The 461,373-nt window shown below is 37.6% G+C and carries 424 protein-coding genes, 7 tRNA genes, 2 pseudogenes and 1 riboswitch (2 of these 434 only partly in view); of the genes and pseudogenes, 221 read left to right on the forward strand and 212 right to left on the reverse strand.

Annotated elements, in window-relative coordinates; all coding sequences use genetic code 11:
* Both JM84_RS00760 and JM84_RS00765 read right to left on the reverse strand, forming a co-directional pair.
* On the reverse strand, positions 1–274 hold the beginning of the coding sequence (locus JM84_RS00760) for a sulfite exporter TauE/SafE family protein (RefSeq protein ID WP_144782300.1). The gene continues 485 nt to the left of window position 1, outside the view; only the first 274 of its 759 coding nucleotides appear in the window; it begins with the start codon at positions 272–274; the stop codon falls past the left edge of the window.
* A 4-nt stretch (positions 275–278) separates the two neighbouring features.
* A complete protein-coding gene (locus JM84_RS00765; protein WP_144782302.1) occupies positions 279–2,330 on the reverse strand; it encodes a TonB-dependent receptor family protein in 2,052 nt (683 codons plus the stop codon).
* Between the two features lie 85 nt (positions 2,331–2,415).
* Here JM84_RS00765 and JM84_RS00770 point away from each other — a divergent pair, with 85 nt between their 5' ends.
* On the forward strand, positions 2,416–4,797 hold the full coding sequence (locus tag JM84_RS00770) for an alpha/beta hydrolase family protein (protein WP_144782304.1): 2,382 nt from the start codon (positions 2,416–2,418) through the stop codon (positions 4,795–4,797).
* Positions 4,798–4,931: 134 nt separating this feature from the next.
* On the opposite strand, the gene JM84_RS00775 is transcribed toward JM84_RS00770, so the two are convergent.
* Both JM84_RS00775 and JM84_RS00780 read right to left on the reverse strand, forming a co-directional pair.
* The gene (locus tag JM84_RS00775; RefSeq protein WP_144782306.1) at positions 4,932–6,722 is read right to left on the reverse strand and encodes a ribonucleoside-diphosphate reductase subunit alpha; all 1,791 of its coding nucleotides are present in this window, start codon (positions 6,720–6,722) and stop codon (positions 4,932–4,934) included.
* On the reverse strand, positions 6,723–8,000 hold the full coding sequence (locus JM84_RS00780) for a ribonucleotide-diphosphate reductase subunit beta (RefSeq protein ID WP_013750988.1): 1,278 nt from the start codon (positions 7,998–8,000) through the stop codon (positions 6,723–6,725).
* Between the two features lie 492 nt (positions 8,001–8,492).
* On the opposite strand from JM84_RS00780, the gene JM84_RS00785 reads away from it, so the two are divergent.
* From JM84_RS00785 to JM84_RS00850, 14 genes are all read left to right on the forward strand, one after another.
* Entirely contained in the window at positions 8,493–8,822 is a 330-nt protein-coding gene (locus JM84_RS00785) for a HesB/IscA family protein (RefSeq protein ID WP_013750987.1), read from the forward strand.
* 153 nt (positions 8,823–8,975) lie between these two features.
* Entirely contained in the window at positions 8,976–10,421 is a 1,446-nt protein-coding gene (gene sufB / locus JM84_RS00790) for a Fe-S cluster assembly protein SufB (RefSeq protein WP_013750986.1), read from the forward strand.
* A 44-nt stretch (positions 10,422–10,465) separates the two neighbouring features.
* Positions 10,466–11,353, forward strand: coding sequence for an N-acyl homoserine lactonase family protein (locus JM84_RS00795; RefSeq protein ID WP_013750985.1), 888 nt, complete (start codon positions 10,466–10,468; stop codon positions 11,351–11,353).
* A gap of 3 nt (positions 11,354–11,356) precedes the next feature.
* On the forward strand, positions 11,357–11,776 hold the full coding sequence (locus tag JM84_RS00800) for a hypothetical protein (RefSeq protein WP_013750984.1): 420 nt from the start codon (positions 11,357–11,359) through the stop codon (positions 11,774–11,776).
* A 23-nt stretch (positions 11,777–11,799) separates the two neighbouring features.
* Entirely contained in the window at positions 11,800–12,552 is a 753-nt protein-coding gene (gene sufC, locus JM84_RS00805) for a Fe-S cluster assembly ATPase SufC (protein ID WP_108877179.1), read from the forward strand.
* A gap of 81 nt (positions 12,553–12,633) precedes the next feature.
* Positions 12,634–13,947: a Fe-S cluster assembly protein SufD gene (gene sufD, locus JM84_RS00810; RefSeq protein WP_144782308.1), complete on the forward strand. Its 1,314-nt coding sequence runs from the start codon at positions 12,634–12,636 to the stop codon at positions 13,945–13,947.
* A gap of 124 nt (positions 13,948–14,071) precedes the next feature.
* Complete coding sequence (locus JM84_RS00815; protein ID WP_144782310.1) at positions 14,072–15,286, forward strand: aminotransferase class V-fold PLP-dependent enzyme; 1,215 nt, start codon at positions 14,072–14,074, stop codon at positions 15,284–15,286.
* 35 nt (positions 15,287–15,321) lie between these two features.
* Positions 15,322–15,870, forward strand: a complete 549-nt coding sequence (locus JM84_RS00820) for a GNAT family N-acetyltransferase (protein ID WP_144782312.1) — start codon at positions 15,322–15,324, stop codon at positions 15,868–15,870.
* Positions 15,871–15,913: 43 nt separating this feature from the next.
* Complete coding sequence (locus JM84_RS00825; RefSeq protein ID WP_144782314.1) at positions 15,914–16,336, forward strand: META domain-containing protein; 423 nt, start codon at positions 15,914–15,916, stop codon at positions 16,334–16,336.
* A 2-nt stretch (positions 16,337–16,338) separates the two neighbouring features.
* Entirely contained in the window at positions 16,339–16,764 is a 426-nt protein-coding gene (locus JM84_RS00830; protein WP_013750978.1) for a SufE family protein, read from the forward strand.
* Between the two features lie 87 nt (positions 16,765–16,851).
* On the forward strand, positions 16,852–17,169 hold the full coding sequence (locus tag JM84_RS00835; protein WP_013750977.1) for a DUF59 domain-containing protein: 318 nt from the start codon (positions 16,852–16,854) through the stop codon (positions 17,167–17,169).
* 64 nt (positions 17,170–17,233) lie between these two features.
* The gene (locus JM84_RS00840) at positions 17,234–17,743 is read left to right on the forward strand and encodes a DUF2480 family protein (RefSeq protein WP_144782316.1); all 510 of its coding nucleotides are present in this window, start codon (positions 17,234–17,236) and stop codon (positions 17,741–17,743) included.
* Positions 17,744–17,808: 65 nt separating this feature from the next.
* Positions 17,809–18,765 carry a DUF3078 domain-containing protein gene (locus JM84_RS00845; protein ID WP_013750975.1) on the forward strand — a complete coding sequence of 319 codons (957 nt, stop codon included), beginning with the start codon at positions 17,809–17,811 and terminating at the stop codon, positions 18,763–18,765.
* Between the two features lie 153 nt (positions 18,766–18,918).
* The gene (locus JM84_RS00850; RefSeq protein WP_144782318.1) at positions 18,919–19,860 is read left to right on the forward strand and encodes a DUF3078 domain-containing protein; all 942 of its coding nucleotides are present in this window, start codon (positions 18,919–18,921) and stop codon (positions 19,858–19,860) included.
* Between the two features lie 161 nt (positions 19,861–20,021).
* On the opposite strand, the gene JM84_RS00855 is transcribed toward JM84_RS00850, so the two are convergent.
* Both JM84_RS00855 and JM84_RS00860 read right to left on the reverse strand, forming a co-directional pair.
* Positions 20,022–20,096, reverse strand: a tRNA-Pro gene (locus JM84_RS00855).
* Between the two features lie 74 nt (positions 20,097–20,170).
* Complete coding sequence (locus JM84_RS00860) at positions 20,171–20,617, reverse strand: hypothetical protein (protein WP_261375679.1); 447 nt, start codon at positions 20,615–20,617, stop codon at positions 20,171–20,173.
* Positions 20,618–20,754: 137 nt separating this feature from the next.
* Between JM84_RS00860 and JM84_RS00865 the strand changes: the two genes are divergently transcribed.
* Both JM84_RS00865 and JM84_RS00870 read left to right on the forward strand, forming a co-directional pair.
* A tRNA-Pro gene (locus tag JM84_RS00865) sits at positions 20,755–20,829 on the forward strand.
* 94 nt (positions 20,830–20,923) lie between these two features.
* Positions 20,924–21,820, forward strand: coding sequence for a metallophosphoesterase family protein (locus JM84_RS00870; RefSeq protein ID WP_144782320.1), 897 nt, complete (start codon positions 20,924–20,926; stop codon positions 21,818–21,820).
* 43 nt (positions 21,821–21,863) lie between these two features.
* Here JM84_RS00870 and JM84_RS00875 read toward each other — a convergent pair whose 3' ends face one another.
* The 7 genes from JM84_RS00875 to trmB all read right to left on the reverse strand — a co-directional run bounded on the left by JM84_RS00875 (position 21,864) and on the right by trmB (position 26,583).
* Positions 21,864–22,193: a 2Fe-2S iron-sulfur cluster-binding protein gene (locus JM84_RS00875; RefSeq protein ID WP_013750966.1), complete on the reverse strand. Its 330-nt coding sequence runs from the start codon at positions 22,191–22,193 to the stop codon at positions 21,864–21,866.
* A 51-nt stretch (positions 22,194–22,244) separates the two neighbouring features.
* Positions 22,245–23,297 (reverse strand): NAD(P)/FAD-dependent oxidoreductase, encoded by a 1,053-nt coding sequence (locus tag JM84_RS00880; RefSeq protein WP_144782321.1) that lies wholly within the window; start codon positions 23,295–23,297, stop codon positions 22,245–22,247.
* Between the two features lie 75 nt (positions 23,298–23,372).
* Positions 23,373–23,615 carry a NifU family protein gene (locus JM84_RS00885; RefSeq protein WP_013750964.1) on the reverse strand — a complete coding sequence of 81 codons (243 nt, stop codon included), beginning with the start codon at positions 23,613–23,615 and terminating at the stop codon, positions 23,373–23,375.
* Positions 23,616–23,617: 2 nt separating this feature from the next.
* Positions 23,618–24,754, reverse strand: coding sequence for an Mrp/NBP35 family ATP-binding protein (locus JM84_RS00890; RefSeq protein WP_013750963.1), 1,137 nt, complete (start codon positions 24,752–24,754; stop codon positions 23,618–23,620).
* A gap of 168 nt (positions 24,755–24,922) precedes the next feature.
* Complete coding sequence (locus JM84_RS00895) at positions 24,923–25,273, reverse strand: MGMT family protein (protein ID WP_013750962.1); 351 nt, start codon at positions 25,271–25,273, stop codon at positions 24,923–24,925.
* Complete coding sequence (locus JM84_RS00900) at positions 25,270–25,899, reverse strand: LysE family translocator (RefSeq protein ID WP_013750961.1); 630 nt, start codon at positions 25,897–25,899, stop codon at positions 25,270–25,272. Before JM84_RS00900 ends, JM84_RS00895 begins: the two co-directional genes overlap by 4 nt.
* A gap of 9 nt (positions 25,900–25,908) precedes the next feature.
* Positions 25,909–26,583: a tRNA (guanosine(46)-N7)-methyltransferase TrmB gene (gene trmB, locus JM84_RS00905; RefSeq protein WP_013750960.1), complete on the reverse strand. Its 675-nt coding sequence runs from the start codon at positions 26,581–26,583 to the stop codon at positions 25,909–25,911.
* A gap of 707 nt (positions 26,584–27,290) precedes the next feature.
* Here trmB and JM84_RS15505 point away from each other — a divergent pair.
* A pseudogene (locus JM84_RS15505) lies at positions 27,291–27,620 on the forward strand (glycosyltransferase); the annotation flags it as partial.
* Between the two features lie 63 nt (positions 27,621–27,683).
* Here JM84_RS15505 and JM84_RS00915 read toward each other — a convergent pair.
* Together JM84_RS00915 and JM84_RS00920 are read right to left on the reverse strand one after the other, a co-directional pair.
* Positions 27,684–28,739 carry a sensor histidine kinase gene (locus tag JM84_RS00915; protein ID WP_013750958.1) on the reverse strand — a complete coding sequence of 352 codons (1,056 nt, stop codon included), beginning with the start codon at positions 28,737–28,739 and terminating at the stop codon, positions 27,684–27,686.
* Positions 28,739–29,422, reverse strand: coding sequence for a response regulator transcription factor (locus JM84_RS00920; protein WP_013750957.1), 684 nt, complete (start codon positions 29,420–29,422; stop codon positions 28,739–28,741). Before JM84_RS00920 ends, JM84_RS00915 begins: the two co-directional genes overlap by 1 nt.
* Positions 29,423–29,735: 313 nt before the next feature.
* On the opposite strand from JM84_RS00920, the gene JM84_RS00925 reads away from it, so the two are divergent.
* Complete coding sequence (locus JM84_RS00925) at positions 29,736–30,713, forward strand: acyltransferase (protein ID WP_013750956.1); 978 nt, start codon at positions 29,736–29,738, stop codon at positions 30,711–30,713.
* A 63-nt stretch (positions 30,714–30,776) separates the two neighbouring features.
* The gene (locus JM84_RS00930) at positions 30,777–31,226 is read left to right on the forward strand and encodes a YHS domain-containing (seleno)protein (RefSeq protein ID WP_013750955.1); all 450 of its coding nucleotides are present in this window, start codon (positions 30,777–30,779) and stop codon (positions 31,224–31,226) included.
* Positions 31,227–31,326: 100 nt separating this feature from the next.
* Here JM84_RS00930 and tyrS read toward each other — a convergent pair whose 3' ends face one another.
* Positions 31,327–32,622 carry a tyrosine--tRNA ligase gene (gene tyrS, locus JM84_RS00935; protein WP_013750954.1) on the reverse strand — a complete coding sequence of 432 codons (1,296 nt, stop codon included), beginning with the start codon at positions 32,620–32,622 and terminating at the stop codon, positions 31,327–31,329.
* A gap of 131 nt (positions 32,623–32,753) precedes the next feature.
* Between tyrS and JM84_RS00940 the strand changes: the two genes are divergently transcribed.
* The gene (locus JM84_RS00940; RefSeq protein WP_013750953.1) at positions 32,754–33,749 is read left to right on the forward strand and encodes an NAD-dependent epimerase/dehydratase family protein; all 996 of its coding nucleotides are present in this window, start codon (positions 32,754–32,756) and stop codon (positions 33,747–33,749) included.
* Here JM84_RS00940 and JM84_RS00945 read toward each other — a convergent pair.
* Genes JM84_RS00945 through JM84_RS00955 form a run of 3 tightly spaced genes read right to left on the reverse strand, consistent with a single transcriptional unit; the run spans position 33,733 to position 36,313 of the window.
* Positions 33,733–34,248 carry a DUF4296 domain-containing protein gene (locus JM84_RS00945; RefSeq protein WP_013750952.1) on the reverse strand — a complete coding sequence of 172 codons (516 nt, stop codon included), beginning with the start codon at positions 34,246–34,248 and terminating at the stop codon, positions 33,733–33,735. The two genes, JM84_RS00940 and JM84_RS00945, sit on opposite strands and share 17 nt — an antisense overlap.
* Positions 34,248–35,588: a dihydroorotase gene (locus JM84_RS00950; RefSeq protein ID WP_013750951.1), complete on the reverse strand. Its 1,341-nt coding sequence runs from the start codon at positions 35,586–35,588 to the stop codon at positions 34,248–34,250. The genes JM84_RS00945 and JM84_RS00950 overlap by 1 nt, the downstream gene beginning before the upstream one ends.
* A 2-nt stretch (positions 35,589–35,590) precedes the next feature.
* Complete coding sequence (locus JM84_RS00955; protein WP_013750950.1) at positions 35,591–36,313, reverse strand: polyprenol monophosphomannose synthase; 723 nt, start codon at positions 36,311–36,313, stop codon at positions 35,591–35,593.
* Positions 36,314–36,423: 110 nt separating this feature from the next.
* Between JM84_RS00955 and JM84_RS15515 the strand changes: the two genes are divergently transcribed.
* On the forward strand, positions 36,424–37,083 hold the full coding sequence (locus JM84_RS15515) for a DUF4271 domain-containing protein (protein WP_013750949.1): 660 nt from the start codon (positions 36,424–36,426) through the stop codon (positions 37,081–37,083).
* A gap of 22 nt (positions 37,084–37,105) precedes the next feature.
* A complete protein-coding gene (locus JM84_RS00965) occupies positions 37,106–37,852 on the forward strand; it encodes a uroporphyrinogen-III synthase (protein ID WP_013750948.1) in 747 nt (248 codons plus the stop codon).
* 77 nt (positions 37,853–37,929) lie between these two features.
* Here JM84_RS00965 and JM84_RS00970 read toward each other — a convergent pair whose 3' ends face one another.
* Positions 37,930–38,703 carry a DUF3050 domain-containing protein gene (locus tag JM84_RS00970; RefSeq protein ID WP_144782323.1) on the reverse strand — a complete coding sequence of 258 codons (774 nt, stop codon included), beginning with the start codon at positions 38,701–38,703 and terminating at the stop codon, positions 37,930–37,932.
* A gap of 217 nt (positions 38,704–38,920) precedes the next feature.
* Here JM84_RS00970 and aspS point away from each other — a divergent pair, with 217 nt between their 5' ends.
* From aspS to JM84_RS00985, 4 genes are all read left to right on the forward strand, one after another.
* Positions 38,921–40,678 carry an aspartate--tRNA ligase gene (aspS, locus tag JM84_RS00975; RefSeq protein WP_144782325.1) on the forward strand — a complete coding sequence of 586 codons (1,758 nt, stop codon included), beginning with the start codon at positions 38,921–38,923 and terminating at the stop codon, positions 40,676–40,678.
* 33 nt (positions 40,679–40,711) lie between these two features.
* Entirely contained in the window at positions 40,712–40,843 is a 132-nt protein-coding gene (locus JM84_RS15430; RefSeq protein WP_261375680.1) for a hypothetical protein, read from the forward strand.
* Positions 40,844–41,110, forward strand: a complete 267-nt coding sequence (locus JM84_RS00980) for a hypothetical protein (protein ID WP_013750945.1) — start codon at positions 40,844–40,846, stop codon at positions 41,108–41,110.
* A 91-nt stretch (positions 41,111–41,201) separates the two neighbouring features.
* Positions 41,202–41,393: a cold-shock protein gene (locus tag JM84_RS00985; RefSeq protein WP_013750944.1), complete on the forward strand. Its 192-nt coding sequence runs from the start codon at positions 41,202–41,204 to the stop codon at positions 41,391–41,393.
* Positions 41,394–41,486: 93 nt separating this feature from the next.
* On the opposite strand, the gene JM84_RS00990 is transcribed toward JM84_RS00985, so the two are convergent.
* The 3 genes from JM84_RS00990 to JM84_RS01000 are packed head-to-tail and all read right to left on the reverse strand — an operon-like array spanning position 41,487 to position 44,475.
* Positions 41,487–42,392: a geranylgeranylglycerol-phosphate geranylgeranyltransferase gene (locus JM84_RS00990; RefSeq protein WP_013750943.1), complete on the reverse strand. Its 906-nt coding sequence runs from the start codon at positions 42,390–42,392 to the stop codon at positions 41,487–41,489.
* A 31-nt stretch (positions 42,393–42,423) separates the two neighbouring features.
* Positions 42,424–43,362, reverse strand: coding sequence for a mevalonate kinase (locus JM84_RS00995; protein ID WP_013750942.1), 939 nt, complete (start codon positions 43,360–43,362; stop codon positions 42,424–42,426).
* Between the two features lie 30 nt (positions 43,363–43,392).
* Positions 43,393–44,475 carry a diphosphomevalonate/mevalonate 3,5-bisphosphate decarboxylase family protein gene (locus JM84_RS01000; RefSeq protein WP_013750941.1) on the reverse strand — a complete coding sequence of 361 codons (1,083 nt, stop codon included), beginning with the start codon at positions 44,473–44,475 and terminating at the stop codon, positions 43,393–43,395.
* Between the two features lie 95 nt (positions 44,476–44,570).
* Between JM84_RS01000 and JM84_RS01005 the strand changes: the two genes are divergently transcribed.
* Positions 44,571–45,047 (forward strand): TspO/MBR family protein, encoded by a 477-nt coding sequence (locus tag JM84_RS01005; RefSeq protein WP_013750940.1) that lies wholly within the window; start codon positions 44,571–44,573, stop codon positions 45,045–45,047.
* Positions 45,048–45,049: 2 nt separating this feature from the next.
* Here the strand turns inward: JM84_RS01005 and JM84_RS01010 are convergent, their stop codons facing one another.
* Positions 45,050–46,291, reverse strand: a complete 1,242-nt coding sequence (locus JM84_RS01010; RefSeq protein WP_013750939.1) for an NAD(P)/FAD-dependent oxidoreductase — start codon at positions 46,289–46,291, stop codon at positions 45,050–45,052.
* Positions 46,284–47,726, reverse strand: a complete 1,443-nt coding sequence (locus tag JM84_RS01015) for an alpha-amylase family glycosyl hydrolase (RefSeq protein ID WP_013750938.1) — start codon at positions 47,724–47,726, stop codon at positions 46,284–46,286. Before JM84_RS01015 ends, JM84_RS01010 begins: the two co-directional genes overlap by 8 nt.
* 324 nt (positions 47,727–48,050) lie before the next feature.
* Here JM84_RS01015 and JM84_RS01020 point away from each other — a divergent pair, with 324 nt between their 5' ends.
* The 9 genes from JM84_RS01020 (at position 48,051) to JM84_RS01060 (ending at position 66,426) form a co-directional block, all read left to right on the forward strand.
* Positions 48,051–51,176 carry a SusC/RagA family TonB-linked outer membrane protein gene (locus tag JM84_RS01020; protein WP_013750937.1) on the forward strand — a complete coding sequence of 1,042 codons (3,126 nt, stop codon included), beginning with the start codon at positions 48,051–48,053 and terminating at the stop codon, positions 51,174–51,176.
* Positions 51,177–51,192: 16 nt separating this feature from the next.
* On the forward strand, positions 51,193–52,863 hold the full coding sequence (locus tag JM84_RS01025) for a RagB/SusD family nutrient uptake outer membrane protein (protein WP_013750936.1): 1,671 nt from the start codon (positions 51,193–51,195) through the stop codon (positions 52,861–52,863).
* A gap of 114 nt (positions 52,864–52,977) precedes the next feature.
* Positions 52,978–56,232, forward strand: coding sequence for a VCBS repeat-containing protein (locus tag JM84_RS01030; protein WP_144782327.1), 3,255 nt, complete (start codon positions 52,978–52,980; stop codon positions 56,230–56,232).
* Between the two features lie 5 nt (positions 56,233–56,237).
* Positions 56,238–59,576, forward strand: a complete 3,339-nt coding sequence (locus tag JM84_RS01035) for a VCBS repeat-containing protein (RefSeq protein WP_013750934.1) — start codon at positions 56,238–56,240, stop codon at positions 59,574–59,576.
* A 3-nt stretch (positions 59,577–59,579) separates the two neighbouring features.
* Positions 59,580–62,819, forward strand: coding sequence for a VCBS repeat-containing protein (locus JM84_RS01040; RefSeq protein WP_013750933.1), 3,240 nt, complete (start codon positions 59,580–59,582; stop codon positions 62,817–62,819).
* The gene (locus tag JM84_RS01045) at positions 62,819–64,174 is read left to right on the forward strand and encodes a vanadium-dependent haloperoxidase (protein WP_013750932.1); all 1,356 of its coding nucleotides are present in this window, start codon (positions 62,819–62,821) and stop codon (positions 64,172–64,174) included. The genes JM84_RS01040 and JM84_RS01045 overlap by 1 nt, the downstream gene beginning before the upstream one ends.
* Before the next feature lie 11 nt (positions 64,175–64,185).
* Positions 64,186–65,079 carry a GyrI-like domain-containing protein gene (locus JM84_RS01050; RefSeq protein ID WP_013750931.1) on the forward strand — a complete coding sequence of 298 codons (894 nt, stop codon included), beginning with the start codon at positions 64,186–64,188 and terminating at the stop codon, positions 65,077–65,079.
* Position 65,080: 1 nt separating this feature from the next.
* A complete protein-coding gene (locus JM84_RS01055; protein WP_013750930.1) occupies positions 65,081–65,650 on the forward strand; it encodes a pentapeptide repeat-containing protein in 570 nt (189 codons plus the stop codon).
* Between the two features lie 170 nt (positions 65,651–65,820).
* On the forward strand, positions 65,821–66,426 hold the full coding sequence (locus JM84_RS01060; protein WP_013750929.1) for a DUF4230 domain-containing protein: 606 nt from the start codon (positions 65,821–65,823) through the stop codon (positions 66,424–66,426).
* Positions 66,427–66,503: 77 nt separating this feature from the next.
* On the opposite strand, the gene JM84_RS01065 is transcribed toward JM84_RS01060, so the two are convergent.
* The 3 genes from JM84_RS01065 to JM84_RS01075 all read right to left on the reverse strand — a co-directional run bounded on the left by JM84_RS01065 (position 66,504) and on the right by JM84_RS01075 (position 70,662).
* Positions 66,504–68,795 carry a glycoside hydrolase family 65 protein gene (locus JM84_RS01065; RefSeq protein WP_144782329.1) on the reverse strand — a complete coding sequence of 764 codons (2,292 nt, stop codon included), beginning with the start codon at positions 68,793–68,795 and terminating at the stop codon, positions 66,504–66,506.
* A gap of 90 nt (positions 68,796–68,885) precedes the next feature.
* Entirely contained in the window at positions 68,886–69,542 is a 657-nt protein-coding gene (gene pgmB, locus JM84_RS01070) for a beta-phosphoglucomutase (protein WP_144782331.1), read from the reverse strand.
* 79 nt (positions 69,543–69,621) lie between these two features.
* A complete protein-coding gene (locus tag JM84_RS01075) occupies positions 69,622–70,662 on the reverse strand; it encodes a LacI family DNA-binding transcriptional regulator (protein ID WP_144782333.1) in 1,041 nt (346 codons plus the stop codon).
* A gap of 206 nt (positions 70,663–70,868) precedes the next feature.
* On the opposite strand from JM84_RS01075, the gene JM84_RS01080 reads away from it, so the two are divergent.
* From JM84_RS01080 to JM84_RS01090, 3 genes are read left to right on the forward strand one after another with little or no spacing between them, the layout of a single operon-like run.
* Positions 70,869–72,413, forward strand: a complete 1,545-nt coding sequence (locus tag JM84_RS01080; RefSeq protein WP_013750925.1) for a glycoside hydrolase family 32 protein — start codon at positions 70,869–70,871, stop codon at positions 72,411–72,413.
* A 41-nt stretch (positions 72,414–72,454) separates the two neighbouring features.
* Entirely contained in the window at positions 72,455–73,804 is a 1,350-nt protein-coding gene (locus JM84_RS01085) for a sugar porter family MFS transporter (protein ID WP_013750924.1), read from the forward strand.
* Complete coding sequence (locus JM84_RS01090; protein ID WP_013750923.1) at positions 73,794–74,738, forward strand: carbohydrate kinase family protein; 945 nt, start codon at positions 73,794–73,796, stop codon at positions 74,736–74,738. Before JM84_RS01085 ends, JM84_RS01090 begins: the two co-directional genes overlap by 11 nt.
* A gap of 146 nt (positions 74,739–74,884) precedes the next feature.
* Here the strand turns inward: JM84_RS01090 and JM84_RS01095 are convergent.
* Together JM84_RS01095 and JM84_RS01100 are read right to left on the reverse strand one after the other, a co-directional pair.
* Positions 74,885–74,966, reverse strand: a tRNA-Leu gene (locus JM84_RS01095).
* 178 nt (positions 74,967–75,144) lie between these two features.
* Positions 75,145–76,530, reverse strand: coding sequence for a cell wall anchor protein (locus JM84_RS01100; RefSeq protein WP_237699390.1), 1,386 nt, complete (start codon positions 76,528–76,530; stop codon positions 75,145–75,147).
* Between the two features lie 290 nt (positions 76,531–76,820).
* Between JM84_RS01100 and JM84_RS01105 the strand changes: the two genes are divergently transcribed.
* The 6 genes from JM84_RS01105 to JM84_RS01130 all read left to right on the forward strand — a co-directional run bounded on the left by JM84_RS01105 (position 76,821) and on the right by JM84_RS01130 (position 84,391).
* On the forward strand, positions 76,821–78,209 hold the full coding sequence (locus JM84_RS01105; protein ID WP_013750921.1) for a dipeptidase: 1,389 nt from the start codon (positions 76,821–76,823) through the stop codon (positions 78,207–78,209).
* 103 nt (positions 78,210–78,312) lie between these two features.
* Complete coding sequence (locus tag JM84_RS01110; RefSeq protein ID WP_013750920.1) at positions 78,313–78,993, forward strand: hypothetical protein; 681 nt, start codon at positions 78,313–78,315, stop codon at positions 78,991–78,993.
* Between the two features lie 264 nt (positions 78,994–79,257).
* Entirely contained in the window at positions 79,258–79,629 is a 372-nt protein-coding gene (locus JM84_RS01115) for a BlaI/MecI/CopY family transcriptional regulator (RefSeq protein ID WP_013750919.1), read from the forward strand.
* The gene (locus tag JM84_RS01120) at positions 79,626–81,713 is read left to right on the forward strand and encodes a M56 family metallopeptidase (RefSeq protein ID WP_013750918.1); all 2,088 of its coding nucleotides are present in this window, start codon (positions 79,626–79,628) and stop codon (positions 81,711–81,713) included. The genes JM84_RS01115 and JM84_RS01120 overlap by 4 nt, the downstream gene beginning before the upstream one ends.
* Positions 81,714–81,798: 85 nt before the next feature.
* Positions 81,799–83,076 carry a mechanosensitive ion channel family protein gene (locus tag JM84_RS01125; protein ID WP_013750917.1) on the forward strand — a complete coding sequence of 426 codons (1,278 nt, stop codon included), beginning with the start codon at positions 81,799–81,801 and terminating at the stop codon, positions 83,074–83,076.
* Positions 83,077–83,287: 211 nt separating this feature from the next.
* Complete coding sequence (locus JM84_RS01130) at positions 83,288–84,391, forward strand: DUF4407 domain-containing protein (protein WP_144782335.1); 1,104 nt, start codon at positions 83,288–83,290, stop codon at positions 84,389–84,391.
* Positions 84,392–84,450: 59 nt separating this feature from the next.
* Here the strand turns inward: JM84_RS01130 and dinB are convergent, their stop codons facing one another.
* On the reverse strand, positions 84,451–85,563 hold the full coding sequence (gene dinB / locus JM84_RS01135) for a DNA polymerase IV (protein WP_144782337.1): 1,113 nt from the start codon (positions 85,561–85,563) through the stop codon (positions 84,451–84,453).
* Between the two features lie 57 nt (positions 85,564–85,620).
* On the opposite strand from dinB, the gene JM84_RS01140 reads away from it, so the two are divergent.
* The 5 genes from JM84_RS01140 to JM84_RS01160 are packed head-to-tail and all read left to right on the forward strand — an operon-like array spanning position 85,621 to position 87,999.
* Positions 85,621–86,289, forward strand: coding sequence for an NAD(P)H-binding protein (locus JM84_RS01140; RefSeq protein WP_144782339.1), 669 nt, complete (start codon positions 85,621–85,623; stop codon positions 86,287–86,289).
* Entirely contained in the window at positions 86,273–86,641 is a 369-nt protein-coding gene (locus tag JM84_RS01145; RefSeq protein WP_144782341.1) for a VOC family protein, read from the forward strand. Before JM84_RS01140 ends, JM84_RS01145 begins: the two co-directional genes overlap by 17 nt.
* A 5-nt stretch (positions 86,642–86,646) precedes the next feature.
* The gene (locus JM84_RS01150) at positions 86,647–87,024 is read left to right on the forward strand and encodes a VOC family protein (RefSeq protein ID WP_144782342.1); all 378 of its coding nucleotides are present in this window, start codon (positions 86,647–86,649) and stop codon (positions 87,022–87,024) included.
* A 23-nt stretch (positions 87,025–87,047) separates the two neighbouring features.
* Complete coding sequence (locus JM84_RS01155; protein ID WP_186439088.1) at positions 87,048–87,515, forward strand: CYTH domain-containing protein; 468 nt, start codon at positions 87,048–87,050, stop codon at positions 87,513–87,515.
* A 1-nt stretch (position 87,516) separates the two neighbouring features.
* A complete protein-coding gene (locus JM84_RS01160; RefSeq protein WP_144782346.1) occupies positions 87,517–87,999 on the forward strand; it encodes a YciI family protein in 483 nt (160 codons plus the stop codon).
* Positions 88,000–88,002: 3 nt separating this feature from the next.
* On the opposite strand, the gene pbpC is transcribed toward JM84_RS01160, so the two are convergent.
* From pbpC to ruvC, 6 genes are all read right to left on the reverse strand, one after another.
* Positions 88,003–90,372, reverse strand: a complete 2,370-nt coding sequence (gene pbpC / locus JM84_RS01165; protein ID WP_144782348.1) for a penicillin-binding protein 1C — start codon at positions 90,370–90,372, stop codon at positions 88,003–88,005.
* A 2-nt stretch (positions 90,373–90,374) separates the two neighbouring features.
* A complete protein-coding gene (locus tag JM84_RS01170; protein ID WP_144782351.1) occupies positions 90,375–95,966 on the reverse strand; it encodes an alpha-2-macroglobulin family protein in 5,592 nt (1,863 codons plus the stop codon).
* Between the two features lie 214 nt (positions 95,967–96,180).
* Entirely contained in the window at positions 96,181–96,495 is a 315-nt protein-coding gene (locus JM84_RS01175; RefSeq protein WP_013750906.1) for an antibiotic biosynthesis monooxygenase family protein, read from the reverse strand.
* Entirely contained in the window at positions 96,495–97,253 is a 759-nt protein-coding gene (locus JM84_RS01180; RefSeq protein ID WP_144782353.1) for a cyclase family protein, read from the reverse strand. The genes JM84_RS01175 and JM84_RS01180 overlap by 1 nt, the downstream gene beginning before the upstream one ends.
* 112 nt (positions 97,254–97,365) lie before the next feature.
* Complete coding sequence (gene hemW / locus JM84_RS01185; protein WP_144782355.1) at positions 97,366–98,499, reverse strand: radical SAM family heme chaperone HemW; 1,134 nt, start codon at positions 98,497–98,499, stop codon at positions 97,366–97,368.
* Between the two features lie 16 nt (positions 98,500–98,515).
* On the reverse strand, positions 98,516–99,070 hold the full coding sequence (gene ruvC, locus JM84_RS01190; RefSeq protein ID WP_144782357.1) for a crossover junction endodeoxyribonuclease RuvC: 555 nt from the start codon (positions 99,068–99,070) through the stop codon (positions 98,516–98,518).
* A gap of 43 nt (positions 99,071–99,113) precedes the next feature.
* Here ruvC and JM84_RS01195 point away from each other — a divergent pair, with 43 nt between their 5' ends.
* Both JM84_RS01195 and JM84_RS01200 read left to right on the forward strand, forming a co-directional pair.
* Positions 99,114–100,073, forward strand: a complete 960-nt coding sequence (locus tag JM84_RS01195; protein ID WP_144782359.1) for a lysylphosphatidylglycerol synthase domain-containing protein — start codon at positions 99,114–99,116, stop codon at positions 100,071–100,073.
* A 3-nt stretch (positions 100,074–100,076) separates the two neighbouring features.
* On the forward strand, positions 100,077–101,213 hold the full coding sequence (locus tag JM84_RS01200) for a glycosyltransferase (protein ID WP_144782361.1): 1,137 nt from the start codon (positions 100,077–100,079) through the stop codon (positions 101,211–101,213).
* 26 nt (positions 101,214–101,239) lie between these two features.
* On the opposite strand, the gene JM84_RS01205 is transcribed toward JM84_RS01200, so the two are convergent.
* The 8 genes from JM84_RS01205 to rseP form a co-directional block, all read right to left on the reverse strand.
* Positions 101,240–101,701, reverse strand: a complete 462-nt coding sequence (locus JM84_RS01205; protein ID WP_186439089.1) for a hypothetical protein — start codon at positions 101,699–101,701, stop codon at positions 101,240–101,242.
* Positions 101,702–101,785: 84 nt separating this feature from the next.
* Complete coding sequence (locus tag JM84_RS01210) at positions 101,786–102,988, reverse strand: tetratricopeptide repeat protein (protein ID WP_144782365.1); 1,203 nt, start codon at positions 102,986–102,988, stop codon at positions 101,786–101,788.
* A gap of 3 nt (positions 102,989–102,991) precedes the next feature.
* Positions 102,992–104,587, reverse strand: coding sequence for a M56 family metallopeptidase (locus JM84_RS01215; RefSeq protein WP_013750898.1), 1,596 nt, complete (start codon positions 104,585–104,587; stop codon positions 102,992–102,994).
* Positions 104,588–104,589: 2 nt separating this feature from the next.
* A complete protein-coding gene (locus JM84_RS01220) occupies positions 104,590–104,949 on the reverse strand; it encodes a BlaI/MecI/CopY family transcriptional regulator (RefSeq protein WP_013750897.1) in 360 nt (119 codons plus the stop codon).
* A 443-nt stretch (positions 104,950–105,392) separates the two neighbouring features.
* Positions 105,393–107,345, reverse strand: a complete 1,953-nt coding sequence (locus tag JM84_RS01225; protein WP_013750896.1) for an OmpA family protein — start codon at positions 107,343–107,345, stop codon at positions 105,393–105,395.
* Positions 107,346–107,380: 35 nt separating this feature from the next.
* On the reverse strand, positions 107,381–108,328 hold the full coding sequence (locus tag JM84_RS01230; RefSeq protein ID WP_013750895.1) for a type IX secretion system membrane protein PorP/SprF: 948 nt from the start codon (positions 108,326–108,328) through the stop codon (positions 107,381–107,383).
* Between the two features lie 54 nt (positions 108,329–108,382).
* On the reverse strand, positions 108,383–124,459 hold the full coding sequence (locus JM84_RS01235; protein ID WP_186439090.1) for a Calx-beta domain-containing protein: 16,077 nt from the start codon (positions 124,457–124,459) through the stop codon (positions 108,383–108,385).
* A gap of 730 nt (positions 124,460–125,189) precedes the next feature.
* Complete coding sequence (gene rseP, locus JM84_RS01240; protein WP_144785115.1) at positions 125,190–126,497, reverse strand: RIP metalloprotease RseP; 1,308 nt, start codon at positions 126,495–126,497, stop codon at positions 125,190–125,192.
* A 143-nt stretch (positions 126,498–126,640) separates the two neighbouring features.
* Between rseP and JM84_RS01245 the strand changes: the two genes are divergently transcribed.
* The 4 genes from JM84_RS01245 (at position 126,641) to JM84_RS15325 (ending at position 129,958) form a co-directional block, all read left to right on the forward strand.
* Positions 126,641–127,345, forward strand: a complete 705-nt coding sequence (locus JM84_RS01245; RefSeq protein WP_013750892.1) for an SCO family protein — start codon at positions 126,641–126,643, stop codon at positions 127,343–127,345.
* Between the two features lie 74 nt (positions 127,346–127,419).
* Complete coding sequence (locus JM84_RS01250) at positions 127,420–127,650, forward strand: ferrous iron transport protein A (RefSeq protein WP_013750891.1); 231 nt, start codon at positions 127,420–127,422, stop codon at positions 127,648–127,650.
* Between the two features lie 3 nt (positions 127,651–127,653).
* A complete protein-coding gene (gene feoB, locus JM84_RS01255) occupies positions 127,654–129,780 on the forward strand; it encodes a ferrous iron transport protein B (RefSeq protein WP_013750890.1) in 2,127 nt (708 codons plus the stop codon).
* A gap of 37 nt (positions 129,781–129,817) precedes the next feature.
* The gene (locus JM84_RS15325) at positions 129,818–129,958 is read left to right on the forward strand and encodes a FeoB-associated Cys-rich membrane protein (RefSeq protein WP_186439091.1); all 141 of its coding nucleotides are present in this window, start codon (positions 129,818–129,820) and stop codon (positions 129,956–129,958) included.
* Here JM84_RS15325 and JM84_RS01260 read toward each other — a convergent pair.
* From JM84_RS01260 to JM84_RS01295, 8 genes are all read right to left on the reverse strand, one after another.
* Complete coding sequence (locus JM84_RS01260) at positions 129,955–130,359, reverse strand: hypothetical protein (protein WP_013750889.1); 405 nt, start codon at positions 130,357–130,359, stop codon at positions 129,955–129,957. The genes JM84_RS15325 and JM84_RS01260 overlap by 4 nt on opposite strands.
* A gap of 84 nt (positions 130,360–130,443) precedes the next feature.
* Positions 130,444–131,601, reverse strand: a complete 1,158-nt coding sequence (locus tag JM84_RS01265; protein WP_013750888.1) for a metal ABC transporter permease — start codon at positions 131,599–131,601, stop codon at positions 130,444–130,446.
* Positions 131,601–132,713 carry a metal ABC transporter permease gene (locus JM84_RS01270; RefSeq protein ID WP_013750887.1) on the reverse strand — a complete coding sequence of 371 codons (1,113 nt, stop codon included), beginning with the start codon at positions 132,711–132,713 and terminating at the stop codon, positions 131,601–131,603. Before JM84_RS01270 ends, JM84_RS01265 begins: the two co-directional genes overlap by 1 nt.
* 6 nt (positions 132,714–132,719) lie before the next feature.
* Positions 132,720–133,151, reverse strand: coding sequence for a four helix bundle protein (locus tag JM84_RS01275; RefSeq protein ID WP_013750886.1), 432 nt, complete (start codon positions 133,149–133,151; stop codon positions 132,720–132,722).
* Positions 133,152–133,284: 133 nt separating this feature from the next.
* Positions 133,285–134,073: a metal ABC transporter ATP-binding protein gene (locus JM84_RS01280; protein WP_261375682.1), complete on the reverse strand. Its 789-nt coding sequence runs from the start codon at positions 134,071–134,073 to the stop codon at positions 133,285–133,287.
* 119 nt (positions 134,074–134,192) lie between these two features.
* Positions 134,193–135,110, reverse strand: coding sequence for a metal ABC transporter solute-binding protein, Zn/Mn family (locus JM84_RS01285; protein ID WP_144782369.1), 918 nt, complete (start codon positions 135,108–135,110; stop codon positions 134,193–134,195).
* Between the two features lie 72 nt (positions 135,111–135,182).
* Positions 135,183–135,908 (reverse strand): transporter, encoded by a 726-nt coding sequence (locus tag JM84_RS01290; protein WP_261375683.1) that lies wholly within the window; start codon positions 135,906–135,908, stop codon positions 135,183–135,185.
* A gap of 21 nt (positions 135,909–135,929) precedes the next feature.
* Entirely contained in the window at positions 135,930–136,583 is a 654-nt protein-coding gene (locus JM84_RS01295; protein WP_144782371.1) for a metal-dependent transcriptional regulator, read from the reverse strand.
* A gap of 165 nt (positions 136,584–136,748) precedes the next feature.
* Here JM84_RS01295 and JM84_RS01300 point away from each other — a divergent pair, with 165 nt between their 5' ends.
* The gene (locus tag JM84_RS01300) at positions 136,749–137,234 is read left to right on the forward strand and encodes a PAS domain-containing protein (RefSeq protein WP_144782373.1); all 486 of its coding nucleotides are present in this window, start codon (positions 136,749–136,751) and stop codon (positions 137,232–137,234) included.
* Between the two features lie 130 nt (positions 137,235–137,364).
* Here the strand turns inward: JM84_RS01300 and JM84_RS01305 are convergent, their stop codons facing one another.
* The 3 genes from JM84_RS01305 to JM84_RS01315 form a co-directional block, all read right to left on the reverse strand.
* A complete protein-coding gene (locus JM84_RS01305) occupies positions 137,365–137,892 on the reverse strand; it encodes a regulatory protein RecX (RefSeq protein WP_186439092.1) in 528 nt (175 codons plus the stop codon).
* 37 nt (positions 137,893–137,929) lie between these two features.
* A complete protein-coding gene (locus tag JM84_RS01310) occupies positions 137,930–139,480 on the reverse strand; it encodes a ribonuclease E/G (RefSeq protein ID WP_013750877.1) in 1,551 nt (516 codons plus the stop codon).
* 325 nt (positions 139,481–139,805) lie between these two features.
* Complete coding sequence (locus JM84_RS01315; RefSeq protein WP_013750876.1) at positions 139,806–140,096, reverse strand: HU family DNA-binding protein; 291 nt, start codon at positions 140,094–140,096, stop codon at positions 139,806–139,808.
* Between the two features lie 128 nt (positions 140,097–140,224).
* Here JM84_RS01315 and mutY point away from each other — a divergent pair, with 128 nt between their 5' ends.
* Positions 140,225–141,280, forward strand: a complete 1,056-nt coding sequence (gene mutY / locus JM84_RS01320) for an A/G-specific adenine glycosylase (RefSeq protein WP_144782377.1) — start codon at positions 140,225–140,227, stop codon at positions 141,278–141,280.
* A 4-nt stretch (positions 141,281–141,284) separates the two neighbouring features.
* Here the strand turns inward: mutY and JM84_RS01325 are convergent, their stop codons facing one another.
* Positions 141,285–142,157, reverse strand: coding sequence for an AraC family transcriptional regulator (locus tag JM84_RS01325; protein WP_144782379.1), 873 nt, complete (start codon positions 142,155–142,157; stop codon positions 141,285–141,287).
* 211 nt (positions 142,158–142,368) lie between these two features.
* On the opposite strand from JM84_RS01325, the gene JM84_RS15330 reads away from it, so the two are divergent.
* The 6 genes from JM84_RS15330 (at position 142,369) to JM84_RS01350 (ending at position 146,344) form a co-directional block, all read left to right on the forward strand.
* Positions 142,369–142,530: a hypothetical protein gene (locus JM84_RS15330; RefSeq protein ID WP_186439093.1), complete on the forward strand. Its 162-nt coding sequence runs from the start codon at positions 142,369–142,371 to the stop codon at positions 142,528–142,530.
* Positions 142,531–142,568: 38 nt separating this feature from the next.
* Entirely contained in the window at positions 142,569–142,769 is a 201-nt protein-coding gene (locus tag JM84_RS01330; RefSeq protein WP_144782381.1) for a hypothetical protein, read from the forward strand.
* A 209-nt stretch (positions 142,770–142,978) separates the two neighbouring features.
* Positions 142,979–143,470, forward strand: coding sequence for a single-stranded DNA-binding protein (locus tag JM84_RS01335; protein WP_144782383.1), 492 nt, complete (start codon positions 142,979–142,981; stop codon positions 143,468–143,470).
* 21 nt (positions 143,471–143,491) lie between these two features.
* A complete protein-coding gene (locus JM84_RS01340; protein WP_144782385.1) occupies positions 143,492–144,814 on the forward strand; it encodes a gliding motility-associated protein GldE in 1,323 nt (440 codons plus the stop codon).
* Entirely contained in the window at positions 144,811–145,371 is a 561-nt protein-coding gene (gldD, locus tag JM84_RS01345) for a gliding motility lipoprotein GldD (RefSeq protein ID WP_144782387.1), read from the forward strand. Before JM84_RS01340 ends, gldD begins: the two co-directional genes overlap by 4 nt.
* A gap of 88 nt (positions 145,372–145,459) precedes the next feature.
* Complete coding sequence (locus JM84_RS01350; protein ID WP_144782389.1) at positions 145,460–146,344, forward strand: DMT family transporter; 885 nt, start codon at positions 145,460–145,462, stop codon at positions 146,342–146,344.
* A 141-nt stretch (positions 146,345–146,485) separates the two neighbouring features.
* Here JM84_RS01350 and pckA read toward each other — a convergent pair whose 3' ends face one another.
* Together pckA and JM84_RS01360 are read right to left on the reverse strand one after the other, a co-directional pair.
* Entirely contained in the window at positions 146,486–148,099 is a 1,614-nt protein-coding gene (pckA, locus tag JM84_RS01355; RefSeq protein WP_013750867.1) for a phosphoenolpyruvate carboxykinase (ATP), read from the reverse strand.
* Positions 148,100–148,173: 74 nt separating this feature from the next.
* A complete protein-coding gene (locus tag JM84_RS01360) occupies positions 148,174–148,554 on the reverse strand; it encodes a DUF423 domain-containing protein (RefSeq protein ID WP_144782391.1) in 381 nt (126 codons plus the stop codon).
* A 90-nt stretch (positions 148,555–148,644) separates the two neighbouring features.
* Here JM84_RS01360 and JM84_RS01365 point away from each other — a divergent pair, with 90 nt between their 5' ends.
* Both JM84_RS01365 and JM84_RS01370 read left to right on the forward strand, forming a co-directional pair.
* The gene (locus tag JM84_RS01365; RefSeq protein ID WP_144782393.1) at positions 148,645–150,015 is read left to right on the forward strand and encodes a saccharopine dehydrogenase family protein; all 1,371 of its coding nucleotides are present in this window, start codon (positions 148,645–148,647) and stop codon (positions 150,013–150,015) included.
* Between the two features lie 72 nt (positions 150,016–150,087).
* Positions 150,088–150,558 (forward strand): Lrp/AsnC ligand binding domain-containing protein, encoded by a 471-nt coding sequence (locus JM84_RS01370; protein WP_013750864.1) that lies wholly within the window; start codon positions 150,088–150,090, stop codon positions 150,556–150,558.
* Positions 150,559–150,661: 103 nt separating this feature from the next.
* Here JM84_RS01370 and JM84_RS01375 read toward each other — a convergent pair whose 3' ends face one another.
* A complete protein-coding gene (locus JM84_RS01375) occupies positions 150,662–151,006 on the reverse strand; it encodes a TM2 domain-containing protein (RefSeq protein ID WP_144782396.1) in 345 nt (114 codons plus the stop codon).
* Between the two features lie 49 nt (positions 151,007–151,055).
* Here JM84_RS01375 and JM84_RS01380 point away from each other — a divergent pair, with 49 nt between their 5' ends.
* On the forward strand, positions 151,056–151,934 hold the full coding sequence (locus JM84_RS01380) for a hypothetical protein (protein WP_144782398.1): 879 nt from the start codon (positions 151,056–151,058) through the stop codon (positions 151,932–151,934).
* Between the two features lie 115 nt (positions 151,935–152,049).
* On the opposite strand, the gene ahcY is transcribed toward JM84_RS01380, so the two are convergent.
* A complete protein-coding gene (ahcY, locus tag JM84_RS01385) occupies positions 152,050–153,366 on the reverse strand; it encodes an adenosylhomocysteinase (protein ID WP_013750861.1) in 1,317 nt (438 codons plus the stop codon).
* Between the two features lie 71 nt (positions 153,367–153,437).
* On the opposite strand from ahcY, the gene JM84_RS01390 reads away from it, so the two are divergent.
* From JM84_RS01390 to msrA, 13 genes are all read left to right on the forward strand, one after another.
* The gene (locus JM84_RS01390) at positions 153,438–154,061 is read left to right on the forward strand and encodes a 4'-phosphopantetheinyl transferase family protein (RefSeq protein WP_144782400.1); all 624 of its coding nucleotides are present in this window, start codon (positions 153,438–153,440) and stop codon (positions 154,059–154,061) included.
* A gap of 99 nt (positions 154,062–154,160) precedes the next feature.
* Complete coding sequence (locus JM84_RS01395) at positions 154,161–154,874, forward strand: geranylgeranylglyceryl/heptaprenylglyceryl phosphate synthase (RefSeq protein WP_144782402.1); 714 nt, start codon at positions 154,161–154,163, stop codon at positions 154,872–154,874.
* A 20-nt stretch (positions 154,875–154,894) separates the two neighbouring features.
* Complete coding sequence (locus tag JM84_RS01400; RefSeq protein ID WP_144782404.1) at positions 154,895–155,854, forward strand: carboxypeptidase-like regulatory domain-containing protein; 960 nt, start codon at positions 154,895–154,897, stop codon at positions 155,852–155,854.
* A 5-nt stretch (positions 155,855–155,859) separates the two neighbouring features.
* On the forward strand, positions 155,860–156,120 hold the full coding sequence (locus tag JM84_RS01405) for a hypothetical protein (protein WP_013750857.1): 261 nt from the start codon (positions 155,860–155,862) through the stop codon (positions 156,118–156,120).
* Positions 156,104–156,736 carry a nicotinamide riboside transporter PnuC gene (gene pnuC, locus JM84_RS01410; RefSeq protein WP_144782406.1) on the forward strand — a complete coding sequence of 211 codons (633 nt, stop codon included), beginning with the start codon at positions 156,104–156,106 and terminating at the stop codon, positions 156,734–156,736. Before JM84_RS01405 ends, pnuC begins: the two co-directional genes overlap by 17 nt.
* The gene (locus tag JM84_RS01415; protein WP_144782408.1) at positions 156,697–157,257 is read left to right on the forward strand and encodes an AAA family ATPase; all 561 of its coding nucleotides are present in this window, start codon (positions 156,697–156,699) and stop codon (positions 157,255–157,257) included. The genes pnuC and JM84_RS01415 overlap by 40 nt, the downstream gene beginning before the upstream one ends.
* Positions 157,254–158,807, forward strand: a complete 1,554-nt coding sequence (locus tag JM84_RS01420; protein ID WP_144782410.1) for a DUF4301 family protein — start codon at positions 157,254–157,256, stop codon at positions 158,805–158,807. The genes JM84_RS01415 and JM84_RS01420 overlap by 4 nt, the downstream gene beginning before the upstream one ends.
* A gap of 78 nt (positions 158,808–158,885) precedes the next feature.
* On the forward strand, positions 158,886–160,184 hold the full coding sequence (locus JM84_RS01425; RefSeq protein WP_013750853.1) for a DASH family cryptochrome: 1,299 nt from the start codon (positions 158,886–158,888) through the stop codon (positions 160,182–160,184).
* The gene (locus tag JM84_RS01430) at positions 160,185–161,720 is read left to right on the forward strand and encodes a cryptochrome/photolyase family protein (protein ID WP_013750852.1); all 1,536 of its coding nucleotides are present in this window, start codon (positions 160,185–160,187) and stop codon (positions 161,718–161,720) included.
* Positions 161,683–163,215, forward strand: coding sequence for a cryptochrome/deoxyribodipyrimidine photo-lyase family protein (locus tag JM84_RS01435; protein WP_013750851.1), 1,533 nt, complete (start codon positions 161,683–161,685; stop codon positions 163,213–163,215). The genes JM84_RS01430 and JM84_RS01435 overlap by 38 nt, the downstream gene beginning before the upstream one ends.
* A gap of 6 nt (positions 163,216–163,221) precedes the next feature.
* A complete protein-coding gene (locus tag JM84_RS01440) occupies positions 163,222–163,521 on the forward strand; it encodes a TIGR03643 family protein (protein ID WP_013750850.1) in 300 nt (99 codons plus the stop codon).
* Between the two features lie 36 nt (positions 163,522–163,557).
* Complete coding sequence (locus JM84_RS01445) at positions 163,558–163,992, forward strand: DUF2452 domain-containing protein (RefSeq protein WP_013750849.1); 435 nt, start codon at positions 163,558–163,560, stop codon at positions 163,990–163,992.
* The gene (msrA, locus tag JM84_RS01450) at positions 163,982–164,521 is read left to right on the forward strand and encodes a peptide-methionine (S)-S-oxide reductase MsrA (RefSeq protein ID WP_013750848.1); all 540 of its coding nucleotides are present in this window, start codon (positions 163,982–163,984) and stop codon (positions 164,519–164,521) included. Before JM84_RS01445 ends, msrA begins: the two co-directional genes overlap by 11 nt.
* Positions 164,522–164,626: 105 nt before the next feature.
* Here the strand turns inward: msrA and JM84_RS01455 are convergent, their stop codons facing one another.
* Complete coding sequence (locus tag JM84_RS01455; RefSeq protein ID WP_013750847.1) at positions 164,627–165,958, reverse strand: M20/M25/M40 family metallo-hydrolase; 1,332 nt, start codon at positions 165,956–165,958, stop codon at positions 164,627–164,629.
* 444 nt (positions 165,959–166,402) lie between these two features.
* Here JM84_RS01455 and JM84_RS01460 point away from each other — a divergent pair.
* Positions 166,403–166,476: transfer RNA gene (locus JM84_RS01460), tRNA-Asn, on the forward strand.
* 493 nt (positions 166,477–166,969) lie between these two features.
* Here JM84_RS01460 and JM84_RS01465 read toward each other — a convergent pair.
* From JM84_RS01465 to JM84_RS01505, 9 genes are all read right to left on the reverse strand, one after another.
* Positions 166,970–167,043 (reverse strand) — tRNA-Asp (locus JM84_RS01465).
* Positions 167,044–167,195: 152 nt separating this feature from the next.
* Positions 167,196–168,131, reverse strand: coding sequence for a DUF58 domain-containing protein (locus JM84_RS01470; protein ID WP_013750846.1), 936 nt, complete (start codon positions 168,129–168,131; stop codon positions 167,196–167,198).
* Between the two features lie 103 nt (positions 168,132–168,234).
* A complete protein-coding gene (locus JM84_RS01475; RefSeq protein ID WP_035338043.1) occupies positions 168,235–168,783 on the reverse strand; it encodes a ClpP family protease in 549 nt (182 codons plus the stop codon).
* Positions 168,784–168,983: 200 nt separating this feature from the next.
* The gene (gene trxA / locus JM84_RS01480; RefSeq protein ID WP_013750844.1) at positions 168,984–169,301 is read right to left on the reverse strand and encodes a thioredoxin; all 318 of its coding nucleotides are present in this window, start codon (positions 169,299–169,301) and stop codon (positions 168,984–168,986) included.
* 146 nt (positions 169,302–169,447) lie between these two features.
* A complete protein-coding gene (locus JM84_RS01485; RefSeq protein WP_013750843.1) occupies positions 169,448–170,149 on the reverse strand; it encodes a zinc metallopeptidase in 702 nt (233 codons plus the stop codon).
* 190 nt (positions 170,150–170,339) lie between these two features.
* The gene (ald, locus tag JM84_RS01490; protein WP_013750842.1) at positions 170,340–171,446 is read right to left on the reverse strand and encodes an alanine dehydrogenase; all 1,107 of its coding nucleotides are present in this window, start codon (positions 171,444–171,446) and stop codon (positions 170,340–170,342) included.
* 125 nt (positions 171,447–171,571) lie between these two features.
* The gene (locus JM84_RS01495; RefSeq protein ID WP_013750841.1) at positions 171,572–171,841 is read right to left on the reverse strand and encodes a SemiSWEET family sugar transporter; all 270 of its coding nucleotides are present in this window, start codon (positions 171,839–171,841) and stop codon (positions 171,572–171,574) included.
* Between the two features lie 92 nt (positions 171,842–171,933).
* Positions 171,934–174,924, reverse strand: coding sequence for a leucine--tRNA ligase (locus tag JM84_RS01500; RefSeq protein WP_013750840.1), 2,991 nt, complete (start codon positions 174,922–174,924; stop codon positions 171,934–171,936).
* 182 nt (positions 174,925–175,106) lie between these two features.
* Positions 175,107–176,030 carry a ketopantoate reductase family protein gene (locus JM84_RS01505; protein WP_144782412.1) on the reverse strand — a complete coding sequence of 308 codons (924 nt, stop codon included), beginning with the start codon at positions 176,028–176,030 and terminating at the stop codon, positions 175,107–175,109.
* Positions 176,031–176,140: 110 nt separating this feature from the next.
* Positions 176,141–176,233: riboswitch (TPP riboswitch) on the forward strand.
* A 159-nt stretch (positions 176,234–176,392) separates the two neighbouring features.
* Here JM84_RS01505 and JM84_RS01510 point away from each other — a divergent pair.
* Positions 176,393–178,570, forward strand: a complete 2,178-nt coding sequence (locus JM84_RS01510; protein WP_261375685.1) for a TonB-dependent receptor — start codon at positions 176,393–176,395, stop codon at positions 178,568–178,570.
* A 136-nt stretch (positions 178,571–178,706) separates the two neighbouring features.
* Here JM84_RS01510 and JM84_RS01515 read toward each other — a convergent pair whose 3' ends face one another.
* Entirely contained in the window at positions 178,707–179,129 is a 423-nt protein-coding gene (locus tag JM84_RS01515) for a hypothetical protein (RefSeq protein ID WP_013750837.1), read from the reverse strand.
* A 189-nt stretch (positions 179,130–179,318) separates the two neighbouring features.
* Between JM84_RS01515 and greA the strand changes: the two genes are divergently transcribed.
* The 3 genes from greA to JM84_RS01530 all read left to right on the forward strand — a co-directional run bounded on the left by greA (position 179,319) and on the right by JM84_RS01530 (position 180,650).
* Positions 179,319–179,795 carry a transcription elongation factor GreA gene (gene greA / locus JM84_RS01520; RefSeq protein WP_144782414.1) on the forward strand — a complete coding sequence of 159 codons (477 nt, stop codon included), beginning with the start codon at positions 179,319–179,321 and terminating at the stop codon, positions 179,793–179,795.
* A 188-nt stretch (positions 179,796–179,983) separates the two neighbouring features.
* Positions 179,984–180,178, forward strand: a complete 195-nt coding sequence (locus JM84_RS15435) for a four helix bundle protein (protein WP_261375686.1) — start codon at positions 179,984–179,986, stop codon at positions 180,176–180,178.
* Positions 180,179–180,260: 82 nt separating this feature from the next.
* Positions 180,261–180,650 (forward strand): HIT family protein, encoded by a 390-nt coding sequence (locus JM84_RS01530; protein ID WP_144782416.1) that lies wholly within the window; start codon positions 180,261–180,263, stop codon positions 180,648–180,650.
* A gap of 6 nt (positions 180,651–180,656) precedes the next feature.
* Here the strand turns inward: JM84_RS01530 and JM84_RS01535 are convergent, their stop codons facing one another.
* From JM84_RS01535 to JM84_RS01565, 7 genes are all read right to left on the reverse strand, one after another.
* Positions 180,657–181,001: a hypothetical protein gene (locus JM84_RS01535; RefSeq protein WP_144782418.1), complete on the reverse strand. Its 345-nt coding sequence runs from the start codon at positions 180,999–181,001 to the stop codon at positions 180,657–180,659.
* Positions 181,002–181,023: 22 nt separating this feature from the next.
* Positions 181,024–181,611, reverse strand: coding sequence for an NUDIX domain-containing protein (locus tag JM84_RS01540; protein WP_013750832.1), 588 nt, complete (start codon positions 181,609–181,611; stop codon positions 181,024–181,026).
* A complete protein-coding gene (locus JM84_RS01545; protein WP_144782420.1) occupies positions 181,608–182,801 on the reverse strand; it encodes a sensor histidine kinase in 1,194 nt (397 codons plus the stop codon). Before JM84_RS01545 ends, JM84_RS01540 begins: the two co-directional genes overlap by 4 nt.
* A gap of 81 nt (positions 182,802–182,882) precedes the next feature.
* Positions 182,883–183,611: a metallophosphoesterase family protein gene (locus JM84_RS01550; protein WP_013750830.1), complete on the reverse strand. Its 729-nt coding sequence runs from the start codon at positions 183,609–183,611 to the stop codon at positions 182,883–182,885.
* 26 nt (positions 183,612–183,637) lie between these two features.
* Positions 183,638–184,774: an ATP-binding protein gene (locus JM84_RS01555; RefSeq protein ID WP_144782422.1), complete on the reverse strand. Its 1,137-nt coding sequence runs from the start codon at positions 184,772–184,774 to the stop codon at positions 183,638–183,640.
* A gap of 27 nt (positions 184,775–184,801) precedes the next feature.
* Positions 184,802–185,551, reverse strand: coding sequence for an SDR family NAD(P)-dependent oxidoreductase (locus JM84_RS01560; protein ID WP_013750828.1), 750 nt, complete (start codon positions 185,549–185,551; stop codon positions 184,802–184,804).
* A 29-nt stretch (positions 185,552–185,580) separates the two neighbouring features.
* Positions 185,581–186,447, reverse strand: a complete 867-nt coding sequence (locus JM84_RS01565) for an aldo/keto reductase family oxidoreductase (RefSeq protein ID WP_013750827.1) — start codon at positions 186,445–186,447, stop codon at positions 185,581–185,583.
* Between the two features lie 168 nt (positions 186,448–186,615).
* Here JM84_RS01565 and JM84_RS01570 point away from each other — a divergent pair, with 168 nt between their 5' ends.
* From JM84_RS01570 to JM84_RS01625, 12 genes are all read left to right on the forward strand, one after another.
* The gene (locus JM84_RS01570; RefSeq protein ID WP_013750826.1) at positions 186,616–187,620 is read left to right on the forward strand and encodes an AAA family ATPase; all 1,005 of its coding nucleotides are present in this window, start codon (positions 186,616–186,618) and stop codon (positions 187,618–187,620) included.
* A gap of 61 nt (positions 187,621–187,681) precedes the next feature.
* Positions 187,682–188,548: a DUF58 domain-containing protein gene (locus JM84_RS01575; RefSeq protein WP_013750825.1), complete on the forward strand. Its 867-nt coding sequence runs from the start codon at positions 187,682–187,684 to the stop codon at positions 188,546–188,548.
* A 33-nt stretch (positions 188,549–188,581) separates the two neighbouring features.
* Positions 188,582–190,246, forward strand: a complete 1,665-nt coding sequence (locus JM84_RS01580; protein ID WP_013750824.1) for a hypothetical protein — start codon at positions 188,582–188,584, stop codon at positions 190,244–190,246.
* Complete coding sequence (locus JM84_RS01585) at positions 190,246–191,250, forward strand: vWA domain-containing protein (protein WP_013750823.1); 1,005 nt, start codon at positions 190,246–190,248, stop codon at positions 191,248–191,250. The genes JM84_RS01580 and JM84_RS01585 overlap by 1 nt, the downstream gene beginning before the upstream one ends.
* A 28-nt stretch (positions 191,251–191,278) precedes the next feature.
* Positions 191,279–192,313 (forward strand): vWA domain-containing protein, encoded by a 1,035-nt coding sequence (locus JM84_RS01590; protein WP_013750822.1) that lies wholly within the window; start codon positions 191,279–191,281, stop codon positions 192,311–192,313.
* A gap of 53 nt (positions 192,314–192,366) precedes the next feature.
* The gene (locus JM84_RS01595) at positions 192,367–193,305 is read left to right on the forward strand and encodes a tetratricopeptide repeat protein (RefSeq protein ID WP_013750821.1); all 939 of its coding nucleotides are present in this window, start codon (positions 192,367–192,369) and stop codon (positions 193,303–193,305) included.
* On the forward strand, positions 193,305–195,068 hold the full coding sequence (locus JM84_RS01600; protein ID WP_013750820.1) for a BatD family protein: 1,764 nt from the start codon (positions 193,305–193,307) through the stop codon (positions 195,066–195,068). The genes JM84_RS01595 and JM84_RS01600 overlap by 1 nt, the downstream gene beginning before the upstream one ends.
* A 1-nt stretch (position 195,069) precedes the next feature.
* Positions 195,070–195,834, forward strand: a complete 765-nt coding sequence (locus JM84_RS01605; protein ID WP_013750819.1) for a tetratricopeptide repeat protein — start codon at positions 195,070–195,072, stop codon at positions 195,832–195,834.
* A 257-nt stretch (positions 195,835–196,091) separates the two neighbouring features.
* The gene (locus tag JM84_RS01610; protein ID WP_144782424.1) at positions 196,092–196,391 is read left to right on the forward strand and encodes a hypothetical protein; all 300 of its coding nucleotides are present in this window, start codon (positions 196,092–196,094) and stop codon (positions 196,389–196,391) included.
* 124 nt (positions 196,392–196,515) lie between these two features.
* Entirely contained in the window at positions 196,516–198,093 is a 1,578-nt protein-coding gene (locus tag JM84_RS01615) for a SulP family inorganic anion transporter (RefSeq protein WP_144782426.1), read from the forward strand.
* A 42-nt stretch (positions 198,094–198,135) separates the two neighbouring features.
* Positions 198,136–198,762, forward strand: coding sequence for a carbonic anhydrase family protein (locus JM84_RS01620; RefSeq protein WP_144782428.1), 627 nt, complete (start codon positions 198,136–198,138; stop codon positions 198,760–198,762).
* A 146-nt stretch (positions 198,763–198,908) separates the two neighbouring features.
* Positions 198,909–200,786: a SulP family inorganic anion transporter gene (locus JM84_RS01625; protein ID WP_144782430.1), complete on the forward strand. Its 1,878-nt coding sequence runs from the start codon at positions 198,909–198,911 to the stop codon at positions 200,784–200,786.
* A 54-nt stretch (positions 200,787–200,840) separates the two neighbouring features.
* Here the strand turns inward: JM84_RS01625 and JM84_RS01630 are convergent, their stop codons facing one another.
* Positions 200,841–201,395 carry a CvpA family protein gene (locus JM84_RS01630; RefSeq protein WP_144782432.1) on the reverse strand — a complete coding sequence of 185 codons (555 nt, stop codon included), beginning with the start codon at positions 201,393–201,395 and terminating at the stop codon, positions 200,841–200,843.
* Positions 201,396–201,537: 142 nt separating this feature from the next.
* On the opposite strand from JM84_RS01630, the gene JM84_RS01635 reads away from it, so the two are divergent.
* The 3 genes from JM84_RS01635 (at position 201,538) to JM84_RS01645 (ending at position 203,516) form a co-directional block, all read left to right on the forward strand.
* Positions 201,538–201,900 carry a hypothetical protein gene (locus JM84_RS01635; RefSeq protein WP_013750813.1) on the forward strand — a complete coding sequence of 121 codons (363 nt, stop codon included), beginning with the start codon at positions 201,538–201,540 and terminating at the stop codon, positions 201,898–201,900.
* 117 nt (positions 201,901–202,017) lie between these two features.
* Positions 202,018–203,034, forward strand: coding sequence for a phenylalanine--tRNA ligase subunit alpha (gene pheS, locus JM84_RS01640; RefSeq protein ID WP_144782434.1), 1,017 nt, complete (start codon positions 202,018–202,020; stop codon positions 203,032–203,034).
* 86 nt (positions 203,035–203,120) lie between these two features.
* Positions 203,121–203,516: a hypothetical protein gene (locus JM84_RS01645; RefSeq protein WP_013750811.1), complete on the forward strand. Its 396-nt coding sequence runs from the start codon at positions 203,121–203,123 to the stop codon at positions 203,514–203,516.
* Positions 203,517–203,589: 73 nt separating this feature from the next.
* Here the strand turns inward: JM84_RS01645 and JM84_RS01650 are convergent, their stop codons facing one another.
* The 8 genes from JM84_RS01650 to JM84_RS01685 form a co-directional block, all read right to left on the reverse strand.
* A complete protein-coding gene (locus JM84_RS01650) occupies positions 203,590–204,591 on the reverse strand; it encodes an NAD(P)H-dependent glycerol-3-phosphate dehydrogenase (protein WP_041295648.1) in 1,002 nt (333 codons plus the stop codon).
* A 27-nt stretch (positions 204,592–204,618) separates the two neighbouring features.
* Positions 204,619–206,787, reverse strand: a complete 2,169-nt coding sequence (locus JM84_RS01655; protein ID WP_144782435.1) for a prolyl oligopeptidase family serine peptidase — start codon at positions 206,785–206,787, stop codon at positions 204,619–204,621.
* 109 nt (positions 206,788–206,896) lie between these two features.
* Entirely contained in the window at positions 206,897–207,274 is a 378-nt protein-coding gene (locus JM84_RS01660) for a DoxX family membrane protein (RefSeq protein ID WP_013750808.1), read from the reverse strand.
* A 58-nt stretch (positions 207,275–207,332) separates the two neighbouring features.
* Positions 207,333–207,965, reverse strand: a complete 633-nt coding sequence (locus JM84_RS01665; protein ID WP_186439094.1) for a CatA-like O-acetyltransferase — start codon at positions 207,963–207,965, stop codon at positions 207,333–207,335.
* Positions 207,966–208,055: 90 nt separating this feature from the next.
* Positions 208,056–209,045, reverse strand: coding sequence for an aspartate-semialdehyde dehydrogenase (locus JM84_RS01670; protein WP_144782439.1), 990 nt, complete (start codon positions 209,043–209,045; stop codon positions 208,056–208,058).
* Positions 209,046–209,275: 230 nt separating this feature from the next.
* The gene (gene mscL, locus JM84_RS01675; protein WP_013750805.1) at positions 209,276–209,680 is read right to left on the reverse strand and encodes a large conductance mechanosensitive channel protein MscL; all 405 of its coding nucleotides are present in this window, start codon (positions 209,678–209,680) and stop codon (positions 209,276–209,278) included.
* 83 nt (positions 209,681–209,763) lie between these two features.
* Positions 209,764–210,861 carry an alanine racemase gene (gene alr / locus JM84_RS01680; protein ID WP_144782441.1) on the reverse strand — a complete coding sequence of 366 codons (1,098 nt, stop codon included), beginning with the start codon at positions 210,859–210,861 and terminating at the stop codon, positions 209,764–209,766.
* The gene (locus JM84_RS01685; protein ID WP_144782443.1) at positions 210,861–211,520 is read right to left on the reverse strand and encodes a thymidine kinase; all 660 of its coding nucleotides are present in this window, start codon (positions 211,518–211,520) and stop codon (positions 210,861–210,863) included. The genes alr and JM84_RS01685 overlap by 1 nt, the downstream gene beginning before the upstream one ends.
* A gap of 113 nt (positions 211,521–211,633) precedes the next feature.
* Between JM84_RS01685 and JM84_RS01690 the strand changes: the two genes are divergently transcribed.
* The 3 genes from JM84_RS01690 (at position 211,634) to rsmI (ending at position 213,691) form a co-directional block, all read left to right on the forward strand.
* Entirely contained in the window at positions 211,634–212,482 is an 849-nt protein-coding gene (locus tag JM84_RS01690; RefSeq protein WP_144782445.1) for a hypothetical protein, read from the forward strand.
* 130 nt (positions 212,483–212,612) lie between these two features.
* Positions 212,613–212,975 carry a DoxX family protein gene (locus JM84_RS01695; protein WP_144782447.1) on the forward strand — a complete coding sequence of 121 codons (363 nt, stop codon included), beginning with the start codon at positions 212,613–212,615 and terminating at the stop codon, positions 212,973–212,975.
* Between the two features lie 41 nt (positions 212,976–213,016).
* Positions 213,017–213,691, forward strand: a complete 675-nt coding sequence (gene rsmI, locus JM84_RS01700) for a 16S rRNA (cytidine(1402)-2'-O)-methyltransferase (RefSeq protein WP_013750800.1) — start codon at positions 213,017–213,019, stop codon at positions 213,689–213,691.
* Between the two features lie 37 nt (positions 213,692–213,728).
* Here the strand turns inward: rsmI and JM84_RS01705 are convergent, their stop codons facing one another.
* From JM84_RS01705 to gdhA, 4 genes are all read right to left on the reverse strand, one after another.
* Positions 213,729–216,140: a TonB-dependent receptor plug domain-containing protein gene (locus JM84_RS01705; protein ID WP_144782449.1), complete on the reverse strand. Its 2,412-nt coding sequence runs from the start codon at positions 216,138–216,140 to the stop codon at positions 213,729–213,731.
* A 1-nt stretch (position 216,141) separates the two neighbouring features.
* Positions 216,142–216,861 carry a DNA repair protein RecO gene (recO, locus tag JM84_RS01710; RefSeq protein WP_108877348.1) on the reverse strand — a complete coding sequence of 240 codons (720 nt, stop codon included), beginning with the start codon at positions 216,859–216,861 and terminating at the stop codon, positions 216,142–216,144.
* Positions 216,861–219,140, reverse strand: a complete 2,280-nt coding sequence (locus tag JM84_RS01715; protein WP_144782451.1) for a two-component regulator propeller domain-containing protein — start codon at positions 219,138–219,140, stop codon at positions 216,861–216,863. Before JM84_RS01715 ends, recO begins: the two co-directional genes overlap by 1 nt.
* 170 nt (positions 219,141–219,310) lie before the next feature.
* A complete protein-coding gene (gene gdhA / locus JM84_RS01720) occupies positions 219,311–220,654 on the reverse strand; it encodes an NADP-specific glutamate dehydrogenase (RefSeq protein ID WP_144782453.1) in 1,344 nt (447 codons plus the stop codon).
* A 211-nt stretch (positions 220,655–220,865) separates the two neighbouring features.
* Between gdhA and JM84_RS01725 the strand changes: the two genes are divergently transcribed.
* On the forward strand, positions 220,866–221,708 hold the full coding sequence (locus JM84_RS01725; RefSeq protein WP_013750795.1) for a THC0290_0291 family protein: 843 nt from the start codon (positions 220,866–220,868) through the stop codon (positions 221,706–221,708).
* Between the two features lie 67 nt (positions 221,709–221,775).
* Here the strand turns inward: JM84_RS01725 and JM84_RS01730 are convergent, their stop codons facing one another.
* Positions 221,776–222,918: a cystathionine gamma-synthase gene (locus JM84_RS01730; RefSeq protein ID WP_144782455.1), complete on the reverse strand. Its 1,143-nt coding sequence runs from the start codon at positions 222,916–222,918 to the stop codon at positions 221,776–221,778.
* Positions 222,919–223,072: 154 nt separating this feature from the next.
* Here JM84_RS01730 and JM84_RS01735 point away from each other — a divergent pair, with 154 nt between their 5' ends.
* Positions 223,073–223,795: a DUF4163 domain-containing protein gene (locus JM84_RS01735; RefSeq protein ID WP_144782457.1), complete on the forward strand. Its 723-nt coding sequence runs from the start codon at positions 223,073–223,075 to the stop codon at positions 223,793–223,795.
* On the opposite strand, the gene JM84_RS01740 is transcribed toward JM84_RS01735, so the two are convergent.
* A complete protein-coding gene (locus JM84_RS01740; RefSeq protein ID WP_144782460.1) occupies positions 223,785–224,249 on the reverse strand; it encodes a DinB family protein in 465 nt (154 codons plus the stop codon). The two genes, JM84_RS01735 and JM84_RS01740, sit on opposite strands and share 11 nt — an antisense overlap.
* 84 nt (positions 224,250–224,333) lie before the next feature.
* Here JM84_RS01740 and JM84_RS01745 point away from each other — a divergent pair, with 84 nt between their 5' ends.
* The 4 genes from JM84_RS01745 to JM84_RS01760 all read left to right on the forward strand — a co-directional run bounded on the left by JM84_RS01745 (position 224,334) and on the right by JM84_RS01760 (position 227,364).
* On the forward strand, positions 224,334–224,687 hold the full coding sequence (locus JM84_RS01745; protein WP_013750791.1) for an arsenate reductase family protein: 354 nt from the start codon (positions 224,334–224,336) through the stop codon (positions 224,685–224,687).
* 6 nt (positions 224,688–224,693) lie between these two features.
* Positions 224,694–225,587: a DMT family transporter gene (locus tag JM84_RS01750; protein ID WP_144782462.1), complete on the forward strand. Its 894-nt coding sequence runs from the start codon at positions 224,694–224,696 to the stop codon at positions 225,585–225,587.
* Entirely contained in the window at positions 225,580–226,710 is a 1,131-nt protein-coding gene (locus tag JM84_RS01755) for a peptidogalycan biosysnthesis protein (protein WP_013750789.1), read from the forward strand. The genes JM84_RS01750 and JM84_RS01755 overlap by 8 nt, the downstream gene beginning before the upstream one ends.
* A gap of 285 nt (positions 226,711–226,995) precedes the next feature.
* Positions 226,996–227,364 (forward strand): nuclear transport factor 2 family protein, encoded by a 369-nt coding sequence (locus tag JM84_RS01760; RefSeq protein WP_013750788.1) that lies wholly within the window; start codon positions 226,996–226,998, stop codon positions 227,362–227,364.
* Positions 227,365–227,432: 68 nt separating this feature from the next.
* On the opposite strand, the gene JM84_RS01765 is transcribed toward JM84_RS01760, so the two are convergent.
* Both JM84_RS01765 and JM84_RS01770 read right to left on the reverse strand, forming a co-directional pair.
* Entirely contained in the window at positions 227,433–227,906 is a 474-nt protein-coding gene (locus JM84_RS01765; RefSeq protein ID WP_013750787.1) for an acyl-CoA thioesterase, read from the reverse strand.
* A gap of 93 nt (positions 227,907–227,999) precedes the next feature.
* On the reverse strand, positions 228,000–228,590 hold the full coding sequence (locus tag JM84_RS01770) for a TetR/AcrR family transcriptional regulator (protein WP_013750786.1): 591 nt from the start codon (positions 228,588–228,590) through the stop codon (positions 228,000–228,002).
* A 173-nt stretch (positions 228,591–228,763) separates the two neighbouring features.
* Here JM84_RS01770 and JM84_RS01775 point away from each other — a divergent pair, with 173 nt between their 5' ends.
* Both JM84_RS01775 and azu read left to right on the forward strand, forming a co-directional pair.
* Positions 228,764–229,738: a YheT family hydrolase gene (locus tag JM84_RS01775; protein WP_013750785.1), complete on the forward strand. Its 975-nt coding sequence runs from the start codon at positions 228,764–228,766 to the stop codon at positions 229,736–229,738.
* Between the two features lie 47 nt (positions 229,739–229,785).
* Positions 229,786–230,292, forward strand: coding sequence for an azurin (azu, locus tag JM84_RS01780; protein ID WP_013750784.1), 507 nt, complete (start codon positions 229,786–229,788; stop codon positions 230,290–230,292).
* A 98-nt stretch (positions 230,293–230,390) separates the two neighbouring features.
* Here azu and arfB read toward each other — a convergent pair whose 3' ends face one another.
* From arfB to JM84_RS01795, 3 genes are read right to left on the reverse strand one after another with little or no spacing between them, the layout of a single operon-like run.
* A complete protein-coding gene (gene arfB / locus JM84_RS01785; protein ID WP_013750783.1) occupies positions 230,391–230,792 on the reverse strand; it encodes an alternative ribosome rescue aminoacyl-tRNA hydrolase ArfB in 402 nt (133 codons plus the stop codon).
* Complete coding sequence (locus JM84_RS01790) at positions 230,792–230,923, reverse strand: DUF2256 domain-containing protein (protein ID WP_013750782.1); 132 nt, start codon at positions 230,921–230,923, stop codon at positions 230,792–230,794. Before JM84_RS01790 ends, arfB begins: the two co-directional genes overlap by 1 nt.
* Positions 230,924–230,931: 8 nt before the next feature.
* The gene (locus JM84_RS01795; protein ID WP_013750781.1) at positions 230,932–231,882 is read right to left on the reverse strand and encodes an NAD-dependent epimerase/dehydratase family protein; all 951 of its coding nucleotides are present in this window, start codon (positions 231,880–231,882) and stop codon (positions 230,932–230,934) included.
* A 112-nt stretch (positions 231,883–231,994) separates the two neighbouring features.
* Here JM84_RS01795 and JM84_RS01800 point away from each other — a divergent pair, with 112 nt between their 5' ends.
* From JM84_RS01800 to JM84_RS01815, 4 genes are all read left to right on the forward strand, one after another.
* Positions 231,995–232,594 (forward strand): hypothetical protein, encoded by a 600-nt coding sequence (locus JM84_RS01800; RefSeq protein ID WP_013750780.1) that lies wholly within the window; start codon positions 231,995–231,997, stop codon positions 232,592–232,594.
* 1 nt (position 232,595) lies between these two features.
* The gene (locus JM84_RS01805) at positions 232,596–233,099 is read left to right on the forward strand and encodes a nuclear transport factor 2 family protein (RefSeq protein WP_013750779.1); all 504 of its coding nucleotides are present in this window, start codon (positions 232,596–232,598) and stop codon (positions 233,097–233,099) included.
* Between the two features lie 116 nt (positions 233,100–233,215).
* Positions 233,216–236,611 (forward strand): VPS10 domain-containing protein, encoded by a 3,396-nt coding sequence (locus JM84_RS01810; protein ID WP_013750778.1) that lies wholly within the window; start codon positions 233,216–233,218, stop codon positions 236,609–236,611.
* A 97-nt stretch (positions 236,612–236,708) separates the two neighbouring features.
* Positions 236,709–238,769 (forward strand): M13 family metallopeptidase, encoded by a 2,061-nt coding sequence (locus JM84_RS01815; RefSeq protein WP_013750777.1) that lies wholly within the window; start codon positions 236,709–236,711, stop codon positions 238,767–238,769.
* Positions 238,770–238,844: 75 nt separating this feature from the next.
* Here the strand turns inward: JM84_RS01815 and JM84_RS01820 are convergent, their stop codons facing one another.
* Positions 238,845–239,648 (reverse strand): NAD(P)H-binding protein, encoded by an 804-nt coding sequence (locus JM84_RS01820; protein WP_013750776.1) that lies wholly within the window; start codon positions 239,646–239,648, stop codon positions 238,845–238,847.
* Positions 239,649–239,738: 90 nt separating this feature from the next.
* Positions 239,739–242,108 carry a M28 family peptidase gene (locus tag JM84_RS01825; RefSeq protein WP_013750775.1) on the reverse strand — a complete coding sequence of 790 codons (2,370 nt, stop codon included), beginning with the start codon at positions 242,106–242,108 and terminating at the stop codon, positions 239,739–239,741.
* A gap of 129 nt (positions 242,109–242,237) precedes the next feature.
* Between JM84_RS01825 and JM84_RS01830 the strand changes: the two genes are divergently transcribed.
* Complete coding sequence (locus tag JM84_RS01830) at positions 242,238–242,702, forward strand: CBS domain-containing protein (protein ID WP_013750774.1); 465 nt, start codon at positions 242,238–242,240, stop codon at positions 242,700–242,702.
* 4 nt (positions 242,703–242,706) lie between these two features.
* On the opposite strand, the gene JM84_RS01835 is transcribed toward JM84_RS01830, so the two are convergent.
* From JM84_RS01835 to JM84_RS01845, 3 genes are read right to left on the reverse strand one after another with little or no spacing between them, the layout of a single operon-like run.
* Complete coding sequence (locus JM84_RS01835) at positions 242,707–243,234, reverse strand: GNAT family N-acetyltransferase (protein WP_013750773.1); 528 nt, start codon at positions 243,232–243,234, stop codon at positions 242,707–242,709.
* Positions 243,235–243,264: 30 nt separating this feature from the next.
* Positions 243,265–243,612, reverse strand: a complete 348-nt coding sequence (locus JM84_RS01840; RefSeq protein ID WP_013750772.1) for a hypothetical protein — start codon at positions 243,610–243,612, stop codon at positions 243,265–243,267.
* Positions 243,613–243,671: 59 nt separating this feature from the next.
* Entirely contained in the window at positions 243,672–244,742 is a 1,071-nt protein-coding gene (locus JM84_RS01845; RefSeq protein ID WP_013750771.1) for an isoaspartyl peptidase/L-asparaginase family protein, read from the reverse strand.
* Positions 244,743–244,958: 216 nt separating this feature from the next.
* Here JM84_RS01845 and JM84_RS01850 point away from each other — a divergent pair, with 216 nt between their 5' ends.
* From JM84_RS01850 to JM84_RS01875, 6 genes are all read left to right on the forward strand, one after another.
* Positions 244,959–245,453: a CAP domain-containing protein gene (locus JM84_RS01850; RefSeq protein WP_013750770.1), complete on the forward strand. Its 495-nt coding sequence runs from the start codon at positions 244,959–244,961 to the stop codon at positions 245,451–245,453.
* A gap of 122 nt (positions 245,454–245,575) precedes the next feature.
* Positions 245,576–246,112 carry a 3-hydroxyanthranilate 3,4-dioxygenase gene (locus JM84_RS01855; protein WP_013750769.1) on the forward strand — a complete coding sequence of 179 codons (537 nt, stop codon included), beginning with the start codon at positions 245,576–245,578 and terminating at the stop codon, positions 246,110–246,112.
* Between the two features lie 184 nt (positions 246,113–246,296).
* Positions 246,297–247,850 (forward strand): aldehyde dehydrogenase family protein, encoded by a 1,554-nt coding sequence (locus JM84_RS01860; protein WP_013750768.1) that lies wholly within the window; start codon positions 246,297–246,299, stop codon positions 247,848–247,850.
* Between the two features lie 294 nt (positions 247,851–248,144).
* Entirely contained in the window at positions 248,145–248,591 is a 447-nt protein-coding gene (locus tag JM84_RS01865) for a hypothetical protein (RefSeq protein WP_144782464.1), read from the forward strand.
* 184 nt (positions 248,592–248,775) lie between these two features.
* On the forward strand, positions 248,776–249,096 hold the full coding sequence (locus JM84_RS15335) for an OmpA family protein (protein WP_186439095.1): 321 nt from the start codon (positions 248,776–248,778) through the stop codon (positions 249,094–249,096).
* Between the two features lie 21 nt (positions 249,097–249,117).
* The gene (locus JM84_RS01875) at positions 249,118–249,801 is read left to right on the forward strand and encodes a hypothetical protein (RefSeq protein WP_013750766.1); all 684 of its coding nucleotides are present in this window, start codon (positions 249,118–249,120) and stop codon (positions 249,799–249,801) included.
* 77 nt (positions 249,802–249,878) lie between these two features.
* Here JM84_RS01875 and JM84_RS01880 read toward each other — a convergent pair whose 3' ends face one another.
* The 4 genes from JM84_RS01880 to JM84_RS01895 form a co-directional block, all read right to left on the reverse strand.
* On the reverse strand, positions 249,879–250,295 hold the full coding sequence (locus tag JM84_RS01880; RefSeq protein WP_041295646.1) for an OsmC family protein: 417 nt from the start codon (positions 250,293–250,295) through the stop codon (positions 249,879–249,881).
* A 177-nt stretch (positions 250,296–250,472) separates the two neighbouring features.
* On the reverse strand, positions 250,473–250,823 hold the full coding sequence (locus JM84_RS01885) for a tRNA-binding protein (protein ID WP_013750764.1): 351 nt from the start codon (positions 250,821–250,823) through the stop codon (positions 250,473–250,475).
* A 54-nt stretch (positions 250,824–250,877) separates the two neighbouring features.
* Positions 250,878–251,981, reverse strand: coding sequence for a hypothetical protein (locus JM84_RS01890; RefSeq protein ID WP_013750763.1), 1,104 nt, complete (start codon positions 251,979–251,981; stop codon positions 250,878–250,880).
* A 63-nt stretch (positions 251,982–252,044) separates the two neighbouring features.
* Positions 252,045–253,184: an SPFH domain-containing protein gene (locus JM84_RS01895; protein WP_013750762.1), complete on the reverse strand. Its 1,140-nt coding sequence runs from the start codon at positions 253,182–253,184 to the stop codon at positions 252,045–252,047.
* Between the two features lie 522 nt (positions 253,185–253,706).
* Here JM84_RS01895 and JM84_RS01900 point away from each other — a divergent pair.
* From JM84_RS01900 to aat, 4 genes are all read left to right on the forward strand, one after another.
* Positions 253,707–254,582: a flavin reductase family protein gene (locus JM84_RS01900; protein ID WP_013750760.1), complete on the forward strand. Its 876-nt coding sequence runs from the start codon at positions 253,707–253,709 to the stop codon at positions 254,580–254,582.
* A gap of 36 nt (positions 254,583–254,618) precedes the next feature.
* Positions 254,619–255,002 (forward strand): DUF3127 domain-containing protein, encoded by a 384-nt coding sequence (locus JM84_RS01905; protein WP_013750759.1) that lies wholly within the window; start codon positions 254,619–254,621, stop codon positions 255,000–255,002.
* A gap of 84 nt (positions 255,003–255,086) precedes the next feature.
* On the forward strand, positions 255,087–255,452 hold the full coding sequence (locus JM84_RS01910) for a hypothetical protein (protein WP_144782468.1): 366 nt from the start codon (positions 255,087–255,089) through the stop codon (positions 255,450–255,452).
* Positions 255,453–255,483: 31 nt separating this feature from the next.
* Positions 255,484–256,140: a leucyl/phenylalanyl-tRNA--protein transferase gene (gene aat, locus JM84_RS01915; protein WP_013750757.1), complete on the forward strand. Its 657-nt coding sequence runs from the start codon at positions 255,484–255,486 to the stop codon at positions 256,138–256,140.
* A gap of 20 nt (positions 256,141–256,160) precedes the next feature.
* Here the strand turns inward: aat and JM84_RS01920 are convergent, their stop codons facing one another.
* Positions 256,161–256,727, reverse strand: a complete 567-nt coding sequence (locus tag JM84_RS01920; RefSeq protein ID WP_041295644.1) for a DNA-3-methyladenine glycosylase I — start codon at positions 256,725–256,727, stop codon at positions 256,161–256,163.
* Positions 256,728–256,795: 68 nt separating this feature from the next.
* On the opposite strand from JM84_RS01920, the gene JM84_RS01925 reads away from it, so the two are divergent.
* A complete protein-coding gene (locus tag JM84_RS01925; protein WP_013750755.1) occupies positions 256,796–257,410 on the forward strand; it encodes a thioredoxin family protein in 615 nt (204 codons plus the stop codon).
* Positions 257,411–257,414: 4 nt separating this feature from the next.
* Here JM84_RS01925 and JM84_RS01930 read toward each other — a convergent pair whose 3' ends face one another.
* On the reverse strand, positions 257,415–258,140 hold the full coding sequence (locus JM84_RS01930; protein WP_013750754.1) for a hypothetical protein: 726 nt from the start codon (positions 258,138–258,140) through the stop codon (positions 257,415–257,417).
* Positions 258,141–258,199: 59 nt separating this feature from the next.
* Positions 258,200–258,907 (reverse strand): tRNA pseudouridine(55) synthase TruB, encoded by a 708-nt coding sequence (gene truB / locus JM84_RS01935; RefSeq protein WP_013750753.1) that lies wholly within the window; start codon positions 258,905–258,907, stop codon positions 258,200–258,202.
* 210 nt (positions 258,908–259,117) lie between these two features.
* Between truB and JM84_RS01940 the strand changes: the two genes are divergently transcribed.
* Entirely contained in the window at positions 259,118–259,990 is an 873-nt protein-coding gene (locus tag JM84_RS01940) for a polysaccharide lyase family 7 protein (protein ID WP_144782470.1), read from the forward strand.
* A gap of 12 nt (positions 259,991–260,002) precedes the next feature.
* Here JM84_RS01940 and JM84_RS01945 read toward each other — a convergent pair whose 3' ends face one another.
* From JM84_RS01945 to JM84_RS01970, 6 genes are all read right to left on the reverse strand, one after another.
* The gene (locus JM84_RS01945) at positions 260,003–260,803 is read right to left on the reverse strand and encodes an undecaprenyl-diphosphate phosphatase (RefSeq protein ID WP_144782472.1); all 801 of its coding nucleotides are present in this window, start codon (positions 260,801–260,803) and stop codon (positions 260,003–260,005) included.
* A 38-nt stretch (positions 260,804–260,841) separates the two neighbouring features.
* On the reverse strand, positions 260,842–261,105 hold the full coding sequence (locus tag JM84_RS01950) for a DUF3098 domain-containing protein (RefSeq protein WP_013750750.1): 264 nt from the start codon (positions 261,103–261,105) through the stop codon (positions 260,842–260,844).
* Between the two features lie 18 nt (positions 261,106–261,123).
* Positions 261,124–262,002: a cell division protein FtsX gene (locus tag JM84_RS01955; RefSeq protein ID WP_013750749.1), complete on the reverse strand. Its 879-nt coding sequence runs from the start codon at positions 262,000–262,002 to the stop codon at positions 261,124–261,126.
* Between the two features lie 87 nt (positions 262,003–262,089).
* Complete coding sequence (locus JM84_RS01960) at positions 262,090–263,040, reverse strand: hydroxypyruvate isomerase family protein (RefSeq protein WP_013750748.1); 951 nt, start codon at positions 263,038–263,040, stop codon at positions 262,090–262,092.
* 62 nt (positions 263,041–263,102) lie between these two features.
* Positions 263,103–263,747 carry a gluconate 2-dehydrogenase subunit 3 family protein gene (locus JM84_RS01965; RefSeq protein ID WP_013750747.1) on the reverse strand — a complete coding sequence of 215 codons (645 nt, stop codon included), beginning with the start codon at positions 263,745–263,747 and terminating at the stop codon, positions 263,103–263,105.
* A gap of 1 nt (position 263,748) precedes the next feature.
* Positions 263,749–265,428 (reverse strand): GMC oxidoreductase, encoded by a 1,680-nt coding sequence (locus JM84_RS01970; RefSeq protein ID WP_041295826.1) that lies wholly within the window; start codon positions 265,426–265,428, stop codon positions 263,749–263,751.
* Between the two features lie 190 nt (positions 265,429–265,618).
* Between JM84_RS01970 and JM84_RS01975 the strand changes: the two genes are divergently transcribed.
* From JM84_RS01975 to JM84_RS02030, 12 genes are all read left to right on the forward strand, one after another.
* The gene (locus JM84_RS01975) at positions 265,619–266,605 is read left to right on the forward strand and encodes a sugar phosphate isomerase/epimerase family protein (RefSeq protein WP_144782474.1); all 987 of its coding nucleotides are present in this window, start codon (positions 265,619–265,621) and stop codon (positions 266,603–266,605) included.
* A gap of 5 nt (positions 266,606–266,610) precedes the next feature.
* Positions 266,611–267,834 (forward strand): nucleoside permease, encoded by a 1,224-nt coding sequence (locus tag JM84_RS01980; protein WP_144782476.1) that lies wholly within the window; start codon positions 266,611–266,613, stop codon positions 267,832–267,834.
* Positions 267,835–267,937: 103 nt separating this feature from the next.
* On the forward strand, positions 267,938–269,074 hold the full coding sequence (locus JM84_RS01985) for a Gfo/Idh/MocA family protein (RefSeq protein WP_144782478.1): 1,137 nt from the start codon (positions 267,938–267,940) through the stop codon (positions 269,072–269,074).
* Positions 269,075–269,156: 82 nt separating this feature from the next.
* On the forward strand, positions 269,157–270,209 hold the full coding sequence (locus JM84_RS01990) for a sugar phosphate isomerase/epimerase family protein (RefSeq protein WP_144782480.1): 1,053 nt from the start codon (positions 269,157–269,159) through the stop codon (positions 270,207–270,209).
* A 9-nt stretch (positions 270,210–270,218) separates the two neighbouring features.
* Positions 270,219–270,947: a DUF1080 domain-containing protein gene (locus JM84_RS01995; RefSeq protein WP_144782482.1), complete on the forward strand. Its 729-nt coding sequence runs from the start codon at positions 270,219–270,221 to the stop codon at positions 270,945–270,947.
* Between the two features lie 3 nt (positions 270,948–270,950).
* Positions 270,951–271,712, forward strand: coding sequence for a DUF1080 domain-containing protein (locus tag JM84_RS02000; RefSeq protein WP_013750740.1), 762 nt, complete (start codon positions 270,951–270,953; stop codon positions 271,710–271,712).
* Positions 271,712–272,044: a hypothetical protein gene (locus JM84_RS02005; protein ID WP_013750739.1), complete on the forward strand. Its 333-nt coding sequence runs from the start codon at positions 271,712–271,714 to the stop codon at positions 272,042–272,044. Before JM84_RS02000 ends, JM84_RS02005 begins: the two co-directional genes overlap by 1 nt.
* Positions 272,045–272,215: 171 nt before the next feature.
* Positions 272,216–273,079, forward strand: coding sequence for a YicC/YloC family endoribonuclease (locus JM84_RS02010; protein WP_041295642.1), 864 nt, complete (start codon positions 272,216–272,218; stop codon positions 273,077–273,079).
* On the forward strand, positions 273,079–273,678 hold the full coding sequence (gene gmk / locus JM84_RS02015) for a guanylate kinase (protein ID WP_013750737.1): 600 nt from the start codon (positions 273,079–273,081) through the stop codon (positions 273,676–273,678). The genes JM84_RS02010 and gmk overlap by 1 nt, the downstream gene beginning before the upstream one ends.
* Positions 273,679–273,685: 7 nt before the next feature.
* Positions 273,686–274,030: a HopJ type III effector protein gene (locus tag JM84_RS02020; RefSeq protein ID WP_144782484.1), complete on the forward strand. Its 345-nt coding sequence runs from the start codon at positions 273,686–273,688 to the stop codon at positions 274,028–274,030.
* 18 nt (positions 274,031–274,048) lie between these two features.
* Entirely contained in the window at positions 274,049–274,627 is a 579-nt protein-coding gene (gene nadD, locus JM84_RS02025; RefSeq protein ID WP_144782486.1) for a nicotinate (nicotinamide) nucleotide adenylyltransferase, read from the forward strand.
* An 11-nt stretch (positions 274,628–274,638) separates the two neighbouring features.
* Positions 274,639–274,968, forward strand: a complete 330-nt coding sequence (locus JM84_RS02030; protein WP_144782488.1) for a hypothetical protein — start codon at positions 274,639–274,641, stop codon at positions 274,966–274,968.
* Between the two features lie 93 nt (positions 274,969–275,061).
* On the opposite strand, the gene lysM is transcribed toward JM84_RS02030, so the two are convergent.
* The 3 genes from lysM to dprA form a co-directional block, all read right to left on the reverse strand.
* The gene (lysM, locus tag JM84_RS02035; RefSeq protein ID WP_013750733.1) at positions 275,062–275,562 is read right to left on the reverse strand and encodes a peptidoglycan-binding protein LysM; all 501 of its coding nucleotides are present in this window, start codon (positions 275,560–275,562) and stop codon (positions 275,062–275,064) included.
* A 279-nt stretch (positions 275,563–275,841) separates the two neighbouring features.
* Positions 275,842–276,804, reverse strand: coding sequence for a nicotinic acid mononucleotide adenyltransferase (locus JM84_RS02040; protein WP_144782490.1), 963 nt, complete (start codon positions 276,802–276,804; stop codon positions 275,842–275,844).
* Between the two features lie 197 nt (positions 276,805–277,001).
* Positions 277,002–278,105 (reverse strand): DNA-processing protein DprA, encoded by a 1,104-nt coding sequence (gene dprA / locus JM84_RS02045; protein WP_144782492.1) that lies wholly within the window; start codon positions 278,103–278,105, stop codon positions 277,002–277,004.
* 101 nt (positions 278,106–278,206) lie between these two features.
* On the opposite strand from dprA, the gene JM84_RS02050 reads away from it, so the two are divergent.
* Both JM84_RS02050 and JM84_RS02055 read left to right on the forward strand, forming a co-directional pair.
* Positions 278,207–279,142, forward strand: a complete 936-nt coding sequence (locus JM84_RS02050; protein ID WP_144782494.1) for an SPOR domain-containing protein — start codon at positions 278,207–278,209, stop codon at positions 279,140–279,142.
* 67 nt (positions 279,143–279,209) lie between these two features.
* On the forward strand, positions 279,210–279,719 hold the full coding sequence (locus JM84_RS02055) for an acyl-CoA thioesterase (RefSeq protein WP_013750729.1): 510 nt from the start codon (positions 279,210–279,212) through the stop codon (positions 279,717–279,719).
* A 50-nt stretch (positions 279,720–279,769) separates the two neighbouring features.
* On the opposite strand, the gene JM84_RS02060 is transcribed toward JM84_RS02055, so the two are convergent.
* The 20 genes from JM84_RS02060 to JM84_RS02155 form a co-directional block, all read right to left on the reverse strand.
* Entirely contained in the window at positions 279,770–279,955 is a 186-nt protein-coding gene (locus tag JM84_RS02060) for a CsbD family protein (RefSeq protein WP_013750728.1), read from the reverse strand.
* 145 nt (positions 279,956–280,100) lie between these two features.
* On the reverse strand, positions 280,101–281,333 hold the full coding sequence (locus tag JM84_RS02065; RefSeq protein WP_144782496.1) for a murein hydrolase activator EnvC family protein: 1,233 nt from the start codon (positions 281,331–281,333) through the stop codon (positions 280,101–280,103).
* On the reverse strand, positions 281,320–282,102 hold the full coding sequence (locus JM84_RS02070; protein ID WP_144782498.1) for a DUF4292 domain-containing protein: 783 nt from the start codon (positions 282,100–282,102) through the stop codon (positions 281,320–281,322). Before JM84_RS02070 ends, JM84_RS02065 begins: the two co-directional genes overlap by 14 nt.
* Entirely contained in the window at positions 282,102–283,484 is a 1,383-nt protein-coding gene (locus JM84_RS02075; protein ID WP_144782500.1) for a tetratricopeptide repeat protein, read from the reverse strand. Before JM84_RS02075 ends, JM84_RS02070 begins: the two co-directional genes overlap by 1 nt.
* A gap of 9 nt (positions 283,485–283,493) precedes the next feature.
* The gene (locus JM84_RS02080; protein ID WP_144782502.1) at positions 283,494–284,513 is read right to left on the reverse strand and encodes a sugar phosphate nucleotidyltransferase; all 1,020 of its coding nucleotides are present in this window, start codon (positions 284,511–284,513) and stop codon (positions 283,494–283,496) included.
* Between the two features lie 85 nt (positions 284,514–284,598).
* Positions 284,599–285,033 (reverse strand): dUTP diphosphatase, encoded by a 435-nt coding sequence (gene dut / locus JM84_RS02085; protein ID WP_144782504.1) that lies wholly within the window; start codon positions 285,031–285,033, stop codon positions 284,599–284,601.
* Positions 285,034–285,088: 55 nt separating this feature from the next.
* A complete protein-coding gene (locus tag JM84_RS02090; RefSeq protein WP_041295640.1) occupies positions 285,089–286,552 on the reverse strand; it encodes a lipopolysaccharide biosynthesis protein in 1,464 nt (487 codons plus the stop codon).
* Between the two features lie 47 nt (positions 286,553–286,599).
* Positions 286,600–287,130 carry a hypothetical protein gene (locus tag JM84_RS02095; protein WP_013750721.1) on the reverse strand — a complete coding sequence of 177 codons (531 nt, stop codon included), beginning with the start codon at positions 287,128–287,130 and terminating at the stop codon, positions 286,600–286,602.
* A 189-nt stretch (positions 287,131–287,319) separates the two neighbouring features.
* Positions 287,320–288,183 (reverse strand): ATP synthase F1 subunit gamma, encoded by an 864-nt coding sequence (gene atpG / locus JM84_RS02100; protein WP_013750720.1) that lies wholly within the window; start codon positions 288,181–288,183, stop codon positions 287,320–287,322.
* Between the two features lie 124 nt (positions 288,184–288,307).
* Complete coding sequence (gene atpA, locus JM84_RS02105; RefSeq protein WP_013750719.1) at positions 288,308–289,885, reverse strand: F0F1 ATP synthase subunit alpha; 1,578 nt, start codon at positions 289,883–289,885, stop codon at positions 288,308–288,310.
* Positions 289,886–289,947: 62 nt separating this feature from the next.
* On the reverse strand, positions 289,948–290,484 hold the full coding sequence (gene atpH / locus JM84_RS02110) for an ATP synthase F1 subunit delta (protein ID WP_013750718.1): 537 nt from the start codon (positions 290,482–290,484) through the stop codon (positions 289,948–289,950).
* A gap of 22 nt (positions 290,485–290,506) precedes the next feature.
* The gene (locus JM84_RS02115) at positions 290,507–291,007 is read right to left on the reverse strand and encodes a F0F1 ATP synthase subunit B (protein WP_013750717.1); all 501 of its coding nucleotides are present in this window, start codon (positions 291,005–291,007) and stop codon (positions 290,507–290,509) included.
* 97 nt (positions 291,008–291,104) lie between these two features.
* Complete coding sequence (gene atpE, locus JM84_RS02120; protein WP_013750716.1) at positions 291,105–291,329, reverse strand: ATP synthase F0 subunit C; 225 nt, start codon at positions 291,327–291,329, stop codon at positions 291,105–291,107.
* 40 nt (positions 291,330–291,369) lie between these two features.
* Positions 291,370–292,560, reverse strand: a complete 1,191-nt coding sequence (gene atpB / locus JM84_RS02125; protein ID WP_144782506.1) for a F0F1 ATP synthase subunit A — start codon at positions 292,558–292,560, stop codon at positions 291,370–291,372.
* Positions 292,561–292,652: 92 nt separating this feature from the next.
* Positions 292,653–293,045 (reverse strand): DUF6168 family protein, encoded by a 393-nt coding sequence (locus JM84_RS02130; RefSeq protein ID WP_144782508.1) that lies wholly within the window; start codon positions 293,043–293,045, stop codon positions 292,653–292,655.
* 2 nt (positions 293,046–293,047) lie between these two features.
* Positions 293,048–293,263, reverse strand: a complete 216-nt coding sequence (locus JM84_RS02135) for an AtpZ/AtpI family protein (protein WP_144782510.1) — start codon at positions 293,261–293,263, stop codon at positions 293,048–293,050.
* A complete protein-coding gene (locus JM84_RS02140; protein WP_013750712.1) occupies positions 293,232–293,636 on the reverse strand; it encodes a polymer-forming cytoskeletal protein in 405 nt (134 codons plus the stop codon). The genes JM84_RS02135 and JM84_RS02140 overlap by 32 nt, the downstream gene beginning before the upstream one ends.
* Positions 293,637–293,654: 18 nt before the next feature.
* Complete coding sequence (locus JM84_RS02145) at positions 293,655–296,198, reverse strand: tetratricopeptide repeat protein (RefSeq protein WP_144782512.1); 2,544 nt, start codon at positions 296,196–296,198, stop codon at positions 293,655–293,657.
* Between the two features lie 331 nt (positions 296,199–296,529).
* On the reverse strand, positions 296,530–297,246 hold the full coding sequence (locus tag JM84_RS02150) for an ABC transporter ATP-binding protein (RefSeq protein ID WP_013750710.1): 717 nt from the start codon (positions 297,244–297,246) through the stop codon (positions 296,530–296,532).
* Positions 297,247–297,254: 8 nt separating this feature from the next.
* Positions 297,255–298,724, reverse strand: a complete 1,470-nt coding sequence (locus JM84_RS02155; RefSeq protein WP_144782514.1) for a DUF5687 family protein — start codon at positions 298,722–298,724, stop codon at positions 297,255–297,257.
* A gap of 93 nt (positions 298,725–298,817) precedes the next feature.
* Here JM84_RS02155 and JM84_RS02160 point away from each other — a divergent pair, with 93 nt between their 5' ends.
* From JM84_RS02160 to JM84_RS02210, 11 genes and pseudogenes are all read left to right on the forward strand, one after another.
* A complete protein-coding gene (locus JM84_RS02160; protein ID WP_144782516.1) occupies positions 298,818–299,870 on the forward strand; it encodes a ferredoxin--NADP reductase in 1,053 nt (350 codons plus the stop codon).
* Positions 299,871–300,086: 216 nt separating this feature from the next.
* Complete coding sequence (locus JM84_RS02165; protein WP_013750707.1) at positions 300,087–301,802, forward strand: hypothetical protein; 1,716 nt, start codon at positions 300,087–300,089, stop codon at positions 301,800–301,802.
* Complete coding sequence (locus tag JM84_RS02170) at positions 301,793–302,320, forward strand: hypothetical protein (RefSeq protein ID WP_013750706.1); 528 nt, start codon at positions 301,793–301,795, stop codon at positions 302,318–302,320. Before JM84_RS02165 ends, JM84_RS02170 begins: the two co-directional genes overlap by 10 nt.
* A gap of 185 nt (positions 302,321–302,505) precedes the next feature.
* Positions 302,506–302,700 (forward strand): annotated as a pseudogene (locus JM84_RS02175) (2Fe-2S iron-sulfur cluster-binding protein); the annotation flags it as partial.
* Positions 302,697–303,131, forward strand: a complete 435-nt coding sequence (locus tag JM84_RS02180; protein ID WP_013750705.1) for a hypothetical protein — start codon at positions 302,697–302,699, stop codon at positions 303,129–303,131. The pseudogene JM84_RS02175 and the gene JM84_RS02180, both read left to right, overlap by 4 nt.
* Before the next feature lie 51 nt (positions 303,132–303,182).
* Entirely contained in the window at positions 303,183–304,046 is an 864-nt protein-coding gene (locus JM84_RS02185; RefSeq protein WP_013750704.1) for a hypothetical protein, read from the forward strand.
* A 1-nt stretch (position 304,047) separates the two neighbouring features.
* Positions 304,048–304,425 (forward strand): hypothetical protein, encoded by a 378-nt coding sequence (locus tag JM84_RS02190; RefSeq protein WP_013750703.1) that lies wholly within the window; start codon positions 304,048–304,050, stop codon positions 304,423–304,425.
* 159 nt (positions 304,426–304,584) lie between these two features.
* A complete protein-coding gene (locus JM84_RS02195) occupies positions 304,585–304,890 on the forward strand; it encodes a hypothetical protein (RefSeq protein ID WP_013750702.1) in 306 nt (101 codons plus the stop codon).
* A gap of 430 nt (positions 304,891–305,320) precedes the next feature.
* On the forward strand, positions 305,321–305,725 hold the full coding sequence (locus JM84_RS02200; protein ID WP_013750701.1) for a hypothetical protein: 405 nt from the start codon (positions 305,321–305,323) through the stop codon (positions 305,723–305,725).
* Positions 305,726–305,860: 135 nt separating this feature from the next.
* Complete coding sequence (locus tag JM84_RS02205; RefSeq protein WP_013750700.1) at positions 305,861–306,154, forward strand: hypothetical protein; 294 nt, start codon at positions 305,861–305,863, stop codon at positions 306,152–306,154.
* Positions 306,151–306,813, forward strand: coding sequence for an ATP-binding cassette domain-containing protein (locus tag JM84_RS02210; RefSeq protein ID WP_144782518.1), 663 nt, complete (start codon positions 306,151–306,153; stop codon positions 306,811–306,813). The genes JM84_RS02205 and JM84_RS02210 overlap by 4 nt, the downstream gene beginning before the upstream one ends.
* 203 nt (positions 306,814–307,016) lie before the next feature.
* Here the strand turns inward: JM84_RS02210 and JM84_RS02215 are convergent, their stop codons facing one another.
* From JM84_RS02215 to JM84_RS02230, 4 genes are all read right to left on the reverse strand, one after another.
* Complete coding sequence (locus tag JM84_RS02215; RefSeq protein WP_144782520.1) at positions 307,017–307,970, reverse strand: NAD(P)H-dependent flavin oxidoreductase; 954 nt, start codon at positions 307,968–307,970, stop codon at positions 307,017–307,019.
* A 57-nt stretch (positions 307,971–308,027) separates the two neighbouring features.
* Positions 308,028–309,041: a glycosyltransferase family 9 protein gene (locus JM84_RS02220; protein WP_144782522.1), complete on the reverse strand. Its 1,014-nt coding sequence runs from the start codon at positions 309,039–309,041 to the stop codon at positions 308,028–308,030.
* A 58-nt stretch (positions 309,042–309,099) separates the two neighbouring features.
* Positions 309,100–309,711: a DUF4254 domain-containing protein gene (locus JM84_RS02225; protein ID WP_013750696.1), complete on the reverse strand. Its 612-nt coding sequence runs from the start codon at positions 309,709–309,711 to the stop codon at positions 309,100–309,102.
* Positions 309,712–309,890: 179 nt separating this feature from the next.
* Positions 309,891–310,817, reverse strand: a complete 927-nt coding sequence (locus JM84_RS02230; protein ID WP_144782524.1) for a DUF6427 family protein — start codon at positions 310,815–310,817, stop codon at positions 309,891–309,893.
* An 81-nt stretch (positions 310,818–310,898) separates the two neighbouring features.
* On the opposite strand from JM84_RS02230, the gene JM84_RS02235 reads away from it, so the two are divergent.
* Positions 310,899–311,162, forward strand: a complete 264-nt coding sequence (locus JM84_RS02235) for a DUF6341 family protein (RefSeq protein WP_013750694.1) — start codon at positions 310,899–310,901, stop codon at positions 311,160–311,162.
* 4 nt (positions 311,163–311,166) lie between these two features.
* Here JM84_RS02235 and purD read toward each other — a convergent pair whose 3' ends face one another.
* Positions 311,167–312,435, reverse strand: a complete 1,269-nt coding sequence (gene purD, locus JM84_RS02240; protein WP_144782526.1) for a phosphoribosylamine--glycine ligase — start codon at positions 312,433–312,435, stop codon at positions 311,167–311,169.
* 91 nt (positions 312,436–312,526) lie between these two features.
* On the opposite strand from purD, the gene JM84_RS02245 reads away from it, so the two are divergent.
* The gene (locus tag JM84_RS02245; protein ID WP_144785123.1) at positions 312,527–313,810 is read left to right on the forward strand and encodes a phenylacetate--CoA ligase family protein; all 1,284 of its coding nucleotides are present in this window, start codon (positions 312,527–312,529) and stop codon (positions 313,808–313,810) included.
* Here JM84_RS02245 and JM84_RS02250 read toward each other — a convergent pair.
* The 16 genes from JM84_RS02250 to JM84_RS02325 form a co-directional block, all read right to left on the reverse strand.
* A complete protein-coding gene (locus JM84_RS02250) occupies positions 313,807–314,607 on the reverse strand; it encodes a glycosyltransferase family 2 protein (protein WP_144782528.1) in 801 nt (266 codons plus the stop codon). The two genes, JM84_RS02245 and JM84_RS02250, sit on opposite strands and share 4 nt — an antisense overlap.
* Positions 314,591–315,943 (reverse strand): undecaprenyl-phosphate glucose phosphotransferase, encoded by a 1,353-nt coding sequence (locus JM84_RS02255; RefSeq protein ID WP_144782530.1) that lies wholly within the window; start codon positions 315,941–315,943, stop codon positions 314,591–314,593. The genes JM84_RS02250 and JM84_RS02255 overlap by 17 nt, the downstream gene beginning before the upstream one ends.
* Positions 315,944–315,945: 2 nt before the next feature.
* Positions 315,946–316,932, reverse strand: coding sequence for a UDP-glucuronic acid decarboxylase family protein (locus tag JM84_RS02260; protein ID WP_144782532.1), 987 nt, complete (start codon positions 316,930–316,932; stop codon positions 315,946–315,948).
* An 82-nt stretch (positions 316,933–317,014) separates the two neighbouring features.
* On the reverse strand, positions 317,015–318,238 hold the full coding sequence (locus JM84_RS02265) for a glycosyltransferase (protein ID WP_144782534.1): 1,224 nt from the start codon (positions 318,236–318,238) through the stop codon (positions 317,015–317,017).
* Between the two features lie 35 nt (positions 318,239–318,273).
* On the reverse strand, positions 318,274–319,425 hold the full coding sequence (locus tag JM84_RS02270) for a glycosyltransferase family 4 protein (RefSeq protein WP_144782536.1): 1,152 nt from the start codon (positions 319,423–319,425) through the stop codon (positions 318,274–318,276).
* A gap of 116 nt (positions 319,426–319,541) precedes the next feature.
* A complete protein-coding gene (locus JM84_RS02275; RefSeq protein ID WP_186439096.1) occupies positions 319,542–320,966 on the reverse strand; it encodes an O-antigen polysaccharide polymerase Wzy in 1,425 nt (474 codons plus the stop codon).
* Between the two features lie 62 nt (positions 320,967–321,028).
* Positions 321,029–322,267 (reverse strand): O-antigen ligase family protein, encoded by a 1,239-nt coding sequence (locus tag JM84_RS02280; protein WP_144782540.1) that lies wholly within the window; start codon positions 322,265–322,267, stop codon positions 321,029–321,031.
* Between the two features lie 89 nt (positions 322,268–322,356).
* The gene (locus JM84_RS02285) at positions 322,357–323,439 is read right to left on the reverse strand and encodes a glycosyltransferase (protein ID WP_144782542.1); all 1,083 of its coding nucleotides are present in this window, start codon (positions 323,437–323,439) and stop codon (positions 322,357–322,359) included.
* The gene (locus tag JM84_RS02290; RefSeq protein WP_144782544.1) at positions 323,426–324,697 is read right to left on the reverse strand and encodes an oligosaccharide flippase family protein; all 1,272 of its coding nucleotides are present in this window, start codon (positions 324,695–324,697) and stop codon (positions 323,426–323,428) included. Before JM84_RS02290 ends, JM84_RS02285 begins: the two co-directional genes overlap by 14 nt.
* Positions 324,698–324,718: 21 nt before the next feature.
* The gene (locus JM84_RS02295) at positions 324,719–325,597 is read right to left on the reverse strand and encodes an FkbM family methyltransferase (RefSeq protein ID WP_144782546.1); all 879 of its coding nucleotides are present in this window, start codon (positions 325,595–325,597) and stop codon (positions 324,719–324,721) included.
* Positions 325,598–325,599: 2 nt separating this feature from the next.
* A complete protein-coding gene (locus tag JM84_RS02300) occupies positions 325,600–326,652 on the reverse strand; it encodes a GDP-L-fucose synthase family protein (RefSeq protein WP_186439140.1) in 1,053 nt (350 codons plus the stop codon).
* A gap of 7 nt (positions 326,653–326,659) precedes the next feature.
* Positions 326,660–327,778 carry a GDP-mannose 4,6-dehydratase gene (gene gmd / locus JM84_RS02305; protein WP_144782549.1) on the reverse strand — a complete coding sequence of 373 codons (1,119 nt, stop codon included), beginning with the start codon at positions 327,776–327,778 and terminating at the stop codon, positions 326,660–326,662.
* Positions 327,779–327,804: 26 nt separating this feature from the next.
* Complete coding sequence (locus JM84_RS02310) at positions 327,805–328,803, reverse strand: hypothetical protein (RefSeq protein ID WP_144782551.1); 999 nt, start codon at positions 328,801–328,803, stop codon at positions 327,805–327,807.
* Positions 328,804–328,838: 35 nt separating this feature from the next.
* On the reverse strand, positions 328,839–330,533 hold the full coding sequence (locus JM84_RS02315) for a DUF6909 family protein (protein ID WP_013750678.1): 1,695 nt from the start codon (positions 330,531–330,533) through the stop codon (positions 328,839–328,841).
* Positions 330,534–330,601: 68 nt separating this feature from the next.
* Positions 330,602–332,092 (reverse strand): GH3 auxin-responsive promoter family protein, encoded by a 1,491-nt coding sequence (locus tag JM84_RS02320; protein ID WP_144782553.1) that lies wholly within the window; start codon positions 332,090–332,092, stop codon positions 330,602–330,604.
* Complete coding sequence (locus tag JM84_RS02325; RefSeq protein ID WP_144782555.1) at positions 332,092–332,958, reverse strand: M23 family metallopeptidase; 867 nt, start codon at positions 332,956–332,958, stop codon at positions 332,092–332,094. The genes JM84_RS02320 and JM84_RS02325 overlap by 1 nt, the downstream gene beginning before the upstream one ends.
* Positions 332,959–333,121: 163 nt before the next feature.
* Here JM84_RS02325 and tatA point away from each other — a divergent pair, with 163 nt between their 5' ends.
* Positions 333,122–333,310, forward strand: a complete 189-nt coding sequence (gene tatA / locus JM84_RS02330) for a twin-arginine translocase TatA/TatE family subunit (RefSeq protein WP_013750675.1) — start codon at positions 333,122–333,124, stop codon at positions 333,308–333,310.
* A gap of 170 nt (positions 333,311–333,480) precedes the next feature.
* On the opposite strand, the gene JM84_RS02335 is transcribed toward tatA, so the two are convergent.
* The 4 genes from JM84_RS02335 to JM84_RS02350 all read right to left on the reverse strand — a co-directional run bounded on the left by JM84_RS02335 (position 333,481) and on the right by JM84_RS02350 (position 337,924).
* A complete protein-coding gene (locus JM84_RS02335) occupies positions 333,481–334,452 on the reverse strand; it encodes a DUF4837 family protein (protein WP_013750674.1) in 972 nt (323 codons plus the stop codon).
* A gap of 17 nt (positions 334,453–334,469) precedes the next feature.
* Positions 334,470–334,967, reverse strand: coding sequence for a hypothetical protein (locus tag JM84_RS02340; RefSeq protein WP_144782557.1), 498 nt, complete (start codon positions 334,965–334,967; stop codon positions 334,470–334,472).
* A gap of 7 nt (positions 334,968–334,974) precedes the next feature.
* The gene (locus JM84_RS02345; RefSeq protein ID WP_144782559.1) at positions 334,975–336,597 is read right to left on the reverse strand and encodes a lytic transglycosylase domain-containing protein; all 1,623 of its coding nucleotides are present in this window, start codon (positions 336,595–336,597) and stop codon (positions 334,975–334,977) included.
* Between the two features lie 139 nt (positions 336,598–336,736).
* A complete protein-coding gene (locus JM84_RS02350) occupies positions 336,737–337,924 on the reverse strand; it encodes a phosphoglycerate kinase (RefSeq protein WP_144782561.1) in 1,188 nt (395 codons plus the stop codon).
* 74 nt (positions 337,925–337,998) lie between these two features.
* Here JM84_RS02350 and JM84_RS02355 point away from each other — a divergent pair, with 74 nt between their 5' ends.
* Complete coding sequence (locus tag JM84_RS02355) at positions 337,999–339,147, forward strand: ATP-binding protein (RefSeq protein WP_186439097.1); 1,149 nt, start codon at positions 337,999–338,001, stop codon at positions 339,145–339,147.
* A gap of 337 nt (positions 339,148–339,484) precedes the next feature.
* Here the strand turns inward: JM84_RS02355 and JM84_RS02360 are convergent, their stop codons facing one another.
* From JM84_RS02360 to JM84_RS02380, 5 genes are all read right to left on the reverse strand, one after another.
* Entirely contained in the window at positions 339,485–340,003 is a 519-nt protein-coding gene (locus JM84_RS02360; RefSeq protein WP_144782565.1) for an OmpH family outer membrane protein, read from the reverse strand.
* 595 nt (positions 340,004–340,598) lie between these two features.
* Positions 340,599–341,432, reverse strand: a complete 834-nt coding sequence (locus JM84_RS02365) for a class I SAM-dependent methyltransferase (protein ID WP_013750667.1) — start codon at positions 341,430–341,432, stop codon at positions 340,599–340,601.
* A gap of 37 nt (positions 341,433–341,469) precedes the next feature.
* A complete protein-coding gene (gene mnmG / locus JM84_RS02370; RefSeq protein ID WP_013750666.1) occupies positions 341,470–343,347 on the reverse strand; it encodes a tRNA uridine-5-carboxymethylaminomethyl(34) synthesis enzyme MnmG in 1,878 nt (625 codons plus the stop codon).
* Positions 343,348–343,524: 177 nt separating this feature from the next.
* Positions 343,525–343,932, reverse strand: coding sequence for an rRNA maturation RNase YbeY (gene ybeY, locus JM84_RS02375; RefSeq protein WP_013750665.1), 408 nt, complete (start codon positions 343,930–343,932; stop codon positions 343,525–343,527).
* On the reverse strand, positions 343,925–347,446 hold the full coding sequence (locus JM84_RS02380) for a DUF4175 family protein (protein WP_144782567.1): 3,522 nt from the start codon (positions 347,444–347,446) through the stop codon (positions 343,925–343,927). The genes ybeY and JM84_RS02380 overlap by 8 nt, the downstream gene beginning before the upstream one ends.
* Before the next feature lie 166 nt (positions 347,447–347,612).
* Here JM84_RS02380 and gltX point away from each other — a divergent pair, with 166 nt between their 5' ends.
* Positions 347,613–349,130: a glutamate--tRNA ligase gene (gene gltX / locus JM84_RS02385; RefSeq protein ID WP_013750663.1), complete on the forward strand. Its 1,518-nt coding sequence runs from the start codon at positions 347,613–347,615 to the stop codon at positions 349,128–349,130.
* 70 nt (positions 349,131–349,200) lie between these two features.
* On the opposite strand, the gene JM84_RS02390 is transcribed toward gltX, so the two are convergent.
* Positions 349,201–349,872, reverse strand: a complete 672-nt coding sequence (locus JM84_RS02390) for a hypothetical protein (protein WP_013750662.1) — start codon at positions 349,870–349,872, stop codon at positions 349,201–349,203.
* 164 nt (positions 349,873–350,036) lie between these two features.
* On the opposite strand from JM84_RS02390, the gene JM84_RS02395 reads away from it, so the two are divergent.
* The gene (locus JM84_RS02395; protein ID WP_013750661.1) at positions 350,037–350,996 is read left to right on the forward strand and encodes an SPFH domain-containing protein; all 960 of its coding nucleotides are present in this window, start codon (positions 350,037–350,039) and stop codon (positions 350,994–350,996) included.
* Positions 350,997–351,071: 75 nt separating this feature from the next.
* Here JM84_RS02395 and JM84_RS02400 read toward each other — a convergent pair whose 3' ends face one another.
* From JM84_RS02400 to JM84_RS02415, 4 genes are all read right to left on the reverse strand, one after another.
* Positions 351,072–351,332 carry a DUF6327 family protein gene (locus tag JM84_RS02400; protein ID WP_013750660.1) on the reverse strand — a complete coding sequence of 87 codons (261 nt, stop codon included), beginning with the start codon at positions 351,330–351,332 and terminating at the stop codon, positions 351,072–351,074.
* Positions 351,319–351,738 (reverse strand): hypothetical protein, encoded by a 420-nt coding sequence (locus JM84_RS02405; protein ID WP_013750659.1) that lies wholly within the window; start codon positions 351,736–351,738, stop codon positions 351,319–351,321. The genes JM84_RS02400 and JM84_RS02405 overlap by 14 nt, the downstream gene beginning before the upstream one ends.
* 21 nt (positions 351,739–351,759) lie before the next feature.
* Positions 351,760–352,134, reverse strand: coding sequence for a YtxH domain-containing protein (locus JM84_RS02410; protein ID WP_013750658.1), 375 nt, complete (start codon positions 352,132–352,134; stop codon positions 351,760–351,762).
* A gap of 180 nt (positions 352,135–352,314) precedes the next feature.
* A complete protein-coding gene (locus JM84_RS02415) occupies positions 352,315–354,351 on the reverse strand; it encodes a glutamine--tRNA ligase/YqeY domain fusion protein (protein ID WP_013750657.1) in 2,037 nt (678 codons plus the stop codon).
* Positions 354,352–354,605: 254 nt separating this feature from the next.
* Between JM84_RS02415 and JM84_RS02420 the strand changes: the two genes are divergently transcribed.
* The 3 genes from JM84_RS02420 (at position 354,606) to JM84_RS02430 (ending at position 355,452) form a co-directional block, all read left to right on the forward strand.
* Positions 354,606–354,815, forward strand: coding sequence for a zinc ribbon domain-containing protein (locus JM84_RS02420; protein ID WP_013750656.1), 210 nt, complete (start codon positions 354,606–354,608; stop codon positions 354,813–354,815).
* Positions 354,816–354,897: 82 nt separating this feature from the next.
* Complete coding sequence (folB, locus tag JM84_RS02425) at positions 354,898–355,254, forward strand: dihydroneopterin aldolase (protein WP_013750655.1); 357 nt, start codon at positions 354,898–354,900, stop codon at positions 355,252–355,254.
* Positions 355,255–355,381: 127 nt separating this feature from the next.
* Positions 355,382–355,452: transfer RNA gene (locus tag JM84_RS02430), tRNA-Cys, on the forward strand.
* A 57-nt stretch (positions 355,453–355,509) separates the two neighbouring features.
* On the opposite strand, the gene JM84_RS02435 is transcribed toward JM84_RS02430, so the two are convergent.
* From JM84_RS02435 to rnr, 4 genes are all read right to left on the reverse strand, one after another.
* Positions 355,510–356,211 carry a LysE family translocator gene (locus JM84_RS02435; protein ID WP_013750654.1) on the reverse strand — a complete coding sequence of 234 codons (702 nt, stop codon included), beginning with the start codon at positions 356,209–356,211 and terminating at the stop codon, positions 355,510–355,512.
* A gap of 152 nt (positions 356,212–356,363) precedes the next feature.
* Positions 356,364–357,035, reverse strand: a complete 672-nt coding sequence (locus tag JM84_RS02440) for a head GIN domain-containing protein (RefSeq protein WP_041295636.1) — start codon at positions 357,033–357,035, stop codon at positions 356,364–356,366.
* 294 nt (positions 357,036–357,329) lie between these two features.
* Positions 357,330–358,853 carry a carbon-nitrogen hydrolase family protein gene (locus JM84_RS02445; protein ID WP_013750652.1) on the reverse strand — a complete coding sequence of 508 codons (1,524 nt, stop codon included), beginning with the start codon at positions 358,851–358,853 and terminating at the stop codon, positions 357,330–357,332.
* Between the two features lie 167 nt (positions 358,854–359,020).
* Positions 359,021–361,225, reverse strand: a complete 2,205-nt coding sequence (gene rnr / locus JM84_RS02450) for a ribonuclease R (RefSeq protein WP_013750651.1) — start codon at positions 361,223–361,225, stop codon at positions 359,021–359,023.
* A 305-nt stretch (positions 361,226–361,530) separates the two neighbouring features.
* On the opposite strand from rnr, the gene JM84_RS15340 reads away from it, so the two are divergent.
* The 4 genes from JM84_RS15340 (at position 361,531) to JM84_RS02465 (ending at position 364,124) form a co-directional block, all read left to right on the forward strand.
* A complete protein-coding gene (locus JM84_RS15340) occupies positions 361,531–361,698 on the forward strand; it encodes a hypothetical protein (protein ID WP_158307000.1) in 168 nt (55 codons plus the stop codon).
* Between the two features lie 906 nt (positions 361,699–362,604).
* Complete coding sequence (rpiB, locus tag JM84_RS02455; protein ID WP_144782569.1) at positions 362,605–363,036, forward strand: ribose 5-phosphate isomerase B; 432 nt, start codon at positions 362,605–362,607, stop codon at positions 363,034–363,036.
* Positions 363,037–363,065: 29 nt separating this feature from the next.
* Positions 363,066–363,521: a GNAT family N-acetyltransferase gene (locus JM84_RS02460; RefSeq protein WP_144782571.1), complete on the forward strand. Its 456-nt coding sequence runs from the start codon at positions 363,066–363,068 to the stop codon at positions 363,519–363,521.
* An 81-nt stretch (positions 363,522–363,602) separates the two neighbouring features.
* On the forward strand, positions 363,603–364,124 hold the full coding sequence (locus JM84_RS02465; RefSeq protein WP_144782573.1) for a GNAT family N-acetyltransferase: 522 nt from the start codon (positions 363,603–363,605) through the stop codon (positions 364,122–364,124).
* A gap of 3 nt (positions 364,125–364,127) precedes the next feature.
* On the opposite strand, the gene JM84_RS02470 is transcribed toward JM84_RS02465, so the two are convergent.
* The 4 genes from JM84_RS02470 to rnpA form a co-directional block, all read right to left on the reverse strand.
* Positions 364,128–365,006 carry an OmpA family protein gene (locus JM84_RS02470; protein WP_315897945.1) on the reverse strand — a complete coding sequence of 293 codons (879 nt, stop codon included), beginning with the start codon at positions 365,004–365,006 and terminating at the stop codon, positions 364,128–364,130.
* Entirely contained in the window at positions 364,999–366,624 is a 1,626-nt protein-coding gene (locus JM84_RS02475) for a S41 family peptidase (protein ID WP_013750645.1), read from the reverse strand. Before JM84_RS02475 ends, JM84_RS02470 begins: the two co-directional genes overlap by 8 nt.
* Positions 366,625–366,688: 64 nt before the next feature.
* A complete protein-coding gene (locus tag JM84_RS02480) occupies positions 366,689–367,510 on the reverse strand; it encodes a DUF4349 domain-containing protein (protein ID WP_013750644.1) in 822 nt (273 codons plus the stop codon).
* The gene (rnpA, locus tag JM84_RS02485) at positions 367,485–367,868 is read right to left on the reverse strand and encodes a ribonuclease P protein component (RefSeq protein ID WP_013750643.1); all 384 of its coding nucleotides are present in this window, start codon (positions 367,866–367,868) and stop codon (positions 367,485–367,487) included. Before rnpA ends, JM84_RS02480 begins: the two co-directional genes overlap by 26 nt.
* 124 nt (positions 367,869–367,992) lie before the next feature.
* Here rnpA and JM84_RS02490 point away from each other — a divergent pair, with 124 nt between their 5' ends.
* Both JM84_RS02490 and JM84_RS02495 read left to right on the forward strand, forming a co-directional pair.
* On the forward strand, positions 367,993–368,352 hold the full coding sequence (locus JM84_RS02490; protein ID WP_013750642.1) for a S24 family peptidase: 360 nt from the start codon (positions 367,993–367,995) through the stop codon (positions 368,350–368,352).
* Entirely contained in the window at positions 368,349–369,620 is a 1,272-nt protein-coding gene (locus tag JM84_RS02495) for a Y-family DNA polymerase (protein ID WP_013750641.1), read from the forward strand. The genes JM84_RS02490 and JM84_RS02495 overlap by 4 nt, the downstream gene beginning before the upstream one ends.
* A gap of 54 nt (positions 369,621–369,674) precedes the next feature.
* Here the strand turns inward: JM84_RS02495 and JM84_RS02500 are convergent, their stop codons facing one another.
* The 3 genes from JM84_RS02500 to JM84_RS02510 all read right to left on the reverse strand — a co-directional run bounded on the left by JM84_RS02500 (position 369,675) and on the right by JM84_RS02510 (position 374,133).
* Positions 369,675–371,522 (reverse strand): M1 family metallopeptidase, encoded by a 1,848-nt coding sequence (locus tag JM84_RS02500; RefSeq protein ID WP_013750640.1) that lies wholly within the window; start codon positions 371,520–371,522, stop codon positions 369,675–369,677.
* 72 nt (positions 371,523–371,594) lie between these two features.
* Positions 371,595–373,268, reverse strand: coding sequence for a S8 family peptidase (locus JM84_RS02505; RefSeq protein WP_041295820.1), 1,674 nt, complete (start codon positions 373,266–373,268; stop codon positions 371,595–371,597).
* A gap of 4 nt (positions 373,269–373,272) precedes the next feature.
* Positions 373,273–374,133, reverse strand: coding sequence for an MBL fold metallo-hydrolase (locus tag JM84_RS02510; RefSeq protein WP_013750638.1), 861 nt, complete (start codon positions 374,131–374,133; stop codon positions 373,273–373,275).
* Positions 374,134–374,352: 219 nt separating this feature from the next.
* Between JM84_RS02510 and JM84_RS02515 the strand changes: the two genes are divergently transcribed.
* On the forward strand, positions 374,353–376,257 hold the full coding sequence (locus JM84_RS02515; RefSeq protein ID WP_013750637.1) for a cation:proton antiporter: 1,905 nt from the start codon (positions 374,353–374,355) through the stop codon (positions 376,255–376,257).
* A gap of 6 nt (positions 376,258–376,263) precedes the next feature.
* On the opposite strand, the gene JM84_RS02520 is transcribed toward JM84_RS02515, so the two are convergent.
* Complete coding sequence (locus tag JM84_RS02520; RefSeq protein ID WP_013750636.1) at positions 376,264–377,610, reverse strand: MATE family efflux transporter; 1,347 nt, start codon at positions 377,608–377,610, stop codon at positions 376,264–376,266.
* A gap of 69 nt (positions 377,611–377,679) precedes the next feature.
* A complete protein-coding gene (locus JM84_RS02525; RefSeq protein ID WP_013750635.1) occupies positions 377,680–378,180 on the reverse strand; it encodes a GNAT family N-acetyltransferase in 501 nt (166 codons plus the stop codon).
* Positions 378,181–378,228: 48 nt separating this feature from the next.
* Between JM84_RS02525 and JM84_RS02530 the strand changes: the two genes are divergently transcribed.
* The 28 genes from JM84_RS02530 to JM84_RS02665 all read left to right on the forward strand — a co-directional run bounded on the left by JM84_RS02530 (position 378,229) and on the right by JM84_RS02665 (position 409,970).
* Complete coding sequence (locus JM84_RS02530) at positions 378,229–379,020, forward strand: universal stress protein (RefSeq protein WP_041295633.1); 792 nt, start codon at positions 378,229–378,231, stop codon at positions 379,018–379,020.
* Between the two features lie 13 nt (positions 379,021–379,033).
* A tRNA-Ala gene (locus JM84_RS02535) sits at positions 379,034–379,110 on the forward strand.
* Between the two features lie 262 nt (positions 379,111–379,372).
* The gene (locus JM84_RS02540; RefSeq protein WP_144782579.1) at positions 379,373–379,792 is read left to right on the forward strand and encodes an HYC_CC_PP family protein; all 420 of its coding nucleotides are present in this window, start codon (positions 379,373–379,375) and stop codon (positions 379,790–379,792) included.
* Between the two features lie 108 nt (positions 379,793–379,900).
* Positions 379,901–383,653, forward strand: a complete 3,753-nt coding sequence (locus JM84_RS02545; protein WP_144782581.1) for an efflux RND transporter permease subunit — start codon at positions 379,901–379,903, stop codon at positions 383,651–383,653.
* The gene (locus tag JM84_RS02550; RefSeq protein ID WP_144782583.1) at positions 383,650–384,867 is read left to right on the forward strand and encodes a TolC family protein; all 1,218 of its coding nucleotides are present in this window, start codon (positions 383,650–383,652) and stop codon (positions 384,865–384,867) included. Before JM84_RS02545 ends, JM84_RS02550 begins: the two co-directional genes overlap by 4 nt.
* Before the next feature lie 3 nt (positions 384,868–384,870).
* Positions 384,871–385,437, forward strand: coding sequence for a helix-turn-helix domain-containing protein (locus JM84_RS02555; RefSeq protein WP_144782585.1), 567 nt, complete (start codon positions 384,871–384,873; stop codon positions 385,435–385,437).
* Between the two features lie 65 nt (positions 385,438–385,502).
* A complete protein-coding gene (locus JM84_RS02560) occupies positions 385,503–387,953 on the forward strand; it encodes a multicopper oxidase domain-containing protein (protein WP_144782587.1) in 2,451 nt (816 codons plus the stop codon).
* Between the two features lie 31 nt (positions 387,954–387,984).
* Positions 387,985–388,587, forward strand: a complete 603-nt coding sequence (locus JM84_RS02565; protein WP_144782589.1) for a DUF3347 domain-containing protein — start codon at positions 387,985–387,987, stop codon at positions 388,585–388,587.
* A complete protein-coding gene (locus JM84_RS02570; RefSeq protein ID WP_144782591.1) occupies positions 388,588–389,043 on the forward strand; it encodes a heme-binding domain-containing protein in 456 nt (151 codons plus the stop codon).
* A 23-nt stretch (positions 389,044–389,066) separates the two neighbouring features.
* A complete protein-coding gene (locus JM84_RS02575) occupies positions 389,067–389,615 on the forward strand; it encodes a DUF3347 domain-containing protein (protein ID WP_144782593.1) in 549 nt (182 codons plus the stop codon).
* Positions 389,616–390,189: 574 nt separating this feature from the next.
* Positions 390,190–390,738, forward strand: coding sequence for an ion channel (locus JM84_RS02580; protein WP_144782595.1), 549 nt, complete (start codon positions 390,190–390,192; stop codon positions 390,736–390,738).
* A gap of 20 nt (positions 390,739–390,758) precedes the next feature.
* Positions 390,759–391,244: a YybH family protein gene (locus tag JM84_RS02585; protein WP_144782597.1), complete on the forward strand. Its 486-nt coding sequence runs from the start codon at positions 390,759–390,761 to the stop codon at positions 391,242–391,244.
* A 25-nt stretch (positions 391,245–391,269) separates the two neighbouring features.
* Complete coding sequence (locus JM84_RS02590; RefSeq protein WP_144782599.1) at positions 391,270–392,103, forward strand: universal stress protein; 834 nt, start codon at positions 391,270–391,272, stop codon at positions 392,101–392,103.
* A gap of 1 nt (position 392,104) precedes the next feature.
* Positions 392,105–392,398: a phosphoribosylpyrophosphate synthetase gene (locus tag JM84_RS02595; RefSeq protein ID WP_144782601.1), complete on the forward strand. Its 294-nt coding sequence runs from the start codon at positions 392,105–392,107 to the stop codon at positions 392,396–392,398.
* A gap of 1 nt (position 392,399) precedes the next feature.
* A complete protein-coding gene (locus JM84_RS02600) occupies positions 392,400–393,755 on the forward strand; it encodes an APC family permease (RefSeq protein WP_144782603.1) in 1,356 nt (451 codons plus the stop codon).
* Between the two features lie 13 nt (positions 393,756–393,768).
* A complete protein-coding gene (locus JM84_RS02605; protein ID WP_144782605.1) occupies positions 393,769–396,273 on the forward strand; it encodes a heavy metal translocating P-type ATPase in 2,505 nt (834 codons plus the stop codon).
* An 11-nt stretch (positions 396,274–396,284) separates the two neighbouring features.
* Complete coding sequence (locus JM84_RS02610; protein WP_144782607.1) at positions 396,285–396,872, forward strand: DUF2911 domain-containing protein; 588 nt, start codon at positions 396,285–396,287, stop codon at positions 396,870–396,872.
* Between the two features lies 1 nt (position 396,873).
* Positions 396,874–397,581 (forward strand): PepSY domain-containing protein, encoded by a 708-nt coding sequence (locus tag JM84_RS02615; RefSeq protein WP_144782609.1) that lies wholly within the window; start codon positions 396,874–396,876, stop codon positions 397,579–397,581.
* A gap of 24 nt (positions 397,582–397,605) precedes the next feature.
* Positions 397,606–398,097 carry a DUF305 domain-containing protein gene (locus tag JM84_RS02620; RefSeq protein ID WP_174270037.1) on the forward strand — a complete coding sequence of 164 codons (492 nt, stop codon included), beginning with the start codon at positions 397,606–397,608 and terminating at the stop codon, positions 398,095–398,097.
* A gap of 4 nt (positions 398,098–398,101) precedes the next feature.
* A complete protein-coding gene (locus tag JM84_RS02625; protein WP_144782611.1) occupies positions 398,102–399,838 on the forward strand; it encodes an efflux RND transporter periplasmic adaptor subunit in 1,737 nt (578 codons plus the stop codon).
* A 114-nt stretch (positions 399,839–399,952) separates the two neighbouring features.
* Positions 399,953–400,285: a hypothetical protein gene (locus JM84_RS02630; RefSeq protein WP_261375690.1), complete on the forward strand. Its 333-nt coding sequence runs from the start codon at positions 399,953–399,955 to the stop codon at positions 400,283–400,285.
* 119 nt (positions 400,286–400,404) lie between these two features.
* Positions 400,405–404,850 (forward strand): CusA/CzcA family heavy metal efflux RND transporter, encoded by a 4,446-nt coding sequence (locus JM84_RS02635; RefSeq protein WP_144782615.1) that lies wholly within the window; start codon positions 400,405–400,407, stop codon positions 404,848–404,850.
* A 5-nt stretch (positions 404,851–404,855) separates the two neighbouring features.
* A complete protein-coding gene (locus tag JM84_RS02640; protein ID WP_144782617.1) occupies positions 404,856–406,082 on the forward strand; it encodes an efflux RND transporter periplasmic adaptor subunit in 1,227 nt (408 codons plus the stop codon).
* Positions 406,083–406,087: 5 nt separating this feature from the next.
* The gene (locus JM84_RS02645) at positions 406,088–406,729 is read left to right on the forward strand and encodes a cation diffusion facilitator family transporter (RefSeq protein WP_144782619.1); all 642 of its coding nucleotides are present in this window, start codon (positions 406,088–406,090) and stop codon (positions 406,727–406,729) included.
* Positions 406,722–407,135: a Fur family transcriptional regulator gene (locus JM84_RS02650; RefSeq protein WP_013188075.1), complete on the forward strand. Its 414-nt coding sequence runs from the start codon at positions 406,722–406,724 to the stop codon at positions 407,133–407,135. Before JM84_RS02645 ends, JM84_RS02650 begins: the two co-directional genes overlap by 8 nt.
* A gap of 59 nt (positions 407,136–407,194) precedes the next feature.
* Positions 407,195–407,782, forward strand: a complete 588-nt coding sequence (gene merTP, locus JM84_RS02655; protein ID WP_121917036.1) for a mercuric transport protein MerTP — start codon at positions 407,195–407,197, stop codon at positions 407,780–407,782.
* 5 nt (positions 407,783–407,787) lie between these two features.
* Positions 407,788–407,994: a GDCCVxC domain-containing (seleno)protein gene (locus tag JM84_RS15440; protein WP_083798876.1), complete on the forward strand. Its 207-nt coding sequence runs from the start codon at positions 407,788–407,790 to the stop codon at positions 407,992–407,994.
* Between the two features lie 11 nt (positions 407,995–408,005).
* On the forward strand, positions 408,006–409,970 hold the full coding sequence (locus JM84_RS02665; protein ID WP_144782621.1) for a heavy metal translocating P-type ATPase: 1,965 nt from the start codon (positions 408,006–408,008) through the stop codon (positions 409,968–409,970).
* Positions 409,971–410,165: 195 nt separating this feature from the next.
* Here JM84_RS02665 and JM84_RS02670 read toward each other — a convergent pair whose 3' ends face one another.
* Entirely contained in the window at positions 410,166–410,369 is a 204-nt protein-coding gene (locus tag JM84_RS02670; RefSeq protein ID WP_013750612.1) for a hypothetical protein, read from the reverse strand.
* A gap of 182 nt (positions 410,370–410,551) precedes the next feature.
* Between JM84_RS02670 and JM84_RS02675 the strand changes: the two genes are divergently transcribed.
* The 6 genes from JM84_RS02675 to JM84_RS02700 all read left to right on the forward strand — a co-directional run bounded on the left by JM84_RS02675 (position 410,552) and on the right by JM84_RS02700 (position 414,651).
* On the forward strand, positions 410,552–410,800 hold the full coding sequence (locus tag JM84_RS02675; protein WP_013750611.1) for a helix-turn-helix domain-containing protein: 249 nt from the start codon (positions 410,552–410,554) through the stop codon (positions 410,798–410,800).
* Positions 410,801–410,811: 11 nt separating this feature from the next.
* Positions 410,812–411,996 (forward strand): VapE domain-containing protein, encoded by a 1,185-nt coding sequence (locus JM84_RS02680; RefSeq protein ID WP_013750610.1) that lies wholly within the window; start codon positions 410,812–410,814, stop codon positions 411,994–411,996.
* Positions 411,997–412,236: 240 nt separating this feature from the next.
* A complete protein-coding gene (locus JM84_RS02685; RefSeq protein WP_013750609.1) occupies positions 412,237–413,094 on the forward strand; it encodes a toprim domain-containing protein in 858 nt (285 codons plus the stop codon).
* An 80-nt stretch (positions 413,095–413,174) separates the two neighbouring features.
* A complete protein-coding gene (mbpA, locus tag JM84_RS02690) occupies positions 413,175–413,471 on the forward strand; it encodes a mobilization protein MbpA (RefSeq protein ID WP_013750608.1) in 297 nt (98 codons plus the stop codon).
* Positions 413,468–414,337, forward strand: a complete 870-nt coding sequence (locus tag JM84_RS02695) for a relaxase/mobilization nuclease domain-containing protein (RefSeq protein WP_013750607.1) — start codon at positions 413,468–413,470, stop codon at positions 414,335–414,337. Before mbpA ends, JM84_RS02695 begins: the two co-directional genes overlap by 4 nt.
* On the forward strand, positions 414,334–414,651 hold the full coding sequence (locus JM84_RS02700) for a DUF6730 family protein (RefSeq protein WP_013750606.1): 318 nt from the start codon (positions 414,334–414,336) through the stop codon (positions 414,649–414,651). The genes JM84_RS02695 and JM84_RS02700 overlap by 4 nt, the downstream gene beginning before the upstream one ends.
* 169 nt (positions 414,652–414,820) lie before the next feature.
* Here the strand turns inward: JM84_RS02700 and JM84_RS02705 are convergent, their stop codons facing one another.
* The 5 genes from JM84_RS02705 to JM84_RS02725 form a co-directional block, all read right to left on the reverse strand.
* Complete coding sequence (locus JM84_RS02705; protein WP_144782623.1) at positions 414,821–416,038, reverse strand: site-specific integrase; 1,218 nt, start codon at positions 416,036–416,038, stop codon at positions 414,821–414,823.
* A gap of 283 nt (positions 416,039–416,321) precedes the next feature.
* Positions 416,322–419,018, reverse strand: coding sequence for a PD-(D/E)XK nuclease family protein (locus JM84_RS02710; RefSeq protein WP_013750604.1), 2,697 nt, complete (start codon positions 419,016–419,018; stop codon positions 416,322–416,324).
* Between the two features lie 63 nt (positions 419,019–419,081).
* Complete coding sequence (locus tag JM84_RS02715) at positions 419,082–420,497, reverse strand: OmpA family protein (RefSeq protein ID WP_013750603.1); 1,416 nt, start codon at positions 420,495–420,497, stop codon at positions 419,082–419,084.
* 118 nt (positions 420,498–420,615) lie between these two features.
* Entirely contained in the window at positions 420,616–421,809 is a 1,194-nt protein-coding gene (gene kbl, locus JM84_RS02720; RefSeq protein ID WP_013750602.1) for a glycine C-acetyltransferase, read from the reverse strand.
* A gap of 23 nt (positions 421,810–421,832) precedes the next feature.
* Positions 421,833–424,973: a UvrD-helicase domain-containing protein gene (locus JM84_RS02725; protein WP_013750601.1), complete on the reverse strand. Its 3,141-nt coding sequence runs from the start codon at positions 424,971–424,973 to the stop codon at positions 421,833–421,835.
* Between the two features lie 265 nt (positions 424,974–425,238).
* Between JM84_RS02725 and JM84_RS02730 the strand changes: the two genes are divergently transcribed.
* Positions 425,239–425,847 (forward strand): superoxide dismutase, encoded by a 609-nt coding sequence (locus JM84_RS02730; protein WP_013750600.1) that lies wholly within the window; start codon positions 425,239–425,241, stop codon positions 425,845–425,847.
* A 517-nt stretch (positions 425,848–426,364) separates the two neighbouring features.
* Here JM84_RS02730 and JM84_RS02735 read toward each other — a convergent pair.
* The 4 genes from JM84_RS02735 to JM84_RS02750 form a co-directional block, all read right to left on the reverse strand.
* Positions 426,365–428,263: an amidophosphoribosyltransferase gene (locus JM84_RS02735; RefSeq protein WP_144782625.1), complete on the reverse strand. Its 1,899-nt coding sequence runs from the start codon at positions 428,261–428,263 to the stop codon at positions 426,365–426,367.
* Between the two features lie 42 nt (positions 428,264–428,305).
* Positions 428,306–429,238, reverse strand: coding sequence for a PfkB family carbohydrate kinase (locus JM84_RS02740; RefSeq protein WP_013750598.1), 933 nt, complete (start codon positions 429,236–429,238; stop codon positions 428,306–428,308).
* Between the two features lie 208 nt (positions 429,239–429,446).
* Positions 429,447–430,082 (reverse strand): viroplasmin family protein, encoded by a 636-nt coding sequence (locus tag JM84_RS02745; protein WP_013750597.1) that lies wholly within the window; start codon positions 430,080–430,082, stop codon positions 429,447–429,449.
* A 228-nt stretch (positions 430,083–430,310) separates the two neighbouring features.
* Entirely contained in the window at positions 430,311–430,904 is a 594-nt protein-coding gene (locus JM84_RS02750) for a phosphoribosylglycinamide formyltransferase (protein ID WP_013750596.1), read from the reverse strand.
* A 177-nt stretch (positions 430,905–431,081) separates the two neighbouring features.
* Here JM84_RS02750 and JM84_RS02755 point away from each other — a divergent pair, with 177 nt between their 5' ends.
* The 6 genes from JM84_RS02755 to pyk all read left to right on the forward strand — a co-directional run bounded on the left by JM84_RS02755 (position 431,082) and on the right by pyk (position 437,062).
* On the forward strand, positions 431,082–431,315 hold the full coding sequence (locus JM84_RS02755) for an acyl carrier protein (protein ID WP_013750595.1): 234 nt from the start codon (positions 431,082–431,084) through the stop codon (positions 431,313–431,315).
* Positions 431,316–431,325: 10 nt separating this feature from the next.
* Positions 431,326–432,579 carry a beta-ketoacyl-ACP synthase II gene (gene fabF, locus JM84_RS02760; RefSeq protein ID WP_013750594.1) on the forward strand — a complete coding sequence of 418 codons (1,254 nt, stop codon included), beginning with the start codon at positions 431,326–431,328 and terminating at the stop codon, positions 432,577–432,579.
* A gap of 8 nt (positions 432,580–432,587) precedes the next feature.
* Positions 432,588–433,325, forward strand: coding sequence for a ribonuclease III (gene rnc / locus JM84_RS02765; protein WP_013750593.1), 738 nt, complete (start codon positions 432,588–432,590; stop codon positions 433,323–433,325).
* Between the two features lie 93 nt (positions 433,326–433,418).
* Positions 433,419–435,053 (forward strand): sensor histidine kinase, encoded by a 1,635-nt coding sequence (locus JM84_RS02770; protein ID WP_144782627.1) that lies wholly within the window; start codon positions 433,419–433,421, stop codon positions 435,051–435,053.
* 105 nt (positions 435,054–435,158) lie between these two features.
* Positions 435,159–435,635, forward strand: a complete 477-nt coding sequence (locus tag JM84_RS02775; protein ID WP_013750591.1) for an IPExxxVDY family protein — start codon at positions 435,159–435,161, stop codon at positions 435,633–435,635.
* On the forward strand, positions 435,635–437,062 hold the full coding sequence (pyk, locus tag JM84_RS02780) for a pyruvate kinase (RefSeq protein WP_144782629.1): 1,428 nt from the start codon (positions 435,635–435,637) through the stop codon (positions 437,060–437,062). Before JM84_RS02775 ends, pyk begins: the two co-directional genes overlap by 1 nt.
* A gap of 62 nt (positions 437,063–437,124) precedes the next feature.
* On the opposite strand, the gene JM84_RS02785 is transcribed toward pyk, so the two are convergent.
* The 3 genes from JM84_RS02785 to uvrC form a co-directional block, all read right to left on the reverse strand.
* Complete coding sequence (locus tag JM84_RS02785) at positions 437,125–437,895, reverse strand: hypothetical protein (RefSeq protein WP_144782630.1); 771 nt, start codon at positions 437,893–437,895, stop codon at positions 437,125–437,127.
* 131 nt (positions 437,896–438,026) lie between these two features.
* Complete coding sequence (locus JM84_RS02790; RefSeq protein WP_144782632.1) at positions 438,027–440,258, reverse strand: patatin-like phospholipase family protein; 2,232 nt, start codon at positions 440,256–440,258, stop codon at positions 438,027–438,029.
* Entirely contained in the window at positions 440,255–442,051 is a 1,797-nt protein-coding gene (gene uvrC, locus JM84_RS02795) for an excinuclease ABC subunit UvrC (protein ID WP_041295628.1), read from the reverse strand. The genes JM84_RS02790 and uvrC overlap by 4 nt, the downstream gene beginning before the upstream one ends.
* Positions 442,052–442,153: 102 nt before the next feature.
* On the opposite strand from uvrC, the gene JM84_RS02800 reads away from it, so the two are divergent.
* Genes JM84_RS02800 through JM84_RS02825 form a run of 6 tightly spaced genes read left to right on the forward strand, consistent with a single transcriptional unit; the run spans position 442,154 to position 446,632 of the window.
* Positions 442,154–442,600: an ATP-dependent zinc protease gene (locus JM84_RS02800; protein ID WP_013750586.1), complete on the forward strand. Its 447-nt coding sequence runs from the start codon at positions 442,154–442,156 to the stop codon at positions 442,598–442,600.
* The gene (rimK, locus tag JM84_RS02805; protein WP_013750585.1) at positions 442,575–443,447 is read left to right on the forward strand and encodes a 30S ribosomal protein S6--L-glutamate ligase; all 873 of its coding nucleotides are present in this window, start codon (positions 442,575–442,577) and stop codon (positions 443,445–443,447) included. Before JM84_RS02800 ends, rimK begins: the two co-directional genes overlap by 26 nt.
* 6 nt (positions 443,448–443,453) lie before the next feature.
* Positions 443,454–444,452, forward strand: a complete 999-nt coding sequence (locus JM84_RS02810; protein WP_144782634.1) for a succinylglutamate desuccinylase/aspartoacylase family protein — start codon at positions 443,454–443,456, stop codon at positions 444,450–444,452.
* Positions 444,433–444,996, forward strand: coding sequence for a 5-formyltetrahydrofolate cyclo-ligase (locus tag JM84_RS02815; protein ID WP_013750583.1), 564 nt, complete (start codon positions 444,433–444,435; stop codon positions 444,994–444,996). The genes JM84_RS02810 and JM84_RS02815 overlap by 20 nt, the downstream gene beginning before the upstream one ends.
* A 47-nt stretch (positions 444,997–445,043) precedes the next feature.
* Positions 445,044–446,195 (forward strand): PAS domain-containing sensor histidine kinase, encoded by a 1,152-nt coding sequence (locus tag JM84_RS02820; RefSeq protein ID WP_144782636.1) that lies wholly within the window; start codon positions 445,044–445,046, stop codon positions 446,193–446,195.
* A gap of 20 nt (positions 446,196–446,215) precedes the next feature.
* Positions 446,216–446,632, forward strand: coding sequence for a response regulator (locus tag JM84_RS02825; protein ID WP_144782638.1), 417 nt, complete (start codon positions 446,216–446,218; stop codon positions 446,630–446,632).
* On the opposite strand, the gene JM84_RS02830 is transcribed toward JM84_RS02825, so the two are convergent.
* From JM84_RS02830 to JM84_RS02855, 6 genes are all read right to left on the reverse strand, one after another.
* Complete coding sequence (locus JM84_RS02830; RefSeq protein WP_013750580.1) at positions 446,629–447,264, reverse strand: lipoprotein signal peptidase; 636 nt, start codon at positions 447,262–447,264, stop codon at positions 446,629–446,631. The two genes, JM84_RS02825 and JM84_RS02830, sit on opposite strands and share 4 nt — an antisense overlap.
* 34 nt (positions 447,265–447,298) lie before the next feature.
* Positions 447,299–447,928 (reverse strand): DUF4097 domain-containing protein, encoded by a 630-nt coding sequence (locus JM84_RS02835; protein WP_144782640.1) that lies wholly within the window; start codon positions 447,926–447,928, stop codon positions 447,299–447,301.
* Between the two features lie 378 nt (positions 447,929–448,306).
* Entirely contained in the window at positions 448,307–448,690 is a 384-nt protein-coding gene (locus JM84_RS02840) for a TraR/DksA family transcriptional regulator (protein WP_013750577.1), read from the reverse strand.
* A 2-nt stretch (positions 448,691–448,692) separates the two neighbouring features.
* Entirely contained in the window at positions 448,693–452,100 is a 3,408-nt protein-coding gene (gene ileS, locus JM84_RS02845) for an isoleucine--tRNA ligase (protein WP_144782642.1), read from the reverse strand.
* Positions 452,101–452,206: 106 nt separating this feature from the next.
* Positions 452,207–452,842 carry a porin family protein gene (locus JM84_RS02850; protein WP_144782644.1) on the reverse strand — a complete coding sequence of 212 codons (636 nt, stop codon included), beginning with the start codon at positions 452,840–452,842 and terminating at the stop codon, positions 452,207–452,209.
* 28 nt (positions 452,843–452,870) lie between these two features.
* Entirely contained in the window at positions 452,871–453,461 is a 591-nt protein-coding gene (locus tag JM84_RS02855) for a carboxymuconolactone decarboxylase family protein (protein WP_144782646.1), read from the reverse strand.
* 107 nt (positions 453,462–453,568) lie between these two features.
* On the opposite strand from JM84_RS02855, the gene JM84_RS02860 reads away from it, so the two are divergent.
* The 3 genes from JM84_RS02860 to recJ are packed head-to-tail and all read left to right on the forward strand — an operon-like array spanning position 453,569 to position 457,252.
* Positions 453,569–454,021 carry an OsmC family protein gene (locus tag JM84_RS02860; protein WP_013750573.1) on the forward strand — a complete coding sequence of 151 codons (453 nt, stop codon included), beginning with the start codon at positions 453,569–453,571 and terminating at the stop codon, positions 454,019–454,021.
* A 4-nt stretch (positions 454,022–454,025) separates the two neighbouring features.
* Entirely contained in the window at positions 454,026–455,561 is a 1,536-nt protein-coding gene (locus JM84_RS02865) for an SPOR domain-containing protein (protein WP_144782648.1), read from the forward strand.
* The gene (gene recJ, locus JM84_RS02870; protein ID WP_013750571.1) at positions 455,561–457,252 is read left to right on the forward strand and encodes a single-stranded-DNA-specific exonuclease RecJ; all 1,692 of its coding nucleotides are present in this window, start codon (positions 455,561–455,563) and stop codon (positions 457,250–457,252) included. The genes JM84_RS02865 and recJ overlap by 1 nt, the downstream gene beginning before the upstream one ends.
* A gap of 69 nt (positions 457,253–457,321) precedes the next feature.
* Here recJ and JM84_RS02875 read toward each other — a convergent pair whose 3' ends face one another.
* From JM84_RS02875 to trpS, 4 genes are all read right to left on the reverse strand, one after another.
* Complete coding sequence (locus tag JM84_RS02875) at positions 457,322–458,083, reverse strand: UDP-2,3-diacylglucosamine diphosphatase (RefSeq protein ID WP_144785125.1); 762 nt, start codon at positions 458,081–458,083, stop codon at positions 457,322–457,324.
* 6 nt (positions 458,084–458,089) lie between these two features.
* Positions 458,090–458,542 carry a 6-pyruvoyl trahydropterin synthase family protein gene (locus JM84_RS02880; RefSeq protein WP_013750569.1) on the reverse strand — a complete coding sequence of 151 codons (453 nt, stop codon included), beginning with the start codon at positions 458,540–458,542 and terminating at the stop codon, positions 458,090–458,092.
* Positions 458,543–458,691: 149 nt separating this feature from the next.
* Complete coding sequence (locus JM84_RS02885; RefSeq protein WP_144782650.1) at positions 458,692–459,162, reverse strand: hypothetical protein; 471 nt, start codon at positions 459,160–459,162, stop codon at positions 458,692–458,694.
* The gene (gene trpS / locus JM84_RS02890; protein WP_144782652.1) at positions 459,162–460,133 is read right to left on the reverse strand and encodes a tryptophan--tRNA ligase; all 972 of its coding nucleotides are present in this window, start codon (positions 460,131–460,133) and stop codon (positions 459,162–459,164) included. Before trpS ends, JM84_RS02885 begins: the two co-directional genes overlap by 1 nt.
* A gap of 70 nt (positions 460,134–460,203) precedes the next feature.
* Between trpS and JM84_RS02895 the strand changes: the two genes are divergently transcribed.
* A complete protein-coding gene (locus JM84_RS02895; protein WP_144782654.1) occupies positions 460,204–460,935 on the forward strand; it encodes a lysophospholipid acyltransferase family protein in 732 nt (243 codons plus the stop codon).
* A gap of 160 nt (positions 460,936–461,095) precedes the next feature.
* Here JM84_RS02895 and JM84_RS02900 read toward each other — a convergent pair whose 3' ends face one another.
* Positions 461,096–461,373, reverse strand: partial view of an outer membrane beta-barrel protein gene (locus JM84_RS02900; RefSeq protein WP_144782656.1) — the 3' portion only. 1,180 nt of this gene lie beyond the right edge of the window; 278 of the gene's 1,458 nt are visible here — the last part of the coding sequence; its start codon lies beyond the right edge, outside the window — the gene reads right to left on this strand; it ends in the stop codon at positions 461,096–461,098.

Below are 461,373 nucleotides of genomic sequence, written 5' to 3' on the forward strand. Positions count from 1 at the left end.
TAGCTCCCGCAATAGCACCTATGAAAATAGGAATGATATATTTTTTATTCTTTGCGATATCAAGCCTTCCATTCTTGTAAAAAACCCACGAGGTTGCCGAACATTGTGTAAAAATCCCAATACGGTTAGTTCCATTGGCAATGTTGCCTGGCAGCCCAAGCACCTCCGTAAGAATCGTTAAGGTAATGGCGCTTCCGTTTCCCGCAAGAGTATTGATCCCACCAGCGATAAGGCCTCCAATAATTGCAATGATATATGTTTGTAATTCTGTCACAATATTAAAATTCGAGTGTGATTCCTCCAAAAACAGTGAGTCCTGGCGCAGGTTCATAAAACCTTCCTCCAAAGGCATTAATACGCACGTTATCCGTGTATTTCTGATCTAACACATTATTTACCCCAATGTAGGGCTTTAACGTGACCTCTCTAAATAATGTCTCATAGCTTGCTCTCACATTAACGAGTTCATATCCATCTATGGTAGTCTCATTGCTATCTTGAGCATATTGCTCTCCTATAAAGTTTGTGCTCACGCTCACGTTAAAACCATTGCTCCCTGCATATTGCAACCCCATACTAGACATGTGCCTTGCAATTCCTGGTAAGAAGTTACCGTCAAAATTCCCATTTGGCGTTTCAAATTCATCATAGGTAAAGTTTGAGTACGTATAGGAACCCGTAGCGTTTAACCAACCGTTTCCTAAGGGTAATGCTCTGTATGAAGCTTCAACCTCAACACCATGACGCTTAGTTTTTCCTGCATTTCTAAAAAACTCACGATCTGGAAATTGCGCCAACTCAAACGGCACTAAATCATCTTTTGTGTTTATCAAAAACGCAGCGAGTTGATATTGCAACTTGCTTGCAATAGTCCCTTTTAAACCCACCTCAAAGCTAGTTGCCTTTTGCGCTTTTAGATTTTCATTAAATCCTATAGAACCATCAGGATTTGATGATAATTCTGATAATGACGGTGTCTCAAAACTTGTTGCGACATTCATGTATGGAGATAACGCTTTCGCGAAAGCGTAACTAACACCAACACTAGGATTAAAAGAATTTAATGTAAGACTTCCAGAATCATCACCGTTATCCAGTAAATCATCATCTGCCGAAAGTTTGTTGTAATCAAACCTAGCGCCGGCTGTCAAAAAGAACTTACCTAGAGAAAGATGGTCTGTAATATATACACCTAGGTTAGTGAATTTCTCGCGCTGTCCTAGCGTTTGACCTCCCACTTCTCCATCACGGTTTCTAAATCTGTTTCTGCGATCATTTTGATAAGCAAAGTCGTATCCTGCGCGTATGGTATTCTTATTTTTCTTGTAAGTTATGCTCGTTCCTTGCCCTAAGTAATTGCGTGATAGATCAACAATACCACCAAACTCAAATGGCAACAACCCATTAAACTGTCGGTTGCTATAAAAAGCATAGGCATTTACAGTAGTATGCTCACTCTTATTCCACGCTAGGCTAGTTCCTACTTTAAACTGCTCTATGGCCTCACCTGTTTTAAACTGCACATTTCTATCTCTTGCCTGTCGTCTATTAGCGTTAACTTCCTCTAGCGTCAATCCGCCAGGGTCATCTGCCTGTGGCGAGTCTGCATAATTAAGAATAGCCGTGAGAAAAGTATTCTCACCTATTTTAAATTGCCCTTTAAAGTTGGTGTTTATTTGCTCAAAACCGCTTTGATCTCTGTAACCATCGCTAGTCGCATAATTACCATGAAACGTATAGTTTGCATTTGCATCTCCTATGGTCGCAGTGGCTTGATAATTTTGAAATCCAAAAGCACCTATTCCAGCTTTTACTGAGGTGATATTTCCCACCAGTATGTCAAAAGATTTTGTGGTTATATCAATCACACCACCAGAGGCATTACCGTAAAGGCTAGCACTCGCTCCTTTTGTAATCTCAATACGGTCTATAATGCCTAGATTAAGATTATCAAGTTGCCCTTGTCCATCTGGAGTAGTCTCAGGAATCCCATCTACAATAAGTTTTATACCACGTATCCCAAAGCTAGATCTTGCTCCAAAACCACGAATGGATATTCGTAAATCCTGAGCAAAGTTGTTTGCATTTTGAGTAAACACACCTGGCACTTGCTGTACATACTCTTGTAAGGACAATTGCTGTCTAGTGGCATCTTCCTTGCTCGTGGTAATGACGGAAACGGCTGCAGGTATTTGCTGTACGGTACTCTTAATTCTCGATGAGGAAATTACAACAGTATCAATAATCTGATTAGGTATAGATCCCGTCTGACTATAGGCACCATAAAAGAATGCCATCGAACAGATAAAAGAGGTGATAATATTTTTCAAGGGTAGCAATTTTTGGCGAAAAGTACTGCCTATAACAAGAAACTCAAAATAAAGCTACATTTACTTGTGTAAACATGTTCATGATATGAAACGATTATTACAACTTAAAAAGTGGATTTATAAGCAATTAAATGCGATAACTCCTGGTGCAATCGCCATTAAAGGTGCCGCAAGAGGACTTTTCATAGGGACCTCCATTATCTTTTTGATTTTTGCGATACACGCTATACAAACAATGGGTGACAGTACACTCATACTATTACAGCTCGCTATTCTCATAGGGACTGTACTATCTGTATACTTAGGATTATGGGTACTCAAAAAGCTTGCTCGCATTCCCAAAATTCTTCAGCTAGCACTACTAATCACTACACCACTCCTTCTGCTATCATTATCAGAAGAACTCGTTTACTGGTTATTGGCTTTGATTACACTTGCAACCGCAGGAGCTGCTATTGCTGTACTTACTAGCAAAGGATTTAGACAGAAGACTATTATAAAAAAAATAATAACACTTCTGGGAGGAGTACTCGCAATTACTGGATGTACACTTGCAATTTTAGGGTTTTCACCTAAAGGGTTTGACATGAAACCGATAGCAAATGCGGCTGCTCTAAGCTCAGATAATATTGCACCTATTAACGCTCCTTCTCCATCCCTAAATGGTAATTACAAAGTACAGACATTAACGTATGGAAGCGGTACTGACAAACACAGACCTGAATATGGAGAAGAAGCCACTATTATCACAAATACTATTGATGGAATACCGTTTTTAGATAATTGGGAAGGAATGAGTGGATGGTATAGAGAACGTTTTTGGGGATTTGACGCTAGAGAACTTCCTGTAAATGGTCGGGTCTGGTATCCAGAGGGAGAAGGCCCGTTCCCACTTGCGTTAATTGTACACGGTAATCACTCCATGCACGACTTCTCAGACGAAGGGTATGCCTATCTAGGAGAATTAATGGCTTCAAGAGGATTCATTTTTGCATCTGTAGATCAAAATTTCATCAATAGCAGTTGGTCAGATATTCCTGAAGGTCTTGATGAAGAAAATGATGCCCGTGCCTGGATACTTCTAGAACATTTAAAAGCATGGCATGAGTGGAATGAAGATTCAGAAAGTAAATTTTATAAAAAAGTTGACACCATGCAGATAGCATTACTAGGTCACTCTCGAGGCGGTGAAGCTGTGGCACATGCCGCCCTACTAAACAAGCTTTCACATTATCCTGATGATGCAACCATCGCTATGGATTACAACTACAATATCAATACAATCATTGCGATTGCTCCTGTAGACGGACAGTACGAACCTGGGAATACCCGCACATCACTCAAGGACATCAACTATTTTGTAATGCATGGCGCTCAAGATGGGGATGTGAGTTCTTATGCAGGATCCAAGCAATATGAACGCATCACATTTTCTGACGGTACAGATTACATAAAAAGCGGACTATATATACAAGGTGCAAATCATGGACAGTTTAATACTGGCTGGGGAGCTAATGATACTGGACTTTCAGTCACGCAGTTTTTAAATAATAAACAATTACTCCTCAAAGAGGATCAAGAAGAAATCGCCAAGGTTTATATAAGTGCCTTTCTAGAGACGACACTCAAAAATCGTAAGGAATACCTACCACTATTTATAGATGCTCGCAAAGGGAGAGAATGGCTTCCAGAAACCATCTACCTTAACCAATATGAAGATAGTTCCTTTGATGCCATTGCTACTTTTGATGAAGATTTTGATGTTGTGACTACTGTAGACACTACCACAACAATATTAACGGAAAACCTAAGCGTGTGGAGAGAACAAGAAATAGCACTAAAATGGGGAGAGAAAGGTAGTCGTGCGGCATATATAGGCTGGAGCTATGACAATATTGATGAAGAAACAACTCTTCCCGATAGCATTGTTGCTAATTATTCATTTGTATTTAAAAAACCGCTCAGCACCATAGACAGTAGCAAGGTGTTTACATTTTCACTAGCAGAATCCACCGAAAGTACAAATCCAAAATCTGGTGGAAAGTGGATAAACGATGAAGACAACAATATAGATAATGAGTCATTACTGACTAATAACACCTCTAATAACAGTGAGGAATCTACTGAAGAAGGTACAGATGAAAGTGAAGATATAAAGCTACCAAAAGAACCTATTGACTTTACAATTACTATAAAGGACACCGCTGGAAATACCGCTTCCCTATGTTTAAGTGACTTCTCTGGATTGCAAACTGAAATAGGTGTGCGTGTATGGAAGTCTCAATTTATAGAAGAGGAAACACTATCAGAAAATGTATTTCAAACGTATTATTTTCCACTAGAGGACTTTCAAGGTCGCAACAAGACTCTTGATTTGAAGGAAATTGTGAGTGTCACATTCGTTTTTGACAACACTTCAGAAGGTGTGATCATCTTGGACAATGTAGGTTTTATGAAACGATTGTGATGTAGGTACGCTTTCGCGAAAGCGTATTAAAAACAGTATAACTACAAAAAGGAAAGACCCGCTATCACAGCAGGTCTTTCTTATTATATGGTTTGCTCAACTCACATTGAGCAATACTCTTAATCTTTTACAGATTACGCTTCACAACTCGCGCAGTCTTTCTTCTGCTTGAATTTTTGTGCTGCGTTCATACTGTGCTGATAGTATAGAGATTTTAATCCTAGCTTCCATGCCGTCACGTGGATCTTGTTAATCTCTTTTACCGGCATCTCTGGGTGCACTATAATGTTTACAGATTGTCCTTGATCAATATGATTTTGACGGTTTGCTGCTTGATAGATAATATCCATCTGGTCAATTTCTGAATACGTTTTAAAAGTATCCTTCTCATTCTCACTCAAGAATTCTAAGTGCTGCACAGACCCATCCATATCACGGATGCTTCTCCACACGTCTGTAGTATTCATTCCCTTTTCTTCAAGAAGTTCTACTAAGAATGGGTTCTTGATAGTAGTCTTAATTTTTGCAATATCCTTTACATAAATATTAGACCAGATTGGCTCAATACCTTGAGACACTTGACCTAGTATAAAAGCAGATGATGTTGTAGGTGCAACCGCATTAAGTGTCGCATTACGTCTACCATATCCTTTAAGAACTTCTGGCTCTCCAAATGTCTTTGCAAGCTCTTCTGATGCTTCATAAGACTTATCTTTAATTGCCTTGAAGATTTCGCTGTTTAAGTTGTATGCTTCTTGACTATTAAAAGGTAGCATTCTAGACTGTAATAATGAGTGCCATCCTAATACTCCTAAACCTAATGAACGGTTAGCCTTTGCAAAATTATAAGCACGCTCCATAAATAAGAACGTCTGGCGATCTTCTCTAGAATCTGAATCTCTATATCTTTCTAATTTTTCTAAGAACTCAGTAATAACTGCATCTAAGAAATACACCATAGTTTCTACAGCATCTGTATCCTTCCACTTATCGTAGTGTAATACATTTACCGAAGAAAGTACACATACAAATGACCAATCATCATTAGAAGGTAACATAATCTCAGTACAAAGGTTACTTGCGTAGATTTTGTGATCGTTATCCTTATATACATCGGCAGCACCATTATTTGCATTGTCTGTAAAGAAAATGTATGGATATCCCATCTCTCCTCTAGACTGCAATACTTTTGCCCATAATGAACGCTTAGCACTATCGCCCGCAATCATTTCTTCCATCCACTCGTTTGTCACAGTTACACCGTGTGTAAGCTCTTGGATGCTATTTCCTTCTGTTCCTATTTTTAAGAATTCTTCGATATCTGCATGCTCGATAGGTAGGTAAGGAGAAAAACGACCACGTCTCACAGATCCTTGACTTACTACATCTACCATAGATTCAAAAAGCTGCATGATGTGCACAGAACCAGACGCTTGCCCGTTGTTCTTTACATCTGCTCCTCTCGGTCTTATTTTACCGAAATAACCAGAAGTACCACCTCCTAGTTTTGACATCATTCCTACCTCAGATTGAGTATACAAGATGTTACCCATATCATCAGAGATATGTGACCCGAAACAGCTTATAGGAAGCCCTCTTTCTTTTCCAAAGTTTGACCATACTGGAGAAGCTAGTGAGTAAAAACCTTCAGACATATACCCATAGAATTTATCACTAAATCCTGGTATCCCTAAAATTTGCTCTGCTCTATCTGCTACTTCACGTATACGTTGCTCTGGAGATACTCCAGGGCTTAAATATCCTGCACCTAAAAACTTACGACTATTTTCTGTAAGCCACTTAAATCCGGCTCCTTCACTCTCTGTTTTATTAGACAACGCTTCTTTACGAGCAGTTAGCAATTCATTTTCTTTTCCTGCTGTCGTTGCAGAAACTTGTCCTTTAATTAGTTCTTGATCGTTCATTTAAAATAGGTCGTCTTCGGTTATACTTTGTGCTCTTTTTGTGTAGTTGACAGATCTCTTAACAAAGAAATCGCCATGTTTGGTCCCTATGATTTCATCATCAAACCACTCTGCATCTTTTAATAAAGTTTCATCAACTTCAAAAACAGGTTCAATACCAATACTCGTAAGAGATTTATTGAATCTGTCTTTTATAAATTCGTTTACAAGCGCTTTAGGTAAGAAGTCTAATTCTCCAGCTTCAAAAATCCAGTCTACAATATTGCTTTCTGCTTTGAATGCTTCCTTACACATTTCTTGTACGGTTGCGCTATGCTCTGCATCAAACCACTCTGGATTTTCTGCTTTGATAATTTTTATAATGTCAATACCAAAATCTCCGTGTATTTGCTCCTCCTTAGAAGTTGCTTCTACTACGTTTGATATTCCTTTAAGCATATTTTTATGCTTATTAAATGCCATAATAATTAAGAACTGAGAAAACAATGACACGTGCTCAATAAAGAGAGAGAATAATAAAATAGACTCCGAGTATTCTTTATTGTCTTCACTTTTAGCATTCTTAAGTGCAGTCTCGAGGTATTGCACACGCTTCATCATTACAGGCTTTTTCTTGAGTAACTTAAACTCTTTATTAAGACCTAGTATTTCAAGAAGGTGTGAGTATGCATCTGCATGACGCACTTCACTCTCTGCAAACGTTGCTCCTACCGCTCCTACTTCTGGCTTAGGCATTTTGTGATAGATATCTCCCCAAAATCCTTTTACCGCAACTTCTATTTGAGAGATTGCTAGCATCGTATTTTTGATAGCACTACGTTCTACATCTGTAATACGTGTTTTAAAATCTTGTATATCACTCGTAAAATTATACTCCGTATGTATCCAGTAAGAATGTCTTATTGCTGGAACGTAATCGTACAATTGTGGGTACTCGTAAGGCTTAAGATTGATACGCTTTTCAAAGATGTTTGTTTTACGCTTTTGCGCCTGTTCATCACGGTACAAAATGTATGTTTTTGCAACATCTACAAACTCCTCACTTAACATTAACTTGCGCTCTACAAGATCTTGTATTTGCTCAATAGTTGGAATGTAACTTGCATCAAGTTCCTTTCTCTTCTTAAGGTCACTATATACCATATCAGAAATACGCTGTGCATCCTCTGGACCTCCATGTTCAATAGCTGTCATGGCCTTAAGAATGGCACTTGTAATCTTCTCTTGGTGAAACGGTTTCGTTTGAAAGTCGCGCTTGACGATGTGGGTAATTTCCATAGCTATATTGAGTATAATAATTAGAATTATGCGGATAATAAAGATCTACTTTTTATGGGCTCAAACAACCGTTTATCTTTCAACGTTTTCAACAGGATATTCACAATTGCCATTTTACTAGCCTTCGCAAAGGTTTCATTTTCACGCATATCTCTGTCATCAAGTCTATTTGCATATGGTAACACGATTTACACAAATCTATCAACATTGCGGTGTGGAAAACTTACTCAAAAAACTTCGGGATTAAATTAGGTTTCAAGAGTCATTTCAAGTAAAAATGACTTCTCATTTTAGAGAAGACCGCACACACAAAGCTTTAGCAAAAGGACCATAGAATTTCTAGTTATTTTACATCTCATATCCTTAAAAACAACTTTAAAACACTTTTAAATAACCTATAAGAAATCCCTATCGCACTATGCATTAGTTATATGTAAGGATTCGTGTAAAAACGAGACCTAAACCTTATATTTGCAAACTATTTATAACGATATGATTAAAGTAGATTCACAAGCAAAAACTAAAATCGCAAGCCTCATGCAGGAAGACGGTTTTGATGTAACTACGGACTATGTGCGCGTAGGCGTAAAAAGTGGTGGTTGCAGTGGTTTATCATACGATCTTCATTTTGACAAAACGCATCAAGAAGATGATAAAGTTTTTGAAGATAATGATGTAAAGCTAATAGTAGACAAGAAGAGTTTCCTTTATTTAATAGGTACTACACTAGAATATAGTGGCGGACTTAATGGAAAAGGATTTGTTTTTAACAATCCAAATGCACAGCGTACCTGTGGATGCGGAGAAAGCTTTTCTCTATAATAACTTAGTTGGTTACGCTTTCGCGAAAGCGTAACCAATTTAAAATATATTACAGTTTTCATGATAACACCCTTAATACAAGAAAACTAGCACACCATGAAAAGTTACCCTTAGGGCAGGAATACTTTTCTATCACACATTGAAAAAAGAAACATGGCATATACTGAAGATGATTTAAGGGAAGAACTAAAAACCAAAGAATACGAATATGGTTTTTTTACAGACATTGAGTCTGAGACATTTCCTGTAGGATTAAACGAAGACATTATACGAGCTATTTCTAAGAAAAAGGATGAGCCGCAATGGATGACTGAGTGGAGACTTGAGGCATACAAGGTTTGGCTATCTATGGAAGAGCCAGACTGGGCAAACGTAAATTACGAGAAGCCAGATTTTCAAGCAATCGCTTATTACTCTGCTCCCGTAGCTGTAGACCCTAATAAAACACTAGATGATGTAGATCCAGATCTACTCGCTATGTATAAGAAATTAGGAATCTCTGTAGATGAGCAAAAGAAAATGAACAACATCGCGATGGATATCGTGGTAGATTCTGTTTCTGTAGCAACTACTTTTAAAAAGACGCTTGCAGAGAAGGGAATTATTTTCATGAGTATCTCTGAGGCTATAAAAGAGCACCCAGAACTAGTACGTAAGCACTTAGGAACCATCGTTCCTGTAAAAGATAATTACTACGCAGCCTTAAATAGCGCAGTATTTTCTGATGGCTCTTTCTGTTACATCCCTAAAGGTGTAAAATGCCCAATGGAACTTTCTACTTACTTCCGTATTAATCAAGGAGGAACTGGACAGTTTGAAAGAACATTATTGGTAGCAGACGAAGGCAGCTATGTAAGTTACCTTGAAGGCTGCACCGCTCCTAGTCGTGATGAGAATCAATTGCATGCTGCCGTTGTAGAACTTATCGCAATGGACGATGCAGAGATTAAATATAGTACCGTACAAAACTGGTATCCCGGTAATGCAGAAGGAAAAGGTGGGGTTTACAACTTTGTAACAAAGCGTGGTCTCTGTGAGAAGAATGCAAAAATCTCATGGACACAAGTCGAAACAGGATCTGCAGTTACATGGAAATACCCTTCTTGTATTCTCAAAGGAGATAACTCTATAGGTGAGTTTTACTCTATCGCAGTGACAAACAATCACCAGCAGGCAGACACAGGCACTAAGATGATCCACCTTGGAAAAAACACCAAGAGTACGATTATATCAAAAGGTATCTCTGCAGGAAAATCTCAGAACTCATATAGAGGTCTTGTAAAGATTAATGCAGGAGCTACAAACGCTCGTAACTTCTCGCAGTGTGATTCTCTATTAATGGGTAACGAGTGTGGAGCACACACTTTCCCATACATTGAGACTAAAAATAAAACTGCTCAAGTAGAACACGAAGCTACTACTAGTAAGATAGGTGAAGACCAAATCTTCTACTGTAACCAGCGTGGTATTGATACAGAAAAGGCAATTGCTTTAATTGTAAACGGATTCTCAAAAGAGGTACTTAATAAACTCCCTATGGAGTTTGCTGTAGAAGCTCAGAAATTACTTGAGATTAGCCTAGAAGGATCTGTAGGGTAGTATTTATCAATACAATCAAACTATAAACCAAGATTATCACAACAATGAAAAATATATTATTAATTGCCGCTCTTGCCATCACTACAATTTCTTGTGAAGAATTCAAGAAAGGATATGAAGATGGAAAGCAAAAAGCAGAAGATCAAAAAGAGTCAGCCGCTACACAAGAACTTCCTGAGGTAACTTTATATAAACTAGACGGTGGTACTGTAATGGCAAATAACTTAAACTTATTTGCACAAGGCGACACTTACAAAGGAGAATCAAAAGAGCTTGCAGATGCATTTTTTGTCATCAAGCACCCTAAAGGAACTCTTTTATGGGATACCGGTTTACCTGAAATGCTAGTAGGTCAAGAACCATATACTCCAGAAGGAGGGGCTTTTACCATTACTCGCAAAGACTCTATAACAACACAACTTAAAGGTATCGGGATGACTCCTGATGATATCGATATGATTGCGTTTTCTCACATTCATTTTGATCACACAGGTGCTGCAAATCATTTTGCAAAAGCTACATGGTTGGTTCAAGAATCAGAATATGATTTTGCAAATGGAGAAGACATCAAAGGAAATTCGTTTTATGCGCCAGATAGCTTTAACAAGCTTACAAACGTAGAAAAACTGAATGGAGAGAAGGATGTTTTTGGAGATGGCACGGTGGTAATAAAATCTATGCCAGGACACACAGCAGGACACCAAATATTGTTCTTACGCTTAAAGGATAATGGACCAACGCTATTATCTGGAGATATCTATCATTTTGAGCAAAACCGCAAGGATGCGATTGTACCACAGTTCAACTACGATATCCCAGCAACGGAGCAAAGTATAAAGGATTTTGAAGCTTTCGCGAAAGCGGAAAATGCAAAAGTGATTATCCAGCATGATGCAGGAAACTTTGCACAAACACCAGCGATACTTAATTAAGATATGAAGAAGATTCTCTTTTTATTAATAGCAGGTCTCGCACTTGTATCATGTAATCAGAAATCTACCGAAGACTCGTCTTCTAACTCATATGAAGTTATTGAAGGTGAATTTATATATCTAGTAGATGCTGCTATCATTAAAGGAGATTCCTTTATTTATGGTGTAGCTCTAGATGACAAAATGCGCGAACTAGCAACCATAGTCAAACCACTACAACGTGATGAATATGATATGGTGCCAGTTGTTATAAAGGGTATTATTAATCCTAAGCCTACTAATGAAGAAGGCTGGGATTTTATAGTAACCATTAAAGAAATAGTAGAAGTAAAAGCACCAACGGCTGACACTTCAATTAAATTAGAAGCAGGAGACAAACTCAAGACAGAGGGTGGTTCCATTAAAGTAGAAAGCGGTAAATAATCGCACAATAAGAACGTAGAATTATGTTATCAGTTAAAGATTTACACGCACGAATTGAAGAGAAAGATATCCTTAAAGGTATTAATCTTGAGATAAAAGCTGGCGAAGTGCACGCTATCATGGGACCAAACGGTTCTGGAAAAAGTACACTCGCTTCTGTTATTGCAGGAAAAGAAGAGTATGAAGTAAGTGGTGGAGACATCGAACTTGAAGGAGCATCTATACTAGAAATGGATCCAGAAGAAAGAGCACACGAAGGTGTTTTCTTATCTTTTCAATATCCGGTAGAGATTCCTGGGGTTTCTGTAACTAACTTTATCAAGACTGCCATAAATGAAACTCGCAAAGCAAAGGGCCTGGAAAATATGCCTGCTAGCGATATGCTTAAAAAGATTAAAGAGAAGGCAGAACTTCTTGAGATGGATCGTAAGTTTCTTTCTAGATCTTTGAATGTAGGATTCTCTGGAGGTGAGAAGAAGCGTAACGAGATTTTCCAAATGGCGATGCTAGAGCCTAAACTCGCTATTCTAGACGAGACAGATTCTGGTCTTGACATTGACGCACTACGCATTGTTGCAAATGGTGTAAATAAACTAAAGAGTAAAGATAACGCAGTACTAGTGATCACTCACTACCAGCGTCTTCTAGAATACATAGTTCCTGATTTTGTACACGTTCTTATGAATGGAAAAATTGTACGTTCTGGAGGAAAAGAGCTTGCTCTTGAACTTGAAGAAAAAGGATACGACTGGTTAAAAGAAGAAGTGGGAGCGTAATACGTTTAGACAACTCATAAGAGATATTCCCAATAAAAATATCCCTTATACTTAACTGTCTAGATTCATAACTTAGAAAAGATGAGTTTAAAAGATAAATTAGTAAGTAACCATATCGTACTTCAAGAAAGTATTGATGCAGATTCTCCTATATACGACATTCGTAACGAGGCCATCAAGACTTTTGAAGCAGAAGGGTTTCCTACAAAGAGATTAGAAAACTGGAAATACACATCTCTTAACAGCATTCTTAAGGAGGATTATAATATCTTCCCTAGTAAAGAAGCTGCACTAGACTTTAAAGATGTAAAGCAGTATTTTCTTAATGATGTAGATACTTATAAAATCGTTTTTGTAGATGGGGTGTATAGCTCATTTCTTTCAGAAACTACGCATGATGGTATTGATGTATGCACGATGGGTGCAGCATTATCAAAGCCAAAGTACAAACAAGTTATAGACGTTTACTTTAATAAGATTGCAAAAGGAGAATCTATGGATTCTCTCAACACTGCATTTGCAAAAGATGGTGCTTACATCTACATCCCAAAAGGAAAAGTAGCACAAAAGCCTATCCAGATTGTACACTTTGCTACAGGAGCAAATGATGCAATGATGCTACAACCCCGTAACCTTATTGTTGCCGAAGAAAATTCTGAAGTACAAATTATAGAGCGCCACCAGAGTCTTACAGACAAGAAAGTGCTTACTAATGTTGTTACGGAAATCTTTGCAGACAAAAGAGCGCTTGTAGATTACTATAAAATTCAGAACGACAACTTAAGCGCTTCCCTTGTAGATACTACAGAGATAGAGCAGCATAAAGAAAGTATTGTTTCTGTGCATACTTTTTCTCTAGGTGGAAACATCACACGTAACAACCTTAATTTTTATCAAAAAGGAGAGTACATGGACTCTATCCTTAAAGGTATTACGATTATAGAAGGAAAGCAACACGTAGATCACAACACACTAGTACACCATATTACTCCTAACTGCGAGAGCCACCAGGATTACAAAGGTATTTTTGCAGACAAATCTGTAGGAGTATTTAATGGGAAAGTAGTTGTTGAGAAAGAAGCTCAAAAAACAAACGCTTATCAATCTAATAACAACATTTTATTAGATGATACAGCGACTATCAATTCAAAACCTCAATTAGAGATTTTTGCAGATGATGTACGTTGTTCTCACGGTTGTACTATAGGACAGTTAGATGAAAGTGCTCTTTTCTATTTACAATCTCGTGGGATTGGAGAAAAAGAAGGACGCGCATTATTGATGTATGCCTTTGCAAACACAGTATTATCAAGTGTAAAAATTCCTCAGTTAAAGGAAAGAATAACAAAACTTATTGCTAAGAAAATCGGTGTAAACATCGGCTTCGAGCAGTAGGAAATTAGTACCACATATTAAAAGCCGTTACTCTTTAGTAACGGCTTTTTCATTTTAAACACAATACGTACTGGAGTAGTCTAAAAGTAGTCCAGTTTGTATCTTTGTAACAAAGAAAAATGCTATGCTTGACGTTAAGAAAATACGCAAAGATTTCCCTATTCTCAAAAGAGAAGTAAATGGAAATCCGCTTATTTATTTTGATAATGCCGCCACTTCACAAACACCACAAGTGGTGATAGATGCTATTGTAGATTACTACTCAAACTATAATGCAAACATCCATCGCGGCGTACACTCACTTTCTCAGGAAGCAACAGACGCTTATGAGGAGGCGCGTATTAAAATTCAAAAGCATTTTAACGCAGCAAAGCCTTACGAGATCATTCTCACTGCAGGAACCACACATGCTATTAATCTTGTGGCACATGGTTTTGCTTCCATACTTAAAGAAGGTGAAGAGATTTTAGTTTCGGCTCTAGAGCATCACAGTAATATTGTACCGTGGCAAATGCTTTGTGAGAAAACTGGAGCCATCCTTAAAGTGATACCTCAGACAGAAAGTGGTGAACTGGATATGGACGCTTTCGCGAAAGCGTTATCTCCTAACTTAAAGCTAGTCTTTGTAAATCACGTCTCCAATGCCTTAGGAACTATAAATCCAATAGAGCACATCATTAAAGAAGCTCATAAAGTAGGTGCGGCGGTTCTTATAGATGGTGCACAAGCTACACCACATATCAAACCGGATGTACAAGCACTAGACGCCGACTTCTATGTATGTTCTGCACATAAAATTTGCGGTCCTACTGGAGTGGGAATTCTCTACGGAAAAGAAGAATGGCTCACTAAATTACCTCCTTATCAGGGTGGTGGCGAGATGATAGATCAAGTAAGTTTTGAAAAGACCACTTACGCCGGTTTACCTCACAAATTTGAAGCAGGAACACCTAACATTTGTGGAGGAATTGCAACGGCTGCAGGTCTTGATTATATGAATGCCATAGGTTTTGATAATATCGCTAGCTATGAAGATGAGCTATTACAATACGGAACAGAGAAATTACTTGAAATAGAAGGTCTCAAAATTTATGGTACTTCTGCACACAAAACCGCCGTTATTTCATTTAATGTGGGCAATATTCATCCTTATGACATAGGGACTATACTTGATAAACTAGGTATTGCAGTACGCACAGGTCATCACTGTGCACAACCTATTATGGAGTATTATAAAATACCAGGAACAGTACGCGCTTCTTTTTCATTTTATAATACCAAGGAAGAAATAGACACCTTTGTAACTGGATTAAAACGAGCGGTCACCATGCTCTCGTAATATCTAGCAGAACATCGTTTTCAGACATTGTTATATTGATACAGGTAAATTCACATATCACATTATCGCCCGTCACCCTAGTTGATCAAGAGCGATTATATAATTTGATGAAAAGGGTGTATCCATCTGCATATGCGCATTTTTGGAAAGATGAAGGCTCATGGTATCTCAATCAGATTTATAGTAAGGAAAACTTAGAACAAGAGCTTAGTGATGCAAATAGTATGTATTACTTTGTGTATTATAACGATGAGACAGTAGGGATTTTAAAGCTTATTAAAAATTGTGAGTATCCTCCACTAGCTTCTGAGAAAGGTTTTAAGATACATCGTATTTACCTAGACCCTTCTGTTCAAGGTAAAGGCGTAGGTAATGCCCTGATGGATTATGCACAAGAAGTCGCAATAGCGCAAAAACACAGCCTCATCTGGCTTGATGCGATGGATAAACACGCACAAGCACAACAATTTTACAAGAAACTAGGATATCAAAAGACAGAAAAACAAAGACTAGATTTCCCATTATTACATGACGAGCATCGTCCTATGTGGTTTATGCATAAAATGCTAGACTCGACAGAATGACAGTTAATCTTCTGGGCACTATCTTTGCAAAAACTCTTTTACTATGAAACACACATATTACATAATCGCTTTAGCAATAGGCCTCTTTTTAAGTAGCTGTGCTACCGAAAAAAAGGAAAGTGAACCTGATGTAAAAGCGCCAAGATTTTCTGGATACTACACACTTACGAGTATAGAAGAGACATCTATTACAAAACAAGGAATCACCTTTAATATAGAAAGTCAAAAAAGAAGAATAACTGGTTTTTCTGGATGCAACTCCTATAATGCAGCGTTTACGCTTACTAAGGATAAATTAGATATTACAGATCCGTTATCTACTAAGAAAGCATGTCCTGCAGAGGCTATGGACTTAGAGAAAAAAGTATTTAAAAATCTCATCAAGGTAAATAGGTACACTCTTAAAAACGGAACACTTACTTTATACAATAAAGATCAAGTACTTTTTAAAGCAACAGCAATATAATTATGGCAAGTATAAAAGAAATACAAGATGAAATCGTTGATGAGTTCAGCATGTTTGAAGACTGGATGCAACGTTATGAGTATATGATAGACTTAGGAAAATCACTTCCTATGATTGATAATCAGTTCAAAACTGATGACTATATTATAAAAGGTTGCCAGAGCAAGGTTTGGGTACACGCAGATATGACAGACGGCGAGATTGCCTTTACTGCAGATAGTGATGCGATTATTACAAAAGGAATCATAGCAATACTTATACGTGCTTTTTCTGGACAACCGCCACAAGCAATTATAGATGCAGACACTTCGTTTATAGACGAGATAGGACTTAAAGATCACCTCTCTCCTACCCGTGCAAATGGACTTGTGAGCATGATCAAGCAGATAAAGCTATATGCTGTAGCTTATCAAACACAACTGAATTAGATTACAAATTACGCTTGCGCGAAAATGTGATGTGATTCACCATTATTAACTAAATAAAAGAGACTGCATTGCAGTACAACAATACATATGGAAGTAAACACAGAAGAGCTAGGAGATAAGATTGTACGAGTACTAAAAACCATTTACGATCCAGAAATCCCTGTAGATATTTATGAGTTAGGATTGATATATGATGTTTTTGTAAACGAAGACATGGATACCAAAATCCTTATGACACTTACTACACCTAATTGCCCAGTAGCCGAAACATTACCACTTGAGGTGGAAGAGAAAGTAAAATCTCTCAAAGAAGTAAAAGATTGTGAAGTGGAAATCACATTTGACCCACCATGGACACAAGACCTTATGAGTGAAGAAGCAAAACTAGAATTAGGAATGTTGTAAAAGTATTGTGATGCGTTTTAAACTTATAGATTAAAACGCATCATCACTTTTTAATTACATTATTATGGCAGAAGAAATCATAAATAGAGTCGCCGGGAGTAAACTCATCACTTTTGATTTGGAAGATTTATATCCCAAAGGAAAGAGAGAAACACTAGACATTTCTGAATGGTTAGACCAAGGTTTTATTTTACGTGAAACTCAGTTTCGCGAAAGCATAAAAAATCACGATTGGCAGCAATATTCAGGCTCATTTGTAGCGCTACATTGCAGCACAGATGCTATTGTTCCAGCGTGGGCATATATGCTTGTTTCTACCCATTTACAAGATATTGCACAAAAGACCATCGTAGGATCTCTAGAACTTCTAGAAACTATTCTTTACACCACAGCTATTGCAAATCTTGATACGACACCTTATCAAGGTGTTCCATTGATTATAAAGGGGTGCTCTAATAAACCAGTACCTCCTAACGCATATTTACTGCTTATAGAAAAACTTCAGCCTGTGGCACGCAGTATTATGTTTGGAGAAGCTTGCTCTACCGTTCCTCTCTTTAAGAAGCGCGCTTAAAAATTGCCTTGACATTCATACACTCCCTGTGTATATTTACTTTCTTAATTTTTAAGTAAGTCCCTATGAGAACATATCTTTTTTTACTGCTACTAGCCACAAGTAGCATTCTAGTCGCCCAGACGAAGACCAAGAAAAAAGATTCTCTTCCTGATGGATGGAAAAGCAAAGGACTTGCAGAATTACTTTTTAGCCAAAGTGCCTTTAATAAGGAATGGCAAGGTGGAGGTACTTCTAACATCGCTGGTAACTTTAATATAAGCTGGGATCTCAATTATAAACGCAATAAACTTACGTGGGATACTAGACTCACGTCTATACTTGGTCTTGCTGCCACAAAAGATCAAAAATTTGTACGTAAAACTACAGACAGACTCGAGTTAAACAGCCTCGTAGGTAGTAGAATCAATAAATCTAACTGGTACTACTCCGGAGTTTTTAACTTTAGAACGCAAATGGCGCCTGGTTATGAATTTTTTGACCGCAATATTCTTGATGATGATGGAGAGATTATCACCACTGTACAAGACAGAAGAGAAATTACAGACACTTTCTCTCCTGCATATATTCAGGCCGGACCAGGTATTCTTTGGAAAAAAAGTAATGACTTTACAGTAAACTTAGCACCAGCTACTTCAAGACTTATTTTTGTCCAATCTAGATTTACCAGAGTAGATGAAAGCGACCCAATGGCTGTAGCAGCATATGAACCATTCTTTGGTGTAGCTGCAAATGAAAATACTCGTTTTGAACTAGGTTCATCATTAAGCGTTTATTATAAAGAAGAACTTTTTGAAAATGTAGTTTTTGAAAACACCTTAAATCTGTATGCAGATTATCTAGAGAAAGTAAAAAATGTCGATTTAGATTATACGCTAAATGTTGCCATGCAAGTAAACAAGTATGTCACAACTAATCTTGCACTACAACTCATTTATGATGAAAATGCCGTAAGCGGCTTACAAGTGCGAGAAGTACTTGGAGTAGGACTTAAGTACGCTTTTCTTGAGTGGAAATCTTAGACAGCACACCACTTTACAAAACTATAATTATAAGCCCACGATTAATGTCATATTTAATCGATAAAGAGAGCATAATATTAATTTATTGAGATTAAAGGCAGCAATTTTTATTTAATTATATCTTTGTTCTACAAATCTTAACGAATTATTATTATGAAAAGACTTATTGTTTTAGGAGCATCTATCCTCCTCACAATCAGCGTGCAAGCACAAACAGAAGAAGAATTAAAAGAGCAACAAGCTCCTAAGAAAGCAGAAATTGCAAAGCTTCAAGGAGAAGTAAATAGTTTACAAGCACAAATCGATGCCCTTCCAGGATGGAAATATGGAGCATTTGGAACTATAGGAGGAAATTTCTCGAAGTTTAATGATTGGTATTCTCAACGTGCACCTAACGTATCTTCAGGTAACATAGGTATTACTGGTAATGCTTTTGCAAACAAACTAGAAGAAAAATACTTCTGGAGAAACAGCCTTAGCGTAAACTTAGGATGGGTAAAATTTGATGAAGAAGGTGAGGAAGAAGAAGGCTTTCAAGAAGCTACAGATGTTTTTAATGTTTCTTCTTTATATGGTTACAAACTAACTGACAAGATCGCTGTATCTGCATTAGGTGAGTACAGAACTACGATATTAAATAACTTTAACGATCCAGGTTACTTAGATCTAGGTGTTGGTGCTACATGGACTCCTATTCCTAATCTTATTGTTGTGGTACACCCACTTAACTATAATTTTGTATTTAGTAGTGGTGATTCTGTTTTTGAATCTTCTTTAGGAGCAAAAATTGTTGCAGATTATACTCGTCAGATTGGTAAAATTGCATTCAAGTCTAACTTATCTGCTTTCCAAAGCTATGAGTCTAGCGACTTATCAAACTTTACATGGATTAACTCTTTCGGCTACAAACTATGGAACCAAATTGGTGTTGGTTTTGAATTTGGTTTAAGAGGAAACAGACAAGAGGCAGTAAACTTTGCTAATAACAATTTACTTGCTGTAGATCCAGCGGCTACTACTTTTGAAGTAGGTGATAGCGCTGTGGATAACAAGATACAGTCTTACTACCTTTTAGGACTTACGTATGCATTCTAAGTAATTGCAATACTACTAGCTTAAAGGCTAGTGATACATAATAAAAATGCGAGCCCTTACAGGCTCGCATTTTTGCTTTGTAGCAACTTCATAATATAAAAGATTATAAATACCCACAACCTTTTAAAATGAAAAAACCAGCCTAAAAAGGCTGGTTTTTGTCGGGGTAGCAAGATTCGAACTTGCGACCTCCTCGTCCCAAACGAGGCGCGATAACCGGGCTACGCTATACCCCGAGTATTTAACGGGGTGCAAATATAATAAAATCTAATATATAATCACAAACTTTATTAATCAATAATTTTAAATTTTACTCTATTCTTATATAACTCTCGCCTTCTGTTCTATTTCCATCTTCGTCTAGCTGTATTTGCTGGTAACTATTTGCCCCCATCACTAGCTCAAATCTAAAAATTTGAGTCGTATCTACTATATTCATCATAGGCCCAGAAGCATACTCTAGTCGCTCCTCGAGAAAACCGTCTGACACACTATATGTACCATAGCCAAACCACTCATTACTATCTGAAGGATCGTTGCGAGTCCACATTACTTTTCCTTTACTATACATCTTCACCTGCCTATAGCCATTCTCATTGGGCAACATTTCCGATAGCATCCCGTTTTCATACATCTGCTGGTTTTCTAATTCCCACACGCCTTCTAAGATCATCGCAGGTTCATTCTTATTCAATCCATCACTTGTTAAAAGTGTAGCACCCATCACATAAAAGCAAAGCATCATTAGTGTTTTCATAATATTTGGGTTTAGTTAATAATTTATTTTTCAACACTTTAAGGTACAAAAAAATTAATAAGATATGCGTTGAGATCTTTTTTGAACCTAGCTATTTCTCTAATGATTACGCTTTATTATATTTACGCGCATACAAACGGGTAGTAGCTTAGTCCGGTTAAAGTGCTGGTCTGGGGGACCAGAGATCGGAGGTTCGAATCCTCTCTACCCGACTTAAAGTAGATACGTGGTGTTTATTTTACGCTTTCGCGAAAGCGTACTCCTCTCAACCCTATTAATCTCAGTCTTTTTTAAGATATTTAACCTGTGAATACAAGACAGCGTTTAGACAGAGCTTACAAAGCAGCAAAGGAAATACCATTTTCTGATGCCGACAAACTAGTTTTTTTTTCCGACTGTCACCGCGGAGACAAAAGCTTTGCCGATGATTTTGCGAGAAATGAGAATATCTATTACCACGCGTTAAAACATTATTATAAAGAAGGTTTTACTTATTACGAGCTAGGGGATGGTGATGAGCTATGGGAAAACAGCTCCTTTGAAAGCATCTTGCGTGCACATAAAAATGTCTATACATTACTGCAGAATTTTCACTTTGAAAAACGACTTCACCTCATCTGGGGAAATCACGATATGGTATATCGCGATAAAAACTATGTTCAAAAACATTTAAGCACCTATTTTGACCCAAAAGACGGCAGAGAAGAGGTTTTATTCAAAAATCTAGAGTATCATGAGGCCTTGATATTAAAACATCGGGAAAGCGCTCAAGAACTCTTTTTATGCCATGGTCATCAAGCCGACTGGCTCAATTATCATGGATGGCGCTTTAATAGATTTCTCGTGAGAATCTTATGGAAACCACTTCAAATATTTGGCATCTCTGACCCTACGAGTCCTGCAAAAAATTACAAAGAGCTCATAAAAGTAGAGCGACGTATTAAGAAGTGGATTACAGAAAACAATAATCTACTCACCATAGTAGGGCATACACATAGACCTCGATTTCCAGAACCGGGAGATATTGCTTTTTTTAATGATGGTAGTTGTGTTCATCCGCGTAGTATCACAGGCTTAGAAATAGAAAATGGCGCTATCTCTCTTATAAAATGGCATATTACTACCACAGAAGAAGGCCACCTGCATGTAAATCGCGTGCTACTGGAAGGACCTCAAAAAATAAGGGATTATAAAACTAGCTAGTTTTATAATCCCTCAATATAGTTTTTAATAAAATAATTTAGTTCTACTCCTCTGGCGCAAGTGTTACTCGTAATCCATCCATATCTCGATGTATATGAAGCTGGCAACCTAAACGGCTATTATCCTCTACATGAAAGGCTTCTGCAAGCATTGCTTCCTCATCATCACTCATCTCTGGCAACACGTGATCACTCTCAACATAACACTGGCAAGAAGCACACATCGCCATACCTCCACAAATACCTATGGTACCTTCTGGAGCGAGCTCATAAGAGCGCACAACCTCCATTAAGTTCATATTCATATCTGTAGGGGCATCAATCTCGTGAGCAACGCCATCGCGATCTGTGATTGTAATTTTAATATCTGTCATGGATAGCGATTTATGCGTTAATATCCTTGTAATAAATGAATGGTTGTATGGTTAGTCTATAGCTTTAACCACAGCTTTAGGAGCTTGTTTCTTTGTTCCGTCAAACCCTGTTACTCCACCTACGGTCGTATACTTCATTACATAACGTTTATCTGGAAAAATACGCTGGTAAGCACTCTGACACATTAACGTTGCTTCGTGAAAACCACAAAGGATTAACTTCAATTTACCCGGATATGTATTTACATCTCCTATTGCATAAATACCTGGAATGTTCGTTTGGTAGTCCAAACTGTTATCCACTTTAATAGCATTCTTTTCAATCTCTAGTCCCCAGTCTCCTATAGGACCTAGTTTTGGTGCAAGTCCAAAAAGTGGTATAAAGTGGTCACAAGCCTGATTAAAGGTTTCTTCGCCTTGTTTGATAGTCACTCCGTTTACATGCGCATCTCCAAGTACATCAACTACCTCTGCTGGGGTGATTAATTTAATGCGTCCTTGATTTTTGAGTTCCTGAACTTTCTCTACACTATCAAGAGCACCACGGAATTCATTACGACGGTGCACTAGCGTCACTTCACTAGCAACATCTGCTAGAAAAATACTCCAGTCTAAAGCACTATCTCCACCACCAGCGATAATCACTTTCTTATCACGGTATAACTCAGGATCTCGTATAATATACTCTACCCCGATATCTTCATAACTCGCAATATTAGGAATAGGTGGTTTACGAGGCTCAAAACTCCCTAGACCTCCTGCAATTGCAACTACAGGCGCGTGGTGTTTTGTTCCTTTATTTGTGGTTACTATAAACGTGCCGTCTTCTTGTTTATCTATAGTTTGAGCACGCTCACCTAGTGTAAATCCAGGCTGGAAAGGCTCTATTTGTTTCATTAAGTTATCTACAAGATCACCTGCAAGCACTTCTGGAAATGCAGGAATATCATAAATAGGCTTCTTAGGATAAATCTCAGAACACTGCCCTCCTGGTTGAGGAAGTGCGTCAATAAGATGACATTTTAACTTTAATAATCCTGCTTCAAAAACGGTAAAAAGCCCTGTAGGACCAGCACCTATAATGAGTATATCTGTTTTAATCATTGATTCTTATTAATACGCTTTCGCGAAAGCAAAAATATATACATCCTCCATCTAAGAAGATGACCTTTATCTGTCTTACGCCTTAACATTAATAACTTCTTCTATCTGCGGAGCATGCTTTTTTATAGTCATCTCCACGCCACTTTTAAGTGTCATTTGATTTACAGAGCATCCTACGCAAGCTCCTTGTAATTGAACACGTACAATAGTATCGTTTTCTATACCTAAAAGGGTAATATCTCCTCCATCACTTTGTAAAAAAGGGCGAATTTCTTCTAGTGCATCTTCTACTTTCTGGGTTAACTCTGCTCCGGTCATAATTAATTCTTTACAGCAGAACAACCTGCCATGGTAGTAATCTTTATAGCCTCTGTTGCAGGTAAGTTCTTATTACGTCTTACTGTTTCTTCGACTACATTTTTAGTAAGCTCATCAAAAGCTAGCATTGTAGGCGTATTCGCTTGTAATGCTGCTGGACGCCCTACATCTCCAGCTTCTCGTATGCTTTGTACCAGTGGTATCTCCCCTAGCAAGCGCACTCCTAAATCCTCGGCAAGGTGTTTTGCTCCTTCTTTTCCAAAGATGTAGTATTTATTGTCTGGTAACTCATCTGGTGTGAAATAAGCCATGTTCTCTACGATACCAAGGACTGGTACATTGATACTCTCTTGTTGAAACATTGCTACACCTTTCTTTGCATCTGCAAGTGCCACATTTTGTGGTGTACTTACAACTACAGCACCTGTGATAGGTAGTGATTGCATAATACTCAAGTGTATATCTCCAGTTCCTGGAGGAAGGTCTAGCAGTAAGAAATCTAGTTCTCCCCAAGCAGCATCAAAAATCATTTGATTTAAAGCTTTTGCCGCCATAGGTCCTCTCCAGATTACTGCTTGATCTGGCTTAGTAAAAAATCCGATTGAAAGTACTTTTACTCCGTAGCTCTCTACAGGCTTCATTTTTGACTTCCCATCTACAGTAACAGAAAGTGGTCTCTCGTTTGCTACGTCAAACATAATAGGGACAGAAGGACCGTAAATATCTGCATCTAGAATTCCTACTTTGAATCCCATCTTTGCAAGTGTTACTGCGATATTTGATGTTACTGTAGATTTACCTACACCTCCTTTTCCAGAAGCAATAGCTACAATATTTTTAATACCAGGAATATCCTTTCCTTTTATCTCGTTACTTTCATCTTTGGCTGGTGCATTGACTTTTACATTAACCTTCACTTGTGCTTTTGCAAACACTTTATCCTGTATGGTTTTCATAATATCAACCTCTGCTTTTTTACGTGCTTGTAGTGTTGGGTTATTGATAGTAATATCTACTATCACCTCATCACCAAATGTAAGTACATTTGTAACAGCACCACTATCTACCATATTTTCTCCAGCACCTGGAGCTGTTATGGTTTTTAAAGCCTCAAGAATATCGTTTTTTTGTAGTTTCATTGTCGTGTTTAAGCAATTCTGAATAATCTCTAATTAGATTGATTCTAAATGCAAAGATACAACCGCAAGGAGGTATATTCCAACCTTTGAAATTTCAAATAATTTGACATTTCAAGTTTAATTAATCCTTAAATAATACATTGAATTTTAAAGGTTCTCTCTCAAGTTTCATAAGTCTTGAGACAACTCCGTACTAGGATCCCAAAAGTGTTTTTTAAAAGCCACAATTTTATCATCTACCACTTCTACTCCTTCATTTTCCAGCAGCTGCTGCATGAGGTTAGTTTGCGGAAAATGATGCTTACCGGTAAGTAGTCCCACACGATTTACAACTCTATGAGCAGGTACTTCACTATGTATATGTGAACCATTCATTGCCCAACCTACCATACGGCTGCTTCTAGCAGCTCCTAGGTACTTTGCAATAGCCCCATAACTGGTTACACGACCATAAGGTATTTGGGCTGCGACAGCATAGACTTTTGTAAAAAAGTTTTCGGTTTTTGGAGCGTAATTCATTCGAAGTAAATGGTTCTTATCAGTGTGATGATCATGAGTATCACCATGAGACACGCCATAAAGTAATTAGAATACTTTGTAAACGTGGTTGCCCTATTTTGAATTCTCGCAAAAAATATCACATAAAAATATAATGCTGTAAAAGTACCAAGTGCCGCTGCTAGCACAAAAAAGGCAATAGCAACAATATCATATTCTACCTTACCACTCACATTTAATGCAGCTCCTAATGCACAGAAATAAGGTATAGGTAAAATATTAAGCGCCGAAATCATCATCCCTTTACCAAGACTCTTGATTCCTCTATTTTTAGAAAGCTTGACTTTAGGAACCTTACCACGCTTTGCCTTCATAAAGAAGAACACTGCCATAATCAAGAAGATTACAAGTCCTGTTCTTAATAACATATTCTGTACAAATGGATTGCCAAAAATATATTTAGCTAGTAATACCGCAATAAGTGCTTGTATAATAACAATAAACGAAGCACCTATAGCGACTAGCAATCCATTATTACGACCACGCTCTACGCAAGTTTTTGCAACCGACATATTGATTAGACCAGGAGGTATAACTCCTGCTAAAGCAGCAAAGAATGTGATTAAGAAGAGTTTTGTTATCTCCAAGGCTAGCGTTTACTTAACTCTAAATTTAATATAAGTAATTGGTTTTCCTTGTTCTAGATATTGTTTTTCGTAAAAAGTTTGAATACCTACCACTTCCTTTGGAGAATATTCATTCTTGTATACATTATGATTTGCCTCTAAAATCTCGTGACCTTCACCGTGAAGTAGTCCTAAGGTATAACCATGCATAAACTCAGAGTCGGTTTTTAAGTTTACACACCCATCTGGTTTAAGCACACGCTTATACTTTTGGAGAAACTCCGTATTAGTCATTCTGTGTTTTGTACGCTTGTACTTAATTTGAGGATCTGGAAAAGTAATCCATATTTCATCTATTTCCGCTTTCGCGAAAGCGTGCTCTATCAACTCAATTTGCGTACGCATAAAACCTACGTTAGTCAAGTTATCTTCGATAGCGGTTTTTGCTCCTCTCCAAAAACGGGCACCTTTGATGTCAATACCTACAAAGTTTTTATCTGGATATGATTGTGCAAGACCCACAGAATATTCCCCCTTACCACAGCCTAGCTCGACCACAATAGGGTTGTCATTCTTAAAAAAATCTTTATTCCATTTACCCTTTAATGGGAATGTACCATCTACGAGTTCTTCTCTTGTAGGTTGTACTACATTTGAAAATGTCTCATTTTCTCTAAAACGCTTAAGCTTATTTTTACTTCCCACAGGTATATTTAATGTTTTGGTAAAATTAAGGAAACTTTTAGTAGTTAGAAGAGTTAGATATTTGCATTGTGAATTATAAAAAACACATATTAGTTGCACCCCTCAACTGGGGACTGGGTCACGCTACGCGATGCATCCCTATAATTCGCACCTTAACTTTTCATAATTATAAAGTAACGATCGCTAGTGATGGCCAAGCGTTGAAACTGCTTACAAAGGAATTTCCAGAGCTTGCTACCGTCACTTTACCTTCATATAACATTGCGTATTCTGAGAAAGGATCGCATTTTAAAAGAAAACTAATTGCAGATCTGCCTTCCATAAGAAGAACCATAAAAGAGGAGCATAGAGACCTTGAGGAACTTATCTATAAGTTAGGCATAGATGGGGTGATTTCTGACAATAGACTTGGGTTATATACTAAGAAGGTGCCCTGTGTGATTATAAGCCACCAGCTGCAGGTCTTGAGTGGTAAAACCACTTGGTTATCATCTGCTGCACATAGAATGTATCTCCAAAGATTTAATGAATGCTGGGTTCCTGATGTAGCTGGTGATATAAATTTAAGTGGCGTCTTAGGGCATCCACAAAAAAAACTATCTATCCCCACTAAATATATAGGCCCTTTGAGCAGAATGAAATCTTCTGAAGAAGAAATTATATATGACTATATCGCTGTACTGTCTGGACCAGAACCACAGCGCACTATGCTAGAGGATATTATTATCGCGCTTTTTAAGAAAGCCAGTGTAAAGCTACTTATTGTGCAAGGAAAGGTCTCCACCGAAGAGGAGGCTGATAAAATAGGCGCTAATATTAAGGTCGTAAACTTTCTAACAACCGCTGCATTAGAAAAGGCGATTAATCAAAGTAAGTACGTGATTGCTCGATCTGGATATACCACAATCATGGACCTTGCTATAATGAGAAAAAAGGTGTTTTTTATACCTACGCCTGGTCAAACTGAACAAGAATATCTCGCCGAATTATTAAAATCAAAAAAGATTGCTCCCTACTGTACGCAAGACAGCTTTAAGAGTAAAGAGTTACCGAGATTAAAAGTGTATCCTGGCTTTGAGCAAGGAATACCTGCTTATGATTTAACTCAATTCTTCGGCCTTTTCAATGGTGAAGGAGAACTCAGAACCCACTCCAAATTCGCTTTCAACATACACTCTTTCTTCATGCGCTTCAATGATGTGCTTGACAATAGAGAGGCCTAGTCCTGATCCACCCACCTTACGGTTACCTGATTTATCTACACGATAAAAACGCTCAAAAAGCCTAGGTATATGTACACTTTCTACTCCTTCTCCATTATCGGTAATACGCACAAGCACTTTATTTTGGATTAAGTCTTGTACACTTACTTCTGTCGTTCCGTTTTCTTTACCGTACTTAATGGAGTTCTCTATAAGATTAGTAAGTAACTGCTGTATGCGCTCCTTATCTGCATTGACCATCACACCTTCATCATAAGGCGCGTCAAAAGCAAGTGTGATATTTCTCTTTGCAGCCTTCATTTCTAGCATTTCAAAAGTGCTATCTACTAGCTCAATAATATCAAAATACTCGTAGTTAATATTAAGATCGCCTACTTCAAGCTTTGTAATCATATCTAGATCATTAACTAGATATATGAGACGCTCCACACCTTTTTCGGCGCGTTGTAGGTATTTTTTACGTACGGCTTTATCATTAATAGCCCCATCTAATAATGTAAGAATATAACCCTGTACCGTAAACAGCGGGGTTTTTAATTCATGAGCTACATTACCAAGAAAATCACGTCTATATTCATCTTGAATACGTAAAGAGGATATTTCGATTTTTTTACGTTTTGCATAACGCTCTACTTCTTCAGATAAAGAAGCCATATCCGTTGTGATGTTATCTGGAACGAAGCTTACATCCTCAAGAAGTTTTATATTATCATAAATCTCCTTTACACCTCTGATTATAAAAAACTGCGTTCTGTAATGTATAATCAAGAAAGAAATCACGTAACACAGGCCAATCCCGATAATGGAAGTAGTCCAAGATGGATTACCATCACGCAGGAGCTCAAGCGTTATAATTAGTGCCGCAAATACGATAGATATATAACTCGCTGTAATGAGAGAAAATGAGTAAGACTGCTTAACTCCTGCGGCCATTACATAACAAATTTATAGCCTACACCTTTTACGGTCTTAAATGACTCGTCACCTATTTTTTCTCTAAGCTTACGTATGTGAACATCTATGGTTCGACCACCTACTACAACTTCCAGACCCCAGACTTTATCTAGGATATCTTCACGAGTAAAGACTTTACCTGGTTTTGAAGTTAATAGTGATAACAATTCAAACTCTTTACGTGGCAAGGATAGTTCTTCTTTACCCTTGTAAACTTTATATTCCTCTCTATTGATTACTAGCTTACCTACTTTTGTAATTTGAGAAGACACTCCCTCTTCCTTAAATCTTCGCAACAATGCTTTTACTTTGCTTACTAACACCTTAGGTTTGATAGGCTTTGTGATATAATCATCTGCTCCAGCATCAAAACCTGCTACTTGAGAATAATCCTCTCCCCTAGCGGTAAAGAATGTGATGATAGTTTGGTCCAGATCGCTATTTGCCCGTATTACTTCACAAGCTTCTATACCATCCATCTCTGGCATCATCACATCAAGAATAATTAAATGAGGTGAGTGTTTTTTTGCAAGCTTTACAGCCTCTACTCCGTTTGACCCAGTTATCACTTGGTAACCTTCATTAGATAGATTATAACCTACTATTTCAAGAATATCTGGTTCATCATCTACAAGAAGTATTTTTAGGTCTTTTTTTTTCATGCTCTAAATATTATACGCCTAGTGTAAAGATACGTTGTTTTAGTCTTTTGATATATCCTGCAATGTATTAGCAAAATTGCCCTTTCTCATGTTAAGAGCATTAAGATTTCGTTAAGCTTTCCTACAACTATAATTATTGGCAAGGTAAAATTAAATCGTTTAACTACATGATTAACAACGCCTCACTTGTAAAAAGATCTTTTCCAAAAGCAGAAAATCATCTTAAAAATATTCACTTGTCATTATACTTCTTAAAAAACTAGCGTGAGTACGGGTAGATATGTTTTATATCTTTGCACAAACATTATTCCCAATGCCCCAACAGTCTATTTTTGATATCACTACAGATGCACAATTTGAAGAAGCTGCTCTGGAGGCATTTCGTTTTCAATTTGAGAATAATCCCACCTACAGATCTTTTTGTGACTTACTATACAAACACCCTAGTGAGATAAAAAGAAGTAGAGATATTCCTTTTTTACCTATTCAATTTTTTAAGTCGCATACTATTCTTACTTCTGGTTCAGAGGCTTCGGTTATCTTTAGTAGTAGTGGGACTACAGGTAGTAGCACTAGCAAGCACCATGTTGCGGACTTGAGCTTGTATGAAGATAGTTTTAAGCACGCTTTCGCGAAAGCGTACGGAAACCCAAAAGATTATGTAATACTAGCACTACTACCCTCCTATCTAGAAAGATCTGGATCTTCCCTCATATATATGGTAGATGACCTAATAAAAATGAGTGATCACCCTGACAGTGGATTTTATTTAAACAACCTCAACGAACTTGCAAATAAATTAGAATCACTAGACAAGGCAGGGCAAAAAGTATTACTTATAGGTGTATCATTTGCACTTTTAGACTTAGTAGAATCCCATCGCTTTAATCTTAAGAACACCATTATAATGGAAACTGGCGGAATGAAAGGACGTCGCAAAGAACTGGTCCGTGATGAGCTGCATGAAATACTTTGCAACGGTTTTGGCGTGTCTTCAATACATAGTGAATATGGGATGACTGAGTTATTGAGTCAAGGCTATTCTCATGGAAAAGGGATATTTACCACACCTCCATGGATGAAAGTATACACTCGAGATACAGAAGATGCCCTAAGCTTACTAGAAAGCACAAAAACCGGCGGTCTCAATGTAATTGACCTAGCAAATAGATTTTCCTGCCCATTTATAGCCACTCAAGATCTTGGACGAGTATCCAAGGATGGGAGCTTTACCGTAATAGGCCGTTTTGACAACTCAGATATACGCGGCTGTAACCTGATGTCTCTATAAAATGTAATCTTGCTAAAACTAATACGACTTACTTTACGTATGTATTACTAAAATAGCAAGTTTATGAGATTACTATCATTCATTCTTCTGGCATTATTTACAATTTCCATTACCGCTCAAAAAACAGATTACAACCTCAAAAAAGGATATGTAGCCGAAGGATTTGACGTGACAGAATATTTTAACAATAAAGCTATAGAAGGAAATAAAGAATTCACCACAACATATGATGGGGCGAAATTTAAATTTGCGAGCGAGACAAACCTACAAGCTTTTATTAAGACTCCAGAAAAGTTTGTTCCTCAATACGGAGGGTATTGCGCATATGCTATTGCGGATAAAGGGAAAAAAGTATCGATAGATCCAGAAACTTTTGAAATAAGAGATGGTAAATTATATCTCTTTTACAACTCTTGGGGAGTAAATACCTTAGAAAAGTGGAATGAAGAAGGAGCAGCCACTTTAAAGAAAAAAGCAGATATTGAATGGAAAACTGTAAGGAATAAACATTAAGAACGACTTTATAATAGATTGGTTAGTTAGTTAGAAAGCCCCAGATGTTCACTTGAACACTGGGGCTTTCATATTTCTATTAGTATAGTTTGTATCTCAACTAGGATGCTCTAATAACAAAGTAATTCTTCTTACCTCTTTGAAGCAGTACAAAGGTTCCATTTATCAAATCTGTAGTCTGGATGGTATAATCCTCTCCTACTTTTTCTTTATTTATCGAGATTGAGTTTTCTTTAAGTGCACGTCTCGCTTCTCCATTAGATTTTAAAAATCCTGTCTTTTCTGCAAGTGCTGCGATAATATCTAATCCAGCTTCTATTTCAGATTTTTCTATCTCTGCTTGTGGTACACCTTCAAAGACATCTAAAAATGTTGCCTCATCAAGAGACTTTAGATCATCACTTGTACTTTTACCAAATAAAATATTTGAAGCTGCGATTGCTTTTTCTAGCGCCTCTGCATCATGAACCGTAGTGGTTACCTCCTCTGCTAGTCTCTTTTGTAAAGCTCTCTGATGTGGTGCCTCTTTATGAGCTGCAACAAGTGCTTCAATCTCTTCTCTATCTAAAAAAGTAAAGATCTTAATATACTTCTCTGCATCCTCATCTGTTGTATTTAACCAGTACTGGTAAAATTTATACGGAGATGTTCTTTTTGCATTTAGCCATACGTTTCCACCTTCACTTTTTCCAAATTTACTTCCATCAGACTTAGTGATAAGCGGGCACGTAAGTGCATATCCTTTTCCGCCTCCTATACGACGAACTAATTCTGTACCCGTAGTAATATTACCCCACTGGTCACTTCCCCCCATTTGGAGCGTGATTCCTTCGTTTTTATATAAATGTAAAAAGTCATATCCTTGTACCATCTGGTATGTAAACTCTGTAAATGACATACCATCTGCATCTTCACCAGTAAGTCTATTTTTTACAGAATCTTTTGCCATCATATAATTAACCGTAATATGCTTACCTACATCACGAATAAAGTCAAGAAAAGAAAACTCCTTCATCCAGTCATAGTTATTCACTAAAAGTGCCTGATTTTCTGCACCCGAAGTAAAATCGAGAAACTGTGATAGTTGTGATTTTACACATTCTTGGTTATGACGTAATGTCTTCTCATCAAGAAGATTACGCTCTGATGATTTTCCTGATGGATCTCCTATCATACCTGTAGCTCCACCTACTAACGCAACAGGCCTATGACCAGATCTTTGATAATGTGCCAATAACATAATAGGAACTAAATTTCCAATGTGTAATGAGTCTGCCGTTGGGTCAAAACCTACATATGCAGAGCGCATCGCTTCCATTAAATGTTCCTCGGTTTGTGGCATCACATCGTGTATCATTCCACGCCACTGTAATTCTTCTACAAAATTCTTAATCATTGCTATTGTATTTAGGCAATGGCAAATATAAAAAGAAGCGTGTGACCGCGGCTATTGTTTCTATTAAAAAGATAAAACACGTATACACTTCATATAATTAAGAATTAATTCATGAGGCGTATCTTTACCATATGATTTTAGTTACTGGGAGTACTGGACTTGTAGGTAAACATTTACTGTTGAGCCTCACACAAAAAGATCAAAGCGTTAGAGCTTTGTACCGAAGCGAATCTAAGAAGGCGGAGGTTGTTTCTTTTTTTGCTTTCGCGAAAGCGGAATCTCAATTACACCGTATAGATTGGGTTAGAGGCGATATTACAGAAGTACCCAGCCTCACTGCCGTCTTTAAAGATGTAACTTATGTATACCATTGCGCGGCTCTTATTTCATTTGACCCATACCAATTTAAGGAGCTTACTAAAATAAATATTGAAGGCACTGCAAATGTTGTCAATCTATGCCTAGAAAATAATATCAAAAAATTAGTACATGTAAGCTCTATTGCTACACTGGCAAGCACACCAAACAATCCAATTACAGAAGATAATTTCTGGGATCCAGATGCTCCAAACTCAGTATATGCACTCACAAAAAATGGCGCAGAAATGGAAGTATGGAGAGGAACACAAGAAGGATTAAACGCAATTATTTTAAATCCCGGAATCGTAATAGGTGAAGGAAACTACCAGACAGGTAGCGGAAAGTTCTTTAATCATATTCTTGAAGGAAAAGCTTTATATCCCACTGGAGGTAGCGCAGTGATAGATGTAAAAGACTTAGTAGCATTAATGGAGAAAGCTATGAATAGCACCCTAGCACAAGAAAGGTATATTGCGACTGCTTACAATGTCACTTATCGTGATTTACTAGAAGAAATAGCAAAGACCTTAGGCAAGAAAGCACCTAGTGGAGCTCTAAACAACGGCTTACTCCAATTTTTAAACTTCTTAGACTCTATGAGAGGCATATTTACTCGCAAAAGACAAATAACTAAAATAGGCTACAAGTCATTGCAAAGACAGACATTGTACAGTAATGACAAAATAATAGAAGCGTTTGATTACATTCCCACTCCGCTAGATGTGACTTTGTCACGTATAGCACTACACATTAATCAAGTTCGCTAGTATCTTCCTCAACTCGTATATTTTTTCTACTAAAAGTATCAGTAATTAAACGCCTTGGAATTTCTTTAAACTTAGTTGAATCTTTTTGTTTAAATCTTGCTTTTACTTCTCTTGCTTTCAAAGTTCGTAAAGAATCTTGTTCTTTCTTCTGCAAAGACTCTATAGAGTCATTTACTTTTAATTCTCCTTTAACTCTATTCAATACTTTGGCATTTAAGCTTTTATAAGCATCTACATCTGCTGTGTAATACGATAGATTCTGAGCATATGTAAGGCTATCGATATCAAACTTATCATATATATAAGTTTCTGGCTGAATACCCAATTGCTTGATTTGCGCAATATTGTAACCTCGAGCACTAGATATTATTACAGATTCATACAATATGCTCTCCATAGTGTTCTCATCAATAAAATTATCTGGCTTTTCTACAGACGGAATATCTTGACAACTAATCAAGGATAAAAAACCTAATAATAAAGCATATAATCTTCTCATTATCTATCAAACGTAAGACGTTCTCCAAAAAGTTCATCGTATACCTTAAAGTTTTTATGCGCTAGGCGGCCATTCACAAAAGTGTGCGTTATTCTAGACTTGAACGTTGTGCCTTCAAAAGGAGACCATCCACACTTATAAAGAATATTATCTTTTTGTACGGTCCAAGGTGCATTAAGATCTACAAGTACAATATCTGCTTTATAACCTTTACGTATATATCCTCTTTTTTCTACTTGAAAAAGTATTGCTGGGTTATGACACATCTTCTCTACAATCTTCTCGAGAGAGATTTTTCCTTGATGATAAAACTCTAGCATAGCAGGTAGTGCATGCTGTACTAGTGGACCACCACTAGGAGCTTTTGTATATACGTTGTTTTTTTCCCCTAAGGTATGGGGAGCGTGATCTGTTGCTATTACATCAATCTTATCATCTAGTAACGCTTGGAATAACTCATCCCTATCCTTTGGTGTTTTTACTGCTGGATTCCATTTAATTTTAGATCCTTTCTCATCATAATCTTCATCAGAAAACCATAGATGGTGGATACAAACCTCTGATGTTATTTTCTTTTCAGCAAGAGGTATCGTATTGTCAAATAGTGCTGTTTCTTTTCCGGTAGATAAGTGAAAGACGTGAAGTCTCGCTCCTGTTTTCTTTGCTAACTCTATAGCCCTTGAGGACGAAATATAGCAAGCATCTTCACTCCTAATTATAGGATGAAGATTCATTGGGATATCATCACCGTAGCGCTCTTTATATATTGCAAGGTTTTTCCTTATGGTTTCTTCATCTTCACAATGTGTTGAGATAATCATATCTGTAGATTTGAATATCTTTTCAAGCACTGCCTCATTATCAACCAGCATATCTCCAGTAGAGCTCCCTAAAAATAATTTGAGACCTGCAACATTCTTCTTGTCAACCTTTAGAATTTCTTCTAAGTTATCATTGGTTCCCCCAAACATAAAAGAATAGTTTGCTGCAGACGAGTTTGCTGCAATCTCAAACTTCTCTTCGAGCTTCTCAATAGTAGTGGTTTGAGGCACTGTGTTCGGCATTTCAATAAATGATGTTATGCCTCCGGCTACGGCAGCTCTAGATTCTGTTGCAATATTTGCTTTATGCGTAAGTCCAGGCTCTCTAAAGTGAACTTGGTCATCTATAACTCCAGGCATAAGATAAGTTCCTTCTGCGTCAAAAATATGTACGTCACCAGACTTTGCGCTTATACTTTCTGCTATTTCCTCTATGATGCCATTATGTATTAATACGTCACCTCTTAAAATGGTTCCTTCATTAACAATATGAGCATCTTTTATTAAAATCTTTTCCATAGTTATCTTTTAAAAAGATGTTGTAGTCGCATTTTTACAACACCAAAAATGGCTTCAGAAATAATACCTGAGCTCATTTTACTTTCTCCTTTAGTTCTATCTGTAAAAACTACAGGAACCTCTACTATTTTAAATTTTTTGAGATATGCTTTATATTTCATTTCTATTTGAAACGCATAACCTACAAATTTAATGTTCTCTAGATCTATCCCCCTTAAAACATTATGGTGATAGCAAATAAAACCTGCAGTCGTATCATAAATATTCATTCTTGTAACAAATCTAACATAACGTGAGGCTCCCCAAGAAAGTAAAACTCTCCCCATAGGCCAGTTTACCACATTTACTCCAGTTACATATCTAGACCCAATAGCGAGATCTGCACCATCTTTAACACAAGCATTATAAAGCCTAATTAAATCGTTTGGATTATGGGAAAAATCTGCATCCATCTCAAAAACATATTCATATTCTTGATCAAGTGCCCATTTAAAACCCGCTATATATGCAGTACCTAGACCATTTTTTTTGGGTCTATTTAAAAGAAACAATCTCTCTTTATATGGTCCTTGGAGTTCTTTTACTTTGGCTGCTGTTCCATCTGGAGAGTTATCATCAACCACTAAAATATGGAAAGCTCGTTGTAGTGCAAATATATTGCGCAACAGCCTTTCTATATTTTCGATTTCGTTGTAGGTGGGTATGATAACTACAGCGTTTGCCATGCAATCTTGTTTAAAGCAAATGTACTTATTTTAAAAAGGTCATTACAACTCAGGGGCACCTTTTGGTATAATTTGTAGTATTTTTAACGCTCTAAAAAAAACTCCTCAATTTGGAAAGCAGCCTACGCCTTATTACTTATCAAAACTGGATAACAATAATTATTATAAGTTGTTTGATATTACTAGGTGCTATTAAGTTTTTTTATCAAGCAAGATTTTCAGACTTTTTAAATATCCTAGGTGCTGATCGCTTTTTCAGCACAAGATCTAAGGGTGTTTTTATTTTACACCCCTTACAAGTCGTGTTACTCGTAATACAATTTATAGGTATCTCTCTTTTGATTTACTTAGCATATTGCTCCATACTAAATATTCCTTTTTCAAAGAACTTCGACATTTTCAAGTACATCTTTTTGGGGTACTCCGTCTTTGAGATTGTAAAATTTCTACTAGAAAGATTTATAGCATATGTTTTAAATTTTGACAAAAAAATGCAGTCCTTTTTTTATAAGCGACTTAATGTAAAACACCTTTTGGGCCTGTTTGCTCTTTTAGGCAGTGCCTTTATAGTTTACCAACTACAAATTCCTTTTTATTTCATTTACAGCATCCTAGGTATAATCATCACTATTTACACTATTTCGCAATTTTGGCTTATCCGTAAATACAAGAGTGACTTTTTTAGGTTTCCTTTTTATTTTATTTTGTATTTTTGCACTCTCGAAATTGGACCCTACTTTATTTTGTACTCATTCATTACAAAACAGTAGCCCAATTAAAAAATGAGTGTTTATGAAAGTGAAAACTATCCTCGTTTCGCAACCAAAGCCTAAGGTTGAAAACTCACCTTATTTTGAGCTAGAACAAAGACAACGCGTTAAAATAGATTTCATCCCCTTCATCCACGTAGAGGGTGTATCTGGCAAAGAAGTTAGATTACAAAAAGTAGATCTTAAAGACTACACTGCAATCATACTTACAAGTCGTAATGCTGTTGACCACTTCTTTAGAATTGCAGAAGAAATGCGTTTTAAAGTGCCCGATACCTTAAAATATTTTTGTCAGAGTGAAGCTGTTGCTTATTACTTACAGAAATACGTGGTTTACCGTAAGCGTAAAATATATGTAGGTAAACGCACATTTCCAGAGCTTATTCCATTAATTAAAAAGCATAAGAATGAGACATTCTTATTGCCGTCATCAGATAAGTTCAAACCTAACGTACCAGAACTTCTAGATGCTTTAGGAGTGAAATGGATGCAATCTACTTTTTACAAAACAGTAGTAAGTGATCTTTCTGAATATGAAAATGTGTTTTACGACATATTAGTATTTTTTAGCCCAAGTGGTATTCAATCATTATTTGAAAACTTCCCTAACTTTAAGCAAAACGACACACGTATTGCCGCTTTTGGGAACACTACAGTAAAAGCTGCCGAAGAAGCAGGACTTAAAGTAGATATTCAAGCACCTACACCGGAGACTCCTTCTATGACAATGGCTTTAGAAAAGTACATTAAAGACGTAAATAAGAAGTAATATTCTTCTATTATATATAAAAAAACCTGCTCGATGAGCAGGTTTTTTTATGCCTTTTAATGAAATGTACCACCTAGCTAAGCGTAAACCTCCTCGCGTTTTATCTCACTTAATATACCATCCCAAAGATTTAATCGCACTTTTAATGCTTCCTTAGACACAGCAACTACTTCATCCCATTTATTGTTATCATCACCACATAGGTGTTCAATCATTTTCAAAGCCATAGGTCCATGCTCATCCTCATCAAGTTCAATATGACGATCAAAATAATACTTAAAATCAGATAAATCCTTTGCCGGGAAGTTCTCCTCTATCTCTCCAATAATTGCGGTAAACATTGCTGGAATTAGGTTTTCACGACCAAATGTAAATGCCGCAGCTATCTCATGTAAGTTACCCCTATCTATAATATCAAATGTAAATTTCAAAAACTGACGTACGCCATCTGGCAGATTTTCGATAGCCTCATGTATTGCAATTACATCAAAATCTGTAGCAACAAGATTATCTATTGCAATGGTACTCGCACCAGCTTTTTGCATAGCATCGATGTACATCTCATAATGACTCTGTCGCTCCCCTTTTGCATTAATATCCGTCTCCTCAGCAAGAACAATTTCATTGATTAAATATCTAGTTTCGGCACTTCCTACTGGTTTCCATGGAGTTTGCGTACACGTTAATCCATTTTGCAAAGCCTTTAGTAAAGACATAAAATCCCATACAGCATACACATGATGCTCCATAAAGACCAAAAGATCATCTGGAGTTTTTATCTCTTTATACAAAGGATGGTTAAGCAATTGTTCTTGAAGCGGTTGTATTTCTTGTGTGACGTGTGAAATCATTTGTAATCTTTTTTAATATATATAATACGTATATAATCGCACTGTGGTTCTTGTAGACAGACGACAAATTTACGTTTTTAAGAAGGCAAATTGAATTTTTACGCTTTCGCGAAAGCGTAAATAAACCATAAAAAACACTTCCTTAACATTTATAGACAGTTACTGTTTAAATCCCCTTTGATATATTTATTTTTGCACATCTCAAACAGAGCAAGAAATGTACAGAACGCACAATAATGGAAGCCTAAGAGCTGCCGATGTAAATAAGGAAGTTACCCTCGCAGGATGGGTTCAAAAATCTAGAGATAAAGGATTTATTATTTGGGTAGATCTACGTGATCGTTACGGAATGACGCAACTTGTTTTTGATGAGGAGCGTACCGATGCATCAATCATGGAGCAAGCACGTAAACTAGGACGTGAGTTTGTAATTCAAGTTACTGGAACCGTTATAGAGCGTGATTCAAAAAATCCAAATATCGCAACAGGAGATATCGAGATTTTAGTATCAAAACTAGAAGTGCTTAACGCTTCACTTACTCCTCCTTTTACCATAGAAGATGAAACTGATGGTGGTGAGGATGTGCGTATGAAATACCGTTACCTAGACATACGTCGTAAGCCAGTGCGTGACAGCTTAATTTTTAGACATAAAGTAGCACTAGAAGTACGTAAATATCTTTCTGATCAAGATTTTATTGAGGTAGAGACACCATACTTAATCAAGTCTACTCCTGAGGGAGCACGAGATTTTGTGGTTCCTTCCCGCATGAACGAAGGACAATTTTATGCATTACCACAATCCCCACAAACCTTCAAGCAATTGCTTATGGTGGGAGGAATGGACAAATACTTCCAGATTGTAAAGTGTTTCCGTGATGAGGATTTGCGTGCAGATAGACAGCCAGAGTTTACGCAAATAGACTGTGAGATGGCTTTTGTAGAGCAGGAAGATATCTTAAACATTTTTGAAGGACTTACAAGACACTTACTTAAAGAAGTAAACGGTGTTGAGATTGAGAAATTCCCACGTATGCTATATGATGATGCCATGCGTTTATATGGTAATGATAAACCGGATATCCGTTTTGGGATGGAATTTGGAGAGCTCAATGAAGTAGCACAACATAAAGATTTTGGCGTTTTTAATAATGCAGAGCTTGTAGTGGGTATTGCTGTCCCAGGAGGAAATAGCTATACTCGCAAAGAAATAGATAAACTTATAGACTGGGTAAAGCGTCCACAAGTAGGCGCACTAGGAATGGTGTATTCTCGTTGCAATGACGATGGATCATTCAAGTCTTCTGTAGATAAATTTTATGATCAAGAAGATCTAGCAAAATGGGCAGCGGTTACTAGAGCTCAAAAAGGAGATCTTATCTGCATCCTTTCTGGAGAGACTTCAAAAGTTCGCGCTCAAATGAGTGCATTACGTATGGAGCTAGCAACACGTTTAGGATTAAGGGACCCTAAGGTATTTGCTCCATTATGGGTAATAGATTTCCCTTTACTTGAACTAGATGAAGAGACTGGACATTATCACGCAATGCACCACCCATTTACGTCTCCTAAGCCAGGACAGATAGAACTACTAGACACAAAACCAGGAGAGGTAAAAGCAAATGCATATGACCTTGTACTTAACGGTAACGAAATAGGAGGAGGATCCATACGTATACACGATAAAGAAACGCAAGCTATCATGCTACGCCACTTAGGCTTCTCTGAAGAAGAGGCTAAAGCGCAATTTGGCTTCCTTATGGATGCCTTTGAATATGGAGCACCACCACACGGTGGTCTTGCTTTTGGGCTAGATAGACTTGTAGCAATACTAGGTGGTCAAGAGACCATACGTGACTTTATTGCCTTCCCAAAAAACAATAGTGGTCGTGACGTTATGATAGACGCACCTGCTTTTCTTGATGATGTGCAAATGAAGGAATTGAATTTGAAGCTACGCGATCAAAAATCATAACACCAACAAACTAATACTTAACAAAGCCAAATCTTGGAAACAGAAGAAGAACAAAGCAATTCTAAAGTATTTAAAGCTGTTTTAAAAACGATAGCAATCACGATGGTAAGCATCTTGGTACTAGCGATCATTGCTTTTTTTATAACCATCACATTCTTTGAATAAATGAACAAAGCTAGACGTATTTTTATCATTGTTCTTTTCTTTATTCTAGCAGCAATGCTCGCATATGGATTTTACTGCAAAGACAATGTAGATGTTGCCTTGGGTCATAAGTTTATTGGCCTTTCTATTGCTGGTGGTTTCTTTATCTTAATGCCCACTTTTATTTATCATCGCTGGAAAGATCGCAAAGTCGCAGATTATATGCTCACCGATGATGCTTTTAAGAGAATGAAAGAATTTAACAACTCCAAAGATAAAAAGCGCTGAATTTAAAGAGTTTACATTAATATAATATTGGCAAAAGTTTGGGTTACCAAATAAAAGTGTAAGTTTGCACTTTATTAATACATATTTTATAATGGAAGGAACAGTAAAATTTTTCAATGAGTCAAAAGGTTATGGTTTTATAACTAACGACGACACCGGTAAAGACATCTTTGTACACGTTACAGGTCTTAACGGGGAAACTATCAACGAAGGAGACAAAGTTGAGTACGTAGAAGAAGAAGGAAGAAAAGGATTAACTGCTGCACAAGTACGTGTACTGTAGTTATCAAGATAGATAGATACTTTTTTACGATTACAAAAGCTCGCCTATGGCGAGCTTTTTTCGTTTATAACTATGCTACGATAAAGTTAGAATTTAAAAAATCCTATTGAGCACCACACTTGCATCCAGTAACACGATGCAAAATACTCCAGCTACGATAACAAACTTCAAAATATTATGTAGCAGCACATAGTGAGGTCTCGCTACAGATCTCCATAAGATGGCTAGAAATAACAACAATAAAGCCACACTCCCGTAAAAGTAATAGCTCATATACCCCAACTTAAAGTGGTTTATTAAGAAAAAGATAGGGACTATTGTAAGACCTCCTAGAATAGTGAGCAACCACTTTGACGTGGTAGTGCCATAAATAACAGGTATTGTTCTATAGTTCTGAACGAGATCGCCTTTTAAATTCTCTAGATCTTTTACCATCTCGCGCATGGCAATAACTAGAAACAGAAATGAACCGTGTACAAAAATGACAGGTGCTAGATTTCCGTAATAAATAAAAACAGCAAAGAATGGAGTAATAGCCAGCGTTGCCGCTACTAGATTCCCTACAAAAGGATATTTTTTGAGCTTATGGGAATAAATCCAGATCCCAAAAATATAAAGCGCATAAAATATCACTGCTTTAAAAGACACATAACTAGCTGCTATAGCGGCTAGAAAGTTAAGCACAAAATATATAGACAACTTTGTGTTTTGACTCACGAGCCTGTCTAACATAGTTTTTTTAGGCCTGTTAATCAAGTCTTTTTCAGAATCGTAAAAACTGTTGATGATATAACCAGCTGCAATAGTAAAAACTCCAGCAAGCACTAGGAATAAGAGATTGAGATCAAATATGATTTCGCGTAGGCGCAAATCTGGTGCTAATATAAATATAGATGTAAGGTACTGTGCGATGACGATTACTAGAATATTGTAACCGCGCACCACAGAAAAGAGGCTAATTAACTTAAGGATAAAACGTTTGTTTTTTCTCGAAAGCATTAGTTGCCTTTTAAGTAAATAATATGAATTATTAGAAGGTGTAAACCACTTCTAGCTTGTGTCCTTTAAGAGCTTGTTGTGCCTTTTCTAAGTCTTCGGTAAAGCCAAGCATGTAACCACCACCTCCTGAACCACAAAGCTTCAAGTAGTAATCATTAGTATCTATTCCTTGCTTCCATAGCTCATGAAATTTTGCAGGAATCATAGGTTTAAAATTGCTAAGCACCACTTTAGATAATTGCTTCACATTGCCAAAGAGTGACTTTACGTCTCCCTTTAAAAAATCATCTACACAAGCATCTGTATGTTTCACAAACTGATCTTTAAGCATCGCTCTAAAACCATCTTGCTTCATACTCTCCATAAAAATGTTTACCATAGGAGCAGTCTCACCTACAATACCACTATCTAATAAGAATACAGCACCTGTACCTGTTTGTGCTTGAGAAGGAATCCCAGCTGCTTCAATATGATCTTTACTATTGATAAGAATAGGAAGGCTTAAATAACTATTAAGAGGATCTAAGCCAGAAGATTTACCATGAAAGAAAGACTCCATACCTCCAAAGATTTGCTTCAAATTAAGCAACTTCTCGCGTGTAAGATTTTCTAACACTGTAATTTTATCTACTGCATATTTATCATAAATAGCAGCTACTAGCGCACCACTACTTCCCACTCCGTAACCTTGAGGTATACTAGAGTCAAAGTACATTCCTGCATCTACATCTTCTTGCATTTGATCAATATCAAATGAAACAAGCTCCGGCTGCTCAGTTTGTAAGTTCTTTAAGTAAATAACAAAACGTGCAAGATGCCCGTTTGATGCAATCGCTTCATCACTAGGGTTCTCTTCTATTTTAAGGGCTCCATTATAGAAGTTATAAGGAATAGCAAGACCTTTGGAATCTTTTATGATTCCATACTCGCCGAACAATAAAATTTTTGAATAAAAAAGTGGACCTTTCATAATGGGAATCTCCTAATGAGTTACACAAATTTACAGTTTTTTTGCTCCATTACCCACACAATCATCAATATAGTGGTTGTTTTGGCAAAATTTTGAAAGTTCGCTAGCTATAAATTTCTGAACAGACTCCTTTTCATTTTCCGGATATAACACATGAACATTTGCTCCAGCATCAAGTGTAAAGCAAATTTTTGAACCTGTTTCATTACGGTAAGCCCAGATTTCATTTATTATCTCGAGTGTTTTAGGCTTCATCAAGATAAAGTATGGATGACTCGTCATCATCATAGCATGCAGTGTGAGTGCCTCACTTTCCACGATTTTTATGAACTGATCTACATCACCTTGCTTAAAAACTTGCATCAAGCTTGATAAGTTTTCATGTGCTTGGGTAAATCTCGCTTTCGCGAAAGCGTGACCATGCATTAAATCATGCCCTACAGTACTACTCACTTGCTTCTCACCTTTATCTACTAGCAATATGGTATCTTGATAATTGTGGAATTTCTCATGAATTTCTCCTTCATAAGATGTTCCATAAAAGTTTGTACTCCCTTCTATCTCTGCATGCTTACCCCAAACCACGAGAGGCCCCTCAATACTTCTACATGCGCTTCCAGAACCTAATCTAGCAAGAAAACTTGCCTTCTCATTAAAGAAAGCATCTGTCATTGCCCCCTCCATACCTCGCTCCATTTCCATAAGACAGAGAGCAAGCGCACTCATACCAGATGCAGAACTCGCAATACCAGAGCTATGAGGAAAAGAGTTAGACGTCTCAATTTTATATTCATACTCCTTTACAAAAGGCATATAAATAGCTATACGCTTGAAGAATTTGGTGATTTTCGGCTTGAAGTCTGGCGCTGCTTCTCCATCTAAAAAGATTTCAAAAGGAATCTCGCCAGAAAAATTACTATTCTTTTTGTAAGACAGCGTAGTTGTTGTATGGCAGTTAGATAAGGTAAAACTTATGCTTGGATTTTGAGGTAACTGCTCACCATATTTACCCCAATATTTAACAAGGGCTATATTACTAGGAGATTGATAACTTACAGATCCTGCAGGTAAAACATTGTAATCACCAGAGGGTATAAAATCGCTTTCGGTCATTGAGTTTGAGTAGAAATTTATACAAAGATAGCAATATCAACGCTTAGAGACGTCTAAGATTATTCACTACCTTTAAATCTTAACCAATTTATTTTATGGACAAAGATTTATTAATTCGCATTGTTCTGAGTATAATCATTTGCCTTCTTGTAGGCACTATAGGTGCTCTAGCAACCCAAAGCAGTATAGATACGTGGTATGTAGGTCTTATGAAACCTAGCTGGAGTCCGCCTAACTGGATTTTTGCACCCGTATGGATTATACTTTATATCATGATGGGTATAGCCGCCGGTATTGTATGGAATAGAGGTTTTTATCATAAGTGGGTAAAAGTAGCTTTATACCATTTTGGTTTTCAGCTTATACTTAATGGATTGTGGAGCATCATATTCTTTGGACTAGAACAACCCTTCTTTGCACTACTCACCATTTGCGGCCTTTTTATCTTAGTCATATTAACGATAAAATGGTTTAAAGTTGTAGACAGATGGAGCGCAGCATTACTTATTCCTTATATATTATGGCTTGCCTTTGCAACGGCTCTTAATTTTGAAATCTGGCGTCTTAACTAGTTTTATTCTACAATTGCCTGAGCAGCAAGATAGCCTCCCGTCCATGCATTTTGAAAATTAAAACCACCTGTAATTGCATCTATATTGAGCACCTCACCTGCTAGATAAAGATTTGGTACTTTTTTGCTTTCAAAGGTTTTAAAATTCACCTCTTTTAAGTTGACACCTCCCGCAGTTACAAACTCTTCTTTAAAAGTACTTTTCCCGCTTACGCGAAAACGAGATTGCGTGAGCTCTCGGCTTAAAGACTGTAATTGCGCCTTCGTGAGTTCTGCCCACTTAATAGCTTGCTGAATCCCTGAGGCAATTAATAAATTATGCCATAAACGCTTAGGCAACTCAAGTTGTGCATAGGTAAATGGAGACTGTTTTGCGTGTTGCAGCTTGAGCTCTAAAAGCTCATCTAAAGCATCTTCTTGTGTAAGAAACTGTAGCCAGTTTACTTGAATCTCAAACTGATATTTTAAATCGGCAAGTTCTCTTGCTCCCCAAGCAGAGAGTTTTAAAATGGCTGGACCGCTCATTCCCCAGTGGGTAATGAGTAAAGCCCCTTCAGATTTTTGTTTGGTTCCTAGCACCTTTACAGTGACATTAGTTGCCAGCCCCATAAGACCCTCTATCTTTTCATCTTTAATATTAAATGTAAAAAGTGATGGTACTGCATCTGTGATAGAGTGACCTAGCTTTTGCAATAATGACCACATTTTAGGATTACTTCCAGTAGTCATCACTAGGTGATTGCATGTAAAATCCCCTTTATTAGTCTTTACATAAAACGGATTTTCATTTGAAATTCTCGCTTTCGCGAAAGCGGAATCAAAACCAACATCTTGCACAGAATGATTAGTAAGCACTTCAATTTTGTACTTATGAGCTTCCTTTATAAAACAATCTACAATGGTAGATGAAGAGTCAGTTACTGGAAACATTCTCCCATCTTCCTCAATTTTAAATTCGACACCTCGCTCTTCAAACCAAGCGATAGTATCACCAGTCATAAAAGTGTGGAAAGGCCCTAATAATTCTTTCTGTCCTCTAGGGTATTTTTTCGAAAGTTCTTTTGGTATAAACTCTGCATGCGTGACGTTACATCTCCCACCACCAGAAATTCTCACTTTAGTAAGCACCTCTTTTCCTCTCTCTAGAATAGCAATTTTGAGTGTCGGCTTTTTTTCTGCTATGTTAATTGCAGTAAAAAACCCAGCGGCACCACCACCTACAATAAGGACGTCAAATTTATTCATTTACAGTATTTGGTATGACACGAGTATCAAAATTAAGATGAGTTTTAGGGCTCAGAATATAAAACTCCCAAGCCTTTAATGGAATTTCTTGTGTCTCGCTTATAGCTACATCTTCACCAGTGAGCACATTGACAAAAACTCCAGACAGCGGCATTTTAGTGTTTATTGATGTACTAGAAAAGTTACCTATAAACAAAAGCTGATCGCCTTCTTTCTCTCTGCCAAAGGTAAGTATCTCAGGATTGCTAGCTTCTAATTTAATAAGAGAGGCTTTAGTTTTTCCGCCGTGTAGAGATTTACGATTATTCTTTAACTCTCCTAATTTTTTAAGCAATTCAAAGTAACTTCCTTTCTCCTTTGGAATACTGTCCTTTTCAAAAAACTGTAATCTTTTATCCAGATCATATTCTTGCCCACTATATATGAGAGGCATGCCAGGCAACATATAGGTAAGTGTGGTAAAGATCTCTTTATTGTCTGGCATGCGCTTACCTAACGTTCCTGCCCAGCTATTTTCGTCATGATTTGTAACAAAGTACATATTCATATCATCTTGAGCTAGCGTTTGATCATACTGCGCGAGTAGTGTCCAGAAGTCCTCTACACTTTTTTCTTCTTTGGCTATTTCATTAAGTAAATGATGCATCTGCCAGGCGTAGTGTATATCAAAACCATTTGCCATAAGATCCTCTTGCTCTGCTTCTGCCAGCATAAAGAGCGGTGACTTTATTTGCTCAAGAGAATCTATTGCTCTCTTGAAAAATGGTACTGGCACTTTATGAGCAACATCCATTCTAAAACCATCTACGTCATGTTCTTGTACCCAGTAAGATAAATCTGCAATCATCTCATCGCGCATCGCTTGATTATCATAATTAAGATCTGCCACATCAGTCCATCCCCACGATTTCCCGGTTGCTGGATCTATAGGATCAACAATTTCTCCTTTATCATTTTGAGTATACCATTCTGGGTGCTTTGTAATCCACGTGTGATTCCATCCCGTATGATTAGGCACCCAGTCAAGCACAACCGCTATTCCATGTTCATGAGCAACCTTAATCATATTATCCACATCTTGCAAAGTCCCAAACTCAGGATTCACTTCTCTAAAATCTGAAACTGCATAATAGCTCCCCAAGCTTCCCTTTCTATTAGTTTCAGAAATAGGAAAAATAGGCATCACCCAGAGTACATTGATCCCAAGATCCTTTAATACAGGTATATCTTTTGTAAAAGATGTAAAAGTTCCTTCGGGGGAATACTGCCTTATATTCACTTCATAAATAACCCCAGACTCTTCCATAGTTTCATCAAACTGGAAAGAGGTGTTTGATAACGCTTTCGCGAAAGCGGGAGTTTCATCTGGAGTATTGAATTCACAAGAACATAGCATTGTTACAATAACAAATACACGCAAAAGGTGCTTTTTCATGATTATATATTTTAGGCAGAGATAGTACAATTGTGGAATCTAACCAAAGTTAAGAAATTGTCAACCATGCATTCTAAAACGCTAGCAAATCCAAAATAGAATAATTATATAAAAATTCTAGACCTATATAAATCACAATACAGTAATCAAATTGCTCAAATATTAAGGTATTCTTACTAAAAACAGTTTGTTCACACGAAATCGTTTTCGTAACTTTATGGGGGGTCACACACTATCTTAACATAAAATTTGCATATTTTTAACCCTTAGAACGTGTACAAACACTCAAATAAACTAAGCAAACTAATTTTAAACAAGATTCTTATGAAGAAAGTAATACTTAAAAGTATGCTCTTGTTTGTTGCAATTCTCTTTGTAGGAATTGCCCAAGCTCAGACGGTGACTGGAACAGTTACTGAGGAGAATGGCCCACTACCGGGAGCAAATGTTATTGTAAAGGGTACATCAAACGGTGCAACTACCGATTTTGATGGAAACTACAGTCTTAACAACGTACCAAACGATGCAACACTCGTTTTTAGTTACGTAGGTTATGCTACTCAAGAAGTAGCTGTAGGTGGAAGAAGCACAATTAATATTGCTCTTGCTTCAGATAATGCACTTGATGAAGTAGTACTTATCGGTTACGGATCAACAACTATAAAAGATGCTACGGGATCTGTTGCCGCTGTAACTTCTGAGGAGTTCAACCAAGGTGTTATCCAATCACCAGAAGAACTTATTCAAGGTAAAACTGCAGGTGTACAGATATCTCAATCTTCTGGAGAACCAGGAGCAGGGATTTCTATAAACATACGTGGTAACAACTCTATCCGTTCAGGTAACAACCCACTATTTGTAGTAGATGGTATACCTCTAGCTGGAGGTGGAGCACCTTCAAATGGTGTAGGTGGTGTAGGTTCTGCTAGTGGAGGTAATCCATTAAGTTTCTTAAACCCTAACGATATTGAAAGTATTTCTATTCTTAAAGATGCTTCAGCTACTGCAATTTACGGGTCTCGTGGTGCAAATGGTGTAATCATAATACAAACTAAAGGTGGACGTGGATCTTCTGATGGTGTATGGGAGATTAACTCTTCTGTAAGTCAATCTAAAGCCCTTAATCAGTATGATCTTCTTGGACGAGAAGAGTTTCTTGCTGGTGCAACTGCACTTGGAGGACAACCTCTAGATCTTGGTGCAGATTCTGACTGGCAAGACTTTTATACACGTACTTCTTACTCAAGAAATACAGATATAAGTTATTCAAAAAGCTACACAGGAGGTAATGTCCGTGCTTCTATAGGTTATGGTAATACTTTTGGAATTGTTGAAAATTCAGATCAAGAACGTCTTTCTGGTAGATTAAACTTTAGCCAGCGATTTTTTGATGATAAATTAACAGTTACTGGTACAGGAAGTATCTCGCGCGTAAACAGACAACTTGCTCCTCTAGATCAAAGTGCAGGGTCAACAGGTGACCTTATTGGTGCAGCGTTAACTACAAACCCTACCTTCCCTATAGATCCAAATTTTGCATTTGAAGGGAATTTATTGAACCCTGCAAACTTACTTGCAAATTACTTAGCAGAGTCTCAAAGTGATCGTGCCCTAATAAATCTTTCTGCCGATTATGCCTTTACAGATGAATTCAGTGCAAAAGTGACGGTAGGTTATGATGACGTAAGTTCTCAAACAATAAGTGCTTTCTCTTCTAACGTGGCAGGACTAAATGATGTTAGTGGAATAGGTAGAGGCGCTTACAATACACTAGAACAGCAAAACTCACTTCTTGAAGCTACTCTTAATTACAAGAAAACATATGGAAATATTGAAGTAGATGTATTAGGGGGTTTTTCTTATCAAGAATTTGCACGTAATGGAATATTTGCTCAAGGTGCAGGATTTTCTTCTGATAACCTAGATACAATTCATGGACAACTAGAAGATCAATTTGGTCTTACAGCAAATAGTATTGAAGGAGGATACCAAGCTTTTGGTTACGGTGTAGATGGAACTTTTCTTAGTAGAGTTTTTCCAGAATTAGAAACTGGTCTTACATTACCAGATACTTTTCAACGCTTAATCCCAGCTTACACGGCTGGAATTTTTGACAACACAGATGAGTTACAGTCTTACTTTGTAAGAGCTAACATATCAATTTCAGACAAATATTTATTTACTGGAACTTTTAGAGCAGACGGTTCTTCTACTTTTGGAGAAGAAGAACGCTATGGTTACTTCCCTTCTGGTGCATTTGCATGGAAGCTAGATCAAGAAGACTTTGTTGGTGATAATATTTCTACGCTTAAGCTTAGAGTGGGAGCTGGTATCGTTGGATCTCAAGAAGGACTTGGTTACGGATTATTCACACAAAGAGAAGGTGTGTTAGGCGGAGGAATAGGGTTTGATTTAAGAGTACTTGCAAACGGTGCTCCAGGTACTCAAATCTTAGGAGATGCAAACCCTTTCTTAAAATGGGAAGAAACTACAGATTTTAACGTAGGTCTTGATTTTGGTTTTAATGACGATCGCCTAAATGGGTCATTTAACTTATACAGAAAAGAAACAAATGATTTGCTACTAGCAACTGAACTTGCTGCTCCATCAAATGGAGGAACAGTATTCAGAAACTTAAATGATGGTGTAGTTGTAAACCAAGGTGTGGAACTCGCCCTTAGCTATGCTTTCGTGGACACAGAAGATTTTGGTTTTAATGCTAATTTCAACATTGGATACAATAAAAATGAGGTAAAAGAAACTGTCTTTACGATACCAACAGGTGCCGTACGTGGTAATGGACTTACGAACGCTTTTGCTCAGCAGTTACAAGCAGGACAACCATTATTCTCCTACTTTATGGCTGAGTTTACAGGATTTGACGGCGAAGGCTTCCCTACGTATCGTGATATTAATGGTGATGGTGTAGGTGATCCAGATTCTGATAAATTCTTCGTAGGCGAAAACGCAATTCCAGCGATAAGCAGTGGTCTTTCATTAAGTGCTCGCTACAAGAATTTTGACTTATCTACTTATTTCAATGGTCAGTTTGGCTTCTCTGTATACAACGCATCAGCAAATGCCTTCTTTAACGCTAGTGCACTATCTATTGGAAAGAATGTTATTCAAGATGTTGCTAACAGTCCGGAAGATGGAGCATCAACTGTTGCAGTATCGACAAGATTTTTAGAAAAAGGAGATTTCGTAAGACTTCAGTCTGCGTCATTAGGTTATAACTTTCCATTAAGTGGAGAAGGATTTTTTGACTCTTTAAGATTTTCTCTAACAGGTCAAAACCTTTTCTTAATTACTAGTTATAGTGGGTTAGATCCTGAGATTTCAGCAAATACTGGATCTTTAAATGCGTCTAACATACCATCTGCTGGTATTGATTACTCATCATATCCAAGACCTCGCACTTTCACACTTGGTGTGAATGCAAGATTTTAATTAAAAAAAAAGAATTATGAAACGAAACATTAATTTATTGCGCACTACACGATTTATGGTAGGTGCATTCATGATTGCTGCTACGATTACATCATGTACTGATCTCGAACTAGAAGAAACCGACTCTGTCATTTCTGACGCAAGTTTTGCCGGAGTAACAGAGCCTGCTTCATTTTTGGATGGTGTGTTTGGCCAACTTTATGGTCAAATAGGAACTCAAAGTAATATTTTCGCTTTAAGTGAAGTTACTACTGATGCAGCATTGATACCTACACGTGGAGCTGACTGGGGGGATAATGGTGCTTGGAGACAATTACACCAACACAACTGGCCAGTTAACCAAAGAGATATCGAGGCTACTTTTCAAGAGTTCAACTCTATTCATTTCAAAGCCGCGCAGGTTTTATCAGAACTAACGACCGCAGCTACTGCAGAAGACCGTGGGAATGCACTATTCTTAAGAGCGATGGGAATGTGGGTAATACTTGATAATTTTGCTCAAATACCTGTAAGAGATCCTGCTGCTCCACTTTTTGATGACGTAGTAGTTTTGAGAGGTCAAGAAGCCGTAGACCAAATTGTTTCTGACTTGAATGAAGCGATTGACGTTCTTCCTGCTGGAGGACCGGGTGCTGGGAGTGGAGAATTTTCTGCTCACATTCGCCCAACTAAAGCTGCTGCGAGATTTTTACTCGCAAAAGTTTTATTGAATAAACATATCTATTTAGAAACTTCACCTGATAATGCAGACATGCAACAAGTTGTAAGCTTAGTAGATCAGATTGCCGGAGAAAACTATGGAATCGAATCTGGATACTTTAATATCTTTCGACCAGAATCTGACAATGAGAGTATTTTAGTTGGAACAGCCGCTACAGAAGCTCGTGTTTTTAATGGTCTTCACTATAATAGCTCTAATGTTCGTGGTGGTGGATGGAATGGTTTTTCTACACTAGCAGAATATTACGACCTATTTGAAGGCGATCCTAATATAAACGTTGCAGGAAGCGGTCAAGAAGAAAGAAGAGGATTTGTACCTACTATGGGTACTCCATTTACTGGTGAGGATGGAACAGAAGATGTTCTCACACACCCTTTACCTGCAAATACTGATCAAGGTCCTGATGGATTTACAGATGGATCAGCGGTTGGAGTAGGATTTCTTATAGGTCAACAATATGGTGATACTGGCGTAGCTCTTGAAGCACGTAATGGTGGAGGGCCTCTGGAGTTTACAAGAGACTTTACAGATGGTAATGGCGATATTAACCTCATTAACAACAACGAGAAAACTGGAATTCGAGTAACTAAGTACAATATTTCTTATGATCAAGGAAGAAATAGAAATCACTTAATAGTATTCAGATATTCTGATGCTCACTTGATGAAAGCAGAAGCAATCCACAGATCTGGCGGAGATGCAACAGCAATGATCAATGAGTTACGTCTAATACGTAATGCCACTCCATTAGGTGCTGTTACAGATCAAGATATTCTAGATGAAAGAGGTCGTGAATTATATGCTGAATTATGGAGACGTAATGACCTTGTAAGATTTGGTCAATTTACCAAAGATTGGCAACTTAAAGATCCGGCATATGTAGGTGATGATACGAGAAATAAATTTCCGATCCCTGCATCACAGTTAATTTTGAACCCAAACTTAACGCAAAATCCAGGATACTAAACTCTTGGTAATTTAATTAGCTTAAAAGAGGGTTAGATAATATCTAGCCCTCTTTTTATATACACAACTTAGACGTCCATCATCTTGAAACATGTTTTTACATTCATAGCTTTAATGTTCTTCATATTTTCATGTAAGAACAAAAAAACAGATGTAAGATTTACACTTAAAACAGATTCAGGAATCACATTCAAAAATGAATTGTCTCCTGACTCAGATTTAAATATCTTAAGCTACCTGTACTATAATAACGGCGCAGGAGTAGCAACAGGAGATTTTGATAATGATGGATTAATAGACATTTATTTCACTTCTAATCAAGGACCAGATAGATTATATCATAATCAATCTAATCTTACTTTTAAAGATATTACAGAACGGGCAGGGATAACAAATGATACTGGTTGGACTACAGGCGTTACAACGGTAGACATTAATAATGATGGACTATTAGACATCTACATATCTAAAGTAGCAGGTCATTTAAAGCTTAAAGGACATAATCTTCTTTATGTTAATCAAGGTCTCAAAAATGGCCAACTTACCTTTAAAGAGGAATCAAAAAAATACCAATTGAATCTATCTGGATTATTTACCCAATCTGCATTTTTTGATTATGATAATGATGGTGATCTCGACGCCTATATCATGGGTCATTCATTATACCCCAACGCTTACTTTGGACGTGGAAGTCAGCGCACAAAAATAGATAGCACTAATGGCGACAAACTATTGGAAAATCGAGATGGGGTCTTTATAGACGTTTCCGCGAAAGCGAATATATTTTCATCAAGAATAGGTTACGGACTAGGAATTGCCATAAGTGACATAAACAATGATGGTTATCCTGACATTTATATAGGTAATGATTTTTTTGAAGATGACTATCTATACATAAATCAGACGAATAGAACATTTAAGGAGGTAAACACTAGAGAAGGGAAACTAGGACACACTAGCCATTTTTCTATGGGTAATGATATTGCAGATGTCAATAATGATGGTCTTACCGATATTCTATCTGTAGATATGCTACCTGAAGATCTAAAAACTTTAAAATCATCTGGAACTGAATTTAATTTTCCTATTTTCCAAAATCAGTTACGTCAAGGATATCAACCTCAATTCATGCAAAACACCTTGCATATTAATCAAGGGAAAGAGGAATTTTCTGAAACTGCTTTTCTAAGTGGAATTTCAAGTACAGAATGGAGCTGGTCTCCCTTACTTGCAGATTTTGATAACGATGGTGATAAAGACATCTATATCACCAATGGTATTGTGGGTGCAACAAATGATATGGATTTTATAAATTTTATATCAAATGAAAATATTCAAAAAAGAATAGGCAGTCGCATGACTGACAAAGAGCTTCCGCTATTAGAAGAAATTCCACAAAAGAAAACGTCCAATTATTTCTTCTCAAATAATGGTGATGGCACATTTAAGAACACATCACAAACTTGGACAGAGAGCATTTCTTCCTTTAGCAATGGAAGCAGTTATGCAGATTTAGACAATGATGGTGACTTAGACATCATCGTAAACAATGTAAATGAACAAGCATATCTGCTAGAAAACAAAACCCAACAATTAAAAGATAACGTGCATTATCTCAAAATTCGTTTTAAAGGATCTCCCCAAAATACCTTCGGTATAGGAGCAAAAGTTCATGTGTATAGCTCAACAGACTATCAATATTTTGAAAACTATACTACAAGAGGCTACTTGTCTTCTGTAGCACCAGAACTATCAATTGGTTTGGGAGAACACAAGAGTATCGATTCGCTCACTGTTGTATGGCCGGACGGCAAGCTACAAACCTTGAAAAACATAAAAACAGATCAACTAATCACACTAACATATAATGCATCTTTTGCGGCTCCTTCTAGCCGAAAAGAAACATTAAATACACAAATACCTGATAGCCTTATCCCATTTAAACATGCAGATAACGCAACGCTAGAATTCAGTAGAAATCCTCTTGTGCCTTATGCATCTACTAATCTAGGTAAAGCTATTGCCACAGGAGATTTAAATAACGATGGACTCGATGATATAATCGCTCTGGGTTCTAAAAAGCAACAATCCACTACTTATATTCAAAAATCTTTAGGTACGTTTAGGGAACTAAAACTTCCTAAGAGCAAGGAGCATCAAATACATGAGGATATTGACGCTATAATTGCAGATGTAAATGGTGACTCTTTAAACGACTTAATTATAGTAAGCGGCGGCAATGAAATAAAATCTGGCAAACCTCTTCAACCTCGGTTATATATAAATAATGGAACATCTTTTACCTATGACGAGGCTGCATTCTCAGATATAGCCGTAAATGCATCTACCGTAAAAGCCATAGATATCGATAACGATGGGGATCTCGATGTATCAATAACTAGTGACGTAATCCCTCAACAATTTGGCACTACCCCCCTCCAATATATTCTTGAGAATAATGGGAAAGGTATTTTTAAGGATATTACTGCACAATACAGCACTTCTTTTCAACATATAGGAAACGTGCGAGATATTCAATGGATAGATATAGATAACAATGGATATAGAGATGCCGTGGTTATAGGACACTGGATGTCTCCTGTAATTTTTCTTAATGATGGAACTAAACTTACGAAACAAGATAATACCGAATTAGAAGAAACTACTGGTTGGTTCAATTCATTGAAAGTAGCAGATTTTGACAATGATGGAGATTTAGATATCATCGCTGGGAACTGGGGACTTAATTCAAGGCTTACTGCTTCTGCAGATCAATCGTTACAATTATACATTCAAGATTTTGACAGCAACGGAACTCAAGACCCTATTGTAACATATTATTATCAAGGAGAAGAAACTACGATTGCAACAAAAGATGAACTCGTAAAACAGCTACCTCAACTTAATAAGAAATATTTGTCTTATAACGCTTTCGCGAAAGCGAGATTTAAAGAAATACTACCTGAAGACAAATTAAAAGAAGCTCAAGTAAAATCTATCACAACACTTGCTTCCATGTATTTTGAGAATGATGGAGACAATAGATTTAGCGCGCATGAGCTACCCCTACTTTCTCAAATCTCATCTGTACACGATATTCTAGTAGATGATATAAATGACGATGGATACAAAGATGTATTGTTAGTAGGTAATGATTATGAAATAAGTACTCAAATAGGAAGACTAGATGGATCAAAGGGCGTTCTACTTATCAATGATAAAAAGGGCTTCTTCCGTATAGAAAAACAACCAAAATTTAATATTTTAGGAGCCTCTAGAAGTATACAAACCATTACCATTTCTGGAACGACCTATTATCTCATAGGAAGGAATAATGACACCCCATTATTCATAAGAAAAGACGACTAAACTTTATGGAAACACTACAAAAATATGGGCTTTTATTAATAGTCCTTCCTCTATTATTACTTTCTTGTAATGAGCAGTCTAGTGCAAGCCAAAAGAAGGAGAGTGATACATTATTTACAGAGATGTCCTCAGACAGCACGGGAATCAATTTTATAAATAGCATTAAAAATGAAACCGATTTCAACATTTTTAAGTACCGAAACTTCTATAATGGCGGTGGTGTAGCCATAGGTGACATTAATAATGATGGTCTAGCAGATATTTACCTAACGGCTAATATGGGTAAGAATAAGCTTTTCTTAAATAAAGGAGATTTTAAATTTGAAGATATTTCAGCATCTGCAGGTATTGAGGGCAACAAGCCGTGGTCTACTGGAGTAACAATGGCAGATGTAAATGCAGATGGACTACTCGATATTTATGTAAGTAATGCAGGAAACCTCGAAGAAGACAGTCATGATAATGATTTATACATAAACAATGGCGACCTCACCTTTACTGAAAAAGCAAAGGAATATAACCTAGCAACTTCAGGATTTTCAACCCAAGCTTCCTTTTTTGACTATGATAAAGATGGAGATCTAGATGTCTATATTCTCAATAATAGTAACGTTCCTGTGAGTAGTTTAGGCAACAAAGGACAACGTGACAAACGTGCTCAAGACTGGGAAAGTGTCGGCAGCCAGTTTAGAGGCGTAGGTGATTTATTAATGCGTAATGATGGCGGGGTATTTACAGATGTAAGTGAAGAGTCCGGAATCTATGGATCTCTCATAGGCTTTGGTCTAGGAGTGATGGTCACAGATATTAATAATGACTTATGGCCAGATATTTATATATCAAATGATTTTTTTGAACGTGACTACCTGTATATTAATAATCAAGATGGAACGTTTACGGAGGAGATAAAGAAATGGACGTCTCACTTATCACTCTCAGCGATGGGGATTGATATTTCTGATATAAATAACGATGGCCTACAAGATATTTTTATCACCGATATGCTCCCCGAAAATGAGCAACGTGTTAAGTCTGTTATGGAATTTGACGGATACAACGTTTATAAGAGAAAGCAGCGTAACGATTTCTACCAACAATTTATACAGAATACCTTACAGATAAATAATGGTAATGGTACGTTTTCTGAAACAGCATATCATAGCGGAGTTAATGCGACAGACTGGAGCTGGTCTGGACTTGTGTTTGACATGGATAATGATGGGTATCGTGACATCTATGTCACTAATGGTATTAATCACGATCTTACAGATCTTGACTTTGTAGACTTCTTTGCAGACAAGCTTATGCGTAGCCAAGCTACTGGAAAAACAAATCCTGTAGATTCTATTATCAATAAGATGCCTATTAAACCTCTGGCAAATTATGCGTATCATAATCAAAAAGACATCACGTTTATAAATAAATCTAAGGATTGGGGGCTTGCTACACCGAGTATGAGTAATGGTGCAGCCCACGCAGATCTCGATAATGATGGTGACTTAGATATCGTGGTTAACAATGTAAATATGCCTTCCTTTGTGTACCGCAACAACACAAAGGTTGATAAAGATCATAACTACATTAAACTCACTTTTAAAGGAGCTGACAACAACAAATTTGCCGTAGGCACCACAGTAAGGCTATATCACAATAACCTTACTGTATTGCAAGAACTTATACCTTCTCGCGGATTCCAATCATCTATGGATCATGATATGACTATAGGACTAGGAAGCTCTACAACCATAGACTCACTTCGCGTTATATGGCCTGATGACAAAACACAATTCTTAACAAATGTAAAAGCAAACCAAACACTTAGGTTATCAATTACAGATGCTGCAGAAACATATATCCCTATAACTACTACAAAGCCTACGTTACTTAAAGAAATTGCAAATCCGAAACTCATTGCACACAAAGAAAATAACTATAATGACTTTGATTTTGAGGGACTCATTGCAAAAAAGCTTTCTCAAGAAGGTCCTGCAATGGCAATAGGAGATATAGATAATGATGGCAATGACGATATCTTTATAGGTGGAGCAAAAGGGCAAACTAGTGTGCTCTATCTTCACAAAGGAAACGGTAATCTAGAGCCTTCGAGTAAAATTACATTTGAAAAATCTGCGCTATTTGAAGACACCGCAGCAAATTTTGTAGATGTCAATAATGATGGCTTTTTAGATCTCATCGTATCAACAGGTGGTGGTCAAGTAGATGCAGAAGCTTACTACATTTCTAGACTTTACATAAATAACGGCAATGGAACATTTAAAGACGCACGTAGTTTACCTTCCGTATATCAAAGTGCATCTGTAATTGCATCTAACGATATTGATGGCGATGGAGATATCGATTTATTTATTGGTAGTAGAAGCGTCGCAGGTGTTTATGGTATTGACCCACCACACGCAATTCTAATCAATGATGGGAAGGGTAATTTCACTAAAGACAACTTACTCTCTAAGCAGCTTAATCCTGCTGGAATGGTTACAGATGCCCTATGGTTAGATCTTGATGGTGACAACAACAAAGAATTAATAACCGTATCAGACTGGGGAACTCCTACTGCATTTAAAATCACAAGCGAGTCCATTAAAGTTATGGATACCGGAATATCATCTTATGCAGGATGGTGGAATGCCATACAAAGCGCAGATCTGGACAATGATGGCGACTTAGACCTTATACTCGGTAATGATGGAACAAATGTGCATTACAAACCAGGAAGCAATGGCCCGCTTAAAATGTTTATCACAGACTTTGATGGAAATGGTACGATAGAACAAATCACAACCTTCTCAGAGGGTGGCAAAGACTTCCCAATACACCAAAAGAGCGAAATCACATCACAAATAGTTTCTCTCAAAAAGAGAAATCTCAAAGCGTCAGATTATGCACAGCGATCTATTGATGAGCTTTTCTCTGAAGATATCCTAGCCAACGCTATTGTAAAAGAAGTTAATACTGCCGAAACAATAATTGCTATAAACGAAGGAAATGGCAACTTTACTATCAAAGCATTACCTACCCGAGTACAACTATCTTGTGTTTGTGGCATCACGTGTACAGATGTAAACAATGACGGCAATCTTGATATTTTAATGGGAGGTAATAATTTTGAATTCAAACCTCAATACTCTCAACTTGATGCTGGATATGCTCACGTATTACTAGGAGACGGTAAAGCAAATTTTGAATGGCAGGATTATACGGATACTGGCTTCTTTGTGCGCGAAGAAATGAAGCATCTAGAAACATTTAAGGATGCTCAAGGCAATGTATTTCTTGTAGCAGCAATCAATGATGGAAAACCTAGAATTTTCACAGCAAACAAGTAATCCATGAAGTGGGGAGTTTTATTGGGTCTGTGTTATCTGCTTATTGCTTGTACTAATCAATCAATACAAAAAGCACCTGCGCTATTCTTAAACCCCACAAGCACGAGTACTGGAATCACTTTTTCAAACAATCTCACAGAAACAGACAGTCTCAATATACTCGACTACTTGTACTTCTATAATGGTGGTGGCACTGCTGTAGGAGATATTAACAATGATGGATTACCCGATATCTACCTCTCTGGAAACCAAGTAAAAAATAAGCTCTACCTCAATAATGGCGACCTTACATTTAATGATATCTCGGCTAGTGCTGGCGTAGAAGGCAAAAGCTCTTGGAGTACTGGTGCAATAATGTTTGACGCAAACTCAGATGGACTATTAGATATCTATGTGCGTGCCGTAGTAGGCATAAATGATTTCCAAGGACACGACGAGCTCTTTATAAATAATGGCGATGAGACCTTTACAGAGCGTGCTGCAGAGTTTGGCCTTGATTTTCAAAATTATGGCACCACAGCTGCCGTTCTTGATTATGATAAAGATGGTGATCTGGACTTGTATATACTCAACCATGCGGTACATACAGAATCCTCATTTGGTCATGCCGATTTACGCCTAGAACGCAACGAATTTACGGGAGACAAGCTTCTTAGAAATGACGGAAATACCTTTACAGATGTCAGTGAAGAAATGGGCATTTATGGCGGTATTAATGGGTATGGCCTAGGTATTTCTATTGCAGATTTTAATCAGGATGGTTATCCAGATATATACGTAGGTAATGACTTTCATGAGGACGACTATTACTATATCAATGAAGGAGGATTACGCTTTCGCGAAAGCTTAAAAGAGCAATTCCCACATACCTCAAGATTTTCAATGGGTAATGACGTAGCCGACATTAATCATGATGGTTTTCCTGATCTCATGTCGCTAGATATGTTGCCAGAAGATGAGAACGTCCTAAAGGCATCCGAAGGTGATGATAACATCCAGACACAAAAACTGCGTACAGAACGTTTTAGTTATCACTACCAGTTTACCCGCAATATGCTATTTATAAATCAGCCAGGGTATCAATTTCAAGAACGTGCACTTTCCTCAGGAGTTGCGGTGACAGACTGGAGCTGGAGTGCTCTCTTTGCAGATTTTAATCAAGATGGGAATCAAGACTTATTTATTTCAAATGGCATCCCAAAACGCCCTAATAATCTTGATTTTATTAATTTCATTTCTAGCGGTAAGATTCAGAACAGGCTAAACGAGACTAGGCTTTTAGATAACGAAGCTCTTAATCTTATGCCTAACGGTGCTTCACATAATTATGTCTACCAAGGAAGTAAAGACCTCGTATTTACAGACCAATCTGGAGTATGGATTGACAAAAAACCTACGGTGTCTGGTGCATCTGCGCTTGCAGATTTTGATAATGATGGAGACCTTGATATCGTTGTTAATAACATTAATCAAGAGGCAACTATCTACGTGAACCAAACTGATACTACAGCAACTTACTTAAAATTAAAATTTGAGTATTCAAATGATAATCCGCTAGGTATAGGCACTAAGGTTTTTGCATATCAAAATGGAACGTTACAGTATAAAGAGCTGTATACTGCACGAGGTTTTCAGGCATCCTCTGAGCCCATTGTTCACTTTGGTTTTAAAAAGAATACTACAGTAGACTCGCTTCGTATTATTTGGCCAGATAACAAGCAGCAAGTATTCTACGATATTCCTACAAACCAAACATTGTCCTTATCACCGCAAAACACAACCACTTTTGACTATAGTTTACTTCAAATAAAAAGCAAGCCACTATTTACTAAAGAAGCAGGAAATCTAGGTATAGACTATGTACACAAGGAAGATGCTTATATAGATTTTAACAGGCAGCAATTAATACCTTATCAGATATCTGACCGTGGTCCTGCAACGGCAATTGGTGATATAAATGGTGATGGTATTGAAGACGTCTACTTTGGAAGTTCTAAGTTTACACCTTCGGAGGTTTATGCTGGAGGAAATAACGCTTTCGCGAAAGCGTACTCAGCCCCATTAAAATCGCTTTCAAAAACAGAGGATGTGACAGCTACTATCCTTAACAAGGAAATTATCGTGGGTACGGCAGGAGGTGATTTTTCTGAAGTGAACGAGGCTTTAGAAAACTATTATTTAAAAGTATCAGACACCTTAACCATGGAGATGTCAGGCATACGAGCTAACACCTCAATCATCATTGCAAGTGATTATGATAATGATGGAGATGAGGATCTCTTTGTAGGTAATTATGCCGTTACAGGTGACTTTGGAAAAGTTCCTACATCGTTTCTTTTAAAGAATGATGAAGGTAAGTTTGTCAAAGATCAAGACAACCCTCTAGGCAAGATAGGCATGGTTACAGATGCCGTATGGACAGATTTTAATAACGATGGCGCCGAAGATTTAATTGTCATAGGAGAATGGATGCAGCCACTTTTTTACAAAAATGAAGATGGCATTCTTAACAAAAAAGAAGTACTAGACGCTACGCTCAATGGTTTATGGCAAAGCATACAACCGTTTGATATGGATCATGATGGTGATATGGATTACCTTCTTGGCAACTGGGGAACAAACAGTAAGTTTACAACATCTACAGCGTTTCCCATGACAATGTATTATTCAGATTTTGATAATAATGGGCAAACAGAAACTGTTGTTACTACGGCAAAAGACGGAAACTACTACCCTATTAAAAATCTTCAAGAGCTAGGAGCTCAACTTGTATTTCTCAAAAAGAAATATGCAAATAATAATGACTTTGCTGGAGATACCGTGTCCCAAATTTTTGGAGATAGAGCACTTAATACCGCTCAGCGATTTGAAGTAAACACCTTAGCCTCCGGATATTTAAAAAATGAAAAAGGAATTTTTACTTTTGTACCTTTCACTGGTGTATTGCAAGTAGCGCCTATTATGGATTTCGTAGTTTACGACTTTAATGGCGATGGCCGCGAGGAAGTACTGGCTGGAGGAAATTATTTTGGCACAAAACCATATCACGGCAGGCTAGATTCATTTTCGGGGGCACTCATAGCATCCGAAAATAAAGTAACTTTAGGATATGAACTAGGTCTAGATTTTGCACAAAAATCGATAAGACATTTAAACATTATAACCGTTAACAATATCTCATACTTGCTCGTAACTTTCAATAACGAAGCCGCACAAGTTTATAACATACAAATCCCTGATTAATGAAAACAGCATACCACTTTCTTATAGTTGTCCTTATTACTACATGCATCACTTCTTGTGCGTCAAAAGATGAGCCTATTGTCATTACTCCAGAGCACTTTCATAATGCAATAGATAAGGTTACCGAGGTTATTATACACGACATTTTCTCACCACCTGTTGCGAGTCGTATTTATGCGTATCCTAATATTGCAGCTTATGAAATACTAGCCGTAAATGATACTGAATTTAACTCTCTATCTGGACAACTAGCAGGCCTTAAAAGTATTCCAACTCCATTAAAGGACGCGACTATAAACTTTGAACTTGCAGCACTAGTTGCTCACATGGAAATGAGCAAGCGCCTCATATTTTCTGAGCAAGAAATTGAGACTTATAGAGATAGCCTCTACACAACATGGAAAGAGAGCAATGAAGATGTTTTTATACAGTCTCGAGATTATGGGCTAGAAGTAGCAAGCCATATAGCACAATGGATGGATGGAGATAATTATAAACAGACGCGTACAATGTCTAAATTTTCTGTGTATGCAGATGAGCCTTCTCGCTGGCAACCTACGCCTCCAGCATACATGGACGGTATAGAACCACACTGGAATAAAATAAGACCATTTACACTTACATCTGCAGATCAATTTAAGCCTGTACCGCCACCTGCTTTCTCACTAGAAGAAGATTCAGATTTTTATAAGGAGCTTAAAGAGGTTTATGATATAAGCACGCAAATCACAAAAGATGGTGACACCTCAGATGAGATTGCGATTGCTCAGTTTTGGGATTGTAATCCATATGTATCTGTAACTCGTGGTCACTTAATGTTTGCTACCAAGAAGATTACTCCTGGAGGTCACTGGATAGGTATCACAAAGATTGCTTCAAAGAAGGCAGGTTTTGATGTAATGAATACATTACATGCTTATGCAAAAACATCTATCGCTATGAACGATGCGTTTATTTCTTGCTGGGATGAAAAATATCGATCTAATCTGATACGTCCAGAAACACTAATCAACAATCACATAGACGACTCGTGGAAACCTATATTACAAACGCCTCCGTTTCCTGAGTATGTGAGTGGGCACTCTGTAGTATCTGGTGCAGCATCTGAGACATTGACTAGCATTTTTGGCGATGACTTTTCTTTTGATGATGATACAGAAATAGCATACGGACTTCCAGTGCGTAGTTTTACTTCCTTTAAAGCCGCAGCTGAAGAGGCTGCTATAAGTAGAATGTATGGTGGTATTCATTATCGTGCTGCAGTAGCAGTAGGGCTAGACCAAGGTCAAAAACTAGGCAAATTTATTGTCTCAACACTTGAGATGAAAAATGAAACAATGGTTGCAACTAACTAAGTTTTGAAATAATGAAAAAAATCATAGCTGTATTACTTATTGGTTTCATTGCAGTCTCTGGGTGGTATTTATTTCTGAAACCAGGAGACTTTACTGCAAAAATAAAAGCCAAAGGAAACCTAGGAACCATCGAGCAGTTTACAAAGAATTGGAATGACAATGCGGTAACAACTGCATTCGTTTTAGAAAAGAACAATCGTACTCAGATTGATCAAAAATATATCATACACGATTCGGTACATCTATATATGTGGAATATAGAAAGATTAAATGATACTGTTTCAGAGATAAAAGTACATGTAAAAGACAGTGCTCATAGCTTCCAGAATAGGCTTCAAGGACTATGGCAACAAACTAGCTTTGAAAAAAACACTAGACAGACCATTCTCGATTATAATGAATCATTACAGCAACATCTCAAAGATATAACTATCACTATAAATGGCGAGGCTACATTACCTGCAAAGCACTATGCCTATACAGAATATGAGGGGCTGCAAGCTTTTAAAGTAACAGGCATGATGAGAGACATCACCTATCTACAAAATACAATGGCTGGGTCAAACGCTACATTAGATGGCCCGCCATTTATAAAAATCACCCATTGGAATCGAGAAACAGATAGCATTAAATATCAGTTTGGTTTTCCAATAATACCTTCGGACTCACTTCCTCAAGTAGCAGACATAAAATATGGAAACACTAAGGGTCAACAAGCTCTTAAAGCTACCTACAATGGCAATTATCTCACATCAGATAGAGCTTGGTATGCGCTTATAGATTATGCAAAAACTAACAATATAAAAATAGATCCAAGGCCTACAGAAATTTTCTATAACAATCCTAACATGGGTGGCGATGCTAGTAATTGGAAAGCAGAAATCTTCATTCCCATAATTGATTAATATGTCGGACTTCTATGATGACCAAGATTTTGAATCCATCGACTTCACCTTACAATCCTTTAAAAAAAGTGAGTATGACAATTGCACATTTACAGACTGTAACTTTGAAAATCTTCATGTCTCAAATACAAGCTTTCTAGAATGTACATTCATAGATTGTAACCTTACTAATGTAAAATTTGGCGGCACCACTCTCAATCAAGTTATATTCGATTCGTGCAAGTTATTAGGCGCAGATTTCAGTGTTTGCCAGCCGTTTATGTTAGATATACGCTTTCGCGAAAGCATACTACAGCTAGCAAACTTCACACAATTACCTTTAAAAGGAACATCTTTTACTTCTTGCCAAGTTACAGAAGTAGATTTTACTGGTGCAGATTTATCACAGGCCACATTTACTGGGTCAACATTGAGTAAAACTATTTTTGACAATACAGATCTTACTAAAGCAGATTTTATAGAAGCGCTCGATTTTACTATTGACACTACGAATAACAATATGAAAGGCGCTATGTTTTCTAAGGATAACTTAGAAGGACTCGTAGCACACTTACAGCTCAATCTTAAGTGAGATTTGTAATACAGAAAATAGGGTAAATGCCCCTACTGAAAAGCTATTCCTCAAACTATATTTACATCAATAATCAATGAGGGATTAAATTGGGGGATTTATAAACTCATATAGCCACACTAACGTGTGGCTTTTTATTTTATGTACCTTAGTTATGGAAAAACACAACTATGCGTAACATACTTTTTGGTGCAATACTCACCTTACTTATTGTTTTTGGCTTACGGTATTGCGAGCATTCTCAAAGTGAGAAAGAACAGCTACGAGCAAATACCGCTCTTATAGAAAAACAAATCAAAAATGTAGGTAAGCTCATCGTTACAGAAGGTAACTATGCCCAAGTTTTTACCTATGAAGATTCAAAAAAATTCTATGTAGATGTGCTATCTGCCACAAAAAAAGCATTAGTGGTAGTAAATGCCGAAGCAACCATTGCCTACGATCTTTCTAAAGTTACTACAGAAATTGATGAGGTCACAAAAACCGTAAGCATTACCTATATCCCAGAACCTGAGTTGAAAATTAATCCTAATATAGAATATTATGATGTGCAGCAGGACTACCTCAACCAGTTTAATGCTCGAGATTATAATATCATAAAATCACGCGTTCAAAAAGGACTTGAGAAGGAAATTAAAAATTCCACCCTGTACACAAATGCACAAAACAGACTCATATCTGAGCTATCTAAAATTTATCTTCTTACTAGCTCACTAGAATGGACGTTAGAATATAATGGCAATATTATAGATGACGCACATCCTATTAAACCATAATAAACTTGTTCCATAAAATAAAAAACGCATCATAAAGTGAATCTCTATGATGCGTTTTTGAGTATCTATAAAATAACTTATGCGCTTATTGTTTCCTTATTACCATTTACAATAATATCTAGTGCTTCTCCACTCATAAGAGTAAATGTTGTCTCACTCTTGTTTACCTCAACTTTGAGAATCTGTCCTCTAAAGTTTACTTTGAAAGAATAAGCTTCCCATGCATCTGGAATTTTAGTTTCAAAAGATAGTGTGTCATTTTTCACACGCATTCCCCCAAAACCTTCTACCACACTCTGCCAGGTTCCAGCCATACTCGTGATATGTAAACCTTCTTCTACTTCTTTATTATAGTCATCTAGATCAAGCCTTGACGTGCGTAAGTAGAATTCATATGCCTGATCCATCCTACCTAGCTTAGCAGCCTGTATAGCGTGTACACATGGCGACAGCGAACTTTCATGTAACGTAAATGGCTCATAGAAATCAAAGTGCTTTTCTAGATTTTCCTGAGTAAAATGATCTTCAAAAAAGTAAAAACCTTGTAGTGTATCTGCTTGTTTAATGTAAGGCGAACGCAAGATGCGATCCCAAGACCATTTTTGATTAATAGGTCGGTTGGATTTTGGTAAATCTGCTACGGTGATTAACTCTTTATCTAAGAAACCATCTTGTTGTAAGAATACGTCATGCTCTTCAGAATATGGGAAATACATCTGTTCTGCTGTAGATTTCCAAGAGAGCATCTCGTCGTAAGACAGATGAGTTTTACCAGATATACGTGACCAGTCTTGCTTTTGAGTATCTCTTATCAATTCAGCTTTCGCAAAAGCGAACTCCATACACCACTTTGCAATATAGTTTGTAAACCAGTTATTGTTTACGTTGTTTTCATATTCATTAGGCCCTGTAACTCCTAGAATCACATAGGCATTCTTAGCTTTAGAAAAAGTAGCTCGCTGTCTCCAGAAACGTGCTACAGCTATGATCACTTCTAGCCCCATTTCTGGAATATAAGTAGTATCGCCTGTGTAGCGTTCATAGTTATAAATAGCATATACCATAGAGCCGTTGCGGTGTATCTCCTCAAAGGTAATCTCCCACTCGTTATGACACTCTTCCCCGTTCATTGTGACCATAGGGTATAATGCAGCACCTCCCGAGAAGCCTAACTTTTCTGCATTCTCAATAGCTTTATCCAACTGATTATAACGATAGGTAAGCAATTGCCTAGCCACTTGTTGATCCTTAGTCGCCATGTAAAATGGAATACAATACGCTTCCGTATCCCAATAGGTTGATCCTCCATACTTCTCTCCAGTAAATCCTTTAGGACCTATATTAAGACGGCTATCTTGTCCCGTGTATGTCTGATTGAGATGAAAGATATTAAAGCGTATACCTTGTTGCGCCTTTACATCACCATCTATGGTGATATCAGACATTTCCCAAGTTTGTGCCCACGACTCCTTTTGAAGTTGTTGTAAAGTATCAAAACCAACTGTAGTGGCCTCATTAATTACGGTCGTAGCAGCGTTTACAAGATTATCTTGTTCATGATTAAGGCTAGTTACATATCCTCCTAATTTATGAATACTAAAAGTTTCTCCTTGAGAGATTTCCGTCTCATAAACATGACCGATATATGTTTCGGTAGTGTTAGTACGCTTTCGCGAAAGCGTAACCTCCCTGCCATCTATATTAAATCTATTATGCATCATAGTGCACACATGAAACTCTGTTTTCATGGTATGTGCCGTAATAAAAGCCATATCACCATCTTCTGAAACCTCTAGCGTGTTCCAAAACTTATCATCCCAATTAGAATCTTCATTAGTGATACCACTATCCAAGTAAGGCTCATAACTTATTGTGGCATCTCCATTAATAGGTGTTACCTCGTAGTTAATAGCACCTATTTCATCCATTTTCATGCTCAAAAAGCGAGTAGACTTTACTGTAATCTCTACATCATTTTGTAAGGTCGCCTGAAAGCTTCTGTACAATACACCGCTTTTCATATCAAGTTCGCGACGGAAATCTTTCACCTCTTTACACGTATGTAAATCTAGGCTCTCACCATTTACTGTCACTTTTATGCCTATCCAGCTAGGAGCATTGAGCACCTTTGCAAAGTACTCTGGATATCCATTTTTCCACCAGCCTACACGAGTTTTATCTGGATAATATACACCTCCTATATAACTTCCTTGAAAAGTGGCTCCACTATAATTTTCTTCAAAATTTGCGCGTTGTCCCATGGCTCCATTACCCAGTGCCATTAAACTCTCTGAAGATTTTACGTTATCTGGGTTCCATCCCTCTTCTATAATGGACCAACTATTTGGTGTGATATAATCTATATGCATACTCTCAATAAAATTTTAAATAATAGTCCTCACCCTACAAATTAGTGCGGCAGAACGTTTATTAAATAAATTGTTGTTTTTCTAGTAGTCTTATGCTTCAATAAGTGAAGCTAAAAATGCGTCACTCATTTCTGTAAAGTCTGCAAATACATAATCTGCTTCATGTAATACATCTTTTTCTCCTATACCTATACTTACCATTCCAGCAGCATTTGCTGCCTGTACTCCCGCAATAGAATCTTCAAAAACAATACAATCTGTACGTTCTATTTTTAAAGCTTCTCCTCCTTTTAAAAATACTTCTGGATCTGGCTTTGCAGCCGTCACATCATTACCATCTACTATAGCTTCAAATTTCTGTATGAGATTAAGCTTTGTTAAAATGGACCTAGCGTTTTTACTAGCACTACCAAGAGCGACACCTTGATTCTTTTCGTGTAAAAAGTTTAGTACACGTACTACATCTGGAAGAATCTCACTATCATCCATTGCCTCTATATATTTGAGGTATTCTTCATTCTTCTGTATAAGCCAGCGTTCTTTTTGTTCTTGCGTAGCTTCATAAGATGCCAGATCTAGCAGAATTTCAAGCGATTGTACACGGCTAACTCCTTTAAAAAGTTCGTTCTGTTCTTCTGTAAAATCAAAGTTCATTTCCTTAGCGAGATTGCGCCATGCCAGGTAATGAAATTTTGCTGTATCTACTATTACGCCATCTAGGTCAAATAAAAATGCTTTTTTTTTCAATGTCAAGTTAGTTTCATGCCTATTGGTTTATGGATAAACCAATCGCTTTTGTTGATTTTAATTTTTCGCGAAAGCGATACTATTTAATTCGCTTCGTACTTTCTCGTTCTACAAGACTCGTTTCTATATAAGCCGTTGTGTATTCCTCTATTTCCTCTTCTGGACGTTCTAATTTATTGATAAGAAGCTCTGCTGCCTTGCGTCCCATTTGCTCTCCATGCTGACTTACCGTAGTCAAGCTAGGTACAAAGTGCTTAGACAACTCACCATCTGAGAAGCTCACAATACCAACGTCATTAGGTATTGATTTACCTGCCTCCATGATATATTTTGCAGCAGTTACTGCAAAAATCTCGTTTATGGTAAACACGCCATCTATATCTTTTCCTTTTAAGAAATGCTTGATGCGCGCCATAGTCTTATCGTTAAGATCATCTATTGCGTCTAATTTTAAAATAAGTTCTGTATCTATTTTTATCCCAGCAGACTCAAGCGCTTCTATATAGCCTTTGGTTCTTAGTTTTCCTACTGTTATATAGTCATCTGTAGTGATGATTGCAATCTTTTTACAACCTGTTCTAATAAGATGATTCACACCTAACTTTGCCCCTTCCCTGTCGTCTATGAGTACTTTATCACATGGAATTTCATCTACTACACGATCAAACATTACAACAGGCATTCCTTGATCAATAGCCTCTGTGAGGTGTCTAAAGTCGTCCTTTTGCATTGTTTCTTTTGATAAAGAAAGGATAAATCCATCTGTACTACCATTTGCGAGTAGCTCCATATTAAGGACCTCTTTATCAAAATCATTATTAGAAAGGGTAATAATCACATTGTAATTGTGCTCTCTCGCCATTTGCTCAACTCCACGTATTACAGTGGTAAAAAAGTGATGTACTATTTGCGGTATAATAATCCCGATAGTGCGTGTCTTCCTGTTTTTAAGACTTAACGCGATATTATTAGGCTTATAATTATACAGCTTTGCAAAGGCTTTAATCTTCTGGCGTGTGTCTTCACTTATCTCTGCACTATCACGCAGTGCTTTTGAGACAGTAGAGATAGAAACATCAAGTTCTTTGGCAATTAATTTTAAGGTGAGTTTTCTTTTCATAATGGTATCGTAAAAATAGGCTTACTAAAAGCTATAGTACAATTTAAACAAATCCTTTTGGGTACGAAAACGATGTATTCTTAATAAGTTATTATATTTATTATCAAAATGTAAATTTTTGCCCTATTTTAGGATGGTTTAAATAGCATTTAGATCATTTTAAATTAATCTACTTGTTCAATTTATGTCTAAAAACTAGTCAAAAAATGAAGCAGCTTCTTATCATTCTTGCACTTTTTACTCTTATAGGTTGTAAAGAAAAAACAATACCTGTAGATGAAGTGGCAGTGGTAGAAGACCGCTTTCGCGAAAATTATCGCCCTCAATATCACTTTACTCCACCCACAATGTGGATGAATGACCCCAACGGGCTTTTATACCACAACGGCACTTATCACTTATTTTATCAGCATTACCCAGAAGACATTGTCTGGGGACCTATGCACTGGGGTCACGCCACCTCAAAAGATCTTATCTCTTGGGAGCACAAACCCATTGCCTTGTATCCAGACGAGCTAGGTCTTATCTTTTCTGGTAGCGCTGTGATGGATATACATAACACCTCTGGCTTAGGTACAAAAGATAATCCTCCTATGGTTGCTATTTTTACCTATCACCTTATGGAGGGTGAAAAAGCAGGACGCAAAGATTTTCAAACTCAGGGTATTGCTTATAGTCTAGATGAAGGTGAGACCTGGAAAAAATATAGTGGCAATCCCGTTATAGGTAATGAAGGAAACATCAAAGACTTTAGAGATCCTAAGGTAATGTGGCACGATGACACTCAGAAGTGGGTAATGTCACTTGTCGCTGGCGATCACGCAAAATTTTATAGTAGCCCAAATCTTAAGGACTGGACGCTTATGAGTGAGTTTGGAAAAAACATAGGAGCTCACGGCGGCGTCTGGGAGTGTCCAGATTTGTTTCCGCTTGAGGTTGAGGGAAGCGATGAGACTAAGTGGGTTTTAATTATAAGTATTAATCCTGGTGCTCCTAACGGAGGTTCTGGAACACAGTATTTTATAGGTGATTTTGATGGCACCACATTTACTACCAACCAAAAAGAAATAAAATGGCTAGACTACGGTACAGATAACTATGCAGGCGTCACCTTTAATGGCCTGCCAGATACAGATCGTACGTTTATAGGCTGGATGAGTAACTGGAACTATGCCCGTGACACTCCTACAGAAGCGTGGCGCAGTGCAATGACGCTTTCGCGAAAGCTTACGCTGCATAAAAACAGCTCTAATGGGTTTTATTTGAAAAACTATCCTGTAGCTTCAATAGATGAATATAGTTATGACACGGTAGAACACGACACTATGAAAAATGGAATGTCTCTATCTAGTAAAAATTATAATGAGCAACGACTATATTTTAAAATACCAGGTAATCTAGATGACTTTGAACTCAACTTTTCAAATGTTAACAAGGAATCTCTTAAGCTAAGTTATGATAGCAGTAAGTCTCAATTTATATTAGATCGCACTGATTCTGGCATTACAGACTTTGAGACTTCTTTTGGAGAAAAGCCACACATAGCACCAGCTATAATTGACAATAAGGAAGATGTAGATTTCACAATAATTATGGATGCCTCCTCTATAGAAATATTTATAGATGGTGGAAGTACTGTGTTTACAGATCAAATTTTTCCTACCACGCCATTTACTGCACTCACATTTACAAGTGAGGATGCTACAATCGCAAATTTAAAAGTGAGTAAAATAAAACGAATCTGGAAGTAGTGTACTAGAACATCACCTCTCACGACCATAAAAAAAAGCATATGAAAGAGATTACAAAATGGAGTATTACCGTAGCCCTTGCCGGCTTTTTATTTGGCTTTGATACCGTTGTTATAAGTGGTGCAAACTCCCCTATTAAAGAACTGTGGAACCTATCTCCATTTATGCATGGTACTTTTATCATGAGCATGGCTTTATGGGGAACGGTAGTAGGTTCTTTACTAGGTGGTTTTCCCACCAAAATATTAGGACGTAAAAAAACGCTATTCTGGATTGGTATTTTATTTTTTGTCTCTGCCTTAGGGTGTGCACTTACTCAAGACCCTTATACCTTTTCTGCCTTTCGATTTATAGGAGGCATAGGTGTAGGAGTATCCTCTGTAGCGGCTCCTATTTATATTACAGAAATAAGCTCGGAGTCTAACCGTGGTAAGCTGGGAGGATTATACCAATTTTGGTTAGTTTTTGGTATTCTCATAGCCTTTGTATCAAACTGGTTACTCAAAGGTGTAGATGGTGCAAACGACTGGAGATGGATGCTAGGCGTAGAAGCAATACCTGCGCTTATTTATACGCTTATGGTAATGAAAGTTCCTAACAGTCCGCGATGGTTAGTTTTACAAAAGAAAGACGATGCAGCAGCGATGCTCGTGCTGCAAAAAATATATAATGGAGCCGCTTCTGCACAACAACGACTTGAGGAAATTAAGCTAGACTTACAACAAAAAACAAGTTCAGAAAATCTATTTCAAAAAAAGTACTCACGTATTTTATGGTTAGGATTTCTCATTGCATTTTTTAATCAGTTATCTGGAATCAACTTTGTGCTATACTACGCACCTCAAATTCTAGAACAAGCGGGGCTAGGAGGAGCCGAGTCACTCTTCAATTCCATCTCTATAGGAATTGTAAATCTTATATTCACTTTTATAGGAGTGCGTTTACTGGATAAATTAGGAAGAAAACAACTTATTATTATAGGTTCCATAGGCTACATTATAAGCCTAGTTATGGTAGGTATATGTTTCCAGATGGAGCTAAGCGCTACATTGTTACTTATATTTATCTGCACATTTGTTGCATCACACGCCATAGGTCAAGGAGCTGTAATATGGGTATTTCTCTCAGAAATATACCCAAATCGCGTGCGAGCCTATGGACAATCATGGGGAACAAGTACCCATTGGGTATTTGCTGCTATCATCACACTCGTGACACCATATTTTATAGATGATAAAGAAGGGATCATGAGGGACCATCTTTGGAATATTTATTATTTCTTTGCAGGGATGATGGTACTCCAATTGATATGGGCAATTACATATATGCCAGAAACAAAAGGACGCACCCTTGAAGAACTAGAAAAAGACCTTGTAGACCATGCCAAATAATCCACTTAAAATTGCCTGTTATGGCGAAATCCTCTGGGATACATTTCCAGACAAAAAACATCTAGGTGGCGCTCCACTCAATGTGGCGTTGCGCTTACACTCTTTTGGAGTAGATGTAGCTATGATTTCCACCCTAGGTAATGATGCTTTAGGCAAAGAAGCACTTGCCGAAATTAAAGAGCTTGGGCTAAAAACCAAATATATTCAACGCAATGATAAGCCTACGGGTCAAGTAACCGTTACTCTTGATAAGAAAGGTGTTGCTTCTTACGAAATAGGAGACAATGCTGCTTGGGATAACATTGCATGGACAGAAGATAATGTAGCAGCAGTTACAAATGCAGACGCCTTGATTATAGGGAGTCTCGTTTTTCGCGAAAGCGTAAATCTTGACACTCTGCTACTTGACGCAGAAGAAGAAATTACACCTCCTGTAAATCTTGAAGCAATAGAAGTACTTATAGAACGATCTAAGTTTACGGTTTTTGACTTAAATCTTCGTGCTCCCCATTACGATCTTGAAGTGGTAGTAGGGCTAATGGAAGCGGCAGATATGATAAAGCTCAACGATGAAGAGCTAGAGCTTGTTGTGCTAGCAATGGGTATAGAAGCCGAGACGCTCGAGGATGAGCTTAAAATGCTTAGTGCAATGACAGAGACTCCTACCGTTTGCGTTACGTTAGGTGCAGAGGGAGCGATGTTATTACATAAAGGTGGCATTCACACTCAAATAGGTTTTAAAACTAAAGTGGCAGACACCGTAGGCGCTGGAGATAGTTTTCTAGCAACCTTAGTCTTTGGTTTATTATCTGGAGAAACGGCAGATGATGCACTTGAGGTAGCTTGTGCTATGGGCAGCTTAGTAGCTGGTAAACCTGGTGCAAATCCAACAGTGCATAATGATGAAGTAAATGATCTACTTGATGATATTTAGTAATCACGCTTTCGCGAAAATTTAAATTCAATATATTTCGTAAGTATACAAAACAACAAAGCCGACTTTTCAAAGGTCGGCTTTGTTGTTTTGTGTCTGAAAGTTTATTGCAAAAGAAAACCTCCCAATTTCTTGAGAGGTTTTTGTACGGGCGAGAAGACTCGAACTTCCACACCGTGAGGCACCAGATCCTAAGTCTGGCGTGTCTACCAATTCCACCACGCCCGCATTTCAATACATCGTCACGTAATAACTTCGTAACGGGGTGCAAATATAATACTTTTTTTTCAATCTCAAAATAAATAATTGAAAAAAATAAATTTTATTCTCTCACTCTATAAATAAATTAGGAGTTTTTAAAATTAACATCTTGATTATGAAAACTGTGAAGCGTTATAAACCAACCTTATCGAATTGTCAAATTCTCCGAAAAAACAACAAGCGTATCTGAACCAGTTCCTGTTAATCGTTGAGCATATATTTCTATAAAGTCTCCGCTGTTCATAGTAACAACCGTGTTTATTGACACAGATTGTATTTGTGTATCATTTTCAATAAGTACCAATGCATCAGAGTCATCAACTACCACCCCATTTTTTGCAATAATAAAACTATAGAAGTCATTACCAGCGTTTGTTACACGAATAGATAGAGATGCATTCACTTGAAAATTCCTGACTTTCTTCCCTTCGTAAATTAATCTATTATTTGCCGGGTTTGATCTAAAACGAAATAATTCTGTATTATCGAAAGCTCCATTACCCACAATTGGAACCGCTGAACTAGTGTTTATAGTTTGTGTAAACCCTGTAGTTATTGCCGAAGTACTATAAAAATTGGCTGTAGATTGATCATCAGTCTCTGTGGGAATACCAGAACAGTTTACGTTCCAATCTGTAGTAAAACTAAAATCTGTGTAACTCCCAGCAGTGTATCTTGACACCAACGTTCCGGCACCTACAAAACTCAATCCATTCAAGCTAGCTTCATTAACAATAATTGGGTTAGCACTAACATCTACTCCTACCTCACCCGCGTCTGCCTCTATCCTACCACTTGCAATTTGAAAATTATTAAAGGTTCCTGAAACAGTCGCAAATGTTCCCGTATTTGAAGTCGTCCAAAATACATTGCTCATAAAGAAAGAGTCTATATCAGAAACATTAAATCCATTATTATTATTCACGTATTGTATTATACTAAAAAACACTGTGCCTAATGAACTAAGTGTACCCATGCTGCTTGCACCAGTAAAGACTGAGTTATTCACTACCAAAAGATCAGACCCCGACCCTGTAATATCAAAAATAGGAGCTCCTCCTCCAGAGATAGTTAAATTTCTTATCCTACCAGCTTCTCCTTGAAAAAGTGCTGCCCCTGAACCATTAACCAATATATCCTGAGAAGAATCTACTCCTTCAATATAGGCACCATTCATATTTATAGGAGCACCCAAAACAATTGTTCCATTAATTTCGTAAAGAAAATTTGAATTTAATAAATAAGTAGAACCACCACCAGCAGCAAGCTCTTCTGCCAGATCTGATGCATCCTTAACTAATTTATAATTTACTCTAGAATTATTAATACTTATTCTCTGCCATCCGCTTTCATAATAATAAAAAGATTCCAAAGTAATATCGTAAACTAACAATCCTTGTGCTGGAGTTGATATGGCTAATCTCTGTGTAGAAGTCATTCTTGGTGTCAATACTCCACCTACTTCAGATTGTATATCAAGAACCGCTGATGGATCAGGACTAGTGGTATTGATTCCAACTTGCGCTGTCATATTCAATGTTAAAAAACAGCCCAGCAAAGACAAAATTGTAATTATATATCTCATGATGTTTTTTTTCAAAAATAAATTTTAACACATAAATTAACGTTGTAATTAACATTATAATCGACCAAATGCACAATATTTTAATGTTTTATTTTTAAATGCATTTTTTAATCGATTTGTTACTTGTAATAATCCGCACAAAATGAAGGTTAAAAAAAGAGGAAACTCTGATTTAAAATTTTACTAATTATTACAGAACTTCTCTTATTTGTACTTTTGAAAAAAATTACTATCAAATGAAAAATGCTAAGGATTACATAACAGAACATAAGGATCGATTTTTAAATGAACTTATTGAGTTATTAAAATTACCAAGTGTAAGCGCAGACCCTGCTTTTGCAAAGGCTACAAATGAAACTGCCGAAACTGTAGCTCAGAGTTTACGAGATGCAGGATGTGATACTGTAGAGATATGTGAGACTCCTGGATATCCAATTGTGTATGCAGATAAGATTATAGATAAAAACTTACCTACAGTGCTTGTATATGGTCACTATGATGTACAACCTGCAGATCCTATAGAACTATGGGACTCACCACCATTTGAGCCTGCGATTAAAAAAACAGATAAACATCCAGACGGTGCCATCTTTGCACGTGGGGCTTGTGATGACAAGGGACAAATGTATATGCACGTAAAAGCGCTTGAGTATATGGTTGCAAATGATAGACTTCCTTGTAATGTGAAGTTTATGATAGAAGGTGAAGAAGAAGTAGGAAGCGCAAATCTCGCTTGGTACGTAGAGCGTAACCAAGAAAAACTTGCAAATGATGTCATTCTTATCTCAGATACAGGAATGATTGCAAATGATATTCCATCTATAACTACAGGACTTCGCGGTTTAAGCTATGTAGAAGTAGAAGTTACAGGACCTAATCGTGACCTTCACTCTGGTCTTTATGGTGGTGCTGTAGCAAACCCTATTAATGTCTTATCAAAAATGATTGCTTCACTACATGATGAGAATAATCACATCACTGTAAAAGGTTTTTACGACAAGGTGGAAGAACTTAGTCAACTAGAACGAGATAAAATGGCGGAGGCTCCATTCTCTCTTGAAAATTATAAAAAAGCGCTAGATATAGATGCTGTTTATGGAGAAAAAGGATACACTACAAATGAACGTAACTCTATACGCCCTACCCTTGATGTTAATGGCATTTGGGGTGGTTATACTGGTGAGGGAGCAAAAACAGTAATCGCCAGTAAAGCCTATGCAAAAATATCTATGCGTTTAGTTCCTAACCAAGACTGGCAAGAAATTACAGAACTATTTAAAACGCATTTTGAAGGTATTGCTCCAGCAGGAGTAAATGTTAAGGTAACACCGCATCACGGAGGTCAAGGTTATGTAACACCTATAGATAATGTGGCTTACCAAGCCGCCGAAAAGGCGTATGAGCAAACCTTTGGAAAAACACCTATCCCGCAACGTAGTGGAGGTAGTATTCCTATTGTGGCGCTTTTTGAGAAAGAGCTTAAAAGTAAAACTATCCTTATGGGCTTTGGTCTCGACAGTGATGCGATACACTCACCAAACGAGCATTTTGGTGTATGGAATTACTTAAAAGGAATAGAAACCATCCCTTATTTCTACCAGTATTTTACAGAGATGCATGGGTAGACTCGTAATTACGCATTGCACACAGCGCCCTGTAAAATTCTAAATACCAGGGCGTTTTATATTAACCGGCATAATATTTGATTCTAATTCCAAAAAATTTTCTATGTACAAGGTGACACTCTCTATACTTTTTATGGTCTTCGCAGTGCAGCAAGTAACCCTTGCTCAGACACTCCCTACAAATACAGAGTTTTATAAAAAAAAAGAGCTCAATATTAACCTTGAAGATTTTAATGGGTCAAAATATCTCGACAATGATTTTCAACTAGGAGTAATTAGTGATAACCTCAGCAAAAAAACATTCCAAGCTTACGTAAGATATGATATTCTAAACGATGTATTCGAAATAAAAGAATCATTATCACAATCTGCTACAACATTTTTGAAAAAGGCCTCTGCTACCTCGGTAAAGATTAATAATTCTGAGTTTACTTACGCTTCCTATCTAACCGAAGATAGCTCTAGAAAACTAGGATATATAGAGTCTTTAGGATCGATTCTAGAGGGTACTTTGTATGCGAGGTACGAAGCCGACTTAAGGCTTCCACAAAAGGCAAAAACTACTTTAGAAAAAAATAGAAAAGGAAAAATAACTATAAAGGAGTATTATATGCTAAAAGATGAAAACTCCATAAAACTAATTAAAGTCAATAAAAAATCAATTTTTGATTTGTTTCCTAAAGCACATAATCAACAGCTTAAAGTATTTTTAAAAGAAAATAAAAATAAGGTTCGCAACGCGAGTGAAATCAAAGCTATTATAGATTTCTCAAATAGTCTGTAATTCTAATAACAAACAAAAACAAAGGGTAGTGTTTAATAACTTTAAGCACTACCCTTTATTTATTCGAGTATATTTCAAAAAAACGAAGCCAGACAATAGACAGAAGCCCATCCCTTACTAATATGAACGAGGGTAATTACGCTTTCGCGAAAGCGTAAAAAGACACTATTACAGACACTTATCTTAAGTTATTTTAACTCTACACTTGTAGAATTAAAATATTATTCTACATTTGTAGAGTACATTCTAATACTGTAGAACATTATGGCACTATCCACTTCTGAAGAACAGCTTATGCAATTGCTCTGGAAACAGGAAAAAGCATTTATGAAAGATCTCATAGAAGCATATCCAGATCCAAAGCCAGCGACCACGACAATCGCAACACTACTTAAGCGTATGCAAGACAAGAAGTTTGTAGATTATAAACAATACGGCCGTTCTAGGGAATACTTCCCTCTTGTAAAGAAGACAGACTACTTCTCCAAACACGTAAATGGGCTGATTAAAAATTTCTTTAATGATAGCGCTGGTCAGTTCGCTTCATTCTTTACCCGTGAGACAGATCTCTCACAGCAAGAACTAGAGGAGTTAAAACAAATCATAGATAAGCAACTTAAAGCCAAAAAGAAATGATACTCATCTATCTCTTAAAAAGCGCTTTATGTTTAGGCATCTTATTTGGCTTTTATAAGCTAGCGCTGGAAGGAAAAGCGATGCACCACTTTAAAAGATTTTACCTCCTGGCAAGTCTTGTATTTTCATTTACCATACCACTTATCACCTTTACATACCAAGCAGCAGAAGCACCACAGATTACTCCCATATTTCAAGAATATGTTGAGACGGTTTCCAATCCAAGTCAGGCCGCTCAAGTTACTGATGTAGATTATACAAACACCGTTATCTGGAGTATATATCTTCTAGGTGTATTCATTTTTGGCTTTCGTTTTATTGTAAATCTTGTGCGCTTAAAGCGAAAGATACATCAGGCAGAGCTGCACCCATCATCACACTTCACGCTTGCTTTACTAGAGCAAGTTATGGTGCCGCACTCTTTCCTAAAGTGGATTTTTGTAAACAAACATTCATACACACAAAAGGAAATAGCTCCAGAGGTACTTGCTCACGAGGCAACTCACGTACGCCAAAAGCACTCCCTAGATATTATTGCCATAGAGTTTATAGAGGTCATTTTCTGGTTTAATCCGCTTGTGTGGCTTTATAAAGGTTCTATAAAATTAAACCACGAATTTCTAGCAGATCAATGTGTTATAGTAGATGAAAGTAATATTGCTATATATCAAAACATACTCTTAAGTTATGCAAGCAGTACTCATCACACTGCGCTCGAGAGTCCTTTTAATTATTCATTAACCAAAAAACGAATCGTTATGTTATCACAATCATTTAGTCGTAAAAAAGTAGTGCTGCGCGCATTACTACTCATTCCAGTAGTTACAATTTGCCTACTACTCTTTAATCAAGGAATCATTGCTCAAGAAAAACCTAAAGAGCAAAAGGCACCTCAAACCTCAACCTACGCCACACAGTTTGTAGAAGGAGCTACACGTAATGGTAAAAACGCACTAGTTATAGAAGTGAAAAATGACAGCATCTATGTAAATGGACAATATAGTCCGCTTGACAGCTTTCGCGAAAGCATAGATAATATCACACAAGAGTGGACAAAAGAAGAGTTTGCACAGCCGGTGAGGTCTATGATTTTTAAGGACAACTCAAAAGAGTTTATAAATAAAGCCGAAGCTGTTTTTAGACAAACGCAATTGTATAAGGCAAATAACAGTCTGCGCCTTATTCCTCCGCCACCTCCCGCTCCACCAGCACCAAGAGGAGAGCTTCCTCCGCCACCACCACCGCCATCTCCAGAAGAACATTTACTCAAAATGCATAAACTAGGTAGCCTTTTTATCTATGATGGTAAAGAAGTAACCTATGAAGAAGCTGTACGCCTTGCAAAAGGTGGTGTAACAGAAATTAAAACACCGTATCCATACAGCAACCCACCCAAAACTTTTATAGGAAGCAAGGATAATAATGTGCCACAAAAACCAGCAATTAAAAAAGGAGATACGCTTACAATAACTGTAACTGAAACGGGTCAAAAGGCACTAGCTGTAATGAATAATAACAAGAATGGAACTATTATAGATAAGCTTCCTGAAAATGCAGGAGTTGATGGACGCCAATTAGAAATTTACAATCGCCTCACATCAAAATATAAAAACAAAACTGTTGAACAAATTCCTGCTGCTGATTTAAAAACAATTCAAATTATTTATGATAATATGAATGATGAACAGAAAGATAAAAATCAGCCTCATCCAATAAACCAAAAAAGCAATCATTTTGAAGTTAAAGCAAGTTATGATGAAGATGGTTCTTTATCAAAAAACGTTGAAGAGCACGCCCTAAATGGCGGTACTTTTGAATTTGAAGGAAAAGAAATCTCAAAAGAAGAAGCGATACTTAAATCTAAGGAACCTAATATTACCACGGAGACTTCTACCTTACATAATAAAATGATTATCCATAAGGATCTACTTCAACAAAAAGCACTTTATTACTATAATGACAAGTTACTCTCAGATGATGAGGTGATTGAATTATTTGAAAACCCTCTGTATACTATGCAGCTCATTTCAAGAGGTTCTAACAAAGAGAAACAGTCTTTCAAATTTGTAAAAATCAAAGAATAATTACAAGCTATACTTCGCACAGCTTGTTTCTTAAAACAAAGCCAATAGCAAAGCCATTAATACAGATATATGTAGCTTTGCGGCAATGGATTATAAAAAGGAATTAAGCTGTTTTTTTTACGACTATTTTGTAGTCTGGGGAATATCTGATGATATTGCTAAATATCTGAATGCTCTCGTTTTAGGTGTTCTCCTTGTTATTTTAGTTTTATTAGTTGACAGGCTTTTTCGCAAGGTATTGAGGACCATCGCTTACCGCTTTTCAAAAGGGTCAAAAACTAATTTTGATGATCTTCTTATTGAAAATAGAGTCCCTCGCAGGTTAGCTCATATTTTACCGCTCTATCTCATGTTAGGCTTTATGCCTATCGTATTAGGAGACTTTCCAGAGATTCAACGTTTATTCTCTACCCTACTCACTCTGGTGGGTATTATACTTGCCTTGCGTATCATTCGTGCGTTTCTGCATACTTTACGAGATTATTTTAAAACCGTTCCCGGTCTTAGGGATAAGCCTATAGATAGTTACATTCAAGTCTTCATGATTATCGCATGGATTCTTATGATTTTCTATGCCATAAGTTTACTTACGGATGTTTCTATAGGTGCTGCCTTAGGAACTTTTGGAGCGGCATCTGCTATTATTCTCCTTATTTTTAAGGATACCATTCTTGGTTTTGTAGCTAGTATTCAGGTTGCCATTAATGATATGGTGCGCATAGGTGACTGGATTACTTTTGAAAAATTTGGCGCAGATGGTGATGTGATTGAAATCAATCTTTCTACTGTAAAAGTGCAAAACTTTGACATGACCATTACTACAATCCCTACCTACTCTCTTATTTCAGATTCCTTTAAGAACTGGAGAGGAATGACAGATAGCCCTGGACGTCGTATTAAAAGATCTCTATTAATCAAGCAGGACAGTATCAAATTTTTATCTAATGATGATATAGAGAGACTCAAAAAGATTGGTTTAGTTTCTAGTTATTTGACAAACATGCAAGATAAGCTGGACAGGCTCAATGCAGATGATGATATTGATCGCTCTTTACAAATCAATGGTGTAAACCTTACTAATATAGGGCTCTTCCGTAAGTACATGGAAACTTATATCCAAAATCACAGCGCCATTAACAAGGAGATGCTTCTTATGTGTCGCCAGCTTGCTCCTACTGCTCAGGGTGTTCCTCTCGAGGTGTACTGTTTTAGTAAAGATAAAAAGTGGGAAAATTATGAGTATATCATGGCAGATCTCTTTGATCATTTCCTAGCTGCAGTATCTTATTTTGATTTAGAACTTTTTGAATATCCAAGTGGTGACAACTCTCCAAAATTTATTGACTCTTCAGATTTTGAGTAAGGTACGCTTTCGCGAAAGCGTAAAAGAAAAAAACTGCAACATTTTATAATTTATACAGTCTCTATAACGTAGAGGTTGGCACTCGTATGCGATACCCTAAAAATTAACACATACGAAAAGTTGTCAAAACATCGTTCTATACACCATACACATCATCAATCATCTTGCTGGACCTCAATCACCCAGCGACTGTAACTAAACGAACCGTATTATGATTCAATCTTTCTTTATTCTCTGCTCTGGTGCAGATCGTGACGTTTTAGACACTTGCTCTCGCGGAGAAAAGAATAAATATGCAGGTATAGGTGCTACCGTATTTTTTACAGCCGTTTTAGCCACCATCGCAGCAACTTATGCGCTTTTTACCGTTTTTGACAATGTGTATAGAGCCCTACTTTTTGGATTATTGTGGGGACTCGTAATTTTTAATTTAGACCGCTTTATAGTCTCTACGCTCAAAAAACGAAACAACTGGTGGAAAGAATTTGGGATGGCAATACCGCGCCTTATTCTTGCGGTAATTATAGCCGTAGTTATTTCAAAGCCTTTAGAACTCAAAATTTTTGAAAAAGAAATAGATCGTGTGATACTCAGTCAGAAAAATGAGTTTACCGTTCAAAATCAAGGCGAAATACTCGCGCAATACACTCCAGAGATCAACAAACTGGATGCCCAAATAGCAACCGCAAAAGAAGAAATCGCTACCAAAGAGACAGAAGTAAATAACCTGTATGAAATCTACATAGATGAGGCAGAAGGTACTGCCGGCACAGAATTACTAGGCAAAGGCCCAGTCTATCAAGAAAAACGCGACAAACACGATGCAGCTCTTGCAGAACTTACTACTCTAAAAGCGACAAATGCGGAACAAATAGCACAGGCCGAAGTGCAAAAAATACAACTGCGCGATGAGTTCAACACTGCTGTAAGTACGAGTCAGCCCATTATAAATAACTTTGACGGATTAATGGCGCGCATAGATGCGATGAAAGAATTACCGTGGTTACCCTCGTTGTTTATTTTCTTACTCTTTCTTGCGATAGAGACAGCTCCCATATTTTCTAAGCTTATCTCGCCTATGGGTGAGTATGATATCAAGCTCGCAGATCACGAACTCACCATAAAAGAATGGAGCGCACAAAAAGCATTACAACGCAAGATCCTTACAGAGACAGATCATATTGTAAATGATCGCGTGTATACAGACATCGCTCAAGATGAAGAGCTATACAATTACAAGAAAAAGATGGCAAAAGAAATTTTAAAACGACAGCAAGATGCCTTTTACAGACGGCAAACTAAAATCTTAGGATAACGAATTTGATTCTTTTTTCTAAGATGAATATTAGGTAGAATACTAACAAATGCAAGTTACTAGAAAGTAAAGCGCATTTGTACATCAATCTCTTCTTCTTTTACAGCTTTTGCTGCATCCTTCTTTTTGCGGTCTTCGGTATTAAGATTAGATAAAGAAATGCCTAAGAGACGTACGCTATTTTTCATTTTCTCTTGATAGAGCAAATCCTTTGCAGTTTCTAAAATAATTTCCTTTGACCGCACATAGAGCTCTAGTGTTTTAGACCGAGTTTGTAATGTAAAGTCTGAGTACTTTATTTTTAGGGTAATGGTCTTCCCTGCGACTTTGCTTTTAGCAAGACGCTTCTCAACCTCCTCTGCGATAAGATCTAGTTTTTCAAGCATAAAGACTTCAGAAGTGATATTTTCAGAAAAGGTACGCTCGGCGGCTAGTGACTTTCTAATTCGGTTAGGTCTCACCTCACTATACTGGATGCCACGCACGATATCATAATAATAAGCACCACTCTTTCCGAAGTTTTCAGAGAGATACTCCTTAGATTTCAACTTCATATCCATACCAGTAAAGATGCCATGTAAGTACATTTTTTCGGCAGTCTTTTTTCCTATGCCGTAAAACTTTCTGATGTCTAGTTCCTCAAGAAAGGTAATTACCTCCTCTGGCGGTATGGTTTTCTGGCCATTGGGTTTATTAATGTCACTGGCAACTTTTGCAATAAACTTATTGATGCTTATTCCTGCGCTGGCATTCAGTCCTGTTTTTTCTTTTATGCGTTGTCGTATCCACGAGGCAATAACGGTTGCGCTAGGCATTCCTACTTTGTTTTCGGTAACATCTAGGTAGGCTTCATCTAGTGATAAGGGTTCTACAAGATCTGTAAACTCGTGAAAAACGGAGCGTATCTGAGCAGAGACCTCTCGGTATCGCTCAAAGTTAGTCTTTACAAATATGAGGTCGGGACACAGTTTTCGCGCAAGCGCACCCGCCATAGCAGACCGCACGCCATATTTACGAGCCTCATAACTCGCTGCACTTACCACACCACGCTCACCACCGCCACCTACAGCAATAGCTTTACCTCGTAAATCTGGGTTGTCCAGCTGCTCTACAGATGCATAAAATGCATCCATATCTACGTGAATTATCTTTTTTATAGGCAGCTCAGACATTGTATGCAAGTTACAAAGTACTCAGAAGGTTTTGTACTATAAATCGTAACTTTGAGTATGTCTAAAACAGCAATCATACTCGGCGCCACAGGTCTTACTGGCGGACTTTTAACAGAGTTACTCATAAAAGACCCAGCATTTTCTAAAGTGAAAATCTTTACAAGGCGGCCCACCTCTTTTACACACGAGAAAGTGGAAGAGATTATTTGTGATTTACTAGACACAAGCACCTTCAAGGAGCAATTTACCGGAGACGTTGTTTTTTGTTGCATAGGCACCACAAAAGCCCAAACGCCAGATAGGGAGAAATATAAAGCTATAGACTATGGCATCCCGATTGAAACGGCACAACTGGCAAAGCAACACGGGATAGCAAGTTATATGGTTATTTCTTCTGCGGGAACTTCGGCTAAGAGTCCGTTTTTCTATGTGCGCACAAAAGGTGAGATGGAGCGCGACTTGAGCAAAGTAGGCATTGAGAACACGTACATTCTTAAACCTGCTTTTATAAATGGCCGCCCAGATGACGCTCGCAAAGGCGAGAAAGCTCTTAAAATGATGATGGCCGTTATGGACTTCTTTATGGTGGGACCGCTCAAAAAATGGAAGTCTACACAAGCAAAAGATATTGCTAGAGCAATGGCACATCTTGCAAAACAAACGGTAACCCACAGAGACATCACAAATATTGAGATTAAAGAACTAAGCAGTGCCTACCACCTTTAACCACATCACCGTTCCCTCCCGAGACCTTAAAGCGGCGATTGCGTTTTATACAGGCATTGGTATGGAACTTATTGAGCACGAGCCTCAGCATCACGCACATTTTGAAAACAAGGAGCACGAAGTCATTTTTACAGCTTATTATAATCCCAAGCTTCCTGAACAACCCGTAACCGTTTACTTTGAAACAGATGGTATTGAGGTGTTTGAATTACGCTTTCGCGAAAGCGTACTCAGCCCCACCATATACAGAGACTGGGGTGGAAAGGACTTAACACTACAAGATCCCGATGGGAATAATGTCGTACTTTACCAAAAGGACACCCCTACTACGGTAACTCCCTGGCAAAAATAAACGCTATGAACCTCAACCAAATCACCGTACCGTCACTAGATCTTGAAACTTCCATTGCTTTTTATGAGCAACTGGGATTGCGTCTCATTGTAAAAGCCTTGCCACATTATGCACGCTTTGAGTGCCTGGAGGGAGATGCTACGTTTTCTATACATCTTGTAGATGAGCTACCTGCAGGTGCTGGAGTGGCAGTATATTTTGAAACAGAGCGTTTAGACCAAGAAGTGTCACGATTACAAGGGGAGAATGTTACTTTTGACCTATTGCCCACAGACCAGTCGTGGTTGTGGCGAGAGGCAAGACTTAAGGATCCAGATGGAAATCAAATTATTCTTTACTTTGCTGGTGATAATCGTAAAAACCCGCCGTGGCGCATTAACTAAAGGCTAGATATAACAGCAACATTATGTTAGAAATAGAACGAAAATTCCTAGTAACCTCAGCAGCTTTTAAAGATGTTGCTCAAAAGGCAACTCATATTACTCAAGGCTATCTAAGTACAGATCCTGAGCGAACTGTAAGAGTGCGCATTAAAGGCGAGAAAGGCTTTCTTACGATTAAAGGAAAATCAAACGATAGCGGTACTACGCGTGTAGAAGTAGAAGAAGAAATCGCAGTAGATAAGGCGCAAACGCTTCTATCACTATGCCTTCCCGGAGTTATAGATAAAACACGTTACGAGTATATGGCAGGTAATCACACCTGGGAAATAGATGAATTTTATGGAGATAACGAAGGACTCACCGTTGCCGAAATAGAACTCAACGCTGAAAAAGAAGATTTTACAACACCAGAATGGATAGGCAGCGAAGTGACAGGAGATAATAAGTACTACAACTCGCAGCTATCTGAGAACCCTTTTAAAAATTGGTAAAATGAAAATTATATTCAATTTCTTAGTACTCGTACTACTAATAAGTTGTCAATCTAGGGTTGAGACAAAAACTAGCGATGCCGCAGCTTCACCTAGTAAAGCACAACAAATTGCAGATCTCAAAGCCAATGGATATGAGATATTCGATTATTACGATGATGATATTCAGGACACGGTAATTATGCAAAAGTATTTTCTAGCTTTTCTCAATACGGGACCTAATAGATCACAAGATGAGGAAGAAGCTACAAAGATTCAGAAAGGACACCGCGCACATCTAGGTCGTATGTACGAGTTAGGCTATGCGGATATATCTGGACCTCTAGAAGATAGCTTAGGGGTGACCCAAGGAATTACAATTTACAATGTCCCAAACCTTGCTACAGCAGATAGTCTAGTACGCTTAGATCCCGCAGTACAAAGTGGCCGACTAGTGGTAGATATAAAACCGCTTTGGGCTGGAAAAGGCTTTGCTTTGAGATAAACATTACCCTCTAGAAACCTCAATTTGCTTCTTGAGTTCATTACCCTGAGCATCTACTACAGTTAGCACATAGATTCCTACTTCTGGTGCAATGGCTAGTTCATGAAAAACTTCGGTACTGCCTATAAAGTTATTATCTAAATACCAGAAGAGCTTCGTCTCTGGATTACGATGAGCTACTTTAAGCACCACATCATTTATGTCCGAATCAAAATTCTTAGGTAAAATAACGCCTTCATTATTTTTGGGATATATAAAAACCATGGGTTGCTCTCCTGAGAATCCGCAATCGGGTAGATAGGGTGGTAACTCTTTATAATCTGGATGCTTTCCTGAATAATAAAAAGCTAACGAGGCCGGTAACGCAAAGTAATTTTTAGCCTTCATTTTATCTAATTCATAACAATCAGAATTAACGCGATAGGTCTCACTATGATCTACATATACCTGTTTATGATATGGACAGGCAGCACTATGCTCTCCAGCAACAGGAGCCAGAATACTTTCTGTAAGCGGGCAATAGACGCTCGCTTTCATTCCGCTTTTTGTGCATACATTTATTTCGGCAAGAGCATCATAAGGCGTGTCAAACCAATTACCGCTCATGGGTAAGCTACGAAGTATATCAAAAAACAATGGAGCCGCTGCTTGAATACCCGTAATGCCTGGTCTGCCTTCTCCATCTGCATTTCCTACCCAAACACCTATGGCATATTGAGGTGTAACTCCAACTGCCCATGCATCTTTGAAACCAAAACTTGTTCCAGTTTTCCAAGCTATGGGCTGCGCATCTTCATAAAACTGCCAGTTCTCCTCACCATTAGGCCTATTTACCGTACGTAAAGTTTCTAACGTATTATATATTGCTCCTGCAGAAAAGACACTTGGCTCACTGTGTAAACTTTCCTCGTTCTTATCACAGGTAGCACAACGCTTACGCAACGTGTACTCCTCAAATGAAGACGCCGAGTACTCACTACTCGAATTATTAAATGTATGCAGTGTGTTTGCCATTCCTGCGTAGGTTTTTGTCAACTCAAACAGGCTACTTTCTGCCCCACCCAAAATCATAGCAAGTCCATAATGAGAAGCCGGTTTATTAATTCCACCTAAGTTCATCTCCTTAAGATTGCCATAGAATTTATCGAGACCGTATTGTCGTAACAGACGCACAGCAGGAACATTAAGCGATCGAGCCAAAGCAACATCTGCAGCTACTGCTCCACTGTATTCATTATTAAAATTTTGTGGTTGGTAATTATTAATACTTGTGGGAATATCTGCCACCAGCGTTTTAGGTAAGAGCATACCTTCGTCTAGCATTCCGGCATATAAAAAAGGTTTCAGCGTGCTTCCAGTGCTTCGTGACTTTGTTACTATATCAACATCCTTTTGATGTGCAGCATCTGTAGGTGCGTTTCCCACATAACCCACTACTTCCTTCGTATTTACATCTATCACAACCATGGCAAGGTTGTAAATCTCATTCTGCTTTAACTGTCCGTAATGCTCTTTTGCCAGTCTATTTAATGAACGTTGCAGTGGTGCTTTTATAGTGGTCTGGATGCGCTTTCCCTCAGATTCTTGCTTTACTCGCTCTACTAGATGTGGTGCTAGTTGTGGTAATGGATAGGGTTTTCCTGGGAGTTTTTCAAGGAGTGACAACTCATAGGTTGTCTCATCTATTTCCCCAGTTTTCCAGAGTTTTTTAAGGAGCTCATTACGCTTTCGCGAAAGCGTTACCTCATTTTTACCCGGTCGCACCATACTAGGATTGTTAGGCAAAACAGCTAAAGCTGCCATCTGCCCCCAGCTCAAACGATCTGCCGGAAGTCCAAAATATCGCCAAGCGGCAGTCTCTAATCCTACAACATTACCCCCGAAAGGCGCGTAGGTCGCATACATATTAAGAATCTCCTCTTTAGCATATCCAGCTTCGAGCCTTGTAGCCTTTATAAGTTCGACTAGCTTTTCCATGTAAGAACGTTCTGTTCCTTTTCTAGAAAGTCTAATTACTTGTTGCGTAATGGTGCTGCCACCACGACGTTTATCTGTTGTAATATTTCCCCAGATGGCCTTCCCCATAGCCACGGGATTAAACCCAGGATGCGTATAAAAATACTCATCTTCAAAAAGAAGAATACACTTCTCAAACTTTACAGGAACGCTGTCTAGTGCAGGAAAACGCCACTGCCCATCACCCGCAATACGCGCACCCAGCAACTCACCTTCTGCACTCTCCACCACTGTTGCATGCGGATCTTCAAACAATGGTGAAGGCAAAGAGAACAACCAATACATAAAAAATCCCGCCAATATAATGAGCTTGACTTTGTGAGATTTTAAAAACTGTATGATGGATGTTCTGGTCATTACTACTTCTCAATCAATACCCAATTACCTTTGTTTCTTGCATAATAATTTGCATCATACATTGCTTCTACCTGAGTGCCCGGCAAGTAATACCTACCTAAGTAACTTGCATTGAGACGTACTGTAAACGTTTTTGTGCTGGCTTTACTCATATCAAAATAAAAGTTGACTCTATCATCTCTTATGTCTGTGTAGCGTGCGCTGCCTTCTGTACCGCCTTGTGCATCTGTAAAGCGTGTGTTTACAATTTCCCACCCGCTTGGAAAGATTTGTGTGAGTGCGATATTATCTACATAGTCACGACTGTTATTACTTACTGTAATTCTTGCAGTAAACTCCTCTCCTTGACGTAGCTTATTAGCCGCAATAGAATTTCCTGACCCATCCATAAAGGTTGTATTCACTCTCAGATTTTTACTATCTGTGAGCTCTTTACCTAGTGGTAATTTTCCACTCTGTACTAAGCGCACAAACACAGTATTTTCTTTCTGATTTTTAAGTGTGATGCTATTCTTACCATCTTGTGTCTTGAGATCTCTGAGCGCTATGGCTTGTGGCGTGTTTATCACCACTTCCTTACCGTTTTTCATCATAGACAGCTGCATGGCTTTACCACCGTTTTTAGTCACCATTTTTGCCATAGCGAGTAACGCATAACTTGTTTCTTGCGTACTCAACCATCTATCTGACGCTAGCGTTTTGGCGATTGATATAGCCAATTCTTTTTGCTTAGCATCATTCATAACCACCATTGTTTCTAGTGCCATCGCTCTGTTACGATATACAGAACCATAGGTCTGGTAGTCATAATTTTTGGGCTTAAAATCAATATTTGCCGTTACTATTAGTTCGCGAGCTACTTTCTCCTGCCCCACAAGTGCATAGGCTCCTGCTAGTCTCCATTTGCTCTCGTTTGATAAATTTCCGTTTTCGCGCAAGCGGTTCATTGCCGCAAGATCTGGTTGTCCAGCTAGAGCAAGGGTATATAAACGATATGCTTGCATTAAGGTGGCATTATAGGCATACTGCCCTGATCGCCACTCGCGGGCTGCTTTTTTCTGGAAACGCAGCCAGTTACTCATAAAAGTAAGTGGCAATGCATAGCCTTTCTTTTGTGCTTCTACCATAAAATGACCTGCGTAACTTGTACCCCAGTCATCTGCTTCTGATTCTCCTTGCCAGTAACCAAGACCACCATCTGCATTCTGGAATCTTCCTAGACGGGTAATTCCGTGTTTGATGTGTTCTTGTGATTCGGCTTTTTGCTCATAAGTCAGATCAAAAATATCACTCAAGAATAATTGCGGAAATACGCCAGACGTAGTTTGCTCTACACAACCGTGTGGATAGCGTATTAAGTACTGCATACGCTTTGTAAAATCCATAGGTGGTAATGTTGAAAACTCTAAAGCGCTTTCATTTGTTCCTGCAACACCAAAGGTTGAATAATCAATGGTAAGATCTCCGCTAGCGTCTAGTTCATAGTCGGTTACTTGTTGCGTGATAGGGTTTGGATTTTCTACATCGATTTCTACTTCATAGGTTGCACGTTCTCCGTGACCTTCTACAATAATCTGTACCGTTTGCACTCCTGTTGCGGCTTGCATATCAAACTCAAATGGCACTATTTTTTCTCCCACTTGCGTGAAATTTACCGTTTTCACATTCCCGTCAGACGCTTTAAAAGCTTCAGAAGTTTTTATCGTAATCTTAGCCTGCTTGATTTTACTTTCCATGGCAAACACGGTAACGGGTAAAGTCACGTGCTCTCCTGGAGATAATTTTCGCGGAAGCGAACCTAACACCATCAATGGTTTACGCACAGCCACCGTTTTGTCTGATTTACCGTAGGCGCTTTTTGTGGCATCTCCAGCAATCACCATCGCACGTACAGAGCCTACATAATTTGGCATTTTTATAGTATGTGATTTTGTTTCATTTTCGCTTAAAGCAAAAGGACCTAAAAAGCTAACAACGGGTTTAAAACGTTCTGCTTTTCGGTTTTTGGCAGCACTTCCTGCATCACCTCCACCTATTGCATAAATATTATCTACACTACCCGAGTATGCACCGATTACATAATCATACATGTCAAACGACTTTACTCCGAGCGCTTCCCTACTATAAAAATGCTTGTGAATTTCTGGCGTTTGAAATCTCGTAAGATCTAGCAAGCCGTCATCCACCACAGCAATGGTATAAGTCATTGCTTTGCTATTTTTCTCACTTACCTTTATCGTATAATTCTCCTCTGGCTTGAGAACATCTGGCATGGATATTTGTGGTTGCAACACCGTATTAACATCCTCCACAAGCAACGGAATCACACCGTATAACCTGATAGGCAAATCATTTGCCGACTGTTCATGGGGCTGCAATAATGCAATGTTTACATACACATTAGGCGCCATCTCTGAGGTAACAGGAATACGTACTTCTGTTTCTCCTTTGACCGCATCTACCCAGTACGTTTCTAGTACGCTCGTACCATTTTCAATACTTACGAGCGCTCTTCCTGCCGCTGATGACGGGAATTTAATAATGGCTTTTTCTCCCACATTATACTTCTCTTTATCTGCAGAAAACACGAGCATCTTTGCACTCTCAGGATCACTTTGTAAACCACTCCAGTTTCTATAGAAATATGCTATGCGTCCCGTGGCGTGACCACTCTCTGGGTCTAAAATTCTAATGAGATAACGACCGCTTTCTTTTTCTGGAATATTTACATTAAAACTTGTTTTTCCATTTGCTCCAGAAGTAACTGTGAAGTTCTGTACGGGCGTGTGCACAGTGCCTGTCTCATAGCTTGAGTAATTATCGTTATTACGGTTCCACCACCAGCGCCATTCCATTTTAAAAACTTTTACTTCTAGCTTACGATTGCCAGCTGGATTTCCTTGTGCATCTGTTGTCGCAAGATCAAATGCTGTATTCTCATCTGTATAATAGCTGCCGTAGGCTCTACTTTCTGGTGAGCGTAAGCCTACAAAATGCTCAAAAGGCGACACATCTTTACTAACAACATCAAGTGAAAAATCACCACCACCTTCATAGGCCTTTGTTACAAACGTAGCTTTAAGCATTCCTGGAGCGCGCTTACTGAGTTCTAGTTTCTTATTGATTTTAGTACTTCCCTCATTGTCTAGTTTACCGTCTAGCACATTAATTTCTACCTCGCTAAAACTACGGATAGGATCATAAAAATTATATTTAGGAAACTTCTTGAAACCGCTATTTGAACTGCGGATGGTAGCGTCACTTACAATTATGAGATTGCGTGCTGGTGCTCCGTGGAGCCATTTTACGGTGGCAGTACCCTCTATACTACCACTGGCATCTAGTATTTCATCCTTAAATTCTAAATTAACCTTGAGTCGGTTAGGCTTTATAGTTTCTACTTTAAGAGACTTATAAAATGTTGCTCCTCCTACAGAGATGGTCGCATTATAATTTCCAGTAGGAGCCGTTTGTGTTGTTGGGACAGGGAAATAGTAAAAATTATTAAGCGAGCGTTCATTACTTTGAGATGTTCCCACTTTACTAGTGAGTACCTTTCTGTACATCAACTTCCCTCTAGGGTCTGTAACTTCAAGTTTTACTGGATGGTCTTTAGGCAGCGGATTTGCTTTATCGTCTAGTGTAAATGTAAGATGTATGGTATCTCCTGGACGATGCACACCGCGTTCTACATATGTAAAGCCTTTAAGACCTTTTTCTAACTGGTTACCAGAAATATCAAACTTACTCATAGACAAACTATGCCCGTCTTCTAGTTTTAAGTATGCATAATTGTTATCCTTTACTGCTACGGCAAAAACTGCATGACCATCAGGAGTTACATTTGCAATACCCGTCGCATCTGTAGTCACCTTTGCTATTGCTTGCTTTTGATAATTATAAAGTGTGATTTTTGTATTTGCTTCTGGGGTAGTTGTAATAATATCTGCCGCTGCAAAGAGGTAAGAATTGTCTTTTCCTTTCTTTACAATGATTCCTAAATCTGATCCTAATAAATTGCTATTTATAAACCTCCCTTCTTGATAATAAGCTGGATGGCATGGATTATCTTCTTGCTCCCAGTTATATACTTGCTTACGCCATCTATAAATACGGTTATCCCAGTATTGTTCCTCTCTTGTGTCTTCATCTGCACTTTCTGCTTCTGTGTTTGAGTTGTTATAATAATCTTCTTCATAGTAATAATCATCATAGCTATCATCATCTACAGCGGTAGATGTATCATCTGTACATTCAAAGATTGCGTATGCTGGCTTATAACTTATCTCTATACGATATAGTGCTCCAGGATCTGCCTTAAATACCGTAGAGAGATCAATACCATGAGCTTTCCACTGCCCATTATCTAGGTATTCTTTATTTGCTATTTGTATGGTTTTCTTTGCTATCCTGCGACCTACTCTTTTTAAGTTATAGGTACTTACATCATTGAGTTGTCCATCTTGTAAAAACTGTAACACATTGTTTTCAAAAATCTTGATGATCCTTACATCTACGTGGCTCAAGCTTACGGCTTCAAAGTAAAAAGGAGTACTTGCTGAATTAGGTAAAATCACCCCGTTAGTTATAGCGCGCACAGCAGGTTTTACCTGCTCAAAACTTATTGATTCTTGAAACTGCTCTTTAAGCCTATATCCATCTGTGCTTTTAATACCTTCAAAAACCTCAACCAGTGCATTTCCTACAATTTTAGTCTCTGGATATACGGTAAGTACATTACCATTTACCTCAAAACGAAGATTACCACCTTGCTGGATAGTTACCAGTCCGGCAAAATTTTGCTTGTCTTGTATAGGGTCTGAAAAGTTAATTGCTAGTGACGCATTTGCTCCTCTAGTTTGATCGATCCCTATAATTTTAAAGTTATTACGACCTGGGATTTCTACGGTATTTTCTCCTTTAGTTTCTTTTGCTCCTATCGCTTTACCATTCCACGATATTTTAATTTCTGAGTCCTCTTCGGCTCTAGAGATACTGTCTATTCTAAAGGAGTGAAATCTAGCATAAGCATCTTGGCTAATCCATTTAATAGGTAGTGCATTTCCATTTTGTGTAGCATGTATGAGTTGTTGCGCTTTCGCGAAAGCGATATCATCACTCCCCTCTATCTGTCCTTCTAGATAGTTATATTCTTTACTATATGATTGTAATGCACGCAGGTTCACTTTAAAATCTGGCGTGATGGTCTTAAAAGAAAAGTGAAATTCATCCATCCCTTTTTCTAGATCATCATAGAGTTTATCTAACAATACAGTCACCTCGTACTCGGTATTTGGTGCCAGTGGTTCACTAGGCACAAACTCTAGCAATCGCTGGTTACGTATGCTTAATTTACCTGCAACACTAGGGCTTATCTTAAGTATATTATCCGGTAATTCTTGATCCAACTCAAACTGTGAGAGCGCTTTTGCTAGCTCTACTCGTATAGGGTTCTTTACAGACTGCCTACCTTCTGTAGTGTACGAGATGTAATCCTTGTACTTAAATAAATTATCTGTAGGTGCTGGAGTTTTATCGCAAGAAATGGCAAATAAGAACAAGGTAATGACGGTGAGCAGATGGTTTTTAAGCATTGATTGTGATGGTGTTAGGTATCCAAAACTAAGGGTTACTTATTGATAAACAAACAGGTTATTCCTCAAATTTTGGGTGCTCAAATGTATACCAAAAGGCAGCAGATTTTAAGCAAATTAGTAACTGATTGAATTTAGATTCAGGTAGTGTGGTTATTTGTTGAACGGGAATGTTAAAACGTGTAGTATAAGCGTGTTAACTTTTGGGAGTACTTTAACTTTTATTAAAAGAGTACTCTCGCTCTACTTTACAAATCCTGACCGTATAATTATCGTACCAGTCTGATTTACCCATGCGCTGGGCACCTTGATGCTCCGCTTGTGCTTTCCAGTGAGCGATATCCTTTAATGTTTTCCAGTAAGAAACAGTAATCCCGAGATGGTCGCTATCATTTCTAGCGCCCTCTACTCCTAGAAAACCAGGCATTGTTGCCGCCAGCTCCTCCATAAGATCTGCGGCTTGTTTGTAACCTCTCGTGCTACTGGTTCGTGTAGATGTAAAAATTACAGCGTAGTAAGGTGCTTGCATTATTCAGTTTCTATTTTGTACAACACAGGCTTACTTGGTGTAGCATCGTTCTCAAAAGGAGCAATTTGTAAATTGAGAAGATATCTACCATCTGCCACTTTGTGCGGTACATAAATCATCTCTGTGATGGTTGCATCTAGTCGTATATTTTCTTCTACATTCCAGAAGGCGTGATGTGCTTTAAGAGCTCCACCATCTTTTTCTTTGTCTACACTTGGAAGATCTATGAGGAGGTGTTTGATTCCGCTTTCGCGAAAGCGTACCATTGCTTTTTCTTCTATAAACGGCCAGTTTGTATGAGACCAATTCATTGTTTTCTTTTCTCGTGCATTAGGCAATGTTCGAATGACTAAAGCTTCTGGAGATTTGCCTTTAAGTATACTGTGGAACTGCTTATCTCTCAATATAAAATCATCTTCGTCGTTATCTAAGGGTTCCGGAATTACAGTGATCACCTCTGCCACAAAAAAGAATGTCTTCAGGTTTTTATTGATACTGTGCACCTTTTCTGTAATGTGTCCAGCGGTCTCTGTGTGTGTGCCATGAGAATGTGGATTAAACGTTATTGTGGTGAAATTCACATCTCCGCCTTCACTCACTTTGCCTACCCAATCGCCATCTGTGACTGTCTCAAACTTAGGCGGGTCAATATACCAAGCCAGCGGATTCTTCTTAGGAGTAAGAGGAATCGAGAGATCAATAGGTTTTAAAAGATCGACCTTAAAAGTTTCTTTATTATGGGATATTGTTGCAAGCATAGCGTAATTCAAAAGAAGACTAAAGATAAAAATCCTGAATAGATTAACCTAAGTCTTTTGCCTTATAGATAATTGAAATATCTACTAGTGCAAATTAAAAGATTAGAAAGCGCTACTTTAAATTTAAGATAAACAAATCACTAGCGATTCCGTCACTTAAGAACTTCCCTTTTTTTGACACATACACACGGTCACCTTCTATAAACAAGAGATGTTCTTCTACATGCTTTTGTGAATACTCAATAAAATAGTCTTTGTACTTATCGCCATATAAAGTGGCTATCTCTGTAAGTGAAACACCAAACTGCGTGCGCAATCTAGTCATCACATACTCATTATATTGATCTGTAAGTGAGAGCTCTTCCACCTCTTGAGGCAACTCTCCAGCAGTGATTGCTTTTATGTACTTCGGGTTGTTATTAATATTCCACGCGCGACGATTATTATCATAACTATGTGCAGAAGGGCCTATCCCAATGTATTTTTTCCCTTGCCAGTAGGCCGTATTGTTTCTAGAGTGGAAACCAGGCTTTGCAAAGTTTGAAAACTCATAGTTCTCATAGCCTGCTTCTTCCATTTTACGTATTAAAAGCTCATGATGCTCTTGAGCAACCTCGTCCTCTACGGGTGGAACAATTCCTTTTTTGATGAAATTTTCTAATGCTGTCTTAGGTTCTACGGTAAGTGCGTATGCAGATATATGAGGTACATCAAGTTTTAAAGCTTGATCAATATTTTCTTCCCAACGCTCATTAGTCATCCCAGGGATTCCGTAAATAAGATCGAGCGAACTATTAGGAAATTGTTTTCTTGAAAGCACTAGGCAATCTATGGCTTCGGTAGCATTGTGGGCACGGTTCATTAACTTGAGATCTTCTTCAAAAAACGATTGTACGCCTATGCTCAACCTGTTAATTCTTGATGCCGCTAGTTCGCTTATTTTCTCTGGAGTAAGATCATCAGGGTTTGCTTCTAGGGTAATTTCTGGATCTTCTTCAATCGTATAATGCTTATAACAGGCATCTATAATTTGTTCAATCTCATCAGTGTTCAAAACAGAAGGTGTACCTCCACCAAAGTAGACATTAGACACTTCATCATTTTCAAACTCGGCTTTACGCATCTCAAGTTCGCTTATGATTGCCGTTATCATTTCCTCCTTTTTACCCATGGTGGTCGAAAAGTGAAAATCACAATAGTGACATGCTTGCTTGCAAAATGGTATGTGAATGTAGATGGATGCCATAATTTCTAAAAGAATATTATTTCTTAACCCGCTTATCATTTTGCTTTACAAAGCTTTCCCAGCCAGAATAGCTTTTACCTATTTCTACTTTTCCAGAATTGTAATAATGACAGACTGCTGCTGCGAGTCCATCTGTGGAGTCTAAGTTTTTAGGCAAGGTTTTTAATTTCAATAAAGACTGCAGCATTCTTGCCACTTGCTCCTTACTTGCATTACCGTTTCCAGTAACTGCCATTTTTATCTTTTTAGGAAGATATTCTGTGATGGGGATTTCTCTAGATAATCCCGCAGCCATCGCCACACCTTGTGCTCTACCTAGCTTGAGCATACTTTGTACATTCTTTCCAAAAAATGGCGCCTCTATCGCAATCTCATCTGGGTGATAGGTGTCAATTAATTGGATAGTTCGCTCAAAAATAAGTTTAAGCTTCACGTATGGGTCATTATACTTTTGAAGCAACAACTCATTAAGCAGCATGAATTCCATCTTCTTTCCCACTATTTTAATGAGTCCAAAACCCATAATTGTGGTTCCTGGATCAATCCCTAATATGATTCTTTCGTCTGCCAATGCTTTTATTGTTACTTTGTGCTCATCCTTAACAAAGAAATGAATGCCTAGATTATCTCACAAAGCTACGCAATTACTCTGGGCGACTCTTAAGATTCTCATTGTAGTACTCGCTGGATATTTTATTTATAGCAAACTCAACCGAAGCGCACTAATTAATCTCCAGTTTCAGCTTTCTGAAATAAACACGTCATCGTTATATTTCTATATTATAATAATACTATTACTTACAGCTGGCAATTGGTTTTTTGAGTTTAAAAAATGGCAAGTTTTAGTAGGTTACTTTAGCCAGTTAAGCTTTCGCGAAAGCGTACAACAAACCCTTACTGCTCATCTTGCTGGTTTTGTAACTCCAGCAAAAGCGGGTGATTATGGAGCCAAAGCGCTGTATTACCCAAAAGAGCAACGCAAAAAAATCCTCTTCTTAAATTTTATAGGAAACATGTACCAGCTGCTGGCAACGCTTGTTGTAGGTTTTGTAGGCTTAGGTATACTAGCGTTATTTACAAGTGGCACTGCAATCTTTTTCTGGGGTCTAAGTATTTTTATGACACTGGTATTTTATCAAATATTACCAAAAGTTCTCAAGCGTTTTAATTGGTCATTAAAAGGAAATGCATGGTATAAAATCAAAAGCTTCTGGAAGGCTATACCTAAAGATATCAAACGCAAGACTCGCTTATATTCCTTTATACGTTATGCAATATTTGCACATCAATTTTATATTATTTTACTGATGTTGGGAGCAGATATCCCCTACGTATTTGCAATGTCGTGTATTACGGCAATGTATATTTTAAGTTCTGTAATACCCGTGATGCAACTACTTGATGTTGTGGTACGCGGCGGAGTTGCCGTACTTGTTTTTGGCTGGTATTTTGTACCGGAAGAAATTGTGTTAAGCACCGTGCTCATTATGTGGTTATGCAATGTCATGTTGCCACTCTTGCCAGGAACTATCTTCTTGTTCAAAAATAAAAAGCGCTCAAGCTCAGCCCTATAAAAGATGATCTGGATACTACTTTTTGTTTTTGTTTTTTACGGTATGATCATACTTGGCTTCGCCATTAAAATAAAGCATGCTGGTACTTTTGATAATCTTACTAGAGCGCATAAAAACAGATTTACAGTAATTGTACCATTTAGAAATGAATCTAAGAACCTGCCACGATTATTAGCCTCACTAGCCGCAATAGATTACCCATCTCATAATTGGGAACTTATTCTTGTAAATGATGCCTCTACAGACAACTCCCTTGAGGTGATTAATCAATACCTCAGGAGTTATCAGATTTCTAATGTGATTATTATTAATAATCTGCGTGCTACAGCATCCCCTAAAAAAGATGCGTTGCAAACTGCTATTAATAAGGCAACACATAACTGGATTGTCACCACAGATGCAGATTGCTACGTCCCTACACAATGGCTTGCCACACTAGATGCTGCGATACAACAAGAGCAACCACTTATGGTCATTATGCCGGTTGCTATCGCTACCACAGCGCGTCCTACCTTCTTAACTGCATATGAGCAATTGGACTTTTTAAGCCTAATGGGAGCAACCGCTGGAAGCTTTTATTTTGGCCTTCCCTTTTTATGCAACGGAGCAAATCTTGCGTATGATAAAGATGCCTTTATAAAGGTGCAAGGATTTGCTAATAATGATCATATAGCGAGTGGTGATGATCATTTTTTACTAGAGAAATTTCAAGAAAATTTTAAAAATAAGATAAGTTATCTACGCTCTCAAGATGCCATTGTAACCACACAGCCACAAGAGCAGTGGAGTACATTTATAGCACAGCGCACACGATGGGCAGCCAAGTCTAGCGCTTACACGTTTTGGTTCTCAAAACTCGTGGGTTTATTAGTTGTGAGCGTTAATCTTATGAGTGGCTTAGGTTTGATTTATCTCGCTTTCGCGAAAGCGGAAACTCAATCTCTAATCATCATCGCATTGCTATTGAAAATAATCGCTGATGGAATTCTTATCGCAACTGAGGCGCAGTTTTATAAGAAACTTCCCTACTTAAAATGGTATCCTACTGTGATGATTTGTTACCCATTTTTAAGCACTTACATAGCCATAAAATCGCTTACTAGCAGTTACCAATGGAAAGGTAGAGACTACATGAAATAATAGCCGATAACATTTTCTAAAGTTATTTACTCCACCTTGAGAACTACTGGTATTTTAAATTTTGTCTTTACTGGGACTCCTTGTTTTGTGGCTGCTTTAGCCTGAGGAAGTTGTTTGGCTGCTTCATGAATCCACTGCTCTAGTTTTGGAATTTCTGCGCGAATTTCTGGCGTAATAGCAAGGGTATCAATACAGTATTTACCCTTTTCATTGACCACAAAATTCACCACAATCGTATCGTTTAGTACTCTATTTACAACAATCGTGTGTTTACCAAAAGACTCATAAAACGTGCTCGTTACTGTCTCTTCAAAACATACTCTCAACGCCTCCCCTTCTGCTTGTGAGCTACATGTATCAAAGGTAGGATAGCCGTCCACTTTATGAAGATCTATGGCCTTCCAACTTTCTGAAAGATACTCAGAAGATGAGATCTTTTTTGTTTCTATACGGTCGCAAGAAGTCATTACAGCTATTGCTGTAATCATTACTAAACCACGATATAGTAAGCCTCTCATACGTACTTCGAAAGTACGATTTTTAAATCTCGTTTAAAAGTGCTGTAAATAGGGTTAGTCCTGCGCTTTTTTTGCTTCAAAAATTTCTCTTTTGAGGATTACAATTCTCTCCTTAGCTATTCTTATCAAATATGGCTTTGATTTTGATTTTTCAGATTGAGCCACAAACTTCTCATACAACTGGACAACCTCTTCCTTGTCTTCATAATAATTATCGGCTGCTACTGCGATGGCATATACGGCATCAAGGTTATCAGGATCTTCTTTAACTGCTAGTTGATAATGCTTCATTGCCTTAGTGAACTCTTTCTTAAACTCATAAGCCCTACCTAACGTAAAGTACACATCATCAAGCGGCAAATCTTTATACCTAAGCGCTTTAGTCGAATAATCAACGGCCTTATCGTATTCTCTGTTAAAGTTATATAACCTAGCAAGGGTAATAAGTGTTCCCCAGTCTTCATCATCATAAGCGAGTACTTCTTCATAAGCTTCTATAGCCTCTGGATACATTCTTTTCTCGTAGTAGGCACGCCCTAGTTTATTTCTCACAAACGCAGTATCCACTTCTAAATCTAGAAGATTATTAAACCACGCTATAGCCTCAACCCACCATCCTTTTATGTAATAGTTTTGAGCTAGAATATTAATTATTTTAATATTCTCGGGATAACTCTCAAGTGCTTTCTCAGAAATCTTTTCTACGATGTCGTATTCTTTTAATCCTAGATGATGCTTTGCAAGCTCATACATCGCATTTTGATGTGTAGAATCTAGCTGTACTGCCTTTGCAAAAGCTTTTTCTGAAGTGTCTATCTTTTCATTATCTACTTTTCTATTTAAAACTAAGGTATCCTTGACCGCAGTCTTTTTAAGCGCTCTCCCCCATTGATAGTAATACTCAGGATTGGTAGGGAATCTCTTTGCTAAATCAGAAAAAATTGAGTCTGCAAGATGATGCTTTGACTTTGACAGTAATAATCTACCGTACTCTGTTTGAGCTATGGGTTGCCTGTCATTAAGCTCTAACGACTTTTTATAATACAAAAGCGCGTCAGGTTTTACTCCTTTACCGTTATAGGCTCTTGCTATTTGCAAATATGTTCTAGCCGAAGGATCTTTTATAGATTCATACTGAGCAATTGCTTTTGTATAATCTCCCATAGCATATAAACTATCTGCAATAGCCAAAGCCGGAGCTTGTGCTCCGGCTTTAGCTATTGCTATGATACTTAAAAATATAATTAGTTTTCTCATAGGTTACTCTGCTATTTTAAACGTAATTGGTAAGCTATAAAGAACTCCAACTTCTTCTCCTGCCTGACTTCCGGGTTTCATTTGAGGTAGATTGTAAATAACTCTTCTAGCCTCTTCTGCTATATCTGGATGTGATGCGCGTGCCTCAACGTTATCTACCTGTCCCCTTTTATTAATTCTAAATGATACAAACACTCTGTTAACTCCTGTAAGACCTAGTGGTTTTGCAATACTTGTATTAAAATTAGCACTTACATATTTTGAGACTTTATCTGACATACAAGTTTTCTTATCTTCATTCCCTTCTAGTTCATTACAGCCAGGGTAGGTAGGGACATTATCTATAACTGCAAATGGTATTTCGAGTTCCTCTTGAGTTTCGACAACTTCTACTTCTTCAGAGGAATAAATTCCTGAAGCTGCAAAGCTAGGATCTCCATTTCTCATTTCCTTTAACTCCTCAAAAGTGTAGGCCTTTATATTAAACCTTTCTGCAAGTTTGGTTACTGATTCTTTTAAAGACATCATTAACAATATATTGAGACCAGTACCATCCTGTTCGTTGCCCCCTTTGTTTTTTACTTCTTTTACGATATCATTAATTTCTAGTGATTTATCATCTCGAAGTTCCTTAATAAATTTCATTTCATTAGATGAAAGCTTTGTAGAATCTTTAACCATAACACTATATAAGCCATTGCCGTTCTCAAATTTTGAAACAATTAATGTAAAATTTCTATTACTACTCTTTTGTTCAGAATTTTGTGCCCAAGAAACCTGCACAAGCATTGCCAGTATAAGGGGCACTATAACGACGTACTTGATGAGAGCACTCTTTTTTGATTTTGATTTTTGTAACATAATGATTCGATTTTTGATTAATGATTGATTGAAAAATGTATTTGTAAAAGAAAAGTTATTAGTGCCAAAGGCAGTATTTAATAACTCTTCGTAGTATGCTTTTTTTGATGAGGCTGCTGTTGCTTTTTGATCTGCTAGATATTCATGTACTGTGCTTATTAGTTTTTGATTGAAATATATTAGTGGGTTGAACCAGAAGATAATTTTCATAATTTCAAAAAAGATAAGGTCCCAAGTATGCCCCTGCTTTGCGTGTATCTGCTCGTGGGTAAGGATTTGCTTTCGCGAAAGCGTATCTATATCCTCTCCAATAAATATGTATTTAAAAAAGGTAAATGCTTCTGTACTGTTAGGGACATTAATGATGTGTTCCCCACGTCGTTTAAAAGATAGATAGCTAATAAAACTTTTAACCTTTATCACAAGAACTAATGCACTTACTGCAACACCTACGAAGTAAATACTCAACCACGGAATGACAAAGGAGCTTGTCTGTTCTGCTTGACTCGTAGTTGCTTCACCTATTACTACTTCTGGTAATATTACAGACATCGCCTCTATAGGAACTACGGTTTGTAATGTGGCAATTTTTATAAATGGTAATACTAGCGCTATTAGAGGTGTCAATAGAAGGTAAATTCTATTACATACAAAGAAGGTTTCCTTTCTTAATAGCAGGTAATACACCGCTAAGAATATTGCTTGAAAACAGATGGCTTGGACTACATATGCTATCATGACTAGTCGTTTTTATTAATTTCTTTGAGTATGGCTTCTAGGTCTTGTACACCTACATCATTCTTTTTTACAAAGAAGCTCACCATGCTTTTAAAACTTCCATTAAAATAGCTATCCATCATTTTGTGCATGGTGTCATTACTGTATACCTCTTTTGTAACTAGCGGAAAATAGAGATAACCTCTTCCTTCCTTCTCATGCCCTACAAAGCCTTTGTTTTCTAATATTCTTATGATTGTTGAGATGGTGTTGTATGCTGGCTTAGGCTCAGGCATTTTATCAATAAGAGTTGCGACATTTGCTTTTTTGGCTACCCATAATAGCTGCATCACCTCTTCTTCTGCCTTTGTAAGTTGTTTCATAGTCGAGCTTTGTATTCCTTTAGATCACAATAACTTATAATCCTTATTTCTATTAATTACTCAAATATAACTAAAACATTAGTTTAAACTAATGTTTTAGTTTAAAATTAAAGAATATTCTATTTGGCCCATTGACCGTAAATACGTTAAAACAACAAATTTTATGGTGTGTAATGCTCAAATCACTAGACCATGATTAAGTGGAGCGCTTCTTATGGTGTTAAGGCCTCCTTACATCAAAGGATGGGTAGATGTGTCAAAGCTTCTTTAAATGTTCTTAAAATCATTTTTAATGCAAGTTAATAGTTGGTAGATTCCCTTATATTAAAACAGCACCTAGACAGCACTTGGAGGGTTGGTGTAACGCTTTCGCGAAAGCGTGCGCATAAAAAAAACCTCCTCTTCAGAAGAAAAGGAGGTTCTGTATTAGAAAAAGAAACTCTTTAATTGTTACTTATTACGATGAACTCTGAACGTCTATTAAGTTGATGTTCTTCTTCGGAACAATTAACTCCGTTAGAACATGTATTTACTGGTTGCTTTTCTCCATATCCCTGTCCAGAGATTCTTGATGAGCTTATACCTTGATTTATGATATAGGCCACAGTAGCCTTTGCACGTTTATCTGAAAGACTAAGGTTATAAGAATCTTTACCTCTACTATCTGTATGAGATCTTGCGTCTAATACCAAATTAGGATACTCGCGCATTACTGCTATGACTTTTTCAAGCTCCAGAGCTGCATCTGGACGGATATTGAAACGATCAAAATCGAAATAGATAGGGTTAAGTTCTAACACCTTTGCTAGATCATCTCCTATATTAATTGGTTTCTGTAGTAGGCTTAACACTAAATCGTTTGCAAGAGTACCTGTTATGTCTGGAGTGGTAGTTATAGCCTCTGCAGTGGTATATTCTTCTTTTGAAGCTCGCACGACATATTGCGTTACACAAGTTGCCTCAAAGGCATAGGTTCCCATATTTGTTGCTTGTACTGCCTCGACTACAACACCCTCACTGTTAATAAGCTGCACTGTTGCTTCTGGAATAGGGTTACCACTATCTTTATCTGTAACCACACCCACCAGTTTGATATCGCATGGTATTTCTTCTTTTAAAAATTTATAAATATCATCACTTCCCATACCGCGTTTACGGTTTGAAGCAAAATAGCCTACTTGGGTATCCTCATTTAATATAAAAGTAAAATCATCAAAAGAACTATTTATAGGCTCTCCTATATTGCTGATGGTTACTTGCTCATTACTATCTGTTTTTGGAGTTGTTGCAAACACATCAAGTCCTCCTAATCCAGGATGACCATCAGATCCGAAATACAGTATACCTTTTGCACTCATAAACGGAAAAGTCTCTCTACCTTCTGTATTGATAGGTCGTCCTAAGTTTACTGGTGTTCCAACAGAATCTGTTGCATCAATTGTTGCAACCCATATATCTGATAATCCAACCGTTCCTGGCATATCTGAGGCAAAATATAATTTAGTCTCATCAGCATTAAGTGTAGGGTGTGCTGTAGAATACTCATCACTGTTAAAAGGCATTTCTACAGGTGTAGACCACTTACCATTTTCTTTTTTAGATTTATAAATTTTAAGCTTATTCGTTCCATTTTTAGACTTACGGTAGTTTCCTTTATTGAAATTATTTCTAGTAAAATATACCGTGTTACCGTCTTTTGTAAATGCTGTAGTACTCTCGTGAAATTTTGAATTCAGTTCTCTACTAAAGCTCTTTGGCATTGTATAAGAACCTGAAGTTGCTCCAACTTTAGATTCGTAAAGATCCAAGAAAGGTTCATTATTCCATTTGTGAATTTTCTTAGTTGCACCACCAGTATCTCTTGATGATGCAAATATTAACTTACCCTCATATTCTGTTGGGGCAAAATCTGAGTATCTAGAATTTATACTGCGTATATCTTCTATTATATACTTACTTTTCTTGTAATCAATATTACTAAGGTAGTTAGGCTCTTCAGTAAACAACTCTGCTCTTAAATCATCTCCATTTACATCATTGAACTTTGCCATCATCTCATCTGCACGGTCATAATTTTTGAGTGCACGTAGAGTTTGTGCAAAACGGAAATAATATTCTGGTTTAATTTCCTCCGCATAGTTGCTTACAAGCTTGTTGTACCACATCTCTGCTTCCCCATATTTTGCATTAAAATAATAGCTATCTGCAATCTTTTGAAAAAGATCTGCAGATTTATATCCTTTCTCTGCTACCTCTAGGTAGATTTTTCTAGCATCTACGAAAGCATATTGATCGAACTTTTTATCGGCTTTATCAATTTTTCCTTCTTGAGCATTTCCTGTAAAAACTCCTAAAAATAGGAGGCTAAGGCAAAAACATATTATATTTTTCATCATGTAATCAAATTAGATATACTGCTAGAGTATACATATTAAAAGAATCTAGGGGTAAGCATTCTGTCATACTCGTTAAAGAGTTCAAAACGAAGAAAGACTTCAAAACTTCCATCATTATATACCGTCTCTCCAAGATCTGTACTCTCACGATCATAAGCAAGACCTATGAGCATACTGTCTGACACTTGAAATCCTACTAAGCCACTTAAAGCTGCGCTCCATCTATAAGCTGCTCCTAAGTGTAACTTTTCCATTACTAGAAAATTTGCTGTAAGATCAACCTGCAATGGCGCACCTGCAACTAATTTTACGAGCGTACTAGGCTTAAATTTAAGCTGATCGTTTATATCAAAAGTATAGCCCATTATTCCATAATAGTTAATACGCTCTTCTGCTACAAAACTAGCAGAATTACTATTATTACTTTGATCAAAATGTTGTGTCTCTATTAGGTTAGGTACACTAAGTCCAGCATAAAATCGATCTGTGTGATAATATAATCCTGCTCCTATTATAGGTGATATTTTATTATCAATATTTTGAGAAAAACGTGGATCTGAGACATCAAACAATGTCAATTTAGAAAAGTCCACGTCTAAAACATGCCCTCCAGCCTTCAATCCGAAACTTAATTTCCCATCATTTGAAGTGTTTATAGTGTAGCTAAAATCTGCACCAATATACGTCTCTTGGGCTGGCCCTAATGCGTCGTTAACAATTGATAGACCTAAACCTACTTTACCCTCTCCTATAGGTGAGTGAATACTTAAACTTTGAGTTCTAGGCGCTCCTTCAAGACCAACCCACTGACTTCTGTGAAGTCCCACAATACTTGTTACACCTCTATTTCCTGCATAAGCTGGATTTATCGCAACTGTATTGTACATATACTGCGTATACTGCGGGTCTTGTTGTGCCGCTAGCGTAAAGGTACTTAGTACTAGTATTGCTAAAAAAGCAATTGTTAATATTAAATTTTTCATATATACATCTAATAAAATCGTTGAATGTTTAATACACCCAACGATTTAAAATTATTATCTAGTTAGGTACAGATATCCAGAATTATTAATAGTCTCTCCTACTGAATTAACGTACTCTAATATCCAATAATAAGTTCCAACTGGCAAGAATTTATCTTGAGTTATTGTAGTTCTACCCTCTGACAACCCTATAAAGGCTTTGCCATCAGACCCATATCCTTCAGCCTCATACACTTCTACACCCCATCTATTAAAGATTCTCAGTCTATTTTCTGGGAAGTTCTCAATTCCTTGTATTCTAAATGAATCGTTACGTCCATCTCCGTTCATTGAAATACCATTATTGAAGATAAGTCCTGAATTTTGACTTAATACTGTAACGGTGGGATCATCATCACTTGTGGTGTCTGTAACATCATCAGAGACATCTGAGATCTCTAGACCACTATCAGTTAATCCAATCGCTAATGCAGTATTTACAACTTCACCATTATCTACATCTTGTTGAGTTATAATGTACACAGCCGTAAATGTAACTGATTCTCCTGGAAGAAGACTTACCGGATCACCAATCACGTCTACCATCTCATCTGTTACTACAACATCATTTAAAATCACATTACCTGTATTAATAACATTAAAGGTATAAAGAATTTGATCACCTGCATTTGCAAAGCCATCTTGGTTGAAATCTTGATATACACCATTCTTAGTGATCATAATATCAGGAGATTGATCTAAGATAGTCACTGTAGGATCTTCAAAATCTCCATCCCCGTCTACATCAACGTTTGTTGTGTCAGTTGGATCATCAGATTGATCTGTAATTGTATTACCCGCTTGATCGGTTCCTTCTGCAATTGCAACGTTTACAATTCCTCCGGCTTCAATATCATTTTGAGTAATTATATATGTTCCAGTAAATGTGGCACTCTCACTTATTGCTAGTACCGCAACTGGACCTTCATTGATAATGATTAATGGATCTACAACGATAACATTAGTAAGTTCTTCGTTTCCATTATTTGTGATTGTTAAAGTGTAAGTTATAGTATCACCAGCATCAATTACATCATTGCCATTTAAGTCATTTACCACGCCCACTTTAACTAGATCTAGATTTGGATTTGTAACAGGAGCATCGTTGTCTGTAATTGTTACCGTTCCACTTGGATCTGTATTATCAGTGTTGCCACTTGTTACGGTTCCTTCTACTGTGAATGTCTCATCTTCCTCATCAAGCATATCATCCGTAATAGGAATCACAACTTCACCAGTAGTCTCTCCAGCAGGAATCGTTACCGTTACAATAGTCTCTATGTAATCATCTTCTCCAGCAGTACCAGTCGTAGTTACAATCTCGATCACTGTATCCTCATCACTTGGGTTACTCAACGTTACAGGAATAGTTACCGTTCCAGCTCCTTCATCCACAATCACATCTTCGATAGTCACCGTTGGCGCACCATCGTTATCCGTAATAGTTACCGTTCCACTTGGATCTGTATTATCAGTGTTACCACTTGTTACCGTACCATCTACTGTGAATGTCTCATCATCCTCATCAAGCATATCATCCGTAATAGTAATCACAACTTCACCAGTAGTCTCTCCAGCAGGAATCGTTACCGTTACAATAGTCTCAGTATAATCATCTTCTCCAGCAGTACCAGTCGTAGTTACAATCTCGATCACTGTATCCTCATCACTTGGGTTACTCAACGTTACAGGAATAGTTACCGTTCCAGCTCCTTCATCCACAATCACATCTTCGATAGTCACCGTTGGCGCACCATCGTTATCCGTAATAGTTACCGTTCCACTTGGATCTGTATTATCAGTGTTACCACTTGTTACCGTACCATCTACTGTGAATGTCTCATCATCCTCATCAAGCATATCATCCGTAATAGTAATCACAACTTCACCAGTAGTCTCTCCAGCAGGAATCGTTACCGTTACAATAGTCTCAGTATAATCATCTTCTCCAGCAGTACCAGTCGTAGTTACAATCTCGATAACAGTATCCTCATCACTTGGGTTACTCAACGTTACAGGAATAGTTACCGTTCCAGCTCCTTCATCCACAATCACATCTTCGATAGTCACCGTTGGCGCACCATCGTTATCCGTAATAGTTACCGTTCCACTTAGATCTGTATTATCAGTGTTGCCACTTGTTACTGTTCCATCTACTGTGAATGTCTCATCATCCTCATCAAGCATATCATCCGTAATAGGAATCACAACTTCACCAGTAGTCTCTCCAGCAGGAATCGTTACCGTTACAATAGTCTCAGTATAATCATCTTCTCCAGCAGTACCAGTCGTAGTTACAATCTCGATAACAGTATCCTCATCACTTGGGTTACTCAACGTTACAGGAATAGTTACCGTTCCGGCTCCTTCATCTACAATCACATCTTCGATAGTCACCGTTGGTGCACCATCGTTATCTGTAATGGTTACCGTTCCACTTGGATCTGTATTATCAGTGTTACCACTTGTTACGGTTCCATCTACTGTGAATGTCTCATCATCCTCATCAAGCATATCATCCGTAATAGGAATCACAACTTCACCAGTAGTCTCTCCAGCAGGAATCGTTACCGTTACAATAGTCTCAGTATAATCATCCTCGTTAGCAGTACCAGTCGTAGTTACAATCTCGATCACTGTATCCTCATCACTTGGGTTACTCAACGTTACAGGAATAGTTACCGTTCCAGCTCCTTCATCTACAATCACATCTTCGATAGTCACCGTTGGTGCACCATCGTTATCTGTAATGGTTACTGTTCCACTTGGATCTGTATTATCAGTGTTACCACTTGTTACCGTACCATCTACTGTGAATGTCTCATCATCCTCATCAAGCATATCATCCGTAATAGGAATCACAACTTCACCAGTAGTCTCTCCAGCAGGAATCGTTACCGTTACAATAGTCTCAGTATAATCATCTTCTCCAGCAGTACCAGTCGTAGTTACAATCTCGATAACAGTATCCTCATTACTTGGGTTACTCAACGTTACAGGAATAGTTACCGTTCCAGCTCCTTCATCCACAATCACATCTTCGATAGTCACCGTTGGTGCACCATCGTTATCTGTAATGGTTACTGTTCCACTTGGATCTGTATTATCAGTGTTACCACTTGTTACCGTACCATCTACTGTGAATGTCTCATCATCCTCATCAAGCATATCATCCGTAATAGGAATCACAACTTCACCAGTAGTCTCTCCAGCAGGAATCGTTACCGTTACAATAGTCTCAGTATAATCATCTTCTCCAGCAGTACCAGTCGTAGTTACAATCTCGATAACAGTATCCTCATCACTTGGGTTACTCAACGTTACAGGAATAGTTACCGTTCCAGCTCCTTCATCTACAATCACATCTTCGATAGTCACCGTTGGTGCACCATCATTATCTGTAATGGTTACCGTACCACTTGGATCTGTATTATCAGTGTTGCCACTTGTTACCGTACCATCTACTGTGAATGTCTCATCATCCTCATCAAGCATATCATCCGTAATAGGAATCACAACTTCACCAGTAGTCTCTCCAGCAGGAATCGTTACCGTTACAATAGTCTCTGTGTAATCATCTTCTCCAGCAGTACCAGTCGTAGTTACAATCTCGATAACAGTATCCTCATCACTTGGGTTACTCAACGTTACAGGAATAGTTACCGTTCCGGCTCCTTCATCTACAATCACATCTTCGATAGTCACCGTTGTAGCATCATCATTCGTTATTGTTCCTGTTGCTGTGGTTGCTAAAGGATCAATCGTTCCATTGGTAGTATTTGTGATTGTTACTTCAAAATCTTCATCTGATTCTACAACATCATCCCCATTTACTGTTACTGGGAATACCGCAGTAGTCTCACCAGCAGGAATTGTGACTGTTAGTACTGTTGGTGCTACATAATCTGCATCACCTATCGTTCCTGTTCCATCTGCAACGGTAAAGGTTACTACCGTATCAGTATCTGCTGCTGCACTTAAGGTTACAGGGAATTCAGCTACAACCGTAGTTCCGTCTGCTCCTTCTGTTACCGTTACATCGCCGATACTTACTACCGTAGCATCATCATTCGTTATTGTTCCTGTTGCTGTGGTTGCTAAAGGATCAATCGTTCCATTGGTAGTATTTGTGATTGTTACTTCAAAATCTTCATCTGATTCTACAACATCATCTCCATTTACTGTCACTGGGAATACCGCAGTAGTCTCACCAGCAGGAATTGTGACTGTTAGTACTGTTGGTGCTACATAATCTGCATCACCTATCGTTCCTGTTCCATCTGCAACGGTAAAGGTTACTACCGTATCTGTATCTGCTGCTGCACTTAAGGTTACAGGGAATTCTGCTACAACCGTAGTTCCATCTGCTCCTTCTGTTACTGTTACATCGCCGATACTTACTACCGTAGCATCATCATTCGTTATTGTTCCTGTTGCTGTGGTTGCTAAAGGATCAATCGTTCCATTGGTAGTATTTGTGATTGTTACTTCAAAATCTTCATCTGATTCTACAACATCATCTCCATTTACTGTTACCGGGAATACCGCAGTAGTCTCACCAGCAGGGATTGTGACTGTTAGTACTGTTGGTGCTACATAATCTGCATCACCTATCGTTCCTGTTCCATCTGCAACGGTAAAGGTTACTACCGTATCAGTATCTGCTGCTGCACTTAAGGTTACAGGGAATTCTGCTACAACCGTAGTTCCATCTGCTCCTTCTGTTACTGTTACATCACCAATACTTACTACCGTAGCATCATCATTCGTTATTGTTCCAGTTGCTGTGGTTGCTAAAGGATCAATCGTTCCATTGGTAGTATTTGTGATTGTTACTTCAAAATCTTCATCTGATTCTACAACATCATCCCCATTTACTGTTACTGGGAATACCGCAGTAGTCTCACCAGCAGGGATTGTGACTGTTAGTACTGTTGGTGCTACATAATCTGCATCACCTATCGTTCCTGTTCCATCTGCAACGGTAAAGGTTACTACCGTATCAGTATCTGCTGCTGCACTTAAGGTTACAGGGAATTCAGCTATAACCGTAGTTCCATCTGCTCCTTCTGTTACTGTTACATCGCCGATACTTACTACCGTAGCATCATCATTCGTTATTGTTCCTGTTGCTGTGGTTGCTAAAGGATCAATCGTTCCATTGGTAGTATTTGTGATTGTTACTTCAAAATCTTCATCTGATTCTACAACATCATCTCCATTTACTGTCACTGGGAATACCGCAGTAGTCTCACCAGCAGGAATTGTGACTGTTAGTACTGTTGGTGCTACATAATCTGCATCACCTATCGTTCCTGTTCCATCTGCAACGGTAAAGGTTACTACCGTATCAGTATCTGCTGCTGCACTTAAGGTTACAGGGAATTCAGCTACAACCGTAGTGCCATCTGCTCCTTCTGTTACTGTTACATCGCCGATACTTACTACCGTAGCATCATCATTCGTTATTGTTCCTGTTGCTGTGGTTGCTAAAGGATCAATCGTTCCATTGGTAGTATTTGTGATTGTTACTTCAAAATCTTCATCTGATTCTACAACATCATCACCATTTACTGTTACCGGGAATACCGCAGTAGTCTCACCAGCAGGAATTGTGACTGTTAGTACTGTTGGTGCTACATAATCTGCATCACCTATCGTTCCTGTTCCATCTGCAACGGTAAAGGTTACTACCGTATCAGTATCTGCTGCTGCACTTAAGGTTACAGGGAATTCAGCTACAACCGTAGTTCCATCTGCTCCTTCTGTTACTGTTACATCGCCGATACTTACTACCGTAGCATCATCATTCGTTATTGTTCCTGTTGCTGTGGTTGCTAAAGGATCAATCGTTCCATTGGTAGTATTTGTGATTGTTACTTCAAAATCTTCATCTGATTCTACAACATCATCTCCATTTACTGTTACCGGGAATACCGCAGTAGTCTCACCAGCAGGAATTGTGACTGTTAGTACTGTTGGTGCTACATAATCTGCATCACCTATCGTTCCTGTTCCATCTGCAACGGTAAAGGTTACTACCGTATCAGTATCTGCTGCTGCACTTAAGGTTACAGGGAATTCAGCTACAACCGTAGTTCCGTCTGCTCCTTCTGTTACCGTTACATCGCCGATACTTACTACCGTAGCATCATCATTCGTTATTGTTCCTGTTGCTGTGGTTGCTAAAGGATCAATCGTTCCATTGGTAGTATTTGTGATTGTTACTTCAAAATCTTCATCTGATTCTACAACATCATCTCCATTTACTGTTACCGGGAATACCGCAGTAGTCTCACCAGCAGGGATTGTGACTGTTAGTACTGTTGGTGCTACATAATCTGCATCACCTATCGTTCCTGTTCCATCTGCAACGGTAAAGGTTACTACCGTATCTGTATCTGCTGCTGCACTTAAGGTTACAGGGAATTCAGCTACAACCGTAGTTCCATCTGCTCCTTCTGTTACTGTTACATCACCAATACTTACTACCGTAGCATCATCATTCGTTATTGTTCCTGTTGCTGTGGTTGCTAAAGGATCAATCGTTCCATTGGTAGTATTTGTGATTGTTACTTCAAAATCTTCATCTGATTCTACAACATCATCTCCATTTACTGTTACCGGGAATACCGCAGTAGTCTCACCAGCAGGGATTGTGACTGTTAGTACTGTTGGTGCTACATAATCTGCATCACCTATCGTTCCTGTTCCATCTGCAACGGTAAAGGTTACTACCGTATCAGTATCTGCTGCTGCACTTAAGGTTACAGGGAATTCTGCTACAACCGTAGTTCCGTCTGCTCCTTCTGTTACCGTTACATCGCCGATACTTACTACCGTAGCATCATCATTCGTTATTGTTCCTGTTGCTGTGGTTGCTAAAGGATCAATCGTTCCATTGGTAGTATTTGTGATTGTTACTTCAAAATCTTCATCTGATTCTACAACATCATCTCCATTTACTGTCACTGGGAATACCGCAGTAGTCTCACCAGCAGGAATTGTGACTGTTAGTACTGTTGGTGCTACATAATCTGCATCACCTATCGTTCCTGTTCCATCTGCAACGGTAAAGGTTACTACCGTATCTGTATCTGCTGCTGCACTTAAGGTTACAGGGAATTCTGCTACAACCGTAGTGCCATCTGCTCCTTCTGTTACTGTTACATCGCCGATACTTACTACCGTAGCATCATCATTCGTTATTGTTCCTGTTGCTGTGGTTGCTAAAGGATCAATCGTTCCATTGGTAGTATTTGTGATTGTTACTTCAAAATCTTCATCTGATTCTACAACATCATCACCATTTACTGTTACCGGGAATACCGCAGTAGTCTCACCAGCAGGGATTGTGACTGTTAGTACTGTTGGTGCTACATAATCTGCATCACCTATCGTTCCTGTTCCATCTGCAACGGTAAAGGTTACTACCGTATCTGTATCTGCTGCTGCACTTAAGGTTACAGGGAATTCTGCTACAACCGTAGTTCCATCTGCTCCTTCTGTTACTGTTACATCACCAATACTTACTACCGTAGCATCATCATTCGTTATTGTTCCAGTTGCTGTGGTTGCTAAAGGATCAATCGTTCCATTGGTAGTATTTGTGATTGTTACTTCAAAATCTTCATCTGATTCTACAACATCATCACCATTTACTGTTACCGGGAATACCGCAGTAGTCTCACCAGCAGGAATTGTGACTGTTAGTACTGTTGGTGCTACATAATCTGCATCACCTATCGTTCCTGTTCCATCTGCAACGGTAAAGGTTACTACCGTATCAGTATCTGCTGCTGCACTTAAGGTTACAGGGAATTCTGCTACAACCGTAGTTCCGTCTGCTCCTTCTGTTACCGTTACATCGCCGATACTTACTACCGTAGCATCATCATTCGTTATTGTTCCTGTTGCTGTGGTTGCTAAAGGATCAATCGTTCCATTGGTAGTATTTGTGATTGTTACTTCAAAATCTTCATCTGATTCTACAACATCATCTCCATTTACTGTCACTGGGAATACCGCAGTAGTCTCACCAGCAGGAATTGTGACTGTTAGTACTGTTGGTGCTACATAATCTGCATCACCTATCGTTCCTGTTCCATCTGCAACGGTAAAGGTTACTACCGTATCAGTATCTGCTGCTGCACTTAAGGTTACAGGGAATTCTGCTACAACCGTAGTTCCATCTGCTCCTTCTGTTACTGTTACATCGCCGATACTTACTACCGTAGCATCATCATTCGTTATTGTTCCTGTTGCTGTGGTTGCTAAAGGATCAATCGTTCCATTGGTAGTATTTGTGATTGTTACTTCAAAATCTTCATCTGATTCTACAACATCATCTCCATTTACTGTTACCGGGAATACCGCAGTAGTCTCACCAGCAGGGATTGTGACTGTTAGTACTGTTGGTGCTACATAATCTGCATCACCTATCGTTCCTGTTCCATCTGCAACGGTAAAGGTTACTACCGTATCTGTATCTGCTGCTGCACTTAAGGTTACAGGGAATTCTGCTACAACCGTAGTTCCATCTGCTCCTTCTGTTACTGTTACATCACCAATACTTACTACCGTAGCATCATCATTCGTTATTGTTCCAGTTGCTGTGGTTGCTAAAGGATCAATCGTTCCATTGGTAGTATTTGTGATTGTTACTTCAAAATCTTCATCTGATTCTACAACATCATCACCATTTACTGTTACCGGGAATACCGCAGTAGTCTCACCAGCAGGAATTGTGACTGTTAGTACTGTTGGTGCTACATAATCTGCATCACCTATCGTTCCTGTTCCATCTGCAACGGTAAAGGTTACTACCGTATCAGTATCTGCTGCTGCACTTAAGGTTACAGGGAATTCTGCTACAACCGTAGTTCCGTCTGCTCCTTCTGTTACCGTTACATCGCCGATACTTACTACCGTAGCATCATCATTCGTTATTGTTCCTGTTGCTGTGGTTGCTAAAGGATCAATCGTTCCATTGGTAGTATTTGTGATTGTTACTTCAAAATCTTCATCTGATTCTACAACATCATCTCCATTTACTGTTACCGGGAATACCGCAGTAGTCTCACCAGCAGGGATTGTGACTGTTAGTACTGTTGGTGCTACATAATCTGCATCACCTATCGTTCCTGTTCCATCTGCAACGGTAAAGGTTACTACCGTATCTGTATCTGCTGCTGCACTTAAGGTTACAGGGAATTCAGCTACAACCGTAGTTCCATCTGCTCCTTCTGTTACTGTTACATCACCAATACTTACTACCGTAGCATCATCATTCGTTATTGTTCCAGTTGCTGTGGTTGCTAAAGGATCAATCGTTCCATTGGTAGTATTTGTGATTGTTACTTCAAAATCTTCATCTGATTCTACAACATCATCACCATTTACTGTTACCGGGAATACCGCAGTAGTCTCACCAGCAGGAATTGTGACTGTTAGTACTGTTGGTGCTACATAATCTGCATCACCTATCGTTCCTGTTCCATCTGCAACGGTAAAGGTTACTACCGTATCTGTATCTGCTGCTGCACTTAAGGTTACAGGGAATTCTGCTACAACCGTAGTTCCGTCTGCTCCTTCTGTTACCGTTACATCGCCGATACTTACTACCGTAGCATCATCATTCGTTATTGTTCCTGTTGCTGTGGTTGCTAAAGGATCAATCGTTCCATTGGTAGTATTTGTGATTGTTACTTCAAAATCTTCATCTGATTCTACAACATCATCTCCATTTACTGTCACTGGGAATACCGCAGTAGTCTCACCAGCAGGAATTGTGACTGTTAGTACTGTTGGTGCTACATAATCTGCATCACCTATCGTTCCTGTTCCATCTGCAACGGTAAAGGTTACTACCGTATCTGTATCTGCTGCTGCACTTAAGGTTACAGGGAATTCTGCTACAACCGTAGTTCCGTCTGCTCCTTCTGTTACCGTTACATCGCCGATACTTACTACCGTAGCATCATCATTCGTTATTGTTCCTGTTGCTGTGGTTGCTAAAGGATCAATCGTTCCATTGGTAGTATTTGTGATTGTTACTTCAAAATCTTCATCTGATTCTACAACATCATCTCCATTTACTGTCACTGGGAATACCGCAGTAGTCTCACCAGCAGGAATTGTGACTGTTAGTACTGTTGGTGCTACATAATCTGCATCACCTATCGTTCCTGTTCCATCTGCAACGGTAAAGGTTACTACCGTATCTGTATCTGCTGCTGCACTTAAGGTTACAGGGAATTCTGCTACAACCGTAGTTCCATCTGCTCCTTCTGTTACTGTTACATCGCCGATACTTACTACCGTAGCATCATCATTCGTTATTGTTCCTGTTGCTGTGGTTGCTAAAGGATCAATCGTTCCATTGGTAGTATTTGTGATTGTTACTTCAAAATCTTCATCTGATTCTACAACATCATCTCCATTTACTGTTACCGGGAATACCGCAGTAGTCTCACCAGCAGGGATTGTGACTGTTAGTACTGTTGGTGCTACATAATCTGCATCACCTATCGTTCCTGTTCCATCTGCAACGGTAAAGGTTACTACCGTATCTGTATCTGCTGCTGCACTTAAGGTTACAGGGAATTCTGCTACAACCGTAGTTCCATCTGCTCCTTCTGTTACTGTTACATCACCAATACTTACTACCGTAGCATCATCATTCGTTATTGTTCCAGTTGCTGTGGTTGCTAAAGGATCAATCGTTCCATTGGTAGTATTTGTGATTGTTACTTCAAAATCTTCATCTGATTCTACAACATCATCACCATTTACTGTTACCGGGAATACCGCAGTAGTCTCACCAGCAGGAATTGTGACTGTTAGTACTGTTGGTGCTACATAATCTGCATCACCTATCGTTCCTGTTCCATCTGCAACGGTAAAGGTTACTACCGTATCTGTATCTGCTGCTGCACTTAAGGTTACAGGGAATTCTGCTACAACCGTAGTTCCATCTGCTCCTTCTGTTACTGTTACATCACCAATACTTACTACCGTAGCATCATCATTCGTTATTGTTCCAGTTGCTGTGGTTGCTAAAGGATCAATCGTTCCATTGGTAGTATTTGTGATTGTTACTTCAAAATCTTCATCTGATTCTACAACATCATCTCCATTTACTGTTACCGGGAATACCGCAGTAGTCTCACCAGCAGGAATTGTGACTGTTAGTACTGTTGGTGCTACATAATCTGCATCACCTATCGTTCCTGTTCCATCTGCAACGGTAAAGGTTACTACCGTATCAGTATCTGCTGCTGCACTTAAGGTTACAGGGAATTCTGCTACAACCGTAGTTCCATCTGCTCCTTCTGTTACTGTTACATCACCAATACTTACTACCGTAGCATCATCATTCGTTATTGTTCCAGTTCCTATATTTTCACCAACTGTAGTGGTGATTGTTCCATTGTCTGTAGCCGTTAAGGTTACTAAGAAATCTTCATCTGCCTCAACAGTCTCATCTCCATTTACAATGATCGTTACCGTTCCTTCTGTTTCTCCAGCAGGTATAGTTACTGTTAATGTAGTAGGCACTTCATAATCATTACCTCCTTCAAGACTGTTACCAACATTCTCAGCACTATCATCCGTTACCGTGAAAGTTACGGTAGTTACTGTATCTACAGGGTTTGTTAAGGACACTGTAAACTCTGCGTTCACAGTTCCAGCATCACCTTCAATTACTGTTACATTATTAATACTTACAACTGTATCATCATCGTTAGTAATCGTTGCTGTACCTACATTATCTATACCATCCGTATCGTCAGTATCTAACATTCCATTTGAAGTGCTTTCAAGAGTCACTGTAAATGTCTCATCACCCTCTACAGTTGTATCTCCCACGATAGGAATGCTAATAGTTCCTGTAAGAGTGTTTGCAGGTATTGTAATAGATAATGTAGCCGGTGCTGTATAGTCGTTATCGGCAGTAGTTGCCGTATCATCCTGAATAGAATAAGTAATTACCGTTGGTGTAGATGAAGGCTCTGTGAGTGTCACTTGGAAATCTGCAGTTATTGTTCCAGTATTTCCTTCCGTAATAATCACATCTCCTATACTTACTAATGAACAAGCACTACTTTCATTTGCATCTTGGAAGTCAAAAATTCCATCGCCATTAGTGTCTTTTGGCATTGTATAACCTGCCCCTCCGTTTGACGCATCTGAAATTACTCGACCATTAGTAGGATCTACAGTTACTGGTGATGAGTTTCCTAGTTGTCCATCTTCGTCTGCTTTCGCGAAAGCGTCAACAAAACCAGCTTCTATAGTATCACTACAACCGTCATCATCTGCATCTGTATCTTGATAGTCAGGACCATCTGTTCCATCTGTATTAGGAGCATCAATAAAAACAATAACTGGATTTGCAAAATCTGCAAATTCACACTCATCCATTCTCAAACTGTAGAAACGATCTACTTGAGCATTTGTATTTTTTATAGCACCAATAGTAAATGTGAATTGATCCGTTTCTTGTTTTTGGAAAAACACACGGTATTCTGGATTAACATCTACTGGCTCAATAGGCGCGCTTCTACTTCCATCAGATGTAAACTGAACAACTCCATTATCAAATTGTTGAGCCAATACTCTCGAAGGGTTTTCTAGCGCATATCCTATAATATTATTAACACGATAAAATTCTCTTACCGTTGAAGGGGTATTAGTAGCAACGTTTCCGTTACTGTCGATATCTTGAATAAAACCACCTATTCTATCTACACTAAATGGAATCAAAGTTCCGCTTTCGACAAAACGTATCGTCAATGTTACGGCAAGATTACCTCTTACATTAGAAGCATATTGAAATACTGGCTGAAGCGCAGCTCCATCTACGCCATTTGGATCATCTATTCTTAATACTGTAACTCCAGCAGGCTTGTTAGTTATAGTTACAATTCCATCTAAAGTTTGAGCTCCTAAAGTAATAACATTAGAAAATCTATATTGCGCTCCCTGAGTACCTATAGGTGTTGCAGGATTATTTATGTAAGTTGATGCATTTGTCCCAACAAAATTGAATGAATTACCAGTACATGTTCCAACACCAGGCTCTTCATTAAATTTAAAACCTTCGACAACATCTAAAATCCCGTCATTATCATCATCTTCATCAAGATTGTCGTCTACTCCATCATTATCGAAATCAATGTCATTAACCCTATCTCTAAAGTCAACATTTCCTCCATTATTCAAGTCACTGTCATTATCGTTAAGATTTGCAGTATTATTTATAATTCCATTAGCATCTGCATAATTAGGCTCACCGCCAACTGTTGCATTTGTAGTATCTACTGCATCGTCTAGACCGTCTCCGTCAGAATCATTTCCAGAAAGTGTAAAATCTTCTACGTGTTCTGCAGAATCAAGAATACCATCATTATCTGAATCTGTATCTAAATAATCAGGTAATCCAGGATTTGCTGAGGCTGCATCTGTATTTACAGGGATAAGTCCTAGTTCATCTCCAGTAGGATTGTATGCAACTGGAAGACCATTGGTCGTGACATTGGGAATGCCATTGGCATTTGTTGTAGGAGGCACATACCCCAATGTTGATTGTGCTTCATTGTTATCCGGAATACCATCACCATCTGCATCAAGGTCTAAATGGTTAGGAACACTATCGCCATCTGGATCAAGATTTGCACAAACACCATTTGCAAGTGTACAAAAATCTGCGTCTTGGTAATTTGGAATACCATCGCCGTCTGCATCTGCAGAAGGGTCGATACCACCAGACTCTACAGTATCAAGAATACCGTCATTGTCATCATCTATATCTAATGTATTTATTACTCCATCACCATCTGTATCTGCTCCATCAAAAAAATCGTTTTCTTGTGATGATTCAAACCTAGTAATCACGACAGTTATTATATTGTCGTTAGCACCATCAGCATCACTTAATGAAACAGTACTTGGAGGATCACTTTCCGTAATAGTGTAACTCCCATTGCCAGGCACTGTAAAACTATATTGTCCATTTGCATCTGTAGTCACAGTTTGTGTCGAATCTCCCGAAACATTTACAGTGACCCCTTCTGCTGGAGCACCATCTACAAATACCTGTCCACAAATTATAGGGTTTGTAATAACATTTACTTCTTCAGTAGGGTACGCAATATCTTCAAACAATAAAGAGAACTGTCTATCTTCAAATCCTGGTGTTGCATTATAACCATCCTTACTAATGGTATATTGTATAGAGGTAAATGAGTTATAATAAGCCGTAAATGCATAATTAGGATCTGTATTAATCCCACCTACAATCCCAGCATCTGTAGACATTCCAATTAATTGAGAAGGGCTTGAATCGACTATAAGTGTTGAATTTGCTCCATTTGTATAATAAACATCTGGCGTCTCAAATTTTACACGCTCAACATCAGTAAGTGTATTACTATCAAGGTCTAATGCTGTAAAATATACCGATACTGCTTGAGGAATTGTCGTATCTGCTTGTACATAAGATATTGTAAAGACAACCTCCTGTCCATTTACTCCTGGCGTACCATCCATTTGGGGCTGGAAAGCTCTTGAAAAACCACCGAAACCAGGAATATTCTCCTCTTCACCATCAAGCACTAAAATTCCGGCTCCATTAACAAAGGCATCAATCGAAACTAAACAATCAAGGCCCGCCGTTACATCTGAAAATCTAAACACATCTCCGACATCAAAAACACCCGGAGTGCCTCCTTCTGTCTCTACAACTACCGTATTTGCATCAAAGTTTGCTGAAGTAATAAATACTGGATCATCATCACAAGACCTTGAGGATGGCGGACCTGGATCAGGACCAAAACCAAAATTACTAGTAAACGTATTTTGACCCGGAACTGTATTATAAGTCCTGCCGTCATTACCAAAACCTTCTATTAAGACAGATCCACTTGGAATATCGGTATCGTTTTCATCAACGTTTATTGTTGTATCGCCACCAGCTACAAAAGCAGAAAAATCGCCGTTAGCGTCGGTTGTTATAACTTGAACTATATTTGCCGAATCAGTTACTGTAATTGTTACATTAGGAAGATTTGGTTCACTAACATCTTGAAATCCATTTACATTTAAGTCATTATATACGTGACCATTTACAATAGCCTGTGATGTAACTATTGCTCCTAAGCCCCCATGTATATCAGCACCACCACCATCTGTATTTGGAAAATCATTAGGATCCGACACATCTAACAAGTCTGCATTAAACGGCACATTATTATCAAAAAAAGAAATACCATACACTGTATCTCCTACATTGTAACCTAAATCTGCTAACGTTATTAAAGAAATAGCTACTGATTCTGTATTACCACCAACTCTATATGGGTTACCAGTACCTGTTGGACTGTTTACAAGAAATGACCAGTTTAATGGACCTAAAACCGCACCAAAATCATTAGTACCATCTATAGCATCTGCTCCTCCTATTTCAATAACAGCACCGAATGATGTAGGCTCCCCAGTTACAGCATCCACCGAAAGGACAGGTGCCGCCCTATAACTACTATTACCGTTTTTTTCAGGCGCTAGGAATCCAACTCTCTGAAGACTTGCAGCCTGTGAAATTACAAATGGTTCATACAGAGCGTCGATTCGTTCTATATTTTGAGAGGTTGCTGTACCATTTTTAAAAACATCGTTTGCCCCTCTAGTTACAATAGGGTCTCGTAGCACTTCTTCCATTGAGCAATCACCCAAGTTTCCAGGGAAACTTGACTGGTAATTAAAATCATCATTCCCAATTTCAAGTACGAAAAATCCACAACGGTCTCCTGTTACCCCTCCGTTACCATCTACACGAACAATATTATAACTGATTTGAGTAAAATCATTGTTTAAAAAATAATTATCACCTCCCAAAGCAACAGAAGTGACTCTAAAATCTCCATTTTGACCCCATGAGTAAGTGTTAGTCACACCTGCAGGATTTGCTTGGTTATATTGTAGCCCTTGTGCCAAAGTCCCAACAATATTGGCTCCGGTTACAGGATTTTGAGATAATAATGTAGTACAAAAAGAAAAAAAGACAAGCGTGTATAATAGCGTTCTTTTCAAAGAAGTAATTTTTATCATATACTAGGGGTAGTTGAAAGCATAAGCCTTCTATTTATGTTGCAATTTTTGGGGTGTAACTATATAAATCAAAAATACGACGGACTTAGAAAACGGTTTTTACAACAGTCCGTCTTCACTAAAAATTCGATTAAAGAGGCAAATAATTCGACGTTGTACACATGTTATAAACAATTAAAATTCTAAACAACACATTTCCCCCTATGTACGCAATAAATAGCGTTAAGGTTTTAGAAAAAATAAAATTTGTTGATTCGCCTAATTCGCTAAACATCAGCACAGGTAAGGGATAAGCGGCTTCACACTCAAAAAATTTACCCCAAAACAGGATACAAATGATCTATTAAAACATGTTAATATTCTAGCAGTCAGCGAAGTAAAGAGTGTAAATTTTGATAATAACTAACAGATTTCCCTGCAATATTAAGCTTACAATTATTCTTCACTGAAAAAGCGTTTTTATCATATTTCAGCGAAAAGAACGTACCGCTCAAAATCGTAAAATTTTAAAGAAAAAAGAAGAATAACGAATTTAAGAGCTTTTCTGGATAGATAATTAAAAAGACAAGCATGTGTTCATAATTTCCAATAAACACCCTCAAACGAGTCGTGATAGCAGGCAAAATTGCGCCTGCATAATTTTTCACTATTTTAAAGTGGAAAAACGATAGAATAAAATTATAAATACAATTTTCGCGGAAGCGTTATAGAATTACCCTTTAATCAAATTCCAAATATCATTTCCAAAAATCACCACCATTAATCCCATCACAATGACAAAACCAATAATCTGACCTCTTTCTAATGTCTTTTCTGAAGGAGCTTTTCCAGAAATCATTTCATATAATAAAAACATCACATGTCCTCCATCAAGTGCAGGAATAGGAAGAATGTTTACAAAGGCAAGCCAAACAGAAAACATAGCAGTGAATCCCCAGAATTTATACCAATCCCATTGTGGTGCCATCATCTCTACAATACCTATAGGACCTTTTACTTTCTTGTATCCTTGTACTTTACTATTAAAAATTAATTTAAACTGGCGCACTTGCTTAGTGAGTACATCCCATGTTTTTGTAAGACCAGCAGAAATTGCCGCTCCTATACTATACTCATCTTTTACTAATAATTCCTCAACGTTTGCACCTACCCCAAAAGAACGCCCCTCGCCCACAGCAAAGGTTTTTTCTATACGTTGCCCGTCTCTATTAAGTGTCATAGCAACATCTCCGCCTTTTGCTTGATCAAAAATAGACTGAAACTCAGTCCATTCATTAATAGCATTTCCATTAATAGCTACAATTTTATCACCTACAAGCACATCGTTGTTAAATGCTATTGAATCTCTGGCCACTAACCCTATTGTGTTACTAAAACGCGGTCTTATAAAACGTTCCTCTGCATCAAGTACAGATTTTTTTGCTTCATCTGGGATAGGAAATGTAAGTTCATTACCATCACGCACTACAGTTACGTTATCACCTAATAGTATGTCAATCTGCACATCGTCAAAACGCGTTACCGTTTTATCATCTATTTTTATTACTTGATCACCATTGCGCAATCCTATTTCTTCTCCTACTTCTCCTACAGCAATACCATACTTAAGACGATCTGCAGGTACATACTCATCACCATAATATACAAGCATTGCACTATAAATGAACCATGCAAGAAGCACATTTACAGTCACACCACCTATCATCACAATAAGACGTTGCCATGCTGGTTTTGATCTAAACTCCCAAGGTTCTGGATCTTTTGCCATTTGCTCCTTGTCCATACTCTCATCAATCATACCGGCAATCTTCACATAACCTCCTAGCGGAAGCCAGCCGATTCCATAAACCGTATCTCCTATTTTTTTCTTGAACAATGCAAACTTTACATCAAAGAAGAGAAAGAATTTCTCCACTTTAATCCCGAAGTAACGAGCTGGTGCAAAGTGACCAAATTCATGTAAAATTACAAGGATAGAAATAGCAAGCGTAAACTGGGCAATCTGTATAAAAGTCTCCATAGAAGGATATAAGTCAAATTTTGAACGCACAAAAATAGGCTTTTAGATGCGCATACTAAAGTTATATGCGCGTAGGATAGCATTTTTCAAGCCATACTTTATATAACTGCCACTTGGATTGTAACTTTGTAAAAAAATGCACTATGGCACATCACCTCGCTCGCTATAAAACACTATTTATCACCCTTGGTATTCTTTCTGTCATTATTATGACTTTAATATATAGCCAACTCAAAGTAACTCCATCTCTTACAATTTACCAACCAGACATGGTAGATAAAGAACTCGTAGACAGCACCATGCAATATGTGAAGAAATATCACACCATTGCCGATTTTTCACTCACTAATCAGAATGGAAAAACAATCACACAGAATGATTATGAGAATCACATCTACGTAGCAGATTTTTTCTTTACCACCTGCCAGACCATTTGCCCTATTATGACAGAGCACATGGTTCAAATACAAAAGAAGCTAGAGGGAGATACACTAGTTAAACTACTTTCTCACTCAGTAATCCCTACTTATGATACTCCAGAAGTTTTGAAGGCGTATGGCGTAAAAAAAGGAGTAGATGACTCACGATGGAACCTAGTTACTGGTTCTCAAGAAGAAATTTTCACGCTTGCGCGAAAAAGTTATTTGGCTGTAAAAGACCTCCCAGGAACAGAAGATGATCTTGATATGGTTCACACTGAGAACTTTATGCTTATAGACAAAAAACGTCAAATACGTGGTTATTATGACGGTACAGACCCAGAAGCAATAGATCAATTACTTGAGGATATTGAGATTTTAAAAGCATCTTATGAGCCAAGGAAAGCTTGGTACCAAAAGATTTTTTAGAATGGAATTACGTACGCTTTCGCGAAAGCGTAAAATGCATTACTTTTGTTATCTAAATTCAATCTAAATAAACATTGAAGAAAACAGTCGCTCATTTACAAAAAGGAGAACGCGCTATCATTATAGATGTGATGACAGACGAAGTTCCTCTTAAGTTACTCGAGATGGGTTGCCTACCAGGCAATGAAGTACGATTGATACAACTCGCACCATTTTCTGATCCTCTATATATAGATGTGAATGGAAGTCACCTAGCGATACGCCGAGAAACGGCTCTTCAAATAATCATAGAAACGCCATCCTAAATTATGGCCAAACAGATTAACGTTGCCCTCATAGGAAATCCAAACACAGGTAAGACTTCTGTCTTTAACCATCTTACGGGTCTCAACCAGCAAGTAGGTAACTACCCAGGGATTACTGTAGAAAAGAAAGAAGGCATCTGTAAACTAGATCGTGGTGTTAAAGCACACATCTTAGACTTACCCGGTACTTATAGCCTTAACGCTTCATCTCTTGATGAAAATGTGGTTATAGAATTACTTCTTAATAAGAATGACAAAGATTATCCAGATGTTGCCGTTGTAATTTCTGATGTAGAAAATCTTAAACGCAACTTACTACTCTTTACACAAATTAAAGATCTTGGCATCCCTACTATTCTTGCTATTAACATGGCAGATCGTATGGAGCGCAAGGCAATCTCTCTTGACATTCCTAAGATGGAAGAGCGCCTTAAAACAAGAATCGCACTTATAAGCAGCCGTAAAAACACGGGGATTGATACGCTCAAAGAACTTATTACCGAGTACAGATCTATCAATACAGAACCTTGTATTAATGCTTCTGTAATTGCTCCAGAATATTTTGACAGATTACGTAAAGCTTTTCCAAAGCAAGATTTATACAAGTTATGGCTTGTAATTACACAAGACGTAAACTTTGGAAAGCTAGAGCGCAACGAGATGAAAACCATCTCTTCTTTTAAAACTGAGTCGGAGAGTAATCTCAAAAGACTACAGCAAAAAGAAACGATTGTACGCTATAAGTATATCAATGAAGTTTTGAGAGAAACTCAAACCATAGATATTGAAAATGCAAAAGATTTAAGAGCTCGCTTAGACCGCATACTTACACATAAGGTGTGGGGTTACGTGATTTTCTTTGCCATATTACTACTCATATTTCAAGTAATATATGACTGGTCACAGTACCCAATGGATGCTATAGACACTGCATTTGCTAGTATGAGTGAGTGGGTGCAAACTAACCTTCCAGAAGGTAAACTCACAGACCTTCTAGCAGAGGGTATTATCGCTGGATTAGGAGGTATTGTTATTTTTATTCCTCAGATTGCCTTTTTATTCCTCTTTATCTCTGTACTAGAAGAGAGTGGTTATATGAGTCGCGTGGTTTTCTTAATGGATAGAGTGATGCGCCGTTTTGGACTTAGTGGTAAATCTGTAGTTCCACTTATCTCTGGAACTGCTTGTGCCATCCCTGCGGTTATGGCAACACGTAACATTGAGAACTGGAAAGAGCGATTAATCACCATACTAGTTACTCCATTTACTACCTGCTCGGCAAGATTGCCTGTATATTTGATCATCATTTCGCTAGTAATTCCTGATGAGAAGTTTCTGTTTTTTAATCTACAGGCGCTTACACTCATGCTCATGTATCTCATTGGTTTTGGCGCTGCGATAGGTTCTGCATGGATTCTCAATAAAATTCTTAAGATAAAAAGTAAGTCATTTTTTGTAGTAGAAATGCCTAACTATAAAATGCCGCTGCTTAAAAACGTAGGGATCAATGTTCTTGAAAAAACAAAATCCTTTGTAGTAGATGCAGGTAAGATTATCCTTGCTATTAGCATTGTATTATGGGTACTAGCTTCCTTTGGACCTAATGAAAAGTTTAATCAAGCAGAAGATATTGTAACTACACAACTAGAAGCAGAAGGAGGCATAAACGCATTTCCAGATGCGGAGGCTTACCAAGCAGAAATAAACAAACTAGTTGCAAGCCAGAAGCTAGAACATAGCTACATAGGCTATATGGGTAAAGCGATAGAGCCTATTGTAGAACCACTAGGTTATGACTGGAAAATAGGAATTGCTCTTATTACTTCATTTGCAGCAAGAGAGGTCTTTGTAGGTACACTTGCCACCATATATAGCGTAGGTGATGCCGAGGAAGAGACTATTAGAAACCGTATGGCTGGAGAGATAAACCCAGTGCTAGGAACACCAAGGTTTAATTTTGCTAGCGGAATTTCCTTATTACTATTTTATGCATTCGCCATGCAATGTATGAGTACGCTTGCTATTGTAAAGAGAGAGACAAACAGCTGGAAATGGCCTGCAATACAGCTTGTAGCCATGACCGCAATTGCATATGTAGCAGCGCTTGCCGCATTCCAAATTTTAAAATAATTTGTAAGCTAGACGCTTATTTAACTACTAAGAACGCATGGAACTAATACAAAATATTATCGTGATTCTTATTTTTCTAGTAGCCCTAGGGTATCTAGTTACAAAGTTTGTGTGGACACCAGCTTTCTTGAAAAAGAAAGACGACGGCGGCTGCGGCACTGGCAGTTGTGGATGTTAATTACTCACTTCTACTCGTAAATAATAATCACTTGCTTTAATTTTTGATAAAGATGTAGGGTACGGAGCTAGCCCCTTAATTGATATTACAAGACCGTCTTCTGAGTATATAGGCGCTACTCGCCCACCATTGAGTATAATTTCTTTAGTGGTTTTTTTACCACTTTCGCTTGTTAATTCTACGACGACTTTAGCATTTCCAGCCCAGATACAATCTACTCCCTGCGGACATCTACTATCTTCAATAACGTTCACTAATCGCAGAGATGTACCCTCGATAATAGTAGACTGTCCTTGAAAAGCCTTCAAATATATCTTAGGAACCTCTACTGTTGTGGAGTCTTGCGCTTTCGCGAAAGCGGAACAAAAAAATATAATCGCAACGATGTAATAGGTTTTCATAATGCTAGTTTTTACACAGCCTAAATAAATAGACACTGGTGCTTTATACTTCTAAATACTCCAAAAGCGATGCCATGTTACAGATTATCCTCTAAATAAGAAAAAATCATCTTTCATATGCTCGATATGCTCATCCTTATTTGTGATAATATATTCTAACGCAAGATCTGTAAACTCTTTCCCTTTTGGTGTGAGCGCGACAATATCACTGCTGATTTTGATCAAATTATTTTTTTCGGCAAGTTCTAGTACAGTTTCAGATCTTACTTTTTGCCAATTTATATGTTCGTTGAGATGCTGCACATGCCTCTCACTTTCTTCCTCGTGATTATTAAGGTGTAATAAGAACGTAAGTAAGGATACTTCTGTGCGCTGCTGTCGCTGCCTGTACATCACTGCAATAAGTCCTTTACTAGGCGCAAATAAATATACGGTAAGAAATACGAGACCAAGAACAGTAGTCATAGACCCAGCGATGGACGCATCTAGAAAATGAGCCATCCAATAACCACCAATTGCCGAAAAGACTCCAAATATTACCGAAAGCACTAACATCTTCTTCAAGTCTGATGTAAGTAAATAAGCGGTTGCCGCAGGCGCAATCATTAGTGCTACTACAAGAACTGCTCCTACCGCTTCAAAAGCACCAACAACCGTTACTGAAGAAATAGTCATGAGTCCATAATGTAAAACCACTGGAGAAAAACCAAGTGCTGCAGACAAACCTGCATCAAAGGTACTCACCTTAAGCTCTTTAAAAAACGCGAAGAGCATCCCCACAGTGATGCTTAAAATTGCCCCCATCACCCATAATGACTTAGGCCCTACATCTGTTCCCGCTATAATAAGCCTATCAAAAGGCGCAAATGCTAGTTCGCCTAGCAATACTGCATCTACATCAAGGTGCACATCGTTTGCATTTTTGGCAATGAGAATAACGCCTATACTAAAGAGTGCTGGAAACACTAATCCTATAGCGGTGTCCTCTTTTACTAATCCTGTTTTCTGGATGGACTCCACCATCATAACCGTAATGACACCTGTTACAGCCGCCAGTAAAATTAACAATGGCGAATTAAGATCTTCAGTAATAAAAAAGCCAATTACAATCCCTGGTAAGATAGAGTGACTAATGGCGTCACTTATAAGTGCCATTTTACGTAGTACCAAAAACACCCCTGGGATGGCACAAGCAATGGCTACTACTGCGGCAATCAATTGTATTTCTATTTGTGCATCCATTAGTTATTGTTATATAAATTTGCAGCTGCATCGTAACCCTTACTCGTAAGCGACCAGTTTTGACCCTTTACTTTGACCCATTCTTTTTCTTCTAGCTCCTTCAATGTAGATTTTGCATATCCTTGAAAATTGTTTAGAATTAATATTGCGTGAGGGTGAGAGATATCTTCATGTGTTTTTGCAATATCAAACATAAACTGCAATGTCTTCTGGAGTTCCAAGTCTCGTCTATTTTGATATTTGCGGAGTTGTTTAAAAAGAATACCGCGCCCAGGAGAAAAGATGAATGAAAAAAGCACAAACACACTTGCCACTAGCACAATCACTGGGCCTGTAGATAGGTTATTTTGACTAGCACTAATTGCCGTCCCAAAGACTCCTGAAAACGCACCAAATATAGCTGCGAGTACAATCATCACACTTAGCTTATTTGTCCACTGCCTTGCCGCTGCTGCAGGTGCGAGTAGCATCGCACTCATTAATACAACTCCTACTGTTTGTAGTCCTAGCACAATGGCAAGTACAATAAAAAAGGTGATGAGTATATCAATAAAACGAGTGTTAAACCCTAAGGTTTTTGTGTAGTCTGCATCAAAAAGTAAGATTTTAAACTCCTTCCAGAATAGTAACATGATAACTAGACAAATCCCTGTAACTACTGCCATTAACGTCACATCCTTCTCCACTAACGTCGCGGCTTGACCAAAAAGGTATTTATCAAGCCCCGCTTGGTTTGCATTTGGTTGTTTCTGTATAAACGTGAGCAATAACATTCCAAAACCAAAAAATAACGACAATACAAGCCCTAGGGCTGTATCACTTTTAAGATGTGTTTTGGTCACCATCCCACGTATCCAAAACGTGCCTATAAGTCCGCTTACTAAGGCTCCTAGCAACAATATGTTAGTATCCTTTGTACCTGTAATTAAAAAAGCAATAGCAATACCAGGCAGCGCAGCATGAGATATCGCATCACCAAGTAAACTTTGCTTTCTAAGTACTGCAAAACTACCCAACATACCACAAATAGCACCAAGTATAGCAGTACCCAGCGTGATGGTTCTGAGGGTGTAGTCAGAGAAGAGTTGAGAGAAATATTCTGAGAGTTCCATGAGTTATTAGTTTGTAGGACTTAGAATGCACCGCTGGTGCTTGTAGGACGCTTCGCTTGTAGTGAAAAGATCTAATCCAATTTTAGACTTTTCTTTAAGCCCATTATCATTTTTGCAATTCCTTGTAATTGTTTTTCTAGTATTATCATTCTGTTCTTGAGTAATATACTTTTTTCTAGTTGCTACGGTAGAACATGTTACACATTCCTTAAGGGAATCCCAAGCCATATTTAAATATCTATTGAATTGCTTATTTGTATCACCGTGACCCTCACTAATATTTAATGCTATAGAAAGAGCCGCCCTACCATATTGACTCGATAGTCGATATCTCTCTTTTTGTGGAAAAGTATCAATCAACGCATCAGCTGCGTCAATAAAGTTTAGTGCTTTCTGATAAACACTCAATTTTTCAAAATTGAATACTACTTTTTCCATCTCAGTAATTTTTATATTTAAATCAATTACATGTTTCAACCTTAAATTTTTTGGTGATAGAAGGAACGCAAACAACTTATACTACAAGCATCGCGTCCTAACAGTTCCACCGGAACGTCCTACCGCCTACATACTATTTATTTACCGCCACCTTGTAATTAATACCATAAGTCTTGGTGAGATTATCATCATTAAATATATCTCTCACAGGTCCTGTTGCGATTTTCTTTACATTTAAAAAAGTTACCCAGTCAAAATATTCTGGTACCGTTTGTAAATCGTGATGCACTACCACTACCGTTTTTCCTGCTTTACGTAATTCTTTAAGAATATTAATAATAGCAATCTCCGTGGTTGCATCTACTCCTTGAAAAGGCTCATCCATAAAATAGATAGCTGCATCTTGCACTAGTGCTCTCGCAAGGAAAACACGCTGTTGCTGCCCTCCTGAAAGTTGGCTTATTTGTCTCGCCTTGAATGGAAGCATCCCAACTTTCTCTAGTGCCTCTAGCGCTGCTCGTTTTTCTTTGCTTCCAGGACGTTTTATCCAGCCCAATTTTCCGTAGGTTCCCATAGTTACCACATCAAGTGCCGTGGTGGGAAAATCCCAATCTACACTTCCCTTTTGAGGAACGTATGCTACTAGCTTGCGCTGCTTATCATATGGCTTTCCGTAGATAGAAACGCTCCCAGCAATGGGATTTATAATACCGAGAATAGATTTTATAAGCGTAGACTTACCTGCGCCGTTGGGCCCCACAATAGCCATGAGCACTCCTTCTGGCACTTCTAGATCTATATCCCAAAGAACCGGCTTATAGTTATATGCAACCGTAAGATCATCAACACGAATAGCTATATTCCCCTCTTGATCTCCCCCAAGGGGAGAAGATTGTAATCTATTACTTAAATTCTCTCTCATGTTTTTCGCTTTATATAGGAAAAGGGTACTATCTGTACAATCGAAATAGAGATGCTTATAAGTTAGTGTATAGTTATAAACTCGTATTTCCTTATCCTTTACCTATTTTTTCTGTTCTTCTATTTTAAAGTTTCTACAATAGTAGTCACGTTATATTTGAACATGCCTATGTATGTTCCCTCTACGCTTCCTACATTACCTAGTGCGTCACTATATAAAGAACCACCTATCACTACTTCTTGTCCTCTAGATTGCACCGCTGCTTGCAATGCTTCTATTGTTCTTCTAGGTACAGAACTTTCTACAAAAATGGCTTTCACTTTATTGTCAATTATAAATTGAGAAAGACGCTGTACATCCTTAACTCCTGCTTCGGTAGCGGTAGATAGCCCTTGCAATCCTACTACTTCAAAACCATAACTCTTCCCAAAATAGTTAAAGGCATCATGAGCCGTAACGAGAATCCTTTTTTCGGCTGGGAGTGTAGCTATTGTAGCTTTGATTTCAGCTTCCAGCTCATCTAATTGTGCAAGATAATTTTGGGCATTTGCTTCGTAGCTTTTTGCGTTCTGAGGATCTTTTCGCAAAAGCGTACTTACCACCTCTGTTGCAAATTGCTTAAAATACTGAATATTAAACCACACATGCGGATCATAGTTAGACGCAAAATAATCTGAGCCTATGAGCGTATTTTTATCCAGCGACTCTCCTAAGGGAATTTGCGTCACTTGAGTGGCATTCATCTTTTCAAAGACTTCTACAAGCTTACCCTCTAGGTGTAGCCCATTATAGAAAATCACATCTGCTCCAGCGAGCTTTGTAACGTCACCAGCACTTGCTTTGTATAAGTGAGGATCTACACCGGCGCCCATCAACCCTTCTAGATTAATGAGATCACCTCCTATATTTTTTACAAGATCTGTAATCATTGAGGTGGTAGCAACTACATTTAATTTGCCATTACTTTCTTTCTCACCCTTGCAACTTATAACGCTTAAAGCGAAAATGACAATTACTATATATAGACTCTGTTTCATTATTTTTTATTTTTTATTTATTCTAAAACTAACTCCCGCGCTGATCAATAAATCTTGTCCATCTGTAATATTCTAACCGATTGTTGCATCGAGTTGCACTAATGGAGCAATGGCATATGTAGGACCAGCATCCCAAAAATGGCTTGCGCTATTATCTTCTGGGAAATCCCCATAGACTTCAGCATAAGCGCCTAACTTATCTGTTATCGCATAGCCATATGCAAACGTATAAATGTATGCTAGCTCTGGGGAGTCACCTCCATAATGACCTCCAATATTGTATGCAATACCTGATCGTTCACCAAGTGTATGATTAAATGCAAAGCGAAAATCTGCACTAGTAAATTCTGGCTTAAAGTCTGTACTTGCGGTAAATGGAAGAAATAAATGACCTATTAAACCTATTTCTGGTTTCCAGCCATCTTCTTTTGCAATCGCCACTTTTGCCCCAAAAAGTAACGGAGACATACCGTTAAGGCTACTTACTTCTTGATCATTGATTTTTGTTTCTACCTGTTGGTACGCCCATCCTACCCTAAGCTCTAGATTTTCTAGTATCCCATAACGGAGTAACGTAGTATTATAACCCCAAACGCGTTCTTCTATATTATTCTCCTCAAAAGTGGTCGTATATGCTCCTGTTTCTACTTGCAAACTTCCTTTAGGCACCACCGTAGGTGCCTCTGTTGCGTCGGGGCGATCGGTCACAAGACCTACTTGAGCTTCTGTTTCTTGTGCAACTAGTTGATTGCCTAGCGAAAAAAGTAATACTGTTGTAAGCGTAAAAATTTGTTTCAAGGCTATTGATTTTGGTAATAATTAAATCTGGATATATAGGTTATCTGCTATCTTTTTGGAGATAAAAAACTGTTCTTTTTTAACTTGTATCACCATCGAGCCGTCAAAAAACTCTCGCCCTAGCACTTTGATAGATGCTCCAATAGCTATATTTCTTTTATCTAAAAATTGAAGAAACTCTGCCGATGTTTCTCGTACTCCCACAAGTTGGCCAGTGTTTCCTTTCTTTAATTCTGATAGCAGTTTTTTAATAGCACTTTTTATGTTTCCGTTTTTATCAGGAATGGGATCTCCATGCGGATCGTAGTCTGGATAGTCAAGAAATTTGTCTAAGCGATTAATAAGCTCCGCTGAGTTTACATGTTCTAATTGTTCTGCAATATGGTGTACCTCGTCCCACTGGAAATTGAGTTTTTCCACCAGAAAAACTTCCCAAAGCCTGTGTTTACGCACAATATAAATCGCTGCTTTTTCGCCCTCTTTTGATAAGCGGGCACCTCTATATTTTCGGTAAGAAACTAAGCCTTTGTCTGCTAGTTTTTGCACCATATCTGTTGCACTAGACGCTTTTGTTTGCATCGTTTCTGCAAGTGCGTTTGTGCTTACCTCCTTGTTAAATTCTTGCTCAAGGTGGAAGATTGTTTTGAGATAATTTTCTTCTGCTAGTGTGTACATATATTTATCAAAGGTAGCAAACAGAAGTAGAGTAGTAAAAAAATATATTTAGTCTAGCCTAAAGATGGACACTAAGTTAATGTCCCTTAAACGTTTGTGTTAATTAATATATTAAATAATTTTAGTGAATATCACTTTTCTATATTTATCGCAAATTATAACAATATGCAAAATGTAAAAGCTATCGCGCCTTTACAATCGTGGGATATTTTTTCAGAATACCTAGTCGCTAGAGCTACTAAAGCTGCTAGAGAACTTGATTATTCTCAGGTGGCAGATTTCATCTCAAAGTACAATTGGGATTTTGATACTTCGCTACTGGCAACAGAAGATTTTACCACAATTGTAGTGACAGATCGTGACCAAGTAATCCAATGGGTGAACAGTGGTTTTACAGAAATGACAGGCTACCCAAGAAATCATGCTGTGGGGAAACACCCTCGTTTTTTACAAGGACCAGAAACCTCAAAAGAAACCAAGGAAGTTATAAGTAACACACTACGTCTTGAAAAACCTGTAGTCAAACAACTACTCAATTATAAAAAAGACGGCACGCCATATCTCTGTGATATAAAAATCATACCTCTCTTTAATAAAGATCAAGAACTCACACACTTTATGGCTCTTGAAAAGAAAGCACGTGTGGCTTAATATTTTCTTATCTTCTTCTTTGCACTAGTAGATAAGAGTATATCAAAGACATTTATTTAAACTTGACCCACATGTTTTACTTGTGGGTTTTTTGTTTTTGACACAAAATAAGTAAACTGAGCTATAGATTTTAAGGCACCAGCTCCTTTACCTTTTCATACACAAGATCACCTTCCCAACCTCTGTAGGTGAGATAGTCTGCTAGTTTTTTACGCTTGCGGTATTTATCGGTTTCTGAGGAGAGTTGTTCATAACGCTTTCGCGAAAGCGTATTAAAAACCGTATCATACTCCTCGTCTTCTATCTCAAGTAGGGCTGTTTTGAGATTATAAGCCCCTATGCCGCGTTGTTTGAGTTCGCGGGTGATTCTTGTCCTTCCCCAGCTTTTATGACGAAATTTACCCCTCGCAAAGGCTTTTGCAAACCGCTCTTCGTTTAAAAAGTTTTGCTCTAGTAAATGACCTATCACCACATCTATCGCGTCTGGTATCATACGCATGTCTCGTAACTTTTGAGCGACTTCTTTATGACAACGGTCTTGGTAAGCGCAGTAGGCTTCTAGCTTGCGCTTTGCTTCTTCTACAGTATATGTTTTTACAGGTTGTTGCACAAGACAAAAGTACTTGTTTGCAAGGATACCATTTTTACAAAAGGGCATAAAAAAACCCCATTCTCAAAAGAGAATGGGGTTTTTGCTAATTTTCAATCTTGATATCCTTACCCGAAGCGTCTGTAAAGTTATACTCAAGATACGTGTATGCATCTCGTGGCATTACTTTTACCCACTTCTTGTGATCTAAAAACCATTTAGATCTTATGGATGGAAATCCTTTTGTAATATAAGCTGCTACAAATGGGTGTGCATGAAGCGTCACCTTTTTTGCACCAGATTTTAAAATGCGGTTGAGTTGTCCTTGAAGCTTCTCTACTATTACAATAGGAGCTTCTATCTCATTAGAGCCACCGTTAGGATTTTCTTCACGGGTCTTAATGTTCATTTCTGGACGTACTCGCTGCCTAGTAATCTGGATAAGTCCAAATTTACTAGGAGGTAATATTTTGTGTTTTGCGCGATCATCTTTCATCTCATCTTTGAGGTGATTAAATAACTGGCGGCGGTGTTCAGCTTTACCCATATCGATAAAATCGATTACGATAATTCCTCCCATATCACGGAGGCTAAGCTGACGTGCAATTTCTGAAGCGGCGATCATATTTACCTCAAGTGCAGTATCTTCTTGACTTTTGGCTTTATTTGATCTGTTACCACTGTTTACGTCTACAACGTGCAGGGCTTCTGTATGTTCAATTACAAGATAAGCACCACGGCTCATTGATACAGTCTGACCAAAAGACGTTTTAATCTGTCTCTCAATACCAAACTTCTCAAAAATAGGTAGTTGATTATTATATAATTTTACAATATTCTCCTTGTGCGGAGCAATCTCGCTTAGATAATCTTTAATTTGATAATACAACGTCTCATCATCTACAGTGATGCTCGTGAAGCTATCGTTAAAAATATCCCGCAGGATAGACGATGCACGATTCATCTCTCCTAGAACTTTGCTAGGATGGTGAGCGTTTGGAATTTTTTTGCTCATAGTGGTCCATTTGTCCACTAGATTTTGCAGGTCTTTGTCTAGTTCTGCAACTTTTACACCTTGAGCTACTGTGCGTACGATAACGCCAAACCCTTTAGGCCTGATACTTGTTACAAGTCTTTTAAGACGTGCTTTTTCTTCTTTACTCTCAATCTTTTGTGAGATAGAGATACGGTCAGAAAAAGGAACGAGAACAATATAACGTCCAGCAATAGACAGCTCGCTACTTATGCGAGGCCCTTTGGTCGAGATAGGTTCTTTTGCAATCTGTACAAGTACACTTTGTTTAGACTTAAGAACTTCGGCAATTTTACCGTTTTTGTCTATGTCTTTCTCAAAGGTGAAATTTTGTAAGGAATAGTCTTTTAATTTACCTGTAGTAACACTTTTTATGTATTTCTGAAGCGTAGGAAGTTTAGGACCGAGGTCATGGTAATGCAAAAATGCATCTTTCTCATAGCCTACATTTACAAATGCGGCATTGAGACCAGAAACGGTCTTTCTTACGTTTGCGATATAAATATCACCTACGTTAAACTTATTTTTATCTTCTTCTTTATGAAGCTCAATAAGTTTTCCATCTTTTAATAAGGCAAAATCAACTACGGAGGAACTAGATCTAATGATCAATTCTTTATTCACTGTGTAGTAATTTTATCCCAATAGCTATCGGGATGGTTGATAATTCTAATTCATTACAGATTGTGGTGTATGCCATGCGCATACGTTGTGTAATAAATACCGGTGCAATAATGACGTACCCAAGGTGCGGGTAGTGCTGTTATTGCATTGTCAATGAACGCAGAATTACACCCAGAGGGTGTAATAAAAGAAAAAGTAGTCTTAAGACTACTTTTTCTTCTTGTGGCGATTTGCTCTACGTCTTTTCTTACGTTTGTGAGTCGCTACCTTGTGTCTTTTTCTTTTTTTACCGCTTGGCATAAAAATGATAGTTTTTAATTACTTATTAGTCTACACTAACGTTCGTTTTTACACCTTCTACAAAAACTTTAGCAGGCTTGAACGCTGGAATATTATGTGCTGGTATTTTGATAGTCGTATTTTTTGAAATATTTCTACCTGTTTTTTCCGCTCTGGTTTTGATAATAAAGCTACCGAATCCTCTTAAGTACACGTTATCTCCACCTTCTAAAGAAGTTTTTACTTCTTCCATGAAAGATTCAATAGTTGCTTGCACGTCATTTTTTTCGATACCTAGTTTCTCAGAAACTTTAGCTACGATATCAGCTTTAGTCATAATGTCAAATATTTAGGGGTTAAAAATTCAAGACTGCAAATATAGGGATTATAATAACAAAGAATCAAACATAATCTTTTAAAAAATAGATACATAACATCTAGCTTTGTGTAAAACCCTATTTTACATTGTCATTTTCTAACAAACTCATAGCTTGGTACTTAGAACATAAACGCGATATGCCATGGCGCAATACTAAGGACCCTTATAAGATTTGGCTCTCAGAAATTATTCTTCAACAGACGAGAGTAGCGCAAGGATTACCCTATTATTTGGCTTTTACAAAGTCATTTCCTACAGTGCAAGATCTTGCAAATGCAACCGAAGAGGAAGTGCTTAAACTTTGGCAAGGATTAGGCTATTATTCACGCGGCCGAAACCTACACGCATCTGCTCAAATTATTGTAAATGAGTACGGCGGAGTCTTCCCAAATACTTATGAGGAAATTAAAAAATTAAAAGGAGTAGGTGACTACACCGCAAGCGCCATTGCAAGCATAAGTTTTAACGAGCCTACCGCGGTGGTAGATGGTAATGTCTATAGAGTCCTCTCAAGGGTATATGGTATAGATACTCCTATAAATAGTACGCCCGGGATTAAAGAGTTTAAAGCACTAGCCCAAGAACTCATAGATGTAAAACGCCCAGCAGATTTTAATCAAGCTATTATGGAGTTTGGCGCGATACAATGCAAACCTCAAAATCCATACTGCCTGCATTGCATATATAATGACAAGTGCGTAGCATTACAAAAGAACAAAGTTTCTCAACTCCCTGTAAAGCTCAAAAAAACTAAAGTGCGCCATCGCTACCTCAACTATCTTGTCTTTAGAGATAAAGAAGGACAAACCTTAATACAACAACGTACCGGTAAAGGAATATGGCAAGGACTCTATGAATTTCCAGTAATTGAACTTGATGCTGCGCTTACTGATGGTGAAGAATCACGCTTTCGCGAAAGCGTTACGACCTCAAAGCAAGCTAATGGAATGAATATCATAGAGGTTCTAAGGTTTAATGAAAAACCAATCATTCATAAATTATCTCACCAGCACCTACATACTACTTTCTGGGTGGTTGACGTGGTGGCCACTGGAACAAAAGGAACACCCTTAGCAACTATAAGAGATTTTCCTGTACCTATATTGATAGTTAGATTTTTAGAAGAGTTTCTACCTCAGTAATATATTATTCTAATACAGTCTTAAGCTCTTTTCTATATTCTGAAGGATTTTGACCAGTAAAGGCTTTAAACTTTTTATTAAAGTGAGAGAAGTTATTAAATCCGCTCTCATAACATACTTGGGTAATACTCATGGGTTGCTCCGCTAGCAGTCTAGATGCGTGCACGAGTCGATACTCATTTACAAACTGCGTAAATGTTTTATGAGTAATCTTTTTAAAATAGCGACAAAATGATGGAATGGTCAAGTTTGTAATATTTGCCATTTCTTCTAGAGGAATTTCTTCTTTAAAATGAGTTTTTACATAATTAAAGACCTCATTAATGCGGTTATTATCTTTTACATCAGAGAGTAAAGAGAAGCCATCTGCATTTAATATTCTAAACTCTTTTGTAGTTGCCAGCTCATTTAATACAGTTATTTGAGTTATGAGACGATTAAAATCTGATTGATCCTCCATCTCTTCCATCATTGCCCCTACTCTCTTTTTAGTCTCTCCAGAAAAAACAATCCCGCGTTGTGCTACTTGTAAAAGTCTTTTAATTGACGCCATTTCTGGAAGGTTAAAGAATGTATCGCCCAGGTAATCTGCTTTCATATGTATAACGGTCTCACTCTTATTACCCGTGAGTTCATCTGTAAAACCACAATGAGGTAAATTACTACCCACAAGAATGAGTGTGCCCCATGTATAATAAGACAAGTTACTTCCCACCTGTCTTCTTCCTGTACCACCGTTTACATAAACTAGCTCAATCTCTGGGTGATAATGCCAAAGACTGTTATCATTAATATGATGCTCATCAAACCGTTGATACGTAAATGAGTTTCCAAAATCTGGAGTAATAGATTCAAAAGTGGGTTTATGCAGAAGCATGGCCTTTTTTTACAAATTTATAAATGACTACAAAATGAAAACTACATTAATTTACCTTAAATGTGTTCTAAATTAACACATACATCCCTATTAACCATACTGTAGGTTAAAAATGAACATATTGCTGCACAATTAGCAGTGGTGATCCCTTAATTACCACTGTATGTTTGTACCATAATAAATAATTAATCAATTACTTAAATCAACAGTTATGAGACAAACACTAAAATTTTCAGCAATTGCATTTTTATTATTTACTGCTACTACAACATTTGCAGCTACTAGTGAGATGACGCTTAATGAGGTACAACCTGAGCTTTCAATAAAAACTACAAATCTAGGCGATAAAGTAAAAAAGCGTCTAACGCAATAGACAAGGATGTTTTTACAGAAGGAACAGACATGGTATATGTGAGTTTTTCTAATCCAGAGTTACAACGTATCAAGCTAGAAGTGAGAGATGGTCTTAACCGTATTGTTTACTCAAATGAAATTGATGGAGAAGCTTCGGTAAGCAAGACTTTTAACTTTACAGGGGCTTACAAGGGATATTACACTATCCATATCGGAAACGAAAAAAAGAGCTTTAGCAAAGAGTTTGAAATACTATAAAATACGTTTACTCGCAGTAAACAATTAGTATGCTTAGTTATCCCTAGATGGTAGTTCGTCTAGGGATATTTTTGTTTATTTATTTTCTGTAACAACCCCATTATCTCAAGAAAAGAACGTTTTTAGTAATAGTAGATAATGGTAAATGAGAGCATATTTTCGCGAAAGCATAACACACTTGCATTGCTATATTTACTACATTTGAAATTATGGCAGGAACAATCAATAAAGTGATCTTAATAGGTCACACGGGAGATGATGTAAAGATGAACTACTTTGAGGGTGGTAATTGTATAGGACGTTTTCCGCTAGCGACAAATGAGGAATACGTAAATCGCACCACAGGTGAACGCGTGAGCAATACGGAGTGGCACAACATCGTAGTGCGCAATAAAGCTGCCGAAATTTGCGAGAAGTACCTCAGAAAAGGTGACAAAGTATATGTAGAAGGACGTCTAAAGACTCGTAAGTGGACAGACGATAAAGGCATGGACAGATACTCTACAGAGATCCAGTGCCAAGAGTTTACTTTTCTCACTCCTAAAGGTGAAAACCAAGGGCAGTCACAAGGAGGCGGACAACAAACACAACAACCTGTACAAGCAGCGCGTCCTCAAGCACAACCTTACAACCCAAACCAGCCAGCACAACCGGCACAGCCCTCTACAGATACTAGTGATGTAGATGATTTACCATTTTAATTTAACTAAACTATCAAACTTTTGGACCCTGATCCCGAACCCTTATTTATATTATTAATTAGTGTAGACCCCACTACTATCATAAGTATTGCAGTGCTTATAGTGTTACTCATGTGCTCTGCACTGATAAGTGGCGCCGAGGTTGCTTTTTTCTCACTATCACCTAGTGATCTTCTAGAAACAGAAGAGCAAGTCGCAGATAGAAAGATGCTCATTGTAAAAAAGCTTCTCACAAAACCCAAAAAGCTTCTTGCAACAATTCTTGTTGCAAATAATGCCATAAATATTGCGATTGTACTGCTCTTTGCAAGTCTGGGTGAGGTGATTTTTTCTAATATCACAGCAGAGATTCTAGGCATTCCACTACGTTTTTTACTGGAAGTAGTGCTTATTACGTTCTTAATTTTACTTTTTGGTGAGATCCTTCCTAAGATTTATGCAAACCGTAATAACAAGAAATTTGCGGCACTTGTAGCATATCCACTCCGTGTACTTGATGTGATTTTTACACCTTTAAGCAGCCCAATGCGTGCTGCTACCTTATGGATACAAAGAAAACTAGGAGAACAAAAAACCAGCTTTAATGTAGACCAGCTCTCGCAAGCACTAGAACTTACAAGCGAAGAGGACACTACAAAGGAAGAGCAAAAAATATTAAAAGGTATTGTATCTTTTGGAAACACAGATACAAAGCAAGTGATGCGACCTCGTATGGATGTATTTGCCCTCAATAAAGAAGATGATTACACTTCTATATTAAAACAAATTACAGAAAATGGCTTCTCTCGTATTCCTGTCTTTTCTGAGAGTATAGATACCATAGAGGGCATTCTTTATGTAAAGGACTTACTCCCTCATCTCAATGAGAAAGAATTTGACTGGGCAAAGCTTATACGCGAACCGTATTTTGTCCCAGAAAACAAAAAGTTAGATGACCTTCTTGCAGAGTTTAAAGAAAAGAAAAACCACCTCGCCATCGTAGTAGATGAGTATGGTGGCACAAGCGGCTTGATCTCTCTAGAAGATATTATAGAAGAAATTGTAGGAGACATTGCAGATGAGTTTGATGATGAAAATATCATCTATTCTAAACTTGATGAGCACAATTGGATTTTTGATGGAAAAACATCTCTCAAAGATTTTTACCGTATCATAAAACTTGAGGAAACCACTATTTTTGAAAATAAAAAAGGCGAAGCAGAGACTATTGCTGGTTTTGTGCTAGAAGTCTCGGGAGGATTCCCACGCAAGAATGAGGTAATAATATATCAAGACTACACGTTTACCATAGAGGCACTTGACAAAAAACGTATTAAACAGATTAAATTCACTATAAAATCGTGAGGTTTCCTGCATTCATAATATCAATTCTTACAGCTACTTTACTGGCATCTTGCGGTGGCGATACATTGCCTAAACCTAAGGGACAGCTCAGTTTATCATACCCTAGACCGTCATATGCATTTACCGCATCAGATTGTGATTATAACTTTGACCTCAACTCACTAGGCAAAGTGCGCTATAAAGATAATTGCTCTGCTGTCATTGACTATCCTTCGCTTAATGGGAGTGTATTCTTAACATATAGAGCAGTAAATAACAACATTAATGTATTACTCAATGACGCACAAAAGCTCACTTATGAGCATGTGCGCAAGGCAGATGATATTATAGAAGAGAAGTATGTAAACCAAGAGCAAGGTGCATACGGAATGTTTTACGACATTAAGGGAGATGCGGCTTCGCAGTCCCAATTTTACATTACAGACAGCACCACACACTTTCTAACCGGATCTATTTACTTCAATACAAAGCCTAACTATGATAGTATTTATCCTGCGGCTATGTATCTTAAGAACGATATTAGGCACTTGATGGAAAGTATCAAGTGGAAAGAATAACCGCACTCTTATTTAGAGTTCGCTTTCGCGAAAACTTCTCATATTCCTAATAAGTTATTACCGAACTTTGCATTTCTAAATTCAAGCAATGCCAAATAATTCACTCAAGTGGATATACCTTGTCGTACTATCCATTATTTGGGGAAGTTCGTTTATCCTTATTAAAAAAGGGCTAGTAGGTCTAGAACCACTACAATTAGGAGCTTTACGAATCTTATTCTCCGCATTTGTTCTGTTACTATTTGGATGCAAAAGTTTGAAAAGTATAAATAAGTTAGCTTGGAAATGGATAGGAGTTTCTGCATTGCTAGGAACCGGTATTCCTGTATTCCTATTCGCCTTTGCCGAAACTGAGATTGACAGCGCCGTAGTAGGAATTTTAAATTCTAGTGTACCACTACTTGCGTTTGTATTTGGAATACTACTATTTGGAGCCAAATTTATCAAACAACAGTTCATAGGTGTTCTTTTAGGACTTATAGGCGCTGGAGCACTCATTTATATAGGTGCTCAAATAAATGAAGAGCAAAACTACTGGTACGCTTCACTAGTAATCATAGCATCATCTCTCTATGCGCTTAATGTAAATATTATAAAACGCCACCTTCAAGATGTAAGCGCACTAGCTATTGCTGCAGGAAACTTTGTTTTCTTAATCATACCTGCACTCATCATACTTTTTTACTCAGACTTTTTTGAGCTTCCTTTAAGTACAGATACTACGATACAGCAATCCATTGGCTACATTGTTCTACTTTCTATTTTTGGGACTGCCATTGCAAAAGTGATGTTTAACAAGCTAGTACAAATAAGCAACCCAGTGTTTGCCTCCTCTGTAACCTACTTAATGCCTATTATTTCTGTGACTTGGGGATTACTAGATGGAGAAGCGTTTACAAGTCTTCAGGTTATTGCTACGCTTATTATTCTTACTGGTGTTTATATAGGGAATACGGGGAAAAGAAAGGTCTAACTAAATCTGATTCAACTCAAACAAAGGCCTCTAGATTTAAAAAGCTCATAAAAATTACTAGCTAACTTTCGCGAAAGCGCACAAAAAAAAAGCGACTTACATTGCTGCAAATCGCTTTTATCAACTAAACTATCTTTTCAACTACCCTAATGGTGGTTGTCCATTCATTATTTCTTCACTTGCATACTCTTCAAACTTCTTGAAGTTATCTTTAAAAGATCTCGCAAGCTTATTTGCAGTTGCATAGTATCCTTCATCGTTATTCCAAGTTGCTCTAGGTGATAATACCTCTGTAGGTACTCCTGGGCATGTGCGTGGCTGTGCTAGTCCAAAAACAGAGTGTATGTGGTAGTGATCATGAGAAGTCTCTTGTGGTAACTCTCCATTCATCGCTGCCTTGATCATAGCACGTGTATACTTAAGTTTCATACGTGATCCTACTCCATAAGGTCCACCAGTCCACCCAGTGTTAATAAGCCATACATTTACTCCAGATGCCTTCATTTTCTCACTAAGCATCTCTGCGTATTTAGTAGGATGTAATGGCATAAATGGAGCTCCAAAACACGCCGAAAATGACGGTTGTGGCTCTGTAACTCCTGCTTCTGTTCCAGCAACCTTTGCAGTATACCCACTTATAAAGTGATAAGCAGCTTGACCCGGTGTTAATTTTGAGATAGGAGGCAATACTCCAAAAGCATCTGCTGTTAAGAAGAAAATGTTTTTAGGATTCTTCCCTACAGAAGGCTCTTGAATATTATCAATGTGGTTAATAGGATAACTAACACGTGTGTTTTGAGTGATAGAAGTATCTTCAAAAGCTACATTACCATTATCATCTAGAATTACATTCTCTAATATTGCTCCGGGCTTGATAGCATTAAAAATATCTGGCTCATTTTCCTTAGAAAGGTTAATCACCTTTGCATAACAACCTCCTTCAAAGTTAAAGATGGTGTTTTCCTTAGTCCATCCGTGCTCGTCATCTCCTATAAGCTTACGCTCTGGATCTGCCGAAAGTGTTGTTTTTCCAGTACCAGAAAGTCCAAAGAAAATTGCAGTTTCTCCATTATCTCCTACGTTTGCACTACAGTGCATAGGTAATGTTTCCTTTTCTACAGGAAGGATAAAATTTAATGCAGAGAAAATTCCTTTCTTGATCTCACCGGTATAACCAGTTCCACCTATAATGATTGTCTTTTCTGTAAATGATAGAATTGCAAAGTTGCTCTGGCGAGTCCCATCTACTTCAGGGTCTGCTAGAAATCCTGGGGCGTTAAGAATGGTCCACTCAGGATCAAATGTTTTAAGTTCTTCAACCGTAGGGCGAAGAAACATGTTATAAGCAAACATGTTTGACCAAGGATACTCGTTTATCACTCGTATATTTAGTCTGTAATTCTCATCTGCACAAGCATAACTGTCTCGTACGTAGATTTCTTTTTCAGAAAGATAGTTGGCTACTTTTGCTTTTAACTTTGCAAAAGCTTCTTCACCAAATGGGAGGTTAATGTTACCCCACCAGACTTTATCTTCTGTCTTGGCATCTTTTACAATAAAGCGATCTAAAGGTGATCGTCCTGTAAAAGTACCAGTGTTTACTGCTAGTGCGCCAGAGGACGCAGTAGTTCCCATGTCGTTTTCTACGCTTATTTCGTGTAGTTTCTCAGGGGAGAGTTGGTAGTTGATTTTGGCATTTTTGATGCCTAATTTTTCTAATGAAAGTGTCTTCGAAGCTAAGCTATCTGCGACCATAACAATGAGTTTTGTGTTGTTTTAGGTCACAAAAGTAGTAAGACTTTGCTCAGCACTATAACGTTTTCGCTGTTTTATTTGGATTTTATGAAATGTATAACTATCAAAAGCCAACTAACAATGAGCAAAGTCCCGCCTATTGGGGTGATAAGAGCGATTTTAGTAAAATCAAAAGATGTTAATTCATTGGTTGCCAGCCCGTATATAGAACCTGAAAAGAATAAAATACCTAGCAATAGCAGCACCCATACTATTTTTTTTGTTTTTTCGCTTAAAGCGAAAACTGGAATAAGCAACAACAATAAGGCATGATACATTTGATACTTTACACCCGTCTCAAAAGTCGCAATCGCTGATGCATCAAGCACTTTCTCAAGGCCATGCGCACCAAAAGCCCCTATAATAACCGCGGTAAGACCAAAAATCCCACCTGTCACTCTTAATTTTTTATCCATGCTATTTGTTTAAGATGTGGCCCAAAACCGTACTTTAGACCAGCAGAATTCAATTTGAACTCTCACACAAAATTACAAAACTAACTACCCATGCGAAAGATTCTCGTAATAGGCGCTGGAAAATCCACGAGCCAACTCGTAAACTACCTACTTTCTAAATCTGACAAAGAAGATTTACAGATTACCGTGGGCGACATCTCTATAGACAATGCTCAAAAACTCATCAATGACCATAAAAATGCTACGGCAATAAGCCTTGATGTATTTAACAAGGAAGAACGTGAGCAGGCTATTAAAGCAGCAACTATAGTAATCTCTATGCTTCCTGCTCGTTTCCATATTGAGGTTGCTAGAGACTGCGTTACTTTTGAAAAGTCTATGGTAACCGCTTCTTATATTTCTGATGAGATGGAAGCGCTTGATGCTGCTGTAAAAGAGAAAGGGCTTGTATTTATGAATGAAATAGGCTTGGACCCAGGTATAGATCACATGAGTGCCATGCAGGTAATAGACCGTATACGCAATAAAGGAGGAAAGATGATTCTTTTTGAGTCGTTTACAGGTGGTCTTGTGGCACCAGAAAGCGACACTAATCTATGGAACTATAAATTTACTTGGAACCCTCGTAACGTGGTTCTCGCAGGTCAAGGCGGTGCAGCCGAGTTCATACAGGAAGGAACTTATAAATACATTCCTTACCAACGTCTTTTTAGACGTACGGAGTTTTTACAGATAGAAGGTCACGGTCGTTTTGAAGGTTATGCAAATCGCAATTCGCTAAAGTATCGCTCTGTATATGGCCTTGATGACATCCCTACATTGTATCGTGGCACCATACGTCGAGTTGGTTTTTCTAGAGCTTGGCAAATGTTTGTACTTCTAGGTATGACAGACGATAGCTATCAATTAGAAAATACGGAGCAAATGAGTTATCGTGATTATGTAAATTTATTTTTACCATACTCCCCTACAGATTCGGTAGAGCTTAAACTGCGCCACTACCTCAAGATCGATCAAGATGATTTACTATGGGACAAATTATTAGAACTAGACATCTTCAATAAAACTAAAAAACTAGGGCTTAAAAAAGCAACTCCTGCTCAAGCATTACAACGCATCCTAGAAGATAAATGGACGCTAGATGCTAAGGACAAGGACATGATTGTCATGTATCATAAATTTGGCTATGAGCTTGACGGTAAGTGCAAGCAGATTGATGCAACCATGGTAAACATAGGAGAGGATCAAGTAGAAACCGCAATGGCAAGAACGGTAGGTTTGCCAGTAGCAATGGCAACCTTACGCATTCTTAATGGAGAGATTACTACACCTGGGGTGCAACTCCCTATTAAAAAGGAAGTCTATGAACCTATTCTCAAAGAACTGGAAGAGTATGGCATCACCTTTAAAGAATACGAGGTTGACTATCTAGGTTATAATCCAGATATCGTAGGAGGATAACCTTTTTAAAAATTGAATTACAGTTTATAACTATTTATATATCTTGTAGTTTCAATATAGAACCTTCTTGAGATGAAAATTGTAAAAGACGAACTTATAATAGATGGTATAGATAAGATAATCTTGCGCCAACTTATGGAAGATGCTCGTAAGCCTATTCTTGAAATTGCTCGTAAAGTGGGGATTTCTGGAGCTGCCATACACCAGCGTTTACGTAAGCTAGAGAAATCTGGACTTATTGCAGGATCTAAATTTATCATAGATCCAAAAGTGCTAGGCTATCGCACCCAAGCATTTATAGGAGTATATCTCGATAGAGCTGCAAATAATGCAAGAGCAGTACGACAACTTAAAGATATTCCCGAGGTGATAGAATGTCATTACACTACTGGAAATTGGTCTGTACTTATCAAAATTCTTTGCAAGAATAATGAAGATTTAATGAATTTACTCAATAAAAAGATTCAAGCGATAGACGGCGTTTCACGTACAGAAACCTTTATCTCCCTTGATCAACAAATAGACAGACAGATTAAAATCTAATTTTTTACGCTTTCGCGAAAGCGTACCACCACTATTAAAACCCAATATTTACGCATAAAAAAACCTCTCGCATGGAGAGGTCTTTCTATATACTAAGCTTTTGTTACAGCCCAGGATAACTACCCGTTAGGATTTCAATACCATCGATTACCCAACCTACAACAAAGAAACCTGCAGTAAGAATAAATAAGATGTTCCATCCTATTGGACTTCCTAAGTACCATCTGTGTGCTGCAAAACCTCCTAAGAATAACCATAATAAAATAGCTATCAATTGGCGATCTGCTTCTACTGCTGCAGGTGAAGTAAGTACTTCTGCATGATCATCCTCAGTAAGTGTTACTCCGTTTACGGCAGCAACTGCTGTTCTCTGTACTGGAAATCCAGCATAGGTATTTGTAACGGCAAGCATTACAAACGCAAATAATAGTGTAATTTTGAGTCTCATGTTTGGTTTTGTTTTTATTAGACCTAACTAAATTACCTAAAAAACAGCTATGTACTTACGAAGAATTCTCTTTTTTACATATTTCCTGCTCGGAGCTACCGCTTACGGCCAACTTACTGCTTATGAATATATGGGAGTTATAAAGCTTAATGATTCTGCTTTTATATCCTATAAACTAGCCTTTGAAGAAGTGGATGGTAGAGTACAAGGATACTCCATGGCAGATTTAGGAGGGAAACATGAAACTAAGTCTAATATCAAAGGAATTTATGATAGTGAGAACAAAATATTCTCCTTTGCCGAATATGATATTGTGTACACAAAATCTCCACTAGGTGAGGTAGACATGTGCCTCATAAACTTTGAAGGTAAAATGAGAAACCTTGAAAACAATAAAGCTTTTAGCGGTGACTTTAAAGGCCTCTACCCAGATAAGAGCTCATGCCTAGATGGAATGCTTATCATGTCTGCCACAGAAGAGGCGCAAGCTAGAATTGCCAAGCTAGACAAGAAGATTCAAAAATCTAAAAAGGTAAGTCAAGAATTAAAAGATAGAATTTCGGCAAAGCGCTCTGTAGATACGCTTACCATGAGTATCGTAAGAAAGAATGAAAACCTCAACGTTTTTACTAAAACTAAAGATGTTGTGATTTCTATTTATGACTCTGGGAAGGTAGATTATGACCGCATAAACCTTTATGTGGATGATGTACTTATACTAGAAGATTACTCAATAGAAAAAGCTAAAAAGCAAATACCAATCACTATTACCAAGAAAACAACCGTAGTGCGCGTAGAAGCCCTTACAGAAGGAACCTCTCCGCCTAATACGGTTAAAGTAGAGATACAAGACGGCATGAGTTTAATCATTACAAGAACGAGTCTTAAAACGGGTGAAAAGGCAGAGCTTACCTTAGTGAAGCAGTAAAAGAAGTTAGATTTCTTCCGAATAAAGCACAAAAAAACCCACGCTATAGACGTGGGTTTTTCTATTTAATATTTTCGCGAAAGCGAAAATAGTTTTATGTCTGTGCGACTCTCGCCTAGTATCTGTAGTACTCAGGCTTAAATGGCCCTTCTACTGTAACACCGATGTAATCTGCTTGCTCTGTAGAAAGAGTTTCTAGCTCTACACCTAGACGTGATAAGTGCAATGCTGCTACTTTCTCATCAAGGTGCTTAGGAAGCATGTATACTTCGTTGTTATAGTTTGCACTGTTTTTCCAAAGTTCGATTTGTGCTAGTGTCTGGTTTGTAAATGAGTTACTCATTACGAAACTAGGGTGACCTGTTGCACAACCTAAGTTTACAAGACGACCTTCTGCAAGAACGATAATATCTTTACCGTCTATAGTATACTTATCTACTTGTGGCTTGATTTCATCCTTAGTTGCTCCGTGTGTACTGTTTAACCAGCCCATGTCGATCTCATTATCAAAGTGACCTATGTTACATACAATCACCTTATCCTTCATCGCCTCAAAGTGCTCTGGGCGTATGATGTCTTTGTTTCCAGTTGTAGTAATCACAATATCTGCGTTACCTACTACAGAGTTGAGTTTCTTTACTTCAAAACCATCCATTGCTGCTTGAAGCGCACAGATAGGATCAATTTCAGTTACTGTAACAATAGATCCAGCACCTTTAAAAGAAGCTGCGGTTCCTTTACCTACATCTCCGTATCCACATACTACTACACGCTTTCCAGCAAGCATAGTATCTGTAGCACGACGTATAGCATCTACCGCACTCTCACGACATCCGTACTTGTTGTCAAACTTAGACTTAGTTACAGAGTCATTTACGTTTATTGCTGGCATAGGTAATGTTCCGTTCTTTACACGCTCGTAAAGACGGTGTACACCAGTCGTAGTTTCTTCAGAAAGACCTTTGATATCTTTTGCAAGTTCTGGGTAACGATCTAATACCATGTTAGTAAGATCACCTCCATCATCAAGGATCATGTTTAATGGCTTACGATCTTCTCCAAAGAAAAGTGTTTGCTCGATACACCAATCAAATTCTTCTTCATTCATCCCTTTCCAAGCATATACTGGTATTCCAGCATCTGCAATGGCAGCAGCAGCTTGATCTTGAGTAGAAAATATGTTACAAGAAGACCAAGTTACCTCTGCTCCTAGTGCTTTTAATGTTTCAATTAAAACAGCTGTCTGTATTGTCATATGCAGACATCCTGCAATACGAGCACCTTTAAGCGGCTGCTCATCTCCATACTCTTCACGTAGAGACATAAGCCCAGGCATCTCTGCCTCTGCAAGTTCGATCTCTTTGCGTCCCCAGCCCGCTAGGGAAATATCTTTTACTTTGTACGGTACGTACGGTACTGTCTTTGTGCTCATAATTTGTATATTTAGCTTATTTCTTAGCAGTGGCAAATTTACGCAATACCTTACAGAAAACCTTTTAATCGATGCCTCTTTACAAAACGATAACAGTTAGCTCGAGTACAACAGTCTATATTTGGAAGATTGAAGAAGATATTACTACGCTTTCGCGAAATATAAAACTTACAGATCATTGCCAGAATAGACTACAAGGAATGAAGTCTGAGCTTCACCAAAGAGGCTTCATGAGTATACGCCACCTCCTAGCCGAAGCTGGATACACGGACTTTGATTTATATTACGATAAGAATGGAAAACCTCATCTGCATGATGGCAAGCACATTTCTATCACACATAGCTACACCTTCACTGCCATTATTGTAAGTGATCAACCCGTAGGTATCGATATAGAAAAGCAACGTGACAAAATCTTGCGCATTGCTCATAAATTTACACCTATAGAAGAATATTACACACTTACTAATGCAGATGCTCGCATGCGCAAACTCACCATTGTATGGGGAGCAAAGGAATCACTTTACAAACTATATTCACAAGAAGGACTGAGTTTTTTAAAGCATATAGACGTTACAGATTTTGATTTTGACGATGGCAAGACTACAGCCACGCTAAATTATGAAGGCGCAGTCTCCACCTATGATCTCACCTTTATGGAGTTCGAGGGATTTACCTGTGTATATGGGTTTTGATTTTGGTCCCGATAGCTATCGGGATTGAAGGTTTTACCTCCGTTTACGGTTATTAATAATGAATAGCATTCTTTGTACTGCAATTCCTACCTTCGTGTGGTGACTATATATTCCCAAATCATACATAAAAAAGAAGAAGGCGGTAAGCTACTCGCAATTCTCATAGATCCAGATAAGTTTGAAATGGATTCCGCTTTCGCGAAAGCGTACTTGAAAAAAATACCCACCGCCACAACTCACATTTTTATAGGCGGAAGTACAGATCCAGCACGTAAAACAGCAACTGTGGTCCAACTTCTAAAAGCCGAAACAGCATTACCCATTATTCTGTTTCCTGGAAATTACAATCAGGTTACTCCAGATGCAGACGCAATATTATTCTTATCACTACTATCTGGTGATAATGCCGAATTTTTAATAGGCCAGCAAACGAAAGCTGCGAGAGCAGTACAACAAAGTGAGCTTGAAGTAATCCCCACAGGATACTTACTCATAGACGGCGGATCCATAACTGCCGTGCAACGAGTGAGCCAGACCAGCCCAATGTCACAAGGTGATAAAGAGCGCATAGTAGACACAGCACTTGCAGGACAATATTTAGGCAAAAAATGTATTTATCTAGAAGCAGGAAGTGGCGCAAAAACCGCAGTACAACCTTCAATAATCAAAGCCGTTTGTGATACACTCACCATTCCAGTAATCGTGGGCGGAGGTATTAGAAATTCTACTCAAATGGAGCTAGCACATGAGGCTGGGGCAACAATGGTCGTTATAGGCACAGCTTTTGAAGAGAACTCATGGAATGACTGCTAATTGAATATTAAATCATCCTTATGAAATACATCATTTATCTAATAACGATTCTCATCACAACACAACTACTAGGTCAAACGACCTATGTAGTTGATGCGGTTTCAAAAACACCCGTATCCTTTGCTACTATTTCTTTTGGTGATGGAAGAGGAACGTTTGCAGGCGATGTTGGTGAGTTTACTTTTATTAGCTCAAAATATAAGGATATAGACAGTTTATACATCTCGGCAATAGGTTTTAAGGAACAAGCCTTTGCTGCCGCCAGTTTACCAAACAAAATATATCTAGCCCCAGAGGCTAGCTTACTTTCTGAAGTTATCGTTACTGCAGAAAAGAAAGGTAAATACAAGAAGAAAAAATACAAGGAGACTACACACACTAATTATTACAACTGCTGGCTGCCTACTGTAGAAAGTGAGGTTGCTGTATTTTTTGAACGTGAAGATAGTAAGTCGTCAAAAATTGCACAACTGTGGATTCCTATTAACTCAGAAAAGGAATTTCGCAAGAAGGGCAATATGAAATTCTCTACCTTGTTCCGTATTCAGTTTTATAAGAACGAAAATGGACTGCCTGGAACACCGGTAATACATAGAGATATTGTTTTTCGCGTAAGTGAGCAAGATGATGAGATGTACGAGCTCGATATAGATAAATATCAAATTTTTATTCCTAAAGATGGAATTTTTGCCTCCCTACAAGTACTAGGATATGCAGATAAGCAAGGAAAGCTCATACAGACTAAAAAATATAATGAAATTGAAACTCCTAGAGGAATTCAAAAAGTATCTGTTACTTTTAGACCTTTATTACCGTTTACAAATGAATTGCCATCACAAAAAACGTATGTAAGAAGAGTATTCTTTAATGATAAAAAATGGCAAGTATTTGACCGTACTTACAATGAGCATTCGGCGCTTGTAAAAACTGGAAATGTAAATTATGGAATGGGTGCATTACTGCACGTTTATCAAGAATAATAACTATGCAAATCTCTGTAGATCTTACTTTTAGTCCGCTACAAAATGATTACGAAATGTATATCATTAATTTTATAAAGCGACTACGCGACTCTGGCCTTACCATTATAGAAAATCCTCTTGCCACTCAAGTATATGGGGACTATGACAAGGTGATGACTACACTTACTAAAGAAATGAAGCGCAGCTTTGAGGAAATAGGCATCGGTCTATTTTATATAAAAATTGTAAAAACAGATCGCTCTGATTATGTCGCAGATTTTTGATTTCCTTTTTGGCCAGTACGCCACATACGACACCTTAGATATTGTCTTAGAACTTATAGCAGCGATATTTACAATCGCATCTGTAGTCTACTCAAAACAAAATAACGTTCTCGTTTTTCCTACCGGAATGATTTGTACAGCAATCTTTGTGTATCTACTTCTCAAATGGGGACTACTGGGAGACATGATGATTAATGGATATTACTTTATCATGAGTGTTTATGGATGGTACATCTGGACACAAAAAGTAGACGGTGTCGCGGTTACTCCTATTACGAGTGCTACTAAAAAGGAACACCTCCTCTCTGTAGTGATTTTTATTACATCTGCGATTTTTGTGTATGTCGTATATATCATTTTTGATAAAATTGAACACTGGACATCTTATGTAGATATGATTACCACAGGCATCTTCTTTGTGGGAATGTGGCTTATGGCTAGACGTAAGATTGAGAACTGGATATACTGGATCATAGGTGACATTATCACTGTACCTCTTTATTTTTACAAAGGACTCACTTTCAGTAGTATTTTATATTTTGCACTCACTATTATTGCCATTTTTGGATATTTAGCATGGAAGAAGAGCTTAGACAAGTCACCAGTAATTGCATAAGAGTTTGCCTTATTGGACCAGAAAGTAGTGGGAAAAGTACGCTTTCGCGAAAGCTAGCGCAGCATTACAACGCACCCTTAGTTCTAGAATATGCAAGACAATATCTTCAAGATTTATGGGACACAAAGCAAAAGATATGCAGACCAATGGATCTGCTACCTATTGCCAAAGGCCAAATGAAATTAGAGAATGCTGCCGTAGCTAATGCTACAAATCTAGTTATTTGTGATACTGATTTACTGACCACAAAAATATATAGCGAGGCTTACTATGATGGCTGGTGTCCAGAATTATTGGAAAAAATGGCATTAGAAAATAAATATGATTTGTACCTTTTAACGTACATAGACACTCCTTGGGAGCAAGATGATTTACGAGATCGCCCAGAAAGAAGAGAGGAAATGTTTAATTATTTTAAACATACCTTAGAGAAATATAAAAAACCATTTATTCTTGTAAAAGGCACCGTGCCTGAAAGAATGGTAACTGCTACCGAATCTATAAATACACTTTTAGTTTGAATATCACAGATCAAGACATAGAGCACATCACAAATTTAGGTGTAACCAAAGAGCAAGTTGAACAGCAATTTCAGATACTTCAGGAAGGAATTCCATTTGCAAACTTGCGCAGTGCCGCTACAAAAGGTAATGGTCTTATTGTGCTCAATACAGAAAAAGAAAAACAACTAGTACAACATTACGAGGATAGTAAAAGTGCGATAACTCCATTAAAATTTACTCCAGCATCTGGTGCAGCTACTAGAATGTTCAAGTTTCTATTTGAATTTGTTGAAGACTATAATCCTCAAGACGGAAGTATTAATGCATATATAAACAAGAAAGGGGTTCCAGAGCTTAGACTATTTTTTGTGGGTCTAGAAAGTTTTCCTTTTTACAAAAGAATACGCGCACGAATAAAAGACAAGTATGGCAAAGATGGAGCAGACATTAATGAAAATAGATTACGCTTTGTAAAAATAATGCTTGAAGAAAAGGAACTTAATTTTGGCAAAAAACCTAAAGGATTATTTCCTTTTCATGAATATAAAAAACATATAGCTACTGCCTTTGAAGAGCATCTTTTTGAAGGTGCTTTGTATGCAACAAAAGATACCGTTGCACGACTTCACTTTACAATTTCAAAAGAACATCAAAAGAGATTTTCAAAACGTTTTGATAAACGTAAAGACTATATAGAACGCAAAACAGGCATGACCTTTGACATATCTTATTCTTACCAAGACTCAGCTACAGATACAGTAGCCATTACAAAGTCAAATACTCTTTTAAGAGATGAGGATGGAAAAATCGTTTTTAGACCTGGAGGACATGGAGCTTTAATAAACAACTTAAATGAGCAAGATGCAGATATTATATTCATTAAGAATATTGATAACGTCGTTGTAAATAAGTACAAGACTCAAGTTGCTTATTATAAAAAGATGCTTGCTGGAAAGTTACTTTCACTTCAAGCAAGGTCTTTTGAATATCTAAAGAAAATTGACAATCAAAGCGAACTTTTAGACAGCGAGCGTATGGAGATCGCTACTTTCTTAGAAGATGATCTATTCTTAAGGCTTCCTGCAACCTTTAAAAAACTTGAAAACGCCGCACAAACAGATCTTTTGAGAAAATTACTAGATCGCCCTATACGCGTGTGTGGTATGGTAAAAAATGAAGGAGAACAAGGAGGCGGCCCTTTCTGGGTGATTCATGAAGATGGTACTGAGAGTTTGCAGATTATAGAAAGTGTGCAGATAAATCCTGATAACAAGGAGCAGCAAGAAATTCTTAAAAATGCTACACACTTTAATCCAGTAGATATCATTTGCGGTGTAAAAAATTACAAAGGAAAGAAGTATGATCTTCTCAATTATGTAGATTATAAAGCAGGATTTATTGCATCTAAAAGCTACCAAGGAAAGAAAATTAAAGCACTAGAACACCCAGGACTTTGGAATGGTGCAATGGCTCACTGGAACACTATATTTATAGAAGTTCCACTAGTTACTTTCAATCCTGTAAAAACGGTTAATGATCTTCTTAAACCAGCTCACCAAGTAAAATAACAAAATCATAGGTTAAATTTTGTTTAATCTTATTTATTAAAAGATAAACAATAAGTATCTTTATTTCAAAATAGAAATATGGATACCGCACTGGTATGGTTTAGAAATAATTTACGAACACAAGATAATAGCTCCTTGACTCATGCAATTGCTTCAGGCAAGCGTGTAATTGGGTTGTATAGTTTTGACCCTAGACAATTTCAGATAGGTGATTTTGGTTTTAAAAAGACGGAGAAATATCGCGCTCAATTCTTAATTGAGACTGTCCAGAATCTCAAAAAGAATCTCAACGATCTTAACATCACTTTGATTGTAACTCACGAGCATCCAGAAGTAACTATTCCAGATCTCATAGACCAACACGACGTCTCAGAAATCTACTCTCAAAAAGAGTGGACGCGTGAAGAAAATGAAGTTACCATTGCTGTAGAAGAAAAAATTAATAACGCAAAACATTACACTCATTATGATCAGTTTCTCTTTCATCCCGAAGATAATCCTTTCAATTCTTTCGGAGACATTCCTCAAGTATTCACTCAATTCCGTAAAAAGTGCGAGAAAGAAAGCACTGTCCAACGTTTACAAGAAAAAATCAAAACGCTTCCTTCAAAAAATCTACTCGATAAAGAAAGCAGCATACCTAACCTGCAAGAGCTAGGCTTAGACACTTTTACTAAAGACCATCGCTCTGCATTCCCTTGGAACGGCGGAGAAGACGAGGCTTGGAACCGACTCAATAATTACTTCTGGAATACAAAAAAACTCCAGTACTATAAGAAAACACGCAACGGACTCGTAGGAGAAGATTATAGCTCAAAGTTATCTGCATGGCTGGCAAATGGATCTATATCTGCACGCCAAATTTATTGGGAGGTAAAAAAGTTTGAAAAGGAAATTATTTCAAATCAAGATACGTATTGGCTCATTTTTGAATTGATATGGAGAGATTATTTCAAGTATGTCTCTCTCAAACATGGTAACGACCTGTTTAAAATAGGCGGAATTCTGCATAAAAACTACGACTGGAAACGTAATGATAAAGCCCAGCGCGAGTGGATTCATGGTAATACAACGTATGACTTTGTAAATGCCAATATGATAGAACTCAAAGAAACAGGATGGATGTCTAACCGCGGTCGTCAGAATGTTGCGAGCTTTTGGGCCAAAGAACAACAGCAAGACTGGCGCGTAGGCGCTGCTTACTTTGAAAGTGTCCTCATAGATTATGACGTGCATAGCAACTGGGCAAACTGGATGTACAACGCAGGTGTAGGAAACGATCCTAGAGACAGAAAATTCAATATCAAAAGGCAGCAGGAAATGTATGACGGTAATGGCAAGTTTGTAAGACTGTGGACTCAAAATGAATTATTTTAAATGAGCACTTTACGACTTATTCTGGGCGATCAGCTCAACCACAAGCACTCCTGGTATCAAGAGCAATCTGACTATGTCATTTATTTCATGGCAGAAATGCGCCAAGAAACAGATTATGCTACCCATCATATTCAGAAAGTTGTCGCCTTTTTTAAAGCAATGCGCGAATTTTCTGACTGGCTTACATCTCAAGGACACAAAGTGATTTATTACACCCTAGATGCGCCTGAAAACACCCAAAGTCTCATTAAGAACATTGAGCAACTTATTAAAGAAAACGACATATCACTATTTGAATACCAACTTCCAGATGAATATCGGCTGGATGAAATGTTATCACGCTTTCGCGAAAGCGTAACAATCGAAGTAAAGTCATACGATACAGAGCATTTTATGACTTCTCGTACCGACTTGTCTTCTTTTTTTGAGGGTAAAAAGCTCTTTACTATGGAATATTTTTACCGCATGATGCGCAAGAAATATGACGTCATGATGATAAACGATAAAGATCCTGAAGGTGGTAAATGGAATTTTGACCACAGTAACCGCAATAAGTGGAAAGGAGATACTTTAATCCCTATTGAAAAGACTTTTGATACAAATGTCTCATCTATTGTAAAGCTCATTGAAAAAGCTGGAGTTAAAACCATAGGACGCATAGATGAGAAGAATTTTGCATGGCCTACCAATCGTAAAGAATCACTTGAAGTGCTTGACTATTTCTGTGAGCACTTATTAGTTCATTTTGGCGATTATCAAGATGCCATGGATCCAGATCAAGCCTACTTATATCATAGCAGATTAAGCTTTGCAATGAATAGTAAGATTCTAGATCCTCAAGAAGTTATTGAAACCGTTATAAACTATTGGAGAGCACATAAAGAAGAAATAAATATAAGTCAGATAGAAGGTTTTGTAAGGCAGATTCTAGGATGGAGAGAGTACATGCGAGGGATGTATTGGAAAGAAATGCCAACATTTGCAACGACCAATCATCTTGAGAACAAAAATCCTTTACCTGAGTTTTACTGGACTGGAAAAACTAAAATGAACTGTCTTAAGTGCAGTATCAATAATAGCCTAGATAATGCTTATGCACACCACATACAGCGATTAATGATTACTGGCAACTACGCACTTCTTACTATGTGTGATCCAGCACAAGTAGATGAGTGGTATCTCGGGATTTATATTGACGCTATAGAATGGGTTGAAATCACAAACACTCGCGGAATGTCCCAATGGGCAGATGGTGGTAAAATTGCAACAAAACCCTATATTTCTAGCGGAAGTTACATCAACAAGATGTCTAATTACTGCAAGGGATGTCATTATAAAGTGAGTAAAAAAACAGGCGAAGATGCATGTCCTTTTAATTCCTTGTATTGGAATTTCTTGAATGAAAAACAAGAATATTTTAAAGGAAACAATCGCATGAGCATGATGCTTAGTCTTTTAAATAAAATGGATAAGAAGACATTACAAGCACATCAAGAACGTGCAGAAGACATCATTAAAAACCCCGCAAATTATTAAAAAAGAGGTAAACATAGTATGGTTTAAGAGGGACTTGCGCTTGCATGACCACCTACCCTTGTACAATGCTTTGCAAGAGGGTCAGCCGCTGCTTTTACTTTATATTTTAGAACCTTCACTAGAAGTAGATCCTCATTATAGTGACCGTCATTTTAACTTTATTAAAGAGTCATTACTTAATCTTCAGAAAGAATTAAAAGCATTTAATACTAAGATTTTGATTATTCACGATGAGGTGGTCTCTGCTTTTAAAGAACTTATAAAACATTATAAAATTCATACCGTTTTCTCCCATCAAGAAACTGGACTACGTGTTACCTATGATAGAGATTTAGCATTAGAAGCATATGCAAATAATCTAAAAATAGCCTCACCAGAAAATAAATTTGGCTGGGTAGAATTTGCAAACAACGGAGTGCAACGTAAACTGAGAAATCGTGTAGGATGGAGCGAAGACTGGGAGTGGTTTATGAAACAACCACAGATTCCTTTTCAGCCCAAAAAGAATCAATTACTATCAATAGAAGATATTAATGCTCTAGAAGATAATTTTAAAAAAGTCTCTTTACAAACATCTGCATCTAGTCCTTTTCAAAAGGGAGGGACGACGATGGCGATGCGCTACCTGACGTCCTTTTTGCATGACAATCGATATCTCAATTATGCAAAACATATTTCAAAACCTAGCTTAGCTAGAAAGAGCTGCTCTAGATTATCACCTTACATCGCTTGGGGAAATGTGAGCATACGCCAAGTGTATCAGGAAGCAAAACATTTTCGCGAAAGCTCTAAAAATAAACGTGCCATCGATGGGTTTACTTCACGATTGCGATGGCAAGCACATTTCATTCAGAAGTTTGAAATGGAGGACTCAATGGAATTTGTGAGTGTAAATAAAGGATATCACAAGCTCTCAAAAAATGTGAATGTTAAGTATCAAAAAGCTTGGAAAGAAGGCAAAACGGGATATCCACTAGTAGATGCTTGCATGCGATGTCTGTGTGAGACCGGTTATCTCAATTTTAGAATGCGTGCCATGACGTTATCTTTTTTTACACATAACTTATGGCAACCTTGGCAAGATGCCACTTATCATCTAGCCCAGCAATTTCTTGATTTTGAACCAGGTATTCACTACCCTCAAATACAAATGCAAGCGGGTGAGACAGGAATAAATATGCTGCGCATATACAACCCGGTTAAAAATAGTTACGAGCACGATGAAGATGGTGAGTTTATAAAGAAATGGATTCCAGAATTGGTAAACGTACCTGTTGCATACATCCATGAACCGTGGACGATGAGTGCTCTTGAACAACAATTTTGCAATACAGTGATAGGTGAAGATTATCCTGCGCCTATAATTGATATAAAAAAGACAGCAAAACATGCGGGTGACGTATTGTGGAAGCTTAAGGATGATAATATGGTAAAGAGAGATGCGTATCGTATCTTAAGACGACACACGCTCGCAAACAGAAATAATTTTGATTAAAAGACTATGAAAAAGCAAGAAATACCAGAATTCACAGAACGCGAACTAGACCGTATTATAGAAATGGCTTGGGAAGATAGAACTACCTTTGACGCAATAGAAATGCAGTTTGGGATCAAGGAACAACTTGTAATTGAATTAATGCGTCGTGAGATGAAGGAAAGCAGTTTCCGTATGTGGCGTAAGCGAGTGCAAGGACGTAAGACTAAGCATGCAGCAAAACGTGCTTATGGCATGGATGATGCACGCTTTAAATGCAGTCGTCAAAAACAAATTACGCATAATAAAATTTCAAAAAGGAGGTAATATTAGACTATTTACTTTTAGGTAAGAGATCACACTATGACAAAGAAAAAACCAGATCAGGTTGTTTATAATGAGGAGAAGGGCAAGTATGATGCTGCCCTTACGCCTTATGCTACAAACTTAGGAGCGCCAGCTATTGTTACTGATGATGTAACTACATGGAAAAACTCAAATATCAGTAAGGTTAACCATCAATTTAAGACTGAATATGAGGAGTTAAAGGCGCAGTATGAAGTGATGATGAAAAAGTTTGAATATAATAATCTTATTTATGCTGCAAAATTCTCTTTTGAACCCATCGTAGGTGCAGTTTATCATCTATATCGTTATAAAAATGGAGAGCCTTTTTTGTCTTTAATTTCACCTGATGAATGTAATTGGGATTTTGCCGGAACCTTCGAATTAAAGGCCGATAAAATCTGGAACCGACTAGACACTCCAAAAGAGGAAGAAGAAGAAAATGAAAAATAATTTACAACAAGCAACCATAGGTGGAGGATGTTTCTGGTGTGTAGAAGCCGTTATACAACGCTTAAAAGGTGTTTCTAACGTGGTTTCTGGATATGCTGGAGGGCAAGTCCCTGGACACCCTACATATAGAGAGATTTGCTCTGGCCTTACGGGACATGCAGAAGTGATACAATTTGATTTTGACCCTGCAATAATTACGTATGCAGAGATACTTACCGTATTTCTCACTACTCACGACCCTACGACCCTCAATAGACAAGGAGCAGATCGTGGGACGCAATATCGATCTGTGATTTTTTATCACAATGATGAGCAGAAAGCGCAAGCAGAACAAGTGATTCAAGTAGTACAAGAGTATTATGAGGATCCTATAGTTACTGAGGTTTCAGAGCTACCTACATTTTACGATGCTACGCAGGAGCACCAAGATTACTATAATGAAAACAGGCAGCAAGGATATTGCCGTGTTGTCATAGACCCTAAAGTAGCTAAGCTCAAAAAGTTTTATGAGCACTTGCTCGCTTCTTAGTACTGCTATAACAGACTAAAAAAAGCCACATTACTCATAAACATAGAGCAATGTGGCTTTTTAAGTTTTGGAGTGATTAGTGCGCTTTCGCGAAAGCGTACCTCATTATCTTTCCATATTAATCAATCTGTAAATAAGAATTGCCGTACGTTTTGTGAGCATTTCTATAGTTTTAATATTTACGGTTTCACTAGGAGTATGCGCTCCCGTTCCCATAGTCCCCAACCCATCTAGACAAGCAACATGGGCTGCTACAAACGAAGTATCTGCGGCACCGCGCTTTCCTGGATCATAGGCCGCAACAGCAGGACCTCCCATATCTTGACTCACTTGGCTCAAAATTTCTAGTACCTCATAATTTTGAGGAGTAGGCTGCATTGCTGGATAACTATCTTCAAACTCAACTACGGCACTTGTGTGAGGCAGATTATTTGCTACAATCTCACGCATTTTTGTACGTGCTTCCTCCTTCTGTTCTTCGGAGATGAAGCGGAGTCCTCCTTGCACATATGCTGTTTGTGCAACTACATTACCTTTTCCAAAAATACTTCCTTTACTTTCTTCTGGGTTGAGCTCCATTGTAGTACCTCCCAGCATCATGCCTGGATTAAAAGATAGTAATTCTGGTCCTCTTACTTCATTATAGAAACCGTTGAGAATACGTGCAAGTTCAAAATTTGCTCCTGCTCCTACGCTTTCGCGAAAAATTCCGCTAGAGTGTGCTCTCTTTCCAGTAACTGTAACTTTCCAGTTAGAAGATCCTCGTCTTGCTACAGTAGCATTATCAAATCCTGTCGAAGTTTCAAAACCTAAAGCAATATCTGAATTCTTTGCAGCATCTATCAAATCTTTCCTGCTTATTGTAAGTGGCTTTCCGGTGCTTTCTTCATCTCCTGTAAAGGCTACGGTGATTTGCGCATCATCAAGTAATCCTGCTTCTCTAAGTGCTTTAAGTGCATATAGCACCACTACATTACCGCCTTTCATGTCATTTGCCCCAGGACCTTTAGCTATAGAGTCATTGACCATTTCAAATTGTTGAAACTCGCTATCATCCTCAAAAACGGTATCTAGATGACCTATAAGTAGTAATCGCTTCCCTCTTTTCCCTTCTGTAGTAGCAAATAGATGCCCTGCTCTATTCACCTCGGCAGGCATATTAATCCAATTTGTAGTAAAACCTATATCTGTAAAAGACGCAGAGAAAACATCGCCCACTTCTTTCACCCCTTTAATATTGAGTGTACCACTATTAATGTTTACCACGTTTTTAAGAAACTCAATACTTTCCTCTGTGTGTGTTTCTACAAGATTTACAATTTGTAGCTCCTCTTTTGATAATTGTTGTGTAGAAGATTGCGCATTAAGTGCTCCTGTTTTCGCGCAAGCAATCATTAAACTAATTACAATTAGAAATAATATCTGATGGTTCTTCATAGGTTTTATATTTAAGAGGCGATTATCTCAAAGATAATCAATGATCAATAATTGAATTCTTGTGTAATTTTTCTTTTTTTCAAACAGAGGGTAGGAGTTTTTATAATTGGACGGTTATATAACAAAGAATTGATCCTACTAAAAACAATGTTCCCCCACTTTTTTGGATTAGTGCAAACTACATTTGAGTACAATTTCAAAAAAATGTTGAAAAAACCCTGAGAAATAATTTTCTTAGGGTTTTCTTTTTTTAATTGCTCTTTTATTTGAAAATAACTGATTCTGAACACATAAGAATCGTGATGATTATTTAAGCTCAAGAAACGCATTACCCTGAAGTGGGCATGATGAAAAAAAAGTCAAAAAAAAGTCAAAAAAATGCTTGATTTTTTTGGACGAGTGTAAAAAAGTTTTATATTTGCATCCGCTTACAAAAAGTAACACTCCTCAATAGCTCAGTTGGTTAGAGCATCTGACTGTTAATCAGAGGGTCCTAAGTTCGAGTCTTAGTTGAGGAGCTAGTAAGTAAAAGCCATACAGTCCGTATGGCTTTTTTTTGTGCCCTATTTTAATTTCGTTAAATGACAAGTATCAATAGATGCTCACTATATTAATTCCTTACGAGAATTAGCTTGCGACATAGCCCGCGACACCTCTTAAGCCAATAAAAGCGTTTTACTGCATTATCGTTCCTGCCGAAAGCATACTTACTAGAAATATTAAAAAAGATGACCAAGAGCTCTTGCAATTGCTAACACAATACTCACCCAAATACTTAAAAAGTTTATCAAGAGTTGTTGTGAAAATCGGGAAACTATAAAGAGAGTTTTATTTCTAGTCTAAGCATCTAAGATTGCTCTAAAACAAAAAAAGCCTTTCCTACAGGAAAAGCTCTTCATCGGATTCAACTACAAATCCTACCACATGTGATGTGGCCAACACAACATCGTTAAAAGTAATCAATTACTTCTATAAACCAAAAAAAGCCCACGGACTGTGAGCTTTTTGTTGCGGTCTGGACGGGACTCGAACCCGCGACCCCCTGCGTGACAGGCAGATATTCTAACCAGCTGAACTACCAGACCGTTACTCCACTTTTTGAGACTTTGAGTATGTCTTAAATTTTTCACTTTTTCAATCTCTAATTTTTTAATTAGAGAAGCAACATTGCTTTTGCTTCGTTGCGGGTGCAAATATACACTCGTTTTTTGATTACACAAACAAAAAATTAAAATTTTTAAATAAATTTTTGACGCTCCACTAAAAACGTGGTGAGTATAGGTGCAAAACCTTTTTCAATTACTGCTGGAATATACTTAATACGATACTGAGCACAACGTAGTTGCAGGTTTTTAAAGTATGTCTCTACCGCGCTGGTATAAATATCTCTAATATTATCTGCATATAAATTTATTGATGATCCACTCTCTACATCAACAAATTTACGCGGGCTATTATCAAATTTAAAGTCATATTCTTTCTCTTGGCTATACGTATGAAAAAGAATCACCTCGTGTTTATTGTATTTGAGATGCTGTAACGCTTCAAATAATTGTTCTTGTTCTACATCATCTTGTAACATGTCTGAAAATAAAAACACCAGCGATCTACGTTTAAGCTTTTCTGCAATAAGGTGTAGGTATTTGTATGTAGCTGTTTTCTTTTCTGCTTTTGCAAGAGCGGGATCTAGCACACCATTTAATTGATCTAATAACATGTGGTGGTGCCTATCACTTCCCTTCTCTCCTGTATAGAATTCATAATGGTCACTGTAAATACTCATTCCCGCAGCATCACGCTGCTTTTTCATGAGATTCATAATAGCGGCACTCGCAAGTGCAGAGAAGCTTATCTTATTAAGATTTGAAACGCTGTGCTCCTTTACAGCGGGATAATGCATAGAACTACTATTATCTAATATAAGATGGCAGCGTAGATTAGTTTCTTCCTCATAGCGCTTTGTATACAGTCTATCTGTCTTGGCATAAAGTTTCCAGTCTATATGCTTTGTACTCTCTCCAGGGTTATAGATTTTATGCTCTGCAAACTCTGCCGAAAATCCATGAAACGGACTTTTATGCATCCCAGAAATAAAACCTTCTACTACCTGACGCGCCAGCAACTCTAAGTTACCGAAGCCCGAAGTTTTGTTAAGTTCTGATTTGATATCCATTATGAGTACGATTTAAGGAGGTAAGATATATGTTTTGATACATTAAACACAAAGTGCGGAATAAATTCCGCACTTTGTGTTACTCATAAAATTATAAAGGTAATTATCCTTCATAAACACCATCTGCAATCCCGTAAGCTACAGACTCCTCTGCACCCATCCAGTGATCACGCTGGAAGTCTTTCATTATTTTTTCAAAAGTTTGACCACAGTTATCAGCAAGGATTTGCGCGCTCAATTCTTTTGTTTTTACAATTTCTTGTGCTGTAATCTCAATATCAGAAGCTTGACCTCGTGCTCCACCAGATGGCTGGTGTATCATTACACGTGCGTGTGGCTGTATAAAACGACGCCCTTTCTCTCCTACAGATAAAAGCAGTGAACCCATACTTGCCGCTAGACCTGTACAGATAGTAGAAACTGGACTTTTAATCATTTTAATAGTGTCATACATTGCAAAACCAGATGTTACATAACCACCCGGGCTATTAATAAACAGTTGGATCTCACCATGACCTTGTGCATCTAGATACAACAAACGATCTATTACGTGCTTTGCACTTTTATCATCTACCATTCCCCAGAGGAATATCTTTCTATCATCAAGCAACTGACTGTCAATTGCGTCTTGTACTTTCATTTTCTTTTCCATAAACAGGTGCCGCGATTACGGCTATTTATCGTTCCTGCCTAGACAGAAACCTCATCATTATTTTCTTTTAGTAATCAAAACTGCTACGTGGTGTATCGTTTTGCTTTTGCGAAAGCGTACTCTAGTAACAGCGCTCTAAAAATACAAAAAGGCTTGGCACAGTGCCAAACCTTTCTTATAATCTTATAAAAAGCTTGGGCTTATAAAAGTCCGTCGATAGCTTCTGTGTAAGTTGCCTTAGGAGCAACGCCTACTTGACGTCCTACTACCTCACCGTTCTTAAACATAAGAACTGTAGGGATGTTACGTACTCCGTATTTTGCTGCAAATTCTTGGTTTGCATCTACGTCTACTTTACCTATTACGGCTTTACCTTCGTATTCTCCTGCGATCTCCTCGATAACTGGTCCTACCATACGGCAAGGTCCACACCAAGCAGCCCAAAAGTCTACTAATACAGGCTTATCGCTGTTTAATACTTGCTCTTCAAATGTCGCATCTGTGATTTCTAATGCCATAACTATATATTTTAATTGTAATTCTATTTAATTGTACTATGCAAACTTAGTCAATAATTAATCCAAACCTTACAACGCTTATATCAGCTTTGATTATAGCGTCATTGTGACAGTTTATCATGAGTTATTTGACAGTATAACACATCCTATCGCCTGTTACCAAAAACTTGCAGAGCAAAGTATAACAAGGTTGCTAGTGACCCTATAGCGGCAACAAGATATGTTCTTGCAGCCCACTTTAATGCATCTTCTGCTCCATCATACTCTTGTGGTGTTACCATATTTTCTGCCTTAAGCCATGCTAATGCACGGTTACTTGCGTCATACTCTACTGGCAGAGTGATGAGACTAAATATAGTTCCCATTGCGTATAGTGCAAGACCTATAATTGCCACAGTACCACCTATTGCGGTAGAAGCCATTAAAGCGACACCACCCATTATAACCCACATACTCATTTTTGACGCAATGTTTACAATAGGTACAAGCTTAGATCGCATTTGCAACCAACTGTAAGCTGTAGCGTGCTGTACAGCATGACCTACTTCATGTGCAGCAACCGCTGCTGCCGAAGCATTACGTTGTCCATAAACTACATCACTAAGATTTACCGTCTTATCTCTAGGGTTATAATGATCTGTAAGTTGGCCAGCTACAGAAATTACTTTTACATCTGTAATTCCATTATCGGCTAGCATTTTTTCGGCAATCTCTGCTCCAGACATCCCGTTGCGCAATTGCACTTCTGAATAATGTTTAAATTTACTTTTGAGCTTGTTGCTTACTAGCATACTCACAAGCCCGATAGCTCCTACAATAATATAGTAGCCCATATATCCTCCTAACATAGTCGTTTATTTTAAAGTTGTTTTAGGTTTCTAAAGTTACAAAAGTATTATGCACAAATTAAGCCAAGATTACAATTCATCTTTTTACCATCAAGAGCCCTAAATACTCGTTGTAATGACAACTACATAAGATTATGGAATACATATGTTGTTTTTAAAAGTTCGCTTTCGCGAAAGCGTAACCCACAACCTATATTGCTAGCGGAACATATGGAATATCAAAAACCTCCGAAATCTCTTGATACACAACATAACCTCCTACTATATTCACTCCTTTTTTAAGAGTAGCATCTTTAAGACATGCAGCTTTCCAGCCTTGATCTGCAATCTTTAATACATAAGGAAGGGTGATATTGGTAAGCGCTACGGTGGAAGTATAAGGCACTGCACCAGGCATATTTGCCACACAATAATGCACCACATCGTCTATAATAAAAACTGGATCTTCGTGCGTAGTAGGTTTTGAGGTTTCCACGCAGCCACCTTGATCTACAGCAACATCTACAATTACGGTACCTGGGCGCATCTCCTTGAGCATGTCTCGAGTAATAAGTTTTGGCGCTTTTGCACCAGGAATAAGAACACCTCCTATAATAAGGTCGTGCGTTTTTATGTGTTTACGGATATTAAATTCATTTGAAAACTCTGTCACCACGTGTGGCGGCATGATATCATTTACATGACGTAGTCGCTTCATGCTAATATCAAGAATGGTTACATGAGCACCTAGTCCCGCAGCCATTTTTGCTGCTTGAATTCCCACCACTCCTGCTCCTAAGACTAACACCTTACCAGGACTCACTCCAGGAACTCCACCTAGAAGTACGCCTCGTCCTTTTACAGGTTTCTCTAGGTATCGCGCTCCTTGCTGTATAGACATACGACCGGCTACTTCGCTCATAGGAGTAAGCAACGGGAGCGATTGGTCTTCTTCCTCTACCGTTTCATAGGCTATACAAATAGATTTACTCGCAATCATCGCTCTGGTGAGCGGCTCACTAGAGGCAAAGTGAAAGTAAGTAAATACAATCTGATCTTTCTTAATGAGCTTATATTCTGGCTCAATAGGTTCTTTTACCTTTACAATCATCTCTGCGCTCGCATAGACCTCCTCAATCGTATCAAGGATTGTGGCGCCCGCATCTATATAATGTTGATCTATAAAACCGCTATTAAAACCAGCTCCTTTTTGAAGATGTACGCTATGACCTCTCTTTACGAGTTCATAGACTCCGCCAGGTGTGATGCCCACCCTATTTTCATTGTTTTTAATCTCTGTAGGAACACCTATTACCATTGCTTAAATTTTGGCATCAAGGTAACAGTAACTTAAAAAAATGCAGATTATAAAATGCTAAAAATCAAAGGCTCTCATAATGATATTATTAAAAATAGCTATGAATTTCTAGTAATCTGAAAATGCTATTTTTTATCGTATTTTATTTTGAAATAGAGTAATAAGAAGGAAGAGACTACAGTAATTGCATTTGCTAATATGATGGCGAGACTTTCTTTAAGAACACCATAAATGAGCCAGAATACAATCCCTACAAAAAACATAGTAAACATAGGGAGACTCAAACCAGAGACATCCTTAGTTTTCCAGGTTTGATACACCTGAGGCAAGAAAGCCGCCGTAGTAAGTGTGGCTGCAACCAGACCTATAATTTCTATGTTATCAATTCCTGCCATAGCGACAACGTATTATTAATGTAATTACAAAACAAAAGCCTGCTCGTGAGCTATCTGAACACAAGCAAGCTTTATATATTAAAATCAGGTTATTACCCTACTATATTTACAATCTTACCAGGCACAATAATCACCTTTTTAGGTGTGCGACCATCTAGATACATTTGTGTTTTCTCATTTGCCATAACTACTTTTTCTATCTCATCTTTAGATAGATCTAGTGGTAATTCTAGCGTAAACTTCATCTTCCCATTAAAGGAGATAGGATAGTTCTTTGCACTTTCTACAAGATGACTTGCATCAAATATTGGGAAAGCAGCTTCAGAGATACTTTCCGAATGGCCTAGCTTGTTCCAAATTTCCTCTGCGATATGCGGAGCATAAGGAGCGATAAGTATTACCAGAGACTCCAGCACTTCACGAGAAGTACATTTTTGAGCACCTAACTCATTTACAGCGATCATAAATGTAGATACAGACGTGTTGAAACTAAAGTTCTCAATATCCTCTTCTACCTTTTTAATTGTTTTATGAAGTGTTTTAAGGCTGTCTTTACTTGGCGCCTCATCAGTTACATTAAAAGCTTCGTCTGCTCCATTATGGTAAAGCTTCCAGAATTTCTTTAAGAAGTTATGCACTCCTGTAATTCCTGCCGTGTTCCAAGGTTTTGCTTGTTCTAGCGGACCTAAGAACATCTCGTACATACGTAGCGTGTCTGCTCCGTATTGCTCACAGATTTGATCTGGATTTACGACGTTATACTTAGACTTAGACATTTTTTCAACCTCGCGGCCTACTTTATAAACACCTTCTTCTAAGACAAACTCAGCGTTTTTAAATTCTTCACGCCAGTTCTTGAAAGCTTCTACATCTAGCTCATCAGATGCGTTGACTAAGGAAACGTCTACGTGGATTGGCGTAAATGCTGACCAAGATGTTATTGAGGAACTCAGACCCTCATGACTACTCATGAGCTTATTTCGAATTGCCTGAAATTCTTCTCCATCGTTAAGAAATGTTCCTTCTTTAATAGATTTTTCAATTAAATTTTTAGAAACAAAAATTGGTTTACGCTTTTCAGCACCCTTGGGAGTAAATCCATACTCCCATCTATACACAAAAGCACTAGTCCCCAAAATCATCCCTTGATTGATCATCTTTTGGAAAGGTTCATCTATGCCTACGTGTCCTCTATCTTTTAAGAACTTCACCCAGAAACGTGAGTACAATAAGTGCCCAGTTCCGTGCTCAGATCCTCCTATATATAAATCTACATTACCCCAGTAATCCATTGCTTCCTTTGAAGCAAAGACTTCATCACGTTGTGCTTTCTCCATGTATCTAAAGAAATACCAGCTACTTCCTGCCCAGCCTGGCATGGTATTGAGTTCTAAAGCAAAGACTGTTTTCCCATCAATCAGATCATTTGAAACAACCTCATTATTCTTAGTATCCCATGCCCATACATCTGCACGGCCTAATGGTGGCTCGCCTTCTTCTGTAGGTAGGTATTTTTCTACTTCTGGAAGTTTAATAGGTAAATGAGCAACGTCAATCATCTTTGGGATTCCGTTCTCATAATACACTGGAAATGGTTCTCCCCAATAACGCTGGCGGCTAAAGACCGCATCACGCAATCTATAGTTTGTTTTACCAGCTCCTGCGCCTATTTTTTCTAACTCGTAAATCGCAAGTTTTACGGCTTTCTTATATTTTAATCCGTTTAAGAAATCTGAGTTTGTGATAACCGTAGTTGCCTTATCTGAAAAAGCTTCTTCTGAGATATCTACGCCTTCAAAAACGTTAGGAATTGCAATATCAAATTTCTTTGCAAAATCATAATCACGTTGATCACCACAAGGAACTGCCATCACGGCTCCTGTACCATAACCAGCAAGTACATAATCTCCTATCCATACTGGAATAGGTTCCTTTGTAAAAGGATGCTCTGCATATGCTCCAGTAAATACACCAGAGATGGTTTTTACATCTGCCATACGCTCACGTTCAGAACGCTTTGCCGTTTTTTCAATGTATGCTTCTACTGCTTCTTTCTGTTCTGGAGTTGTAATCTGAGCTACTAACTCATGTTCTGGAGCTAGTGTCATGAAAGACACTCCAAATATCGTATCAGGGCGTGTCGTAAACACCTCTACACTTTCGGCATGATCTTTAAGAGGGAATGAAACCATCGCTCCTACAGATTTACCTATCCAGTTGCGCTGTGTTTCTTTTATTGATTCGCTCCAGTCTATTCCTTCAAGTCCTTGGATTAAACGTTCTGCATAAGCAGAAATACGCATAGACCATTGTGTCATTTTCTTGCGTATCACAGTGTGACCACCACGCTCAGAAACGCCGTTTACAATCTCATCGTTTGCAAGTACGGTCCCAAGTGCTGGACACCAGTTTACTTCCGTTTCTGCGAGATAGGTAAGGCGGTATTGTAATAATATATCTTGTTGTTCTTTTTCTGTAAATGCATTCCACTCTTCAGCGGTAAATGGTGTGATATTATCATCACAAGCAGCGTTTACCTCGGCATTTCCAGTTTTCGCGAAAGCGGAAACCAGCGTTTCTATCGCTTCTGCTTTATCTGTATCCTTATTGTACCAAGAGTTAAAAAGCTCTGTAAAAATCCACTGCGTCCATTTATAATACTCAGGATTTGAGGTGCGCACCTCACGACTCCAATCAAAAGAAAAACCAATTTTATCCAGCTGTTTTCTATAACCAGCAATCACATTTCCTTGGTTATCTACACCACCCTCAATATTCACCTTTGTAGTTACCGCAGGATGCTGCCCCGTCTGGATTGCATATTGCTCTGCAGGCAATCCAAAAGAATCATATCCCTGTGGATGCAATACATTAAACCCCTTTAAACGCTTGTAACGCGAGTACACATCACTTGCAATATACCCAAGCGGGTGACCCACGTGAAGCCCTGCTCCAGAAGGATAAGGAAACATATCAAGCACATAATATTTAGGTTTATCACTGTTATTTGACGCGTGAAAAGTGCCTTTATCTGCCCAGTATTGTTGCCATCTGGCTTCTATCTCGTTAAAGTGGTATTTCATGGTATATGTATTATTTATACGCTTTCGCGAAAGCGTGCTCTTCCTCATTTAAGGGGGCAAATTTACAATTAATTATGGGGAATTAGATAGTAGCCAATGACATGCTTTGGTTATCATTATAACACTCACTTTTGTATACTCACTGTAATGTGATTTCTCGTCGCTGCTCGCTGTCGAAATGACTATTGTCTTGCCTGTTGTTCTTGCGGCAATAACAACTCATAAATCATCTCGTTTACGGGTGTAGGCACACCTAGTCTTTTACCTTCCTTCACGATATAACCATTGAAGTTTTCTAATTCGCTAGGTTTTCCCGCCATAATATCGCGCTGTGTTGAGGCTGTAGTCTCATGGGCTTGCTTGCTAATGGCTTCAAACATATTTTTAATTGTTTTCTCTGGGAGTATAATTCCTTTTGCTTTTGCCACCTCAAATACTTCTTGCGCGGTTTTGCGCATCAATTCATTTATATATGGCTGCTCTCTCATCACTCCTATAGGAACTCTTGTTAGTCCGCCTATGGCGCTTATGGTTGTTATAAAAAGGAACTTTTGCCAGATGGCTACTTGAATATTATCTGGAACAGCCGCATTAATTCCTGCATCTGTAAATACAGACAGTATTTTTTCTAGGCGTTCCGTCTTACTATTATCCTGTTCTCCAAAGAGTATTGCAGGCGCAATATCTGGATTAGAAATCACTCCTGGCGCTTCAATAAAACTTATCATACGGCAAAGTCCTGCCAGTACTTGTGACTTAGGCACCATCGAATTGAGGACCTCTACATTACTTGCTCCATTTTGTAAAGGCAGATACAAAGTATTTTCATCACAATATTGCAATATACCTTTTACAGCGCTGTCTATTTGATATGACTTCACTCCAAAGATGACTAGGTCTGGCGTTTCAATCTTGCTAAGATTATCTGTTGCCAGATACGGACTAGCTTTAAAGTCTCCTGTTATGCTTTTTACCTCAATACCGTTTTCTTGTATGGCCGTAAGGTGTTCTCCTCTAGCAATCATGGTCACTTTATTTCCAGCAAGTGCGAGTTTACCACCAAAGAATCCTCCCACGCCACCGGCTCCGTAAATCAAAATATGCATCGTTTTATAATTTTATAAGAACTAGAAAATGCTAGTCAGTTTAAAAGTACAGTAAGCGGATTTATTTTTTCTTTATAATATCTTAATTAAAAACTCTAGTATATCTTTGCAAAATCTCAAAGGGGTGCTTTTATACGAAGCTGAGATTATACCCATTGAACCTAGAACAGGTAATGCTGTTTAGGAATGAGGAACATGTCTTTCCAGATAACGCTATACAAATTAGCTTTTCTAGTGTCACCATATTTCTCTTGAGAAGCACCACGGTGCACCCTCTTCAATATGTGCTTATCGCACAGGTATGTAAATGCTAACTCATTTAGAATATTTGCCCTTTGTATTCGTAACTAAACCATATACGGATGAAAAAGATCCTATTGAGTATGATTGCGCTTGCAGGAATTACAGCTAGCGCACAAGAGAAAACAGTGGTAGACACTACAAAAGTAGAGTCACTTGATGAAGTTTTAGTTCGTTCTGTACGAGTAAAAGCCGACTCACCTATTACGCATTCCAACCTTACAAAAAAACAAATTGCAGAGCGCAACTTAGGTCAAGACATTGCCACGCAGCTTAACTTTTTACCAAGTGTAGTAACAACCTCAGATGCAGGTGCGGGAATAGGTTACACAGGTTTTAGAGTGCGCGGTACGGGTAATCAAGGTATCAATGTTACTATAAATGGAATCCCATATAATGATGCAGAGAGTGCAACTACGTTCTTTGTAAATCTTCAAGACTTCAGCTCTTCTGTCGAGAGTTTACAATTGCAACGTGGTGTAGGATCTTCTACTAATGGACCTGGAGCTTTTGGAGCAAGTCTTAATATTCTTACAGATGCAATTTCTAATGAGGCATATGGCGAGATTTCTAACTCTTTTGGGTCTTTTGGGACGCGACGTCACAATGTGAAATTTAGCACAGGCTTGCTTAACGATCACATAGAGATATCTGGTCGTTTATCACAGATCAAATCTGACGGTTACATCGACCGTGCGTCATCTGATCTTAAATCTTACTTTTTGCAAGCAGCATACAAGGATGATAATACGCTTATCAAGCTTATCAACTTTGCAGGATCAGAGGTTACATACCAATCTTGGTTTGGGATAGATGCAGAGACACTAGCCGAAGATAGAACCTTTAACCCTGCGGGACAGTTTACAGATGAGAATGGTGAAACACGCTTTCACGAGAATCAAGTAGATGATTACAAGCAGGATCATTACCAACTACACTGGAACCAGCGTTATGACAATAACTGGAGCACACAGCTCAGTTTAAACTACACCTATGGTAGAGGCTTTTTTGAAGAATATAAAGAGGATGAAGATCTTGCTTTTTACAGTATTTCCCCTGTAGTTATAGGGAGTGAAACCATAGAAACATCAGATATTATAAGACGTCGCTGGCTAGACAATGACTTCTATGTGGCAAGTGCGACGGCAAATTACAAGGACAATAAGATTGACTTTGTAGGTGGTGCTTATGGTAGTATATATGATGGAGACCATTTTGGCGAAGTGATTTGGGCGCGTTTTGCTAGTGATAGTGAGACTGGTGATAACTATTACTTCGGGACTGGGAAGAAAAAAGAATTTTCTGCTTTCGCGAAAGCGAACTATCGCTTCAATTCAAAATGGAGTGGATATTTAGACTTACAGCAGCGCTTTATCTCATACACTACAGACGGAATCAACTCTGACGTTGCCGAATTTATTGTAGACGAAGACTATAGTTTCTTTAACCCAAAAGCAGGTCTTTCTTATAAAATAGACAGCGAAAATCAATTATATGCATCTTTTGCAAGAGCAAATCGCGAACCTAACCGTACAGATTTTGAAAACGGAGCACCGCGTCCAGAGCGTCTTAACGACTGGGAATTAGGATGGAGATACAACACGAGCCGCGTGTCGCTTAATGTAAATGGATATTATATGGGATATCGTGACCAGCTAGTTCTAACTGGAGCACTAGATGACGTAGGAGCACCTATACGTGCAAATAGTGGCGAGAGTTATAGAGCAGGTATCGAAATAGATGCCGCAGTTGCTATTACTGACAAGGTGATGATACAACCTAATCTAGCTTTAAGCACAAATAAGAATAGAGACTTCGTTTTTGAAAGAGATGGTGTATTAACAAACCTAGGACATACAAATATCTCTTATTCTCCAGATGTGGTAGTGGGTAACACCATAAGCTATAAACCTGCTGAAAATTTAAGATTGAGCTTCTTATCAAAATATGTAGGAGAACAATATCTAGGAAACATCGATAGCGACTTTTCAAAGCTAGACAGTTACTTTACAAATGATTTAAATATAAGTTATGAGATAGAGGATGTGTCTGTTTTTAAATCAATTATCCTTAACGGATTAGTAAACAACATCTTTAATATAGACTATGTGTCTAACGGGTATTTCTTTACGTATGATGATGATTTCTCAGTACCTAATGAGATTACAACAATTGAAGGAGCGGGCTATTATCCGCAGGCGGGAATTAACTTCTTAGTAGGAGCTACACTTAAATTTTAAGGGATAAACGACCTTATTATTTAATTTTCGCTATATTTAAGACACTAAAATTAAACAATGTGTAATCAGTTGGGGGACTGAACTACAAATTGTAAGTGAGAAGCCGTCTCTTTTGAGTCGGCTTCTTTTTTTACTTTTAGTTAAATACTGTGATGCTATTACCAGAAGCATTTACTCGGTAATTAAGCATTGTGTATTCTAGCACTTCATTATTAGATTGCCCAGTAAAGAGATTGTAACTATTATCATCATCACACTGGCATTTTACATTAATACCGTCTATTACCATAAGCGAGCAATCATTCGGTGCATGGTTAGGATCTGATGCTTCCCACGCAACAATGCTACTCCCTGTATTAATAACAAAAAGACCACGTATACCTCCGTTTTGAACGTAGATAGGGTTACTTGGAATTTCTAAATCTAATACCTGGATAGCACTCAACTGTGTAGAAAAGTTCACATCTAGTAAGAAAGGATTACGCTGGTTTCCATCATCACTATTTGTGCATGAAAAGCAAAGAGTAGTAAGAAGGACAAAGGTCAATATCTGACGCATAGAAATATTTTTTTTACGCTTTCGCGAAAGCGTGATTTCAATAATTTAGGCTCGCAAGGTACCATAAAACGGTAAAGGATTTAAAATATTTTGTATATTCGTGAGACACGTCCCGAAGAGGGACTTTTTTTATGTGTATGCATAAAATGACAACATTTTTAAACTAATTATACTTAAACCGGATCTATTATGAGTAAGGTAAATTATTATACACCAGAGGGCTTAAAGAAACTCAAGGATGAACTCAATCACCTACGCGATGTAGAGCGCCCTAAGGCATCACAAGATATTGCAGATGCTCGTGACAAAGGAGATTTAAGTGAAAACGCCGAATATGATGCTGCAAAGGAAGCCCAAGGTATGCTAGAAATGCGTATTGCTAAGCTAGAAAACCTAGCCTCAAATGCACGTATCATTGACGAGTCACAACTAGACACTTCTAAAGTACTTGTGCACTCTACGGTAAAGATTAAAAATCAAATTAATGGCGCAACCATGACCTACAAACTTGTAGCTCAAAATGAAGCCGACATTAAAAAAGGTCTCATCTCTGTAGACTCACCTATAGGTAAAGGACTCCTAGGCAAGAAAGTAGGCGAAGTAGCCGAAATTCAAGTGCCAAGTGGCGTGATGAAATTTGACGTTGTTTCTATCTCAAGAGACTAAGTTGAACTCGAAATTGAAGTTGAAATTGAAATTGAACGAGAAGTTGAAAAATGAAGTTGGCTAAAGAATTATAATATGAGCGATAAACCTTTCGATTTGAGTGAACTTCTGGAAGATTTTGCTGCTGCGGTTATTATACTTTACAATAAAAAACCATCTTATTTACTGCAGAATATCTCGCAAAACAATTGATACGATCATCTTGCTCATCTACTTTAAACTATGGAGAAGCCTTAGGGGCGGGAACCACTAACGACAAAGTTCATAAACTCAGAATTTGTTTAAAAGAACTAAGAGAAAGCATGCGCAATCTCAACATTCAAGTTAAAGCAAATATATTATCCGAAAACAATCTCGCATCGCTCAGAAATGAAAACGATTAACTCATAAGAATAATCGTCACCAGAATTAAAAATAGTAAATAAGAAGCTTGTTCGAGTTCAGTTTCAATTTCAATTTCAAATTATGCCAAGCATTTTCACAAAGATTATAAATAGAGAAATTCCAGGACACATTGTTGCCGAAGATGATAAACACATCGCTATTCTGGATGTAAATCCTAATGCAAAAGGACATACACTTTGTATTCCTAAAAAAGAGGTAAATAAAATATTTGATCTTGAGGAACAAGAATATCTTGACCTCATGCTATTCTCTCGCAAGGTTGCAATTGCTCTAGAAAAAGCAGTGCCTTGTAAACGCGTAGGCGTCTCTGTAATAGGTCTTGAAGTTCCTCACGTACATATACATCTTGTACCGCTACAAACTATGGAGGATATCCAATTTAAGAAAAAAGTGACACTTACCGATGGAGAGTTTAAAAATCTTGTAGAAGCTATAAAAGGGGAGTTTTAAGACGATTTACAAACCACTAACCAACGAAAAAACCACAATAGCAATGACTGCTAGAGTAATAGCCCCTATCACATAGGTTTGTGATTTTACTTTAAAGAAGGTTTCTTTTTCGGCGCGTTTTAGATTGTACTCATAAAGACGCTCAATATCTTCGGTCCATTTTACGGGATAAATAGGAAATTCACAGTGCTTGCAGTATATCTCTTCACGTACTACATCTGTCGCTTTTTTGACCCAGAAAGTATCTTTCCACTCTTGCTTGAAGCTCAACTCTAGCCCACTATTACTGTAGCATTCTGGGCAGTTGCACTGTAAAATAGTCGTTTGTATGGTCTTTAATTCGGTTGTCATAAAAGAAGTACGATGTATTTGGCTAGTTAGATCTTTCCATGATTCCAGAAAGCGCCAAATTTTGCAGCAAGATTACGGTTTTTGCATCTCTAATCTCTCCATTTTTTAATGCTTTTAACGCTTTCGCGAAAGCGTACTCAATCACAGTGATATCTTCATGTTCTGTTGCCAAACCACCGCCATTACTAACTTTTTGCTCTTCCTCATATGACGCAAGAAACATATGAATGCGCTCTGTGCTTGCACCAGGAGTCATAAAAAAGTCACCCGCTTTTGTAATGTTATCAATGCGATACCCCATCTCCTCCTCTATCTCCCTAATAATCGTTTGTTCTGGAGTCTCATCTTCTATCATCCCTGCACATGCCTCAACGAGAAAACCATCATTCTCATTAAGATATGCTGGCAGTCTAAATTGTTTGATGAGCAATACCGTTTGCCTTTTTACATTATATAGCAGCGCACAAGCTCCATCACCACGATCATACACCTCGCGGCGCACCTGATCCCAAGAGCCATCTTCATTCTGATAGTCAAAATGGACTTTTTTAAGCGTTGCCCACTGATCACTTATAATTTCTTCTTTTATATTTTTTACACGTGTATTCATTCGGCTAGTCGTAGGGAGATTTGCATAGTGGTTCCTTTATTCAATTCTGATTCTAGTACTCTTATGCGTCCGTCATGATACTCCTCAACAATACGTCTTGCGAGGGAAAGTCCAAGACCCCAGCCACGTCTTTTTGTTGTAAAACCTGGTTCAAAGACACTATTAAACTTAGATTTTGGGATTCCTTTACCTGTGTCTGTAATTAGAATTTTGGCAAATCTAATGTCACGCGAAATTGCGATAGTTAATGCTCCTTTACCCTTCATAGCATCAATTGCATTTTTAATGAGGTTCTCAAAAGTCCACCCATAGAGTTCTTTATTAAGCATCACAGGCAGCTCTCCTTGAGGAACATCTAAGGTGAAATTAATGAGCTTAGAGCTTCTCTTACTCAGATAATCATAGGCTTCCTGTGTCTCTGCTATGATATCTACTTCTTCTAGATCTGGAACAGAGCCTATCTTACTAAAACGATTTGTAATCGTCTCTAGCCTATTGATATCCTTAGTCATCTCTGCAATGTAATCTGGATTTACATTTTCCGTTTTGAGAATTTCTGTCCAACCTACAAGGGATGAAAGTGGTGTACCTATCTGGTGAGCGGTTTCTTTTGCCATACCCGCCCAAAGTAGATTTTGAGCTCCTGCTTTTGAGGTTAAATAATAGAAGTAAATCAATGCCACAAAGAGAATAACAATCACAATAAGCGCAATAGGAAAATACTTAAGCTGATTAATAACAGATGAGTTTCCGTAGTATAAAATCTGACTATCAACTCCGTCATACCCTATTACAATAGGCTCATTAATGAGTGCATACTCCGCTGCGAGACGTTTAAAATCTTCTTGCGAGAGTTTATCTTCTTTATTGATGTTCCTAGGTGTGTAATGGTTTTCTTCTATGCTGTATAAAAGTATAGGGATGGTTCTATTATCACCTATTATAAATTGCTGTAGGGATATAAGCTCATCAGAAACAATGCGTGTATCCCTGTTTCTAGTTTCTAGATTAACATCGCTCGTATTTGCAAAGGCTCTGTAAGCAGCTGCATATATTTCCACTTTAGAACGCTCTGCATCCTTGAGCTGATCAAAAAACAGCGACACATTCCACAAGATGAGTGTGGTAATGATAAGCGAAGCGATGATGATAAACCATCTCGCAATGTGCGGCTGGGCGCTAAAGTTCATAAAAGATTCTTTGTGTTAAAGATACGGGAGAAATTAAAAACGCCGGACCTCCTTATTAATTGCTTGTTGCAATGCCAACTATTAATTTCTACCTATTTCATCTGGGTATAGTGATGGAAGCGCATCACTTTGCCAAAACTCCTTTGTATCCACATCCATGACCGTAAGTGAACCCTTAAAAGCTGCTCCAGTGTCAAGATTCCAGATGTTTGCTTTATTAACAGGAACCAAGGAATTAATACGCGTAGTGGGTGTGTGACCTATATAAATCTCTTCAAATAATTGTAACCGTTTAGGATATAACGGGTCTTCCTTTTTGAGATCCTCTCTCATAGCGCAAGCCATCTCCCAGAGTGTACGATCCCAATAAAATGCGGTACTATGCCACTCGTATTCTGGACCGTTTAAATTTTGAAAACCCGCATGACAGAAAAAGCGATTTTCATCATCTAGATAGTAATCCTCAAAAGTCTTATAAAATTCAATATGCCATTGAATTTCTTGAGCAGATCTCTTTTCATAGCAATCTATTGTACTTTGCCCGCCATGCTGTAACCACTTAGGAGACATTGTTTTTCCTTCTAGCCATTGCTGCACAAGGTCGTCATGATTACCACGTATTAAAGTGACTTTTTTATATTCTTTCTTGATGCGCATTAACTCATCTATAACTGCATCACTCTCACTCCAGCCGTCTACATAATCTCCTAAAAAAATGAGATGATCATCTCGTGTGACATTTGCTCTCTTCATTACCTGCACTAAGGCTCTATAACCTCCATGTATATCTCCGAAAACTAATGTTCTCATACTCTTATTCTTTCTTTTTTAATTTTTCATTCATAACGCACTTTTCTCAGAATACGCATGGCTTCCTTATATCTTCCGTAGACAGCACCATCTAAAACTTTCAAATAAGGTTTCAATTCTACCAGCTTCTGTATGGCTGTTTCAAAACCATTGAGATAACAAATCAAGTAGGTATTAGCTAGATTATATAAATCATTCCACTCCCCTTGATTAAGCTTTATACCTCGTTTCAGTTTATAAAAAATAACATTGTTATTATTAAAAATATGATACAAGGTCTTCTTATCTATCACTGGTGGTTCAAAAATAAGCGTTGTATCAATGGTATAAGTACCGCTTTCGCGAAAGCGTATTACTACCTCTTCTAGTGGATAATATTTAAAGTGCTCTTGTACTCCCAAGTGTACAAATTCTTGAATTTTGAAGCAATCCTCATCATAAGTAATAGTTACCTCATCTAGTGTTGAGTAAAATAGTTTTACTTGTTCATTAATGAGCTCTATATCTACCCGAGAGTAGTACGTCTGACCTTTAACCACTTTTTTATTTCCAGCCCAGCACAACACAAACTGCTCTTTAAACACCTTATAAGTGCTCTCCATGTCCTTATGACGATGATTTACAAAGTCCATTACACCATCAAGCGTGAGACCTATGCTGTTTTTTGCGTGATTTTCTATTGCCGCAACAATCTCACTATTTACATCTACAATATCTGACTTGAACGTCTTAGGCATAGACATACTCCCATCTCTAAAAAACACCGTACCACCCCAATATTTCCAGATATTACGCCGTAACGCTGTAAGCTTATCTTGTGCTCGTATGGTAACAAGTCCCACTACTTTGTCTTGCGGCAAATTAGGAAAAGGAATATTCTCATAAGATATAATAGGAGGATTATCTAAGTATGCATTTATGAGATTCTGCAGTTTGCTGTCATCAAAAAATGGCACACCTATAATAGCATTTTCGCCATCATCTACGCCTATTACTATAAAAGAATTGTTCTTTGGGTTACTGTTAGAAAGCGCACAAATATGCTTTAAAAACTTTGCTTTCCCTTCTTTGTTACTGATGTCAATCTTACGTTTTTTGTCGTAGAAACTGTTCTCGTCATTATGAGCGAGTAAGTTCTTGACAAGAAGGCGTTTATTGATCATCGCATTATTTCATTAGTCAGCTTGCAATCAACTTTTATTTACAATAGTAGAAGATGCTTGTGCCGTACTAAGCACCACGAGATCAGCAATATTTACATGATAAGGTCTTGATACTACAAAATGAATAATATCTGCAATATCTTCTGGTTGTAGGCAATCAAAACCTTGATACACCTTATCTGCTCGCTTGTCATCATTTTTAAAGCGAACTTTACTAAAGTCTGTTTCTACCATTCCAGGATGTATGGCTCCTACTCTGATGTTGAATTTATTTAGATCAATGCGCATCCCTTGATTAATAGCATCTACGGCATGCTTACTTGCGCAATACACATTACCATTAGGGTACACTTCTTTGGCAGCGGTAGACCCTATGTTGATTATATGTCCGCTTTTACGTGCGGTCATTTGTGGAATAATCGCCTTACTCACATAAAGCAATCCTTTTACGTTAATGTCAAGCATAGCGTCCCAATCCTCTATAGATCCGCTTTGTATAGGGTCGAGTCCGTGAGCATTACCTGCGTTATTAATTAGGATATCTATTTGTTTGAAATCTTCTGGTAGGTCTAAAATAGCTTTTTGTACATCCTCATTATTTCTCACATCAAAATTGAGTATCTGTACTTGCACGAGCTTACTTAATTCATTTTTGAGAGTATCAAGTTCTTCTTGACGTCGCCCGCAGAGAATAAGATTTATAGATTCATTTGCAAAGCGTATTGCTGTGGCTCTACCTATCCCGCTGGTTGCGCCTGTTATAAGTGCTGTTTTCATTTCTTTTGAGGTTTTTTTTATTTTATAATCTACGCTACTTCTTCTCCTGTACTAGCTTCCAGCAGTTCAAACCAATCTTTTCTTTCAAGATTAATCGCTACTGCTGCTACAGCATTTGTGATGCGGTCTTTACTTGTAGTCCCTATAACTGGATGAATATTTGCTGGGTGTTTGAGCAACCATGCTAACAGTAGTTGGTCTTCAGTTGCGTTATACTTATCGCCTAGTTCCTTCAATTTTTTCTTAATGCGCATATTCTGTGGAGTGTCTTCTCTAAAAACAGAACCCAGCGGACTCCAACTCATTGGCGTGATTTGATGAGCCATCATATAATCTAGCGTTCCGTCTGTAAGTGAAGAACGCTCAGTGATAGAAATCTCAATTTGATTTGCGCTTACCTTACTTTTTGTTGCCACTAAGTCTACGCCTCGCGGTGTAAAATTAGATACTCCAAAATCCTTAATCTTGCCTTGGTGTTGTAATTGGCTCACTGCCTCATGAACTTCATCTGGCTCAAGTAGCGGACTAGGTCTGTGTAATAAAAATAAATCTAGGTATTCAGTACGCAGCTCTTTCAGTGACCTTTCGGCACTTGAGATGATGTACTCTTTATCATATTGATAATGTTTGATGGTATTTTCTGCTCGTGCATCGCCTTTCATTTGGATACCGCATTTGCTTATGATTTGTATATGGTCTCTGGAGATATTCGCTTTCGCGAAAGCGTTACCCCATTCACCCTCTGTCGTGTAATCACCATAAATATCTGCATGATCAAAAGTGGTAATGCCTTTCTCTAAACAATGGTTCATAGTCTCAATCATTTGCTGCTGATTGAATTGCTTACCCCACACACCCCACGTCATGCAACCTTGAATAATTCTTGAAAATTTCATTATCGTTTTTTAATTTGCGTTCAGAATAAAATTACCGCTTTTAAAACTAGCCAAATGTGTGCGAAGCCCTTTATTTTCCTTTATTTTTAACCAAATGTTAACAAGCTTTATTGGAATAAAATGTGATTTTGCGACGTTAGAAGTATCTGCTTAATAGAATTTGAAATTATGGAAGAAAATACTACTGCTATTGATATACAGGCTATCAATGAGAAGATAGAAAGAGAGAGTGCCTTTGTAGACATTCTCGCAATGGAAATGAACAAGGTAATCGTAGGTCAAAAACACATGATCGAGCGTTTACTTATAGGTCTTTTAGGTCGTGGTCATATTCTCTTAGAAGGAGTTCCAGGTCTTGCAAAAACACTAGCGATTAATACGCTTGCACAAGCCGTAGACGGATCTTTCTCTCGTATACAGTTTACTCCAGATTTACTTCCAGCAGATGTAGTGGGAACACTTATCTATAACATGAAGCTTGCAGACTTTAGCATCAAGAAGGGTCCTATTTTTGCAAACTTTGTGCTTGCAGATGAGATTAACCGTGCTCCTGCCAAAGTGCAATCTGCACTGCTAGAGGCGATGCAAGAAAAGCAAGTAACCATAGGTGATGAAACCTTTGTTCTTGATAAACCATTCTTAGTAATGGCAACTCAAAACCCTGTAGAGCAAGAAGGTACTTACCCACTTCCAGAAGCACAAATAGACCGTTTTATGCTTAAAACGGTAATTGATTACCCAACAATAGCAGACGAACAACTCATTATACGCCAAAACTTAAAGGGTTCTTATGAAAAAGTAAATCCTGTAGTTACAGTGGCGCAAATTTTACGTGCACAAGAAGCTGTAAAAGAAGTATACATGGATGAAAAAATTGAGAAGTACATTCTCGATATCATCTTTGCAACTCGCTACCCAGAAAATTATGGACTAGCAGATCTTAAGCCTCTTATTAATTTTGGAGCATCTCCTCGTGGTAGTATTAACCTTGCAACTGCTGCAAAGTGTTATGCTTTTATAAAGCGTAGAGGGTATGTAATTCCAGAAGATGTAAGAGCCGTCGTACACGATATCTTACGCCACCGTATAGGAATCACCTATGAGGCAGAAGCAGAAAACATCACCTCTGTAGATATCATCAACAAGATTGTAAATCAGATTGAAGTACCATAGTCTTTAGATAAAAAGACCATTTGTAACCCTCATACTATTACATAAAAGGCAAGAAGAACCATTGGATACTAAGGAACTCTTAAAGAAAGTACGCAAGATTGAGATAAAGACACGTAGACTGTCTGATCATATCTTTGGTGGTGAGTACCACTCTACTTTTAAAGGACGTGGTATGACTTTTTCTGAGGTGCGCCAGTATCAATTTGGTGATGATGTACGTAACATCGATTGGAATGTAACCGCTCGCTATAGCGAACCTTACATTAAAGTCTTTGAAGAGGAGCGCGAGCTCACCATGATGCTCGTAGCAGATGTGTCTGGGTCAGAATTTTTTGGTACAGATAAGCAATTTAAAAGCGAGATTGTGACAGAAGTTGCTGCGACGCTAGCCTTTAGCGCCATGCAGAATAACGATAAAATAGGTCTCATCCTTTTTACAGATGAGATAGAATTATTTATACCTCCTAAAAAAGGAAAGTCCCACGTACTCCGCATCATACGCGAACTACTAGAATTTAAGCCAAAATCCAAGAAAACAGACCTTTCTCAAGCTATTAAATACTTGAGTAATGTAATGAAGAAGAAAGCAATTGTTTTTGTGCTTTCAGACTTTATTACAGATGGTTATGAGCAAACGATGAAAATCGCTGCAAATAAACATGATATTACAGGCATACGCATTTATGATGAGCGCGAGGAAAGCATCCCAAGTCTAGGTATTGTACAGATGGAAGATGAAGAAACTGGCGAACTCATGCTTGTAAATACAAGTTCAAAAAAAGTGCGTAGCGATTACAGTAATTATTACCGAGAGCGTGTAGATTATTTTAAAGAAACCTTTAAACGTAGCGGTGCAGGAGTGATAGATGTAAGGACAGATGAGAGCTATGTAAAGAAGCTACTAGGCTATTTCAAGAGAAGAGGATAAGGTTAAAATAAAAAGTTTAGATTACAACAATTAATGAATAACAACGTAACATACATAACAACTCCTAAGAATGCGATTCTTCGTGCGTTATCGTTATTCTTATTGCTATTTATTCCCTCACTTCACGTTCATTCGCAAGATGATGTACGTGCCACCATAGATTCTACAAGTATTCTCATAGGCCAGCAAATCAATTACATCATTGAGGCGCTAGCAAATGATGGTGAAGCTGTTATTTTTCCAGAAGGACAGACTTTTAGTCCGCTGGAGGTTATTGAGAGTTATGCGATTGATACAGCAAGTTCTACCTCTGCTAGAATGAAGCTTATTAAAAAATATGGCTTGACACAGTTTGACAGTGGTCGTTATGTAATCCCAAAACAAAAAGTAATTATAGGCACAAGAACGGTTGAAACAGACACCTTTCTTGTTGAGGTAAATAATGTGATTCTTGACACCGTAAATCAGGGATTATATGACATTAAACCTATTATAGACCTACCAAGAGACTATAGCAACTGGTGGAAATATCTGTTATGGATTATACCAGTAGTGGTAGCGATTTCATTATTCTTATGGTGGTTATTACGTCGCAACAAGAAACAAAAAGAAGCAGAGCAATACATCCCTCCTTTTGAGCAAGCAATGGCTACTCTTACAGAGCTAGATAGTAAAAACCTCATTGCCGAAGCTAAGTACAAAGAATACTACTCTGTACTCACAGACGCCATACGTCGCTATTATGAGGAAAAGGTGTACGATCGTTCTATGGAAAGCACCACAGACGAGCTTATTGCCCGTCTTGAGATGGAACGCGATAGTGGTCATATCGATTTTAGCAAGCATACTATTGCTAGTATTAAAGATATTTTTAAACGTGCAGACCTTGTAAAATTTGCGCGTGTGAATCCGCCAGAAGGAAAGGCACAAGCAGATAGAATTGCTGTAGAAGATATTGTAAAACAAACTAGAGAAGCATTACCACCTCCTACTGTTGAGGAATTAATGATGCAGGAAGATTACAGAGAGGAGCTTTCGCGAAAGCGTAAAAGGAAACTTTGGCTTTCTGGAATAGGCGGTATCCTCGCAATTTTACTACTAGCTACAGGAATAGGAATCGCTGTCAAAGGATATAGTGAAGTGAAGGATTTTGTCTTTGGAAACATGACAAGAGAGCTTGCTGAAGGTAACTGGATCACGAGTGAATATGGTATCCCTTCTATGGTAATAAGTACTCCAAAGGTTCTTACACGTCAAGAAGTACCATTACCACCAGAGGCTCAAGGAAAGATTGAAGCAACAGCATTTGGATGGCAAACCTTTCCTGCAAACGTGACTATTGGTGTGTACCAATTTAAGTTCCCAAAAGGCGCCGATGTAAAAGTAGAACAATTGATATCTAGCCAACTTGCTATGTTTGAAGCAAACGGATTCTCGGCAGATATTCTTAAGAGTGAGAAGTTTGCTACACCAAATGGTGCAGAAGGAATAAAAACTTTTGGTAGTGGCTCGCAGGTTATTGATCAGGAAAAAGGAACTGTAGATGCTGGAGAGTATGCATTCATAACATTCCAAGCAGAAAATGTGATTCAGCAACTATTCATTAGTTGGCACGATGAAGATCCCTACGGAAAAGAAATCGCAGAGCGCGTGATGCAAAGTATCGAACTCCAGGCAAAAGAAAAAGAAGAGAACTAATGCTAAGCAATTTTGAATTTACTAATCCTGAGTTTTTCTGGCTGTTTCTAGCACTGCCAGTTGCCATTGCTTGGTATATATGGAAACGCAAGAAGCAAACCCCAGCGGTAAAGCTTTCAAGCATCAAAGGTTTTAAAACTGGAAGCAGCTTACTACCTAAACTTAGACCATTATTATTTATACTACGTCTTGCTGCATTAAGCTTAATAATCGTTGCACTAGCGAGACCTCGAAATGTGGAAGTATCTACTAAGACAAAGACTACAAAGGGAATCGATATTGTAATCGCAATAGACGTATCTGCCAGTATGCTGGCAAAAGATTTACGCCCTAATAGACTAGAAGCTCTTAAAAAGGTAGCTGCCAGCTTTATAAATGGACGTCCTAATGATCGTATAGGTCTTATAGAATATGCAGGTGAGAGTTTTACAAAAACACCGATTACCAGTGATAAGAGTATTGTACTAAGTGCACTTAAAAGTATTCAATACAATAACATTATAGAAGGAGGAACTGCTATAGGTATGGGACTCGCCACTGGTGTAAACCGTCTTAAAGACAGTAAGGCACTAAGCAAGGTGATTATTTTAATGACAGACGGTGAGAATAACGCAGGGCAGATAGATCCTCGTATCGCTGCAGAGCTTGCTCAAGAATTTGGCATTAAAGTATATACTATTGGGATGGGAACAAACGGGATGGCGTTATCACCGTACGCTCGTAATGCAAATGGAACTTTTGTGTACGAGAATATCCAAGTAACCATTGATGAGGAGCTACTAGAAGAAATTGCAGCCACCACCGGCGGACAATATTTTAGAGCTACTAATAATGAGAAGCTACAAGAAATCTATGATGAGATAGATAAGCTTGAACGTACGGATGTAGAGGAGTTTAAATACACCAACTATGAAGAAAAATATCGCCCGCTTATATTACTCGCTGGGTTATTACTACTCATAGAATTACTGTTGAAATATACAGTATTCAAGAGTTTTGTTTAAAAATAAATAGCGCTTCAAGAAAGCAACTATGTATCTATTAGAAGAAAAAATATGGTTTTGGTTACTGCTCGCTATTCCGGCGGTGATACTCTTGTACCTTGGTGTAATTATCTGGCAACGCAGTGCACAGAAGAAATTTGCCAATGCTAAGTTACTTAAGAAACTGAGCCCAAACAGGTCTTACTTTAAGACTGGTCTTAAAGTATTAGTAGTATGTTTTGCCATATTATTTCTAGTTGTAGGGCTTGTAAATCCTAAAATAGGGACTAAACTAGAAACGGTAAAAAGAGAAGGTGTAGATGTTGTGTTTGCCATAGATGTATCAAAATCTATGCTTGCGGAAGATATAGCTCCCAATCGAATAGAAAAATCAAAACAGCTCGTAACTCAGATTATTAATAATCTAGGCAGTGACCGTATAGGAATCATCGCATATGCTGGTAGTGCTTATCCACAGCTTCCTATTACTACAGATTATAGTAGTGCAAAGCTCTTCTTGAGCCAGATGAACACAGATATGTTATCTAGTCAAGGAACAGCTATCGGGGAAGCAATCGAACTTGCCAAAACCTACTATAACGACGAAGAACAAACCAATAGAGTATTGTTTATAATTTCTGACGGTGAGGATCACGTAGGTGAATCTTCTAATATAGCAGAGCAAGCAAATGATGAAGGTATCCGCATTTTTACAATTGGCGTAGGAAAATCAGAAGGAGGGCCCATTCCATTAAAACGAAATGGTATCGTACAATCTTATAAAAAAGATCAAAATGGCGAGACTGTAATTACGCGTCTGGATGATACTACTTTAAAAGAGATTGCTTCTGGAGCAAATGGAGAATACATTGACGGAAGCAACACCGCCACTGTAGTAGAAACGGTACAGAATTTGCTTAACGGAATGGATAAGAAAGAGTTTGAAGCAAAGCAATTTGCAGATTTTGAAGATCAGTTTCAATGGTTTTTGGGAGCTGGATTATTACTATTGTTTTTAGACATCTTTTTACTAGAACGTAAGACTAGTTGGCTTAAAAAACTAAACCTATTCAACGATAATTAAACATCCTCACCAAACCGCTCCCTCACAAGAGTGAAGTAATAGTGAAATGTACAATGAAACAGTTTATAACTAAAATATCACACATAACGAAGTCTCCTTTACAAGGTGGCAAAGGTTTACTATTTGTAGTAGCCCTACTACTCTCGTTTACCATCGCAGCACAAGATAAAAAAGCGGCACCTCTAGAAAACCCTTATGCAGATCAAGCTCGAGAGCTCATTGTAGAAGGGACGGAAGCTATGGTTAATCAAGAAGGTGGCGTTGTGGATTTTAACGCTTTCGCGAAAGCGGAATCAAATTTAAGAGCAGCAATCTCATTGACACCAGAGAGTGTTCCTGCAAAGTATAATGCGGGTAACAATTACTACAAGAACAAAAGATGGGAAGAAAGTACAGATGCCCTGGTAAAAGCTACTGCAGTTGCTCAAACTAAAAAGGAAAAACACAAAGCCTTTCATAACCTTGGGAATGCTTTATTCCAACAAGAGCAATGGGATGGTGCAGTCGAGGCTTATAAGAATGCATTGCGTGCAGACCCTACAGATGAAGAAACTCGTTACAATCTACAACTAGCCAAGAAAGAGAAAGAAAACGATGGTGGTGGCGGTAGTGACAACGACGATAAAGAAGATCAAGACGAAGATAAAAAAGAAGACGAGAAGAAGGAAAACGAAGAAGGCGACGGAGATAAGAAAGAAGGAGAAGACGGCGACAAAGATGAAACCGATGATAAAGGAGAGCAAAAAGAGGATGACGGTGAAAAGAAAGAAGATGATAATGGAAAGCCTGAAGACAAAGATAAAAAGCAAGATGGTGGCGAGGGTGAAGAAGATAAAAAACAACCTCCACCACAGCCTAAACAAGGACAGTTATCTCCTCAACAAGTGCAAAGCTTACTAAAAGCTATGCAGGATCAAGAGAAGAAAACGCAAGAAAAGATGAACGCACAAAAAGTGAAAGGTGCAAAAGTCAAAACTGAGAAAGACTGGTAATGAAGATGAAATTAAACATACTAATTCTATTCTTACTCGCAACATTAACAACCGTTGCACAAGACGTACAGTTTAACGCAAAACTGAGTAAAAACAGACTAGGTGTAAATGAACGTTTACGTGTAGATTTTACAATGAATCAAGATGGTGACAACTTTAAGTCTCCAGATTTTGATGGCTTTACTGTGGTGGGTGGTCCTAGTCAAACTACGAGCAGACAGTGGATTAATGGAAAAGGTAGCTTTTCAAAGACATTTTCTTATTTCTTAACCCCTACAAGACAGGGGAACTTAGAAATAGGACAGGCAGAAATAACCGTAGATGGTCAGGTTTATAAGTCACCAGCGGTTCCCGTAGTAGTCACTGGTGCTGTAGAAATACCTAAAGACCCAAACGACCCCACCTACCTAGCTAAAGAAAATGTACATCTGGTAGCAGAAGTTTCAAAAACAAGCCCTTACCTCAATGAGGCTTTTACCGTAGTATATAAGCTTTACGTGTCTGAAACTACATCTGTAAATAATTGGCGCGAAATTGAATCACCAAAATTTGCAGATTTCTGGAATCAAAGTGCAGATGAGAAACAGTTTAAAATATACGATGGCACCTACCAAGGGAAACCATATAGATATGTCATCTTAAGACGTACCGTACTTTACCCTCAAAAAACAGGAAAACTAGAGATTGAACCTCTTAGCCTCAGCGTGGCTGTGAGTGTGCCTACTAATCGAAGAGATATATTTGGGAGACCACTTAGTAAAAGTGCAAATATTACCGTAAGTGCTGCAAAGAGAATTGTAGATGTAAAACCACTGCCAGAAGCGGGGAAACCCGAGTATTTTGGTGGAGCCGTAGGAGAATTTGAATTTGCGGTAACTACAGATAAAGACTCCCTAGACGCTGGCGAAGCATTACAGATGAGTGTTGAAGTAAAAGGAAAAGGAAACTTAAAACTTTTTGAGCTCCCAGAACCTAAATTACCAAGCTCCCTAGAAGTATACGAACCAGAAAATGGCGACCGAATACGCACTAATCTGGCAGGGATGAGTGGTATGAAAAAAAATACGTACACGGTAATTCCTCAATTTAAGGGTACCTATCCAATACCACCACTCTCTTTTTCTTATTTTAACCCTAAGACTAAAACATACGAGCGTCTCACATCTGATGATATTGTCGTTACTGTAAATAATGGACCTTTAGAAAATTCGGTAGCCACAGATAGCAGTGTTCCTAGTGGTGAAGAAGCAGTTGCTGCTCAAAATCAGTTTCAATATATTAAAACAAAAGCCAATTTAACTCCTGTCTTAAAGGAACAGTTTTTTAAAAGTAATACGTTCTGGACATTAGTAATTGTCCCTTTTCTTTTGATTCCGCTTGCGATGATTGTTCGTAAAAAGCGAGATGCTTATGCCAGTGATGTCACGGGTAATAGAATTAGAAAAGCAGATAAGCTAGCTCGTAAATTTTTAAGTACTGCAAAGAAAAGTCTAGGTAACCAGAAAGAGTTTTATATCGCAATGGAACGAGCACTGCATAACTATCTCAAAGCAAAGCTAAACATTACTACTAGTGAGATGTCTAAAGATCGTATCACAAGACTCCTAGAGGAAAGAAATGTAGAGACTGCTACTAATATTGAGTTTATAAGCTTATTAGAAAGCTGTGAGTTTGCAAGATACACTCCTACTGGAGATGTAGCGATGCAGCAAGATTATGACAAGGCTGTACGAGTAATAAGCACTTTAGATAAACAACTGTAACATGAGAAACGCAATCAATTATCTCGTAGTGACCGTTTTTATGCTAACGGCCATTTTTACCACCGCACAAACACCAGAGCAACTTTTTGAGCAAGGCAATAGCCATTATGCAAATGGTCAGTTTCAAGAAGCTATTGATGCTTACAAAAAGGTACTAGATACTAATCAAGAGAGCGCTTCCATTTATTATAATCTAGCAAATGCACATTTTAAACTCAATAATGTTGCTCCAAGCATCTATTATTATGAGAAAGCAAAGCGGCTAGCTCCTGCAGATCAAGAGATAAAAAACAATGCCTCTTTTGCAGAGAAGATGACCATAGATGCCATCACACCCTTACCAGAAAACACGTTTAAAAAGTGGTATAATAGCGTACTTACATTATTCACTACAGACGGATGGGCATATGCAACGGTACTATTTGTTGCATTGTGTACACTGTTATTTTTAGGGTATTACTTTACCGCTAGTTCTACTAAGAAACGTGCGCTATTTGTGTCGTCATTAGTTAGTCTTTTACTCGCGGTGTTTTCAATATTATTTGCTTATTCAGCTTTCGCGAAAATATCCAAGGACAACCCAGCAATCGTATTTGCAAAAGAATCTCAAGTAAAAGGAGAGCCTACTTTATCGAGTCAAGAAGCATTTTTATTACATGAAGGCACAAAAGTAATGGTGCTGGAAACTGTAGACAATTGGAAAAAAATACTTCTTGTGGATGGGAGAACGGGCTGGATTCCCACTACAGATATTAGAGAATTGTAAAAACAACTCTTGCTCCTTTGACTCCACTACAAGAACAAATAATACACTTTCTCTAGCCAATAGAGTAATACTATCAATCCCACAACTACGTTTTGCTCAAGCTTATTAAGATTAATAGCCCTTATAGGTATGTAATTAACTTAAGTCTTCCCTAATCAAAGCCATAGTTATAAAAGCCTGAGGCAATCATAAAAACTATTTTATGCCTTTTAGGAGGTATTAAATTTATTTATCTTTATCATTAATTATATTAAACAATGCTCAAGGCTTTTATCTTGTATTCACTAGCTTTAATGCTGTCCTTCTCTATTTTGGGCCCAGCATTTCTTGCGTTACTTGATAATGAAGCAGATATAGAGGTTGTACAGGACATTGAAGAGGAGAACAACGAGACCAAAAAAGAACTTGAAGAGTATGAAAAATTCTTCAGCGACCTTGCTTTTTTTCCAATTGAAGTAGACGAAACTGCTGAGCTTTCTAGCTATTCCTACTTTATGAGTACTTATGATTATACTCAGGATATTAATATTCCACCGCCAGACTATAGATTATCTTAACCCTGACTCTTTATCAGGTATATGTAGAGGCGTAAACTTACGTTTCGTTTTCGCGTAAGCAAACCCACAATTTTTATTTAAAAACTGCACCTCTACCTTAATAGAAGTGTTCAAATCACGAATTATGTTCAAATATTTAAAAAACGACTTACCCGCAAGTGTCGTTGTATTTTTTGTAGCATTGCCACTATGTCTTGGTATTGCTCTCGCCAGTGGTGCTCCGCTATTTTCTGGTCTTATTGCAGGTATTATAGGAGGTATTGTAGTAGGCGCTTTAAGTGGCTCTAAAATAGGAGTAAGTGGTCCAGCTGCAGGACTTGCAGCGATTGTTCTTACCGCCATTGGTGCTTTAGGTGGTTATGAAAACTTCCTTGTAGCAGTAGTATTAGGAGGAGTTATACAGTTAGTGTTTGGATTTTTAAAAGCTGGTGTGATAGGATATTACTTTCCTTCTTCAGTGATTAAAGGAATGCTTACGGGTATTGGTATCATTATTATTTTCAAGCAAATCCCACATTTTTTTGGGTATGATGCAGATCCAGAGGGAGATTTTGCTTTTTTTCAAATGGATGGCGAAAACACCTTATCAGAACTAGGAAATATCGTCGGATCTATAAGTATAGGAGCAACATTAGTAGGAGTACTTGCCTTAGGAATACTCATATTATGGAGTAATGTTCTATCTAAAAAGGGAAAGATATTCCAACTTGTGCAAGGACCACTTGTCGCAGTTGCTGTCGGTATCATTTATTTTATAAGCACTCAAGGATCTGAATATGGAATAAGTGCAGAGCACTTAGTAAGTGTACCTGTACCAGATAGTGTAGATAGTTTTATAGGTCAATTTGCTTTTCCAAATTTTGGCGCAATAACAAACCCAGCTATATGGGTCACTGCATTTACCATAGCACTTGTGGCAAGTCTTGAGACACTACTTTGTGTAGAAGCAACAGATAAACTAGATCCAGAAAAAAGGGTAACACCTACTAATCGTGAATTACTTGCTCAAGGTACGGGTAACATCTTATCTGGTATGATAGGAGGACTACCTGTAACACAGGTAATCGTAAGATCATCTGCAAACATACAATCTGGTGGTAAGACAAAGATGGCCGCTATTATTCACGGTTTCTTATTATTAATTTCTGTAATTCTAATACCTACTTTACTTAATAAAATACCACTTTCTGTACTTGCAGCTATCTTACTTATTGTAGGATACAAACTTGCAAAACCAGCTACCTTTAAAGCGATGTGGAATGCAGGATGGAAACAATTTGTGCCATTTATTGTAACGGTAGTAGGTATCTTCTTTATTGATCTTTTATGGGGTATAGGTCTTGGACTTGCCGTAGGTATCGTAGTGGTACTTTACAAAAGTTACAAGAACTCCCACTTCTTACACAAAGAGGATATAAGTAATGGTACTGAAAAAATGAAAATGACCCTTGCAGAAGAGGTGACATTCTTTAATAAAGGAGCTATCTTAAAGGAACTTGACAACCTTCCAGAAAACTCTTACCTTGAGCTAGATGTACGTAAAACAAGATTTTTAGATAATGATATTATAGAGATACTAGAAGACTTTGCTCATAAAGCAAAGACCCGTAACATCAATATCAAACTAATATCAGAACGAGGTACTGTAGAGAATCCTCCAAGCTATATAGAATTCTTTAAGTTTAGACCAAAAACAGCATAAACGTAAATTAATCATCACAGTAAATGTGATTAAAAATATATTATGAAAACATTTAATCAGGCGATTCAAGACGCTACAACGCCACAAGGCGCTTTAGATATTTTAAAAGAAGGAAACAAAAGATTTGTTGCTGCAAAAGCGGCAGATAGAAATCTACTAGACCAAGTAAAGGATACTACTGGTGGGCAGTGGCCACACTCTGTAGTGTTGAGCTGTATAGATTCACGTGTGCCAGCAGAGCTTGTGTTTGATCAAGGTATAGGTGATATATTCAGCGCACGCGTAGCGGGTAACATCGTAAACGAAGATGTACTAGGTAGTATTGAGTACGGATGTAAAGTTGCTGGGTCAAAACTCGTAGTCGTATTAGGTCATACTATGTGTGGTGCTGTAAAAGGCGCTTGTGACGATGTACAACTAGGTAACATCACCGCATTATTATCAAAAATACGTCCAGCTGTACACGCAGTAGAGGAGCCTAAGGATGCTGCAGACCGTACTAGTGCAAATAAGACATTTGTAAACGATGTAGTCACAAAAAATGTACACTTAACGATAGAAAAGATGCGCGCAGATAGCCCACTTCTTACCGAAATGGAAAATGATGGTGATATCAAGATAGTAGGAGGCGTTTATGACATCTCAAATGGCGAAGTAACATTTGTATAGTAAAACCGCTTTCGCGAAAGCGTAACTCATAACTGTATACGCTTCGTAAGAATTAAAACGTTAAATTGATAGGGTGGTTTCGTTAAGAAGTCACCCTATTTTTATTTAAAAAACTAACTTTCTGTTTTTACATCAACCTAACCATTATGAAAAACTTCTTTAAACACCTTAAAGGCGATGCCTTTGGAGGAATTACTGCAGGAATTGTAGCCCTACCACTAGCTCTCGCCTTTGGGGTGTCTTCTGGTCTGGGACCAAGTGCCGGATTATATGGTGCTATTTTCATCGCATTTTTTGCGGCTCTTTTTGGAGGCACATCTACTCAAATATCAGGACCTACGGCTCCTATGACGGCGGTAAGTATGGTGGTTATTGCAGGTATTATTGCAACCTTTGATGGTGATGTAGAGAAGGCCTTGCCTGCTATACTTACGGTCTTTTTACTAGCGGGGCTATTTCAGATAGTATTAGGGATAATGGGCATTGGGAAGTATATAAAATATATCCCCTACCCTGTGGTCTCTGGATTTATGACCGCTATAGGTGTAATGATTCTTATCACCCAACTTTTACCTGCAGTGGGTTATTATCCTAATCAAGATGAGAGTTATGTAGATAGTTTCAAACCGCAAGCGCAAGAGATTGTTCTAGATAAGATTTTACAAGATGAAGCAGGCGAAGGCCTCCTAGTTTTAGAAAACTTTGAAGAAACCATACGTAGAGCAAAACTTACAGACGATACCGATGTATACAAAGAAGCGGTAACGCTTGCAAAAGCATCATCATCTGGAGTAGTTGGCACCTTTAAGGTAATGGGACGCGCAATACAAAACATAAACTGGATAGAGCTAGCTCTGGCACTTGCTACCATATTTATTATTTATGGCTTTAAACGCATTACAACCGCAGTGCCTAGTACACTTGTTGCACTATTGGTCGTGTCAGGAGTAGCCTATTTTGCACCCTTTGAATACAGAGCTATTCAAGAAATTCCTAGCGGATTTCCAGTGCCTAAGCTTTCCATAATTACAGATTTTGAGTTTAGCATTATATCGCCATATATCCTTACTGCACTGTCACTTTCATTTCTAGGAGCAATAGACTCACTCCTCACCTCTGTAGTAGCAGATAATATGACAAAAACTAGACACAAGCCTAACAAAGAACTTATAGGTCAAGGTATAGGTAACTCTATCGCTTCATTTTTTGGAGGAATACCTGGTGCTGGAGCAACGATAAGAACGGTAGTAAATATTAACTCTGGTGGTAAAACCAAATTATCAGGAATGATTGCTGGTGTATTACTCCTTTTCATACTCCTAGCCCTAGGTCCTATCGCTTCACAAATACCGGCAGCAGTACTTGCAGGTATACTTATTACCGTAGGTATAGGGGTGATGGATTACAAAGGGCTTAAAGCGATCCCTAATCTTCCTAAAGATTTAAAGATGGGACCTATAAAACTAAGTTCTGAAGTTATTATAATGCTTGTGGTACTCGTGCTATCTGTAGTGTGGGACCTAGTGGCAGCAGTAGGAATTGGGCTTGTGCTATCGTGCCTTATGTTTATGAAAAAAATGGGTGACTTTACCGCTAGACAGTCTAAAGTTTTTGATCTACGCGCCGCCGAAAAGAATAAGGTTTTATGGAGTGACGAACTAATTTTTCCAGATCACCTTAAAGAGGAGGTATTTATAAAACACCTTCGTGGTCCGTTATTTTTTGGGTATACGAGTGACTTCTCTGCACTAACTAAGCAGATACCTGCTACTGCGTCAGACGTTATCTTGCGTATGGGTCGTGTACCTTATGTAGATCAGTCTGGTGTATATGCAATAGAGGATACTATACTCCAACTTAACCAGGGCGGAATTAATGTGCATATTGTAGGCCTAAGAAAACAGCCTAAGTATATGCTAGAACGTATTAAAATCATCCCTGAGTTAATACCAGAAACAGAAGTTTACGATACTTTTGAAGAGTGCATCAATTCTCTTAACACTCAGGTAAAAGACAGATATTAAATAGATGATGTGGGGTGTAATTACGCTTTCGCGAAAGTGCAACCATCAACATTACTAAATACTAGAAGAGTCGTCTGTTTCAGTCGGCTCTTCTTCTTTATCTGGGTTGTAGATATCTTCATCCTTTGCTTTTTTGAGAATAGAAGGAAGAAGTGCAGGTGCCAAAGGTTGAATGATGGGATATAACACCGATTGCTCTTTTTTATCATCACCTATAAATGATATCTGACGGTCTGCAGCATCTATAAACATGAGTACTACGCTAATTAAGAAAGCAAATTTAAGTACTGCAAAGGCTGCTCCTACTATCTTGTTTACAATGCCAAGCATCGCAAAATTTGCCACTTTGGTAAGTAATTTTCCCGCTAGAGAGACCACAAGTACAATAATGATAAAGGTCGCAGCAAAGGCAGTAAGATTTATAATTTGCTCACTCCACGCTGTTTTTTCTACAAGCCAGTCCCCTACGTAATGAGAAAAGCTGATGGCTCCGTAAATTCCAGCAACAAGCCCTACAAGAGATGCTAGCTCTACAAATAATCCCTTGCGCAATCCTTGAATAGCGCCTAGTATTAAAATAATACCAAAAATGATGTCAATAGTGTTCATGCGCTAAAGATAGTAATTTCAGTTAATGGTGGTATTTTTGCAGCTTAAAATTGGTATAGATGCTATTTCATGGCATTACCCAAAAGCTTTCACCTATTGAAGCTTAACCGCGAGAAGAAATTCACGTACAGAAGAGAAATATATGGCTAGAGACGAACAACTCAAAGAACGATATGCGGCGGTAGTTGATAAACTATCTACCCGTTTTGCAGATGGTGATAAAGGCGCTATGGATTTAGATAGCATTATCTACCTCATAGGTATACAAGAATTAGGACAGCTAGATAAAACTTTTAAAAAAGACGAGAAAATGAACTTGATGCATATTGCCATCTGTCGTTTACTTGAACCATTTGGGTATTATCAATATGATTATGATGATCCTGAAGGATGGCCTCACTATAAAGTGCTAGAAGCACTGCCACCACTTAAGGCTGGTGAGCAACAAATACTCATGAAAGATGCGATTGTACAATACTTTCTTGAAAAAGGCTTAATCTCTTAAAAACTAAACACGGTAGCGACTATATAATCTTACTGCTTTTACGGCTTTGTTATACTGCTACACCCCAATTTTATTCTTAAATTTGCCATTTCCTTTTAGAGGGTAAAAAGACGTATTATGTTAGATAAAATCAAAGAACACATTGAAAAAGTAAAGGCCTTTAAAGCCGAAACTTTAGAAGAGGTTGAAGCATTCAGAATCAAGTATTCTGGAAAGAAAGGACTTGTGAATGATTTTATGGCAGACTTCCGTAACGTGCCTAATGAGATGAAGCGCGAGTATGGACAGGTAATTAATACACTTAAAGCAAGTGCCCTTGAAAAGGTAAACGAGCTTAAAGAAAAACTAGAAGGAGCAGAAGAGGCTACGGCTACTGGTGATTTATCACGCCCAGCTGAACCTATTGAAATAGGAGCACGCCACCCTATCTCTATTGTGAAAAATCAGATTATTGATATTTTCTCTCGTATAGGATTCAACGTTTCTGAAGGTCCAGAAATAGAAGATGACTGGCATAACTTTACTGCCTTAAACCTTCCAGAATATCACCCAGCTCGTGATATGCAGGATACATTTTTTATACAAACAGATCCAGACGTATTACTACGTACTCACACCTCATCTGTACAGGTGAGATATATGGAAAATAACAAGCCACCTATACGTACGATCTCTCCTGGTCGTGTGTATCGTAATGAGGCTATAAGCGGTCGTTCACACTGTTTCTTCCACCAAGTAGAAGGATTATACATAGACAAAGACGTCTCTTTTGCAGATCTTAAACAGACGCTGCAACACTTTACAACAGAAATGTTTGGTAAAAGTAAAATACGCTTACGTCCATCATACTTCCCATTTACAGAGCCTAGTGCCGAAGTGGATGTGTACTGGGGTCTTGAGACAGAGACAGACTATAAAATGACTAAAGGAACCGGATGGCTCGAGATTATGGGCTGTGGTATGGTAGATCCTAATGTTCTTGAAAACTGCGGTATTGACTCAAAAGAGTACAGTGGTTTTGCATTTGGGATGGGAATAGATCGTATTGCATTATTATTACACCAAATCTCAGACATTAGAATGCTTAGTGAGAACGATGCTCGTTTCTTAGAGCAGTTTAAATCTGCTTTTTAGAGTCACACTGTCCCCTCGAGCGCAGTAGAGAGGTAAATTATTTCTTAACTAAATAGGTCATTACTGCGCCTGACCAGATTATAAATATGCGTAAAGACATTATCATACCCGAAGTTAAAAACGTCTACGTAGCTGCTGTAAAAGAGCTACACGAGGAATTTAAAACAGAAGATTGGAATGCTTATATCGTTAACGATAATCTTGAGCCTCTTGAAATGGTACTTCTTACCGTGCAAGGCTATAATGAGAAGCAAATGACTACGCACATGCGTCACACAATCAAGCTACTTCCTGCTAAGGGTTTTGCTAAGATTGAATTCATGCAAGAAGATATCTTTACACTAGACAACTTCTACTCTGTCACTTATTTTCTAGACAATAAAATGTATGAAAGACGCTTTGAGTTTCCAGCAAACTCAATAAAAGAAGACAATACGGTTAAAGTACCTGTAATGGGTAAGGATGGTGTACTAGCAGTGTAGGTTATTACGCTTTCGCGAAAGCGTAATCAAAATATATTTCAATTAAAAAAGCATCCTTAATGGATGCTTTTTTTTAGTTAAGCTTTTCAGTGAGTTTACTAAATACCTTCTTTGGATCTTTCCCCTTATAAAGAATACTGTGTACCGCTTCTATAATAGGCACACGTGCTTTTTTATCACGTGATTCATTGAGTTCTAGAGCGCTTTTGGCAGCATAGTAACCTTCGGCTACCATGGACATTTCCATCTGTGCACTCTTTACCGTGTAGCCCTTCCCTATCATATTACCGAACATTCTATTTCTACTAAAAACAGAATATCCCGTCACCAATAAATCTCCTAGATAAGCAGACCCATTAATGTCACGCTTCATCTTATGAGCGCGCTTTACATATCGTTTTATCTCACGTATGGCATTACTCATTAATAACGCCTGGAAGTTATCTCCATAGCCTAAACCATGTGCAATACCTGCTGCAATGGCATAGATATTTTTGAGTGTAGCCGCATATTCGATACCTATAATATCGTCACTCGTGGTACATTTTATATAATCACTTGATAAATGCTTTGCAATTACTTTTGCATTTTCCTTTTCGGCACATGCAATCGTGAGGTATGAAAGCCGCTCTAGCGCAACCTCTTCTGCATGACAAGGTCCTGCTATAACCGCTATATCCTCAATAGCAACATTGTGCTCTTCATTAAAATGAGAGCCAACGAGTTTACCACTCTCAGGCATAATCCCTTTTATGGCAGAGACTATGACTTTATCTTTTAGCGACACCGTAAGATTCTTAAGCTCACCTCCTATAAAAGCAGAGGGAACGGCAAAAATTACATAATCTGAGTATGCTACAATCTCATTAATATCATTGCTCAGCATAAGCTGCTCCGGTTTAAACTCGACAGAACTTAAATAACTAGGGTTATGCTGCTCACGCTTTATATGTTCTAAAGCATAGCTGCTACGCATATACCAACCTACGGTGTCAAGATTCTCACAGAGCATCTTTACAATCGCTGTTGCCCAGCTACCTCCTCCTATTACGCCAAATGTGGGTTTGCTCATCATCAATCTGTTTAATTCTAATTATGCTACTTACTTCTTCATCACGTTGCCTACCTTTTCTGGTAGTACCTCGTAGCCCATATTGTATAATGTGAAGCCAAAGATATCTGCATACTGCTCTATGGTTTTTGCTACCGGCGTACCAGCACCGTGACCAGCGTCTGTCTCAATACGTATAAGTACTGGGGCATCTCCTGCTTGTTTTTCTTGAAGCTCTGCAGCAAACTTAAATGAATGCGCTGGCACTACACGATCATCATGATCTCCCGTAGTTACCATAGTTGCTGGATATGATGTTCCGGCTTTTACATTATGAACTGGCGAGTATCCTTTAAGATAGTCAAACATCTCTTTGCTATCTTCTGCAGTACCATAATCATAAGCCCATCCCGCACCTGCTGTAAAGGTGTGGTAACGCAACATATCCATTACTCCTACCGCTGGTAATGCTACCTGCATAAGATCTGGACGTTGTGTCATTGTAGCCCCTACAAGTAAACCTCCGTTAGAACCACCGCGTATTGCTAAGTATTCTTTTGAGGTATATTTATTATCAATTAGATACTCTGCTGCTGCAATAAAATCATCAAAAACGTTTTGCTTTTGCATTTTAGTTCCTGCATCATGCCATTTTTTACCATACTCACCACCGCCACGTAAGTTAGGCACTGCATATACTCCTCCTTGTTCCATCCATACCGCATTTGCAATGCTAAAGCTAGGTGTAAGGCTTATATTAAACCCTCCATAAGCATAAAGTATAGTAGGGTTCTTGCCATTAAGCTCTGTTCCTTTTTTATAGGTGATAATCATCGGTACTTTAGTACCGTCCTTTGAGCTATAAAACACTTGCTTGCTCTCATAAGCTTCCGGATTAAAATCGATGTCTGGTTTGATAAACAGCTCAGAAGTTCCAGATGCGATGTCATATTTATAAATACTACCTGGCGTCTTATAATTTGAGAAGCTAAAGTATAGCTCCTTCTCATCTTTCTCTGCTCCAAAACCTCCTACAGTACCTACTCCCGGAAGTTCAACATCACGTACAAGCTTACCTTCATAATCATACTGTTTTACTTTTGAAACTGCATCCACCATATAACTAGCAAAGAAAGAACCTCCTCCTGTACTTGGACTTAATACGTTTTCTGTTTCTGGTATAAAATCTACCCAGTTTTCTGGAGTAGGGTTTGATGCATCTACCGTTACTACACGCATATTAGGCGCATCAAGATTAGTTGCTATAAAAAGCTTGCTCCCTATATTTTCCATCACATAACTATCAGAATCTTCGTGATCTAATACAGTTACAAAATCACTAGCTGGCTTTGTAAGGTCTTTCATAAACATCTTTCCTCCAGAAGTCGAGTTTCGCGCACTTACTAGCAAATAGCGGTTATCCTCTGTAACTCCACCACCTACATATCTATGCTTCTCTGCTGCTGTACCGCCAAAGATGAGCTCATCTGTAGACTGTGCTGTACCCAATTTATGATAGTATAATTTATGCTGATCCGTCTTTGCCGATAGTTCGCTACCCTTAGGTTTATCATAACTAGAATAGTAAAAGCCTTCATTTTTATACCAAGACATTCCAGAGAACTTTACATCTACCAGCGTATCTTCTATAATTTCTTTTTTCTCGGTATCCATAACGAGAATCTTACGCCAGTCACTACCTCCTTCAGAAATAGCGTAGGCTAGTATAGACCCATCTTCAGAGAAACTTGCTCCTCCTAAAGAGATAGTACCATCTTCGGCAAAGGTGTTTGGATCAAGAAATACAGTAGCTGTACTAGGATCTTCACCCGTTTTGTAACGATATATTACATATTGATTTTGAAGTCCGTCGTTTTTATAGAAGTACGTATAATCACCTTCTTTAAATGGTGAACCTACTTTTTCATAATTCCACAATGTGGATAAACGCTCCTTGAGCTCCTCACGAAAGGGAATATTCTTTAAGTAGTCTTGGGTGGTATTGTTCTCACGTATAACCCAATCCATCGTCTCCTCACTACGATCATCCTCCAGCCATCGGTAAGGATCTTGTACTTCTGTGCCAAAATAGGTGTCTACAGTATCTACTTTTTTAGTTTCGGTATAGTTCACAGCAATAGTGTTTTTTGGTGTCGCCGGCGTATCATCACAGCTTATAATAGCGGTTGTAGCAAGAGCGAGAAGAATCAATTTTTTCATAATACGGGTTGTGTTTGATTGCGTATTCAAGATACGGGTTATTACGCTTTCGCGAAAGCATAAAAAAACCCACTCAAAAGAGCGGGTTAAATATAGTGCTAAGCATTTTCTAAGAAAACAAATGCCTGTAATTATTCCAATTACGATATATAAAATACCCATTGAGAACTGCTACCAAAAGTGCAGGCATAATGTTAGGCGGATCAAGTACTGCGTGGAAAAGAACAATATTTACAGAAATAGGAATTAATGCGAGTAACGCCACAGGAAAAATCTTCTTTGTTATAAAGAGAAGTCCTACAATCACCTCTAGTCCTCCTACTAACGGCCACATGTAACCACTATCTGTAAATGCTTGAAAAAGATTTGCTGCGCCTACATTATCTCCAAATTCAAAATCTGGCATGAACCAGAAAAATTTATTGAGTCCAAAGACAAGAAGCATTAAGCCTAGCCCTATGCGAATAATTGTGTGTACTAATTTCATTATGGTTGTCTTTTAATTACAACCTTAGACGATAGACAAAGCACTTAATTACAAAGACCTACTCTTTACCGTCTAGAAGTTGCTGAAACATGTCCTTATATCGAGATACATGTAAACCATCTATGAGACCATGATGCACGTACAATGCAACGGGCATCGTAAAGGTGCCGGGTGATTTATCTGTAATTTGCCCGTAAGAGATTTTAGGAACGCTATCCTTTGCTTTAAAGAGTCGTGAGTGCGTTATAGATGAAAAATCCATCCAAGGTAAGGCAGAGCAATGCATCACATCATCTGTATTAATAGGAGGAAAAAGGTCGTCTGAGTTTTTAATGCGCTCCACCTCACTCTGTACAGACTTTGTAAAAACCGTTATATCTGCATCATATGGAATATAACTAAAACCAAAGGTTTCATTATCTCTCATGAGCGTCGCACTAGCGCTTATGGTATCTAGTAAAATCACATCATTATCTGGTGTGATCCGGTATTTAAAGTTCTCAATAGCCATCGCAGCTTCTAGCGACTTGTGGAGGTAATAGATAAATAATGATACTCCTTGCTCTTTTGCATGCTGCTTTGCGAGCGTCATATCTACTTGCCAAGTGATCCCGAAATAAGGCTCTTCAAACTGTGAGAAAAACTCAAAATGTGCGCGGCGCTTCCAGGTAGAGATATCTATTTTATTCAATATAGTTGTGTTTTGCACAAATATAAAAAGTCCCTCACGAGGAGGGACTTTTTATAGTACTAAATAAAGATATTTTTAATAGTATAGGAGTTACACTAAGCCATTAGCTACTAGATATTCTCCTATCTGTACCGCATTTGTTGCTGCACCTTTACGTAAGTTGTCTGATACAATCCACATATTAAGCGTGTTCTCTTGTGAGTAATCACGACGTATTCTACCTACAAAAACATCATCCTTACCTTCTGCATAAATAGGCATAGGGTATGTATTTGTATCCGGATTATCTTGTACGGTTACTCCAGAAGTTTCATTAAGAACCTTACGAATATCCTTCTCTTCAAAAGGCGCTCGCAGCTCTACATTTACAGACTCACTATGCCCTCCCACTACTGGAATACGCACTGCAGTTGCTGTAACAGCTATAGATCGATCATTTAAAATTTTCTGAGTTTCATTTACAAGCTTCAGCTCTTCTTTAGTGTAACCGTTATCATCAAAAACGTCACAAGCCGGTATTGCATTACGGTGTATAGGGTAAGGATAAGCCATTTCTCCCTTCTCATCTGCATATTCATTTTCTAATTGCTGCACTGCTTTCACTCCAGTACCTGTAATAGATTGATACGTAGAAATTACTAGCCTTTTGATACCGTAATCTCTATGTAATGGTGACATTGCAAGTACCATTTGTATCGTAGAGCAGTTAGGATTTGCAATAATCTTATCTTCCTTAGTAAGAGAAGTTGCGTTAATTTCTGGAACAATAAGTTTCTTAGTAGGGTCCATTCTCCATGCAGAGCTGTTGTCTATCACGGTTGTTCCCACCTCTGCAAACTTAGGCGCAAACTCTTTTGAGGTGTCTCCTCCAGCAGAAAAGATTGCTATTTGCGGCTTTGCTGCAATGGCATCTTCCATAGAGTGAATCGTGTACTCCTTATCTTTATAAGTAACTTTTTTACCTACAGAGCGCTCTGAAGCAACAGGGATTAACTCTGTAATTGGGAAATTACGTTCTGCAAGAACTTTTAACATCACTTGGCCTACCATCCCGGTGGCTCCTACTACCGCTACTTTCATAGTATCGTTTTAAAGAGGTTGTTTTAAAAATGAGCTTCGCTTTTGCGAAAACTTTATAGAGCTTCAAAGTTAGCACGCATTAACGATTTATAAGCCGTTGAATGCTTAAAAGTTAGTTAGATATATAACAATACATTAAACTTTGTTTTAAATACATAAAAAAACCACCCTGCTAGATTAACAAGGTGGTTTGAGTTAGAATATAATAGTGTAGCGGTAGCTACGAGTAATTATTTTTTAAGAGAATCTCTGATTTCTTTTAGCAAATCGATTTCAGATGGTCCTGGATCTGCTGCTACTTCTTCTACAACAGGCTTCTTAGTTTTGTTATAAGCTTTTACAATAATGAAAAGCACAAAACCAACAATGATCAAGTTAATGATTGCATTAATCCAGCTACCGTACATAATTGCATTTTCAGGTGTTACTACAGCACCATCTACCATTACCGCTTCATCTAGTACCACTTTTAAATCAGCAAAATCAACACCTCCAGCAAAATGACCTACAATAGGCATCATAATATCTCCTACAAATCCTTTTACTACAAGTCCAATCGCTCCAGCAAGTATTACTGCTATTGCAAGATCAATGACGTTACCCGTCATAATGAAATCCTTAAATTCTTTTAACATCGTTTAGTCTGTTTTTTAGGTTAATATGAATCTAAGGTAACTAATTTTCGCAAATTGCTTAACAAAAGTTTAAGAAACACACTTTATCGAAGAATGACACGTTTTACCCGTTGACCGATGGCTGTTAAGAGTTCGTATGAAATAGACTGCATCTCTCCTGCCAGTGTTTCGGCACTTGTAGTTTCTCCAAAAACCTCCACATCATCTCCCTCTTTACAGCTTATACCCGTGATATCGACCATTAGCATATCCATACAAACGTTCCCTACAATGGGCGCCTTTTGTCCCGCAATCATCACATAACCTACACCGTTTCCGAGCGATCTAGAGATGCCGTCTGCATGACCAATAGGCAATGTAGCGGTAACAATTTCTTCAGTTGCTTTGTATGCTCGATTGTATCCTATACTCTGACCAGGCATAATATGATGAATCTGGGAGATTACAGATTTTAATCTTGCTACTGGTTTTAAATTTTTTGTCTCCTCATTATTATTACCGTAACCGTACAACCCTATACCTATACGCACACAATCAAAATGGGCTCTGTGATAGTTAATAACTCCAGAGGTATTAGTCATATGCATGAATGGCACATAATCTAACGCTTGTAGAAGTTCCTTGGAGATATTTGTAAATTGAAGTATTTGATTTAAAGTAAATTCTTCTTCGGCAGGATCTTCACTAGCTACAAGATGTGAGAAGAGAGATGCTACTTTTACACTCACATTTTCGCGCAAGCGGTCAAGAATCCATGATACGTCAGTATTTAAGAAGCCTAGTCTATTGAGTCCTGTGTTAAACTTTAAATGAATAGGGTAATTTTCTTGCCCTTTGCCTTTTGCAAAAGCTGTAAATAACTCCATCATTCTAATACTATAAATACTAGGCTCAAGGCGTCGCTCTATAAGCTCATCAAAAGTATCTGGCTGCGGATGTAATACTAATATAGGTGTTGTTATGCCGGCATCTCTAAGCGCAATACCTTCTGAAACGTATGCCACAGCGAAGTAATCTACCCCCTGGATTTCTAATTCTTGAGCCACTGATCCAGCATCACTGCCGTATCCAAATGCTTTTACTACTGCCATTACTTTTACTGAGGGTGCTACCTTCTTTCTCAAATAAGAGTAGTTATGACGTAAGGCAGCTAGATCTATTTCTAAGCGTGTGATTGCCATTAGTTAGGATCTTGAGGGGTTTGCCTTGCGTTACTTGTTGTGATTTCTTCGGGAGTTTCTACATCCATTTTGCGCAGTCTGTCTCGTAACATGGCCTTGAAGTATGCAGCACGAGAGAGTGGTTCATACTCTTCTGTCTCTCCTAGCATCACGATATCCTCACTTTGAGCTTTTCTGTAACTATATTGAGCAAGGTTACCTGTACGAGTACAAACTGCATGAACCTTAGTCACATACTCTGCCGTTGCCATTAAATTAGGCATAGGCCCAAAAGGATTTCCTTTAAAATCCATATCGAGACCAGCGACAATTACTCGTATACCGCGATTTGCAAGATCATTGCAAACCTGCACAATCTCATCGTCAAAAAATTGCGCCTCATCAATCCCCACCACATCACAACCATCTGCAAGCATAGGTATGTTTGCAGCTGCAGGAACTGGTGTAGAACGTATTTCATTTGCATCATGTGAGACCACCATTTCTTCATCGTAGCGCGTGTCTACAGCAGGTTTAAAAATCTCAACTTTTTGTTTTGCAAACTGCGCGCGTTTGAGCCTGCGGATGAGTTCTTCTGTTTTACCAGAGAACATAGATCCACAAATGACTTCAATCCAGCCAAATTGCTCTTTATGATTTACTGTATTTTCGAGAAACATTTTGTACTTTTCTAGACCAAAACGGCAATAATTCCGTTTTATTAATCTCAATGATTAAGGCAGAGGTAAATGTATCAAAATTACGTTGAAACCGCTCCACATATCTCAAAGTTATGAAGAAAACTATAAAGGCAGAACTCGTAAGTATAGCTCATAAAATTCTACAACTACGCGACAATGCAGATTATAAACAACTGGCAGATACAACTAGAAAACTGCATGAAAAGCTCACCGTTCTTGCCTATGCAGAACAGCTTGAAAATGCAGGAAAACCTACCTTGGGACTTAGAGAACTGGAGGAAGTAATGGTAAATGAGGAACTTGCGCCAGCAAGCAAACCATCGCCCACTAATCTAGAAACTCAAACCACTACCACACCTTCTCCTACAAGAACGCCTGCCGAAATACTAGCAGATAACCAAGCTAGATACGCCGAAGCAAAAGGAACAGATGATCACCACAGACCAGATGGCACGCAATATAATGATGACGATGAGCCCGTACATGAGCCTGTGATTGAAAAAATTAAAGACATGTGGCCAGAAATGACTCCTGAGGCTGCAGATATTGATAAGGTGATAGACGCAATTATACCACCTCAGCCAGCTGTTGGCAAAGCAGATAGTTTTGAAATAGGAAATGAATTCGGACAAATGCCCATTTTCGAACGTAAAGAAATCACTAGTCAAGAAGTGGCAGATGATAAGCCAAAAAACCTTAATGATCGTTTGAAAACTGGTTTAAAAATTGGACTCAACGATAAACTCTCCTTTATAAAACATCTATTTGCCGGAAGTACCTCAGATTACAATAGAGTATTAAGTCAACTAGAAACCTTTGGCTCTGAAGTAGAAGCTCGCACTTTTATCTCCCAAATGGTAAAACCTGATTATAATAATTGGGAAGGAAAAGAAGTACAAGAAACACGCTTTCTAGAGATTGTGGAAGGAAGGTATTCATAAAAATTTCACACTACTCGTAAATGAAGTAGTTGACGACAGATTATAGTAAAACATAATAAGTTTTGATTAAGAATTGCGACAAAATGGGCAAAACGGCATCGTTCAACTCTAAAAACAACGCAATTACTCTATGAAAGTACCACGTATTATTTACTGGATTACCACAATAGGCATTTGCGCTATCATGCTCTACTCGGCTCAAATGTATTTTAGAAACACTGAGATGGTTGAAGGTTTTTTTAAAGCTCTAGATTATCCTACATATGTTGTGGTACCACTAGCAGTATTAAAAATTTGCGCAATCCTTATGTTGTTATGGAGAGGTATTCCGTGGCTTACAGAGTGGGCTTATGCTGGAATATTTTTTGACGTAGTACTCGCAGCTGCCGCACACTACAAGGCAGATCATGATATTACTTTGACGCTTGTTGTATTAGTACTACTTCTTGCTTCTTACTTTTTTGGCAAAGAAGTAAGACCTATGTATCGCTAGTTTTACATCTACAAACTATCATTAATCACTAACTTTGCGGCATGTCAAAACTCTACTTAGTCCCTACACCCATTGGTAATCTTGAAGATATGACCTTCCGTGCTATTCGCATACTTAAGGAAGCAGATCTTATTCTAGCCGAAGACACTCGCACGAGTGGTAAGCTACTTAAGTACTATGAAATAGGCACGCAGATGATGAGCCATCACATGCATAATGAACACCAGACAGTGGATACCATTGTTAAGCGTATTCAAGCAGGTGAGGTAATTGCGTGTATAAGTGACGCAGGAACTCCCGCCATCTCTGACCCTGGTTTTTTACTTACACGTGCTTGCGTTGAGGCGGGCATAGAGGTAGACTGTTTACCAGGTGCAACAGCATTTGTACCTGCGCTTGTAAATAGTGGCTTCCCTAATGATAAATTTATTTTTGAGGGATTTCTTCCCGTTAAAAAAGGGCGCCAAACTCGCTTTCTAGCACTTCAAGAAGAAACACGCACGATGATTATTTATGAATCACCTCATAAACTCATAAAAACACTAGGTCACTTTATAGAGTATTTTGGTGCAGACCGTCCAGTTTCTGTATCAAGAGAGATTACAAAATTACATGAGGAAACTGTACGCGGGACTGCCACAGAAGTACTTGCCCATTATACAAACAAACCTCCTAAGGGAGAAATTGTCATTATAGTAGGCGGAAAAAGCAAGTAGTTAAATTGTTCTTTTACGCTTTCGCGAAAGCGTAACTTTAAAAATTATAAGTCGCCGCAAGTATTAAATTTCTTCCCGCAGCAGCTATACCAGATGAATATGTACGGTATCGCTGGTCTGTAATATTATCAAGATTTGCAGTAAAAGACCAACTATCTGAAAGCACATAACGGCTACCTAAACTAAGTTCATACCAGCTAGGCGAGTAAGGGTTTCCATCACTATCAAGAGCATATAAATGATCATTACTTTGCTGACTAGGAGCAAGCTCATCAAAATCAAAAGAGCCACTATAAGCCACCGAAGCATCTAGCGTCCATTTATTACTAGTCCATATTAAATGGTTATTACCAAAAAGCGGGGCCACGTGCCTAAACGGAATGTAACTACCATCTTCATCTTGTTCTACACCACTCGTATAATTAAACTGCCCTGTAAGCTTTAAGGTTTTAGAAAGCTTTGCATCTGCACCTATTTCTATACCATAAACCTCAGCTTTTGAGGCATTCTGTATTGCTTGTACGTTACTTAACTCTCCCTGATAAGATATCTCTGTTACGCCATCAAGATCAAAATCACGACGTACTAAGGCATTCTCCAGCAAGGTGTAATAACCGTTTACATCCAGCCTTAGTGCGTTAGAAAAATTGAAGTTAAATCCTAGTTCGCCATTGTAAGCATACTCAGATTTAAGATTAGGATTAGGCACTACCACAGATCCTGGCTCGCTATCAAATATCTTACCTACATCATCGATGTTAGGCGCTCTAAAGGCTGTTCCTAGGTTTGCTTTGAGGCTTACTGCCTTAGAAATTTCATGAGTGACACCTATACTTCCTGTAAGATTTCCAGTACTTAAATCTGCTTTATCAAAAGGCAGTGCAAAAAACTCGTTGTTATCAGAAAAATCAGCTGCAAGTAGTATGTGATTATATCGCAATCCAGATTGTAAGCGCGTCTTCTCTGTAAGTTCTAATTGTATGCTTCCATAAGCTGCTAGAGATTGCCATGTAGATCCGTCTGGATAGCGAGAAGCTTGATTACTTATAGTTCCCGTAGTGATATCTGTTACTTGACCATTAGATCCTACTTTATTGTGCACATACTCTAGTCCATAAAAGACTTTATTACGTTTTGATTTTAGATTTTTTGTAAAGTCTAGGCCTACAGAGAAAGCATCTACATTCTCGTCTGTTTCAAAAAAATCTGTTCCGCCAAAATCGCGATCATTTCTACTTTCCTTAGAGTTCTGATACGTAATGGTTGCTCTTGCTCGATTGTAAAAACTACCATATCCTTCTTTATCAATCTGGAGGTTAGTCATAAACCATTGCTGTGGCCCATAAAACCACTCTGCTGCTCTAAACTCTCCATCTCTTTTTCTCGTTAATCTATCATAACGATCATAATCTGATGTAGTAGCATAAATAAGACCTAGGTTAAAATCCCAAGTATCGTTAGGCCTAAAACGCACCTTTTGCATCAGATTTAAGGAGTTAAATGCAGAGCCCTTTTGTATTAAAGGATCATCATTAACCACTGCAGTATCTACACCATCTATAATTTTTACAAAATCAGTGCGTAAATAATCATCTGGGCCATGCTTCCCTTGACGCTGGTCATCATAATCTGAGTAGCTTGCACTTGTAAGGAAAGACCAGTTGCGCTTCCCTATATTAATATCAAAATGTCCTGTCTTTTCATTATTTGCAGTATTTACACGAGCAACTGCAGTGCCTGTAACCACATTAGTTTCTGTAAATGAAAGCTTAGGTTGCTTTGTATAAAAGTTCATCACTCCACCCACAGCATCACTACCATAAATTACAGATCCTGGACCTAGTAGAACCTCTGTACGATCTATAGTAAATGGATCTATTGAGATTACATTCTGCACGTTTCCTCCTCTAAAGATTGCGGTATTAAAACGCACGCCATCTAGCGTAATGAGTAGCCTATTTGTAGAGAACCCTCTTATTAAAGGACTACCTCCACCCTGCTGACTTTTTTGAACAAATACAGAGCCACTTGCTTGTAGCAAATCTGCTGCTGTTTGTGGGTTTGCGCGCTGTATATCTTCAGAAGAGATTCCTACTATCTTTTGTGGAACGTTCTTTCGGCTTTGTGCAAATTTGCTTGCAGAGAGCACAATTTCTGTAAGCTGATTATCCTTCTGCTTCAAGAAGATTCTGTTAGAAAGTGCTATAATCTGAGCTTTGCTGTATTGCGCGTCTTTATGTGCGACTTCTTGAAAATAAAGGGTTTCCGCTTTCGCGAAAGCGGTCACATCTGCTCTTCCATCAAAATCTGTGAGAGCACTTTTACTTTTATCTTTATTAAAAATAGCAACTCCTATTATAGGCTCTCGGGTATCTACATCAAGCACCGTTATTTTTTGAGCTTGTACAGAGACAACTACAAATAAGAGTAGGGTAAAAAGTATGCGCATTTTAGCTAAAAATTGAGTTGAGCACCGCTAGTGATCTAGGTTTTTTAAAACCGTGTAAATGTAACTCATAATACTGTAATAGCATGTTGAGAAAAGAGGTGCGCTGTTTTTGGTTTAGTTTGATAGAAACTAGTGCATCAAAATTTGTGCCCAAGAATAACTTTAACAACTCAATATCCTGCCCAGAACGACAGTAAATACTCGCCCCTACATTTTCAAACATCCCATCCATTAAGTTAAAGTACTCATGCTGAACCTCTGAGTCATCAGGATAAAAACCTAAGTAGCTGCTTAACTTCAAAAGAAATAACAAATGAAAATTTGCAATCGTATTATTTAAATCTAGCCATAAGCTAGCGTTCACTATAAAATCAAAGAGAGGAACGTTTTCTTCTTCCTCTTGCACAGAAGATCTAAGTACATCTGCAATAAAAAAAACAATGGCACTTTTTGCAACTTCCGTATGTAAACTTGTGTAATGCGTGACCACTTTTGCCTCGCGTATACTTTCTAAAGTTCCCTTATCCTTATGATTTGCTTCAATCTCTAAATGCGTGAGCGGCTGGAACATGGCTACACGAAGCTTACCCTTCTTTGATTTTAAAACTCCTCTAATAAGGTAAGATTTGAGTCCGCTACTTTTTGTAAAGGCTTTTACAATGAGATCTGCTTCTCCATATTTGAGTGCAGAAAATACAATGGCTTCAGTTTTTACTAGCATTATCTAATGATCATGACTTTCTCAATGGTAGTTTCTTGCAACTCTTCTGGAGGTCCCGTTATTATAATGAGGTATACTCCAGAAGCAACCTTATGTCGCCCAAAAGCGGTAGTATCCCACTCAATGCTTCCTCCCGTGGTATTTTCTTCATAAACAAGATTACCTACTAAATCTGTAATCTTCACATTAGTATTTGCAGTAAGCCCTTCTATACGTACATTACCGTTAAACCCAGGCCTTACTGGGTTTGGGTACACGAGCACTTCTTCAAGATCTTCGGCTGGTGCTGTGGAAGAGCCGTCAAAAGCTACCATACCTCTTATCGTACCAAAGTACACACTACCGGTTTCTGGATCAATTGCTACAGATTGCACTGTATTTGAAGGAAGTGGTGAGTTATCTGTAGTAAAATGAAAAATAGTTTCTTGACCATTAGGACTCACATAAAACACACCTGAATCTGCAGTGGCAAGCCACTTATTATTTGCGCCATCTACAATAATATCTGTTACTACCTGATCATTAAGTAGCTCTTGAGCAATGCCATCTTGTAATATTATAATAGCATTTGCACTTACCTGAGGATTTTCAAAGAGTTGTGAAGGACCAAATAGCACTCGCAAACCTAATCTTGTGCCTATCCAGAGCGCTCCGTTTCTATCTACAGCTAGTGATCGTATATCATCTATGGGAAGGTTTCCAGCCCCATCCTCACCTGCTAGACGAGCAAACGTATTTGTACCTGGATTAAAAGCAATAACACCTCTTCTATCTGTTCCCACAAAAATATTACCATCTGGGGTAATAGCAACTGCATCTAGGTTTGCATCTTCACCAGCAAGAATCTCTTCTGTATTAAACGGAGTAAACTGTCCGCTAGAAGAAACCCTTTGTAAGCCTAGTACAGAACGTGCATTAGTCACCCAGAAGTTTCCTTCATTATCAAATGCTCCTCCGTTTACTCTCACATCATTTGTCGTAGTGGCAACTGGTAAAAGCGGACTATTATTTTCATCATAGAGAATACTTGCAGTTTCATCTATAATCTCCACAAGTCCTCCATTAAAAGAGCTAGCATATAATCGAGACGGATCTTGATCATTAATAGCAATATGTACAAAATTACTAGCTCCAAAGAAATCTTCCTGCGGTATAAAACTCCATCCCTCTGCTCCAGAATAACGACTTATTCCTTGTCTTTTAAGTGGGAATGGATTGTATGATACCGTATAATCACCAAAAACAGACCACACAGAACCTGCGCTTGCTGCTAGGTCAAAATGAGCATTCTCTAAAGGTCCATTGGGCAATAAACGGGTTATTTCTCCCGGTGTTGTGATATCAAAGAGAGCAACACCAGACCCTAAAGTACCAATAAACACAGCGCCATCTTCCATAATTGCAGTGGTATATCTAGGGATAAAATCTTCTATAGCTCCGTAATTTTGGACTTGGATGCCAGTTACATCATATAAAAAAACACCAGCGTTAAGTGTGACTATAATATTCTCTGCACTAGATTGTAAATCTATAATGGAAGTTTGAAAATTTTGAAAAGCAGAAAAATCTAACCCATTAGATGAGGCTAAAAGACTATTATCCTCTTGTAAGTAAAGGTTATTGTCAAATTCTATAATCTTCTCAAAAGCGCCATTTCTAGTTGTCTCCCAGTTATTAAAATCTATAAGATTATCGTTTGCAACGAGTGCCCTACGCAGTCCGCCATCTGTAGTTGCCGCATAAATATATGGTTCTAGAACCGCAGTACTACCTATATCTAAAAGTCCTCCATTATTACCAATAAAATAGGAGTCATCAAACTCAAGTCTCTCTACATCATAAAGTGACACCCCAAAACCTGAAGCTATATAAACAAACCCGTTATATTCTTCAAAGTGGTTGATACGCTTGCGATCTGGTGGGATAGCTGGTTTATTAAAAATATCTACAACCGTAAGTACATCAGAAGTGTTTCCCACAATAACATCTATCACTCCATTTTCATAACCCACGAAAAGCGTGTCAAAACTCTCACTATAATATATAGAAGATATTAAATTACCAGAAAGACCATTTACCGTAGTTCGGTTTGTGGTAATACCATCTAGTGTATTATAAATAAAAACCGCATTCTCAGATGCCACATACACCTTGTCATTCCCAGAGGTGATACCTACGGTTTGATTATAAGAAAAATGAGCTGTCCAATCCTCAGAAAAATCTTGTGCCATCGTAATAGATGAAACCAAGAATACTATAAAAAGAAGACGTATGTTCACAGCAAGAAAATCTTATTTATTAAAACGATCAAATGTACAATTATTGCACTGTGAATTGAAATGAGGCATTTGCATATATCAATACGACTTTATGTAGGGTACGCTTTCGCGAAAGCGCAACAAAAAAGGGCAGCCCAAGCTACCCTTTTAAAAATTATATAAAGTAGTAATTATACTACTCCTTGTGCTAGCATTGCATCTGCTACTTTTACAAATCCTGCAACGTTTGCTCCTTTCACGTAATCTACGTAACCATCTTCATCTTTACCGTACTCAACGCATGCTTCGTGTATATCAAGCATAATGTTGTGTAACTTCTCATCTACTTCTTCTGCTGTCCAGTTGTAACGTAAACTGTTTTGTGACATTTCAAGTCCAGAAGTAGCAACTCCTCCTGCGTTTGAAGCTTTTCCAGGTGAAAACAAGATTTTTGCTTTGTGGAATACTTCAATTGCTTCTGGAGTACAAGGCATGTTTGCTCCTTCGGCAACACAGATACATCCGTTGTCTACTAATGTTTTTGCTTCATCACCGTCTAGCTCATTTTGAGTTGCACAAGGCAAAGCTACATCTACTTTTGTTCCCCAAGGTCTCTTACCTTCGTGGTACTCTGCAGAAGTGTACTTTTCTGTGTACTCGCTTATACGGCCACGCTTTTCATTTTTAAGCTCCATTATAAATGCTAGCTTCTCTGCATCAATACCATCGTTATCCACAATATATCCTCCAGAGTCTGACATAGTGATAACTCTACCACCTAATTGAGTTACTTTTTCGGTAGCATATTGAGCAACGTTTCCTGATCCAGAAACTGCAACTTTTTTACCTTCAAAAGTTTCTCCTTTGGTTTTAAGCATACTTTGTGCAAAATATACGTCTCCATATCCTGTTGCCTCTGGTCTCATTAATGAACCACCGTATGATAATCCTTTTCCAGTAAGAACTCCGGTAAATTCATTGCGAAGTTTCTTGTACTGTCCAAACATGTATCCTATCTCACGACCACCTACTCCAATATCACCCGCAGGCACATCTGTATTAGGACCTATGTGACGAGAAAGCTCGCTCATAAAGCTTTGGCAAAAACGCATTACTTCTGCATCAGATTTTCCTTTTGGATCAAAATCTGATCCACCTTTACCACCACCCATAGGTAAAGTAGTAAGGCTGTTTTTGAAAACTTGCTCAAAACCTAAAAACTTAAGGATACTAAGATTTACAGAAGGGTGGAAACGAAGCCCACCTTTATATGGACCAATAGCGCTGTTAAACTCAACACGGTATCCTCTATTTACCTGTATCTCTCCAGAATCATCTGTCCATGGAATACGAAACATAATTGTGCGCTCTGGCTCTACCATACGCTCAAGAAGTTTTTTTCCTTGGTACTTAGGATTCTTTTCTATGAAAGGTATTACAGTTTCTGCTACCTCGTGAACGGCCTGCATAAATTCAGGCTCATTCGGGTTGCTCTTAGCAACATAATCGACAAATTTTTTAATGCTGTCTGACATAAGTTTAATCTATTGTGAGAATGTATTTTACAAATCAATTTTTACTGAATACAAATATACGGTATCCGTGATTTTATGCGCATATTTTTTAGAATATCGTAATGAACAAATCAATAAGTAGGATTAAACCTACATAAAATGGAGAATATATTTAGAAATTTCGGTGTTTGACATAATTGTATATATTTGTCACACTCAAATGACCTACTTTATGAAAGCCAAGTACCTACTATTGGCATTGCTATCTTTTATGATGGTACATCAGAGCTTAAATGCTCAATTTGGATTTTCGCATGAGCTTGGCGTTATAGTGGGGCCTGTGGCATTTCAAGCTGATTATGGTGAACGCGGAAATCAAGAAACAAATATAGGGAATACAGGATTTGGGATTGGCCTCGTTCATTACCTGAATTTCTCTTACCAAGCAGATTGTAATTGCTACTCCCGATACACGTATTTTAATGATCATTTTAAAGTTCGTAATGAGATAGACTACCATTTTACAGCACTCAATAATTTTGGTCCAGAAGCAGATGATAACGATTTTGGCGGCTTGAGATTACGAAATCATGAAGGAAAAACTAGTGTTATAGAAATAGGATCTCAATTAGAATATTACCCACTCAGCATACGAGACTTTGCAGCTGGTGCTTTTAAGTTTGCTCCCTATGTAAGTTTAGGTGCTCACTTTGTTTCTTATAACCCTAGTGCAACTACTAATTTGCGCACAGACGGAAACATTTTTGGACAAGTACTTAATCCATTTACTCCAGATCCTTTTGACACGGGACCAGCTATAATTGAAGGTTTTAATGTAGGTGATGGTGAATTTGGGACGGGAATTGACACTCGACCTGGTACAACATGGGCAATTACCGGAAGTATAGGAACACGATATAAATTAGGCGTCCTCAGCGATCTTAATTTAGACTTAAGATGGCATTACTATGGTTCTAACTGGGTAGATGGTCTTAACCCAGATCCAAGACCTGTAAACAAAGTTAATGATTGGATATTCTGGATGAATGTAGGTTATATTTATTATCTGGATTAAAATATCAAAAAGAAAAAGCACAAAAGCGACTTTAAAATTTTTAAAGTCGCTTTTGTATTTACAGAAGTTAGTTTTCTAGTGCCTGTTTAAGATCTGCTATCAGGTCTTCTTCATCTTCAATACCTACACTCAATCTCACTAAAGAATCTTTAATTCCAAGTTTTTCTCGGTCATCTTTAGGGATAGAACCATGCGTCATTGAAGCAGGATGACCCGCAAGTGACTCCACACCTCCTAGACTTTCGGCGAGCGTGAAAATGCGTAGCTTCTCCGCAAAGCTTACAGCACCCGCTAGCGAATCTTGCTTAGTAGTAAATGATATCATCGCTCCATAGTCTTTCATCTGTCTTTTGGCAATATGATGATTAGGATGATCTTCAAAGCCAGGCCAGTATACTTTATCAACCATAGGATGAGACTTAAGATAGTGAGCAACAGCCTTGCCATTCTCGCAGTGTCGTTGCATACGCACATGCAATGTTTTTATACCACGCAATGCCAAGAAGCTATCTTGAGGTCCACTTATGGCCCCGCTTGCATTTTGTATAAAATATAATCTATCTGCTAGCTCCTTATCTTTTACAATAAGAGCACCCATAACCAGATCGCTATGACCTCCTAAATACTTTGTAACACTATGCATCACAATATCTGCACCTAAGTCTAGTGGTAATTGCAAATAAGGGGTTGCAAATGTATTATCTACCGCAAAGAGCACCTTATGCTTTTTTGATATTGATGAAACTGCCTCGATATCAATAATACTCATCATCGGGTTTGTAGGTGTTTCTACCCAAATGAGCTTTGTTTTTGTATTTATATATGCCTCTATATTCTTTACATCTTGCATTCCAACAAAGTGGAACTTTATGCCAAAACCTTCAAATATCTTAGTAAAAAGCCGATACGTACCACCATAAAGGTCACTCGTTGAGACCACCTCATCACCCGGCTTGAGCAATTTCATTATTGCATCTATTGCAGCAAGTCCAGAAGCAAAAGCGATTCCGTATTCTCCATTTTCTATACTCGCAAGCGACTGCTCAAGTGCGTGACGCGTTGGGTTTGCAGAGCGACTATATTCATATCCCTTATGACCGCCAGGCGTAGATTGCGCATAAGTAGAAGTTTGGTATATGGGAGGCATCACAGACCCATAAGCCTTATCTGGGTGCTGTTTACCATGTATTGTCTTAGTATTAAATTTCATTGTAGTGTTTTTTAAGTAAAAAAGCTCTTTCTCCTTACCTGCTAAGAAATATAAAAATACAATAACTGATCACAAGCCATCATGATTATAAGAAGGAGTGGTCTCCTAGTATATGTTGCTTTTATTTTGAGAGCATATCAACTACCTTTATCTTATGAAAAAACTGCTTCCTTCCATACTTGTAATTATTCTTTTTATAAGCTGCGAAAAGACAATCACCTATACATCTAGTACAGATAGTTATTCTACAAAAGATTTCACTATTTGCAATAGCCAGCCTTGTCCAGAGATTATGTTATCTGTTCTGCATATGGAAACACCAGAAGAAGCTGCTATCACCGTTAATAACTGGGTTCAAACTTCTACTATAAACACACTGTATAACGAGACAGAAAGTTTACCTAACTCTATCAATGATGCCATTGAACTCTATATTAACAACTCACAAATATCATATCCGGAAACGACAGAACTTTCGGACGCTCATGAAATCACTATAGATTCTGCGATATCATTTGGTTCTAACAACTTACTATCTATAGTATTTTATTCATATCAATTTATGGGTGGTGCGAGTGGTTTTGACAACGAAATGTATCTCAATATCAATCCACAAACTGGAGAAGAATATAGTGATGATGAATTGCTCGATGATGATTTTTACGCTTTCGCGAAAGCGCAATTTGAAAAAGAATATCCGCAAGAAACATTTCACGTCACCCCATCAAACCTTCCCGATAGCTACCTAAAAGAAGTAGGATTTACCGAAGAAGGTATTGTTCTTATTTATAATGATATGGGTGTATCCTCATTTAATATGGAGGACAAGCAGATTACAATCCCATGGGAGCTTTCTCAAGATTACCTTAACCTTTAACGAGTTTTGATAGTTGGATAATACAACCTAGGTGTAATCCTTCATGAAAATTATTAAAATCAAGCCCATGCTCTACTTTTGACAATGTTCCGCCTGTGGTAGAAAGCGTATATTCTTTAAAGTCTTTAAAAATACCCGCCTCATAATCTTTTTGAAGTGTCTTAAGAGTATCAAAAAGCATCTCGTGTATAAGGCTTAGCTCCTCTTGAGTTACATCTTTTTCTGGCTTTGTACCCTTCTTATAACTATTAATAAACTCCATAGATACAGACGGTGTGAGACCAGAAAGTCCGTAGGTAAGAAGTTGTTGTGTTGCGATGCTATGACCTATATTCCAGATAATATTATTGTTTAAACCATCAGGTATCTTATTAAGCTCTTCAAGTGTGTGACTCTTAATAAAACGCTCTAGAAGGTGACGGTTTTTTAGACAAATATCAAAGGTGTATTCCATTAGGTTTAATTTTTTCTAAAAATAATCCATTTTGGTAGAGATAGGCGGTATTTTTATAATGTAATTGAAATACACCACCTTATTTTGAAGAAAATCTACCACCTCTCTACCTGTAATACTTGCCAGCGCATTATTTCTGAAATTAATCCTAGTGATGATGTCATTATGCAAGACATTAAATCTGAGCCTATGACGTTATCTCAAGTAGAAGAGATGAAAGAAATGGAAGGGTCTTATGAAGCTCTTTTCAGTAAGCGAGCACAATTGTATCGTAAACGCGGTCTTAATGAACAGACACTATCTGAAGAGGATTATAAAAATCTCATTCTAGAGCACTACACATTTTTAAAACGACCTGTAATGATTGTAAATGATGCAATATTTGTGGGAAACAGCAAAAAAGTAGTGGCTGCTGCGGTTGAAGCATTTGCAAAATAAAAAACTATGAGCAAGCGTCATCTCGCCTTTCTTGCAGCCTTTGGCGCTAGTTTTATTTACGGTATTAATCACACGCTAGCAAAGGATTTGATGCCTACCTATATCCAGGCATATGGATTTATTATGCTTAGGGTTCTAGGAGCAGCGGTTCTATTCTGGATTACAAGTTTATTTTTTCCTTCAGAAAAGATAGAACGTAAAGACTGGTGGCGTATGCTACTTTGCGCACTCTTTGGGATGACCATAAACATGCTGATGTTTTTTAAAGGTTTGCAATTATCTACTCCCATAAATAGTAGTGTGGTAATCACACTATCTCCCGTCATATTGCTTGTGCTTTCTGCTATATTTTTAAAGGAAAAGATCACTTGGCTTAAAGGTTCTGGTATTGCTATAGGCCTTGTAGGCGCCTTGGTTTTAATTCTTTTTGGTGCAAAAACACAAGAAAATGCCCCTAACATTACGCTAGGTAACATGCTCTTTATGATTAATGCTACCGCATACTCTGTTTATTTAATTCTAGTAAAACCACTCACTGCAAAGTACTCGTCTATTACTTTAATGAAATGGTTTTTCCTTATTGCGGTATTTACAAACGCCCCTATCGGACTTCCGCAATTTCTGGAAGTATCATGGAGTACTTTACCTCCTAATGTCATAGGAGTTATGGCTTTTGTGGTAGTTGGTACGACCTATCTTACCTATCTTTTTAATGTGTTTGCTTTAAAACAGCTTAAACCATCTACCATAGGTGCATTTATATACCTGCAACCTCTTATTGCAACCATAGTAGCTATTATCTTGGGTGCAGATACGCTTACTACTATTAGGATTGTTGCTGCTGCACTTATTTTCTTAGGTGTATATTTAAGTACTAAACGAAAAAAAGCAATTGCCTAAAATCATCACTCAAGAGTACTTTACTATAAACGACATCCCTGACACGACCTTCATAGAGTTAGGTTGTGATCAAACCTTTTACTTTTCAAAACTATTTTTGGCTTCTTTTGAAGAGGCAAATAGCACGATAGATTATCGATATTTGGTTTTCACGAGTAAAGAGCAACCTATCGCTATTGCTATTCTCCAGCGGGTACGTGTCTCTCTTGAAGGCGCACCGAGCAATCTTCCCTACTATCAAAAACTAGCCAAATCTGTACAATGCTACCTAAGCAATAAAAAAACGCACATTCTAGTTTGTGGAAACGTTTTCCTAAGCGGTGAGTATGGAATGTGGATCAAAAAAGGAATAGATAGGAGACGTATATATAATACGCTTTCGCGAAAGCTTAAAACACTACAAAAAACCACTAAGTCAAGTGTTTGTTTTTTAAAAGACTTTAATGCCACACAAGACACCGCTGCAAGTGTAGTAGAAAAACAGCACTTTCAATCATTTGCCGTCGAACCTAACATGCACATACATGTTACTTGGAAAAATTTTGAGGAATATAAAGGCTCTTTAAAATCAAAATACCGTATAAAAGTTAATAAGGCAGACTCGTCTAGTAACGCTCTTGTAAAGACTTCACTTACCGCAAACGAAATAAGAACCCATAAAGAAAAACTTAAATCCTTATATCTAGATGTTGCAGAGAAAGCCTTGTTTAACACTGCTTTTATTGACATTGAAACCTACGCATTACTTAAAGAGCGGTTTCCCGAAAATGTAATCATTAGCACCTATAGTAAGAAAGGGGAAATAGTAGGATTTTCAACCGCTTTTTTACATAACGAACAGCTCAGTGCTCATTATGTGGGGATTGATTATACTACAAATAAAACAGATGCCATCTACCCAAGAATGTTAAACGATTATATTCGATTAGGTCTTTTACTAGGGGTGAAAGACATTAACTTAGGTAGAACTGCATCTGAAATCAAAAGTACTCTAGGAGCAATACCAGAGCACTTAAGGTGTTATATAAAACACCGTCGTACTGTAGCAAATATGTTTTTTAAACCATTTATACGCCAGATTAAAATGACGGAATATAAACAGCATAATCCATTTAAAAATTAAATTCGGTAGCATGTACTAAGCGTAAATATTATTATATTTTATTAAGTGATCGTTATCAATCTACACTAATATTGAAAAGTTAAATTAAGCTTCTATAGGTTTGACCTCCGTCAAAATCTCAGCAAACTCCCCTCACAACTATGTTTTTGTAAACTAGATATTGCTAAATATAGTAAATAAGTGTTAAAATTTTTAACACTTATTTTAAAATTAACATAATTAGTACACATATTTCTAAAAAAAACTTCACTACATTTATTGCTAACAACTTAAAATCAAATACTTATGAAAACTAATGAAATTGCAAATAATTTAGTGAGCTGGTGTAATGAAGGGAATTATGAACGTTGCTATAAGGAATTATACAGCCCTAATATTGTAAGTTTAGAACCAGCTTGGGCAGAAAACGCGCGTGCAGAAGGAATGCAAGAAGTTGCAAAGAAAGGAGAATGGTGGGAAAACACTTTTGAAGTACACAGCAGTAAAGCAAGCGAGCCTACAGTAGCAGATAATTGGTTTTCTGTGCGTTTTGATATGGATACTACACATAAACCTAGTCAGCAGCGTTCACAAACATCTGAGCTTGCCGTATATCAAGTAAAAGATGGAAAAATTGTACAGGAGCAGTTTTTCTATGATATGCCTGGACAATAAATAAAAAATCCCGGGTTTATAATGCGTTTGTACATTGTATACCCGGGATTTCATTATTATGCCTGCTATTACTTATCTATAGGCATTTGCCCATGTGAGCGCATGTCTTCCTTAGTAAGGACTTTAAAGTCTGGTGTTTTTGGTGCATTTTCGAGCATAGGCGTTAATGCTTCTGGTAGTCCGATGGTTTTACGTGTAGTAAGATCAATCCAAGCTCCCATCATGCTTCCGCGAGCTAGGTTTCTACCTTTGTAATCATAAAAATTGTGTACAAACTTGAAGAACATACCATCTTCACTAGCCCCACCTAGTTCAAACGTTACGGTAATAGGCTTGCCTTGAAAAGCTTCTTTAAAGAAGAACAACTGCTCGTGAAAAATTACTGGGCCTATATTATGAGTTACCATTTCTCGTTGACTTAGTCCATTCTCAATCATATAGCCCATACGAGTATGAGACATAAAATTTACATATGCAGAGTTTGCTAGATGACGATTTGCATCTATATCACTCCATCGTATGTCAAATTCCTTCGTGTACATATTATAATTATTTAATGCGCTTATGCGCTATAGTTAGTGCTGTTTAGTTTGTAAAATTACAATTTCAAAATCTTATATCACCTTAAGAATAGGTTAAGAATCCGGACGCAATACCCTAAGCGCGTTCTGTACAATTTGCTGTAAAATATCGCGATTTCTCAAAAACATTCCTGTAGTACGTATTCCTTGAAAAGTGCAGAATAGAAAATAAGCATACTGTGATGCAGACTGCTTTGTGTTTATGAGTTGTGCGTCTTGTCCTTCTTGCACTAAGCCTTTAAAAAACTCTATTCTGTGATCTTGCATCTTCTCGAGATAATCTCTTATTGACTCGTCCTCCCTACTAAGCTCCACTTTACAATTTATACTAAAGCAACCTCTTCCTTGCGTATCTTTTTCAATCTCGTCTATAAAATTTTCAAATACAAAACGAATTCCCTCTAGCGGATTAGATGCTCGTACTAAAGCATTTGTACAAATCTTTTCATTTTCTTCTTGGTACTGTATTAATAAGGTTTTATAAATGGCTTTTTTATTGCCAAACGAATTGTATATACTCGACCTATTAAGTCCCGTAACTTCTACAAGATTACTCATACTCGTACCGTTATATCCTTTTCGCCAAAACAAATCTCTTGCTTTTGCTAGTACAATTTCTCTATCAAAATCTTCGGTTCTAGGCATTTTGTGAGGTTATAATCTTGATAAATATAATTGGAATGTTTGTTTCACAAAAAAAAAACATTAAATAAAACTACTTTCTATAGCTTTGATTATTACGCTTTCGCGAAAGCTTAATTGTACCTATTTTTATAATCTCTTAATAGTCTTTTACTAATAGTACACCACCTTACATAATGCCCATTGTACCCTCACGTTTTCGCGCAAGCGGACTTTTTAAAGATCCACATTTCTCCACCATTTATTCTGCAAAGATTAGACGTGTAAAGGGGATCACGCAAACTCGTGAGCGTATGGAACTTCCAGATAGGGATTATATAGATATAGACTGGACACTAGCCGCAACACCACAGGGAGACAACATTAAAAAAGTTGCAGTATTGCTACATGGACTTGAGGGAGACGCACAGCGACCATACATACTAGGCACCGCAAAGTTGTTGAGCAATCATGGTTATGATGTGGCTGCTATAAACTTTAGAGGGTGCAGTGGTAGCCAGAATAGATTGTATAGATCATACCACAGCGGCGATACCGGCGATATTAGGTTTGTAGTAAACGCTCTTGTTACTAAGGGTTATAGCCATATTAACCTATATGGAGTAAGTCTAGGAGGCAATGCCGTGCTCAAGTATCTAGGAGAACAAGATGATATCCCTTCACAAGTGACATGTGCTGCTTGCATAGGTGTTCCAGCAGATCTTAAAGCTTCTCTTGAACAACTTACAAAAAGGGAAAATATCATTTATCGCACATCATTTTTAGTACACCTTAGAGCTAAGTATCGCAAGAAGATGCAACAGTTTCCTGATAAGATGAATAAGGAAGAATATAAAAAAATCAATAGCTTAAAACGTTTTGACGATTTGTATACCGCACCGGCACATGGCTTTGAGGATGCTCTTGATTATTATGCTCGAGCAAGCAGCTTTGACTACCTTGATAAGATTACTGTACCTACCCTTATTCTCAATGCAAAGAATGATAGCTTTCTTCACGGTGATTGCTATCCTATAGCACAGGCAAAAAACTCTAATATTATACACTTAGAAATGCCAGACCATGGAGGTCATGTAGGATTCTATATGAAAGGAGAATTTTACTATAATGAACTGCGTACGCTAGAGTTTTTTCAAAAAAATATGGAGTAAAAAGTAAGCGTTAGTTATCTTTATATTAATAAACAAAACTATAAATTATGAGAATTAAAGGATTTCTAGCAGTGATTGCACTTGCTACTATAATGGTAAGTTGTGGTGAAGGAGAAAAAAAAGAAACTAAAGAGGCTGTAAAAATAGGATCAAAAAAAGCTGCTACAAAAGCAGATGAGAACACTGTAAATCTAGCACTTGCAGGTAATGACCTCATGAAATATGACAAGAGCGAGCTTAAGGCAAAGGCTGGACAAGAAGTAACTCTTACCTTTCGCCATACTGGAAAAATAGGGATTAAAGTTATGGGACACAACTTTGTATTGCTTAAACAAGGTACGTCAATACCAGAATTTTCGGCAGCAGCAGCTACCGCTGGTGAAGCAAAAGACTGGATTGCAAATGAAGACCAGATTATAGCACACACAAAAATGATAGGTGGTGGCCAGACTACCTCTGTAACATTTACTGCTCCAGCAGCTGGGACTTATGACTTTATCTGTAGTTTCCCTGGACACTCTGGATTAATGAAAGGAAAGTTTATTGTGGAGTAAATCACACCACATGTAAATTAAAAAAAGCCATCACGAGTTGTAACTCTTGATGGCTTTTTTCATTACTCTATATTCTTCTATAGTAAACCGAATGTCAATTAATACGACGGTTTGCGTCTGTTTGCTTTCTTTTCAGATTGCACTTTTTTAGCGTTAAGGCGTTTAAGCTTTGCCATCTTAGAAGGGCGTTTCTTTATTCTAATCTTAGGTCTTTGTACAGCTACCTCTAGCAGTGCAAACAGACGTTTTATCACGTCCTCTTTGTTTTTGTGCTGACTACGTGAGGTTTGAGAAGCGAGCAGCAACACCCCTTCTTTTGTAACCCTATGAGCAAGTTTTTCTTTGAGTAACTCAAGCTCTACCTCTGTTACTGCAGCAGATTCATACATAGCCCAAGATAACTCTACTCTTGAACTTGTTTTATTTGCATGCTGTCCTCCAGGGCCGCTACTTCTCGTTGCCTTAAATGTAAGTTCGGTAAGTAGTAGCTCCTTATTCATTAATTTTTATTTCTTCTACATCGTTCACTGCAATAAATTACTTCATTCCAGTTTTTCTCCCACTTCTTTCGCCATGCAAAGGGTCTTTCACAAACGGGACATACTTTTGTAGGAAGGTGCTGTTTTTTCAAAATATGGCTTATCTATATTGTAATTTGAGATTATCAAGCATGATTTTAGTGATGGCATCAAGGTCAAATTTATGTCCCCATCCCCAATCCTTTCTCGCTTCACTATCATCTATGGATCCCGGCCAAGAGTCTGCAATGGCTTGTCTAAAATCTGGTTCATATTCGATTTCAAACTCAGGAATTACTTTTTGAATACTTTGAGCTACATCTTCTGGCGCAAAGCTTACTCCTGCAAGATTATATGATGAGCGTATTTTTACATCCTTTTTAGGAGCATCCATGATATCTATAGTTGCTCTAATTGCATCCTCCATATACATCATAGGTAACACTGTTCCCTCCTGCAAGAAACAACGGTAGTTACCATGTTTAAGTGCTCTGTGGTATATATCTACTGCATAATCTGTAGTTCCTCCACCAGGTTCTGTTGTATAACTTATAAGTCCTGGATAGCGTATGCTTCTCACATCTACGCCATATTTTTTGTGATAATACTCACACCAGCGTTCCCCAGTTTGTTTTGATATTCCATACACGGTTGATGGTTCCATAACCGTAAGTTGGGGAGTATTTTCTGAAGGAGTAGTATCTCCAAAAACAGCAATACTAGATGGCCAAAATACTTTCTTTACCTTCTTATCCTTTGCCAAGTTCAAGATATGGAATAGCGAAGTCATATTAAGATGCCAAGCTTTGGCAGGAAAACGCTCTGCAATTGCAGATAACATAGCCGCCATTAAATAAACTGTATCAATTTTATATCTAAAAATCACGTCTTCTACCGCTGCAAAGTCTGTAGCATCCAGCAGCTCAAAGTGCCCCTCACTCATAAGCTCTTCATTTCCTTCTCTGATGTCACTGGCTACAACCTTATCTGCACCAAACCTATTGCGTAAAGTGATGGTAAGCTCCGTTCCTATCTGGCCGCAAGCCCCTATGATGAGTATTCTAGATTTCATATTGTGTATTTTAGTGTTACGCTTTCGCGAAAGCGTTTGCAAACTTAATCATAAATATTGCGCGTGTATAACCAATTACCCTACTTTTGTTAAGCACTCAGTATAAGATTTTATGAAACAGTTACTTCCTATTTTAATTATTATATCAATTATTTTTACCGCCTCGTGTAGTCAAAAAAAAGCTTCTCAAAAACCAAAAGAGACTGTAACATTAGTGGGAAATGACACCATACAGCTTCCTACTCCAAAAAATTTAAAAGCTAGTATAAGACTTACAGCACAAGCACGAGAAGGGGTGAAAAACTGGTCCTTTTATAATGACCTTTCTTCGTCTATAGACAGCCTTCATACAAATACACTTGGAGAATTACGCAAACAACTAATTGGTTTAGATGCGCTTTATATTCGATTAGAAGAAGCAGAAGAGGCTGTAGCACCAGTCACTCCAGAAGCAGTACAGACTAAAGCGGTAAATGCACGCCTTGTTGCTATAGAAACAAAAGTTAAAACCTTGCAGAATAGCGCACACTTGAACACTCTTGTCCCAGAAGAAATCTCTAAGAAAACAGGCGAACTTTTTAATGCATACCAAGATCTCAATTTACAACTCAACGAACTTTTTAATACTAGTTTTAAAGATTTACTAGAGGAGATAAAACAAGAAAATGAACAGGCTGCTAGTCAAAAGGCAGACGAGCAAACACTTAACTAAAATGAAAATCTTATTTATATTTTTTTCAATAATTGCAGGCACAACGTACGGTCAAAACACCTCCCTTGTAAAAGATGATGTAAAAGTCTCACTTGATTTATGGCATAAAGCAGCAGGAGATGCAGATTTTGAAGCATATTTTGAATTAATGACAGACGACGCCGTTTTTGTTGGAACCGACGCTACAGAAAACTGGAATGTTCAGCAATTTAAGTTATATGCAAAACCTCATTTTGATGCTGGTAGAGCATGGAGTTTTACCACAATAGAACGAAACATCTATGTTTCAAACAATAGCGCGAAATTAGCATGGTTTGATGAGCTATTAAGTACTCAAATGGGTGTATGTAGAGGTTCTGGTATTGTTCAAAAAGTAGATGGTAAATGGAAAGTAAAGCATTATGTATTATCCATCGCCGTTCCAAATGAAAATGTAGCAGCACTTACTGCTCTTAAAAAGCAATGGGATACTAATTACATAAAGAGTATCTCTAATAAATTTTAAAACCTTAACATAAGAGTATATTTATAAATTTTTTCACAGTTTTTTAGTATTTTATATTAATATAATTATGCAATAATAGCATTGCACATTATATTTGATATTTAATCAAATAAACTATGAAAAAACTACTACTATTAACATTATGTATGGTCACGTTACTGACCAATGCTCAAATAGGCTCTACTGCACCATGGATGGCGCCGTTTAATGATTCTAATAAAAGCACAGAGCCTACTTTTCAAGAAATTGTGGATTCATTTGAATCTTACTGGGAAGGCAAGGATGAAACAACCAAAGGAAGTGGCTTTAAACCTTTTAAAAGGTGGGAATCTCTTTATGCCAACTATTTAAACAACGATGGTACTGTCATGTCACAAAAACAACTTTGGGATGTATGGCAAGAAATTAATAGCCAATCAAAATCAACGCAAGTTGATGACAGTGATTGGAAAAATATAGGACCACTTACACACACTAATACAGGATCTTGGTCTGCTGGTCAAGGACGTGTTAATGCATTTGCAGTAGATCCTACAAATCCAGATATACTTTTTGTAGGAACGCCTGCAGGAGGAATTTGGAAATCTACAGATGCTGGAACTTCTTGGACACCACTTACAGATCAACTTCCTCAAATAGGGGTGTCTGGTATTGCTATCGATCCTACCGATACTAATATCATTTACATTGCTACTGGAGATGATGATGCTGGAGACTCGACAAGTATAGGCGTTATGAAATCTACGGATGGAGGAGACACTTGGAATACTACAGGTCTTAATGAGAATAACTCTCCTACTTCTATGAATGAGATTTACTTTGACCCTGCAGATAGTAAAACATTATGGGTTGCTACAAGTAATGGTATTTACAAGACTGTAGATAGTGGTACAAATTGGGATAACGTCCTTAGCGGAAACTTTGACGACTTAAAAGTTAAACCTGGAAGCTCAGATGTTTTATATGCGGCAGATGCATCTAGAGTTTATAGAACAGTTGATGGTGGAGACACTTGGTCAAATATATCTGCTGGTTTTATTACTGGTGCAGCTAGGTTAGTTATGGATGTTACTCCTGCTAATCCTGAGGTACTATACGTGTTTAGGTCTGACAACTCTTTTGGTGCTGGTAATATTTACAAATCATCAAACAGCGGAGATTCTTTTACTCAAAAATTTGCTGGTAGTGAGGATATTTTTGAAAGTACTCAAGCATGGTTTGACTTTGCGTTTGCAGTATCAGATACCGATGAAAATGAGATTTACACAGGAGTGCTTAATGTATGGAAGTCTACAAATGGTGGTGTAAGTTTTACAAAATTAAATAATTGGAATGCTCCAAATACACCTTCTTACACCCATGCTGATATTCATAATTTAAGATTCATCAATGGAACTTTATATTGCGGAAGTGATGGAGGTTTTTATAGTTCTAATGATGGGGGTGTAAATTTTTCTAGCCACACCGATGGATTAGCTATTGGACAGTTTTATAGAATTGATGTAGCGCCAGAAGATGCTTCTATTATTTCTGGAGGACTCCAAGATAATGGTGGCTACGCACGTAAAAATGGTATGTGGCAAAACTATTATGGCGCAGATGGTATGGAGAATATTTATGACCCAAATGATCCATCTAAAGTATATGGCTTCATACAATCTGGAGGTGGGCCTTATTTTTCAAATGACGGAGGTGCTTCGCTTTCTGGATCGTTTGCATCACCGGAGACTGGAAACTGGATAACACCCCTAGCTTTTGCTAAGGACAAGAGGCTATATGCAGGTTACACTAGAGTTTATGAACTTGATTTTTGCTCTAATTCTTGGGTACAAAAATCATTGTCATTTGGCTCACGTATAGACCTATTAGAAACGGATCCTAACGACGCTTCTATTATGTATGTAACTGTTAATGGAGCTTTATATAAAAGTTCAAATAGAGGTGCAGACTTCACTGTTTTGAGATCATTTCCTGAAGATATTTCGTCATTAGAAGTGAAGTATGGAGATAGTAATACGCTATATATAGTTACGGGAGGGACAGCTGGTAAAGTATATGAAGCAACAATAGCAGATAATGCCATTACTGTAAATGATATTACAGGTTCTCTACCAGGAGTGCCTAAGTTAGTTATCAAACATCAAAGCAACCATTCTGACAATCCACTGTTTTTAGGAACCGCGCTTGGCGTTTGGAAATATGATGATATCACTAATGATTGGGAAAGATTTGACAATGGATTACCTAATACAGCAGTACGCGACTTAGATGTAAATGAGTTCAATGGAGTGCTTACAGCAGGAACTTATGGACGAGGTATATGGCAAACAGATATTGATACTCAGCCGTTATCGTCAGACCTTGCAGCAACATCTTTAGTACCCCTAAACAATCAAGTGATATCCTGCGGAGAAAATCCTACAGAAATAACATTCAGAAATAATGGAACCTCTTCCATAACGGAAGCAACTATAACTTATGAAGCAGGAGGTATTCAAAACACTATGCAATGGACAGGAAACCTTGCTTCTCAAGAAGAAACTACTGTAGAGTTACCAGTATTAGGTCTATCTGTAGGAACCTATGAATTAATAGCTCAAATAACAACTGATGGAGATCAAGTAGAAGGTAATAATGAGAAAAGAACTTCGATAGCTATCAATGAAATAGGTGAAATAGATACAATAAATGATTTTGAAACAGGGGATAGTGCGCTGCTTGTACTTTCTGAAAATGGCAATATTGCTTGCGATACTTCGGGGCAAACATGGCAGAGAGGAATTCCTAACGGAACGTTATTAAATCAAGCTGTATCTGGAGAGAATGCCTATGCAACTAATCTAAATGGAGAATACAGTAATAATGTTAAAGAATACCTAACTACTAAATGCTATGACATTTCATCATTAGAAGTGAAAGAACTTAGCTTTAAGATGGCTTTTGAATTAGAACTTGACTGGGACATAATGTATGTTGAATATACTGTTGATGATGGAACTACGTGGGACATATTAGGTACCTCTAACGACCCTAACTGGTACAATAGTGATACTCTTCCAGGAAACAATTGTAATAATTGCCCAGGAGCACAATGGACAGGAACTAGTGCATCATTTAATGACTATAGTTATGATTTGAGTGCTTTTGCGTCAGAAACTAGTATGATTTTTAGATTTGTATTTCATTCTGATCAAGCCGTAACCGAAGAAGGTGTTGTAATAGATGACTTTCAAATAGGTGCTGGACAACTTTCTCTTGACGATACTGTTTTAGAAGGACTAAGTATCTACCCGAATCCATCTACTGCTATTTTCAATATACAATGGCCTGCAGAATCTTCATTATCCATAGAGGTATTTGATTTATTAGGTAAGTCTGTTATTAAAAGGTTTAATATGCCTCAAGGGTCAAGTAATTACCCACTTGACATGAGCACATTTGCTTCAGGTTTATATCTCATTAAACTAAACACTGACAAACAACAAATAACTCAAAAATTAATTTTGAAATAATTGCAAAAGCCCTCTTCTCAGAGGGCTTTTTTGATTGCTTATGTAACATTTAAAATTTAATTTCGTCCTATTCAAAATAACCTAATAACGTTACTCTATGAAACTCTATAAATCGGCTGCAATTGTGGCTACTTGTGCTCTTACGCTTGTAAGCTGTAAGACAGAAGAAACAAAAGAGACAGCTCAAGTTGAAAAAATCCCTGGTATTGTACTAGAGAATATGGATACTACGGTTGCTCCTAATCAAGATTTTTACAATTATGTAAATGGATCTTGGATGAAAAACACTGAAATTCCAGATGACCGCACTAGTTGGGGTGGATTTTCTGTACTACGCAAAGCTACAGATGCAGATGTTTTAGAAATACTTGCAGAAGCCGAAAAAAGCGGAACATACACTGCTGAAACAGACCAAGCAAAAGCGCTTGCGATTTACAACACCAAACTTGATACCATAGCGCGTAATAAGGCAGGGATTACACCTTTACAACCTGCATTAGATGCAATTGCTAGTGTAACTAACTTAAATGAACTACAGACAGTACTAGCTACTAATCCTGCTGTATCATCACCTTTTTTAAGCATAGGAGCTGGAGCAGATCTTAATGATAGCTCTATGAATACCGTGTATTTAGGGGCAAATGGCCTTGGTCTTCCAGATCGTGACTATTACATTCTAGAAGACGGGAAGTCTAAAGAAATTCGTGAAGAATATGTAAAACATATCTCACGCATGCTTCAAATGCTAGGAGACTCTGAAGCAGAAGCAAATGCCGCTGCCGATAAAATCCTCGCAATGGAAACTGCGCTAGCGACTCCAAGATTAGATAAAGTAGAGAGCCGTGATGCTCGTAACTTTAACAACCCACGTTCTGTCGCTCAGGCAGACGAGATGCTCACATCTATAGATCTTAAAAAGATGATTGCAGATCTTGGTATTAAGAAGGATTTTGACACGCTTCTTGTCACACAATTAAAGTACACAGAAGCTTTAGACACATTCCTTAAAAAAACTTCTATAGAAGATATCAAAACGCTCGTACGTTGGGATACATTTAATAGTTCTGCAGGAAGATTGAGTACAGAAATAGAAACTGCAAATTGGGAGTTTTACAGTAAATACTTAAGCGGTGCAAAAAAACAACGCCCAGCAGATGAGCGCGCACTAGCAACAGTAAATGGCTCTGTAGGAGAAGCGCTAGGGCAGTTATATGTAGATGCTAAGTTTCCACCAGAGGCAAAAGCAAAAGCAGAAACAATGATTGCAAATGTTATTGATGCTTACAAAGCTCGTATCCAAAAATTAGACTGGATGGGTGCAGAGACTAAAGAAAAGGCTATCGAAAAGCTTGATAAATTTACCGTTAAGATTGCATATCCAGACAAGTGGGAAGATTACTCTACAATGGATGTAGCTGCAGATAAGACGTACTTTGAAAATATGACTGCAGTTGGAAAATGGGGCCAACTCAAAAACTTTGATGAAATAGGTGAGCCAGTAGATAAGTCTAAGTGGGGAATGTCTCCTCAGACTGTTAATGCTTACTTCAATCCACTTAACAATGAGATTGTATTTCCAGCAGCAATACTACAACCACCATTTTACAACTACACAGCAGATGAGGCTGTAAATTATGGAGGAATTGGAGCTGTTATAGGTCACGAAATCTCTCACGCTTTTGATGATAGCGGATCACGTTTTGACGCAGATGGAAACCTAAAAAACTGGTGGACTGCCGAAGATCTTGAAGCATTTACAACTCGTGGTAATGCACTCGCAGAGCAGTACAGTGCTGTAGAGGTACTTGATAGCGTTTACGTAAATGGAAAATTCACGCTAGGTGAAAACATAGGAGACCTAGGTGGTGTACTTGGAGCATATGATGGATTACAGAAGTACTATGCAGAAAACGGACGTCCAGAAAACATTGACGGGTTTACTCCTGAGCAACGTTTCTTCATGTCTTGGGCAACAGTATGGAGAACAAAGAGCCGTGATGAAGCATTAAGAACACAAGTAAAAACAGACCCGCACTCTCCAGGAATGGTACGTGCGGTACAGCCTTTATTAAATGTTGATGCTTTCTACGAAGCTTTTGACATTAAAGAAGGAGATGCAAATTACCTAGCTCCTGAGAAGAGAGTTCGTATTTGGTAATATAATATATTCGCTTTCGCGAAAACTAAAACCGCCTCAATCGAGGCGGTTTTTTTATGCGTATTACTTTCGTTATTAAAGGTGCACCGTAAACTCGTAATTTAAAACACTATCAACCGTAATACTATCTATCTGCTTAAAGGATAAGGAATCTTCTTGACTATATTCTGGCGGCTCGAGACCCAACTCAATAGCCTGCTTTGTGTAATATTCTTTTTTTGTAGGATGATTAGGAGACACCGCATTTATAATGTGACCAAAGGCATCTTTCTTGATTATCGCTGTCAAAATCCCGATGCAGTCATCGCGATGTATCATATTAACTGGAGCATCACCATTAGTTAATCCCTTTCGTCCAGCAAGAAATTTCACAGGGTTTCTACTACCACCAAACAATCCTCCAAAACGAACAACCGTTGTCTCAAAAGCAGGGGTGTTAAAGAATATTTGCTCTACATCATATAACTGCTTAGCCGCATTTGTATCGGGTTGTGGTGCATCTTTCTCTGTCACCTTACCTTGTGCATCATCATAGACAGAGGTACTACTTATAAGAATCACTTTTTTAACCTCAGACCGTTCAATCAGATGTAGAAAATGCGCCATTTTGAGAGCGTAGTTTGCACCTGTGTTCTTTCTCAAGCCTGGCGGTATCATAATGAGTAGCACATCTGTATCTGCAAGAAAAGTTTCTACTAAGCCTGAGACACCACTTTCTGCTATTACTACTGGATATGCAAGGATATTACTTCTTGTAAGGTCTTTTGCTTTTTCTGCATCTGTCACACTTCCTTTTACCGTGTACCCCATAAGCTGGAGCCTCGAGGCAAGTGCTTTACCAAGCCATCCTAAACCAGCAATTGTAATTTTTTTATTCATTTATTTTCTAGCAATAACTAGGGTTTTCGTTTAAATCTTCGGCAGCAGCTATAATAATTAGTTGCTTCTATACTCTTATCGAGAATTACATTACTCTTCTACACCAGTGTTGATAGTATCTTTTTTCGCTTTCGCGAAAGCGTACTCAGCAATATCAATCGTACGCTCTACTATGATAGCATCGTTAGGTACAAATGGTTTTGGCATCGTAGTATTAGGTCTCGCCGAAACTGTAAATTTTGGGTTTTCTAATAAATCGTACGAGAACTCCTTGAGTGTAAATTTAGGATTTACACCTTCTGGCACGGCAAATTTAAACTCCAGCTTGTCATTTTTCCCTCTGTAATAACTTAAAATACCTTTACTACCTCGTTTCTTATAAAGCGTCTCAGTACTATCTGCTTTTACAGCAACGCCGTTCCAAGAGATATGCTGTAAAGGAGTTTCTATAGCTGTGTACATACGCATTTGATGCACAGTACGATTAGGTGTGACTGTAAGTGTGATATACCTCAACCCATCTACCAGCGTGTCTTTATCTAGCTGCACCGTACTTTCTGGTAAATCGATTACAGCAGTTTCCTTTGCATAGGTATATGGAGTATTGTATTTACTACCTGCAGCATTACCAATGTACATAGTAGCTTGTTCTGGGTTTTCGCCTAGGTATCCTTTGGTCCAGTCATCAAGCGACTTATTATATGTTGCCCAGTATGCTCGATTTGTATCTGTATTTTGATAATAAATAAGACTATTAGGTGCTTGACGATCTACGGCAGCATCTGAGTTCATGTGTGCAATCCCAAAACAAACGAGCGCTCCTAGCAAACTCAAATATGCTAAGAACTTCTTGTTTCTATATAAACCAAATACTGGCAATACTAGTCCAAAAAGGAGTATCAAAAAGATTACACTCGCATAGAGCATATCTGGTCCTAAACCTACAGGAAAGAACTGTACTAGAGGAGCTAATAAAAATATAGCTGGAGCACACAGTAAGACAAGTAACAACACACTAGGCTTACGCTGCGCTATAAGCACATAAAAAGCAATTAATCCAAAATATACAGGAATGATAAAAAAGGCAGCGCCTTTTAAATAAACTGCAACGAGTATATTAATGATGAGCCACATAGTGAGTGGAGCTACCATATTACTTGCCGTGTTTTGTGCCACGGTAAGCCTATGATACATACCCATACATAGACTAAAACCTAATAAGGCAAAGGCAATAATATACCAGTGACCATTATAAATAAAAACAGGCAACATGTCTTCATAACTAGGATATACATACTTTAATAACTCCCACAATAGGTAAAAAAGCCCTCCTCCTAAGATTAATGTAAGGAAGAAAGTTCTGAAACCTCTAGCGACATATTTTCTCCTCAATTGTTCCTTTTTAAATCCATAAACTAGCAATGCTATAAACAGAACAATTGCAATTGCTACCATAGGCCAGATCCAAGAAAATGGATATGCAACAAAGTTTGCCACAGCGGCATCAAAGTACACATAATCTTCATCAGACTTTATATTGGTAAGGTCTGTAGCTGCAAAGTACTTGAGTAATGGCATTAAGTAAGTTCCTTGGTGCTCTAGTGTCTTGCGATCCAAGTTTTCAAAAGTGTCATTTACCGTATGATAGTCAAAATGATCATCTATAAATGCAAAGAAAAACCCATCAATATCACCATCTTCTCTTAAGACAGTCGAGTCCGTATCATTAGGCAACATTTTGTAAATACTATACATTAATGAAGTCCCTACGGGATACTCCACTCCTGCTTCCATAAATCCATTAATGAGATTTTTATTACCGTGATTAGTCTCTACAATCATATTAGAAGGACCACCACTACCACGTGCTTCAAAGTTGAGGGCAAGTCCCACGTCTTTTGCCCATGGATGTTCATCTACAAAAAGCTGAGCGCCATCTAGGCCAATTTCTTCGGCGTCTGTGATGCAGATTATGATATCATTTACAGGAGTGACTCCGCTTGCAAGGTAAGCTCGTACACTTTCTAGTATAGTTACCACACCAGAACCTGCGTCACTTGCGCCATGAGATGCACTGTGTGGCGCACTATCATAATGTGACATAAGTAATAGTGCCTTACCATCACCACTTCCTTTTATGCGCGCTAGGATATTTTGAGGCTTTGTAAGATTACTGTACCCATTCCATTCTTCATTTACAAAACCTTCTTGTACTTGAGGCTCTAGACCAAGCTTGCGAAGTTCTTGCACAATATATTGCTGCACTTCTGTATGTGCCGCTGTACCCACAAAATGCGGCTTTGCCGAGATTACTTTTAAATGTGATAATGCTCTTGCCGTAGAAAATTCTGTAAGCGGAGTTTCTTTATCACCTATAGTCTTAGGCATGAGTGAGTAAAAGCTCACAAATACTAAAAACAACACTAGAATAAATGAAATAATATGGGATAAACGTTTCATTGAGAAGGCAATCTTTTGGTTTGGTGCTTGTAAAATACGAATTTATGAGCTTGAGTACGCTTTCGCGAAAGCGTAACCTCAAAGATTAAAATTAAATCACTAACTTTAAGAGAACAAAATCAGCAAGTTATGGCAATTAAAAGTTTTATGGGTAAGCGCGCAAAGGACACCAAAAGCAGCGCTACAGATATTAAAGTAAGTGATTACATGAGCCGAAAGCTCATTACTTTTTCTCCTGACCAATCGGTGCTTGAAGTGATGAACAACTTAATTAAACACAAGATTTCTGGTGGTCCCGTGGTTAATGAAAATAACGAACTACTAGGTATTATCTCTGAAGGTGACTGTATGAAGCAAATTTCTGAAAGTCGTTACTACAATATGCCTATGGATAATATGAAGGTGTCTAATCACATGGTGACTAATGTGGATACAATAGACGGTAATATGAATGTTTTTGATGCGGCAAATAAATTTCTAGAGTCAAAACACAGGCGTTTCCCTATTGTAGAAAATGGCAAGCTCGTAGGACAAATAAGCCAAAAAGATGTTCTTAAAGCTGCGCTAGCTCTCAACGGTCAAACTTGGAAATAAGCTGTTATGGCATTTTTTCAAACCAAGCAAGTTCTACTTGCTGAGCTTCATATATAAAATTATTCTTGCCCTCGAGGCCTATCTTCTCAAGTACTCTGCAAGAAGCTTTATTACCTAACTCTGCCATGCCGCAGAGTTTTGTGTTTGGAAAATGTTCAAAAAAGTAATCTCTTGCCGCAATTGAAGATTCGGTTGCATAGCCTTTACACCAATACTCAGGCATAAAACGATATCCTATATCATAAAAATTAGTGTGGCCATTCATTTCTTTTTCAAAGTTATATTTGAGTCCCGTCCACCCTATCCAGTCTCCACTACTTTTCTCTATCGCTGCCCAGCGTCCTATACCGTAGGTTTCATATTGCATACGTATATAATCTATAGATGTTCGCGCCTTTCCCATACATGTAATAGGGTTTTTGCCTAAATATTCATGTACTATTGGATTGCTATCTAGTCGATACATGTTTCCCGTATCTTCTATACGAACCTCGCGTAAAATGAGGTGTTCTGTTTCTATATGGTAGGTCATAATTAATTTAGAATTAAATCCGCTTCAGTTTTATGCACGCTTCACAAGCGCATAAAAATCACCTTCAAGCGGTAAGTACCCTTGATCATACACAAAGTAATACACCGTGCCAGCTTTTGTAGTATAGATACTTGTAAATAGATTGAAGTCAAATCCAGCTGTATTGAGCTTAGACTTGGTTGTTCTCGTTTTATCTTCTGGATTGAGACGCTCTAAGATGCGATAATTCTTGCGCAACACATTATTAGTATTACGCATGATATTTTTTGAGTCCTTATTTTGATTATTGTTGTGCGAATTACGGCATGAGTCACTACAGAATTTTTTATCTGCACGACCTATGATTTTATCTCCACACTCGGGACAAGCTCTTTCCATATACTTGCTAGATACTTGAGCTCAAAGCCCAGTTGTTCATATTATGAGGTTAATGCTCTTTAATTATTCTTATAAATCTTAATGTCTAGATCTCCGGTAGCATTCATATGAGCACGGTACATTCCTGCAGTGTTGAATTCCATCGCAACGTTACCGTCTTTGTCTATCGCTACAATACCTCCATCGCCGCCTAAAGCTGGAACTTTCTTCTGGATAACTTCGCTAGCAGCTTCTTGTAGCGTTACTCCTTTATATTCCATCATTGCTGAGATATCATGAGCCACCTGTGCTCGTATAAAAAATTCTCCCCATCCTGTACTACTTACTGCGCACGTAGCATTATTTGCATACGTACCAGAACCTATAATAGGAGCATCACCTATACGGTTGTAACGTTTATTAGTCATTCCTCCTGTAGAAGTTCCCGCAGCTAGGTTACCATGCTTATCTAACGCCGCACAACCTACGGTTCCAAATTTACTGTCCTTTATATAAGGATCCATAAATGCCACCTTCTTATCATCATCGTGGTCGAGCTGTGTTTTTTCTTTATCTATTATTTTCTGTAAAGATTGGAAGCGTCTTTCTGTATAGAAATAAGAAGGGTCTACAATTTCTAATCCTTGCTCTTGTGCAAATTGCTCTGCTCCTTTTGCGCTTAACATCACATGCTCAGATTTATCCATAACAGCTACTGCAAGATCAATAGGATTTTTTACTGTTGTTACTCCAGAGATGGCTCCCGCATTAAGCGTCTTACCATCCATTACACTTGCGTCAAGCTCATTTGTACCATCATGTGTAAAAACAGCACCTTTTCCTGCATTAAATAATGGACTGTCCTCCATAATATTTATAGCTGCTGTCACGGCTTCCATACTAGTTCCACCATTGGCTAGAATTTTATGACCAGCTTTTGTAGCTTCCTCTAGCTTAAGACGATATGCTTTTTCTAGTGAATCTGTCATATTCTTTTTAAGAATAGTACCTGCTCCTCCATGTATAACAAGACCAAATTTTTGATCTGCGGGGATAGTATTTTCAACCTCTTTAGAATTTTCTTTTTTAACTGGCATGTCGCAAGACATGATTAAAAAACATGAAATAATACTAAAAACTAATTTTTTCATAAAGATTACGATTTTGTAAGTGTCTAAATATAAGGAGAAAGAAACTTTAAAACGAACTGGATTTTTCAAAAACATCGATGAAATACACAGTAATTTCTTTGAAATTTCTTACAAATCAACTTTTTTTGTGTATTTCATCGATTAAATACACAAAATATACGTTTAAGTGCAAAATAATTATATCTTGCAGCCATAATAAACTCATAACCCCAAATTATGAAATTGATTAGCCAAACTTTTTACGCACTAGTTGCGTTGTGCCTCCTAAGCGCGTGCACCAGCGAAGAATCTACAGAGATAGATACTCTTGCAAATTTAGAAACTACTATTGAAGTAGAAAATAACATTGAGCTTGCCGAAGAGGTACTTGATGTACTTAACGATTATAGGGCAACTTTAGGTCTTAATGCACTGCAGTGGCATACAGATTCAGAAAATCTTGCAGTAGGACACTCTAGTTACATGGTAGCGCAAAATGCTGCTAGTCACGATAACTTTTACGAGCGCGCAGCTATATTGCAAGAAAATGGGGCAGACATGGTGAGTGAAAATGTTGCTTACGGTTTTAGAGATGCAGAGTCAGTTCTAGAAGGATGGCTTAACAGTCCTGCGCACAAGCAAGCTATAGAGGGAGATTACACACATACAGGAATAGGTATTGTATTGACAGAGACTGGAATACCATACTATACACAACTATTTATAAGATAAGAAGATACCCCCAAATCAATTTTGATTATCAACCCCGTTTGCAACAGTAGACGGGGTTGTTTTTTTACGCTTTCGCGAAAGCGTACTTCTATAAATTGTATTTTTATACAAAGAATAATATTATGGCAATTCAACAACCGTTTAATTTAAACAAGTGGATTGAGGAAAACAGAGATCTCCTCAAACCACCCGTGGGAAATAAGAACTTATACAAAGAAGCTGGTGATTATATCGTAATGATTGTAGGTGGCCCAAATGCTCGTAAGGACTACCACTACAATGAGACCGAAGAACTATTTTTTCAGATAGAAGGTACTATTGAAGTACACGTGCAAGATGAAGGAGTAAAGCGCACTATGCATCTAGGTCCTGGTGATATGTATTTACACCCCGCTGGAGTACCACACTCACCCGTGAGGCATGAAAACTCGATAGGTCTCGTGATAGAACGCAAGAGAGTAGACCTTGATGGTAAGGATGGTTTATTATGGTACTGCGATAATTGTAATCATAAATTATATGAAGTATTCTTTAAGCTTCATAATATAGAAAAAGACTTTTTAGGTCATTTTAAAGATTTCTATGGAAGCAAAGAACATAGAACTTGTAATAACTGTGGAACTGTCATGGAAGTAGATGAGCGATTTACTACGGATTAATAAAAAAATAGAATAATTTTTAGGGTGTGTTTAATAACACGCCCTTTTTTATGGAAGCCTTTGAATTATCCTTAGATTTGACTCAGAACAACACCGCCATTGCAGCAGGTGTATATTAAAGAAATTATTAATCATTGGGTAAGATCGCTATGTATGTTTTCTTCACTCAATAATTCAAAAAACTATGAGCACAGTAGCAAAAGATTTTGGAATGGACGAAGCGCTTAAAATACTTGGCATTTCCGATATAAATGAAGGAACCTCTACAGGTCAAAAAAGTTTTGGTAATGGAGACATTATCGAGTCTTATTCTCCAGTAGATGGACAATTAATAGGTAAAGTAAAAACTACCACAAAGGAAGATTACGAGAAAGTAATGACCTCTGCAACTGCAGCGTTTAAAGACTTTAGAACCATGCCAGCTCCAGCAAGAGGAGAGATGGTACGTCAGTTTGGAAATAAACTTCGTGAGGTAAAAGAGCCATTAGGTAAACTCGTTTCTTATGAGATGGGTAAATCATATCAAGAAGGACTAGGTGAAGTACAAGAGATGATAGACATCTGTGACTTTGCAGTAGGTCTTTCTCGACAGTTACACGGTCTTACAATGCACTCAGAACGTCCTGGTCACAGAATGTATGAGCAGTACCACCCGCTAGGTGTGGTAGGTATCATTTCGGCATTTAATTTTCCGGTAGCTGTTTGGGCTTGGAACACAGCGCTTGCTTGGGTTTGTGGAGATGTTTGTGTATGGAAACCATCAGAAAAAACACCGCTTTGTGGTGTTGCTTGTCAAAACATTATTGCAGAGGTTCTTAAAGCTAACGATATGCCAGAAGGTATCTCTTGCCTTATAAACGGAGATTACAAAGTAGGTGAGATGATGACTACAGATAAGCGTGTCCCTCTTATTTCTGCTACCGGTTCTACTCGTATGGGTAAAAAGGTGTCTGCTACGGTAGGAGAACGTCTAGGAACGTCACTACTCGAACTAGGGGGAAATAATGCAATCATTGTAACTCCAGACGCAGATATTAAAATGACAGTAATCGGTGCCGTTTTTGGTGCTGTAGGAACTGCTGGACAACGCTGTACATCTACTAGACGTCTTATTATACATGAGAGTATGTATGATAAAGTAAAAGACGCCGTAGTAAAAGCATATGGACAGTTACGCATAGGTAATCCTCTTGATGAAAATAATCACGTAGGACCACTTATCGATACGGATGCAGTTGCCAATTACAACAGCGCACTAGAACGTGTGGTTGCAGAAGGTGGTAACCTTATTGTAGAAGGTGGAGTTCTTAGTGGAGAAGGTTATGAGAGCGGTTGCTACGTAAAGCCAGCGATTGCAGAGGCTAGTAATGATTATGAGATTGTACAACACGAGACTTTTGCTCCTGTATTATACTTATTAAAATACAAAGGTGATGTAATGGATGCTTTAGAGCTTCAAAACGGCGTTGCACAAGGACTTTCGTCTGCTATTATGACAAACAATCTTCGCGAGGCAGAGCGCTTCTTAAGCGTTGCAGGATCAGATTGTGGTATTGCAAACGTAAACATAGGTACTTCTGGTGCAGAGATAGGTGGAGCCTTTGGAGGTGAGAAAGACACTGGAGGAGGCCGCGAGTCTGGATCAGATGCTTGGAAAGTATATATGAGAAGACAGACTAACACTATTAATTACACGACAGAGCTTCCACTTGCCCAAGGAATTAAATTTGACTTATAGGAGACTATCTCTTTAAGATAAAGAATAACGTTCTCAAAAACCGTTTCCCATAATAAGGAAGCGGTTTTTTTATGCGCTTTCGCGAAAATTTGAACACATCAAACCCACTCTTCTCAATATGAGTAAAACAGTATAAAACCTACGTCTTGCGTTAGAAATTGATAATTTTTATTCGATTAATCTCTTAAAATCATCGAGCAAATACATAATCTACTGAATATCAAAGCTCAAAAGTTGTAAGTGTTAATATTTTAACTAACTTTAAGAAACAGTAACCACCTAAAAAACAACCAAATGAGTAAGAAAATGGGATACCTTCTAGGTATGCTGCTTACGATTGTTATTTGTATGATTCTCGCATGGATTTTTTGTTGTAACACTACTCAAAGTAGTGATTCACAAAACAATCAAAGAGAAACAACTATTAACAATCCTCCTGCAGTAGCTACCCCAGAAGTAGCAACCTCAATGGCCTTTAATCTTAAAGGGCCCGATGGGAAATTTGCTTTTACTAGCAACGACAATTTTAACTTCAACACTTCATCATTTTCAATACTACCTCCTATCTCTGGAGAAGTTACAGATGGTGTAAATCAACTCAAAACATATTTTGAGACTGCCGGTAATGAAGATAAGATGATAGATATCACAGGATATTATGATAGTGGAGAAAAAAACACCTCAGCATTTGCAGATCTTGGACTTGCTAGATCAAATTCGGTAAAAAAACTATTTTGTTGATCAAGGAATTCCCTCCAGCCGTATTAACACATACGGAGAGCTACGCGCATCAATAGTTTCTGATGGCAACGTTTACAAAGGCCCTATAGAATACAGGATTTTTAACCAGGCAAATGGAGATCTTGATGCTACTAATACGGCACTACAAGACATAGAGAATAGCCTAAGAGCAGACCCACTAGTATTGTACTTCAATTATGGAGAAGCCTCTGTAACACTAAGCGAGAAAAAACGCTTACAAATAGGAGACATAAGCCGTTATCTTGATAAAAAAGAAGGTGCAACCATCACTGTTGAAGGACACACAGACAGTCAAGGTAGCCTCACAACTAACGATAGATTAGGATTAGAAAGAGCAGAGTTTGCAAAGGCATACCTTGCAAACAACGGTATTCCGGAATCAAAAATCAAAACAGTTTCAAAAGGAGAGCGTAGCCCTATTGAAACAAATGATACTGAGGAAGGACACAATAAAAACAGACGCGCAGTCATCACACTAAACTAACAGACCAAAAACAAAATAATTATGGATTTTTCAAACATAGCTTGCTGGATATGGCCACTCATCGCGGGTGTCATCTGCGGTATTTTAGGATATTTATTGGGTCGCCTTTTTGGCAGTAGTAATAATAAAACAATAGACTACAGCGCAGATCTTGATGCTTGCAAACGCAAAACAACGTCACTACAAGCAGATCTAGATGCGTGTACTCGTAAAACTACATCCTTAGAGGCAGATTTAGCTTCAAGTGAGTCTAAGCTTAGTCTAGCAAAAAAAGCTCCCTTGGCGGCAACTAGTACCGCGAGCATCGCAAGTTCATTTGCGGCAGGGGCAGCTACAAGTAAAACAGTTATTGAAAATACAAATACTAGTGAACCATCACCATCTACAGGTATTATAGGCGTACCGTTTGATGCAGCAGTTGCAAAAGGTGCCTACGGGAAGAAAAAAGTAAGAGAGAATGACCTCACCATCGTAGAGGGCATAGGACCAAAAATCTCAGAGCTATTTCATAATCATGATATTAAAACTTGGGCAGCACTAGCAAGCACTTCTGTAGAGAAGTGCCAGGAAGTACTTAATTCTGGTGGAAAACGCTATGAAATACATCGTCCAGGGACATGGCCTATGCAAGCAGAAATGGCAGCACTAGGAAAATGGGCAGAGCTCAAAAAATGGCAAGATGAGCATGATTATGGTAAGGCGTAAGTAACACAGTATTCCATAAAAAAAAGTCCGCTATGATACATTTCATAGCGGACTTTCATTTTATAAAAAGCTATTTACTATAATAATGTGGCGTCTAATGTGATTTCTGCTTTCATAAGTTTAGACAGTGGGCATACTTCCTTTGCTTTTTGAGCAATCTCTTCAAATTTCTCTTTTGAAATATTTGGCACTTTACCTTTGGTTACTAACTTGATGGTGGTGATTTCGCCATCTTCAAAAGTTACGTGAGCATCTGTGTCAAGACTATCTGCAACAAAATCTTCTTCATTTAACAAGAAACTCAATTGCATTGTATAACAACCGGAATGTGCAGCACCTATAAGCTCTTCTGGGTTAGTCCCTACTCCATCTTCAAATCTTGTCCCAAATGCATATTGTGCTTTATCTAATACAGTACTTTCTGTTGATATTGATCCTTTACCTTCCTTTCCACTTCCTGCCCAATGAGCGCTTGCTTTCCTTGTAAATTTCATAAATGGTAATTTAAAACGACAAGAACATGTCTTCATCGCTGTTATTAATATGAAGTAAAAGTAATTAGATTACGCTTTCGCGAAAGCGGTATTAACAACATATAACATCATCTTTAACAAAGCTTTATAATGACCTCAACTCATAGTCTACACTTGTTTTGAGGAAGTTGAAAGTCATTAACCTATTTGCGTGCCATTTGCTACTTCTCTATCTGGAGCTATTAAAATAACATCCTTCTCATTTCCCAACCCTCCCAAAACGAGACACTCACTCATCATTGTTGCAATTTGCTTAGGAGGAAAATTAAGGACTGCAACCACTTGCCTTCCCACTAGTTCTTGAGTCGTATACAACTCCGTGATTTGTGCAGATGTTTTTCTTTTACCGTGCTCACCAAAGTCCACAACCATTTTATAGGATGGATTTCTAGCCTCTGCAAAAACCTCTGCAGATAAGATGGTGCCTACTCGCATTTCTACCTTAGTAAAATCACTCCAAGTTAAATTTTTATCTTGCTTATCTTCCATAGTTGACTTTTGACACAGAGACTACATAGCTCATGAGTTAGTTAATAATCTACATTACTGCTGGCCATTATTTCCTAGCAAAACAATAACTCCTATCACCATAAGACCCGCTAGTATCGCAAAGAAAATCTTCCAGAATGAATACGGTCGTTTTCCAGAGAGTGCTCCCGTTTCTCCATTAACAAAAAAGTTATATTCCTTACCGTTATAGCGGTATGAACTCACATAAACGGGTAATAAAATGTGTTTAAACGTCTCCTCTGCGAGCTTCATGTCTATAGATGACACTCGTTGTGTATCGCCTCCTATGTCTCTAGCTGCCCAAGTAGATGCTATTTGCTTTGCAACATCACGAGATTTACCATAACCATCTTTGAGAGGAATCGTATATTTTTCTGTCACAAAACCAGATAAAAACCCGCTGTTGAAGGGTTGCAATTTTTTAAGATCCCATCTAGCAATTTTAGAAGGAACTCTTCCTGCTCGTTGTTTTGAGGCTTCTACCAAGGTGTCATCTACAAATCCAGATACACTGCCAGAAGCAGGATACCATCTCGTTTTTTGCACCTGTCTAGATTGCGTTTTTCCTTTACTATCTCGATAGGTTTCTGTCACATAGTAGTACTCCCCTCGCTGGCCCGTATAGTTTGCAGCAAGCTGCGCATCAAAGGTCCAGTAAGGTAAATACAGTCCCTTTGTAAATTGTGGATCTAGTGAAGCTTTCTTTAATTTATTAGGAGCCCACCACAACCCATTTACCCACTTTTTAAAAATAGTAAACGAGGCACCCTGATCTATTTGAAATGGTAATACAGCTCCTGGCAAAATCCAGTTTTCCTTTCGCATATCTTCAAGTATGAGCGGCATACTGCAATACACGCAATGCAGGGATTTATAATGTTCTTCTACATGCTGGTTTGCCCCACAGTTTTTACAGTGAAGCATTGAGATTTCTTCGCTGTTTTTTTGATCTCCCATTTTATCCAAATAAGGATAAAGCTCTAGTTCTTCAAACTTACTGGTCTCAAGTGATATTTTTTCTTGATGCCCGCAGTACTCACAGGTAATAGACGTTGTACCTGGCTTATACTTAAGCTCTGCACCACAATTTATACAGGCTTTTTTAAGTTCAGTTTTATGAATGGGTGTTTCTTCCATATAGGAATAATGAAAGGTGCATATTTAGGAATACGCACCTCAAAAGGTTTTAGTTATACAATATTATTGTGGTAACGGCGGCGGTGTGTTACCTCCTAAGAAAGACTTAAGCTCTTCCACCTCTTGCAATGCAGTCCATGCAGCCATTCCTTGCTTCCACACAAGACTCTCCTTATTGATAGTGCGGTTTGCAAATAAAGCCTTGAGTTGATCTATACTTACGGGTCCTTGTTGCGCACCGTTTACCGCATAAAAATATTGTACTGCGGCTGGCATAGGTGGCGGCATCATTCCACCTTGATTCATTTGTGGTTGTGCTTGTTGTTGTCCGCCCATTTGTGGAGACATCATTCCGCCCATTTGTTGTGCAAGTACAAAGCCCATTCCCATACCCATTCCTGCTCCTGCAGTACCACCTTCATTTGTCGCTGCAGCTTCTATAGCTTTTGCAGTTTTAAACTTAGTAAGTTTATCTAGATCTATTTTATCCAGACGACTGTATTCAAATATTTCTTTCTTGAGGTCTTCTGGCATCGATACATTCTCGATGTAAAACTTCTCAAGAGAAATACCTACAGACATGAACTCTGGCTTCATTACCTCTTGGCACGTCTCAGAAAGCTCTGAAGTATTTGCAGCATACAGCTCTATAGGAAGATTTGCTTCTCCTACCGTATCTGTAAATCTTGTTGCAATGAGACTTTTGAGGTGCTCATTAATCTCAAAATTTGTAAAGTTGTTATCTGTCCCTACGATGTCTACAATAAACTTTCCAGCATCTGCAATTTTAAAGGCATAGGTTCCAAAAGCGCGAATTTCTACAAGTCCGAAACGATCATCACTTAACGTAATTGGGTTTTTAGTTCCCCACTTTTCATCTGTGAATAAGTGTGTGTTTACAAAATAAACTTCTGCTTTAAATGGAGAGTTAAAGCCATATTTCCAACCTTTAATAGTAGATAAAATTGGTAAATTCTGAGTTGTTAGATCATACGTTCCAGGTGTAAACACATCTGCCAGTTGGCCTTCATTTACAAACACTGCCGTCTGTCCTTCACGTACAACAAGCTTTGCACCATTTTTTATCTCATTTTGATAGCGCTCAAAACGGTGAGCAATGGTGTCATCTGTATAGTCTAACCACTCGACAATATCTATAAACTCATTACTGAGTTTCTCTTTAATTTTACTGAAAATATCCATAGGTTGTGTTGTTTTATTTTGTGTTTTAAAGTTATGAAAAAAGGAGTATAAAAAAACCTACTATCGTTCCCTCAAACAATAGCAGGTCTTATTTGCCTATATAAAGGCAGCTCAAAACAATGTATGGTGGCTTATCATCTATCCTTGATACTCATATGAGCTACCATCTGGAAACTCTATTGAGAAATAAGAAACATCAAATTCCTCATCTTGAAAAATTTCTTCTAGAAGTCCCCACTCTTCCGTATTTGTATTCATGACATATTTTTTTAAGTGATTAATACATTACAAATATGAACCAGATTTATGGATCTCTAAGGGATATAATAGCGTGAATTTACAAGGGCGTAAACCCCTATATTAATAAGTTATTCTTAAACAGCATACACGAAAGACTTATTAATAGAGCTGCTAGACACCTTTTCTTATAGTGCTATAGAGGTTGTTGTTAAGCTTTCGCGAAAGCGTTATTAATACCCTTAAAGAATTCCTATTTTTGATACACTTTTAAAATCAATATGTATGCTCACGATAGATCCTAAAGAAATTCCAGTTCCACAATTATTTGCTCACCTTACAGGTGCTGTGGGACCGCGTCCTATTGCATTTGCAAGTACGGTAGATAAGAATGGTAAAGTAAATCTTGCTCCTTTTAGCTTTTTTAATGTCTTTGGGGCAAATCCTCCTATTCTTGTGTATTCACCTTCTAGAAGTGGTCGTGATAACACCACAAAACACACGCTAGATAACGTACTTGAAGTACCTGAATGTACTGTAAACATTGTAAACTATGCAATGGTGCAACAAATGTCACTTGCAAGTACGGCTTATGCAAAAGGTGTAAACGAGTTTACAAAGTCTGGACTTACTGAAAAACCATCTGAGATGGTGCAACCTCCTTGCGTTGCAGAGGCTCCTGTACAGTTTGAGTGTAAAGTAATTGAGGTAAAGCCACTAGGTGATCAAGGTGGCGCGGGAAATCTTGTAATTTGCGAGATTTTAAAAATGCATATTGATGAGGAGGTACTAGATGCTCATGGAGCAATAGATCCTCTCAAGATAGATCAAGTCTCACGTATGGGTGCAAACTGGTATAGTAGAGCAAAAGATGGACTTTTTGAAGTGCCTAAACCTGTTTTAAGAACTGGCATAGGGGTGGATATGATCCCTCAAGAAATAAGAAATAGTACGATACTCACTGGTAACGACTTAGGTACGTTAGGTAATGTAGAGCAGCTACCTACCGAAGATGAGATTTCTGACTTTATAGCACAACATGAAGATTTAAGAACAAATCTTGCCACAGCAAGTGAGGAAACGGTGCATAAACTGGCAAAGGAATATTTAGATAAAAAAAATGTGGATAATGCGTGGAGAGTTCTGCTCGCAAAACGCTAGGATTTTCATAAATTTACACCCTAATAATTGAACGCGATGGAAGTACAAGGTAAAGTAAAGATGGTCGGTGAGACTCAAACATTTGGGAGCAACGGCTTTAGAAAAAGAGAACTTGTCGTAACGACAGAAGAGCAATACCCACAGCACATTATGGTGGAGTTTGTACAAGATAAAACAGATCTTTTGAACAACTATGCTGTTGGTCAAAATGTAAAAGTGAGCATTAACTTAAGAGGACGCGAGTGGGTAAATCCACAAGGTGAGACTAAGTATTTTAACTCTATCCAAGGATGGCGCATTGAGAATGTATCTGCTGAAAATGCAGGTGGTGGTCAACCACTTCCTCCTATGCCTCCTGCAGATTCATTTGAGCCTGCAACAAACTTAAATAGTGACGATCACGACGATCTACCATTTTAAGACGATAAAGGTCAACGTATTGATATTTGAACCCAAAACAATTAACTTGTTTTGGGTTCTTTATTTTTACACCTTTATCAACCTATGATTGTATACGGAGTTTGTAAAAGTTGCCATAACCACTTGAGCTTAAATGTTCTTGCAGGCACACGTCCTGAACTTTCAAAACAAATAGGTGCAAGCATTTCAAAAAAATGTAACCGATGCGGGGTCACTACCACCTTTACTATAAACCAGCTCAAAGCAAAACTCTCAAAACGCATACGTCATGCAGTTTTGGAGGTTGCAATTGTAGGTGTTGTAATATTATCTTCTGCCTACTACTTTCTCACAGACATCACCTATATCGCCTTAATTATTGCACTTTACACGCCACTTGCAATAGGCTATGTGTGGCATACGAGAAGAAATTTTAAGTTAATTGATACTTTTAATAGAAGCAAAGCCTAGTTATCTTTGTGTATAGCTATTAATTATACTCGTGCTTTTACTCCCAGAAGATCAACATTGGAATAATGACCCTTGGTTTCCAGAACACCATCTGGCAGACGAGGAAGGGTTACTTATGGTAGGTGGTGATCTCACTACAGACTGGTTATTACTTGCTTATAATTCTGGCATTTTTCCTTGGTATAATGAGGGACAGCCTATTTTATGGTGGACGCCAGACCCGCGTATGGTAGTAAAACCTAGTGACGTACACGTATCAAAATCTATGCGAAAAGTGTTACGAGACAATCACTTTACAGTTACCTATAACCAGAATTTTCTAGAAGTCATACTTGCTTGTAAACGCATTAAGCGCAACGGTCAAGATGGCACGTGGATTACTAATGATATTATAGATGCATACCTCAGATTACACGAGCTAGGTCATGCTATTTCCGTTGAGGTTTGGCATGATAAAAAATTAGTCGGAGGTCTTTATGGAATAGATCTAAAGGAGAAAGGAATATTTTGTGGAGAAAGCATGTTTGCAACCATGAGCAATGCCAGTAAAGTGGGATTTATTACGCTTTCGCGAAGGCTAGAAAAAGAAAATTACCACCTCATCGATTGCCAGATGTATACAGACCATCTAGCGAGCCTAGGTGCCGCCGAAATTCCGAGAGATTTATTTCTTGAATATCTACAGTAGGGACGCAATACCTTGCGTCCCTACTGCACCTTGTTATATCTAAAGCAACTTACTTCATGGTCATTTACCATACCAATAGCTTGCATAAATGCATAGATAATGGTGCTTCCCACAAACTTGAATCCGCGTTTTTTGAGGTCTTTTGATATGGCGTCACTCAGCGGAGTATTTGCTGGTGCTTCTTTGTATGACTGTATCTCATTTTGGATAGGAGTATTATCTACATAAGCCCATAGATACTTAGAAAAACTCCCAAACTCTTCTTGAATCTCCATATATAGCCTAGCATTTGTGACTGTACCACGCACTTTTAATTTATTTCTGATAATGCCGGCATCTTGCAATAATGACTGGATTTTATCTTCTTTATAAGCTGCAATACGCTTGTAGTCAAAGTTATCAAAGGCAACCCTAAAGTTTTCTCTCTTTTTTAAAATAGTAATCCAACTCAATCCCGCTTGAAAAGTTTCTAATACTAGAAACTCAAAAAGCAAATCCTCATCTCTCAAGGGAGTACCCCACTCATTATCATGATACGCTTCATAGAGATCATCACCTACACACCAACTGCATTTATTTTTTGTCATCATTGCTTCATTTGGGATTCTAAAGTGAAAGATAGTAAGTTTGTAGCAGAGCTCACGACATATGAGCTATGGAAACAATGGAAAAAACAACAACACAATTAATAGCAGAGGGTCTCTCTCAAGCTATTTCATATCATGATTATAGAGTACTTACAGAGACTCACGCCCTAGAAGGAACTAATACAGGTCCAGAAGTGACAGAGGCGCTACATAACTATACAATGCTTAATCACAAACGCATGAAACGTCTAGACAAGACGCTCAAGCTCTCTGATGATGTGCAGCAACAAATTAGAGATTTTAAAGGAGATGTAACTTGGCTAGTACTTACGGAGAGCTGGTGTGGTGACGCTGCTCAAACGATGCCTATAATGCAAAAGTTTGCAGACCTCAACCCTAACATTACATTTAAAGTTATTCTTAGAGATGAGAATCTTGATCTTATGGATCAATTTTTATATAATGGAGGGCGTTCTATTCCGAGACTTATCGCTGTAAATAGCGACACAAATGAAGTGATAGCAGACTGGGGACCACGTCCATCTGAGGCCACAAAAATGGTCAATGATTATAAAGAAGCTCACGGTAAGTTAACTCCAGAATTTAAAGAAGATTTACAAGTGTGGTATAACAAAGACAAAGGACAAGGAACTGCCCAAGATTTACTTAAACTACTTAAGTAAGCTCTTACCCTTGAAAATCAAAAGTCACACTCCCTAATTGTGTGGCTTTATTTCCTTTATCAAAGTAAGCTCTAGTTAAATACTCCATTGCCTGATCTATGAGACATCCGTTTGAACTTGTAGAGGCACTTTTATTATAATCCTTATCTATGATAGTCCCTTTATCATTTACGGTGATATTCACTACTATTTTACCGTAAGCATCGCAGGTATACACAGGATTAGGTAAAACTATTGCAGTACGGCCTACTAGATCGTAAGAAACCGTACTCTGTCTGTAAGCACTTTTCTTTTTCTTATTACGTGCAGCTTCTCGAGCATCTATAGCCGCTTGTACCTCTTCTCTTTTTGCTTCTAGATTACCTTCTCGAGCTTCTTGAAGCGCCTTAAGCTTAGCCTCATTGTCGTCATTAAGTTGCTCTACACTATTCTGCTGTTGAGCTTCTATTGCTTTTCTAATTTCGTCATCATCTTCAAAGCTTCTATTTTCCTTTCTAAGTTGAGCGGTATTGTAGGCTTGGTTTGTTCTTGAAATACGACGCTCTTGAACTTGATCTTCTTGTTGCTCCTGAAGCTCCTCTACTACCTCCTCAGTAATTACAGGAATCTCTATAAACTCCTCTATCTCTCCTTGATATGGTTTTACTCCCAGAAAGAAAAATATAAGCACAAGTAAACTTGCCCCCGTAACGGTAATTAGTAAAGCCTTATCAGAATGAGAGATCTTCATAAAGAACTAAAAAAATAAAAGTAAAATAGCTGAATCGCCTAATAACAGTGTTTCACAAATTATTCTTCTGTGGATGCAGCTGTAATTTCGGCTATAAATCCATCAAGAGACTGTGCATCATCTACGTTGTAATTACCTATTTTGGTTCTTCTCAATGCACTCAAATGAGCTCCACTTTTGAGTCCTTCGCCAAAATCAAATGCTAGCGATCTAATATATGTTCCTTTACTACAGCGCACTTTAAAATCTACTTCTGGCATTGCAATGCGAGTGATTTCAAAAGATGAGATATTAATCTCACGTTTAGAAATATCTACTTCTTCTCCTGCTCGTGCAAATTCATACAAGCGTTTGCCCTCCTTTTTGAGTGCAGAAAATACAGGTGGGCGTTGCATGATGTTTCCTTGGTACGCTTTCGCGAAAGCGTAAATATCCTCATCAGTAATATGTTCTGTAGAAAAAGTTTGATCTACTTCTGTCTCAAGATCATAACTAGGCGTAGTACCACCTAAAACAATGGTGCCCGTATATTCCTTTTCTTGCCCAACGAACTCGTGTAAGCGCTTTGTAAACTTCCCCGTACAAATAATCATAAGGCCAGTTGCCAAAGGATCTAACGTACCTGCATGGCCTACTTTTATCTTCTTTATATTAAGATTCTTACGTATAAGCCAGCGCACTTTGTTAACCAGCTGGAATGAGGTCCACTCTAGCGGTTTATCAAAAATGAGTACTTGCCCATCTTTATAATCTTGGTCTGTAAGCATAGCCAGCTTGGTTTTGTAGGTTTTGTTAGGGACTAGGAAGCAAAGTTATCAAGATAATGCTATTTAACTAGAAATATCACGCATAACTTATTATGCTTTTTATGATATCAAAATACTCTTATTGTGGTTTAATGATATATTTTTATAAGAAATCACTTCCTTATCTCCGTAATAAATAAGAAATATACTTTAAAATAAAATATGTCCCAGTTGCAAAGAATTATTGTTTTAGTAGGTTTAATCCTAATGTGCACGCAATGTTCATCTAATGATGGGTCGTCTGATGATGTAGTAGAAGTTACTGTTCCTGTAGTTACACCCACAGATGAAACAGATGACGATGGTACAACAGATGAAGACAATGCTCTAGACACCGAGGCCTTCTCATTTGAGCCAAATTTAGTTATAGAAAATAGTTTCAATACGGGTGGTTGTATACCAGGACCTTGTGATACAGACGATGAAGATCTCGATGACATTTTTGAAAGTGGACAGCCAGATGACGAGTATTTTTATTCTTCTAATAACGGAACCATTTTAAATTTGAAGTGCCAACTAGAAAAAGGAAGAAGAACCGAGTTTAAACAATCCTCAGAAGGTCCATTAACAACACCATCTCGCATGGAATTTGAAGCAGTATACTTAGATATTCCTACAGAAGGAATAACCATTGCGCAGGTTCATAATAGAGGTGGTAGTTCTAATAAGCCTTTTTTTAGACTTGAATTGCATAATGATGAACTAGAAACTGTAGTAAGAAGAGATCCAGAAGTAAGCTCGAGTGATACAGAATTTGATAAAGATTTTTATTCTTTTGTCAATGGTGCAAACTATAATAGTGAGCCCTTAAAAATCATTATTGAAAAAGGTAATGGTGTTGTACATCTTATTGTAGCCCAGGGAGGTCAAACGCTTATAGATGATACTTACAGCCCTGAGGTAGGCACAAACTGGATAGACGATAATAGTATTGCAAATGGATATTATCTTAAGGCTGGAATCTATAATCCAGCTGCAAACCATACTGAAGCTATTGAATTACAGTATTCAATGTTTCACTTTACATCAGAAGACGAGAACTAGAGATAAAACGTATTAAGCTTGATTATAGATGGAAAATCCTATTGCAATTACTCCTACAATGAGACAGTAAATAGCAAACCAAGAGAGTTTACTTTTCTTCACAAGTTTAATCATCCACGTACAAGCTACAAGTCCTGCTACAAAGGCAGCTACAAAGCCTATTACTAGTACAGATACGTTACCCGTTTGTGTGGTAAGCGCTCCATCCATAAGGTCTTTTGCAATCTTCCCAAAAATAAGCGGGATCACCATTAAAAATGAAAAACGCGCTGCTTTGCTCTTATCATTACCCAATAACACAGAGGTAGATATAGTTGCTCCACTGCGAGAAATTCCAGGAATCATTGCCACTGCTTGAGAGACGCCAATTATGAACGCATTTGAAAAAGTAACGTTCTTTTGAGTGTCTTTTGCTCTATCTGCAAAGTATAATAGTACCGCAGTTACAAGAAGCATACAGCCTACGAGCATGATATTTCCTCCAAAAAGCGCTTCTAGTTGTTCTTCAAAAAATAGTCCTACAATCACTGCAGGAATCATGGATAACAGGATTTTTGCCGAAAATTGTGTTTCTTCATTCCACTTGAATGAAAACAATCCGCTTAGAATTTCTACGATATCTTTTCTAAAAACTACGATGGTAGAAAGTGCTGTGGCAAAGTGCACAACAACGGTAAACATCAAGCTTTCTTCTGGGACAGAAGTGTCTCCTAAGATTGCCTTTCCTAGTTCTAAATGACCACTAGAAGAAACTGGTAAAAACTCTGTGAGTCCTTGAATGACACCAAGGATTAATGCGTCTAAGTTATCCATAACCGCAAAGATAAGATTGTCGTTATAAGGGGCAAGTGTTACTTCCCTTTATTAGGATTAAGTAGTATCGCATATACTTCTATACCAAAACCTATGAGAATCACAGCAGGTGCTAGACGTATACGTCTCCATGAGTAGATCTCAGGATTAAAAACATTAGGGTCGTCACTACCACCACCAGACATTAGTATAAAGCCTAAGGCAATCACGCCAAGTCCAATAAGCATCCAGGTAAAATTCTTCTTACCAAAGATAAATTCGGTTTCTTGTTTAATAACTTCTTTACGTTTTTGTTCTCCCATAGTAATACTTTAATACTGCTAGTAGTATAATTCGTCTGTGCGCAAATTTAAGAAACGTTGTGTTGCAAGAAAGGTGCTAAACCAAGTAATCACGATACCCATCATAAATACCCCTCCAAAAAGTGCTCCTAGTAGAAGTGGATCATCAAGTAATGTGAGTTGAGGAAAAGTCTTGTTTGCATAATACAATACTCCAGCCATCCCTGCTATAGCTATAAGCGCTCCTATAATCCCTAAACGCACACTTTTCCAAACGAAAGGCCTGCGTATAAATTTTTTAGTCGCTCCAACCATCTGCATGGTTTTTATGGTAAATCGCTTAGCATATACGGATAATCGTATAGAACTATTAATAAGCAACACTGCTATAAAAGTGAATATCCCTGAGATAATGAGAATCCACAGGCTCATTTTCTTAATATTGTCGTTAAGGAGTGAGATTAACGGCTTGTCATACGTCACTTCCTCTACAAAGTTTTTAGAAGCAATTTCTGCTGCGATTTCTGATACTTTTTCAGCAGACACGTAATCTGCATTAAGATATAAATCTATGCTATTTTGTAGTGGATTTTCTCCAAGGTAATCTACAAAGTTTTCTCCTAGCGCTTCGCTATGCGCTTCGGCAGCTTCTTCTTTTGATACAAATTGTATGGACTTCGTGTATTCTGCAAGCGACAAAGACTTCTCAAGCTGCTTCATTTCCACATCTTTTGCTCCATCTTTAAAGTAAACACCCACTGCAATAGTTTCCTTAAAATAGTCGGCTACTTTTTTGGTGTTAAGCACTAGTAATCCTAGTATTCCCAGTAAAAATAGTACCAAAGCAATACTAATCACCACCGAAAAATAGGAGGTAATCAATCGTCTTTTCTGGTATTTCTCAAAGGATGAACTCATCTGCTAGGGTTTTGAGTAAAAGTAGTAAATCCTACACACTCCGTTATCAAACGAAGAGATTCTGATTGTATTATTTTAAAAAATAATTTATAAGAAGAGATCACTCTCCACATACGCATCTATTACACGCTGCTCGCCTTCTTTCCCCTTGATACTGTTGCCATGCTCCATTCCTAAAACTCCTTTAAAACCACGACTATGAATGTATTTAAATACATTTTTATAGTTAATCTCTCCAGAGGTAGGCTCATTGCGCCCTGGATTATCCCCTATCTGGAAATACGCAATCTCGTCCCAACACTGTTCTATGTTAGGAATCAAGTTTCCTTCTTGAATTTGCTGATGATAAATATCAAAAAGAATCTTACATGACGGACTATCTACTGCTTTACAAATCTGGTATGCTTGTGGCGACTTAGATAGAAAGAGTCCTGGATGATTTCTAAAATTTAATGGTTCAAGCACCATTACAATTCCATGTGGTTCTAGAATCGCTGCAGCTTGTTTTAAAGTCTCTACCACATTTGCCGTTTGAAAATCAATATTTTGACGCAAGTCTACGTGACCAGGCACCACGGTCATCCATTTTGCATTTACACGCTTTGCAACTTCTATAGAACTTTTGATATCTGCCAGAAACTCATCACGCCATTCTTGTTTTCCGCTGGCTAGGTTTGGTTTTGTCCAGTGTATTTTGTGAGCAACAAAAACACCCATGGTCATTCCGCGTTCTTTCATGACAAGCGCCATCGCTTTTTGTTCGGAAACAGGACGGTTGCGCATCTCATTGTCTTCAAAGGCAGTAAATCCTTGATCTGCCATAAAGTGAAGCTGATCGATCACATTTTCGCCAGCGAGCTCTTTAAACATCCCTACATGTGGTGCATAATTGAGATTAAAAGAATGTGCTCCATTTTTCGCTTTCGCGAAAGCGGAGACATCTTCTATCCCTTTAACCATAGCATTTACCCCGAAACTACCTAAACCTAAAAAGGAACCCGTGAGAGCTCCTTTTTGTATAAATTTCCTTCTGTCCATAATTTATTAAAATTCTTGCAACATTGTCATTTATAGCATTCCATTAATTACACATCTAGTAATTATAGAGAATATGTCTTTCCTCCTGTTGCTTCCTCTAGCGGTAAGCAACCTATTTGTTTACCTGGAATAGGCTCATAAGCGAGAACATTTTCTCCTATTTCTTCTGAGGCTTTCCATCCCCATATAGCCATTCCTCTTATATTTCCTAAAAGACTGAATGCTCCAGCATCTGGATCTACCTTAACTGTTTTATCATTTTGATAGGCTTGATAAAACTCACCAAGGCTTTTCTGAAATACAGCTTCTTGCTCTTTTGAAGATGTAAGATACTTTGCCAACAGGGCGTCATAATCCTCCGCTTCTGCATCGTCAAATGTTTTACCAGATGCATCTTGCAATCTATTTGCAAGCGCATCAAATCCTGCTAGAATTTGCGTTTTACCTTCTGCATCTACTGCTTGATTCCAGTAAGTATCTATAAACTTGTGCGCACCTACATCTACCGCTCCTGGGATTGTCTCGTCAGAAGGAATAATTAAATCTACAATATGCCTTAACGCTTTACCTTGAGAATTGCTTAAAAATACAGGCTCAAATACAGGTCCATCTGCTTTGCAACTTTGTAAAAGGCTCAATATAGTAGGTGTTGCAACAAGTGCGACTCCACCTAATCCTAAGTTCTTTATTAACTGTCTTCTTTTCATCTTACGCTTCTTTTTTGATTTGAGCTGCAGCGTGATTTGCGGCACGTGCACTAAAAGCCATATATGTGAGTGATGGGTTTACACAACTTGCAGAGGTCATAAACGCTCCATCTGTTACATAAACGTTAGGAACAGCGTGTAACTGGTTATTACCGTTACAAACTGATGTCTTAGGATCACGACCCATACGAGCCGTACCCATTTCATGTATTCCGTTACCCGGAGCACTAGGATCATCCATAGTCTGGATATCTGTAAATCCAGCTTTTTTAAGCATATCTTTTGCACTTGCAATCATATCCTTACGCATTTCCCACTCATTCTCTTTCCACTCTGCGTCAAAGTTTACTTTAGGTTGTCCCCATTTATCTAGATCATTGTAATCCAGCGTCATTTTGTTTTCATGGTAAGGAAGACACTCTCCAAAGCCCATAAGGCTCATAGTCCATCCTCCTGGTTTTTGAATCTCTTCTTTGAGCTTTGCACCGTATCCTGCCTCAGCAATTTGTGGCTGGTAATCACCACGTCCAGCTCCACCTTGATAACCGTAACCACGCTTAAAGTTTTTCTGATCTGTCACTCCTCCTATATTTCTAAAACGTGGAATATATAGCCCATTAGGGCGACGTCCTTTGTAATATTTGTCTTTATCTCCATCCCACTTTGCAGTTGCTCCTGCTTTAAAGTGGTGATCCATTAAGTTGTGACCTAACTCTCCAGAGTCATTACCCATTCCATTAGGAAAACGCTCACTCTTAGAGTTCATAAGAATACTAGCAGATGCAATGGCAGATGCACAAAGGAAAACGGTCTTTGCTTTAAACTCCATGGTTTCCATGGTTTCTTGATCGGTAACTTTTACTCCAGTTGCCTTACCTGTTTTATCATCGTACATCACTTCTGTAACGATAGAAAATGGACGTAACGTCATATTCCCTGTGCGTTCTGCAGCTGGTAGTGTGGATGAATTACTTGAGAAGTATCCCCCGAAAGGACACCCTCTCATACAACGATTTCTAAACTGGCAGGCAGAACGCCCGTCATAAGTTTTTGACCCTGTAATGTGAGCAACACGGCCTATAGTAAGTAAACGACCGTCTTTATAATTTTCGGCCATGTTTTTCTTAAGCACTTCCTCCACACAGTTAAGCTCCATTGGAGGTGAGAATTTACCATCAGGTAACACCTCAAGTCCTAGGTTTTCTCCAGAAACAGAGATATACTCTTCAACCTTATCATACCAAGGAGATATATCGCTATAACGTACTGGCCAGTCTACAGCAATACCTTCCTTTTTATTTGCTTCAAAGTCAATATCAGATAAACGGTAACTCTGACGTCCCCACATAAGTGAACGTCCTCCTACGTGGTAACCACGTATCCAGTCAAAACGTTTGGTCTCATTATAAGGATGATCAACGTCATCCACAAAAAAATGTCTATGCTCAGCTTTATGCACATACCCAGTACGAGATTGCTTCTCATAACGAGCATCTACTTCTACGCTATTATTACCCTTTAATTCAAAGTCCCAAGGGTCTTTATGCATTGTAGGATAGTCTTCTATGTGATTAACCATACGACCACGCTCTAAAACAAGCGTTTTCATACCATTCTCACATAACTCTTTTGCTGCCCATCCTCCGGAGATCCCTGAGCCTACGACGATTGCGTCGTACATTTCGTTTTCGTTAGCTGTATTCACTATATATTGTATTAATGAAAAAAATTTGTGATGTAGTTTACCAAATATATAAATTTTAAGTTGTTTTTTGTTAATATGAGAAAAAGGTTACCTTAGTCAAACACTAGATTTAACAGTAATTCACGGGCGAAAACGTTATAGTTCTACCCTCCAATTAAATTATATTATGAAAAAATATCTTCTAGGAACATTTTTATGCGCCTTTACACTCATTTCTTGTAAAACAGATCAAAAAAAAGAGGGTGATAACGCTTCCGCGAAAGCAAAAATTGAAAATACTCAAAAAGTAGCACCCGTTTTTAAACACTCGCTGGCTCAATGGTCACTTCACAAACCATTTCTTGATGGCACAATGAACCCAAAGAACTTCCCTCAAATTGCAAAAGATTTAGGCTTTACTGGTGTTGAATACGTAACACAATTATATCCAGAATTACAGGACAAGAGTGATTATGAAGAAAAAATAATGAACTGGGCTCGTGAAATGAAAGAGCAATCTGATGCAGCGGGAATAGATAATGTCATTATCATGGTAGATCGTGATGGAGAACTTGCTGATCCAGATAATTCAAAACGTGAAGAAGCTATTGCTGTACACAAATACTGGATGGATGCTGCTAGAATAATTGGCGCTCATTCTGTCCGTGCTAATCTTTTTGGAGAAGAAGACCCAAAAAAATGGCACGAATACTCTGTCTCATCATTAAGAGAGCTTAGTGCATATGGAGAAAAGGTAGGTGTAAATATTGTAATCGAAAATCATGGTGGATGGTCTAGTGACGGAGCAAAGCTGGCCGCTGTGATGACGGAAGTAGATTCTGATTATGCTGGTACATTACCTGATTTTGGAAATTTTTGTGTAAAAAGAGAAGGTGGAGCAAGATGGGGAGCGCCTTGTATAGAAGAGTATGACATTTATAAAGGTATCGTAGAACTTATGCCTTTTGCAAAAGGGGTATCTGCCAAGTCGTATAACTTTGATGAAAATGGTAACGAAACAAAACTAGACTATGCACGCATAATGCAAATCGTTGCAGATAGCGGTTTTGAAGGATATGTGGGTACAGAATATGAGGGACCACTAGAAGACCCAAAAGAAGGTATCGCACTTACAAAGGCACTTGTTCAAAAATCAATAGACAATCTTAAATAAGCAATATGAAATCAACGACTAAGTTTCAATTATCCTTTATGATGTTCCTCGAGTTTTTTATTTGGGGAGGTTGGTTTGTGACCTTAGGTACCTTTATGGGAAATAACCTTAATGCGGAGGGAGGAGAAATTGCAGCAGCATTTTCAACACAATCGTGGGGAGCAATAATTGCTCCATTTATTATTGGTCTTATTGCAGATCGATTTTTTAATGCAGAGCGCATTCTGGGAGTATTGCACCTTATAGGAGCGGTACTTATGTATATGATGTCACAAGCAACAGACTCGGCTGTGTTTTATCCGTATGTTTTAGGGTATATGATTGCTTATATGCCTACACTTGCGCTAGTGAACTCAGTTGCATTTAATCAAATGAAAGATCCTTCAAAAGATTTCCCATTCATCCGTGTTTGGGGAACTATAGGCTGGATACTGGCAGGACTATTAATCAGTTTTGCCTTTGGGTGGGACTCACAAGAGTCTATCGCTGCAGGATTACTTAAAAATACATTTGTAATGACTGCTATCGCATCTGCAGTGCTAGGTGTTTTTAGTTTTACTTTACCTAAAACACCACCTAGCTCAAAAGGAGAGAAAGCAAGTATTTCTGACATATTAGGTCTTGAAGCTTTGGGGTTACTTAAGGATAGAAATTTCTTAGTGTTTTTCCTTTCTTCTGTACTTATTTGTATTCCACTAGCTTTTTATTATCAAAATTTAAGTCCGTTCCTAACGGAGTCTGGTGTAGAAAAATCTACAGCCCTTGCCTCTATAGGTCAAGTATCTGAGGTAGTGTTTATGTTATTGCTTCCTTTCTTCTTTAAGAAGTTTGGGTTTAAGAAGACTATCCTCGTAGGAATGTTAGCGTGGACATTACGTTATTTATTATTTGCTTATGGTAACACAGGAGACCTTTTCTTTATGGTCGTTACAGGAATTGTTTTACATGGTATTTGCTATGACTTCTTCTTTGTATCTGGACAGATTTATACAGACAGCAAAGCTGGACCAAAAATTAAAAGTGCAGCTCAAGGGCTTATCACACTTGCTACTTACGGTGTAGGGATGTTAGTAGGTTTTTACGTGGCAGGAAAAATTACGGATGCAAATATTATAGGTGAAGGTCACGACTGGAACTCAGTATGGGTATTCCCAGCAATTTTTGCAGCAGCAGTATTTGTGATTTTTGCACTATTATTTAAGAGTGAGAAAATAGAATATACGGAGTAGTAGCAAGGTCTAAAAAAAGTCTTCCCCCTACCCTAAAAGGCAGACTTTTTTAAGAGAAATATTCATATACTCGATGTAATTAAAAATTAAAAAACACAACACAATGAGTAATAAAATAAGATGGGGCGTCTTAGGTGGCGGCGGAGATAGTTTAATAGGTGTGTTACACCGAGTGGCGGCTAGTATGTTTGATGCATACAAACTAGTAGGTGGTTCTTTTAATCCAGATATTGAAGTAAGCAAAGAATTTGCTGCTCAAATAGGCATCCCGACAGATCGTATTTATAAAGATTTAACGGAGCTTATAGAAAAAGAAACTGCCTTACCAGCAGACCAGCGTATACAGGTGGTGTCTATACTCACGCCTAACTTTTTACACTTCCCGATGGCAAAGCAGCTCCTAGAAGCTGGCTTTAACGTGATCTGTGAGAAGCCTATGACAATGACGCACGCAGAGGCGCTTGAGCTCGAGGCTATCCAAAAGAAGAATGGTAACGTATTTGGGCTTACACATACCTACACTGGCTACCCTATGGTACGCCAAATGAGGGAAATGATAGCAAATGGAGAACTAGGCGAGATACAAAAAGTAGACGCTCAGTATTACCAAGGCTGGATTAATAACCTCATACACGACAAGGATCAACGCAATAGCACCTGGCGTTTAATGCCCGAGAAATCTGGCATTTCTTGCTGTCTGGGTGATATAGGCGTTCACGCTTACCAGATGCTGGAGTTTGTCACTGGTAAGAAAATTAAATCTGTACTTGCAGACCTCAACCATCTGTATGCAGATAATGAGATGGACATAGACGGTACCGTATTACTGCGCCTAGATGAATACACAAAAGGAGTGTTACGCTCAAGCCAAATAGCAACAGGTGAAGAAAACAATTTTACCGTAGCTATTTATGGTACAAAAGCTGGACTCAAGTGGGAGCAAGAAAACCCCAACTATCTTTATTTATTAGAAGATGGACAACCTATGCGCGTGCTTAAACCAGGTCACGCTTATAACAGTGCGCTATCGCTAGATGGCACAAAACTACCTCCGGGACACCCAGAAGGTATTTTTGACGCGATGGGTAATATCTATAAAGGCGTTGCAAGGGCTATACGTGGAGAAGACTACAATTCAGGCGAGTTTCCGGGTATGACAGATGGCGTGCGAGGAATGAATTTTATAGAGAAAGCTGTGCAATCTCATCGTGATGGGAATGTGTGGGTGGATTTAGAGTAGTATAAGTACACTTTCGCGAAAGCGTAAAAAACAACAATTGAAAAGATTCTCGCCTTTGCGAGAATGAAAATAAAAATATCCAATGAAAACAATAAAAGGACCCGCAGTATTTCTCGCCCAGTTTATGGATGACAAAGCACCATTTAATTCGCTAGACGGATTGTGTAAATGGGCAGCAGACCTTGGATATAAAGGAATACAAATCCCAACTTGGGAAAATCGATTAATTGACCTCACCACGGCTGGAGAGAGTAAAACCTACTGTGATGAGCTTAAGGGTAAAGTAAATGACTATGGGCTTGAGATTACAGAGCTATCGACACACCTGCAGGGACAACTAGTTGCGGTACATCCTGCATACGATTTGATGTTTGATAACTTCGCTCCAGACGATTGTAAAAACAATCCAAAGAAGCGTACTGAGTGGGCTCGCAAGCAAGTAATAAGCGCTGCACACGCAAGTAAACATCTTGGGCTTGATGTGAGTGCTACGTTTAGTGGTTCGCTGCTTTGGCATACAATGCACCCTTGGCCACAACGTCCTGCAGGACTTGTTGAGATAGGGTTTGAGGAGCTAGCCAAACGCTGGTTACCTATACTAAATACTTATGATGAGTGTGGTGTAGATGTGGCTTATGAGATTCACCCTGGTGAAGATCTACACGACGGAGTGACTTTTGAACGTTTTCTAGAAGCTACAGGTAATCACAAGCGTTGTAATATCTTATATGACCCGAGTCACTTTGTATTACAGCAGCTAGATTACATCGCATATATAGACCATTATCACGAGTTTATAAAAGCCTTTCACGTAAAGGATTCTGAGTTTAAACCAGATGGGAGGCGTGGTACTTTTGGCGGTTACAGTGACTGGCAAGATCGCGCTGGGCGTTACCGCTCTCCAGGCGATGGACAGATAGACTTTAAAACCATATTTACAAAACTCACAGAATACGGTTGTGATGTTTGGGCAGTGATGGAGTGGGAATGTTGTGTAAAAAGTCCTGAGCAAGGAGCTCGAGAAGGTGCGCCTTTTATCGCTTCACATATTATTGAAGCAACACAAAAACGCTTTGATGATTTTGCAGGTGAAGATATTGATAAAGAGCAGTTGAAGAAGATACTTGGACTTTAAAACAGTATTATGAAAAAAACAATTTATATCGCAGCGGTGGCAATTTTCGCTTTAAGCTGTAAAGAAAAAGAAGTTACAACAGCACAAGAGGTTCAAGAAGTAGAAACAGTGACAGAAGCACCGGCAACCGCACTCTTCGACGGCTTTAACCTCAACGCTTGGAAAGGATATGGTACAGACGGTATGCACGACAACTGGACCATAGAAGATGGAGCAATGGCATTTACACCTGGGGAAGAAGGTGGTAAAAACATCATTACAAAAAACACCTATAAAAACTTTGAACTCAATCTCGAGTGGAAAGTTTCAGAAGGTGGTAACAGTGGCATCTTTTGGGGTGTAAAAGAATCGCCAGAGTTTAAAGAAGCTTATGAAACTGGCCCAGAGATACAAGTACTAGATGACGAGCGTCACCCAGATGCAATGGTTGCCAATGGCACACATAAAGCAGGGTCACTTTATGATATGATAAAACCTGCAGATGGTATGATCAATCCCGCAGGTGAGTGGAACAAAGTAACGCTTTCTATCAATCACGATAGTAACCTAGGTAAAGTAAGCCTTAACGGCAAAGAAGCATATACCTTCCCAGTAGATGGTGAAGAGTGGGATGCTATGGTTGCAAAGACTAAGTTTGCAGACTGGAAAGGCTTTGGGAAATACCAAGAAGGTCACATAGGTCTACAAGATCACGGAGACAAAGTATGGTACCGCAACATTACAATAAAAGAATTATAGATTATGAAATTATACCATTTAGGAATTATAGTAACAGCACTGACCATTACATCTTGTGGCTCAGGAAATGTGGGTAACGAACCTACAAAACCAGAACAAACAGAAGTATGGGGTCCAAAACCTGCAAAGGTTGCCATAAACGGGCAGACCGGTATCCCGAGTGATGCTGTGGTATTGTTTGACGGCACAAACCTCAACGCCTGGAAAAGTAAAAACGATGGCGGCGCTCCTAAGTGGACGATTAATCAAGACGGAAGTATGACCGTAAAGGATAAAACGGGAGATATTGTCACCAAAGAGGACTTCGGGAGCGTACAATTACACCTAGAATGGCGCAGTGATCCGAACAACACACAGACTAACCAAAACAGAAGTAATAGTGGCGTATTTTTTCAAGGCTTGTACGAAGTGCAAATCTTAAATAACAATGACAATGATACCTATGTAAATGGTATGGTGGGCTCTATTTACAAGCAAAAAGCACCAGACGTGATGGCTGCAAAACCTACAGGAGAGTGGAACACCTATGACATTGTCTTCCATGCGCCAGAATTTGACAGTGCAGGAAAAAGAACAAAAGCAGGTACGCTCACAGTATTACTCAATGGTGTACTTGTTCAAGATCACTATGAGTTACAAGGAAGCACAGAGTACATAGGCTACCCTAAAAACAACCCGCACGGTGACGGTCCTATCGTACTGCAAGATCACGGTGATAAGAGTGGTGTAGGGTATAGAAATATATGGTTACGTAAATTAGATTAATGGACTTCCCTACAATACTTACCACACTGGCACCAGCACTCATAAGTCTGGCATTATATATAAATACGCGTTACTTCCCACCGTCAATGGGTAACTCATTCTTAGCAAAATCTCCAGAATGGTGGATGAGAGATCAAGCCACTTGGAATAGTGCATACTCGTTTTTGGCTCAAAAATATGGCATAGGCACCATTGCGCTTTTTGCAATTTGCAGCTGTCTGTTCTTTCTTGAAAGCCCTTATGCAGCATACGGCGGTTATGTCGCACTTATCGCTTACGTGATTTTAGCAAATTACCAAGTGCGATCGTATATGACTGACAAAATAAAATAGCATTGTCTCGCTTTCGCGAAAATTTGATTGCATTCACCAGACGTCTTGAAGGATTGTTTTTAAGTACAACTTAAATGCTTTTAATTACAAGATTATGGTAATACAATTATGCTTTCGCGAAAGCGTACAAACCCCATTCATAATTAATAACTGAACCTTTATCTTTGCCGAATGATAAAATCGATGACTGGTTTTGGGAAAAGTGTACTACAACTTCCTGGAAAAAAAATTACAATAGAGATCAAATCGCTTAACAGCAAAAATCTAGATCTCAATGCTCGTATACCTTCTACCTATCGTGAGAAAGAACTTGCCCTGCGTAATATGGTTGCAAAAGCACTCGAGCGTGGTAAGATTGATGTAGGTCTGTATGTAGAAAGTACTGGAGAAAACACCAACACTGTGATTAATGGAACGGTGGTAAACGCTTATATGGCTCAGCTCTCTGATGCTGTGAGTGGTAACCCTAGTGAGACAGAACTTCTTAAAATGGCAATGCGCCTTCCTGATGCTTTAAAAACGGAACGTGAAGAGCTAGATGAAAATGAGTACACATCGATTGTATCAAATTTAGAGGAAGCACTTAAAGAAATAAATAAATACCGTCTAGACGAAGGAAACTCTCTTAAAGCAGAGTTTGAACTACGTATTGCAAACCTACAGCGCTTGCTGGAGGAGGTTATTATACTTGATGTAGATAGACTGAGTGATGTAAAAGTAAGGCTTGAAAAAGCTGTTTCTGATCTTAAAGTAAATGTAGATGAGAATCGCTTTGAGCAAGAGCTTATCTATTACCTAGAGAAATATGACATTACTGAGGAAAAAGTTCGCTTAAAGAATCACCTAGATTACTTTACAGAAGCACTAGAATCTGATGATTCTAACGGTAAGAAACTTGGCTTTATAGGCCAAGAAATAGGTCGTGAGATTAATACCGTTGGATCTAAGTCTAACTATGCACCGATGCAGCAGTTGGTAGTGCAAATGAAAGACGAACTAGAAAAAATAAAGGAGCAAGTTTTAAATGTACTCTAATGGCAAAGCAACCAGAAGATAATAATAGTGATCATCAAGGAAAGCTCATCGTATTTTCGGCACCTTCAGGAAGCGGAAAAACAACGATAGTAAGACACCTTCTAGCACAAGAAGAATTAAACCTTGAGTTTAGTATCTCTGCAACGAGTCGTGAGTCTCGTGGAGAAGAAAAAAATGGAAAGGACTATTATTTTATAGATCTCAAAGAATTTAAAAATCACATCAAGGCAGACGACTTTCTAGAGTGGGAAGAAGTATACCGTGATAACTTTTATGGAACATTGTGGAGCGAGGTACAACGTATCTGGGCCATGGGCAAACATGTGATTTTTGATATTGATGTAGTGGGAGGTTTACGTATCAAAAAGAAATTTCCAGATAAAACACTTGCTGTGTTTGTGAAACCACCTAGTGTAGACGAGCTTAAAATACGCCTCAAGAAGCGTAGCACAGAGAGTGAGGATAAGATTAACATGCGCATCGCAAAAGCTTCTGTAGAGCTCGCTACGGCACCACAGTTTGATTATATCATCCTTAATGACAATCTAGACAAAGCACTTAGCGAGGCAGTAACACTTGTTACTGATTTTGTAAAATAACATAGAGATGACATTACAAGATTTTAAAACCAAACTTGCTACTAGACCAAGCGAGATTGAGTTTACAGATACCATGGCGATTATAGAGTCACTATATACTTTTACGCCTAGCTCCTTTACAAATGGAGACATTCGTAATGAAAGCGGTGAGAACAATGGCTCTTGCAAGTTATTTGGTTTTGCAAAAGATCAAAGATTGAATAAAAGTGACACACTACACTGTTTTGGCGCATATTACAGAGAAGATGTTTTGAGCAATCCAAACGGCACAGATCATCAAAACATTAGAAACTTCATGCAGTACGGATGGGACGGTATCACATTTGATGCAAATCCTCTAAGCAAGAAATAATTTTTAAATACTACTCCATTGAAAATAGGTCTCTACTTCGGAACATTTAATCCTATTCACGTAGGGCATCTTGCGATTGCAAATCACATGGCAGAGTATAGCGACCTAGATAAAATCTGGATGGTCATCACGCCACACAATCCGTTTAAGAAAAAGAGTAGCTTACTAGATAACAATCATCGTTATCAGATGGTTTTAGAAGCTCTTGAAACGTATGATAAGATTGAACCTAGCAATATTGAATTCAATTTACCGCAACCTAACTATACGGTAAACACACTAGCTCATCTGGAAGAAAAGTATCCTAAGCACGAATTTTGCTTAATCATGGGGGAAGACAATCTTAAAAGTCTTCATAAGTGGAAAAACTACGAGGTGATTCTTGAGCGTCACGACATTTACGTATACCCTAGAATCTCTGAGGGCACGGTTGAAACACAGTTTGACAACCACTTAAAGATTCACAAAGTAGATGCTCCTATCATGGAAATCTCTTCTACAATGGTTCGCAAGGCTATTAAGGATGGTAAAAACATAAGACCTTTATTACCACCTGAGGTGCACACTTACATAGATCAAATGAACTTTTATAAATAGGTCATAAATGTATGTCTAAACGGGATTTGAGACATCAAAATAGTAAAGAAGCGACCTACTACGGTATCTTGATGGTTATTTCATTTCTTGTACACCTCGCTTTAAAACGCATAAAAGCTTCAGACAATGATTTACCTGATTTTCTCTTAGGATTTACGGTTGCCTTATTTATTGCATCTAGTATACTTACTATCATCAAATATCTCAAAGCTAGAAAGGAACCTCATAGCCCTAAGCTCGCTAAGGCTCGCGTTTTTGTAATTATAGCCGTTATTTTCTGGCTATTTTTCTTAATGAACCTTTCTAAAGAAGTTTTGGAGATTTTTAGTCAGCAAGCTTAACTATTACACATAAAAAAAGAACAAACATTCCAGACTATTGTCTTTCATATTTGTTCTCTTAAATAGTCTATAATAGCGCTTGAGCGCTTACTTCTATTTCTCTAAGTGAGGAATACGTAGTACTTGACCTGGGTAAATCTTATCTACATCCTTAAGCATAGGCTTGTTTGCTTCAAAGATTTGTGGGTACTTCATTGGGTCTCCGTACATCTCTTTTGAGATCTTGCTTAAAGAATCTCCTTTTTCAACTGTATAAAAACGAGCTTCTGGCTCTGGGTTCTCTACGGTAAGTCTATCATCTACTGTTGCTATTCCAGTAGAGTTTCCTACTACAAGGATTACCTTTTCTTTAGTTGCTTGATCATGTGCGCTTCCAGTAACTACAGCAACATCTCCGTCTATTGAGATATCAAGGTTATCAACATCAAGACCTAAGTCATTAATTGTTTCTGCCATGTTACTTGCTGCTTTAGCATTTGCCATTGCAATTTTTTCTTCGGCTACTGCTGCTTTTTCGGCTGCTTCTTCTGCATCTGTTTTTCCTATTCCAAAAACTTTTGCTCCTGCATTTTTAATGAATGAAAATAATCCCATAATTATAATATTTAGTTAGTGTTTTTATTGAGTACGGAAGTTACAAAAAAGCTAGACTTATCAATCTATTGTTATGATGACTTTAGTAAATCTCAACATATATTAACCCTTACCTAACATTTAGGTAAATTATCTATGTTTTTGTAAAATCTCATTCACATGAGCCACTTCCCAAAAAAAGAGAATCCTCACACTAAGTAACACTTAGGTAAGGATTCTCCAACTAAATAACCAACCAAAAATTTTTGAATCACACTGCCGTAGCTAGTGCGGTAATTATTACTTTTTAAGCGCTGCTGCCTTCTTTGCGGTAAGCGCTTTTATTTCTGCTTTAATGTCTGCCGTTTTCTTACGAAGTTTCGGCGCATTTTTACTCTTTCCATCTGTTGCTGTTCTAAACTGGATATACCCTCTACCTCTAAACTGGTAAGTAGTTCCCGTGTTTACTTGAAACAGCTCTATCGTTTCATCATCAATAACGGTAAGGTCAAAGAACTCATTGTCTGGAAAATTATAATCTAATGTTAAAGTCTTCAAGTAGAAATCTCCAGGCACATCATTTACATCGTAGATACCATCATAATCCCAAAAGATATTATTTATAGATGTACCACTACCATCTTCAGAGCTTCTAAAGTTGCCAGAAACCCCCGCAGGTAAAAACTGTAAGAAATTCTCATTATCAAAAGGGTTTATTGCTCCTTCTTCACTGGTATATATTTTTTCCCAAGCTTCAAATTCTTGCAAGAAGTAGTGGATGTTGTTATAGAAAACCAAGTCATAGTCAAAAGTGCTACGTTGGTATCCTACTAGAATATATACTGCTCCTGTAGACGGGTGAAATAACTCTATCTCATTGCTAGATAATACACGCACGTCAAAAGAATAATCTCCATCTAGATCATGATAAGCATCTAGCTCATACCCAAAAGTGTCATATGCTCCCACATCAATACCAAATCCTGCACCATTCTGACCTAGACCAGATAAGTTATTGTTTGCAAAGATGGTTCCGTTTCTAAAGGATACTGTAAATGCCTTTTGTAAAAATGGTACGGTAAGATTACCAGAAGAGGCATCGATATCTACATAAAATATTTCATACTGACTCAACACTTGATTAAGTGAAGGTCCATTATTTACTTCAACATAAGGATCTACTACTACGATCTCTTCTGTATAACAAGAAGTAAATAGGGCTGCGATAAGCGCTACTGCAAATAATTTTTTGATCGTTTTCATATTGTTTGTTTTTTGATTCCCTTAACAGTATTCAAACGGCGTGCCAAAAATATAAACAACTAATTATTAGATGGTTGTGTTTTAATTTCGCTTTCGCGAAAATGTTCTCAACCTCTTATAAGTGCATTATATATAAAGTACTCACTTACGATGAGAGCAACTAACTCATAACCAAACCTCTTAAAATATTTCAAGGATTACGTCAACTCAAACAACTTCCCAGGTAAAGGTCTTACCACTCCTTTAAGTTCCATCTGCAATAATATGCTCGCGATTTTAAAAGTGGGTAGCTTGCAGTTAAGAGCAATAATATCCATAAGCTCCTTTCCATTCTCGTTAAGGAATCGCCAAACGACCTTTTCTTCATCTGTAAGTTCTACAAAAAGTTGTTTTTGAACGGCTGGCTGCTGCTCTTCTTCTAGTTTCCAGTTAAGAATATACACAAGGTCGGCTGCGCTTGTCATGAGATTTGCTCGTTGTTGTTTGATGAGATTATTACATCCTAAACTTTGCTTATCGTCTGCTCGACCAGGTACTGCAAATACATCACGATTGTAGCCGTTTGCAAAATCTGCAGTTACAAGTGATCCTCCTTTCTCTGCAGATTCAATCACAATAGTAGCCTCAGAGAGGCCAGCTATAATCCGATTGCGCTGCAAGAAGTTAGTATGCACAAAACTACTACGACTCCAGAAATCTGTAACAAAACCGCCGTTTGTCTCTACTCCGCTCATGTACTTACTGTGTACTTTGGGATACACTTGATTGAGGCCGTGAGCAAGTACGCCTATGTTTTGTAAACCGTGGTCAATACACGCTTTGTGTGCTGTAATATCTACTCCATAAGCAAATCCAGAAATAATAAGCGGATTAAGCGGAGCTATCTCTTTTATGAACTTTTTTAAGAAATGTTCACCATAAGTGGTAATCTTACGAGTGCCCACAATACTAATAATTCGCGGATTATTCCAGTTAATGTTTCCTCGAGAAAAGAGCACAACAGGTCCATCTATACAATATTTCAACCGCTGTGGATAGTCTGGATCTGTGTAGGTAGTTGCCTTAATATCATTAGACTGTATGAAGGAAAGTTCTTCTTTCGCGAAAGCGTAATATTTCTCCTCACCAAAGGCGCTGAGTTTATGATTTCCTATCCCATCAATTTTGAGAAGCGTGTTTTTAGGCTGTTTTAGTACCTCCTCTGCACTCCCAAATTGTTGTATTAATTTCTTGATGGTCCCATCACCTAGATTAGGGGTATGCTGTAATGCAAGCAAGGAAAGTAATTCTTTTTCGGACATTAACTGTTGATTTTAAGACAACTAAGTAACAACTATTATATCTGTTAATAAAATAAATCACTAAATCTTGGAGGGCTATGCATTTTGATTAATTTTGAATTATGCAGTTAGATCAGTACATAAGCGATTTATTATATAGATATGAATGTGTGATATTACCTGGTTTTGGGGCGTTTTTGACTCAAATCCAGAGTGCACAGATTCACTCAACAACCCATGCCTTCTACCCGCCTAAGAAGAAACTTTCTTTTAACGCGCAACTTGTAGATAGCGATGGATTGCTAGCAAATTATATTTCTAAAACTGAGATGATACCTCATGAGGAAGCGAGTACTCGTATTAAATCATACGTGCGTTTTCTTTTTGACGGTCTTCACAAGGGAGAAGCACAGACACTATCAAACATAGGGACACTTTCTCTAGATGCAGAAAGCAGGTTACAGTTTGAGCCATCATACCACCTTAATTATCTTACAGATTCTTTTGGTCTTTCTTCATTTACCTCTCCAGAGATTTTAAGAGAAGTTTACAAAGAAGAAGTTACTGCTCTAGAAAGTACAACTCCTATAGCTTTTACCCCAGAACGCAAGGCAGCGAGCTCATGGGTGAAATATGCAGCTGCGGCTGTAATAGCTTTTGGACTTATAGGCGCTGTAGGATTTAACTATGTAAAAGATGTAGAGCAGCATAACTATGTTTCTCATCAAGAGGCAAAGGAGCAACTAGAAGATAAAATTCAAGAAGCTACTTTTGAAATACCTAATCCGCTACCAGCGATTAAGCTATCGCTTACTAAGCCTGTAGGAAGCTATCACATTGTTGCGGGAGCTTTCCGTATGGAAGAAAATGCACAAACACGTGTGGACCAACTTACAGAACAAGGCTTTAAAGCTCGCAAGATAGGGACTAATAAATATGGTCTTCATCAAGTAGTATATGGAAGCTATATAGACTCTCAAGAAGCACTGGCCGCGTTAAAGTCTATACGCAGTACGGATAACAAAGAAGCATGGCTTCTTGTGCAAGAAATGGAATAATCCTTTATTAGATTTTCATTTTTCACCTTTCGAGTTTGACGTACCTTTGCGCCAAAATTGAAATGTAATGGAAGCACGTACGCCTACTGATTCAAAAACAACACTAACAGATTTAGTCCTACCTAGTGAGACTAACCCTTTGGGTAATCTCTTTGGAGGTGAGTTACTCGCTCGTATGGATAGAGCTGCAAGTATTGCTGCAAGACGACACTCACGTCGTATTGTAGTAACTGCATCTGTAAACCACGTAGCCTTTAACCGCATGGTTCCCTTAGGAAGTGTAGTAACTGTAGAAGCAAAGATTTCTCGCGCCTTTAGGACCTCTATGGAGATAGTGATTGATGTGTGGATAGAAGACCGTGAGAGCGGCTTAAAATCACAGGCAAATGAAGCAATTTACACCTTTGTCGCCGTAGATGAGCAAGGAATTCCAGTTCTAGTACCACAAGTAATTCCAGAGTCTGATCTTGAGAAGAAACGATATGACGCTGCACTGCGACGTAAGCAATTATCTCTTGTGCTGGCTGGTAAAATGAAACCAGAAGATGCAACAGAGCTTAAAGCTTTATTTATATAACATAAAAAAAGCCTCCAATTGGAGGCTTTTTTTATACTTGTGGTTTACTATTACCACTTTTCTACTTCTTCTTTAATAGCTTCTTTGGTTTTTCCAGTTTTTTCTTGGATGCGACCTACAACTTCATCAAATTTTCCATCTGCAAATGTCTCATCGTCGTCAAAGTGCTTTCCGTATTTCTGTTTGAAATCTCCTTTTACTTGATTCCACTTTCCTTCTAGTTCTGTGCTGTTCATAATCTTCTTTTTTTAAGTTCACCACTAAACTACTTATAATGAGAGCCTTCTTGTTATAAGAGAATATTAAAAAGTGTTATGGTTGTGCTAAAGTTACTCAGATGTAGAATTTCAAGTACGCTTTCGCGAAAGCACAAAAAGAACATTACATATTAAGTACCCAGTCTGCTGGATTAAGCTTTGACGTATTTTTACGCACCGAAAATTTAAGAATACTCTTGCCACTAAAAGCGTTGCGCGTTACCTGACCTATCTCCTGTTTAAAAGAAATCTTATCTCCTTGTTTCACCTTAATGCTCTTAAGATTTGTATAGACAGTGAGGTAATCTCCATGACGTATAAAAACAGTGATAGTACCTCCTTGCATATCTTGTATCTGAGTAACCTCTCCTGCAAACACAGCTCTCACAGCTGCATCTGGATCTGTCTCGATATCTACACCACTATTAGTAAGTGTAATTCCTGGAAGCGTAGGGTGTGCAGATTTACCAAAGCGACGCGTCACTCTACCTCGCACTACTGGCCATATTAATCTACCTTTATTTCCAGAAAATTCTTTAGCAAGCGCAACCTCTGCAGGAGTCATAGCAAATGTCTTACTGCTAGCCGACTTTCCGGCTTTTTTATTACTCGCTGCAATAGCATCTGCAATGAGTTTATCTATTTGTCTGTCTATACGATCTGCCTCTTGTTGTTTTGTTTTAATCTGGGCAATGTAGCTACTTGATTTTTTACGAATCTCTTTTACAAGTTCGTCTTGACGTTCTTTCTCTTTATCAAGCTCTCTTCTAGCAATTCTATTTTCTGCAATAAGTGCTTCCTTATCGCCTTTTTGTTTCACTAGCTTCTTGTTTGTTTCTTGAATGAGTGTGGTGCGCTCCTTAATCTGCAAGCCTTGTTTCTTTCGGTAATTTGCATACTGCTTCATGTATTGCGTACGCTTATATGCTTGCTTAAAACTCTCACTAGATAAGAGAAACATAATCTTACTTTGACCACTCTTGCTTTTATAAGACTTACGAATCATATCACTATAATCCTCCTTGAGAATGGCAAGTTCCTTACGTAAGTTTTCCATTTTCTCGAGGTTTTCATTAATCTCTCGAGTAAGTAAATTAGCCTGACTATTAGTAACTTTTATAAGATCTGAACGCAGTCTAATTTTTGTATCAAGATCTTCTACTTGTGTGAGGATAGAAACCTCTTTCTTTTTATTTGTTTCTCGCAAGCGTTGCAACTGCTGCATTTCCTTTTTAAGAGCCTCTCTGCGCTGTTCTAACTGTCTTTGCTTTGCAGATTGCCCAAGAGCTGCCTGTGACATAAATAACGTCAAGAAACAGCTTGCAATAAAGATGTATGCGAACTTACCTTTTTGCATTGAGCTTGATTTCTTGGTATCCAGAAGGAATAGAAAATGGCATGCGTACCTCTCCGTTTAAATCTATATCACGATACTCTATTTGTACTTGAAACTGGTTTTTACCATCATCTGCAAGGATGTCTAATAAGAATGGAAATATCTTGGTTCCTACTTCTTTATAATCGCCATAAGCAATATCAAGCGATCCTCCATTATCCTTTTGCTCTATACGTTGCTCTTGTGTAACAAAGTTTTGAGTATTAATGCCAAAAAATAGATTGACTTCATCCAGTTGCTTTCTCGGGATAACTTCGTAGCCATTTTGAGTTTCTTTAAACGTGTACTTACCTTCTCTCAAGTCATACACTGTTTGCCCAGTGAGTAAACGCTGCAGTTGGAAAAAGTCTATTTCTACACCTAGATACTGACTTAAAAATGCAAAATCCCCATCAAAGTATTGATTGTTGAGCTTATCATAAAACTGCACTTTTTGTGGAGTTATTAAAGCACGAGCACCAGAAAAGCCTATCAATGAGGCATTCATCCAGATTTGCTTATCCTTTTCAATACGGATTGTAAGAGTAACTGTAGGCTTTGTTCCTTTTTTATCTCTATACTTAATTTTTGTACGAGCATCAAAAGTTGTAAAATCTATCGCATTATTATAATATTCCTTTACAAGACGCTTAGAAGAAATATCTTCTACTGTCTCTGTGGTAGTAACTTTCTTTGCACCACCGCAACTTGCGAGCACTATTACTAATAATATGTAGCCTAGCTTCTTCATTAATTTCCTTGTGCTTTAAGTTCTTTTACCTTGCTGTAATAACGGGCTGCTTTTGCAACATCACCATCACCCGTGTGTGCATCTCCCAGCTGTTTGTAAAAGTCCATCTCCATGATCAAATCTTCAATAATATAATCTACACCAAGTTCCAGCTGATCAATAGCAGCTTTGAACTTACCTTGTTTATTTAATGCTACGCCATAAGTAAGATACAATAACGGCTGCGATGGATATAAATCAAGACCATCTGCCACTACATCTTCTACTTTTTCAAAACTACCAGCGTCTAGCAATAATAAACTTGTGTTTTTTATCAGTTCGAGATTTTCTGGCTCACTATCTAACGCTTTAGTAAGGTATGGCAATGCCTTCGCTTTATTTCCTTTTTGAATGTAATACGTAGCTAGTTCTTGATAAATATTTGCATCTGCTACTTGCGTGTCAAAAATTGCAATGGCTCGCTCTAGCTCCGGCTCGTACTTTGGGTTTCTATTTACAAAGAGCACAAAGTCATTAAGCACGCGATGCTTCGCTGGCGGACTCATACGCGTACTCTCAAGCACCTTTTGCATAGAGGTAATTGCTTCATCTATCTTCCCATCATTAAGGTTAAACTTGTATAAAGCTAGGTGAACTTCGTCTGCATATGGATTTACTTTTTGTAGGTCAATTGCAGTTTCATATGCCTTTTGCGTGTCGCCTTGCTCACTATACAATAATATAAGTTTGAGATACTCCGCCTCGCTCTTTGGGTTTGAAGCAATATTCTTTTCTATCTCCTTTACCTGTCTATTTGTATTACCAGAAAGCGCATATAATTTACTCTTTAATCGATCTCGATATATGTCACTTCCTATCTCATCATCTAGCTCTTCAATGAGGTCAAGAGCTTCTTCGTATCGCTTTGTGCTTGTGTAGATACGCGCTAGATCTTCCTTGTACTGCACATCAAACTCGATGAGCTTTTTTACTGTAGTAGCTGCAGCGTCATAATCTTGCTGCTGGAAATGGACTTCATATAAAGCCTCTAAAACATCTACATCATTAGGTTTGATACCTAAGTACGTATTAAAATCTGATGCAGCCTCATCATAGTTTTTGAGAAACACTTGGTTTTTACCTCTCTCAAAATATAATATGGCAAGCTCAGGTTCTACAGCGATACACTTATTTAATGATGTGATGGCGCGTTCATAGTTTTCAATCCCCTTTTGCTTAAGAGCTTCAAAAAAAGCAGTTTGAAAAGCGTCTGACACGTCACCTAAGTCATCTACATTCTCATCTGCAAAAGGTGTAACCTCTTGCGGTTGCTGTGCATAAGTACGCTTTCGCGAAAGCATAAAAAGCACCGTCAGTATGAGTATGTAAATTCCTTTGTTCATCACTTTATATTATTTCATCACTGTGTAGTCTCCAAGACTTACACGCGTGTGCTCTCCGTTGTACTGTACTTTATTACCAATCATCGCTTCTGTCCACTGTGCATTTTTGATTACACTATCTTTCTGAATTAAGCTATGGCTTATAGTACTGTCTTCAATAGTTGTGCCAGCTCCAATCGCAACACCTGGACCTATGGTACAGTTTTTAAGAACTACATTTTCACCAATAAAACAAGGCTCAATAATCGTTGAGTTCTCATTTTTTACAGAATCTGCAATTAGTTGCTCCTCTTTTTCATCGTGTAAAAACTGTAACATCTTAGAATTAGTATCTATAGCTACTTCTTTATTACCACAATCCATCCACTCTGTAACAGTTCCAGTTTTGAAAATACATCCTTCGGCCATCATTTTCTTAATACCATCGTTGATCTGGTATTCACCTCCATTCATTAGATTTTCATCTAACACTTCTTGAAGCTTCTCTTTAAGAACGGCTACATCCTTAAAATAATATATTCCTATAACGGCTTGATCAGATACAAATGTTTCTGGCTTTTCTACAAGCTCTACAATTTCTTCTTTATTGTTAAGTTTTACAACTCCGTAAGCCTCCGGATTAGGCACTTTCTTAGTCCATATAACACTATCTGCCTCTGGATCTAGCTCCAGATCTGCACGTATTAGTGCATCTGCATATGCAATTACCGCAGGACCGGTTAAAGAAGGCTCTGCACTCATGATTGCGTGACCAGTTCCTAATGGTGCTCCCTGACGATAAATAGACGCCCTTGCTCCAAGACTCTCTGCAAGTTCCTCAAGTTGTGCAATCACAGCATCACCAAAAAATGTAGGATCACCAAGTATAAATGCAATCTCATCTACTGGTTGCTTTAAAATTTTGGCAATATCACGCACTAAACGATGCACAATAGGAGCTCCAGCTACAGGAATTAATGGTTTAGGTATGGTTAAACTATGTGGTCTTAATCTTGAGCCGAGTCCGGCCATTGGTACTATTATCTTCATCTTTTATAAATCTTTACTTAATCCATTTACATGGAGTTTAATACTTATTTCTTTTCGAGTGAGCAATTCCTACCTGCGTAGAAATTTATTTTACCCCTGTACTCCCAAAACCGCCTTCACCACGATCTGTGGTTGAAAGCTCTGTAACTTCTTCCCATTGTCCTTGCTCGTGCTTTGCAATAACCATCTGTGCAATGCGTTCACCGTTTTCAATTGTAAACGGCTCATTAGATAGATTCACAAGAATTACTCCTACTTCTCCTCTATAATCTGCATCTATGGTTCCTGGAGCGTTAAGTACAGTGATTCCTTTTTTGGCAGCTAGTCCGCTACGTGGTCTTACTTGTGCCTCAACACCTATAGGAAGTTCCATAAATATTCCGGTAGGAACAATGGCTCTTTCTAATGAACCTATCGTGATTGACTCTGTGATATTTGCACGTAAATCCATTCCTGCACTAGCAATGGTTTCATAGTGAGGAAGTGCGTGTTCACTTTTATTAATTACTTTAATCTTCATTATAATCTATTTCAATTCCGCAGCTGCGGTGTTTTTATTAAACTAAGAGTTGACTTTATTTTCTTTTCAATAATCTTAATAAAAGCTCTTTTTCGCGAAAGCTAATAAAGCCTATTAGTACTACAATCATACCGACTCCTACAAGATACAATGGCAAGCTCCCAACACCAAAATAATCTCTAAAACCATAGAAGAACACACAAGAAAATGTAATACTCATGACTAGATACAAAAGTATATTTTTTACATCATAAGGAACTGCTAAATGTTTGCGTCCCATGAGATACGACACAATCATCATTAATCCGTATGCGCTGCAGGTTGCAATTGCGCTCGCGAGATATCCTATTCTAGGTATTAACGTTACATTTATAACAATAGTGAGAATAGCACCGCCAACAGAAATGTATGCACCATACCTAGTTTTATCTGTCACTTTATACCATACGGACAGCGTTTGATAAATTCCAAAAAAGAGGTATGCTACGAGAATGAGTGGCACGATGTACATGCCTTCCCAGTACTCTTCTCCATCGAGCAACATCACTTTTACAACGTCTACGAGGACCACATAAGCAAATAATGCAATAGAGCCTAAGACTACGAATGCCTTTGTAATCTGAGCATACATGACTTGTGCATTTTCATTTTTTGCTTCGCTAAAAAAGAAAGGTTCAATCCCTATTCTAAATGCAGTAGCAAACAAAGTCATGCCAATGGATAGTTTATAGCAGGCTCCATAAATAGCCACTTCCCCTTTGGCAATATCTTCTGGTAGTAATTTTTCTAATAAGATCTTATCAAAAGATTCATTTATTGCAAAAGCAAGCCCTGCTAACAATATAGGTGCTCCATACGTAACCATCTTCTTCCACAAGCCTACGTCAAAAGACCACTTTACAAAATATGGCTTGATTACAATTAAAAAAGTGAGAACACTTGGTAAACAAAATGCTATGAAAACGAGCTCTATCTTATCTGAAGGTAACCAACTAGAAACACCATCTAAACCAGGTAGCCATACTAGTAATATTACAGAGAGTCCTGTTGAGATTACAACATTGAGCAATTTTATAAATGCATATGTTCCCGACTTCTTTTGCGCTCTCATGTATGCAAAAGGGATTACGGTAAGCGTATCAAATGCAATAATTAGTATCACCCACCTCCAGTACGTAGCAGGAACGTCGGATATTTGAGATAGCGTATCAATACCCAAAAATGCTATAATCGTGAATGCAACTGTAGAAACCAGTAAGGCTATAAGGGATGTAGATAGCGTCTTAGCACTATACTTATCATCATTAAAAAATCTAAAAAAAGCTGTTTCCATACCATACGTAAGAAGCACGTTGAGTATCATCACATAAGAAAATACGATAGTCACTTCTCCAAAGGCCTCCTTGTCTGGTAAATATCCAGTATAGAGACGTGTGAGTAGAGCCGTAAGAACGCGCGGTAATACCGTCGCGAGACCATACACAAAGGTGTGTTTGAAAAGGCTTTTAAGAGAACTCAAATAATTATGTATTTAAGTAGCCAAAAGTACAGAAATTATACTAGCAACTAGTTACGACCACCACGTGGTTTCTGACGAGGGTAGGCTTTAGTTTCTTTCTCTACAACCTTCGCGATTTTAGCGTATTTAAGCACTCCATTATCACGGTAAGTTATACCAGCTTCAGATGGTGATAATGTAAATGGAAATACGTCATTTTGAACAGGAGGAGTATTTACCGCCTCATCTTCTACATTATCAGACATCACTAGATCTTGATTGGGACCTTGGTCAGTTCTAAAGCGAGCGACATAATTATCACTACCGCGCATAATTTTTCCTACGCTTTCGCGAAAATATACGTTTTCTAATACCACATCTGCTTCTAATGCTTCTATGTTTAAATAGAACTCTATTCCCGAGCCTCCCTGAGCCATGCCAGCAACATACGTATTATAATATGCTGGACTTGATGCAAAAGCTGGTTGAGATAGGATCATAGTTTGTTGAGTATCTGACACAGCAGTAGACTTACATTGTGTGAGTAATAATGAGGAGAATCCTATGCTTAAAAGCGCTACTAGTTTGTACATTTTCATAATTGGTTGTTTTGAGTTTATATTCAAAACCCTTGCCATAAAGATAGTAAAGATTATTCTTGCGGATATGACTTCATTTAAATGCAGCGTCTATGCGCTATTACCCCAAAATGATTTGCAAAAAAAAACCCCAACCGTTTCCGATTGGGGCTTACTATATAAATTATAATAGTGATATTTAAATCAGTACTAGTTATTCAAAGCTTCTGCTCCACCTACGATCTCTAAAATCTCGTTTGTAATAGCTGCTTGACGTGCTTTGTTATATTGTAATTTAAGCGCATCTCTAAGCTCTGTTGCGTTGTCTGTTGCTTTGTGCATGGCAGTCATACGCGCTCCGTGTTCTGATGCTACAGAGTCTCTAATTCCTTTAAAAAGTTGCGTTTTTAAAGCTTTAGGGATCAATCCTTCAACGATTTCCTCTTTAGAAGGCTCAAAGATATAATCTGCAGTTGCTGCTGCTTCCTCTTGTACGGTTGCTACAATAGGTAGAAACTGCTCTGGAGTTACAATTTGAGTTGCTGCGTTCTTAAATTTATTGTAGATAATGTCAATGCGATCGTATTCACCAGCTTCAAAACGAGCCATTAGATCTTCTGCAATTGCGGCTACATTATCAAAAGTAAGATCATCGTAAATATCATTGTTATTTTCGATTACCTTAAAAGTCTTTGCTAAAATAGCATCAGCTTTTTTTCCTAATGTAACTAAGTGCACTTCTTTACCAGCATACTTTGCGGCAACACGTGCATTAACACCTTTGATAATATTTGTATTAAAAGCTCCTGCAAGACCTCTGTTTGATGAAATAGCTACTATAAGTACCTTTTTTATCTCACGATCTTCTGCAAGTTTACTTCCAGAATCTGCATCTAGTGTAGCGCTTAAGTTCTGTAAAAGCTCAGTAAGCTTATCAGAATATGGGCGCATTGCTGTAATTGCATCTTGTGCCTTTTTCAACTTTGCAGCAGATACCATTTTCATGGCACTAGTGATCTGCATCGTAGAAGATACCGATGAAATTCTGTTTCTTATTTCCTTTAAGTTTGCCATCTTCTTTAAATTCCCGTAGTCTCAAGCATTACATCTTGAACATCACGATTTGTCTTTAATTTTGACAAGTCTCCCGCTCGCGCGGGAGTTGTTGAATTACATTTTTCGCGAAAGCGAAATACTCTTAGATATACTTTGCAGATAGGTCTTTTGCAACAGCTACTAATGTATCTGTAACCTCGTCTGTAAGTTTTCCAGATTTAAGTGTATCAAGGATACCTCTATGCTTAGCGTTTAAGAATTCGATATAATCTGCTTCAAATTCTTTAACCTTATTTACTGGTACGTTACGTAGTAAGTTTTTAGACCCTGCATAAATAATTGCAATTTGATCCTCTACTGTAAACGGTGTATTTTCTGCTTGCTTAAGTATCTCTACGTTACGCTTTCCTTTTTCAATTACGTTAAGGGTAGCAGCATCAAGATCAGAACCAAACTTTGCAAACGCTTCCAATTCACGGAAAGCTGCTTGATCCAGTTTTAAAGTACCTGATACTTTTTTCATTGATTTAATCTGTGCGTTACCTCCTACACGTGATACCGAGATACCTACGTTAATAGCTGGGCGTACACCAGAGTTAAATAAATCTCCATCTAAGAAGATTTGCCCGTCTGTAATAGAAATTACGTTTGTAGGGATATAAGCAGATACGTCACCTGCTTGCGTCTCAATGATAGGAAGTGCAGTAAGTGATCCTCCTCCTTTTACGATAGGCTTAAGACTATCAGGAAGGTCATTCATTGTTTTTGCAATAGCATCATCATTAATCACCTTTGCAGCACGCTCAAGTAATCTAGAGTGTAAGAAGAATACATCTCCAGGGTATGCCTCACGTCCCGGTGGACGACGAAGTAGTAATGATACCTCACGGTATGCAACTGCTTGCTTAGATAAATCATCATAAATGATTAATGCTGGACGACCTGTATCTCTAAAATATTCTCCAATCGCTGCTCCTGCAAATGGTGCATACACTTGCATTGCTGCAGGATCTGATGCGTTTGCTGCAACTATAGTTGTATAAGCCATTGCTCCAGCCTCCTCAAGTACATTTGCAATAAGTGCAACTGTAGAAGCTTTTTGCCCGATGGCTACATATATACAATGTACTGGCTCACCAGCATCGTAAAATTCTTTTTGGTTAAGGATAGTGTCAATACAAACAGTAGACTTACCTGTCTGACGGTCACCAATTACAAGCTCACGCTGCCCTCTACCTACTGGTATCATCGCATCAATTGCTTTGATTCCTGTTTGTAATGGCTCTGTTACTGGCTCACGAAAAACAACACCAGGCGCTTTACGCTCAAGTGGCATCTCATAAGTTTGTCCAGCAATAGGTCCTTTTCCATCAATAGGAAGACCTAATGTGTTTACCACACGTCCAGTAATACCTTCACCTACCTGGATAGATGCGATACGTTGTGTACGTTTTACGGTATCACCTTCTTTAATAGATAAAGAAGTACCTAAGAGTACAACCCCTACGTTATCTTCTTCAAGGTTAAGAACAATTGCTTCAAGACCACTTTCAAACTCAACAAGCTCACCATACTGGGCGTTTGCAAGTCCGTAAATACGAGCGATACCATCACCCACGGTCAATACTGTTCCTACTTCGTCAAGGGAAGCTGTTGCTTCAAAACCTGAAAGTTGTTTCTTTAAAATTGCCGAAACTTCTGCTGGTTTAACTTCTGCCATTTGATCTAAATTTATAAGTCCGCTTTCGCGAAAATTTTCTCACCGTACGATGAGCCGTTTATTTATAAACTATTACTAAATTCTCTTTTTAATTTGCCTAACTGGCTAGCGATACTCGCATTGTATTGCGTATCACCTACACGTAGTACAAAACCTCCTATAATGCTCTCGTCGATTACATTAGTTAAGGTTACGTTTGTACTTCCAGTAAGTTCAGTCACTTTTGCTAGCACTTTAGTTTCTAGCTCTGGTGTTAAAGCTACTGCGGTTGTTACCGTTGCAGCCTCAATTTTGTTTGCTTTATTATATTCTGTAATAAAACTTTGTGCTACGCCGCCTAACAAGTTAGCTCTTTTATTATCTACAAGAACATCAATAAGACCAAGAGTCTCTTTTGTTCCGTCTGTAAATACTTGACGTAGTACTGCACGTTTATCGTCTGTTTTGATAATCGGACTGTTAAGAGCATTGCGAAGACCTTTACTTCCTTCTAGCGTTGCTGTAACAGATTTCATATCATTTAAAACTGCCTCAATAGTACCATTATCTTTTGCAAGATCTAGTACTGCTTTTGCATATCTTATTGCTGCTCTGCTCATAGTGATGGCGGCTTAAATTCTATTAGTTTAAAGTTGCGTTTCCTAGCATCTCATCTACGAGCTCTAGTTGCTTTCCTTTATTTGAAAGTTCACTCTTTACAACTTTTTCTGCAATCTCTACAGATAATGCTGCAACCTGACCTTTAAGGTCTGCAATAGCACTCTTACGCTCAGCTTCGATTGCTGCTTGTGCTTGTGCTACCATTTTGTCTGCTTCAAGCTTAGCTTCTGCTTTAGCATCATCAATCATTTTTGTCTTCATTTCACGAGCTTCTTTAAGCATAGACTCACGCTCTGCACGTGCTTCTTTTAAAAGCTTCTCGTTATCTGCTTGAAGGTTTTGCATGTCTAGTTTTGCCTTTTCGGCAGCATCTAGAGCTCCTTGTATACCTTCTTCACGCTCATTAAGTGCATTCATGATAGGCTTCCAAGCAAATTTCACCATCAATAGAATGATAAGTAAAAAAAGGATAGTTTGTTTTACAAACAGGTCAAGTGAAAAATTTTCTAATAATTGTTCCATCTCAAAAGTGATTCTTTGTTCTTTTATTCTTTGTTTAATTAAATTCAACTCCTGTAACCAACCGTTACAGGAAGTTGAATTTTAAGGTTGATTTGGGTTAAGCTCCTAAAATTAGGGCACCAAATGCAAGTCCTTCTAAAAGTGCAGCAACGATAATCATCGCAGTCTGGATCTTACCAGCAGCCTCAGGCTGACGAGCAATTCCTTCCATTGCAGCTCCACCAATCTTACCAAGACCGATACCACCTCCAATTACTACTAAACCAGCTCCCACTAAATTTGGGATCATTGGTGCTACTTCTTGTACTAATGCTAAAGACATAATAGTGTATATAAAAAATTAAACAAATAAAAATTCTTAATTAAGTGAAGTTCTTTCTAATAACTTCTGTATCCTCTATCGTTTCGCCATGCTCGTCATGTAACTCCTCGTCATGATGATCATCTGCTACAGCCATACCAATAAATAATGCTGACAATGTAGTAAATATATACGCCTGTAAGAATGCTACTAGCAATTCAATAAGCATAATAAATAGTGATAAGAATAATGATACTATGGTAGATCCTGCAACGCTAAGTGAATCTTGTAATAAGATTCCCACCGCAACAAGACTCATAACAACCGTGTGACCTGCCGTGATGTTTGCAAATAAACGTACTAATAATGAAAAGGGCTTAATAATTAATGTACCTGCAAGCTCAATAACACCTAATAGAGGTCTAAAAATATAAGGTATACCTGGCATCCATAACATGTGACCCCAGAAATGTTTATTACCACTAAATACGTAAATCACTAGTGTAATAACAGCAAGTGCTGCAGTTACTGCGATCTGACCTGTAACGTTAAAACCAAATGGCATTAACCCTACAAGGTTAAGTATCCAGATAAAGAAGAATACCGTAAGAAGGTATCCAGTAAATTTTCTGTAGCTCTCCCCAATGTTCGGTTTTGCTATCTCGTCTCTTACATAAATTACTAGAGGCTCAAGTACTCGTGCAAATCCTGTTGGGATATTCTTTTTCTTGTATTGTCTTGCTAGTCCTGAGAACCATATTAACATTAAAAGTCCTATTAGTAAGATACCAAAAACACTTTTTGTGATAGAAAGATCAAAAGGTTTTGAAGCATTTGTAGCGTGGTGATCTTCATCATACGTAAGACTTGTTGCTCCTGCTTCAAGTTCATAGATACGACCGTGATTTTTCACAAAGCGGCTTTCTCCTTTAGTTACGATTACCTGTCCTTCATCATCATGATGAAACTCTGAAGACATGAATGCAGTAAAACCATTTTCTCCCCATAACATTACAGGAAGTGGGAAACCCCAGTGATGCTCTACTCCATTATCATCAAAAGTTGAGAATAAATGGAAGTCGTGAGAATCCTTTAAGTGATGCTGTATATAAGCCTTTACCTCCTCTTTAGTATTAACTGGATTTCCTTTTTCTCCAGTCTTTCCAGCATCCGCTTTCGCGAAAGCGTAAAAGGGAATACTAAGAACAAAAACTAATACTAAAAGTGTGATTGATTTTGATGCTACCTTCATTCTTAAATTTTCAATAAATAACGTAACCTTAAATTTTGTGCAAAAATACTCATTTTCTTGAAAATAAAATGCATTTCTTAATTATTTCAAAATTAATCCGCTCTGTTTAGCATTTTAACAACCACCATCACCTCATAAATTATGAAAATAGCAATAGGAATGAGTAATGATAATTTATCTGACTTTGTTAATTGCAAGCTTGTAGACAGCAATTCTCTAAAAATTACAAAGAAGAGCATCATTTTTAAAACAATAGATCCTAGGTATAAAAATCCTATTTGATCCTTAAACTCTTTTAAAAAATAAATGATGAGCTCAAATGTTAAAACAAAAAATAGAGATAATGAAGCATGAAAGATATATACATCTCTCAAGCTGTAAGGAGGGGAGCTATCTAGTGACGTTAACAAGTAATTATGCAAACTGTAACTTATAAAAAAAGTGATTACAGCAATGATTACATACAAGAGTAATTTTTTTATCACGACTACTTGTTAAGTTGTATTACTCCTTTGATTACTATATAAATGGAAAGAAAAACTGATAATAATGTGATTGTAGTCTCTAGCCAATTTGCCTCATACCGCACATCGAGCCATTTTCCTAACAAATTACCTAAGTAGATAGTTACACCCATCTGGAAAGGTATGGTGGAAAATTTAACCCATTTATTAAGCTGAACGTTCTTCTTTTCCTTTGCCATTTGACAATGATTTTACGCTTCCTTTCATAACGCAAGATGCATTAAAGGTTGCTCCTGGCTCTACAGCCAGTTTACCCGTAATTACTTCGCCTTCAATATGAGCAGCTGTTTTAATAGAAAGAAGGTTTTTAATTTCTAATTTACCTTCTATTTTACCTTCTACATCTGCATCATTACAAATAAGAGTTCCTATGACCACACCTGTTTTTCCTATAACAATTTTATTAGGTGATGTAATATTACCATGTATCTCACCATCAATACGAAAACCACCTTCTGAGGTAACATCTCCTTTGAGAGTTGTGCCCTGGCTTATGCGGTTCTGCTGGTTAGTGAGGTCAGGTCCTTTTCCTTTCTTATTGTCTGAAAACATCGGTAAAAAATTAGTCAGTTAATTTGAATCTTGCGCTTTATAAGCATCAAGATTTTTATGCATTTGAATTATTTTATAATTCTCTGAAGCGATTACCATACTAGGTAATGTTATCAAAATATCTTTATTAGTACTAAGCAACTCTACTAGACCTTCTGCCTGACTACGGCTACTTAAAAAATGAACTACAACAAACGATTGTTGTGCATCATAAACATCAATAGAGGTTGAGAGCTCTGTATAACCCACCTCATCAAAGCTTTCTAAAAGCTTCTTCTGTAAATCCTTTGCTCCTTGAATATTACTATTATTAAATGGGTAGACTATTTTATAGTTAATTGCAATTGCCTCGTCATCAAACTGATCAAACTTCATGGTAGGCAGCGCATTTTGCAATAAGCTTTGTGCTTTTTTTCCTTCTTCTGTGCGAGGGTAAGTAAGTGCCACATAGCTCAACCCTTTTTTATAAGCATCATAACCTTCATATCTACCAGCGACTGTAGCCTTTAGTAATTCGAATTTTGGCAAATATGGATTCCCATAAAACTGATCTATTCTTTTATTTAAGTCACTCTCAAGGTTTACAAAGTTTTGATTTTGGAACCTCTTATATAATTCTTTATATACTTCTTCTGGCGACTCTGCATCTGCCTCTAATAGCGTATCTGGGTTATTAATACGAGTGGCATAACGAGAATCTGGGTATTCTGCTGTGATTTTATTTTTATAAATGTTCGCTTTCGCGGAAGCGTCCATAGCCCCATACACTTGGTAGAGATTGTATAATGCAGGAAGCACTAATTTTTCATCTGGATTAAAAGCCAACAATTTTTCTAATCGCTGCGCTGCCAAAGGATATTCTTTGAACTTCTCTTTGTAAATAAGCCCTAGCTGAAAGTATGCAAAGTCACGCTCTTTTAACAAACTATCTACCTGCTTTTTTTCTCTTGGTAAGCTTGCAATATAATCTGCCGCAGTCATTTCTTTGTCACCATCAAGGTCCGGGTTATCTAATGCAACGGGTAACGTACTTGAGTTAAGAGGTACAGCCTGCACGGAAGATAACCTCCACCCGTCTACCAGACGACGTTTTCCCCATCTTCTTTCAAAAGACTGTTTTCCATAAGAAACAGCTACATCATTATAGAAATAAAATTCTCCTGGCTCACCTCCTATTGCCCTTCCGCCACTGCTTGAAGCATTAAAAAACTCATTATTTCGTATGTTATCAATGCGCGCAATAGAATCTGCCGCTTTCTTTGCTTTAATTTGAGCAATATAGTTGTCGAAATAAGCTGCAAGCGAATCTTCAGAAAGTGTAACTAGGGCAATAATACTGTCATTGCGCTGTGTAAGGTTTTCATAATCTATAACATCATTAAGGTTCTCACGCTTTTTTGTAATAGTTCGAAACTCACGGCTACGATCATTTATCTTACCTATCACACTATCATAATAAGCTCCTGCAATTTTATAAGCGGCTTGCTCAAAACTATAGTCTGCAAGTGCTAGATAATCTCTAGAAAGCAAATAGTCATCTGCACTAGTTTGTCTTAACGACTTATTATAATTTGCAATAGCAGAGTCTTCTCGCCCTGTTTTCATAAAGAAATCTGCCTTTGCATAGTAGATTTTATCTAAAAAGGGTCTGTTCTCACGATTACCTACCATTTTATCAAGTCGTTCCCTTATAACTAGTGTATCTACTAGATTATAGTCATAATTGCGTATTTGCTCTAAATGCGCATTTATATGATACTTACGTGGAATTTTACGATTAAGATCTATAACATCTTGAAAAGCCTCATTTGCAAGCGAATACTCACCTACTCTATTATACAATTGGCCTAAAATATAATTATAGCGTCCGCGCTCTTCAGATTTTCTTGTGAGCTTTGCCGCGCTTTGGATATATTGAAATGCACTATCTTGAATACCAAGATTAAGATATGCTTGTGTAAGCATGGCATGAGCATCTGCAATGCCTTGATCTTTTAAGTTTTTTTCTACTTTAAAGATTTGCTTAAGATTTTTAATAGCCACCTCATTATTTTCAAGGCGGATATTTGTTTTTTCTTTCCAGATCTTAGCTTGTGCTATATTGTTACTTTTAGGGTAATAGGCTAGCACATAATTAAAAGCCTCTAAAGCAGGGACAAATTGCTGGTCGTAGTAACGTGCTTTACCTAATAAAAGAAAAGCTTCATCCATTTGTGGGTTGCGTTCCTCTCCATCTATTTTCATAGCATGGTTTTGTATTGCTTTTATAGCTTTTTCCTCTGCCCGCAAAAAATTAGGATCTCTATTTTCTTCTCCTAATGCAGTGTTTTCCTCAAAGGCAATACGCTCAATAGGTAGGATATCCCAGTAGTCATCATTGAAGGTTTGTACAAGAGCATTTTTACCTTCTTCAAGAGCTACATTTCCATTATACAATGTATTGAACTCTGTTGTAACCGCATGGAAGTTACGGCTCAAAAAAGAATCGTTCTTACGAGAACAACTCGATAGAGATAGTGTAGTAACACCAATAAAGAATAAACGTTTTAAGAGTAATTTCAAACCTTATTTGTTTTTACTAAAGGGAACTGTAATTTACCGTAATTAGTATGGAGGTTCGTAAAAATACGTTTCTTTTCGAAAAAACGAAGATTTCCATCAGTAATTAAATAACATTCATTTAGTAAGAAGCGCCTTCCGTAATAAAAATAACCATTGAGAAAGATATTTACGCAATCGTTTGAAAATTTTTTAGAAAAATTACCCTATGTTCATCATTGATTGCAAGCACTTTAGTACATTTACAGTTCAGACCACTTAAAAGGTTTGAACAATTAAGTTGGGGAACTTAGGAAATGGTTACTTTATTGTGACCATTTTTTTTACCCAAAACTTAAGCCTCTGTGATTACTTCATTACCAGCAAAATAAGCTTCTAGCTCTTTAAGAGTCGCTGGTGAGGTAATAATGTCTTTTACAAGTTCTCCTTTTTCAAGTACAACTATACGCTCACAAACTTCTGTAACATGCTGTAAGTCATGACTAGAAACTAGTACCGTTACTTCTTTATCAATTGCCATTTGCTTGATGATTCCTTTAAGCCTTATTTGCGTAGTTGGATCAAGATTTGCAAAAGGTTCATCAAGAATAATAACATCAGGCTTGCCAATAAGCGTAGCCACAATACCCACTTTTTTCTGATTTCCCTTAGAGAGATCTCGTAAATACTTGCGTTTTCCTATAATCTCATCATTAAAGAAATCTTCAAAAGTTGCAAGTAACGCATCTACATCTGCTTTGTTCTCGCCTCTTAAGTCCCCTATAAAGTAAAAGTATTCCTCTGGTGTTAAGTAACCTATGAGAAAAGTCTCGTCTATAAAAGATGCAGTGTGTGTTTTCCAGTCTTCACTTTCGTGTACTTTTACACCTCCATTTTCTATATACCCAGAACTAGGTTGTATAAGATCTAGTAAACAGCTGAAGAGAGTTGTTTTACCAGCTCCGTTATTACCAACAAGTCCAAAAGATTGACCTCTAGGAATCTCAAACCCTTCAAGATTGAGAACTGTTACTCCGTTATATGATTTTGATAAGTTGTTTATAGTAATCATAATCTGTGTTATTTAGTTTGTTTGTAAGCCTCAAGCGTTTTATACTTCTCGCTCTTATATATTTTAATAATCTGATTAAACACTTTATCCCTAAAAGCAAAACCTATCAATCCTACTATAGCAACAAGTGCATATCCTAGCATAGGACCTACTGTAAAGTGACCTATAGCATACAACGCCATTGGGCCGAGCATTTTTGGCAAACTCACGAATAATGTTTTAAGGTTAAAAGAACTCTTATCACCGAAGGCTTTTTTACCACTCTGTAAGTCTATAGGCGTTTTTATAAACGCGCCACCCAGTAATACCAAGTGTGCATTAATTCCCATATTAAAAATGGCACCTACAATGATGGCGAGTAGCACATCTACTCCAAAATAAACATAGGGAATACAAAGTATCGCAGAGATAAGGGTGGCAATTACCACTAGTAACCACTTTGATTTCAAATACTCTTTATAAGCGATATTTTGCGTCATCATGAGCGGATAATAAGCACTATCCCATGATGGAACAAATTGCCCAAAACTGAACAAAAACCCTCCTGACACAAATACGGCAGCAAACATCATCCAGAACGGACCACTATATACCTCTATCGCATCTCCAAAAAATAATAATCCATAAAACAAAAACATGATACTCATAAAGACAGTAGTCTTAGAGCGTTTATTTCTCATTATGAGTCTAATGTCATTTTTGAGAAATGTAGATTGTTTCCCAAAACGGTCTAACCATACTAAATCTCCACCGCTTGCTTCACTCACCTTTTTTGCCAGCCCTGCATCAAGGTATAATCGTGCTAAGAAATATTTAAAAGCGATGGTTGCAACCACAGGAAGTAGTGCTATGGGGAAAATAACCGTCCACTTAGTTTCATACAACCCTTGAAAGAATGGCTGAGTGAAAGCAGTAATATCAAAATATTCATAATACTGAGCAGCACCTAAAAGAGCAAAAAGTGCTCCCACACCTATTACTAACCACAACTTATCATTCAAAAAGACATTGATAAAGTTATTTGCATATATAAAACAGAACATTGCAATATGCCATACCAATACTCCCAGCGGATTAAAGTCTTGTGTAATTAATACAATAGAGAATGGAATAAAGAAAAATGCATGCATCCAGTTCCAGAAAGAAAGTACCGTCTTCCCTAGTGCAAATTTCACAATTTTGGTTTTCTTAAAAGGGAGTAGTAATAGTGGCTTGATGTTTACCACTGGCATTTTCTGACCCATATATCGTATAATGAGATCTCCCACTACGTAATAAATCATAAACATGTTTACCGTAGCAAATGGTTCAAGATCCATTTTCTTAAGAAGGAAATAGAGTCCTACACCTGCACCTCCTAAGTACAATATCATCATCAGCACCCCAAAAATCATCAAGATCTTGAGAGCGAGGTTGGTTTGAAAAGAAGCACTTCTAAAAAAAGCCTTCCACTCTAGACTTATAAATTGTTTTACCATAATTACAGGTTATTTAGCGAGGTATAGGTATTTAAACTCTCGATAATGTTACATACAAAACGCAATCGTTTGTATTTTTACAAAAAAAACATAATGTCACAATTCCATACACTTCATATACAAAGCATTACGCACGTTACAGAAAAATCTGTGGCAGTAACTTTTGCTGTTCCAGATTCACTTAAAGAAGATTTCAACTTCTCTGCAGGACAATATATAACTTTAAAAACTCAAATTAATGGTGAGGAAGTTCGTCGCGCATATTCTCTTTGCAGTACTCCTCAAGAAGGACTTACTGTTGCGATAAAAGAAGTTGAGAATGGTACTTTTTCCACCTATGCAAACCGTGAGTTAAAGGAAGGTGATACCATGGATGTTCATACACCAGAAGGACGATTTAAAATTGAAAATTCCGCTTTCGCGAAAGCGCAAACCTACGCAGCCTTTGCCGCAGGATCAGGAATCACGCCTATCTTATCAATGATTAAGACTACTTTATCACAGTCTGCAGATAGTAAGTTTGTTCTAGTGTACGGAAACCGCACCGAAGAAGAAGCCATGTTCCGCGATGAGTTAATTGCTTTACGTGACCAGTACAAAGATCGTTTCTCTATAGAGTTTATTTACTCTCAAACACGAGTAGATGGAGCACATTTTGGACGTATTATGAAGGCTACAGTTAATTTTGTAGTGAAAAACAAATATGCGGCAAATGACTTTAACGAGTACTTCTTATGTGGTCCAGAAGCCATGATCAAAGAAGTTTCTAAAGTGCTTAAGGAAAATGACACTAAGGAAGAAAATATACACTTCGAACTTTTTACAGCAAGTACAGAAGAGGTAACTATAGATGCCAACCTAGATGGTAAAACTGCTATCAAAGTAGTTTGCGACGATGAGGAATTTGAGTTTACTATGGAGAAAGATGCTGTCATTCTTGATGCAGCCTTAGATCAAGACATAGATGCTCCACATTCTTGTCAAGGAGGAATATGCAGCAGCTGTATTGCGCGTGTAACAGAAGGAACGGCAGTTATGTCACAAAACCAAATCTTAACAGACTCAGAAGTAGCCGAAGGGTTAATACTTACCTGCCAGGCGCATCCTACCTCAGCATCGATTGTGGTAGATTATGATGATGTGTAGTCGCTAGGTTTTTAAAAGAAAAGAAAGAAAACTCTCATAGTAATCAGAATGAATTCGTAAAGACCTGACAGCTTTTAAAAGCTGTCAGGTCTTTTTTGTTTAATAAAATAACTGAAAATAATTTGTAGGAAAAAACAATGTTGACTACATTTAACACCTAACTAATCAATCACTTATGAAATCAAAACACTATCTTAGACTATAATTTGTTTTAATTTGTTTACAAGTTGTGAAAGTGATGAAAGTTTTGATAACAGCGAAAACATTGAAGAAATCACTCTTTTACCTGATCACCACGACAACTCATATAGTACTAGAGCTATAGATATAAAAGATAATCCAAAGCTTTTAGAGTTTCTAGAGAAGGATGTCGGGAGAAAGCAAAGAAATAATAAAGGTGGTAGTGCTATTATAACAGATTTCGGAGAAGTACCCCTTGACAACATACAGCAAGTTATAGACACAATAGGCAACGTAAACTACACATTTGCTTTACGAACAAACAAGCAACACGAGAACCGATTTTTTAATCTTGTGATTAGCCAGTCTTCTGAAGACCAGAGTCCCACTCCATATATTGTTGAGTATGCAATGACGCCAGAATTTAAAGAGCGTTATAATATCGAAGAAGTAAATATGGAATCTTTTACAGGTTTTATACGTACCTATTTGCTTGCAGACTTTGACGACAGTGTAAGAAATATGAATGACTGCTCTGAACTTCCCATCGTAGTACCAATATCTTCTTCTGGTTATTGTGGAGAAGAAGAAATGGAAGATGGGAGTAGTGATACAAATGACGGGCATGGTGACCCCGTAGATGATGGTGATACTTCTGGAGGAGGCGGAACAAGTGGTGATGATTCAGGTGTTGGTACTGGACCAAGCGGAAATAGTTCTAGAAGTGTCACTTGTAACACAAGTATTTCGACCCAAGGTTGTAGTATTTGTAATTGTCACTATGGTACATCTACAGAATGTACAGCAGGTTTTAAAGGTTCCACTATACTTACGACCTCTTGTAGTGATGGCACAGTAAATATTACAGAAATCACAATAAAAAATATGCGTTCTTCTGGTTGTGGCCCTTCTGGAAATATGGCTATAATACCAGTTCCTTATAAATCTCTTGAAAGAGTCCTTAATCTTACTGATAGTGAAGCTGATTGTCTAAATGAAAACTGTGATTTGAAAAATCAAATTAACCAATTTGTAAACCAAAATGAGGTGACGCTTAATGATCCTGAGCTAGCTTTTGCAAACACCGTTATAGACCAACTAAGCGATAGTTGTGGTATGGATTTTGAAGTGGATTTTGATGAGAGAGTGATACTTGATTCAAGTTTTATTAACAATCCAAGTCTTCTTTGTACATACAATACTTTAAAAGAGAATAGTTCTTCTCTATGGAAAGAAACTGTAGGTAAATTTGTTAACGATCCTAAGTTTAATTTAACTTTTGCTGTTGGAGAATGCTCAAGTACTGATGATCAATGTACTGACGACAGTGATCCAAATAACATCGTTATCTATTTTGAAGACGTAGCTCTTTCTCCCTTAGAGATGGCTGGTGCAATAATGCACGAATCCATACACGCTGAAATAGCTAGATTTGTTAAAGTTCACGAAGTAAATGCCGATATAAACGATCGGCCTCAACTATTTCAGCTTTACACATACTACTCACCTCTTTACGACAATGATGCTGGTGACATTGATCACATATATATGACATTAAATTATGTAGATAAAATTTCCCAAGCATTGAGACAATTTGACAACAATAATTACAGCCTAGATCATTATAAATCTATCGCTTGGACTGGTCTTTCCAAGTGGGACGCCAGTAATCTTTTAGCTATGGAACCTTTAGCTAACGAATTTGAAGCACTCACAGATATAGCAATCTCAAATAGTACGGTATGCGACTAATTTTTTTCTTTATTATTCTTTCTTCAGTATCTTGTGTTAATAATGATACTAAAATATATTCGGCACTTTGTGATAAATTCGTAAAACCATTCCCTCCTCCCTACAAAAAGGAAAATAATAATATATCTCAAAAAGCCTTAGACTCTTTATTCCAAATTCCAATTAATGTGGGTTTTGATAAAATTCTTTTCGAAAAACCTAAAGCAAATATTGAAAACCAAAAAATACAAAATGTCTCCCAAAAAGTTGAAACTTTTAGTCTTCAAAACTTAAAACACGTCAAAAGAAATTTTAATATTTCCGTCATTAAGGAAAGTACTGATAGAAACCTCTTTTTTAAGGAGAATAGAGCCATTATCAAATTCTCTCAAATAAATTACGATCCACTTCTCGATGAAGCTTTTGTCTTAATAGGAATTGACTACGGTTATTTAAGTTCGTCATTAAGATGGGTCAAACTAAAAAAAGAAAAGAACTTTTGGGCGATTAAAGATTCTAGGGTTTTAGAAAAATCTTAGAATAAAACAAACTCATTAGTTTCAAAATGATACAAATACGCCACCTTGTAATTAATTTGTTTTTTACGTCATTAATCTTAATAGGTTGCAAATCTCATGAAAAGGATACCCTCCTTGGTGAAAACACTACTTGCAATGTCCTTAACATCCTTAATGTTGATATAAGATTGGATCAATTCCCTATCATGAAGAAGGATGCCGTTATTCTAGATGAAGCCTTAGATCAAGACATAGAAGCTCCACACTCTTGTCATGGCGGCATATGCAGCAGCTGTATTGCTCGTGTAACAGAAGGAACAGCAGTAATGTCACAAAACCAAATCTTAACGGACGCAGAAGTTGCCGAAGGGTTAATTATAATCAAAATTGTAACTAGATGAAAGCAAAATGGTGTTTTATAATTTTTATATTAAATACAATCTATCTGAATGCTCAAAAAGATTCTGTCTTTATTTATATGGATGAGTCGACAAATCTTATGGTTGGTAAAAATCATAATTACAGCTTAGAAATATATATTCCTAGTTCAGACAAGCGCTTTTCTTTCGATACTTACAATTTCTTACCTTTAAATGAAGTTGCTTTTGATAAAGTTCCCCTAAATCAAATGGAAAAATCGCTTCCAGACGACACGATAGTTTTGTCTCGATCTGACTTGAGTACCTTTACATCCTGTGAACTACACGAATATCTTAGTGATTCTAAGCAAATTTATTTTGTAAGAGATGCTGGTAGTCAGGAGTTTGTATATTTTAATGCTATATATTTAGGCACGACAAAAAATTTACAAACTTTAAAAATGCATCATTAAAACTAATTCTCTTTTAAGAAGTTTGTTCCTGTAGCATTTAATGAGTTGGAAATGATTATTGGACTTACTGATAGTGAAGCTGATTGTCTAAATGAAAACTGTGATTTGAAAAATCAAATTAACCAATTTGTAAATCAAAATGAGGTAACGCTTAATGATCCTGAGCTAGCTTTTGCAAACACCCTTATAGACCAACTAAGCGATAGTTGTGGTATGGATTTTGAAGTGGATTTTGATGAGCAGATAATTGAGGATGCGACATTTTTAAACAATGATTGCCTTAGGAACATGTATATTCAAGCTGGAGGTGCAGAAACTTTTGCAAATTATCTAAATAATTTCGATGGTGATATGAGCGTTGCAAATTTGAAACTTGCTGCGAATCCAAATCTTCAAGATAATGTGAATGCTCAAACAAGTGCTCCTGAGAATTATTTGATAACTTTAGAATTTAACCCAAATAACCTTGACAGACCAAGTTTGTCAATAGCTAGAACGTTCATTCATGAATTGATACATGCTGAAATTTTTAGAAAGCTTTTATCTATATCACAACACCCGAGTATAAATTTAAACCCTAACCAAGTTATTCAGTTGAGAAATGACTACCCTGGCCTTTATGACTACTACACTAGATGCAGATGGAATATTCCACAAGGACAGAACCCTTCATCTCCTCAACATGAGGCAATGGCTCAACATTACAGAGATATAATTAAAAGTGCCTTAAGAGAGTTCGACCCAAATCAACCAGAGGAAGTTTACGATGCTCTATTGTGGGACGGACTAATGGGTTCTGGAGAGTTAAATTATGCAACTGGTTTGTATGAGAATTCTACAGTAGCTTGGACAAGCTTAAACGAAACAGAAAGACTCTCCGTTATTTCTGTTCGAAATAATTTTAATTGTGAATAAAATGAAATATACCTTTTTTTTAATATTATTTCTTCCACAGATATTATTTTCACAGAAACCAGAACAAGTGATTTTGATATTCGATGATGGACAAGATACAATTAGTTTAAAAAAAGAATTAGAGATATATACTCTAGAAGGAAAGTATACTTTTCAACATAATAAAAATAAGCACACTAAATATGACATAGAATACAAACAAATTGATGAGGACAATATAAAATCTTATTCCGTTTTTAGAAAAATTAATGAAGGTAAAACATATCCAGATTATTTTAATGAGTATTCCATCTATATCTATGTTGGTAATAAAGATGCTACTGGATGTCTCGTTCAAGTTGAAAGAGTATGGATTGTTAGTGATACGATTATAGACTAAGTATAAAAAATGGCTTGAGGAAGAGCTAGACCTAAATAAAGATCAAACTGACATTTTAAGAGGGTACTTATTGTCTACTCAAAATATGCCAGAGGTTTTAAAATACGCTTTGAATCAATATTATCCAGCAACCACAAGTAACTGTCCAAATTAAAAAATATGAAAATCAGCAACTTAATTGCTTTATTAGCCTTGGCTTTATTATCGAATACGTACACTATTGCTCAAGGTACTATTGTCAATATCATATTTGAAGAAGGCAATAATGTTATTAGGAATATAATACCTAAAACAGATGACTCAAATAGGATTGAAATGTTCTTATTCAAAAAGGAGAAGTGTGATTGTAAAAATGACAGTTATTATAATTATTTTTTTAAAGACGGAAAGCTTCAAAAGGGTATTATAGGAACTACAAATTACCCTTCACCACCTCAATTAAGCTTATTATATCAAGAAGTATAGACATAAAGTCAAAAGAGTTCAAAAAAGCAAAATAAAGGAGAATATTATCTTCAGTACTGATATTGTATTTTCTGTATGGAAATCCTTTGAGGACGTACTAAGAGAGGCCTCAAAAATTTATATTTTAACAGAAGATCCAGAACATAAAAAATATTACATTTCTTATGAGGTTTCTTTAAAGTACAAAAACTTATGATATTAATACTTACCTGCCAAGCGCATCCTACTTCAGCTTCGATTGTGGTAGATTATGATGGTGTCTAGTCTTTTACGATAACATATTTTTAAAACTCATTAGGTATAGCTACTTAATGAGTTTTTTCTTTTTAAACACTTGCATGTACTTATCATTTGTAGATATATTGCACGCTTCTTTTTAGGAGAATGAAAATTTTCACAAAAGCTATCACTTTACTTATTGGACAAAATTATGGACGTAAATCAACAAGAGTTTCGAATATTATCTACCCTACCCGCTCAAGAACTTCAATCCCACGTTGATCGCTATATATTGTTTATGAAGACTACCTATAATGTAAGATATGTAGGTTTTGCAGTAGTTGGATTATTTGCTATTTACAACATTTTTATAGCTGGAAAACGTGTTACTTATTCAGAGAAGCATATTATAGAAATGACAATGCTCACACTAGGAGTCTTAATAATAGCTATACTTATTTGGTTTTTAGTTTCCATTCTTAAGAAAAATGCTACGCTCAAAAAAGGACTAAGAGCAACTGCAGAACAGCATCTCTTAGACAAAAAATCATTTTTAAAGGAATTTAATACTCTTGTTATAGCTCAACATGATGGTAAAGGCGTTTATAAAATATAGCGTACTTAAAACACATGCAGCTCTCGCTGTACTCACCTTTGGGTGTTGATGTTATACTAAAGTTCAGTTATCTTGGTTTATATAGATATATCTTGTTTGAATATATGATTAGACTTGTAAGAATACATTTAATCCATGTGGACCTATTACCGTGATGTAACTTTATACGCCGCAGGCATTTGCTTAGTGTTTGGGCTTGTTCACGTTCCCGCTAGTGAACGTATCGCTGTAGGTATATTTACCACCATCATTATTTTTGGAGTTTTCGGCACTGGTTTAGGCGTTTTGGCATTTGCATATTTTCAGAAGCAGCAATATTATATGTATTATAATATTGGCTTTACAAAGCGCTATTTGATACTACGTGCATGGGCAGTAAATTTTGTTCTTGCCTGTATACTCACTGTATTTGTTCTTCCCTTTCTATGAAAAATGAACTTAACGTACACGGTCTTTACAAAAACTTTGGAAGGAAAACCATACTCACAGATGTATCTTTTATTCTTAGTACAGGAGATGTTTTAGGACTTTTTGGAAAAAATGGTTCTGGAAAATCTACCCTTCTCAAAATTCTTTTTGGAACACTTAAACCTACGCGCTTAGAGCTTAGCATAAATGGTACATCCATAGCACCTAAAACCGTCATACCTGAGCAACTTATTGGTTACTTACCACAAGAAAGTTTCTTACCCAAGCATTTAAAAGTAAGAGATATTATTCCGCTATTTCATGAAAACGGTGATGATCAAGACGCCATCTTTAGAGCTTCATTTGTTGAGAAAATTGCTTCAAGAAAGGCAGGTCTACTCTCCATGGGAGAAATACGCTATCTAGAATTACTACTTGTCGCAAACCTCAACCATCCGTTTTTGATGCTTGATGAACCTTTCTCTATGATAGAACCACTTTACAAGGATAAAATAAAAGAGTTTTTAATTTCGCTTAAAGCGAAAAAAGGAATCATACTCACAGATCACTATTATACAGATGTATTTGACGTTTCTACTAAGAATCTAGTGCTAAAGAATGGTATTGCTCACGAAGTTCATACTTCACAAGATTTGAAAGATTTTGGCTATTTGAAGTGATTTAACTTTCTGAAAATTTGTGCCTTGAGCTACTTGTGTGATCTCTCCTAGCATCGAGATGACAATCTGTAGTCATTTCGACAGAGTGAGGTACGAGCGACGAGAAATCGCATAACGTTTCCTATGGAGCTATATACTTAAGCTACTTGTGTGATCTCTCCTAGCGTCGAGATGACAGTTCCTTTTTTCGCGAAAGCGTACTTCTATATAAACTTCTTGATAATAGTTGCCACAGGCTCTATAGCAGTCGTTTCTTCTATAGATGGGCCAGCTACCCAAACTGTTTTATATGTAGCACTCTGAGCGGCTTTTGTGGTGTCACGCATTCCTTTTGCAAAGCGTATAGCCTTTACCCACTTCTTAAGCTTCTTATTTTTGTTAAGTAAGCCTTCTAACCACGTTTGCTTAGTCCCTATCTTTTGAACGTAAGGCGTGTTTATGACAGTACAAGGTGTACCAGAAATCTTTTGAGTCATCACGATATCTTTAGCACCGAAATCTACGCAAGCTTGTTTGTATTCTTGTGATACTGGAGCCTCTTCTGATGCTATAAAAGGGCTTCCTATACTTGCTCCTATGGCACCGTAAGACATGGCGCGTTCGAGATCTTGTTTATTTGCAACGCCTCCAGCAGTGATTACTGGAATTGTACAGTTTTCATTAAGTTCTTTTATTAATGCTTCGGGAGCGATGTTACCTCTGTGACCTCCTGCTTGATTGTTTACAGCAACGAGCGCATCACATCCCATAGCCTCCACCTTTTTTGAATAGCCAAGGTCTGTTACATCACAAAACACTTTGATTCCCTTAGGTTTTGCCTGCTCAATCACCATTTGTGGGGATCCTAAGGATGTAATTATAAAGTCTACTCCTAGCTCACAAGCCGCTTCCAGTTGTGCAGGATATTTCATGTTTGACTTATTTACAATGAGATTAATACCAAATGCTCCTCCTGGAACTTTGGCAGCCTTAAGCTCAGTAATTGCAGCCTTAAGCTCATCTATCGTTCTATAATTGAGTGCTGGCACACAAGCAGCAATTCCGTTTTCCATTCCGGCCTTTAGCATCGCTACATTAGACACTAAAAACATAGGTGCCATAATGATAGGATGTGTAATTCCAAGTAAATCTTTTAGGGTAGGTTTTGTTGTGCTCATAACATTCAATTTAAACAAATATAATCAATCTTATTATGCGTGCATAATACTTTTATGTTAGATCGTATCCGTGATTTTATCAACAATATCAACAGGTAAGATAGTCGTCATCACATTCTCATACCCTTCTGGCACAACGTTTCCATAAATAGAAGTCGGTATTTGTGGATACTTTTTTCTATCTGAAAGTAAGCAGTTTGCTTCTTGATTAAATGGTGCAAATCCTGCATGTGGGTGCGTTACTCCCCACAACGTTATGGTAGGAATCCCATACATTGCTGCTAGGTGTGCATTACCGCTATCCATAGCGAGCATACCATCTAGCTGACTAATAAGATTAATTTCTTCTTTAAATTTGAGTTTTCCGGCAACCACCTTTGTCATTATGCAACCTTGCGAAAGGTCTCTAAGTATCTCCTCCTCTTCTGGTGCTCCAAAAAGGAATAAATTGTATTGTTCTTTACCATCTAACTCTCTAATAACCTGCTCCATCAATTCTAATGGATATTGCTTACCCTGATGGGCTGCAAAAGGCGCGATACCAATCCACTTTTTATGACAACCAACGGTAAATGCAATAACCTCCTCATGTTTATTAGGTTTAGGGAGTGGTTCTGTTATAAAATGACGCCCACCTAACTCTTCAATAACATCTTGATATCTTGCTATTGTAGTCTTAAGAGCTTTAAACACTTTATCTGTACTTCTTGTAAGCGCCTTTTTATCTGGTCTTCCTTTATCTAGACAAACGCTGGGAAGATTAAGAAACTTACGCAGCATTTTTGACCGAATTACATTGTGCAAATCTGCGACATGTGTAATTCCTAACTTTTTAAGTTGTCGCGATAATTTCCACATACCGCTTACACCTTTGTGTATGGTATTTACTTCTGCTGGGATAAATGTGACATTAGGTATTGCTTCTACAATAGGCCTAAAAAAAGGTTTTGAAAGGAAGGATATTTTTATTTCTGGGTTCGCTTTCGCGAAAGCGTACACCACAGGCACCGTCATCGCAACGTCTCCCATTGCAGAGAGACGAATGATGAGCATGTGTTTTTGTTGAGCCATTATCTCGCTAGACTTGTGAAGGGTTTATCGATTTTAAACTAAATCCTTCAACAGATAATTATTTTTTAATGTTGCGAAGGACTGGGTTGAGCTCATCGTCATTGTACATCTTCATCTGCTTATAGACTTTCATGTACTTATCTCCCTTTGAGATATCCTCAAGCAAGGTATCTATCGCTGTCGAAAGGTCTACGCGTTGCTCAAGTAATATGTCAAGTTTAGTTTTACAAGCTGCTCGGTGTGCATCACTAGCATCTGTGCGAGTTGCTTCCTCGTCCATATGGTATACTTTGAGCGCTAGAATGGATAAACGATCTACTCCCCAAGCCGGACTTTCTGTATTAATTGTAGCATTCTCTTTAACCTCAACACTGTTATATTTTTCAAGAAAATAGCTGTCTATATATTCAACCATGTCTGTGCGATCTTGGTTAGACGCATCAATCTTACGTTTTAGAGTCAAGGCTGCTACTGGATCAATCTGCGGATCACGAATGATGTCTTCATAGTGCCACTGCACCGTATCTATCCAGCATTTTCTGTATAATAGGTGACCCAATAAATCTTCTCCCTTATCATACTTATTGATAAAAGGTTGATCTACCGTATTTACTAAATGATAAGTGTCGATTGCTTCTTTAAAAATGGCGTTTGCCTTTTCTGTAAACATATAATTGTTTTCTATAATGTAATTATTCTATAATGCGGAGTGCTCCATACAAGGTATAAATCCTCTGAGGCATACGGGTGATAAGCATGGTCTACAAAGATATTATTTTTTGAGTTGGCATAGCGACCTGCCTTTACTTGTTATAAGTAGCATTGGATTTAGAAACAAGAGCTGTCAAATTAAGGTAGTAGATGTATTATGATAGGTAATAATATGATAAACCATAATAAGCTTTCCTTAAATAGCAAGCTCTCTGTATTTTCGAGATAATTACTTACAATGATGGTCATTACGGGTATAATAAAGTACCACTCTGCCCCTGTTTTTGTGGTGGTAAATAAGATTACCACTAGTCCCACAGCTAGTATTCCTAAAATAACCGAGTATCTACTTTTTGATCCCGTAGAAGCCATTCGTTGTTCGCCTAGATATTTCCATATAGTCCACAATAATGTCCCTATGAAGAAAGCAATTACCGCGAGCACCTGTAAATTATTATAAGCTGTAAAATCTAGTGATATAGACTGAAATGATAATGACACCTCAGAAGGATCACCCACTTGAAACAATAGAATAGAATAATAAATTACACTAAAACTCAGTAATGCTAGTAGCGGAATAAACAGATATCTTACTACCGTGATTCTATAAAATAATAACGCTAGATAAATTGCTATAACGTACAACCAGCTAAAATAAAAAGCTAGAGAGGCTAATAATATCCACAGTGCCGCGTCAAAAATTTTGCGCTCCATGTGTAATTCTGACTTGAAACTGATGATCCTACGTAGCGCAATTAAGATAAAGAAACCAGCTATTAATATGGCGTGATCCTTTAGAGCGACTGGTAATGCCAGGCTAAATGCTGCAAACAAAAGTACTCCATATGAAGATCGCTTAGTAAGGTCATTTTTTTGAGAAACAAAACTTAATATAAACATAGTGAGCACATAAAGTACCCACATGCCCAATGTTTTAGATGTACTTGTCCATGAAAATGGTTCTGTAATTATACCTCTGTGGCTATAGAAAAACCCTAAGGTCATATATATCAAAACAACGGCAATAGCGAGTGGTTTTGAAGTCCCAAAAAATCTTGTGAGCATAGCTAGTTTTTTTCCTATTTTTGCAATAACATCTTTACTAGATGCATAATTAAGATTTCAATATTGTAAACATACAACATTATGAGTTTGACAGGATTTTTCGAAGGCATTGAAGAATTTGCAGAAGCAACTTTATTTGCACCTTTTAACGCCCTTGCCGAATTAGAATTGAGCAACTGGTGGCTTGCTAACGGAGTAAACTGGTTATTTATGCTCATTTGTGCAGCTGCAATCGTATACTGGATTATGGAAATTAAAAAGTATGACGATAACGATACTGAATACCGCGAAGCAAAAGCTCACGGTTTCTTAGGTAAAAACAGCGAGCTAGAAAGCAACCTTTAATTTACTATAGGTCAAAACCTATATCTGTACGATAATTCATCCTATCAAAATGTAGTTTTTCTATATTTTGATAGGATTTTTTTATGGCTTCTCTGTAATCTTCATGGAAGGAAGTGATAGCAATCACTCTACCGCCATTAGTAACCACTGCGCCATCTTTTTCTGTTGTTCCTGCATGAAAAGCAATAGATCCTTCAATTTTTTCAAGTCCTGTGATTACTTTTCCTTTTTCATAAGCTTCTGGATATCCTCCAGAAACAAGCATCACTGTTGCCGCACTTCTAGGATCTAGCTTAAACTCTTGCTGGTCTAATGTTTGATTATCCACCGCTTTAAAAAGTGATACAAGATCAGACTGGATACGTGGTAATACTACCTCTGTCTCAGGATCACCCATGCGTACATTGTACTCAATTACCTTAGGGTCATCTCCTACTTTGATAAGACCAATAAATATGAATCCCTTGTAATCTATATTTTCTTTAGTAAGACCATTAACCGTAGGCTTAACAATGCGGTCTTCTATTTTTTTCATAAAAGCATCATCTGCAAATGGAACTGGGCTTATTGCACCCATTCCTCCAGTGTTAAGTCCTTTATCACCTTCACCTATACGTTTATAATCTTTGGCTGTAGGAAGCACTTTATAGTTTTTACCATCTGTAAGTACAAACACACTAAGTTCGATTCCGTCTAGAAACTCTTCAATCACTACGGTCGTACTTGCATCGCCAAATTTACCACCAAGCATACTTGCTAGTTCCTTCTTTGCCTCATCAAGATCTTCTATGATTAAAACTCCTTTACCCGCCGCAAGACCATCTGCTTTTAACACATATGGAGGATTTAAAGTTTCTAAAAACGCTTGTCCTTTTTCTAGTGTTTCTACCGTAAAGGCTTCGTAGGCAGCCGTAGGAATATCATGAGCAATCATAAATTCCTTCGCTCGCTCCTTACTCCCTTCAAGTTCTGCTCCTTCCTTACTTGGCCCAATGACAGCAACGTTTTTCAGAGCTTCATCTACTTTAAAGAAGTCATATACTCCTTGTACTAGTGGATCTTCAGGTCCCACAACCACCATTGTAATTTGTTCCTTAATCACTAAAGCTTTGATAGCTTCAAAATCGGTTACGCCTACGGCAACATTGGTTGCTATTTGAGCAGTACCTGCATTTCCTGGTGCAACAAAAAGTGCATCACATTGCTCGCTCTGTGCTAGTTTATAAGCAAATGTATGCTCGCGTCCTCCAGAACCTAAGATTAAGATATTCATTATGGTATATTTTGCGTTTAGACAAAAATAAATGTTTGTATTTTGGCTCCCTAATTAAGACGATGTGAATTTATTCAACTGGGCTTTAAAAATGAAAGGATTTGATACCGCTTTCGCGAAAGCGGAATTGCAACGTATCATAGATATCCCAGAAAGTGAATATGCAGCCTATATATCTGAGCAGAAAAAAAAGATAGTTACCCATCACGAGATTTATAATTCTTTTTACAGGAGTCTTCTTACCGAAAGGGGTGAGAAAGACTGGGAAACATTGCCAGTGTTAACAAAAGCAAATCTACAACAGCCTCTTGAAAATAGGCTTTCTCAAAACTACGACCGCAAGACGGTGTACGTAGGTAAGACCTCTGGATCTTCTGGACATCCTTTTGTTTTTGCAAAAGATAAAGACGCTCATGCATTGAGCTGGGTGAGTTTCCAAAAAAGATATAACTGGTATAGTATTGATCTAGACACTTCAAAACAGGCTCGTTTTTATGGGATTCCACTCACAACAATTGCCTATCAAAAGGAAAGACTCAAGGACAAACTAGGTAACAGGTATCGTTTCCCCATTTTTGATCTTTGCGAGCATAAGCTTGCCGGTATGGTTAAAAAATTCAGCAAGACACCTTTTGACTATATAAATGGCTACACAAGTAGCATTGTATTACTTGCTAAGCATTTGAGAAAGCACCAAATTATACTCACCGATATTTGTCCGACTCTTAAAGCATGTATTGTCACTAGTGAAATGCTATTTCCTGAAGATTTACAATTAATGGAGGAGCAATTTAATGTCCCAATCATTAATGAATATGGAGCCTCAGAAGTAGGACTTATAGCCTTTCAAAATAAGGAGAATCAGCTAGAGGTAGATAGTGAACTGTTATTTGTCGAAATTCTTGATGATAAAGATAAGCCTGTACCTCACGGTGTGGTAGGGCGTATTGTAATCACATCTTTTTATAATAAAGCACATCCTTTTATACGTTATGACATAGGTGATATGGGATCTTTATCACCACTGAGCACGCTTAAAAAACCTATTTTAGAAAACTTACAAGGAAGGACAAGTGATATGGCACGGCTACCTAGCGGTAAGGTAGTCCCTGGGCTTACTTTTTATTATGTAACAAAGAGTATTATAGAGGAAAATGACAATGTAAGTGAGTTCATTATTGAGCAAACTGCTCAAGATTCATTTACATTTATTTACACCTCCGAAAGACCACTTAGTGATCTAGAGAAAAGAAATATTGCTAAAGCTACCTCTAAATATCTTGAGAATGGGCTAAAACTAAGGTATGAAAAAGTAGATGTCATGGACCGTAGAAATAGAGGAAAGCTCAAACAGTTTACATCTTTAGTCTCTTAGACATCATATCGCTGTATCCATTTAGGTCTCATTACAAAATACTCCCAGAAAAAGCGTACTAAGTATAGTGTGGCTGCTATATGAGAATATCCTAGGCAAGTTTTGTAAAACTGATAGTTGTACTTAACAAGATTTAATTTATTTGAGCTCATTGAGCCTTCTCGTACTCTATAAAGAGCTAGGTCTTCTTGCAAGCCTAAGGCTGGCATATTGCTTTTTTTCATAGCCTCTAGCCACAATGCCCAGTCTTGTCTTTTTCTAACGTCAGGAGCGCTTATTTTACCTATTGAGGTTACATTATAAATACCTGTGAGATTTCCCACATAGTTATTGCTGTGTTGCTTTTTGTAAGTGAGTTTTGGTAATGCCACGATGCGTTTACCAAGTGGCTTTCCACCTTCATCTATATGCACATAGCTGGTATAAGAAACGTCACAACCTGTTTCTTGCATGAAAGCAATTTGCTTCTCGAGTTTTTCTGCATGCCATAAGTCATCAGAGTCTAAGAAGGCTATAAATGTGCCTTGAGCGGCTTCTGTTGCAACATTACGAGTATGGGCTGCGCCACTGTTTCGCGAAAGCGTAATAAGCTTAATTCTATTATCAAAACCTGCCAAGGCTTTTACAACATCAACAGAACTATCTGTCGAGCAATCATCAACAATAATTTGCTCCCAGTTTTGATATGTCTGGTCTTGTACACTCGCGATGGTCTGCGCAATAAATGGTGCTGCATTATAGAGCGGAGTGATAATGGAGACTAGTGGCTGTATATCTTTTTTAGTAAGCTTTGTCATCTCCTACAATAGCTTTATAAATAGTATTAAAAACAATTTTAATATCTAAAAAGAGTGACCAATTTTCTACATAGAATATGTCAAATTTTACGCGGTTTACTATATCCTCTTCGGTCTCTATTTCTCCTCTATAACCACTTACTTGTGCAAGTCCTGTAATTCCCGGTTTTATGAAGTGACGTACCATAAACTTATCTATACGCTCCGCATACATATGTGTGTGTCTCACCATATGAGGTCTAGGGCCCACTACAGACATATCTCCTTTGAGAACATTAATAAATTGTGGTAACTCATCCATACTGGTTTTACGCAAGAACCTACCAACACGAGTTATACGACTGTCGTTTTTGCTCACTTGTTCAATATCTGCCTCTTCATTATCTCGCATAGACCGAAATTTATAGCAGTAAAACTCATGATAGTCTAATCCGTTACGTTTCTGTTTGAAAAATACAGTCCCTTTAGAGTCGAGCTTAATTAAAATAGCAAGTAAAGGCGTAAGCCATGTTAATATTCCTACAAGTACAGCAACAGAAAGAATAATGTCAAACGCGCGCTTAATAAACTGATTAAGCGGTTTATCTATGGGGATAGTACGGAGTGATAAGATAGGAGTAATCCCAAGGTACTGATATTCTAATTTCTTTGTAAAGATCTCGCGACTGTCTGGAATGAATTTTAATATCTTAAGGTTATTATCTGTAAATTCAGATATTTCTCTTAACTCTTCATTTGTAAACTGCTCTACAGAGCAGTAAACCTCATCTACATTATTTTCTAATATGTAATTAAATATGCTATCAAGAGATACACTTGGATCTTTAATGTCAAAGGTGCTACTCACTACGTAACCATATCTTTTATTTTCATCAAAAAACTTTTTAAGCTCCTTGACCTGTACATTCCACCCTAAAATAACAACGCGACGGTGGTTACCTCCTAAAACCGCTCTATATGTCTTTAACAAATAGAACACTCCAAACTTATTGATTCCTACGCCTACAAAAACATATAAAACATATAGAAATACAGCTACTGGAGAGGCGTCTATTTTTTGAAATAGACCAAAGAACGCAAAAACAAGTAATGCAAAAATGAATAACTGTAGTAGTAAGAGGGATACAATACGTGTGGGCTTAGTATACCTATAAACTTCATAAAAATCTGACTTGATTGTTGAAAAAATCCAAGTAGTTGTAATGTATAATGAGAACACCACAAAATTTTGATTCATGATGAGGCAGACCTTAGCGAGTAATAAAATTATCACTAAATCTATAACATAAATTGCGGGCCTTATGTAAAAGGAATACCTACCTACGCGTTGCGCCATACTTACTTACGTATGTGTTTTGAAAAGTCTTTATGCTCACTTTTATATAATTGCTCTTGGGGTAAACTTTTAAAGTAGTCAAATGTCTTTTTCATCCCTTCTGTACGACCTACTTTCGCCTCCCAATCTAATATTTCGATTGCTTTAGAAATATCTGGTTTACGTTGCATAGGGTCGTCTACTGGTAGATCTTGATAAATTACTTTTTGATCTGTTCCCGTGAGTTTTATAATCTCCTCAGCAAAGTCTTTTATTGTAATTTCATCTGGATTGCCTATGTTTACTGGTAATGCATAATCACTCAATAGTAGGCGGTAAATCCCTTCCACTTGATCATCTACATAGCAGAAAGAACGTGTTTGTAAACCGTCACCAAATATCGTTAAATCTTCTCCCCTAAGTGCTTGCCCCATAAAGGCAGGTATTACTCTACCATCATTAAGCCTCATGCGAGGTCCATATGTATTAAATATACGTACGATACGAGTTTCTAATCCGTGAAAACGATGATAAGCCATCGTGATAGATTCTTGAAAACGTTTTGCCTCGTCATATACTCCCCTAGGTCCTATAGTATTTACATTACCATAATAATTTTCATCTTGAGGATGTACAAGTGGGTCACCATAAACTTCTGATGTTGATGCAATCAAAATACGGGCATTTTTCACCTTGGCTAATCCTAATAAATTGTGTGTCCCTAAAGAACCCACTTTAAGTGTCTGTATAGGAATTTTAAGATAGTCTATAGGGCTCGCAGGTGATGCAAAATGTAGAATATAATCTAATTCACCTGGCACATGTACAAATGTCGTAACGTCGTGATGATGAAACTCAAATTGTTTTAACTTAAAGAGATGCTCAATATTTGATAAGCTCCCCGTTATAAGGTTATCCATACCAATTACATGAAAACCTTCTTTAATAAATCTATCACATAAATGAGATCCTAAAAATCCTGCAGCACCTGTAATTAAAACTCTCTTCATAATTGATTGATTAATCTATACAGACTTGAAAATCTCTGTTCGTAAAAGTAAGGAAGTATTGCCTGCTTGTAAAGCCTAAGCCCTATAACCTACTCAGGGTTTGAGTAAATTTTTCTAAAATAGGTTTCCTTGCAAATTTTTCAAGTACATACTTTCTTGCAGCTGCACCCATAGTCATAGCTGTATCTGGAGACAAGTTAAGAGTGTCTAGCTGACTCAATATTAACTTATAGTCAATAACCGAATTATAAATCCCACCATTTGAATCAGTTATGATCTTAGCTGGCTCTGCATCCGGGTGACCAGTTATGATAGATGGTCTAGCACTAGCCATCATACCTAGAATTTTTGAAGGCATAACGGTATCTACCACTTCACTTTTTTGAAATAAAATATGCACATCTGCACTAGCGAGTAGACTGGACAACTCTATAAATGGGACAGGCGCGTAAAATTTTACCTTAGTGTTTTTTAGATTTTCCTTTAGAGCCTCCATTTTTGCCCCTGCCCCTACTACGATAACTTCAAACTTATTAAAATCTAATGCTTTGATAACGTTAGTAAATAACTGCCAGTCTTGCTTGTCTCCCACGTTACCAGAATATAAGATGCTAAATTTCTCTTTTGAGAAATAAGAATGTTCTTCAGCCTTTAAAGGGTCACTCTGGTCTGCATCTATCCAGTTGGGGAGATAGTAGTTTTCGGAAGTGGTTTTCTCTTTGAGTTTGGCTAGCATTGTATAACTTATAGTGCTTACACAATCTGCTTTATTAAGAATACTACGCTCTAATTTCATCAAAGTTTTATAAGCAAAACTTGTATTCTCATTGCCAGAGGCAAGACCCGACTGAAAAGCCGCATCAAATTCAAAATCTTGAATATGAATCCAGTGTTTTGCATTACGCTTTCGCGAAAGCGTATTACCTAACCATGCACTACTCGTAAAAGGAATTACAGAGATTACAATGTCACACTCTGTAATCTGTTTGAAATTAAAGCGTGATCCTATGGTAAAATCGGCTATGTGGATAACGCGCTTTAAGAATGTAGGCTCCTTGGGAGTAAACTGTTTATATCGGTATATATCAATGGTTCCCTTCTTCTCATGCAGATAAGTTCCTTTGTTTTGATATGATTCTGCTATTTCCCATTTTGGGTAATAAGGAAATGCTGTAATCACCGAAAGCAAAGCCCCTTGTGATTCCAGATATTCTGCTAGTTGCGTGCTGTAAAGTCCTATTGCTGTGTCTTCTGGATAGAAGTTTAAGGAGATAAGCGTGATATGTTTGCCTTGTAGGTCATTCATAGGGCTTGTAAAAATAGTTTAATTGAATCTCATAATCACAAAACGGATTTATACACATCTAGCAATTTTGATACGTTCTGTTGAGGTGTATAGTTTTTCAGAAATGTTTCACGGGCGTTATTTCTCATAATTTCTTGATCTAGATGATCTACTTTTTCAATCACTTCTGTAAGACTATCAATATCGTCTAACTTGTAATGTAATCCATTGTATTGATCTTTAACTAATTGCCCAGCATTTCCAAATGATGGCGCAATCACTGGGGTGCCAAAGGAGAATGATTCTATGATAACTAACCCGAAAGTCTCGTACATCTTAGATGCTGTGATTAATGCTTGAGCATTTTTATATAAGCTCGATAACTCTTCTCCATCTTGATTTCCTACAAATTCTATATTATTATGTAGGTAAGAATAATTCTCAACTACTTCATGAAGGGGACCTGAACCCGCAATTTTGAGTCTTTTATTTGCTTTAATACAAGCTTCTATTACGTTTACAATTCCTTTTTCATCTGAGAGACGCCCTACAAATAGCATATAATTCTCTTTATCGTAGAGGTAGCCTCTATCTTCTGTAAAATTTGGCTTGATTATAACTTGTTGCTCTCTAAAAGTTATGTGAGATTTTTTAAAAATATTTTTAGAAAACTCACTAAGCAGAATCACTTTATCAATATAAGAGGACCATGTATGTAGGTGTCCATGCATGGCGTTACTAAGTACTGGGAATACTGTTGCAATCTTAGATTCTTGATAACAACCATTTTTAATAGCAGGAATGCCCCACTTACTCTTTATACAATCTTCGCAAGGTTTTCCATTTCTAAAAAGAAGCCCGTTACTGCATAGTATTCTGTAATTATGTAAAGTAACTACTACAGGTATGTGAAGCTCTTTGCAAGCGTAAAAAACCGAAGGTGATATTATAGGTAAAAAATTATGGACGTGCACCACATCAGGTAAATTCTCTTGTAAGAATGCTTTAATTACTTTCTTTTGAGAGAATGAATATGGTAGTGATACTGCGGTTTTTAACTTTCGCGAAAGCGTATTAATATTATTGTTGTTTACAATATATTGAGTGACTTTATGACCTGCTGCTTCTAGTATTAATTTTTCTCGACTTACAACGATGTCTTCACCGCCTATGTCTTTATATCTATTATGTATTTGAACTATATGCATTTCTTACTGAGAGATATTAGAAGTGAAAACAATCAAAAATGCAGATAATTTAATCACTTTCACAGTTCAAAATGATGCCTACATTAATTTATAAATTTGCAAAGTATAAAGCTTCTTTATATTTGTTGCTTATGTTTTGCCTTCCATAATAACTGGTTTAAAAACATCTGGTCCATTATATATTGTATAAAGCGTGTAAGTATATAAACTCCGAAAAATATGCCTACGTAATATGAAAATCCATTTGCAAAATCACCTCTCAATAAGAATAATAAATGAATAGAAAAGTAGAGTGCTAAAATCTTCTTGAGATAGTCGTCGCTTTTAAACCATGAAAGAAGCTTTATACATGTGATTGCAAGAACAATAGCCATCATAATGACTCCAAAAATGCCAAAATTAATGTAACCCTCAGATACTAATGGATTAGATAAATTACTGTAATGGAATCCATGATATTCAATAAGGTGCTCACCTACTAACTTTCCAGTGGTTATGGGTTTTGCCTCCCATAAACTACGAGGAACAAAAAATAATAAGCCACTTAACAATTGATTTCCGTATGAAAAGCCCTCATATTTTACGTAATCTAGGGTGGCTGTAATATTTATAAAAGCATCATAGTGTAATGTATTAAAAACCTGACCTATACCATATCCTTCAAAACTGTCCAATAACACTCTAGGTTTATCTAAAATCTCCTTAAACGTAGCCGTTACATGCGTGAGCATGGCAGAGAGTGGAAAAACTATAATCATAGAAAAGAACATAAATAGCGTCATTTTAACATTGCTATTAAGTAATCTAGGTGCTATCAAGAAGATAATACAAATGTAGATGGGACCTAAAGCGTTGCGCTTTTCCGTTAAAGGATTTTTAAACCATAATAAAAACGCTCCAAGAATTAAGAAAAGTAAGACTACAATGATAATGTTTATTGGTAGTTTTTTTCGTTTCTCAAAATATTGAAAGCATAGTACGATTCCTGCAAATGGCATCATAAATAGCACCTTTTTCCACAACAAAAGCATCCCTATCGACGCAGATGACGGGGTCCCACTATGTCTTCTTATTTCTTCTTGAACAAAACCGAAGCTAGCAATAAAAACGAGCACCGTAGCGATAGTGACTATACTAATTAGTACCGGTAGGGTTTTATATTTAGTCTGATCATAAACTGGAATAACTCTCAGTTTTCGAGACTTTTTAAAATAAAGATATGCAATAGCAAAGGTCAGGTTAAATATGATTACAAGCACATTTGTGTGTACAATTGCCGCTTTGGAGTATTTTAATTTCGTTACAAAAACTCCATTTGTAAGGTTTAACTCTCCTATTTGGAGAAGCGGAGAAAGTATAAAAAATAGAAAGCTGAAGACAAGAAACACAGAAATAAAAGGAGAAAACTCTTTCTCTTGATACAAATGCCACCAGAACATTCCAAATAATAAAAGATTACTTAAAAAAAATGATATCCATACAGAAGTATCTGCACTGAATGTTGCAAATAGAAATATACTTATCATTAGATAAGATAACATCAATATGAGTTTACCTAGCATACATCTTTAAACTTGAATATTCCCAACTATACCCATACTAATTATCTTTTCAAGCCATTGTGATTAGGAATTGCAAATAGCGATTTGGCAGTAAGAAAATTAAAGAATAATGAAAAGTATACAACACCTGCCTCCTTCTCTAAAATATTGTCGGTAAGCATTAAAATGCCATAAAAAATGATAAATAGAATTAGTAATTCGTTGTTAAACCTAACTGCAAAGATAAAGTTTATTATAAGCGTAGATAAGAAAGCTAGAAGTGCTACTACACCACCAATAATCAAAAAACTTAGAAACTGATTATGTGCATTATATCCTCCTTCTTGCAATACTGATATTTCTAATTCCTGATATTTATCAGTTAAAACTGATCTAAAATCCCCTACTCCATAACCTAAAATAGGGCTATCTAGTATAACATCTTTAGCAACGTTATAAATAGTATATCTAATATTTGTGGAGGTAGGAGCTCCTTCATAGACTGCCTCAATTTTTTTAAATTCTAAAAATTTATCTCGAGTGCGCGGAATTGCGACTATGAGTACCATTAGTCCTATTAAAGCAAAAAGATAAGGCCTTATAGTTATCTTTTTTCGTTGAAAGAGTATAAAGAGAAAAGCAACTATAGTTAAACCAATCATTGACCCTTTCTTTGCGTAAATTAGTAAGAAACAAATTAATATTAGATCTAAGACAATTAAGCCAATTATTTTCCATTTTGTTGATATGGCCTGTAATAAATACACTGAAAAGATAAGAGCAACACTACAATGCATGGATAGATATATAGCATGCATTCCATATTTTCCTACATTTAATTTCATGGTCATAGGAAAGTGTTCTAGCATTTCTATAAAACTATAATGAGTAATATAAAACCACAAAAAAGGTATTACATTAAATAGAACCACTGTAATTATATATGAAAACAAGTACTTATACTTATTTCTATATAAGAAGTTAATATCTCTTTGAGAGTACATAGAAAAACAAAGTGGGAAAACTACAAGAGATAGAAACATGATAAGTCTCTGTACTCCATACTCAAGATTATCACTATAGAATAACGTAAATACCATAACTGTAAAAACGGCACTATTTAAAAAGAAAAACTTAGTATTAAAGGTGTTTCCACTTCTAAAAAAATGTGTGCAACTCACAACAGCAAAAAGGCCGATTGCAATCGATTTTATATTAGAGGGTAATAAAATAGAAGCAAATAATAACAAGAGAGCACCATCTACTAATTTGATGCTATTTTGACTCCTTGTTATATCCATTTAATTGAAAATTATTTGAGATTATCTTTTTTTTGTTGAGTACTAGTAAAAAAAGCCTCGCTTGACGGGCTAATAATTACAGAAACTCTTTATCTATATGTATTCAACAATTTACAAAATACTTGAGCCATTGTTTCTACAGAATAATTTTTGGCGCAAAATGCGGAAATTTCATTTCTTTTCGATGTCCACAAATCAATATTGCTATACACGTTTATTAAGCTTTCGCGAAAGCTTAATTCGCTATTAGTATCAAAAAAAACAGCATTTACACCGTCTAGAACTGCTTCAATTTCTGGGGAATGCTTTTCATCTCGTGAAACGATCATAGGTACACCAAAACCAAAGCTTTGAGTTACAGACAACCCAACGTAACCAGGAGAAACACTAAAATAACTGTTGCTATATAATTCTCTCAATCGAGCTATATCATTTATATGGCCCAGCAAATGTATTCTGTGCGACAAGTTGTTTTCTATTATAAATGATTCTAGAGCCTCCTTTTCTTCTCCATCTCCTACAATAAAAAGCTGTACGTCGTTTGGAATATCATTAAATGCTTTGCTAAATACCTTTGCAAGAAAAAGTACTTTTTTACTTTCTGTTAAACGCCCCACATAAATAAGATGTTTAGGACTTCCAGCAGTTGCACCCATTTGAGATGTATTAAGAAGCGCATTAGGTGCTGCGAGAATGATTTTACGGGGCATTTTCTCTTGAAGTTCTAATTGCTGTTTATGAGTATATACCACAATAGCCCTTGCTAGCTTACGCATGAGATGTCTTAAACTATCAGTACTAGCATTTTTACCTTGTCGTGGCCATGCGTGTCCCCACAGTATCGTTTGTTTACCTAAAATTTTTCTACCTATCAATAGTATCCAATTCGAAATTATTCTAGGGTTGAGTTCAAGCACTAACAGGTTATCACTCGCTATTAATTTTATGACTTGAAATTGAATTAAAAATCTAGCGTTAAAAAAGTAATTATTCTTAGTCTTCTTATGAGGGATTGTCGCGTCAGACTGTATAGATTTTTCAAAATAGTAACTACCACTATACAACTCAAAATTATGCCCTAGATTATCTCTCAAGGCTTTAAAGAAACCTTTCCTATAATCTGGGACAGCCGTTTGAATAATAATCAACTTTTTATCTTTAGATAATTCCAACGGGTTTCGTTTTAATGAAATAATATATTGAGAATATTAAGAGGATGGCCTCTATAGAGACGGCTGTAATAACCGCTCCAAGAATTTCAAGCTGACTGATAAAAATTAAGCCTATTACGATCCCGCAAACAGCTGAGAAAGCCAATGTCTTTAATCGAGACATAAAATCACCAACAGCAGGAAAATAATGAGCAATAAATAGCATAAAATAACTAGTGAAAATGATATTAAGTGCAAGTATGTAGAAAAGATAACTATTTTCATTTATAGCTACATTATCATACAATATGTTTAACAGCCATCCTCCACAAATTAGGAATGGTAGTGTAACCATAATTGCAAGTAAACCTACTATAGGTAACATTTTTATTACGTATTCTCTCTGCTTTAAACGTGTTTGACTAACTAACCATGGAAATAACGCTTGATATAGAGAAACAAAAACCCCTTTTGAAGTTGTGATAAGCTTTTCCATACTTGTGTAAATAGCTACTGTAGACTCATTAACAAAGAAACCTAGCACTAAGATGGGAATAGTATTAATCAATCTAGCAGCGAGGTTAGACACAAATAAACTAAAGCTTTCCTTCAATAATTTTCTTACTAAGGTTAAACTAGGTTTAACAATAGAAACGTATTTTAAAGCTAAAATAATACTTAGCATTCCTGCTAGAATATATCCTATACCCATAAAGAATGGAACTTGAATATAATCTGACACATCACGTATAAACACAAATATAAGAAGTGTAAAAACTCCTTTTGCTAGAAGACTCAAGAGTGCCATCACTTTCATCTTTTCTATTCCTTGAAAAAACCAATCTACAAAGCACGCTTGTCCAAAGACCATAAGGTAGCTTAATAAAAACACTTCTTTTTCAATTTGAAATTTGGGCACAACAAAAACAGTAATAGCGTATAATATAAATACACATGTAGCGATTACAATTTTTATAAGAAGGACAGTGGAAAAAACAGTTGCCATTTCTTGCTTATCAGATCTCTGTAGCGTTATTTGTCTTGTTGCACTGAGACTAAACCCATAGTCAACAAAAATGTAGAGTACAGAACAAATGGCTTGTGCAAACATTATCAACCCAAACTTCTGCAAGCCTAATATTGAGATGAGATAAGGAAAAGTAACTATAGGTAATACTAGGTTTGTAACTTGAATAAGTAGAAGCGAGATGTAATTTACAGAAATTCTCTTCCCAAATGAGGAATGAATTAACGCCTTAATTTTATGAAAGTTTTTCAAACTCTTATGTGATTGTTACATTTAAAATTCAGTATTATGAATCTTAAATGATGGAGCCGCTTGAACTCTGTTTAAAATAAATTTATAATCACGTAAATACAAAGTATTATATTGTCCGTACGATGTGCGTAAATTTAAAGTGCGTGTAAAAGGATTATAATCATATGGCTTAAAACCGCTTTCTATGAGCTTATTATGAATTTTATTATCATCATACCCATATCTTTTAGATAGTCCATTTAACTCAATGATTATAGCTTGCAAGTTGCTATTTGAGATTGATTCCTCCATTCCTTCTAAAACGGCAGATTCAAATCCTTCTGTATCTATCTTAACGAGAGTAGTTTTATTTAATTCAAACAGACTATCAAATGTGTCTACAAGGACCTCTATAGTATTTTTTTCTCCTTCTATAGCTACATGATTCATTGTGTCTAATCCAGCAGTAAATAAAATCTTCCCTTTAGTACTGCCCACACCCATATTAAAAGATCGCGTTCTATCTTGACTATTATTTATTTCAATATTTTTTTGTAAACTTTCGAAAGTTTTAGGAACTGGTTCCACAGCAAACGTGGTAGCACCTATCTCTGATGAAGCAAGTATACTGTAACTACCTACGTTTGCCCCTATGTCGATAAATTGATCCGTATCTCGCAGAAAATGAAGAAGGAAAGCCATATCATTAAATTCCTGAAGGCCACAGTATATATTTTGGGTTGCTCCAGTCATCCCTTTAGAGACTAATAGCTTACTTTTAGTAGCAAAGTTGCAAATAATAGGCCTGTTAAGAAGCCTACTCTTTAACTGCCATTTACCAAAACGTACAAGGCCAGCTACAGGGTTTTTCTTATTAAGAGGATGTGTAACTATAAATTTAAGTGTATTGTAAAATGACATTTTTATAGGTTCTTAATATCTAAATACCAACTATATAATCTATTAACTCCATCCTCAAGCGCTACCGTATGTTTCCAGCCTAAGCTATTAAGTTTTGTAACATCTGTAAGCTTGCGCGGAGTTCCGTCTGGTTTTGAGCTATCAAAAATTAATCTTCCTTTAAAACCTATCGTTTCTTTGATGAGGGTAGCTAGCTCTTTTATAGAGATATCCTCTCCTGTGCCTATGTTGATGTGTGTATTTCTTACTTCGGGTGTGCTTCCTTTTACGTCATCAAAACTTGTGTTTTCTAAAATATGCACACAAGCATCTGCCATATCTTGACTCCATAAAAATTCTCTTCTGGGCGTTCCTGTTCCCCATATCTCCACACTTTCGGCTGTAACACCAAACTTTTCTAGTATAGGTTGCGCTTTCGCGAAAGCGGAAACATCTAAGTCCTTACAAACCTCATCATTCTTTCCTTCAGAGAGTAATTTCGCAAGATGAATTTTTCTTATTAATGCTGGTAGCACGTGAGATTTCTCTAAGTCGAAGTTGTCATTAAATCCATATAGATTAGTAGGCATCACCGAAATGAAATCTGTTCCGTATTGCAGATTATAACTCTCGCAGAGTTTAATTCCTGCTATTTTTGCAATAGCATACGGCTCATTTGTATATTCTAAAGCGCCCGTAAGTAGCGCCTCTTCAGGCATAGGTTGTAGTGCATTTTTAGGGTAAATACAAGTACTTCCTAAAAATAATAACTTCTTAACTCCGTGTAAATAACTCTGATGAATCACATTATTTTGAATCATTAGATTCACGTACAGAAAATCTGCTCGGTAGGTATTATTTGCAATTATCCCTCCCACTTTGGCAGCTGCTAGGAAAACATATTCCGGCTTTACTTTTTCAAAAAACTCTTGTGTTGCGACTGTGTTTGTTAAGTCAAGTTCCTTATGAGTACGTGTTATTATATTCGTATAACCTTTTGCTTCAAGTGTATTTACAATGGCGCTCCCTACGAGACCGCGATGTCCAGCAACAAATATTCTAGCGTTTTTAGGTATTGGTGTGTTACTCAAAATAATTCATCGTTTTATATCCGCCTTCTTTCAGGTAGCTATCTTTTTTCATTAACCTTAGGTCGCTTTGCATCATATCATCTACCAGCCCTTGTAGTTTATATTCTGGTTTCCATCCAAGCTTATTATAGGCTTTTGAAGCATCACCTATTAAAAGCTCTACCTCTGTAGGTCTAAAGTATTTGGGATCTACCTCAACAACTACTTGCCCTATTTTTACAGGATAATCTGCACTTTCTGATGCGGTAACGATTCCTTTTTCATCAATTCCTTCTCCTTCAAAAGATAACGTAACACCTATATGAGTAAATGCCATTTTTATAAAGTCACGAACCGTTGTAGTCTCTCCCGTAGCGATTACCCAATCTTCTGGCTCTTCTGCCTGCAAGATCATCCACATCATCCTTACGTAGTCTTTAGCATGACCCCAGTCACGCTTTGCATCTAAGTTTCCTAGATACATTTTATCTTGTAATCCTAATGCTATTTTTGATGTAGCCCTTGTAATTTTTCTAGTCACAAAAGTTTCTCCTCTTACTGGAGACTCGTGATTAAATAAAATACCGTTACACGCAAACATATTGTAAGCTTCACGATGATTTACGGTAGACCAATATGCATATAACTTTGCTACTGCATAAGGACTTCTTGGATAGAAAGGTGTTGTCTCAGACTGTGGCACTTCTTGTACCTTTCCATATAACTCTGATGTACTTGCTTGATAAATACGTGTCTTTTTTTCAAGACCTAAAGCTCTTACTGCTTCTAATATTCTTAATGCACCCAATCCGTCTACATTTGCTGTATACTCTGGCATCTCAAAGGATACCTGTACATGACTCATTGCGCCAAGATTATAAATCTCATCTGGCTGTACTTCTTGTATAATTCTAAACAGATTTGTACTATCTGTAAGATCTCCATAGTGGAGAAAAAATCGCTGATTATCGATATGTGGGTCTTCATAAAGATGATCTATCCTATCTGTATTAAATAAAGATGATCTGCGTTTAATACCGTGCACCTCATAGCCTTTCTTTAGTAAAAACTCACTTAAGTACGCTCCATCTTGACCAGTTACACCGGTAATTAATGCTACTTTATTACTCATAAATTCTTATTAATGTGTGGGAGAAACTATCCTTTTAATGCAGACGTTTCACGCTTGTATGATCTGTAAATACTTAATATCCCCGAGAGTATTAAAAATATAATCACAAATCCTAATGGATAAATAATAATCAAGTTATCTGCTATAGATGATTTCTTTGATGCCTGTATATCACTTACGATAACAGCAACATCAGTATAGCTTATAAAGTCATTTTTTTCAATTTCTAGATCTTCTACTAGATTTGATTTAGTATCAAATAGTGATGCTACGTTCTCGCTTTGATTATTAAAATAGAAACCCTCTCTACCCTCTTGCTTACTTATACTGTTGTCCTTATTTAAAGAGTTAATAAGCTCATTTATCTGAACAATGGATTGTTCTTGACTCTCAAGATAGGCCATATGGTTTTTAAGGCCTTCTTTTTTAAGTTCTTTAGCATATGGATTATCGTTAATAAATGATAGGAAAGATTCAATGTCTTCTAAATTTTTATCACTGTCAAATACTATTTGCAGTTTGTGAAATTTAAACTTAGATAAAAACCTATCTGTTGCAAATAATTCACGATCATCCTTGAGTTTAAACTCTCTAGTCATTTCTCCTAATGCACCATCATTTTCACCTATATAATTTACTAGGTCTATCACCTCAACTACAGGCTCTACACTAACTTCTTTAATACTAAAGCTTTCTGGTAATTTACCTAGCGATACTATAAAATTTTCATCATTTTCTTCAAGGTTATTGTTAAACTGCTCTATTGCCGTATAAACATACGCCTGACTCGTAAAATTAGTTTTAAGTAACAGGTTTGCCTCATAAGATGGCTCTTCCTTCAAAACGAACCCTATTGCTATTCCAGCAACGATGAGTAATAAAAAAACCCACCACATTTTGATAACAAAATCAAATATTCTAAAAAAAGAATAAATCACATTCTTGAATAGTCTACCTATCAAAGTAAATATATCTGAGAGGTCCATTTCTTGCTGATTTCCAGACTGATTGTAGTGATCACTCATGAGCTTACTTAAAATTGAATATTAGTTATATTATCTTACTTACTAGAAGTAAATAGTTGGTGCAATATCTTTTCGGTGATTAGGTAGGTAGGTTTCACTCCTGTAGTTCCTAATCCGCCAGATGCGAGTGTGCTACCCGTTTCTAATGGGTTATCACTAGCATAATACGCATATCTTACTTTTACATCTTCTTGTATACTCTTACGTAGTTTTGCGGCTGCTTGTATCGCTTTTTGATAGTGTGCTCCTTCCATTTCTAGACCTATCACACTCCACGTACTGTCATGGAAGAATTTAAGGATATCTCTATTTTGTAGTGATGTTCCTAATACAGAAACCATAGCACCTTCAAACACTTCTAATCCGTGTCCTTCAAAATCCTCTTTAGTAAGTTCGTTCTCAAAGGGATAATTATCTGCTGTTCCTTCAAAAAGGTGTGCACTTGGTATCATAAGATCCCCCTTTCCACCTTCTAAGATACCAGCTTTTCCCATAATAGATACAGAATCTACATCTAAGTAGGTTTTGTCCTCTCCCTCTTCATACGGTTTGAGAAGCTCTTCCATAGTTTCATAAGCTTGCTCTCCAAAAGCGTAGTCCATTACGATAATAACGGGCTGCTGCTCCTTTTTTACATCATTGCTACAGAAATCATTTTCAGCTACTGGTAGCTTACACATATCAAAAATCTGAACATTGATATTTGTACCACTATCATCTGGTAGATATATCATACCGTTCTGCAATGCAGCTCTCTCTACTTTGGCGCGTAGAGCTCCGTTGCCACTATTACTAAGCATTTCATATACCTCCAGTTTAGACTTTTTCTTAAGTTCAGACTTAAGTGCAAGTGGTGCATATAAAGTATTCATAACAGAGTGCATGTTTGCACTAATAATGTGAAGAGGTCTACCTAAAAGATTATTTTTCTTTAAAGTCGCTTTAATATCATTTGCCCAGATCTCACCGTGTATGTGATGACCTAATCGCTCTCTTAAGACAGGACTAAAGGTAACTGTGCGTTTCTCTTCTTTAAGTACCTCTGCTATGGCAAGTTTACCTAACCAGTATATAAGCTCAAAGAAGCGCCTATTGTTAGTACGCGTGTTGAAAAGAGGTGCAATTGCGCGAACTTCGGCAAAGGTGCGTCCTAAGATATTTGCAGTATGCGTAGTTGCGATCTCCCAGCTATTTTGATCTAGCTCTTCGTTGTTTAAAACGGCTTTTTCTAGTTTTTCCCAATCACGTATTACAGCGCCTTCATCATTAATAAGAACACGTTTCATGATCTTGTGAGACTCAATAAATAAGAACGTCACGTGTGTAAGAATATCATAAATTTCAGAACGACCACGCGTGATCTCGATGTTCATTTGTTCTTCATCTATGCGGTAGCAATTGCGACGACGCTTTGCTGGAATAATAGGTTCAAAGTGGCTGTTTTTATAGCCTTCATCACTTGTTAAGTTTATGAATCTGCATTGCTCTATTCCTTCTGGAAGTCTATCAATAACGTAAAGAAGACCGTCAAGCTCTACTTTTTCTTCGGCAATGGTACCGTAAATTTCTGGTCTTAATATAAGAAGTGACTCTCTAAGTGTCTCACCAGAGACTCCCATAGGTTTATAAAATCCTCTGTTAAAAAGGTGACGCATTGTAATATACATGCGTTCTATAGCGCTGCTGCTCTCTTGGGCTCTAGTACGGCCTTGTTTTTTTTGTGTGCTCATAATTGGGGATAAAGGTACTTAATAGAACTTGACCATGGTAATTTCATAGCCAGCTTACCTATTAAATACTATTTTGATTGCAATACATCGGCAATCTTTCGATCGTTTGAAAGTCGTGGAATTTTATTTTGACCACCTAACTTTCCTTGTGATTTCATGTAATTATTAAAGCCATCTTTTACCACCTTCGTGATTTTTAATGGCTGGAGTACCTTTCCTGTGATTAAGTCAAGGTAGTATGAGTTTTGAGCTTGTAGTGAGGAATCTAACGCTTTCGCGAAAGCGTGCAAATCACCACTACCCTCATTTTCAAATTCTATAAACCACTCATGATAAGGTAATCCTTCTTGAGGTGCAACTTGAGGCGCTACGGTAAACTCTGTCACTTTGATATCTGTTCCGGCTGAGGCTTCAAGCATGGCTTGCTCAACTTCCTTACCTATGACATGCTCTCCAAAAGCCGAAATAAAATGCTTGATTCTCCCAGAAACCATAATACGATATGGTTTGAGACTCGTAAATATCACGGTATCTCCTATATTATATGCCCACAGTCCTGCTGTGGTAGAGATAATCATTACGTAATTTATATTAAGTTCTACATCCTTAAGCGTTATTCTTGTTGGATTTTCATTAAAAAACTCATCTGCTTTTACAAACTCATAAAAGATACCATTGTCTAACTGCAACAGCATTCCTTTTTCTGTTTGCGTATCTTGAAAGGCAAAAAACCCTTCACTCGCTGGATATAACTCAATGCTATCTACGCTTCTACCTATAAGATCTTCTAGCTTGCGACGGTAAGGTTCATAATTTACACCTCCGTACACAAATAACTGATAGTTTTTAAAGAGTTCTCCCACCGTTTTACCACTCTTCTGGATAAGGCGCTCATAATACATCTGTACCCAGGGAGGAATCCCTCCTATAAGCGTCATATCTTGGTCTATTGTTTCGGCTACGATAGCATCTACTTTTTGCTCCCAGTCGTCTATACAATTAGTCTCAAGACTAGGAAGCCTATTCTTCTGTAGATAATTAGGCACATAGTGTGCGACAATACCAGAAAGGCGGCCTAGTTTGATGCCATTCTTTTCGGTCATCTCTGGACTTCCTTGTAAAAAAATCATCTTACCATCTACAAAGTCTGTATTACCGGTCTCTGCGATGTAAGAAAGAATTGCATTACGCGCACTGTTAGGGTGCGTTTTCATGCTGTCTTTTGTAAGCGGAATGTACTTTACTCCAGAAGTAGTTCCAGAAGTTTTTGCAAAATAAAGAGGTTTACCTGGCCAGAGTATATCTGGTTCTCCAGCAACCATTTTATCTACATAGTAGCGCAAGTCTTCATAATCCCTAATAGGCACCTGCTTTACAAAATCTGCATGTGACTTTATTGTGTCAAAACGGTGATCATTACCAAAGGTTGTATACTGAGCAGCATCTATAAGACTCTTAAAAACCTTGTTCTGAGTCTCAATAGGATTATCTGCCCATTTTTTTATACTTCGCTGTATGTACGATGCAAAAATTTTTGCTCCAAAAGACTTTATCGACATTAGTTAAAATCTATAAAATTAGTCGGATTTATAGGGTACCCATTACTCCACAACTCAAAATGTAAGTGTGGTCCAGTACTATACTCACCTGTATTACCCACCGTGGCAATAACTTCTCCTGCTTGAACCAAGGCTCCTTGTGACTTATTGAGAGAAGCATTGTGTTTATATACGGTGATAAGGTTCTTACCATGATTGATGATAAGTACATGACCTGTCTCTGCAGTCCACTCGGCAAAAATCACAGTTCCATCTGCTGCGGCTTTTACAGGAGCATCTTTTACAGTTACAATGTCTACTGCAAAGTGTTTTTGACTAGCATTATATGCAGATGATATGGTTCCTTTAACTGGAGGAAACAGTGAGAAATCTGTATCCTCAATTGCTTTATCAAACACATTGTACTTGTCTTCCTGCTCTACTGTTTGCCTTAGTAAGCTATCTTCTCTACTAGGAAGCACATAAATTTCTTCATCATTAAATACGGCATCGCGTATAGAATCTCTATCAAATTCTAGCTCTTCTACATCACCACTCAATACTCTACGTATAGAAGAGTAGTATTGCTCATTTACTCTAATTGCATTTTCTATAGAATCTGTTTTTGCAACGAGTAGCGTCGCATTGCGCTTGAGTTTTGTGCTTGAGTAACCAGGAATATATTCCCTTAATGGTGTAAATGCGATAAGTAAAGTGGTAAGTGCAATAAGAATAATAGCAGATATACCTACTAGAATAAACACATTGAGTCGTGTGAGTTTAAAAGAAATACGCTCCTCAAAAGTATCTTCATTAAGAATAACTAAGCGATACTTGTGCAGTAGCTTTTTTGCAATCTTTTTTTTCTTCTCTTTTTTTTCTGCCATTTGAGATACAAATATACTTTTTAGATATGAGATAATTGACGTCTTTACGCTTTCGCGAAAATTGGATTGTGATAACCACTCCTCGCCAATTAAGTCCTTTTTATCACTTTAACGCTCGTATGTCTGTTTTCTTACTATCTTTGTTTTTCTAAAACAGATGAAGATGAATTTTTTAGCAATATTTTTAGGAATGGTAGGCCCTTGGCAAATAGGACTTATTGTATTAGTTGTTTTATTACTTTTTGGAGGTAAGAAAATCCCTGAAATGATGCGCGGCTTAGGTGGCGGTATCAAAGAATTTAAGAAAGCGTCTAAGGACGAAGAGGACGATATGATAGAAGAGAAGAAGTAATACTCCCTCTTTCTAATATAGAAAAACCGCATAGCTCTTTAAGTTATGCGGTTTTTTTGTTTTTAAAAATTAAGGCTAGAGTATCAGTCTAAAAGTGACTCCCTATTCTAAAGAGTGAAATTTTTAAACTTTAAAAATTTAATCACATCTATTCTATTAAATTAATTACCCTACCTCAACCTAGCACTTTTTAAGATACTCTCAAGCTCAAACATATTATCACGCTGGTCTTGTGAAGGTGAGAAGATAAAGCCTTCTAATATCAAATATCTCCCATTCTTTTCATCTCTTACGGCATAGTTTACAAAAGGTCCAGCCATATAACGACCGTCTACTTCCCATGTTCCTTTAGTTTCATAAGCTAGCTTTCCATCTATCTCTGTTTCTTGTAAGTATGGTGAGAAAGCTCGTTCTGTAATAAAGCGACCGTCATCTACTGGTATTTTCTTTCCTCCTATAGAATCACGCATGCGTATGATATTCTTTATTGTTAAGGTATCCTTATCTATTGCCTCTAGCGGCACTTCATATACCGTGATGTTCATGTTACCGCTGCGCTTAAGTTCCTTGCGCATCCAGAAGAAATCCGGTTTCTGTTCTGCATATCTATATGCGTTAGGAAAGTTAAGTTTTACTCCAAATACCTTTTGTAAAGAATCTGTTTTCTTCAATGCCTTCTTAATTCGACTTTGGTTTGCAACAAGCTCTTGTTCTTTAAAAGCAGTTACAATACGTTCCTCATTATCAATAATCAGGTTTGCAATTTGTGTCTGGCTTCTTCCAGTAACAATTATTCCTGTCTGTGGGCGTGCATATGGGTCTTTTACTATGGTTAAAGAGGCACTATCTGCTGGCTTTATTTTTAGATAAATTCTGTTTTTAAGTAGAAAACCACTGAAAGCCTCTGGCGGAATCTGATCTATAGAAAACTTAGGCTCCTCACGTGGTAATCCATATACCGGATCTGCTAGGACGTCGCGTAGCGCGTCTCCTATAGCTCCCTGCCATTGATCCTTAGTCACAATCACCTTAACATTGTTAATATTACCTACAGACTGGCTTAAAATGGGTTTACCGTCATTATCCCCACAAGAAAAAAGTAAGGATGCCACTACTACACTTAAAAATAATCTTTTTATCATATTGCTATTATTAACGATTAACATCCAGACATCACAAGGACTGTGGTGTAATCTATATCTCTCTTAATTGTAAAAAATCCGCCTAGTAAATTGTCGGTTGGTCTGTATTCTGTAAGGTCAAAGTTCCAATGATTCTGACCATAATCACCAAAAACCTTATTAACTGACTCTACCCACAACAGCACAGATTCTCTATTAGGGTTTGCTATGCTGAGCACTTCTCCAGTGGCAAGTGCCGCGTCTCCACAATTGCGTTTTGTGTAAATGATTCCATTTTCAAAAGTTTGTGTGAATCCGCAATCTCCGCCACCATTAGATGGAAGAATTTCCTTGTCTGAAATGGCATTATAATTATCTATCAAGTACGTGTATACAGGATTTTTTATAATACCTTTTTCATTTCCCTCACTATTTACTACGGTATAAGCCGCAGCATCATACGGTTTAAGGGTTACTTCTTGTGCAGCAAGTACTGCTGTAAAGCATAAGCTTAATGAAAGAAGTAACTTTTTCATAATTGATTTATTTAGAAACACGTAGTTTCATTCCTGGCTTCAGTTTACTGCTACTAATATCATTCCAAACTTTAATATTATCAATGCTTACTCCAGGAAACTTATTTGCAATTTTCCAGAGTGAGTCACCATTTTGAACAGTATATGTTTTCTTTCCCTTTAATGAAACAGTTTTTGAGCTACTACTTGTACTGCTATTGGTAACAGGTTTTCTGGGGTAGATAGTTAGTCGCTGACCTATTTTAAGAGCATTTGATTGTAGGTTGTTCCACTTCTTAATCTGGCTTACACCTACACCGTATTTGCTGGCTATCTTTCCTAGATAATCACCGCTACGCACTCGGTATCTAACCTGAGAGCTTGCTGTAAGTACTTCTGGTAATGGTTTTTCACGTTTGTCTAGTTCAGCTTTCGCGAAAGCGTAAATAGCCTGTTCATTTTGTACAAATTTACCCACACTCTCGATAGGAAGTCGCACGTAATATTTCTTGTCCTTTACCACTGGAATAATATCCAATTTATACTGAGGATTTAGGAATTGAACAATCTCCAAAGGAATACCTACAATACTAGAAACCTGATCTAGTGCGATACTTTGCTTTATGTGAATGGTATCTGTTGCAAAGTAATTTATAGGTGCTCTTTCTGGTGTGTATCCATGCTCATCTGCATATTCAAAAAGATACATGGTGGCTAGAAACGCAGGTACATAACCAGCGGTTTCTCTAGGTAAATTCTTTCTAATATTCCAGTAATTTGTAGCACCTCCAGAACGTCTTATTGCTTTAGACACATTTCCTGGACCAGAGTTATAAGAAGCCAGTGCAAGATCCCAGTCGCCATGAATATCATAGAGTTGTGATAGGTAAGCACAAGCAGCCTCTGTTGCTGCAATAGGATCCATGCGATCATCTACATAGCTGTTTACCTCGAGGTTAAACATTTTACCCGTTGCAAACATAAATTGCCATAACCCTGTTGCTCCTACTCTAGATTTTGCTCTTGGTCGCAGTGCACTTTCTACAATGGCGAGATATTTCATCTCTAGAGGGATGTCATACTTATCGAGACGCTCCTCAAACATAGGGAAGTAAAATTGGCTCACTGCCATGAGTTTTTCCATGGTAGGTTTGTGACGCTTTAAGTAGCGGTTTATGACACTTTCTAGCGATGGGTTATACTCCACGTTAAATGGAGTACGCGCATTTATTTCGGCAAGGCGTTTTTTAAGCGTGTCTGTAGGAAGTTCTAGATTTACTTCAGGCTGGTATGTGTGACTTTCACGTATATTATTTATAGAATCAAATAAATCCATTCTTGCCAGTTCCTTACGCCAGCGCATATCTATAAGTGCTGCCTGAGGATTATCTGGTAAGTTGAACGTTATAGAATCTCTCACTTGTGTATCCAGTAATACTTGAGGTAAATCTTGAGAGATTGTATTGGTAATGACAGTATCTACTACTTTGATAGTATCTCTTTGGAGTGCCGGTTTTTTATCTTCTTTTACAACCGGAGCTTTCTGTTTATAAGCCTCATATGAGAGGGTGTCTTGCGCTTTCGCGAAAGCGGAAAACAAGAGTATAGAAGCTACTAGGGATATTTTAAAATTATGTTGCATTAAAGTCATAGTCAAGAAACGAAAGATACGGGAAAATCGTATGGTTTTAAAGAGAGGAAATATAACTTCTAGCCAGCACAACTTCTGTTAGGTATATAAATAATAAGACCACCTCAAGAGGTGGCCTTATCAATTGATGTGTTGTTAATTATTCTTGTATAGCAGCTATACCTGGTAGTGTTTTACCTTCTAGCATCTCAAGCATTGCACCACCTCCAGTAGAGACGTAGCTTACTTTTGTATCAAAACCAAATTGTTTTACAGCAGCAACACTATCTCCTCCTCCTACTAGTGAGAACGCACCGTCCTTTGTAGCTGCAGCAATACTATGCCCTAGTGCAATAGTTCCTCCTGCAAATGTTTCCATCTCAAAAACTCCTAATGGTCCATTCCATAAAATAGTTTTTGCACGCTTTGCTACCTCGTCAAAAAGTTCGCGAGATTTTGGTCCAGCGTCAAGGCCTTGCCATCCATCTTCGATACTCATGATATCACACACCTTTGTGTTTGCATCATTTGAGAAATCATCTGCAGCAATAACATCTACTGGTATGTGAATCTGTACTCCTTTTTCTTTGGCTTGTTTAAGAATGTCAAGAGCGAGCTCCATTTTATCATCTTCACAAATAGAGTCTCCTATGGTTCCTCCTTGTGCTTTAATGAAAGTAAAAGCCATACCTCCACCTATAATCATCTCATCTACTTTATCAAGGATATTCTCAATAACCGTAATTTTTGAAGACACCTTAGAACCACCAAGAATAGCTAGTACTGGCTTCTCACTATTATTAAGCACGCGATCAAGACTCTCTATTTCTTTTGCTAGTAAATAACCATAGCATTTTGCTTCAGGAAAGAACTGAGCAATGATCGTAGTAGAAGCATGCGCACGGTGTGCGGTACCAAAGGCATCATTTACATAAATATCTCCTAACTCACTTAACTGCTTTGCAAAGTCTACATCACCAGCTGTTTCGTCGCTGTAGTAACGGAGGTTTTCTAATAGTAATATTTTACCCATTTCAAGAGTAGATGCAGCCTCTGTAGCTTTTGCACCTACACAATCTTCTACAAAGTTTACTTCTACACCAATGACTTCAGAAACAGTTCTACAAATCTGAGATAAAGAAAACTCCTCTTCTTTGTTTTTAGGTCGACCTAAATGAGACATAAGGATAGCAGATCCTCCATCTTCTAATACTTTTAAGATTGTAGGTTTTGCAGCCTCAATTCTTGTAGTATCAGTAACATTACCATCTTCATCAAGGGGAACATTAAAATCTACGCGAATTAATGCTTTCTTATTCTCAAAATTAAAGTCGTCTACTGTGATCATTTTCATTGGTTTTGCTAACAAATATAATAGATACAGAGGATAAAAAATGCAGTGATTCCTTTATATTTGACGCTATGCTGTTTTCAAACGTTATCGGGCAAGATTTTATTAAAAATCATCTCACAACAAGTGTTGATGCAGGGCGTATTGCTCATGCTCAACTTTTTATAGGTTTATCTGGCACAGGGGTTTTACCCATGGCCATTGCTTATGCACAATATATTTTATGTAATAACGCTCAAGGCGAAAATGAGGGAGGATCTCAAGCTTGTAATTTAAAGTTTGAGCACTTATCGCATCCAGATTTACACTTTGCTTTTCCTGTAGCAACTACTCCCGAAGTAAAAAGCCATCCTGTCTCTAATAATTTTATGAGAGAGTGGCGCTCGTTTATTACAGAAAACCCATACGGTGACCTCTTTAAATGGCACCAACATCTAGGTATTGAGAAAAAACAAGGACAGATAGGTGTAGATGAAGCTTCTGAAATTAATAAAGCTCTTGCTTTAAAAGCATATGAAGGTGGTTATAAAGTAATGATCATTTGGGCAGTTGATAAAATGAATACTGCAGGATCAAATAAACTCCTCAAACTATTAGAGGAGCCACCAGCAAAAACATTGTTTATTCTAATTTCTGAAAATGAAGACAGCATTATAGACACGATAAAGTCAAGATGTCAAGTACTCCATTTCCCAAGATTAAGCGAACCACAAATTGCAGATGCTTTAATTACTAAGCATAAAACTCCAGATGCTGAAGCTCATAAAATAGCTCATCAAGCACAAGGAGATTACCAGCAAGCGATGCATTTATTGCATCATGATGGAGACGATATTCAGTTTGAAAAATGGTTTGTTACTTGGGTACGTACAGCCTTCCAAGCAAAGGGTAAAAAAGAGGCCGTTTTAGGACTCATGGAGTGGAGCGAAATCATAGCAAAATCTGGCCGTGAAACACAGAAAAATTTTCTTGCTTACTGTGTACAATTTTTCCGTCAAGCTTTGCTTAAAAATTACAAGGCAAATGATCTTGTTTTTATGGAAACAGAGACCGGTTTTGATCTCTCAAAATTTGCTCCTTTTGTACATAATAATAATATATTTCCTATCGTAGAAGCCATTCAAGAGGCTTCGTATCATATAGAACGCAATGGAAATGCTAAGATTATCATGACAGACCTTTCTATAAAATTAACTCGATTTCTACATCGTAAGAGTTGATTATATCAAATAGTTATCTCTATATTTAGTTCTATCTAAATATATTTTTAGACAAACAATCAACAGTGTCCTTTGTCTATATACTCAGACAATCTCAGATCTTTTACTAAACGAGAACATTTAAAGGCTCTATAATCTGCCGGTGCGATTTCTACCCCGCTAAGCAGTACCATTTGGTTAGTGAAATCTTATTTAAATAAGCTTGATTAACTTGATTAAACGCACGTAGATTTTACGGCGGAATCTAGTCATTTATTGATGAGAAAAATCATCAAAATTAGGCATAAAAAAAGCGATGATTTCTCATCGCTTTAAAAGCTATTTTAAACACTAGTGTTTAGTCTTCTTTCGGAGCATATTCTCCATTCATTTCTGTAAGAATTGCTTCTGTAAGATTCAATTCATCTTTACCATAAAGAACACTTCCAGCATCGTTAGATCCATAGATATAAGAGTAACCATTTGTCTTTCCGTAAGCCTTTACTTTATCCTTCACTTTTGTAATAAGTGAATCTATTACTTTCTGGCTTTCTACTTGTAGTTGTCCTATTCTTACCTGGCGTTCTTGTTGTAATTGTTGTGCCTCTGCTCCTAGTTCGTTGTAAGTTTCTTCTTGTTTCTTACGTGACATAGAAGGTCCGTTTTTTCTAAACAAGTCTTCTTTGATTTGGTAAGACTTAATCTTAAGCTCTAATTCGCCCATGATTTCGTCATTTTGTTTTGTAAAAAGATCCTTTGCGCTTTTAAGCTCTGCATATTCTGTAAGTAACTCTTCAGTATCTACAAAACCAGTTTTCTCTGTTTGACAGGCTACAGCCATCATAGCAGTAACAAGTAGCATTCCTATTTTTTTCATTGTGTTATTTTGATTATTTGGTGCGAAAATAGGTAGAATCCATCAAAACTTAATTAAAATCATGCCTATTTCCATTTTGATTCTCAAATAAATGTAGATAGACTTAAAGTCATCGGTTATTCAATAAAAATTGAATCTTTTGAAATCTACATTTAGAGGATATATAAAGAACGCTACAATTTAAAATAATGAAGTAATTCGTGATTAATAAATACGATATACTGAAAGCATTAAAATTGAAATCAGAAATAAAATAACCAGGAAGTTTGATAAACACATTACAAGGGATAGTAATTGTGTGATTTGAAAATTGATATTGTTAATTGAAAATATTTCACGTGGAACATTTTATAACTAAATGCATTTTAAACAGAAACATTGAAAACTAAATTCTCAATTCCAGATTAAATATAAAAAGATGAAAATTGGTTGAAATAAGCTCTCATAAGAAAAAGCTATGGTCAAAAAAGGAATTAATAATAAAATTTTATTAAAAACGAAGCCTTAAAAGACCATTTTTAAACGGTTTCAACATTTAGCCATATCCATTTAAGGCATGTGTACTCAAAAGCCCTTAAAAGCGCTTATTTGCAATTTAAGCGTGTTTTAGAACATAAATATGAGATGAATAACCTCCAGACTGCTTTGCTTTACGATTTGACTTGAATCCAGTTACAAATGCAGTGAAGAAATTCATTTTACCACTTTTATACTTTTCTGAAAGAAGACTCACGTAAAAGGAATCAAATTTCATAGGTAGTGTTTTTACTAATTGTAAATCTTGTTCTGCAAAAAGTCTTTTTATAGCAGTTTCTGAAAAATGGTATAAATGTCTTGGCACATCAAAAGCTGCCCAATATGATTTATAATAACTAGCATCATAAGATTCAAAATTAGGAACGGCAATAAATATAATTCCATTTTTTGCTAGTTGCTTTTTCAACCATGCTATTTGCTCTTGTAAATCGTAAACATGTTCTAGCACATGCCACATAGTTATCACATCGTATAACTCCCCTCCTACTTCATCGATAGTGTTATACATATCGAGTCCTTTATGTTGAGCAAGCTTTTTAGCTTTAGCATTTGGCTCTACTCCTTTTACATTCCATTTTCTTTTAGATAGAAATTCCAAAAAATCTCCAGTTCCAGCTCCTATGTCTAAAACAGAACCTTGGTCAGGATGAAACTTTTTTAAAAGTTTTTGCTTTCGCGAAAGCGTGATTCCTCTTATAGTTTGATATGCGATTTCAAATAAAGATCGTTTTCCATCTGTATGAGATATATAATCTTCACTTTCATAATATGAAGGAAGCTTAGAAATATCCGGCTTAGGATTTGTGAAATACATATGGTATTTCTCATCATACTCTAGCGTAAATTCTTCTCCACTAACTGAATGATCCTTTACTTTAAAATCTTCTTTCATCAACTTTGTTTCACGTGGAACGTATACTATTTAAAAATTATCGTCCCATATAAACTAACATTACACTTATGTCTGAAGGAGAAACTCCACTCACTCGTGATGCTTGAGAAATTGTAGTTGGTCTAATTTTAGATAATTTTTCCCTAGCCTCAAAAGACAGCGACTTCAGTTTTGTATAATCAAAACCTTCTGGAATTTTAATATTTTCTAATCGCTGTAGCTTGTCTGCATTTGCCTTTTCCTTTGCAATGTAACCTGCATACTTAACTTTAATTTCTGCTTGTTCTAATACATCACGATCAAGATCTTTCTCCTCAATATAAGCAGCTACTTTCTCAAAGCCTTTCATATCATCAAGCGTGATTTGAGGTCTAGAAAATACTTTGAACATTTTATCAGATTGTCTCATAGGAGAAGATCCTCTTTCTTCTAGTATATCATTTACCTCTTCAGGAAGAATACTTGTCTCTTCAAAAAAATTAACAAGATCATTAGATTCCGCTTGCTTCTTTTCCATGGTAATGAGACGTTCCTCAGAGGCTAAACCTACAGCATTTGACATAGGCGTGAGACGCTCATCTGCATTGTCTTGACGCAATAGTGTTCTATACTCAGCACGAGAAGTAAACATCCTATACGGCTCTTCTGTACCTTTTGTAATTAAATCATCTATAAGAACTCCTATATACGCCTCATCTCTTTTGAGCATGAAAGGATCTTTCTCATGCACTTTAAGGTGTGCATTCATACCAGCCATTAATCCTTGAGAAGCTGCTTCTTCATATCCAGTGGTTCCATTAATTTGTCCAGCAAAATACAGTCCGCTCACAAGCTTAGTTTCTAAGGTATGCTTTAACTGTGTAGGCGGAAAATAATCATACTCGATTGCATAACCAGGACGGAAGAATTTTACATTCTCAAAACCAGCGACAGACTTTAAAGCCTTAAACTGGACATCTTCTGGAAGTGATGTTGAAAATCCATTCACATAAATCTCACATGTATTCCACCCTTCTGGCTCTATAAATAATTGATGTCTATCCTTATCTGCAAAACGATTAATCTTGTCCTCAATAGACGGACAATATCTTGGCCCGAGAGATTTAATTCGACCATTAAACATAGGTGAGCGATCAAATCCTTCTCTCAAAATATCATGCACTTCTAGAGAAGTATAACTCATATGACAAGGACGCTGATGTGTAAGCGGGCTTGTTTCTTTACTATAACTAAACTTCTCTGGGACTTCATCACCTGGCTGAATAATCATCTTAGAAAAATCTAACGATCTACCATCCACTCGTGGAGGTGTACCTGTTTTCATTCTTCCAGATTCAAATCCAAACCCCGCTAGTTGTTCTGTAATTCCAGTAGCTGCTCTTTCACCTGCTCTACCTCCACCAAATTGTTTATCTCCTATGTGGATTAATCCATTTAAAAAAGTACCATTAGTTAGCACCACAGATCTTCCTCTTACTTCAATACCAAGAGAGGTTTTTACACCAACAACTTTATCATTTTCTACAATCAGACCGCTCACCATCTCTTGATAAAAATCAAGATTCTTAGTTCCCTCAAGCTTCATTCTCCACTCCTCTGCAAATCTCATTCTATCAGATTGCACACGTGGAGACCACATTGCAGGACCTTTAGATTTGTTAAGCATCTTGAATTGAATCGCTGTCTTATCAGATACGATACCGCTATATCCTCCTAGTGCATCAATCTCTCTTACTATTTGCCCTTTTGCAATTCCTCCCATAGCAGGATTACAACTCATTTGGGCAATGGTTTGTAGGTTCATAGTTATAAGAAGTGTAGAACTTCCCATATTTGCAGCAGCAGCGGCAGCCTCACAACCTGCATGGCCAGCACCTACTACTATAACATCGTATGTATCTTGAAATAGACTCATTGTTTCACGTGGAACATTAAAATATTAATATCTCTAAGAGAAGTTACGCTTTCGCGAAAGCGTTATATACATTCTTTTAAAGGCGTGCAAAGATACAGCCTTTAATTCTCTCTAACACAACTTCCCGCTGGGACAGATGTTAAACCTTGAAATAGAGCGCTGTAAGAAAATTACTACTTATCTAACTGATAAATATAAATTTTCCTTTGCTCTCATCTCCTTAGCCTCATCATCACTCTTATCTTTATAACCGCAATAGTGCAGTAGTCCATGAACCATAACACGGCTTAATTCGTCTTTAAAAGAGGTTTTAAAATCTGCAGCATTATCCTCAACACGCTCTACAGAAATATATACATCCCCACTAATTACATCTCCACTCGTGTAGTCAAAACTGATTACATCTGTAAGCGTGTCATGATTCAAATATTCAACATTGAGTTTATGCAAGTAGGCATCATCACAAAAAATGTAATTGATCTCCCCCATTTGTTTTTGCTCGGATTCTATCACAGATGTTAACCACTGAAGTAACTCTTCAGGATTTGATAATTCAAAATCATTTGTACTATTAAATTCAATCATTGTTTTTCTGGAAGTAATCTTGCACTTTACGCTTGTATTCTTCCTTAAGCGGAAGTGCATTTCTGTTTAATATTTCTGTCGAGTTAAAATACTTTTTGGCTTTTTCGAGCGCACTATTCACAGGATTTGCAAACTCCTTTACGTTGGTATTTGCTTCACGCTTATTCTCTTCACCTTGTTGCAACGTTGCCTCTTTAAGTTTAAGTAGTTCGTGCTTAAGATTAGTCATACGTTGTAACGTTTCATTATTAAAACCTTTATCTAATAATTGCTGCTCAACATCCTTCATATCTTTTACCAGCTTCTCTGCATTATCCCCAAGACCTTCCCTTTGAATAGCATCTTCTAGTTGTTGTCTTAACTTAGACTGCTCTTTATAAATTTCATAAAGAAGTCCCTGCTCATACTCATCGCTTTGTCCATCTCCATTTTCTCCACCTCCATTCTCGCCATTTCCATCACCTTTTAAATCACTATTACTCGAGCCTTTTCCTCCACCTTGACCACCTTCACCTTCGCCTTCTTTTCCTCCCTCGCCTTCAGATCCAGGTTGATCACCGCCTCCTTTTCCTTGTCCTTCTTTACCTTCAGAACCTTCACCAGATTCTCCTTCCTTACCTTCACCTTCATTTCCATCTCCGGGTTTTTTACCCTCACCCATTTTCTTATTGAGTTCTTCTTGACTCTGTATGATATCAGGCAGTTGTTCCCCACTTCCACTGCCAGAACCCATGCCCATACCCTTTCCTTTACCGGAGCCGCTACCAGACATCATTGCATTTTGCATATTATCTAACGTCTGACTAAGGAAGTCTGCTAGTTTATTAGTTCCAGTTATAACATATTGCTGGCTACTTACACCTTGCATTATTTGATTTTCGGCAAGTCTTGATAGTGCTTGATCCATGCTGTAATCAATATCGACTAAGGTCTCATTGATAATCTCATCGAGTTTAGGCTGACGCAGTGACAATGCATATAAACTATCATCTATATGTTTGAAATTTTGTTTGAGTACATTTTGCCTTCTTAATTTACGTGCGTAATTAGGATTCTTCCCATCCATCTTACGAAATTCCATCATTATAGTCTCTTCTTCAAAACTAAAAACAAGAAGATTATCTAGTATCTGGCGTAACATCTCTGCATCTTCTTCCAGACTTTCCTCACCACCCATTTGCATTTGAGACTGCATAGACTTACTCATTTGCTTCATCTTTTCTGCAGCCTTTTTCTGTTTCGCTTGAGCACTAGATTTATCCTGGGGTGTTCCGTCTTGTTGTTCTTGATCCTCTTGTTTTTCTAGTTCTTCACTAGCTCCCTCCTGCTCTTCTTTGATTTCTTCTTGTTTCTTTTCGTCACCAGGAAGGTCCATAGGTTTTTTAAGTTCTTGGTTTTCTTTTTCAAGATCCTTTAGCGCTTCCTCAAGTTTTTTGAACTCTTCGTTGAGTTCATCTTGCTTTTCCTTAGTATTTTCTTTTCCTTCCTTCTTACTTAAATCTTCTTGTTTTTTTGCGAGTTCCTCTAAGTCACGAGCAATTTGCTCGGTCTTTTTCTGAACATAATAACGCTTTGTAAGCTCAACCATTTGCTCTAGGTTGCGCTTATTATTTTTATTTTGCTTTTCAAGTTCCTCAAGCTTTTCAGAGAGTTCTTCTTTTGGCATTTTCTCTCGAAGCTCTTGTAATTCTTTTAAGAGCTTTTCATTTTCCTTTGCTTTCTTTTCTTGACGCTCTAGACGTTCCTTCAGTTTTTCTTTATCCTCATCTGTAAGCTCCTCTTCTTTTTGAAACTCGTCTAGATTCTCCTTTAACTGTTTAGAAAAATCTTTCATCATCTCCTCTTGCTGCTTCTGGCGTTTAAGAAAGCTATCAAGTTTCTTTTGATCGTTAAAACTCAGCTGCTTTTTCTCCTTCTGAGTTCGTGAGATTTCTTGTAATTCCTTCTCACTATCCTTCATCTTCTGTAGGGACTTATCAAGATTACCTATAGATTTTTGTTGTTGCTCAAGCTGTTTATTTTTAAGCTCATCATCTGTAAGTTTTACAAAACTATATATCGTGCTCTTTGTACTTTTAAAACGATGGATGGCATCATTATCAAAAACCTCAAAATAATACTCATAATTTACTCCTTCTTGTAAATCAAGATTATTAGGGAATGCATAAATAAACTGATCTACATTACCCTTTGAAATACTGATTTCGTCATACTGTTTATTATCACTCTCTGAAGGATAATAAACAATTTGTAATTTTTTAAGCCCGTAATCGTCGCTCACTTTTCCGTAGAAATAATTCTGCTGCTCGTTTACAGTATCTTTTTTTGCTTCCAAGGATATTTGAGGATACTGATCTTTTAAGACTTGTAAATTATATGCTAGATTTTCATAATTTTTCAGTTGGCTATTACTCGTACTTACTTCATAACTCGTGTTATTATAGATACGCTTTACTGCTTTGAAAACTTTTGAGGTTGTCACATTTTCGCTTAAAGCGAAAGGGATAATAGTATCCTTAAGCACAAGATCTACTCCATCCGTCTGCCTCGTACTTATATTCCAAGAAACGGTAGTTCCTTCTGGAATAATTGCATTGCCCGTATTTTTTACAGTCTCTTTTCCTTTGCGAGTATGTGCAGGATAGTTGAGTTCCATATCAAAATCCATAAGTACAGGAACCTTGAGTACCTCGATAGTATAAGGCTGGGATACGACTTTATTACCTTTAAGATTAAAGGTGATATTTTCTGTAGGCTGTTCAAATATATAGCTATACTCTCCCAGAGCAATTTGCTGTAGAAAATACACCTCATCATTAAATCTCACAGACGCCTCCTCAGGAATTATATCTCCCAGTGTGCGCACGCGCAACTCAAAATCTTTATTTTCAATAGCCTGTAAATTCTCATTGACTATATAAAAACTAAACGGTGCTGGTGGCTCATATGCCTCGTTGTAATTTACAACACGCTCATAACTTGTTGAGAAAACCTTTTCCTTCCCTGCATAGTTTGCAATGAGAAATATAACTACAGGTATAGCAGCGTATTTGAGGTACTTCTTATTTTTTGTAAAATCTATAGCTAGTCTAAAAGGGATAGGCTCAAGCTCTTCACTCTTCTGCTCTATACTTGCGAGCATTAATTCTGAGTCTGTTACTTCACTATGTAATTGCAAGGTGTTTATAAGCTTGTCGCTTACTTCTGGAAAATAATTTCCTATCAAACTAGCAGCATCCTTGTAGTTGATACCTTTTGACAATTTAAATAATCTGGCTAGTGGTACTGCTATAAACTTGATGAGTAAAGCAACCTCTACTACTATAAACGCCCAGAAAAGAACGGTTCTTCCAGCTGGACTAAGCCAGAAAAAATACTCAATGAGCAGTGTGATTAAGAAATAAAATAGACCTAGTGCAAAAAACAATATTGCACCGCGCAGCAATTCATTAGTGTAATATTTTCTAATAAATCCCTCTAGCTTCTTCTCTATTTTTTCAAATCTATTCGTCATCTATCCTAATTCTCTTTATAGCAACCTCTAAAGTACTATTTTATTATGTTTTAAGAGGATGTCAACATTTACAAAGATATCACTGTGATCTTCATAAAAAACTTTAAACGGTATTCGTTAAGCCTTTTTAAAGGCTTAAAAGTATCTTTGCACAAAATCTAAGACTATGTCTCAAAACGTTCGGGTGCGATTTGCACCTTCACCTACTGGGCCATTGCACATCGGTGGTGTGCGTACGGCGCTTTTTAATTATTTATTTGCAAAAAAACATGGAGGTACTTTTATCCTCCGTATAGAAGATACAGATCAAAATCGCTATGTACCTGGTGCAGAAGATTATATACGTGAGAGTCTAGACTGGTGCGGTATTTCATATGACGAGGGACCTACAAAAGATGGCGGATTTGGACCTTATAGACAAAGTGAACGTAAGGATAAGTATCACGCTTTCGCGAAAGCGTTAGTCGACTCAAATAATGCTTACTATGCATTTGATACTGCCGAAAGTCTTGATGCACACAGAAAAGATCACGAAGCAAACGGCAAAACCTTTATCTATAACTGGCACAATCGCCTTAAACTAGATAACTCTCTCGTTCTATCGCAAGAGGAAACAGAGAAGCGTATAGCCGCTGGCGAAAATTATGTGATACGTTTTAAATCTCCTCAAGATGAAGTATTACAACTACGTGATGAAATACGTGGTGCTATGGAGATTGATACTAATATTCTAGATGATAAGGTGTTATTTAAATCTGACGGGATGCCTACCTATCACCTAGCAAACATAGTAGATGATCATTTAATGGAAATTACTCATGTGATACGTGGTGAAGAGTGGTTACCATCTCTAGCGTTACACGTGTTATTGTATAGAGCCTTTGGATGGGATGCACCAGTATTTGCTCACTTACCGCTTATTCTTAAGCCTGTAGGGAAAGGAAAATTAAGTAAGCGTGATGGTGATAAGCTAGGATTTCCAGTCTTTCCGCTACAATGGGAAGATCCAAAATCAAACGAAATTTCTTCTGGATACAGAGAAGACGGTTACTTTGCAGAAGCCATGGTAAACATGCTTGCCTTTTTAGGATGGAATCCTGGAACGGAACAAGAAATTTTTAGTCTAGAAGAGCTTGTAGCAGCTTTTGACTTAAAACGTGTTAATAAAGCTGGAGCAAAATTTGATCCAGAAAAGACAAAGTGGTTCCAGCAGCAGTATATGCAAGAATCTCCTGTAGCACTTATAGCAGATCAATTTATGACATTCTTAAAGGATAAGAATGTAACTACTACAGAGGAGTACACAACACACGTAGTTGATTTAATTAAAGAACGCGCCATCTTTGTAGAAGATTTATGGACATTAGGAAGTTACTTCTTTACTGCTCCAACAGAGTTTGATGAAAAGGCAGCCAAGAAAGCTTGGAAAGAAGATACGGCGGCCATCATGGAAGAGGTGAAAATTATATTATCTAGTGTATCTAACTTCACAACAATAGAAGCTCAAACAACTCTTAAGGAGTGGATTGTAGCAAAGGAATTAGGTTTTGGAAAAGTAATGCAACCTTTTAGATTATCACTTGTGGGCGCTATGCAAGGACCTGATGTTTTTGATATTGCTACCACCATTGGCAAAGAAGAAACATTACGACGTATAGGTTATGCAATTACCACACTAGGATAACTGTTATACATCACATTATTAATTAAGGCTACAAATCATTGATTTGTAGCCTTAATTTTTTACCGATAGTTCATAAATAAAATACAACTCCTGCAGTGATTAGTGATGCATTGCCTTTAAAATCTCTTGCATTGTTATCAATTACAAGGTTTTGCTCATTAAGATTATTGAGGATGTTTGTAAATCCATATTGGTACTGTAGCGTGAGCCTCACGTGTTCAAAACCACCTGTAAGTCCTAAGATACCAAAACCATTTACTCGAGATATTTCTTGTATATCACTTGCGGTAAGTGTGTTATATCCGGTTACTATATTTGTGTTTTGCCTAGAATTATCAAGCTTCATTTTGCTGTTAATTAGTAGTGCAGGTCCAATGTCTACTGCTAGATGGTTTGCAATTAAGTTATAACTGAGTAATAGATTAAGCTGCGCACCTATGATATTGTATTGAGTATCCTCACTAGTAAGTTGATCTAAAGAAGTTGTTTGAACTGTAATCGCAGTACTTAACAAATCAATCCCGTAAACCATTCCCCAGTTATTATACACATTTCCTCTAGTAGTAAAACCCGCTAGAAAACCAGCTTCTCCTTGTACATCAAAGTTCTTTGTATCTATATCCATGAATGCAACTTTACCTTGAAGGCCTATACGGTTATAATTACCGTTGTTCCTATAAGATTGAGCATACATTGTTGTGAACGTTATAAGCAGTAAAGCAAGTAGTAATAAATATTTCATAGGGGATTTTTAAAATAGGGTTACACTTAAAACAATGGCTCTAAGATATAATAACTTAAAAGGAATCAGGAAACTTTTATTTTATGTGTTACATTTTATCGATTATGGCTACTTATCTTTAAGATTACAATAATCACCATCAATAATTTTTAAAAATATCCAATATGGGACAGATTCTTTTACCAGTATTAGTAGTACTAGCCATACTTATTATCCTCTCAGGGATATTTATGGTTAAACAGCAAACCGCCGCCGTTGTGGAGCGTTTTGGAAAATTCATTGGAGTGCGTAACTCGGGACTTCAATTTAAAATCCCTGTATTTGATAAAATTGCAGGTCGTATCAATTTAAAAATACAGCAGCTTGATGTTGTTGTTGAAACTAAAACTAAAGATGACGTTTTTGTACGTCTTAAGATATCTGTACAGTTTCAAGTAGTAAAAGATAAAGTGTATGACGCATTTTATAAACTTGAAAATCCGCATGATCAGATTACTTCTTACGTATTTGACGTAGTAAGAGCGGAGGTTCCAAAAATGAAATTAGATGACGTTTTTGAGCGTAAGGATGATATTGCCATTGCAGTAAAGCGTGAGCTTAACGAAGCTATGTCTAGTTATGGTTTTGACATCATTAAAACCCTTGTAACAGACATTGATCCAGATATGCAGGTAAAGGCAGCTATGAACAGAATTAATGCAGCAGAACGCGAGAAAGTAGCTGCAGAGTTTGAAGCAGAAGCAGATCGTATCAAGATTGTAGCAAAAGCTCGTGCAGAAGCAGAGTCTAAGCGTTTACAAGGACAAGGTATTGCAGACCAGCGTAGAGAGATTGCTCGTGGTCTTGAAGAGTCTGTAGATGTTCTAAATAATGTGGGTATTAATTCTCAAGAAGCATCTGCACTTATTGTAGTTACTCAACACTATGATACATTACAGTCTATGGGTGAGCAAACTAATTCTAACCTTATCTTAATGCCTAACTCCCCACAAGCTGGTAGTAATATGCTTAATGATATGATTACTTCATTTGTAGCTTCTAATCAAATAGGAGAGCAAATGAAAAAAGATAATGAAGCAAAAGGTATTATCAATAAGAAGAAGAGAGACGCTCAAGAAGATTAATAATTACAATTAGGCTCATAAAAAACCCCAAGAACAAGCTGTTCTTGGGGTTTTATTATTTATAAAATAAGTCAGTTAAGCTTTGTATTCTCCTTCTCTATTTACTTCCTTAACACGTTTATATCCAAAAATTGTACTTAGTAATTTAGCTACCACCGCCTTTTGGAGTAATGATCCTACTAAAGTTCCTAATGAGGATACCGGAGAAAATCCAGAACTCATACCGTTTTTAGCTCCATTTACATTAAGCCTTACTTCCTCCTCACTTATTTGTCTTTTAAGTTTAAGGATTTTAAGGTCATGCTCTATTTGTTCAAAACTACTATATTCTCTCATCAGTGTTTATATTTTGAGTTGCTACGGGAGCTACTAGTGAAACATCTGGAAGTGAATCATCACTAAAGGCAAGTTTACTATATTTCTTAAGTAACATAGTTTCTAGAGGCTTTCCGGCAAAAAGAAATACCAAAAAGAAAATCACTAAGTAAATTCCTCCTACAATAAAGAATCCTGCACTCAAGCTATCTAGAGACTCCCCTATCACAATTGAAAGGCCTATAGAAAAGAACATCATTGCTATAAGACCAAAAGTTGCTCTCAAAGCTAAGTTTGCACTACTTACTAATCCTCTCATTCCATTCTTGAACAAGCTTAGTTTGTAGTATTCTGCAGTGACTTTGGCATATTCCTGCCCGTTATCTGTCAGTCCTTTTAGGTTATTTGTTAACTTTTCAAAAGCCATATCTGATTGGTTTCTTTTGGCTTATGATAATGCTTTCTCCACTTTGGCAACATTTTTATCTACTACAGCATCTTTTTGAAGTTTTGCATTTTGTACACGTAACTCAGCTAGTTTTGTTTCTAACGTTGAGATTACATCATCTGCTTTATGACTCGCTGTTGAAATAGAGTCGTTTAACTTTTCTTCAAAAGTTAACTTAGCTTTCTGAGCATTATCTGTAAGCGACTCTCTAGTTTCCTTAAGTTGCTTTACTAATTTTTCTTGCTCTTTCTTAGCTTTCTTAGAAAGATCCTTTCTCGTTTTAGTTCCTTTTTCTGGAGCATATAAAATTCCTGCTGCTGCACCTATTGCACCACCTAAAACTAACGCTAACAATGTATTACTTGACTTACTCATATGATTCTATTTTATATTAAAAATTGGTTGAGTGTAAAGATATTTTGATATGTTTCTTTTCTCCGTTAATAACCGGTTAATATCTCTTTAACCAACTCACAATCTTTGTTAAAAGTAGTCTCTTATCATCCTTAAATGAGACATTTATGCCAATAACTGTTAAAATATAGATCCTAGATATTAAAATTTAGACGCTGCTTCTTGTAATATATCGTTGCTATCTTCTTTTGCCTTTTCAACAAATGCTACTGCTCCTTCAATGTCCTTAATGGTTTTGTTTTGCGCTTTCGCGAAAGCGTACAAACTCTCAATACCCGCAATACGAGTACCCACCTTTTTTGCCGAAGTATTAAAGAATCCTTTAACCTCATCCTCTGTTAAACTCGCTGCTAACTTTTGTATATCTGCAACAGCCGCAATACGTTTATCTTCTGGTAGATTTGCAAGTTTCTTACCTAGTTTATTAATCGTACTAAGAGCTGAAGCTTTTTGCTGTTGCTGTGGTTTTGCTTGACCTTGCGTGTTACCTTGTGCTTGTTTAGGCTTCACTTTTGCCCATGAATCACGTAAACCTACCGTTCTATTAAAAATAAGGTGATCTGCTGTAGACTCCTTATCTACATTAAAATATCCCTTGCGCTGGAACTGGAATATATCACCTACCTCAACGTCTTTAAGACTTGGCTCAAGATATCCAGTGATTGTAGTAAGACTGTTAGGATTTATAAATTCCATGAAGTCTTTATCCTCATGACCATCAGGATTTTCATCACTAAATAGTCTATCAAATAAACGTACCTCTGCTTTAATAGCATGAGCAATAGAAACCCAGTGTAGTGTTCCTTTTACATTGCGCTTAGAAGCTTCTGTCCCGCTTCCAGATCTACTCTCTGGATCATAGGTACAGTGTATCTCTGTGATAACTCCGTTCTCATCTCTGATAACCTCACCACCTTTAATGATGTATGAATTCTTTAAACGTACTTCTTTATCTGTAGTAAGGCGGAAATACTTATTTCCAGCATTTTCTTTAAAATCCTCACGTTCTATGTACAACTCTCTACTAAAAGGAACTTTACGCTCTCCCGCAGCCTCATCTTCTGGATTATTCTCTGCATCTAGCCACTCCTCTTTACCTTCTGGATAGTTAGTAATCACCAGTTTTACTGGATCTAATACTGCCATTACTCTAGGAGCAATGTTATTTAAATCTTGACGAATGTGGAATTCTAATAATGCAACATCAATCACATTCTCACGCTTTGCAACTCCTACTGCATCTATAAAATTACGTATTGCTGCAGCTGTATAACCACGACGTCTCAGTCCAGAAATAGTAGGCATACGTGGGTCATCCCATCCAGAAACTACACCTTTTTCAACTAATGTGAGCAACTTACGTTTACTCATAATCGTGTAGTTAAGGTTGAGACGTGCAAACTCCCGCTGCTTAGGACGTAAATCCTCACCAGAGTATACTTGGTCTAAGAACCAATCATAAAGTTCTCTGTGAGGCTTAAACTCAAGCGAACATAAACTATGACTTACCTGTTCTATATAATCGCTCTCTCCATGCGTCCAGTCATACATAGGGTAGATACACCAGTCACTACCTGTGCGGTGGTGATCTTTGTGCAACACACGATAAATAATAGGATCACGCATTAACATGTTTACATGCGCCATATCAATTTTTGCACGTAAAATATGTTCTCCTTCCTTAAACTCACCCGCTTTCATTCTAGCAAAAAGGTCTAAGTTTTCTTCTACCGTACGATCACGGTAAGGTCCTGGCACACCAGGTTGTGTAGGTGTTCCCTTCTGCTCTGCCATTGCCTCACTAGATTGAGAATCTACATAAGCTTTTCCATCCTTAATAAGCTGGACAGTCCAATCATATAACTGCTGGAAATAATCACTTGAAAAGCACTCCTTATCCCATTGATACCCTAACCAAGAAACATCTTCCTTGATAGCATCTACATATTCTTGCTCTTCTTTTGCTGGGTTAGTATCGTCAAAACGTAAGTTTACCGGTGCCCCGTACTTCTCCCCTAGCCCAAAACTTATACAGATTGCCTTACAGTGACCTATATGTAAATACCCATTAGGTTCTGGTGGAAAGCGAAAACGCAAATCCTCCTTAGTATAGCTCCCTTTAAGGTCTTCTTCAACAATTTGTTCTAGAAAATTCAATGATTTATTATCCTCTGTCATGATGTATGATTGTAAGGGTAAAATTAATCAATTTGTAGTTGGATTTAATAAGTGTTTTCACTGATGTTTTTATTGCTTACGCGAAAACTTGAAATCATTATACAGAAGCATTCATACAAACCATTGTACTAGATAGCTCTTTTATCAAGCTTTGTATCAAAAGCTGTTGTTTATAACTGGCTTATGAGGTTTAAACTGTCGTTGTGTAACATTTTAAAAAAATAGACACTCATCTATTATAACAACAATACACTATGAAACCACTTAATTATACTTGCGTAAAATGCCAAAACCACACTTACAAAATAGGCGAAATGCGTGCTACTGGTAGTTTTCTAACAAAATTGCTCAATATGCAAACAGAAAAGTACAGCACAGTAACATGTAAAAATTGCTCATACACGGAGTTTTACAAGGCCAAAACTGGAGCACTTAGTAATATTTTTGATTTGTTTGGAGGATAAGACAAGGTTAAACCTCGTGCTTTAAAAATGCAAAATCATGTTTTGAGTTGTAACTTTGAACACTTATAAACAATACCATATCATGGGAAAAATAAGAGTAACAAACATACGTGCCTACGCCTACCACGGCTGTCTTTCTGAGGAAACTGCCATAGGATCAGACTACAGAGTAGATGTAGAGATTGAAGCAGATTTATCAAAAAGTGCGCAAACAGATAAACTTGCAGACACGGTAGACTATGTATTGCTTAACCGTATTGTAAAAGAAGAAATGGCAATTCCTTCTGCATTACTAGAAGTAGTGTGCGAGCGTATTTTAGTACGATTTTTTAAGGAAGAGGCTCTTATACAGCTAGCTACGGTTGCAGTATCAAAAGTAAATCCTCCTATAGGTGGAGATGTAGAGATGGTTACTGTAGAGCGTACTCGAGTGCAATAATACCTTTATTATCAGAAGTAAAACGAGTCAAAAATTCGTAAAAAGAATTTGTATTATTTATAAAGAAAAAAAAGAATATCTCATTTCGATATTTGTCAGTACTATTCCTATATTTGCACCCACATAAGGTGTCGTGGCCGAGTGGCTAGGCAATGGTCTGCAACACCATCTACAGCGGTTCGAATCCGCTCGACACCTCAAAAAGGAACTTCTAACGGAGTTCCTTTTTTTTTGTGCTTTATTGTAAATACTTAATTAGTGAATCGTATCTGGCTTGATTTCTGGAAGCTCTTGAAAACGTTCCATCTCTTGCTGGATATTAAACTCATCTGAAGGAACAAAACCTTTTGTTACGAGTACAAGACCACAAAAAATAAGTACAAGCCCTAATGACTTTTTTACTTTAAATATTCTACGTGGTGTCAAGTAACGCTTAAGCTGTTTTGCAAGTACTATTTTACCAATGTCTGTAATAAGATAAGCACCTATCATTCCTATAAAGAAGCCTAGTAAACGGTCACCATCATTCTCTACCGTAGGACCTACAATTATTAAGATTCCTAACCAGAAAACAAGTACCCCTATATTTATAAAATTGAGTAAAAATCCTTTTACAAAGAGTTGTACGTAACCACCTTTCTTAATTTTTGCTCTGTTAGGATCAAGTGCATCGCGCGTAGGTTTTTTAAGATAAATGGTGAGTCCGTACACGATTAATATCGCTCCTCCAAAAACATAAAGACCTGGCTGGTTACTTAGATTTTCGAGTAGTTGATAACTACTTAAGTAAGCAACTACAATAAAAACAATATCTGCAATAATAACACCTATATCAAAGGTAAGTGCAGCTCTAAAACCTTTGGTAGCCGCCGTTTCTAGTAACACAAAAAATACAGGGCCTATCAAGAACGCTAAGAAAAATCCTAGAGGTATAGCCGTGTGTAAATCTTGAAACATATAGAAAGTGCTTTACACAAAGTTAGACAAAAGCATACAGTAAAAAGAAAAGGATGCCTACGTATGTAAACATCCTTTGTATATATCTATTGATTAATAATTTAAAGTGCTTTCAAACCTGTTATAGAAGATTGCCCTAAAAATATAATGGCTTACATTATTTTAATACGTCCTCCAAAAGTACGACGACGCTTCACCTCTGCTGGATTACCATAGATTACAATATCTCCACCTGCTCTTATCGTTAGATCTGCTAGTTTACTTGCATAAGCTTCTACTTCTCCTCCTGCTTGTACAAATATCTCGGCTGTTTCTGTTTCTAGATCTCTACCTTCATAGATGCCTCCTGTGTTCACTTTTACCTTTTGTAGGGTTGCTTGACCACTTGCTTCAATTATACCTCCTGTAACGGCTCTTAAATGCGCTTCTTTTACAAGTAATCCTACTTTTACACGAGCACCTTCTTGCATTTTAATCTCAATCTTGTCTTGTTCTATGAGCTCATTTGAGGTTATTACAGCTCCTTCATTTCCATCTATTACTTGCAGGTTGTTGTAATGCACATGTACAAAGGTTTTGTTTCCGTCAAAAATGAGATCAAGATCCATTTTGATTTTTAAGGTTCCATCCTTGTTTACTACTTGTACCTGGCTTACATCTTCTCCCGTAATAATCACTTTATTTTCGGTAGACTTTACAAGGTTTACTACAATGCGATCATACACTTTTACTTCTGTAAAATCTCCTACGTCTTTTGTAACTGGATTTTGAGCAAATGCTGTTGCTGTAATTACTAGCGCTACTATGGTATATATAAATTTCATATTCATTGTTTTTGTTTGATATAGAGACCATACAATTACTAGATTGTTACAGTTTACAGCTTAATGCCTCTTCCCTTTCCATGTTCCACCATAGGTGTAACCTTCTTTATTACGATGTTTATCGCAACATGTTTCACATATAAACACCCACTCTTTGGCGTGGTTTAACCGCGCTCTAAAAGCTACAGTTATTTCTTTCTTACAAGTATGACAGATCTTTGTTTTAATATCAAATTGTTTTAAAACAGCTCTTTGTGGAATGTGTTACGCTTTCGCGAAAGCGTATTTAAAAATCTATCTTCTTCTCAATTCAAATAAATCTTTACGACGATCTCTTAGGTTCTTTACAGCTCCAAACTGATTGAGGTTACGTAATAAGTCTATATCGCAATCTGCAATAAGAATCATCTCTGTGTTAGGTGTAGCCTCTGCCTTAATCCCGTTTGCTGGAAATGAAAAGTCACAAGGAGTAAACACCATAGACTGTGCATACTGGATGTCCATGTTATGCACCTTAGGCAAGTTACCCACACTGCCTGCTATTGCCACATAACATTCATTCTCAATAGCTCTTGCTTGTGCACAGTTACGCACACGAGAGTATCCGTTTTGAGTATCTGTTAGAAAAGGAACAAAAAGAATATCCATACCATCGTCGGCAAGAATTCTACTTAGTTCTGGAAACTCAGAATCATAGCAAATAAGGATTCCTATTTTACCACAGTCTGTATCAAACGAGTGTAATTTATTACCTCCTTGCATTCCCCATACTTTTGCCTCATCTGGAGTTACATGAAGTTTTTCATAACGCTCTGTACTTCCATCTCTACGACATAAATAACCTACGTTGTATAGTAAATCATCTACCACTTCTGGCATACTGCCTGTAATGATATTGATGTTATAAGATATTGCTAACTGTGAAAAACGATTTTTAATCTCCTCTGTATGTTTTGCAAGTTCACGTATAGCTTCTGAAACTGGTAGATGGTTATTTTCTGCCATAAGCGGCGCGTTAAAGAACTCTGGAAAAAGTGCAAAATCTGATCGATAACCAGATACTGCATCTACAAAGTACTCTGCTTGCTGCATGAGTTCTTCAAGATCTTTATACAAACGCATTTGCCACTGTATTAAGCCAAGTCTTACTACCTTCTTTTGTGTAGCTGCAACAACAGATTTTTTCTCATAGTAGATGTTATTCCACTCTAGAAGTACGGCAAACTCACCTGAGTCTTCATCACCAGGTAGGTATCCTTTTAAAATCTTAGCTGGGTGAAAATCATTATTAATCTGGAAGTTTAATACCGGATCGTGGATTTCTTTACGCTTTACCTTCTCAATATATTCCTTAGGAGTTACAGAATCTGCGTGTTTGTGGTAGTTAGGAATACGACCTCCAAAAAGAATTCCCTTCAAGTTTTGCTCCTCACAAAGTTCTTTACGATAATCGTATAATCTTCTTCCTAGACGTAAACCTCTGTATTCTGTTTTAATAAAAACATCGATACCGTATAGAATATCTCCATCTGGCTTATGTGTATTAAATGTGTAGTTACCTGTGATTTCTTCATAGGTATGTACACTGTCAAAAGTAGACTCATTGAGTTTTATAGAAAGCGCACAACCTGCAAGTTTTCCATCAATTTTAATTACTACTTGACCTTCTGGAAACTTATTGATAAGTGCAGTGATTTGTTTCTCATTCCAGTACATGTCTGGCATATTAGAATATGCCTGTATCATTGCATTTTTAAGTTCTTCGTAATCGTTGAGCGTAAGATATTTAAGCTCGATATTTTCTATGGATGTTGACATGTAGTATGGTTAAGAAGAGCGATTTTTAATTCTTCTATAAGATCACAAAATTAGTGCGCTTTTTCTTAATAAATTGCTAAACTTTTAAGAATAATTAATAGCATAAAAAAACCATCACACTTTATGATAGTGTGATGGTTTAAACTTTAATATAAGTGATAAGTTACCTACTGATGCAATCCTTCCTTTACACCCACAAGTGTAAAATCAAGATGCTTCTTCACTAGATCTGCTTCTTTTACTTTTACAATTACTTCATCTCCTAGTGTAATTTGATTACCAGATTTTTGTCCTATTACAGAGTAGCTATCTTGGTCAAATTCATAGTGATCACCTTTAATATCTCTTAAGCGCACCATTCCTTCACATTTGTTTGAGATAATCTCTACATAGATTCCCCATTCTGTAACTCCAGAAATAACACCTACAAACTCTTCATCCTTATGATCTTGCATGAACTTAACTTGCATATACTTGATGCTATCTCGTTCTGAACTTGTAGCTAGCTGCTCCATTTGTGAAGAGTGCTTACATTTTTGTTCATACTCTTCTTCACTAGCAGATTTACCACCATCAAGATAATGCTGTAATAATCTATGCACCATTACATCTGGATAACGACGTATAGGCGATGTAAAGTGACTGTAATAATCAAACGCAAGACCGTAGTGGCCTATATTATCTGTAGAGTATACTGCCTTACTCATGGTGCGTATAGCAAGTGTATCTACCATGTTTTGCTCCTTCTTCCCTTGTACATCTGTAAGAAGTTGGTTTAAAGAAGAGGTCGTAGTCTTACGATCTTTTAAGTCTAATTTATAACCAAACTTGCCTATTACTTTTTCAAGAGATGCTAGTTTTTCATCATTAGGCTCATCGTGTATTCTGTATACAAATGTCTTTTTAGGAGCTTGCTTTCCTATAAATTCAGATACTTTTCTGTTTGCCAGTAGCATAAACTCTTCAATGAGTTTGTTTGCATCTTTAGAGGTTTTAAAATAAACACCCTCTGGATTCATGTCATCATCAAGCTTGAATTTTACTTCTACTTTATCAAAAGAAATAGCTCCATCTTTCATGCGCTGGCGACGCATAATCTTAGCAATTCTATCCATTTCTAATGTTGCTTCTACAAGCTCATCAGATACTTTGTAGGCTTCTCCAGTAAGAGAAACTTCGGCTGGGATGAGGTTTGATCTGCTTTCTATAATTGCCTGTGCTTCTTCATATGCAAAGCGGGCATCACTATAAGTTACCGTACGTCCGTACCAAGAATCTACTATTTTTCCAGAGTCTGCTTTCATTTCAAACACTGCAGAGAATGTATACTTCTCTTCATGAGGTCTTAATGAGCAAGCGCCATTACTCAATATTTCTGGTAACATAGGTACTACCCTATCTACAAGATATACTGATGTTGCACGCTCATAAGCTTCATCATCTAGTATCGTTCCCGGTACGAGATAATGACTTACATCTGCAATGTGAATTCCTATTTCATAATTACCATTCTCAAGTTTTTGAAAACTTAATGCATCATCAAAATCTTTTGCATCCTTAGGATCTATAGTATAAGTGAGTACATCACGCATGTCGCGACGTTTTGCAATTTCTTCTGCTTTTATAGACGTATCTATCTTATTTGCAAACTCTTCTACCTCTTCTGGAAACTCATATGGAAGTCCATATTGAGCAAGGATAGAATGTATTTCTGTATTGTGCTCTCCTGGTTTTCCTAAGACCTTTGTAATTCTTCCAAAGGGAGAATCTGCCTTATCTGGCCAGTCTTCTATAGTTACCACCACCTTATCACCATCTTCTGCCTTGCCCAGCTTTTTAAGCGGTACAAAAACATCAGTGTACATCTTGTTTGACTCAGAAGTAAGTACAAAAGCAAACTTCTTTTGAAGTTTTACTACGCCTACAAACTCTTCAGTTTTGCGCTTAATTATTTTTGTAATCTCTCCTTCATGCTTCTTGCTACGGCGCTGGCGGTAAATATATACCTCTACTTCGTCACCATTTAAAGCTTTATTTAAGTGATGCGGCGGTACATAAATGTCTTGTTCTAGATCATCTACCATCACATAACCTCCACCTTTTCCAGATACATCTAGAATTCCGGTGTGGTAATTTTTATTTGAAGCAATCTTAAACTGGCCGCGTTCTTCTTCTATAATCTGCTCTTTGGCCTTAAGTTGCTGTAAGTGTTTGATAATTTGGTTGCGGCTGGATGGATCGTCTACATCAAGTTTGGCCGCTATTTGTTTGTAATTGTAGGTTTTTTGGTGATCGTCTTTTAATATTCTAACGATTCTTTCTGAGAGGTTTGATATTTTTCCTGGTCCTCTCCTTCTCTTCTTGCTATTCATCTATTTTATTTCTGTCACAAAATTAGTCCTAAAAAGCTCAACTATAGCTTTTATGTTAAAAATTTAAGGTTTAGTAACGTTTTGTATACTTTAATTTGTTTTTATACGCTTTCGCGAAAGCGTACTTTAAAGATATAATATCTAATGCAACTCTTATACCGTTTTTATACAGTCTCACAACCCTAACAAGATCTATACTAAAGTTTAACACTCTAATTTTAACAAAATATTAGTATTATCTTAATAAAATCTTAATTTTGCTGTAACGTTTTGATTTTTATTACGTCTTTAAGTAGATGACAACTATGAATACCTCCAAATTAATACATAAAAACACAATCTTGCTCCTTGCTATATTCTTAGTAGGAGTAATCGTTGCTGTGGTATATATCAATGCAGCTTTTGAAGAGGAAACAAATAGCCGTCATACAGCAGCACCTGCTACAACCAAAACAGTTTCTTACCACTCGTAAATCTCATTTAAGCTTTTCTTTTAAAACGAATCCTTCTTCTTTTTTATAAGACATAGAAGTATATACTCATGTCTTCATCTTTCTAGCAAATTTCTTTTCAAGTATACAGAAAGTCAAGTACTCCGTTTTTTAAAATAAATCACTTCAGGATTATCAAAAGTAGTCACTCTCTTTTTTCAATCAATTGACTAAAGAGAGCTTTCATTTTACAGAATTCAATTTTTAAAATTTTAGATGTTATTCACATATATATATATATCATTTGTTTTCTTTTAAAATTTTAAAAAATAATGATGCTTATTATATACTGTGAATAGCGGTATAACTTTTAAGAAGGAATATTGTAAATATCACTTTTTGATAGTTGTTCACACCTTGTCATACAGTTGTTAGATTGTTTTTCTACTGAAAACATGAGGTTTATGAATCACTGTTAACAAATGTTGATAACCATAGATTATTACAAATTGCTCATAAGTCTAGTTATCAACTTATCAAAAATCGGCTCTTTTTATGCTTATAAAATTGATCACTATTAAGCAAAGAAAAATTTGGTTCGTGTACCCTAAGTCTAGTATTGTTTTTTTAATCTTAATCTGCAAGTAGAGTTATCATTTACCGTCAAAAGTTATTGACAAACGCTATCAACAGGTATTCAAGGGTTATTAACAATAGTCTATTATTAGAACATTTAATCCCTAATTAGTATAATTCACTATGTAAATGTTTAGTTAAATAACTACATATTAGTCACTTAACGTTATTAACAATTGTCGTGCTTTATACCATAATGTAGTTAAGAGCTATCACTCACCTTATTGTTCATATAAGAAGGATATCACGTTACTACTTATTTATAAAACGAGAATGCTATTCCTTAACTTTGATGTGTAAAACAAACGTACTATGAAAATCTCTATAGGTAACGACCACGCAGGAACCAGTTATAAGAATCTTATTGTAAATTTTTTAAAAGAAGCTGGACATACCGTTAATAACTACGGTACAAACGATGATGGAAGTGTTGATTATCCAGACTTTGGACACCCTGTTGCTAGCGATGTAGAAAAGGGTGAGGCAGATTTTGGGATTGTAATTTGTGGTAGTGGTAACGGTATTGCCATGACTGTTAATAAACATCAAGGTGTAAGAGCAGCACTATGCTGGATTAAGGAAATTGCAGTGCTTGCACGTGAGCATAACAATGCAAATGTAATAGCAATTCCTGCCAGATATACCTCAAAAAATCAAGCATTAGACATGGTTAAAGCCTTTCTCGCAACAGATTTTGAAGGCGGACGCCACCAAAGACGCGTAGATAAGATAGCTTGTAAATAATTCTAAAAAATTCGCTGCGCGATATACATATGGAAGAAGCTGCCATTCAATTTATTATAAAGAAGTACGAGTTTATAAGTAGAGACGAGTTATACGCCATACTACAGCTCAGATCTGAGGTTTTTGTTGTAGAACAAGATTGTGTGTACCAAGATATAGATGGTAAGGATGACAAAGCCGTACACGTTCTAGGTTATAAAGATGATGAGCTCATTGCTTACACGCGTATTTTCAAACCGGGTGCTTACTTTGAACAAGCTAGTATAGGCCGTGTTATTGTAAAAGAAAACCAGCGTAAGTTCAAGTACGGCTATGATCTTATGAACGCATCTATAGAAGCCGTGCATAAATACTACGATGAGCGCATTATAAAAATATCTGCACAGAAGTACTTAAAAAGCTTTTACAATAACCTAGGTTTTAAAGAACAAGGAGCAGAATATCTAGAAGATGGGATTCCTCACATTGTGATGATAAGAACATAAAATTAACGTGTAATTATTGAGATAATTATATGGTTGAGTTATGCTTTCGCGAAAGCGTAAGACGTTTAATAAAAAGCTATAATGATGACTCTCAAATCTTTTGAAACAGAGCGATTATTACTCATACCTACTACAGTAGATGACGCTCCATTATTTCTTGAATTACTCAATATGCCTAAATGGCTTGAGTTTATAGGCGATAGAAATGTACACAATCTTATAGAGGCTCAAACGTATATCAAAACAAAAGTGCTTCCACAGTACGAACGTCTTAGTTATGGCAATTATACGGTTATTAGAAAGGCTGATAACGAAAAATTAGGCTGCTGTGGTCTCTATGACAGAGAAGGTCTAGATAGTGTAGATATAGGTTTTTCTTTTTTAGGGAAATTTGAAGGAAACGGATATGCATATGAAGCTGCAACTTGTTTAAAAAAAGCCGCCTTTAATACATTTAAGATACCAAATTTAGGAGCCATCACCATGGAAAGTAACATCGCCTCCCGAAAATTACTAGAAAAAATAGGACTTAGTTTTACAAAAAACATACAGCTAGAAAGCGAAGAACTGATGTATTATGAGCTTGAAAATGAAGGACTGTAATAACTAATTCTTAGCCTTTACCTTCTTGATATAAGTCACATAAATTTCCACACGCTTATCATCTGCCGGGTCACCACCTAGTGGAAACCTACTCCCGAAACCTTGATAACGCATGCGTTTTTTTGCAACTCCTTGACCTGCGAGATAATCATAAATGAACTTTGCTCTTGCTTCAGAGAGATTGCGCTTGCCTGTTTTAAGATTGATACCATCGCGACCATGATCTACACAACACACATGACCTTGAATCTTAAATATGATTTCTGGATGTCCTTTTAAGTATTTGGCTAGCTTTTTTAAATCATTGTATGACTTCCCGTGTATGTAGCTATAGTTGGTTTTAAACAGGATGTTTTTAAGCAAAATACGATCTCCTTTGGCTATCGTGTCTTCTTCGTAGTTTTTATAGCGATCTATTTTGGTCGTGATTTCTTCAGCCACTTCTACTTCTTCTGGAGTAGTCTTGCGGGCTTGTTTTAGAGAAACGATAATCTCTACTTTTCGATTAAGTTTACGTTGTATCTCGCTTCCCGCATCATCTAATCTGGTGAGTAAAAGCTCTCCCTTTCCATCAGAATTTTTGATAATTGTGTCTGCAACACCTTGCAACATAAAAATGTCCTTAATGGTATTTGCGCGATCTTGCGAGAGACGTTTATTATAGGCATCTGTGCCACGATCATCACAATAGCCATAAATAGATATATCTTCTATTTTATCCTTAGGCAGCGATGCGATAAAGCGATTCAAAGACGCTAACTCCGTTTTAATAAGCGCCGATTTATCGGTATCAAAAAAGGTTTCATGAGTGCGATCTACTTGCGCACTTGCAGAAAGTACACAGAGGTAACATGCAATATGTAACGCAAGGAACTTAATAATTTAAAATCTTACTATAGCGCTTACTATCATTAAGTACAGTAGTCGCTTCTTTAATTTCTGTATTGTTAATAAGCTGGTATTCATACAGTCCATCACGATAGAAATATCGTTTTACAATCTCATCAATCAGTAAATTTTGAATCTCCTCTTGACGCTCATCTATTGCTTTCTCTTTAGCTTGTGCAATAGCATTGTCTAGTTGTGAGTATGCAGCTTGTACTTCTTTTTTAAGATCATCCTTCTCTGCTTGAAGAAGCGCTTTTGCAAATGCTTTTTCAGTCTCGGTCTCATAGTTGAAACCTGTACGTGTCAAGAAGTTTTTAAAATCATTAAAATCTGCTTGAGACCATGAGAATTCGCTCATATCGCTGTACTGATGCTTGTAATAATAATCTGTAGCATATTCAAAAATGGCGTTATCCTTGAGTAGCGCCGTAGTTACGGGACTAAGCTTTGCAGATGATACTTGAATGTCTGGTAGTACACCACCACCATCAAAAACCTTACGGCCGTTCTTAGTTTTAAACTCGTTATAATCTTCAGAATTCGTACGCACGGCATTACCATCATTATCACGATTCCAGTAGTCTAATGCTTGTATACAACGTCCAGAAGGCGTGTAATAGCGAGATATTGTAATCTTTACAGAAGTTCCATACGTAAGTGGCTTAGGACGCTGTACAAGGCCTTTCCCAAAGGTTCTAGCACCCACTACCACTGCCCTATCATAATCTTGTAAACCGCCTGATACAATCTCAGATGCAGAGGCAGATCTACCGTTTACGAGCACCACTAGTGGTATTTCAATATCCACTGGTTCTTGCTGGGTTACATAGGTTTTATTATACTTTTTTACAACAGACTTTGTCGTAGTAATAAGTGAGCCCTTAGGTAAAAAGAGATTACAGATATTGATAGCTTCACTTAGTAACCCACCACCATTACCACGTAGATCTAGAATGATTTTTTTTGCCCCATCCGTCTTTAAACTTACGAGTGCATCCTTCACTTGGCTTGATGCTTTTTTACTAAAAGTAGTAAGTACGATATACCCAGTATCTCCATCAATTAATTTTGAAAACGGAACCGCATCAATCTCTACAGAAGAGCGTTTTATCGTAGTGGTATTCGTTTTTCCTTGACGTTCATAAGTGATTATTACTTCACTGTTAGGAGCTCCTTTTAATAAATCTCCAGCATCTCCGTCCATATCTGCAACGGTGATATCTCCTATTTTAAGGATATTGTCACCCGCTTTTAATCCTGCTTTATCTGCTGGATATCCTTTGCGAGGCTCAACAATGGTCATTTTATTAGCTACATTTCTTACCGTTGCTCCTATTCCAGAGTAATCTCCAGAGCGATTAATTTTGGCGTCCTCAACCTCTTGCTCAGTCCAGTATTTAGTATAAGGATCAAGATCTGCAAGCATCCCTTCTATCGCACTATCCATCAATTCTGCAGGGTTAGTCTCATCTACATAATTCATGTTAAGCTCCTTAAAAAGCTCTGTAAAAATTTCGATTTGCTTTGCAATTTCAAAAAAGTCACTTTTAAAACTTACCGTTCCTATACCAATCGCAACCGCAATGATGGGGATGAATATTTTCTTTTTCATAATCTTTTATATCTGTAGTAGACCGTAGTTGTGAGTATAACGCTTTCGCGAAAGTGTACGTATATTATTTACTTTTCTTTTTTATCCAGCGACGCACAAAAAACGTGCTTACACTTAACAAGATAAGAAATGGCCAAAGATGCAACAAACCTAAAAAGAATACCGAAACACCGTTCCAGCCACTTTTAAGGGCATTCATCATTTTTGAGCCATAGGAGTTTGTGACCTTAGTCGCCACCTCGTTCTTATAAAAATGGATGTGTAGAGTGCTTAGTGAGACTTGGCTTTGTAGGTATTTAAGTCTTCCTTGTTTTGCTTCTATTTCTTCTCTTATTTCTGCAAGTTCGCCTTCTATCTCTAGCATTTCTTTGACATTTTTTGCCTTAGATAGTAAGTTAATGTAACGATCTTCTAGCGCTCGCTTTGCCTTAAGGCGGGCGTTGAGGTCTACAAATTCTTCGGTAACGTCTTTTTGAGAGATGGTCTTTTCATCAAAATATACGACACCTTTTGAAATCTCGTCAAGTGCCATCTGGAAGTTACGAGTAGGAACACGTACGGTAAGATTTTGAAAAACACCGCCGTAACTTTCTTTACCAGAATTATCATTCTGTATATATCCTTCAGTCTTTTTAATAATATTGAGAATATGTGCATGGGTGGCCGCCATATTCGGAGTTTCAAAACGTAGATTTCCTGTTTTGATAATTTTTTGTGCAGTGGCTTGAGTATCTGGAGCAGTTTCTTCAAGTACTATTTCATCAAGCTCCATATCGTCATAAGCCTCGTAAGCTAGTCCTGGTTCGCTGGTGCTAGAAGTACCTTTATTAGCATTCTCACATGAAAGAATAAGTAAAAAACTAAGAAGTAGTAGGAGCTGTCGCATCGTTAAAACGTTTTATAAGTTTGACCATTGCCTTATGAAGAACTGCTTGCGGGACTTCCTCTTGGCCTGTATATAAAATAAGCATCGCAAATGTCGTGCCTTTTGTATCTATAAGGTCTTTATGTAAACGATATGACTCTCGCATTAAACGTTTTATGCGATTACGAGAAACAGCCAACTTAAAATTACGTTTGGATACAGAGACTCCAGCTTGTACCATGTAAGCATCAGTAGATAGTGGGGTCTCTATATAAACCATCCTAAGCGGAAAAGACTTGACAGACCTTCCCTCAATAAAAAGGGTGTCTATCAGTTTTTTAGACTTTAATTTTTCGGCTTTTGGGTAGGTATGTGGCATTGCTGGCAAAGATAGTAGAATTGAAATAGGTTGTGTGGTAGTATTACGCTTTCGCGAAAGCAAAAAAGCACATAAAATTATGGATAAAATACGTTTAATAGGAATATATCCATAAATTTGTAGCGTGAACGAACTACAACCTCATAAAGTAAAAAGAGCCAAAGAAGATTATGCAGGTAATCGGTCTGTGCAAACTGGTTTTCCCAGTCCTGCAACGCACTATCGCGAGCCTATGATTGATCTCAATAAAGAGCTCAGTTCTTCTCGAGATGCGACATTCTTTGTACGCGTCAAAGGGGATACATGGAAGGAGTACAATATTCTAGACCAAGACGTTTTAATTATAGACAGAGCTTTGAATCCTAGTCAGGGCAAACTTGCTTTGGTAGTAACTCCAGACGGTTTTGATGTACAGAGAATCAACACCAATAAAACGGTAGAACTCTGGGGAATGATAAGCTACATAATTCACAAGGCGCTATGATTGCGATGGTAGATTGTAATAGCTTCTACGCCTCGTGCGAGCAAGTATTTCGTCCAGATTTGCGAGGAAGACCAGTGGCTGTACTGAGCAATAATGATGGTTGTATTATCGCAAAAAATAAAGAAGCAAAAGCGCTCACACACATTCCTTATCGCGATCCGCTATTTAAAATCAAGGGACTGCTTGCGCAAAATGATGTGACTCTATTTTCATCTAATTATACGCTGTACGGCGATATGTCTGATCGCGTGATGAATGTGCTCAGGGACTTCTCACCAGCCGTTGAGGTGTATAGTATAGACGAGTCATTTGTAGACCTATCTGGTATTACCCATGTTAACCTTGAAACGTATGGGCACCAAATAAAAGATACCGTTGTGCGAAGCACAGGAGTGCCAGTAGGCGTGGGAATTGCACCTACTAAAGTCCTTGCAAAACTTGCCAATAGAATCTCAAAGAAGATAGCACGCTTTAATTACGTCTTTGTCATGGACACCGAAGAACGCCGTATAGAATGCCTCAAATGGGCCGAAACAAAAGATGTCTGGGGACTTGGTAAAAAGCATGTAGAACGCCTGGCAAATGTAGGTGTTTTCACAGCTTATGATTTTACACAATTGCCGCTAGCGTGGGTACGCAAAGAAATGACGGTAATAGGGGAGCGGCTCTGGCGCGAACTCAATGGAGAATCATGTATTCCTTTTGATACGCTTCCGCGAAAGAAAAAAGCAATAGGTACCGCAAAGTCCTTTGGAAAAAAATTGGATAATCTTCCTCAAATTGAGGAGGCTTGTGCTTACTACATAAGTGAAGTAAGCGAGGTGCTACGGTTCCAGAAATGTTGTTGTACACAGCTGCGCATATATCTTACTACAAACTACCACAGCACAAATGACGTGCAACATGCAGATAAGACCATTGTCACTTTATCTGTACCTACAAATGATACTTTCTTGCTTATTGTAGAAGCAAAAAAAGCATTGAAGCGAATCTACAAGCCAGGATTTAAGTATAAAAAAGTAGGAGTAGACCTTTTAAATCTCATCCCAGAGGAGCAAGTTCAAGGAAACCTGTTTATGCCCGAAGCAACAGGAGATAAACGTCTCATAAAAGCCTTTGATGCTATTAATAACCGCTACGGGAAGTCTACCGTTTCTGCGGGATTATCCGGAACCACAAAAAGTAACAAGGAATGGGAACTCATCAAAGAAGAGCGTAGCCCAAGATATACCACGCAATGGGATAGTTTGCTGGAGATAGGGGAATAAAAAAACCAACCCGCAATGGGTTGGTTTATAATATTATATTCTTAAAAGAGTTCCTTACTCTTTCTCCCAAACGTTATCTGTTTGATCAATATCTGCCATCATTGATGTAGGATCTATCTTCATCATTTTTACCTCACTTAGTGGTGCATCAATGGTGAATGTATATGTAGGGTTTGTCCAAGGCCAGTCTGCTAGTTGTTCACGAGTGATGTTTGGTGTTGGGTTTGGCTTTTCGGCGCGCATCATACGTAGTGGCATGTAGTATGATTTTTGAGAACCATCTGCCATATCTACATAAAAATCTATAGGCATCGGCATGAGTCCTTTTCGCGTAAGCGTAACCTTAGTTTTATTACCATCTGCTTCTACACTTGTGATACCATAATCAATAGTGTTTGTAGTCTGTGCCCAGTCCATTAAGTACCAGTCTAGCTCCATTCCAGAAACTTTTTCTGCAGTACGTTTAATGTCGTTAGGTGTAGGGTGCTTGAAAGAAAAATCATCAAAGTATTTTCTAAGCGTTTTCTTAAGATTGTCTTCACCAATAACGTATCCTAACTGTGCAAGAAATACTGCTCCTTTGCTGTATGCAGCGATGCTGTAAGGCATGTTCTCGTTATAACGATCTGCGTGCGTTGTTTGTGGTTGTTCTTTACCGCTTTTAACGAGGTAATAGTAGCCTCTGTACGACCCAGAAAGCGGATTAGGATTATCACCTCCTGTAAGTTCATTTTCGGCAAGAGAAGAGATATATGATGTAAATCCTTCATCCATCCACTCGTGCTTTGCTTCGTTACTTGCTAGTAAGAACTGGAACCAAGTGTGCGCCATCTCATGTGCAGTCACGCCAAATAGGCTTCCAAACTTGCGCTCACCAGTAATAAGTGTGCTCATCGCATACTCCATACCACCATCACCACCTTGTATCACAGAGTACTGCTTGTATGGATAGGTACCTACGTGCTTATTATAAAAGGCAAGTAAGTCTGCCGTCATAGGCTGGAGTTTTTTCCAATTTTCTTTGATAGACTCTTTATTTTTATAGAAAAAGTGAAGTTCTGTATCATTTTCTCCCATGATCATGTCGTGCACATAATCAGGATCTGCAGCCCAAGTAAAGTCATGTACGTTAGGTGCTTTAAAGTGCCATTGTAATTTACCACGCTTTGCATTTTTACCTGGCTTCATAGAAGTTCCTGCATACCCATGACCCATATCTTCTGGATCTTGCAAATATCCTGTACCACCTACTGTATAGTTCTCATCAATATTGATTTTTACATCAAAATCTCCCCATACTCCGTGAAACTCACGGGCGATATAAGGATCTGCGTGCCATCCTTCAAAATCATATTCGGCCATTTTTGGGTACCACTGTGTCATAGATAGTGCAACGCCTTCCTTGTTGTTACGACCACTACGGCGTATCTGTACAGGTACTTGACCTTTAAATTCCATCTCAAAAGTAGTAGTTGCTCCTGGTGCAATAGGAGTTGCAAGTTGTACTTCAAGTACCGTTCCCGCTACTTCGTAAGTTAACTTCTTACCATCTTGGGTAAGGCTATTTACTTTGATAAACCCAATCTCATCTGGAGCTAGCTTACTGATACGATCTTTTACACGACCATCTGGATCTGCAATATTGCGTGAGCGCACGTCCATCTCGCTTCCTGGTTGGAACGCGTTAAAATATAAGTGATAAAAAACACGGTCTAGTGTCTCAGGAGAGTTGTTTGTGTACTCTAGCTTTTGTGTACCATCATATTGATAGTTTTTTACATTCATGTCGATTTCCATTTCGTAATCGACGTGCTGTTGCCAGTAAGAGGTGTTGTTTTGTGCATACGCTTTCGCGAAAGCGAACAACGATACTATCACCAGTAATTTGTAAGCGTTTTTCATTATAGATTGATTTAAAGTTAAAATCCCAAACTCCGTTATTGAGGAGGTTGGGATTTTGAGAAATTACTAAAATTATTTTTGTAGTTCTGCTAGTTTAAAGGCGTTGTACATATTTACCATTTCGCCAGATTTTGATACTTCATTAAAGCGTGCTTGCTTTTCTGTATCTCCACCTAGAATTACCGAAGTATTAGTAGTAAGACCACTCTTCATGATAATGTTTTTAACCTCGTTTGCAGAAAGCTTAGGGTAGTAGCTACGTAACATTGCAGCAACTCCAGCTGTGTTAGGCGCAGCCATAGACGTACCGCCTAGATACTCATATGTGTCTTCTGGTGTAGTAGAGTAAATATCTACTCCAGGAGCAAATACATCTACATTAGATTTCCCATAGTTTGAGAAGTTTGCAAGTAACTGGCTTCCATACTTAGGTGCTAGAGCGCCTATCGTTAAGAAAGTATCTGCCATTTCTGTTACGTTATCTAATTGATCATTAGGATACACACGGTTTGCTGGATCATCAAGAGATAACCCTTCATTACCTGCAGCATTTACGATAAGCACATCATTTTTGGCAGCATACTTTATTGCATCATATACCCACTCAGGATTCTGTGCGTAGTATTTTCCAAAAGAGGTATTAATCACCTTTGCACCATTATCTACAGCGTAGCGTATCGCAAGTGCGATATCTTTATCATACTCATCTCCATCTGGCACAGCGCGTACTGCCATAATCTTAATGTTGCTATTTGCAACACCATTCATTCCTTTACCGTTGTTACGTGTTGCAGCAATGATTCCTGCTACGTGCGTACCGTGCTTTGCACCGTCTGGCTCAGGTCCATATACATTATTATTACCGTATTTTGTGTCTGTAATATCGTAAGGATTGTCGCCTAGCACTTTTCTAAAATCGGCTGTTTTATTATAGTTTGCTTCTAGCTGACCAGTAAAGTATTCAACACCTTCATCTATGTTTTTCATAAAGTCAGGAATACTCTCTGTGTACTGAAACATTTGAGTAATAAACCCAATGTGGTTCTGCATCTCGGCAGAAGGGTTTTTAATAGTTGCAAGATCTGCTTGCGTGTAATCTTCTTTTCCTAATGCTTTTACTATCGCAGGATGTGAAGATTTAAGCTGGCTAGCAATTTGCTCGTATTGTGTTTTTTGACGCTGTGCACCTGCAACTTTCTCGTCATACTCAGCTTTTGCTTTTTGGTATTGTAAGAAGATATCTTTTTGAGACGCAGGAATAGTTGCTAGTGTTTTACCAGCAAACTCACTTTCAAAACGTTTGATGATACGTACAAATTCAAGTTGCTCTGCACCTACATCACCTAGAAAATTCCAGCCATGTATGTCATCTATATATCCATTGTTATCATCATCCTTACCGTTACCAGCAATCTCTTTTGGATTCGTCCAGATGCGACCTTTAAGATCTTCATGGTTAATGTCAATACCAGAATCTATCACAGCAACAATTACTTGCTGTCCAGACTTACCAGGAAGAATTTCGGCATACGTGCGATCTACGCTCATGCCTGGGATGGTATCAGTTCTAAGATCTCTTGAGCTCCATGCTTGTTTCTCACTTTCTGTAAGTGCAGAAACTTTGAGAGGGTTGCTATCTACATTTTCTACGGGTACAGTTACCAGTGCAGATGGAGTCTCACAAGAGGCTAAAAAAGTGGCAGCCATTGCTGCAATCACAAGAGATTTTGTGTGTTGTAAATTCATCATATTAGTTAAATAAGTCTTTAAAGGTATAAATTTCATTTGCACGCACGCCTTTCTCGGTGTGCTGTACGGTAATAATTTCATTGTGAGCATCGTGCTCTAGCCATAGATAGTAATTATTATCTGCAGCGATATTTAAGAATTGTTCTTTCTCGCTTATAGAAAGTAGCGGTCTTGTATCATAACCTGTCACATAAGGAATAGGTAAATGCCCTAAAGTAGGGAGCAGATCTGCCATGAAAACAATGGTCTTACCTTGATACTCAATATGTGGTAGCATTTGTTTTTCTGTATGACCATCTGCAAAGAGAATACCAAAGTTGAGTTCGCTATTTTTTTGAAAAGCCTGTTCTCCTCGTTCTATAAAGTGAAGCTGTCCACTTTCTTGCATAGGGATGAGGTTTTCCTTTAAGAAACTAGCTTTCTCTCGATTGTTTGGCTCAACAGCCCATTGCCAGTGATTTTCATTGGTCCAGAATTTCGCATTTTTAAATGCAGGTTCATAACCTGTTCGGTCTTTATTCCACTGGATGGCTCCACCTACGTGATCAAAATGTAGGTGCGTCATAAATACGTCTGTAATGTCATCACGGTGAAAACCATATTGAGCAAGTGATGCATCTATAGAGTGGTCTCCCCACTGATGGTAATAGCCAAAAAACTTTTCAGATTGCTTATCACCCATTCCATTATCAATGAGGATAAGTCTGTTGCCATCCTCTATAAGCATACATCTAGCGGCGATATCTATAAGATTATTAGCATCTGCAGGGTTTGTTCGGCTCCAGATAGTCTTTGGAACAACGCCAAACATGGCACCACCATCTAACTTAAAATTTCCGGCTTCAATGGGATATATTTTCATAAATAAGGTTGCATCTAAGTGGGATTACTACAGTTACGCTTTCGCGAAAGCGTGAAAAATGTAAAAAAAGAGTACTATTCCCAAAAACAAAATCTCTGCAAAATACCAAAAAGGCGCTTTTTAAACGGTTGGCACCCCTAGTTTTTAACAAAGAATTGTAACTTCACAACGACCGCCAAAAACGGAAAAACACTAATATCGCATCAAAACAGAATTACCATGTTAGAACTCGCTGGAATCATTATTTTAGGAATCATTGCACAATGGGCCGCATGGCGTTTAAAATTACCAGCAATTTTACCATTATTACTCATAGGTCTCTTTGTAGGACCTGTATCTACTTTAATCTCTGAAGATGGTACAAAATGGATAGAACCTATATGGAATGGGGAAGAAGGACTTTTTCCAGGAGAGAGTTTGTATTGGTTTGTATCGCTTGCTATATCTATTATCCTTTTTGAAGGCGGACTAACTCTCAAACGTGATGAAATTAAGAATGTAGGCCCAGTAATTACAAAGCTTATTTCCATAGGAAGCCTTGTAACATTTTTAGGAGCAGGATTTGCTGCCTACTGGATATTTGGACTTAGTCTTCAGATCTCTTTATTATTCTCAGGACTTATCATTGTAACAGGTCCTACCGTGATATCGCCTATTTTAAGAAACGTGCCGGTAAAGCGAGATATCTCTACAGTACTTAAATGGGAAGGGATTCTTATAGATCCTATAGGAGCACTTGTGGCAGTATTAATGTATGAGTTTATCTCTGTAGGAGAAGGGGCAGCTTTTACTAAGACGGCCTTAGTGGAGTTTGGTAAAATTGTACTTTTTGGAAGTACGTTTGGGTTTACGTTTGCTCATGCGCTGGCTTTTATTATCAAAAAGAAGCTTGTACCACATTATTTAATGAATGTATTTACACTAGCCGCAGTACTAGGTGTGTTTGTAATGTCAGACCAGTTTGCTCACGAGTCTGGACTACTTGCAGTAGTAGTGATGGGGATGGTGCTAGGAAATATAAACCTTCCTAATATTAAGGAACTACTATACTTTAAAGAGTCATTGAGTGTCTTACTTATCTCTGTACTGTTTATTTTGCTATCGGCAAATATGAATCTTGTAGATCTTGAGTTATTATATCGCTGGGAGACACTAGCGTTATTCCTTGTAGTGGTATTTGTGATACGACCTATAGGCGTCTTTTTGAGTACTTGGGGATCAGACTTACAGACGAATGCCAAGCTGTTTATTTCATGGGTAGGACCACGAGGAATTGTAGCAGCAGGTATTGCTTCACTTTTTGGGTCTAAGTTGTTAATAAAAGGAGAACCAGGAGCAGAGTACATCACACCATTGGTATTTATGATTGTACTGGGTACCGTATTATTGAATGCAACTACTGCACGATTATTTGCAAAGATGGTGGGCGTATTTCTTACTAAATCTGAGGGTATTCTTATTGTAGGAGCATCAGAAATGCCACGATTAATAGCCAAATATCTTCAAAAAAATGGTCGTCACGTAGTTCTTCTTGATAGTAATTCTAATCATATACGTACAGCAAAAGAAGCTGGGCTCATGGCGCTAGAAGCAAATGTTTATGCAGATGATCTTACAGATGACGTTGAGCTTAGTGACATAGGATATTTAATGTCATTAACAGGAAACAGCGATATTAATAAGTATGCGATTAACCGTTTTAGAAAGCAGTTTGGAGAAAATGGAGCTTACCGTCTTATCTCTAAGAGAGAGATGGATAACATCGCACAACTACCTAAAGAAGGATTATTCTCTGCAACAGATGACTTTTTTAATATGACAGATGTTACGAGACAGTATCCTACAATCAATGAGGTCGCCGTATCCTCAAAAGAGGAGTACATGGCTATAGGAAAACTTGTAGCAGAAGATAAAAATATGATTCCGCTATTTGTAAAAAAGAAAAACAATACTCTTGAAATTATAAGCTCATTTATGCAAGATGTAGATGTCAAATCTTTTGAGGGAAGCCACTTAATTTACTTAGGAAAACCTATAGAAGAAGAAACCCTTGCGAAAATTGCTGAGGCAGGAGAGCCAGTATCAAACTCAGATGATGAGGTGATTGTACCTATAGGGGAATAATCAGGTTTATTCTAATAATCGATTATAGTACTTTTTCTTGTAAAAGAAGACTAGCATTCCTGCTCTAAAAAGCATCCATACAATAAAGGCGAGCCAGATACCTATCACACCCCATCCTAAGTATTTGCTCAAATAAAGCACAGGTACAAAACCAACAAAGGTCGCTAGCAGTAGGGTGTTGCGTAGCCATGCCATTTCACCAAGACCTTTGAAAATTGCATCTAGTGTGAATGCTACAGCATTAATAGGCTGCATAATAATCACCATAAAAAACACTCCGTAAAATACAGAGAGTACCGTTTCCTCATTGCTAAAAAGAAGACCTAGCGGTTTGTATAAAATGGTACAAACAAGAATTAACACAGCCGAAACAACGAGATTATAGCGAACGACTTTTTTAGTTAATTGCCACAAATTTGAATAGTCCTTTGCGCCAAGTAAACGGCCACTTAGTAGGTTACCCGCAGCACCATAACCATCGATAAAAAATGCTGTAAATAGCCAGATATTTGCAGCGATAGTATGTGCCGCTACAGTTTCATCACTTATCGCGGTTGCTTCTCTCACGGCCAAAACTAAGGCTACATTGAGAGAAAAAGATCTTACAAATAAATTAAGGCTCATGGAGATTAATCTTTTTATTTCTGGATGTAAGGGTAGTTTAAGCTTGAGAGAAACCTCTGTTTTTACTAGTAAAAGTATGAGCGCCATAATAGCCATAACAGCCTGCGCAATTAAACTAGCCCACGCAGCTCCTTTTACGCCTAGAGGTTCGATTATTCCTTCTACACCATACACTAGTACAATGTCTAGAGCTATATTTAAAGAAGCACCAATGATGGCAACAATCATAGGCCAAAAAGTATTTTGTAATCCTCTAAAAATCCCAAAAACAGCAAACGTAAATAAAGTGAGCGGGAAGCCCCAGACTCTAATATTATAGTAATCTATACTTAGAGAGAGTACTAAACCTTTTGCATTGAGTAGTGTAAAAATTTCGGCTACAAAGAAATAGGTGCTGGCAAGTACAACGATGCTCAAGATGATATTAAAGTAAATGGCTTGTGCGGGGAGAACCTTAATATCCTCTAGTTTACCTGCACCTAGATTTTGAGATATAATGGTAGATATCGCACTACGGGTTTGACCTAAAATCCATATAAGCATAGATAAAAAAGAACCGACAATGCCTACTGCAGCAAGAGACTCAACGCTATTTTCTGCCATATTACCCACTACGGCGGCATCTGTACTAGACAGTATAGGCTCTGCAATACCAGCAATAAGTGCAGGAATGGCAAGCTGTTGTATGCGCTTGAATGAAATATCTATATTGCTTGTGAAGGTATTGATAGGATAGTTTTTTAAATAGAAAGATCAATAAAATGTAAAACTACAGACTAATAAAATGATAATCCACCTCTAGAGAACTCTTTCGTAGCAGTAAAATGGGTGCTCACTTTGTTTCGGAAAATAGATACTCCCTAGTTTCTTATAACCTCGAGCTTCATAGAACTTTTGATTACGTTTATTTTGAGAAAAAGTATCGAGACGTATGGAAGGCGCCGAGTGCGCTTTCGCGAAAGCGTATGCAAAATCCATTAGTTTACGAGCATTTCCTTCTCCTTGATGGTCTGGATGTACGGCAAGCCTATGGATGTACAAATTATTTTTTGAAGGCGTGAGCCAGTTAATATCAAGATACTCATCATCCATTAATGTTGATAAGACTATGGTACCTATAATGCGATTATTCTCTTTGAGAAGAAAGAGCTCATCACGAGCAATATCTTGCTCAAAAGCAGTGGCGGTGGGGTAATGCTCATTCCACTGAAAAATATTCCTTGAGATCATTTCTTGTGCACAGGCACGAGTAAGTGAAAGGATTTCAGGGATTTCTGATTTTTTTGCAGGTACAATCACAGATTAAAAAGTATTTTTGTGTTAATAGGTAAAAATACAAGTTACAGTATGAAAAATATTCTCGTTCCCATAGGTTCTTCAGATAGCGCTTTTAATACGCTTCAATATGCAATAGATCTTGCACAAGAGATTGATGCAAATGTGTATGCGATATCAGTCTTTCAAGAGTTTTCTAAAGCAGGTAGTGCTTCAAAGCTAAATACCGTTATTAAAGAAGAGTCAGAAAGTAGGCTTGAGAAGGTTGTAAATGGAGTAGATCATAAAGGAGTATCTGTAGTTGCTCACCCTATAAAAGGAGGTGTGATAGAAGGCGTAGAGCGCTTCAATAGGCACGTTCCTGTAGATCTTATGGTGTTGTCACCACGTAGTAACTCTGTGCGTGATGAGGTGTATCTGGGTAACATGACAGGGAAGCTTGTAAAAGGAACTGATATTGCTGTTTTAGTTGTTCCGGAACAAGAGAAATTTAAAGAACCTGCAAATATCTTAATGGCTTTTAAAAATGGAAATTTTGATAAAAAGCGTCATTTAGACCCATTGAGAAAGCTTCAGAAACATTTTGGGACAGAACTTCACTTACTGCACGTGGAAACTCCAGAGTCTGACGAAGCTATGAAAGAAGTATCTCAGGATCTTAAAAAAATGAGCGCGTCTTATAAAACCACAACAAATGCAACTACTTATCAAGGAGTGCTAGAACACTTCCAGTCTGTAGAGCCAGATATGTTATGTGTTGTGCGTAGAAAGCGTGGTTTCTTTAAGAAACTATGGGAGAAAAATGTTGTACTAAAGAAAGAGTTTTTTACCACAAAACCTCTTCTTATTTTAAGAGTACAATAATATAGATTATGATGGGGGATTAGCTCATTTGGCTAGAGCGCTTGCCTGGCAGGCAAGAGGCGACCGGTTCGAATCCGGTATTCTCCACCAGTACACAAAGGGCTTCAAAGGTTTTTGACTTTTGAAGCTTTTTTCATTTGCACGCAATTTGCACGCAAAATGGGTTTTCAAGAATATTAATTAATATTTGATACATTATGGTGTAAAACAAGATCTTAACTGCTTTTTATATCTTTTTTAGATTATTTCGAAGAATATAAGCAATGTTTAGACCCCTATAATCTCTATTGTAAAACATAACCTTCCGTTAAACAATTGAAATAATTAAAAATTATACCTAGCTTTACAATAAATGAAACTATTTCTTCACAAATCAATGGCAATCTTTATGGCTTGCGTGGTGCTCGTAACCACGATGTCATTTACTGTTGATATGCATTATTGTGGGGATTCTCTTGTAGATTTTTCATTGTTCCAATCAGCAGAAACCTGTGGAATGGAAAAAGCGCAGTCAAGAATAGGTTGTGAAAATCCGATGCTTACCAAAAATTCCTGTTGCTCGGATGAGCAATTAATTATTGAAGGGCAGGATAATTTAAAGCAAGACTTTACTAAGTTAACCTTTGAGCAGCAAACGTTCATCGCTGCTTTTACTTATTCTTATAGAAACCTTTTTGAAGGAACCGAATCTGAAGAAGTTCCTTTTGAAGATTACCCGCGACCCTTTGTCAAACGGGATGTGCAAGTACTGCACCAGACTTTCTTAATTTGATTTGTTAGATTTTTTGAATGAAGCCCAACAGCTACGCTGTAGTGGGCTAAAACTCGTGTTTGTCATTTTTTGCAGCACGTAATTCCAAAACTCTAATAATCAAATGCTATGCTGAATAAGAGCATTAAATTTCTCATAGAAAACAAACTTGTTGCCGTTCTACTACTCGCCCTATTTGTGGGTTGGGGCGTGGTCAACGCACCCTTTAATTGGGAAACAGGCTTTTTGCCTACAGACCCAGTATCCGTTGATGCCATACCTGATATTGGCGAGAACCAACAAATTGTTTTTACAAAATGGCAAGGGCGATCTCCGCAGGATATCGAAGACCAGATCACCTACCCACTTACGACTTCACTTCTGGGTATTCCTGGAGTTAAAACTATTCGTAGTTCTTCTATGTTTGGGTTTTCCAGTATCTATATCATTTTTGAAGAAGACGTAGAGTTTTATTGGTCACGTAGCCGCATTCTTGAAAAACTCAATTCGCTTCCTGCAAATTTATTGCCCGAAGGTGTCAACCCAGCTTTGGGCCCAGACGCAACGGGATTGGGACAAATATTTTGGTACACACTCGAAGGTCGTGATCAAGACGGTAATGTTACTGGTGGTTGGGATTTGCAAGAATTACGTAGTATTCAGGATTATTACGTGAAGTATGGATTGTCTTCTGCAGGCGGCGTTTCAGAAGTAGCATCTATCGGCGGCTATGTTCAGGAATACCAAGTGGATATTGACCCAGAAAAAATGCGTCAATATAACATAAGTCTCTCCCAGATAGCAAAAGCTGTCAAGGAAAGCAATCAAGACATCGGTGCTCAAACTTTAGAAATTAACCAAGCCGAATATCTCGTGCGTGGTTTAGGGTATGTGAAATCGATAGCAGATATAGAAAATGCAGTCGTAGATTCAGAAAACTTCACTTCTATTCGTATAAAGGACGTTGCAAATGTTCATTTAGGACCAGCAACAAGGCGTGGTATTCTAGACAAAGAAGGTGCCGAAGTTGTAGGTGGTGTTGTGGTAGCTCGCTATGGCGCAAACCCAATGGAAGTCATTAATAATGTAAAAGAACAAATTGCCGAATTATCATCAGGACTTCCAACTAAAATATTAGCAGATGGTCGCACCTCACAATTAACTATTGTTCCATTCTATGACCGTACACAGCTCATTGAGGAAACACTTCATACACTTAACGAAGCGCTTACTCTTGAAATACTCATTACTATTTTAGTAATTATCGTAATGGTATTTAATCTACGAGCATCCATTCTAATTTCAGGATTATTACCTGTAGCGGTATTGATGGTTTTCGTCGCGATGAAGCTTTTTAATGTAGATGCAAATATTGTTGCACTATCAGGAATTGCTATTGCTATTGGTACAATGGTGGATGTAGGCGTCATACTTGCCGAAAATATGATTCGGCATTTGGAAGATGAGAAGTTACGCTTTCGCGAAAGCGGTATAGAATACACCACAAACGAAATAATCTACAACGCTACTGCTGAAGTTTCTGGCGCAATCTTAACTGCGGTACTCACAACGATTATCAGTTTCTTGCCCGTTTTTACAATGATAGGTGCAGAAGGTAAATTATTCCGTCCGCTGGCGTTTACAAAGACGATGGCACTTGCATCCTCTTTGGTTATTGCTCTATTTATAATTCCGCCAGTTGCTGCTTTCCTTTTTAGAAATAATACTCTTAGAGAACGAACTAAGTACATTGTCAATAGTGTTCTCATCATTCTAGGTGTTACGGCAATTATTTTCGGCTACTGGCTAGGACTTATTTTAATTGCCTTTGGTGTCGTAGCAATTTTGAGTGTGAGAGAGATTATTACAGCAAAACGAGCAAATCTCATTCATATTATTATTTCCTGTATTGCGATAGTCATACTTCTTGCCGAATACTGGAGACCGCTAGGTTTTGACCGTAGCATTTTTCTCAATTTGATATTTGTATCTATTATCTGTTTCGGACTGCTGGGTGTATTCTCTATTTTCAGAATGTATTATGATAGAATACTACGCTGGGCATTAGAAAATAAACTTTTGTTTTTAATTATTCCAGCAACGGTATTGACGTTTGGGTTTTTGATTATGCGTAATACTGGTAAAGAATTTATGCCAGCACTTAATGAGGGTTCATTCTTATTAATGCCTACATCCTTACCACACGCAGGAGTTGAAGAAAATAAACGTGTACTGCAGCAGCTCGATATGGCAGTGGCAAGCATTCCAGAAATTGAAACGGTAGTAGGTAAATCTGGAAGAACAGATTCTGCTTTAGATCCTGCTCCACTCTCTATGTATGAAAATGTAATTCAGTATAAATCTGAATATATGCGTAACGAGAATGGTGAAAGACAACGCTATCAGGTAAATGATGACGGATTTTTTGTCCTTAAAAATAATAAGTTCATCGTAAATCCAAATAACGAAGTTGAGAATAATGCAAATTATGATAAAGCAAGTCTACAGACTTCTGCTAATCGAGGTGATTTAATTGAAGATGACGATGGCGAGTATTACAGAAACTGGCGACCAGACATCAATAGCCCAGATGATATTTGGAATGAAATAGTTAAGGTGACCAAATTCCCAGGAGTTACTTCTGCGCCAAAATTACAGCCTATTGAAACTAGACTCGTGATGCTACAGACGGGAATGCGAGCGCCTATGGGAATTAAAGTAAAGGGTCCTGATTTAAAAACGATTGAGGATTTCGGTTTACAATTAGAAGGTATTTTAAAACAAGCCGAAGGTGTAAAAGAACAAGCTGTTTTTGCAGACCGTATTGTTGGGAAACCTTATTTACTTATTGATATCAAGCGAGAACAATTGGCCAGATACGGTATTTCAGTAATGGATGTGCAGGAGGTTCTTAAAGTAGCTGTTGGTGGAATGCCACTTACACAAACTGTTGAAGGTCGCGAGCGCTATGGTATTCGTGTACGTTACCCACGGGAATTACGTGGTAATGAAGACGACTTAAAAAAAATTTATGTTCCGGTTGAAAAAGGGAATCCTGTGCCATTAGGCGAGTTGGTAGACATTCGTTACGAACAAGGACCGCAAGTCATTAAAAGTGAAGACACATTCTTAATTGGTTATGTACTATTTGATAAACTCGATGGTTTTGCCGAAGTAGATGTTGTAGAGAATGCACAGGCATTAATTCAGGAAAATATTGATACGGGAAAATTGGTTGTTCCTTCAGGTATAAGCTATCGCTTTACGGGAACCTATGAAAATCAATTAAGAGCAGAAAAAACCTTAGCGGTTGTAGTTCCACTTTGCCTACTCGTAATTTTCTTGATTCTTTATTTCCAGTTCAAGTCAGTTTCCACGTCGTTGATGGTTTTTACTGCGATTGCTGTGGCGTTTGCTGGTGGCTTTATAATGATCTGGTTATATGGTCAAGATTGGTTTTTCAATTTTAGTCTCTTTGGCGAGAATATGCGAGACCTCTTTAATATGAAAACTATCAATTTAAGTGTTGCCGTATGGGTAGGGTTTATAGCGCTGTTTGGTATTGCTACAGATGATGGTGTGGTAATGGCCACTTATTTAGACCAATCTTTTGAAAGTAAAAATCCAGATACTAAAAAAGGGATAAGGCTTGCTACTTTAGAGGCAGCTGGAAAACGTATTAGACCTTGTTTAATGACAACCGTTACAACCGTACTCGCTTTACTTCCAGTCCTTACGTCTACTGGAAAAGGTAGTGATATAATGATACCTATGGCGATACCTATTTTTGGTGGGATGATTATAGATGTCACATCCTATTTTCTACTACCAGTGTTGTATAGCTGGAAAAAAGAATTTCAACTTAAAAGAGCAAACAAATGAAAAATATAATTTTAATTCTTTGTCTTTTGTTTGTTTCCACTTTCGCGAAAGCGCAACAATTACAAGCATATATAGACGAGGCACAATCTAATAATCCAGAAATTCAGGCTTTTGAATTGCGCTATAATAGAGCCGAAGAAAAAGTAAATGAGGCAGACTGGCTTCCTAATACAGAGATAAGCGCAGGCTATTTTGTGAGCACACCAGAAACCAGAACAGGAGCGCAACGAGCGCGTATAGGTGTAAAACAAATGTTGCCTTGGTTTGGAACTATAACAGCACGTGAAAATTATGCCATCTCTATGGCAGATACCGAGTATGTGGAAATCGCGATTGCAAAACGAAAGTTAGCGCTTTCTGTTTCTCAATCGTACTATAGACTGTACGCCATTCGGGCAAAGCAAGAAGTACTTGAAGAGAATATTCAACTATTAAAAACCTACGAGCGATTAGCATTAACATCTGTTGAAGTGGGCAAAGCGAGTGCGGTAGATGTATTGCGTTTACAAATACGCCAGAACGAAATGCAACAGAAAAAAGAAGTGCTTGAAGAAGAATATAGCGCAGAGCAAACTGTATTTAATAATTTATTAAATAAAGAAAAAAATGCCCTGATTACTATTCCTACAGAGATGAATATTCCAGAAATAGACCCTATAAATACTTCAGATAATTTGGCATTAAATCCTGAATTACTCAAGTACGATAAGCTTTATGAATCTGTAGCGCAATCAGAATTACTCAATCAGCGTGAAGGATTGCCTATGATAGGTTTTGGGGTGGATTATTTACCTGTTAGTGAGCGCACAGATGCATTTCCTAGCGATAATGGTAAAGATATTTTAATGCCGATGGTTTCGGTGTCTATTCCCATTTTTAATAATCGGTATAAATCTATTTCAAAACAGAATGAACTGCGACAGCAAGAAATCAACTTGCAAAAGGATGAGCGATTAAATGTGCTGGAGTCCGCTTTCGCGAAAGCGATATCGCAACGCAATCAATCTAAAATAGCATATAGTACGCAAGCTAAAAATTTAAAGCAAGCTAAAGATGCCGAACAAATTCTCATCAAGAATTATGAAACGGGAACCATCGATTTTAACGATGTACTGGATATACAAGAGCTACAACTCAAATTTGAGTTAAATCAGGTGGAATCCATACAGATGTATTACATACAATCTGCACTTATTAATTACCTAATCAACTAACCGATGGAAAAGAAATTATTCATAAAAAATATGGTGTGCAATCGCTGTATTAAAGCGATTCAGAGCGATGTTGAAACATTAGGGATTCAATTAAAGCATATTGAATTAGGTTCTATTATTTACGAAGAGAAATCTAAAGATGATTTTGAGAATATAAAAACGATTTTAGAACGTAATGGTTTTGAAATTTTACTTGCTCAAGACCAGCAATTAGTGGAACAAATTAAAATTGAACTCATCAAATTATTACAAAAACTGCCTTTGCAATTAGAGAAAACACTCTCTAAATATTTAGAAAGTACAATGAATATTGAGTACTCAAAAATCAGTAAGATTTTTTCATTCAATGAAAGTATAACTATAGAAAAATACTTTATCAAATTGAAAATAGAAAAAGTAAAAGAACTGATACAATTACAAGAAAATAACTTTACAGAAATTTCTCAACTACTTGATTATAGCAATTTAACGCATTTAAGTAATCAATTTAAAAATGAGACAGGTATGAGCTTAACAGAGTACAAAGACAACAAGCAAAATTTTAGGAATTCTTTAGACCGAATTGTGTAAATACCAACCATAATTAATAGATAGCAAGCTGTTAACCAACAGTATTTTTATAAAAAAAGATAACTATGAAAACAAAATTGATATTTCTTTTACTACTTGCTTTAACAACGGGCGTTTTTGCTCAAGAAGTACAGTTAGAAGGAAACATAAATAATCTTCCAGTAAGAGAACACACGATCACCTTACGTGAAGCTACCGTAAATAAAGCAGGGAAAGACGTTATGGGAATGACCGTTAATGGAACAATTCCTGGTCCTACCTTAGAATTTACCGAAGGTGAATACGCAGTTATTTACGTAAAAAATGAAATGAGTGTAGAAACATCGGTGCATTGGCACGGACTTTTACTTCCAAACTTTTACGATGGTGTACCGTACTTAAATACACCACCTATAGAACCTGGGCATACACAGAAATATGAATTCGCTATTAAACAATCTGGAACCTATTGGTATCACTCGCATACAATGTTACAAGAACAAAGTGGTGTTTATGGGTCTATTGTTATTCAGCCTAAAGAAAAAGTGTTGGATTACGATAAAGAATTGGTGCTAGTTTTATCTGATTGGACCAATGAAAAACCAATGAATGTACTTCGTAATTTAAAACGTGGTAATGAATGGTATGGTATTAAAAAAGGAACAGCTACACCACTAAATCAAGTAATCGCACGAGGTGCTTTTGGTGCGCAATTAGATTTTTGGAGACAACGTATGGAAGGTGCAGATATAGCAGATGTATACTATCCTGCATTTTTAATTAATGGAGAAGAAAGCATTGACTATCCAGAATTTAAAGCTGGTGAAAAAATAAGACTACGAATGATTAATGGAGGAGCTTCTACCTCTTTTTGGATGACGTTTGGTGGAGAAACACCTGTACTGGTTTCTTCAGATGGGTTAGATGTGGTTCCTGTCGAAAGGAATAAAACTTTTATAGGAGTAGCCGAAACGTATGATTTTATGGTCACGGTACCAAAAGAAGGTAAGATGGAATTTAGAATTACTGCACAAGATGGTTCTGGTACAGCCTCTGCTTTTATAGGTAATGGTACAATTTTACCTGCAATGGATGTTGCTCGACCAGATAAAATCGGGATGATGCAGAAAATGGCTAAAATGGATATGAAAATGGGTGCACACGCCTTAAAATTTCAGCCAGGTAAGGATGAGCGTTTTGAGATGAAAGAGGAATACGGGATGCAGATGGATAAAATGGAAGGAATGAAAATGGATGGAGAGATGAAAATGGATCATTCTAAAATGGAAATGCCTAAAGATTCAATGCTAGTGGATCACTCTAAAATGAAAGGTATGAAGATGGATCATTCAAAAATGTCTGGAATGGATATGAATAAGCCAAAAGATACTATAGCAATGGGCAAGATGGACCATTCTAATATGGCAGGAATGGATATGAAGAAAGACAAAACAATGTCTGGAATGAATATGAAGAAAGAGGATTCTATGCCAGGAATGAAGATGGAGGGAATGGATATGTTTTCCGAATACAATTACGATTATTTAAAGTCGCCAGAGAAAACAACCTACGACAAGAATGTTCCTGTAAAAGAAATCTTATTGAATCTTACTGGTAATATGAATCGTTATATCTGGAGTATGAATGGTGTACCATTGTCTGAGGCTGATAATATCAAAATAAATAATAAGGAGGTAACGCGCATTACATTTAACAACCTTACGATGATGCACCACCCAATGCACTTACACGGTCACTTCTTTAGAGTACTTAATGAAAATGGAGAATACTCGCCATTAAAGCACACGGTAAATGTGCCACCAATGCAAAAAATGACTATAGAATTTTATGGAAATAATGGCGATGAGGCTGGAGACTGGTTTTTCCATTGTCACATCTTATATCATATGATGGGAGGTATGGCAAGAGTAGTGTCTTATGATACGCCACGAGATCCAAGAATGGATGAATTTCCAGCTTCTAAAATTATTGAAGAAACTAACAAATGGTACTCTTGGGGAATGGCAGATGTTGCATCACATACTACAGCTTTTAATTTGATGACTTCTAATATTAGAAATCAATTTAATGCTTCTTTTGAATATGGTTGGAACAATAATCTGGAAGGAGAGTTTACCTACGAACGCTATTTACACGATTATTTAAGAGTTTTTGGTGGTGTTAATATTGAGAATTCAACACGTGATAGCTTAAATGAGTTTAGCACAACGGCAGTTGTTGGTGTGCGTTATTTAACGCCTTACTTATTCAATTTAGATGTGCGCGTTGATAATAAATTAAGACCAAGAATTGGTGTAGGACGCAGTATAATGATATTCCCTAAACTGTCTGTATTCGGTTATTATGAATACCAAATAGATTTAGGTTTCGTAGATGACCTACCTATGAATAAAGACTTTACTTCAGAAACAGTATGGAGTGCAGGAGCCGAATATATGCTATCTAGAAATTTCTCGCTAATGGGAAGTTATGATAACCGCTTTGGAGCTGGCGGAGGATTATCAGTAAGATTTTAAGTAAATAATATTAACACTAAAACAAATAATAATGAGAAAACTAAAATCAACAATAGGTATAGTTGCAATAGCATTTATCACGGTAACAGCGGTGTCTTGCAAAGACTCAAAAAAGGAACAAAATACCTCAGATGGTAATCATTCAGAAATGAACCACGATAATAGCGATGGACATCACGATGGAGAAAGCAAGAAAATCGCAATGAATGGAGATGGCGCATCACAAGCTATTTTAAATGACTATTTCAATCTTAAAGATGCATTGGTCGCAGACGATAATATAACGGCAAAAAACCTTGGTGCAACCCTTGCTAAAAGTTTAGGAAATCTTGATGTTTCAAATTATTCAGATGCTCAAAAAGCAGATTTAAAGGATATTATTGAAGATGCAGTTGAGCAATCAGAGCATATTTCAAAAAATGATATAGACCACCAACGTGAGCACTTTAAAATCTTAAGCAAGGATGTCACTGATATGGTAGCAATTACAGGAACAACAACAAAATTATACGAACAGTTTTGTCCAATGTTTGACGGTGGTTCAGCTTGGTTAAGTATGAATGAAGAAGTAAAAAACCCATATTACGGTAGCAAAATGCTTAAATGTGGTAAAGTGCAAAGAGAAATCAACTAAATGAAAAAATCTATAAAAATCATTGCAATTATCGCATTGGTCGTTCTTGTGGGAATTCAATTTGTACCCACAGAACGCAACCAAAGCGATATTGTCCCAGTAATCGATTTTATGTTGGTTAATAATGTACCTAAAACTATTCAAAAAAAGTTACAAGTATCCTGCTATGATTGCCATAGTAATAACACCCAATACCCTTGGTATAATAAAGTGCAACCTGTTACTTGGTTTTTAGAAGGTCACATTAAAGAAGGAAAAGCGGAACTAAATTTCAACGAATGGGATTCGTTATCAAACCGAAGAAAGAAAAGTAAACTTCGATCAATTATTAAACAAATAGAAAGCGGAGAAATGCCTTTAGATTCTTACACCTTAATTCATAAAGACGCAACGTTTTCAAAGGAAGAAACGAATGAAATAATCAATTTCATCACACAATTAAAGGATAGTTTATAAACAATAATTAAATACAAAGAAAAATGAAAAATTTAAAAATGAGTATAGCAGCAATGCTATTGTTAACAATTTCTTTTACCAATGCACAAGAAAAAGAAAAAATGAACCACGGAGAAATGGAAATGGATCATAGTAAAATGAAAATGGGAGATGCCAAAACAGAAGTAGTTCTTACTGATTATTTTATGTTGAAAGATGCTCTAGTAGGAGATGACACCAAAAAAGCCGCACAAGCAGGCACTAAACTAGTAGCCTCTCTTAAAGCATTTGATAAAAGTAGCTACACAAAAGATCAGCAAAAGGAGCTAACCGACATTATAGAAGATGCTACGGAACACTCAGAACATATTGCTGAAAGTGCCATAGACCACCAAAGAGAGCATTTTAAGATCTTGAGTAAGGATATTACCGATATGATAGCTATTACAGGGTCAAAAAGCACATTGTACCAACAATTTTGCCCAATGTATGATAAAGGGAGTGCTTGGTTAAGCACAAGTGAAGAAATTAGAAATCCTTATTATGGTAGCTCAATGTTGAAGTGTGGAAAAGTTCAAAAAACTATTCAATAGATAGTCCCTTGTATAGAAATCTTTTCAATACTCTGGTTTATTAGTTAACAGAAAGTTGAGAGATGATAAGGATATCTGAATAGTTAAAAAGTCCTGTTTTGGAAGGAAAAATAATTGATGGTTAGTGTTAGTTGCTTCCCAATTCAGGCACAAATTAAAGTCCTAATAAGAGAAAGGGATGTTTTTTTCATTGGTTGGTTTAGTAAACCCTTTCTCTTTTTTAGGAACAATATATTTATTTAAAAAAAATAGTAAAGAGTATCTGATTTTATGATATGAAAGACTCAAGTGGTTAATCGTTTAATACTAGTTCGCCCCACATTTTTAAGTATAATATAAAGATTTCAGTTTATTAATCACAGTCAAAAAATATGTAAAGTGAATGAAGGATTGTTGTAATACAAATAATGGCAAAGCCCAAAATAAGAGCTCTTTTGCAAAATGGTTCAATTATTTAGTGTATGCAATATTAATAGCAATAATTGGCGGTGCATTGGTGCTACAGATATTAGTTTAAAAGAATAATATAATTGAAGAGACCTTTGATGAAAAATCATAGTTAACTAATTAATGAATGGGTAAAGAAAAAGACATACAAACTACAACTGCATTTTATGAGCAGCTATTCTATGGTTCTAAGTATGTGCTATTAGTGCTGCTTATCGCTTCGGTAGTCGAACTGTACGCTATGCCTAGTCTTGATGCGTCTTACGTTACAATTATAATTTTAGTTTTAACATTGATTAAAATTGGGTTTATTATAGCCTTGTCCTTTAATCAGTTGATGAAAATAATTGCTCAAAGTCATCTCTTGAGTCACGTATTGGTGCTGTTCGGATATTTGATTGTGTTGGTTATATTCTCGTTTGCAATAGATTTTACAGCATTACAATTTTTGGACCCTACTCATTTTAAAGTCAACAATGGCATTGGAAATAATGGACTCTCGGTATTTTTCGATTTATCCTATTTCAGCCTTATTACATTTTCATCTGTAGGATTTGGAGATATAGTTCCAATAACGGTTCCTGCTAAAATTTTAGTAACACTTGAGGTATTACTTAGATTTTTCGTGTTGGTTTTTGGTATCGCAAATGTGAATAGAATTAGAGTGAATAAATAACCCTTTAAAGAAAAAACAGTATGAAAACAGTAAAACTTACAACATTATTAACGCTATTGTTATTTGTGACTAGTCAAATCAACAGTCAAAATGCCGATGTGGATACAGAAGAACAAGCGGTCATAGAAGTGATGAAGTCGTATAAAGATGCCATTCAAAACCTGACTACAGACGGTACTTTCGAACTTTTTACAGAGGATGCTACTATTTTTGAACAAGGTAAAGTAGAGGGCACTTATAAAGAGTACATTAATGGGCATCTAGGTCCAGAATTAGGTCACTTTAAAAGTTTTACATTTTCAGATTATAAAATTAATGCAAATGTCAATTTACCGTATGCATATACAACTGAAAATTACCTGTATAAGATAGTTTTAAAAGGTGACAAGGCTAAAGGGACAGAGGAGCGAACCATTAAAAGTAAAGGAGTTGCTACTTCTATTTTAGAAAAAATAGAAGGCAAATGGAAAATCATACACTCACATACTTCATTTAAAAAATTATAATTCAATTGATTGTTAAATAGATGTTATGAAGAACATATTAGTGCCCACAGACTTTTCAGATAATTGCGATAAAGCAGCAAAACTGGCTATTAAAATCGCAACACTTTTCAAATCCGAAATTCATTTTTTACATCAATTGCATACACCTGTAGATTGGGTAAAACTCGATAAGGAAAAGGAAAGTAATTATCCTGATACGCTTGCAGCAATAGGTGATGCCAAAAGTAAATTAAGAGCATTAGATATGGAGGCAGAACATAGGGGTTTAAAATCAAGAACCTTTTTACAATTTGTATCAGACAATCAAGCAATTGTAGAACATTCTCACGATTTTCATCACGATTTTATTGTAACTGGAAGTAAAGGTATTCAAAAAGAATTCTTAAGTAAATTATTGGGTAGTAACGCCCAAAAGATTATTCGGAATACTCGTGTGCCTATTTTGGTTGTTAAGGAAAATGAAGTAATATTTCCTTTTAAAAATATTGCATTTGTGTCAGACTTTAAGGAAGATATTTCCAATGCATTTAAAACAGTTGAAGAAATTTCAAAAAAATGTAATTCAAAAATACACTTGTTAAACATCAACACAACAACAGATTTTAATAGCGTTGAAGATGGTTTGGAGCCTATTAAAGATTTCATAAAGCATTTCCCAAACTTGGAAAACTATCAGATGCACGTTTATAGTGAAACTAATGTAGAAAGTGGTATCCAAAAATTTGAAGAATCCATTGATGTAGATTTAATTGTAATGTATACCCATAGCAGAAAGGGATTATCAAGTATGTTTTCAAAGAGTATTGCCGAAGATGTAACGAATCATTCAAAAAAACCAGTGATGACAGTTCATCTATAATATGAAAAATTACGATACTCTTTCAGAGGCTATGAACAGTTTAAAAGCTGATGGCTATACCTATGATTTCAATATATGCTCGGGACATATAGAATGCAATTCTTTAAAATTAAAATTACACCCAGAAGATTTTGAGGTTGATAAGATGTATCGCTTTGAAGGTATGAGCAGTACCGACGACAATAGTGTGCTTTACGCTATATCTTCTAAAAAAGGAATTAAAGGCTTATTAGTAGATGCCTATGGTGTCTATGCCGAGAACATTTCCGAAGCTATGCGAAAAAAATTAAGATAAAATGAAACCACCAAAAATAAATAATCAAAAACTTTCATTAATAGGCTCTGTATCATTAGGCACAGGCGTGATGATAGGTGCTGGTATTTTTGTCTTAATGGGTCAAATAGCAGAGTTGGTAGGCGATTTGTTTCCCATTGCTTTTATTGCAGGTGCCATCGTGGTTGGGTTCAGTTCTTATTCTTATGTAAAATTTTCAAACGCGTATCCTTCATCTGGAGGTGTTGCAAAATTTTTAACAAAAGCGTATGGACCAGGTACTGCTGCTGGGTCTTTCTCATTATTAATGTACGTGTCTATGGTAGTTGCAGAGAGTTTAGTTGCAGGTACTTTTGGAGCTTATGCATTGCGACTATTTCCACAGGAATATTCAGGATATGCATCAGTATTAGGTGTGGTTCTTATAGGTCTCGCTTACATTATAAATATATCCGGTAACAAGATTATTGAAACTACGGCTACGTTTACAGCAATTATTAAAGTAATTGGCATTGTACTGTTGGCAGTTTCAGGATTGATTATTTCAGGCTTACCGACCATCACGGGGAATTATGTAGCGAGTAGTAGTCAATCCTTACCCGAAGGTTTCGGTTTTATAGCTGCTTTGGCTTTATCTATACTTGCCTTTAAAGGATTTACAACTATTACGAATCAGGGAGGGGATATTAAAAATCCACATAAGAATGTTGGGCGTTCCATAATTATTTCAATAGTTATATGCACCATTATTTATGTTGTTTTGGCCTTATCAGTTGCTGGAGCATTAGGTGTTGAAGAAATAATTATAGCAAAAGATTATGCTTTGGCGGCGGCAGCAAAACCAATATTTGGCGAATGGGGTTCTATATTAACAATTATTCTTGCAATTATTGCTACGGTATCTGGGGTAATAGCTAGTGTATATTCCGCTTCAAGAATGTTAGGAATGTTAAGTAGTATGAAACAAGTGCCCAATTTAAACATCATTCAAAAACTTAAAAATCCAGCACTCATTTTCACGGTTTCTTTGGCAATACTTTTGACTATTTTGTTTGACTTAACTCGTATAGCTTCCATAGGTGCAATCTTTTATCTGATAATGGATATTGCAATTCACTGGGGACTATTTAGACATCTTAGAACAGAAGTAAAATTTAATCCAGTTATTCCTATAATAGCAATAGTAATGGATGTAGTTATTTTATCTGCATTCATTTATTTAAAATATATAAACGACCCCTTCGTGCTTATAGTAGCAGGAATAGGTATCATTCTTATATTCCTTTTTCAATTCCTTTTTATGAAATCTCATACTGATAGTGATGGTAACATGCATATGGAAATGAAGATGGATGATGAGGGAATGATGAAAATGTAAAATTTAGAAAATTATGAAACACACCTATCACATACAAGGAATGACCTGCAACGGTTGTCGAAATCACGTAGAGCAAACACTTTCTAAAGTGGAAGGTGTTACTAACGCCTCGGTAAATTTAGAGAAAGCAGAAGCTACAATCGAAATGGAATCTCACATTGCAATAGAGACGTTTCAAGAGGCTTTACAAAATGATGGTGGTCGATATAGTATTCATAATTCAGAAGAACACCAACACCATACAAAAAAGGCAAATAAAGAAGAACCAAAAGGTAAAGGAGCTGGCACCTTCTATTGCCCAATGCATTGCGAAGGCGATAAAACCTATGACAAGCCAGGCGATTGTCCTGTCTGCGGTATGGATTTGGTCGAAGAGCAAAATCTATCAGTAGTAACTTCAGAACAATGGACCTGCCCAATGCACCCAGAAGTCGTAAAAGACGAAGCTGGAGCTTGCCCTATTTGCGGAATGGATTTAGTCCCAATGGAAGCCGATAGTTCAGCAGAAGAAAAAACGTATAAAAAGTTAGTAAAGAAGTTTTGGGTTGCTGTAGCCTTCACACTACCTATTTTCATAATCGCTATGAGTGAAATGATTCCTAATAATCCATTATACGATATAATGGAGCAAAAATGGTGGAACTGGATTCAATTCGGGCTATCTATTCCAGTTGTGTTTTATGCCACTTGGATGTTTTTTGAGCGTGCCTACCGAAGCATCAAAACTTGGAATCTCAATATGTTCACGCTTATTGGCATAGGTGCCGGCGTTGCGTGGCTTTTTAGTGTTTTTGGAATGTTGTTTCCAGATTTTTTCCCCGAACAATTCAAAACAGCATCTGGTGCGGTTCACGTTTATTTTGAGGCCGCTACCGTAATTCTCACATTGGTATTGATGGGTCAAGTTTTGGAAGCCCGTGCGCATAGTAAAACCAATTCCGCAGTAAAGGAATTATTAAAGCTCGCACCCAATAAAGCAATTAAAGTAGTTAATGGAAATGAAGAAGAAGTTTCTATTGACCAGATTGAAAAAGGCGATATACTACGAGTGAAGCCGGGCGATAAAATTCCTGTAGATGGTAAGATTACTGAAGGCAAAACAACTGTGGATGAGTCGATGATTTCTGGCGAGCCAATACCTGTCGATAAAGTTGAAGGTGATAAAGTGAGCAGCGGTACAATTAACGGAAACCAGTCTTTTTTAATGAAAGCCGAAAAAGTAGGTAGCGACACCTTGCTTTCCCAAATTATACATATGGTAAACGATGCCAGTCGCAGTCGTGCACCCATTCAGAAATTAGCAGACACGGTTTCAGGTTATTTTGTTCCAGTTGTAGTTGTTATTTCACTCATCACATTTGCGGTTTGGGCAATTTGGGGTCCAGAACCTGCATATGTCTATGCATTGGTCAATGCCATCGCGGTATTGATTATTGCTTGCCCTTGCGCTTTAGGATTGGCTACACCTATGTCAGTAATGGTGGGCGTGGGTAAAGGTGCTCAAAACGGAGTGCTGATTAAAAATGCCGAAGCGCTCGAAAAAATGGATAAGGTAGACACGCTCATCGTGGATAAAACAGGAACCATAACGGAAGGAAAACCAACGGTAGAGAAAATAGGTGTTTTTGGAGACCGCTTTCGCGAAAGCGAGATTCTAAATTTTATCGCATCCCTAAACAGTTCCAGCGAGCATCCACTTGCCGAAGCTACCGTGAAATATGGAAAGGAACAGAAAACTGAAATATCCAAAACCGAAAACTTTAGCGCAGTAACAGGAAAAGGCGTAGAAGGAACAGTTGATGGAAAAAAACTCGATTTGGGAAATGCAAAGATGATGGAGTACGCAAATGCTACGCTATCCTCTGAAATGCAAACCGAAGCAAAATCTTTTCAGAAACAAGGTAAGACAGTTTCGTATCTATCCATTGATGGCGATGTTTTAGGATATGTAGTAATAGGCGATAAAATCAAAGAAACAAGCGCTAAGGCAATTAAGGAACTTCAAGAAAAAGGTATTGATGTCATTATGCTTACGGGCGATAATCACGATACAGCTCAAGCCGTAGCGAGTGAATTGAACCTTGCAAACTTTATGGCAGGAATGTTACCCGAGAACAAACTTGATGAAGTCAAAAAATTACAGGAACAAGGCAAAGTCGTAGCAATGGCGGGCGACGGTATCAACGACGCACCAGCACTCGCTAAGAGTGATGTAGGTATTGCAATGGGTACGGGAACAGATGTCGCTATTGAAAGTGCGATGATAACGCTTGTAAAAGGAGATTTGCACGGCATCGTAAAAGCAAGGAATTTAAGCCATAAAGTAATGCGGAATATTAAGCAAAATCTATTTTTTGCTTTGATATATAACACACTCGGTGTACCTATTGCAGCAGGAGTATTGTTCCCGTTTTTCGGAATTCTACTCTCGCCTATGATTGCTGCATTGGCAATGAGCTTTAGCTCGGTTTCTGTAATCGTGAATGCACTTAGACTTAAAACAAAATCAATTAACTAAACCATACTTATATGAAAAACAGTATCATTCTTTTATGCCTTATCCTCTTAGTCTCTTGTAAAGAAACTTCAAAGAATGCGCAAGAACCACAGAGTGAAGAAACGACGGAGCAAAAAACAAAAAGTGCTGAACCAGATAAGAAAAAACCATTGAGTCCACATACAAGTACAATGGCAATGGTGGGAGATGCACACATCCATTTTGACTATTCATCGCCCGGAGTTCGTAATCGAATCGTTTTTGGAGGATTACTTCCTTATGACGCTGTTTGGCAGGCAGGTGCACATAATGCAACTTGGATGGAAACAAATAAAGATTTAACCATTGATGGAAAAGTATTGAATGCTGGAAAGTATGGATTCTTTGTTATTCCTAATCAAGAAGAATGGACAATCATTTTTAATACCAATTGGGACCAACACGGTAAGGATGAATATGACGAGAATAATGATGTATTGCGATTTAAAGTAGCCCCTAAAATTTCCGAAGAAATCAAGGAACATCTAGAGTACAAAGTAACTAAGGTTAACAATACATCAGGCACAATTAGTTTAAGTTGGGAAAAGGTCATTGTTGAATTTCCATTTGAAGTAAACTAAAATGGTTAAAAGAAAGACAGCTGTTAAAATTAGAAAAGCACATCGCTATTTGGGTATCTTTTTAGGTATTCAGTTTCTGATGTGGACGATTAGTGGGATGTATTTCAGTTGGACGGACATCGACGAAATCCACGGTGACCATTTTAAGAAATCGGCACCGGTGCAGACCTCTTTTGATAATTTGCTCGGTACATCCCAACTGGCTACAAAAGAATCCGTAAAATCTTTGGAACTACTGGAAATCGCAAATGAACCTTATTATTGGATTAATGAAGCACAGCTTTATAATGCAAGAACGGGACAAAGGAAAAATGGAATTTCTAAAGAAGAGGCACAACAAGTTGCAAATAGGTATATGTTGGACGATTTAGAAATAGCAAAAATTCAATTAGTCGATTCTGTAGGGTCACATCACGAATATCGCGGTCGCCCACTTCCAGCTTATGAAATCTTGTATGAGACACCACAAAATTTAAAAGCCTATGTGGCGGTTGAAAATGGCGCTTTTCAAACGGTGAGACACAGGGATTGGCGCTGGTTTGATTTTCTTTGGATGACCCATACAATGGATTATCAGGGAAGGGATAATTTCAACACGTTGTTGTTAAGGGCATTTTCACTTTTGGGATTGATAACCGTATTGAGTGGTTTCGTTTTGTGGTATATCAGTTCCCCATCAATCAGAAAACTAGAAAAGAAGATTAAATAATTAATAACAAAAAAACCAAAAATTATGAATTCAAACGAACACGAAAACAAGAACAAAGGAATGAGCCAATACACTAAATTCTTCCTTATGCTAGGGTCATCATTTATAGCAATGTACATCACAATGTATTTAAATACCTACGAGTTTGACCACGTGTGGTTCAGTCTTACACGATTTTATATGGTGTGTCTAGGAATAGCTACTATGGCTGTTATTATGTTGTTATTTATGCTGAATATGTATAAAGACAAGAAAAAGAATATTGCAATTCTCGCAGGTAGTGTTATATTGTTTTTGGGAGCATTAGGGCTAGTACGCGACCAAAAATCCACTGTGGGCGACGTACTGTGGATGAAAGCAATGATACCGCACCATTCTATAGCAATTTTAACAAGTGAGCGTGCAGATATTAAAGACCCAGAAGTAAAAAAACTGGCAGAAGACATTATTAAGGCACAACGTAAGGAAATTGCAGAGATGAAAGCAATGATTGAACGTCTAGAAAACGAAAAATAAGATTATGAATAAGAACATTTTATATATAGCAATAGCCCTAATAATAGGTCTGGGCGCAGGCTGGCTCATTTTTGGAAACGGGTCAAGTGATACTATGGCAAACAAGGATATATCCGAGATGTCTGATCAACACGACCACTCTGGCGAGAGTGCAGACCAGATGTGGACGTGCTCAATGCATCCACAGATTATGCAACCAGAAGCTGGCGATTGTCCTATATGTGGGATGGACTTAATCCCTGCAGAAGCTGGTGCAGAAGGTCTCGCTGCAAACGAGATAAAAATGACTGAAAACGCAATGGCGTTGGCAAATATTCAAACCACTATCGTGGGCAATGCAGAAGCCAGCGATGATGATGGGATGATATCCCTTTCTGGAAAAATAGCTGCTAATGAAGAAAACAATACTGTGCAAGCCAGCTATTTCAAAGGAAGAATAGAAAGACTCAACGTCAACTATGAAGGTCAACAAGTAAATCGTGGTCAGCTGCTCGCAACCATTTACGCACCAGACCTTGTAGCGGCACAACAGGAATTGATTACCGCAGCATCGTTGAAAGAATCGCAACCCGCTTTGTATAAAGCAGTTCGCAATAAACTCAAAAACTGGAAACTTTCAGATACACAAATCAATGCTATTGAAGAAAGTGGAACGGTACGAGAGAATTTCCCGATTTATGCAACGGTTTCCGGAACGGTTTCAGAAGTAATGGCAGCACAAGGCGATTATGTAAATCAAGGACAGCCTATTGTGAAGTTGAGCAACCTCAATTCGGTTTGGGCAGAATTTGATGCCTATGAAAATCAAATAGCGCTATTCAACGTTAGGCAAAAAATCAACATCACGACCAATGCCTATCCAAATAAAGAATTTGAGGGAACAATTTCATTTATTGACCCAATTTTAAATAATGCTACAAGAACGGTAACGGTACGTGCAACCCTTCAAAATAGAGACGACCTATTTAAACCAGGAATGTTTGTTACAGGTAAGGTTAAAGGCGCAACACAAACTATGGAAAACACCCTTACCGTGCCTGCAAGTGCTGTGTTATGGACGGGCGAGCGCTCATTGGTATATGTGAAAACCAATCCTAACGAGCCTGTATTTGAAATGCACGAAGTAACCTTGGGCAATCGCTCTGGCGAAACTTACCAAGTATCGGCCGGATTAAATAATGGCGATGAAATTGTTACCAATGGAACATTTACAGTAGATGCAGCGGCACAGTTACAGGGTAAAAAATCAATGATGAATCAGCAAATGATGCAGGATGAATCGGCTATGATGGGTGCTATGGAAATGAGTTTCAGTAATGCGTTTAGTTCTGATTTCAACAAAGCATTACCATCATATCTCAAAATGAAAGATGCGCTTGTAGCAAGCGATGCAAGTCAGGTTTCCGCTTTCGCGAAAGCGACATCAGAAAAATTAAAGGAAATTTTTATAACAGAATTAGGCAAAATGGAAAAGCAACATCTTACTAAAAGTATCGAGATGCTGGATGCCATTGCGACCAATGACAATTTGGAAAACCAGCGCGCTCACTTTGTAATCCTAAACGAAAATATAGTGCCTATCGCAATGAACATTGAAAACTCGGCTAATTATTACGTCCAAAAATGCCCAATGGCAAACAACAATAAGGGCGCAGTATGGTTAAGTACTGAAGAAGAAATAAAGAACCCTTATTATGGCGATGCGATGTTGACCTGTGGTAGTGTGATTGATTCGTTGTAAAAACCCTTTGCAATTCAATTGCATCATTATTCTTTTATCTTTGTATAATTAATGAAAGCATTTTATTCTATATCAATGTCAATGTTATTCCTTTTTCAAGGAATAACGGCCAATATGGAAATATGTGAACAAATAGAGAAATTCTCACATTTTATATCACATTATCAAATGCATAAAGAGTATGGTGGAGATACCTTTTATGAATATGTAGTAGAGGTAATATTTAGTGATCAAGCCGATAATAAAGACCATCACGACGGCTCGCACGATGATAGTGCACCTGTACATTCACACCATCAATGCTGTCATCCTACAGTTTTCTTAACGCCTTCTAACGCTTTGGCCTTAAAGCCACTTCTTTTTAAAGAAAGAGCGACATATTCACATTATTCTTTTCAATTTAATTCCAGATATCTGGAATCACTTTTCCAGCCACCACGGGCATAATTCAGTTTTCATAGGATAACTATATCCTTTTTTGAAGTTTTCCTAATGGGAATACTCAACTATGTTTTTGCTACGCGAAAACGCAAACTCGTTTTTTAACTGAATTAATACATTAATCTATGATTAACAGAATCATTGATTTTTCAATCAATAACAAATTTATTATTGGCTTGTTTACCTTGACTCTTGTAGGTGTCGGTATCTGGTCAATGGCAACGGTAAATCTTGGGTCTGTGCCAGATATTACCAATAATCAAGTGCAAGTCATCACGCAATCGCCCAATCTGGGAACGGAAGATATTGAACAGTTCGTGACCTATCCTGTAGAATTATCTATGGGTAATTTACCCGGCGTTACAGAAATAAGATCTATCTCACGTTTCGGACTCTCTGTAGTAACCATCGTTTTTGAAGACGATATGGGAACCTATCTTCCTCGACAGCTGGTACAGGAAAAACTAAACGAACTGGGCGAATCTATCCCTGAAAAATTTGGAAGTCCATCTATGGGTCCCATCTCTACTGGTTTAGGTCAAATCTATGAATACACTATAAAGCCAGAGGAGGGTTTTGAAAACAAGTATTCGCCTATGGAACTGCGCACCGTGCAAGATTGGGTTATCAAACGACAACTCACATTACTGGAAGGCGTGGTAGAGGTCAACTCTTATGGAGGCAGTATTAAACAGTACGAGGTCGCTGTCAACCCAGATAAGTTGAATAGTTTGGGTATTAGTATTTCACAAGTGTATGAGGCTCTCGCTCGGAACAATGTGAATACAGGCGGTGCTTACATAGAAAAAAATAAAATGTCAAATTTCATAAGAGGTGAAGGTCTTATTCGCTCTTTGGAAGACATCAAGAATATCTCGATTATCAACGAAGGCAACATTCCCGTAACTATTGGAGATGTTGCAACACGCGTCCATTTTGGGAATCAGGTACGTTATGGTGCTTTTACGCAAGACGGTAAGGAAGCCGTAGGAGGAATAATAATGATGCTAAAAGGTTCAAACCCTAATGCGGTTATTCAAAATGTTAAGAATCGTATGGCAGAAATTGAAAAATCCCTGCCAGAAGGTCTCACTATCGCCCCTATCATTGATCGTAGTGAGCTAATTGCCAGAACGACCGATACCGTTAAAACCAATTTACTGGAAGGCGCCCTAATCGTGATATTTGCCCTTGTTTTATTGTTGGGTAGTTTAAGAGGTGGCATCATAACGGCCACGACCATACCGTTGTCCTTGCTTTTTGCCTTTATATTAATGAAGCAATTTAATGTATGGGCAAACTTAATGAGCTTGGGAGCTATTGATTTTGGGATTATCATAGATGGTGCGGTAATTATTATAGAAGGAACGGTTTATGAGATCCAAAAACGGATTAGGTCTGGCAAGCTAAAATTCAATCAAGGCGTGATGGATAAAGTGGCTTATGATGCAGGAAGCACGATGATGGGTTCCGCTTTTTTTGGACAGATAATTATCCTCATCGTTTTTACGCCTATACTTTTTCTAACTGGTGTAGAAGGTAAAATGTTTAAACCTATGGCATACACCTTTGGGTTTGCAATGATAGGTGCCATCATCTTGTGTCTCACGTATGTGCCTATGATGGCAGCGCTTTTTATGAAACCAGTACAAAATACCAAAAACTGGTTCGGCAGGTTTGAGCGCTGGCTCGAAAAAATAAGTGATAAAATTATAGGTGCTATTCATAGTGCATATATGCCATTATTAAAGGGAGCCCTTAAACTAAAACTTATTGTTTTATCAGCTGCTGCCGTATTACTTCTTATTGCTGGTTTTATCTTTTCTAATATGGGTGGAGAATTTGTGCCCCAGCTTGATGAAGGAGATCTAGCAATGCAAGCGCTCATTAGACCAGGAAGTTCATTATCCGAATCTATTGAAGTTTCCAAGAAAATAGAAACTATCCTATTAGAAAGTTTCCCTGAAATCAAGACGGTAACTGCTCGTATAGGTGTTGCAGATATTCCTACCGATCCTATGCCTATGGATATTGCAGATATGTACATCATCCTAAACAAGGATATGGACGAGTGGACAACAGCTTCTACTAAAGAAGGTTTGATAGATGCTATAAGAGATAAACTGGATGATGAACTCGTGGGTGTAAATTTAGTTTTTACCCAACCAGTAGAGTTACGATTTAACGAGCTGTTAGAAGGCGTAAGAGAAGATATTGCTGTAAAGCTGTATGGCGAAGATTTAGATGTGTTATCACAAAAGGTTCAGGAAATGGCAGCGATTATACAGACCGTTCCTGGCGCTGGTGATGTGAGTGCAGAACGAACTGCAGGATTACCACAGATGACCGTAAAATATAAGCGTGATAAAATGGCGCAATATGGACTGGATATTCAAAAAGTAAATGATTACATAAGTACCGCATTCGCTGGCGGAACCGCAGGAGTAATTTTTGAAGGCGAGAAACGATTTGATCTCGTGGTACGATTTGATGAAAGCCATAGAAAAAGTATCGATGACCTACGCAATATGTATATCGATCTTAAGGATGGCAATCAGATACCCATTATCGAAATAGCCGAAATTGAATACGTCCCTGGACCTATGCAAATTTCACGTGACAATACGTATAGAAGAACCTACGTAGGTGTAAATGCAAGAGGCAGGGATGTGGAGTCTGTAGTAAAAGATATTCAGCAAAAATTAGATGAAGAACTGGACTTGCCATCAGGCTATTATATTACCTATGGTGGCGAGTTTGAAAATCTACAAAGCGCAAAGGATCGTTTGATAATCGTTGTGCCCATCGCCCTGTTTTTAATATTTATACTGCTGTACTTTGCCTTAAAATCCTTTTCACAATCGCTAATGATTTACATAGCGATTCCCTTGGCGGCCATCGGTGGTGTGTTTGCCCTATGGTTGCGGGATATGCCATTTAGTATTTCGGCAGGTGTCGGCTTTATTGTGCTATTTGGTGTTGCAGTTCTTAACGGACTGGTACTTATAAACCGATTTAATTCCTTAAAAGAAGAAGGTGTGATAAGTATAAAGGATAGAATATTTCAAGGGACTAAAGAACGTATTCGTCCCATTATGCTCACGGCCACCACTGATATTTTCGGCTTTTTACCTATGGCATTTTCCACATCGGCCGGTGCAGAAGTCCAACAGCCGCTCGCTACGGTAGTTATCGGTGGAATGCTTACAGCTACGCTGCTCACGTTGGTCGTGCTTCCCGTACTATATACCTTTATAGAAAAGAGACGCGAGCGCAAAGAGCAGAATAAGATTGGTTCGTTTAATCCGCAAGGCTTGACTACGATTTTGATAGTTGGTTTTATGTTAGGTGGCACCGCTTTCGCGCCTGCCCAGAGCGCAGTCGAAGGGAGAGCGCAACAATCACAAGCACCTGTGCAAGATCTCATTGCTAAGGACAGCATCAGGCCCATCACATTATCACGAGCTGTAGAAATTGCCAAAGAAAATTATCCTGTACTCAAAGCAAGCCAACTCGAAATCGAAAGACAGAATGCACTCTCAGGCAATGCCTACGACTTCGGTAGTACACAGATCTTTACGGGTGGCGAAGAAGTGGCCGATGGTCAAGGTATTTATACCTTGATAGGTATCGGTCAACAAAATATTGATCTACTGGGAATAGGTGCTAAAAAACGTTTGCAACAACAACGCATCCAGTTAGCCGAAACAGCTCTTGACCTTTCGGAAATCCAGATAGAACGGGAAGTCAAAAAGGCCTGGTCAGAAGCTTTTCAGGCAAAGAAGAAGTTTGTTTTGTACCGAGAACTGGACAGCATTTATGATCAGTTTGCACAATCTGTAGAACTCAATTATGAAGTGGAAGCCATTTCAAGACTGGAATATGCTGCTGCGCGCAATCAAGCACTACAAATTAACAATAAGTTTCAGCAGGCAGAAACAGACTATTTCATCGCCTTGCAAAAGCTCAACCTTTGGTTGACACCAGATGCGATGTACGGCGTTTCTGATGAATTGGGAGCTAGTGAAATTTCAATTTTAGAGTCTAATAATACATTGAATGATCATCCTGAGTTATCGCTTTCGCGAAAGCGTATAGACGAAGCACAAGCAAGCTATGACGCAGCAAGGGCAAATTTACTGCCCCAGTTTAATCTGCAAGGTGGCCTGCAACGTGTCAATGGCGATAGTGGTTTTTATACCTATCAAGCTGGGATTTCCATACCACTGTTTTCTGGACCTGTCCGTAGTCGTGCAAAGGCTGCTAAACTCGATGCACAGATTGCAGAAACCAATGCAGCCTTTAAACAGCGTGAGCTACAATCGCAATTCATACAGGCACAACAAAATTATGCACGATGGCGGGATACCTGGTTTTTCTATAAAACCGAAGCTTTGCCACTTGCCATAGACCAGCGCAAAGGTGCATTGCTGGCATACAAAGAAGGAGCGCTGGATTATGCAGCATTTACGCAAATAATACGTGATGCCATACAGACCGAAATGGACGCGCTCGATGCACTTGATAAATATTTAGAAGCCCTGTTTGATTTACAATATTTCCAAAACTAAAAAAGATGAAAACGATAAAATATATACCGATTACCGCAATGTTTTTTGCATTGACATTACTCAGCTGTGGCGACACAAAATCTGAAGATGGCCACGATGAAGCCACCCATTCTGATACAGAAGAAAACAATTCTGAGGGTGAGACCGGTCAAGAAAACCTTAACGAAGGCGAAGCTCAAGAAGTAATGCTCACGGCACAGCAGTTTGATGCCTTACAAATGGAAATTGACACGCTCGCGCAACGCAATATGAGTGGTTATGTAGAAGCAAACGGTACGCTGGAAGTACCACCGCAAAACGAAGCAAATATTACCGCGCTTGCAGGAGCAAATGTGGCATCCATAGAGGTTATAGAAGGAGACGAAGTCAAAAAGAATCAAGCGGTGGCTTATTTATCACATCCCAGCATCATCCAGATTCAATCAGATTATTTGAACGCTTACAGCAATAGTAAATTTCTGAAACAGGAATATGAACGTCAAAAAAGACTTTATGAAGCTGGTGTAGCATCAGGAATGAATTTCCAAAAAGCAACGGCAGACTATCAGTCATCTACCGCAATGGTAAAAGGGCTTGAAGCGCAGTTGCGACAGTACAACATCAATACGAGTGGTGTGCGCAATGGTACTATCTATCAGAGTGTGGCATTGCGCAGTCCCATAGCAGGTGTCGTAGAAAAAGTATTTATAAAGACTGGGCAATATGTGGAGCCACAGACCAACTTAATGCAAATAGTAGATACAGACCACGTGCACGCAGATTTAATGGTTTTTGAAAAAGATGTGGACAAAGTGAAGAAAGGCCAAAAAGTACGTTTCAGTATTCAATCGAGGCCAGGAAAAGAGATGGAAGCCGAAATTTATTCGGTTAGTCAAACTTTTGAGCAAGATCCAAAAGCGGTTCACGTTCACGCTGAAATTGAGAATAAAGGAGGTGGTCTTATCCCTGGTATGTATATAAAAGGTAAAATTGAAGTTGATTACCAACAGACTACTGCACTACCTGAAAGTGCCATAGTTACAGAAGCTGGAAAGAATTATGTATTTACAGCGCAAAAAGAAGGCGATGCTTGGAGTTTTAAACCAGTAGAGGTTACAACAGGCGAGAAAGATGGCGACTGGATAGCCATACGCTTTTTTGAAACCCCAGATCCTAACACACGTTTTGCATTCAACAATGCCTATTACCTGATGGGAGAAATGAAAAAGGGAGAAACTGAACACGAACATTAATTACTATGGATAAGACAAGAAAAAATAATCTTAAACAAGCCAGAACACTACAGATTTGGAACGTTATTTATGATGTTATTGAAGTAGTGGTCTCGCTTATAGCAGGATTTACGGCCAATAGTTCGGCATTGATTGGTTGGGGATTAGACAGCACAATTGAAGTCGTAAGTGCGGGAACATTAGGCTGGCGACTACACGGCGAGATTAAAGGTATTGATGAAGAAAAAGTAAAACGAAGACAAAAAGTTACTCTTAATGTAATTGCAATTTCATTTGCGCTCATCTGTGTTTTCATTTCGTATGACTCCATTACAAAGCTTATAAATCAAGAAACTGCAAACTGGAGTACGATGGGACTAATCATATTATTGGTTTCCCTGGTTGTAAATCCTATCCTGATCTATTTCAAAAGAAAATATGGAAAGAAACTGGACAGTCCAGCTTTAATGGCCGATGCCAAGGATACCTTTATTTGCTTGTACCAGACCGTGGTCGTACTTATAGGTTTACTATTGGTCAATTGGTTAGGCTGGTGGTGGGCAGACCCTGTGGCAGCATTGCTTATCGTGCCCTATGCGGCAAAAGAAGGCTGGGAAGCCTACAACAAAGCCAGAAACATCAATTATAACATCGCGAAAAATGACTGAAATAGAAAAAACATTGAGCGATCATAAGGTGCGTCCTACCGCAATGCGCATTTTGATCTACAAATATCTGGCTCAACAAAAGATTGCACTGGCTTTGCTTGATATAGAGACCGCTTTCGCGAAAGCGGAACGATCTACCATCTTTAGAACATTAAAAACTTTTGAAGAGAACGGTATTGTACACCAAATAGAAGATGGTACCGGAATCACTAAGTACGCACTTTGTGAGCCAGGTTGCAATTGCGAGATAGATCAAGATTTACACTTGCATTTTCATTGCAGTAATTGTGATGAAACTGTTTGCTTGACAGAACATAAAATACCACACATCAACCTTCCAGATGGCTACGTAGCCGAAGATGTAAATCTTGTTGTGACAGGTGTTTGTGAAAAGTGCAGTAGTTGACATTGCACAACAGTTGCGCAACTATTTTTTGCATTTTTGTACTTAATGAATTAAATAAAATGAAAAATAAATTAGCGGTTACAAGTATCCTAACAGCAATTACAGCTTCATTGTGTTGCATCACACCTGTTTTGGCATTAATTGCAGGAACAAGTGGTGTAGCTTCAACTTTTTCTTGGATAGAACCATTTAGACCTTACTTAATAGGGCTAACAATATTAGTTCTTCTGTTTGCTTGGTATCAAAAATTGAAACCAGAAAAAGAAATAGACTGCGAATGTGAAACGGATGAAAAACCAAAATTTATGTATTCAAAAACCTTTTTAGGTATTGTAACGGCATTTGCAATTGTGATGTTGGCTTTCCCATACTACTCAAGTATGTTATATCCAAAAACCGAAAAACAAATCATAATAGTTAATAACTCAAATATCAAAACAACAGAGTATAAAATAAGCGGTATGACCTGTGCCAGTTGTGAAGCACACGTAAACCACGAAGTAAATAAACTCAACGGAATTGTAAATTCAAAAACATCATACGAAAATGCTAACGCAATTATTAAGTATGATAAAACTAAAACGAACGAAACGGAAATTGAGAAAGCAATTAATGCTACAGGGTATAAAGTAACTGATAAAAAATAAAATTGATGCAAACCATATTAAAATCGGAAATCACTTGCCCAGCCTGTGGTTATAAAAAAGAAGAAAATATGCCAACAAATGCCTGTCAGTTCTTTTATGAATGTAAGGATTGTAAAATAGTTCTCAAACCAAAGGAAGGAGATTGCTGCGTGTATTGCTCATACGGAACCGTTCCTTGTCCACCAATTCAACAAAACAAAAGTTGTTGCTAACACAAAATTAGATGAAAAAGAAAAAAGTAAACTTACGTGACATAGACCCAAAAGAACATCAAGGCGAACATTCTCACGATGATGGTCACAATCACGATCACGGAGATGGAAGTGCATTTAAAACGTACATCCCTGCGATAGTAAGCTTTCTAATGCTTATTCTAGGCATAGCTGTTGATTATTTTGATGCCATTCCAGCCTTTAAAGGTTGGGTACGGATTGTTTGGTACACCATTGCTTATTTACCTGTAGGTTTTCCAGTTATTAAAGAAGGTTGGAAAAGTATTATGCGTGGAGACGTCTTTACAGAATTTTTCTTAATGTCCATTGCCACCTTGGGTGCATTTGCGATTGGAGAATATCCAGAAGGGGTAGCCGTAATGCTGTTTTATGCTGTGGGCGAACTCTTCCAGAATGCGGCTGTTAACCGTGCAAAAGGAAATATAAAAGCCCTACTCGATGTAAGACCAAATGAAGCACTTGTATATCGCAATGGAGACTACATAGCGGTAGATCCTGAAACTGTTGAGATAGGCGAGAAAATTCAAGTACGTGTGGGCGAGAAAGTACCATTAGATGGGATTTTACTTTCAGATAAAGGCTCGTTCAATACCGCAGCACTCACAGGCGAAAGCAAACCTGATACTATTGCAAAAGGCGATAGTGTTTTTGCTGGAAGTATTAATCTCGATGGAGTTATTGAAGTTGAAACAACAAAAGAATTTAAGGACAGTTCCATTGCACGTATTCTCGATATGGTGCAAAACGCAACTGCTAGAAAATCAAAAACGGAATTGTTCATTAGAAAATTTGCGCGGATTTATACGCCTATCGTTGTATTCCTTGCCATCGGCCTGACGTTTCTTCCTTACTTTTTTGTAGATAATTATGTGTTTAGAGATTGGTTATATCGTGCATTAATATTCCTCGTGATTTCGTGTCCTTGTGCTTTGGTTATCTCGATACCGCTAGGTTATTTCGGTGGTTTGGGAGCTGCTTCACGTAATGGTATTCTTTTTAAGGGTGCGTCCTTTCTCGATGCAATGACTCAAGTTAATACCGTAGTGATGGATAAGACGGGAACGGTCACTAAAGCAGTATTTAAGATTAAAGAAATTGTTACTGGTTCCGCTTTCGCGAAAGCAGAATTTATGAAATACCTAATGGCAATGGAAGAGCAATCCACGCATCCAATAGCAATAGCCATTATGGAATATAAGGCTGAAGGAGCAGATTATAATGCTACAGACGTTTCTGAAATTGCAGGTAAAGGTTTGAAAGGTAGCGTAAATGGAAAAACAGTCTTAGTTGGGAACAAAGCATTGATGACAGCACATCAGATAGAAGTTCCAACAGCAACCGATAACATTGTTGAGTCTATAGTGATGGTAGGCATAGATGGCGCATTTGCAGGTTATGTAACAATCGCCGATGAATTGAAAGACGATGCGCATCAAGCGATCAAAAAAATAAGGGCAGCAGGAATCGATAAGATTATTATGCTTTCTGGAGATAAGGATTCTATCACTCAAGAAGTAGCAAAAGAATTAGGCATCGACTGGGCAAAAGGTGGAATGCTTCCAGAAGAAAAACTCAATGAGGTGGAAAAATTAAAACAGCAACCAGATACTAAGGTGGCTTTTATAGGTGATGGTATTAATGATGCGCCTGTACTTGCGGCTAGTGATGTAGGAATCGCGATGGGCGGTCTTGGTAGCGATGTGGCTATTGAAACCGCAGATGTTATTATACAAACAGATCAACCCAGTAAAATCTCAAGAGCGATAAAAATAGGCCGTTCTACACGTCGGGTTGTTTGGCAAAATATCATACTTGCCTTTGGCGTGAAAGTTATTGTTTTAATATTAGGCGCTGGAGGTCTCGCCACAATGTGGGAAGCAGTCTTTGCTGATGTAGGTGTAGCATTGCTCGCTATTCTCAATGCCGTTAGATTGCAGAAAATGAAGTGGGATTAATGTCTTTCTTTTAAAATAGTATTTCAAGCCTCTTAATTTTAGGGGGCTTTCTATTATGTGATTGATTCCGCTCCAGCCCTTCCCCTTTCATTCCGCAGAAAAAGCTCCATTCCAAGAAAAGAGCTTCACTCACAAAAACTTGAACACAATCTCAAAGTTAAAAGGATGGTGAAAATAGAAATGGCTGACTAGAGACTATAGCATATTTAACCTAGAAGGAACTTTGAGATAGCGTTCGCTAAAAAAAATCATACTAAAACCTGCGTTTATTATCCCTGATTTTTCCCCTTTTAAGCTTTTTGAAGTGTTGATAACCCAATTTTCTCCTGTTAGTAATATTTCTACCACATTTTCAAATTCTATCAAATCATCCCAAATAAAATTAATTGAAATTTTCACTCATTAATTTTGAATGATTTTATTACTCTTTGATACAACTAACTGATTTGAAGTTATCTGTGAATAACTATTGCCTTTTTTTACTGCTCCATAGGTCCGTTCTTTTACCTTTACTGCACACTTCCCACTAAGGGAAAGACAAAAGCGCTTTTGTCCATTTTGTAATCTAAAAAACAAATCAAATGGACAATTTTTTGATACTCGAACGGCTGGACCGTCTCGAAAAATTATTGATAGGAAGCAAGGAAGTACTTACCCTTGAGGAAACCTGTGATTATACCGGAATATCCAGAAGCTACCTCTACAAACTGACCGCCTCGGGCAAGATCCCACACTCCAAACCCAACGGGAAAATGATCTACTTCGAACGTAGAAAGATAGACAGATGGTTACTGCGCAATGAGCAGAAACTTCATCATACGGACGGCTAATTGCAAAGGTTATGAAAGCGATCCATTCACAGCTCTACACAGTTACAGACCCTAAGAAAAAGACCATCTATGATTATACCATAGAGTACCTTCTGGAAAAATATGACATCTACTATAATGAGATTTCCCACGATTTCCAGATTTCGATGCGAGGAAAGAAACAATGGCAGTATATCAATCTCAATTCACTTATTATCGAGCTCACCAAAGCTGGGATCGACATCAGCACCTCAAAGCTGGAAATCCTCATCAAGTCTGAACTCATCCCTAAATATAATCCGATTAGAGAGTACTTTGAATCCCTAAGTGCCTGGGATGGGTTTGACCACATCGGTAAACTAGCATCCTACGTGCCGGTGTATGACAATAAAGCGTTTGTTTATCATTTTAAGAAATGGTTGGTGCGTGCCATAAAGTGTGCCCTGGAACCCGGTTACTTTAATAAGCAGGCACTTATCATAAGCCATAGCGGGCAGAGTTCCGGTAAATCTACTTGGTGCCGTTTCCTGTGCCCGCCAGAGCTGTCAGAGTATATGGCCGAGGATATCAATAGCGATAAGGATGCACGTATCCAGTTGTGCCGGAATTTTCTCTATAACCTTGATGAGCTTGCGGTACTCTCAAAGAACGATGTGAATGCGCTAAAGGCCTTTTTCTCAAAAACGTTTATCAACGAAAGATTACCATATGACAGAAAGAACACCATCCTGCCCAGAATCTGCTCGTTTATGGGATCGACCAATATGTCCTCTTTTCTCAATGACGAAACGGGTTCCGTGAGATGGCTCTGTTTTGAGCTGATGCAACCCATCAACTTTGACTATAAAAAGGACCTAGATATCAAAAACGTTTGGACACAAGCGTACCATCTAGCGTATAGCGACAAAAGTTTCAACCCAGAACTTACCGTCCAAGATGTAAATGAGAACGAAGAGCGCAACCAGCGGTATACTAAAATGACCACCGAACAGGAACTCATCGCCAAATACTATTTGAAGTCAGATCAAGAGAAGGATTTTGTAACCGCCACGGATATTATGGTGAGTTTGAACTGTCTCAACATTAGGATCAGCCAGGTCAACTTGGGCCGTGCGCTTTCGGGGTTTGGATACCAGAGGGTCAAACATCCCAAGCGAAGAATCTATGGCTATCTGGCCAAACGGAACTTTAAGGACTCGCCCTATGAAATAGGCTGATGAAAGAAAAAAGAGCAAATCCTCTTACCATGCTACCACAAATTTTCTAAAGTCCTATAAACAGTAACACCATTTGTGGTAGGATGTTCAATAACCATCTTACCACAAACCTACCTAACCTACCACACAACTGTGGTAAGATGGGTAAGATGAAAAAACAGTCCTAAGAACCATCAACCCCTGTAAACAAAAGGCTGGGTAAGATGGTAAGATGTTTTAGCAATTTTAAACTATTCACAGATGAAAACTATAAAACTATCCTGTAAGGAAGCCCGCGATATCTCTATTGTAGAGATGTTGGCTGTTCTAGGACACTTTCCAAAACGCCAGTCGGAAAGGGAAGCCTGGTACCTGAGTCCATTTCGGTCAGAAACAGAAGCATCCTTCAAAGTTTCTCTTTCGCTCAACAGGTGGTACGATCACGGAGAAGGCATTGGCGGGAATTGTATCGATTTGGTTTGTAAGATTAAAGAGTGTTCAGTAGGAACTGCACTTTATTTTTTGAAACACTTAGATTTTCAAACAACAGCGCCCATTCTAAAGTTGAGTAGTACGCTTTCGCGAAAGCTAAAAATTACAGAGGTCAAAGAGATTGAAAATTCAAATTTGATAACGTATTTGAGTGAGCGGAAAATCCCAATAAATATCGCAAAAAGATATTGCAGAGAGGTTCATTATGTATGGTCTGGCCGATCCTATTATTCCATCGGTCTGAAAAACCGGTCAGAGGGATGGGAGCTGAGAAATGCATACTGTAAGAACGGTTCGTCCCCAAAGGATATAACCCTAATCTTGAAAAAAGGAAGTAAAAATCTGGCCGTGGTTGAGGGAATGTTCGACCTGCTTTCACTGGTCAAAGAGGAACTGAACTATTTAAAGGAGGCGTCAATATTGGTTCTTAATTCCATTTCCTTTTTGGAGAAAGCATTTCCGATCATAAGGGAATTTGAAAATGTAGCACTCTATCTAGACAGGGATGAAGCTGGCAGAAAGGCAACCTCAAAATTATTGAACAGGCATACAAATACAATAGACAGATCTGATTTATACACTGATTATCATGACCTCAATGATTGGATCGTGAACAGGGTAAAATGACACAGCGCGAAGCAAAGCAAGATGTGTGCCTGTGGCCACAAATCTTGCTTTGCTCCCGAAGGTCGCAAAGTTTTTAAGGAATGAAAAGAGCCGTTATAAAATTTAGATGTACCGTCTACGAGAAGCGATTGCTTGCAGTAAAAGCGAAGCAGGCGGGAACCACTTTGAGCGCTTTTTGTAGAGATACCCTGATGGAAAAGCAACTCACCGAGCGTATGAGCGAAGAGCATATATCCATCTATAAGATGATGGTGCAATATCATAACAACTTTAAGCGAATTGGGAATATGTACAAAAAGAATAATCCAAAGCTCTCTGACGAAGTAGTGAACCTGGCCAATGAAATTAGACTTCACCTTAAAAAGATTACGGGATGATTGCAAAGGCAACCTCCATATCGAGCACTAGGGCTTCCATTGCTTACGGCAAGGATAAAGAAAAAGGTGCGGAGACGATATACTCACATCTGCTCACCTCAGAAGATCCTACAGAAGTCACTGCGGAGTTCAAAAGTGTTCAAGCCCTCAATTGCAATTGTAAGCGCAACACGCTCAGTTTTATAATCAGCCCCACAATAGAAGATGGCCAAAAATTGGACAGGCATTCTCTCAAGGAAATCACAGCTAATTTTATGAAGCAGATGAAACTTGGAGATCGGCAGGCCATTGCATTTGTTCATTTGGACAAGGCACACAAACATATCCACCTCTATGTTAATAGGATTGACCTTAATGGAAAGGCGTACAACGATAGCTTTATAGGCAAAAGAAGCCAGCTCGCTGCAGAACGGACTGCAAAGAAACTCGGGCTGACCACAGTAAAAGAGGTGCAAATGACCAAAGCTTTGGAATCAAAAAAGATTCGACAGCAGATTCGAAATATCCATAACGATACTTTAGAAAAGGTAAAGCCTAAAAACTTGGATCAGTATATCAAAGCAATGAACAAACTAAAGGTCAAAGTGATTCCTAGCATCAACAAATCAAAACAGTTACAAGGATTTCGTTTTGAATATAAAGGTCAAAGCTTTAAAGCGAGTGAAGTTCATCGCTCGATGTCAGGAGGTAAATTGCTTTCGGCTATAGACAGTAATACTTATAAAAATGTAATCAATAAAAGTACTAATAGTATTCTACTTAAAGGAGTTTCACTTCCACTGTCAACAAATCTTATTACGGCAATAGGGAAGAAGCTGATCACAAAAGCAATCAAAAAATCAATTCAAATAGGAATGGGAATATGACACGACTGGAAACCATATCACAATTACTTGTTGAGGAACTAGAAACCTTTAAGGAACAAATAGACAGGCTTGAGAAAGTTTCTGAAAACCTGAAGGATGTTCGTGTCAAGGCAGATAGCTCTGCCATCGAGAAATTATTAAGTGAACATTTGAAAATTGTAATCGAAAGATCAAATGAGCAACAAACTCAATTAGAGAATATGCATAATAGAATAAAGTCGGCAAAACTATATCCTAACTGGTTGATTGTTTTGACGCTACTTCTTTTTCTTTCAATGGCATTTTTAATAGGCTACCTATTGCTGTTTCATTGAACACCCATAAGTGCGCCCTATGCTGTTTTTACTTCACGCTTATCAACCCGAACACTATAAAAACAGCACAGGAACCACGCGCAGGTAAGTTTTGGTAGATTTGGGGGCTATCAATTTGATTAAAGGAGAATCATAAAATTCAATAGTAAAACTTCCTTTTTTCTTAAAGTTATATATCAACTAGATCTCTGTTGTAATTATCTAATATTTCATTGGGTAAGGTTTTTAGATAAATTTGAGTAGTTGATAACCGATTGTGTCCTAGCATCGCTGATATAGCTTGTAATGGTACGTCCTGTAGCATTGCTTGAGTTGCAAAACTATGACGAGATACGTATGAGGTGAGGCGTTGATTAATTTTGCATTTTATTGCAATTTCCTTTAAGCCTTTATTATATCTCTTTCGAGCCCACAACACATCTTTATACTGAAGTTCGAATGTATCTCTTTTTATGATTGGAAAAATAAAATCTGAGCTACTCTTATCTTTTAAATAGAATGAAAGTATTTTCCCTAAATGCTCAGTTATACCTATATCATAAGGCTTAGCCGTTTTTTTTCTTTGAAATTTAATGCGGTTATCAATAATATTTTCAGTTGTTAAGAATGCCAGATCCATATACGAAATACCATAGAGCATATATGAGGCTAAAAAATAATTGCGGTAATGAAAGAGATTATCAGATTCCTCAAGATCCAGGAGCATTATGGATTTTAAACTAGTGATATCAAGAGCTCTTTTTTCGGTTGGAGCTGTTCTAATTTTATAGTTTGTGAAAGGATAAGCATCTTTAGATAGGACATCAGATCTGATTGCTACATTTATAATGGCTTTTATTGTTCTCATATATGTTGAAAGACTATTCACTGAATTTCCTCTTGAATAATGCCATCTTTCAAATTTGTTTAAAAAGTCATAATTGATCTCGTTGAATTTGAGATCGTTGCCATTAGTAAATTTTTCAAGAACCTTTATAACAGCATAATAGGTATTGGCATTTCCAAAACGGTCTGCTGCTTTCATTTCGTCCACGAGCATTTTTCCGTATACAAAAAAAGACTCATAAGACGTAATTTTTACAATCTTGCTTTTGAGTTGAACAATTGATAAATGATCAAGTTCTTCTTTTTCATTCAGAGCGTCGATGATGTCTACCGCCCGAGCCTTTTCTTTTAAAAACTGATTATTTAATTTACTAACCGAATTTGTCCCCTTGAATGCACGCTTGATTTTCTCATTTTTATCATCCCAAAACTCTTTCTGGACGGAATGACCCAAGCTTATTGATGTTGTTTTTCGAAAGTGAGTCAATCTCAAAATAATAGGGTAGGAGGAATCTTTTTTCTGCCTCCTCTTATCCAATGATATTTTAATATTTGTATTCATTACAAACTAAAGGTAATAAAAATTTGCACGCAATTTGCACGCATATAGCTGATATTAAAAGATATCAATTGTGCACAAAATTAATTAAAATACTGATAATCAATAAATTATGATGTGTTTTGAAACTAATTGAGATGGTTATCGTGTGCCTGGCAGGCAAGAGGTGACCAGTTCGAATCTGGTATTCTCCACCAAGATATAAAGGCATTTACAGGGTTTCTGTAAATGCCTTTTTTATTTGCAATATTGTTGGTTTTTACGCTTTTGCGAAAGCATAAATGCCCTACAACTCTCTTTGTGCAAATGGAATTTCTGGATTGAGTATCTCTGCTATAAGGGATTTTAAAACTACTTCAAACTCCAAAAGTGTATCCTCTGTGACCTGCTCATTTTTATTATATCGAAATGGAAGATATCCTGATTGTAAATTTTTGAAAGATATGATACCAACGCTTACTGGGAAATCGAGTGGTTTTTTCTTGCTAAGCATGTAAGCATACATCAATACTTGAAAAGCTTTTTCAAACTTCCCTTCTGGCAATAGTAAATCATTAAAGGCAGAGAGGTTTAAATCCTTCTGTGCTACTTTTCCAGTTTTATAATCTACGATATTAACATTGCCATTGCGTTGTTCTACTAAGTCTACTTTTCCTCTTAAAAATATATCCTCTGTAAGTTGTATGTTTCTTAAATCATCTTCTACAGACTTAATAATTACTATATCACCCTTTTTAAGGAGTCCTTTTTCTCTTTTGAGGTAATTCTCAACATAACGAGTTACTATCGCATAGACAATCTTATTTTTACCCTCAGTGATATGATTGAGACCATATACTAGTTTAAATTGGTTGCGAACTTCAACTTCTATCATTGTAAGTAATTCTTCAATGATGGTAACAGTTAATTGTTGTTCTACGTGGGGTTTATATAATTCTTCAAGTGTATTATGAACTATGGTACCCATGGTATTTGCTGCCACAGTTTCTTCTACTTCATTGCTCGAATTGATGCCGAGAACATATCGTTCATAAAACACGATAGGATCTCTCAAGTACGTCGTGAGCGCAGAGGGTGAAATACCTTTTTTAAATAGGTTCTTAAGAGAATCAATAATAGCTGTGTCCTTAGGAATGTGAGGCAATCGCTCTTCAATCTTAATTGTAGATGGAGTAACGACGTGTTTCTTTATATTGTGTATACCTTCCTCTTCTATTTGTCTTATAAATCGACTTTTTTCACTGCTACCTAAACCAGTACTATGTGTTGTATATAATAAATCTACAGTGCATGCTCTGTGTAATAAATGATAGAAGTGATATGCATAAACCGCATCCTTCTCTGAGTAGGTAGGTAAATTATAGAGCTTTTTTAAGTCATAAGGGATGTATGAGTTCTGACTTTTACCAGAAGGTAATATTCCCTCATTTACAGAGGTTATAATGACATGTTTATAATCAAGAACCCTTGACTCTAATACTCCCATAATCTGAAGACCTTGCTCAGGATCACCTCTCAAATCAATAGTTTCTGACGATAATATTTCTCTATAAAAGTGAATGAACGTTGGTATATCTTTAATATGATCCTGCGCATCCATAAGCTGCTTGAGCTTATTAAATGCTACGTAAAAACCATAAATGTATTCAAGCTGTAGTGTGTTGTTACCAGTATCAAATAACTCCCTCAGTGCTTCTATGATACGTATACAATTTATCACAGCATCTTTAGGGTTTTCATTCCAAGTTTTAAATAGCAAATTGAAAACAGTATTTGCGCTATCACCGCTAAGCTCAGCAAGCCGAGGAACACTAATGAATATAAGATTATTAGTTATAATTTCATGCTCTAAATACTCTGTCTGTGACCCTAACAGCGAAACAGATAATGGATTGCGAAGAATATTTAAAACATCCTTAAAATAATAACCATTTTTATGAGGATTCTTTTTTAAGGTAATAAGCTGGTCAAAAAAGGAAGCTGTGGGTGTCTTGCTCAAAGGTAACCCCATAGTAATATTCACCTTTTGTATAGTGCGAGGCAAGGCATTAAGAACGGGTAATAAAAGAGATTCCTCTCCTAATACAATCGCAGTGTTAGATAGTTCTTGACTTGAGATTTTAGAAAGAATGGTTCCTAATGTTTTAGCTTGTAAAATATCTTGAGAACATGCGTATGTAGCGATATTTTTATGAGAGCTGTAATTGTCAAAGGTCCAGTTAAATGGATTTGAGCTATAGTATGACCATTTTGATTTATAGTTTTTTACAAACGAGTTAGTCTCATGAAAGGGGTTATTTAAAAATGATTTTTCGGTATCCCAGTATATTTCTGCGTTGCCCTCTGAGAGTAAAGCTTGGATGAGTTGTTGTTCAGCAGTATTTAGAGCGTTGAATCCTATAAACACATGTCTAACATTAGGTGACGAATGTATATAGTGCTCTATAGTCTCTACAGCTTGTCTGTAGACATAACCTTGATGTACCGCACCTTTATCTAATGATTTTGAACAAAAGACCGTATAGATGTCAAATAAGCTATTCCAAAAATCTATATAGTTGAGTACTAATTCATTCTTTGAGGAAGACCAGTGATCTGAGAGTTCTTTAATATCCTTTAGATGATTAAACACATCTGACTGATTTAAGAGAAATCTGTCAATCTCGTTAAAGTCACTTAAAATGGATTGGGCCCATCCACAGAACGTCTGGAAATCGGCAAGCTTTTCCTTAGATACGACTTCTTTATAGCTTTCAAATAGGATAAATATTAGGTCAATATTACTTGCAGATTTTAAACCGGTAACATGACTAATAAATTCTTCTATTGAAAAAACTTTGGGAGCAAATGAAGTAGTGATAGCTCGAGAAGCTATTTTTTTTGTTAATGTATTACCAGCACGTCGGCTAGGAAGGATATAAATGATATTCTCGTTTTCAGAACCTTGTTCTTTATCAAGTACTACGTCAATAAAAGTTTGCATAGTCTAAAATAAAAAATGCCTCGCAATTGCGAGGCATTTTTAAGATTATAAAAATCTTATTTTCTATTGCTCAAGAATAGAAAGCTCAACACGTCTGTTTTCTTGACGTCCTGCAGCAGTTTTATTTGAAGCAACTGGTCTAGCCTCACCAAATCCTTTAGACTCTAAACGAGCAGCTGGGATTCCTTTTCCTGTTAAGTAACTTCTTACTGAAGCTGCTCTTTGATCAGAAAGATCTAAGTTATAAGCATCACGACCTCTATCATCAGTGTGACCTTCAATAAGGAAACGAGTTGTTGGGTATTCCATCATTACTGATGCTACTTTATCAAGAGTTGCATAAGATTCAGTTCTTATAGATGCTTTATTGTAATCAAAAAGTACCTTTTTAGTTTCTAAGTTTAGTTCGTTAAGAACTTCAACAGATACTTCAGGACATCCATTATTTGCTACAGTTCCTGCAACATCTGGACATTCGTCATCTTTGTCAAGAACACCGTCACCATCTTTATCTTCAAAAGGACACCCGTTGTTTGAACGTGGTCCAGCTTCATTAGGACAAGCATCATCAGCATCTTTGATTCCGTCACCATCAGCATCAGGACAACCACCTAAAGCAGCTACTCCAGCAACAGTTGGACATGCATCCTTAGGATCAGGGATTCCGTCTCCGTCAGTATCAGGACAACCATCAAACTCAGCTAGACCAGCAACAGTAGGACAAGCATCTTTAGAATCTTCGATACCATCTCCGTCAGAATCAGGACAACCGTTAAATTCAGGCAAACCTGCAACTTCAGGACAAGCGTCTTCTTTATCATATATACCATCACCGTCAGTATCTTTTCCTCCGAAAACAATACCTATAGCTGCAACATGTTGGAAGTGCTTAATTCCTTCGTCTTCAAAAGCATGCTTATATTTAGATTGAACACCAACGTTGATGTTTTCTCCTAACCAGATTTTTACACCCGCTGCAGCATTTGCTGTACCGAAACCATCAAGATCTCCATCAAGCGTACTTTCAACCCAAGTATAACCAGCACCAACTGAAATACTAGGATCAAACCATCCACCTTCACCGTTGATAAGATCTCTTAAACTATAAGAAAAATCTCCATCTGCACCGTAATACTGTAATTCATTTCTAGGTCTTGAATCACCTAGTTTTTCAATTCTGTTAATAGAACCAGAAACGCCAAATACGAATCCATCTCCTAAGTAACGAGATACATTAATGTATGAAACCGATGGAAGAATGCTCCAGTGATCTTCTACATTATAAAATTCTTCAAAAAGGTTTCCTCTTGTTTCTCCTGCACCAGGAACTCCATCAAGTGCATCTCCTACTGGATACGTATCGATGGCGTTAACTCCAATAGAGAAGCCCCAAGGGTTGTTTGCGTCTTGTGCATTTACTGATGATCCTACAGCTAGAATCATAAGCGCTGCAACTAAAAATCTGCTAAGATGTTTCATTGTTTAGTATTAAATTAAGTGTTAATTGATGTCAAAAGTAAGTTGTTAAAATTAATCAACAAAGGTAAATGTACTAAAATTTTCCTAATGCCCCTTATTTACAAGGGCTAAGGCTAGATTAAACCACTTTTAAAGCTTTCCCAACCTTAGTAAATGCGTTGATAGCAGTATCTAAATGTTCAATAGTATGTGCAGCACTTAGTTGTACTCTTATTCTAGCTTTACCTTTAGGAACAACAGGGAAGAAAAAACCTATTACATAAATTCCTTCTTCTAATAATGCATCTGCCATATTTTGAGATAGCTGCGCATCATAAAGCATAACAGGCACAATAGCCGACTCACCATCTATTATATCAAATCCAGCGTCTTGCATTCCTTTTTTGAAATATGCAGTATTATGAGCAAGCTTATCTCTCAGAGAGGTGTCTTTTTCTAGCATGTCAAACACTTTGATAGAAGCGCCTACGATAGCAGGGGCTAGAGAGTTTGAGAATAAATAAGGACGGCTACGCTGGCGCAGTATCTCGATTACCTCTTTCTTTGCCGTAGTATATCCACCCATTGCACCTCCGAGTGCTTTTCCTAATGTTCCGGTGATGATATCTACTCTCCCTAAAACACCTTTTTCTTCAAGAGTTCCTATACCACGATCACCTATAAACCCAGTTGCGTGACACTCATCTATCATTACTAGTGCATCATATTTATCTGCCAGATCACAAATTTGATCTAATGGAGCAACCAGTCCGTCCATTGAGAATACACCATCTGTCACAATAATTTTATGACGAGCACCGTTTTCATTTGCTTTTTTAAGTTGCTCTTCTAGGTCTGCCATATCATTATTTGCATAACGATATCTTGCAGCTTTACAGAGCCTCACACCGTCAATAATAGACGCGTGGTTAAGAGAGTCAGAGATTATAGCATCTTCTGCGCCTAGTAGTGGTTCAAAAACCCCACCATTTGCATCAAAAGCGGCGGCGTATAAAATGGTATCTTCTGTACCATAGAATTTAGCAATGCGCTGTTCTAGTTCTTTATGTATATCTTGAGTACCACAAATAAAGCGCACAGAACTCATACCAAAGCCATGCGTATCCATAGTGTCTTTAGCCGCTTGTATTACCTCTGGATGTGAAGAAAGTCCTAAGTAATTATTTGCACAAAAGTTAATAACCTTTTCTCCTGTAGAAATAGTAATCACAGCATCTTGTGCAGATGTGATGATACGTTCTTTTTTATATAGCCCTGCTTCTTTGATTTCAGCAAGTTCTTTTTGTAAATATTGTTGAATATTACCGTACATGTGTTTGATTTTTTACAAAGGTATTAAACAGATATTACATCTACAGTGGCATCTATATATACTAGAAATTTATTAGCTACTTTAAAACCCATTTCTTCATATAGCTTTGCATACATAGAAATCTGTTTACTGTGTGATGGATTGTGCATTCCTGTTTTGTAATCTATAATTGTGGTATCACCATTAGGCAATACAACCACTCTATCTGGTATATAAAATGAACCATCACTAGATAAAATCATTCGCTCGTTGTAAACCGTATTTTGATCTTGATAATAATCTGCTAGTCGTTGATTGCTCGTAATACTGCGAAGAACATTATTGATGGTTTCATATCCTTCTTCTGGGACAATACCTTGCTTTACGGCATTTTCTAGTACATGCTGGACGTCTGTGTAACTATTAATCTGAGCCATTAGCTCATGGATGAGATTACCATAGGTAATAGCATTTTGTTTTTGTTCATCCCATAAAAAAGTAGCCTGAGTGATGATCTGAATGCCCAATTCTTCTTTTGAGGTAGAGATGAAGGAAGGAACAAATGAGTTGTAATCTGTCTTGTTGTCTTCTTTCTTTGCAGGTGTTTCTTTACCAAAAGTATAGGTATGTTGATCTTCATTCCATAAATTATTTGTTTTAAGATAATCTATAAACAAATCACTGTAGGTATTTACTTTTTCTTTGCTTTCGCGAAAGCGTGACAACACATATAATCGTTCTGCGGCTCTTGTGAGTGCAACGTACAAGACATTAATGGTGTCAAATTGCTGCTCATTATTTCTAGTCTCATATAGCATTTTACCAGCTTCACCGAAATCTTTAAGAGCACTATTATGGGGAACCATCAACGTTTTAAATCCTCCAAAAGCTAGATCATCTATGGGATACCATTGGTGTTCTCCTCGTACTCTATATAAATCTGAACTTGCATATGGGTAGATAACAATAGGAAATTCTAATCCTTTAGACTTATGGATGGTCATAGTCTGTACCGCACTGTCCTGTTCTGGAGCAACAATACTAGATTTCTCCTTTTTTTCTTCCCAATAGTCGATAAAACCAAGGATGCCACCGCTTTTACTTTGTGAGTAACTATAAGCAAGATCAAGATAAGCCACTACGTAAGCATCAGAAATTGCTGTGAGGTTAAAAGATCTTATTATCGATTCCAGATATTCATAGAGAGGTAGCGTTTGCATGTAGTCAATGTGCACAAAAACATCAAATCGCTGTAAATGCTCAATGAATTCTAAAAATGTACATGAGGTATTAATACTATAAAATGAGTGCGTGTCTTCCACATTAAAGTAAGTCGTCAAAAAGTAAAGTACAGGCAATCTATTTTCTATTTGACTAGGGTAGGAGAGCATTGTTGCAAATGCATGAATAAATTGTACTGTGCTAGAGTTTGAGATTAGCAAGCTCTCAGAAGACACAACTTCTACATTTGCCTCTTGTAAGGCAGTTGCTATTAATGAGCCATCTATATTATTTCTCGTAAGTATACAAATGTCACTATGTAAGTAGCCTTGGCTAGTAGCTTCATTTATAATTTCAATAATGCGCGCAGGATATATTTCATTTGCTTCTTCTTTATTATCATATTCTAAAAACTCAAGAGAGACAAAGCCGCCTGTGTTGCTATTAGTTTGTTGTGAGTTGTCTTTATAATAAATTTCGCGATATAACTCGTTGTTAAAATGATTCGAGAGATGTGTAAAAAACTGATTATTAAAGTCTATAATTTCGGCGCTACTTCTATAGTTAGTCTCTAGGCGGTCTATAGTTGCTGGGGTTGAAAAGGGGTTTATTTGATTACTCAACGCTATAAATTGCTCTGCTTCTCCACCCCTCCACCTATAGATTGCTTGTTTGGGATCTCCTACAAGTAACAAAGAATTTGCCACAGTATCTTCTGCCTGGCTACTTATGGTGTTATCTATAAGCGGGATTAAATTGTCCCATTGCATTACCGATGTATCTTGAAACTCATCTATAAAATAATTTGTGTACCGCTCACCAAGTCTTTCATATAAAAAAGCTGCAGGCTGATCTTTGAGCGACTGCGCTATAAGCGCATTAAAATCTGAGATGAGTAACACATTTTCATCTTCTTTGATAAGCTCTAGCTCTTTTTTAATCAAGTGTAATACAGAAAGTGGGATAATCTTAGATCTAAAAGATTCTAACATATTCTGCTTAGAAGCAAGCTCCTTAAGCTTCAAAAACGTTGCTATAAAATGATCCCGATGACCATCTATGGTAGCTTTGATATGGTCTTTTTGAGTCTTTGTATAAAAGGTGTAAGACGTAATATTATCTTTATAAGCTGATCCTGTATATGGAAGTCCCTGTACCCCGTTTGCAACTTGGAGCATGAATTTATAAAAATATCCACTTGCAAAGCTTTTTTGATCTAATCCGAGTTCATGAATCAATGCTATAAGATCCTCTCCTAGCTGTTTTTGTGCAGAGGAAAGTGACTTAATCTGAGCTTGCAAATAGCTCGTTAATGTGTCAAAATCTGTAAGAGACTTGTCTTTTATAAGCTCTAGCGCCTTAAGATCGTTTTCATTGTGTAATAAATTTGCTATTTCGAGTAAATCTCGAGCAACGTCCCAGCTCTTATCATCATCTGCTTTTTCCAAAGCAAAATTTATTAGAACTTTAGTAATCTCATCATCTATACCCACCTTTGCAATGAGGGCATCTACTGCTTGAGCATTGAGTGTCTTTTGATCCAGAGAAACCTCAAAACTACTAGAGATATTTAGATCTTTTGCAAAAGTGCGGATGATTCTATGTGTAAGCGTATCTATTGTTACAATGTCAAAGGCAGCATAATTATGTAGTATGCGATTGAGTATTTCTTTAGCCTTCTTTATGACTACATCCTCAGATAATCCACTAGATGAAACTAAATCGTCTATCATATCTGGTTTTTTATTGCCAGGCTCATAATGACCTATATTCTTGAGCGTGTCTAGCACACGATTTTTCATTTCGGCTACCGCCTTATTTGTAAAGGTTATAGCAAGAAGATGTCTAAACTTATTAGCATCATTGCTCTTGAGAAGTGTAGTAATATATTGCTTTACGAGACTGTATGTTTTTCCAGATCCCGCAGAAGCATTAAGTACGATAAACGTATTTGTTTCGGTCATAGTACTAAGATAGGAAAAGCCACTTACAAAGAGGGTATTGTTATTTTCTTAATAATCTTTTCATCATCTAATAGATTTTACAAATGACTGAATTAAGTTTAGAACAACTATTTCTACCGACTATCACGAAGAATAAATAGATACATTTTTTGCTTTCGCGAAAGCAAAACCTAGTTTTTATAAGAAATCTATAACATAAAGAGTAGCTTACTTTGCGTAACTTTGTTAAAATCTAAAAAGAAGTTTAACCAAAAACGAAAAAGAAATGTCATTTACGTTACCAGAATTACCATATGCCAAGGACGCACTAGAGCCTAATATAGACACAAAAACAATGGAGATACACCACGGGAAACATCACGCTGGTTATACTTCAAAACTTAATACTGCTATCGAAGGAACTGACCTTAGCGGAAAAACGATAGAAAATATACTTATAAACTTAGATATGTCTAACACTGCTGTGCGTAACAACGGTGGAGGTTTTTACAACCACAGACTTTTTTGGGAAGTAATGTCTCCAGACGGTGGAGGAGAACCTACGGGAGAACTAGCTGAGGCAATAAATGCTGCCTACGGAAACTTTGAATCTTTTAAAGATAAATTCTCATCTGCAGCAGGAGGACAATTTGGTTCAGGATGGGCTTGGCTTTGTGTACACGAAGGTGGTAAAGTTGAGGTATGCTCAACTCCTAATCAAGATAACCCACTTATGCCTAAAGTAGGGTGCGGAGGTTTTCCAATCTTGGGTCTTGATGTATGGGAACATGCATACTACCTAAACTATCAAAACAGACGTCCAGATTATGTAAACGCATTTTTTAATGTGATTAACTGGGAAAAAGTGTCTGCATTATACGCTCAGAATAAATAAGTAATAATACTTGTTATAGTTATCAAAGCCCACTTTTCGAGTGGGCTTTTTCATGCAATAAAATTGTAAGTAATTTCTTTCTATAAATTCTTGTACAAACTTTCTTATTCATTTCTAAAGATGTGAAATCCTAATATCAAAATGAATATATCTTGTATTAAATAAAAAATACCCTGAGCGCTACTCAATTGGTTTCTAAAGCTCATTAACAAGAAGATACAATTTGTCGAGAAGGACTAAATTTTTTCAATCAGATTTAAATTATAATATTGATCCTAATTAAAGTCTAATTAATGAGATCATAAAACCCGTAAATATTAGGCATAAAAAAAGGTGGAAAGATCCACCTTTTTTTGCCCCAAATCTACCATGAACTTAACCTACTTATGCTATGGCAATGCTAATATAAGAGGGTTTTACTAAATGGCAGTATGTTTTAGACCAAAGGCATTATTTTTAGACCAAATACACAATTAATATTCAAATTGTGATATCTTTAAGACGAAAAGCACATTTTTTAGTAGGCTCTCTCTTTATTTCCTTCTACATAATTAATGAATGCTTTGTTTACAACGCGGTTACCTCCAGCCGTAGGATAGTCTCCAGTAAAGTACCAATCTCCAAGATTATCAGGACACGCTTTATGCAAGTTTTCTACCGTTTGATAGATGATATCTACTTCTGTTTTTACCGAGCTATCCGTAAGTAATTCTGCAATTTTTTTAGACACTTCTCTTTGCTCAAAAGGAGCATAGATTTCTTTAACGTGGTTCTTTACTTCCTTGTCATCTAGATCTACTTGTGCCTTACACTTATCATAGACATCCTTGATAAGATGCTCCTTATTATTCTCTTTAAGTAAAGCAATTGCGGCTCTAAAAGCAATGAAATCTTCTAGTCGCGCCATATCGATACCGTAGCAATCTGGATATCGTATTTGAGGAGCGCTGGAAACAACAATAATTTTAGCAGGATTTAAACGAGCCATCATCTTGATGATACTCTTTTTAAGAGTCGTACCGCGTACAATACTATCGTCTATAATTACAAGCTTGTCTTCTGGCTTAATAACACCGTAGGTCACATCATAAACGTGCGCTACTAGGTCGTCACGACTACTATCTTCTGTAATAAACGTACGAAGCTTAGCGTCTTTTATAGCGATTTTCTCTGTGCGTAAGCGCTGTGAGAGAATCTCTGTTAGTTCGCTTTCATTTAGATTTCCCTTGGCAGCAAGAATCTTTTGTCCTTTTTGCTTATTAAGTTCGTCTTGTGCAGCCTCTACAAGACCGTAAAAAGAGGTCTCGGCGGTATTAGGAATAAAGGAGAACACAGAGTTCTTGGTGTCGTGATTAATGCTTTCAAGTACTCGAGGCATTAATAAACGTCCAAGCATCTTGCGCTCCTTATAGATTTCTGCATCAGAACCTCTAGAGAAGTAAATACGCTCAAAAGAACATGCCTTACGTTCTAATGGCTCTATAATTTGCTGTATGGTAAGTGTGCCATTCTTTTTAATGATTACGGCAGCCCCTGGATCTAATTCCTTTACTTCATCAAAAGGCACGTTAAACGCTGTCTGTATCACAGGACGCTCACTAGCTACTACAGCTACTTCATCGTTTTCAAAATAATATGCAGGTCTTATTCCCGCAGGATCTCTTAAAACAAAAGCATCACCATGACCTAAAAGTCCAGCCATTGCATAACCACCATCCCAATCTTTTGAGGCTCTTCTAAGTATTTTACCTACTTTAAGTCTTTCTGCTATTTGAGGAGAAGCTTGTTGTTTATTAAATCCTTCCTTTTTTAACTTCTTGTAAAGTTTTCCAACTTCATCATCCAGAAAATGGCCTATCTTTTCCATTACTGTAATGGTGTCTGCCTGCTCTTTTGGATGCTGCCCTAAAGAAACCAACTTATCAAAAAGCTGATTTACATTAGTCATATTAAAGTTACCTGCAACGATGAGGTTACGGTGCATCCAGTTATTCTGGCGTAAAAATGGGTGTACACTCTCTACACTATTTTTCCCGAAGGTTCCATAACGTACGTGACCTAGTAACAACTCTCCTATGTAAGGAACATTACTCTTCTGCCAGGCTACATCATCCTTCTTATTAGGATTTGCAGTCATAAGCTCGTTTATACGACCATTAATTTCTGCAAAAATATCTTGTATAGGTTGTTGTGCTGTAGATCGCTGTCTAGATATGTATCGTTGCCCTGGAGCGACATCTAGTTTTATACTAGCAAAACCTGCACCATCCTGACCACGATTGTGCTGCTTTTCCATCATTAAGTACATCTTATTTACCCCGTAAAAAGCAGTACCATATTTCTCTTTGTAAAATTCAAGTGGTTTTTTTAGTCTTATAACTGCAATACCACATTCATGCTTGATAGCGTCACTCATAGCTTGTAAAAACAAAAGCGCTCCAAAAATGGAGCGCAGGGTTTAGTTGTTTATGTTTATGTCAAATTGCACAAGGTTTTTAAACTGATGCAGTCTCTCTTTTATTTCTTCTGGCGTCACAGATTGTAAACGCTCTGTTCCAAATTTTTCTACCGTAAAGGAGGCAAGGCAAGAGCCATAAATAAGAGCCGTTTTCATCGTTTCAAATGAAGTGTCTCCTGCTTGAGCTATATAGCCAGCAAATCCTCCAGCGAAGGTGTCTCCAGCTCCCGTAGGGTCAAAAACATCTGCAAGTGGTAATGCAGGGGCAAAAAACATATTATCTCCTTCAAAAATAAGAGCTCCGTGTTCTCCTTTCTTTATCACTACATACTTAGGTCCCATCTCGTGGATTTTCTTAGCAGCAGTTACAAGTGAATACTCACCACTTAACTGGCGTGCTTCCTCATCATTTATAGTGATAACATCTACTTTTTTGAGCGTAGTCTTAAGCTCATCTAGCGCGATGTCCATCCAGAAATTCATTGTGTCTAGTATTACAAGCCTAGGTTTTACATCCATTTGCTCTATGACACTAAGTTGTACTTGCGGTTGTAAGTTACCTAGCATTACAATAGGTGCTTCCTTATGTGAAGCAGGAACCTTAGGAGAAAAATCTGCTAGTACATTAAGTTCTGTAGCAAGTGTATCTCTAGAGTTCATATCATTGTGATACTTACCACTCCAGAAAAATGTTTTACCACCTTTTACTATTTCTATTCCGTCTGTATTAATTCCTCTTTCTGCAAGAAAATCAAGATACTCTTGAGGGAAGTCGTCACCTACAACGGCAACAATGGCTGGATCAACATTATCAAACTGTGCCGCAGCAAGTCCTATATAAGGAGAAGCTCCTCCAATAATTTTATCTGTTTTTCCAAAAGGTGTCTCTATTGCATCAAATGCACAAGAACCAACAATAACCAATTTACTCATCTATAATTTTTGTGCAAATATACGGTTTTGAATGTTTGACAACTCAACTTTAAGGAGACCGCTTTCGCGAAAAAATGTAATTTCAACTACGTAAATAAATTAGCAATAAAACTTTTTATAGCATCCCAGTTTTTGATGACTAGCATTGTAAGGAAAGCCGAAATTGCTATTGTGTAAATTCTCTTTTTTTCCGTTTTTAGACTGACACTTATTTCCTCCCAAAATCTGCTGGGATTTCGCCCCAGGCTTTGGTTTCCCACTTCACAATCGTAGTGATGTAGGTATTTTTTTTAAGCCACTGCTCTGCGCGCGCTATCAGTTCAAATACATCTTTATTTTTTGGGCTTTGCTTGAGGTTGGTCTTGCAATGTTTCTTTTTTACCCAGCCTATTGCTATTCGAGAGTCACTATAAATAAGACGGTCACTACCTATTTTTTTTAAATAAGCTAGACCGTGCACGAGTGCGAGAAACTCTCCTATATTGTTAGTTCCTTGCTTAAAAGGCCCTTGGTGGAAGAGTTGTTTTACCGTTTGAGTATCTACCCCGCGATATTCCATGATGCCTGGATTACCAGAACTTGCGGCATCTACAGCAATAGAGTAGAGGTTGGGGAAGCCATATTTGGCTTTTTCTTCGGCGGAGAGTACTTTTTTCTTTTTTGAGGAGCCTTTAAAGTCGTTATAGTCTCCGTTATATGCGTTTTTTGCTTTGGCAAAGGTTTCAAAACTCTTGTACTTTGCACCGGCATAACCATCTATCATCTTCTTGCATTCCTTCCAAGAATCATAGATACCAGGTTTTTTACCTTCCCAGACTACATAGAATTTTTTTGTTTTTGCCATTTGTTTTAATTCTTAGTGCTTCGATATTTCCTTAGGAAAATGAATAAGTAGTAAAATACTAATATTAATAGTGACACATAGAAAACATATTCATTAGTACTGAAACCTTTGTTTTCTTCAACCCCTAGATATGTTTGTTTTTCTTCAGTAAATAGAGTATACGTAGAAAATATAAACCACAGATGTATTACTATAATTTGTCCTAAGAAAAACAGCTTTCTCATCCTATTATGATAAAAACTCAGCAATCACCTCTGGAAAATGAGTGTATTCTAGTTGGTGTATTTTTTCGGCAATTGCTTCTGGGGTGTCTTCTTGGCTTACTTCAACTTTGGCTTGAAATAAGAAATCTCCTTTGTCATATTCTGGCGTTACTTTATGAATGGTGATGCCTGTATATATCTTTTGAGAAGGATTTTTATCGTGTTGCGCTTTCGCGAAAGCGTAAACAGCCTTATGCACATTCATGCCGTACATGCCTTTTCCTCCAAAATCTGGGAGCAATGCTGGGTGTATATTTATGACCTTATCTGGAAACGCCGAAATTATTTTTTCTGGAAATAGCCATAAAAAACCTGCCAAAATGATGACATCTGGTTGTGTAGCCTTAAGAAGATGGAGTACATCATCACCTTTATAGAACGCTTTTCTGTTAAAACTAAACGCAGCAACATCAAGGGCTGAGGCTCTTTGAAGTACTTTGGCACGCGGATTGTTACTAAGAACTTGCACGACTTGTGCATCCGTACGATCCTGGAAAAACTCTATAATACGCTGGGCATTTGTACCGTTACCCGAGGCAAAAATCACAATTCGTTTCATTTTTCTTGTTGCTGTTGTGGGTGCGAAATAAAGAAATATTAGTAACTATTTGAAGGTTATGGAAAGGAACTTATTTTATATTTCCGTAAATTACCTTCACATTTTTGAGTTGCAAACTTGTTTAACGGTAAAGTTTGTTATTTTTGCGACTTAAATAAAAATTTAAATTAGAAAATTATGTCAGACATTGCATCAAGAGTAAAAGCGATTATCGTAGACAAATTAGGAGTAGACGAAAACGAAGTTGTAACGGAAGCGAGCTTCACAAACGACCTAGGCGCTGATTCACTAGACACAGTGGAACTCATTATGGAGTTTGAAAAAGAATTTGATATCCAAATTCCAGACGATCAAGCAGAAAATATTGCGACAGTAGGTCAAGCAGTATCTTATATAGAAGAGGCAAAATAAGTCTTTATTTATGGAGTTAAAGCGAGTAGTAGTTACCGGACTTGGTGCACTTACCCCGATAGGAAATAATATTCAGGAATACTGGGAAGGACTTTCTACAGGGAAAAGCGGGTGCGCGCCCATCACCTATTTTGATGCAGAAAAGTTTAAAACGAAGTTTGCTTGTGAACTTAAAAACTTTGACGCTCTCGACTTCTTTGATAGGAAAGAAGCTCGAAAGCTCGATAGATTTGCTCAGTATGCACTGGTAGCTTCAGATGAAGCTATCAGTGATGCGGGCATTGATCTTGACTCTGTTGATAAATTTAGGGTTGGGGTTATATGGGGAGCCGGTATAGGTGGTTTGGAAACATTCCAGAATGAAGTCCTTAACTTTGGTGCTGGAGATGGCACTCCTAGATTTAATCCTTTCTTTATACCTAAGATGATTGCAGATATTGCCCCTGGTAATATCTCTATCAAGCATGGCTTTATGGGACCTAACTATACGACGGTTTCTGCTTGTGCTTCTTCTGCAAATGCAATGATAGATGCCTTTAACTATTTACGTTTAGGGCAATGTGATATTATTGTTACGGGAGGATCTGAGGCTGCGGTAACGCAAGCTGGTATGGGTGGTTTTAATGCAATGCATGCGTTGTCAACTAGAAATGACGATTTTGAAACGGCTTCAAGACCCTTTGACGCAACTAGAGATGGTTTTGTATTAGGAGAAGGTAGTGGTGCATTAATCTTAGAAGAGTATGAACATGCTAAGGCGCGTGGCGCCAAAATTTATGCCGAGGTTCTAGGTGGCGGTATGTCTAGTGATGCTTATCACATGACAGCACCTCATCCAGATGGTATAGGTGTAGAGCGTGTAATGCTTAATTGTTTACGTGACGCGGGACTTAACCCTGAAGATGTAGATCACATCAACACGCACGGAACATCTACTCCTCTAGGGGATGTAGCAGAGCTAAAGGCTATCAAAAAAGTTTTTGGTGACCATGCAAAAGAAATAAATATTAATTCTACTAAGTCTATGACTGGACACCTTCTAGGTGCTGCAGGAGCTGTAGAGTCTATTGCTGCCATCCTTGCGATGCAACATAGCCTTGTCCCTCCTACAATCAATCATACTACAGTAGATGAGAATATAAATCCCTCTTTTAACTTAACGCTTAATAAAGCGCAAAAGAGAGAAGTAAACGTAGCGATGAGTAACACCTTTGGTTTTGGAGGTCACAATGCTTGCGTATTATTTAAAAAAATTGACGCTTAAATTAATAGATGAGCGCATTTAAAAAAATATTTAACTCTCGTGCTGAAAAGGACGGGAGTTTTTTTATGCGAATGCATGCTATTATAGGCTTTAAACCGAAAGAGATAAAGTACTATGAGAAAGCTTTTACCCATCGTTCTCTAGGTCTTAAAAAAGCAGATGGTAATCCTCTTAATTATGAGCGATTAGAGTTTTTAGGAGACGCAATGCTCGGGTCTGTTATTGCAGCACATCTCTTTAATGCCGTACAAGGTGGTAATGAAGGATATTTAACTAAAATGAGATCTAAGGTGGTGAGTCGTAAGCATCTCAATGAGCTAGGCAGAGATCTCAATCTTGTGAGATATGTGAGAGCAAGTATTCCCCTAGATAATTTTGGGGTTAATATTCATGGTAATCTTTTTGAAGCTTTAGTTGGTGCCATTTACCTTGATCGAGGTTATAAATATTGCGAGAAGTTTATAGCTAAGCGTGTTATAGAGCCCTATGTAGATATAGAGAAGCTTGAGGGCCGTATCATTAGTTACAAGAGTGTATTGATAGAATGGTGCCAAAAAGAAAAGCGCACCTTTAAATTTGAAACTTTTGAAGATACTGGTCAAGACACTGTAAAGCATTTTGGGGTAAAACTTTTTATAGATGGTAAGGTTGTTGCAAAAGCTCGTGCTACAAGTAAGAAAAAGGCAGAAGAAATAGCTTCAAAACGCACTTTTTATGCTTTTCAACGAGAAATTGAAACTCAATAACGTAAGTTTATTAATTGATTTTACTACATTAGCTTTTTAATCATCTTTTTCCCCTAGAAGATTAAAGATTAGAGTCTTAGGGCTCCACCCCTTATGTTAGTAAAATTTCCAAAGAGATACTATCTCGTTTTTGCATTCCTTGCACTCATAACGGCAATTGCTGTTTATTGGGGTACATCTCGCATAATACAACAAGAGGAAGCTGCTCGTACACTTAACTTAGAAAGAGCAAATAGAGAAGCTGCAAAGGAATTTCAAGAAGCTCTTAACAATTATGCGACTCTAATTTCTGGAGTAAAAAGTTATATTGAAATATCTAATGGGAGCTTTACAGAGAACGATATATCTTCCTTCATAGAACGGCAGCTAGGTGGACTTATCATGGAACGTCCCTTTAGTGTCTCATATATTGATACGAGCCATATTTTTATTTTTGACTTTACCATGCAGCCTGTACCTAATGCAAATTTGGTAGGAAAATCAATAGCGAAATTTATAGGAAAGGAGGGTACATTGAGAATGGACTCTTTAATGCGTAAGAGTAATTTCTATGCCTCAGACCCCACAAATTTATTAGAAGGTAGAGTAGGACTTCCATTAGGTTTTGGTGTTTTGGACAGCCTTGGTAATTCTATGGGTTATATAACTAGTATTGCAGAGTTTGCCCCTATTTTAGATAAAGCATATGTTCATACTAATAAAGATGATTTTGTCTTTAAGTTTAAAAGTAGTAACGGTAATTACTTTGATCGTAGTAGAGCCCATAATGGACAAAAAATATATTCTGTAAATGAGGATCCAGAGTTTTTTAAAAACTTTGATGTCAAAGAAGAAACCTATATCTCTAGTGTAGTCCCTTTTTACAATAAAGAATTTATATTGAGCACCGCCTATAAGAAGTCTCATGAAGGTTTCTTAGCGCTAGGCGTTACATCATGTTTGTGGTATCTCGCCATATTAGGATTTATGTTCTTTTTGATAAGTCAGTATTATTTGTATGAGCGTAAGAATAAAATTATTGCCTCACAAAAGGTCCGATTGTCAGAGTTAGTAGCTACTAAAAATAAGTTTTTTTCAATTTTAGCAAACGATCTTAGAGGTCCTCTATCATCCGTAATAAACTTTTTAGATGTGTTAAAAGTAGAACACGCAAATAACAATCAAAACACCACTATAATAAACTCTCTTGAAGACTCTAGCCGAAATAGTATTTCATTACTTGACAACCTTCTAAAATGGTCAAAACTTCAAACAGATCAAGTTGAATTTACTCCTGTTTCATTAGATATCATGTCTATTACAAAAGATCAAATTAAAATACAAAATCATGCTCTTCAAAATAAAGGGCTTAATATACGTCTAGAGTCAAGCTTTAAAGGTGAGGTAGTAGGAGATAAAAATATGGTGGCGACCATAATTAGAAATGTACTATCTAATGCAATTAAGTTTTCACACGATAATGATATCATAGTTATTGAGCTTACAAGGCTAGATAATAAGTTTGTTTTTAGTATTGAAGATAACGGAATAGGGATTCCAGAACATGACAAGCAACGACTCTTTGACTTAACTGAAATCACAAGTCGGGTGGGTACTAGAAACGAGAAAGGTTCAGGTTTAGGACTAGTTTTAAGTAATGAGTATCTCAATGCTCATAAAGGAGAATTACATATAGAAAGTGAAGATGGTAAAGGAACTCTCGTTACATTCACATTGCCTTTAGATTAAATATTTTACAATTTCTAGCGAAAACGTTTACGTAACTTTAATACCTCTCGCGTATTCCTTCGGATGCTTCTTTGTATCTTTCTAACTTGCTTAAACGTTATGGGAATGTATAAAATTCTTTTGGAAGACTCCATTGGTTATGACTTTACGCTCATAGCTATACATGGTTCATTAGAGCCATATTACTTGGCATACTTACTTAATAAGAATCTTGGATTAAGACTATCTCGTTCTCGTGAAGACCTCATTATTGGCAATCGAGAAGAAGAGGCAAGCTATCCTTTTTTTGAATTTAATGATGAGCATCAGTACGTAGATTACTATGTATTATCAAATAAGACAAAGATAGAAGTAGAAGCTAAGGCTGTTGTAGGTCTTTTTGAATCAGAGAAAACACTCAAGACTACCTACTTTATTCCTGAGATGCCACAAGTAGATTATTTTATAAAAGTGGTTGAGGATGGTAACGCTTTCGCGAAAGCTAAAGCACTAAAAATTCTCAATCAAATATCACATATTGTTACCGCTTATGAAGTAGACGTAAGCTCGTTAAAAAATAAAGAACACTTAATTTTTGAATAATGCAGAAAAGAAAAAAAACCAAGATAGTTGCAACGCTAGGGCCAGCAACTAGTAAGCGACAAGTATTGCTAGACATGATGAATGCAGGAGTAGATGTATTCCGCATTAACTTTTCACATGCAGACTATGAAGATGTTAAGGAGCGCGTAGCTATGATTCGTGAGCTAAGCGAAGAGACTGGATACAACACGTCAATACTAGCAGATTTACAAGGGCCAAAACTTCGTATAGGAAAAATGAAGGAAGAGGTAGTTGTAAATCCTGGAGATAAAATCACCTTCTCAACAGAAAGCGAATTTGAAGGAACAAAGGATCGTGTTTATATGAATTATAAGCAGTTTCCTCGTGACGTAAAAGCAGGTGAGCGCATTTTACTAGATGATGGTAAATTGATGTTTCAAGTTGATAAAACAGATGGTAAAACAGAAGTTGAGGCTACAGTAATTCAAGGAGGACCGTTACGTTCTAAAAAAGGGGTAAACTTACCTAATACAGACATATCACTTCCAGCACTCACTAAAAAAGACGTAAAAGATGCAATTTTCGCTTTAGGACTTAAGGTGGACTGGATGGCACTTTCATTTGTAAGACATGCAGAAGACTTGCAGCAATTACAAGAGTTGATTAAGAAACACTCTGATCATAAAGTACCAATTATTGCCAAAATTGAAAAGCCAGAGGCTGTAGCAAATATTGATAAGATTGTTGCTTATTGTGATGCTTTAATGGTGGCGCGTGGAGATCTAGGTGTAGAAATTCCAGCACATGAGGTGCCGTTAGTGCAAAAGCAATTAGTATTGCGCGCAAAAAAAGCAAGAATACCAGTAATCATTGCTACACAAATGATGGAAACAATGATTTCTAGCCTTACGCCTACACGTGCTGAGGTAAATGACGTTGCAAACTCTGTAATGGACGGAGCAGATGCAGTAATGCTTTCTGGAGAAACTTCTGTAGGTCAATACCCGGTACAGGTGATTGAAAAGATGGCTTCTATATGTCGTAACGTAGAAGATTCAGATCTTATTAAAGTTCCGCAGGCACCACCACACATTAAGACTAAACGTTACATTACTAAAGCAATATGTTATCACGCGGCTCACATGGCAGATGAGATAGATGCAAAAGCAATTACTACCTTAACAAATAGTGGTTACACAGCTTTTCAAATCTCAGCATGGAGACCATCATCCCACATTCTTGTATTTACATCAAATAAGCGCATACTTACACAGCTTAACCTTTTATGGGGTGTAAAGGCATTGTTTTATGACAAGTTCGTAACTACAGATGAGACGGTAGAAGATATAAGACAAATGGCTTTAAACACAGAATTGGTTGACAAAGGAGATATGCTTATTAATTTAGTAGCCATGCCACTTCTCGAAAAAGGAATGGTTAATACACTCCGTGTTTCTGAGGTGTAATTCTCCGTATAATGTATAAAAAAATGGGTAGCCACTGGCTACCCATTTTTAGTTAATGAGATTTATAGAGATATTTCTTCCTCTGTGATCACAAAAGCATTAGCAGATTGTTTGATGATGATAGTGCGCTTATAATCTCTTAACGCATATGAGTAAGTGATATTTGTTATTGCACCCTTTGGAGCAACATTAATAGTAAGTTCATCTATTTGTGTGCGGTCTCTTTTCTCACCATTTATAATAGTTACTGTTTCTTTTCTATTTGAAAGTTCTGGATTTATCCCTTTAGGAAGATTAAAGAGACGCTGAGATATTCGGTAGGCTTCATTCCAGTTTTTTGCAGGAAGTACTAGCGTTGTAGTCATTCCATAATCCTCTCCCTTTTTATTGGCCTTCTTGACTACTTTAATAGGGTGTTCTGGAGTGCTTATGCGGTTTATGTATGCTTCTAGACCTTCATTTGGTTGCGGTGGAGCAAGCGATGTTAAGTATCCATTAAAAGCAAAGCCTGTTGCTCCCTGATAGTTTACTTCTATCATCTCGCCTTTAATTCCATCTACCGTCATTTCTGTGTGCTCAGGATTACTTAATAGGAATACCTGTGCACCATAAGGAAGTGTGAGAATTTTTTTTGAGGTGAGATTTGTTCCTGATCTTAGTGATAGACCAGAGGAAGAGTTCACATAAAATTGAGTTGGAGTCGCGAGAACTTTTGGAGTTGTGATGGCAAGAGTTTCTTGAGTACCATGTTCACTATTATTTTCTGTTGAAGAATCACAGCTTAAAAAGAAAGTAAAGAAGGTTACGGAGAGGATGATGGTGTTGATTTTCATGATGAATGATTTTTAGATTAAACATTTACCAATAGAAACCACGATATGTGCCAAATATTAAAACAAAAAGGTTAAAAAAACGATAAAACCGCAACAACGAGTGGGCTATTTAAATATTGCTTAAGAATTGTTTAAAATTCGTAACCTAGACTTATAAACCACTCACTACGTTTAACTTCTGGGCTATAGGTGTATTTAAGTCGCAAAGGTCCAAGTAGCGTTTCAGAGCCATACCCTAGGGAATATCCAGAAAAGGTAGCCGGTGGCAACCAATTTTCGGGCTTGTCAAATATATCATACCCTACATTTGCAAAGTTTGCTGAGAGGTTGAGGTGATTTTTAGGAAAAACCTCAAAATCAACTTCAAATAATGCTTTGACATAGCCATCTCCAGCAATACTTAAATAATCATATCCTAAAAAAGGAACAATGTTATTTACTTTTTTTGCTCCATAACCTCCTAAGAAAAAGTCAAGCGAATTATTATCTGCTCCACCTACTTTAAAACCTCCTGCAGCTTCAACGGTAGCAGTAAATATATTACCGATACTTCCAGCATACTTTATTCGTGCATTTGCAACCCCAAACTCTGTAAAATCATTGTTGTAATCTGATGAGGCTAGAAATAAATCAAAATCTGCATCAAAAAGAACTCCTGAGTTAGGAAAGTACTTGTTATCTAGAGAGTCATATTTTAATTGAGAGTACAATCCTCCTAGGTTACTTCGTTCAAAAATAACAGCCGTTTCTTCCTCATTAGTGGACACAACAGTTTCTGTTTCGATATCTAAAAACTTATGCTGTATACCTATGTCAAATGTAAATTGCTTCGCTAGTAGCGTTTGTACATAAATTCTGTTTGTTAAGTCTTGATAATTAAGGCTCACCCTATTAATACCATCTAGAGGTATGTCACGTAAATCTTCAATAAGACGAGCGCTTACCCCTTGTTCAAAAGAGGTGTAAGAAGAGTTTACTCCCACACTCCAGTAAAAACCTTTATCAATGTAGTAGTCAAAATCGTATCTAATATTGTCTCCTAGAATAAAGTCTAAAGAGGCAATATCATTTTTAAAAAGCACTCCTTTTTTTGTGAAATTAATAAGTGCAGCAGTGCGAAAAAGGTCATCATAATGTAACGCTAGGCGCAATGATTGCGTGCTACTAGACTCTTTTAACTCAACATGGAGTACAAACTCATCATTTACCTTCTGAAGTCTATGTCCTATTCTATTAAAGTTTTCGGTGGCTGTGAGGTTATTGATGCCATTATAAAAATCATCATAAGATACCGTTACAGGAGGAGTAAGCTTTAATTTTCCGAGAATGTAGGCTCTAGTATATTGCTCATTTCCTGTAATACTCACGGCGGCAATCTGTAATGAATCTTGTGGAGTGGGTTTTATACGCTTTCGCGAAAGCGGTTTTTGCCTCATAGCAACTTCCTTAAGTGCATCATACTGTTCCATCGCCTTAGTGCGACCTGTGCCCATAATGACTTTACCATCATTAAAGGAAACCACAGAATAAGCATCAATAGAAGGTCGTATGTAAAGATCTGTTTGCGTGCGTTTTTCCTCCATCGCCTTTGCAGTGCGATAGTTGTTGATTTGCAATAACACCTCAGATGCAGATTTGAGATTGGATCTACCACGCAGTGTATCTTGTACATCCACACCAATAATAATGTCCATTCCTTTTGCGCGCAACTCTTCTACAGGATAGTTATTTGTAACACCTCCATCTATAAGGAGTTTTCCGTTTATGAGTACTGGACTAAATAATGAAGGTAATGCTCCACTAGCGCCAAGCGCTTCAGGGAGATAACCTTTGTCCAAGATGACTTGCTCTCCTTTTTCTACATCTGTAGCGATGCAGAAAAAAGGAATAGGGAGTTTACTAAAATCATTAATATTCGAAATGTGATCGAGATTTTTAGCCAGTAAATTATAAGTGTTTTGCCCTTTACTTAAGGAGCTAGGAAGCGATAGTTTAAGGTGATCAAACGGTAGTGATACTACATATCGCTCTGCATCGTCACGCTCATAAGAGGTCTTTGCCTTACGAGGTAAATTATCTTGAATGATGTTATTAAAATTTACAGAAGTAAAAATAGAATCTAACTCTGCCGCATTATACCCTGAAGCATAGAGTCCTCCTACAATAGCACCCATACTAGTGCCGGCAATGTAATCTATGCGTACACCAGCTTCTTCTATAACTTTAAGAACGCCTATGTGAGCAAAGCCTTTTGCACCACCACCACTAAGTACAAGACCTACTTTTACATCCTCTTTTTGTGCATCTTGTGCAAATGCAGAGAAGCTTAATATTAAGGCTATAACTAGTATGAAGTACTTCATTCTTTAACGTGGTAGTGATTATATATGATAGCTGCTTTTGATGGTCCTATTACCTCTGTGAGACTCTTTTTGCTTGCCACTTTTACTTTTGAAACAGAACGGTAATGTTTTAATAAATCTACAATTGTTTTTTCACCTATACCACGTATAGCGTCAAGTTCTGTTCCTAGGGCTGCATTACTACGTTGATTACGGTGAAAGGTGATGCCAAAGCGGTGCGCCTCATTACGTAATTGTTGTATAATTTTAAGGGTCTCACTCTTTTTGTCGAGATATAATGGAATACTGTCACCAGGATAAAATAATTCTTCTAGACGTTTTGCAATACCTATAATTGCTATTTTGCCACGCAAGCCTAAGTCATCTAGTGCCTTTACACCACTAGATAATTGACCCTTACCACCATCTACGATTATGAGTTGAGGTAGTGGTTGATCTTCGGCTAGTAGCCGTTTGTAACGTCTATAAACTACTTCTTCCATGCTCGCAAAATCATCTGGACCTTCTACTGTCTTGATATTAAATTTACGATAATCACTTTTGCTAGCCTTTCCGTTCTTAAAAACGACGCAGGCGGCTACAGGATTTGAACCTTGTATGTTTGAGTTGTCAAAGCATTCTATATGTCTAGGCTCCTCAGTTAATCTTAGGTCTGCCTTCATTTGTGCCATGATGCGGTTAGTATGGCGGTCTGGATCTACTATTTTAGTTTGCTTGAAACGTTCCATCCTGTAATACTTTGCATTACGTTCAGAGAGTTCTAGTATGCGCTTTTTGTCACCTAGTTTAGGCACGGTAATTTTATATTGATCACCTAGCTCTACTTCAAATGGAACATAGATTTCCTTTGAGTTATGGTCAAAACGTTGCTGAATCTCAATAATACCCAGCTCAAGTAATTCTTTATCGGTCTCGTCTAGTTGCTTCTTGAGTTCTAGCGTATGAGACTTAATAATGGCACCGTGTGATATCTGTAAGAAGTTTACATACCCATACCCCTCATCGCTTATAATGGAGAATACATCAACATCGCTTATCTTAGGATTAACCACCGTACTTTTAGATTGGTACCCTTCAAGGATGTCAAGCTTTTCTTTAATGCGTTGTGCATCTTCAAATTCCATGGCAGCAGCGTGCTCCTTCATTTTTTCGCGAAAGCGAGCTAGAGAATCTTTAAAATCACCTTTTACAATCTGCCGTATGTGTTCTATGTGCTCATGATATTCTTTTTCTGACTGCTTGTCTTCACAAGGGCCTTCGCAGTTGCCTAGATGATATTCAAGGCACACTTTATACTTCCCAGCGTCTATCTTATCTTTAGAAAGGTCATAATTACAAGTGCGAAGCTTATATAAACTTTTAATCAAGTCTAGTAGCGTGCGCACTGTTTTCATACTCGTGTATGGACCATAATACTCGCTACCATCTTTAATGAGTCTACGCGTAGGGAAAATCCTAGGGAAGCGTTCATTTTTTATACAAATCCACGGGTAGCTTTTATCATCTTTAAGCAGTACGTTGTACCGTGGCTGATATTCTTTTATAAGACTGTTTTCAAGAAGAAGCGCATCTGTCTCGGTCTCGACCACGATATGCTTCATCTCGTGAATCTTTTTGACCATCGTCCTTATGCGGCCGTTATCTAGGGTTTTATTAAAATAGGAAAGTACTCGTTTTTTTAAGTTCTTTGCTTTTCCTACGTAAAGCAGTTTTCCGTTTTTATCGTAGTATTGATATATTCCCGGACTTGTAGGAAGTGTTTTGAGTTGAAGTTCTATTGGAGCAGCAGGCATACTCAAAGATAATATATGAGGCGGATTACGCTTTCGCGAAAGCATAAAAAATCGCATTAAAATCTTTATAAAGAAAGTACATATTTTATACCTTGCCATACTATGCCAAAACGCACTATAGGTCGCACTGACAAAGCAGATTTTCCAGTTCTAGGGTTTTACGATATTGATATTAAAATCGATACGGGTGCCTACACCTCTTCCATACATTGTCACAGTATTGTTGAAAAGGAAAACAAACTAGTGTGCACATTCTTTGACGAAGAACATCCACTCTATAATGGTCAAGAAATGATTTTTGAGGAGTATGATATTGCCATCGTGCGAAGTAGTAATGGAGAAACTCAATATAGATATCAAGTCCAGAGTAGTATTACTATCTTTAGTAAGACTTATAAGATATCATTAACGCTCTCGTCAAGAGAAGATATGAGGTTTCCTGTTCTGATAGGAAGGAAATTTCTAACAAAAAAATTCATCGTGGATACTGAGTTTACAAACGTATCCTACAACCTTAAAAACAATGAATCTAAAGATATTATCTCGTAATCCACATTTATACAGTACATCTAGACTTGTAGAAGTAGGATTAAAGAGAGGGCATAGCGTTGAGGTAATTGATCCTCTTAAATGTGACCTTATCATAGAAAAGAAAAAGCCTACGGTCTTTTACAAAGGACGCACACTTGAGACAGCAGATGCAATTATACCTCGTATAGGTGCTTCTATTACGTTTTATGGTACTGCAGTGGTGAGGCAATTTGAGATGATGGATGCTTTTACCACAACAACCTCTCAGGCACTTGTGAGAAGTCGAGATAAACTGCGTAGTTTACAAGTATTATCTAGATCAAAACTAGGGTTACCTAAGACCATTTTTACAAACTACTCCCGAGATGTGGAGGAGATGATTGCACATGTAGGTGGAGCACCTCTTATTATAAAACTACTTGAGGGAACTCAAGGGTTAGGTGTAGTACTCGCAGAGACCAAAAATGCAGCTGAGTCTGTAATTGAAGCTTTTAATGGACTCGAAGCCCGAGTGATTGTGCAAGAATATATCAAGGAAGCAAAAGGAGCAGACATTAGAGCATTTGTAGTAGATGGTCAGATTGTAGGAGCTATGAAGCGCCAGGGTAAAGAAGGAGAGTTCCGTTCTAATTTGCATAGAGGAGGAACTGCAGAAATTATAAGCTTAACAGACGAAGAGGAAAATGCGGCTATAAAAGCAGCAAAAGCAATGGGTCTAGGAGTAGCTGGTGTAGATATGCTGCAAAGTGATCGCGGCCCACTCATTCTAGAAGTAAATTCATCTCCAGGTTTAGAAGGGATTGAAAAAGCTACAGGGAAGGATATTGCCAAAACAATTATTCGCTATATTGAACGTAATATATAAGAGATTGTGCCAAAAATAGACGAAAACAACATCCTCACAATACTAGGTAAACAGGTAATACCTGGTGAGAGCGCTACTATAAATTTCAATATTGCAAAACTTTATACGGCCACCTCTGTAGAGGTTCCCATCATCATAGAGCGAGCAAAAAAACCTGGTCCAGTAATTTTAATCACTTCGGGAATTCATGGTGATGAAATTAATGGAGTTGAAATTGTACGCCAGCTCATTGCAAAAAAAATAAATAAGCCTAAGCGAGGAACCATCATCTGTGTGCCGGTGGTAAATATCTTTGGATTTTTAGATATGAAACGCACGTTTCCAGATGGAAGAGATCTCAATCGTGTATTCCCAGGTAATCCAAGAGGATCACTTGCTAGCAGGTTTGCCTATCAATTTGTAAAGAAAATATTACCTGTAGCAGATGTATGTTTGGATTTTCACACCGGTGGAGCATCTAGATTTAATGTTGCACAAGTACGGATAGAACCCTCAGATGAGACATCTTTAAAGTATGGGTCTATCTTTAACGCACCATTTACTTTGCACTCTAAAATGATACCAAAATCATATAGAGCCACTTGTGCAAGAATGGGAAAACCAGTGATTCTTTTTGAAGGTGGGAAGTCTAAAGTAAGTGACAAGGAAATTGCACGATTAGGTGTTTTTGGAACTATGAGAATATTAGACCATCTAGAAATGCTTGGTGCTAATTTTGAGGTTCCAGAAGTTTTAAAAGAATCTGTAACGGTAGATGCTACTATGTGGCTTAGAGCGCAATATTCTGGACTATTACATACTAAAGTGAATTGTGGTGAGCGGCTATCTGTAGGCCAGCATATAGCTACAATCACAGATCCGTACGGTAAATTTCGTCATGTTGTAAAGGCAAAAAACGAAGGATACGTGATTAATGTAAACGAGGCATCGCTAGTCTATCAAGGAGACGCAATTTTCAATATATCTATAGACCGTATACCTAATGATGACCAAGCAGGAGCTTAGAAAAAAGTATAAAGACTTAAGAGCAGCACTCACACAAGGTGAGCGTGACGAGAGAAGTTTAGAAATCGCAAATCAGGCGCTCTCTATGGATATATGGAATCATGATTACTATCATATTTTCCTTCCAATAGACCGCTTACGCGAAATAGACACTCAGTATCTACTCTCCATTCTAGGAGGAAAAGACAAGAATGTTATCATCTCAAAGTCAAATTTTGAGGAAAATACGCTATCTCATTATTTGCTCACAGATAGCACTAAAATAGTGGTTAATGATTACGGAATACCAGAACCTGAAGACGGAATAGAAATACCTGCGTCTAAACTTGATGTTGTATTTATCCCACTTCTTGCTTATGATAAGCAGGGTAATCGTATAGGGTACGGTAAAGGTTTTTATGACCGTTTTCTCGCTCAGTGCAAGCCAGATGTTATAAAAATTGGCTTGAGCTATTTTGAGCCAGAAGAGCACTTAATCGATATAAACACACAAGACATCGGTATAAATCGCTGTATTTCACCGAAAAAGATATATAGTTTTTAAAAAATTATGAATATTATGGTATATTCATAGCTATATAACTTATAGTGATGAATTTATCTAGATTGTCTTTAAAGGGAAAAAAGAATGCTACCGTAGAAAAAAATGCTGCGAGTACTTCTGATTATTTTTCGATGGATAATTTCTACTATAAACAGATTTCTGAACTTACGGGAGCAGGAGGATGGAGTGTCGATTTTAAGAATAAAAAGAGCTTCTTTGATGAGAAAGCAAGAAATATTCTTAACGTACCTAAAGACTATAAGCCCACATTAAATACTGGTTTTAATTTTTATGCAGAGGAGCATATGGACAAAGCCACAGCACTCTTTTTTGATTGTGCTCAAGGAAAATCTTTTTCTACTCATGTAAAGATGAGAACCTATGATGGAGAAATATTCTGGGCAAAAGCAAGTGGACGTCCTCTTAGAGATAATGATAAGGAAATTATTGGTATACGAGGAGTTTTTCAAAATATTCATGAGGAGAAGCTTCGTGAAGAACAGTTAGAACAGTCTTTTAGATTAATACAGGGACATAACTCGCGGCTGTACGATTTTGCTCATATCATTTCTCATAATTTAAGATCTCAAGTTGGAAACTTACAAATGTCTGCAGCGCTATTTGATAGCTCAAATCTAAGTGCAGACCAAAACGAATTACTTCAAAATTTCACAAAGATTGGAAAGAGTCTAGATGTTACATTAAGACATCTCAATAAGATAGTAAGCGTACACAGTGTTGCAAGTAAAACAAGAGATAAGGTTGTAATTCAAGATGTATATAATCGCGTGGTCGCTGGACTATCGCAAACAATTAGAGAAAATAAGGTCGTGATGTATACAGATTTCTCAGAAGTAGAGGAGATTCCATACATCGAAGCGTATCTAGAAAGTATTTTGCAAAACTTAATAACAAACGCAATACGTTATAAGCACCCAGATCGTGATCCAGAAATCTCTTTATATACCTATGAGGAGAATGGTAAAGTACACCTTCTAGTAAAAGATAATGGATTAGGGATTGATCTAAAGAAGCATGGAGAAGAGCTTTTTAAAATCTATAAAACTTTTCACGGTAATGATGATGCCTTGGGTCTAGGCTTGTTTCTCACTCGTAATGAAGTAGAGGCAATGGGTGGAGAAATCAACGTAGAAAGTAAAGTAGGTAAGGGATCAAAATTTATAGTGACATTAGATTAAACTAGCACACACCATTAACAATGGCAGAATATCCGATAGAAATAGCATGTATAATTGACGACGATGAGATGTATGTAAGTTTAATCACAAAGGTGATAGACATACGTAAACTTGCAAAAAATCTTATCGTTTTTAAAAATGGCGAACAAGCTCTTGATTACTTCGTCAAAACATTTTTACATAAAGAGGAACAAGCTATCCCGCAGATTATACTATTGGACCTCAATATGCCAGTTATGGATGGATGGAAATTTCTAGAAGAGCTCAGTAAGTACAATTTTCCAGCACTTAAAAATAGCACGCTATACATTGTAAGCTCGTCTATAAATCCTGTTGATATAAAGCGATCTCAACAATTTAATCTAGTAAAAGACTTCTTAGTAAAACCTATTGGCTTTGACGACCTAGCAGCGGTCTTTAAAAAGGAAGTGGCTTAAGCTGCTGCCTTATTATCTTTCTCGTCCTGAGGAAATACTCTTTTATTAAATACAAGCAGTATTCCTACTCCAGTGCTTATTGCCATATCTGCTATATTGAAGATAGCATTAAAGAAGGTAAATGTTTTACCACCTAAAAATGGAACCCATTCTGGCCACATTGCATCTTGAATAAACGGGAAATACAGCATGTCTACCACTTTTCCGAAGAGAGGGTCTGCATACCCACCACCTTCTGGCATAAAGGTCGCAATCTGACTCGTAGTACTCTCGCTAAAAATAGATCCATAGATAAGGGAATCTATAATATTACCTACTGCTCCAGCAAAGACGAGTGATAATGCAATCACGAGAAGCTTCGGTGCGTGATTTACTGCAGATTTATATAGATAATACCCAATTACAGGCGCTATGATAAGTCTAAAAAGTGATAAGGTTATCTTACCATATTTACCAGGTAACTCTACTCCCCAAGCGGCTCCTTGATTTTCAACAAAAAAGATTTGAAACCAGTCCATACCAAAAACTTGTATACTCTCACGTAAGTAAAAGTTAGTTTTTATATAAACCTTCAACACCTGATCTACTAATAAAATCAGGAAAACAATAAGGGCGACTTTCTTAAGAGACATAATTATTTTTTGACAAGGGACAAAAATAGGTTATTCACAACGATTTTACTATCGTGATATCACCATGTATACTTTGTAGTTTGAGAGTTGGTCCCAGAGTAATTTCTGGCGATATAACGATAGTACCGTTACGAGATTGTGCAGTAACATGTGCTTTATCAATATCAAGTTCAATACTTCCAGAGATAGTGTTTATAGTTGCGCTTTCGCGAAAGCGAAGTCCTTCTCCTTTAAAGTGTCCTCTTCCCAAATCCATGTGCACTTGCCCGAAGGCTCCATAGATATCTACGCCTGCAAGTGTGCTGTACACAGACACGTCCAGTCCCATAGGAACCGTTATTTCAAGCTCAATAGCCATCACTTTATGTGCTGAGAGCTTATCATTAAAAGGCTCGTAATCTGGAGTTTTTCCCGTAGTAATTTTAAGTACATTGTTTGCGATAGCAGTATTTAACAAGGTAGATGCAAATATTTCCCCATCTATAATGGTATGCACTGTGATTTGATCAGTATCTGCAGCGGTAATTGTAATCTCAAAAATCTCATTGCTATTAATATATAGTTCTTTTATACTCGCCGCATCATAGGTTTGAGATAGACGTTTTTGTGCTGCAACTGAAGTAGCAACCAGAAAGAATATTAGTATAGAATAGTGTTTAAGCAAAATCAATTTTTTAAAAATGATTAGAGAACAATGAGAACAAAGCTCCTATTAAAATTAAAATGAAACTAATCAATAAACTTTGTTTGGTTGAGATTTTATCATAAAACGTCAGAATATTCAGAGCAAATCCTAGAATAGACAAAAAGAAAATTGTGTACAGTATCCAATCAGGAACTCTAAAAAAACATTAATCCTGGCTCTCTGTACGCTTGGTGTAGCCAAATAGTAGCATATAAGAAATAACCTGAAATTATAAATTCAAGAATAACAACTAAAAGACGTGGTGCTTTGGTCATCAATGTTAAATCAAAAAGCGCCCTTCAAAAAGGGCGCTTATATAAATTCTAGTTTTAAGTTTTACTTTATAAAAATATAAACTTAAGCCTGCATATTCTTAGCCTCAATGCTCAATGTAGCGTGAGGAACTAACTTTAAACGTTCTGGATTGATAAGTTTTCCAGTTACACGGCATATACCGTACGTTTTGTTATTAATACGAGTAATCGCATTTTTAAGATCGCGTATAAATTTTTCTTGACGTATAGCAAGTGCACTGTTTGCCTCTTTACTCATCGTGGCGCTACCTTCCTCAAAAGATTTAAATTGTGGAGAGGTATCATCTGTACCGTTATCTCCATCGTTGAGGTAGGCACTTTTAATAAGCTCGAGATCGTGTTGTGCTTTCTCAATCTTCTTTTCTATTAATTCTCTAAACTCAGCGAGCTGTGCATCGCTAAATCTTTCTTGTATATCGTCTGCCATTACTATTGTTTTGAAATGGTTAAAAATGTTGTTATATCATCAAAAGCAATCTCCAGTCCATCACTTAATGTAGGAACTAATTCAAGAGAATCTGCTAGTGTTTCTGCTTTAATATAGTCTGCGTTAGTCAGTACTGTCTGAGCAATTGACGGCTCTTCTTGTAGCTGTATATGGATACGATCTGTCACTTCAAATCCAGAGTCCTTACGGAGATTCTGTATACGGTTAACCAATTCTCGTGCCACACCTTCTTTTTTGAGCTCTTCACTTATCGTAACATCTAGAGCTACTGTTACTCCAGCATTACTTGCAACTAGCCACCCTTCAATGTCTTGCGATGTTATCTCAACGTCTCCAGCCTGCAAAATAGTATTTTCTCCATTAATTTCGACGGTTAATTCACCATCTTGCTCAATTTTTGCAATATCCTCAGCTTGTAGTGAGTTTATCTTGCTAGCAATGAGCTTCATATCTTTCCCAAAACGAGGTCCTAATACCTTAAAATTAGGTTTGATTTGCTTCACTAATATCCCAGAATCATCAGAAATGAGCTCAATTTCTTTCACATTTACCTCAGATTTAATCAAATCTGCCACGGCAAGGATCTCATTCTTATCATTTTCATTAAGCACAGGGATCATAATGCGCTGTAAAGGTTGGCGTACTTTGATCTTCTCTTTTGCTCTTAATGAGAGTGTTAGTGAGCTTACTATTTGTGCTTTTTGCATTTTATGCTCAAGAGCAGCATCTATATAAGTTGCATCACTCACGGGGAATTCTGCAAGGTGTATGCTTTCAAAATCTTCTTTTCCAGTAGCAGCATTAAGGTCTTTATAGAGTTTTTCCATAAAGAATGGTGCAACAGGAGCGCTAAGCTTTGCTACAGTCTCAAGACAGGTATATAATGTTTGGTATGCAGAGATTTTATCTGTTGCATATTCACCTTTCCAAAAACGTCTTCTACTCAATCGTACAAACCAGTTAGACAAGTTTTCTTGTACAAAAGTGTCTATCGCCCTTGTTGCTTTGGTAGGCTCATATTCGGCATAAAACTTATCTACTTCTGCTATAAGACTGTGTAGTTCTGATAGTATCCATCTGTCTATTTCTGGACGTTGAGAAAGTGCTATTTCCGCTTCCGCGAAAGAGAAATTATCAAGATTTGCATACAGCGCAAAGAAGTTATACGTGTTGTAAAGTGTCCCAAAGAACTTGCGCTTTACTTCTTCTATTCCTTCTAGATCAAACTTGAGGTTGTCCCAAGGGTTTGCGTTAGAAATCATGTACCAGCGCGTTGCATCTGGACCGTATTTTTCTAAGGTCTCAAAAGGATCTGTTGCATTACCAAGACGCTTAGACATCTTTTGCCCATTCTTGTCAAGTACAAGTCCGTTAGAAACTACATTTTTATAAGCAACATCATCAAAGATCATCGTTGCAATCGCGTGCAGTGTATAAAACCATCCACGAGTTTGGTCTACACCTTCGGCTATAAAATCTGCCTTGCGCCAAGTGTCTTCTACAAGTTCTTTATTTTCAAAAGGGTAGTGCCATTGTGCATACGGCATAGATCCAGAGTCAAACCATACATCTATAAGGTCTGCTTCACGCATCATAGGCCGCCCACTATCTGAGACTAGCGTAATTTTATCTACAATGTTTTTATGGAGATCTACAAGCTCGTAATTCTCATCACTCATATCGCCCACTTTAAATCCTTCGAAAGGATCTGTGTCCATCACACCTTTATCAAGTGCTTTTTGGATTTCGGCTTTAAGTTCGGCTATAGAGCCTATGAGGATTTCTTCTTTTCCGTCTTCGGTGCGCCATATAGGAAGCGGTATTCCCCAGAAACGGCTACGTGATAAGTTCCAGTCGTTTGCATTTGCAAGCCAGTTTCCAAAACGTCCTTCTCCTGTAGACTTAGGTTTCCAGTTTACGCCAAGGTTAAGCTCGTGCATACGATCTTTAAAATCGGTCACTTTTATAAACCAAGAATCTAGCGGGTAGTAAAGTACTGGCTTATCTGTACGCCAGCAATGTGGGTAACTGTGCACGTATTTCTCTACCTTAAAGGCTTTATTTTCTTCTTTTAAGCGTATCGCAAGTTCCACGTCCATAGAACGTTCTGGAGCCTCACCATCTGCATAGTATTCATTCTTGATGTACTTGTTTCCAAACTCTTTGAGCTCAGGGCGAAATTTACCCTGAAGATCTACAAGCGGCACAAGGTTACCATCTTCATTTTTAATAAGAAGTGGCGGAATTTCTGGTGAAGCGAGTTTTGCAACCAAAGCATCATCTGCACCAAAAGTAGGTGCTGTGTGTACGATACCTGTTCCATCCTCTGTAGTTACAAAGTCACCAGCTATCACACGGAAAGCATCTTGAGGATTATCATTAGGTTGTACGAAGTCAAATAGTTGCTCGTAGCGAAGTTCAAGAAGGTCTGCTCCTTTAAATTCTCTAGCTACGAAGTATGGGATTTTCTTATCTCCAGCATTGTATGTGTCCAGTTCTTCTTTCGCGGAAGCGGAAACAAATTTCTTATCAAACTGCTTAGAGATTAAATTCTTTGCAAGGATAACTTTTACTGGCTCAAAAGTGTACTGGTTAAATGTCTCAACGAGTACATAATCTATCTTCTTTCCAACAGTAAGTGCCGTGTTTGAAGGCAGTGTCCAAGGAGTCGTCGTCCAGGCGATAAAGTAGGTGTTCCCGTCTGCAAGTTCTTTTGCAAGTGGGTTTTCACCTTGATCTGTGATTTTAAATTGTGCCACCACCGTAGTATCTGTCACATCGCGGTAACAGCCAGGCTGGTTAAGTTCGTGAGAGCTTAATCCCGTTCCCGCCTTAGGAGAATATGGCTGGATGGTGTACCCTTTGTATAGTAAATCTTTGTTATAGATTTGCTTAAGTAGCCACCATACGGTTTCCATATACTTGGCCTTGTAGGTGATGTATGGATCTTCCATATCTACCCAGTAGCCCATTTTTTCGGTAAGGTCGTTCCAGATATCTGTGTAGCGCATCACGGCTTTTTTACAAGCTTCGTTATACTCCTCTACAGTGATTTTTGTGCCAATATCTTCTTTGGTAATACCAAGTTCTTTTTCAACACCAAGTTCTACAGGAAGTCCGTGTGTATCCCATCCCGCTTTACGCTTTACCTGAAAGCCTTTCATCGTTTTATAACGAGGAAAAATATCTTTAATCGCACGTGCTAGTACGTGGTGTACACCCGGTAGTCCGTTTGCCGAAGGTGGTCCTTCAAAAAACACATACGGTTTTGCTCCTTCTCGAGAAGTAACCGACTTCTCAAAAACGTCATTTTCTTTCCAGTAGGCAAGTACCTCGCTAGCGATGTTAGGAAGGTCTAATCCTTTATATTCAGTGAACTTAGCGCTCATTTTGTAGTCTTTAAATGTTGTGCGCGAATTTACGAGATTTTTAGGCAATAAAGAAGTGTCTCAAGATGATAACATCTTGAGGCACTTCTTTGAAATTTATTAATGACTAAAGTTTGTAAGCAAGCCCCAGTTGAAACACTGAAGCCTTCACAGAATTTTGATTGGTAAGGCCTCTAAAGTAGCCCAATTCAATCATCATATTCTCTGAAGCTTTATAGCCTATTCTTGCGCTTGCATCAACTCCAATTTTATCATCATCTTGAAATCTAGAAACTACTAGCTCATCACCGTTCTCTACTTCTGTTTCGAAGTTTAGTGTGTAGGTAATTTGCGGACCAAGAAATAAGCTAAAGTCACTACCAATCTTATATTGTAATAGTATAGGCAGCAGAAGCTTACTCTGTTTTACATTTACATCTTCTTCATTCGCAAAAAATGTAGGGTCGTTTTGATCAAATACTAGAACCTGACTATAATCTATGTCTAGTTTAGCTCCTTGACTGCTGTAAAGCAATTCTGGTTGTAGCGAGAACTTATCACTGAGGCTAATGTTAATAAAACCACCTGCATAAAAGCCAACCTTGGCATTAAAATCTAAAAAATCATTGTTTGAATCTTCAAATTCATAAACGAGATTAGCGTAATTGAGTCCACCTTTTATACCATAACTTATATCATTTTGAGCATAAGAAACTGCAGCTATAAAAAGGCAAATTGTTAATGAGAAAATTATTTTTTTCATTCTTTTAAATTAAATTTCAAATATAAACTTACACGTGTTTTCCTACTTCAAAACCGTGCTTTCCGAGGTATTGATTTCCAGAATCTATGGCATCTTCCTCCAGTGTAGTTCCCATAGAGTCATTCCAGCGATTAAGGTATCCAAAGAGCGATATCACTCCGAGCATTTCTACAATCTCACCTTCATCCCAGTATTTGTATAATTTCTCCTTGATTTTTGCGTCTACGGCATTTGGTACTTGACTTGCTGCTAGTGAGAAATCAAGCGCAGCACGCTCTGCATCAGAAAATGCCGCGTGATGTCTGTATTCCCAGATGTTATCTAGTTGTTCTTGCTCTGCGCCATAACGCTCTGCAGCACGTATAGCGTGCGCCTGGCAATAACGACATCCAGTAGCATTACTAGAGACCCACGCAATCATACGTTTTAATGCAGAAGTCACTCGGCCTTGGTTTGCCATCACGGCTTTGTTAAGATTTATAAATGCCCGCGAGATATCAGGACGACGCTGCATGGTAAGTACCGAGTTGGGACAAAAGCCTAGTGTTTCATTAAAAAATAGGGCAAGTTCTTTGGTTGTTTCGTCGTGTTCGGCAGAGAGTGGTGTTACTAATGGCATACTATATTTTAAGAAGGTTAGTGTTGATTTTATGCTTTCGCGAAAGCAATATAGGCATTTTATCTACCAATTTTGTACCTTCATATTTCAAGCAAAACATACTTAAAATGGCTGGACATACAGTAACTACAATTTATAAACAAGGAATGCAATTTGAGACAGATAGCCCTACGGGTTATAAAGTACTCATAGATACTTCTCCAGAAAATGGAGGTAATAATGACGGGATGGGTCCTAAGGCGATGATGCTTTCTGGTCTTGCGGGATGTACTGGTCTAGATGTGGTGTTTGTACTCAACAAGATGAGGGTAGATGTACCTAAATTTAAAATGGTCGTAAAAGGAGAACTTACAGAGGAGCACCCTAAAACATATCACACCGTATGGCTAGATTATCACTTTTATGGTGATGACTTAAATGAAGAAAAAATACAAAAAGCAGTAACACTCTCTGAAGAGCAATATTGTGGGGTTATGGAAATGTTTAGAAAATTTGCCGATTTGAAAGTAGGCGTACACTATCACGCGCTTTCTGCATTAAATGAAGAGAGCGAAAACTAGAATAATGAAAAAACTATTGAGCTTTCTTTGCATGCTTCCTATAATAGCAACTGCTCAGGATTCAAAAACTTTTACTAGAGATAAAGAATTTTACATACGCGGCAACACTGCCGTGGTGGGTAATAATATATTAAGCAAAGACTCAGAAAAACCATTTAATGATCTCGAGAAAATAAACGATGAGTTTAAAATGCGCTATGTAGACATCGATGATGATCAAAGCACATGGAGTTCAAGCAGCGCTCACTTAGCGTTGAGAGAAGGAGCAAAGGTTTTGTATGCTGGATTGTACTGGTCTGGAACCTATCATGGTGAGCGTAGTGGAAAACGTTTAAAAGACGGTCAGGTTTATCATAAAAAACTAGATGACCGCGCTCATGACATAAGAGCCGTAAAGTTAAAACTACCTAGTGGAACTTATGAAAATATACAAGGCTCACTCATTTATGATGGCGAGGATGCAACACATAATTCTATAAGCTCTCGAGCGCCTTATGCATGTATGGCAGACGTTACAGCCTTAATGCAGGGCAGTATTAATGGCCAAGTGACTGTAGCAAATGTAAGTGCGTCTCAAGGTGAAATTATAGGAGGAAGTTCTGCTGGGTGGTTATTATATGTGGTGTACGAAGATGAGACACAGCCATTACAATATGTGACTACCTTTCACGGATTTGAATTTGTAAATAAAAAAGCTGTCGAAGTAGATTTTGGCAATTTTCAATCTTCAGAAAAGGGAGAGTTAGAAACAGCGATTACCATTGGAGCTTTAGAGGGTGACGTGACTTTAGGTCGTGATGAGATTGGTATTTTTGATCCTAAAACGAAGGTTTTTGTTACGCTAGATAATAGCGTGAGAGCATCAAGTAATTTCTTTAATAGTACCATTACAATAAATGACAAAAGAGCCACAAATAGAGTTCCAAATAGTTTAAACACACTAGGCTTTGACCTTGCTAAAATTAAAATACCAACTGCTCAGAATACAATTATAGCAAATAGTACGGGAGGAGTAAAAATGAGATTTAAAACAAGATCAGACCGTTTTTTCTTATTTTTTACTGCATTCCAAACGACGATAAGTGAGCGTTATTATAAAGAGAAAAATAACACCAGCGTTGCTTCTACTGAGCAAGTGGTAACTGAGCAATTACCTAATAAGATGATTACAAACCAGCAGGTAGCTATCGCGGTACCTCCAGATCCAGACGAGCCTAAGCCAGTATATGTGGCACCAGAAGTGGTAAACAAAGAACTTGCCTCGCTACTTGAAAAACCATCGCTTAAGGTTGAAAATATAGGAGCGGGATACTACGTAGTGACTAACGTATTTTCAAACGCTACAAATGCCGAAAACTGGATGGCTATTCTTGCTACAAAAGGTCTCGAGCCACAAATGTTTTTCCGCCCAGATAATAATTACTTTTATGTGTTTGTAGATGCTGGAATGAATGCAGCCGCACTCTATAAAAAACTAGAAGAAGTAAGAACAATGCCCGATTTAAAAGAATCATGGATGCTCAAAATTAATCTTGATTAATGCGTTGGACTTTAAAACCAAAACCAGAAGCACAAAAAGTTACAAACCTCGCCAAAGAACTTGGAGTAGAGGAGCCTATTTCTCGTTTACTCATACAGCGTGACATAGACACGTTTGAAAAAGCAAAACAATTTTTCCGTCCGTCTCTAGATGACTTATATGATCCATTCTTAATGAAAGATATGGATGTTGCGGTAGCACGTATTGAGCAAGCAATAGCTCAAGGCGAAAATATTCTTGTCTTTGGTGATTATGATGTAGACGGGACCACAAGTGTTGCCTTAATGAGTTCTTATCTCGACACTATCCACCCACAAGTGGCGACCTACATTCCAGACCGCTATGCAGAGGGTTATGGTGTTTCTTATATGGGAATAGACTTTGCTGCAGATAATGATATGACACTTATCATCGCATTAGATTGTGGTGTAAAAGCGATTGAAAAGGTGGCTTATGCAAAAGAAAAAGGAATCGACTTTATTATTTGCGATCACCACAGACCAGGTGATCAGCTACCAGATGCGGTTGCAATTTTAGATCCAAAAAGAGAAGATTGCTCATACCCTTATGATGAGTTATGCGGCTGTGGTGTAGGATTTAAATTAATAAGTGCAATTGCGCTTTCGCGAAAGCAAAACTTTGAAGAGCTTCTTCCTTACTTAGATCTTGTTGCTACTGCCATAGGTGCAGATATCGTACCTATCACAGGAGAAAATAGAATCCTTGCTTACCACGGGCTTAATGTAATAAATCATGCGCCTCGAGCAGGTTTTGAAGCCATTATAAAACAAGTCAAAAAGCAAACGCTTACTATTACAGATGTGGTTTTTATCATAGGACCGCGTATAAACGCTGCGGGAAGAATGGTACACGGTAACCATGCTGTAACCTTATTGCGGGAGACAAACCTTGATGCAGCCATCAAATTTGCATCAGAAATAGAGCAATATAACTCCGACCGAAAGGAAGCAGATAAGAGTATCACTCAGCAAGCCCTAGATCAAATTATAGAGAGCAAAGAAGAGGGAAATAAGACTACTGTTGTTTTTCAGGAAGACTGGCATAAAGGAGTGATAGGCATTGTGGCTTCAAGATTAATAGAAACATATTATCGTCCTACGCTAGTATTTACAAGAAGCGGAGATAAATATGCTGCCTCTGCAAGATCTGTAAAAGGTTTTGACGTGTATAACGCCTTGCATGAATGTGCTGAGCATATAGAGCAATTTGGTGGGCACAAATATGCCGCAGGACTTACACTAGCTCCAGAGCAGTATGAAGCATTTAAGGAAAAATTTGAACAGGTAGTTGCTGCTAGTTGTGATGAGCGCTTGCTGGTTCCAGAAATTGCCATTGACTCAGAGATAGACCTTGCAGATATTACGCCTAAATTTCACCGTATTTTAAAGCAGTTCGCTCCTTTTGGACCTCAGAATATGTCACCTACATTTATGACTCAAAACCTAATAGACACAGGTTATGGTAAAAAAGTAGGAGCAGATCAAACACACTTAAAGGCCACTGTAATACAAAACAATCGAGGGCAACGTATAGGATGTATAGGTTTTAATCTAGGAGATAAATACGAGCTCATTGAAGATAAAAAAATCTTTAAAGCGGCATATTCCCTTGATGAAAATGAATGGAACGGGAATGTGAGTTTGCAGTTAAGACTTAAGGATATACAATAAATTTGGGTATTTTAGTCTAGAAGCAGGATTCTCTTAAAAGGTTAAATATTGAAAACTTTCTCAGATACTTTACTTCTCAAGAAACTCCTTTAATTCGAAGCCATGCTCATCATATACTCCATAGGTATAATGATGTATCCAGTCACCTAGATTATAATATGTGGAGCGCTCGCCCACTTGGATAGTCATAGGTAAATGACGATGTCCAAAAATAAAAAAGTCAAAATGCTCCGTTTCTAGCTTACGCTTGGCATAGGTAGCCAGCCACTCTTGATCTTCGCCTAGAAACACGTGATCATCATCACCAGAAATGAGTTTATTTTTTACAGACATGTATTGAGCAATTTTCATCCCAATGTCTGGGTGTCCCCAGCGAAAAAGCCATTGAAAAAACTTCCCTCTAAACACTTTTTTCATGCGTTTGTAACCCATGTCTCCAGGACCCAAGCCATCTCCGTGACCTAAAAAGAACTTTTTATCATTTATAGTGAAAATTTTTGGATCATGATACACAGGGATGCCTAGCTCATCTTGAAAATAGCCATTCATCCAGAGGTCGTGGTTACCCACAAAAAAGTAAATCTCAATACCTTCGTCACGCATCTCGGCTAGTTTGCCTAGTGTGCGAACAAATCCTTTAGGTACTACAGTCTTGTACTCAAACCAAAAATCAAAGAGGTCTCCCATTAAGAAAATAGCCTGTGCATCCTTGCGTGCCATCTCTAGCCATCGCAAGAATTTACGTTCACGAGGACGACTTTCTTCCATAGTAGGAGCGCCCAAGTGATTGTCACTTGAGAAATAGATTTTCTTTCCTTTTGGGAGTGTTATCTTCATTTAATCTTGATCTGCAGCGTGCCATTCTGCATAGCTGGTTGCCGTTTCAGACAGGCGTAATGAGTGTAATTTTATACTATCTGGTAAAAATGATTGAATTTTTGCAGCAAAGTCTATCACCATCATCTCACTTGTAGGTTGATAGTCTACTAAAAGCACATCATGACCACGGTCAGAAAGCTCTTTTGCAAGCTCTACGTGAGGCGTGTTTTTATTAAAAACGGTAGCGTGATCAAAGACATTTACAATCTCACGATTTACAATTTTCTTTAAATCGCCAAAATCGATAACCATCCCCAGTTTTGCGTTACCTGTATCAGAAATAGGCTGTCCTATCACCGTCACACTTAGTTTGTAACTATGACCGTGCACATTCTTACACTTCCCATCATAGCCGTAAAGTGCATGACCAGTTTCAAATGTAAATTGTTTTGTAATTCTAATTTTTGACATACTATATTATTGGTTTTCGCTTTCGCGAAAATATGAATACCGTAATTAACGTCTTCTTTTAAATTTGTTGTACAAAACTACGATAATCAATACAAGTCCCAAGATGAGGAACAAACCGTTACCGCTTAAAAAGCTCATGAAGTCCATAGTTAATTGTTTTTAAGTGTTGAGTTTTTACCTATTTGTATGCTTACATATATTATATAAATCATCCAAAGCACCTGAAATACCTGCAAAAGCCAACTAAGATTATTTAGTGTATTATTTGCAGTTATTATTTCTAGTGAGGCATCTGTGGTTGCTGCTATATAATTTAAATCCTTTATAAAATATATAACTAGAGAGAAAGCCAGAATTCCAATTACACTAAACGATAGGTAAATGTAATTTGCAAAGCTGTCTTTGAATTTTTTGATTAGACCTCTTATCAAGAAGACAAAGCAAAATGAAAAAACTGCAAATAAAATCAATATAATTCTTTGATCAATTATAAAGTAGACATCTTCTATGTTGACATCTAAAGTATTATTTCCAAATAGGCTTAAATTAAAAACTCCAACTGCTAAAAGCAAAAACACCAGCGTTGTTAAAAAAAACAGATATGTGTTAGTCTTTTTCATTAATACCCCACAACCTTTCTAACCCTCTCAATCACTCCATTTGCTACCTTGGTTGCTTTTTCTGCTCCTACTTTTAGTGCAGCATCTATCTCGTTGAGGTTGTCCATATAATAATGGTATTTCTCACGCTGTGTCGCATATCTCTCTAATATCACCTCATAAACAGCCTGCTTTGCGTGACCATAGCCAAAGTCTGTGCGTTTATAATTTTCGCGTAAGCGGTCTATTTGTTCTGGTGATGCTAGTAATTTATAAAGGTTGAACACATTACAGCCCTCTGTTTCCATAGGTTCTTCCATAGGAGTGCTGTCTGTTTTAATTCCCATAATTTGCTTGCGTAGCTTCTTATCTGTCAAGAAGATATCAATAATATTTCCTTTAGACTTAGACATCTTTGCACCGTCTGTACCTGGAATATACATGGTTTCTTCATTATGACTAGCTTCTGGTACTACAAAAACTTCCTTGCCAGTAGCAGCATGAAAACGGCTAGCAACATCACGAGTCATTTCTATATGCTGCGCTTGATCTTTCCCCACGGGTACAATCTCTGCATCATACAGTAATATATCTGCGGCCATAAGCATAGGGTAGGTAAATAAACCTGCGTTTACATCTTCTAGACGGTCTGCTTTATCCTTAAAACTGTGAGCAAGTGTAAGTCGCTGGTACGGGAAGAAACAGCTCAAATACCAAGTAAGCTCTGCCGTTTGTGGTACGTCACTCTGTCTGTAAAAAACCGTTTTATTAATATCAAGACCAAAGGCAAGCCACGTTGCTGCTGTACTGTAGGTGTTGTGACGTAGTTGTGCACCGTCTTTTATCTGAGTAAGCGAGTGCATATCTGCAATGAAGAGAAACGCCTCGTTTGCAGGATTATTTGCCATCTCGATGGCAGGGATAATCGCTCCTAATAAATTTCCTAAGTGGGGTGTACCTGTACTTTGTACACCAGTAAGTATTCTTGACATAAAATTAAGTAAAAAGCAAAGTTAACTTTTTCTACGCATTGGCTAGGGCGAATTACCTATTTTTGGCACCATGCATTTTTTAAGAAACATAGCGGTTGCTGTTTGGAAAGTATGGTTTTACTTTTTAATGCTTGTGGTGATACTTATTTTATCTCCACTTCTCATTATAAGTATCCTCAAAGAAACGTGGTACGGAATGTTTTTCCGTCTAGCGCAAATATGGGCTCGTACTATTATGTTACTCATGGGCTTGTTTCCAAAGGTGACTCGTGAAGAGAAGTTTGAGCGAGGCAAAGGGTATATGCTGGTGAGTAACCACACCTCTATGATGGATATTCTGTTAATGCTTCATCTTGCAAAAAGTCCTTTTGTGTTTGTAGGTAAAGCAGAGCTGGCAAAGCTGCCATTGTTTGGGTTCTTTTATAAGCGCACTTGTATCTTAGTAGATAGAGGTAATGCACGCAGTCGTAAGCAAGTATTTGATCAAGCGCAGCGACGCCTTAGTCAGGGTTTTAGTATCTGTATTTTTCCAGAAGGTGGCGTTCCTAACGATTTGTCACTAGTGCTAGATACTTTTAAAGATGGAGCTTTTAGACTCGCAATAGACCATCATCTTCCTATTGTACCTATCACCTTTTATGATAATAAGAAGCGATTTCCTTACTCATTTTTCAAAGGAGTTCCAGGAGTGATGAGAGCAAAGGTGCATCATTTTATTTCTACGATAGAGATGACGCAAGATGATAAGAGAGCTTTGAGAGAGCAAACACGCGAGGTTATCTTACATGAATTAACTAAGTAGGATGAGATCGCTTTCGCGAAAGCGTTATAAAACAAATAAAAAACAAAAGGCTCCGTAACCAGCGGAGCCTTTCTTGTTATCATTGCAAGAGCAACGATTACCTAACCAACTAAAAAACTAACCTGATACCAAGTAAACTACACTTGGTATAGCTTCTTTACTAGAACTTATAGCTTACGCCAGTATATACACCTATGTAATATGGCTGAAAATCTACCACCTTATTATCAAAACTATTGAGTTGATATTTAAGTGAAGGTTCTATATTAAATATGACTTTTTTTGTGAATTTATAGTCTAAACCTACACCTAGGTTTGTTGTAAAACTTACTTCATTTACACCATTTGCTGTTCCTAAACTTGTAGTGAGTTGTGATGACTTTAAGACAACGTCATTCTCATTGAGAAATAAAGTGCTTACTCCACCTATAAGAGATA

Origin of the sequence: Dokdonia sp. Hel_I_63 (assembly GCF_007827285.1) — a bacterium.
In the GTDB taxonomy this organism is placed as follows: domain Bacteria; phylum Bacteroidota; class Bacteroidia; order Flavobacteriales; family Flavobacteriaceae; genus Dokdonia.

Coding starts and splice junctions, on each gene's coding strand:
- pbpC (WP_144782348.1), bottom strand. CDS start 90,372: ATGACCAGAACATCCATCATACAGTTTTTAAAATCTCACAAAGTCAAG.
- JM84_RS01595 (WP_013750821.1), top strand. CDS start 192,367: ATGAAACAGTTTATAACTAAAATATCACACATAACGAAGTCTCCTTTA.
- JM84_RS01305 (WP_186439092.1), bottom strand. CDS start 137,892: ATGCCCTTTTGTAAAAATGGTATCCTTGCAAACAAGTACTTTTGTCTT.
- JM84_RS02650 (WP_013188075.1), top strand. CDS start 406,722: ATGACTGAAATAGAAAAAACATTGAGCGATCATAAGGTGCGTCCTACC.
- ybeY (WP_013750665.1), bottom strand. CDS start 343,932: ATGATTGAATTTAATAGTACAAATGATTTTGAATTATCAAATCCTGAA.
- JM84_RS02505 (WP_041295820.1), bottom strand. CDS start 373,268: ATGAATTTACAACACACAAAATCTCTTGTGATTGCAGCAATGGCTGCC.
- JM84_RS01260 (WP_013750889.1), bottom strand. CDS start 130,359: ATGAAAACCTATTACATCGTTGCGATTATATTTTTTTGTTCCGCTTTC.
- JM84_RS01060 (WP_013750929.1), top strand. CDS start 65,821: ATGCGTAACATACTTTTTGGTGCAATACTCACCTTACTTATTGTTTTT.
- JM84_RS00815 (WP_144782310.1), top strand. CDS start 14,072: ATGCTTGACGTTAAGAAAATACGCAAAGATTTCCCTATTCTCAAAAGA.
- JM84_RS00825 (WP_144782314.1), top strand. CDS start 15,914: ATGAAACACACATATTACATAATCGCTTTAGCAATAGGCCTCTTTTTA.
- JM84_RS02475 (WP_013750645.1), bottom strand. CDS start 366,624: ATGAAAAAGAAAATATTCATCCCCATCATTGCGGTTGCGATTGGTATA.
- JM84_RS02855 (WP_144782646.1), bottom strand. CDS start 453,461: ATGCCATTAGTAACACCACTCTCTGCCGAACACGACGAAACAACCAAA.
- JM84_RS02260 (WP_144782532.1), bottom strand. CDS start 316,932: ATGAAGAGAGTTTTAATTACAGGTGCTGCAGGATTTTTAGGATCTCAT.
- JM84_RS02545 (WP_144782581.1), top strand. CDS start 379,901: ATGCTGAATAAGAGCATTAAATTTCTCATAGAAAACAAACTTGTTGCC.
- JM84_RS02010 (WP_041295642.1), top strand. CDS start 272,216: ATGATAAAATCGATGACTGGTTTTGGGAAAAGTGTACTACAACTTCCT.
- JM84_RS02550 (WP_144782583.1), top strand. CDS start 383,650: ATGAAAAATATAATTTTAATTCTTTGTCTTTTGTTTGTTTCCACTTTC.
- rimK (WP_013750585.1), top strand. CDS start 442,575: ATGAATCTAAAGATATTATCTCGTAATCCACATTTATACAGTACATCT.
- JM84_RS02050 (WP_144782494.1), top strand. CDS start 278,207: ATGCAGTTAGATCAGTACATAAGCGATTTATTATATAGATATGAATGT.
- JM84_RS01945 (WP_144782472.1), bottom strand. CDS start 260,803: ATGGATAACTTAGACGCATTAATCCTTGGTGTCATTCAAGGACTCACA.
- JM84_RS02605 (WP_144782605.1), top strand. CDS start 393,769: ATGAAACACACCTATCACATACAAGGAATGACCTGCAACGGTTGTCGA.
- JM84_RS02340 (WP_144782557.1), bottom strand. CDS start 334,967: ATGAAAAAGTTACTTCTTTCATTAAGCTTATGCTTTACAGCAGTACTT.
- JM84_RS02500 (WP_013750640.1), bottom strand. CDS start 371,522: ATGAAAAACGCTTACAAATTACTGGTGATAGTATCGTTGTTCGCTTTC.
- JM84_RS01990 (WP_144782480.1), top strand. CDS start 269,157: ATGAAAACAATAAAAGGACCCGCAGTATTTCTCGCCCAGTTTATGGAT.
- JM84_RS01960 (WP_013750748.1), bottom strand. CDS start 263,040: ATGGACAGAAGGAAATTTATACAAAAAGGAGCTCTCACGGGTTCCTTT.
- JM84_RS02715 (WP_013750603.1), bottom strand. CDS start 420,497: ATGAAACATCTTAGCAGATTTTTAGTTGCAGCGCTTATGATTCTAGCT.
- JM84_RS02830 (WP_013750580.1), bottom strand. CDS start 447,264: ATGTCTCTTAAGAAAGTCGCCCTTATTGTTTTCCTGATTTTATTAGTA.
- JM84_RS02735 (WP_144782625.1), bottom strand. CDS start 428,263: ATGAGTGACGCTATCAAGCATGAATGTGGTATTGCAGTTATAAGACTA.
- JM84_RS00955 (WP_013750950.1), bottom strand. CDS start 36,313: ATGGCAAACGCTGTAGTTATCATACCCACCTACAACGAAATCGAAAAT.
- JM84_RS02055 (WP_013750729.1), top strand. CDS start 279,210: ATGGAAGCACGTACGCCTACTGATTCAAAAACAACACTAACAGATTTA.
- JM84_RS02310 (WP_144782551.1), bottom strand. CDS start 328,803: ATGAGTGATCACTACAATCAGTCTGGAAATCAGCAAGAAATGGACCTC.
- JM84_RS02710 (WP_013750604.1), bottom strand. CDS start 419,018: ATGCAAACTTTTATTGACGTAGTACTTGATAAAGAACAAGGTTCTGAA.
- JM84_RS02515 (WP_013750637.1), top strand. CDS start 374,353: ATGTTAGAACTCGCTGGAATCATTATTTTAGGAATCATTGCACAATGG.
- JM84_RS02395 (WP_013750661.1), top strand. CDS start 350,037: ATGGGACAGATTCTTTTACCAGTATTAGTAGTACTAGCCATACTTATT.
- JM84_RS01370 (WP_013750864.1), top strand. CDS start 150,088: ATGAAAATTGTAAAAGACGAACTTATAATAGATGGTATAGATAAGATA.
- JM84_RS01010 (WP_013750939.1), bottom strand. CDS start 46,291: ATGAATAAATTTGACGTCCTTATTGTAGGTGGTGGTGCCGCTGGGTTT.
- JM84_RS01820 (WP_013750776.1), bottom strand. CDS start 239,648: ATGAATAAAAAAATTACAATTGCTGGTTTAGGATGGCTTGGTAAAGCA.
- gltX (WP_013750663.1), top strand. CDS start 347,613: ATGTCTCAAAACGTTCGGGTGCGATTTGCACCTTCACCTACTGGGCCA.
- JM84_RS02040 (WP_144782490.1), bottom strand. CDS start 276,804: ATGAAAACGATCAAAAAATTATTTGCAGTAGCGCTTATCGCAGCCCTA.
- JM84_RS02800 (WP_013750586.1), top strand. CDS start 442,154: ATGCCAAAACGCACTATAGGTCGCACTGACAAAGCAGATTTTCCAGTT.
- JM84_RS01275 (WP_013750886.1), bottom strand. CDS start 133,151: ATGGAAAAAGTAGTATTCAATTTTGAAAAATTGAGTGTTTATCAGAAA.
- JM84_RS01485 (WP_013750843.1), bottom strand. CDS start 170,149: ATGTTAGGAGGATATATGGGCTACTATATTATTGTAGGAGCTATCGGG.
- JM84_RS02080 (WP_144782502.1), bottom strand. CDS start 284,513: ATGAAGATAATAGTACCAATGGCCGGACTCGGCTCAAGATTAAGACCA.
- JM84_RS01880 (WP_041295646.1), bottom strand. CDS start 250,295: ATGAAATTTACAAGGAAAGCAAGCGCTCATTGGGCAGGAAGTGGAAAG.
- JM84_RS02275 (WP_186439096.1), bottom strand. CDS start 320,966: ATGTTATCTTATCTAATGATAAGTATATTTCTATTTGCAACATTCAGT.
- JM84_RS02700 (WP_013750606.1), top strand. CDS start 414,334: ATGACACGACTGGAAACCATATCACAATTACTTGTTGAGGAACTAGAA.
- JM84_RS01180 (WP_144782353.1), bottom strand. CDS start 97,253: ATGCTTGCAACAATATCCCATAATAAAGAAACTTTTAAGGTCGATCTT.
- JM84_RS00880 (WP_144782321.1), bottom strand. CDS start 23,297: ATGATTAAAACAGATATACTCATTATAGGTGCTGGTCCTACAGGGCTT.
- JM84_RS02180 (WP_013750705.1), top strand. CDS start 302,697: ATGAAAGCAAAATGGTGTTTTATAATTTTTATATTAAATACAATCTAT.
- JM84_RS01740 (WP_144782460.1), bottom strand. CDS start 224,249: ATGGAATACACCTTTGATATTTGTCTAAAAAACCGTCACCTTCTAGAG.
- JM84_RS00945 (WP_013750952.1), bottom strand. CDS start 34,248: ATGAGAAGATTATATGCTTTATTATTAGGTTTTTTATCCTTGATTAGT.
- JM84_RS01175 (WP_013750906.1), bottom strand. CDS start 96,495: ATGCAAGCACCTTACTACGCTGTAATTTTTACATCTACACGAACCAGT.
- kbl (WP_013750602.1), bottom strand. CDS start 421,809: ATGTACGGTAATATTCAACAATATTTACAAAAAGAACTTGCTGAAATC.
- JM84_RS01215 (WP_013750898.1), bottom strand. CDS start 104,587: ATGATAGCATATGTAGTCCAAGCCATCTGTTTTCAAGCAATATTCTTA.
- merTP (WP_121917036.1), top strand. CDS start 407,195: ATGAAAAATAAATTAGCGGTTACAAGTATCCTAACAGCAATTACAGCT.
- JM84_RS00950 (WP_013750951.1), bottom strand. CDS start 35,588: ATGGAAAAGATTTTAATAAAAGATGCTCATATTGTTAATGAAGGAACC.
- JM84_RS02435 (WP_013750654.1), bottom strand. CDS start 356,211: ATGTTTCAAGATTTACACACGGCTATACCTCTAGGATTTTTCTTAGCG.
- ald (WP_013750842.1), bottom strand. CDS start 171,446: ATGGTAATAGGTGTTCCTACAGAGATTAAAAACAATGAAAATAGGGTG.
- pyk (WP_144782629.1), top strand. CDS start 435,635: ATGCAGAAAAGAAAAAAAACCAAGATAGTTGCAACGCTAGGGCCAGCA.
- JM84_RS02580 (WP_144782595.1), top strand. CDS start 390,190: ATGGGTAAAGAAAAAGACATACAAACTACAACTGCATTTTATGAGCAG.
- JM84_RS02565 (WP_144782589.1), top strand. CDS start 387,985: ATGAGAAAACTAAAATCAACAATAGGTATAGTTGCAATAGCATTTATC.
- JM84_RS02785 (WP_144782630.1), bottom strand. CDS start 437,895: ATGAAAATCAACACCATCATCCTCTCCGTAACCTTCTTTACTTTCTTT.
- JM84_RS01285 (WP_144782369.1), bottom strand. CDS start 135,110: ATGAAACAGAGTCTATATATAGTAATTGTCATTTTCGCTTTAAGCGTT.
- JM84_RS02230 (WP_144782524.1), bottom strand. CDS start 310,817: ATGCTCACAAGATTTTTTGGGACTTCAAAACCACTCGCTATTGCCGTT.
- alr (WP_144782441.1), bottom strand. CDS start 210,861: ATGGCAATCACACGCTTAGAAATAGATCTAGCTGCCTTACGTCATAAC.
- JM84_RS02750 (WP_013750596.1), bottom strand. CDS start 430,904: ATGAAACGAATTGTGATTTTTGCCTCGGGTAACGGTACAAATGCCCAG.
- JM84_RS02235 (WP_013750694.1), top strand. CDS start 310,899: ATGAGTTTGACAGGATTTTTCGAAGGCATTGAAGAATTTGCAGAAGCA.
- JM84_RS00780 (WP_013750988.1), bottom strand. CDS start 8,000: ATGGAAATTACCCACATCGTCAAGCGCGACTTTCAAACGAAACCGTTT.
- JM84_RS01970 (WP_041295826.1), bottom strand. CDS start 265,428: ATGTACGACGCAATCGTCGTAGGCTCAGGGATCTCCGGAGGATGGGCA.
- JM84_RS00850 (WP_144782318.1), top strand. CDS start 18,919: ATGAAAAGACTTATTGTTTTAGGAGCATCTATCCTCCTCACAATCAGC.
- JM84_RS02480 (WP_013750644.1), bottom strand. CDS start 367,510: ATGCGACAGCTCCTACTACTTCTTAGTTTTTTACTTATTCTTTCATGT.
- pnuC (WP_144782406.1), top strand. CDS start 156,104: ATGTCGCAGATTTTTGATTTCCTTTTTGGCCAGTACGCCACATACGAC.
- JM84_RS02295 (WP_144782546.1), bottom strand. CDS start 325,597: ATGTCATTTTACAATACACTTAAATTTATAGTTACACATCCTCTTAAT.
- atpA (WP_013750719.1), bottom strand. CDS start 289,885: ATGGCAGAAGTTAAACCAGCAGAAGTTTCGGCAATTTTAAAGAAACAA.
- JM84_RS00800 (WP_013750984.1), top strand. CDS start 11,357: ATGAAGAAGATTCTCTTTTTATTAATAGCAGGTCTCGCACTTGTATCA.
- JM84_RS01805 (WP_013750779.1), top strand. CDS start 232,596: ATGAAAATCTTATTTATATTTTTTTCAATAATTGCAGGCACAACGTAC.
- JM84_RS02705 (WP_144782623.1), bottom strand. CDS start 416,038: ATGAATACAAATATTAAAATATCATTGGATAAGAGGAGGCAGAAAAAA.
- JM84_RS01020 (WP_013750937.1), top strand. CDS start 48,051: ATGAAGAAAGTAATACTTAAAAGTATGCTCTTGTTTGTTGCAATTCTC.
- JM84_RS02630 (WP_261375690.1), top strand. CDS start 399,953: ATGGAAATATGTGAACAAATAGAGAAATTCTCACATTTTATATCACAT.
- JM84_RS01980 (WP_144782476.1), top strand. CDS start 266,611: ATGAAATCAACGACTAAGTTTCAATTATCCTTTATGATGTTCCTCGAG.
- JM84_RS01130 (WP_144782335.1), top strand. CDS start 83,288: ATGATTCAATCTTTCTTTATTCTCTGCTCTGGTGCAGATCGTGACGTT.
- JM84_RS01045 (WP_013750932.1), top strand. CDS start 62,819: ATGAAAACAGCATACCACTTTCTTATAGTTGTCCTTATTACTACATGC.
- aspS (WP_144782325.1), top strand. CDS start 38,921: ATGTACAGAACGCACAATAATGGAAGCCTAAGAGCTGCCGATGTAAAT.
- JM84_RS02635 (WP_144782615.1), top strand. CDS start 400,405: ATGATTAACAGAATCATTGATTTTTCAATCAATAACAAATTTATTATT.
- JM84_RS01565 (WP_013750827.1), bottom strand. CDS start 186,447: ATGAAATTTTCAAGAATTATTCAAGGTTGCATGACGTGGGGTGTGTGG.
- JM84_RS02215 (WP_144782520.1), bottom strand. CDS start 307,970: ATGAGCACAACAAAACCTACCCTAAAAGATTTACTTGGAATTACACAT.
- gdhA (WP_144782453.1), bottom strand. CDS start 220,654: ATGTCAGACAGCATTAAAAAATTTGTCGATTATGTTGCTAAGAGCAAC.
- JM84_RS01815 (WP_013750777.1), top strand. CDS start 236,709: ATGAAACTCTATAAATCGGCTGCAATTGTGGCTACTTGTGCTCTTACG.
- JM84_RS02595 (WP_144782601.1), top strand. CDS start 392,105: ATGAAAAATTACGATACTCTTTCAGAGGCTATGAACAGTTTAAAAGCT.
- dut (WP_144782504.1), bottom strand. CDS start 285,033: ATGAAGATTAAAGTAATTAATAAAAGTGAACACGCACTTCCTCACTAT.
- JM84_RS02860 (WP_013750573.1), top strand. CDS start 453,569: ATGGCTGGACATACAGTAACTACAATTTATAAACAAGGAATGCAATTT.
- JM84_RS02755 (WP_013750595.1), top strand. CDS start 431,082: ATGTCAGACATTGCATCAAGAGTAAAAGCGATTATCGTAGACAAATTA.
- JM84_RS02570 (WP_144782591.1), top strand. CDS start 388,588: ATGAAAAAATCTATAAAAATCATTGCAATTATCGCATTGGTCGTTCTT.
- pheS (WP_144782434.1), top strand. CDS start 202,018: ATGTTAGATAAAATCAAAGAACACATTGAAAAAGTAAAGGCCTTTAAA.
- JM84_RS01415 (WP_144782408.1), top strand. CDS start 156,697: ATGGAAGAAGAGCTTAGACAAGTCACCAGTAATTGCATAAGAGTTTGC.
- JM84_RS02815 (WP_013750583.1), top strand. CDS start 444,433: ATGACCAAGCAGGAGCTTAGAAAAAAGTATAAAGACTTAAGAGCAGCA.
- rnpA (WP_013750643.1), bottom strand. CDS start 367,868: ATGCCACATACCTACCCAAAAGCCGAAAAATTAAAGTCTAAAAAACTG.
- JM84_RS01090 (WP_013750923.1), top strand. CDS start 73,794: ATGCCAAATAATCCACTTAAAATTGCCTGTTATGGCGAAATCCTCTGG.
- JM84_RS01605 (WP_013750819.1), top strand. CDS start 195,070: ATGAGAAACGCAATCAATTATCTCGTAGTGACCGTTTTTATGCTAACG.
- JM84_RS01865 (WP_144782464.1), top strand. CDS start 248,145: ATGAGTAAGAAAATGGGATACCTTCTAGGTATGCTGCTTACGATTGTT.
- JM84_RS01195 (WP_144782359.1), top strand. CDS start 99,114: ATGCCTAGATTATCTCACAAAGCTACGCAATTACTCTGGGCGACTCTT.
- JM84_RS02540 (WP_144782579.1), top strand. CDS start 379,373: ATGAAACTATTTCTTCACAAATCAATGGCAATCTTTATGGCTTGCGTG.
- JM84_RS01690 (WP_144782445.1), top strand. CDS start 211,634: ATGAAGAAAACTATAAAGGCAGAACTCGTAAGTATAGCTCATAAAATT.
- JM84_RS01510 (WP_261375685.1), top strand. CDS start 176,393: ATGAAAAAGATCCTATTGAGTATGATTGCGCTTGCAGGAATTACAGCT.
- JM84_RS01770 (WP_013750786.1), bottom strand. CDS start 228,590: ATGCCTAGAACCGAAGATTTTGATAGAGAAATTGTACTAGCAAAAGCA.
- rseP (WP_144785115.1), bottom strand. CDS start 126,497: ATGGAGACTTTTATACAGATTGCCCAGTTTACGCTTGCTATTTCTATC.
- JM84_RS02730 (WP_013750600.1), top strand. CDS start 425,239: ATGTCATTTACGTTACCAGAATTACCATATGCCAAGGACGCACTAGAG.
- JM84_RS02350 (WP_144782561.1), bottom strand. CDS start 337,924: ATGATCACAGTAGACGACTTTAATTTTGAGAATAAGAAAGCATTAATT.
- hemW (WP_144782355.1), bottom strand. CDS start 98,499: ATGGCATCCATCTACATTCACATACCATTTTGCAAGCAAGCATGTCAC.
- JM84_RS01505 (WP_144782412.1), bottom strand. CDS start 176,030: ATGCATATTTTGATTTACGGAGCCGGTGGCGTGGGAGGATTCTTTGGT.
- JM84_RS01455 (WP_013750847.1), bottom strand. CDS start 165,958: ATGAAGAACCATCAGATATTATTTCTAATTGTAATTAGTTTAATGATT.
- JM84_RS01860 (WP_013750768.1), top strand. CDS start 246,297: ATGAGCACAGTAGCAAAAGATTTTGGAATGGACGAAGCGCTTAAAATA.
- JM84_RS01105 (WP_013750921.1), top strand. CDS start 76,821: ATGAAAAATGCTAAGGATTACATAACAGAACATAAGGATCGATTTTTA.
- gmd (WP_144782549.1), bottom strand. CDS start 327,778: ATGAGTAATAAAGTAGCATTAATTACCGGTGTAACTGGTCAAGATGGA.
- gmk (WP_013750737.1), top strand. CDS start 273,079: ATGGCAAAGCAACCAGAAGATAATAATAGTGATCATCAAGGAAAGCTC.
- mbpA (WP_013750608.1), top strand. CDS start 413,175: ATGAAAAGAGCCGTTATAAAATTTAGATGTACCGTCTACGAGAAGCGA.
- JM84_RS02345 (WP_144782559.1), bottom strand. CDS start 336,597: ATGACTTTAATGCAACATAATTTTAAAATATCCCTAGTAGCTTCTATA.
- JM84_RS01840 (WP_013750772.1), bottom strand. CDS start 243,612: ATGGAAAGAGCTTGTCCCGAGTGTGGAGATAAAATCATAGGTCGTGCA.
- JM84_RS01295 (WP_144782371.1), bottom strand. CDS start 136,583: ATGTACACACTAGCAGAAGAAAATTATCTCAAAACAATCTTCCACCTT.
- JM84_RS02625 (WP_144782611.1), top strand. CDS start 398,102: ATGAATAAGAACATTTTATATATAGCAATAGCCCTAATAATAGGTCTG.
- JM84_RS01470 (WP_013750846.1), bottom strand. CDS start 168,131: ATGGATATCAAATCAGAACTTAACAAAACTTCGGGCTTCGGTAACTTA.
- JM84_RS01580 (WP_013750824.1), top strand. CDS start 188,582: ATGAATAACAACGTAACATACATAACAACTCCTAAGAATGCGATTCTT.
- azu (WP_013750784.1), top strand. CDS start 229,786: ATGAGAATTAAAGGATTTCTAGCAGTGATTGCACTTGCTACTATAATG.
- fabF (WP_013750594.1), top strand. CDS start 431,326: ATGGAGTTAAAGCGAGTAGTAGTTACCGGACTTGGTGCACTTACCCCG.
- JM84_RS01695 (WP_144782447.1), top strand. CDS start 212,613: ATGAAAGTACCACGTATTATTTACTGGATTACCACAATAGGCATTTGC.
- atpG (WP_013750720.1), bottom strand. CDS start 288,183: ATGGCAAACTTAAAGGAAATAAGAAACAGAATTTCATCGGTATCTTCT.
- JM84_RS01065 (WP_144782329.1), bottom strand. CDS start 68,795: ATGCATATAGATTATATCACACCAAATAGTTGGTCCATTATAGAAGAG.
- JM84_RS00845 (WP_013750975.1), top strand. CDS start 17,809: ATGAGAACATATCTTTTTTTACTGCTACTAGCCACAAGTAGCATTCTA.
- arfB (WP_013750783.1), bottom strand. CDS start 230,792: ATGAATAAGGAGCTACTACTTACCGAACTTACATTTAAGGCAACGAGA.
- JM84_RS01205 (WP_186439089.1), bottom strand. CDS start 101,701: ATGATTACAGCAATAGCTGTAATGACTTCTTGCGACCGTATAGAAACA.
- atpB (WP_144782506.1), bottom strand. CDS start 292,560: ATGAAGGTAGCATCAAAATCAATCACACTTTTAGTATTAGTTTTTGTT.
- JM84_RS02820 (WP_144782636.1), top strand. CDS start 445,044: ATGAATTTATCTAGATTGTCTTTAAAGGGAAAAAAGAATGCTACCGTA.
- JM84_RS02270 (WP_144782536.1), bottom strand. CDS start 319,425: ATGCATATAGTTCAAATACATAATAGATATAAAGACATAGGCGGTGAA.
- JM84_RS01950 (WP_013750750.1), bottom strand. CDS start 261,105: ATGGGAGAACAAAAACGTAAAGAAGTTATTAAACAAGAAACCGAATTT.
- JM84_RS01845 (WP_013750771.1), bottom strand. CDS start 244,742: ATGAAAAAATTAGTTTTTAGTATTATTTCATGTTTTTTAATCATGTCT.
- JM84_RS01975 (WP_144782474.1), top strand. CDS start 265,619: ATGAAAAAATATCTTCTAGGAACATTTTTATGCGCCTTTACACTCATT.
- recO (WP_108877348.1), bottom strand. CDS start 216,861: ATGCTAGTAAAAACTGAAGCCATTGTATTTTCTGCACTCAAATATGGA.
- JM84_RS02420 (WP_013750656.1), top strand. CDS start 354,606: ATGAAACCACTTAATTATACTTGCGTAAAATGCCAAAACCACACTTAC.
- JM84_RS01630 (WP_144782432.1), bottom strand. CDS start 201,395: ATGAACACTATTGACATCATTTTTGGTATTATTTTAATACTAGGCGCT.
- JM84_RS02895 (WP_144782654.1), top strand. CDS start 460,204: ATGCATTTTTTAAGAAACATAGCGGTTGCTGTTTGGAAAGTATGGTTT.
- JM84_RS02445 (WP_013750652.1), bottom strand. CDS start 358,853: ATGTCAACATCCATAGAAAATATCGAGCTTAAATATCTTACGCTCAAC.
- JM84_RS00985 (WP_013750944.1), top strand. CDS start 41,202: ATGGAAGGAACAGTAAAATTTTTCAATGAGTCAAAAGGTTATGGTTTT.
- JM84_RS02865 (WP_144782648.1), top strand. CDS start 454,026: ATGAAAAAACTATTGAGCTTTCTTTGCATGCTTCCTATAATAGCAACT.
- JM84_RS02065 (WP_144782496.1), bottom strand. CDS start 281,333: ATGCAAAAAGGTAAGTTCGCATACATCTTTATTGCAAGCTGTTTCTTG.
- JM84_RS02095 (WP_013750721.1), bottom strand. CDS start 287,130: ATGAAAATGTACAAACTAGTAGCGCTTTTAAGCATAGGATTCTCCTCA.
- JM84_RS00930 (WP_013750955.1), top strand. CDS start 30,777: ATGAGATTACTATCATTCATTCTTCTGGCATTATTTACAATTTCCATT.
- JM84_RS02255 (WP_144782530.1), bottom strand. CDS start 315,943: ATGGCGCAACGCGTAGGTAGGTATTCCTTTTACATAAGGCCCGCAATT.
- folB (WP_013750655.1), top strand. CDS start 354,898: ATGGGAAAAATAAGAGTAACAAACATACGTGCCTACGCCTACCACGGC.
- dprA (WP_144782492.1), bottom strand. CDS start 278,105: ATGTCCGAAAAAGAATTACTTTCCTTGCTTGCATTACAGCATACCCCT.
- JM84_RS01430 (WP_013750852.1), top strand. CDS start 160,185: ATGAGCACTTTACGACTTATTCTGGGCGATCAGCTCAACCACAAGCAC.
- JM84_RS02325 (WP_144782555.1), bottom strand. CDS start 332,958: ATGGCAGAAAAAAAAGAGAAGAAAAAAAAGATTGCAAAAAAGCTACTG.
- JM84_RS02695 (WP_013750607.1), top strand. CDS start 413,468: ATGATTGCAAAGGCAACCTCCATATCGAGCACTAGGGCTTCCATTGCT.
- JM84_RS02825 (WP_144782638.1), top strand. CDS start 446,216: ATGGCAGAATATCCGATAGAAATAGCATGTATAATTGACGACGATGAG.
- JM84_RS01015 (WP_013750938.1), bottom strand. CDS start 47,726: ATGAAAAAGCACCTTTTGCGTGTATTTGTTATTGTAACAATGCTATGT.
- JM84_RS02885 (WP_144782650.1), bottom strand. CDS start 459,162: ATGAAAAAGACTAACACATATCTGTTTTTTTTAACAACGCTGGTGTTT.
- JM84_RS01025 (WP_013750936.1), top strand. CDS start 51,193: ATGAAACGAAACATTAATTTATTGCGCACTACACGATTTATGGTAGGT.
- JM84_RS02250 (WP_144782528.1), bottom strand. CDS start 314,607: ATGACAAAGCTTACTAAAAAAGATATACAGCCACTAGTCTCCATTATC.
- JM84_RS02380 (WP_144782567.1), bottom strand. CDS start 347,446: ATGACGAATAGATTTGAAAAAATAGAGAAGAAGCTAGAGGGATTTATT.
- JM84_RS01055 (WP_013750930.1), top strand. CDS start 65,081: ATGTCGGACTTCTATGATGACCAAGATTTTGAATCCATCGACTTCACC.
- JM84_RS01810 (WP_013750778.1), top strand. CDS start 233,216: ATGAAAAAACTACTACTATTAACATTATGTATGGTCACGTTACTGACC.
- feoB (WP_013750890.1), top strand. CDS start 127,654: ATGGCCAAACAGATTAACGTTGCCCTCATAGGAAATCCAAACACAGGT.
- JM84_RS02615 (WP_144782609.1), top strand. CDS start 396,874: ATGGTTAAAAGAAAGACAGCTGTTAAAATTAGAAAAGCACATCGCTAT.
- JM84_RS01220 (WP_013750897.1), bottom strand. CDS start 104,949: ATGAAACAACTTACAAAGGCAGAAGAAGAGGTGATGCAGCTATTATGG.
- JM84_RS02645 (WP_144782619.1), top strand. CDS start 406,088: ATGGATAAGACAAGAAAAAATAATCTTAAACAAGCCAGAACACTACAG.
- JM84_RS01170 (WP_144782351.1), bottom strand. CDS start 95,966: ATGCTTAAAAACCATCTGCTCACCGTCATTACCTTGTTCTTATTTGCC.
- JM84_RS01735 (WP_144782457.1), top strand. CDS start 223,073: ATGAAAAAACTGCTTCCTTCCATACTTGTAATTATTCTTTTTATAAGC.
- JM84_RS02115 (WP_013750717.1), bottom strand. CDS start 291,007: ATGGAACAATTATTAGAAAATTTTTCACTTGACCTGTTTGTAAAACAA.
- JM84_RS01760 (WP_013750788.1), top strand. CDS start 226,996: ATGAAAACTAATGAAATTGCAAATAATTTAGTGAGCTGGTGTAATGAA.
- JM84_RS01965 (WP_013750747.1), bottom strand. CDS start 263,747: ATGAAAAGAAGACAGTTAATAAAGAACTTAGGATTAGGTGGAGTCGCA.
- JM84_RS01600 (WP_013750820.1), top strand. CDS start 193,305: ATGAAGATGAAATTAAACATACTAATTCTATTCTTACTCGCAACATTA.
- JM84_RS01325 (WP_144782379.1), bottom strand. CDS start 142,157: ATGCTTCTGCATAAACCCACTTTTGAATCTATTACTCCAGATTTTGGA.
- JM84_RS02140 (WP_013750712.1), bottom strand. CDS start 293,636: ATGTTTTCAGACAATAAGAAAGGAAAAGGACCTGACCTCACTAACCAG.
- JM84_RS01835 (WP_013750773.1), bottom strand. CDS start 243,234: ATGACCTACCATATAGAAACAGAACACCTCATTTTACGCGAGGTTCGT.
- JM84_RS01115 (WP_013750919.1), top strand. CDS start 79,258: ATGGCACTATCCACTTCTGAAGAACAGCTTATGCAATTGCTCTGGAAA.
- JM84_RS01200 (WP_144782361.1), top strand. CDS start 100,077: ATGATCTGGATACTACTTTTTGTTTTTGTTTTTTACGGTATGATCATA.
- pckA (WP_013750867.1), bottom strand. CDS start 148,099: ATGGTCGCAGATAGCTTAGCTTCGAAGACACTTTCATTAGAAAAATTA.
- JM84_RS01050 (WP_013750931.1), top strand. CDS start 64,186: ATGAAAAAAATCATAGCTGTATTACTTATTGGTTTCATTGCAGTCTCT.
- JM84_RS01315 (WP_013750876.1), bottom strand. CDS start 140,096: ATGACTAAAGCTGATATCGTAGCTAAAGTTTCTGAGAAACTAGGTATC.
- JM84_RS01280 (WP_261375682.1), bottom strand. CDS start 134,073: ATGAGAGAGAATTTAAGTAATAGATTACAATCTTCTCCCCTTGGGGGA.
- JM84_RS02360 (WP_144782565.1), bottom strand. CDS start 340,003: ATGAAAAAAATAGGAATGCTACTTGTTACTGCTATGATGGCTGTAGCC.
- JM84_RS02060 (WP_013750728.1), bottom strand. CDS start 279,955: ATGAACAGCACAGAACTAGAAGGAAAGTGGAATCAAGTAAAAGGAGAT.
- JM84_RS02220 (WP_144782522.1), bottom strand. CDS start 309,041: ATGGCTCAACAAAAACACATGCTCATCATTCGTCTCTCTGCAATGGGA.
- JM84_RS01375 (WP_144782396.1), bottom strand. CDS start 151,006: ATGAGACTCAAAATTACACTATTATTTGCGTTTGTAATGCTTGCCGTT.
- JM84_RS02000 (WP_013750740.1), top strand. CDS start 270,951: ATGAAATTATACCATTTAGGAATTATAGTAACAGCACTGACCATTACA.
- JM84_RS02610 (WP_144782607.1), top strand. CDS start 396,285: ATGAAAAACAGTATCATTCTTTTATGCCTTATCCTCTTAGTCTCTTGT.
- JM84_RS00830 (WP_013750978.1), top strand. CDS start 16,339: ATGGCAAGTATAAAAGAAATACAAGATGAAATCGTTGATGAGTTCAGC.
- JM84_RS02210 (WP_144782518.1), top strand. CDS start 306,151: ATGAAAAATGAACTTAACGTACACGGTCTTTACAAAAACTTTGGAAGG.
- JM84_RS02460 (WP_144782571.1), top strand. CDS start 363,066: ATGGAAGAAGCTGCCATTCAATTTATTATAAAGAAGTACGAGTTTATA.
- JM84_RS01075 (WP_144782333.1), bottom strand. CDS start 70,662: ATGAAAAGAAAACTCACCTTAAAATTAATTGCCAAAGAACTTGATGTT.
- JM84_RS01270 (WP_013750887.1), bottom strand. CDS start 132,713: ATGGAACTCTCAGAATATTTCTCTCAACTCTTCTCTGACTACACCCTC.
- JM84_RS00965 (WP_013750948.1), top strand. CDS start 37,106: ATGAAAGTGAAAACTATCCTCGTTTCGCAACCAAAGCCTAAGGTTGAA.
- JM84_RS02400 (WP_013750660.1), bottom strand. CDS start 351,332: ATGAGAGAATATAGTAGTTTTGAACAAATAGAGCATGACCTTAAAATC.
- JM84_RS02155 (WP_144782514.1), bottom strand. CDS start 298,724: ATGGTAAAACAATTTATAAGTCTAGAGTGGAAGGCTTTTTTTAGAAGT.
- JM84_RS00990 (WP_013750943.1), bottom strand. CDS start 42,392: ATGCTTTCGAGAAAAAACAAACGTTTTATCCTTAAGTTAATTAGCCTC.
- JM84_RS01040 (WP_013750933.1), top strand. CDS start 59,580: ATGAAGTGGGGAGTTTTATTGGGTCTGTGTTATCTGCTTATTGCTTGT.
- JM84_RS02245 (WP_144785123.1), top strand. CDS start 312,527: ATGAAAGGATTTGATACCGCTTTCGCGAAAGCGGAATTGCAACGTATC.
- JM84_RS02575 (WP_144782593.1), top strand. CDS start 389,067: ATGAAAAATTTAAAAATGAGTATAGCAGCAATGCTATTGTTAACAATT.
- JM84_RS01570 (WP_013750826.1), top strand. CDS start 186,616: ATGGAAGAAAATACTACTGCTATTGATATACAGGCTATCAATGAGAAG.
- JM84_RS01110 (WP_013750920.1), top strand. CDS start 78,313: ATGTACAAGGTGACACTCTCTATACTTTTTATGGTCTTCGCAGTGCAG.
- truB (WP_013750753.1), bottom strand. CDS start 258,907: ATGCTTACAGACCAAGATTATAAAGATGGGCAAGTACTCATTTTTGAT.
- JM84_RS02170 (WP_013750706.1), top strand. CDS start 301,793: ATGCGACTAATTTTTTTCTTTATTATTCTTTCTTCAGTATCTTGTGTT.
- atpH (WP_013750718.1), bottom strand. CDS start 290,484: ATGAGCAGAGCAGCAATAAGATATGCAAAAGCAGTACTAGATCTTGCA.
- JM84_RS00775 (WP_144782306.1), bottom strand. CDS start 6,722: ATGAACGATCAAGAACTAATTAAAGGACAAGTTTCTGCAACGACAGCA.
- JM84_RS02495 (WP_013750641.1), top strand. CDS start 368,349: ATGATTGCGATGGTAGATTGTAATAGCTTCTACGCCTCGTGCGAGCAA.
- JM84_RS01210 (WP_144782365.1), bottom strand. CDS start 102,988: ATGAGAAAACTAATTATATTTTTAAGTATCATAGCAATAGCTAAAGCC.
- atpE (WP_013750716.1), bottom strand. CDS start 291,329: ATGTCTTTAGCATTAGTACAAGAAGTAGCACCAATGATCCCAAATTTA.
- JM84_RS02205 (WP_013750700.1), top strand. CDS start 305,861: ATGTGGACCTATTACCGTGATGTAACTTTATACGCCGCAGGCATTTGC.
- JM84_RS01150 (WP_144782342.1), top strand. CDS start 86,647: ATGAACCTCAACCAAATCACCGTACCGTCACTAGATCTTGAAACTTCC.
- JM84_RS01645 (WP_013750811.1), top strand. CDS start 203,121: ATGCGTAAAGACATTATCATACCCGAAGTTAAAAACGTCTACGTAGCT.
- JM84_RS01350 (WP_144782389.1), top strand. CDS start 145,460: ATGCCAAATAATTCACTCAAGTGGATATACCTTGTCGTACTATCCATT.
- JM84_RS02390 (WP_013750662.1), bottom strand. CDS start 349,872: ATGAAATATTTATTACTACTTGCTTTACTGCTTATAACGTTCACAACA.
- JM84_RS02620 (WP_174270037.1), top strand. CDS start 397,606: ATGAATTCAAACGAACACGAAAACAAGAACAAAGGAATGAGCCAATAC.
- JM84_RS01155 (WP_186439088.1), top strand. CDS start 87,048: ATGTTAGAAATAGAACGAAAATTCCTAGTAACCTCAGCAGCTTTTAAA.
- JM84_RS01900 (WP_013750760.1), top strand. CDS start 253,707: ATGCTCACGATAGATCCTAAAGAAATTCCAGTTCCACAATTATTTGCT.
- JM84_RS01555 (WP_144782422.1), bottom strand. CDS start 184,774: ATGATCAATAAACGCCTTCTTGTCAAGAACTTACTCGCTCATAATGAC.
- JM84_RS01685 (WP_144782443.1), bottom strand. CDS start 211,520: ATGTTTCTCGAAAATACAGTAAATCATAAAGAGCAATTTGGCTGGATT.
- JM84_RS02200 (WP_013750701.1), top strand. CDS start 305,321: ATGGACGTAAATCAACAAGAGTTTCGAATATTATCTACCCTACCCGCT.
- JM84_RS01495 (WP_013750841.1), bottom strand. CDS start 171,841: ATGGCAGGAATTGATAACATAGAAATTATAGGTCTGGTTGCAGCCACA.
- JM84_RS01005 (WP_013750940.1), top strand. CDS start 44,571: ATGGACAAAGATTTATTAATTCGCATTGTTCTGAGTATAATCATTTGC.
- JM84_RS01100 (WP_237699390.1), bottom strand. CDS start 76,530: ATGACAGCGCAAGTTGGAATCAATACCACTAGTCCTGATCCATCAGCG.
- JM84_RS01995 (WP_144782482.1), top strand. CDS start 270,219: ATGAAAAAAACAATTTATATCGCAGCGGTGGCAATTTTCGCTTTAAGC.
- JM84_RS00770 (WP_144782304.1), top strand. CDS start 2,416: ATGAAACGATTATTACAACTTAAAAAGTGGATTTATAAGCAATTAAAT.
- JM84_RS01500 (WP_013750840.1), bottom strand. CDS start 174,924: ATGAAATACCACTTTAACGAGATAGAAGCCAGATGGCAACAATACTGG.
- JM84_RS01560 (WP_013750828.1), bottom strand. CDS start 185,551: ATGAAAACAGCACTTATAACAGGCGCAACCAGCGGGATAGGTAGAGCC.
- JM84_RS01670 (WP_144782439.1), bottom strand. CDS start 209,045: ATGAAAGTAGCGGTAGTAGGAGCCACCGGGATGGTAGGCCAAGTGATG.
- JM84_RS02675 (WP_013750611.1), top strand. CDS start 410,552: ATGGACAATTTTTTGATACTCGAACGGCTGGACCGTCTCGAAAAATTA.
- uvrC (WP_041295628.1), bottom strand. CDS start 442,051: ATGCCTGCTGCTCCAATAGAACTTCAACTCAAAACACTTCCTACAAGT.
- JM84_RS02365 (WP_013750667.1), bottom strand. CDS start 341,432: ATGAAAGAAGATTTTAAAGTAAAGGATCATTCAGTTAGTGGAGAAGAA.
- JM84_RS01885 (WP_013750764.1), bottom strand. CDS start 250,823: ATGGAAGATAAGCAAGATAAAAATTTAACTTGGAGTGATTTTACTAAG.
- JM84_RS02530 (WP_041295633.1), top strand. CDS start 378,229: ATGAAAAATATTCTCGTTCCCATAGGTTCTTCAGATAGCGCTTTTAAT.
- JM84_RS01910 (WP_144782468.1), top strand. CDS start 255,087: ATGATTGTATACGGAGTTTGTAAAAGTTGCCATAACCACTTGAGCTTA.
- JM84_RS01140 (WP_144782339.1), top strand. CDS start 85,621: ATGTCTAAAACAGCAATCATACTCGGCGCCACAGGTCTTACTGGCGGA.
- JM84_RS02790 (WP_144782632.1), bottom strand. CDS start 440,258: ATGAAGTACTTCATACTAGTTATAGCCTTAATATTAAGCTTCTCTGCA.
- JM84_RS00940 (WP_013750953.1), top strand. CDS start 32,754: ATGATTTTAGTTACTGGGAGTACTGGACTTGTAGGTAAACATTTACTG.
- rnc (WP_013750593.1), top strand. CDS start 432,588: ATGAGCGCATTTAAAAAAATATTTAACTCTCGTGCTGAAAAGGACGGG.
- JM84_RS01445 (WP_013750849.1), top strand. CDS start 163,558: ATGACAAAGAAAAAACCAGATCAGGTTGTTTATAATGAGGAGAAGGGC.
- dinB (WP_144782337.1), bottom strand. CDS start 85,563: ATGTCTGAGCTGCCTATAAAAAAGATAATTCACGTAGATATGGATGCA.
- JM84_RS02185 (WP_013750704.1), top strand. CDS start 303,183: ATGATTATTGGACTTACTGATAGTGAAGCTGATTGTCTAAATGAAAAC.
- JM84_RS02405 (WP_013750659.1), bottom strand. CDS start 351,738: ATGGCTTTTGAAAAGTTAACAAATAACCTAAAAGGACTGACAGATAAC.
- JM84_RS01080 (WP_013750925.1), top strand. CDS start 70,869: ATGAAGCAGCTTCTTATCATTCTTGCACTTTTTACTCTTATAGGTTGT.
- JM84_RS01125 (WP_013750917.1), top strand. CDS start 81,799: ATGGATTATAAAAAGGAATTAAGCTGTTTTTTTTACGACTATTTTGTA.
- JM84_RS01705 (WP_144782449.1), bottom strand. CDS start 216,140: ATGCGCATACTTTTTACCCTACTCTTATTTGTAGTTGTCTCTGTACAA.
- JM84_RS01365 (WP_144782393.1), top strand. CDS start 148,645: ATGCGAAAGATTCTCGTAATAGGCGCTGGAAAATCCACGAGCCAACTC.
- JM84_RS01390 (WP_144782400.1), top strand. CDS start 153,438: ATGCCTCTTTACAAAACGATAACAGTTAGCTCGAGTACAACAGTCTAT.
- JM84_RS02315 (WP_013750678.1), bottom strand. CDS start 330,533: ATGAGCACACAAAAAAAACAAGGCCGTACTAGAGCCCAAGAGAGCAGC.
- JM84_RS01440 (WP_013750850.1), top strand. CDS start 163,222: ATGAAAAAGCAAGAAATACCAGAATTCACAGAACGCGAACTAGACCGT.
- sufB (WP_013750986.1), top strand. CDS start 8,976: ATGGCATATACTGAAGATGATTTAAGGGAAGAACTAAAAACCAAAGAA.
- JM84_RS02135 (WP_144782510.1), bottom strand. CDS start 293,263: ATGGCAAAGGAAAAGAAGAACGTTCAGCTTAATAAATGGGTTAAATTT.
- JM84_RS00895 (WP_013750962.1), bottom strand. CDS start 25,273: ATGAATTACGCTCCAAAAACCGAAAACTTTTTTACAAAAGTCTATGCT.
- JM84_RS01400 (WP_144782404.1), top strand. CDS start 154,895: ATGAAATACATCATTTATCTAATAACGATTCTCATCACAACACAACTA.
- JM84_RS02740 (WP_013750598.1), bottom strand. CDS start 429,238: ATGAGTAAATTGGTTATTGTTGGTTCTTGTGCATTTGATGCAATAGAG.
- JM84_RS01890 (WP_013750763.1), bottom strand. CDS start 251,981: ATGGAAGAAACACCCATTCATAAAACTGAACTTAAAAAAGCCTGTATA.
- greA (WP_144782414.1), top strand. CDS start 179,319: ATGAGTAAGGTAAATTATTATACACCAGAGGGCTTAAAGAAACTCAAG.
- JM84_RS02265 (WP_144782534.1), bottom strand. CDS start 318,238: ATGAATGACCTACAAGGCAAACATATCACGCTTATCTCCTTAAACTTC.
- JM84_RS01475 (WP_035338043.1), bottom strand. CDS start 168,783: ATGGAAAAGAAAATGAAAGTACAAGACGCAATTGACAGTCAGTTGCTT.
- JM84_RS02410 (WP_013750658.1), bottom strand. CDS start 352,134: ATGAGTAAGTCAAGTAATACATTGTTAGCGTTAGTTTTAGGTGGTGCA.
- JM84_RS02195 (WP_013750702.1), top strand. CDS start 304,585: ATGAAAATCAGCAACTTAATTGCTTTATTAGCCTTGGCTTTATTATCG.
- JM84_RS01535 (WP_144782418.1), bottom strand. CDS start 181,001: ATGACAACCGAATTAAAGACCATACAAACGACTATTTTACAGTGCAAC.
- JM84_RS01300 (WP_144782373.1), top strand. CDS start 136,749: ATGCAAAATGTAAAAGCTATCGCGCCTTTACAATCGTGGGATATTTTT.
- JM84_RS02030 (WP_144782488.1), top strand. CDS start 274,639: ATGTCTAAACGGGATTTGAGACATCAAAATAGTAAAGAAGCGACCTAC.
- JM84_RS02320 (WP_144782553.1), bottom strand. CDS start 332,092: ATGTCGATAAAGTCTTTTGGAGCAAAAATTTTTGCATCGTACATACAG.
- JM84_RS01245 (WP_013750892.1), top strand. CDS start 126,641: ATGGCACATCACCTCGCTCGCTATAAAACACTATTTATCACCCTTGGT.
- JM84_RS02280 (WP_144782540.1), bottom strand. CDS start 322,267: ATGGATATAACAAGGAGTCAAAATAGCATCAAATTAGTAGATGGTGCT.
- rsmI (WP_013750800.1), top strand. CDS start 213,017: ATGTCAAAACTCTACTTAGTCCCTACACCCATTGGTAATCTTGAAGAT.
- JM84_RS01650 (WP_041295648.1), bottom strand. CDS start 204,591: ATGATGAGCAAACCCACATTTGGCGTAATAGGAGGAGGTAGCTGGGCA.
- JM84_RS01985 (WP_144782478.1), top strand. CDS start 267,938: ATGAGTAATAAAATAAGATGGGGCGTCTTAGGTGGCGGCGGAGATAGT.
- ileS (WP_144782642.1), bottom strand. CDS start 452,100: ATGAGCGCTAAGTTCACTGAATATAAAGGATTAGACCTTCCTAACATC.
- JM84_RS02150 (WP_013750710.1), bottom strand. CDS start 297,246: ATGATTACTATAAACAACTTATCAAAATCATATAACGGAGTAACAGTT.
- sufD (WP_144782308.1), top strand. CDS start 12,634: ATGAGTTTAAAAGATAAATTAGTAAGTAACCATATCGTACTTCAAGAA.
- JM84_RS02880 (WP_013750569.1), bottom strand. CDS start 458,542: ATGTCAAAAATTAGAATTACAAAACAATTTACATTTGAAACTGGTCAT.
- JM84_RS01585 (WP_013750823.1), top strand. CDS start 190,246: ATGCTAAGCAATTTTGAATTTACTAATCCTGAGTTTTTCTGGCTGTTT.
- JM84_RS02680 (WP_013750610.1), top strand. CDS start 410,812: ATGAAAGCGATCCATTCACAGCTCTACACAGTTACAGACCCTAAGAAA.
- purD (WP_144782526.1), bottom strand. CDS start 312,435: ATGAATATCTTAATCTTAGGTTCTGGAGGACGCGAGCATACATTTGCT.
- JM84_RS01540 (WP_013750832.1), bottom strand. CDS start 181,611: ATGAATACACGTGTAAAAAATATAAAAGAAGAAATTATAAGTGATCAG.
- JM84_RS02160 (WP_144782516.1), top strand. CDS start 298,818: ATGTCACAATTCCATACACTTCATATACAAAGCATTACGCACGTTACA.
- JM84_RS01425 (WP_013750853.1), top strand. CDS start 158,886: ATGGATACCGCACTGGTATGGTTTAGAAATAATTTACGAACACAAGAT.
- JM84_RS15330 (WP_186439093.1), top strand. CDS start 142,369: ATGAGACAAACACTAAAATTTTCAGCAATTGCATTTTTATTATTTACT.
- JM84_RS00890 (WP_013750963.1), bottom strand. CDS start 24,754: ATGAAACTACAAAAAAACGATATTCTTGAGGCTTTAAAAACCATAACA.
- JM84_RS01660 (WP_013750808.1), bottom strand. CDS start 207,274: ATGAAATTAGTACACACAATTATTCGCATAGGGCTAGGCTTAATGCTT.
- JM84_RS02335 (WP_013750674.1), bottom strand. CDS start 334,452: ATGATAAAAAGATTATTTTTAAGTGTAGTAGTGGCATCCTTACTTTTT.
- msrA (WP_013750848.1), top strand. CDS start 163,982: ATGAAAAATAATTTACAACAAGCAACCATAGGTGGAGGATGTTTCTGG.
- JM84_RS00885 (WP_013750964.1), bottom strand. CDS start 23,615: ATGACCGGAGCAGAGTTAACCCAGAAAGTAGAAGATGCACTAGAAGAA.
- JM84_RS00915 (WP_013750958.1), bottom strand. CDS start 28,739: ATGGCCGCAGGAGTTAAGCAGTCTTACTCATTTTCTCTCATTACAGCG.
- JM84_RS00920 (WP_013750957.1), bottom strand. CDS start 29,422: ATGAAAAAAAAAGACCTAAAAATACTTCTTGTAGATGATGAACCAGAT.
- JM84_RS00875 (WP_013750966.1), bottom strand. CDS start 22,193: ATGACAGATATTAAAATTACAATCACAGATCGCGATGGCGTTGCTCAC.
- JM84_RS01850 (WP_013750770.1), top strand. CDS start 244,959: ATGAAATTGATTAGCCAAACTTTTTACGCACTAGTTGCGTTGTGCCTC.
- JM84_RS02190 (WP_013750703.1), top strand. CDS start 304,048: ATGAAATATACCTTTTTTTTAATATTATTTCTTCCACAGATATTATTT.
- JM84_RS01085 (WP_013750924.1), top strand. CDS start 72,455: ATGAAAGAGATTACAAAATGGAGTATTACCGTAGCCCTTGCCGGCTTT.
- JM84_RS01380 (WP_144782398.1), top strand. CDS start 151,056: ATGTACTTACGAAGAATTCTCTTTTTTACATATTTCCTGCTCGGAGCT.
- JM84_RS00785 (WP_013750987.1), top strand. CDS start 8,493: ATGATTAAAGTAGATTCACAAGCAAAAACTAAAATCGCAAGCCTCATG.
- JM84_RS01620 (WP_144782428.1), top strand. CDS start 198,136: ATGAAAACATTTAATCAGGCGATTCAAGACGCTACAACGCCACAAGGC.
- JM84_RS02075 (WP_144782500.1), bottom strand. CDS start 283,484: ATGAACAAAGGAATTTACATACTCATACTGACGGTGCTTTTTATGCTT.
- JM84_RS01925 (WP_013750755.1), top strand. CDS start 256,796: ATGGAAACAATGGAAAAAACAACAACACAATTAATAGCAGAGGGTCTC.
- JM84_RS01775 (WP_013750785.1), top strand. CDS start 228,764: ATGCCCATTGTACCCTCACGTTTTCGCGCAAGCGGACTTTTTAAAGAT.
- JM84_RS01030 (WP_144782327.1), top strand. CDS start 52,978: ATGTTCTTCATATTTTCATGTAAGAACAAAAAAACAGATGTAAGATTT.
- JM84_RS01875 (WP_013750766.1), top strand. CDS start 249,118: ATGGATTTTTCAAACATAGCTTGCTGGATATGGCCACTCATCGCGGGT.
- JM84_RS02020 (WP_144782484.1), top strand. CDS start 273,686: ATGACATTACAAGATTTTAAAACCAAACTTGCTACTAGACCAAGCGAG.
- JM84_RS01265 (WP_013750888.1), bottom strand. CDS start 131,601: ATGGATGCACAAATAGAAATACAATTGATTGCCGCAGTAGTAGCCATT.
- JM84_RS00970 (WP_144782323.1), bottom strand. CDS start 38,703: ATGATTTCACACGTCACACAAGAAATACAACCGCTTCAAGAACAATTG.
- JM84_RS01515 (WP_013750837.1), bottom strand. CDS start 179,129: ATGCGTCAGATATTGACCTTTGTCCTTCTTACTACTCTTTGCTTTTCA.
- tyrS (WP_013750954.1), bottom strand. CDS start 32,622: ATGATTAAGAATTTTGTAGAAGAATTACAGTGGCGTGGAATGATACAC.
- mscL (WP_013750805.1), bottom strand. CDS start 209,680: ATGTTAAAAGAATTTAAGGATTTCATTATGACGGGTAACGTCATTGAT.
- JM84_RS02745 (WP_013750597.1), bottom strand. CDS start 430,082: ATGGCAAAAACAAAAAAATTCTATGTAGTCTGGGAAGGTAAAAAACCT.
- JM84_RS15440 (WP_083798876.1), top strand. CDS start 407,788: ATGCAAACCATATTAAAATCGGAAATCACTTGCCCAGCCTGTGGTTAT.
- JM84_RS02850 (WP_144782644.1), bottom strand. CDS start 452,842: ATGAAAAAAATAATTTTCTCATTAACAATTTGCCTTTTTATAGCTGCA.
- JM84_RS15340 (WP_158307000.1), top strand. CDS start 361,531: ATGAATACCTCCAAATTAATACATAAAAACACAATCTTGCTCCTTGCT.
- JM84_RS02355 (WP_186439097.1), top strand. CDS start 337,999: ATGCTGTTTTCAAACGTTATCGGGCAAGATTTTATTAAAAATCATCTC.
- JM84_RS01225 (WP_013750896.1), bottom strand. CDS start 107,345: ATGATGAAAAATATAATATGTTTTTGCCTTAGCCTCCTATTTTTAGGA.
- JM84_RS02510 (WP_013750638.1), bottom strand. CDS start 374,133: ATGAAAATATATCCCATTGAAGCCGGAAATTTTAAGTTAGATGGTGGT.
- JM84_RS01765 (WP_013750787.1), bottom strand. CDS start 227,906: ATGTACACGAAGGAATTTGACATACGATGGAGTGATATAGATGCAAAT.
- JM84_RS02665 (WP_144782621.1), top strand. CDS start 408,006: ATGAAAAAGAAAAAAGTAAACTTACGTGACATAGACCCAAAAGAACAT.
- JM84_RS01895 (WP_013750762.1), bottom strand. CDS start 253,184: ATGGATATTTTCAGTAAAATTAAAGAGAAACTCAGTAATGAGTTTATA.
- JM84_RS02600 (WP_144782603.1), top strand. CDS start 392,400: ATGAAACCACCAAAAATAAATAATCAAAAACTTTCATTAATAGGCTCT.
- JM84_RS01360 (WP_144782391.1), bottom strand. CDS start 148,554: ATGGATAAAAAATTAAGAGTGACAGGTGGGATTTTTGGTCTTACCGCG.
- JM84_RS01615 (WP_144782426.1), top strand. CDS start 196,516: ATGTTCAAATATTTAAAAAACGACTTACCCGCAAGTGTCGTTGTATTT.
- JM84_RS01905 (WP_013750759.1), top strand. CDS start 254,619: ATGGAAGTACAAGGTAAAGTAAAGATGGTCGGTGAGACTCAAACATTT.
- rnr (WP_013750651.1), bottom strand. CDS start 361,225: ATGAATAGCAAGAAGAGAAGGAGAGGACCAGGAAAAATATCAAACCTC.
- JM84_RS02725 (WP_013750601.1), bottom strand. CDS start 424,973: ATGACCGAAACAAATACGTTTATCGTACTTAATGCTTCTGCGGGATCT.
- JM84_RS02640 (WP_144782617.1), top strand. CDS start 404,856: ATGAAAACGATAAAATATATACCGATTACCGCAATGTTTTTTGCATTG.
- JM84_RS00980 (WP_013750945.1), top strand. CDS start 40,844: ATGAACAAAGCTAGACGTATTTTTATCATTGTTCTTTTCTTTATTCTA.
- JM84_RS01855 (WP_013750769.1), top strand. CDS start 245,576: ATGGCAATTCAACAACCGTTTAATTTAAACAAGTGGATTGAGGAAAAC.
- JM84_RS02585 (WP_144782597.1), top strand. CDS start 390,759: ATGAAAACAGTAAAACTTACAACATTATTAACGCTATTGTTATTTGTG.
- JM84_RS01655 (WP_144782435.1), bottom strand. CDS start 206,787: ATGAAAAAATTGATTCTTCTCGCTCTTGCTACAACCGCTATTATAAGC.
- JM84_RS02560 (WP_144782587.1), top strand. CDS start 385,503: ATGAAAACAAAATTGATATTTCTTTTACTACTTGCTTTAACAACGGGC.
- mnmG (WP_013750666.1), bottom strand. CDS start 343,347: ATGAGTCTATTTCAAGATACATACGATGTTATAGTAGTAGGTGCTGGC.
- JM84_RS00795 (WP_013750985.1), top strand. CDS start 10,466: ATGAAAAATATATTATTAATTGCCGCTCTTGCCATCACTACAATTTCT.
- JM84_RS02775 (WP_013750591.1), top strand. CDS start 435,159: ATGTATAAAATTCTTTTGGAAGACTCCATTGGTTATGACTTTACGCTC.
- JM84_RS01120 (WP_013750918.1), top strand. CDS start 79,626: ATGATACTCATCTATCTCTTAAAAAGCGCTTTATGTTTAGGCATCTTA.
- JM84_RS02590 (WP_144782599.1), top strand. CDS start 391,270: ATGAAGAACATATTAGTGCCCACAGACTTTTCAGATAATTGCGATAAA.
- JM84_RS01800 (WP_013750780.1), top strand. CDS start 231,995: ATGAAACAGTTACTTCCTATTTTAATTATTATATCAATTATTTTTACC.
- JM84_RS01610 (WP_144782424.1), top strand. CDS start 196,092: ATGCTCAAGGCTTTTATCTTGTATTCACTAGCTTTAATGCTGTCCTTC.
- JM84_RS02770 (WP_144782627.1), top strand. CDS start 433,419: ATGTTAGTAAAATTTCCAAAGAGATACTATCTCGTTTTTGCATTCCTT.
- JM84_RS01035 (WP_013750934.1), top strand. CDS start 56,238: ATGGAAACACTACAAAAATATGGGCTTTTATTAATAGTCCTTCCTCTA.
- JM84_RS01825 (WP_013750775.1), bottom strand. CDS start 242,108: ATGAAACGTTTATCCCATATTATTTCATTTATTCTAGTGTTGTTTTTA.
- recJ (WP_013750571.1), top strand. CDS start 455,561: ATGCGTTGGACTTTAAAACCAAAACCAGAAGCACAAAAAGTTACAAAC.
- JM84_RS01230 (WP_013750895.1), bottom strand. CDS start 108,328: ATGAAAAATTTAATATTAACAATTGCTTTTTTAGCAATACTAGTACTA.
- JM84_RS02440 (WP_041295636.1), bottom strand. CDS start 357,035: ATGAAATTTATATATACCATAGTAGCGCTAGTAATTACAGCAACAGCA.
- rpiB (WP_144782569.1), top strand. CDS start 362,605: ATGAAAATCTCTATAGGTAACGACCACGCAGGAACCAGTTATAAGAAT.
- JM84_RS01550 (WP_013750830.1), bottom strand. CDS start 183,611: ATGAGAACATTAGTTTTCGGAGATATACATGGAGGTTATAGAGCCTTA.
- JM84_RS00860 (WP_261375679.1), bottom strand. CDS start 20,617: ATGAAAACACTAATGATGCTTTGCTTTTATGTGATGGGTGCTACACTT.
- JM84_RS01530 (WP_144782416.1), top strand. CDS start 180,261: ATGCCAAGCATTTTCACAAAGATTATAAATAGAGAAATTCCAGGACAC.
- JM84_RS01625 (WP_144782430.1), top strand. CDS start 198,909: ATGAAAAACTTCTTTAAACACCTTAAAGGCGATGCCTTTGGAGGAATT.
- JM84_RS01930 (WP_013750754.1), bottom strand. CDS start 258,140: ATGAAGATCTCTCATTCTGATAAGGCTTTACTAATTACCGTTACGGGG.
- JM84_RS02685 (WP_013750609.1), top strand. CDS start 412,237: ATGAAAACTATAAAACTATCCTGTAAGGAAGCCCGCGATATCTCTATT.
- JM84_RS01920 (WP_041295644.1), bottom strand. CDS start 256,727: ATGACAAAAAATAAATGCAGTTGGTGTGTAGGTGATGATCTCTATGAA.
- JM84_RS02225 (WP_013750696.1), bottom strand. CDS start 309,711: ATGTTTACAGAAAAGGCAAACGCCATTTTTAAAGAAGCAATCGACACT.
- JM84_RS00995 (WP_013750942.1), bottom strand. CDS start 43,362: ATGAAAGGTCCACTTTTTTATTCAAAAATTTTATTGTTCGGCGAGTAT.
- tatA (WP_013750675.1), top strand. CDS start 333,122: ATGAATTTTTTAGCAATATTTTTAGGAATGGTAGGCCCTTGGCAAATA.
- JM84_RS01545 (WP_144782420.1), bottom strand. CDS start 182,801: ATGAACTTTAGCGCCCAGCCGCACATTGCGAGATGGTTTATCATCATC.
- JM84_RS01590 (WP_013750822.1), top strand. CDS start 191,279: ATGTATCTATTAGAAGAAAAAATATGGTTTTGGTTACTGCTCGCTATT.
- JM84_RS02840 (WP_013750577.1), bottom strand. CDS start 448,690: ATGGCAGACGATATACAAGAAAGATTTAGCGATGCACAGCTCGCTGAG.
- trxA (WP_013750844.1), bottom strand. CDS start 169,301: ATGGCATTAGAAATCACAGATGCGACATTTGAAGAGCAAGTATTAAAC.
- JM84_RS15325 (WP_186439091.1), top strand. CDS start 129,818: ATGGAACTAATACAAAATATTATCGTGATTCTTATTTTTCTAGTAGCC.
- JM84_RS01635 (WP_013750813.1), top strand. CDS start 201,538: ATGGCTAGAGACGAACAACTCAAAGAACGATATGCGGCGGTAGTTGAT.
- JM84_RS01750 (WP_144782462.1), top strand. CDS start 224,694: ATGAGCAAGCGTCATCTCGCCTTTCTTGCAGCCTTTGGCGCTAGTTTT.
- JM84_RS00840 (WP_144782316.1), top strand. CDS start 17,234: ATGGCAGAAGAAATCATAAATAGAGTCGCCGGGAGTAAACTCATCACT.
- ahcY (WP_013750861.1), bottom strand. CDS start 153,366: ATGAGCACAAAGACAGTACCGTACGTACCGTACAAAGTAAAAGATATT.
- JM84_RS01730 (WP_144782455.1), bottom strand. CDS start 222,918: ATGAAATTTAATACTAAGACAATACATGGTAAACAGCACCCAGATAAG.
- JM84_RS02415 (WP_013750657.1), bottom strand. CDS start 354,351: ATGACAGAGGATAATAAATCATTGAATTTTCTAGAACAAATTGTTGAA.
- sufC (WP_108877179.1), top strand. CDS start 11,800: ATGTTATCAGTTAAAGATTTACACGCACGAATTGAAGAGAAAGATATC.
- lysM (WP_013750733.1), bottom strand. CDS start 275,562: ATGGGATTATTTTCATTCATTAAAAATGCAGGAGCAAAAGTTTTTGGA.
- JM84_RS01000 (WP_013750941.1), bottom strand. CDS start 44,475: ATGACCGAAAGCGATTTTATACCCTCTGGTGATTACAATGTTTTACCT.
- JM84_RS02070 (WP_144782498.1), bottom strand. CDS start 282,102: ATGAAGAAGCTAGGCTACATATTATTAGTAATAGTGCTCGCAAGTTGC.
- JM84_RS00835 (WP_013750977.1), top strand. CDS start 16,852: ATGGAAGTAAACACAGAAGAGCTAGGAGATAAGATTGTACGAGTACTA.
- JM84_RS01405 (WP_013750857.1), top strand. CDS start 155,860: ATGCAAATCTCTGTAGATCTTACTTTTAGTCCGCTACAAAATGATTAC.
- JM84_RS02555 (WP_144782585.1), top strand. CDS start 384,871: ATGGAAAAGAAATTATTCATAAAAAATATGGTGTGCAATCGCTGTATT.
- JM84_RS01160 (WP_144782346.1), top strand. CDS start 87,517: ATGAAAATTATATTCAATTTCTTAGTACTCGTACTACTAATAAGTTGT.
- trpS (WP_144782652.1), bottom strand. CDS start 460,133: ATGTCAAGAATACTTACTGGTGTACAAAGTACAGGTACACCCCACTTA.
- JM84_RS02005 (WP_013750739.1), top strand. CDS start 271,712: ATGGACTTCCCTACAATACTTACCACACTGGCACCAGCACTCATAAGT.
- JM84_RS01830 (WP_013750774.1), top strand. CDS start 242,238: ATGGCAATTAAAAGTTTTATGGGTAAGCGCGCAAAGGACACCAAAAGC.
- JM84_RS01795 (WP_013750781.1), bottom strand. CDS start 231,882: ATGAAATCTAGAATACTCATCATAGGGGCTTGCGGCCAGATAGGAACG.
- JM84_RS00925 (WP_013750956.1), top strand. CDS start 29,736: ATGCCCCAACAGTCTATTTTTGATATCACTACAGATGCACAATTTGAA.
- JM84_RS01955 (WP_013750749.1), bottom strand. CDS start 262,002: ATGAGTTCATCCTTTGAGAAATACCAGAAAAGACGATTGATTACCTCC.
- JM84_RS01725 (WP_013750795.1), top strand. CDS start 220,866: ATGAAAGCCAAGTACCTACTATTGGCATTGCTATCTTTTATGATGGTA.
- JM84_RS01335 (WP_144782383.1), top strand. CDS start 142,979: ATGGCAGGAACAATCAATAAAGTGATCTTAATAGGTCACACGGGAGAT.
- JM84_RS02465 (WP_144782573.1), top strand. CDS start 363,603: ATGATGACTCTCAAATCTTTTGAAACAGAGCGATTATTACTCATACCT.